Genomic DNA, 461,373 nt, shown 5'->3' with positions numbered 1-461,373 from the left:
CGAGGACGCCGCCGCCGACGACGAATACCTCGCCTACCTGCGCTACACCGGCCTGGCCGAGGCCCAGCTGCACCGGGTCCGGATGGAGGCCGCGCCGCTGCCCCTGCTGGAGCTCAGCGAGTACTCGGGCGTGATCGTCGGCGGCAGCCCCTTCACTTCCAGCGACCCGGCCGAGCATAAGAGCGGCACCCAGCACCGGGTGGAGCGCGAACTGTTCGCCCTGCTGGACCGGATCGTGGCCGAGGACTTCCCGTTTCTGGGCGCCTGCTACGGCGTCGGCACCCTCGGCCTGCACCAGGGCGCCGTGATCGACCGGACCTACGGCGAGGGGCTCGGCGGCGTCACCGTCAGCATGACCTCCGCCGGGCAGCAGGACCCGCTCCTGCGCGGACTGCCGGAGCAGTTCACGGCGTTCGTGGGCCACAAGGAAGCGTGCACCGTGCTGCCCGGCGGGGCGGTGCTGCTGGCGAGTTCCGAGGCCTGCCCGGTGCAGATGTTCCGGATCCGGTCCAACCTCTACGCCACCCAGTTCCACCCCGAGCTCGACGTCCAGGGCCTCACCACCCGGATCGACATCTACCGGCAGGCGGGCTACTTCCCGCCCGACTCCGCCGAGGAGCTGATGGCGCAGGCCAGGCAGCACAATGTCACCGAGCCGATGGCCATCCTGCGCAACTTTGTGGAGCGCTACGCGCGGTAAGGACCCGTCCGCCAGCCGACCGCCGCGCCGGTCCGCCCCGCCGCCGGCGGCACCTCCCCGCCGCGCCGGTCCGCCCCGCTCCCCGCCCGCCGCCGTCGCGCTCCTGCCCGGTTCTTGCCCGGCAACCGCCCCGCGACACGGAAAAGCCCGGCGTGTCCGCAGAACACACCGGGCTTTTCGACTAAGAACCGGGCTGGAGCGTCAGGCTACGTTGTTCTCGTAGTCCAGGTCGCGGGTTTCCTTGCTCACAAACAGGGCGATCAGCGTCAGCACGGCCATGGCGGTAAGGTACACACCCACCAGCACCGGGCTGCCCTTCGCCATTTCCCAGAGCCAGACGGCGATGAACGGTGCCACGGCCGCGCCAAGGATGGATGAGACGTTGTAGCTGATGGCCGAACCGGTGTACCGGACGTTGGTCGGGAACAGTTCAGGCAGCAGCGCGCCCATCGGACCGAACGTCAGGCCCATCAGCGAGAAGCCGATGATCAGCAGGCCCATGGTCCCCGCGAAGCCGGCGCTGAAGAGCGGAACAAACAGCAGGCCGAAAACGAAGATGCCGGCGGTGACCGCGATCAGCATCTTGCGGCGGCCGTACTTCTCGGCCAACGGGCCGGAGACCAGGGTGAAGATGCCGAAGAACACGACGCCGGCAATCAGCATCCAGAGGAAGTCGTTGCGGGTGTAGCCCAGGCCCGGGACAAACGCGGCGGCTGCCGCTTCAGTCATCGGCTTGCCGGCCTTCTCGGCGGCGGCCTTGGCGGCGGCCAGGCTGGACGCCCGGGTGCCGTAGGTCAGCGTGAACGTGGTCATCAGGTAGAAGAGCACGTACGTGGCGAGCATGATGAAGGTGCCCAGGATCAGCTGGCGCCAGCTGCTCTTGAAGACGCGGCCCAGCGGCAGCTTGGCGACCTCGTTGGACTCGATGACCTTGGTGAAGGCCGGCGTTTCGATCAGCTTGAGGCGGACGTACAGGCCGATGATGACCATCACGGCGCTGAGCAGGAACGGCACGCGCCAGCCCCAGGCCTCGAAGGCCGACGGGGACAGGGTGTAGCTGAAGACCAGGAAGATGACGTTGGCGATGATGAAGCCGATCGGCGCGCCCAGCTGCGGGAACGTGCCGTAGATGGCGCGCTTGTTCGCCGGGGCGTTCTCGGTGGCCAGCAGGGCCGCGCCGCTCCATTCGCCACCGAGGGCGAGGCCCTGGGCGAAGCGCATCACGACGAGCAGTGCCGGGGCCCAGAAGGTCCAGCCGGGAACGGTCGCCGTCGGGAGGCAGCCGATCAGGAAGGTGGCGATGCCCATGGTGAGCAGCGAGGCGACGAGGGTCCCCTTGCGGCCGAACTTGTCACCGAAGTGGCCGAAGACGATCGAGCCGAGCGGGCGGGCAATGAATGCGACACCGAAGACGGCGAAGGAGCTCAGCAGCTGGGTGGTTTCGTTCTGGCCCGGGAAGAAGAGCTTCGGGAAGACCAGCACGGCGGCCGTGGCATAGACGTAGAAGTCGTAGAACTCAACGGTGGTGCCGATCAGGCTGGCGACGATCACGCGGCCGCGCGAGTTCACCTGCTTGGCAGACCCCTGCTCCGCTGAAGTGGCAGTGGATGACATGTAGTGACGCTTTCATGAAGACCGGACCGCACTACGGAAAGACGACCGGCAAAAGGAATGGATATACCTTCGATAATAGTTCCCCGCGTCCACCCAATGGACAAATGTTCCACTATTTGGACACCGCGTGTCGTCCGGATACGGCTCAATACAAAATTGCCTGAATACATGCAGCGATGTACTTTGAGGAGATGGAAACCCTCACGCACGCCCCGGTGCTGGCCCGGTTCGGCTACGCGGTCTCCGACCCTACCCGGGCGCGGATTCTGCTGGCTTTGGCGGAGGCGCCCGCGTACCCCTCGGAGCTCGCCGATTCCCTGGGGGTCTCGCGGCAGAGCATGTCCAACCATCTGACCTGCCTGCGGGGCTGCGGCCTGGTGGTGGCCGTCCCGGACGGCCGGCGGACCCGGTACGAGCTCGCCGATGCCCGGTTGGGCCACGCGATCAGGGACCTGCTCGGCGTCGTGTTGGCCGTTGACCCCGCCTGCTGCACCCCGGACGGGACGTGCCTGGCATGACCACAACAATCCAAGCAGCCCCTAGCGCCGCCCGCCGTGCCACCCTCAGCCGGCGCATCCGGCTTTTCGCGGCAGCGACGATCACCTACAACATCGCCGAGGCCGTCGTCGCGCTCTGGGCAGGCAACGTCGCGGATTCCTCCGCCCTCATCGGCTTTGGACTTGATTCGGTGATCGAGGTCGCCTCCGCGGTCGCCTTGTCCTGGCAGTTCTCCGCGAAAGACCCGGAACGGCGTGAGCACCTGACCCTGCGGATCATCGCGATCTCCTTCTTCGCCTTGGCACTGTTCGTCTCCGTGGACTCCGTCAGGTCGCTGACCGGAGGCGGCGAGGCACAGCACTCCATCCCGGGCATCGTCACTGCTGCCCTGAGCCTGGCCGTCATGCCCGTCCTGTCCTGGCTGCAACGCCGGACCGGCCGCGAGCTCGGCTCCAGGACCGCGGTGGCAGATTCCAAGCAGACGCTGCTGTGCACATACCTTTCCGCGGTCTTGCTACTGGGCCTCGTCCTGAACAGCACGCTGGGATGGTGGTGGGCAGACGCTGGCGCGGCACTGGTCATCGCCGGGATCGCCGTCCGCGAAGGCATCAACGCGTGGCGCGGGGACGCCTGCTGCGCCCTCCCCCACCCCGCGGCCGACGACGGCGACGCGCGCGTTGCCAGCGCCACCGACGCCGTCGCGCCCCCGACCGGCGCTGCTGCTGGCTGCTGCAAGGGTTGTGGATCCGGTCCCGAACCGAAAGTTGTCACCCTCTCCATGCCGCCACGGCATGGCTGAGCCGTAGACCCCGCCCGCAACGAAAAGAACAGCGCCGCCATCCATGACACAAGCCCTGAATAAAACGCCGTCCCCCAGCGGCCCGACAAGGACGGCCCGGACGGCCCGCCTGCTGATTTGGATCCTGCTCGGACTCATCGTCGCCGGCGGCCTGATCTGGTACGCGGTCTTCACCGTCACCAAACCCGCAACCGCACCCCTGCCTGCGGCCGCAGACGCACAACTCGTCCGGGAGGACAGCCACCGGGTGACCTCCCCGGCCACGGAGAAGGCGCAACTGGTCGAGTTCCTGGACTTCGAGTGCGAATCCTGCCACGCGGCCGAGCCGCTCGTGCAGGAGCTGAAGCAGGAGTACGGGGACCGGATCACGTTCGTCCACCGCTACTTCCCCCTCCCCGGGCACCGGAACTCCGGAAACGCCGCCCTCGCCGTCGAAGCCGCGGCCGCGCAGGGCCAGTACGAGCAGATGGCTGCAAAGCTGTTCGAAACCCAGCCCCAGTGGGGCAGCAAGCATGATTCCCAAAGCGCCGCGTTCAGGACCTTCGCGCGGGAGCTCGGCCTGGACCTGGCGGCCTACGACGCCGCCGTAGCGGATGAAAAGACGAGAGCCCGGATCCGCCAGGACGTCGCGGACGGCACGGCCCTGGGAGTGACCGGGACACCCACGTTCTTCCTCAACGGCAAAAAGCTCATCCTCAACAGCGAAGAAGAATTCCGCCAGAAACTCACCGACGCCGCAAAGTAGGCCGGAGTCCGGACCGGAACCGGCTCCTTCCGCAGCGGGCCGCCCAGCGGGGAGCCCGCTTGCCGGATCTACCCGACACCCGGCGGCCATGCGGGCGCGCCGACCAAGTCATCGAAGCGCTGAAGAGCTCACGCCCCTCACGCCGTCACAAAAGCGCCGATAGGCAAACGTCACAGCACGTTAACAAAGCACGAGCCTCCCGGAAACGCGGCGTCCCTAGTTTTGAGGGACACCCCGAAGGAGGTCCCCGTGACTGCAGAACGTATTGCCGACGCCGCTACCGGCGTCTCCCCGAACCACGACGCCGAGCGCACCGCCGTCGGCGGCCCCGTCGGCACCTCAGTGGCCGGCCCCGCGCTGGAGTACCGCCCGGGCCGCTGGATCGCGAACTGGGACGCCGAGAACAAGAGCCAGTGGGAGTCGCTGGGCCGCGGCATCGCTCGCCGGAACCTGAACTGGTCCATCTTCGCCGAGTTCCTGGGCTTTGTGGTCTGGCAGCTCTGGTCGATCGTGGTGGTCCAGCTTCCCGCGGCCGGGTTCCGGTTCTCCACCAACGAAATCTTCTGGCTGATCTCGATGCCCAGCCTGGTGGGTGCGACGCTCCGCATCCCCTACACCTTCATGGTTCCGCGCTTTGGCGGTCGGAACTGGACGATCGTCTCGGCCATGCTGCTGCTGATCCCGTCGACCGGACTGGCCCTGTGCGTCGGAAACCCCGGCACCCCGTTCGGCGTCATGCTGCTCGTGGCGGCCCTGGCCGGTTTCGGCGGCGGCAACTTCGCCAGTTCGATGGCCAACATCACGTTCTTCTACCCGGCCCGGGAAAAGGGCTGGGCTCTGGGGCTGAACGCCGCCGGCGGGAACCTGGGCGCCGCCGTCGCCCAGCTCGCCGTGCCGGTCGCCATCACCGTGCTGGCCGCCGGGACCGTGAACCTGCCGGTGGCCGGGCTGATGTGGATCCCGCTGATCCTGCTCGCCGCGTTCGGCGCCTGGAAGTACATGGACAACCTGACCAGCGCCAAGGGCGACGTCGCCGGCTCGCTCGCCGCGGTCAAGGAACCACACCTGTGGGTCATGGCGCTGCTCTACATCGGCACCTTCGGCTCCTTCATCGGCTTCGCCGGCGTGTTTCCCAAACTTATCAAGGACTACTTCCCGGCGTTTTCCTCGATCGGCGTCGGTACCGTGGCCCTGTCGCTGGCGTTCCTCGGCCCGCTGGTCGGTTCGCTGGCCCGGCCCTACGGCGGACGGATGGCGGACCGGCTGGGCGGTGCGCGGATGACCGTGACCGCGTTCGCCGCGATGGCCGTCATCACCCTGACCATGGTCTGGACCCTGCCGCTGGGCAACTTCTGGCTCTTCCTGGCCCTGTTCCTGGCCCTGTTCACGGCCAGCGGCTTCGGCAACGGGGCCACCTACCGGATGATCCCGGTGATCTTCGCCCTGCACAGCCGGGCAGCCCTCTCCGGGGCCAGCACGGTGAACACCCAGCGACTGGCGTCCTCCGCGCTGGGCCTGATCTCCGCGATCGGCGCCTACGGCGGGTTCGTGATCCCGCAGGTCCTCAACGCCTCCAACACCGCCAGCGGCTCCTACGCTCCGGCCTTCTACGGCTTCGTCGCCGCCTACCTCGTGATGCTGGCCGTCTGCTGGGCCTGCTACCTGCGCCCCGCCGCACGCCACGGCAAAGGACACGTCTAAATGGCCGACGGCGCCGCCACCCACTGCCCGTACTGCGCACTGCAGTGCGCCATGACGCTGACCGCTCCGGCGGTGCCGGCGGCGGCTGCACTTCCGTCGCGGCCCTCGGAGGCTCCGCTGGAGGTGGCCGGCCGGGACTTCCCGACCAACCGCGGCGGGCTGTGCCGCAAGGGCTGGACCTCGGCGTCGCTGCTGGAGCACCCGGGCCGCGTCACCGAGCCCCTGCTTAAGGGCCCCGACGGCGTGCACCGCCCGGTCAGCTGGGATACGGCGCTGGAGCTCGCCGCCGCGGCGGTCAGGGACACCCGCGCCGCGTACGGGCCGGACGCCGTCGGGGTGTTCGGCGGCGGCGGGCTCACCAACGAGAAGGCCTACCAGCTGGGCAAATTCGCCCGGCTGGCCCTGGGCACCTCGCGGATCGACTACAACGGCCGGTTCTGCATGTCCTCGGCCGCCGCGGCCGGGATGCGCGCCTTCGGCCTGGACCGGGGACTGCCGTTCCCGCTGGCGGACCTCGATACCGCCAGCACCATCCTGCTGCTTGGCTCCAACGTCGCCGAGACCATGCCGCCTTTCGTCCAGCACCTGCAGGGCACCCGCGACGCCGGCGGCCTGATCGTCGTGGACCCGCGGCGCTCCGCCACCGCGGCTTTCACGGCCGACGGCGGCGGCCTGCACCTGCAGCCGCTGCCGGGCACGGACCTCGCCCTGCTGCTGGGCCTGGCCCACGTGGTGGTCCACGAAGGCCTCGCGGACAGCGGCTACATCGCGGACCGGACCGCCGGCTACAACGCCCTGGCCCGCAGCGTCGCCCCCTACTGGCCCGAGCGCGTGCAGTCCCTCACCGGGGTCCCGGCCGGGCTGATCCGCGACACCGCCCGCCGGCTGGCCGAGGGCTCCCGGCAGGGCGGCAGCTACATCCTCACCGGCCGGGGTGTGGAACAACATGTGGACGGCACGGACACCGCCACCGCTGCAATCAACCTCGCCCTGCTGCTGGGCCTCCCGGGCTCGGCGCGCAGCGGCTACGGCACCCTCACCGGCCAGGGCAACGGCCAGGGCGGCCGGGAGCACGGCCAGAAGGCGGACCAGCTTCCCGGCTACCGCAAGATCACCGACCCCGCCGCGCGCGCCCACGTCGCCGCCGTCTGGGGCGTGCCGGAATCGCTGATCCCCGGGCCGGGCATCCCCGCCGTGGAACTGCTCAAGTCCCTGGGGCAGCCCGACGGCGTCCGCTGCCTCTTCGTGCACGGCGCCAACGTGGCGGTCTCCGCACCGGATGCGAACGCCGTGATCGCCGGGCTGCGCAGCCTGGACTTCCTGGTGGTCTGCGACTTCTTTGTCTCCGAGACCGCGGCCGAGGCGGACCTGGTCCTGCCGGTCACCCAATGGGCTGAGGAGGAAGGCACGCTGACCAATCTGGAGGGTCGGGTGCTGCGCCGCCGCCGGGCCATCGATCCCCCGCCCGGGGTGCGCAGCGAACTCTGGATCATGACCCGGCTGGCCGCGCTGCTTGACGCGCCGTCAACGTTCAGCGAAGACCCGGAGACCGTGTTCGAGGAGCTCCGCCTCGCCTCCGCGGGCGGCTTGGCCGACTACTCCGGAATCGATTACGCCCTGCTGGACCGCGGCGAGGAAGCCTACTGGCCCTACCCGGCCGGAAGCACCGGGACGCCGCGATTGTTCCTGAACTCCTTCGCCCATCCGGACGGCCGGGCGGTGTTCACTCCGGTGGCGCCCCGCCGTCGTTTGCCCCGTGCCCCGGAGGCGGCTGCTCCCCCGGCCGGCACTCCAATGACCCTGATCACTGGGCGCCTGCTGGAGCACTACCAGTCCGGCGCCCAGACCCGGCGGGTGGACGCCCTGGCCGCGGCCCGGCCGGAGGCGCGGCTGCAGATCCACCCCGCCGCGGCCGCCGCGCAGGGCATCAGTGAGGGCGACGTCGTCTCGGTTGCCAACGCCCGCGGCGAGGTGCTGTGCCGGGCGGAGCTGAGTGCGGACATCCGGCCAGAGACGGTGTTCCTGCCGTTCCATTTCCCGGATGTGGAGAGCGCCAACCGGCTCACAGAGGCGGCCACGGACCCGGTCTCCGGAATGCCGGAGTTCAAGACGACGAACGTGTGGGTGCGGCCGGCAGTGGCCGGTCCGCACGTCAAGGTTCTACAGCTGGAAGGTGCCTCATGACGGAGCGGATCGTAGTGGTGGGTTTCGGCCCGGTGGCGGCGCGGCTGGTGGATGAGCTGTTGCCTGCCGTGCGCAGCGGGGTCGTGGCGCTGACGGTGCTCGGCGAGGAGGCGGAAGCCGCCTACAACCGCGTGCTCGTGGCGGACCTGGGCGTCGGTCGGACGACGGCGGGCGCGCTGGCGCTGGCGGACGCGGCGGTGCTGGTTGCCGAGGGCGTGGACGTCCGGCTGGGCGTCCGGGTCCGCCGGGTGGACCGTGCCCGGCAGCGGGTCCTGCTCAGCGATGGCAGCTCCCCCGGCTACGACCGGCTGGTTTTCGCCGCCGGTTCGCGTCCGGTGATCCCCAACCTCACCAGGCTGAACCCGGACCCGGCCGCCCCGGTGCTGCCCGCCGGCGTGACGGCGCTGCGGGACCTGGCGGACGCTGCGGCGCTGCAGGCGGCGGTGGCGGGCGGCAAGCGTGTGGTGGTCCTGGGCGGCGGTGTGCTGGGCCTGGAGACGGCGCTGGCCGCGGCCGAGGAGGGCGCCACCGTGACCGTGGTGCACAACGGCCCGCATCCGTTGGGCCGCAACATTGACCGCGGCGGCGGCGCCGTGCTGGCCGCTGCACTGCGGAACTGCGGCGTGAAGGTTGCCGGCAACGCGCGCTCGGTCGCCGTGGAGACCGGGGCCCACGGCGGCTTCTCGGCGCTGCTGCTGGCGGACGGTTCCGCGATCGACGGCGACCTGCTGGTGCTCTCCTGCGGCGTCCGGCCCCGGACCGAACTCGCGGAGGGGTGCGGCCTGTCGACGGCGGCCGGCATCCTGGTGGACCACCGGCTGCGGGCGCACCACGAACCGCACATCTTCGCGATCGGCGACTGCGCCGAGGTCCGCTGCCCCGACCCGGAGTGCGTGGTCTGCCGGAGCGCCCGCGGCCCGTCCGGGCTGGTGGGACCGGGCTGGCGGCAGGCGGAATGGCTCGCCGGCTACCTGACGCTGCTGGCCTCCGGCGCTGTCGAGGCGGAGGCGTTGCCGCCGCTACCTGCGGAACAGCCCGGTGTGCTGGTGCTGAAAGCACGCGGCCTGACCGTGGCCGTGGCCGGGGATGTGTCCGCCGATCCGTGGGACGAGGAGGCTTTGACCGCCGGGGCCGTGGGCGGCCGGGCCCGGCTGCAGGTGGCCCAGTGGGCCGATCCCGAGCACGGCCGCTACGTCAAGATGACCACCCGGGCCGGCGTACTCGAGGGCCTGGTGGCAGTGGGCATGCCCCGCACCGCGGCCGAGCTGGTGCAGCTGTTCGAGCGCGGCGCGGAGCTGCCGGCGGACCGGTCGTTGCTGCTGCGCCTGGACGGACCGGACCAGACGGCGGCGGCCGCGGCCGCGGCTGATCCGGAGCGCACTGTGTGCCGGTGCGCCGGGGTGAGCGGAACGTCCATTGCCGCCGCGGTGTCCTCAGGCTGCGGGACGGTGGCCGAGGTCTCGGCCTCCACCCGCGCCGGCACCGGCTGCGGCGGCTGCCATGAGGACATCAAGGGGCTCATCGAAAGGCACTTCCAGGGCGCAGAGGCGTAGGGCGGACCTGCCTTAGAACGGATTCAGCAGCCGGTCCACGAACTGCCGGGTGCGCTCCTCCCGCGGGGCGCGCAGCACCGTGTCCGGATGGCCGCGTTCCACGACCACCCCGCCGTCCATGAAGATGACTTCGTCGGCAACCTCGCGGGCGAACGCCAGCTCATGGGTCACCACGACCATGGTCCAGCCCTCGTCCGCCAACTCCTTGATGACGATCAGGACATCGCCGACAAGCTCCGGGTCGAGCGCCGACGTCGGCTCGTCAAAAAGCAGCAGCTGCGGGCGCAGGGCCAGCGCGCGCACGATGCCGACGCGCTGCTGCTGGCCGCCGGAGAGCTCGAAGGGATAGCTGTCTTCCTTGTCCGCAAGCCCGACCCGGGCGAGCAGTTCCCGGGCCTCCCTGACGGCCTCCGCCTTGGGCCGCTTCTGCACCTGGACCGGGCCCTCGATGACGTTCTCGAGGGTGGTCTTGTGCGGAAACAGGTTGTAGTGCTGGAACACCATCGCGCTACGGTCCCTCATGGCCGCCAGCTGCTTCTTCGACACCTGGGCAGAAAAGTCGACCGTGAGGTCGCCGGCGAACTCCACGATGCCGGCGTCGGGAACTTCGAGTCCGTTAAGGCACCGCAGGACCGTCGTTTTGCCGGAGCCGGACGGCCCGATCAGGGTGACCACTTCACCCCGGCGGACGTTCAGGTCGATTGATTTCAGCACTTCATGCTGGCCAAACGCCTTGCGGAGTCCGCGGACCGACAACAGTGGCGCGGCGTCCGGCGCAGTGTCAGGGAGGCCGGCGCCCGGGAGATCGGATTCAGTGGGCGACATAGCGGTCCAATCTCTTCTCAAGGACGGACTGGCCGCCAGCGAGAACCAGGCAGATGATCCAGTAAATGACGGCCGCTTCCAGATACAGCAGCATAAATTCCTGGCTGAACGCCGCCACCTGCTGGGCCTGGCGGAACAGTTCGGTGACGAGGATCAGCGAGGCCAGGGACGTGTCCTTGACCAGGCTGATAAAGGTGTTGGACAGCGGCGGGACCGAGACCCGCGCGGCCTGCGGCAGGATGATCCGGACCAGCGACTGGCGGCGGGACATCCCGATGGTGTGGCCAGCCTCCCATTGGCCCTTCGGAACGGACAGGATGGCCGCCCGGATGACCTCGGCGGCGTAGCCGCCTACGTTCAGGGAGAAGGCGATGATCGCGCTGGGCCAGGGACTGATGGTGACGCCGATGGAGGGCAGCCCGTAGAAGATGACAAACAGCTGAACCAGGAGCGGCGTGCCCCGGATAACAGAGATGTAGATCCGAGCGATCGCCGAGAGGACGGGATTGCGGCTGAGTCGCATCAGGGCGACCAGCAGGGCCAGCAGCAGTCCCAAGGCGAACGAGGCCAGCGCCACGGGAATGGTGCCGGTAATCGCGCCGCTCAGGATGGGTCCCAGCGACCCCCAGACGAGATCCCAGTTGATCGTCATGATCGGGAGCCGCGTTCTTCGACGGTTTCCATCCGGCTACTTGGTGACGTCGGCGTTGAAGTATTTCTGCGAAATCTTCTTGAGGGTACCGTCGGCCTGCAGCTCGGTGAGGGCCTTGTCGACTGCGGCCGTCAGGCTGGTTGAGCCCTTGCGGAACGCGAAGGCGCTGAGCGACTTGTCCGTGGTCTCGGCGGCGATCTTGATGCTGTCATCCTGGGCCGTCTTCTGCTGGTCCAGGTAGGTGAGCTTGTCGTTGATGGTGGCATCGACGCGTCCCTGCTTGAGCAGCGTAATCGCCTGCGCCCAGCCCTCAACGGCCTGCACGTTGGCCCCGCTCTGCTGTGCCAGCTTGTACCAATTGCTCGTCAGCGACTGCGCCGTGGTCTTGCCCTTGAGGCCGTCGAAGGAAGTGATGTCTGCATTGTCGGACTTAGTGACAATGACGCCGGTGCTGACGGTGTACGGGGTGGAGAAGTCGTACTTCGCCTTGCGTTCGTCCGTGATCGAGACCTGGTTGGCGACGACGTCGAACCGCTTGGCTTCGAGGCCGGCAAAGATCGCGTCGAACTGCGTCTCCTGGAAGGCCGGCTTGACGCCGAGCTTGCCGGCGACGGCGTTGATGATCTCGACGTCGTAACCCGTCAGCTCGCCGTTGCCGTTGGCGTGGAAGGAGAAGGGCTTGTAGGTGCCCTCCGTGCCGACCCGGAGCACACCCGCACTCTTGACGTCGCTCAATGAGGTGTCCGGGCCGCCTGCCGGTGCCGAGCTGGCAGGAGTTGTGGACGCCGACCCGCATCCGGTCAGGGCTAGTCCTGCAGCTGCGATGAGGCCGATAACGGAAAGTCGTGTGCGCTTCATGGTGGGTCCTTCGTCGAGGAGCCGGCAAGGGCTCGCCAGCTTGGCCGCGTGGCGGCATTCTTACTTGCGACGATAGCAAGATCGCTCGTCGATGGAAGACCCCAAATGACGGCGTATGACGGCCTGATGTGAGACAGGTTTGACGGACGTCCGATTCGGTGGTGAGGTACCGGTCCCCACAGGAACAAACGCCCGGGCCACATGCAGGGGAGTGTCGAGAGTCGCGTCCGGTGAGCGGTCGCTAGGGGTTGGACCGCGCTCAATTTGGGCAGACCGGAGTTGTGCACAATCAGAAGGCAGTAATCTACGCCTGCCCCACGCACACCGGGGCTTTGTCCCCTTGGCCACGGGCCCCCGCCGGGCTTCAATCGGCACAGGAACCACCCCCGAGGAGGCACCAGTGTCCGTCCCCATCATTCTGGCCGTAGGCGCCGTCGTCGTGGTCGGAGTCGTGCTGGGAGTTGTCATTAGGCGGCAGAAAGACCCGCAGCGGCGGTCCGCCGCCCTGGTGAAAACCGGTGCCGCTCTCATGGCGGTCTTCACCGCGTTCGGCGGCGCGTTCATCGGCGGCTACGCCATGGAGGAACCGGGCGGGTCGGCCGGCCTGACGACGCTCCTGGCCTGGGCGGCGCCGATGCTGGTCCTTGCGGCCCTCGCCTGGTTCTGGCCGGCAGCGGCAGTTCCCCTGCTGGTGGCACTGACGGCGGCCTTCGTCGCGCTGTGTGTGTGTGGTTTGCCGTCGATTCGACGATGGCGCGCAGCTTCCAGGAAGTGAACGGACCGGTGCTGGCTATCGGCGTCGTCGCCCTGGCGTTCCCGGCCGCCATCCTCGGGCTGAAACGGACCGCCCTGGCGGGGTGGTTGCTGCTGGCCCTGGGTGTGCTGCCGCTGCTGATCACGGTGCTCGGCCGGTCGGGCCCAGTCTCCTCGCTCGCCGCGGCAAGCGTGATCCCGCTGATCACCGGAATCGTCTACCTGCTGGCCGCCCGGATGGCCCGGGGCAGTTCGACGTCGGGAAGCGTTCGGACGGCTGCCGTCTAAGCCCCGGCTGGCGGCAGCCCGGCCAGGAAGTCCTCCGCGAAGCGCCGGACGCCGTCCCACTCGGTGTAGACGTAGTCGCGGGAAAGATCCGTGTCCGGGGAGCCCTTGCTGCTGGTGATCCTCTTCATCATGTGCCGTTTGAGGAAGCCGTACTGGGTATAGGGCAGCGCGCCAGCGAACAGGCCGACGTGCGCCGGACGCCAGCCGGTCTCCTCCTCGAACTTCTCCACATAGCCTTCCGCGCTCTCCTCGTCCCCGTGCGCGGCGAGGCTGACCGAGAACAGCGCTGAGGGCAGCCGTTCCAGCGCCGCCCTGTTCGCGCGGACGAAATCCGTGACAAACCCCTCGTGCTTGCCCATGTGGACCGAGGCCCCGACGATGACGCCGTCGCACTCATCCGGGAGGGCATCGCCGGAGGTCTGGAGATCGGCAGCCCGGGCCTCGTGCCCGTGTTCACGGATCACGTAGGCGATGTACTCGGCGATCCGGGCCGTCTGGCCCTCGACGGTCCCGAAGGGAAGGTAAATGTTGGCCATGGTCCACTGTGCGAGCACCCGTCGGCGCCGGGCTAGGGCCGAGTGTCACCGGAGGGTCTTGACGGCGGCTGCGGCACAGCATGTGATGGACGGGATCGGCCAGCGCGCTATCGACCTGGCGTACGGCCGCCCAAGGCAGCCCCACGCAGCCCCACGATGAAAGGACACGTCATGTCCCTGCTCGACTCCGCCCTCTGGGAGGGCAAGATCTACCTCAACGGCTGGCGCACCGGCGGCGGCGGGACAGCTGACGCCGTCGAACCAGCCACCGGCGAGACCCTGGGCAGCTACGGCGTCGCCTCCGTGGACGACGTCCGCGAGGCCGCCACGGCCGCGGCCAAGGCACAAAAGGAGTGGGCTGCCCGCAACCCGGAGGACCGGGCCGCCGTGCTGCGCCGCGCCGGCCAGCTCTGGGAGGAGCACGCCGCCGAAATCCAGGACTGGATCGTCCGCGAATCCGGCGGCATCCCGCCCAAGGCCGGGCTGGAAACGCACATCGCCGCCAACGAATGCTACGACGCCTCCGCGCTGCCCTCACTCCCGGCCGGCGACGTGCTCACCTCCAACGAAAACCGCTGGTCCTTCGCCCGGCGCCGGCCGGTGGGAGTGGTCTCGGTGATCGCGCCGTTCAACTTCCCGCTGATCCTTTCGATCCGCGCCGTCGCCCCGGCCCTGGCCCTCGGCAACGCTGTGCTGCTCAAACCGGACCCCCGCACCGCGGTCTGCGGCGGCGTGACCGTAATGCGGATCTTCGAGGAGGCCGGCCTCCCGTCGGGGCTGCTCTCCCTGCTCCCCGGCGGCGCGGAGATCGGCGCCGCCGTCGTCGAGGCCCCCGAGGTCCGGGTGATCGCCTTTACCGGATCGACGGCGGCCGGCCGCAAGATCGGCGAAACCGCCGGCCGGCTGCTCAAACGCGCGCACCTCGAACTGGGCGGCAACAACGCGCTGATCGTGCTGCCCGGAGCCGACCTGGCCAAGGCGGCCTCCGCGGCGGCATTCGGATCATTCATGCACCAGGGCCAGATCTGCATGGCGGCCGGCCGGCACATTGTGCACGAGGACATCTACGACGACTACGTCGCCGCCCTCGCCGAAAAGGCCGGGCACCTGCCGGTGGGAGATCCGAAGAGCGGCACCGTGGCACTCGGCCCGGTGATCGACGAACGCCAGCTGCACCGGGTGGACGGGATTGTCCAGGACGCGGTGCAGGCCGGCGCCCGGCTGGCTGCCGGCGGCACCCACGACGGCCGGTTCTACCAGCCCACCGTGCTGGTGGACCTGGCCGAGGACAGCCCCGCGTGGAAGGACGAAATCTTCGGCCCCGTGGCCCCGGTCATGAAGTTCTCCACCCTGGACGAGGCCGTGGCGCTGGCCAACGACAATGAATACGGGCTGTCCATCGGCATCCTGGGCGACGTCGGCATGGCCATGACCATCGCGGACCGGCTGGACTCCGGCAAGGTCCACATCAACGAGCAGACGGTGTCCGACGAGGCGAACTCCCCCTTCGGCGGGACGAAGAACTCCGGCAACGGCTCACGGATCGGCGGCCACCACGCCAACATGGAATCCTTCACCGAAATCCAGTGGCTCACCATGCGCCCGGACATCGCACCGTACCCGTTCTAAGGCCCGTGCCCGTTTTTCGCGGGAGGAGGCGGGGGACGACGGCGGCTGCCGCTGTCCCCCTGCCTTCTCTGCTTCCCTGCGTCAGTGCCCTAGGTGGTTCAGCGTTCCGCGGCGAGGTGCGTGGCCGGGTCAAAGGGCTCGAACACCGACGAGCCGATCATGAAAATGCCGCGCTGGGGAATCCAGAAGTCCCCCAGCCTGTCCTGGACCGGCAGCGCCGAAGCCTGCCCCAGGCTATGCCCCCGCAAGTGCGCTGTGCTGTCACGGACAAACCACATCCGGCGCGGGCGCGCACCGAACGTCTGCCCGTTGGGCACCCTGCCCGTCAGCCCGATGTGCCCGGCGCCCAGCACCGGGCCTGCCACGGCGCCCATGGCGCGCAGGAAGGTCCGGTTGCGCCACAGCGGCTCCGGGACAGACCCGGCCACGGCCGACATCAGCCGGGTGACCGGCGTCGCAGCCAGTGTCACGTCCCAGGCCAGGTCCACCCCGTCACCTACCTCCACGCGGAAGGAGTAGTCGTCATGCCACCGGAGGGAAATCCCGACGGTGGACGCGGCCCCGAGCGCGCTGCCGAAGTAGCGGGGACAGGACGACGCGGGGGCTGTGGTGCTGTGCATCGTCCAGACGCCGGCAGGGTCACGGATCCAGACCGAGGTGTAGCCCGGGCCGACGGAGGACGCAGCAAAACGCCGCAGGGCCAGGATGTAGCCGGAGCTGAACGGAACGCCCATCACGCCGTAGCCGGCAAAGCGTTCCTCCGGTCCGGAAGGCAGCGCGGGATGCTGTTCCACGGACTCAACCAGGGTGCGGGGACTCTGCATGGCTACTGCCTCCGTTAGTTGCTACATGTGGACGTGCAACCGCCGCGCCGCCTCGGAGATGGAACCGCTCAGCGACGGGTAGACGGTGAAGGTGCTGGCGACGTCGTCGACGTGCAGTTTCTGCGTCACCGCCAGGGAGATCGCGAAGATCAGCTCGGAGGCGTTCGGCCCCACCACGACGCCGCCGATCACGGTGCCGGAGCCCTTGCGGGCGAAGATCTTGATGAACCCGTCCTTGTGGTTGCGCATCTTGGCGCGCGCGTTGCTGCGCAGCGAAAGCTTGACGACGTCGCCCTGGTACTTTCCGGAGTCGATCTCCGCCTCCGAGACGCCGACGTTGGCGATCTCCGGGGAGGTGAAGATGTTCGACGCCACCTGGTGCAGCTTGAGCGGGGTGACGCTGTCGCCGAGGAAGTGCGCGATCGCGATGCGTCCCTGCATGGCCGCGACCGAGGCGAGGGCCAGCACGCCGGTGCAGTCGCCGGCGGCGTAGATGTTCGGCGCGGTGGTGCGCGATACGCCGTCGACCTTGATGTGGCCGCTCTCGGTCAGCGCGACGCCGGCCTCCTCCAGGCCGATCCCGGCGGTGTTCGGGATGGATCCCACAGCCACCAGGCAGTGGCTGCCGGTCACCTTGGAGCCGTCGCCGAGGGTGACCACGACGCCGTCGTCCGTGCGCTCCACGGTCTCGGCGCGCGCCCGGGACAGCACTTTCACGCCGCGGCGCTCGAAGACGCCCTCCAGCACTTCCGCCGCGTCCGTGTCCGAGCCGGGCAGCACCCGGTCGCGGGACGAAATCAGGGTGACCTTGGAGCCCAGGCCGTTGTACGCGGAGGCGAATTCGGCGCCGGTGACGCCGGAACCCACCACAATCAGTTCCTCGGGCAGCTCGTCCAGGTTGTAGATCTGTGCCCAGTTAAGGATGCGTTCGCCGTCCGGGCGGGCCGTGGGCAGTTCGCGCGGGTGGGCGCCGACGGCGAGCAGGATCGCGTCGGCTTCAATGGTCTCGGTGCCCGCGGCGGTGAGGACCTCGATCGTGTGGTTGTCCAGCATCTTGCCGGAGCCGAGCAGGATGCGGACGCCCTGGCCCTCCAGGCCCTTCTGGATGTCGGAGGACTGCTGCCGGGCCAGGCTTAGCAGGCGGTCGTTGATGTGCTTGAGGTCCGCGCGCATCGTCGGGCTGCAGTCGCCGCCGTCGAGGTCGAACTTCACACCCAGTTCACCGGCCTCGCCCACGCGGGTCATCAGGTCCGCCGTCGCGATCAGCGTCTTGGACGGTACGACGTCGGTCAGCACCGCGGATCCGCCGAGCCCGGCACGCTCAATGATGGTGACCTGCGCCCCCAGTGAGGCGGCGACCATGGCGGCTTCATAACCGCCGGGCCCTCCGCCCAGAATCGCGATACGGGGTGCACTGAAATCGGGATGCGTAGTCACAATCATCCATTGTCCATCATCCGGACCGGCGCCACCAATAAAGATGCTGGGCTGGGCGGGAGCGGCACGGTAGCTTGTACCAGTGAGTAATACAGAATTCCTGAACACGGACCCCTTCGACGCCGCCCGCGCCGCCGCCGACTACATCGCCGAAGAGACCGGCGTCGACAGCCACGACGTCGCGCTGGTGCTCGGCTCGGGCTGGGGCGACGCCGCCGAACTGATCGGCGAGACCACCGCCACGCTCTCCGCGGACGAGGTCCCCGGCTTCTCCTCCCCTTCCGTGGTGGGCCACGTCGGCACCATCCGCTCGGTGTTGACCCGCGAGGGCAAGCGAGCCCTGGTGCTGGGCGCCCGCACACACTACTACGAGGGCAAGGGCGTCCGCGCGGTGGTGCACGGCGTGCGCACCGCGGCCGCCGCCGGCTGCAAGACATTGGTGCTGACCAACGGCTGCGGCGGCTTGAACGAGGACTGGGCGCCGGGCACCCCCGTGCTGATCAGCGACCACATCAACCTCACCGCCACCTCCCCGCTGGAAGGCGCCACCTTCGTGGACCTCACCGACCTGTACTCCTCGCGGATCCGCGGCCTGGCCCGCGAAGTCGATCCCAGCCTGGACGAAGGCGTCTACGCCCAGTTCACCGGCCCGCACTACGAGACCCCGGCCGAGGTGCAGTACGCCAAGCGGATCGGCGCGTCCCTGGTGGGCATGTCCACCGCACTGGAGGCCATCGCCGGCCGCCACGCAGGCATGGAGGTCTTCGGCATCTCGCTGGTGACCAACCTGGCCGCCGGCATCAGCCCGGTGCCGCTGAGCCACGCCGAGGTCCTTGAGGCCGGCCAAGCTGCCGGCCCGCGCATCTCCAAGCTGCTCGCGGAGATCATCGCCAAGCTCTGAGCCGGGCGCCCCTGGGCCAGGGGACGGTCAGCTGCCCGGGGCGGGGGTCAGCTGCCGGACCGCGTTGGCCCGGTCATCGGGGAACCGGCGTTCCATCGAGTCGGCGATTCCGGCAATGGTCTGCCGCGCCAGTGCCTGCCGCCACGCCAGCTCCGCCTGCCGCATGGTCTGCGAAATCAGGCAGGTCCGGACGAAGTTCTCCTGCCGGTCCGCGTCCGGCATGTCGCCAAGGATGGCCTCGCAGCGGAAGGCCGGCTCCGTTCCTTCCAAGGCCAGCACCACGTCCAGCACGGAGATGTTCTCCGGCCGGCGCGCCAGGTGGAAGCCGCCGCGCGGACCCGAGACCGAGGTCAAGATACCGGCCCGGACGAGGGCCTGGAGCTGTTTGTTCAGGTACGCCGCGGGCAGCTTGTAGAAAGCCGCCAGCCTGGCACTGTTCACGGCCTCCCCCGGCGGCGTCCACGACATGTTGACGCAAGAGTGCAAAGCCCACTCCACCCCACGGCCCATTTTCATATTCCAGACGTTACGTGTCCGGAAAATCGGGTGTCAATGAGCACCCGCCCCGGCGCCCCGGTCCTGCGCGGATCTTTCGCTGACCCTGCGCCGAGCTGGCAGTTCGCGGCAGTTCCGGCCGGAAACACTGCCGCGAAGTGTCACCTCGGCGTGCTCCTCCGGCGGGCGCCAAGACGGTGCCGGGTTGGCCGTCCCGCGGGCACGGGACGGGACCGGACGGGACTTCCGCCGGCCCGGGCGTGATGGAACTGTAAGCCCGGCCCGCGCTTGTCGGGACGCACCGCGCCGCCGTTTGACGCTAGTTTGGTACCCATGACGTCTTCCGATGCCGCATTGGCCCAACTGTTGAGCGACGCCCGTACGTGGGCGGCCCAGGACCCGGATCCCGCGACCGCCGCCGCCCTGACCGAGCTGGTCCGCCTCTCCGACGAGGGAGTCGCGGCAGCCCGGCAGGAACTCGCCGACAGCTTCAGCGGCACGCTCCAGTTCGGCACCGCGGGACTGCGGGCGGCCCTCGGGGCCGGACCGAACCGGATGAACCGCGTGGTGGTGCGCCGCGCCGCCGCCGGCCTCGCCGCCTTCCTCGGCACCGCCGTAGCGCAGTCCGCCCCGGGAACCCGGCCGCGCGCCGTCGTCGGCTACGACGCCCGCCACAACTCGGCCATCTTCGCCGAGGAGACCGCGGCGATCTTCACCGCCGCCGGCATCGAGACGTTCCTGATGCCCGCCGCGCTGCCCACGCCGCTGCTCGCCTACGCGGTCCGCGCCCTGGACTGCGACGGCGGCGTGATGGTCACGGCCAGCCACAACCCGCCGCAGGACAACGGCTACAAGGTCTACCTGGGCCGGCACGCGGTCGAGGAGAGCGGCCGCGGCGCCCAGATCGTGGCGCCGTACGACGCGCTGATCGCCGCGGAGATCGACGCCGTCGGCGCGCTGGACTCGATCGCCCTGGCCGCCGGGGGCTGGACGGTGCTGGATCCCTCCATCGCCGCCGACTATGAGGCCGCCGTCGCCGCCCTGGCTGCGCCGGAGCGCTTCCCGGCCCGGGACCTGAAGATCGTCCTGACCCCCATGCACGGGGTGGGCGGCGAGACCGCCGTCTCCGTACTCAAAGCCGCCGGCTTCGCCGACGTCACGCTGGTGGCCGAACAGGCGGAACCGGACCCCGACTTCCCCACCGTGAACTTCCCCAACCCCGAGGAGCCCGGCGCACTGGACCTTGCGCTGGAAACCGCGGCCCGGGTGGACGCCGACATTGTGATCGCCAACGACCCCGACGCCGACCGCGCCGCGGTGGCTGCGAAAGACCCGGACACCGGCGCCTGGCGGATGCTGCGCGGCGACGAGGTGGGATCCCTGCTGGGGGCGCACGTCGTGGCCCGGCTGACTGCCGCCGAAGCTGCCGATGGCAGTTCCACGGCCGGGGTCTTCGCCAACTCGATCGTTTCCTCCCGGCTGCTGGCCCGCATCGCCGCCGCCGCGGGCTACGCCCATGAGGAAACCCTCACCGGCTTCAAATGGATCGCCCGGGTGCCGGGCCTCCTCTACGGCTACGAGGAGGCGCTGGGCTACTGCGTCGCGCCGTCGCTGGTGCGGGACAAGGACGGGATCTCCGCCGCCGTGCTGATCGCCGAGCTCGCTGCCGCCGCCAAGGCCGAGGGCAAGACCATCTTTGACACCCTGGACGAGCTCTACCTGGTGCACGGCCTGCACGCCAGCGACCAGCTCAGCATCCGGGTCGCTGACCTGGGGCTGCTGGATGCCATGATGAACCGGCTGCGGGTCAGCCCGCCGGACTCGTTCGGCGGCTCCGCCGTCGAAACCGCCGCGGACCTGGCCGAAGGCAGCGACCAGCTTCCGCCCACGGACGGGATGCTCTACCTGACGAAGGACAGCAGCCGCGTCATCATCCGCCCCAGCGGCACCGAACCGAAGCTCAAGTGCTACCTCGAGGTGATCCGCAGCGTCGGATCCGCCGCCGAACTGCCGCAGGCGCGGCTCGAGGCCCGCGCGGCCCTCGACGGTGTCCTGGCCGACGTACGCGAGGCGCTGGGGCTCTAGAGCTCCACCTCGACGAAGCCGTCCGTGACCCGGACGGCGTAGGTGCCCAGGCGCAACTCCGGGCTGCCGAGGCACTCCCCTGTGCCGAGGTCATAGACCTCCTTATGCAGCGGCGAGGCCAGCGTGGGACGGGCACCGCGGGAGCCGGTGATGCCGCGGGCCATAACGTGGGCCCCGGTGGCCGGATCGGCGTGCTCGACGGCGAAAACCTCCCCGGCGGCGGTCCGGATCAGGGCCACCTGGCGTCCGGCGATCAGCGCGGCTTCGCCCCAGCCCGGCTCCAGGTCCTCGACGGCGCACACCCGGTGCCAGCCGGTCCCGCCTTCTCCCGCGATGCGCTCCACAAAGCTGCGGGCTGCGCTTTCCAGTACGGCAGTCATCTTGGCCCCTCTCAAAGTTCGTACGGCCACTGCTGCGGCCGTCCCCCCACGCTAGGACCGCGGTGTTTCAACGGCATGCGGCCAATGTGTCCGGCCGGTAAAAGAGACCTCACGCGGCCCGAAATGCGCCCGTGATGCAGAAGTTAAGATCACGAAACAAAAGGGAAACTGAAGCGAAACTGCCCATCCCTAGGCTGAACGGACCAGCTGATCGATGCTGCTGAGAGCACGGGTCGATCGAAACAGCTGGATCGAACCGTTGCAGAGCACCGCCTGCGGCCCAACGAAAGGCCACCCGTGACCGGACAGACCGCCAGCCCCGAAAACGCATCTCCTGAGACGGCATCCGGGCAGACCCCGCGCCGCGTCGTCGTCGCCGGCGGCGGACCCGCCGCGCACCGCTTCGCCGATGCCATGCATGCCCGCGGCCTGGACGGCTGGCAGGTCACCGTCCTGACCGAGGAAGCCCACCTGCCCTACGACCGGGTCGCGCTGAGCAAGGCGCTCACCGACGCGGACGTGGACCTCACCCTCGGCAGCGCGTCACTGTGGGACCACGACGCGCTCATGCTCAGGACCGGCGAGCGCGTCACCGGCATCGACACCGCCGCGAAAACGGTGGAAACCGCTGCCGGCAGCGTCTACCCGTACGACGAGCTGGTGGTCGCCACCGGCTCGGACGCGGCCCGCCTGCCGATCCCCGGCGCCGAACTCACCCACGTCTACCGCACCCTCGAAGACGTCTGGTCCATCAACCGGGCCATCGCCGAGCTCACCGCCAAGCTGGGCCGCAAGGTCAACGCCGTCACGATCGGCGGCGGCCTGCTGGGCCTGGAATCCGCGGCCGGCACCGAACAGCTCGGCGCCACCCCGATCGTCATCAACGGCTCCCCCTGGCTGATGAACACCCAGCTGGATGAGGGCGCCGGCCAGGCCCTCGGCCGGCTGATTGAGGCCAAGGGTTTCACCGTCCACGGCGGGGTGTTCCCCTCCGAGGTCCTCTCCGACGACGACGGGCAGGTCACCGGCGTGCTGATGGCCGACGGCCGGATAGTCGACGCCGACATCGTGATCGTCGCGATCGGCGTGCGCCCCCGCGACGAGCTGTTCCGCACCGAAGCGGGCGGTGTGCAGCAGTTCGAGCTCGGCCCGCGCGGCGGCGTCGTCATTTCCGACGGTTGCCAAACGCAGGTCCCGGGTGTCTGGGCGATCGGCGAGGTCGCCAACTTCGGGGGCATGTGCCTGGGCCTGGTGGCCCCGGCCAACACCATGGCGGAGATCGTCGCGGACCGGCTGCACGGCGGGGCCGCGACCTTCCCGGGTTTCGACACCGCCACCAAGCTCAAGCTCTCCGGCGTCGACGTGGCCAGCTTCGGCGACGCTTTCGCCAAGACCGAGCACGCGCTCGAAATTGTCTACGCCGATCCGGCCCGCGGCGTTTACCAGAAGATCGTCACCACCGACGACGCCAAGACCCTGCTGGGCGGCATCTTCGTCGGCGACGCCACCCCGTACACCTCGCTGCGCCCCATGCTGGGCCGCGAACTGGCCGCCGAGCCCGGCGCCTACCTCACCGCGGCCGGCAGCGGCGACGCCCCGGACACCGAACTGCCGGACGACGCGATCCTGTGCTCCTGCAACAACGTGGCCGCCGGCGCCATCCGCGACGCGGTCAACGGCTGCGGCGCCTGCGAGGGCGACGCCCCGGTTCAGGAACTCAGCGGGCTCAAGGCCTGCACCCGCGCCGGCACCCAGTGCGGCTCCTGCGTCCCGATGCTGAAGAAGCTGCTGGAAGGCGAACTGGCCAAGTCCGGCGTCGCCGTCTCCAAGGCCCTCTGCGAGCACTTCGAACTCTCCCGGCAGGAACTCTTCGACGCCATCAGGGTCCTGGAACTGGCCTCCTTCGAGGACATCCTGGCCCGCTACGGCACCGGCACCGGCTGCGACATCTGCAAGCCCACCATCGCCAACATCCTCGCCAGCCAGCACAGCGCCTACGTGCTCGACGCCGGCCGCGGCACCTTGCAGGACACCAACGACCGCGCCCTCGCCAATATGCAAAAGGACGGCAGCTACTCCGTGGTTCCGCGGATCGCGGGCGGTGAGATCACCCCGAAGAAGCTCGGCGTGATCGCCGCCGTCGCCGAAAAGTACGGGCTGTACACCAAGATCACCGGGGGCCAGCGGATCGACATGTTCGGCGCCCGGCTGGAACAGCTCCCGGACATCTGGAAGGAACTGGTGGACGCCGGCTTCGAGTCCGGCCAGGCCTACGGCAAATCGCTGCGGACCGTGAAGTCCTGCGTCGGGTCGACCTGGTGCCGCTTCGGCGTGCAGGACGCCGTCGCCCTCGCGATCACGCTGGAACTGCGCTACCGCGGACTGCGCAGCCCGCACAAACTGAAGATGGGCGTCTCCGGCTGCGCCCGCGAATGCGCGGAGGCCCGCGGCAAGGACGTCGGCGTGATCGCCACGGACAAGGGCTGGAACCTCTACGTCGGCGGCAACGGCGGCTTCCAGCCGGCCCACGCCCAGCTCCTCGCCCAGGACCTGGACGAGGAGACCCTGCTGAGGTACATCGACCGCTACCTGATGTACTACATCCGCACCGCGGACCGGCTGCAGCGCACCGCGCGCTGGCAGGAGGACCTCGAGGGCGGCCTGAAGCACGTCGAGGAGGTGGTGGTGCACGACTCGCTCGGTATCGCCGCGGACCTTGAGGCGGCCATGGCCAAGCACGTGGACACCTACCAGGACGAGTGGGCTGAGACGCTCAAGGATCCCGAACGGCTGCGCCGCTTCCGCTCCTTCGTCAACGCCCCGGACCAAAAGGACGACTCGATCTCCTTCGTCCCGGAGCGCGGCCAGATGCGCCCCGCCACCGCCGAGGAGAAGGCTCAGGCCGGCCGGCAGCCGGTGCTGGTCGCCGCCAGCATCCCGGTCCGCCCCAGCGACGCCGCCACCGGTACCCCCGCCGCCACTTCTGCTCCTACCGAAAGCCAGGCCTAACATGCAGCTCAGCATCGATCTCACCGGCCGCGAAGTCCTCGTCACCGGCTCGGACACCGCCGCGCGGCAGGCCGTCCGCCGCTACCGGGCCGCCGGCGCCGTGGTGTCCCGGCTCAGCAGCCCCGACGGCGGAACGCACGACGGCCCGCTGCCGGAGCGGCCCTTCCTGGTCGCCGCCGTCGACGACGGCCAGCCGGGCTGGGCGGGCCTGCTGCAGCGCTGCCGCGCGACCGGCATCCCGGTCGCCGCCGAGCCGGCCGCCGGCCCCGCCGGGCACGTCACCCTGGTCGGCGGCGGCCCGGGAACCGCCGAGCTGTTGACCCTTGCGGCGGCCACGGCCCTGCGGGACGCCGACGTCGTCTTTTACGACCGGCTGGCCCCGTACCAGGAGCTGCCCGGGCTGACGACGGCGGAGCTGGTGGACGTGGGCAAGCGCCCCGGCCACCACCCGGTCAGCCAGGCCGGCATTGAAGACCTCATGGTCGAGGCCGCGCTGGCCGGAAGGAACGTGGTCCGGCTCAAAGGCGGCGACCCCTACGTCTTCGGCCGCGGCGGCGAGGAAGTGGCCGCCTGCGTGAAGGCCGGCGTGCCCGTACGGGTGATCTCCGGGGTCACGAGCGCCATCTCAGTGCCCGCCGCGGCCGGCATCCCGGTCACGCACCGCGAGGTCAGCCACCTGTTCACCGTGGTCTCCGGCCACGCCCCGCTGACCGAGAAGGAACACACCCACCTGGCCGGTCTCGGCGGCACCATCGTCGTGCTGATGGGCATCGGGACCCTGCACCACCTGGCCGCCGGACTGCGCCGCGCCGGGATGCGGGCGGACATGCCGATGGCCGTCGTCGAACGCGGCTACCGCCCGGGCCAGCGCACCACCATCGCCGAGCTGGGCAGCATCACCACGGCGGCCGCGGGCTGCAGCAACCCCGCCGTGCTGGTGATCGGCGAGGTGGTCCGGGTGGCCGAGGCCAACCGGGGCTGCGCGGAAGCCGAAGCCGAGCTGGACCGCCTCGCCGCGTCCCTGATGGGAGCGTGAGCGCCGTGAGCGCGCTGGAAGCCCTCGCCGGCACCGCCGGGGACCGCACCGGGCACCCCGCGGGAGTGCCGGCCGGGATGCTCGCCGGGGGCGAGGGTCCGGGGAAGGCGGAGCTGCCGCTGGAGGGCTTCCGGATCGGAGTCACCTCGCACCGGCGTTCCCAGGACCTGATCGAGGCCCTGGAGCGGCGCGGCGCCGAGGTGCTGCACGCCCCGGCGCTGAAAATCGCCCCGGTCCAGGAAGACCTGCGGCTGATCGAGGACACCCGCGCCATCATCGACGCCCGGCCCGAGCTCTGCATCGCCACCACCGCCTACGGGATGCGGCGCTGGTGCGAGGCGGCGGACACCTTCGGCATCGGCGAGCAGCTGCTGGAAACCCTCGGCGCCACCCGGATGTTCGTCCGCGGCCCCAAGGCCCGCGGCGCGGTCCGCGCGGCCGGGCTGGCCGACGTCGGAATCAGCAGCGACGAAACCACCGCCACCTTGGTGAACATGCTGCTGGCCGAGGGCGTGCGCGGAAAGACCGTCGCGGTGCAGCTGCACGGCTACACCGATGTCCGCCAGCTGGAGCGGCTGCGGATGTCCGGCGCCAACGTCATGACCGTCACCCCATACCGCTGGGTCAAGCCCGACGGCGCCGACCGGCTGCCCAAGCTGATCGAGGCGGCGTGCAGCGGCAACCTGGATGTGCTGACCTTCACGAGTGCGCCCGCCGTGGACGCGCTGTGGAGCACCGCGCATGAGATGGGCCTCTACAAACAGCTGGTGGAGAGCCTGAAGACCACGGTGGCCACCGCCGTCGTCGGCCCCATCACCGCCCAGCCGCTGATCGACGCCGGGGTGCAGCCGCTCATTCCGGAACGGTTCCGGATGGGCGCCCTGATCCGGCTGGTCGTGGAGCACCTGGCCCTAAACCATGTGCGGCGGCTGGACACCGCCTCGGGCGCGGTGGAGCTGCGCGGCCGGTCCTTGCGGATTGACGGCGAAGCGGTGGAGCTGGCCCCGGCCCCGCTGTTGCTGCTGCGGGCGCTGCTGGGCGCCGGCGGGGCCGTGCTCTCCCGCGAGGCGCTCTCCGAGCTGCTGGAACTGCGCGGATCCGTGCACGCCCTGGACATGACGGTCAGCCGGCTGCGGTCCGCGCTGCCGGACGGCAGCCTGGTGGAAACGGTGGTCAAGCGCGGCTACCGGATCCGGGTGTGACCCACGGCATTACCGGCTGGTAACGGTTGGCGAACGAACCGCGAAAATACTGCAACAGGGCGGTAACCTCCGCGAAAAGTCGGCCCCCTACGCTGGGGAACATCAAGAACACGGGCCACATCCGGCCCACCAGCGAAAGGGCCAGCACATGTCCGTCACGGAAGCGTCCGCCATCCCCACCGAGTCCGCCACGTCCCAGACCCGGCCGCGGATTGTCATCGCCGGCGCCGGCCCGGCGGCGCAGGCGCTGGTCCGCCAGCTCACCCGCACCCCGTTCGCCGGCGGCATCACGGTGCTCAGCAACCGCGATGACGCCCCGGACGAGCTGCTGGACCTGGCCGCCCTGCCCCAGGTGTCAGTCCGCTTCGGGCAGCCGGCCAGCTTCATCGACGCCGCGGAGCAGCGGGTCACGACGGCTGACGGGATGGAGTTCAGCTACGACCAGCTGGTGATCGCCACCGGTTCGGCGCCGGCCCTGGCGCCGATCGAGGGCGAGGGCCGCTGCCTGAGCTACTCCACGATCGATGACGCCACCCGCCTGGGCGACGCCGTCAAGGACGTCACCCGGGTCCTGGGCCGCCGGCCGCTGGGCATCCTGGTGGGCACCGGCACCGCCGCGGGCCAGGCCGAGGCCGTGCTCCGCGCCCGCGGCGTCCGGCCGGTCCGCACCACGCTGCGCCCGTCCGCCGTCGTCCCCACCCTCGCCGGCTCCGCGCTGCCCGCCGCCGGAATCGTCTTCGACGACGGTTCGAGCATCAGCGGGGACCTGGTGGTCCTCGCCGAAGAGCGCATTTCCCGCGACAGCCTCGCCCGCACCGCCGGCCTGGCCACCGCGGCGCAGGGCGGGATCGTGGTGGGCAAGGACTACCGCACCTCGGTGCCGGGGATCTGGGCGATCGGCGACGCGGCGGCGTACGACGGCGTCCGGCTGGGGCTGCTGGTGGCCGCCGGTTCCGCCGCGGGAGTCTGCGCCACCGGGCTGCTCCAGGCCTCCCTGTCCGGGCCCCTCGCGCAGGCGGCATAGCGCCTGCTCCGGCCGGTCCCGTTATGGCAAGATGGTGCACTGAGAAGCCACGACACACGCCGTGTCAGCAGGCCGGGCCGGGCACGATCCGGGGCCGGCAGGAAAGGGACCACCATGAGCAACGAAGCCACCACGGCTGCCGGCGCGGCCGGCACCGACCACGAGGGCGCCGCGGGCAACATTGCCTCGTACATCGACCACACCCTGCTCAAGCCGGAAGCCAGTGAGGCCGAGGTCCTGAAGGTCTGCGCCGAGGCGGCCGAGTACCACTTCAAGTCCGTCTGCGTGAACCCCATCTGGGTCAAGACCGTCAAGACCGCGCTCAAGGGCTCCGGGGTGCTGACCTGCTCCGTGATCGGCTTCCCGCTGGGCGCGACGCCGAGCGACGTCAAGGCCTTCGAGGCCCGCGGTGCGGTGCTCGACGGCGCCGACGAGATCGACATGGTGATCAACATTGCCGCGGCCCGCGCCAATGACAAGGGCGCGCTGGTTGATGACATCCGCGCCGTCGCCGAGGCTGTCCACTCCGGCGGCGCCATCCTGAAGGTCATCATCGAGACCGCACTGCTGGACGACGCCCAGAAGGTGCTCGCCTGCGAGGCCTCCGTCGAGGCCGGGGCCGACTTCGTGAAGACCTCCACCGGCTTCAACGGCGGCGGCGCCACGGCGGAGGACGTCGCCCTGATGCGGCGCACGGTGGGTGCGGGACTCGGCGTCAAGGCCTCGGGCGGCGTGCGCTCCCTGGCCGACGCTCAGGCTATGATTGCTGCAGGTGCAACACGTATTGGCGCCAGCTCCGGCATCGCGATCGTCAAGGGTGAACAGGGTTCATCCGCGTACTGACCGTACCGAACACCGCCGCAGCCGCCACAGTTTTTAAGCCCCGCGGGGCCGAGGAGGAACGAATGTCCAGCAGCAACAACACCACCAAGACTCCGCAGGGCGAGAACAGCCTCGCATCCAGCATCGTGCTGTTTGTCATCATGATGGCCCTGTTCTTCGGCGCCCTGTACTCGCTGTCCTTCCTCAGCCTGGGCAACCCGTGGCCGATGGCCGCCTGCCTGATCCTGTTCGCCCTCGCGTTCTGGATCCCGCAGACCATCACCGGCCGCTCGGACTCCGCGGGCGAGAGCTAGACCCCTTCGCGTTGATTTCCTGTTGCCCCGGCTGTCCGGGGCAACAGTTGTTTAAGCTGCGGTTCCGGAAAAGTGCGGCGGTTCCGGACCAAGGCACCCCGGGCCCGGGGTGCGTCCGTCCGGAACCGTAGCGGAAAGCCCAGGGCGGCCCGGCGTCGGCCCTAGGCTCCGACGGCGGCCAGCAGGCGGTTGACCAGCGCGGTCCCCTGCGCGAGCACCGCCGGGAAGTGGCCCTTGGCGACGGCGAGGGCGGCGGAGAACATGCCGACCATGGCGTAGCCGCTGACCGGGATCAGCACGAACCACTCACGCCGCGAGCCGGCCCGGCCCAGCAGCGGGATGGAGAATGCCCCGTTGGCTTTCCAGACATTCTTGACCAGTGGCAGCCTGCGCAGGAACTTCGGCGGTTTCACCACGATCGGCCAGAGCAGCGGCACTCCCCCGGTGGTGATCATGTCGCCCACAATGTGCACCAGGACGCCGGTCAGCATGGACACCGGCAGCCAGGTCCACTGGTCCGGCGCGAACCAGGTCACCAGCCCGGCCATGGTGAGGGCGAACACCCAGTTGCTGATCCAGCCGTACTTGGGAAACAGCTTGAGCGCCTTCGCGGCGATGTTGATCATGAACATGCACAGCAGGCCGGCACCCACGGACAGCAGGCCCCAGTCGGTCTCCAGCTGGAGCTGCCCGGCCAGCGCCGCGAGCAGCACAAAGAACGCCGCGCCGAGCACCGAGTGGGTCCCCTGCCGGTGGCCGCCGGACGCGTTCTCGATGCCCACGGCGATGAGGTTGGACAGCGGTGGCAGGGCATGCGCCACCGTGCTGGAGCGGTGGTCCCAGTCGCAGACCAGGGCCGTGCCCGCCGTCGCCATCCCGCCGATCACGATGCCCGTGGCGTCCAGCGGATACCAGCCCAGCGCGTACGGCCCGGTCGAGGCAATAGCCACCCACGCCGCGGCCCCGGACGCGGCGTGGTGTCCTCCCATCACGGCCTAGCCGACCGAGAGCGGGACGTCGGAGAAGATCGCCTCGATCACACCGTTGGCCCAGGCCAGGATCTCGGCGTCCTGCAGGTCGCGGCCGCCGATCCGGGCCGTCTTCGGCTTGGGGATCAGCACCGCGTCCAGGGCCGGCTTCGCCTGCGAACCGGGGTACATCCGGGCCAGCCGCATCAGCTTGGACTCGGGCAGCTGGGCGGGCGAGAACTTGATGAAGTTGCCCTGCAGGGCGACGTCGGTCAGGCCGGCCTCGCGCGCGCCGACCCGGAAGCGGGCCACCGCGACCAGGTTCTGCGCCGGCAGCGGCAGCTCGCCGTAGCGGTCCACAAGTTCGGCCTCGACCTCGTCGATCGCCTCGTTGCTGAGCGCTGCGGCCAGCTTCCGGTACGCTTCCAGGCGCAGCCGTTCGCCGGGCACGTAGTCGTGCGGGAGGTGCGCGTTCACCGGCAGCTCGATCTTCATCTCCGCGGCCTTCTCCTCGGCCTCGCCGCGGTAGTCCGCCACGGCCTCGCCCACCAGCCGGATGTAGAGATCGAAGCCGACGCCCTGGATGTGGCCGGACTGTTCGCCGCCTAGCAGGTTGCCGGCGCCACGGATTTCGAGGTCCTTCATGGCCAGCTGCATGCCGGCGCCGAGTTCGTTGTGCGTCGCAACCGCCTTGAGCCGTTCCAGCGCCACCTCGCCCAGCGGCTTTTCCGAGGGGTAGAGGAAGTAGGCGTACGCCCGTTCCCGGCCGCGGCCCACGCGCCCGCGCAGCTGGTGCAGCTGGGAGAGCCCGTACTTGTCCGCGCCGTCCACGATCAGGGTGTTGGCATTGGAAATGTCCAGCCCGGTCTCGATGATGGTGGTGCAGACCAGCACGTCGAAGCGCTTCTCCCAGAAGTCCACGATGATCTGTTCCAGCCGGCTTTCGGACATCTTGCCGTGCGCCACCTCGACGCGGGCCTCCGGGACCAGTTCGCGGATCTTCGCGGCGGTGCGCTCGATCGTGGAGACCCGGTTGTGCACGAAGAAGACCTGCCCCTCGCGCATCAATTCGCGGCGGATCGCGGCCGAGGTCTGCTTGTCCGTGTACGGGCCCACGTAGGTCAGCACCGGGTGCCGCTCCTCCGGCGGGGTGGCCAGGGTGGAGGTCTCCCGGATGCCGGTCAGGGACATCTCCAGGGTGCGCGGGATGGGGGTGGCGCTCATGGCCAGGACGTCCACGTTGGTGCGCATCTTCTTCAGCGCTTCCTTGTGTTCGACGCCGAAGCGCTGCTCCTCGTCCACGATTACAAGGCCGAGATCCTTGAACGCGAAGTCCTTGGACAGCAGCCGGTGCGTGCCGATGACGACATCCACCGAGCCGTTCTTCACACCTTCGGCGGTCTCCTTGGCCTCCTTGGCGCCCTGGAAGCGGGACAGCGGCTTGACCCGCAACGGGAAGCCGGAGAAGCGTTCGGTGAATGTCTCGTAGTGCTGCTGCGCCAGCAGCGTGGTGGGCACCAGCACGGCCACCTGCTTGCCGTCCTGGACCGCCTTGAACGCTGCCCGGACCGCGATCTCGGTCTTGCCGTAGCCAACGTCGCCGGAGACCAGGCGGTCCATCGGGATCTCCCGTTCCATGTCCGCTTTGACCTCGTTGATGGTGGTCAGCTGGTCCGGGGTCTCCACGTAGGGGAAGGCTTCCTCAAGCTCGCGCTGCCACGGGGTGTCCGGGCCGAAGGCGTGCCCGCGGGAGGCCATCCGGGCCGAGTACAGCCGGATCAGTTCGCCCGCGATTTCCTTGACGGCCTTGCGGGCCTTGGACTTGGTGCTGGCCCAGTCCGAGCCGCCCATCTTGCTCAGCACCGGGGTGTCGCCGCCGACGTAGCGGGTGACCTGGTCCAGCTGGTCGGTGGGGACAAAGAGCCGGTCACCCGGGGCGCCGCGCTTGGAGGGCGCGTATTCGAGCACCAGGTATTCGCGCACGCCGTCTCCGCCGCCCGCGACCTTGCGCTGGATCAGCTCCACGAACCGGCCGATGCCGTGCTGCTCATGCACCACGAAGTCGCCGGCCAGCAGCTGCAGCGGGTCCACCGCGTTGCGCCGCTTGGACGGCATCCGGCGCATGTCCTTGGTGGAGCCGGCGGAGGTGCGGCCCAGCAGGTCGGCCTCGGTCAGCAGTGCCACTTTCAGCCCGTCCAGCACAAAGCCGCGGCCGACGGCGGCGGTGGTCACCTCGATCAGGCCCGGCTGCGGGTCCGCGTCCAGGGTTTCAACCCGGGCGCACGGGATGTCATTGTCGTGGAAAAGTTCAGCGAGGCGCTGCGCCGGGCCAGGGCCCTCGGTGGCGACGACAATCCGCCACTGCTCCCGCACGTGCGAGCCGATGAAGTCCATCATCTCCGCCACGTCCCCCTGGTAGCCGCGCGGTTCGCGGGCGTGCAGGTTCAGCACATCGATCTCGGGCAGCAGCTCCTCGTCGCTGGCGAGCGAGCTGATGGACCACCAGGACACGCCGTGCGCCAGCGCCGTGCTGCGGGTCTCGCCGAGCGAGCGGAAGCTCGCCGAGTGCAGGGCCGCCGAGGCCGCGGAGCTCAGATCCAGCGGGGCGGTCCCGCCGTCGGACGCCGTGGACCACGCCGCCTCAAGGAATTCCTCATTAGTGGCGGCGAGGTCGTGGGCGCGGGTGCGGACCTTTTCCGGTTCGATCACCACCGAGATGGAGCCCTCCGGGAACTGGTCCAGGAACGGCACCATGGAGTCCACCAGCACCGGGGCCAGGGATTCCATGCCTTCGACGGCGATGCCGCCGGCGATTTTCTCCAGCATGTCCGCCGCGGCCGGCAACTGGGACTTCAACGTCGCGGCCCGGGACATCACCGAGGGCGTGATCAGGATTTCGCGGCACGGCGGGGCGTGCAGTTCGGTAGGGTGGTGCACGCCCGGCGCGGTCAGCGAGCGCTGGTCGGCGACGGCGAACCAGCGCATTTGCTCGACCTCGTCGCCGAAGAACTCCACCCGGATCGGGTGGTCCTCGGTGGGCGGGAAGACGTCCAGCATGCCGCCGCGGACAGCGAATTCGCCGCGCCGGGTGACCATGTCCACCCGGGCGTAGGCGGCGTCGGCGAGGTTCTTCACAACGTCGCCGAACGGGACGTCCTGGCCGACTTTCAAGGTCACCGGGACCAGCTCGCCCAGGCCCGCCACGATCGGCTGGACCACGGCCCGGACCGGGGCAACGACGACGCGCAGGGCGCCGCCGGCCTCCGGGTGCGCGAGCCGGCGCAGCACCGAGAGCCGGCGGCCGACGGTGTCCGAGCGCGGCGAGAGCCGCTCGTGCGGCAGGGTCTCCCAGCTGGGGAACTCCGCGACCGTGTCCGCCGGCAGGAAGGCGCCCAGCGCGGCGGCGAGGTCTTCGGCCTCGCGGCCGGTGGCGGTGACGGCGAGCACCACCGGGGCGGCGCCGCCGTCGGGCGCGGATCCCGACGCGAGCCCGTCAGCCATCTCCGCCAGCAGCGCAGCGCGCAGCCCGGCCGGGGCGCTGATCTGGTAGTCCTCGCTGCGGGCCGTGACCGGCCGGGACGCTTCGGCCTGCACCCGGGCGAAGGTCTTGTCCTCGGCGAGGACACGCCGCAGACCGATGAGAGAGGGGCCGTTGAGGCTCATGGCGAACTCCTGACGTGATCACGGGCATGCAGGCAACACGAATACCCGAAATTCGCAAGAATCCCGGGTCCTTCCAGCCTACCGCGACCCGGCGGCGGGCCGGGACCCGGGGCTAAGCTGGCAGAGGGGCGCAGGCCGCACCGGCTGCAGTCCGGCGGGACCCGCACTCCGAATGGCTAATATCCGCTGGCTGATGTCCCCGACGAGAAGGAGCCACCCATGAACGGCACCCCCAAGGCTGCAAACCCGAAGACCGTGCTGGTGACAGGCGCCACCGGTTACATCGGCGGCAGGCTGGTCCCCCGGCTGCTGGAGGCCGGGCACCGGGTGAAGGTCCTGGTCCGGACGCCGGCGAAGATCGCCGGGGTGCCGTGGCTGGAGGACGTCGAGGTGGTCCAGAGCAGCCTCGACGACGGCGCGAAGCTGCGGGAGGCGCTGGACGGCGTGGACGTGTTCTATTACCTGGTCCACTCGATGGCGGGCGGCGCCGGGTTCGAGGCCAAGGAAAAGGCGATGGCCGAGACCGCTGCGCAGGCCGCCGCGGCGGCCGGCGTAGACCGGATCGTCTACCTCGGCGGCCTGCACCCCTCCGGCGCCGAACTCTCCACCCACATGCGCTCCCGCGAGGCCGTCGGCAAGGTCTTCCTCGACGGGGCCGTGGACGCGGTGGTGTTCCAGGCCGGGGTCGTGATCGGCTCCGGCTCGGCGTCCTTCGAAATGATCCGGCACCTGTCCGAGACGCTGCCGGTGATGCCCGCCCCCAGCTGGGTGCGGAACAAGATCGAGGCCATCGCGGTGCGGGACGTGCTGCACTTCCTCGTCGGCGCGGCGTCGCTGGAGGGCCGGATCAACCGCACCTTTGACATCGGCTCCCGGCAGGTGCTCAGCTACGCCGGGATGATGCAGGAATACGCGGCCGAGGCCGGGCTGCCGCACCGCGTGGTGCTGGCCCTGCCCATCCCCGCGCCGAAGCTCGCGGGGATGTGGGTCGCACTGACCACCCCGATCCCGCTGTCCATGTCGCTGCCGCTGGTGGAGTCGCTGCAGCACGACGCCGTCTCCCGCGAGCGTGACATCGACTCCTACATTCCGCTGCCCGACGGCGGACTGACCCCCTACCGGCGCGCCGTCGCCCTGGCCCTGGGCAAAGAACGGGACGGGCAGGTGGAGACGACATGGGCCAACGCCGGAGCCGACGCCGATCCGCTGCCCAGCGACCCGGACTGGGCCGGGCACCGCGTCTACGTCGACGAGCGCAGCTACTCCAGTGCGGTCAGCCCGAAACACGTCTGGACCATCATCGAGGGCATCGGCGGCCGCAACGGCTGGTACTCGCTACCACTGGCCTGGAGCGTGCGCGGCTGGCTGGACAAGCTCACCGGCGGGGCGGGGCTGGCGCGCGGCCGGCGGCACCCGCACCTGCTGGCCGACGGCGAGGTGGTCGACTGGTGGCGGGTCGAGCGGATCGAGCGGGGCCGGCTGCTCCGGCTGCGCGCGGAGATGCGCGCCCCGGGCCGGGCCTGGCTGGAGCTCTCGGTGGAGCCGGAGGGTACGGGCAGCCGCTACCGGCAGCGGGCCATTTTCTTCCCCAAGGGACTCAGCGGCAAGCTGTACTGGCTCGCCGTGCTGCCGTTCCACAGCCTGATCTTCCCTGCCATGTCGCGGAATATCACCGCCGCGGCGCAGCGGCTGGAGGCCGCCGAATCGGAACCGGCGGGGCCCACCGCGTAGGATGTTGGGAGCCCGAAACGACCAGCCAGACCCCATGGAGGACCCCCAATGGCCCTGAGTGCATCCACCACCCTGCCGCATAGCGTCGAGAGCGTCACGGCAGTCTTCGTCAACGAGGACTTCCTGCGCCACACCAGCGAACTCGTCGGCGGCACCCTTGAATCGTTTGCCGTGGACGGCGACCCGGCCGGCGCCTTCAACACCACGACGGTCCGCACCATCCCCACCACCCGGATGCCCGACCTGGCCCGCAAGTTCGTGGGCGAGAGCCTGAAGGTGACGCAGCTGGAAAGCTGGGGCGCCCCGGAGGCCGACGGTTCGCGGCAGAGCAACATCTCGCTGAAGGTCGCCGGCGCCCCGCTGGACGTCAACGCTGTGCAGCGCCTCGTCGCCGACGGCGGCAGCACCCGGATCGAGCTGGAAGGCACGGTCACCTCGTCCGTGCCGCTGCTGGGCGGCAAGATTGCCGATGCGGCTGAGCCGATGGTTGGCAAGGCCCTCAACATCCAGTCCACCCAGGCCCAGGCCTGGCTTGAGAGCCACTAGCCGATGGAACTTCCCGCGGCCCTTGCCGTCGTCCTGGTTGTGGCCGGCGTCTGGTCGCTGGCCGTGTGGCCGCAGTTCCTGCGCCGGGTCATGAAGGACCCGCGGGCGCGCGACGCCGGCGGCAAGGCCACCCGCTTCCTCACCGTGCACGTCGTGCTGGTCAGCATCTCGATGCTGCTCGGCGCGGCGACGGCGGCGATCGGGATCGCGGGCCTACTCGCCTAGGCCGGGGGAATGTCCTTCCCCGCACCCTCCGACCGGCTCGCAGTTGTGGTCGTTTTGACTCCTCAAAACGACCACAACTGCGAGTCAGTTGGGTTAACCCGGCCGCGGCGGCGGCACCGGAGGCTAGAATCAGGCCATTGCCGGTCCGCTGCCGAAGGGAAGATGCCAGTGCGGCCCCACCGTGTGGCCCTCTGGGCACTCCTGGCTTACCTTGGGCTGCTCGCTGCGGTGGCGCTCTGGCCGCAGCCAGTGGACCGGCCCGTGGCCGGGCTGTTGCGCTCAACGCTCCGCTGGCTGCACCACAGCGGCGTCCCGGGCTGGGTCGACTACGGCTTCCTGGAGTCCGCCGCCAATGTGCTGCTCTTCATCCCGCTGGGCGTCCTGGTGACCTGGCTCGCGGGCCGGGGCTTCTGGTGGCTAGGGACGGCCGCCGGGCTGCTGACCTCCTGCGCCATCGAAGCCGCGCAGTTCCTTTTCCTACCGGCCCGCTACCCCACTGCCGCCGACGTGCTGGCGAACACCCTGGGCGCGCTCCTGGGGACCCTGCTCGCGGCGCTGCTGGGACGACGGCGGTCCTGAGGTTCCCTTTCCCGGCCGGGGCTAGGCCTGGTTGCCCTGCTGCCCAGCGAGCGCCTGGCCGAGGGCGTCTTCGGCGGCAACCCAGGAGAGCATGGCGCACTTCACCCGCGCGGCGTACCGGGACACACCTTCAAAGGCAGCCGCGTCACCCAGGATCTCCGGGTCGGCCGGCACCTTGCCGCGCGAGCGCAGCACCTCGCGGAAGCTGTCAATCACGCGGTGCAGCTCCTCCGGGTCCAGGCCTTCGGCGAGCTCCGTCAGCACGGAGGCCGACGCCATCGAAATCGAACAGCCGTCCCCGTCCCAGCGCAGCTCGCTGACCTTGCCGCCGGACACGGAGACGCGCAGGGTGATTTCGTCGCCGCAGACCGGGTTGAGCTGGTGCGACTGGCCGCTGCTGGCGCCCTCGGGCACGCCGGCGCCCGCGAGGCCGCTGCCATGCCGGGCTTTGGAGTGCTCCAGGATGATTTGCTGGTACAACTGGTCAAGACTCATGCAGTGCCGTCCTCAGGCTTGAAAGTATCCGCGGACACCGGCGACGGCGTCGAGGAACGCGTCGACGTCGTCCGTGGTGTTGTAAAGGTAGGTGCTGGCCCGGGTGCTGGCTGTGATGCCGAGGCGGCGGTGCAGCGGCTGGGCGCAGTGGTGCCCCACGCGCACCGCGATGCCGCGGCTGTCTAGGAACTGCCCGACGTCGTGCGCGTGCACTCCGGCGACGTCGAAGGCGGCCAGGCCGATACGTTCCTGGCCGGCGGCCGGACCCAGCACGCGGATCCCGGGGATGCCGGCAAGGCCTTCCACGAGGCGCTGGCCCAGTTGTGCTTCCCAGGCGTGGATCCGGTCAAGGCCCGTCTCACTCAGGTAGTTCGCGGCAGCGGCAAGGGCCACGGCCTGCGAGATCTTCTGGGTGCCGGCCTCGAAGCGCTGCGGGCTGGGCAGGAACGCGGCGCGCTCCATGGTGACGGTGGTGATCATGGAACCGCCGGTCAGGAAGGGCGGCATGGCGTTGAGCAGTTCCGAGCGTCCGTAGAGGCCGCCGATCCCGGTGGGGCCAAGCATCTTGTGCCCGGAGAAAACGGCGAAGTCCACATCCAGCGCCTTGACATCGAGGGCCAGGTGCGGCGCGGACTGGCAGGCATCAAGCACCACGAGGGCGCCGGCGGCCCGGGCAAGGGCAACCAGCGCGGCCACCGGGTTGATGGTCCCCAGGACGTTGGAGGCGTGGGTGAAGGCCAACACACGGGTGCGGGGGCCGATCAGGCCGGCGGCGGCGGCGAGGTCCAGGGCGCCGGCGTCGTCGACCGGGATGAACTTCAGTGTGGCGCCGGTCCGTTCCGCCAGTTGCTGCCAGGGAATCAGGTTGGCGTGGTGCTCCATCTCGGTGACCACGATTTCGTCGCCGGCGGCGAGCGCGAAGCGGGCGGCCTCGGCCGGGGCGCCGGGCAGGGAGGCGTTCAGGAAGGAGTAGCTGAGCAGGTTCAGGCCCTCGGTGGCGTTGGACGTCCAGATCAGTTCATCCGCCTCCGCCCCGATGAAGGCTGCCACGGTTTCGCGCGCGTCCTCGAAGGCTTCGGTGGCTTCCACCGCGAGGTAGTGCGCGCCGCGGTGCACGGCGGAGTTCCGCTGCTCGTAAAACTCCTGCTCGGCTTCCAGGACGCTGAGCGGGTTCTGCGAGGTGGCCCCGGAGTCCAGGTAGACCAGCGGGTGCCCGTTGACGGACCGGTGCAGGATGGGGAAGTCGTTGCGGATCCGCATGACCTCATCATTGCCCAGCGCCGTGGCTGAGCGGAGGAGATGGGCTGGTGTGGCAACCATGGGCTGATACTCCTGGGTCGGTCGTCGCTGAGGCGTAGCGCGGGGCCGGCCGGAGCCGGCTCCTATTACGTCACACAGATTAGACCTAATTGTCCCACGTTCCGACGGCACCGGGTGGCGGGGTGCCGGCGCATGATCGCGGGACCAGGTTCCGGGACGCCGAAACGCCCCGCCGGCGGGCTGTCTGGCCCGGGCGGGGCGTCGCTTCCAACGACTGCCGCTTATTACCTCTTACTGCCTCTTACTCGGCGCTGGCCCGGTGTTCTCACCGGGCTCCGGCAGTTCCCCATCTTGCAGTGGTGCAGACCGGTAAAGGGAGCCGGCGGCGGCTGGGGGGAGAGCCTCGGTCTCAGAAGGCTCTGACGCCGCCGGCTCCGTCTTTGGGGTACGGCTGCCGGTGAAGGCACCGCACGGTTTCCAATGAAGGAAGTCGGGGTGGGAGGTGTTGCCGCGGCCATGTTTACTCCTGGCTGCTGCGGCTGCCCGCAGTCGGGCTCCTCCCCGGGTCTGTTTTTAGTTCTGGGTTGTGATCCTGGGTTTGATTCTTGGGTTTTGATCTTGGGTCTGGATCTTGCTGATTCGTTCCCGGGACTGACTCAAGTCAATCGTGGGGGCCCGGTCTGCACACGAGTAGGGTTTACCCGACTTCTTCCGCCACCGGGGGGCTGCACTACTTGGGCATACTCGCGCGGCGTCCGAGTACTGCTCGGGATACGCAGGTCCAGGCATTACGGCGGCTGCAGATCCTTCTGGATCTCCACGAGCTCGCCGCGCCGGCTGATGCCGAGCTTTCCAAAAATCCGGTACAGGTGCCCTTCGACGGTCCGCTGCGAAACGGTGAGCTTGGCCGCGATTTCCGCGTTCGTGTCACCGCCCGCCACCAGTTTGACGATCTCGGACTCCCGGGCCGTGAGAGCGGCATGACGCTCGCCGTGGACAATGTTCAAATGGCCGGACATGCCGGCCGCGACCATCCGGTGGTGCACCTTGCGCTGCACCGCTGTGAGCTTCCACTTTTCCGGATCGTTTTCCAGCAGGCGTTCGGCCTGCTGGGCGGCCTCGAGCGCTAAAAGCAAGTGTCCGGCGCTCGCGGCCTGGTCGCTGATCGCCATGAGTCCGCTCGCATCCGCGGCGGTCACGGCGAGCGCGTAGGCACCCAGCAGGCGCCCCTCAGGTACGTCCACGCTGCCGGCACCGGCCGCCAGTCCCGCGGCAGCCGCAGTGTCCCCGCCGCGGAGGGCGATCCGGCGGATGTCGGTTTCAATGGCTCGCAGTCCCTGGCGCTGCGCCTCGTCCGCGAGCCGGGCCAGCTCCCGCCGCGCGTCGCCGGTGTCCCGGCCGGAGGCCTGTTCGGCGGCGGTGCAGTAGGCCTCCGCGAGGAGCCGAAGCGTTTCCGGGGCCCGGTAAGCGGCCCTGCGGAAGGCTTGCGCCTGCTCCATCGCGTCACCTGAATGACCGACGGCGGAGGCCGCGTAGGCCGTGATCGCTCGGGCGAAGGCGGTCAGTTGCCAGGGGTCGGCGATCAGAAGTTCTTCGACGCCGAGCAGCAGCTCGGCCAGGCTTTCCGGGACCCGTCCCTGCCGCAGCCGGGAGTATCCGCGCATCACGTGCAGCAGTCCCCCGCTGTACAGCAGCCGCGAAGGCAGCTTCGAGGAATAGTCGTCCAGCACCGAGGCGAGTTCTTCCCATTCTCCCGCCCGGATCAGGCTCAGGCAGTACCGGGCCAGCACGTCCTCGTAGACGAGCGGAAGCGCCAGCCCGTCCTCACGCACCCCGCGCCAGGCCTCCCGGCTGAGACCGAGACCCGCCAGCACCCTTCCCTGGGCGTTCCAGATCGCGGCAAGGCGGGACACCGCCGGGACTCGGATGTCCGGCTCGCTTTCGGCGGCGGCAACGAGCTCCTGGAGCCCCTCCTCCAGCCCGGCCAGCCTGCCCTCCCAATCATCGAGCAGGAGGCCCGAGGCACGGCCCACGGTGGGTGCCGCCCTGGCCTGCCGGTCGCCGCCGCCGGGGGCTGGTTCGCCGGCACCCGGCCCGCGCGGCACCTCAACGCCTGCGGCCACGGGTCCGAGCCTGGCGGCCAGGAGGGCGGCAAGGTAGGACCCGCGGCCGTACCGTATCGGCTGCGCGGCCGCCAGGTGGGCGGCCGCCTCGTCGCGATGACCCAGGATGTAGTGGGCGTAGGCCAGCTGGATCCTCGCCTCCGCCAGGTAGGGTCCCTCGACCACGGCATCCGCGGCGCGGAGCGCGGTCGCGGTGTCCAGTTGTACGTTGGCCTGGGTGGCTGCCTCCAGCAGCTCCGGGGCTGCCGGCTCCGCACCGGAATCCAGTGACCACCGCAACTGGTTCAGGAAGGCGTCCGGGAGCACCGGACCCACCCAGGGAAGGGCCAGCAGGCTCGACCTGAGGCTCGCGCTGCGCCCCGCCGGGACCCGGCGCCGGATGATCTCGCCAATCAGCGGGCTGGCGGGCCTCACGATGCGGTCCAGGTCCCTGGAGACGGTGATGATCCCGGCCATTTCAAGGGCGTCGACAGCACGGGGGCTGCTGAACCTGAGGATCTGGCCCAGCGACAGCGGGCCGGCCAGCGCAACGACGGCGGCGGCGGTTTTTTCCTCCGGTGACATGGCGCGCACCTGGTGGTCCACCAGGTCTGCGGCCGGAACGTCGCCGAGCTCCGGTGGCACCAGCAGGAACCAGGTTCCGCGGCGCTGTCCGATCGCACCGGTGGTCCGGGCGTGCTCGATCAGGGACATCAGCATAAACGGGTTGCCCGCCGTCAGCTTGGCGAATAATTCGCTCACCCAGGGAGAAACGTCGGACCGCAGCACCTGCTCGCAGAGCTGATGCACCTCGGCCCGGCTCAGGGGGGCGAGGTCGAATTTGGAGATGAGGCCGTCGCCCCACAGCGCAAGGAACTCCTCAGGGACCAGCGGGCCGGGCCGCGAGGCGGCGAGCAGGCGCGCCGCGCCGGTAGCCACTGCCTGGGCGATCAGCTGGATGCTCCCCCGGTCCAAGTTTTGGGCATCGTCGATCACGAACAAGGCCAGGGCAGGCTCGGACCTGAGGCTGGCGGTCACCGCCCCCAGCACGGCCGCGTAGGAATCGAGGTCGTGGTCCGGAAGGCCGGCCAGGTACGGCGTCAGCGCTCCGAACCGGACTGACGCGAGCGCCGGAGTCGCAGCGAGCCGGATCACGGGTCCCGGCGGCCGAAGTTCCGCCAGCACGGCCTTGACGACAACGGTCTTTCCAGACCCCGCACCCCCGATGATCAGTGCGCCCGCCCTGCCTTCGTCACGCAGGCAGTGGACCACATCCTTGACGACGCCTGATCTGCCGATCAGTGCGGCAGCATCAGTCAGGCTTTCCACGGAGGGCTCCTCCCGCCGGCGTCGGCCCCATCCGGCACACCGGGTCTGTCACTTTCCCGGTCAGCCGATGCGGGCGCTGGCCGCGGGTGCCGAGATGACATCCTTGAGCTCCGAGCGGCTTGCGACGTGGAGTTTTGAGTAGACCTGGTACAGGTGGCCTTCGACCGTGCGGACCGAGACGTGCATCTGTTCAGCGATCTTGCGGTTGGAGGTTCCGGCCGCGGCCCGGACAGCCACTTCGCATTCGCGTGCCGTCAGGGTCGAGGTGGTCAGCGAATGCAGGCCGTTTCCCGGGCTTCCGAATCGGTCATCGAGGGACTGTTCGGTGCGCTGCGAGATGCGTAGCGCGATCCGGTTACCGGCTTCATTGGCGCAGAAAACCGCGCGACGGGCGACGTCGCGGGCAAAGACCGCGTTCCCGGCGGCGTCGGCGTCCTTGGCCACGGCCAGCAGCTGCTCGCTGGCGCCGTCCCTTACCCCGTCTGCCAGGCGCAGGCACAGCTGGGCGAACTGCCCGGTGACCTGGGCGGCGAGGCCGGCAAGCTTCTGGCACAGCTGGCGGTCCCCAAGCCGGGCCGCGGCGGACAGGAAGAGCAGTCCCATGGCCGGGGCGCCGGCATCCGCCTCGCTGCCAGCTTCGGCGACGAGGGTCCGGATAGCAGCGGCGCGCTGGCCAAGTTCGGCCAGCGCGCAAAGCTCGAAGTAGCGTGTCACCCGGCCCACCAGCCAGGAGCTGTGGCGCTTTGGCTGCGCCACTTCGGCAAGCAGCAGGCTGGCTTTCTCCTCATCGCCGGCAAGCCCGGCGGCGTAGGCACACGCGGCCGTGGCCAGGCCGGCCAGGCCCTCGGGATCGTAGGCCCGGAGCTGCCACATCCCGGCCTCCAGCAACGGAACAGCGCTGTCCAGGCGCCCGGCATGGAGGTCAATGACGCCCTGCCCGATTTCGAACATCCCGCCGAGCCGGGCCTGCGGCTCGGCGGTGCCGGAGGCGGCTGCAATGAAGGCAGACGCCTCCCGGAACTTCGCGGAAAGCAGCAGGAGGAGCAGGAAGCGGCCCCTGATGTCCCGCACGGTGCGGTCGGCCAGCGGGACGGTCGCGGCCGCTGCGATGATCTGCTTGCCCAGTGCCATCGCGCCGAGGACATTTCCGCTGACTGCCATGGTTTCGCAGAGCAGGCTCGCGGTGAGGATCCCGGTTTCGGTGCCCAGATCCGGCTCAAGATCGGCCCTCACGGCGAGGACGTCGTCATAGCGGCCTTCAAAGGCCGCCAGTTTGATCTCGGCTAGGCGCACCTGCCCGCGGGCCCGTTCGACCGCGGCCGAATCGTCCGCCGGCTGCGCGGAGAGGCGCTCCCGTACCAGCTCCAGCCTGGTCCGTGCGTGGGCTGCGGCGGCCGGGCTGCGGTGGTCCATGTCAACCCGGAGCAACTGCAGGGTGACCCACTCGGCGAGCGGATATTCTTCACCGGCGGCGCCGTCCATGCTTTGCAGGATGCGCCGCGCGGATTCCTTGTTGTTGACGGCGAGGTGGGCCTGCACGGTTTCGACGGTGGCTCCGGCGAGCGCCGCGCAGCCGTCGATTTCGTGGATGAAACGCAGGGCCGAGGTGGGATCCGAGGCATCGTTGGCCAGATGGGCGGCTGCCAGGGCGGTTTCGGCGCTGATCCGTTCCCCGCAGTCCAATGCCCAGGCGATGTCCGTCGCCCGGCCCGGTTCGGACTGCCCGGTATCCGGCAGCACGGCCGTGAGCCGGCGCCGGAGTTCCGCGCTGCGTCCCGGCGGAACCACACTGGCCACGATGGCCGCTGTGACCGAGTTGACGACGCTGACCATCGGCGGGTGGTCGTGGCTGACCTGGATGAGGGCACGCTCCTGCAGGTTGTCCATGTCCTGCGGATTGAAAATCCTCATCAGCGTCTGCAGCGGAACGGCGCCGGCGAGCGCCAGAAGTTCAAAGACGTCGCGCTGGCCGGGGCTGAGCCTGTTCAGCCGAGCCTTGACGACGTCGCGGACTTCCCCGGTCAGGGTGATGGGACGGCCGTCGAGGATCCAGGCGCCGTCCTGCCGGACCACCGTGCCGAGCTTGATCTGTTCCCGCGCCAGCGAGTGCAGGAAGAGAGCGTTCCCGCCGCTGGCGCTCCAGAGCGCCCGGGCGGCCGCATGCGAGAAGTTTCCGCGGTACTCCTGGTTGAGCGTGGCCGCTGTCTCGGCGAAGTCGAACGGCTCCAGGTCCACACGGCGGAGCAGGTCATCCTTCCAGAGCCCCATGATGTCGCCGCCAACATGGTGGAGGTCAACGCAGGCAGCCAGCAGCCTCACGTGGCCTCCCGCACTCAGCTGGGCCACCATCATGCAGGACAGGTCGTCCAGGTCGTTGACGTTGTCCACGAACAGGACGACGGCGCGCCCCTGGGCCCTGCTGTGGAGCAAATGCGTCAGCCCGCGCAGCACCATGAGGGGGTGCTCCAGGTGGGAGGCGTCGAGGTCGTTGAGCAGGACGCTCAGCGCGCCGTACGGGAGTTTTGAGGCAATGGAACTGCCCCGTACCTGCACAACCAGGTAGTCATCGCCGAGCCGCTCCAGGGCCCGTTGGGCGATGAAGGACTTTCCCGCCCCGTGCTCACCCACGAGGATGACACCGCAGCCGGCGCCTGAGGTGAGAGTTTCGACAACGTCCGAAACGGTCTGCTGCCGGGTGAATGGTTCGTCCCGCCGTCCCTGGGATGGCCGGTGTGCTGGTGAAATCGCGTCCGTTTTGCCGCTGCCAGCAGGCACGCCGGCTTCTTGCTGAAACATAGGAGAGACCTTCGCAATCAATGTTTGACCAGTGATAGCTCCACGCTATGGACTAACCTCCGCGAAGGCATCCGTAGGTAGTACTCGATTACGTGCGGGTACTCTTCCAGTCTCTACGTGGCTGTACTCGGAAACCATCGAGCACCCGGGGGTGGCAAACCAAGTAGTCGCCGGGGGTCTGCAAGTGCCGCCGGGGCGGTGCGCTGCGGCCAAACGGGAAACACTCAGTCCGCGGCCACGCTGCGGAGCTCATCGCGCCCCTTGATGTTGAGCTTCGCGTAGCTGCGGTAAAGATGGCCCTCAACGGTCCGGACCGAGACCTGCAGCTCGGCAGCGATCTGCCGGTCGCTGAGGCCGCGCAACGCCAGCGCCACGATGTCACGTTCCCGGCGGGTCAGCAGCCCGAGGCCGTCGTCCTGGCCCGCCGGCTCCTGGCCGGGGAGGCTCTCGGCGCGGTCCCGGCAGCGCTGCCGCTGCGCCGCTGCCACACGCTCCCGCAGCGTGTCGCCGGCCGCACGGTAGGCGCCGGCAGCGGCGTCGTACGCCAGCGCGGCGAAGCCCCAGAGCTGGGCCTCTTCGCAGCCCCTGGCGGCGTCGTTCAGCTCGGCAGGCCGCCGCGCCTCCAGCGCGCCGGCAAAGCCGCAGACGGCCGCAGCCCGGCGGCCCTCCAGCACCGGCCCGAGCTCGCGCAGCCTCACGGCCGCGTCCTGGTCGCCCAGGGCCAGCCTGAAGCAGAGCGCATCGAACTCCAGTCCCGCAGTGTTGCGGCCGGCGTCGGGCCGTCCCAGCCGCTTGAGCTCTTCCGTCGCGCTGCCGTGACCGTCCAGCCGGGCCTTGCCGTACACCACGGCCATCTCGGCGAGCGTGCGCAGGTAGCGGGACACCGCCGGCCGGGCCGATTCGTAGTCCGACAGGAACTCCGCGGCTTTCTCCCGGGCGCCGGCGTCGGCGGCGGCGGCAAAGGCCATCGCCGCCGTCAGGGAAAACAGCTGCTGCGGGTCGGCGACCCGCAGCGCCTCAAGAGCCGCACGCAGCGTCCGTTTGGCCTCGGCTGCCCTGCCCTGGTACAGCAAAATGATGCCGGTGGCCGCGTGGACCCCGCCGCCGAAGGAGATCAGGCTGGGGCCGAAAGCCGCCACGAATCCGCCCAGCGAGGATTCCGCCGCGCCCCAGTCTCCGCCGTGGATCAGCGCGGTGACGGCACGGACCGCCAGGAAGTCGGAGAGGAAGTACAGCTCGTCGTGGTCGGCGCCCGCCGCGCCAAGGGCAGCGGCGGCCGCAGCGTAGGCACTGTCCGGTTTGCCCTGCACCAACAGCTGCTCCGCTTCAAGGGCAAGCCTGAAGGCCTTCTCGAGGTTGTTGGCCGGCCCGCCGTCGCTCCCGCCCGGGGCATCGCCGTCAGTCCCGCCGTCGCCGCCGGCGCCGCCGGCGAGGGCCAGGACCATGCTGCCGATCGTCCGCACCCGGTCCTTGGTGGCGGCCAGGATGCCTGCGGCGTCGCCGGGATTCTCCCCGGCCAGCCGCTCACCGGCGCCCAGCAGCGCGGTGGCCCGGTGCATGATGTCGGCCGGTGAGTGCCCCAGCGCGGACAGGACCGCAGCCCACAGCAGGGACCCGCTCAGCAGGCCGGCGACCGTCCGTCCCTGGGCGAAATCCGCCTCCAGGATGTCCCGCGCGGCTGCATGGTTTGAGGTGTTGTAGTACGTCCGGGCTATCACCGACCGCGCTGCGAGCTGCAGTTCCGGATCTTTGACCTGGGAAGCGGCCTTGCGGGCCAGTTCGTCTTCGAAGAGCCGGCTGGCCAGCACCGCGGCCCGGAGCAGCTGCCGGTCCTCGACCTCGACACCGCATTCCATGGACCAGCTCACATGGCGCAGGAGCCCCTCGGCCGAGGCCGGTTCCCGGTCCATTAACCGCAGCAGGGCTTGCCGGAGCTGGAGGCTGCGGGCAGGGGAAATCAGGTTCCGGAGGGTGTCGCCGTACACCGAATGCCACAACCGCAGTTCCGGGTCGGGTGCATCGGAGACCCGGATGAGTTCCTGTTCGATCAGGCCGGCAACGGTGGCTTCGTCCACCATGGCTTCAATCAGGCGCCTGGGCACCGGTTCGGCCAGCGCAACGAGGTTCAGGGCCTTCCGTTCCTGGGCTGAGCGCCGCAGCAGCTGCCGGCGGACGACGTCGGTCAGCCGTTCCCCGTGGCTGTTCAGTTGCCGGGTGAGCAGCCACACCCCGTTGCGCTGCAGCAGCGTTCCGTCGCTTTTCGCATCGTCGACCAGGCAGTTCAGCAGCAGCGGGTTACCGGCGGACGCTTCCCAGAGGACCTCGTCGACGGCCGGCAGGACCTGGGGTCCCAGCTCGTGCGCCAGGAGCTCGGTCGTTTGTTCCTTGGTGAGCGGGCGCAGGTCGTGTCTTTCGGCAATCCCCTCGAACCAGAGCTGCAGGAGCGGCTCCGGCAGCCCGGGCCTGGCCGCCGCCCCGACAAGCAGTTTGGCCCAGCCCGCGGCGGCGAGCTCCCCAAGGACACCGGCCGTCGCGTCGTCCAGGTCGTGGGCGTCGTCCACGATCAGCAGTAGCGGCTTCTGGGTCGCCCGCCGCTCCGCTTCGAGGTAGCTCCAGAAGATCCGCAGCACCGCCAACTGGGAAGTGGCATCCTCCACCGGCAGGTCCACGATGAAGGGCGCCAGCACGCCGTACGGCACGTGGCTCAGGGCCGGGCTGCCGTGCAGGCGTACCGGCGTCACTTGGCCGTCAAGCTCCGCGGCGACGGCATCCATCAGCGTCGACTTGCCGATTCCGTGGTCGCCAAGCAGCAAAACGGCGACGTGGGTGCCTCCTTGGAGGGCCTCCACCGCAGAACTGACGTCCTCGGTGCGGCCGGTCAGGGCGCGGTGCTCCTCATCGGCGGGGGCCACCGCGCGGACCCTAGATGAGTCCAAGCAGATCACTCCGTGACGATACCCCGAGCTTGGTGAATACCTGGTACAAATGTCCCTCCACCGTTCGAACCGAAATCCCCACTTCAACGGCGATGTCCTTGTTGGTCACTCCGTTCCCTGCGAGGGCGGCGATTTGCCGTTCCCGTTCCGTCAGCAGGGGCCCCTTGCTCCGGGGCACGATTGGCAGCGCCGGTACCGATTCGGACAGGGATTCCAACATGGTGTGGGCCGCGGTCGCGCTCCCGGCCAGCCCGGCGGACTTGGCAAAGTCGAACGCGAGCGCCGCGCACCGGGCCTGGACGGCGTCGAGCTCAAGGGCAGCGGCCAGGCCGGCGGCCTCAAGCATCGTGACGGCGTCCTTCTTTCGGCTTCCCACCGCCACCACCCGGGAAAGCTCCGCGAGGGGGCCCTGCCGGTGCGCGGCGATGTCTTCCATGAACTGGAAGTCCTTGGCGGTGCCGTTGACGGTGGCGCCCAGCATGCAGATGCCGGCCAGCGTGAAGCGGCCGTTCCGGTAGTGCCGTTCCGCGGCCTGGACCAGCCGGTCCTTGGCGTCCGGATCGCCCAGCCACCGGGAGGCCATGTCCATGCAAAACTCGGTCGAGCTGCTGACCACAAAGCGTGCCGGCCCGTCCGCGGACCGCGCGCGGTCCAGGTACACGGTGGCCTGCACTGAGTTCCCCATCTGCGCGTAGGCGAAGGCCGTGGCGGCGTAGGCCTGGCGCAGCGCGTGCAGGCTGGTCCTGACTTCCAGCTGGGCGATCGCGGCCAGCAGCGGGTCCAGGGCCAGGTGCCCCAGGCCCGCGTAGACATAGGCAAGACCGACGGCGAGGTCGGTGGCGGCGCTGCCGGAATGCAGGCCGTGCCCGGCCCGGCCGCTGGCGTCCTTGAGCATGTCGATGCTCTGCCGCCACTGGCCGGAGAGCAGCAGGACGTTGAACGCCCGCCAGGCGAAGTTTTCGCGGATCCGCGGAACGTTGGACCATTCGCCCAGCTTGCCGCCGATGTCGCGCATCAGCTCGCGCGCCTCAACTTCCTTGCCCGTCACGCACAGCGCTTCCATCAGGATGATCGAGGTCCGGAGCCGGTGGACCGGGTTGAGGGCATCGGCGTCGGCGTCCGTGGCGGCGGCCCGGAGCCGGTCCATCATCGGCTCGTAGTCGCCGATGAAGGACAGGTAGTTAAATTCGCACAGGTCCAGGCAGAGTTCGGCGCGAGCCAGGGCCTTCGTGCCGCCCGGGTCCCCCTCCTCGCGGAATTCCTGCAGCCTCAGTCGGGCCTGCCGGATAACCTCGGGGACCTTCCCGCAACGGTCCTCCAGCCACGCCATGCAGTCGGCCCGGGCCGCGACCAGCTCGGCGAAGGCCTCCGGCCCGAGCCGTTTGATCTGTGCCTCGGAGATGTCGTCGAGCGAGGACATCGCCTGGAGCGGAAGCCCCAGCTGCAGGTACGCCGCGGCTTTCTGCAGCTGCCCCTCCGCCCACTCGCTGTCGCCGGAGCTGATGCTGCCGGCGCATTTGAGCGCGAATTTCGGGTCGAACAGGCGGACGGCCGCCTGGGCGGCGGCCAGCGCGTGGGCCGGCGCCAGCTCGGCATGGCAGTCGTGCGTCCACGCCGCGTAGGCAAGCAGGTCCTCGACAGTGAGCTCCGCCAGCTGGTCTTCCTGGTGGCCGGGAACCTTGTCACGCAGTTCGAGCCGGCGCTCCACGCTGAGCCAGTTCCGGACAATGTCCCCCAAATACCGGTCCCCGAGCGTGACGAAGTGCCGGTCGGTGCGGTCGACGACGATCTGCCCCGCATCTTCCATGTCCGCTATCAGCCCGGGGCCGTACATCCTCGCCAGCCGGGACAGGGACATGGAGCGCGCGCAGGAGAGCACCTCGATGACCTCGCGCGCCTGCGGCGACTCCCTGGCGTACCGCGCCCTGACGATGTCCTCCAGGGCGGTCCTGCCGTCCAGGACGACCTCGTCGACCAGCGTCCACACCGAGCCGGACAGCACCAGGTTGCCCCGTTCGATCTGCTCGGAGACCACGGCCTGCAGCAGGGTGGGGCTGCCGCCCACGAGTTCATGCAGCTGCGTCGCCAGGGCAGTCGAGACCCGGTGTCCAAGGGCGGCCTGGAGCACCTGCTGGGTTTCGATCACGGTCATGTTCGCGAGCCGCACCTCAGCAAGCTGGCCCGAGGTGATGAGCCAGTAGAAGTCGGGCGGCAGGTCGGTGGTGCGCTGCGCGGTGGCGACCAGCCTGGCCGTGCCGGTCTGCAGCAGGTTCAGCAGGACCCCGGTGCTTTGTTCGTCAAGGGAACCCGCGTTGTCCAGCAGGATGATGCACTTTCGACCCGCGGCGTCATTGCGGATCAGCGAGGTGATGCCGTGCAGGATTGCGGTAGGTGATCCGAGGGCGCTTTGCGGCAGCCGGGCCAGGGTGAACGCGAGGCAGCCGTAGGGTGTGGCAGAGCCGGAGCCGGTGGTTCGCAGCTGCAGGGTGAAGACGTCGGAGCCGAAGCCCGCGAGGGCACTGCGCCCCACCAGGGATTTTCCTACGCCTCGGTCCCCCGTGATGACCACACCCATGCTGTCAGGCGCGGTGAGGGCGTTCCGGACGCGGTCAGCGTCGGCACCACGTGCCAGTCCCGACCACGCGTGTCTGTTCACCGCCCCCGCGGCCTCTTGGACTTCGGCAGGTGCCAATGCAATGGAAACATTCCCCCAGCCCAGTGAATCCCTCGACATACAGTTTCCTCTTACCGCTCTGCGGCCGGCAATCCCCAGTCCGTCCGCCTAGAAGTAGCGTAACCCTATCCCCCGACAACAGAGTAGACAGATCATAACGGCATGGCCGGACGCTTGGAAAGGAAATCCGGTCCGTGAGACGGGGCAGGCGGCGTCCGGGTCACCGCGGTCGGGGCGTTGGGGCGGGAGTTACTGGGCTTTCGCGGGGTGAAACTTCTGTTGGGCCGTCTGTAGTCCGTCGCGCACCAGCGCCTCGACGGCGTCGGCTGCAGCGTCGATCAGGAAGGGCAGTTCCTTCTTCTCCGGCGTGGCGAAGTCCCGCAGCACGAAGTCAGCGGTGTCCATCCGGCCCGGCGGCCGACCCACGCCCACCCGCACGCGCAGGTAGTCCTTCGTGGCCAGCGCCTTGGAAATGTCACGAAGGCCGTTGTGGCCGCCCTCGCCGCCGCCGATCTTGAGTTTGACAGTATTAAAGGGAATGTCGATCTCGTCATGGACGGCAATGACGTGGTCCGGCTCGATATCGAAGAACTTCGCCAGCGCGGACACCGGGCCGCCCGAGACGTTCATGTAGCTCATCGGCTTGGCGAGCACCACCCGGGGGCCGCCGATGCCCAGCCGGCCTTCAAGGACCTGCGCCCGCGACTTGTGCGACTTGAAGCCGCCGCCGACCCGGTGCGCCAGTTCGTCGAGCACCATCTGGCCGACGTTGTGCCGGTTGTGGGCGTACTCGGAACCCGGATTGCCGAGGCCTACGATCAGCCAGGTGTCAGTCATGGATCCATCCTTCTTAGGGGCACGGGGTGCGGGGCGCGGGAGCGGAAACGACGGCGGCCGGGCCCCGTAGGGACCCGGCCACCTGAGAATACGCCGGAATTACTCGGCAGCAGCCTCGGAGGACTCTTCGGCTTCCGCGGCTTCGGCGGCCGGGGCCTCGGCGCCGGTCTCTTCTTCCTCGACGGCGATTTCGACGGCCTCGGAGATGTTGACGACCAGGGCTTCGGGGTCGGTCAGCAGCACGGTGCCCTTCGGCAGTACCAGGTCGGACGCGTGGATGTGCTCGCCGGCAGCGCGGCCTTCGACGCTGACCTCGACGGCGGTCGGCACGTGGGTGGCCTCGGCCTCAAGCGAGACGGTGGTCATCTCGAGGTTCTGGACGTTGCCCGGGGCGACGTCGCCGGAAACGTGGACGTTGACGTCGACGGTGACCTTCTCGCCCTTGCGGACGGTCAGCAGGTCCAGGTGCTCGATGATCTGCTTGATCGGGTTGCGCTGGATGTCCTTGACCAGGGCGAGGTGCTCTTCGCCGTTGATGTCCAGGGACAGCAGGGCGTTGGCGGTGCGGACGGCCAGCGTAGTGGCCTTGGCCGGGAGGGTGACGTGGATCGGCTCGGCGCCGTGGCCGTAGATGACGGCCGGGATCTGGTTGGCCATGCGGGCGCGGCGGGCAAAGCCCTTGCCGAATTCGGTGCGTACTTCTGCTGCGAGCTTCTGCTCAGCCATGGGTGTCTCCTCTGGGACTAGCGGTGTTCAGCAAGGGCGGAGGTCTGTCAGCGACCTTCAACGCCGGGCGGCACGGCCGCCCTTCCGAAGGGAGATTCAGACCCAGTCGATAACGGAGACCAGCAGTCCGGCAGTCAAAGCCGGCGCTCTCCCTCGCCAAGGTATCGGATCGAGTTTAGCAGTGCCGGGCCCCGTCGCGAAAACGGGGCCCGGCAGGGCGGCTGCTACGCGTTGCCGTCGAAGAGGCTCGTGACGGAGCCGTCGTCGAACACTTCACGGATGGCCCGGGCGATCAGCGGTGCGATGGACAGCACGGTGAGCTGCGGGAAATGCTTGCTCGCGGAGATCGGCAGGGTGTTGGTGACCACCACTTCGCGGGCTCCGGACTCGGCAAGGCGCTGCGAGGCCGGATCCGAGAACACGGCGTGGGTCGCCGCGATGATGACGTCCTTGGCACCGGCGTTCTTGAGCACCTGGACGGCACCGGAGATGGTTCCGCCGGTGTCGATCATGTCGTCGATCAGCACGCAGGTGCGTCCCTCGATCTGGCCCACGACGGTCTTGGAGACCGCCTGGTTGGGCACCGTGAGGTCGCGGCTCTTGTGCACGAAGGCCAGCGGCGCGCCGCCGAGGCGTTCAGCCCACTGCTCGGCCACGCGGACGCGGCCGGTGTCCGGGGAAACGACCGTGATCTTGTCCGAGCCGACGCGGGTGCGGATGTAGTCCGCGAGGAGCGGGATCGCCATCAGGTGGTCCACGGGGCCGTCGAAGAAGCCCTGGATCTGCGAGGTGTGCAGGTCCACGCTCATGATGCGGTCGGCGCCGGCGGTCTTGTAGAGGTCGGCGACCAGCCGGGCCGAGATCGGCTCGCGGCCGCGGCCCTTCTTGTCCTGCCGGGCGTAGGGGTAGAACGGCGAGACCACGGTGATGCGCTTGGCGGAAGCCCGCTTGAGCGAATCGATCATGATCAGCTGTTCCATGAGCCAGTTGTTCAACGGGGCGGGGTGCGCCTGGATGACGAAGGCGTCGGTGCCGCGGACGCTTTCGCCGGCCCGGACGTAGATCTCGCCGTTGGCGAAGTCGTACGCGTCCAGGGGCAGCAGTTCGGTGCCCAGCTCCTTGGCAATCTCGCGCGCCAGCTCCGGGTGTGCGCGCCCGGCGGCAAGCACCAGCTTCTTCTCGCCGTGTGCCGTAATTTCGCTCATTTTTGCTAGCCCTCTTCTGTCGATGCCGGAGTACTGGAGGATGATGGGGTGGCGCCGGCGGCCTCGGCCAGCGCGGCGGAGATGGAGCCCGGGCGGTGCGAGACGACCCAGCCCTCGGAGTTCCGCTGCTTGGCCAGCGACAGCGCCAGGGCGCCCGCGGGCACGTCGCTGCGGATCACGGCGCCCGCGCCGCTGTACGCGCCGTCGCCGACCTGGACCGGGGCCACGAACACGGTGTTGGAACCGGTCCGCACGCCCGAGCCGATGACCGTACGGTGCTTCTTCTCGCCGTCGTAGTTGGCGGTGATGTTGCCGCAGCCGATGTTGGTGTCCTCGCCGATCTCCGCGTCGCCGGCGTAGCCGAGGTGGGAGAGCTTCGAGCCGCGGCCGATCGTGACGTTCTTGGTTTCGTAGAACGCGCCGATTTTGCCGGTCTCGCCCAGGACGGTGCCGGGGCGCAGGTAGGTGAAGGGGCCGACGCTGGAGTTGGCGCCGATGACGGCGCCGGAACCGTGGGTGCGGACCACCTTGGCGCCCTCACCGATCCGGACGTCGGTCAGCGTGGTGTCCGGGCCGACGACGGCGTCGCGCGCCACGGTGGTGGCGCCGTGCAGCTGGGTGTTGGGCAGCAGGCGGACATCCTCGTCGAGGGCCACCGTGGCGTCGATCCAGGTGGTGGCCGGGTCGACGACGGTGACCCCGGCGCGCATCCAGGCCTCGACGATGCGCCGGTTGTGTTCGGCGCCGAGGGCGGAGAGCTGCACGCGGTCATTCGCGCCTTCAACCTGCCAGCGGTCCTCGGTGACGACCGCGGCGACCCGGCCGCCGGCGGCCAGGGCCAGCGAGAGAACGTCGGTGAGGTACTTCTCGCCCTGGGCGTTGTCGGTGGTGACGTGCGCCAGGGAGTCGCGCAGCGCTGCGGCGTCGAAAGCGTAGATGCCGGAGTTGATCTCCCGGATTTCCCGCTCGGCGTCGCTTGCATCCTTGTGTTCGCGGATGCCGGTGACGGTCCCGTCCGCGCCGCGCAGGATGCGGCCGTAGCCGGTGGCGTCGTCGAGGACGGCTGTGAGCACGGTGACGGCGTTGCCGTCCGCCTCGTGCACGGCGACCAGTTCGGACAGGAGTTCGCCGGTGAGGAGGGGCACGTCGCCGTAGGTGACGACGACGGTGCCGCTCAGCCGGCGTTCGGGGTGCAGCGCGTCGAGGGCCTCGAGGGCGGCTTCGACGGCGCGGCCGGTGCCGGGGACGTCGTCCTGGTCGACGATCAGGGCCTGCGGATCGATCTGGGCGATGTGCGAGGCGACCCGGTCGCGCTCGTGGCGGACCACAAGGGCCAGCTCACGCGGCCGGAGGGCGCGGGCAGCGTGAAGGGCGTGGCCAACGAGGGAGCGTCCGCCGATTTCGTGGAGGATCTTGGGGGTACGGGACTTCATCCGGGTACCGGCACCTGCAGCTAGGACAATGACGGCGGCGGGGCCGGTGTTCTCGGGGCTCACGTACGGGCTCTCCTTGCTCAGTGGCCTGACTCAGTGCCACTGCTCGGTCGATCTCAGTTGACCCGTGGGCGACAGCCAGGTGGTCCACCTCGTTGCCGGCGCCGCGTGTCCGTGCCGGACCGCATTCCGGTCGCGGCAACGTCTTCATCCTACTGGACTGCCGCCGGACCGCGCCCGCCGGGACCGGTCATGCCGGCCGCGCGCGGCAGTTCCGCCCATAGGACTCGAACCTATACTCCACGGCTCCAAAGGCCGGGGTGCTGCCATTACACCAGAGCGGACCGTGCCAGCGCGGCAAGCCGGTGGCACAAGAGACAATTCTGCCACGAAGGATGTTGCTCGTGCGACTCAGCGGCCGGGCGGGCGGCGACGGCTGTAGGGCATGATGGTGCTGTGAGCAACAGCGCAGGCGTGTCCGGAGGGGCGGACCACCGCACCGGCAGGCCGGTGCGGGCGCCGGGCTACATCCCCAGGACGCGGATGACCGGGCCGCAGCGCCGCATCCAGCTGATCGGCATCGGACGGGCACTCTTCGCCCTCCGCGGCCTGGACGGGACCACCCTCGAAGAGATCGCTGCTGCAGCCGGTGTCTCGAAGCCGGTGATATACGAGCACTTCGGCTCCAAGGAGGGCCTCTACACCCAGGTGGTGGAGTACGAGTTCCGGATTTTGCTCGACTCCATCAACGATGCGCTCTCCGGGGAAGCCAAGCCGCGCGTCCAGGTCGAACGGGCTGCCCTGGCACTGCTGGGCTACATCGAGGACCGGACGGACGGGTTCCGGATCCTGATGCGCGATGCCCCGCCGTCGCAGCCCGAGGGCGCGTTCTCGACCCTGCTCTCGCAGGTGACAAAACGGGTGGAGCACATCCTGGCCGACGAGTTCGCGCACCGCGGCTTTGGCTCCGCCGACGGCGCCATGTACGCCCAGATGCTCGTCGGCATGGTGGCGATGACCGGCCAGTGGTGGCAGGAAAGCCGGACCCCGGATAAGCGCGAAGTCGCCGCGCACCTGGTCAACCTCGCCTGGAACGGCCTCACCGGCCTGCAAAAGGACCCGGAACTCCACACCGGGGACTGAGTCTTCCGCCGCACGTGCCCTCACCCGTCCGCGGGACATGCCCTCCCTTGGTCGCGGGAAATGGACATACCGGCACTATGTCCATTCCTGAGCCCGGCCGCGGGGCATGTCCAGCCGTCCTGGTCCGCGGCCGCCCGAGGGACATGCCCTCCCCTGGTCGCGGGCAATGGACATATCGGCACTATGTTCATTCCTGAGCCCGGCCGCTGGGCATGTCCAGCCGTCCCGGTCCGCAGCCACCCGAGGGACATGCCCTCCCCTGGTCGCGGGCAATGGACATATTGGCACTATGTCCGTTCCTGAGCCCGGCCGCTGGGCATGTCCCGTAGTCCTGCAGGGCGGAGGGGGCATGTCCGTTCCTGAGCCCGGCCACTGGGCATGTCCCGTAGTCCTGCAGGGCGGGAGGGGACATGCCCAATGCTGGAGCCGCGGACGGGGCATGTCCCGCAGTAACGCGGGCGCAGGTGCACTCGCCGGCTCCGGCACCCAACGCAGGCCCCGGTGGGGGTTTACTCGCCGAGGACTTCGAGGGCCTCGAGCCATTCGAGTTCGAGGGCCTCGCGTTCGGCGGCGAGTTCCTGGAGCCTGGCGTTCAGGGCGGCGAGCTCGTCGAACTTGGAGGCGTCCCCGGCACCGGCCGTCATCTGGGCGTGGATCTTGTCCTCCTGCTGCTGCAGCTTGCCGAGCTGGCGGTCAATCCGGTTCTTGGCCTTGCGGGCGTCCCGCTTCTCGGCCTCGGACGGTCCGGCGGCCGCGGGGGCCGACGCTCCGCCCGCGGCGGTGACCGGGTTGCCGCCGCCGGTGATGGTGGAGCCGGCCAGCGCCGCCTCGCGCAGTTCGAGGTACTGGTCCACGCCGCGGGGCAGCGCCCGGATCTTGCCGTCGCCCAGCAGTGCCATCTGGTGGTCGGTGACGCGTTCGAGCAGGTAGCGGTCGTGGCTGACGACGACGAGGGTGCCCGGCCAGCCGTCCAGCACGTCCTCGACGGCGGCCAGGGTGTCGGTGTCGAGGTCGTTGGTGGGCTCGTCGAGCATTAGCACGTTGGGCTCCCCCACCAGCAGGCGCAGGAGCTGGAGCCGGCGGCGTTCGCCACCGGAGAGGTCCTTGACCGGAGTCCACTGCTTCTCGTTGGTGAAGCCCAGCTGCTCCACGAGCTGACCGGCGGTGAATTCCTTGCCGCCGACGTTGAACGAGCGCTTTTCGCGCTCGATCACCTCGATGACCCGCAGGTCGGAGACGTCGTCGAGTTCCTTGACCTCCTGGGTCAGGACCGCGGTGACCACTGTCTTGCCCCGTTTCACCTTCCCGGAGCTGGGCTGGATCTCGCCGTTGAGCAGCTTTAGCAGCGTGGTCTTGCCGGCGCCGTTGACGCCCACCAGGCCCAGCCGTTCCCCGGGGGCGAGCCGCAGCGTGATGTTGTCGAAGAGTTTCTGCCCGGCGTCGCCGCCGAGGAAGTCGAGGGAGACGTTCTCGAGGTCCAGGACGTCCTTGCCGAGCCGGGCGGTGGCCATCTTGCTCAGCGCCGTTGAGTCGCGCGGCTCGGGGACGTCCGCGATCAGGGCGTTGGCCGCCTCGATCCGGAACTTCGGCTTGGCCGTGCGCGCCGGGGCGCCGCGCCGGAGCCAGGCCAGTTCCTTCTTCACCAGCTGCTGGCGCTTGCTTTCCATCACGGACGCGGAACGGTCGCGTTCGGCGCGGGCCAGCACATAAGCGGCGTACCCGCCGTCGAACGGGTCCATAATGCCGTCGTGGATTTCCCAGGTCTTGGTACAGACTTCATCGAGGAACCAGCGGTCGTGGGTGACGACGAGGAAGGCGCCCTGGTTGGCCCGCCAGCGGGTCTTCAAGTGCCGGGACAGCCACGCGACGCCCTCGACGTCGAGGTGGTTGGTGGGCTCGTCGAGCATGATGACGTCGTGGTCCTCGATCAGCAGCTTGGCCAGCGCCACGCGCCGCTTCTGCCCGCCGGAGAGGGCATGCACGTTGGCGTGCCAGTCGACGTCGGACACCAGCCCGCCCATGATTTCGCGGATCCGCGGGTTGCGGGCCCATTCGTAGTCGGCCTGGTCCCCGACGATCGCGGCGCCGACGGTGAGGTCGCCGTCGAGCACGTCGCTCTGGTCCAGGTAGCCGATGTTGACTTCGCTGCGTTTGGTCACGCGGCCGGAGTCCGGGGTGGCGCGCATCGCCAGCAGCCGCATCAACGTGGACTTTCCGTCGCCGTTGCGGCCCACCATGCCGATCCGGTCGCCTTCTTCAAGGCCGAGGGTGATGCCGTTGAGGACGGTACGGGTTGCGTACGAGACCGTGAGGTTCTCGCCGCCGAGCAGGTGTGCCACGGGGAACTGCTTTCCTAGAGAAAAATATTGTTAAGCGAAGACGGGCGGACCCCGGCCCGGACGCCGGGCGGATCACGACCACAATCCTCTTAAAGGAGCGTATCGGAGATGATGCGTGCGCCGTGCACCGGGCCGTGGACCGCCAAGGCGTCAAGGCCGTGGTGGCGCAGGTCTTCGGCCAGTCCCTCGGCCGCGGCCGGGCTGTGGGCCAGCAGCGCCACGGTGGGGCCGGAGCCGGAGACGATTCCCGCGATCGCGCCGCAGGATTCACCCAGCCCCAGGACGTCGCGCAGTCCGGGTGCCAGCTCGATCGAGGCGCGCTGCAGGTCGTTGACCAGGACCCGGCTGAGCGCGTCGGCGTCGCCGCTGCGGAGGGCGGCGAGGACACGGGGATCGACGGCGGTGGGCGCCTCGATTTCCACCCCTTCGTCCGCGCGGAGCCGGTCGAGGGTTTTGTAGACCTCCGGGGTGGGCAGGCCGAAGTCCGCGGTGACGAGCACCCAGTCCGTCTGCGCCTTGACCAGCGCCGGGGAGAGCTCGTCGCCCAGGCCAAGTCCGACGGCGGTGCCTCCCAGCAGGGAGAACGGCACGTCGGCTCCGAGCTCGGCGGCGAGGTGGGCCAGTTCGTCCCGGGAGAGCCCGCTGTTCCACAGCGCGTCGCAGGCCAGCAGGGTGGCCGCGGCGTCGGCCGAGCCGCCGCCCATGCCCCCGGCGACGGGAACCCGTTTGGTGATTTCGAGGTGGACGCCGGTGGAGTGCTCCGAGACATCGGCCATGATGGCCGCGGCCTTGTAGGCCAGGTTGCGCTCGTCGAGTGGGATGTCCACGCCGTCCAGGTCCAGGGTGCTGGCCGGGCTGATGCTGACCGTGATCCCGCCGGTGTCCGTGCTGGTGGCGGCGACCTCTTCATACAGGGACACCGCCAGGTACACGCTCGCCACCGAGTGGTAGCCGTCCGCGCGCAGCGGTCCGACATCCAGTGAGACGTTTACTTTGCCGGGTGCCTTGACCCGGACAGTCCTCGCGGAAAAGCGCCCTCTCACTGCGTTCATGGCTCCACGCTATGGCATGGCGGGCTGTGGCTCCAAGCAGGCGCCGCGGCAGCCCCGGTCAGGTGCCGGGCTGGGCGTGCGCTTCGGCGATGCGGGCGAAGGCGGCGATATCAAGGACTTCGCCCCGCGCGGTGGGGTCGACCCCGGCGGCCCGGAGGCAGCGTTCGGCTTCGGCAGCGCTGCCGGCCCAGCCGGCCAGCGCGGCCCGGAGGGTCTTGCGCCGCTGCGCGAAGGCCGCGTCGATCACGGCGAAGACCTGTTCCCGGGTGGCCGTGGTGGCCGGCGGTTCCCGGCGGGTGAAGGCGACGAGTCCGGAGTGGATCTTGGGTGCCGGCCAGAAGACGTTCATTCCGATCACCCCGGCCTTGCGCATGCCGCTGTACCAGGCAGCCTTGACGGACGGGACGCCGTAGGTCTTGGAACCCGGGGGCGCCGCGAGCCGGTCGGCGACCTCGTCCTGGACCATGACCAGGCCGTGCCGCAGGCTCGGGAAGTGCTGCAGCAGGTGCAGGACCACCGGCACCGCTACGTTGTAGGGAAGGTTGGCGACCAGCGCCGTCGGCTGTACCGGAAGCTCGGTCACCTTCATCGCGTCGGCGAGGACCAGATGGAAGTCCGCGACGGCGTCGGGCCGCCACCGGGCGACGGTGGCGGGGAGCTTGCCGGCGAGGACCGGGTCGATCTCGACGGCGACGACCGACTTGGCGGCGTCCAGCAGGCCCAGGGTCAGCGAGCCGAGGCCCGGGCCGACCTCCAGGACCGTCTCGTCAGCGCTGATGTCCGCGGCGGCGACGATCCGCCGGATGGTGTTGCCGTCGATGACGAAGTTCTGGCCCAGCGTCTTGGTGGGGCGGACCCCGATTTCCTCGGCCAGCCTGCGGATGTCGGAGGCGCCCAGGAGCTGCGCGGGGGCGCCGGAGGGCAGGTTCGCGGCAGGCCCGGCCGGGGCGGAGGGGGTCGGTTCAGTCACCTAGGTATCCTATCCCGCGGCGGCAACGCACGAAGGCCGGCCCCGGAGGGCGCTTTCTAGGGGTCGTTGCAACACCTGTTGGTTAGGTGGTTAGTAGTAAATCACGCAAACGCTCGGCTGGAGTTTTCCAGCCGAGCGTTTTGCGTGGGCGGCCGTTGAGTTCCTGGGCGACGTGTTCGAGGTCTTCGGGTCCGTAAACGGAGAGATCAGTGCCTTTGGGGAAGTACTGGCGCAGCAGCCCGTTGGTGTTCTCGTTGGAGCCTCGTTGCCATGGGCTTGCGGGGTCGCAGAAGTAGACCTGCATGTCGGTGGCCATGGTGAAGGATTTGTGTCCTGCCATTTCGGCCCCCTGGTCCCAGGTCAGAGAGCCGCGCAGGTGCTCGGGCAAGGTAGCCATGGTCTTGATTAGTCCGTCGCGGACTGTCTCGGCGGTGTGGTCATTCGGGAGGTGAACGAGCATCACGTAGCGGGTGGTGCGTTCGACCAGGGTCGCGATCGCTGACTGGTTGTGAGCGCCGGTGATGAGGTCTCCTTCCCAGTGGCCTGGGATGGCGCGGTCCTCAATTTCCGGCGGGCGCTCGGAAATCATGACCATCGGGTCCACAAACCTCGGGGTTCGCTGCTCACCGCTTTTCTGAGGTTTGCGGCGGGTCCGGCCGGTGCGGAGCGCTGCCTGCACCTCACGTTTGAGCCCTCCTCGCGCCTGGATGTAGAGGGCCTGATAAATCGTCTCTGGGCTCACGCGCATCTCCGGGTTGTCGGGGAACTCTTCGACCAGCGTGCGGCTGATTTGTTCCGGTGACCAGCGTATGAGCAGTTTGCCCTTCACGTAGTCGCGCAGGTCCGAGTCGACGGAGAGTTTGGCTGTTTTCGGCCGTGCCCGCCGGGCAGCGGCTTTCCGGTGAGCCCCGTGGGGCAGGTAGCCCATCACCGCGTCGGTGTTCCGGCGCAGCTCGCGGCTGATCGATGACGGTGCACGGCCCAGAGTTAGTGCGATTGCCCTGATCGAGGACCCTGCGGCCTGCAGATCCCTGATCAGTTCCCGCTCCTGCACATTCAGGAACCGCGGATCGATGGGCTTCTCCAGCGCCGACACCGGCATCGGAGGAACGGGCACCATTCCGGGCGCAGCAGCGGGCGTGGTCATTGTGGTCACACCTTGTTTGTAATCGACTAGGCGCCCATCCGAGTAAATGCGTCGACCGTTGGACTTACGGATCCCGAGGTCCCACTCCGCCGCGGTCTTAGGATGCACGCCTACCGCCGAGGCCGCCTCCCGCCGGTTCACGCCGGTACCGCGCAGCCGGAAGTACTCATCCCGCCCCGGGTGAGGAGAAGCCCCCGGTTTCCCATGACTTTTCAAGCCGGCTTTACGGACCCAGGCGGCGCAGGTGTCGGGACTGAATCCGAGTTCCCTGGCCGCTGCCCGCGTGCTCCTAAGCCGGTCGAACACGATGAAGAACTGATCCTTCTGGTCCTGCGTGTATTTCTTGCTGGCTCGTGGTTTCCCCGTTAACGACGACACGGTCGTTGCAACTCCCAAAAGTTCTGGGTGTTGCAACGACCGCTAGAAGCCAAGGAGTCGGGACCGGCCTTCGTGGGGCGCTCCGCGGCGGTGGTCAGCCGGTGCGGGAACCGTGGGTGTCTTGCCGGCCGCGCGGGCCGGAGCGGGGTGTCAGCTCGAGGCTGCCCAGCCGCAGCCCCAGGGCTGCAGGCCGCGCTGGGCGTAGACCCGGTTGGCGACGGCGATCTGCTGGGCCTTGCTGGCCTGGCTGGCGTTGGGTGCGTAGGCGCCGCCGCCGGAACCGAGCCAGGTCTGGATGTCGAACTGAAGTCCGCCGTAGTAGCCGTTGCCGGAGTTGATGGACCAGTTGCCGCCGGACTCGCACTGGGCGATCTTGTCCCACATGGCTACGTTCATCATCGCCGGGGCAGCGGCGCCGGTGTTGCCGCCGGTGCTGGCGGCTGCCGTGGCGGCCGCCTCCACTTTGGGCTTTTCCTTGGTGCCGATGCTGACCTTCTCGGTGACCGGCTCGCGGGTGACTTTCTGGGCCACGAGCGTCTTCGAGGCGATACGGCCGTCTACGAGGACCAGCTTGAAGCTCTTGCTGATGCTGCCGGCCACGCCGGCCTGGACGACCTTCTGCTCACCCTTGGGCAGGGCGGAGTCCTCGGCGGTCAGCGTCTCGAACGGGACGGCTTCGGTGGTGGCCGCGGTCTTGGTCACGTCGACGCGGGAGACCTTGACCACCATGTTGTTCACGACCGGGGCGTTGCCGGGCTGCGAGGTGCGGTCGCTGGCACCGAGTTTGACGCCGGCGTCGGCGAGGAGGCCGCCGACGGTTGCCGCCGTCGTGGTGGTCTTCTTGGCTTTGCCGTCCGCCACGAGCGTGACGGCCTTAGGCGTCGTGATGCTCACGAACGAACCGGAGACGGCCAGCTGGGCGTCCTTGGGAACCGAAATCTCCGAGGCGGGGGCGACGCCGAGTTCAGTCACCAGCCCCTCAACGGTCGGGGATGTGGTGTTGATGGTCCGCTCGGCGCCGTCCAGGTTGACCTTGACGGCCTTGGCGAGGTTCACCTTGATGACAGATCCGTCCTGCACATGCGACTCAGCCGAGGGCGACACCTTGTCCGCTGCCTGCAGCTCCACCTTGGCGCCGCGGACCACCTGGCCGACGGTGCCGCCGAAAGTCTGGACGGAGCTCACTTTTCCGTCGACGTTGAGGGTGACCGTCTTGTTGTTGCCAACGAAGGCGACCAGGCCCAGCACGAGTGCCACGAGCACCACCAGCTGCGCACCGACCTTGACGAAGCTGAACTTGCCATCCGATGTGAAGAACTTGACCACGATTGCCCATATCTTTCGGACCATCCGGGCACGGGGAAAAGCGCGCACGTCTCCCCGGCGCAAACACCCCCAAGGGCAGTTCCGGACCAGGTCCGGATATTTGCGGAAAACGCGGGCACCGCCACACTTCCAAACGAGAGCGCACACGTGGATTCCTTGCCACGGTGCGCGCCCTGAGGGAGTGAAATTATCCGAAGGCCTTCCCCGACCCCGGCTAATAGTTGACCACTGTAACCGTAGCGTTATAAACCAACCAAGAATTTGTGCATACCCGGTATGTTGCCAGAGTGACGGCGGAGACGGGTTTTAGTCCCAGGATCCGTATGCTTGCACGGTATTTTCGGCCAGTTGGGCGCACAGCGCGGAGAGCTCCCGGCCTGTCAATTCGGCCATGGTCCGGACCGTGTACGGGACCATGTAACTGGCGTTCGGCCTCCCCCGGTGCGGGTGCGGAGTGAGGAACGGGGCGTCGGTTTCGACCAGGATCCGCGCCGGGTCGGCAATGGCCAGTGCCGCGCGCAGGTTCGCCGCGTTTTTGAAGGTTACGGTGCCGGCGAAGGACATGTACCAGCCCGCACTGTTGCAGATCCGGGCAAGCTCCTCGCCGCCGGAGAAGCAATGGAACACTACCCGCTCCGGGGCCCCCTCCTCGCGGAGCACCTGCACCACGTCATCGTGGGCGTCGCGGTCGTGGATCTGCAGCGTCAGGCCGAGCCGTTTGGCGATGTCGATATGGCGGCGGAACGAGTACCGCTGATGGGCCAGCCCTTCGCCCTCGGTGCGGAAGAAATCCAGCCCGGTCTCGCCGATGGCACGGATCCGCGGGTGCGCGGCGAGCGCTTCGATCTCCGCCAGCGCCTCCTCCAGCTCGCCGCGGGCGGCGTAGGCCGGGGCGTCGTTGGGGTGCAGCGCGACGGCGCCCAGCAGCCGGGCATCCTGCTCCACCGCCTGCACGGTGAAACGGGACGACTCCAGGTCGCACCCCACCTGCACGGCTCCCCGGACCCCGACGGCCTCCGCGGCGTCGAGGGCGTCCTTGATGCTGACCGCCGTTCCGGCGTCCGGAAAGTCCAGGTGGGTGTGGTTGTCCATCACCGGCACGGGCAGCGGCTCCGGGGCCGGCGGATACGGTTTCCGGCCGGACGGGCCGGTTTCGGACGAAGCGCCGCCGGTTCCGTCGCTGCCGGTCGCGCGGTAGGGGGCGGGGGTCAGCGGGTTGCACATCCTTCCAGCCTAGCCGCGGCCCGGGCTCAGAATTACCCCGGAACTCTCTGTCTGCTTTGTCAGTTGTGTTAGTACGCTGATACCAAGACAGGCGTGCACCAGAGGCGGGACCGGCTTTCCTGCCGCTCCGCCCGGGCCGCACCAGGGCTGAAAGGCTGCCGATGGACTACCACCGACGCACCTCCGTGGACGAAGCACTGCCCGAGCCGCAGGACTTTCCTGACGGAGCCGGTGAGACACGGGCCGCCGCGGTGGGACCCGGCGCCCGGAAACACGGGGCCGCACTGCCCCCGCCGATGGAGGCCGCGGCGTTCCATGCCGCCAGCGAGCGCATCCTGCGCGCCATCAACACCGTGATTGACGGCAAGGCCGAGGCTGCCAAACTGGCCCTGACCGTGCTGCTCGCGCAGGGGCACCTGCTTCTCGAGGACGTTCCGGGCGTCGGCAAGACGCTGCTGGCCAAGACCCTGGCGCGCACCATCGACTGCTCGGTCAGCCGGATCCAGTTCACCCCGGACCTGCTGCCCTCCGACGTCACGGGCGTGTCCATCTACAATCAGGCCTCCCGGATGTTCGAGTTCCGGCCCGGGGCGGTGTTCGCCAACATCGTGATCGGCGACGAGATCAACCGCGCCTCGGCCAAAACCCAGTCCGCCCTGCTGGAATGCATGGAGGAACACCAGGTCACGGTGGACGGGAACTCGTACCAGCTGGACGAACCCTTCATGGTGGTGGCCACGCAGAATCCGATCGAGATGGAGGGCACCTACCCGCTCCCGGAAGCGCAGCGGGACCGGTTCATGGCCCGGATTTCGATGGGCTACCCGGACCGGGACGCCGAGATGGAGATGCTTGAGACCCACCAGGCCACGTCCCCGCTGACCCGGGTCACGGCCGTGGTCAGCGCGGACGAGGTGGCCTCCATGATCGCCACCGTCCAGCAGGTGTACGTTTCCCGCTCGATCAAGGAATACACCGTGGCCCTGGGCCGTGCCACCAGGGAGAGCACCCTGCTGCGGCTGGGCGCGAGCCCCCGGTCCATGCTGCAGCTGCTCCGCGCGGCGAAGGCCACCGCCGCCCTGGAGGGCCGGGACTTCGTGCTGCCGGACGACGTGGTGAGCGTCGCCGAATCGGTGCTGGCGCACCGGATCATCCTGGACCGCAAGGCCGCCGGCACCGGGGAGACCCCGCAGAGCGTGATCCGATCGATCCTGGCGAAGGTGCCGGTGGGCCAGGACGCGGTGCGGCCCTCGACCCAGTCCACCGGACGCTAGGGGCGGACGCGGCCGTGGCGTTGCTGGACCTGTTCCCGAGGCACATCTTCAGCTCCCGCGGCTGGGGCCTGCTGGGGGCGGGCGTGTTCTCGCTGCTGGCCGCGCAGGTGATGGGGCGCCGCGACCTGCTGGCGCTGGCGCTCCTGTTGCTGGTCCTGCCGCTGTTGTCCCTCGCCGGAACCCGTGTGCTCAAGCCCCGGTTCCGGGTCTACCGCGAATTCAGCCCGTCCCCGGTGGAGACTTCGGCCACCACGACGGTCCGGCTGGCGGTGGCCCGCACCGGGCCCGGATCCGGCCAGGCCCTGATGGAGGAGCAGCTGCCGGACCGGTTCGGACACTCCCCGGTGTTCCGCTTTCCGGCGCGGACCGCCGCCGCGGGGACCAGCCGCTACGAATACCAGCTGCGGAGCGCCAAACGCGGCCAGTTCCTGATCGGGCCAGTCACGGCCGAATTCAGCGACCCCTTCGGGCTTTCCGTCCACCGCCACGCAATCGATGACGGCGATCTGCTCACGGTGACGCCGGCCGCCGTCGAGCTCCCGGTGACCGGGCTGGCCGGCGCACGCGGCAGCGACGGCGTCACCGCGACCCGGATCCGCGCCAACCCCAGCGACGATGACATCATGACCCGCGAGTATCGGCACGGCGATCCGATGCGCCGGGTGCACTGGGCGGCGACGGCCCGCCACGGCGCCCTGATGGTGCGCCAGGAGGAATCGGTCACCACACCGGAGGCCACGATCATCCTGGACCAGCGGTTCCACGCCTTCGCCCAGGGCGCCGGGTACGTTTCCGGCGGCGCCGCGGACGGCCACGAACTGGTCACCAGCGACGCCTTCGAATGGGCCGTCACAGCCGCCATGTCCATCAGCACCCACCTTGGTGAACGCAACTACGCGCTGCGCTGCCTGGACCCCGCCGGCGAGCCCGCCTTCCTGAATTCGCCCTCGGCGCCGGAACCGGACACCGACGAGTTCACCGGGGCCGGCGGCCTGCAGTCCATTGCCGAGAGCCTGGCCGCCATCGCGCTCAGCGGTCCCCGGCACGCCCCGTCCGACGCCGGGCCGCAGCCTTTCGACGACCGGCTGATGGACAAGCTCTCCGCGCACCGGCTTCGCGGACCCATCCTCGCCGTCCTCGGGCGCCTCACTCCGGCAGAGGCCCGGGCGCTGGCGCCGGCGGCAGGCTTCGGCGCGAATGCCTTCGCCTTGCTGGTCACCGACCGTCCGTCCGACGCCGGACCGGTCCTGGAGATCCTCCGCCGCGGGGGCTGGCGCGCGGCGTCCGTCACCGCGGCCACCCCGCTGCCGGCCGCCTGGTCAGCCTTCGACCAGGGCGGCGCCGGGCAACAGGGCGCCGCCGCGCTCCAGGCCGCCGCCGAGGTCCGGCGCGCTGCGGGAGGCCGGCGATGACCCTGGCTCCGCAGCGCAGCGTGGCCCCGGAAGCGCCCGGTACCGGAACGCCGCCTGCCTCCGGCGGGGCGGGCCGGACCGGGGCCGGCGTCGAACCCTGGGCCATGGGGGTCGCGGTCGCGCTGGCCGTCGCCGGCGCCGCGTTGGGCCTCAACGGCGTGCTGCGCGGCTGGGCCTGGTACCCATCGGTGCTGACCACGGTGTTCACCGTCGCGCTGGCCATGGCGGCGCTCCGGGCCCTGCGGCTGCGCGGGTTCCTGGTCGGCGCCGGCGGCTTCGTGGCACTGGCCCTGGTCCTCACCTCGACATTCTTCCGGCAGCACAGCATCGCCGGTTTCATCCCCTCTTCGGACACCATGGCCCAGCTGCAGCGCTACCTCCGGCGGGCCAGCGAGACGGTGTTGGCCGAGAGCTCCCCGGTGGCGCCGAACGCCGGGATCGTGCTGCTGGTCTGCGGGGTGCTTGGCCTGGTGGTCATCCTGGTCGACGCCCTGGCCGTCCCGCTCGCCCTGCCGGCAACCAGCGGCCTCGGCGTCCTGGCGGTCCTGGTGGTGCCGGCCATGGTGAAACCACAGAGCGTGGGCTGGCTGGGGTTCGCCGGTGCCGCGGCAGGCTTCCTGATGATCCTGGCCTGCAGCCACTGGTTCCATCCGGCCTCCCGGACCCGGGTGGACACGGCACGCGACCCCGGCCAGCTCAAACGCGCCACCCTCACCGGAGCTATGGCACTGGCCCTGACCCTGCTGTTCCAGCTGGTCATCCCGGGTTTCGACCAGGGCACCTTCCCGCAGGGATCCCGGCTGAATCCCTGGGGCCCGGCCAGCGGCCTGAACCCGATGATCAGTCTCGGCAACAACCTGCGCAGTCCCACGGGAGACGGGCGGATCACCTATGCCACCAGCGCCGCCCAGGCGCCGTATCTCCGCTCCGTCACGGTGGACAGCTTCGACGGCGACGCGTGGTCCCCGGATGACCGTGACTCCGGCCGGCGGCCGGGCACCGGAAGGATCGACCCGGGCCCGGAATCCAACGTCGAGGAACAGCTCAGGGTGGTCACGGCCGTAAATGCCGGCCAGTTCACCAGCCCCTACCTGCCGGTCCCCTACGCGCCCCAGGCGGTGAACGGCCTGACCGGCCGGTGGAGCTGGGACCCGGATACCCTGAGCATCAAGGGCCTGGACACCAACTCCCGCAACCAGCAGTATGTGGTGACGTCGGTGGCCCCCAAGCTGACCCGGGCCGTGCTGGCGGAGTCCCCGGACCGGGCGCAGGGGGTGCCGGACGTTTTCACCCGGACCCCCGCCAACGTTCCGCAGATCGTGCGGCAAACGGCCGAGAGCGTCACCGCGGGAAGCAGCAGCAATTACGCCAAGGCCATGGCGATCCAGAATTACCTGCGCTCCGCGGAGTTCAGCTACTCGCTCCAGTCCCCCGTGCAGGGCGGCTACGACGGCAACGGGTTGTCCGTGCTGGCGGACTTCCTGACCCAGAAGAGCGGCTACTGCATCCATTTCTCCTCGGCGATGGCCGTGATGGCGCGGCTGGAGGGGATTCCCAGCCGGATCGCCGTCGGCTACGCCCCGGGCCGCGTCACCGGGTCCACCGTGTCGATCGCCGGCCAGGGGGCGCTGCCCGAATACGAGGTCGACGCCCGCGACGCGCATGCCTGGCCCGAACTCTACTTCCAGGGCGTGGGCTGGGTGGCCTTCGAGCCGACACCCTCCCGCGGCGTGGTGCCGGCCTACGCCACGGAGCCGGCGGCGCCCAGCGGGGCCAGCACCAACGAAAACAACGACGGTTTGATCCCGGAGGATGACCCGAAGCCCACGTCGGCGCCCGCGCCGGCCCCGCTGCCGGCGCCAGCCGTCGCGGGCGGGGGCGGCTCCGGCAGCACGCTGCCGGCGCTGCTGTACGGCGCCGCCGGGGTGCTGCTGGTCCTGTTGCTGCTGGCGGCGCCGGCGCTGCTCCGCGGCGGTGTGCGGCGGCGGCGGCTCAACGCGTCAGCGACCGGCGCGGCCGGGTCCGCGGTGCCGGCCTGGGAAGAACTGCGGGATCTCGCCACGGACTTCCGGGTCGCGCCGCAGAGCAGCGAAACACCGCGGCACTTTGCAGCGCGGCTACGCGGTTCAGCGGCGCTGGGCGAAGCGGGCGGGGTGGACGCACCGGCGCACGCTGCTGTGGACTCCCTGACCGGCGACTACGAACGCCAGCAGTACGGCCGCCCGGACACGGGCTCCCCCGCCGGTGTGCCACTGCCCGGCGGCGCCCCCGCGGACAGGATCGCAGCGGTGCGGGACGCGCTGCGGGCGCACGCGTCGTGGAGCACGCGGCTGCGCGCCACCTGGCTGCCGCCCTCGCTGACGGCCCGCTTGCGGCGCCGGGTGTCGACGCCGCGCGCCGCGGCGCGGGGGCCCGGGAGGGGTGCCGGGCACGGCGCCGCGGGGTCCTGGTCCAGGCTCCGCGGCGCCGTCCGCCGGCTGCGCCGGAACTAGCCGGCGTAGGGGTCGGCGATGCCGATGTACTGGGTGTAAAGGTACTCCTCGATGCCTTCGAGGCCGCCCTCGCGTCCCAGGCCGGACTGCTTGACTCCGCCGAACGGTGCGGCCGCGTTGGACACCACGCCGGCATTCAGTCCCAGCATGCCGGTTTCCAGGCGTTCGCCCATCCGGATGCCCCGGTTCAGGTCCTTGGTGAAGACGTAGGCCACCAGGCCGTACTCAGTGTTATTCGCGAGCCGGACGGCTTCGTCCTCGGTGTCGAAGGTGATGATCGGGGCGACGGGGCCGAAGATCTCCTCGGTCAGGATCCGGGTGCCCTCGGTAACGCCCTTGAGGATCGTGGGCTGGTAGAAGTAGCCCGGACCCTCGACGGCGGAGCCGCCCAGCACCGTGACGGCGCCCGCGGAGACCGCGTCGGTGACCAGCTCGTGGACCTTGTCGCGGCTCTTGGCGTCGATCAGAGGGCCCACCTTGGAGTCCGACTCGGTGCCGCGGGCCGTGGTCATGTCCTTCATCTTCGCGGCGAATTTCTCCGCAAACTCGTCGGCCACGGACTCGTGCACAATGAACCGGTTCGCCGCGGTGCAGGCCTCGCCCATGTTCCGCAGCTTCGCCAGCATCGCCCCGGCCACGGCCGCGTCGACGTCGGCGTCCTCGAACACCACGAACGGCGCGTTGCCGCCCAGCTCCATCGAGGTCCGCAGCACGGTCTCGGAAGCGTCCGCGAGCAGCCGCCGGCCAACTTCAGTGGAGCCGGTGAAGGAGAGCTTGCGCAGCCGCGAGTCCTTGATCAGCGGCCCGGTGGTGGCACCGGCGGTGGAGGTGGGGATCAGGTTCAGCACGCCGGCAGGCAGGCCGGCCTCGAGCATCACGGCGGCGAAGAGCTGCGAGGTCAGCGGGGTCAGGTTCGCGGACTTGAGCACCATGGTGCAGCCGGCCGCGACGGCCGGGGCCACCTTGCGGGTGGCCATGGCCAGCGGGAAGTTCCACGGCGTGATCAGCAGGCAGGGCCCCACCGGCTTCTTCGTCACCAGGAGCCGGGACTTGCCGTCCGGGGACACCGAGTAGCGCCCGAACGCGCGGACGGCCTCCTCGGAGAACCAGCGCAGGAACTCGGCGCCGTAGGTGACTTCGCCGCGGGCCTCGGCCAGCGGCTTGCCCATTTCGAGGGTCATCAGCAGCGCGAAGTCCTCGGCCCGTTCCGTGACGAGTTCGAAGGCGCGGCGCAGGATCTCACCGCGCTCCCGCGGCGGGACCTTGGCCCAGGACTCCTGCGCGGCAGCGGCGGCGTCCAGGGCCGCGGCGCCGTCCTCGGGGCCGGCGTCGGCGAGGCTCAGCAGCACCTTGCCGGTGGCGGGATCCTCGACGTCGAAGGTCTTGCCGGACGCGGCCGGGCGCCATTGCCCGTCAATCAGCAGGCCTGTCGGCACGGTGGCCAGCAGTGCGGCCTCACGCTCCGCGGTAACGGTGGGCTGGGCAGTTACAGTCACAATGACTCCCTCGTCGGCAATGGGTTGGAAAAAATCGATGATCGGCGCCCGCGCCGTCGTGCGCCGCGGGGCTGGACTAATGCCACGGTACTGCCGGATTCTCCGGAGTGTCTACGCTTGCGCGCACTAGCCCCCGCAGGTTTTGCTGTGCAGCTGCACAAGGTCGATCCGCGTCCCGCCGGGGCTGCGGGGCCCGGGTCAGCGCGCGGCGAGGACCGCCGAATACAGTTCGCGCTTGCTGACCCTGGCGTCCTCCGCGACGGCGGCGACGGCTTCCTTGAGCCGGATGCCCTGCGCGATCAGCGCATTCACGGCAGCGACCTGGTCCTCCGGCTTGCCGGGCTCCCGTTCCGGCGCGCCGCCCACGACGACGGCGATCTCGCCTCGGACCTCGTTCGCCTCGGTCCATTCGAGGAGTTCACGCAGGGTTCCGCGGATGACCTCTTCGTAGGTCTTGGTCAGTTCCCGGCAGATGGCCGCGCGGCGGTCTGCGCCGAAGCGTTCGTGCAGGGCGCGGAGCATGGGCTCCAGCCGGTGCGGCGCCTCGAAGAACACCATGGTGCGCCGTTCGGCGTCGAGGTCCGCGAGCCGGGAGGCGCGTTCGCCGGCTTTGCGCGGCAGGAATCCCTCGAAGCAGAAGCGGTCGGTCGGCAGGCCGGACAGGGCGAGCGCGGTCAGCACGGCCGAGGGGCCGGGGACGGCGGTGACAGTGAGGCCGGCGGCGACGGCGCCCTCCACCAGCCGGAAGCCCGGGTCCGAGACCGAGGGCATGCCGGCGTCGGTCACCATGACCAGCGTTTTCCCGGACCGCACCTGGTCCAGCAGCTCGCCGGTCTTGGCCGCCTCGTTGTGCTCGTGGTAGCTGATCACCCGGCCGGCCACGGTGATGCCGAGGCTTTGGACCAGCCGGTGCAGCCGCCGGGTGTCCTCGGCGGCGACGATGTCTGCCGTCTCCAGCAGTCCGATCAACCGGGCGGAGGCGTCCCCGACGTTGCCGATCGGGGTGGCGGCCAGCACGATCCGGCCCGGACCGGCGGCCGTCCCCGCTGCCGGAGCCGCGGCGGCGTCGGCTGCGGACGGAGCCGCGTCGGCGGCGGCCGGGGCCGGTGAAGTACTCGGTGACGTGCGTTGTTCTGGATCCACCCCACCAGCCTACTGCCGGGCGCGCGGGACCGACGATCACGGCCGCGAAAGGTAGCATGGGCAACGTGACGCAGACCCCCATGCGGCCTGCCGAGGCCGGTTCAGCCGCATCGGTGCCCGCCGATGCCAGCCCGGACAACCCCCGCCCCGCCCGCAGCCCGGACCCTGCCGGTGCCGGGCGCAACCTTGAGGGGCACCGCTGGATCCGCCGCCCCGGCGAGGCGTTCACCGCCGAGGCGCTCACGGAACGGCTGGTCGGCAATATCCGCAGTTGGCGGGACTATCCGCCGTCGCTGCGCCTCTGGTTCTGGCTGATCCCCGCCCTCACCGCGCTGCTGGGCGGCATCCTGCGCTTTGTCCGGCTGGAGTCCCCGCACAACCTGGTGTTCGACGAAACCTACTACGTCAAGGACGGGTACTCGTTCCTGGTCAGCGGCTACGAGCGTGCCTGGCCGGACAAGGCCAACGATTCCTTCATCGCGGGCAACCCCGGGGTGCTGCTGGACAGCCCGGAGTACGTGGTCCACCCGCCGGTCGGCAAGTGGATGATCGCCGCCGGGATGTGGCTCTTCGGCCCGGAAAACTCCTTCGGCTGGCGCTTCGGGGCGGCCCTGACGGGCACCCTCTCCATCTTCCTGCTCGCCCTGATCGCCCAGAAGCTCTTCCGCTCCCTCACCCTGGGCGCCGTGGCCGGCGTGCTGCTGGCGGTGGACGGGCACCACCTCGTGATGTCCCGCACCTCGCTGCTGGACATCTTCCTGATGTTCTGGATCCTTGCCGCCTTCGGTGCGCTGCTGATGGACCGCGACGACGGCCGGCGACGGCTCGCGGCCCGGCTCGGCAGGCAGGCCGCGGCCTCCGCGGACGGCCGGCCCTCCCGGCTGCAGCTCGCCGCCGGGCCGTGGCTGGGCATCCGCTGGTGGCGGCTGGCCGCCGGCGTGTGCCTCGGCCTGGCCGTCGGGACCAAATGGTCCGCCTTGTTCTTCCTGGCCGGCTTCGGGCTGATGACGGTGCTGTGGGACCTGAGCGCGCGCCGGATCGCCGGTATCCACGGCTGGATTACCGGCGGCATCCTCAAGGACGGCATCGCCGCCTTCCTGATCATCGTCCCGGTCGCGGGCCTGGTCTACCTGGCCACCTGGGCCGGCTGGTTCCGCTCCAGCAACGCGTACTTCCGGCACTGGGCCGAGACCAACCCCTCGGCGGACTGGGGCTGGCTGCCCGATTCACTCCGCTCGCTGGCCCACTACCACCTCGAGGCTTACAAGTTCCATCAGGGCCTGAGCGCCGAGCACCCCTACGAGGCGAGCGCCTGGAGCTGGCTGGTGATGGGGCGCCCCACCTCATTCTTCTATGAATCGTCCAAGCAGGGCACCGCCGGCTGCGAGCTGCCCAACTGCACGTCCGCCATCCTCTCGGTCGGCAACCCGCTGATCTGGTGGAGCGCGGCGGTCTGCCTGGGCGTCCTGCTCTTCTGGTGGGCCGGCCGCCGCGACTGGCGGGCCGGGGCCGTCCTGGCCGGTGTGGCCGCCGGCTACCTGCCCTGGTTCATGTACCCGGAACGCACAATGTTCTTCTTCTACGCGGTATCTTTCGAACCGTTCCTGGTGCTCGCCCTGGTGTACTGCCTGGGGCTGGTCCTGGGCCGGCGCAGCTACCCGCTCTGGCGGCGCCGCTCCGGCCTCTACCTCGTCGCGTTGTTCGTCGTCGCGGCCGTACTGCTCTCGGCCTTCTTCTACCCGGTCTGGACCGCGGAGCTGATTTCGTACCAGGACTGGCGGCTGCGGATGTGGATGCCGTCCTGGATCTAGGGCAGGATAACTAGCGGAGCCCGCGTCCGCCGGGCCGCGGACCGGAACGGGAGACATGGTTGTGAGAGAAGCTAGCACCGCACTGCTCGTCGAGCTGGACCCGGCGAGCAACGTGACGGACCTGCTGCTGGAGCAGCACGGCAAGGATCCGGTGCACGCCCTCTACTCCCGCAAGGGCCCGTCCGGCTGGACCGACATTCCGGCCCGGCAGTTCCTGGATGCGGTCAAGGCCCTGGCCAAGGGCCTGATTGCCGGCGGCCTCACTCCGGGTGAGACGGTCGCCGTCATGTCCGCCACCCGCTACGAATGGACCGTGGTGGACTTCGCCATCTGGTTCGCCGGCGGCGTCACCGTGCCCATCTACGAGACCTCCTCCGCCAGCCAGGTCGAATGGATCCTGCACGACTCCGGCGCCCGCCGCGTCTTCGTCGAAGACCAGGTGAAGGCCACCCTGGTCCAGGGCGTCCTGGACGGCTCCGGCCTGCTCGCGGGCCGGCTGCTCGGCGTCGTCCGGATGGACTACGACGGCGCCGCCCCGAACCTCGCCAGCCTCGCGGCGGCCGGCGCCGGGGTCAGCGATGCCGAACTGGAGCGGCAGCGCTCCGCGGCCGGCCTGGCCGATGTCGCCTCGCTGGTCTACACCTCCGGCACCACCGGTCGGCCCAAAGGCTGCGAAATCACGCACGGCAACTTCGCCCTCGTCGCGAAGAACATCGTCCTGTTCCTGCCGGAAATCCTGCTCCAGGAACACACGCGCACGCTGATGTTCCTCCCGCTGGCCCACGTGCTGGCCCGCGCCGTGCAGGTGATCTGCCTGACCGCCGGCACCACGCTGGGCCACACCTCCAACGCCAAGGAACTGCTGGAGGATCTTGGCACCTTCCAGCCCACGTTCCTGCTAGTGGTGCCCCGGATCTTTGAGAAGGTCTACGCCGGAGCCGAGCACAAGGCGGCGCTGGCCGGCAAGGACCGTCTCTTCGAGGCGGCCGCCGCCGTCGCGATCGACTACTCGAAAGCCCTTGATGCCGCGGCACGCGGCGAGGGCGCCGGCCCCGGCTGGGTGCTGCGCGCCAAGCACGCCGTCTTCGACCGGCTGCTGTACCCGAAACTGCGGCAGGCGTTCGGTGGCAGCCTGGGCTACACAGTCTCCGGGGCGAGCCCGCTCAGTTCGCATGACGCGCACTTCTTCCGCGGCGCCGGCGTGCCCGTGCTGGAAGGGTACGGCCTGACGGAGACCACGGCACCGTGCACGGCCAACACCCCGACCCGCACCAAGGTAGGCACCGTGGGTATCCCGGTGCCGGGCACCACCATCAGGATTGCCGACGACGGAGAGATCCTGGTCAAGGGCATCGGCGTCTTCAAGGGCTACCATGCCAACGCGGCGGCCAACGCCGAGGCCTTCGTGGACGGGTTCTTCCGCACCGGCGACCTGGGCTCCCTCGATGCGGACGGTTTCCTCACCATCACGGGGCGGAAGAAGGACCTGCTGGTCACCGCCGGCGGGAAGAACGTGGCGCCCGGACCGCTGGAGGAGAAGATCCGCGAGCACCAGCTGGTGGCGCAGGCCGTGGTGGTCGGTGACGGGCGGCCGTTTGTGTCGGCCCTGGTCAACCTGGACCCGGAAGGCCTGGAGAACTGGTGCGCCGCGCAGCGTGTGCCCGTCATGGGGACCGCCGAGGCGGCGGCCAACGAGCAGGTCCGCGCGGCCATCCAGGCAGCCGTCGACGCGGCCAATACCCTGGTGTCCAAGGCAGAGTCGATCCGCAGCTTCGTGGTGCTCGACGCCGACTTTACCGTCGAGTCCGGGCACCTGACACCGTCCCTGAAGCTCAAGCGCTCCGCCGTCGTGCGCGATTTCGAGGCACAGATCAACCGGATCTACGGCTAGGGCCTTCGGTTACGGGGCGGCGCACGCAAAAGCGGCCAGCACCGCAGTGCCGGCCGCTTTGCTGTGCCGTGGTTGGTCCGGGTCCTGCTAGCTGCGGTCCTGCTGCTTCTGTTCCGGCTTCTGCTCCAGCTTCTGCTCGAGCGTCGGGTCCTGCGCCCGGTCCTGCGCCGCGCCGGTGCCGGTGTCCGCATCGCTGCCGGCGGGGCTGCCCCCGGCGCCGTTACGGTTGCGCTTGAAGCGGCGGCCCCTGGGCTCGGCCGCGTCCGCGGGGTCTGCGGCGTCCGACGCTTCCGACCCGTCCGCGGCGGCCTCGGCAGCACGCCGCCGGGGCGGCAGTCCCCGGCGTTTGCGGGTGGGCCAAGTGAGGATCAGGGTAAGGAGGGCGGCCAGGAGGACGAGCGCGCCGATCACGATCCCGGCGTCCACCCAGAACTGGCCGGGGAACAGCCGGATCAGCGTGTCCTCCAGGGAGAAGGTCCAGGTGCCGTTGGCGAAGAAGATTCGGTGGAACTCGGTGAAGAACTGCTCCCAGCCCAGCACCGCGAGCACACCAAGGCCGACGATGATCACCAGGGTGACGATCGAACCGGCGAACAGCCCGCGGCGGACTCCCCCGGTGCTGCGGCGGCGCAGGTAGAGAATGGCAACAAGGCTGAGCAGGATCAGCAGGGCGCCGGCGCCGAAGGCGGACAGGATCACGAGCTTGACGTCGGCCATGTGGCTGACTTCGCCTTGCTTGAACAGCGGTTCCCCGGCGCGGTTGACCAGCTCCCCGAGGTACCGCGGACCGGACCAGTTGCTCAGGTAGTCGACCGCGTAGGAACCGTAGGTCATCCGGTCGTCGGTGCTGAAGCCGTAGCCGTCCCCCGGGAAGCCCGGGCGGTTGTACTCGGCCCAGAGGAACAGCGGGCTGGTCACGGCGCGGACCGCCAGGACCAGCAGGATGACCGGGTAGCAGACCGCGAGCAGGACCTGCATCACCCGGGGCGCCACGGGCTTGGCGTTGGCGGCATGTTCCCGCTCGGCGTTGCGCCGTTCCACCTCCTCCTGCGGCGGCCGGACCTGCAGCGCCGAGGTCGGCAGCGACTCGCTGAAGTGTTCCGCTGCCGGCCCGTCGGTTGTGGCTGTAGTGGCTCCGGCGGATGCGCCCGCACTGCTGGCTGCGCCGGCGTCGGCGGCCCTCCGCTCGGCGCGGCGGCCCTGGCGTTCGCCCGCGGCGGGGGTCCGGTCGGAATCCACCGCACCGGGCACCGGGATCCCGGGTCCGGCGGCCGGCGCCGCACCGCCGCGTTCAGCGTCCGGCGTCGGGCTGGTCCGCCCGGCGTCCGGGGTCCCGGAGGCGGCGTCGGCCCGCTTGCCCGCGGCGGCCGGCTTCATCCACTCGAAAGCGGGCTCGCCGGCGTCGTCGGCAGGGTCCAGGTCCGGATCCTGCCGATTCGGAGGGGTGGGACTTTTTTCCGTCACTGCAGCTTCGCTTCCGTAGGTTTCCGCGCCGCCGTGCCTTGGGCCAGGCAGCGCCACATCTCTGACTCCGAGCCTACCGTCAGGGCCTCAACCCCGGCGAGGTGCCACCCCGTGGGCCGCCCGATTCAGGCGGAAATTTCGGTGTACCCGGCGTCCCGGCTGTCCAGGTCCCCGCTGGCGCCGGCACGGTATGCCCGGCCGCCGAACCTCAGGACATAGCCCCAGTAGGCGGCGAGGACCGCGGCACCGATGCTGATCTTGGCCCAGACCGGAAGACCGCTGGGCGTCACGAAGCCTTCGACCACGCCCGAAACCAGCAGCACCAGGACCAGTCCCAGGGCCACCGTGATGAGCGAGCGGCCCTCCGCGGCGAGCGCCTGCGAGCGCCGGCGCGGGCCGGGAGCCACCACGGCCCAGAAGATCCGCAGCCCCGCCGCGCCGGCCACAAAAACGGCCGTCAGTTCCATCAGGCCGTGCGGGAGGATGTAGCTGAAGAACACGTCAAGTTTCCCGGCACCGGCGAAGACGCCGGCGGCGACGCCGACGCCCTGGGCGTTGCCGATCAGGACCATCGGGACCCAGAAGCCCGTGATACCCAGGGCCACGGCCTGCGCGGCGATCCAGGCGTTGTTGGTCCATACCAGGCCGGCGAAGGACGCGGCGGGGTTCTCGGAGTAGTAGTTGACGAAGTCCTGCTCCACGTAGCGGCGGACCGCGGCGTCGGAGCCCAGCGCGCGCAGGGCCTCCGGGGAGTTGCCGATCCAGACGGCGTAGGCGGCGGCGACCAGGCAGAACGCGAGCCCGCAGCAGAGCGTCAGCCAGCGGATCCGGTACAGGGCGGCGGGCAGCGCGATAACGAAGAACCGGGCAAGATCCTCCATGAAGTTGGACCGCGCGCCGGTGAACCGGGTCCGCGCCTGGGCGAGGCTGGCCGAGAGCGCCGCGGACAGTCCGCTCTCGGGCGCCACGGAGCGCAGCAGCGAGAGGTCCGCCGACGCGCCCTGGTAGAGCCGCAGCAGCTCGTCCGCGTCGGCGCCGCTGAGCCTGCGCTGATGCGCCAGCGCGTGCAGCCGCGCCCACTTGTCCCCGTTCACCAGGGAGAACGCCTCGATGTCCACGGCACCACCCTAGCCCCCACCCCGGCGCGAACGGACACTTGAGGCCCCCACCCAGCGCGAACGGACACTTGAGGCCCAGGTTGCGCGGGGAAAAGAGGGCCCCAAGTGTCCGTTCGCGCTCAGGACCGGCGGGGAGGATGGTTAGACTGTGCCTCACTGGCACGGAAGCGGGGGTCCGGTTTGAGTTCCATCATCACAGGCGAGGCCGTCGTCCTTGAGTTGCGCCCGGCGTCGTTCGCTGCCCGGGCGCTGGGCCTGCTGCTGGATGTCCTGGTGCACGGCGCCGCGCTATGGGGCCTTCTCGCGGTGGTCGGGGCCGCCGCCCCCGAGCTGGACGGCGCTGCGCTGGGCGCCCTGGTCACCGTCGCCGTCGTCTTCTGTTTTGTGGTCCTGCCCGTCACGGTGGAGACGCTCAGCCGCGGCCTGTCCCTGGGCAAGCTGGCCGCCGGGCTGCGGATTGTGCGCGACGACGGCGGGGCCATCCGCTTCCGGCACGCCCTGATCCGGGGCCTGATCGGGTTCCTCGAAATTTACGCGACGCTGGGCGGCCTGGCGGCCGCCGTCGCGCTGTTCAACGGAAAATCCAAGCGGCTCGGCGACCTGGTGGCCGGCACCTACGCGCTGCGGCGCCGGGTGCGGGCCGAGGCGCCGGCGCTGCACAGCGTCCCGTTCCAGCTGCAGCCCTGGGTGTCGATGGCGGATATCGGTCGGATCCCGGACGCCGCGGCCCACCGCGGCGCGCTCTTTCTCCGCCAGGCCGGCCGCATGGCGCCCGCTTCGAGGGCGGGGATGGCGCAATCGCTGGCCAGCGAGCTGGCGGCGCACGTCGCTCCCCCGCCGCCGGCCGGAACCGGAGCCGAGGAGTACCTGGCGGCGGTGCTCGGCGAGCGAAGCCGCCGCGAACTGGACCGGCTGCGGCTCACGCGGGAACGCAGCGCCCGGCTCGGTGCACGGCTGGGCCGGCTGCCGCACCAGCGGGAGCGCTGACGGCGGACCCGGGCCCGGGACCCTACTCAGCGCTGGGCCTACTCAGCGCTGGGCGTACTGGGCCCAGGGGATGTTCCAGTCGCCGAAGCCTTCCAGCGGCTCCACCGGCGCCGCGCCAGTGTTCAGCGTCTGCACAATGTCGCCGGTTTTCATGTTGCTGAAGAACCACTGGGCGTCCGCCGGGAGCAGCCCGACACAGCCGTGCGAAACGTTGAACCTGCCCACCGCGCCCCACGCGGACTCCAGCGCCTGGTGCACGTAGACGCCCGACGTCGTCAGCCGGTTGGCGTATTCCACGGTCAGCGGCGGGTAGTAGCCCTTGTCGCCGGGTTTGAGGCCGATGCTGCCGGCGTTGAATTTGGAACGGCGCTCCTGCTCCATGATGACCGCGTAGCCGGAGGGTGAGAGCCAGTCCTCGCCGCCGAGGGTGACCGGCGCGGTTTTGACCAGCCGCCCGTCAAAGTACACCTTCATGGTCTTCGTGATGTCGTCCACGACGGCGATGCGCTGCGGCCCCACCGTAAAAGAGACCGGAACATTGGAGTTGCCGACCATGCCGTTGCCGAAGTCGACGCCGAACAGTTTCAGGTCCACGGTGATCCGGCTGTTGGCCGCCCAGAACTTGTCCGGCCGGATCCGCACCCGGCGGTCCGAGTACCAGCGCCAGGCGACGGCCTGGCCCGAGGAAACCTTGACCTTGACGGCCTTTTCCATGGCCGCCTTGTTGAGCACCGGCTCGCTGAAGACGATCTCGACGGGCTGCCCGGCGCCGATGGTGCTGCCGTTGAACGGATAGACGGCGGCGTCTGCCTCGTTGGCCGTGCCCACCGTCGTGAAGCTTCGCTCCTGTTTCGTCTCCCGGCCGGCCCCGTCAACAATAGTGAAGCTGTAGCGGTACCGGGTGTTGAACGCGAGGGGGTCCCCGGCGGTCCAGGTGGAACCGTCCGCACTGAGGCTCCCGGCAACGGGGTCGCCGCCGGCCTCGGGCTCCAGCCGCACGTCCTTGACCAGCCCGTTGACGGCCTTGACGGAGGGCAGGGCGGCCGGATTGACGTCCGTGGCGCCGTCCAGCGGCGTCACCCCGAGTTCGACGGCTTTCGCCACGGGTGCGGCCAGGCCCGGGACGTTGCGCATCGGCGACGCCGACTCCGAGGGCAGGTCGCTGTCCGCCCAGACCGGGCCGGTGGCGACGCCGATGCCGCCGGCGCCGATGGCAAGGCAGAGCCCGGCCACGGCCAGCATTTTCCCGGTAGCCTTCCCGGTACTCTTCCCGGTAGCCTTCCCGGCGTTCCTACCGGCGCCAGCGCGGGTGCTCATCGTCTCGTCCATCCGGTGTCCCCCAAAATCCTGTCCCCCAACCACAATTCTCCGCGGCTTTAGTTGGCGTACTTCGCCCAGGGGATGTTCCAGTCCCCGTAGCCGTCGTCGTTGGCCGCATAGTCGCCGTCGGTGTTGACCACCTGGACCACGTCGCCGGTCGTCATGTTGTCGAAAACCCACTTGGCGCCGTCGGGGCCCAGCCCGATGCAGCCATGGGAGAGGTTAACCTTGCCGATGTAGGGCATGGCGGACTCGGTCGCCTGGTGGATGAATTCGCCGCTGGTCGTCAGGCGGGTGGCGTAATTGACGTCGAGTTGCCCGTAGTAGGCCGGGTCGCCCGGCTTCAGCCCGATGGTGGAGGCGTCCATGTGCTCAACCCGGTACTGTTCCATCAGGACGAGATAGCCGCGCGCCGACGGGAAACGGGTGTCGCCCAGCGTCGCCGGCCAGCTGCCGACCTGGCGGCCGTTGACCGAGGCGGTGAACGTGTGCGCCTTGGCATCGGCGATGGCGACCTTCTTGTCGCCGATGTGCACCGTGACTTTCTTGTTGAAATTGCCGATCTGGCCCTTGCCGAGGTCGACGCCGAAGAGCTTGATGTCCATCGTGACGGTGCTGTTGGCCGCCCAGAAATTCTGCGGCCGGTAGCGGACCATGGTGTTGCTGTACCAGTGGAAGTCGCCGGCCTGCCCCGAAGTGGAGCTGACCTTAATCGCTTTTTCGACGGCGGCGCGGTTCAGCACCGGTTCGCTGAAGGTGAGTTGGAGCGGCTGCGCGACGCCGACCTTCATGCCGTCCAGCGGGTAGATGGCCGCGTCCGCCTCGTTGGCGGTGCTCACCGTGGTGAAGCTGCGGGTGGCGTCCGTGCTGCGTCCCGCGCCGTCGACCACGGAGTAGCTGTAGGTGTAGCGGGTGTTGAACTGCAGCGGCCCGGTGGCGGCCCAGCTGGAACCGTCGGCGCTGAGCTTTCCGTCCACGGCGTCACCCGAATCGCTGGTGAGGGCGGCGCGCTCGATCCGGCCGTTGCCCACCTTCAGGGTGACCGGCGCGGCCGGGTTGACCTGGACGGCGGCGTCGGCGGGCGCGGCCGCGAGCTTCAGCGGCGGCACGACCGGGAAGGCAAGCCCCTGGGTGGACCGCTCCGGCGAACCGGCTTCGGAAGCAAAGGAAGGATGGGCCAGGGGTCCTGCCGCGGCAAACACTCCGCCGCCGGCCGCCAGCGCGCACGCCGCGGCCAGTACGGCGGCCTTCCGGCCGGTGCTCCAGGTCTTGGGTGCGATCACAGTACTCGGGTCCTTCCAGACGTTACCTTGACAGCATAAGTGAATTTCCGGTGCGGGCCGCCCTGGCCAGCGCCACGATACGGTCACAAAAAGAGGCCCCGGACTCACGGTCCGGGGCCCCTCAGGCAGCTGGGGTCGCGTCTAGTAGCGGTAGTGCTCCGGCTTGTAGGGGCCGGCGACGTCGAGGTCCAGGTAGGCGGCCTGTTCCTTGGTCAGCTCCGTCAGTTCCGCGCCGAGGGCGTCAAGGTGCAGCCGGGCGACCTTCTCGTCGAGGATCTTCGGCAGCACGTAAACCTGCTTCCCGTACTCCCGCTCCCCCTCCGGCTGGCCCGCCTTGGTGAACAGTTCGATCTGCGCGATGGTCTGGTTGGCGAAGGAGTTGCTCATCACGAAGGACGGGTGCCCGGTGGCGTTGCCGAGGTTCAGCAGGCGCCCTTCGGACAGGACGATGATGGAGCGGCTGTCCTTGCCCGTGGCCGGGTCGGCCTCGAAGACCCACTCGTGCACCTGCGGCTTGATCTCGACCTTCTTGATGCCGGGGATCCGGGCCAGTCCGGCCATGTCGATCTCGTTGTCGAAGTGGCCGATGTTGCCCACGATCGCCTTGTCGCGCATCCCGGCCATGTGCTCGGCCATGATGACGTCCTTGTTGCCGGTGGTGGTGATGAAGATGTGGCCTTCTTCCAGGACACTCTCCAGCGTGGCTACCTGGTAGCCGTCCATCGCGGCCTGCAGCGCGCAGATCGGATCGATTTCGGTCACGATCACCCGTGAACCCTGGCCGCGGAACGCCTCCGCGGCGCCCTTACCGACGTCGCCGTAGCCGCAGACGACGGCGACCTTGCCGCCCATCAGCACATCGGTGGCGCGGTTGATGCCGTCCGGCAGCGAGTGGCGGATGCCGTATTTGTTGTCGAACTTGCTCTTGGTGACGGAGTCGTTGACGTTGATCGCCGGGAACAGCAGCTTGCCCTGCTCGGCGAGCTGGTACAGGCGGTGGACACCCGTCGTGGTCTCCTCGGTCACGCCGAGCAGGCGCGAACCGATCCGGGTCCACTTCTGCGGGTCCTGCTGCAGCGAGGCGCGCAGTACCTCGAGGAAGACGCGGCCTTCCTCGGATTCGTCGTCTCCGGCGGCCGGGACGGCGCCGAGGGCTTCGAACTCGGCGCCCTTGTGCACCAGCATGGTGGCGTCGCCGCCGTCATCGAGGATCATGTTCGGGCCCAGGTCCGGGTTGCTGTCCGCCCCCGGCCAGGTCAGGATCTGTTCGGCCGTCCACCAGTATTCCTCGAGCGTCTCGCCCTTCCAAGCGAACACCGGAACGCCCTGCGGGTCCTCGACGGTGCCCTGGCCAACGACGACGGCGGCCGCCGCCTCGTTCTGGGTGGAGAAGATGTTGCAGGAGGCCCAGCGGACCTCGGCGCCGAGCGCGGTGAGGGTTTCGATCAGCACGGCCGTCTGGACCGTCATATGCAGGGAACCGGCGATCCGGGCGCCCTTCAGCGGCTGGCTGGCGCCGAATTCCTCGCGCAGGGCCATCAGCCCGGGCATCTCGTGCTCGGCGAGGCGGATCTGGTGCCGGCCGGCCTCGGCTAGCGAGATGTCCGCAATTTTGTAATCGAAAGTCATGGGGATCCTTTGTGGTAGCCGGATGTACTGAAGGGACTGCAAGTGGTTCGACGCCGGGGCAGCTGCCGATGGGCCGGCCTGCGGATTTTCCCGGGGCTTCCCTCGGGGGCTATTGCGCGGCGTGGCGGGGCCCTCCGTCGGGCCGGCCGCCGTCGTGCTGGTCGGAGGGGGCAGCGGTGGCCGCGGCCAGCAACTCCGGCGGCAGCAGCAGCGGGATGCCGTCCTCGATCGCGTAGCGCGGCTTCTGCCCGTCCGCGCCGGGCGTCGCGGCGACGAGTTCGTCGCCCTCCTGCACCAGGGCCGAGCCCGTCACGGGGCAGCGCAGGACAGACAGCAGTTCGGGACTGATCAGTGGCATGGTGAAGGCTCCCTGGGGGCGACGCCGCTGGCGCCGGTGGCGTACGGAAATTTCAGTTCCCAGCCTACCGCCAGTTCGCGGCTCAGGAGGGTTCGCGCAGGACGCGCAGGTGCCCCCGCCGGGTTCCTTCGGCGGCGGCCGGTGCTTCGAGCGCCGGATGCGCGGCGCGCTGGCCCTGCACGGGCTCCGCCGCAGCGGGCCGGGCCGCGGCTTCGCGGACAGCGTTGGCGAGGGCGAGCAGGTCATCGGGTCCGGGACCGGCCGGGGTGGCCGGCATCGCGAGGCGCAGCACTTCCCACCCCCGCGGGACCGTCAAGGTACCGGCGTGCTGTTCGCAGAGGTCGTAGCAATGGGGTTCGGCGTAGGTGGCCAGCGGGCCGAGCACGGCCGTGGAGTCGGCATACACGTACGTCAAAGTGGCTACCGCCGAATTGCGGCAGGCTGACCTTGAACATTGACGAATTGCACCCACGACATCACAGACTACTCCCCCCGGCCCGCGCGTCCGCGCATTGAAACGCCCCGGCGGCCGGCTGTCTGCCGGCTTGCCTTATATAACGGCCGGCACCAGCGCGCCCGGCCGGGGCGTCGGGCGCGTACCGGACGGCGGGTCGCGGCGGCCGCCATATCGCAGAAATCAGGTGCCGGGTTTAGAGTCAAGGTATGCAGTCATCGCACCATGATCCCGGCTTTACGGTCCGGTTGGCTGACCCCGGCGCCGGCGGCACCGCCCCGGGGAAGAGCTTTCGTCAGCGCCGCAGGAACCGGCACGGCCGCGGCCTGCGCGGCGAGCTGATGCTCCCGACCTTGCCCGGGTACCGGACGCGTTCGGACCGTTTCGATGATTTTGTCCTGGATTCGGCGCAGCGCCTGCACGATATCTGGGGCAAGCCGCTGGACGGCGTCCGCTTCGCGGTCGAGGAGATCCCGCCCGGGCTGGAGCAGCTTGTGGCCGACGGCACCCCGGCGCCGATGGGATCCTACGCTCCGGCGACGGCGGAAGACGGTCCCGTGATCACGCTCTACCGGCGGGTGGTGGAACAGGCCTGCGGCAGCCGCGAAGAACTCCAGGACCTCGTGCACGACGTGGTCGTGGAGCGCACGGCCGAGATGCTCGGCGTGCCGCCGGAGTCACTGGACCCGGTCTACCGCCGCCGTTACTAGCCCGCCAGCCCGCCGCCGCTACCCGCCCGGGCTAGTACCGGAGAGTGACCTGCGGCTACCTGCCCGGGCTAGTACCCGAGGGTGACCGGGACTTGCTCCTGGCCGGCCGCACCGGGGGTGACCGGGATGCTCGCAATGTCGGCCCTGCCGTCCTGCTCCAGCAGCACGGCACCGTAGGCCCCGTCCCCGGACGCCGACACCAGGTACCCCACCAGCGGTGACCCGCCCACGTCAGCGGGGACCCTGACCGAGGCGGTGGTCCCGCCCGCAATGTCAGCGGTGGCTGCGGCGCGGATCTTGCCGTCGGCGGTGATCGGCGTGTAGGTAATCGTGGCACGGCCTTCCGGGGCGCCGAACATCAGGAACCGCTCGCCCGTCCGCGGCACCGCGACCACGTGCTGGCTTCCCAGCCGCGCCGAGGCCGGTGCCCAGGCAAAGTCCGCGGCATCCTCGGCCTTGACCCCGCGGGTGACCCTGGCCGCGGCGGCAAAGGAAACGTCCGAGCTGGCCGCAAGGGTGTAATGGCCGGCCGGCACCCCCGCGAGGGAGACCTCCGTGACCGCACCCGCCTTGGCAGTGACCACTCCGCCCGGCAGCGCCTTTTGGCCGTCGCGTCCGAACAGTTTCACTTCAACGACGGCGTCCGCGGCCCCGGGGACAGCGATCTGCAGGGCGGGTTTGGCGTCGGCGAAGCCGGGTTTCGCACCCAGGGACGCCAGCGCCGCGGGGCCCTGCAGGTCAATGCCGGAGATGACCTGCCCGGTGGCGGGGACTGTTCCCGGCGAAATGAATTCCACTCCGCCCGGGGTCAGCCCGCGGAGCACACTCTGCTGGATGACGGCTGAGACCGGGCCGCCCGTACTGCGCACCCGCACGCCCAGCCGTTCCTGCCCGGGCGCCAGCCCGGCGAGGATGATGGACCGGGTGCTGCCCGGCGCCACCAGCAGTCCGCGGCTCCCGGGAGCCTGGATGGCGCCCTTGGCACCGAACAGATCCAGGCTGACGGTGGCGGGGGTGCCGGAGGCGTTGCTGACTTTCAGGACCGCAGTCCGGCCCAGTGCGGTGTTCGCCCCGACCAGCCACAGATCGTTGGCCGGCCGCTGGCAGGCGGCGGCGGCAGCGCCGCGGAGGTCCCCGTCGGTGGCCGTGTAGCTCATCACCGCGCCGGCCGAGGGCTGCTGGTTTCCCTGCGCGTCCGCGCTGAGCACGCTGACGGCGTCGACGCTGCGCTCCGGTACAACTCCGGCGCGCAGTGCGGTCGCGGCGGGGGCTGACGGCGTCGCCGCGGACCCCGGGGCGGTCGCCGGGGCGGCTTTGGCCAGTTGCACCAGCGGGGTGCCGGTGAGCGCGGCCAGCCGGCTTCCGGGAAGCACCCCGGCGCTGGAGCTCAGCACGACCGCGCTGACCGCGCTCCGGGCGGTGGCAGATTCCGGGCTGAACTGCGGGTCCGTGCCCACGGGCGTACCCTGGAGCAGCCGCGCCGGTCCGGGGCAGACACCCACGTTGCTGCCGGCCGGGACCGCGGCCAGCGGCGCTTCCAGTTGTCGGCTGCCGGGGTTTTGTGGCGAGAGGGCGGACGCCGCCACCAGGCCGCCGCCTGCCGCGATCAGCACCAGTGCGGAAAGCACCCCGCCCACGGTCCCGGAAACGCGCTTCAGCCGGGCCGGGAGCGGAACCCGGCCCGCGACGGTGCGCGGTGAGCCGCCCCGCCCGCCCCGGTCCCGTTTGGCCTCCGTTGCCGGGGCCTCCAGGTCGCGGGGCTGCCCGGCGGGAGCAGGCTGTTCCGGGGGCGTTACGCCCTCGTTGTCGTCATGCATGCTGGTGTTCCTTACGCAGGGAGCCTTCGTCCCTGGAGAGCCCGGTGTTCGGCCGGCGGGCTGGCATGGGGATGGCCAGGAGGACCGTCAGGCCGATCACTACGGCCTGGCCGATACCGGTCCAGAGTGCCCACGGGTTTTCGTAACGGATGCTGAGCCGGCCGCCCTGGGCCGGCAGGGTGAAGGCTTGCGCCCAGTCCGCGGTGGTGGCGGTCAGGCGGCGGCCGTCCAGCCAGGCGCTCCAGCCCGGGTCCGCCCGGTCAGTGAGGACCACCAGCCGGCCTTCCGGTCCGGCCGGTACGGTTGCGTCGGCGGAGACCGGCTCCGCCGGCAGCAGCCCGACAGTAGTTCCGGAGCGGTCGACGATCCGGACGCGGTGCGCGACGTCGGCGTTCTTGGCTTCTTTCTCGTTCAGCGGGCTGATCCGCCACAACCAGCCGACGTCGGTGCGGCCGACGGCGACGAGGCCGGGGACGGCATCCATCCGGCTGGCGGTCAGTTCGGCGGAGCTGTCGCTGGCCTCGAGTACGACAAAGCCGACGCCGAGCTGCTCCAGCTGCCGGCGGGGGTCCACGCCCTGGCCGGCGGCGATAGTGGCGACCACGCTACGCAGGGACGCGGCAACCGCGTCGTCGTCGCGGACTGTTTCCTTGCCCGGGGCGCCCGTCACCGTGCGGGCCGAGGCGACGGCGGAGAGGGCGTCCAGCCGGGTACCGTCGCCGCGCATCAGCGCGGCGGCAAAACTCCCGTCCTCCTTGGCGGAGAGGACCAGCGTCCGGGTCTGTTCCGGTCCCTCCCCCCGGTCGATCGCCGTCGTCGGGAGCAGGCGGGGCATGCCGGCCTGGACCAGCCGGCGGACGCCGAGCGCACCGCCGGGGACGGCGCCGGTGCCCGCGTCGGCGGTACCGGTGATCCCGGCAGCAGCGGGGGCGCCGTCCGGGTCGGTGGCGGCAGCCGCAGGCGGGTCCGGTTGCAGCACATTGTGGGCCGCCCACGCAGCGAGTCCGGCCAGCGGACCGGCGAGCAGGAGCACCATTGCGGTGACGGCGGTGCCGCTGACCAGGAGTTTGCGGCCAAGACCGCCCGCGGCGGATGCGTCGGCGGCGTCGACCAGGGCTTCGGCACCGATCAGCGCCGCGCCCAGCAGCGCGAACGCCGCGGCGGAGACCGCCGGGCCGGTGAACGGCGTGACCAGGACCTCGGCGCTGGCGCCGGTGGCGATGTGTCCGGCCAGCCAGCCGCCCGCCAGCATCAACACGGCCGCGGCCCAGAGGCAGCGGGCCAGCCAGGGCCGCCGCCCCGCGGCACGCCGGCCCGGGAGGAAGAGGGCGGTAACCGCCAGCACCAGGACCGGCAGGCCGATCAGCAGGGCGAGCAGCAGGGCCCACGGCACGGCCCCGGGGCCGAAGGCGGACAGCCCGGCGAGGCCCCCGGTGCCCTCGAAGCGCAGCGGCTGGCCCAGCGCCTGCTGCCAGAGCGGTGCTGCGTCAAAGCCGAGCGGCAGGCCCGGATCGGCGAGCAGGGCCCGGGGCCGGTCCAGGACCGGCAGGGCAAAGGGAAGGAACAGGGCGACGCTGGGAAGCAGCGCCCACCAGATGGTGCGTCCCCGGCGCCACAACAGGACACCGCACAGCGTCACGACGACGGCGGCAGGGAGCAGCAGGGACGGGGCGGCCGCGGTGATGACGGCCAGCGCGAGCCCCGCAGCGGCTGCCGCGGTCCAGGACGGTGTGCCGTTGACCCCGGGCTTGACCGGAGGCTTCTCGGTGAAGCGCCGGTCCCCCGGCACCGGGACCGCGAAGCGCCCGCGGCCCGGGACGGACCCGGTGGCGCGGAGCAGGGCAAGGACAAGCAGCGGCATCATGACGTGCGCCACAAGCGCGCCGAGACGGCCCTGGTTCAGGGCAACCTGGAGGGCGGGCGCACCGGCCCAGAGGAGTGCGGCCGCCAGACGAAGCCTGCGCCGGCGGGTCAGGGCTCCGGCGGCGAACCAGGCGCCCAGCGCGGACAGCGGCATGGCCAGGATGAGCAGCCAGGCCACGGCACCGTTGGCGTTGCCCGCACCAAGCACACCTAGCACCCAGAGCACGTAGCCGAACGGGTCGCCGTGACCCGGCAGCCCGGCCCCGAGCGCAACCCACCAGCTTGAGGCATGGTTCCAGATGTCGCCCAGCCGGCCCGAGACCGGGATGAGCGCCCCGCCGGTGACGGCGTCGGCGCGGAACAGCCCCAGCAGGCCGATCAGCGACGCCGCGGCGGTGACCAGCAAGGCCAGCAGGGCACCGTTGCCTACCCAGCCGCGCTCGGTGGTGCCCAGCGCCGCGAAGTCGTCGGTGGAATCGCCGCTGGGCTGGTCGGCGAGCAGGTCGTGGCCGGCGGCGTCACCGGCGTCGTCCGAGCCGAGCGCCTCCATGAGCGAGCGGCGGTGCGCCCAGACCTCCCGCCGGGGCGTCTGCAGCCCCTTGATGACGGAGCGGCGGATGCGCCGGGTGCGGGCGGCGTTGCGGCGGCCGCGGAACACGGCGGCGGGGCGGGCGAGGGCGCCGAGGGTTGCCAGCAACTGGGCGAACCCGTGGCCGGGGTCCTTGACGGCGATGCTGAGGACCAGCTTGAAGAGGCTGCCCAGCAGGGCCCCGACGGCGTGCACGGGGACTTTCCATGCCGGGGCGTGCTTGAGCCGCAGGTGGACCTGCGCCTTGCGGGCCGCCGCTGCATTGCCTTGGGCGTGCGGGCGGTGCGACACATGGAACATGCGGGCGCTCGGCACCACCACCACCCGGTGGCCGGCGAGCCGGTTGCGCCAGCAGAAGTCGACGTCGTCGCCGCTGCCAGGAAGGGCCGGGTCGAAGCCGCGGAGGTGTTCCCAGACGTCGCGGCGGACCAGCATGCCGGCCGAGTTAACGGCGAAGATGTCGCTGCGGCCGTTGTACTGGCCCTGGTCGAGTTCATCGGCTTCGATCAGGGTCAGCCGCTCGGCCCAGCGGCTGGTGGAGAGTCCCACATCGATCAGCCGGCGTTCGGCGTGCCAGTCCAGCTGCTTGCAGCCCGCCACGGTGACGGAGGGGGCCCGCTCCACGGCGTGCAGCAGCTCGGCGAGGGCTTCGGGGGCGGGTGCGGCGTCGTCGTGCAGCAACCAGATCCATTCGGGGGCCTCGGGCGCGGCCTCCCCGCGCCAGGGCGCGAGTGCCTTGAGCCCGGCTTGGACGGCGCCGCCCATGCCGCTCCTGCCCGGTTCGACGACGGTGACGTTGGCCGGGCCGAGGGCCTGGCCAAGCAGGGCCGCCGAGTGGTCACGGGAGCCGGCATCGATCCCGAGGGCCGCATCCGCCGGACGCGTCTGCGCCGCCAATGCCGCCAGGGTCCTGGGGAGATAGTCACCGCCGTTGTGGGCTACCACAACGGCGGTGACTTGTACTTCTTGAAGAATTAGACTGCCCGCTTCCTAAGCCGGCGGCGTTCCCGCTCGGAGAGGCCGCCCCAGATGCCGAAGCGCTCGTCGTTGGACAAGGCGTACTCCAGGCATTGTGAACGGACGTTGCAGGCACCGCACACCTTCTTGGCGTCGCGGGTGGAGCCGCCCTTTTCAGGGAAGAAGGCCTCCGGGTCGGTCTGCGCGCAGAGCGCGTCGGTCTGCCATCCCAGTTCGCCTTCATCATCGAAGTCCTGCCGGGACGGCAGTCCGATCCACACCGGCTGGGCGGTGGTTCCGGGGTGCAGGGTCTGCAGTTCCATGGGCGGGTCGAGCGGATCGTCGTCCTGCTCAGGGTTTCCGGCCAGAAGTGCTTCGTGGGCTGCGAGGAAGGCCGTGGCCTGGTCCTGCAGTGAGTCCTGGGTGTGTTCGTTGTACCGCTCCGCGGCGTCCGGATCGGCGGGGTCTAGGTACCAATCACTGGGCACCCCGCGTGAACGGTATTTCGCCGTCGCTTGGCCGGCGACGACTTCATCTTCATGGATACGCTCTGCAAGCCCCATTGGCGTTCCCTCTCTGATTTTGCAGCCTTTGCCTGACCCTCGGACACTCGGTTGTGTGCCGCCTGATGCGCATTGGCTTTCGATACCTAATTACACGTGTGTAAGTATCCGGGAGTCAAGCCGCGGCGGAGATAATAATCAATTTCCGCCGCATTGGCCGTGCACGCCACGCCCGGGAGTTTTCCGGCCTCCGCCGCATGCTGGCGCGGAATTGACAGCCTACTGAGTACTTTCCTGCGTTGGCGCTGCGTTCTTCCTGGGATTTTCCTGCGTTTACGGTGATTTTCCCCCGCCGACCGCCAGCGGCCCGCCGCCGGGGCGGGCACCAGGGCGCCGCGGGCGTGACAGAGATCACGTACCCGGCCGCCGTGGCAAGATGAGGGCATGAGTATCCCGGCAATCGACCTGATGTCAGCCCTGCGTTCCGGCCAGTCCACCTCTCCCCGGCTGACCTGGTACGGGCCGGCCGGTGAACGGGTGGAACTGTCCGGCCGGGTGCTGGACAACTGGGTGGCCAAGACCAGCAACCTGCTGCAGGACGAGCTGGACGCGGAGCCCGGCACGCGGCTGCGCCTGGACCTGCCGGCGCACTGGAAGTCGCTGGTGCTGGCGCTGGCGGCCTGGCAGCTCGGCATGGAGGTGGTGCTTGACGCGGCGGAAGCCGAACTGCTCGCCACGGCCGAGCCCGGACCGGCGGCCGCCGAAGGCGCCTTCGACGCCGTCATGGCGGTCGCGCTGCCGGCGCTGGCGATGCGGTGGCTGGGCGAGCTGCCCTCCGGCGTCGTGGATTATGCGGCCGAGGTGCGCTCCCACGGGGATTTCTTTATGCCGCACGTGGAGCCCGAGGCGGACCGCCGGGCAGTCCGGAGCGCCGCCGGCACCGTGCACGCGCACGGCGGTCTGCTGGCAGGTTTTGCGGCACCCTCGGCGGCCCCGGCGGCCGGTGCGTCGTCTGCCGAAGGCGGCGAGCGGGTGCTCGTCCGGGCCGCGGAGGGACTCGAATCGGTCCTGGCCCAGTCCCTGGGCGCGTGGCAGCGGGACGGTTCCGTCGTGCTGGTCCACCCGGACGTCGCAGTGACCGAGCGGCTGCTCAGTGACGAGCGCGTGAGCCGGAGCTGACCTGCGCCGGCAGGATCAGCGGGACAGGATCGGCAGGGTGCGGCTCAGCGGCGTTCGGGTGTGCTGCCTGGGCCGTCCGGATCCTGGGCGGCCTGGCCGGGAACCCCGACGGCCTCCTGGCCGTGCGGGTGGCGTTCGATGATCTCGTGGTCGTGCGAGAACTCCGGCTCGTCGTCGAGTTCCTTGTTGAAGACCAGGAAGCGGTAGGCGAAGAACCGGACGACCGTGGCGACGAGGATGCCGACAATTCCGGCGAAGAAAAGCGTGTTCTTGTCCGTGATGCCCATGCCGTACTTGGCGAGGGCCGTGAACCCGGTGGAAATGCCGATGCCGATGCCGTTGATCAGGACGAACATCGCAAACTCGCGCAGCACGTTTTCCTGGCGGCGGTGGCGGAACGTCCAGAAGCGGTTCGCGATCCAGGAGAAAACCGTGGCGACGGTCGCCCCGACGAAGCGGGCCTTCGCCTCGCTGTCGGACATGGGGCCGTGCATCAGGTAATACGTCAGGCCGTTGTCGATGATGAACGCCACACCGCCGACGGCGCCGAACTTGGCCACTTCGCGCCAGAAGAGCGAGGCAAGCCCGCGCGCTCGATCTGCAAGTGTGTTAATCATGACCCTCCGTGGCCGGTTGAATCTGGGGGAAGCTGGCGGCCAAACGGCCAACGGCCCATTTTAGCGCCGTTTTCCGGGAACGCGCCCCCGGCTGCCGCTGGTTCGCGTTGCCGGGGCGGGCAGACCGCGCCGGAAAATGGCGCTGTTTCGGCGGGCACGGCGGCCAAGGGCCGGTTCCGCGCAGGTTTTCGGTAGGCTGGGAGATGTGACTTTTCCAGTAATCGGTGTCGTTGGCGGCGGCCAGCTTGCCCGCATGATGGCCCCGGCCGCGACCGCCCTCGGCTTTGAACTCCGTGTCCTCGCCGAGGCTGAGGACGTTTCCGCCGTCGCCGCTGTGGCCAAGGCCCCCGTCGGCGACTATACGGATCTTGACCACCTGCTCGAGTTCTCCCGCGGGCTGGACGTGCTCACCTTCGACCACGAGCACGTTCCCACCGGGCACCTGCGCGCCCTGATCGAGGCCGGCGTCAACGTCCACCCGGGCCCCGACGCCTTGGTCAACGCCCAGGACAAGCTGGTGATGCGCGCCGCGGTCGACCGGCTGGAGCTGCCCAATCCGCGCTGGGCCGCGGTGGCCGACGTCGGGGAACTGGTGGCCTTCGGCGACGACGCCGGCTGGCCGGTGGTGCTCAAAACTCCCCGGGGCGGCTACGACGGCAAGGGCGTGCGGATCGTCGCCTCCGCCCAGGACGCCGCAGAGTCGGCGGACTGGTTCGAGGCCATTTCCCCGCTGCTGGCCGAGGCCAAGGTCGAATTCAGCCGCGAACTCTCGGCGATGGTCGCCCGCACCCCCGACGGCGAATGCCGGGCCTGGCCGGTGGTGCACACCATCCAGGTCGACGGCGTCTGCGACGAGGTCATCGCCCCCGCCCTGGACATCCCGCTGGAGGTTGCCGCGGCGGCCGAAGACGCCGCCGTCCGGATCGCCCACGAGCTGGGCGTCACGGGCGTCATGGCCGTGGAGATGTTCGAGACCCCCGGCGTCGGCGCCGGCTTCCTGATCAACGAACTCGCGATGCGCCCGCACAACACCGGCCATTGGACCCAGGACGGCTCGGTGACCAGCCAGTTTGAACAGCACCTGCGCGCCATCCTGAACCTGCCGCTCGGGGCCACCGATCTGCTGGGGCCGGTGGTGGTGATGAAGAACTTCCTGGGCGGCGCGAACCAGAACCTGTTCTCCGCCTACCCCGCAGCCCTCGCCAGCGAACCGGCCGCGAAGGTCCACTGCTACGGCAAGGCCGTGCGGCCGGGCCGGAAGATTGGCCACGTGAACCTGGTCGGCACGTCGGCCGCCGACGTCGACTCTGTCCGGCAACGGGCCGGCGACGTCGCCAACATCATCCGGGACGGACGGGCGCACGCCGGTTCCGCCGCGGGGACCTCCGAGGAGAACGCGTGAACGCCAGCATCGAAGCCCGTGACTCCGCCTCCCGGCCCTCCGGCAACGGGGCCGCCCCGCTGGTGGGGCTCGTAATGGGGTCCGACTCCGACTGGCCCGTGATGGAGGCCGCAGCCGAGGCGCTGGCCGAGTTCGGCGTCCCCTTCGAGGCCGACGTCGTCTCCGCCCACCGCATGCCCACCGAGATGATCCGCTACGGGCAGACCGCCCACGAGCGCGGCCTGCGCGTCATCATTGCCGGCGCCGGTGGCGCTGCGCACCTTCCCGGCATGCTCGCTTCCGTGACCCCGCTGCCGGTGATCGGCGTGCCGGTGCCGCTGAAGACCCTGGACGGGATGGACTCGCTGCTGTCCATCGTGCAGATGCCCGCCGGCGTCCCGGTCGCCACGGTCTCGATCGCCGGAGCCCGCAACGCCGGCCTGCTCGCGGTGCGGATGCTGGCCGCGGGCACGGACGCCCTCGCGGAGCAGTTGCGGGCCGATCTGCTGCAGTTCGCCCACGAGCTCAACGACGCCGCCACCCGCAAGGGCGCAAACCTGCGCAGCAAGGTGGCCGACGTCTTTTCCGAGGAAAACAACGTTCCGCGGGGCGGCCGGTAGGGATTGCGCAGATGAGCCAAGGTTTCGCCGCTGCGCGGGAAAAATCGCAGCCGCCGCGGGGTGTCCTGACGGATCCCGTCCGCTACCCCGCCGGAGCCGCGTCGCCGGTGCTGGCCAAGCGTGCCTTCCTGCTGATCCTGATGACGCTGCTGGTCCCGGGCAGTGCCCAGACTGTCGCGGGCAACCGCCGGCTGGGGCGCTTGGCCCTCCGGGTCACCCTCACGGCCTGGTTTCTGGTGGCAGCGGCGCTCGTTTTGCTGGTGGTTTCCCGGCCGACGCTGATCAACCTCATCGCCAACCCTGCCACCGCGCTGGTGCTGGTCGTCGTGCTCGCGGCGCTGGCCCTCGGCTGGGCGGCGCTGTTCCTCAACACCCTCCGTTTGGTCCGCCCGGTCCTGCTCGAGACCGGGACGCGCGCCGCCGTCGTCGTCGTCCTGCTACTGGCCATGCTGCTCAGCAGCGGCAGCCTGGGCTACGCGGCCTACCTGCTGAACGTCGGCAGGGACGCGATCGGTACCATCTTCGCCAACGGCCCCGCGATGGAGCCGTCCGAGGGCCGCTACAACTTCCTGATGATGGGCGGCGACGCCGGTGCGGACCGCACCGGCCGCCGGCCGGACAGCCTGTCCGTGATCAGCGTCGATGCCAAGACCGGCAAAGCCGCCATCATTTCCATCCCGCGCAACCTGCAGAACGCCCAGTTCAGCGCGGACTCGCCGATGCGCAAGATCTACCCGGACGGCTATGACTGCGGCAATGAGTGCCTCATCAACGCCATCAACACCGAGGTCACCAACAAGTACGAGGACCTCTATCCCGGGGTGCAGGATCCGGGCGCGCAGGCCACGCTGGAGGCGGTGTCCGGCACCCTCGGCATCAAGGTGCAGGCCTACGTCCTGGTGGACATGGACGGCTTCGCCAAGCTCATCGATGCGATGGGCGGCATCCGGATCAAGGCCGGCGGCTGGGTCCCGATCAGCGGCGAGACCATTGACGAGGCCAACGGCATCCACGGTATGCCGCTGGGCTGGATACCGGCGGGCGACAACAAGCTGGACGGCTACCACGCCCTCTGGTACGGCCGCTCCCGCGAATTCGTGGACGACTACGCCCGTATCGCACGCCAGCAGTGTGTCCAGCAGGCGATGCTCAAGCAGATGGATCCGGCAACGCTGCTCTCGAAGTTCGAGGGCATCGTCAAGGCCGGCACCAAGGTGGTCGATTCCAACGTCTCCGCCAGCCAGCTCGGCAGCTTCGTGGACCTCGCGATGAAGTCCAAGGGCCAGCCCGTGAGCCGGCTGACGATCGGCCCGCCGGACTTCGACGCCTCCTTCTCCACGGTGCCGGACTTCGACAAGATCCACCAGGCCGTGGACAAGCTGCTGGGTCCCGCTCCCGCGGCGGGGCCGGCCGACGACTCCATCCGGCAGCCGGCCGGGGTGCCCGGTCCGCTGTCCGCCGCCGGCGGGGTGTCACGGGCCGTGCCCGGCACGCAGCCCGCTCCGTCGCCGTCGTCGTCGGACTTCACCCCCGTGACCACCACGCCCGAGGGCGAGCCGATCACGGAGCAGATGCTCAATGACTTCAAGCGCAACGGTGATGAGCAGTCCATCCGGAACCTGGTTGCGACCAACGGCCAGTGCGCCCCCTTGTAGGACCGGGCGCCCGGTCCCTCTTATCCGCACGCTCCAGTCCCCGGCTCTCCCCGAGCAGATAGGTATTCCGTGTACGAACTTGAGAACGTCCTCCGGCCCTACGCCTGGGGTTCCACCACCGCGATCGCCGGGCTGCTTGGCCGGCCGGCGTCCGGCGGGCCGGAGGCCGAGCTGTGGATCGGCGCCCACCCGGATTCCCCCTCGCTGGCTCTCACCGGAGCGGACGGGTCCGGGGCGGACGGGTCCGGGGCGGACGACGGCGCGGACGACGGCGGACGGCTGGCCCTGGACGGGCTGATTGCCGGTGACCCGGAGCACCATCTGGGGGCCGACAGTGTTGCGGAGTTCGGTCCGCGGCTGCCTTTCCTGCTCAAGGTCCTGGCCGCGGAGCGCCCGCTGTCCCTGCAGGTACACCCGACGCTGGAGCAGGCGCGGGCCGGGTTCGCCCGCGAGGAGGCGGCCGGCGTCGACCGCTCCGCCGCCACGCGGAACTACAAGGACGATAACCACAAGCCGGAAATGATCTTTGCCCTGACGCCGTTCGAGGCGCTGTGCGGCTTCCGCCCGGCCGCGGAGTCGCGGGCCGTATTCGCCCACCTGGCGGCGGCCTTTGACCTTGCCGGACTGGAGCTGCCCGCCCTGCTCCCCCGGCTGGTGGATGACCTGGCCCAGCCGGACGAGCCGGCCGCGCTGCGGTCCGCCTTCGAGCGGCTGATCGCCGGCGGCGCGGACGTTGCGGCGGCGACGGACGCCGTCGTCGCTGCGCTGGTCTCCGGAGCGCCGATGGGGTCCCACGTGGCAGAGCTGACCACGGTGGTGAACCTCAACCAGGAGTACCCCGGGGATCCCGGCGTGCTGATCTCGCTGCTGCTGAACCGGATTTCGCTGGCGCCCGGCGAGGCCGTGTACCTGCCGGCCGGCAACGTGCACGCCTACCTGCGCGGCCTGGGCATCGAGGTGATGGCCTCCTCGGACAACGTGCTCCGCGGCGGCCTGACGCCGAAGTTCGTGGACGTGCCCGAGCTGCTGCAGACCGTGGCCTTCGAAGCCGTTGGCGTGCCCAGGCTCTCCGCCGAGACCACCATGCTGGGCCAGGAACTGTACCGGCCGCCATTCCGGGAGTTCGCGCTGCAGCGGGTGGAACTGCTGCCTGGCGCGGAGCCGGTCCCGCTGGCGCAGTCCGGGGCCGCCGTGATCATCGTGGTCTCCGGCGCGGTCCTGCTGGACTCCCCCAAGGGCGACCTGCAGCTGGAACGCGGCGCCTCCGCGTTCCTGCCGGCCGCCGAGGCGCCGGTCAATGTGCACCCCGTCGCCGGTGCCACCGGGCCCGCCGTGGCCTTTGCCGTTACTACCGGAATGAAGGCCTGAACCGTGGATTACTTCCTGCAGGGCCCGCACTGGGCCGACGTCCAGCGCGCCCTGGGCCGCACCGTGCACGAACTCTCCGGCGACGGCTGGCGTTTCCTGGCCGTCGAGGAAAGCAACCCGGCCGGCAAACTGCTCTACGTGCCGTACGGTCCGCTGGCCGATTCGCTCGCCGCCTTCGACGCCGCCCTCAAGTCCCTGACGGCGCTGGCCCGCAGGTGCGGGGCGGTGTTCGTCCGGCTGGAACCGGTCGACGCCGGGTTTGCCGCCTCCGACGCCGGGACCGTGCTGCGCAGCCGCGGCCTGCAGCCCGCGCCGGCGAACCTGCAGCCCGAGCTGAGCTGGATCGTGGATGTGGACCGCGACTTCAAGGACGTCCTGGCGGACATGAAGCCGGTGAACCGCAACCTGTACCGCAACATCCACAAGAAGGGCGTGACGTTCCGGTCCAGCCAGGATCCGGCGGAGATTTCCGTGCTGCTGAAGTTCCTGCACCTGACCGCGGCGCGCAACGGCTTCAAGCCGCAGAGTGACGAGTACCTCAGCCAGGTGGCGCGGTCGCTGATGCCGTCCGGTGCCGCCACGCTGTTCATCGCGGAGTTGGAGGGCGAGCCGATCGCCGCCGCCCTGGCCTACGACTCCGCGGATACCCGCACCTACGCCCACGCCGCCCTGGACGACACGCACCGGAAGCTCAGCGCCGGCATTCCGCTGCTGGTGACGCTGATGGCCGACGCCAAGGACAAGGGCCTGGCGCACGTGGACCTCTGGGGTGTGGCGCCCGCGGACCAGCCCGACCATAAGTGGGCCGGTTTCACGGCGTTCAAGAAGTCCTTCGGCGGACACGAGGTCGCCTACCCGGGGACCTGGGACCTGCCGGTCAAGAAGCTCCGCTACGGCGCCTACCAGCTCGCCCGCAAGGCCGCCCAGTCCGGAAAGAAGCTCGTCACCGGCCTGCGCGCCAAGCTCCGCAAATAGCGCGAACGGACACTTGAGGCCCCCACCCACCGCGCGAACGGACACTTGAGGCCCCACCCCACCGCCCGAACGGACACTTGAGGCCCCACCCCACCGCGCGAACGGACACTTGAGGCCCCACCCCACCGCGCGAACGGACACTTGAGGCCCCTAAGCCACGTTTTCGGGGCCCCAAGTGTCCGCTCGCGCAGTCGCGCTCATCCAAGCTGTGGATAACCCAATTGACCGGCTCCCGTCGGCGCACACTGAAGCATGGCCCGACTTCCGTTGCCGCCGGAACTGCTTGCCGGCTCCTTCACCAGCCGGGACGCGCAGGCTGCGGGTGTCTCCCGCAAGCGCACCCGCCGGCCCGACGTCTACGTGCCCTCACGCGGGGTCAGGGTTCCCGCAGCGGCCACGGACGGGCCGGCGGCCAGCCTCCGCGCCTTCTCCGCCCTCGACGGCGAGTCGACGATCACGCATCACTCCGGCGGACGGTTCTGGGCCATGGGCCTGCCGGGCTGGCTCGAGGAGGACTGGCGGATCCATGTGGCCCGGGAGCGGGACAGCAGTAAACCGCGACGGCGGAACGTCGTCGGCCACCGGCTGACCTTCCTGCCGGGCGAGGTTGTAGTGGTGAACGGGGTGCGGGTCACTTCACCCGCCCGCACCTGGCTGGACCTCGCCGCTGTCCTGACACCGGACGAACTGGTGGCGGCCGGCGACTCGATCGTCGTCGCGCACGGGCCGGAGTTTCCGGTCCCCCGCATAGCGCTGGCAACGCTGGCGGACCTTGAACGCATGGTCTCGGCCCACCCCGGCATGCGCGGAGTGCGCACCGCCCGGGCGGCACTGCCGGACATCCGGGTGGGCTCGGATTCGCCGCAGGAAACGAAGATGCGGCTGATCCTCAGCCGGACCGGCCTGGGCGAACCCCTGCTGAACCACGTCATCCGCGACACCTGGGGCCGCGCCCGGGTCTGGCCCGACGCCGCCTACCCGGAGCACCGGATCTCCCTGCAGTACGACGGCGCTCACCACGCCGACCCGGGGCAGCTTCAACTCGACATCCGCCGGCTGGCCGCCACCGAGGGTCTCGGCTGGAAAGAGGTGCGCGTCTTCAAAGAAGACCTCGACGGCGAGCGGCCCTTCGTCGTTGAAAAAGTCCGGGCCGCCCTGGGCCGTCACAGCGCGGGCGAGCGTACACTTGGGGCCCCGAACCGGGTGGATTCGGGGCCCCAAGTGTACGTTCGCGCGATGTGAAGACTAGTTCTTGCGGGCGTAGCCCTCCCACTTGCTGGCCTGGTGCTCGCCGTCCACAAACCGGATGGTGCCCGACTTGGAGCGCATCACGATGGACTGGGTGAGTACCTTGTCCTTGGAGTAGCGGACACCCTTGAGCAGGTCGCCGTCGGTGATGCCGGTGGCCGCGAAGTAGCAGTTGTCGCTGGAGACCAGGTCGTTGGTGGAGAGCACCCGGTCCAGGTCGTGCCCGGCGTCGATTGCCTTCTGCTTCTCTTCATCGCTGGTGGGCCAGAGCCGGCCCTGGATGACACCGCCGAGGGACTTGATCGCGCAAGCCGCGACGATGCCTTCCGGCGTTCCGCCGATGCCCATCAGGGCGTCGACGCCGGTACCGGCGCGGGCGGCGGCGATGGCGCCCGCGACGTCGCCGTCCATGATGAACTTGGTCCGGGCGCCGGCCTCGCGGATTTCCTCGACCAGCGGGCGGTGCCGGTCACGGTCCAGGATCATCACGTTGAGCTGGTTGACCTTGACGCCCTTGGCCTTGGCGATGAGGTGCAGGTTCTGCTTGACCGGAAGGCGCAGGTCGACCATGTCGGCAGCTTCCGGGCCGGTGACGAGCTTCTCCATGTAGAACACCGCGGAGGGGTCGAACATGGAACCGCGTTCGGCCACGGCCAGGACAGCAAGGGCATTGTTGATGCCAAGGGCGGTCAGCCGGGTGCCGTCGATCGGGTCGACGGCGACGTCGCACTCGGGGCCGGTGCCGTCGCCGACACGCTCGCCGTTGAACAGCATGGGGGCTTCGTCTTTTTCGCCTTCGCCGATGACCACTACGCCGTTGAAGTGGACGGTTTGCAGGAAGGAGCGCATGGCGTCGACGGCGGCGCCGTCGGCCTTGTTCTTGTCGCCGAACCCGACCCAGTGGCCGCCGGCGATGGCCGCGGCCTCGGTGACGCGGACCAGTTCCAGGGCAAGGTTGCGGTCAGGCTCGTCGATGCCGACGGCGAGCGACGGGGAAAGCGTGGAGTACTTCTGGGTCATGGACGCTGGTGACACGTGAACCTCTTCTTCGAGTGGCGATCATTGAACCCGCGGCAGCCGGTCTCCGGCGGCCGCGGTGATTCGTCTGTTACTGATCATAGTCGCGGCGGCCTCCATCGGTCATGGAATGGCCGAACCGTGAAACGGCATGCTCCGCCCGGCACCCCTGCACCGAATGTGAGATCGGTCCGAAATGGGCGACTATAGAGGGGTGAATGAATTGCAGGACACGCCGCCCGAGGCCCCCGGACCGCCCGCCGGCGGAGCACGACATGACACCAACAGCGCCGCCGTCGAGCAGCCCGTCAAGCCCGTGATCCGCGCCGCGGCGGCAAAGCGGGCCAACGCCTCGGTGATCGGCATGATCATTGCGCTGGTCCTGAGCATCGGCGCCTTCCTGCCGGTGGTCTTGATGAATCCGTCGCCCAAGAGCGACGGCTACCGCCCGGACATCAACGTCAGCGCCATCGCGCAGAACGCCGCGGGTGTGGCGGGATTCACACCGGTCGCCCCGGAAACCGGCGACACATTCCGGTCAAATTACGCCCGCTGGGAGTCCGGCTCCGGCAGCGGCGTGGCCACCTGGGAGGTCGGCTACCTGACGCCCAAGGAATCTTTCATTGGCCTGGTCCAGACCCGGCAGGCCAATCCGACCTGGCTGCTGCAGCAGACCAAAAACGCCCCGGTGACCGGAACCCGGAACGCCGGCGGCCGCGACTGGGAGCTGCGCGACACCGGCAAGGGCGAGAAGTCCATGGTGCTGGACTATCGCGGGACCACCGTCATCCTGACGGGGCCCGCGCAGCTGGAGGAGTTCTCCGTGCTCGCCGCCGCGGTGGTGAAGTCGTTGGAAAGTAACCCGCCGGCAACGGTTTCACCTTCGGCCACTACCGCGCCGTAAAGTAGGTCCGTGGCTACTTATCTGACTCCCGCCCTCGCCTGGCGCCGCCTGCGTGAAGGCAATGAACGTTTCGTCGCCGGCGAGTCCTCGCACCCGAACCAGGACGCCTCGCGGCGGTCCTCCCTCGTGGAGAACCAGCACCCGTTCGCCGTCATCTTCGGCTGCGCCGACTCGCGCCTGGCCGCCGAAATCATCTTCGACCTGGGACTCGGCGACGCGTTTGTTGTCCGGACCGCCGGCCAGGTGATCGACGACGCCGTGCTCGGCTCGCTTGAGTACAGCATCAGCGTGCTTGGTGTGCCTTTGATCGTGGTCCTCGGCCACGACAGCTGCGGCGCGGTCATCGCGACCAAGGCCGCCGTGGAGACCGGCCAGATGCCGGTCGGTTTCATGCGCAGCCTGGTCGAGCGCATCACGCCGTCGGTGCTGACCTCGCTGCGGAACGATCAGCACGAGGTCAACGACATGGTGGTGGAGAACGTCAAGCAGACCTCCCAGCGCCTGGTGGACAGCTCGCGGGTGATTTCCGACGCCGTCGGCAGCGGCCGGGCCGCGGTGATCGGGCTTGCCTACAGCCTTGCCGAGGGCCGCGCCGATCTGGTCTCGGGCATCGGCGAGCTCTAGGGGCGTTTCAGCGCCGGTTCACGGTTTTCGGTGGGACGCTTGGGCCGAATAAGCTAGCCCCATGACTTCCACAGCAGATTTGAACACTGAAGAGTTCCGCATTGAACACGACACGATGGGCGAAGTCCGCGTTCCCGTGAACGCGCTGTACCGCGCCCAGACGCAGCGTGCAGTCGAGAACTTCCCGATCTCCGGCAAGACACTGGAGCGCGCCCACATCGAGGCCCTCGCCCGGGTCAAGAAGGCTGCTGCCCAGGCCAACGCAGAACTGGGAGTGCTCGACGGCGAGCTGGCCCAGGCCATTGCGGATGCCGCCGACGAGGTTGCCGCCGGGAAGTACGACGGCGACTTCCCGATCGACGTTTTCCAGACCGGCTCCGGGACCTCCTCGAACATGAACACCAACGAGGTCATCGCCGAGCTCGCCTCCCGCGCGCTCAAGGCGGCCGGCAGCGAGAAGGTCGTCCACCCGAACGACCACGTCAACGCCTCGCAGTCCTCCAACGATGTTTTCCCGACGTCGGTCCACGTGGCGGCCACGTCCGCCCTGATCAACGACCTGATCCCGGCGCTCGGCTACCTCGCCGACTCGCTGGACCGCAAGGCCGCCGAGTTCAAGGACGTCGTCAAGTCCGGCCGCACCCACCTGATGGATGCCACCCCGGTCACGCTCGGCCAGGAGTTCGGCGGCTACGCCGCGCAGGTCCGCTACGGCATCGAGCGCATCAACGCCTCCCTCCCCCGCGTCGCCGAGGTTCCGCTCGGCGGCACCGCCGTGGGCACCGGCATCAACACCCCGGCCGGCTTCCCGGAGCGCGTCATCGAACTCCTCGCCGCCGACACCGGACTGCCGCTGACCGAGGCCCGCGACCACTTCGAGGCGCAGGCCAACCGCGACGGCCTGATCGAAGCGTCCAGCCAGCTGCGGAACATCGCGATCTCCTTCATGAAGATCAACAACGACCTGCGCTGGATGGGCTCCGGCCCCAACACCGGCCTCGGCGAAATCGCGATCCCGGACCTGCAGCCCGGCTCCTCGATCATGCCCGGCAAGGTCAACCCGGTCATCTGCGAGGCCTCCATCATGGTCTGCGCCCAGGTCATCGGCAACGACACGGCGATCGCCTGGTCCGGCACCAACGGCGCCTTCGAGCTGAACGTCGGCATCCCCGTGATGGCCGCCAACCTGCTCGAATCCGTCCGCCTGCTGGCCAACACCAGCCGCGTGATGGCCGACAAGATGATCGACGGCATCACCGCCAACGTGGAGCGTGCCCGCTTCCTCGCGGAGGCCTCGCCCTCCATCGTCACGCCGCTGAACAAGTTCATTGGCTACGAGAACGCCGCCAAGATCGCCAAGAAGGCCGTTGCCGAGGGCCTCACCATCCGCGAGACCGTCGTCGCCATGGGCTTCCTGGAGCGCGGCGAGCTGACCGAAGAGCAGCTCGACACCGCCCTGGACGTCATGTCCATGACGCGTCCGCCGCACAAGGCCTAGTCAGGCCACGGGCCCGCGGCCCGCACGCCCAGTCCGACGGCGGCCGGCACTTTCCCAGCGGAAGGTGCCGGCCGCCGTCGTGCGTTTAACCGTCCGGCTGCCCTTGCCCCGGGTGCCGGCAGGGGCTCCTACTCCAGGGCAACCTCGCCGCCGGCGGCACGGCGTTCCTCCGCGGTGTAGGCGGAGTAGGCCGCGGCCTCGTCCAGGCTGGCACCCGCCATGCGGGCCTCGCGCAGCCGTCGGGTTTTCGCGGACTGCCCGGAGAAGGCAGCGTCCACGTTGCCGGCAGCGTACGTCAGGGCGTCTTCGGCCCGGATGCCCAGCCCGTGCGCCGTCAGGACCGCGTCCTGGTTCGCTCCGAGGTAGGTGAACTGCCAGCCCCACTGCTGCTGCTGGCGTTCGACCAGCGCTTTGACCATGGCCCCGCTAGCCTCGCGGGAGGAATTTTCGTGGCCGTCGGTGAGCACAGCCACTAGCACGGTGCCCGGGCGTTCGTGCTCGGGCAGCGCAGCCAGCTCCGCCCCGGCCTCCCCGATCAGCCGCACCATGGCGTCGTGCAGGGCCGTGCTCCCGCGGGGCTGGAGCACCAGGGGAGGCACCTCCTGGATATCCACCGCGGTATAGACGCGCTCGTAGACGTCGTCGAACTGAGCCAGCGAGAGCTTGCACCGGCCCGCCACCGCCTGCTGCTCGCGGACGAACGCGGCGAAGCCGCCCACCGTGTCATCGGCGATGGAGCTCATGGAACCGGAACGGTCCAGGAGCACGTACACGTGCGTCAGTGCTGAATTTGTCATGCTTCCCCATTTCCGGCCCGGGCGCATGGCCCGGGCCCACTGTCGCCAGCCGAAGAGCTGGATAGCAGCAGGCTACGGCGGGGCTGCGACAATATCGCCCCGACCGCTCAGCTCCGGAAGTGCGCAGCGCCGTCCGGGTCCCTGGCCTGGTCAATCGACTCCAGATGGCCCGGCATCAGCTCCGGGAACTCCTCGGGCCGAAACCAGCCCACGGCGAGGGATTCGTCGTCGTTGACGCGCGCCTCGCCGGAGACGTAGCGGCACCGGAACACCAGGGTCAGGAAGTGGCAGACATCCCCGTTGGGGTAGATGGTGGGGCCCACTGCGTCGACCGAAACCAGCCTCTCGGCGACGGCAACCACACCCGTTTCCTCCAGCACCTCCCGCAGCAGGCCGGGCGCCGGCTCCTCGCCCGGTTCGAGGATCCCGGTGATGAGCCCCCATTGACCGTTGTCGGCCCGCTGGCCGAGCAGGACCCGGCCGGCGTCGTCAAACACCACGGCGCGGGCGCCGGGGATCCACAGGCTCTCGTGGCCGATCTTTTCGCGCAGTTTCAGGATGAATTCCGGGGTGGCCATCCCGCCAGCCTAGCCCGCCGGCAGCAGCAGCATGGCAGCGGCAGTCCCGGCCAGCATAAACGGGCCGAACGGGATGTCCGATTTCAGCGTTCCGCGCCGCGAAACCAGCAGGGCCACACTCCAGAGTCCGCCGAACAGGAAGGCCGCGAACGTTCCGGCAAAGACGTGCCCCCAGCCGAGGAACCCGAGGTACATGCCCAGCACCCCGGCGAGTTTGACGTCGCCAAAGCCCATCCCCGGCGGATAAACGGCCCGCAGGAGGAAATAGAACAGCCAGAGGACCACCCCGCCGGCCACGACCCGGAGCCCCGGCACGCCGAACAGCCCGGCGCCCGAGCCGGTTACTGCCGCGCCGGTTACTGCCGCGCCGACTAGCAGGACGCCGGCCACCGCGTAGGAGGGAAAAATAATCCGGTTGGGCAGCAAGTGGTGCCTGACGTCGATGACCGTCAGTCGCGCGGCCATCACCGCGAAGTAGGCGCACGCCAGCAGCACCAGCCAGAAGGCCAGCGGGGCGGCTCCCCCGAGTTCGCCGAGTCGATGGATCACCCTCGGATGCTACTGGATACTGCCGCCCGCGCGCCGCTCCCCGCGGGGCGTGTGTGACTGGCGGCCGCGGGAACCCGCCGCTAGGCTTCCGGGATGATCGCCCCCGGCTCCTACTGGCCCCCGTTCGCCCTCTCACTGGCCACGCCGCGCCTGACCCTCCGTCCCATCCGGGACGAGGACATCCCGGCGGCGGTGGAAGCGGCCCTGGCTGGCGTCCACGAACCCGGCCGCAGCCCGTTCAGCCGGCCCTGGGCGGAAATGCCGGCCGAGGAGCTGGGCCCAAACATGGCGCAGTGGTACTGGCGCTGCCGTGGAAATATGTCGCCGCAGGAATGGACCCTGCTGCTCGGCATCTGGCACGACGGCGAGTTCATCGGCTGCCAGGACGTCGAAGCCAAGGACTTCGCCACCCTGCGGACGGTCAGCACCGGCTCCTGGCTCACCCGCCGCGTGCAGGGCCGGGGACTGGGCAAGGAGATGCGCGCCGCCGTCGCCCTCTACGCCTTCGACTGGCTGGGCGCCGAAGTCGCCGAATCCGAGGCGGCCACCTGGAACCAGCAGTCCCTGGGCGTCTCCCGCTCCCTCGGCTACGAGCTCAACGGCGTCACCCGCGCGAACTGGGGCGGCAAACTCCAAGACTCCCAGCGGGTCCGCCTCACCCCCGCCACCTTCAAACGCCCCGACTGGACCCTCAAAGTCCAAGGCCACGAACCCACGGCAAAATACCTGGGCATCGGCTAGCCGAGCGGGAACACGGCGTCCCGCCGTCGCTTAGACACCTCCCGTCGCTGCGCTCCGGTCGCTGAGCGACCTTCGCTCCGCTCTGGTCGGCGATGCGCTCCTCTGCGGGCCCCCGCAGCCCCGCGTGGGTGAAGGACGCACAATGCGTGCGGCGCACCGACGCTTGGGCGACGCACGCACGAGCCGCGCCGCGGGCTCTTCGCGTAGTCGCGCATCGCGATGACAGCGGCCCCGGAGGTCGCCCAGCGACCGCAGCGGGTCGCCGTCGTCGTGTCTAAGCGACGGCGAAGGGCCCGCGGCCCGGCGGACCCAACCACGCCACACGCCGAAGGGGCCGCGGCCAGGCGAACCCGACCACGGCCCCTTCGACAGAGCCTAGATCTCCGCGCCCTCCAGCATGTCCGTCACCAGCGCAGCAATCGGCGAGCGCTCGGAGCGGGTGAGGGTGATGTGGCCGAAGAGCGGGTGGCCCTTGAGGGTTTCGACGACGGCGGCCACGCCGTCGTGCCGTCCCACCCGCAGGTTGTCGCGCTGGGCGACGTCGTGGGTCAGGACGATCTTGGAGTTCTGGCCGATCCGGCTCATCACCGTGAGCAGCACGTTCTTTTCGAGCGACTGCGCCTCGTCCACGATCACGAAGGCATCGTGGAGTGAACGGCCGCGGATGTGCGTGAGCGGCATGACCTCCAGCATGCCGCGGTCCATCACTTCCTCGACCACTTCCTGGCTCACCAGCGCGCCCAGCGTGTCGAAGACGGCCTGGGCCCATGGGTTCATTTTTTCGGACTCGGAGCCGGGCAGGTAGCCGAGTTCCTGACCGCCGACGGCGTAGAGCGGCCGGAAAACGATCACCTTGCGGTGCTCCCGGCGTTCCAGGACGGCTTCGAGGCCGGCGCACAGAGCCAGGGCGGACTTGCCGGTGCCGGCCCGGCCGCCGAGGGACACGATGCCCACGGACGGGTCCATCAGGAGGTCGATCGCGAGCCGTTGCTCGGCCGAGCGTCCGTGCAGGCCGAAGACGTCCCGGTCGCCCTTGACCAGGCGGACCTGCTTGTCGGCTCCGACGCGGCCCAGGGCGGAGCCCCGGTTGGAGAGCAGCACCAGGCCGGTGTTCACCGGAAGTTCGGCCGCGGCGGGGATGAAGACGGGTTCGTGGCCGTAGAGGGTGGCGACTTCGTCCTCGGCGGCGTCGATCTCCGCGATGCCGGTCCAGCCGGAATCTTTGACCAGCTCGTTGCGGTATTCGTCGGCGAGCAGGCCCATGGCGGAGGCCTTGACCCGCATCGGCAGGTCCTTGGACACCACGGTCACGTGGCGGCCCTCGTTGGCGAGGTTCTTGGCGACGGCGAGGATCCGGCTGTCGTTGTCGCCGCCGCGGAATCCGGCCGGCAGCACCTCGGCGGAGATGTGGTTCATCTCAACCATCAGGGTGCCGCCGTCGCGGCCCAGCGGGATGGCGCGGTCCAGGCCGCCGTGCTCCACCCGGAGGTCATCGAGCAGGCGCAGCGCCTTCCGGGCGAAGTAGCCCAGTTCCGGGTCGTGCCGCTTGCTTTCAAGCTCGGTGATGACGACGATCGGCACAATGACTTCGTGCTCGGCGAAGCGCAGCAGCGCCCGCGGATCCGAGAGCAAAACGGAGGTGTCGATGACGTAGCTTCGGGCAGTCTCCCCCGCTGTTCCTTCCCCGGAAACAGCGGGACCGGCCGCAGCGTCGGAATGCGCTGTGCCGGTCTGTGAGGTGGCTCGCTTGGCGCGAGAGGTAGCTTTCCCGCCCTGGTCAGAGATGACGCCGGGCAGTTTTTCAGAAATAGCCACATCGACTCCAGCCCCGGGCCGCCGGCCCGGAATTGTTAGTGGTGAGGCGGCTCGGCCTTGAGGCCGGACGCGGCCTCCCATACACCCGGTGCGAACTTCCGCTCCATGTACTGGCCTCCCCGATCAGCCGGCGGTTTACCCGCTGATGGGATTAACGTACGTCCGCGGCGGGCGCATTGCCGGTCTATTTTTCGGCGATTCCTGTGGCCATCAGGTGAAGCCCGGATTAACCGCGTCAGGAGCCGAAGCGGCGCTGCCGGCCGGCGTAGTCCCGCAGGGCACGGAGGAAGTCCACCTTGCGGAAGGCAGGCCAGAGCGCTTCGCAGAAGTAGAACTCGCTGTAGGCGCTTTGCCACATCAGGAAACCGGAGAGCCGCTGCTCCCCGGAGGTGCGGATCACGAGGTCGGGGTCGGGCTGGCCGCGGGTGTAGAGGAAGCGGGAGATGTCGTCGACACTGAGTTCATCGGCCAGCTTGCCGATGTCGGCGCCGCGGGCGACGGCGTCGTGCAGCAGTTCGCGGACGGCGTCGACGATCTCCCGGCGGCCGCCGTAGCCGACGGCGACGTTGACGTGGATCTTTTCGTGCACGGGCGTGCGGGCGGTGAGTTTGTTGAGCCGCTCGGCGAGGTAGTCCGGCAGCAGTTCCGGGGCGCCCATGGCGTGGACCGAGATGTCGGCGTCCTCGTCGAGGCGGTCCAGGGTGTTGGCGATGATGCCCATCAGCAGGTCCAGCTCTTCACCGGAGCGGTTCATGTTGTCCGTGGAGAGCATGTACAGCGTGACCACCTTGATCCCGAGCTCCTGGCACCAGCCGAGGAACTCGTGGATCTTGTCCGCACCCGCCTGGTGGCCCTGGCTGGTGGGGGCGTTGAACTGCCGCGCCCAGCGCCGGTTGCCGTCGACCATCACGCCGATGTGCTTGGGGACGCGCTCCGGGTCCAGGGACCGCTGGAGGCTGCGCTCGTAGAAGCCATACAGGAACCCGGGCAGTTCCATCCGGAGATTCACCTGGCTTCCTTGGGGTCTGACGGCAGTGCATTCCTAGGCTACCCGCCGGACGGCTCCTCCCGCGCGCACCGCGGGCGCGATTCATGCCCGACCGCGTTGTTACTCACCGGTAACTTACCGCGTCGTAGGTTAGTATGGCGGGATGGAGAGCACCAGTCCCGAGCCCGGACCCGGACGGTCCGCGGACAGCGGCACCGGCCCGGCGCGCCACGAAAACAGCCCGGTGGACGACGCAGCCGCAAGGATCGCGGAGCTCCTGATGATCAAGCCGAAATGGCGGGGCTGGATCCACACCGTCACGGCACCGCTGGCCTTCGTCGCGGGCTTGGCGCTGGTGCTCCTGGCCCCCACCACCGAACTGAAAATCGCCTCAGCGGTCTATGCCTTCACCGGCGTGCTGCTCTTCGGGGTCAGCGCCGTCTACCACCGCGGAAACTGGTCCCCCGGCGTGAAGATCGTGCTGAAGCGGCTGGACCACACCAATATCATGCTGGTCATTGCCGGCAGCTACACACCGCTGGCGTGGGCGCTCCTGGCCCGGCCTACGGCCGTCGTCCTGCTGTGGGTGATCTGGTCCGGCGCGGTGCTGGGCGTGCTCTTCCGCCTGCTCTGGACCCACGCTCCGCGCTGGCTTTACGTGCCGATCTACATCGCCCTGGGCTGCGGCGCCCTGTTCTACCTGCCGGATTTTTTCGCCGCCAGCGTTCCCGCCGCGGTGCTGATCTGCGTCGGCGGCGCCCTCTACATCGCCGGCGCCGTTTTCTATGCGTTGAAAAAACCCAACTTCAGCTACCGGCATTTCGGCTTCCACGAGCTTTTCCACGCCTTTACGGTCTTTGCCTTTGCCGCGCACTACATCGCGATCGCGATCGCCGTCCTCAGCTGACCCACCCTCGGCCCGCCGCCCTCGGCCCGGCGCCCAGCGCCGGCTGACCGCTCAGCCCGGCCGGCCCGCGGCGATGAGCTCCGGGAGCTGGCGCATGTCGTGGAAGACGGTGGTGCCGGGGCCGGCCAGCCGTTCCGCCGGGGTCACGCCGCTCGCGTAGGCGAACACGTGCATCCCCGCGGCCCGCGCGGCCTGCACGCCGTAGGCGCTGTCCTCGACGACGGCGCAGCGGTGCGGCGCTGTCCCGAGCGTGCCGGCCGCGTGCAGGAAGAGGTCCGGGGCGGGTTTGCCGTTGGCGACTTCGGTGGCGCTGAAGATGCGGCCGGCGAAGCGGTGCAGCAGCCCGGTCCGGCCCAGGGTGCGCTGCATCTTGGCGTGGCTGCCGCTGGAGGCGACGCAGTGCGGAAGCCGGATCCGGTCCAGGGCCTCCTCCACGCCGTCGACGGCCGTGAGGTCCCGCTCGAAGGCCTCGTGGTACCACTGCTGGTAGCTCCGGTCCCAGCCTTCAACCAGTTCGATACCGAGCTGCCGTTCCACGGTGGCGATGAAGTTGGACTCGCTGCGGCCGACGAAGCGCCGCACGATCTCCTCGATCTCCAGCTCCCAGCCGAGATCGGCCAGCACCCGCTGGTCCACCCGAACGGAGATCACCTCGGAGTCCACCAGGACACCGTCGCAGTCGAACACGACCAGTTCAAAAGGATCCGGGGCCACCGGCACAGAAGTCATTCAGCCATGCTAGCCAGCCGGTCCCGGAGCGCCTCGACAGAACCCGCCGGAAGCCCGCACACCATGCCGCGGCACAGGTAGGCCAGCGGCGCCCCGTCCGGCGCCGCCGCCCGCCCCCGCAGCAGGGGCACCGGCGCAGCGTCTGCCCCGGCGGCCGGGTCCTGCAGCGCAATCACCAGCCCCGGGCTGGGCGAGTGCAGCAGCGCGCGGTGCAGTGCCGCCCGCTGCGGCGTGTCGGCTCCGGCAACGGCGGCCTCCACCGGGCCGGCGAGCGCGGCCTGCGCCGTGGCCAGCAGCCACCCGGCCACCCGGGGCGCGGTGCCCGCCAGCGGCGGCAGCAGGGACAGGATGTTGCCGGCCATGGCCCGGCGTTCCGCGGATCCGGAGAGGGCTGCGGAGGACAGCAGCACCCCGGCAAAGGCGGCCGCCCCGCTGGGGGTTGCGTTGTCGAACGGGTCCATTCCGGCGCGGCGGCCTTGGGCGTTGAAGACCTGCTCGGACTCGCCGGCAGCGTCGCGCAACACCCCGCCGGCGGCGAACCGCGAGCAGGCCGCCGCCACGACGGCGTCGGCCAGGGCATACCAGCGGGTCCGCCCGGTGACGGCATAGAGCGCGAACAAGCCCTCCGCGCAGAAGGCATAGTCCTCCAGCAGGCCGCCGATTCCGCGGGCGGCGCCGTCGTGGGAGACCCGGACCAGCCTGCCGGGCTCCGTTCCGGTCCCCGGCCTCCAGTGCACCCGCTCGAGGTAACCGGCGATCCGTTCGGCGGCGGCCACCAGCTCGGGCCGGTCCAGCACAGCGCCGGCCTCGGCCAGGGCCGCGACGGCCAGTCCGTTCCAGCCGGCCACCACCTTGTCGTCCCGGGCAGGCTGCGGCCGCGCCGCGCGGGCCTGGCGCAGCACGGGCCGCACCCGCTGCCACAACCCGGTTTCCGGTCCGTCCAGCGCGCGGCCGGGATGCAGCGGCGAACCGGCGTCGGAGACGGTGCCGCTGTCGCGGACGTGCATCAGCCGGGCCACGGCCGGGCCGTCGTCCGGTCCCAGCAGCGCCGTCAGTTCCGCGGGGGTCCACAGATAGCTGGCGCCCTCGGAGTGTTCCCCGTCCACCACGGTGTCCGCATCGAGGGAGGACGCCAGCGCCGCGGCGCCGCCGGCACTGCCCGTGGCCACCGGGGACTCCGCGAGCCCCAGCGAGGACAGCATCCAGTCCGCGGTGCTGCCGGCGACGGCGGCGGCCTCCCCGGCCGGGTAGCCGGCCGTGCCGCCCAGTCGCACCCAGTGGGTGTAGCAGCGCAGCAGCTGGGCGTTGTCGTAGAGCATCTTCTCGAAGTGCGGGACGGACCAGTCGCGGGTCACGGAGTAGCGGGCGAAGCCGCCGTCGAGCTGGTCGAACAGGGCCGAACGCGCCATCGCCGCGAGTGTGCGGCCGGCCAGGTCCGCGGCCGCCGCCGCGGTCCCGGAGCCCGCGGCGGCGTGCCGGATCAGGAACTCCAGGACGGCCGACGGCGGGAATTTGGGGGCGGCGCCGAAGCCCCCGGCGGCATCTTCGCTTCGTGCCAGCGCACGCACAGCCTCGGCGAGCAGCGCCGGGTCAAGGGCAGGCGGGGGCGCGTCGAGCCGGACGGCGGAACCCGCCTGGGCCGTGGCGATGCCGCGGGCCAGGGACTCGGCGTTCTCTTCGAGGGCGCTGCGGCGTTCCAGCCAGGCTTCCCGGACCGCCTCCAGCACCTGGCGGAAGGAGGGACGGCCGGGCATCGGCCGGGGCGGGTAGTACGTGCCGGCGTGGAACGCGCGGCCGTCGGGCAGGAGGAAAACGGACATCGGCCAGCCGCCCTCGCCGCTGATGGCCTGGGTGGCGGTCATGTAGACGGCGTCGACGTCGGGGCGTTCCTCCCGGTCCACTTTCACGGCGACGAAATTGGCGTTCAGGAAGTCGGCGGTGTCCTGGTCTTCAAAGGACTCGCGGGCCATGACGTGGCACCAGTGGCACGCCGCGTAGCCGATCGACAGGAACACCGGGACGTCGCGGGCGGCGGCGAAGGCGAAGGCTGCATCGCCGAAGGGTTGCCAGTGCACCGGGTTGCCGGCGTGCTGGCGGAGGTAGGCAGAGGGTTCCCGGCCCAGGACGTTGGACGCCCCGGGCCGGGCCTCGGAGGGGCCGCGGTCAGCGGTTCCCGGATCCTGTGTCACCGTTGGGCTCCGGCCGGGTGTCCGCTTCGCGGGCCGGCGTGCGGCCGGCAGGGCCGCCGCTTTCCGGCAGTCCGGCGTTTGTGTGCCGGCCCGTGTCGTTCTGCCAGGTTTCCCCGCCCCGGCCGGCCTCCTCGGCAGCCGCGCGCTCTTCCTCCACCTGGGCGCGGTACCGGACCCGGCGGATCCGGCGCACCATGTCCACAATCAGCAGCGCCGTGAGCACCACGATGAACGCGGTCAGCAGGAAGCCCAGCAGGCCCGGGGTGACCTGGTCCTGGTTGAGCCCCGGGCGCAGCGACGGCGTCGGTGTGGGCGCCGGGGATGTCGCCAGGGCGGTGAGCAAGGAATGCACGGTGGAAACCTTCTGTGGGGAGCGTCTTCTGCGGGTCTTCCAGTGCCACTCTTCTACGCGGCATAGAAGTCCCTGCTGGATCTATCTTAGCCCGGCAAAGAAGTCCGTTTCGGGCAGATCCGCGGGGACCCTGGACTGGATCAGCGAGTAGTCTTCCCACGGCCAGGTCTGCCGCTGCATCGCCGGCGACACGGCGAAGAAGAACCCCTCCGGATCGATCTGGGTGCGGTGCGCGCGCAGGGCGTCGTCGCGGGCTTCAAAGAAGTCCCCGCACTCGATCTGGGTAGTGGTGGGGTGCGTGGGCGCCGGCGGGGTGTGCCCCTCGGCGTCGGCCTCCAGCCACGCCGCGAGCCGTTCGGCATACGGCGACTGCAACCCGGCTTCCTCCAGCGCGTAATGCAGGGCGCGGAACCGTTCGGGGCTGAAGGCGCGGTCGTAGTAGAGCTTGCTGGGCTCCCAGGCCTCGCCGGTTCCGGGGTACCGGGCCGGATCCCCGGCGGCTTCGAACGCTTCGACGGCGACCCGGTGCGCCATGATGTGGTCCGGGTGCGGATAGCCGCCGTTCTCGTCGTAACTGAGGATGACGTGGGGCTTGAACGCGCGGACCAGCCGGACCAGCGGCGCGGCAGCCCGCTCCAGCGGCAGGGTGGCGAAGGAACCGACGGGCAGCGGCGGCAGCGGGTCGCCTTCGGGCAGGCCGGAGTCGACGAAACCCAGCCAGCGCTGGCGGATCCCCAGGACCTTGGCCGCATTGTCCATCTCCAGCCGGCGGGCGCCCGCCATGTCCCGCTTGGGGTGCGGCGCGCTCTCCATCGCCGGGTTCTGGATGTCGCCGCGGGACCCGTCGGTGCAGGTGGCCACCATCACGTCGATGCCGGCGGCGGCGTACATGGCCATGGTCGCGGCGCCCTTGCTGGACTCGTCGTCCGGGTGCGCGTGGACGGCGAGCAGCCGAAGCGGGGCTGACGGGCTGGGGGACGCTGTCATCGTGGGACGGCTCCTCTTTCTTCTGCGGGTTCGGTGCTGGACGGGCGGAACAGCGGTGCGGCGACTCCCCCGCCCGATCCACACTAAACTGGACTGGTGACTTCCGAGGAGCAGCCCGCCGCGCCCGCGCCGGCATCTACCAGCCTAGCCAATCGCTACGGCGGCCAAAACCGCGCGCTGGGCGGCCGGACGAAGCGGAACATCCTGATCGCTGCCCTCGCGGCCGGGATCGGCCTGATGGCCTGGATTTCGACGTCGGCGGCCACCGAATCCGTCAGCTTCAAGGACATCGGCTACAGCACCCCCGACGCCACCGTGGCCGAGGTCGATTTCCAGGTCACCAAGAATCCGGAAACGGCGGCCAAATGCGCCGTCAAGGCCCTCGACGCCAAGTTCGCCGTCGTCGGCTGGAAAGTCGTCGACGTCGGCCCCAACGCCGCGGACGCCGGCGCCGACGGCGGCCGCACCACCGTGCACCGGGTGAGCGTCCGCACCGAATCGCAGTCCGTGTCCGCCGTCGTGGACAACTGCTGGATTCCGGACGCCGCCAAGTAGCGGTCCGCCGGCAGGAGCCACGGCCGCACCCGCCCGCCCGCCGGCGTCCGGGAGCAACTGCCGGCGTAACACAGTGTGATCTGCGCCGCAGGGGTTCTTGGGTTTATCCACAGCATTGACTACAATGGATCAATACCTCTACCCCGCTGAGCTGGTTACTGAGATCCAAAAGTGGCCACCGTGGCGGGGTCTTTGCTTGTTTGACCACCAAAAGGAGAAGTCCGTGTCGACCACCAACAGCGCAACTGCAGCTTGGCTTACCCAGGAAGCTTTTGACCGCCTGAAGGCAGAGCTGGACCACCTCTCCGGCGCCGGCCGTGCAGACATCGTTCAGAAGATCGAAGCTGCCCGCCAGGAAGGCGACCTCAAGGAGAACGGCGGCTACCACGCGGCCAAGGAAGAGCAGGGCAAGATCGAAGCCCGCATCCGCCAGCTGACCGTGTTGCTCCGCGATGCGCACGTGGGTGAAGCCGCTGCCGACGACGGAATCGTCGAGCCGGGCATGATCGTCGTGGCGAAGATCGCCGGGGACGAAGAGACGTTCCTGCTGGGCTCCCGCGAAATCGCCGGCGATTCGGACCTGGATGTCTTCAGCGAGAAGTCCCCGCTGGGTTCCGCCATCGTCGGCCACAAGGAAGGCGACAAGCTCAGCTACACCGCCCCGAACGGCAAGGACATCACCGTGGAGATCATCTCCGCGAAGCCGTACGTCGGCTAAGTGCGCAGCGCCCGGCGCCGGCCCTCCCCTGCAGCGGGAGGGCCGGCGTCGGCATTTAACTAGCGTCTGCGGCGCAGCAGCAGGGCCGCGATCACGCCGCCGGCGGCGCCGCCCAGGTGGGCCTGCCAGGAGACGTAGCCCGCCACCGTGGGCAGCACACCGAAGAGGATGCCGCCGTAGGCCAGGAAGAGCACCACGGACAGCAGGATCTGGCCCCAGTGGCGGTTGAAGAAGCCGCGCACCAGCAGGAACGCGAAGAGCCCGAAGACCAGCCCGGACGCCCCCACCGTGATGTTGTGGCCGCCGATCAGCCACACCGTCGCGCCCGAGCCCACCCAGCTCGAGGCCAGCGCCGTGGCGAAGACCCGCACGCCGGACAGGAAGACCAGGAAGCCGAAGATGATCAGCGGCAGGGTGTTGGAGAGCAGGTGGGCGAGGTTGGCGTGCAGCAGCGGAAACGTCACGATGTCCAGCAGCCCGTCGGCGGAGCGCGGCCGCAGCCCGAAAGTGCCGTTGAGCGAGTGCAGCAGCAGGGTGTTGAGGATCTCGATCGCGTAGAGCAGCAGCACGAAGGAGCCCACCACCAGCAGGCCCCGGCGGGCCCGGGCCGCAGGGGTGTCCCGGCGCCGTTCCCCGGGGGACGCTTCGAGCACCGCGGCGCCCCTAGTGCACCACGATCGGCTGGAAACCCTCGGCCCGGAGCGCGCCCAGGACCTGCTCGCAGTGCTCGTGGCCCTTGGTTTCCAGGTTGACGGTGATGGACACGTCGCCCATGCTGATCGAGCCGCCCACCCGGGTGTGGTCCAGGCCGGTCACGTTGGCGTCGTTTTCGGCGATGATCCGGGCGATGGTCGCCAGCGAGCCGGGGCGGTCGTCCAGCATCATCCGCACGGTCATGTAGCGCCCGGCGGCGGAAAGGCCGCGCTGGATGACTTTGAGCATCAGCATCGGGTCGATGTTGCCGCCGGAGAGCACGACGGCGACGGTTCCCGGGTTTTCGATCTTGCCTTCCATCAGCGCGGCGACGCCCACGGCGCCGGCCGGTTCGACCACCATCTTGGCCCGTTCCAGCAGGAAGATCAGCGCCCTGGCCAGCGCGTCCTCGCTGACCGTGACGACGTCGTCGACCAGCTCGCGGATGATGCTGAACGGCAGCTGCCCCGGCCGGCCCACGGCGATGCCGTCGGCCATCGTGGAGACGCGCTTGAGCGGCACGAGCGCGTCGGCCGCGAGCGAGGGCGGGTAGGCGGCGGCGTTTTCGGCCTGCACGCCGATGATCCGGATCTCCCGGCCGAGTTCCTTGGCCCGGGCCTTCACGGCCACGGCGACGCCGGCCAGCAGCCCGCCGCCGCCGACGCCCATCAGGATGGTGTCCACGTTGGGGATCTGCTCGAGGATCTCCAGTCCGACGGTGCCCTGGCCGGCCACGACGTCGACGTCGTCGAACGGGTGGACAAAGACGGCGCCCGTTTCATCCGCGTAGCGTTTGGCCTCGGCCAGCGCCTCGTCCACGTTGTGGCCGTGCAGCACCACCTCGGCGCCGTGGCTGCGCGTCGCGGCGAGCTTGGGCAGGGCGACGCCCAGCGGCATGTAGATGCGGGCCTTGATGCCGAGGGCCTTCGCGGCGACGGCTACGCCCTGGGCGTGGTTGCCGGCCGAGGCCGCGACGACGCCGCGTTTCTTCTCCTCGGCGGAGAGTTTGGCCATCCGCACGTAGGCGCCGCGCACCTTGAAGGAGCCTGCGCGTTGCAGGTTCTCGCATTTGAAATAGACGTCGCCGCCGGCGATGCTGCCCAGCGCCCGGGATGACTCCACCGGGGTCCGCGTAATAATCCCGTCGAGCAGCTTCTGCGCCTCCAGGACATCGTCCAGCGTGACGGGCAGGCTCTCGAGGGTATTCACGAACTAGTCTCCTTTGGGGGTTCCGGCGTCGGCGCCAGGGCGGTGGACCTCCCTGTTGCCCGGGTCCTGGCCGGCGCCGGCAAGTGCAGGGGCTCCCTGCCGGCTCGCGGCTGCCAGCTCTCCATCATGTTCCCACGTTCTGGCCGCAATGTACCGAATGGCCGAGTTTGCTACGGCGAGGATCGGCACGGAGAACAGGGCGCCCGGGATGCCGGCCAGGTAGGAGCCGGCGGCGACGGACAGGATGACGGCAACCGGGTGGAGCGAGACGGCCTTGCCCATCACGAGCGGCTGCAGGATGTGGCCCTCCAGCTGCTGGACCAGCAGCACGATGCCCACCATGATGAGCGCGTTGACCAGGCCGTTGGCCACCAGTGCCAGCAGCACGGCGACGGCGCCGGTGACGAGTGCGCCGACCAAGGGGATGAACGAGCCGATGAACACCAGCACGCCGAGCGGCAGCGCCAGCGGCACACCGATGATCGCGGCGCCGACGCCGATCCCGACGGCATCCACGAACGCGACGAACATCTGGATCCGGGTGTAGCTGACCATCGAGCTCCAGCCGCGCCGGCCGGCGCCGTTCACGGCAGGGCGGGCTTTCCGCGGCATCAGCCGGACCAGGAACCCCCAGATCCGGTCGCCTTCGAGCAGGAAGAAGATCGTGACGAACAAGGCGATCAGGAGCCCGGCGGCGAAGTGCCCGGCGGTGCTGCCGAAGGTCAGCGCGCCGCTGAGGATGCTGCTGCTGTTTTTCTGCAGCGCGTCGGCCCCCTCCTTGACGTAGGTGTCAATCTGGGCGGCGGTCAGGTGCAGCGGGCCCTCGGCCAGCCAGGTCTGGATCTGCTGCAGGCCCTCCAGTGCCTGGCCCCAGAGTTCGCCGAAGCCGGCGGTGAGCTGGCGGCCGACGAGGGCGAGCGCGCCGGCGATGAGTCCGATGAAGCCGAGCAGCGTGATGGCGACGGCGGCGCCGTTGGGCACCCGGCGCCTGCGCAGCCAGCGGGTGACGGGGCTGAGCAGTCCGGCCAGCAGGGCGGCGACCATCACCGGGATGATGAGGAAGCTGATCTTGCTCAGCAGCCAGACGAGCACCCCGGTCACCACCAGGATCAGGCCGATCCGCCACGCCCACGAGGCCGCGATCCGCACGCCGTAGGGAATGTCCTCGTCCACTTCCCGGTCGCTGCGGACCCGGGGAACGGCGTGCGGCACGGGCTCGCGCACACGGGTGGGCAGGCCTGCTTCCGGGGCGGCGGGCACGCCTGCGGGCGTGCCGGCAGGCGGGGAGGAGAGCTCGGGTGCGGCATACCCGGGCAGCTCGGAGTCGGGGCGGGCGGTGGCGTCCTCAGCTGGCGTCATAGCCCAATAATTCCCCAGTGCGGCCCACAAGGGAAACGGCGGAAGGGAAACGCGGCAGGGAATCAAGGCCCGCCAAGCGGCTGGAGGCCGTTCGGGGCAGTACGCCGCCGCACCGCGTCCCGGGCCCGGGCGGGGCTACCTCCCCAGTGACGCGGTGATTCCCCAGCTCATCGTGAAGGACTCCCCCGCCGGCAGCCAGCGCAGCCCGTCGCCGCTGTTGAACGCGTTGGCCGGCCCCGTCATGGGTTCAAGCGCCACCGCCTTGGACCGCCCGGGGTACTGGTCGGTGACGAAGACGTGGACGTAGCGGCAATGCTCGTCCTGCCAGAGGCTCACGCTGCGGCCGTCCGCGGCGCGCAGCGTGCTCCGCGCCACGCCGCCGTCGAACTCCAGGTCCGTGTACGCGCTGTCCAGGTCCAGGGCCCCGGCCAGCCGGCCGGCCCGGAGGTCGAAGTCTCCGGCGGCCGGTTCGGTGCTGCGCGGAATCAGCCGGTCATCGGTCACCAGCCGGGTACGGCCGCTGACGGTGACGGTCAGTTCCTCGCTGGGCACCTCGCCGAGCCGCAGGTAGGGGTGCGCACCGAGGACGAAAGGGGCCGGGTCTGGGGAGTCGTTGACCAGCGTCTGCCGGACGGTGAGCCCCAGGGCCTCGTCCAGCTCGTAGCGCACCCGGTGCCGCAGCAGGAAGGGATAGCCGTGCTGCGGAAATACGGGCGCCTCCAGGGTCACGGAGAATTCCGATTCGTCCACCAGGTCGTAGGACGCGTTGCGCAGCAGCCCGTGGCTGGCGTTGTTCCTGGCCACCTCGGTGATGTCGAGTTGCTGCTTTTTCCCGTTGAGGTGCCAGACGCCGTCCTCCACCCGGTTTGCCCACGGCGCCAGGGTGATACCGGTGGCGCCCGGCGGGATCTCGGCGTCCCCGTAGCTCTCCGTCAGCTGGACGCCGGCACGGCTGTAGAGCCGCAGGCCGGCGGCGAGTTCGGTCACCACGGCCAGGGCGTCGCCGCGGCGCAGCTCGTATTGCCGGCCGCTCGCGTAGCGCCGGGCGGAGGTGTCGGCGGACGGGTCGGAGGGAGCGGAAGCCGGGGAAGCGGTGAGGTCCATGGGCACCACGGTACCGAACCGTGCGCCCGCCCGTACACGGCGGGGCTTTGCCGGAAACTCGTGAAGTCTGATCGAATGATGGAATGTGCGCCAACAGCATCACCAGGGGAACCCTCGCCGACGGCCGGGAGTTCTTCTACTTCGCTGACGCCGGGGGGCACGGCCGTGGCCGTAGCGGCGCAGGCGGCGGCGCCGGTGGCGGTGCCCTGCGGGCTCCCGCCGATCGCCGGACCCTCGACGGACGCGGTCCCGCCGGCGAGCTGCGCTTCGACGCGCTGACCGGTGAGTGGGTCGCCATTGCCGCGCACCGCCAGTCCCGGACACACCTCCCGCCGGCAGAGGAATGCCCGCTGTGCCCCAGCACCCCGGAGCGCCGCTCGGAAATCCCGGCGCCGGACTACGACGTCGTTGTGTTCGAAAACCGCTTCCCCTCCTTGGGCCCCGACCTCGGGCAACTCCCGGAGCAGCCCGCGTGGGGAACCCGTGTGCCGGCGTTCGGGCGCTGCGAGGTGGTCTCGTTCACCCCGGACCATGCTGGTTCCTTCGCCGACCTCGGCGAGGCCCGGGCCCGCACCGTGGTGGAGGCCTGGGCCGTCCGGACCGCGGCGCTCAGCGCACTGCCCGGGATCCGCCAGGTCTTCCCGTTCGAGAACCGCGGCGCTGAAATCGGCGTCACCTTGCACCACCCGCACGGCCAGATTTACGCCTACCCGTACCTTCCGCCGCGGGCCGCGGTGCTGGCCGCCGCCGCGCGGAAGTACTACGACGACGCCGGGCGCCGGGACACGCTCACCGGCTCGCTGCTGCGGGCCGAACGCACGGACGGCAGCCGGATGGTGCTCGAGGGCCGGCATTTCAGCGCCTACGTGCCCTTCGCCGCCCGCTGGCCGCTGGAAGTCCACCTCGTCCCGCACCGGCAGGTGCCCGACCTCGCCGCCCTGCACGGCGACGAGCGGGACGAGCTGGCGCAACTGTACCTGGACCTGCTGCGGCGCTTGGACGCCCTCTACCCCACGCCCACGCCCTACATCGCCGCGTGGCAGCAGGCACCGCTGGATAAAGTGCTGCGTCCCGCCGGCTACCTGCACCTGCAGCTGACCTCTCCGCGGCGCGCGGCGGACAAGCTGAAGTACCTGGCCGGGTCCGAGGCCGCGATGGGGGCCTTCATCAACGACACCACGCCGGAGGAGGTCGCGGCCCGGCTCCGCGGCGCTGGCGCTACAAGCTCCACCGCCGGCACGGAAGGCAGCGCACTATGAGCGTCCCGCTGGGCACCAGTGAACTCCAGTCCCGGTTTGCGGACGTCTTCGGGGCGGACCCCGACGGCGTCTGGCAGGCCCCCGGCCGGGTCAACCTGATCGGCGAACACACGGACTACAACGAGGGCTTTGTGCTGCCGTTCGCCATTGACCGCACCGCCCGGGTGGCCGTCCGGCTCCGGCCCGACTCCACGCTGCGGATGCTGTCCACGTTCGGGAACCAGGGGCTGACGACGGCGGACGCCGCGGCCCTGGACCCCGCCGCGGCCCGGGGGTGGACCAAGTATCCGCTCGGTGTGCTGTGGGCCCTGCAGCAGCGCGGCCTCGCCGTCCCCGGCCTGGACCTGCTGCTGGATTCGGATGTGCCGCGGGGAGCCGGGCTGTCCTCCTCGCATGCCATTGAATGCGCCGTCATCCTGGCCGTGAACGAACTTACCGGCGCCGGCCTCAGCGCCGAGGACATGGTGCTGGCCACCCAGCGCGCGGAAAACGACTTCGTCGGCGCGCCCACCGGGATCATGGACCAGTCAGCCTCGCTCCGGGGCGCCGCAGGCCGGGCCGTGTTCCTCGACTGCCGCGACCAGAGCGTCCGGCTGGTGCCGTTCGACGCCGAGGCCGCCGGCCTGGTGCTCCTGGTGATCGACACCAAGGTCTCGCACTCGCATGCCGGCGGCGCCTACGCGGCCCGGCGCGCGTCCTGCGAACTGGGCGCCGATGTGCTCGGCGTCCGGGCGCTGCGCGACGTCGGGCTCGCGGATCTCGAGGAGGCCGCCGGGCTGCTGGACACGGAAACGTTCCGCCGGGTCCGGCACGTCGTCACTGAGAACGAGCGCGTGCTGCGGACCGTGGAACTCCTCGAGCGCACCGGCCCGCAGGCGATCGGCGCGCTGCTGGACGCCTCCCACGCCTCGATGCGGGACGACTTCGAAATCTCCTGCCCCGAACTGGACCTCGCGGTGGACACGTCCCGCGCCGCGGGCGCCATCGGCGCCCGGATGACCGGCGGCGGGTTTGGCGGCTCCGCGATCGCCCTCATCCCCGCGGACACGGAGCAGCGGGTGCGGGCCGACGTCGGACAGGCCTTCGCGCGCGCCGGCTACGCCGCCCCGGACGTCTTCCGGGTGAGCCCCGCGGCGGGAGCGCTGCGGCTGGCCTGACCGGTTCCTGCCGCGCCGGGGCCTGCGGCACCCGTCCGGGCGTAGGCCGGGCGCCCCGGCCCGTCCGGGCGTAGGCTGGGCGCATGCCGGAAGCCGTCATCGTCGCCACTGCCCGGAGCCCCATCGGCCGCGCCTTCAAAGGATCGTTGAAGGACGAGCGGCCCGATGATCTTGCCGCCGCCATGGTCTCCGCCGCCCTCGCCAAAGTGCCCGCCTTCGACCCGCGGGACACCCGCCGCGGCCTCGACGACCTCTACCTGGGCTGCGCCGAACCCAGCGGCGAGGCGGGGTCCAACATGGCCAGGGTGGTGACCATCCTGGCCGGCCTCGACAACGTCCCGGCCGCCACCATCAACCGCTTCTGCGCTTCCAGCCTGCAGACCATCAGGATGGCGTTCCACGCCGTCAAAGCCGGCGAGGGTGACGCCTTCGTCGCGGCCGGGGTCGAAGCGGTCTCCCGGTACCGCGACTGGGCCGGCGCCGGGGAGACCGACGCCGCCACCCACAACCCGCGCTTTGACGCCGCCCGGAAGCACACCGCCGCCCGGGCAGCGTCCAACACCCCGTGGACCGATCCCCGGCTCGGCGGCCGGATACCGGACATCTACACGTCCATGGGCCAGACCGCGGAGAACGTCGCCACCAGCTACGGCATCAGCCGCGCCGAGCAGGACGCCTGGGCGGTGCAGAGCCAGAACCGGGCCGAGGCGGCGATCACCTCCGGGTTCTTCGGCCGTGAAATCACGCCGTACACGCGCCGGGACGGGGCCGTGATCGCCCGGGACGACTCGCCCCGGGCGGGGGTCACGCTTGACGCGGTGAGCGCCCTGCAGCCGGTCTTCCGCAGCGCGGGAACCGTCACGGCCGGCAACGCCTGCCCGCTCAACGACGGCGCCGCCGCCGTCGTTGTGATGAGCGATTCACGTGCCCGGGAGCTCGGGCTGGAGCCGCTGGCCCGGATCGTCTCCACCGGGGTCAGCGCCCTGTCCCCCGAACTGATGGGCATGGGTCCCGTCGAGGCGACCCGGCGGGCGCTGAAGCTTGCCGGCCTCTCGATCGGCGACCTTGACCTGGTCGAACTTAACGAGGCCTTCGCGGTCCAGGTGATCGCCAGCGCCCGGGAGCTGGGGATCGATCCGGACCGGCTCAACGTCCACGGCGGAGCAATCGCGCTGGGTCACCCGTTCGGCATGACCGGCGCCCGGATGGCCACCACGCTGCTCAACGGGCTGCGCGAGCGGGACGGCACCCTTGGCCTGGCCACCTTGTGCGTGGGCGGCGGCCAGGGCATGGCCGTCATCTTCGAGCGGCTCGGCTGAAGGCCGACGACGAAAAGCGGGCCCCGCCTTCTGAACTGCTCCCCGAAAGTTGAACTGAGAATTCAGTTCTGACTTTCGGGGAGCAGTTTTATGCATGGAAGAAGTTCGTTGTCCGAGGGGCAGCGCGAGGCCGCGGTAGCGTTGTTTGAGGCAGGCTGGGGAGACAGGGCTGTGGCGAACCGGCTCGGGGTTAGCAGAAAGCCGATCGGTCGTTTGCTTGACCGTTGGCGAGTGCGTGGAGGATCGACACTGGTGTATAAACCAACGAAGCGAGTGTTTACGTTCGAGTTCAAGCTCGATGTTGTTCGGCGGGATCTTGCCGGCGAGAACCGGGTGGCTCTCGCGAAGGAATTGGGGTTGTCTTCCCCGGTGCTGATTCGTAGGTGGACGCAGCTTTACCGGGAGCAGGGCGAAGACGGGCTTCGTCCGAGGGCCAAGGGCCGCCCGAAGGGAAGTCCGGGCACTGCCGGCAAGCCCGAATCAGAGCTCCAGCGCCTGCGCCGTGAGAACGAGCGCCTGCGCGCCGAGGTTGCCTTCCTGGGAAAAGTGCAGGCCTTGAGAAACGAGGAACGGCGGTAATCGTCCGCGCCGTTATCGCTCTCAAGGCTGACCACCGCCTCGAGCTGCTCCTGGACGTTGCCGGGTTGGCCCGGTCGACGTTCTTCTATCACCAGGCACGTCTGCAAGAACCTGATCCTCAGGAGCTCCTCAAGGCCGAGGTCACTGACATCTTCGAGAAGAACCATGGCCGATATGGGCACCGCCGCATCCACAGTGAGCTGCTCAAGCAAGGGTGGACGGTTGCGAAGAAGACCGTGTTGAAGGTGATGCGCGTCCTCGGGCTGGTCTGCAAGGTCCGGCGGAAGAAGCGCTACAACTCCTACAAAGGTGAACAGGGCAGGGTTGCCCCTAATCTCCTGAACCGCGAGTTTGACGCCACAGCCCCGAACCAGAAGTGGGTGACTGATGTGACCGAATTCAGCGTCGGTGACCAGAAGCTCTACCTTTCCCCGGTCATGGACCTCTTTGATCGGCAGATCATCTCCTACACCATTGGCACATCCCCCAACCTGGCGCTCACCAACACTTCTCTGCAGCAAGCCCTGACCTGTCTTCACCCTGGCCAGCAACCGCTGGTGCATTCGGATCAGGGATTCCAATACCAGCACATCTCCTGGCGTGGGCTCCTTGAGGGCGCTGGCGCCGTGCAGTCAATGTCCCGCAAGGCCAACTGCTACGACAACGCGGTAATGGAGAATTTCTTCGGCCATCTCAAGGAAGAACTCTTCCACCGGGTCCGGTTCCTCAGCACTGATGCACTGGCAACGGCCCTGCACGAGTACCTCCGCTGGTACAACAACGACCGAATCTCGACAAAGCTAAAGGGCCTGAGCCCGGTGCAATACCGAGCCCAGGCCCTCGCGGCTTAGGATCTTACTTGGCCAGTCCAACTTTCGGGGACCAGTTCACTTCCGGCGGGGCCCGCTTCGTTCGCTACGCGGTGGTTCTGCTGCGGCTAGTCGTCGCCGCGGAGGATGGCCAGCAGTCGGATGATCTCGACGTAGAGCCAGACGAGGGTGACCGTGAGGCCGAACGCCGCGGTCCAGGAGAAGCGCTGCGGGGCGCCGCTGCGGACGCCGGCTTCGATGCTGGTGAAGTCCATGATCAGCGAGAAGGCGGCCAGGCCGATCGCGAGCAGGCCGATGAAGACACCCAGCGGGATCCCGAAGATCTCGAAGCTGGTGCGCAGGCCGAACGGGGAGTCCACCGCACCGGTCCACATCATGACCATGTTGATGAGCGCGAAAACGGCGTAGCCGATCATGGCGATCATAAAGAAGCGCATCGCCTTGGGCGTGGCGCGGACCTTGCCGCTCTTGAACAGGACCAGCGTGACGGCGAAGACGGAGAGCGTGCCGATCACGGCCTGGAGTCCAACGCCGGGGAACATCCCGTCGAGGATCCGGGTCAGGCCGCCGAGGAACAGGCCTTCAAGGGCGGCGTAGGCAAGGATCAGCGCCGGTGAAGGCTGCTTCTTGAAGGTGTTGACGAGGGCCAGGACGAAGCCGCCCAGCGCACCGACGATCATCAGCATCGAGGCCAGGCCCTGCGCCACCACGAGGGTGACGGCCGCGCCCGCGATGACGGCCGCGAGGCAGGCCGTGGTCTTCATGATGACGTCATCAAAGGTCATGCGGCCGCTGTCGGCCGGCCCCGCGGCAGGGCGGTTGTACATGTCCTGCAACTGGTCGTTGCTCATCGCCTGCTGTGCCGGGTTCCAGCCGGCCTGGGCCTGGCCGAATTGGGGCTGGCCATACTGGGGCTGGCCATAGCCGTTCTGGCCGTACGGCGCCTGGCCGTAGCCCTGCCCGTAGGGGGCCGGCGGGGCAGGCGGTGCCTGGGTGGCTCCACGGAAGTTCTTTCCGTTGAAGATCGGGTTTCCGCCAAGTGCCATTGCTGGTGTCCTCCAAATTAAGGGGGTAAGTGATGATCGGTGGTGAAGATCGGTATGACTCACGCTACCAATTCCCACGCCCGGCGGGCAGGGATAGTTCCCGGCCGGCTCCGGCCGCAACCCAACCGTGATGTGGCGGGGCGCAACCGGGGCGCCGTCGGCCCCACTGTTTAGGAATCCTCGGGAACAACAAAAGTTTTCTTTAGCCATGCTAAATCGAGTCCTAGGTCCGGCTTCACGGTTGTTACGCGATCGCGACGTTATCCCTGCTCGCGGCGGCAATAGTTGGCCCGCCCGGGCTGTAACATTGGGCCAACAGGGTGACGAACGTCACAAGGACGACTGCCGCAAGGCAGGCCGCTCCATCGCATCGCAGTAACCGCTCCATCCCGTCCCCCTGACTGTTCGCAGCGGTTGCAATGGCGCAACCCAGACCACCCCCATGTGGAGGTTTTCAATTTGAGAAGCACACCGAAAGGCCTGTCGCAGAGACGGCGCGGCAGACTGCTGAAAGCTGTGGGGGCCATGTTCGCCGCCGTGGCCGCCCTTCTGCTCATCGTCGCCCCAGCATCCCAGGCCGCGACGCCGTCGCCGACACCATCCCCGTCGAGCACCACGTTCCAGAACAGCATCAGCGGTTTCCTGCGCGGCGATGACCGCGCCCCGCTCGCGGATGTCACCATCACCGCCAAGAGCGGCGATTTCACCGGAACCACCAAATCGGGTGCCAATGGCTCCTGGACCATCGGCGTCCCCACCCAGGGGACCTACGAGGTCGAGCTGGACGAAAAGACTCTCCCCGAGGGCATCAAGCTCGCCGACGGCCAGGAAAACCCCCGCAAGGTCACCTTCAGCCAGACGTCCAACCTCTCGGTGATCTTCGCCTTCGGCAAAGGCATCGTCGTCCAGGAGCAGGACTTCGGCCAGAACCTGCTTAACCGGCTGGTCGCGGGCCTGAGCTTCGGTTTGCTCCTGGCCCTCGCGTCGGTGGGCTTGTCCCTGATCTTCGGCACCACGGGCCTGACCAACTTCGCACATGGCGAGATGGTTACGCTCGGCGCCGTCCTGGTCTTCGGCTTCAACGCCATGAACCTGCCGTTCTGGCTCTCCATCATCCTTGCGCTCCTCGGCGGCGGCCTGTTCGGCTACGTCCAGGACGCCGGACTCTGGAAGCCGCTGCGGCGCCGCGGCACCGGACTGGTCCCGATGATGATCGTCAGCATCGGCCTCGCCCTCGCCGTCCGCTACGTGATCCAGTTCTACTTCGGCGGCGCCACCCAGCAGCTGCCTTTCGCCCAGAGCGCGGAAATTCAGATCGGGCCGGTATCCATCTCGCCCAACAACCTCTGGTCCCTGCTCATCAGCGTCGTCGTCATCGCCGTGCTCGGCGTCGTCCTGCTCAAGACCCGGCTCGGCAAGGCCACCCGCGCGGTGGCCGACAACCCGGCACTGGCCGCAGCCTCCGGCATCGACGTCGACTCGGTCATCCGGATCGTCTGGGTCACCGGCGGCATGCTCGCCTCGCTCGGCGGCATTCTCTGGGCGTACTACCGTCCCGGCGTCACCTTCGATATGGGTTCGCAGATCCTGCTGCTCATCTTCGCCGGCGTGACCCTCGGCGGCCTCGGCACGGTCTGGGGCGCCCTGTTCGGTTCCATCATCGTCGGCATCTTCGTGGAGCTGACCACCGTCTTCGGCCTCGCTGCCGACCTCAAGTACGTGGGAGCACTGTTCATCATGATCGTTGTCCTCTTGTTCCGGCCTCAGGGCATCCTGGGCCGCCGCGAGCGCGTGGGTTAGGAGACAGACATGGACTTCGGATTTATTCTTTCCAGCGCTGCCGGTGAATTGTTCAGCCCGACGACGGCGGCGTACGCGCTCGCCGCGCTCGGCCTGGCGGTCCACTTCGGTTACTCGGGCCTGCTGAACTTCGGCCAGGCCGGCTTCATGGCGGTGGGGGCCTACGGCTTCGCCATCTCCACCCTGACCTTCCACGTGCCGTTCTTCGTCGGCTTGCTGATCGCCGTCGTCTGCTCGGCAATCTTCGCCCTGCTGCTCGGCATCCCCACACTCCGGCTGCGGGCCGACTACCTGGCCATCGTCACGATTGCGGCCGCGGAAATCGTCCGCTACATCGTCACCACCAACCAGCTGACCTCGGTGACCGGTTCGGCCAACGGCCTGGCCGCCTTCGAGGGCGACTTCTACGCGATGAACCCGTTCCCCGACGGATCCTACTTCGGCATGAACAACCGCGACTTCTTCATCCGCGTGGTCGGCTGGGGGCTCGTGATCATCTGCTGCCTGCTGGTCTGGCTGCTGATGCGCAGCCCGTGGGGCCGTGTCCTCAAGGGCATCCGCGAGGACGAGAACGCTGTCCGTTCGCTCGGCAAGAACGTCTACTCCTACAAGATGCAGGCCCTCGTGATCGGCGGCGTGCTCGGAGCACTCGCGGGCATGGTGTTCACCCTTCCCCGCGGCGCGGTGCAGCCGGCGAACTACGGCACCGAGCTGACGTTCTTCCTCTACACCTGCCTGCTGCTCGGCGGGCTCGGCACTGTGCTGGGCCCGGTCGTCGGGGCGATGATCTTCTGGGTCGTCCTGTCCCTCACCCAGGGCGTGCTGTACGGCCTGATCGAATCGGGCGCCGTCACGTGGCTGAACACGGTCCAGGCCGGCCAGCTGCGCTACATCCTGGTCGGCATCGCACTGATGCTGCTGATGATCTTCAGGCCCCAGGGCGTCTTTGGCAACAAGAAGGAGCTGGCGTTCGCATGAGCATGCACAGCGAAAAACCACAGGCGGGCGCCGGGACCTCCGGCGCCGCCGAGACCATCGACTACATGACGGACTCGCGTCCGATTGCCGCGGGCGAGACCGCCCCCGGCTGCAAGAAGCGCGACCCGATCCTGGTGGCGGAAAACGTCACCCGCAGCTTCGGCGGCATCAACGCCGTCGACGTCGAATACCTGGAGATCCCGCGGCACAAGATCACGGCCCTGATCGGTCCCAACGGCGCCGGTAAGACCACGCTGTTCAACCTGCTCACGGGCTTCGATACGCCGAACACGGGCAAGTGGCAGTTCGAGGGCAACGGCCTGGCCGGCGTCTCCTCCTACAAGGTGGCGCGGATGGGCATGGTCCGCACGTTCCAGCTGACCAAGGTCATGGGAAAGCTCACCGTTATGGAGAACATGCGCCTGGGCGCCTCGCAGCAGTCCGGCGAGAAGCTGTCCAAGGCCCTGTTCAAGGGAATCTGGGGCGGCCAGGAAAAGAAGATCACCGAAGAAGCCAACGTGCTGCTGGCGAAGTTCAAGCTCGATGCCAAGAAGGACGACTACGCGGCGTCCCTCTCCGGCGGGCAGCGCAAGCTCCTCGAAATGGCACGCTCGCTCATGGTGAAGCCCAAGCTTGTGATGCTTGACGAGCCGATGGCGGGCGTCAACCCGGCGCTGACCCAGTCCCTGCTGGACCACATCAAGAACCTCAAGGCCGAGGGCATGACCGTGTTGTTCGTCGAGCACGACATGCACATGGTCCGCCACATCGCCGACTGGGTTGTGGTGATGGCCGAGGGCAAGATCGTGGCCGAGGGGCCGCCAGCCGAGGTCATGAAGAACCCGGCCGTGATCGACGCCTACCTGGGCGCCCACCACGATGTGGACCTGGGCGACTCGGAAGGCATCAAGGAACTCGCGGCCGAGCTCGAGGCCGACGAGGAATCAATCGTCGGCACCGAGAACGCGGGGGTCATCTCCTCCGACGTTCTCATGACGGAGACACCCCGGCCCGATACCGCCAGCGGCGCACCACACGGCCGGCGGAGCGCCGAGGAGCCCCACAGCGGCGAGCCGAACCGGACAGAGAAGGACACGCAATGAGCGCCACCAGCGCGGCCCCCGCCGCTAAGAACGGATACGACGGCGACTCGGTCGTCAAGGTCACCAACTTGGTGGCCGGCTACATCCCGGGCGTCAACATCCTCAACGGCTGCAGCATTGAAGCCCGCAAGGGCGAGCTGATCGGCATCATCGGGCCCAACGGCGCCGGCAAGTCGACCCTGTTGAAGGCCATGTTCGGCCTCGTCAAGGTCCACTCCGGCTCCGTGGTGGTCCGCGGCCAGGACATCACCGGGCTGAAAGCCAACAAACTGGTGAGCCGGGGCGTCGGCTTCGTTCCGCAGACCAACAACGTGTTCGCGGCCCTGACCATCGAAGAAAACCTCCAGATGGGGATGTTCCAGCGGCCGAAGGACTTCGCCGAACGGTTCGACTTCGTCGCGGAGTTGTTCCCGGAACTGGCCAAGCGCCGGGCCCAGCGCGCCGGGTCGCTCTCCGGCGGCGAACGCCAGATGGTTGCCATGGGACGGGCCCTGATGATGGACCCGGCCGTGCTGCTGCTCGACGAGCCCTCGGCAGGCCTCTCCCCCGTCAAACAGGACGAGACGTTCCTGCGGGTGCACGAGATCAACCGGGCGGGTGTCTCCGTGATCATGGTGGAGCAGAACGCACGGCGCTGCCTGCAGATCTGTGACCGCGGCTACGTCCTGGACCAGGGCAAGGACGCGTACACGGGTACCGGACGGGAACTCATGAAGGATCCCAAGGTCATCCAGCTGTACCTGGGCACCCTGGCGGACACGGTCGACTAGCCCGGCCATCACTGTCCCGAGGGGCCGTCACCAGCCGGTGGCGGCCCTTTTGCGCGCCCGGCGGGTGAGCGGTGCTCCCGTGTACCATCCGGGCGCCTCCGCAGCCACTTGCTCGGCGCCTGCGCTCGTTCCTCACGCAACAACGGCGCTTTCGCAAGCGCCTGCCTCCGTCGCCCTTAGCGTTACTCTCACCGAACGCTATCCGCGGCGGGCCATGTTTCCGCGGCGGTTCCGGACTGGCGCACCCCGGATCCGCGGCGCCCCTGTCCGAATCCGTAGCGAGAATCCGGTGCCGCCGCCCCCAGCACCTGCAGCCGCGCCCCGACGTCGCCCGGTCCTCCCGGTCCCCACACTCAGCTCCCGTCGTCCCCGCTAGACCCCGACGGCGTCACGCTGCGCAGGATTTTGGGCGGCTTTCCGCGGGCCGGGTTGGATTCCCGGCGTCGGACGGTCACCCGGCGGTCCGACGGCTGCTGAGCGTCACGGTGGGCCTCCGGTGGCACCTCCCCCGCACGCAAGAAACCCCCGTCCGGAAGGGACGGGGGTTTCTTGGTTGTCTGGGGAAGCGGCTTTACAGCTTGCCGAATTCTTCCTTGACGGGCTTGTAGCTGTTGTCATCCTGGAACTCGTAGATGCCGATGTAGGCTTCCGTGGGGTCGCCGGCGTCGGAGAACGTTACGGGGCCGGACTGGCCGTCGTAGTCGATGTCCTTGCCGTTGCGGAGCAGGGTGACGCAGGAGGCGTAGTTGTTGCACTTCTCGCCGCCTTCGGAGACTGCCTTGAGCTGCTTGGCGATATCAACGCCCTTGGTGCTCTTGGCAGCTTCGGAGGCCAGCGCGATCAGGTTCACGGCGTCGTAGGACTCGCCTGCGTAGCTGTAATCCTTGAGCGCCGGGTCGATCGCGAGGAGCTTCTTCTTGAAGTCATCCTTGGCGAAGGTGCCCGGGATGGTGCCCTGGGCGCCCTTCAGGGTGCCAGCCTTGAAGTCCTTGCTGTAGTCGGACATGTTGCCGTCCACCATGAAGATCTGGGTGGGCTTGATGCCCTTGCCCGTCATGAGCGGAACGATGCTCTTGGCCTGGTCGAAGGTGATCAGGGCGATGGCATCCGGCTTGGCCGCGAGGACCTTGTCCACCTGGCTGCTGAACTGGGAGTCGCCTTCGTTGAAGAGCTCCTCCGCCACAACCTTGCCGCCGGCAGCCTCCACTGCGGACTTGACGTTCTTTGCAAGACCCGTGCCGTAAGCGTCGTTCAGTACGATCATGCCAACGGTCTGGGCGCCACAGGTGGCCATGTAGTTGCCGAGGACCTTGCCCTGCAGCACGTCAGAGGGGGCGGTGCGCCAGTAGAGGCCCTTGTCGTCCCACGTGGTGAAGTCCGGTGAAGTGTTGGCCGGTGAGAACTGGATGACGCCGGCGCCGGTGATCTGGTTGATCACGGTCTTGGAGACGCCTGAGGAGGCGGCACCGATGATGGCGCTGACGCCCTGGCCCAGCAGTGCAGTGGTGGACTGCGTGGCGATGTCCGTCTTGGTGTCACCGGAGTCGCGGTGGATGACCTGGACGGGCTTGCCGAGGACGCCGCCGGCGTCGTTGACTTCCTTGATGCCAAGGTTGACGCCCGCGATTTCGGGCGGGCCGAGGAAGGCCAGGGAGCCGGTGGTCGGCAGCAGGGAGCCGATCTTGAGCGGGGTGTCCGTGGTGGTCGAGGACGCGGGCACGGAACCTTCCGCGCTGGCCGAGCTGGTGGCGCCACCGGTTGCGCTCGGGGCCGGGCAAGCGATGCCGGCGGCCTGGGCGGATGCCGAGCCGGTGGTTGCCGACGGCGTGGACGACCCGCCACAAGCCGTAGCCAGAAGGGCGACGCCGAGGCTAAGCGCTGTGAGCTTAGCGATGCGCGGCGCCACCTGGGGGAGTGAAGTCATAGAGAAATCTCCTCGATCTAAAGGTGCGAACGGCCTTTGATGCGAAAGATCAGGTGTTCCTGATTTAGCTTCAAGCTAATGCAATTTCCGTCCGGACAGAAGTGACTACGGTCACATCCTTATAACACTCGTTGCATAGGGGAAATCAGGCGGCGGGAAAAGCGCCATACCGGCCCGCAAGCCGCCGAAAACCGGGGGTCCGCCGTCGCGTTCTCTGTCGGACGCACGGCCGGCCGGGGGCGCTAAAGGCAGCAGGACAGCAATTGTGGCGCACGATGCGGCAATTGTGAAGTGCCCCAGGTGGGACTCGAACCCACAACACGCGGATTTTAAGTCCGCTGCCTCTGCCAATTGGGCTACTGGGGCGCCCGGTCAATGGTATCCCGCCGGAGGGGTATACCGACGGCGGGCTGCTAGGACGCGGCCTGAGGTCCGTCGAAGGGCGCCGCGTAGCGGAACACCCCGCTGACGCCGCCGGGCCAGAGCGCGAGCGGCAGCAGCTGGAAATGCTCACCCCAGGCAGGGTCCGGTGCCTGCACGTTCAGCGAGGTGGAGGGCACAAAGCCAAAGCGGGCGTAGTAGTCGGGGCTGCCGAGCAGCGCGATGCCCCGCTCCCCCGCGGCGTTGGCCCGGTCGATGGTTTCCTTCATCAGCGCCGAGCCAATGCCGTGCCGCTGCAGCCGCGGCAGCACCCCGATCGGGCCCAGCCCCAGCAGCTCCAGCTCATCCGCCCAGCCGCGGGTGCTGATGACGTGGCCGACGATCTCGCCGTCCAGCTCAGCGACGATGCTGAATTCCGGCAGGTACTCCCCGCACTCGAAGAGCCGACGCAGCAGGTCCACTTCCTCCGGTTCCCCTTCAACCGGCAGGCCCGTGACCGGCGAGATGGAGAAGGCCGCCGCGGTGAGTGCCAGGAGCGCCGGCCGGTCCTCAGGCAGCTCAGAGCGCAGGACCAGTTGTGGCGCCGGCTGCTGCCCTCCGCCGTTCGCCGAGCGGCTGTTCAGGGACAATTCGTGGAGAACTTCGAGGGCCCGCTCGGCTTCGGCCACCGGAACGAGCAGATGGTCGTGGTGGAAACCGGCCAGCACATTGCAGCTGATCTTCGCCTCGGTCAGGGCGGCGCTGACGGCCGCGGTAAGCCCCAGGGCCTCCAGGGATGAATGCACTTGCAGGGTGATCCACGCCGCCACGAAGTCGTACTTCAGGCCAAGGGCGTCGGCGTCGGCCCGCGGCAGCACCACGGTCAGCCCCTCAGCTTCCCGGACGGCGGCGGCAATGTGGCCGGCCAGCGGTTTGCCGTGCGGCCACAGGGCGTAGACGTACTCGCCCTCGCGGATCACCGGCCGCATGGTCGCGAGCAGGGTATGCAGGTCCTTTTCAGCGGGAGTCATGGGCCCAGTCTAGGCAGGTGGGCCCGCCCCTCGGCCAATCCGCCCGGCAATCCAGGCGGCGCTGGCCAGCAGTGGCCTGCGGCACCAACGACGACGGCGGCCGCTCCCCTTCGAAGGGAACGGCCGCCGTCGTCGGGCTGCTGCGGGCTACTTGGCGTCGGCCGAGACAGCTTCCTTGGCACGCGTCTCGGCGGGCTTGTCCGCCGCCGGTGCCGCGGGTGCGGCGGCCGGCTTGGGAGCCGGTGTCGCTGCGGCCACGAAGGCCCCGCGCGGGTTGTCCAGGTCCATCAGCTGGGTGGTGTCGCGGCCCAGGAAGAGGGCCCAGAACCAGCCGGAGATCACGCGGATCTTGCGCTCGAACGTCGGCATGGCCAGGCCGTGGTAGCCGCGGTGGGCGAGCCAGGCCAGCGGGCCCTTGAGGCCGATGCGGCCGATGAGGTTGATGTTGGCAACGCCCTTCCATTCGCCGAAGCCGGCGACGGCGCCCAGGTTCTTGTGCTTGTAGTCCTTGAGCTCCTTGTCCCAGCGGGAGGCCCACAGGTTCTTGGCAAGGCGCTTGGCCTGGCGCAGCGCGTGCTGGGCGTTGGGGACGCAGGTGCCGTCCGGCAGGCCGCTGCCGGTGAGGTCCGGCACGGCCGCGATGTCGCCGGCGGCCCAGGCGTTGTCGATGATGCCCTCGTCGCCGGAGACGCGCAGGTCCGGAAGGACCCGGACGCGGCCGCGGGGCTCGAGCGGGAAGTCGGTGGAGCGGACCATCGGGTTGGCCTGCACGCCGGCAGTCCAGACCAGGGTGTCGGATTCGAATTCCTGCGCGGGGGTCTTGTCCGGCAGGTTGATCAGCTTCAGGGAACCCTCGGCGTTGTCCAGCGAGGTGTTCAGCAGTACCTCGATGCCGCGGCTGCGCAGGTGCTCGACGACCCACTCGGCCTGGTTCGCCGTAACCTCGGGCATGATCCGGCCCATGGCCTCGACCAGGACGAAGCGGACTTCCTCCTGCTTGACGCGCGGGTTGTTCTTGACCGCGGCGCGGGCCAGGTCTTCCATTTCGGTGATGCACTCGATGCCGGCGAAGCCGCCGCCGACGACGACGAACGTCAGGGCGCGGGCGCGCTCGACCGGATCGGTCATCAGCGAGCCGGTTTCGATGCGCTCGAGGACACCGTTGCGCAGGGCTACGGCCTCCTCGATGGTCTTGAGGCCGATGCCCTTGTCCGCGAGGCCCTTGATCGGGAACGTGCGGGTGATGGCGCCGGCGGCCAGCACGACGTCAAAGTACGGGACCTCGAAGTTTTCGCCGCCGTCGGCCGGTGCCACCACGGCCGTGCGGTTGGCGTGGTCGATCGAGGTGACGCGGCCCTGGATCAGTTCGGTCTGCTTAAGGTGCTTGCGGTGCGAGACGACGGCGTGCCGGGCCTCGATGTTTCCGCCGGCCACTTCCGGCAGGAAGGGCTGGTAGGTCATGTAGGGCAGCGGATCAACGAGGGTGACGATGCCACCGGCATTCGCGATCTTTTTCTGCAGTTTGAGGGCTACGTACAGGCCGACGTACCCGCCGCCGACGACGAGTACCCTGGGACGGTCCTGGAGCTGAGGGGTGGATGCCATGGGTCAAGAATACCGTAGTTTGTGAAAAACTTCACTAACTCCCCGCGGCCCGGGTTTCCGCGGAATCCGGCGTGCTTGGGGAAGGCCTGCCGGGCGCTGCGTCCGGACCCGTTTCAGGCCCTGCGCCGGGCGCAACCTGAGGCGCTGCACCGGGCGCAACCTCAGGCCCTGCTCCGGGGTCTGCTTCGGAGCCGGAGCCGGGCCCGCGGAGCGCGCGCCGAAGCTGGATGGCGGCCGCCGCGATGATGCAGACGAAGAGCCCGCCGAAGCCGAGCACCACCATGGCCGGGACGGCGCTGTCCGCCGGCGACGGGGCTGCCGCAACCGGCACGGTGGGTTCGGGCAGGGTCGGCGCCGCACTTGGCGGGGCGGGGGCGGCAGGGGCCGCGGAGCTCACCGGGTTGCCGCGCCGGTGGACCCGGATCCAGTCGGAGATCGTACCCAGCGGGTTGGCCTTGGTTTCCGGGACGTCGGCCTTGAGTGCTGCCTCGGCGTTGAGCACGCCAAATCCGTACAGCGGGTCCTTGCCCGGCAGCCCGGCGTCCTTTGCGGTGCTGACAATCCGGTTGATGACCTGGCTGGCGGACATCTCCGGCCACCTTGAGCGGATCAGCGCAGCGACGCCGGCGACGATGGGGGTCGCGCCCGAGGTGCCGGCCCACTCGGCGTAGCCGCCGCCGGGCATGCCGCCCACCAGGTTCTCGGCCGGTGCGGCGACGCCGATGCTGATGCCCTGCGAGGAGGAATCGATGCTGGCAACACCCTTGCGGTTCAAGCCGGCCACGGTCAGCACGCCGGGAATGGTGGCCGGGGCGCCGACCTGGATGTTGCCGCCCACCCGGTTGCCGGCGGCGCAGACAATCACGACGTCTTTCTGTTCGGCGTACAGGAAGGCGGCATCCCAGCTTTGCGGCCACTCCGGCGAGGTGCTGCCGAGGGAGATGTTGATGACCTGGGCGCCGTTGTCGACCGCCCAGCGGACCGCCTCGGGGATCTGGTCCTGGTCGCTCTTTCCCCCGGGGTTGGCCGATCCCAGCCAGGTGGAGACGGAGAGGATCTGGGCCTCGGGGGCCACGCCCACGATCCCGTCCGGGCCGACGCCGGTGGAGGCCGACGGGCTGGGGCTGGCCGTGGACTTTTTGGGCTGGTGGCCGCGGCCGGCAAGCATGGTCGCGACGAGGGTGCCGTGTTCGGGCTTGGCGCCGATGCTCTTGAGGCCGTCGGCGCCCCCGGCGCCGGACACGTCCGTTCCCCCGGACAACACGCCCTTGAGGTCCGGGTGTTTGCCGTCCACGCCGCTGTCAATCACGGCGACCTTGACGTTGGCGCCCTTGGACACTTCCCAGGCTTTCTTGATTCCGGACCCTGCCAGCCAGTATTCCTTGTCCCGCGTGGAGTCCGCGTGGGCCGGCGGGGCCGCCGTCAGGGTGCCGGCGACGCTGCCGCCGGCAAGTGCCAGGGCCATCAACGCCGAGGCGGTCCGGCGGTGCCGGGCTGTTGCTCTGGTCATTCGGGTCCAATCGGCGGTATGTCTGCGGGCGCCGCGGAGTCGGGCGCGGCAGTCGGCGGGGGCTGCCCGGCGCCGGGGCCACCCCTGCTGGGCGGTGCCGGTACGGGCGCGGGGCTAGCTGATGCTCAGGGCAATCCCGTCAAGAATATCGTGTTCGCTGGTGATGGCCGTGGTGATGCGGCCGTCTGTGACGTCCGCCATGCGTTCGAGTACGCGGCGCCAGACGAGGCCGCCGGCCCCGATCACGTCCACCCGGCCGGGATGCATGTAGGGCAGGGCGGCCCGGTCCTCCCGGGTCATGTTCAGCAGCGAGGTGCAGGCATCCCGGGCGGTATCCAGGTCCAGTTCCGTGCCGTGGATGGCCGCGGCCGAGTACTCGGCCAGCTTCAGGGCATGCGCTGTGATGGTGGTAACGGATCCCGCGACGCCGATCACGGCGGTGGCGCGGTCGAGCGGTACGGTCAGCGCGGCATGGCTGATCGCCGCGTCGACGTCGGACTCAGCGGCGGCGATCTGTTCCGCCGTGGGCGGGTCTGCCTGCAGGTGCCGTTCGGTCATCCGGACGCACCCGACGTCGACGGACTTGGCGACGATGACGCCGTCGGCGTCGCCCAGCACGAACTCGGTGCTGCCGCCGCCCAGGTCCACCACCAGCACCGGGTCCTTGCCGCGCGAGGGCAGCACGCTGCTGGCACCGGCGAAGGAGAGCGCGGCCTCCTCGTCACCGCTGATCACCTCGGGTTCGACGCCGAGCAGTTCCCGGACGCCGTCGATGAAGACCTGCCGGTTGCGGGCGTCCCGGGTGGCGGAGGTGGCCACAAAGCGGACCTTCCCGGCGCCGTGGCGGCGGATCAGCTCCGCGTAGTCGGCGGTGGCCTCGAGGGTGCGGTCCAGCGCCTCCTGGGCGAATTCGCCGGTGGCGTCGACGCCCTGCCCGAGCCTGACCACGCGCATCTCACGGACGACGTCGGTCAGCTTCGGTGAGGTGCCGCCGGCGGCGCCGACATCGGCGATGAGCAGGCGGATGGAGTTGGTGCCGCAGTCGATCGCGGCCACGCGCGTCACTGGGCCGCTCCGGTGCCATCGTGGGCGGCGTCAGCCGCGCGGGACTTCCGGACCGGGGCCGGCCGCCCGACGATTTCCGGCAAGCCCTGCGGGCCGTGGCGGCTCAGGTCCCGCGAGGGGGCCTCGCCGCCGGTGTCCCACGCGCCGTCGCAGTAGCAGCGGCCGCGGGTCCACCACGCGCTGATGGCCGCGATCGCCTCGTCACCGAGCGGGTTGACTCCTGGGCCGGCCGCCAGCGCATGCCCCACCAGGACATGCAGGCATTTAACGCGGGTGGGCATGCCGCCGGCGGAGATACCGTCGATCTCGGGGACGGCACCGATGCCGGACCGGGCGCCGATTTCGTCACGGGAGCGCAGGTACGCTTCGTGCGCGGCCCGGTAATCCGCGGCCAGGGCACCGTCGGCTCCGAGCCGTTCGTTCATCTCGTTCATCAGCCCGGCCGCCTCGAGCCTGGACACGGCCGAGGTGATCACCGGGTGGGTCAGGTAGAAGGTGGTAGGGAACGGGGTGCCGTTGCTGAGCCGCGGCGAGGTCGCCGCAACCATCGGGTTGCCGCAGACGCAACGGGCGGGGATTTCGACGACGTCGCGCACCGGACGCCCGAGCTGGCGGCTGAGCACGTCGAGGTCGCGGGCTGACGGCTGGCGGGACTCGGCCGGCACCGGGGCCGGGTCCACGGCGGTCGCGTCGTTGGGGTTCCCTGCTGCCGGGGAATGGTCCACTCGGTTCTGGTCCACTGGCGCGGCACCTTCCTGCCCTGTTGGAATCACCGGGTGGCGGTAATCCGGCGGCGGGCGCCGCTCCTAGTCTGTTGCCGAACGCCGGATGGACTCCCAGAGGGAATCCACCCACGGCAGATTGGCCGGGTCTGTGGCTGCTCCTGCTGCGGCGCCGGCACCGGAGGTCGCGGCAGGCAGATCGCTGCCGTACACCCAGTAGCCGGTTTCGCCGGGCATAACCATGTTAATGCGGTCACGGGCCTGTTGCTTCACGTAGTTCGGGTCCTGCCAGCGCGAGACCTGGCGTTTGAGGTCCGTCTGCTTCGCCTGCTTGGCCGAGATGTCCGCTTCCAGCGCCGCTATTTCGGCGCGTTTTTCGAGGAAGATCCGGACCGTGGGGGCGAGCATGATGGTGATGGCAATCATCACAACGCCGAGGGCCAGCAGCCGGCCGGAGAAGGCCTTGGCCGGAACGGGGTCCAGACCGTCGGACTCCGCGGACTGGCCGGGTTTAGCGACCGCCCCCTTAGAGGGCCCCTTGGCCGGTCCGGCGCTGCCGGCGGACGGCTTCGCCGCGGGCCTGGCGGGGGTGCCGCTGCCGGCGCTTGTCCTGGCCGCCGGGGCCGCCCCCTGGGCCGGGCCGCGCGTCCCGGCGTCCGCCGCTTCGGCAGCAGGCCGCCCGGCGTCGTGGCTGACCGGCCGTCCGGCGTCGTGGTTGGCGGCCGGGCCGGTGCCGTGCCGCGGACCGCCGAAGTCCGCCCGGATGACGTCGCCGCCGGCTTCCCCCCGGCCGGTGGCCGCCGACTTTGGGGCCGCAGCGGCGGCCCGGGGAACCTTGGGACGGCGGGTTGCCATGTCACTCCTTACAACTGGCCAAAAAGAACCGGCCAAAACGAACCGGCCAAAACAGAACCGGTGGCCATGGTCTTTCCACCATAGCCACCGGTTCCTGGTTTTTGCGGGTACTAGCCCTTGAAACGCGGGAACGCGCTGCGTCCGGCGTAGCGTGCGGCGTCGTCGAGTTCCTCTTCGATGCGCAGCAGCTGGTTGTACTTCGCGACGCGCTCCGAGCGTGCCGGGGCGCCGGTCTTGATCTGGCCGGCGTTGGTGGCCACCGCGATGTCAGCAATCGTGGTGTCCTCGGTTTCGCCGGAGCGGTGCGAGGTGATGGTCGTGTAACCCGCGCGCTGGGCGAGGGACACGGCGTCGAGCGTTTCCGTCAGTGAACCGATCTGGTTGACCTTGACCAGCAGCGAGTTGGCGGTCTTGGAGTCAATGCCGGTCTGCAGGCGCTCCGGGTTCGTGACGAACAGGTCATCGCCGACGATCTGGACCTTGTCCCCGATCGAGTCGGTGAGGGTCTTCCAGCCGTCCCAGTCGTTCTCGTCCAGCGGGTCCTCGATAGAGACCAGCGGGTAGTCGGCGACCAGCTCGGCGTAGTAGGCGCTCATCTCGGCGGAGCTGAGGGTCTTGCCCTCGAACTGGTAGGCGCCGTCCTTGAAGAACTCGGAGGAGGCGACGTCCAGGGCCAGGGCGATGTCCTTGCCCGGGGTGTAGCCGGCGTTCTTGATGGCTTCCTGGATCAGGTCCAGGGCGGCCCGGTTGGACGGCAGGTTCGGGGCGAAGCCGCCCTCGTCGCCGAGGCCGGTGGCCAGGCCCTTGGACTGCAGCACCGCCTTGAGCGCGTGGTAGACCTCGACGCCCCAGCGCAGGCCCTCAGAGAAAGTTTCGGCGCCGAGCGGGACAACCATGAATTCCTGGATGTCCACGTCGGAGTCGGCGTGCGAGCCGCCGTTGAGAATGTTCATCAGCGGCACCGGCAGGACGTGCGCGTTGGGGCCGCCCAGGTACTTGTAGAGCGGCAGGTCGGCCGAGGCGGCCGCGGCGTTGGCGACGGCCAGGGAGACACCGAGGATCGCGTTGGCGCCCAGCTTGCCCTTGTTGGCGGTGCCGTCCAGGTCGATCATGGCCTGGTCGATGCTGCGCTGGTCGGTGGCGTCGAAGCCGATCAGGGCGGGGGCGATCTGGTCGATGACCGCGTCAACGGCCTTCTGGACGCCCTTGCCGAGGTAGCGGCCCTTGTCTCCGTCGCGGAGTTCAACGGCCTCGTGTTCGCCGGTGGAGGCGCCGGAGGGAACTGCTGCGCGGCCGATCTGGCCGTCGGAGAGCAGGACTTCAACTTCTACGGTCGGGTTGCCACGGGAATCGAGGATCTCGCGGGCGTGGATGGCATCGATAAGCGCCATGAATATGCTCCTTTGGGTGAAGCGATCTGCTGGGAATCTGACTGCTGGAAATCTAGCGGTGGATCAAGCTGGAAACCGACGTCCTCGTCGCCCCTAGCCTAGTCGAGAGTGGGCTAAGTTACGGAAAGCTATCCAGTCCCCGGACGCGGCGCTGCGGCGCCGGCGCCGCCGGGCCGGGTGTCCTGGAAGCGGCGGTTGGCGCCGCGCAGCGCGCGTTCGGCGTCGAGTCCGTTGCCCCGGGCCGCGGCGACAATGCCGAACAGCAGCTCACCGAGCTCCTCCTCGGTCGCCGGGGCCGGGGTTGCCGGGGCACCGCCGACGGCGGCCGGGGCGGGGGTGCCGACGGCGGTCGCGGGGGGCCCGGTGCCGACGCCGACGGGGGCCGGGGCCGCCTCCGGTCCTGCCGGAAGTCCGGCGCGTTCAGCCCGGTCCAGCAGCTTCTGCGCCCGGGCCAGGGCCGGCAGCGCGGCCGGGACCCCGTCGAAGGCGTGGCCCCGTTCGGGCTTCTCGGCCTGCTTGACGGCGTCCCATTTCAGCACGATCTCCTGCACCGTGGCCGGGAAGGAGTCCTGCAGGGTGCCGTCGGGGCGGAAAACGTGCGGGTTGCGCCGGATCATCTTGTCCCGCAGGCCGCGCGCAACGTCGTCAAAGGTGAAGGCTCCGCGCTCCTCGGCGAGCCGGGCGTGCAGCACCACCTGCAGCAGGACGTCACCGAGTTCAGCCTGCAGTTCGGCGTCGCCGCCGTCGGCCTCGATGGTCTCGGCCACCTCATGGGCCTCCTCGAGGAGGTATTCCACGAGGGATTCGTGGGTGAGTGCACCCATCCAGGGGCAGTGGGCGCGCAGCTCGGCGATGGTCTGCAACAAATCCCCGAGCTGCCCGCCCACTGCGTTGGCGTCCTTAGCCAAGGTCGGCGTAGGCCTCATTGATGTATTCGACCAGGGCTTCCTTCTCCTCCAGCGGCAGGAACGCGGCTTCGGCGGCGTTCAACGTCAGCTCGAGCAGGTCGTCCAGGTCGTAATCGAAGGTCTCCACGAGCAGTTCGAACTCGTCGGTGAGGGTCACACCGCTCATCAGCCGGTTGTCCGTGTTGATCGTGACGTTGAAGCCCAGCTGGTAGAGCATGTCCACCGGGTGGCTGTCGATGCCCTCGCCGAAGCCGGCGATGGCGCCGGTCTGCAGGTTGGAGGAGGGGCAGATTTCCAGCGCGATGCCGCGGTCCCGGACCCAGCTGGCGAGCTCGCCCAGGGTCACGAGGCCGATGTTGTCGTCGACTTCGTCGCTGTCCGAGTCAGCGGCGGCGGTGTCGGCGGCACCGGCCGCGTCCGCATCCTCGAATTCGACGGTGACGTCTTCGGCGATCCGCACGCCGTGGCCCAGGCGCAGGGCCCGGCCGTCAACGAGTGCGGACTGGATGCTCTCCAGCCCGGCGGCCTCGCCGGCGTGGATGGTGGCCGGGAAGTTGTGCTGGGCCAGGTAGGTGAAGGCGTCCTTGAAGCGGGACGGCAGGAAGCCGTCCTCGGCGCCGGCGATGTCGAAGCCGACGGCGCCCTTGTAGCGGTGGCGGACGGCGAGTTCGGCGATTTCCTGGCCGCGGTCGGCGTGGCGCATGGCGGTGATCAGCTGGCCGACCTGGATCTCGCGGCCGGTCTCGGCTACGGCGTCGACGCCGGCATCGAGGCCGGCCTGGACGGCCTCAACGGCGTCGTCCAGGGACAGGCCCTGCTGCAGGTGCTGTTCCGGGGCCCAGCGCACCTCGCCGTAGACGACGCCGTCGTCCGCGAGGTCCTCGACAAATTCCTTGGCTACGCGGAACAGGCCTTCCTTGGTCTGCATGACGGCGATGGTGTGGTCGAACGTTTCGAGGTAGCGGACCAGCGAACCGGAGTCTGCGGATTCGCGGAACCACTCCCCCAGCGCCACCGGGTCTGTGGAGGGCAGCGTGTGGCCGACAGCTTCGGCAAGTTCAATGATGGTGGCCGGACGCAGTCCGCCGTCCAGGTGGTCGTGAAGGGAAACCTTGGGAAGGCCCTTCAGGTCGAATTCGAGGTCAGGGGCAGCGTCAAGAATAGTCTCAGTCACGTTCCAACCATAGGGTCGGACGGCGCCCCGCGCTACTTGCCGGCGGGGCCGGCCTCCGCGGACCGGGCGGTCAGCACGGACTCGGGCCCGGAAACCGCGGCGGGCTCCGCCGCGGACTCCTTCGCCGGCTCGGAGTCCCCCGGCTCGTCGTGCCGGCCGAGGCGCTTGTGCCACCAGCGCAGCAGGTGGTCGACGGCGATGCCGAGGACGATCGCGAAGACGACGGCGATCCCGGCGCTCAGGAGCGGGTTGTGGTGCAGCCAGGGGAAGGAACTGGCGAGGAGGCCGATCCCGATCGAGTAGAGGACCCAGGTGACGCAGGCGAACGCGTCCAGCAGGAAAAACCTGCGGTGCGGGAAGCCCGTGGTGCCCGCGACGTAGTTGACGGCCACCCGGCCCCAAGGGATGTAGCGGGCCGTGAAGATCAGGACGGCGCCGCGCTTTTCCAGTTCATAGCGGGCCCAGGCGAAGACCCGCTGGACCTTGGGTTTGCGCATCCAGCGGAACCGTTCGATGCCGATCTTGCTGCCCAGCAGGTAGGCCATGTTGTCGCCGGCGATGGCGCCGATCAGCGCGGTCAGACCGAGGATCCAGAGGTTGGGCTGGCCGCTGTGCCGGGAGTACGCGGCGAGGGCCACAATCAACGTCTCGCTGGGGACCACCATGGCGAAGCCGTCGACGAAGAAAAACACCAGCAGGAGCGGATAGATCCACCACTGGCCCGCTGCATGGAGCACGGCCTCATTAATGAACTCCACGCGGGCTGTGCTCCTAGAAAACTGATGGGGACGTACCCGGGACGGACAGGACTTGCGGCGAAGCGCACACGGCACAGACGTGACGTGAATCGCACCTAAGTGTCCCACGGGCGGGGCATCTTGCGCTACGCGCACGGCACCATGAATCTGGTGGCGGCGCGGGCGGTTCAGGCGCGGGCGGTCCGCGGGTCTTAGCCGTCCGCCGGCGGCGCGGCCCGGTCCTGGCCCCGGTCCTGGTTCTGCGCAAGCGGCTCCCCCGGGCCCCTGCCGCGCAACCGGCCAAGGACGACGTCGACGGCTATGCCGAGGATGACCGCGCAGATGATCGCGATGGTGGCACCCAGCAGGTGGTTCTCTTCGAACCATTGCCCGAAGAACAGGCCGATGCCCACCGAATAGCCGGCCCACAGCACCGCGGACAGTACCGTCAGGCCAACAAACCGGGAGTGCGGGTAGCCGGTGGCGCCGGCGGTCAGGTTGACGGCCACCCGCCCGATCGGGACGAACCGGGCGACCATGATCAGTGACGCGGGCCGTTTGCGGAGCTCATTGCCGGCCCAGAGGAACGCCCGCTGCGCCCGGTACCCGCGCATCCACGCCCAGCGCCCGGTTCCGGTGGCACGGCCGATCAGGTAGGCGATGTTGTCCCCGGAGAAAGCGCCGGCGGCTGCCACGGCAATCAGCAGGAGCGGGTTGGGCACATCGGCCGAGGCGGCGACGGCGGCCAGGCCCACCACCACCGATTCGCTGGGAACGGGCGGGAAGAAGCCGTCGATCAGGCAGCAGGCAAACACGAGGACCAGGACCCAGGGTTGGCCCGCGGCTGCCAGGATGAAGTCGTTGATTGCCTGCACGGTTTCCTAACGCACGGCGGTGCCCGGTTTCTCCCGGAAATACTGTGGTGCCAGTGTACTGCCCGGCCCCCACGCCCGGCTGCAGTCCGTTGCCCTGCCACTTGTGGCTGCTAAGCAGGCAGTGACAGGGCAACGCGGCAACTCGGCGGCGCCACCGGGGAGGAATCGCTAGGCGATGCGGTCGATGATGAGCTGCTGCGCCGGGCGCGATCCCTCGGGGGCGATCACGGCGGCGTGTTCCAATGCTTCCTTGGCCCGCTCGAACTTCTCCGGGGTGTCCGTCAGCAGGGTCATCAGTGGCTCGCCGGCACGGACCGTGGCGCCCGGCTTGGCGTGCATCCGCACCCCGGCCCCGGCCTGGACCTGGTCCTCCTTGCGGGCACGTCCGGCGCCGAGGCGCCAAGCCGCGACGCCTACAGCCATGGCGTCGAGCTCGACCAGCACGCCGTCGGCCGGCGCGTAGATGGTCTCGGATTCCTTGGCCACCGGGAGTTTGGCGCGCGGGTCGCCGCCCTGGGCCTGGATCATCCGGTTCCAGACGTCCATGGCACGGCCGTCGTTGAGCGCGGCGCGCGGGTCGGCGTCGTGCACGCCGGCGCAGGCAAGCATCTCCTCGGCCAGCCGGACGGTGAGTTCGACGACGTCTTCCGGGCCGCCGCCGGCGAGGACCTCGACGGATTCCTCCACCTCGATCGCGTTGCCGGCGGTGAGGCCCAGCGGCGTGTTCATGTTGGTCAGCAGCGCCACCGTGTTGACCCCGGCGTCCTTGCCCAGGGCCACCATGGTCTCGGCCAGCTCCCGGGCGCGGGCCTCGTCCTTCATGAAGGCGCCGCTGCCCACCTTGACGTCCAGGACCAGCGATCCGGTGCCTTCGGCGATTTTCTTGCTCATGATCGAGGAGGCGATCAGCGGGATGGCTTCCACCGTTCCGGTCACGTCGCGCAGGGCGTAGAGCTTCTTGTCCGCCGGGGCCAGGCCCGCACCGGCAGCGCAGATGACGGCGCCCACGTCCTGCAGCTGCGCCAGCATTTCCTCATTGCTCAGCGCCGCGCGCCAGCCCGGGATGGACTCAAGCTTGTCCAGGGTGCCGCCGGTGTGGCCGAGGCCCCGGCCGGAAAGCTGCGGGACGGCTACGCCGAACACGGCCACCAGCGGGGCCAGCGGCAGCGTGATCTTGTCCCCCACACCGCCGGTGGAGTGCTTGTCCGAGGTGGCCTTCACGCCGCCGTCGGGCCGGCGCAGGCTGGAGAAGTCCATCCGCTCGCCGGAGGCGATCATCGCCGCGGTCCAGCGCGAAATCTCGGCCCGGTCCATCCCGTTGAGCAGGATGGCCATGTTGAGCGCGGCCATCTGCTCATCGGCGATGGCGCCGCGGGTGTAGGCGTCGATCGTCCAGTCGATCTGGGCGGCGCTGAGCACACCTTTGTCCCGCTTGATGCGGATGATGTCGACGGCGTCGAACGCTTCGGTGTTGTGGGTGGTCTGGGTCACCGGGTTTCCTCCAGGTGTTGGGGGCCAAATGCGTCGGGCAGCACCTGGTCCATCGTTTTGATGCCCTGTGTGGTCATGAGTTCCATGTCCGGGGCCCGGAATTCGTAAAGCAACTGCCGGCAGCGTCCGCACGGCATCAGCACGTTGCCGTCCGCGTCGACGCAGTAGAAGGCGCGCAGCAGGCCGCCGCCGGTCATGTGCAGGTTGCCGACCAGCGCGCACTCGGCACACAGCGTGAGGCCGTAGCTGGCGTTTTCGACGTTGCAGCCGCTGACGATCCGGCCGTCCGCGGTGAGGGCCGCAGCCCCCACCGCGAACTTCGAATACGGCGCGTAGGCGTTTTTCATAGCGGTGACGGCGGCGGCTTCCAGCGCTGCCCAGTCGACGCCGGAGGCCGGGGTTGGTGCCTGGGCACTGTGATCGGTGATGTTGTCCGCCACGGTCAGCCCTTCACGTACGGGATGCCGCTGGCCGCCGGCGGCCTGGAGCGTCCGACGAGGCCGGCGACGGCGAGCACCGTCACCAGGTAGGGCAGCATCGCCATGAACTGGCTCGGCACCGGGGTGCCGATGATGGTGACGATGCTCTGCAGGTTGTCCGCGAAGCCGAACAGCAGCGCCGCGAAGAAGGCCCCGATCGGGTTCCAGCGGCCGAAGATCAGTGCGGCCAGGGCGATGAAGCCGCGTCCGCCGGAGATCTCCTTGGTGAAGCTGTCAATCGCGACCAGGGTGAAGAAGGACCCGCCGATGCCGGCGACGGCGCCGCCGAGGGTGACGTTCCAGAACCGGGTCGCGTTGACCTTGATGCCCATGGTGTCGGCGGCCTGCGGGTGCTCGCCAACGGCGCGAACGCGCAGGCCCCACTTGGTCTTGAACAGACCCACCCAGACCACAATCACGGCGATGTACATCAGGTAGCCGATCAGGGACTGCTTGAACAGGATCGGCCCGATCAGCGGGATGTCGCCCAGCACCGGGATGGTGATCGGGTCCAGGTGCGCCGGGGAGTTGAACTTGTCCTTGTCCGCCTGCATGACGGTGCTGAACAGGAAGCCGGTGACGCCGGAAACCAGGACGTTGAGCACCACACCGACGATGATCTGGTTGACCACGTATTTGATGCTGAACAGGGCCAGGATCATGGACACCAGCGCTCCGGCCACCGCCGCGGCGATGAGGCCCAGGAAGGGGTTGTGCGTCAGCGTGGCGATGATCGCGGCCGTGAAGGCGCCACCCAGGAGCTGGCCTTCGATCGCGATGTTCACGACGCCGACGCGTTCGCAGAGCACGCCGGAGAGGGAACCGAACACCAGCGGCACGGCCAGCGTCACGGACCCGGCGATCAGCCCGGCCAGGGAGATGCTGGTGGTCCGGGCCCCGCCGACCACCCAGATCAGGAACGCGGCGACGAACAGCACAATAAAGGCGACCGTGACCCAGCCCGGAACCTTGTGGTCGCGGGTCTTGAGGAATACGGCGTAGCCGGCCAGCGCGAGCATGATCACGGAGAGGACGATGCCGCCCAGGAACGCCGGAATCTCCAGGGCCGGCAGCTGGAAGAAGTCACTGCCGGTGGAAATGCCGAATTTGGCGGTCTGGTGCGGGCCCATGAGGCCGAAGAAGACGAACGCGACCACGGCGAGCACCAGCAGCGTGACCGGGAGTTTCCAGGTCACCGGTTTGGCGGTCACGGCCGTCTTGTGGTGCTTCGGCGACGGGGATCCCCCTTCGAGGGGTGCAGGCTGCGGCTTTCCCGGCTGGGGCGACGTTGCTGTTGTGCTCATGCTGCTACTCCGGTGGTTGCTGCCGTTTCGGATTTGGCGGCCTTGGCGGCCTTCTTCTTGCGCGGGTTCAGGCCAAACACCGCGCGGACCAGCGGCGGGGCGGCGATGAAGAGCACGATCAGGGACTGGACCACCAGCACGATGTCGATCGGGGTGCCGGTCTGGATCTGCATCTGGACGGCGCCGGCGCGGAAGGCGCCGAACAGCAGGCCGGCCGCGAAGGTGCCCCACGGCGTCGAACGTCCCAGCAGCGCAACAGTGATGGCGTCAAAGCCGTAGGTGGCCGCGACGCCGTCGGTGAGGACCTTTTCGGTGCCGGCCACCTGGGCGACGCCGGACATGCCGGCCAGGGCGCCCGCGATCGCCATCACCAGGATGGTGGCGCGCGGCACGTTGATGCCGGCGGTCAGCGCGGCTTTCGGGTTGGCGCCGACGGCGCGGAATTCGAAACCGATCGTGGAGCGGTTCAGCACCCACCAGACGAAGACGGTCGCGGCGATGGCCAGGATGAAGCCCAGGTGCAGCCGGTACTGGGTGCCCAGGATCTGCGGATAAACGGCGCTGGGATCCAGGATCGGGGAAATCGGGTTGGTTTCGCCCGGCCGCTGGAACGCGGGGGTGTTGAGCAGGTACCGCAGGAAGTACAGCGCGATGTAGTTGAACATGATCGTCAGGATCACCTCGTGCGCGCCGGTGCGGGCCTTGAGGAAGCCGACCAGGCCGGCCCAGAGGGCGCCGCCGAGGATGCCGGCCACGAGGACCAGCAGCAGGTGCAGGCCCATCGGCAGGTGGAGCGCGAAGCCGACCCAGGACGCGAGGATGCCGGCCATGATGATCTGGCCCTGCGCGCCGATGTTGAAGAGGCCGGCGCGGAACGCCAGCGCGACGCCGAGGCCTGCGGTGATCAGCGGGGTGGCGATCGTGAGGGTTTCCATCAGCGGGGCGAACTGCCCCGCTGCCCCGCTGCCGCGCGGGTTGAACACGGAGCCCTGGAAGAGCGCCACGTAGGAGCGCGTGGCGGCGGACCAGACGGCGGAGAAGAAGTCGCTGGGCCGGGCGAACAGGTAGCCGGCGGTGGCGCTGACGTTCTTGTCCGTGCTGGCGATCAGCAGGCCGCCGAGGATCAGCGCGAGCAGCACGGCGAGCACGGAGACCATGCCGCTGCCGGTGAAGATCTTCCGCAGGAGGGAGTCGGGGCCGCCGGGGACGGTGCCGCTTTGGCCCGAGACCGGGACGGCGGAGGGACGCATCGCGCCGCCGGCGGTGTCCAGCGAGGTCGCGGTGGCGGCATCCGTGACGTCGGAGGTTGCCGGGGCCGGGGTTTCCGGGGTTTCGGGCGCCGGGGACGCCGCTTCGGCGTCGGGGGTTTCCGGGGTTTTCAACGGGTCCGGCTCAGCCGCGTGGCGGGGGTGGTTGGTATCAGTCATGGTGCTCTCCTACGGCGCCGGAGCGGGACTCCTGCGCGGGCTGGGCGGCGGGCGCCGGGGCGGCGGCCGCGGCCGCCGGGGTCTTGGTGGTGTCGGCGTGGGCCTCGTCGGGCGACAGGCCGGCCATCATGAGGCCCAGGACGTCGCGTCCGGTGCCGGCGGGCACAATGCCCACCAGCCGGCCCTTGTAAAGCACGGCGATCCGGTCCGCCAACTCGATGACTTCGTCGAGTTCGGTGGAGATGATCATGACGGGTGTGCCGTGGTCGCGCTCGGCCACGATCCGTTTGTGCAGGAACTCGATGGAGCCGACGTCGACGCCGCGGGTCGGCTGGGAGGCGATGAAGAGGCGCAGCGGACGCGACAGCTCGCGCGCCATGACCACCTTCTGCTGGTTGCCGCCGGACAGGGTGCCCGCGGCGAGCGAGCCGGACGGGGTGCGCACGTCAAACTCGTCGATCCTGGTCTTCGCGTTTTCCAGCACCTTGGCCGGGCTCATGCTGATGCCCTTGGCGAACGGTTCCTGGTCGTAGCGGTCCAGGATCAGGTTCTCGGCGATCGAGAACGTCCCGATCAACCCGTCCACCGAGCGGTCTTCGGGCACGAAGCCGACTCCGGCCTTGAGCACGTCCTTGACGCTGCGGCCCAGGAGTTCCTCGCCGTCGAGCAGGATGGAGCCGTGGACCCGGTCCTGCAGGCCGAGGATGGCCTCGGTCAGCTCGGTCTGGCCGTTGCCCTGGACACCGGCGACGGCGAGGATCTCGCCGCGGGCGATGTCGAAGCTGATGCCGTCCACAACGTGCTGGCCGCTGGGCGCGATCACGGTGAGGTCCTTGACCTGGAACGTCGTTTCCTGCGGCGTGGCCGGGGCCTTGTCCAGGGTCAGGTTGACGGCGCGGCCCACCATCATCGAGGCGAGTTCCGTCGTCGAGGCCGCGGGGCTGGCCGTGCCGACGACCTTGCCGCGCCGGATCACGGTGATGGTGTCCGAGACGGCCTTGACCTCGCGGAGCTTGTGCGAGATGAACACGATCGAGGTGCCGTGGCTCTTGAGCTGGCGCATGATGTCCAGCAGCTCGTCGGTGTCCTGCGGGGTGAGCACGGCGGTGGGCTCGTCCAGGATGAGCACCTTGGCGTCGCGGACCAGGGCCTTGATGATTTCCACGCGCTGCTGGACGCCGACCGGCAGGTCCTCGATAAGGGCGTCGGGGTCGACGTCGAAGCCGTACCGGTCGGAGATCTCCTGGATCTTCCGGCGGGTGTCGTCGAGATTGAGGAAGCCGCCCGCTTTGGTGGTTTCCGCCCCCAGGGCCACGTTCTCGGCGACCGTGAACACCGGGACCAGCATGAAGTGCTGGTGCACCATGCCGATGCCCGCGGCCATCGCGTCCCCGGGTCCGCGGAAGCTGACGGGTTTGTCGTCGATGAGGATTTCGCCTTCGGTGGGTTCGTAGAGCCCGTAGAGGACGTTCATCAGCGTCGACTTGCCGGCGCCGTTCTCGCCGAGCAGACAGTGGATCTGCCCGGGTTCAACCACCACGTCAATGTGGTCGTTGGCTACCAGGGAGCCGAAGCGTTTGGTGATCCCCTTGAGTTCAAGTTTCAAAACTCTGACCAATCTCGAAGTATGTCCGGGTCACGGCCCGGATGCCGGTGATGGGGCTGCAGAACCAGCCTAGTGCCTGCGGGTGCGGCCCGGGCGGGGCCGCCGCAACGAAAAGCGCCACAGCCCGTGCGGTCTGGGACCGTCCGGGCCGTGGCGCTTAGCGGCGGAAGTTAGGCCTTCGGGCTGGCTGCGGACTCAACCTTCAGCTTGCCGTCGGCGATGTCCTTCTTGATCTGGTCCAGCTCGGACTTCAGTTCGGCCGGGACCTGGGAATCCAGGTCGTGGAACGGAGCCAGCTGGACGCCGTCGTTCGCGAGGGTGCCGACGTACGGCGCGTTGGTGAACTTGCCGTCCTTGTCTTCCTTCACAACGGTCTCAACGGCCTCGCCCATCTGCTTCATGACGGAGGAGAGCATGATGTCCTTGTAATCCGGGGCGGTCAGGAAGCCGTCGGAGTCAACCCAGATGAGCTTGACGTCCTTGCCGGCGGCCTTCGCTTCCTTCAGCGCGGCGCCTGCACCCTTGCCGACCGGACCGGCGACGGGCATAACGATGTCCGCGCCCTGGTCCAGGAAGTTCTGGGTGAACTGCTTGCCCTTGTCCTGCTTCTCGAAGTCACCGGTGAAGGAGCCGTCCTGCTTGGCCTTGTCCCAGCCAAGAACCTTGACGTTCTTGCCCTTCTTCTCGTTGTAGTACTTCACGCCGTCGGCGTAGCCGTCCATGAAGATGGTGACGGTGGGGATCTTGATGCCGCCGAAGGTCGCGACCGTGCCGGTCTTGGTGGTGCCGGCTGCGAGGTAACCGGCCAGGAAGGCGGCCTGGGCCGTGTCGTAGATGATCGGCTTGACGTTGGCGATCGGCTTGTCGTAGCCGAAGTCGATGATCGCGAAGTGCTTGTCCGGGTTCGCGGTGGCCTGCGCCTTGGTGGCGTCGCCGAGCAGGAAGCCGACCGTGACGGTCAGGTCGCAGCCGGCGGTGACCATGGCGCGCAGGTTCGGCTCGAAGTCGTTGTTGGTCTTCGATTCGACCTGGTTGACCTTGATGCCCAGGTCCTTTTCGGCCTTCTTCAGGCCCTCGTAGGAGGACTGGTTGAACGACTGATCGTCGAATCCACCGGAGTCGGACACGATGCAGCCCGTGTAGTTGGTGGCGCTGGCGCTGGCGCTGCTGCTGGCGGTCGGGGCAGCCCCGCAACCGGTGAGCAGCAGGGCGGCCGCACCTGCGGTGGCGACGCCGGCCATTGAACCGCGCTTGAAGTTTGCGCGCAGTGAGTTCTTCAAAGTTCCTCCAGGAAGAAAAAGAGATAGGCGCTACGACGGAAGTTCAATGAGTGTCTGCTTCCGGTTTTCCCCCGAAACACTGTTGTCACTGACGGATTCGCAGCACTGCGCCGAGGCGCACTGATGGAAGCTACTTTAGTGTCATGGAACACGTCTAGTAACACACTTCACAGCCGTTTCCCGGATTGTTGAGAACTTGTTACCAACCGGTACCCCCTCCCCTGCGCGAACGTACACTTGAGGCCCCGAAATCCGAAGAAATCGGGGCCCCAAGTGTACGTTCACGCCCTGCTGATCAGGGCGGGAGGGTCAGATGCGGACCAGCATCTTTCCGGTGTTGGCCCCGTCCAGCAGGTCCATAAAGGCCTGCGGCGCATTTTCCAGGCCGTCCACGATGGTTTCGTCGTAGCGGACGGTGCCGTCAGCCAGCCACCCGGACAGCTTCTCGACGAACTCCCCCATGTACTGCCAGTAACCGCCGACCAGGAATCCCTTGAGGGTCAACTGCTTGCCGATCGCCAGCATGAGGTTCCGCGGCGCCGGCGTCGGCTCGGTGGAGTTGTATTGCGCGATGGCACCGCACATTGCCACCCGGCCGCCGACGTTGAGCACCGACAGCGCAGCCTCGAGGTGCTCGCCGCCGACGTTGTCGAAGTAGACGTCGATGCCCTTCTCTCCGGCTGCCTCCTTCAGGAGGTCGCGGACCGGACCATCGTGGTAGTTGAACGCGGCGTCGAAGCCCAGTTCCAGCAGCCGGGCCACCTTCTCCGGAGTGCCGGCACTGCCGATCACGCGGGAGGCGCCCATGGCTTTGGCGATCTGTCCCACCAAGGAGCCGACGGCGCCGGCTGCTCCGGAAACGAAGACGGCCTCGCCGGGCTTGAATTCGGCGACCTTGAGCAGACCCGCGTAGGCGGTCAGTCCGGTCATGCCCAGTGCGCCGAGGAACGCCGACGCCGGGGCCAGATCGGTGCGGGCCGGCGACGTCGCGCCGGCGTCCAGCACCGCGTATTCGCGCCAGCCCATGCTGTGCACGACGGTTTCCCCCACGGCGCGGTCGGCCGAGCGGGAGGCGATCACCTCACCGACGGCGCCACCCTCCATGGCCGCGTCCAGCGCGAACGGGGCCGAGTAGGACTTCACGTCGTTCATCCGGCCGCGCATGTACGGGTCCACCGAGATGAACAGGTTGCGGACGAGGACCTGGCCGTCCTGCAGCTCCGGCAGGGCCGATTCGGCGAGGCGGAAGTTGTCCGGCACGGGCCTGCCGTGCGGGCGGGACGCCAGCTGGATCTCGCGGGTGACGGTGGGGAGGGTGGTGGTTTCGGTGCTCATGCGGCGACCTCCAGGATCTTGATGTCTACGGTGATGTTGCCACGGGTGGCATTGGAGTACGGGCAAATCTGGTGGGCCTTGGCCACAAGCGACTCGGCGGTCTGCCGGTCCACGGCGGGCAAGGCAATTTCGAGTTCGGCGGCGAGGCCGTAGCCGGATCCTTCCGCCAGCGCACCAAAGTGGATCTTGGCGGCGACGGCGGAATCCGTCAGGTCGGCCTTTTGCTGGCGTCCCACCAGCCGCAGCGCCGAGTGGAAGCACGCCGCGTAGCCGGCGGCGAACAGCTGCTCCGGGTTGGTCCCTTCGCCGCTGCCGCCCAATTCCACCGGGCTGGCCAGGGTGACGCTGAGTTTGCCGTCGGACGTCTGCGCGTTGCCGTCGCGCCCTTCGCCGGAGGCCAGCGCCTCGGCCGTATAGAGAGTCTTCATTTCGGTTCCGATCTGTTGGGAAGTCAGGGAGGTTTTTAGGGAGCGGGCGGCGCTCAGCGGCCGGCCTGGAGTGCGTCGGTGAGCCGGCCCAGGGTTTCGCGGAGCCGGTCGAGTTCCGCGGTGGAGAGGCCGGCGGCTTCGGCGAGCCGCTGCGGGATGCCGGTGGCGCGGGCGCTCAGGGCGGCGCCGTCCTCGGTGAGAAATACCTCCACGCGCCGCTCATCCGCGGCAGACCGCCGTCGTTCCACTAGTCCCAGGGTCTCAAGCCGCTTCAGCAGCGGCGAGAGCGTCCCGGAGTCCAGGCCGAGCTCCTCGCCTAGTTCGCGGACGCTGCGGGGCTGGTTTTCCCAGAGCACCATCATCACGAGGTATTGCGGGTACGTCAGTCCAAGTTCGTCCAGCATGGGCCGGTATGCGGCGGTGGCGGCCCGGGAGGCCGAATACATGGCGAAGCACACCTGCCGGTCAAGGCGGGGCGCATCAAGCGCGGGTGCATCGAGGGGAATGTTTTTAGCCACCATCAAACCGTAACGCACAATTCAATTGTGCACAACTCAATCCCGTCTGGCTGAAGGCCGAACGTACACTTGAGGCCCCAAAATCGCTGATTTCAGGGCCTCAAGTGTACGTTCGCGCGGGGTCAGCGGGCCCCAAGTGTACGTTCGCGCGGGGGGCGCTGGGGGCTGGGGGTGAGCGGGTGGGGTTAGAGGTCGCGGAGGGTGCGGAGGGCCGCGGCCGTGAGCACCTGGATGCCGAGACCCAGGGCCCGTTCATCCAGGATGTAGTCGCCGCGGTGCAGGTCGTACTCCTCGCCGCCGGGGGTCTTGGTGCCGAGCCGCATCATGGCGCCGGGCAGGTCCGCCAGGAACCAGGCGAAGTCCTCGCCGCCCATGGACTGCGGTGTCAGCACCACGGAGCTTTCGCCGATTTCGGCGCGGGCCGCGGCCTCGATCAGTGCTGTCTCGTGTTCGGAGTTCACCACCGGCGGCACACCGCGGGTGTGTTCCAGGTGCACGTCGACGCCGTAGGGCGCGGCGATCTGCTGGACCACCTCGTCGAGGATCTCCCCCGCGCTGTGCCAGGCGTCGCGGTCCAGGCAGCGCATGGTGCCGGCCATGTAGCCGCTCGCGGGAATGGCGTTCGGCGCCGAGCCGGCCGAGATGTGCCCCCACACCACGGACACACCGCTGCGCACGTCCACGCGGCGGGACAGCACGGCCGGGACGTTGATGGCGATCTGCGCGAGGGCGAAGACGAGCTCCTCGGTCAGGTGCGGGCGCGAGGTGTGGCCGCCGCGGCCGGTCAGTTCAATCTTGATGGTGTCCGACGCCGAGGTGATTGCGCCGATCCGGGTGCCGATCTTGCCGACCTCGATCCGGGGGTCGCAGTGCAGCGCCAGGATCCGCGGCACCCCCTCCAGCACGCCCTGTTCAATGCAGGCATGGGCGCCGCCGGGCATGGTCTCCTCGGCCGGCTGGAAGATGATCCGCACCGTGCCGCCCAGCGGCGAGGACTCGTGCATCCGCTGCAGGATCAGGGCGATGCCCAGCATGGTGGTGGTGTGGACATCGTGGCCGCAGGCGTGCGTGACACCGTGGTTTTTGGAGGCGAACGGCAGCCCGGTTTCCTCAATGATGGGCAAGGCATCGATGTCGCCGCGCAGCGCTGTGGCGATCGGCCCCTCGCCGACGTCGACAGTGAGCCCGGTTCCCTCGAGCCGGCGCGGCGCCAGGCCGGCGGCTTCGAGGCGCTGGGCCAGCTTGTCCGTGGTGCGGAACTCCTTAAAGGACAGTTCCGGGTGCGCGTGCAGGTCGCGGCGGAAGGCGATCAGCTCCGGCAGGAGTGGCTCCAGCCACGGCCCTACAAGGGTGGTTGGCTCGGCTTCAGTAGTGTAATTGCGCACACAATTACTCTAGCGAGCGTCGGAAAAATAGCGGCATCGCAGTCGGAGGATTACGCCGGCCAGGCCAGGGCAGCGCCGAGGGCAGCGGCCTAGAGCACGTCCGTGTCGCCGCTGGCCTTGAGCGCGTCCACCGCGGCCTTGACCCGCTGGGAGTGCGCCTTCGTGGTCACCAGCAGCGCATCCGGGGTGTCCACGATCACCACGTCCTTGATGCCGATCAGGGCGATCACCCGTTTGGTGTCGGTGACCACCACGCCGCTGGCGTTTTCGGTGAACACGCGGGCGCCCTCGCCGATCACGGTGACGTCGTCGACTTCCTTGGCGCTGTTGAGCCGGCCCACGGAGGCGAAGTCTCCGACGTCGTCCCAGCGGAAAGTGCCGGGCACGACGGCGACGTCCCCGGCCGCCGCGGCGGGCTCGGCCACCGCGTAGTCGATGGCGATCTTGGGCAGGGTCGGCCACACGCGGGCGGTGACCTCGTCGCGCAGCGGGGTGTCCCAGGCCTTGGCGATCTCCTGCAGGCCGGCGAAGAGCTCCGGCTGGTTGGCTTCGAGGTGCTTGAGCATCAGCGAGACCGGGGCGACGAACATGCCGGCATTCCAGACGTACTCGCCGCTGTCCACATACTGCTGGGCGACTTCCTCGCTGGGCTTTTCAACGAATTCGACGACGGTGTGGGCGCTGGGGGCCCCGGGCACGCTCAGCTTGTCGCCGGCCCGGATGTAGCCGAAGCCGGTGGACGGGTGCGTGGGCTTGATGCCGATGGTGACGATCTTCCCGGCGGCCGCGGTGTAGATGGCTTCGCGGACGGCGTCCTGGAACAGCGAGTCGGGGCTGATGACCTGGTCCGCGGCGAAGGAACCCATGATGGTTTCCGGATCGCGCTCGTGCAGGATGGCGGCGGCGAGGCCGATGGCCGCGCCCGAATCCTTCGGCTCGCTCTCCAGCACGAGGTCCGATTCGTCCACCTCGGGCAGCTGGCGGCACACGGCCTCGCGGTGCGCAGTTCCGGTGACGACCAGCACGTTGCTGCCGGCGAGGGGTTCCAGCCGGTCGTACGTGGCGCGCAGCAGGGTGCTGCCGGACCCGGTGAGGTCGTGCAGGAACTTCGGGGCCGCGGCCCGGGAGAGCGGCCAGAGCCGGGTCCCCACACCGCCTGCCGGAATCACCGCGATGAAGCGCCTCAGCGGGGAGTCCGCCGCAGCGCCCTCGGGTGAAACGTGGCTGTCCATATTGTCTGTAGTCATCACGGGCTACTTTAGCCGAACCCCGCCCGTTGGCCCCGGGGCACGCACGCGGCGCGGGAAGAACCGCAGCGCACGCTGCGCCCACCGCACCTGCCTACGGAACCCTCCGCGGGCTCGGCAAATGTGGCGTTCGTCTCAAAACCCGTCAAAAACCGCGCCCGGCGCCGTCACCATCGATCCGCTGAATTGAATAAGCTGACAGCGAAGCCTAGATTTAGGCTTGAGCTTACGAGTGCTCTCGCAGCAGGCGTTCCCCCCGCGTGGATCCCATGCCAGCGCCGCTGTGTTGCAGGGAGGTTTATTCAGTGCCGACAAAACCAGCTGGCACCTTGTACCGCGGCCGTGAAGGCATGTGGTCCTGGGTTGGACACCGCGTTACCGGTGTAGTGATCTTTTTCTTCTTGTTGGTCCACGTGCTGGACACCTCATTGGTGCGTGTGTCCCCCGAGGCCTACACCGCCGTGATCGGTGCCTACAAGAACCCCCTTATGGCCCTGGGTGAAACGGGCCTCGTCGCAGCGATCGTGTTCCACGCCTTCAACGGCCTGCGGATCATCGCCGTCGACTTCTGGAAGAAGGGCGCGAAGTACCAGCGCCAGATGCTGTGGACGGTCCTGGCCCTCTGGGTCGTCGTCATGGTCGGCTTCTCCATCCGCCACCTGTCCCTCGCCCTCGGAGGTCACTAAGCCATGAGTGCAACGCAGATCCAGAGCCCCCGCAGCGGCAAGATCGCTCCGCAGTACCGCCGCAGCGGCTCCTCCAAGGGCAACTTCGAAATGCTGGCATGGCTCTTCATGCGGCTTTCCGGCGTCGTCCTTGTGGTCCTCATCTTCGGCCACCTGACCGTCAACCTGCTGGTGGGCGAAGGCATCCACGCGATCGACTTCGGCTTCGTCGCCGGCAAGTGGGCCGACCCGTTCTGGCAGGTCTGGGACCTGGCCATGCTGTGGCTCGCCATGCTGCACGGCACCAACGGCGTGCGCACCATCATCAACGACTACGCCGAAAAGGACGCGACGCGCCTCTGGCTGAAGATCGTGCTCTACGCGGCCGCCGCGGCCATCATCATCCTCGGCACCCTGGTGATCTTCACCTTCAACCCGTGCCCCGTGGTCGACGGCGTGCAGCTGCCCGGCGGGTTCTGCCCCGCCCCGTAGCGGCCCGGCCCCCGGGCGTTGATCCCTGCCTGCCCGCGCGGGCCTAGGATCGCAAGACTTCACTGCGCAGGCTCCGCCGGCGGTGTTTACAGCGAATTTTGAGAGAAAGAGCATCTGGTATGCAGGTCCATAAGTACGACGTCGTCATTGTCGGTGCCGGTGGCGCTGGCATGCGCGCCGCGATCGAATCCGGTCAGCGCGCGCGAACAGCAGTACTGACCAAGCTTTACCCCACGCGCTCCCACACCGGCGCGGCGCAGGGCGGCATGTGTGCAGCCCTGGCCAACGTCGAGGAAGACAACTGGGAGTGGCACACCTTCGACACCATCAAGGGCGGCGACTACCTGGTGGACCAGGACGCCGCCGAGGTCATGGCGAAGGAAGCAATCGACGCCGTCCTGGACCTTGAGAAGATGGGCCTGCCGTTCAACCGGACGCCCGAGGGCCGGATCGACCAGCGCCGCTTCGGCGGCCACACCCGCGACCACGGCAAGGCCCCGGTCCGCCGTGCCTGCTACGCCGCTGACCGCACCGGCCACATGATCCTGCAGACCCTGTACCAAAACTGCGTCAAGCACAACGTCGAGTTCTACAACGAGTACTACGTCCTGGACCTGCTGACCGTCGAGGAAGACGCGGTCCGCGAGGACGGCACGCCGTACAAGCAGAAGCGCGTCGCCGGCGTCGTCTCCTACGACCTCGCCTCCGGCGAACTGCACGTCTTCCAGGCCAAGTCCGTGGTGTTCGCCTCGGGCGGCGCCGGCAAGGTCTTCAAGACCACCTCCAACGCCCACACCCTGACCGGTGACGGCATGGGCATCGCGTTCCGCCGCGGCATCCCGCTGGAGGACATGGAGTTCTTCCAGTTCCACCCGACCGGCCTGGCCGGCCTGGGCATCCTGCTCTCCGAGGCCGCCCGCGGCGAGGGCGCGATCCTGCGCAACTCCGAGGGTGAGCGCTTCATGGAGCGCTACGCCCCCACCATCAAGGACCTCGCCCCGCGCGACATCGTGGCCCGGTCCATGGCCAACGAAGTCCGGGAAGGCCGCGGCTGCGGCCCGAACAAGGACTACGTGCTGCTGGACCTGACCCACCTGGAGCCGGCGCACATCGACGCCAAACTGCCGGACATCACCGAGTTCGCCCGCACCTACCTGGGTGTGGAGCCGTACACGGAGCCGGTTCCGGTCTTCCCGACGGCGCACTACGCCATGGGCGGCATCCCCACCAACATCAGCGCCGAGGTCCTGCAGGACAACGACACCGTTGTCCCGGGCCTCTACGCCGCCGGTGAGGTGGCCTGCGTTTCGGTGCACGGTTCCAACCGCCTGGGCACCAACTCGCTGCTGGATATCAACGTCTTCGGCAAGCGTGCCGGCATCGCCGCCGCGGAATACGCCAAGACCGCCGACTTCGTGGAACTGCCCGCAGATCCCGAGGCGTACACGCTGAACCTGCTGGAGCACGTCCGCACCGCTGACGGCACCGAGAAGGTGGCCCAGATCCGCAAGGAACTGCAGGACACCATGGATGCCAACATGCAGGTGTTCCGCACCGCCGAGACGCTGAACCAGGTCCTGAAGGACATCGCGTCCTTCGAGGAGCGGTACCAGCGGATCAGCGTCCAGGACAAGGGCAAGCGCTTCAACCTGGACCTGCTCGAGGCCGTGGAGCTGGGCTTCCTGCTGGAGCTCGCCAAGGTCATGACCGTGGCGGCCCTGCACCGCGAGGAATCCCGCGGCGGACACTTCCGCGAGGACTTCCCCGAACGCGACGACGAAAATTTCATGAAGCACTCCATGGCGTACAAGGATGACCACGCCCCGGCGGACGGATCCGCCGAGGCGATTGCCGGCATCCGGCTTGCCACCAAACCGGTGGTCTTTACGCGCTACGAGCCGATGGTGAGGAAGTACTAAGATGACCGCTGAACTCGCTGAGCCAGCCTCCAAGATCGAACTGCCCGCCGGCGTCGGCGGCGGCGGGGACATCCCGTCCTTCGACGTCCACCTGCGCGTGCGCCGCTACAACCCGGAGGTCTCCGACGAGTCCACCTGGGACGACTTCCACGTCACCATGTACGGCACCGACCGTGTCCTGGACGCCCTGCACAAGGTCAAGTGGGAAATCGACGGCAGCGTCTCCTTCCGCCGCTCCTGCGCCCACGGCGTCTGCGGCTCCGATGCCATGCGCATCAACGGCCGCAACCGCCTCGCCTGCAAGACCCTGTTGAAAGACCTGGACACCTCCAAGCCCATCACGGTCGAACCGATCAAGGGCCTGCCGGTGGAAAAGGACCTAATCGTGGACATGGAACCGTTCTTCCAGTCCTTCCGCGAAGTCATGCCCTTCCTGATCAACCGCGGCCACGAGCCCACCAAGGAACGCCTGCAGTCCGCCGAGGACCGCGAGCGGTTCGACGACACCACCAAGTGCATCCTGTGCGCCGCGTGCACCTCGTCCTGCCCGGTGTTCTGGACCGATGGCCAGTACTTCGGCCCGGCCGCGATCGTCAACGCGCACCGCTTCATCTTCGACTCCCGTGATGACGCCGGCGATATGCGCCTGGAGATCCTCAACGACAAGGAAGGCGTGTGGCGCTGCCGCACCACCTTCAACTGCACCGAGGCCTGCCCCCGCGGCATCCAGGTCACGCAGGCCATCGCCGAGGTCAAGCAGGCCATCCTGTCCCGCAAGGTCTAGCACCTGCACCACCGCACCAGCTTTAACGACGACGGCGCCTCCCACCTTCCGGTGGGGGCGCCGCCGTCGTAAGGCCCCCTAAACGAAAGGCCCCTGTGTCCCGCTCCGAAAAAGTCAGCTTCGAAGGTTCCACCGGAGAGCTGCTCTCAGGCGTCCTTGACCTCCCCGAGGGGCCGGTGAAGGGCTGGGGTGTGTTCTCGCACGGCTTCACGCTGGGCAAGGACAGCCCGTCCGCATCCCGGATGTGCAAGGCCCTAGCGGACAACGGGGTGGGCATGCTCCGCTTCGACAACCTCGGGCTGGGCGAGTCCGCGGGGCTCTGGTCCGAGGGGTCCTTCAGCCACAAGGTGGCGGACACCGTCAAGGCCGCCGAGTTCATGCGCGACTCCGGCCGGCCCATCTCGCTGCTGGTGGGGCACTCCTTCGGCGGCGCCGCGGTGCTGGCGGCCGCCGGGAGCATCCCGGAGCTCGACGCCGTCGCCACGGTCGGCGCCCCGTTCTCGCCCAAGCACGTCGCGCACGTCTTTGACGCCGCGCTGGACCGCATCCTGAGCGAGGGCAGCGCCGAGGTAGACCTTGGCGGCAAGCGCGTGGAGATCCGCCGGCATTTCGTCGAAGACCTGGAAAACGCGGACCTGACCGACTGCATCCGGCGGCTGCACAAGCCCCTGATGGTGCTGCACTCCCCCACCGACAACACGGTGGGGATCGACAATGCCAGCAGCATTTTCCAGACCGCGCGGCACCCGCGCAGCTTCGTCTCGCTCGAGGGCTCCGACCACCTGCTCACCGGCAAGGGCCAGGCGGCCCGCGCGGCGAAGATTATTTCGGCGTGGGCCGACCAGTACCTCGACGCCGGAAACTAGCCGCCGGGAGGCGGCGTTCCCGCGGCTCCACCGGGGTCTTCCCCGGCTGCACCTGGCGGGCTCCCCAACCGGTCGTCCTGGCGGCCGTGGCGGTGCTGAGGTCCTCCTCCCGCACCGCGGACCACGCGGCGGAGACGAGGTAGACCTGGCTGACCAGGTTGAACCAGATGAGCAGGCCGATGATGATCGCAAAGGGCGCCAGGATGGGGTTCCGGCCGGCGCTGGCCAGGAGTTCGGCGCTGAAGATCTGCAGTACGCTGGTGCCCACCGCGGCCAGGCCGGTGCCTTCCAGGAGGGCGCGGCGCCGCAGTTTCAGGCCGCCGGCGAGCCGGAACATGATCAGCGCGGTCACCCAGCCCAGCACCAGCGGCACCGCGATCTTGATGGACGTGGTCAGCGGACCGGCCACCAGCGGGTCCAGGTGGAGCTGCTCGGCCACCCACCCGGCGGCGGTGCCGAAGACCAGCGAGGCGCTGGCACTGATGACCAGGGCGACGCCGAGCAGCAGGAGGGTGCCGACGTCGTGCAGTTTCAGCAGGACCGGGTTGATCTTCAGCGGACCCAGCCGCAGGACGCCGCGCAGGCCGTCGCGCAGGCCTCCGATCCAGCCCAGCGAGGTCACCACGGTGACGACGGCGGCGATCACGGCGGTCCAGCCGAGGCCGTTGGGGTTCAGCAGGTCCTGCGGGTCCACCAGCCCGTCCCGGCCGTCGACCTTCAGCAGGCCCGGGGCTGCCCTGACGACGCTCTTGATGATCTGGTCCAGCAACACGGGCTGGGCGCTGAGGAAGAGCCCCGCCACGGAGAAGCCGGTGGCCAGCAGGCCGGTGATGGAGAAGAACATCCGGAATCCGATGCCTGCACTCAGCAGCGGGCCATGCTGCAGGTTGTAGTGCTGGAAGGCGCGCATCGGACGGAGGACGTTGAGTCGGGCGATCAGCCACTGGACCATCGCGAGCGGCGCGGCCGGGCCCCCGCCGGAGGAGCGCCGGGCCTTGCCCCACTCGACCCGTTTCCGGATGACTTCCAGTTTCAGCCCGGCAAGGTCGGTGGGAAGCGGAGGGTCAGCGGGTGCCTGCTGCGCCGGCCTCGCCTCGGTGGTCGTCAGGTTCGGTGCCAAAGTCAAGCTCTTCCCGTAGCTGCCAGATGCCGTTGTCATCGTGCTCGTAAAGTCCCATGCTAACCACCGGGAAGCTGGCCCTGTAATCCTTCAGCGCCGTTTCGGCCTCGTCGAGGCTTTCCGGAGCCACGTCGTGCGCCACGGTGACGTGCGGGTGGTAGGCGAACGGGAGTTCGCGGTCCAGCGGCCCGGCCTGGAGCTGCCGGTGCAGGTTGACGCACTCGCCGAAGCCGTCCTCGACGTTCAGGAAGACCACCGGCGAGACCGGCCGGAATGAACCGGTGCCGGCGATCGTCACGGTGAACGGTTCCTGTTTGCGAGCCACCTCACGGACGTGGTGGCACGTGGCCTCCCAGTCCTGCGTCACGGTCGTGGTGACCAGCGTGATGTGCGCCGGGATGGTCGCGGCCATCGGGTCACCGAAAGAGGCGCGCCAGCGCTGCAGTTCCTCGGCGATGTCCGGCGGGAAGCCCAGGATGACGCCGATGCTGATGCCTTCGTCCGGGGTTTCACCGCTGGCAGGTGCCGCACTCCGGTGGGGTGCGGCACCTGAACCCCGGCGGGCGCCGTGGTGGCTGCCGCGCCCGGTGTCGCTGGCGGTGACTTTGCTGGCGGAGGACATTGCGCTAGTGGACTCCCCGTGCTCCGGCGTAGGGCAGGAAGCCAACCCTGGCGTACACGTCCCGGAGGGTCACCGAGGCGATCTCCCGGGCCTTGTCCGCACCCAGTGCGAGCAGCCGGTCCAGCTCCGCGGGATCGTCCAGCAGCTCGTTCGCCCGGTCGCGGATCGGACGCAGGTGCTCCGTGACCACCTCCGCGAGGTCCACCTTGAGGTGGCCGTACATTTTGCCCTCATACGCGGCCACCAGCTGCTCCACGGTCCGGCCGCTGATGGCCGAGTAAATCGTCAGCAAGTTCGAGACGCCGGGCTTGTTCTCCCGGTCGAAACGGATTTCGGTTTCCGCGTCCGTCACGGCGGATTTGATCCGCTTGGCGATCACCTTGGGGTCGTCCAGCAGGTTGATCAGGCCGGCCGGCGACTCCGCGGACTTCGACATCTTCGCCGTCGGGTTCTGCAGGTCGTAAATCTTCGCCGACTCCTTCTGGATGAAGGGCTGGGGCACTGTGAAGGTCTCACCGAAACGGGAGTTGAAACGCTGCGCGAGGTCCCGGCTCAGCTCCACGTGCTGGCGCTGGTCCTCCCCGACCGGAACGCCGTGCGGCTGGTACAGCAGAATGTCCGCGGCCTGCAGGATCGGGTAGGTGAAAAGTCCGACGCTCGCCTGGTCCGAGCCCTGCTTCAGGGCTTTGTCCTTGAACTGCGTCATCCGGGACGCCTCACCGAAGCCGGTGATGCAGTTCAGCACCCAGGCCAGCTGGGCATGTTCCGGGACCTGCGACTGGACGAACAGCGTGCACTTGTCCACGTCGACGCCGCCGGCAATGTACTGCGCGGCGGTGACGCGCGTGCGGTGGGCCAGTTCGGCAGGATCCTGCGGCACCGTGATGGCGTGCAGGTCCGGGATGAAGAAGACAGCGTCGTATTCGTCCTGCATCCTGACCCAGTTCACCAGGGCGCCCAGGTAGTTGCCGAGGTGCAGCGAGTCGGCGGAGGGCTGCATGCCGGAGAGGATGCGGTGCCTGGCGCCGGGAACCGCCGCCGCCTGGCCGTTGGGTGAGACGGCAGCGTCAAGAGCGACGCCGGCGTCGGCGCCGGTCATGGTCGACGCGTTTGAAGGAGAGGTCATGGGAAAAACCTTAAGACTAGAGCCGGTAGTCCACTACCAGCGGGGCATGGTCGGAGAAGCGTGTGTCCCAGGACGGCGCCCGGTCAACAACTGCTGACACCGCCGCGGCGGCGAGAGCGGGCGTGGCCATGTGGTAATCAATGCGCCAGCCGGTGTCGTTGTCGAAGGCCTGTCCCCTCTGCGACCACCAAGTGTAGGGGCCGTCGACGGTACCCGCCAGGCCCCTGTGAACATCCTTCCAGCCGATTTCCTCGCCGAAGAAGCGGTCGAAGTAGGCACGCTCCTCGGGCAGGAAGCCGGCACGTTTGACGTTGCCCTTCCAGTTCCTGATGTCCAGCTCGGTGTGGCCGACGTTCAGGTCGCCCACCACCAGGGCGTGGTCGCTGTGCTTGGCCAGTTCCGGCAGCCGGGTGGACATTACGTCCAGGAAGCGGAACTTGTCGTCCTGCTTGGGGGTGCCGGCCTCGCCGGAGTGCACATACGCGCTCGCCACGGTCAGCTGCGAGGCCTCGCCTGCGGCGTCGCGGACGATGTAGTCGGCTTCGACCCAGCGGCCGGCCGTGGCGAAGTAGTCGTCCCCAATGCCGTTGCGGGTGGCGGTCGGTTCGGTGCGCGAGGCGATGGCGACGCCGGCGCGGCCCTTGGCTTCGGCCTCGGCGTGCAGGATGTGCCAGCCGTCGCCGAGCAGTTCTCGGACGATCGCGTCAGGCGCGCGCACCTCCTGGAGGCAGAGGATATCCACGTCCCGCGGCGCCAGCCATTCCGCCATGCCCTTTTTGTAGGCGGCGCGGAGGCCGTTGACGTTGACCGATGCGATGCGAAGGTGGTCCTTCTTCAATGCCGAGCTCACCCGTTCCACTCTAGTCGATGATGGTTCCGCGGACCGGCTCGTCGGTGCCGTCCGCGGACTTGATCATGTCCCGTGCGTTGGTGGCCGTGATCTCGATGGTTTCGAGTGCGCGGCGAATGGTGTCCTGGTCCGCGGCGCCGCCCTTGGCGCGTTCCTGCTCCACCACCCGGACCTGCACCTGGACGATCTTGAAGGAGTGGTCCAGCTTCATGTCACGGATCTCGTCGGCTTCGCGGCGGTCACCGACAAGGCGCGTGCCGCCGTGGTCGGCGCTTCCCGACGACGGCGCCCGGCCCACCGCTGAGTTGAACGCGTTCTGGGCCTCGTTCAGCTTGGCACCGGCCTTCTTGGCGGCGCGCTGGATGCTGAACACCACAAAGGCTGCCAGCGCGAGCCAGAAGGCGGCGATGACCGCGACAACCCAGCCCACGACGTCGTTCTGGTTCGCCGCGAAGATGACGGCCACCAGGAACGCGATGATGAAGACCGTCATTCCGAGGCCGCTGAGGCGGAACATCGAGAATTTTCCGGCGGCGGCGTTGAACGCGGAGGGCTTGGCAGAAGGGTTGTCCAGAGATCGCATGCGCCTATTATCGCAAACCGGCCGGGCCCGGGGCGGCGCTTCCACCCCGGGCGAACGCCGCGCCTACTTCAGGAACAGCTTGCGGAGCCGCCCGGTGGTCAGCGCCACACCGAGCACGATCATGGCGAGGTAATAGCCGATGTGCACCGCGGTGGCGGGGGTGAAGACGCCGACGCTGATTTGGCGCAGCAGCTCCACGCCATGCCACAGCGGCATCGCCTGGATCAGCCACTGGATCCACTGCGGGTACACGCTCAAGGGGTAGAAGGTCGCGCTGAAGAGGAACATCGGCAGCATCACGAAGTTGATCCAATCCATTTGCTGGAAGGTCTTCATGAAGCTGGTGATGCCCATGCCGAAGCTCGCGAAGCCGAACGCGATCAACACCGACGCCGGGATCATCAGGATGGCCCACGGCGTGGTGATCAGGCCCATCACGCCCATCACGGCAGTGAAGCCGGTGGCGTACATCAGCCCGCGCAGCAGGGCGAGGAAGATTTCGCCCATCGCGACGTCGATCGGCCCCAGCGAGGTGTAGAGCATGCCCTGGTAGAGCTTCGCGAAGTTCATCTTGAAGAAGACGTTCCAGGTGGAGTCGTAGACCGCGCCGTTCATGGCCGAGACTGCCAGCAGGGCCGGGGCGATGTACGCGGCGTAGGAGATCTGCTGCCCGCCGGGGCCCTGCACCTCGCCGACGATGGCGCCCAGGCCCACCCCCATTGAGATCAGGTAGAGCACCGGTTCGAAGAATCCGGAGAGCATGACCATCCAGTTGCTGCTCTTGGTGGCCATCAACCCGCGGGCGACGACGGCGCGCACGTTGCGCGAGTAGAGGGGTCCGAAGCGGCGGTTGCGGGCGGCGTCGGCGACGCTCCGGCCGGCGTCCTGGTGTCCCGAATCGTAGTGTCCGGCGAGCACGCTCATGATGCCATCCTTTTGGCGAACTGGCGCCGGGTCAGGACCCAGCCGAGGACGGCGAGGCCGAGCAGGAAGACGACGTGGACCAGGGTGAGCAGCGGTGCCTCCTCGTAGCCGTAGCTGAACACGCGGCCCAGTTCGGTGCCGTGCCAGATCGGGGAGATCCAGCCGATCCAGCGGACCGCCAGGGGCAGGGTGTCCAGCGGGAAGAACGTGCCGGAGAACAGGAACAGCGGCATCACGATGAAGCGCATCACCATGGCGAACTGGCCTTTGTCGTTTTTGATGGTGGCCGCGTAGGCCATCAGCGGCAGGCCGAAGGACAGGCCTGCCAGCGTGGCGACCAGGATCGAGACCCAGCCCCAGCCGCCCGGGGACGCGCCGAACAGTGCGACGACGCCGAAGTAGATGGCGGACTGCAGCAGGAACCGCACCGTCACGGCGATGATCTGGCCGGCAGCGATCTGTTCCGGGGTCAGCGGCGAGGCGTGCGGGCCGTAGTAGACCCGGCGCCACTTGAAGCCGTCCATCACCGGGAAGGTGAACTCGTTGGCGGCGGTCATCACGGCGGCGGAGATCAGCAGCGCGGGAGCGATGAAGGCCAGGTAGCTGACCCCGCCGAAGGCCGCGGTGGAGTTGGTGTCCACCAGCGTGGCGAGGCCCACACCCATGGCGAAGAGGTAGGCGACAGGCTGGCCGACGCCGTACATCACGATGGTCCAGCCGTAGCCTTTCATCACCCGCAGGACCTGCTCGGCGTAGTAGAAGGCGCCCCAGCGGCGGGCGCGGGCCGCCGAGACGGCCGGCGGGTGCGCGCGCAGGGCGGGCGCCGCCGTCGTACCGTCCGTGTTGCTTGAGCCGGTCAACTCTGCTTCCTTAGTCAACAAGGCTCCGTCCGGTCAGGCGCAGGAAGACGTCTTCCAGCGAGGAGCGGCGCACCAGCGAGGTGACCGGGTGCAGGCCCCGGGCGGAGACCTGCTCCAGGGCGGCCTCGCCGTCGTGGGCGTAGATGAGGACGCGGTCCGGCAGGGTTTCGATCCGTTCGCCGATGCCCTCAAGCTCGGCGCCGACCGTGGCGTTGCGTTCGGAGCCGAAACGTAGTTCGAGGACTTCGCGGGTGGAATACTCGCGGATCAGGCTGGCGGGGGAACCTTCGGCCATGATTTTGCCTTTGTCCACCACGATCAGGCGGTCGCAGAGCTGCTCGGCCTCGTCCATGTAGTGGGTGGTGAGGATCAGGGTGACGCCTTGTTCCTTGAGCCGGAACAGCCGGTCCCAGAGGATGTGGCGGGCCTGCGGGTCGAGCCCGGTGGTGGGTTCGTCCAGCAGCAGGATCCGCGGTTCGTTGATCAGCGAGCGGGCGATCGTGAGGCGCCGCTTCATGCCGCCGGAGAGGGCGTCCACCTTGGACTTGGCCTTGTCCGTCAGCTGCGCGAACTCCAGCAGCTCGTCCGCCTTGGGCTTGAGGTAGCTCATCGGCAGGCCGAAGTAGCGGCCGTAGACCAGCAGGTTGTCGCGGACCTTCAGTTCCTCGTCCAGGTTGTCCTGCTGCGGGACGACGCCCAGGTGGGCGCGGACCTCGGGCCCGTGCTGCTCCGGGTCCAGCCCCATGATGCTCAGGCTGCCGGAGGTCCGCTGCGAGACGCCGCCGATCATCTTCATGGTGGTGGACTTGCCGGCGCCGTTGGGGCCGAGCAGTCCGAAGGCTTCGCCGGCGGGCACACGGAAGGAAATACCGTCCACGGCGGTGACGTCCCCGTAGCTTTTGGTGAGGTTTTCTGCGGTGATGACGTACTGGGGAGAACCGGTCTCCTCGGGGTTGCTCACGGGAGACTCTTTCGACACAAGTTCAGACACCCGGAACACGGTAGTCGATCCCGGCAAACTATGAAAGAGTCTTTTCGTAAAAAGTCCGGACATTTTCCGTGCCGCCGCCCTCCTGCCAATGGCAGGGCAGCAAAAGGGCGCCCGCTCCGGTCAGGAAGGGGGCGCCCTTTTGGCGTGGGTGACCGGCGTGGGTGACCGGCGTGGGTGACCTAGGCGGGAGCGTGCTCCGCGTCGAGGTGCCGTTCGGCGGTTTCCACCACGTTGGCCAGCAGCATGGCGCGGGTCATCGGGCCCACTCCCCCGGGATTGGGGGAGAGCCAGGCGGCGACGTCGGCAGCCGCGGGGTCCACGTCTCCGGTGACCACGGCCTTGCCGGAGCCGTCGTCGACGCGGCTGACGCCGACGTCGAGCACAATGGCGCCCGGCTTGAGGTCCGCCGCCTTGATCATGTGCGGCTGGCCGGCCGCGGCGATCACGACGTCGGCCTGCCGGAGTTCGGCGGGCAGGTCCACGGTGCCGGTGTGGGCCAGGATGACGGTGGCGTTGACGTCCTTGCGGGTGAGCAGCAGGCCCACCGGGCGGCCGATCGTAACGCCGCGGCCCACCACCAGGACGCGCTTGCCGTTCAGGTCGATGCCGTGCCGGGTCAGGAGCTCCACGCAGCCCTTGGGCGTGCAGGGCAGCGGGGACTTCATGGGTCCGCTGACGTTCGCCACGAGCCGGCCCAGGTTCATCGGGTGTAGGCCGTCGGCATCCTTGTCCGGATCCATGGCCTCCAGGATGGTGTCCTGGTCGATGTGCGCCGGCAGCGGCAGCTGGACGATGTAGCCGGTGCATTCCGGGTTCTCGTTGAGTTCCCGGACCACGGCCAGCAGCTCGTCCTGGGTGGTCTCTTCCGGCAGGTCGCGGCGGATCGAGGTGATGCCCACCTCGGCGCAGTCCTTGTGCTTGCCGCCCACGTACCAGGTGCTGCCCGGGTCGGACCCGACCAGGATGGTGCCGAGGCCGGGGACGATCCCGCGGGCCTTGAGCGCGGCGACGCGTTCGGTGAGTTCGGCCTTGATCGCGGCTGCGGTGGCCTTGCCGTCCAGGATCCGGGCAGTGTGCTCCTGGACTTGTGCGGAGTTGGCGGGCGCGGAGTTGGTCGCGGTCATCGGATCACCACTGCTCGTGCTGCGGGTACAGCGGGAAGTCCTCGGCGAGCTTGTCCACGCGGGCCTGGAGGGCCTCGACGTCGGCGCCGGAACCCGCCTTCAGCGCGGTCGCGATGATCTCGGCGACCTCGGTGAACTCCGCGGCACCGAAGCCCCGGGTGGCCAGGGCGGGGGTGCCGATGCGCAGCCCCGAGGTGACCATCGGCGGGCGCGGGTCGAAGGGTACGGCGTTGCGGTTGACCGTGATGCCGACCGAGTGCAGGAGGTCCTCGGCCTGCTGGCCGTCCAGCTGGGAGTTGCGCAGGTCCACCAGCACCAGGTGCACGTCGGTGCCGCCGGTGAGGACGGAGACGCCGGCGTCGGAGACATCGGACTGGTTCAGGCGGTCGGCGATGATCCGGGCGCCTTCGAGTACCCGCTCCTGGCGTTCCTTGAATTCCTCGGTGCCGGCGATCTTGAAGGCCACGGCTTTGGCGGCGATGACGTGCATCAGTGGTCCGCCCTGCTGGCCGGGGAAGACGTTGGAGTTGATTTTCTTGGCCCACTCCTGCTTGGCCAGGATCACGCCGGAGCGGGGTCCGGCGAGGGTCTTGTGCACGGTGGAGGTGACGACGTCGGAGTGCGGGACCGGGCTGGGGTGCAGCCCGGCGGCGACGAGGCCGGCGAAGTGCGCCATGTCGGTCCAGAGCAGCGCCCCGACCTCGTCGGCGATCGAGCGGAAGGCGGCGAAGTCCAGGTGCCGCGGGTAGGCGGACCAGCCGGCGATGATCACCTGGGGCTTCTCGGCGAGCGCCTGTTCGCGCAGCTTGTCCATGTCGATCCGGAAGTTGTCTTCCTCGACCTGGTAGGCGGCCACCTCGTAGAGCTTGCCGGAGAAGTTCAGCTTCATGCCGTGGGTCAGGTGCCCGCCGTGGGCCAGCGAGAGGCCCAGGATCTTGTCCCCGGGGGTGATCATGGCGGACAGCGCGGCGGCGTTGGCCTGCGCGCCGGAGTGCGGCTGGACATTGGCGAATTCGGCGCCGAACAGGTCCTTGACCCGGTCGATCGCGAGCTGCTCGGCGATGTCGACGTACTCGCAGCCGCCGTAGTAGCGGCGGCCCGGGTAGCCCTCGGCGTACTTGTTGGTCAGGACGGATCCCTGGGCCTCCATCACGGCGCGCGGCGCGAAGTTCTCGGAGGCGATCATTTCCAAGGTGCCGCGCTGGCGGCCGAGCTCCTGGGTCAGGACAGCGGCGATTTCGGGGTCGAGTTCAGCGAGCGGCTGGTTGCTCACGGCTGCTGAGGTAAGGCGTACGGAAGTAGTCACGAAGAACTCCTGGCTTGGCAACGGTCACTGCTTAAAGGTCAGGTTACCGGCTGGCCCGCCGCGGCGCCCCTAAATTACGGGGCCCGGAACGGGACCCGTAAGGCGGGGCGGGCACCCGTGGGGGTGCCGTCGGCGGGGCGGCAGCGTGGCTGCCGGCCGGAAAACATGACCCTCGGCCCAGGCGTACGATCCGTGGTCTGCGTGCGTGCCGCTCCCTGGTGGTTAGCCACCCAACGCCAGTTGCGACAGATCAAGACTATCCCAGCCGCGGGTAGGCTGTCTTCGTGACTGAAGACCAGCTGACTGCCTCCTATATCCTCACCCTTTCCTGCCCGGACCGGCCCGGGATCGTGCACGCCGTGGCCGGCGCCCTCCTGGTGGCCGGCTGCAATATTACGGACTCCCAGCAGTACGGCAGCCAGGGCACCGGCACCTTCTTCATGCGGGTGGAGGCGACGACGGCGGCCCCGGCGGCTGAACTGCACGCCGCTCTGGAACCCGTGGCCCAGGCGTTCGGCATGCAGTGGAGCCTCAACCCGGCCGGCCGGAAGCTCCGCACCCTGCTGATGGCGAGCACCTCCGCGCACTGCCTCAACGACCTGCTGTTCCTGCAGCGTTCCGGCACCCTGCCGATCGAGATCCCGGCCATCGTCTCCAACCACCGGGACCTCGCCGGCCTGGCCGAGTTCTACGGCATCCCGTTCCACCACATCCCCGTCACCCGGGACACCAAGGTGGAGGCCGAGGACGCGCTGCGCAAGCTTATGGCCGAGCACGACATCGAGCTCACCGTCCTGGCCCGGTACATGCAGATCCTCTCCGACGAGCTCTGCACAGAGCTCACCGGCAAGGCCATCAACATCCACCATTCGTTCCTGCCCTCCTTCAAGGGCGCCAAGCCGTACCACCAGGCCCACGCCCGGGGCGTGAAGCTTATCGGCGCCACCGCGCACTACGTCACCGCGGCCCTGGACGAAGGCCCGATCATCGAGCAGGAAGTCATCCGGGTGGACCACCGGCGCACCGCCGAGCAGTTCGTCCAAATGGGCCGCGACGTCGAGGGCCGCACGCTCGCGCAGGCGGTGCAGTGGCACGCGGAGCACCGCGTGCTGCTGGACGGCAACCGGACCGTGGTCTTCAGCTAAGTTTCCCGGCCGGGGGCTTCTCTCGGCCGGGCCTTGTCTTCGACGCGGCGCCGCCCTTAACTGGAGCCATGGCAACCACGCGGCAGGACGAACTCTCCGGGTTCGTCGCCCTGCTCAAGGCCGAGGGCCGCCGCGGCGTGCTGGGCCTGGACTGCGGACCGGGCGCGGACGGGCTCCTCTTTGTCCGCGCCGGCATCCACTTCACCGGTGTGGATCCCTCGGAGGAGAACATCCACGCCGCCCGGGCCCGGGGACTCTCGGCCTCCGTCGCGGCCGGGCAGGCGCTGCCCTTTGCCGACGCCGCGTTCCCCGCCGTCTGGGCGGTGGACGCACTGGCGGGACGGCCGCCGGCGGAGTGGGACGACGTCGTCCGCGAGCTGCGGCGCGTGGCCGAACCCGGCGCGCCGATCGCCGTCGTCCTCCCCGACCCCGGGCATCCGGACCTCGGGCGCGGCTTCACGGTCCTCCGCTCCCCCGGCTAGGCTTCCTCACCGCCGCCGCCTCCTCCACCACACGCTCCCTCACGTCTGGTGGGCTTTTTCCCAACGCTCCCGCACATCAGGCCCGCTTTCCCCCAACCCTCCCTCACATCAGGGTGGCTTTCCCCCAAACCCTCCCTCACATGAGGGCGGCTTTCCCCCAACCCTCCCTCACATCAGGGCGGCTTTCCCCCAAACCCTCCCTCACATCAGGGCGGCTTTCCCCCAACCCTCCCTCACATCAGGGCGGCTTTCCCCCAACCCTCCCTCACATCAGGGCGGCTTTCCCCCAACCCTCCCTCCCATCAGGGCGGCTTTCCCCCAACCCTCCCGCACGTGTGGCGGGAGCGTTCCGTCAATAGCCGCCGAACCTGCGGGAGCGTCCCGTCAATAGCCGCCAAACCTGCGGGAGCGTCCCTTCAATAGCCGCCGAACCTGCGGGAGCGTCCCGTCAATAGCCGCCAAACCTGCGGGAGCGTCCCGTCAATAGCCGCCAAACCTGCGGGAGCGTCCCGTCAATAGCCGCCAAACCTGCGGGAAGGTCTGTCAGGGGCGCTGGACGCTGCGCATGTAACCGCCCAGGAATCCCCCCACCACCAACAGGATGGCGCCCGCCCGGGCCAGGCCAATGCCCAGCCGGTGGCGGTCCTTACGCCGGGCGCGCCAGGATGCCAAGAAGATCAGCGTCGCGGTGAAATTTGCGACGGCGTGGACGACGCCGACGCGCCGCGTGGCAGGATCGGCCCGCGCCCACTCGGCCCAGCCGCTGAGCCCGGTCGGCGCCGCCGCGAGGACGCCGAGGCCCACCAGCCTGCGCGCGGCGCGGCGGCTGCCCTCGTCCGGAAACAGGTCCAGGAACATCGCCATGAACCAGGCCCCGAAGGGCACGTCGGTGAGGATTGTGTGCGGCGGGATGCCGGTGGCGTCGCCGTGGAAGAAGCGCCGGAGCCGCGGGTCGGCAATCAGCCGGGCGGCCAGCGGCTCTGCGGTCCGGACGGCCGGATCGAGCACCTCGGCATCCTCCAACCGTTTCATCAACTGCAGGAACATGACTGCCTCCTGGGGGTGTGCGTCGGGATGGCCCCGATCCTACTCAGCGCCGCCCGGCCCGCAAGGGGCCAGTGTCCTAGGCTGGAGGCATGAGCCCCGTATACGCTTTCGCCGGCAACACCCCGGCCGTCCACGAATCCGCCTTCGTTGCCCCGAGCGCCTCGGTGATCGGCAAGGCCACCCTGGCCGAGAACTCCAGCGCCTTCTACGGCGTCTGCGTCCGCGCCGACACCGCCACGATCACCGTGGGCGCCGGGACCAACCTGCAGGACAACGTCGTGCTGCACGCGGACCCTGATTTCCCCTGCGCCATCGGCGCCCGGGTCAGCGTGGGCCACGGCGCGGTGGTGCACGGCTGCACGGTCGAGGACGACTGCCTGATCGGTATGAGTGCCACCATCCTCAACGGCGCGGTGATCGGCGCCGGCTCGCTCGTGGCCGCCGGCGCCGTGGTCCTGGAGGGCACCGTGGTACCGCCCCGCTCGCTTGTCGCCGGGGTGCCGGCGAAGGTCCGCCGCGAACTGAGCGACGAGGAGTTCGACAGCGTCAAGCACAACGCCGCGCATTACCAGGACCTCGCGCGCGCGCACCGCGAGCTGCACGCCTGACCAGCCCCACCGCTGCACCCGTCCCTCCCCACCCGCCGCACCCAGAGGCCGAACGTACACTTGGGGCCCCAAACCGGTCGGTTTCGTGGGCCCCAAGTGTACGTTCGCGCCGGGGTGCGGGGCCCGCGGGGGCCGCAAGTGTACGTTCGCGCTTCCCGGGCGGGTGGACCGGAGGAGACACGGCTCCGGGCCGTTGCGTTAACTTCTTGACTACAAGGCCCCGATGGGGCACTCTTCATTGCATGCCCTCACCAACGCGCTCAACGAGGAGCCGCACCAAAAACCCCGGGTCGCAATCCGCCCTTCGGCATCTGAACCAGCAGCGGATCATCGAATGCCTGCTGGCCGGGCCCTCCACCCAGGCGGAGCTGGCCCGGCAGACCGGCCTCTCGACGGCCACGGTCTCGAACATCGTCAAGATCATGCAGGACGCCGGGCTGGCGTCCACCGAGCCGATCACCAGCTCCGGCCGCCGCGCCCTGAACGTCCGGCTCAACAGCAACGGCGCCGTCGCCGTCGGCATCGACTTCGGCCGCCGCCACCTGCGGGTGGTCCTGGCCTCGCTGAGCTACCACGTCGTCGCCGAGGAATCGGTCCTGCTGCCACTGGGCCACCACGCCGAGGAAGGCATCACGGCCGCCGTCGGGGTGCTGGACCGGCTGCTGGCCAGCAGCGGCGTGGAACGCAGCGCCCTGGTGGGCGCCGGCGTCGGGATACCGGGCCCCATAGACCGCCGTACCGGCACCGTGGCGCAGGGCGCCATCCTGCCCGAATGGGTGGGCATTAACATCCTCGAACGGCTCGAGGACGCGCTGGATCTCCCGGTTTTCGTCGACAACGACGCCAACCTCGGCGCCCTGTCCGAGGTGACCTGGGGCCCGCACACCGGCATCAGCAACCTGCTCTTTTTGAAGATCGGCTCGGGCATCGGCGCCGGCCTGATCCTGAACGGAATGCCGTACTACGGCAACGTCGGCATCACCGGCGAAATCGGCCACGCCACCATCCACGAGCACGGCCTGGTCTGCCGCTGCGGCAACCGCGGCTGCCTGGAAACGATCGCCTCGACCACCACCATGATCGAGCTCCTGGGCCGCGGCGAGGACAAGCCGCTGACACCCGAGGACATTGTGCGCAAGGCCCTCGCCCGGGACTCTGCAACGCTCCGCGTTGTGGACGACGCCGGGCTCGCCGTCGGCCGCGCGCTGGGAAACGTCGCCAACCTGATCAACCCCGAGGTGATCGTGGTGGGAGGTCCGCTGGCAGGGCTCGGCGAGGTGCTGCTGGACCCGATCCGGCGCGGCCTGGTGCGCCACGCGGTGCCCGTGATCGGCGAAACCACCACCCTGACGATGTCCTCGCTCGGCGACCGGGCCGAGGCCTTGGGCGCCACGGCCCTGGTCTTCCAACACGCAGGAATCCGGCGAAACTAAAGCAGCCGTTACCAGGCCGTTGCGTTAAAGACTTGACGACAACGGCGTGATCCAGTTTACTTTTCCATCAGACGGCCCTGCGGTTTGCAGGGGCGGACAACGAAGTCATGCATTGGAGGCGTAAGGGCAGATGACGTCCCTCAACACGCACAGCGATCCGATAATTCTCGAGATGCGCTCCATCACCAAAGAGTTCCCCGGCGTTAAAGCATTGGCCGAGGTGAACCTGCGGGTGAAGGCCGGCGAGATCCACGCCATCTGCGGTGAAAACGGCGCAGGAAAATCCACCCTCATGAAGGTCCTCTCGGGCGTTTACCCCTACGGCAGCTACACCGGCGACATCGTCTACCAAAGCGAAGTCCAGCAGTTCAAGGACATCCGGGCCAGCGAGCACGCCGGCATCGTGATCATCCACCAGGAGCTGGCGCTCATCCCCGAGCTGTCCATCATGGAAAACATCTTCCTGGGCAACGAGCCCACCCGGCGCGGCGTGATCGACTGGGCCGAGGCACGGATCCGCTCCACCGAACTGCTCGCCCGGGTCGGCCTCCGCGAGGACCCGGACACCCCGGTCAAGGAAATCGGCGTCGGCAAGCAGCAGCTGGTCGAGATCGCCAAGGCGCTGAACAAGAAGGTCAAGCTCCTCATCCTCGACGAGCCCACCGCGGCGCTGAACGAATCCGACTCCCAGCACCTACTGGATCTGATCCTGGGCCTGAAGGGCCGCGGCATCACCTCGATCATCATTTCGCACAAGCTCAACGAGATCGAGCAGATCGCCGATTCCATCACGATCATCCGCGACGGCAAGTCGATCGAGACCCTCGACGTCAAGGCCGACGGCGTCGACGAGGACCGCATCATCAAGGGCATGGTGGGCCGGACCCTGGAATCCCGCTTCCCGGAGCACGAGCCCAAGATCGGCGAGACGTTCTTCGAGGTCAAGAACTGGAACGTGGGGCACCCGCAGATCCAAGACCGCCTGGTCTGCAAAAACTCCAACTTCTTCGTCCGCCGCGGCGAGATCGTCGGCTTCGCCGGCCTGATGGGCGCCGGGCGCACCGAGCTCGCCCGGTCCCTCTTCGGCCGTTCCTACGGCCGCTTCATCTCCGGCCAGGTCTACAAGGACGGCAAAGAACTGCACCTGAAGACCGTCAAGCAGGCCATCGACGCCGGCCTCGGCTACGTCACCGAGGACCGCAAGTCCCTGGGCCTGAACCTGCTGGACGACATCAAGGCCACCACGGTCTCGGCGGCGCTGAAGAAAATCAGCAAGCACAACGTGGTCGACGCCGACAAGGAATTCACCGTCGCCGAGCAGTACCGCAAGTCGCTGCGCACCAAGACGCCGTCCGTGGAGGAAGGCGTCGCCAAGTTGTCCGGCGGCAACCAGCAGAAGGTGGTGCTGGCCAAGTGGATGTTCACCGACCCGGACCTGCTGATCCTGGACGAGCCGACCCGCGGCATCGACGTCGGCGCCAAGTACGAGATTTACGGGATCATCCAGCAACTGGCCAACCAGGGCAAGGGCGTGATCGTGATCTCCTCGGAGCTCCCCGAACTGCTGGGGCTCTCCGACCGCATCTACACCATCTTCGAAGGCGCCATCACCGGCGTGGTGAACAAAGACGAAGCCAGCCAGGAAAGCCTCATGAAACTCATGACTTCCGCCCGCAAGACCGCCTGACACTCTGGACCATCCAGAACATTCCGGACAACAAGGACTGACAAAATGAACGCGCTCAAGAAGCTCTTTGGCGGCAATACCCGCCAATTCGGCATGATCTTCGCCCTGGTTGCACTGATCGTCTTCTTCCAGATCGCCACCGGGGGCAACACCCTCACCCCGGGCAACGTGATCAACCTCTTCAACGGCAACTCCTACATCCTGATCCTCGCAATCGGCATGGTGCTGGTGATCATCGCCGGCCACATCGACCTCTCGGTCGGCTCGGTCGCGGCGTTCGTCGGCGTCAGCGTCGCCCTGATGATCCAGGACTGGGGCATCCCGTGGTACCTCGGCATCCTGTTCGGCCTGCTGCTCGGCGTCCTGATCGGCGCCTGGCAGGGCTTCTGGACCGCCTACGTCGGCATTCCGGCCTTCATCGTCACGCTGGCCGGCATGCTGCTCTTCCGCGGCTTCAACCAGTTCGTCGGCAAGTCCAACACCATCCCGGTCCCCGCCGACTTCCAGTACATCGGTTCCGGCTACCTGCCTGAATTCGGGCCCGTCACCGGCTACAACAACCTGACCCTGCTGCTGGGGCTGGCCGGCGCCGCCTTCGTGATCGTCGGCGAGATCCGCTCCCGCCGGAAGGCCAAGGCCCTGGGCGCCGAGGTGCCCGAAGCCTGGGTGACCGTCACCAAGCTCGTCCTGATCTGCGGCGCCATCCTCTATGCGACGTACCTGTTCGCGACCGGCCGCCCGGGCACCTCGTTCCCGATCCCGGGCCTGATCCTGGCCGTCCTGGTCCTGGTCTACGGCTTCATTTCCTCCAAGACCATCGTCGGCCGCCACGTCTACGCCGTCGGCGGCAACCGCCACGCCGCCGAGCTGTCCGGGGTGCAGTCCAAGAAGGTCAACTTCCTGGTGATGATGAACATGTCCATCCTGGCCGGCCTGGCCGGCATGATCTTCGTCGGCCGCTCCACCGCATCCGGCCCGTTCGACGGCGTGGGCTGGGAACTTGACGCCATCGCCGCCGTCTTCATCGGCGGCGCCGCGGTAACCGGCGGCGTCGGCACCGTGATCGGCTCGATCGTCGGTGGCCTCGTGATGGCCGTGCTGAACAACGGCCTGCAGCTGCTCGGCGTCGGCGCCGACCTGACCCAGATCATCAAGGGCCTCGTGCTCCTGATCGCCGTTGCCTTCGACGTCTACAACAAGTCCCAGGGCAAGCGGTCGATCATCGGCATGATGATGAAGAACTTCGGCCGCGGCAACGAGATCAAGCCCGACGAGACCACTTCCACCAAAGAGGTCATTGCCAAGGAAGCCTGATCGGTTTCCCGGCCCCCGAACCCCTGATTCTCCGAACACCATCTAAAGAAAGTGAACCAAGCAATGCAAATGATTGGTAAAGCAGGAAAGGCAGCAGCAATCGCTGCTATTGCGGCACTGGCGCTGACAGCCTGCGGCCGTTCCGACAGCGGAACTTCCGGTGGCGCGAGCGGCGGTGGCGAGGCGTTCCCCAAGGACTCCTCGATCGGCGTCGCACTCCCCCAGAAGACCAGCGAAAACTGGGTGCTGGCAGAGAAGCTGTTCAACGACGGCCTCAAGGGTGCCGGGTTCAAGGCTGACGTGCAGTTCGCCAACGGCGGCGTCTCGGAACAGCAGAACCAGATCAGCGCCATGGTCACCAAGGGTGCCAAGGTCATCATTGTGGGTGCCATCGACGGCGCCCAGCTGGGCACCCAGCTCAAGCAGGCCAAGGACGCCGGCGCGACGATCATCGCGTACGACCGTCTGCTCCTGAACACCCCCAACGTGGACTACTACGTGGCATACGACAACTTCAAGGTTGGCGAGCTGCAGGGCCAGGCACTGCTGGACGGCATGAAGGCCAAGAAGCCCTCGGGCCCGTACAACATCGAACTCTTCGCCGGTTCCCCCGATGACGCCAACGCGAAGGTCTTCTTCGACGGCGCCATGAAGGTGCTCCAGCCGAAGATCGACGACGGCACCCTCGTGGTGAAGTCCGGCCAGAAGTCCTTCAACCAGGCCGTTACCCAAGGCTGGAAGGCTGAGAACGCCCAGCGTCGTGCCGACACCCTGCTGAACAGCAACTACGGCAGCGCCACGCTGGACGGCGTGCTGTCCCCGAACGACACGCTGGCCCGCGCCGTCCTGACCTCGGTCAAGGCCGCCGGCAAGCCGTTGCCGATCATCACCGGGCAGGACTCCGAGGTTGAGTCCGTGAAGTCGATCATGGCCGGTGAGCAGTACTCCACCATCAACAAGGACACCCGCAAGCTCGTCGAGCACGCGATCACCATGGTCAAGGACATCCAGGCCGGCAAGAAGCCTGAGATCAACGATGACAAGTCCTACAACAACAAGGTCAAGACCGTCCCGGCCTACCTGCTGGAGCCGGTCATCGTGACCAAGGAAAACGTCAAGACGGCCTACGTCGACGATCCGGTACTCGGACCGATCACCAAGTAGCCTGACGCTCCAACACCTGGGCCCCGGACCTCCCTGCAAGGGAGGGCCGGGGCCCTTTTGTGTCCCACCCCGCATCCCTCCCGCAGCTCACGCCACCAAAACCGCAGCCCTCCCGCAGACGGGTGAGAGGATGGCACCATGACTGCCCCCATCGCCAAGCCCTGGCTCTCCAGCCAACCCGACCAGGATCCGCGGACCGCCACCGGAGCCAGGCTGCGGTGGGGCGTGATCGCCACCGGCGGGATCGCCGCCGCCGTGACCCGGGACCTGGAGCTGCTCTCCGACGCCGAGCTCTACGCGGTGAGCTCGCGCAGCCAGGCCGCGGCCGAGGCGTTCGCGGCCGACTACGGCTTCGCCAGGGCCTACGGCGACCAGGACGGCGCGGCCGGCTACGAACGGCTGCTCGCCAACGACGCGGTCGACGTCGTCTATGTCGCCACTCCGCACGCCCACCATCACGAAATCGCCCTGGCGGCGCTGCAGGCGGGCAAGCATGTCCTGTGCGAGAAAGCCCTTACGGTCAATGCGCGGGAGGCCGCCGAACTTGTGGCGCTGGCACGGGACCAGGGCCTGTTCCTGATGGAAGCCATGTGGAGCCGGTTCCTGCCCAGCCTGCAGCGCGCTTTCGAGATTGCCGCTTCGGGCGAAATCGGCGAGGTCAAGTGGGTGGGGGCCGACCTGGGTTTCCCGGCCCCGTACTCCCCCACCTCCCGGCTCTGGGCACCCAGGGACGGCGGCGGCGCCCTGCTGGACATCAGCATCTACCCGCTGCTGTGGGCGCTGGGCACGCTGGGGTTCCCGCAGACGGTCAGTGCCACCGGCTGGATCAACGACGACGGCGTGGACGCCCAGAACGCGCTGACCCTGGGCTACCACCACGGCGCCCAGGCTCAGCTGACGTCCTCGCTTCTGGCCCACGGTCCGCGCGCCGCCACCGTTGCCGGCAGCCAAGGCTTCCTGCAGAGCCTGGGGTCCGTCAACAACCCCAAGGAACTGGTGGTGCGGGTCGGCTTCGAGGAGCCGCGCACCGAGCAGTTCAGTGTGGTGGGGCGCGGCTACAGCTACGAACTCCGCGAAGTGACCCGCTGCATCCAGCAGGGGCTCACCGAGAGCCCGGTCATGCCGCTGGAAGATTCCCTGAACACCATGCGGTTGTTCGACGGCGTCCGCGCGCAACTCGGGGTGAGCTACCCGAACGACGTGCGCTGACCGCTAAAACCCGGGCCCCTCGACTCCAATTCGCGCCGCGCTATGGACTCGCCCCGGCCCCCGGACTTACGCTGTAGACCAATCGTCGATAGCTTTCGGGGAGGTGTGTTGCGCATGGAATTTGCCGCAAGCCCTCCCCGTCCACACCCTCTCCCGGTTCGCCGCTATCTGCAGCGGGGGCTCCTGGCGGTGGGGGCCGGGCTGACCTGGCTGGCACTGTCTGCGGCCCCGGCCAACGCCGGGGAGCTCACGGTTTCCAGCGCGGTTCCGGTGCCTGGCTCGGCGGTCGTGACCATGATCCAGTTGCCGAAATCCGATGATCCGCTGGCGCCCAGCCCGGTGGCCCAGCCGCCGGACGGCACGTCCCAGCCAGCGGTGAGCCCTGCCCCTGATCCTGTTCCGGCGCCCGTTGCTGATCCTGTTCCTGCCCCTGTTGCTCCTGTTCCTGCGCCTGTTGCTCCTGTCGCTGCCGGGCCTGTTTCTTCCCCGGTGGCGCCCCTTACTCCAGTGACCCCGGACCCGTTGCCGCTGATGCCGGTCGCGCAGGTGGATCCGGTCCCGCAGGTTGTTGAGCCCCTGGTCCCCGTGTCCCCTGCTTCGGAGCCGGTGGCCGAGCCACCTGCCGCGCAGCTGGAGCCGGTCCCGCAGGTTGTTGAGCCGCCGGCCACCGTTCCTCCCGCACCGGAGCCGGCGTCAGAGCCTGCCCCCGGCCCCGGGCCCGTCCCGATCGGCGAGCCTCCGCCGCCAGCCGTTGATCCCGCCGTTCCGGTGACGAGTCCCGATACGGACCTAGACGCCTTGCCCGGCACCGAACCCGGCACCCAGCCTGCTCCCGGGCCAACGCTTCCGGCGGGTGACCCCGCCCCCGGTACGGTGCCGCCGACGCCGTCGCCCGCGGTGGTGCCACCCGTCCCCAGCCCCGTGGCCAGCCCTGGGACCAGTTCCATTGCCGCCCCTAACGCTCCGGCGACTGCTCCGGCACCGCGCGTCCAGCCAGGGAGCAGCGTCGTGGCTGCCTCCCCGGCTCCTCCTGCGAAGGCGCTCAGTGCTGACGCCGGAGGACAGCCGCAGCGCTTTGCCGGCATGGACGTTCAGCCCGCAGCGCTCCCCGGCGCCCTTGCCTTCCTTGCCCTCCCGGAACAGGGGGGCCCGCTGAGTCCGCCCGTTGACCTGGCCACCGGCGGAAACCGCCCTCCGGCCCACCCCCGTTCCTCGGGCGACGGCGCTCCTGCGGCGCCGACCGGCAACGACGACGGGCCCCGCCCGTACGGCGGCGGTCCCGGCCTGCCGGCACCGAACGCCCTTCCTGCGGCACCCGGGTCAGCTTCCGGCAGCGGGTCCGCGTCCGCCGGGCCCTCCGGCGCTGCCGCGCTGACACCCAGCGCGTTCTTCCTCATTCCGCCAGTGGGCACCGATCCCATCAGCGGCCCGTTACAGCACGTCCATCCGGCTGATTCCGCCGATCCCGGGTCATCTCCTGACTAGTCGGGCCGTTCTCTGCCATTTTCCTGCGCAGAGCACGGTCCTTCGGGTTGCCATGTGCACCCGCCACCAGTCATTCAGGAGCTTTCCCCATGGACACCACCGTCCGCGTCCGGCCGACCGCCACCCCCGCCAGGGGCACCGTCTCAGTGCCCTTGGCGGTAGGCCCGGCTGCCGCGTTCCTGCCGCAGCACCCCACCCCCGCGATAGCCCCGGCCGCGGGACGCCCGCCCTAACCGCGGGCGCTCCCGTCCAGGTCCATGACCGCCGGAGCGAAGTCGTTGGGTCCGCTGGGGGATTCAACGGCTCCGCGGGCTCCGGCGGGTACCGATTCCTTCCCGTGAAAGGTGGAACCGCCACCACAGATGACCGTGATGAGAGTTGGGTGCTCCGTTGCACCCGGTGCCGGACCTTGATACCCGCGCCCGTATTATTCTTTAGGGACGCCACCGAGGCGCCAGCAAAATGACGGGGAATATCGTGGACGCTTCACCCAGTAAGGTCACGACCGAGATCCTCGGCGGCCGCTACCGTCTGGGCGATGTGATCGGCCGGGGCGGTATGGCGTCCGTTTACTCGGCCCGGGACGAGAATCTGGGCCGAGAGGTCGCGCTCAAGCTGTTCGCGCCGCAGTCCGCGGATGCCGACGAACTCAAACGCCAGCAGGCCGAGATCGAGCTGCTGGCCACGCTCAACCATCCGAGCCTGGTCACACTCTTTGATGCGGGCACGGATACCCGGATCCCGGACGAGCCCAGGCCGTTCCTGACCATGGAGTTGGTGGACGGCCAGGACCTGCGAAGCCGGATACGGCACAGCCCGGTCCCGTTCGACGAGCTGGCCGTCATCGGCGCGGGCCTCGCCGACGCCCTAGCGTACGTCCACTCGCTCGGCATCATCCATCGCGACATCAAGCCGGCCAACGTCCTGCTGGTGCAGGTCCGTCCCGGCGAACCGCTGCGGCCAAAACTGACCGACTTCGGCATCGCCCGGATTGTGGACGGGACCAGGCTCACCGCCACTGGCACGATGGTGGGAACCGCGGCGTATCTCAGTCCCGAGCAGGCGCGCGGCGCGGACATGGGTCCGGCGAGCGACATCTACTCGTTGGGCCTGGTGCTGCTCGAATGCATTAAGGGTTCCGTGGAGTACCCGGGAAGCGCCGTCGAGTCGGCAGTGGCCCGGCTGCACCGGGCCCCTGTGGTGCCGGACGGCGTTCCGGCCGAATGGGCGCAGCTGATCCGGGCCATGACGGCGTTGGACCCCTTGGACCGGCCCGCTGCGGCCGACCTGGAAGTTGCCCTGCGCCAGGCCCTGGTGTCGCCTGACTCACTGCCGGGCCTTCTGGCCGAGGAGCGGACCCGGGTGTTGCCTGCCCCGCCCGCCAGGCCGCCGCTCTCGGCTGCCGCCGCGGGGCTGACCGCACCGGTGAATCCCCCGGACGCCCTCTCCCACCCCGCGCAGGACACGGCTCAGGACACGGCTCAGGACACCGCTCAGGAGCCGGCGCAAACCGCGGCTTCAGGAGCCGGCACGCCGGGCCGGCGCGCCGTGACGCCGCGCGCCGCCAGCCGACGGGAGCGCCGCACAGGCGTCCTGTCCCGTACGGCCGCCGGATTCCGGCGGTCCCGCCGCCGCACCAAGGCCGCCGTGATCCTGGTCCTCGTGGCCCTCCTGGCGGCGGTCGGCGCCGCCTTCTTGCTGGCCGCGCCGAAGCCGCCCGCCGTCGTGCCCTACCCAGCCGTCACCGGCAACCTGGGTGAGCACCTGAAGCAACTGCAGAAGAGCGTGGAACCATGAGCAACATTAACCGGCGTCGCACTTTTGCCGTAGCCGGCCCCCTGGTGGCGGCGGCCCTGATCGCTGGCTCGCTGTCCGGATGCGCCGGTCCAGCTCCCGATTTGGAGAGTGCCGCGGCCCAACAGCTCCAATCCCAGGTGCTGGCCGTCACCGAAGCGGCCGCCACCGAGGACACCGCGAGCGCGCTGAAACTGCTGGATGAACTGGCGGCCAAGCTCGACACGGCCGCCGCGGACGGGCAGGTGTCCTTCAAACGCCACCAAAGCATCACGGCCGCTATCGATGCCGTCCGCGCCGACCTCACCGCCAAGCAAGCGGCGGCTGCCAAGGCCGCGCGGGATGCCGCGGCGGCGAAGCAGGCCGCCGCCGACAAGGCCGCTGCGGCAGCCAAGGCCGCGGCCGAGGCCAAGGCCAAGGCGGCCGCCGCAGCCGAGGCCGCCGCGGCTGCGGTGGCGCCCGCACCCGTTCCCGCCCCGGCACCCGTGAACAACGCGCCGGGCGGAAAAGCTAAGGGCAAGGACAAAGGCAAGGGCGGAGGCTAAGCGCCCGCGGCCGGGAACCGGTCCCAGGCCCGGTGCGCCGCCAGCAGCTCAGTGAGCTGTGGCACCACATCCGCGGGCGCCTCCCCCAGTGCCAGTCCGGTGGCATCCTGCGGGATGCTCGCCGCGTCCAGGACGCCGCCGGCTTCTCCCCAGCCGCCGATTGCCTTGGAGTGCCGGAACAGTTCGGCGAGGAGCAGCACCAGCCTTGGGTCGACGGCGGCGCCCGGCTCGCCCGCCTTGGCGTCCCGGCCCGCCGCCGCGTCCTTTGCCGGCGCACCCGAGCCCGCCAGCAGTACGGCGTCGAACTCGGTGGAGCGCGCGGTGAGGTAACTGCGCTGGACCGGGATCCCGCCGTCGGGCCCGCCCAGGAACCCGCCCGCCGGCGCGATCACCAGCGGCACGATCCCGGCGGCATTCAACGCCTCCCGGGCCGCCTGGACGGAGTCGAGGTCACTGTCCGCGTCCGCGACGATCCCGACCACCCGGCCTGCCACCGGCCAGCTGCCGCCCAGCTGCGAAACCGCCGGGCTCGGGGCCGTGTCCGGGACCTCTTCGCTGGCTGCGGGGGCGTCCATTCCCAGCCCCGCGGCCACCGCCGCGCACAGGCCGGCGTCGATGTTCGCGAGCGCCAGCAGCTGCCGCTCACGGATCGCCTGCTCGCGGCATTTGCCCAGTTCAAAGGTGTACGCCTGGATCACGTGGTCCTGCTCCACGGGCGCCAGGCTGCGGAAGAAGAGGCGGGCCTGGCTGTAGTGGTCGTCGAAAGAGGCCGGTGACTTCCGTTCCTTGACCGCTGCCGCGAGTTCCTCCGGCACATCGATGAAGGCACCGACGTCGGCACCGGCCAGGAAGGGACAGCCGCCGTCCAGGGAGTTCGGATGGTAGGGCGCGGCCCCGCCGTGGACCGCCGTCTGGTGCATCCCGTCACGCAGCATGTCGTTGACCGGTGCGTGCGGTCGGTTGATCGGCAGCTGGCTGAAGTTGGGGCCGCCCAGCCGGCTGATCTGCGTGTCGATGTAGGAGAAGAGGCGCACCTGCAGCAGCGGGTCGTTCGTGACGTCGATCCCGGGCACGAGGTGGCCGGGGTGGAAGGCGACCTGCTCCGTCTCGGCGAAGTAATTCACCGGGTTGGCGTTGAGCGTCATCAGGCCGACCGGCTGCACCGGGGCGAGTTCCTCGGGGACGAACTTGGTGGGGTCCAGCAGGTCGATGCCCTCGAAGAACTCCTCCTCGGTGTCCGGGAAGACCTGCACGCCCAGTTCCCACTCCGGGAAGGCGCCCGCCTCAATGGCATCGGCAAGGTCCCGCCGGTGGAAATCCGGGTCCATGCCGTTGATCAGCTGCGCTTCCTCCCAGACGAGCGAATGCACGCCCTGCTTGGGCTTCCAGTGGAACTTCACCAGGCTGGTCTTGCCCTCGGCGTTGACCAAACGGAAGGTGTGGACGCCGAAGCCCTCCATGGTGCGGAAGGATCGCGGCAGGGCACGGTCGGACATGTTCCACATGGTGTGGGCCTGCGCCTCGGTGTGCAGCGAGACGAAATCCCAGAAAGTGTCGTGCGCGCTCTGGGCCTGCGGGATTTCCCGGTCCGGATGGGGTTTGCCGGCGTGGATGATGTCCGGGAACTTGATGCCGTCCTGGATGAAGAACACCGGGATGTTGTTCCCGACGAGGTCGAACGTGCCTTCGTCGGTATAGAACTTCGTGGCGAAGCCGCGGGTGTCCCGGACCGTGTCCGCGGAGCCCCGCGAGCCGAGCACCGTGGAGAAGCGGACGAAGACCGGGGTCTCGACGTCCTTGGCCAGGAAGCCGGCGCGGCTGATCTTCGCGGCCGTGCCGTAGGAGCGGAAGATGCCGTGGGCGCCGGCGCCGCGGGCGTGGACCACCCGCTCCGGAATGCGTTCGTGATCGAAGTGGGTGATCTTTTCGCGCAGGTGGTGGTCCTGGAGCAGCACGGGGCCGCGGCGGCCGGCCTTCAGCGAGTGGTCCGTGTCGCCGAGCCGGAGCCCCTGCGCGGTGGTCAGGTAGGGACCGGACTGTGCCCGCGAATGGACCGGGGCGCCGGTGGGGGTGCCCGTCGGGGACACGGCTTCGGGTCCTTGCTGGTCCGGTTTGGGCGGCAAGGGTTCGCGGGGCGTGGTGGGTTCCTTCACGGCCGGCGGCTCAGCCGAGGCGGCGCCCGGAATGTTGATGTTGTTCTCGTCGCGCATGGGATTGCTCCTCGGGGTTGGCTGTCTTGGCCCGGCTGTCCGGGGCAAACGGCACCCCCGGGGGCAGAAGCTAAGCTTGCTTAGCACCCTAGGTGAGATACTGGCGGCTGACAACCGTTGTCCGGCGACTTTCCCTCTCCGGGAGATCCGGCTAGCTTGGTCAGTCAGGCCGGAAACGGCCTGACTTTTTCGAAAGCAGTCTCCGACCACTCGTACCACCTTGTACCGTCCGTTGACACGAGGCGCAGGCAGCAGACCTGCCAGCCGAAGGAGTGAAAGCAAGCATGGCAACAGTCCACGAATCCATCGCGGTGAACGTCCCCCTGAGCCAGGCCTACAACCAGTGGACCCAGTTCGAGGATTTTCCGCAGTTCATGAGCGGCGTCGACGCCGTCCGGCAGCTCGATGACACCACCGTCCATTTCGAGACCAGCATCGGCGGGGTCAAACGCGACTACGACGCCCGGATCACCAGCCAGGACCCGGACCGGCAGGTGTCCTGGGAAAGCCTGGACAGTCCCCGCAACGCCGGCACCGTGCGCTTCGCCGAGCTCGGGCCGGCGGAGACCAGGGTCGACGTCGAACTCAGCTGGGAGCCCGACTCCGCCACCGAGAAAATCGGCGCAGCGGTTGGACTGGACTCCCGGCAGGTGGGGGCGGACCTGCAGCGATTCAAGAAGTTCATCGAGGGCCGCGATTTCGAGACCGGAGCATGGCGCGAGCGGGTGAACAACGGGGAAGCGGACGTCCAGCCCGGCGGCCTGACCCCGGTCACCGACCCGGACTACGACGTGCTGGGCACCGGCGCGCCGCTGGACGCGGACCCGGATCTGGCCACCGAACCGGCCAGTGAGGCAGGCGGCGACCGCAGGATCTCCGACCGCTAGGCAGTCGCCGGCCACCAGTAACCTGGCCGGCCGCGGCGGACGACGGCGGCGGCGCGCACCGTCGCCGTCGTCGTCCGCCGGCAGCACTTAAACGCGAACGGCGCACCGGAAACTCCCGGTGCGCCGTTCGCTTGGTGCGGGCTAGCCCAGCAGGGACAGCACTTCGCTGAACTTGGCCGAGGGCCGCATCACGGCGGAGACCTTGGCGTCGTCCGGACGGTAGTAGCCGCCGATGTCCACCGGGGAACCCTGGACGGACAGCAGTTCGCCGACGATGGTCTCCTCGTTGGAGGCCAGGGCGTCGGAGACTGCGGCGAAGGCCGCAGCCAGCTCGGCGTCCTCGCTCTGGCGGGCCAGCTCGTCGGCCCAGAACTTGGCCAGGTAGAAGTGGCTGCCGCGGTTGTCCAGCTCGCCGGCCTTGCGCTTCGGGGACTTGTTCTCCAGCAGGAACGTGCCGGTGGCCCGGTCCAGGGTGTCCGCGAGGACCTGCGCGCGGGCGTTGCCGGTGGAGGTTGCGAGGTGCTCGAAGCTCACAGCGAGTGCCAGGAATTCACCCAGGCTGTCCCAGCGCAGGTGGTTTTCCTTGAGCAGCTGCTGGACGTGCTTCGGGGCGGAGCCGCCGGCACCGGTCTCGAACAGGCCGCCGCCGTTGATCAGCGGAACGATCGAGAGCATCTTGGCGCTGGTGCCGAGCTCGAGAATCGGGAACAGGTCCGTGAGGTAGTCGCGGAGCACGTTGCCGGTGACCGAGATAGTGTCCTCGCCCTTGCGCAGGCGGGCCAGGGTGAAGGCCGTGGCCTCGTCCGGCGCCATGATTTCCAGCTGCAGGCCCTCGGTGTCGTGGTCCTTGAGGTATTCCTCGACCTTGGCGATCATCCGGGCGTCGTGCGCGCGGCCCTTGTCCAGCCAGAACACGGCCGGGGTGGCGGAGGCGCGGGCGCGGGTGACGGCGAGCTTGACCCAGTCGCGGATCGGCACGTCCTTCGTCTGGCAGGCGCGCCAGATGTCACCCGGGGCCCCCTGGTGTTCGATCAGTACGGTGCCGGCGTCGTCGACCACCTGGACGGTGCCGGCGGACTGGATCTCGAAGGTCTTGTCGTGGCTGCCGTATTCCTCGGCGGCCTGGGCCATCAGGCCGACGTTCGGGACGGTGCCCATGGTGGTCGGGTCGAAGGCGCCGTTTGCACGGCAGTCGTCGATAACGACCTGGTAGATCCCGGCGTAGCTGCTGTCCGGCAGGACGGCGAGGGTGTCGGCTTCCTGGCCGTCGCGGCCCCACATGTGGCCGGAGCTGCGGATCATGGCCGGCATCGAGGCATCGACAATGACGTCGGAGGGCACGTGCAGGTTGGTGATGCCCTTGTCCGAGTCGACCATGGCCAGCTCGGGGCCCTCGTTGAGGCCCTTCTGGATGGCCGCTTCGACGTCGCCGCGGATCTCTTCGGGGAGGTCCTCGAGGCCGTTCAGGATGGAGGCGAGGCCGTTGTTCGGGCTCAGCCCGGCCGCGGCGATCTGCTCGCCGTAGGTGGCGAAGAGATCGGAGAAGTACGCCTTGACGACGTGGCCGAAGATGATCGGGTCGGAGACCTTCATCATGGTGGCCTTCAGGTGGGCGGAGAAGAGCACGCCCTCTTCCTTGGCCCGGGCGACCTGGGCGGCGAGGAAGGTGTCCAGGGCCGCGGCGCGCATCACGGTGCCGTCGATGACCTCGCCGGCCAGCACGGGGAAGGCCCGCTTGAGGACCTTGACCGTGCCGTCTTCCTTGACCAGCTGGATCTTGAGGTTGGTGTCCGCCTCGATCACTACGGACTTCTCGTTGGAGCGGAAGTCATCGGCATCCATGTGGGCGACGTTGGTCTTGGACTCCGCGGTCCAGGCGCCCATGGTGTGCGGGTTCTTGCGGGCGTAGTTCTTGACCGAGAGCGGGGCGCGGCGGTCGGAGTTGCCTTCGCGCAGCACCGGGTTCACGGCGGAGCCCTTGATCTTGTCGTAGCGGGAGCGGATGTCCGTCTCCTCGTCCGAGGCGGGGTTGTCCGGGTAGTCCGGCAGGGCGTAGCCCTGTCCCTGGAGCTCGGCGATGGCGGCTTTCAGCTGCGGCACGGAGGCGCTGATGTTGGGCAGCTTGATGATGTTGGCTTCGGGCTTTTTGGCGAGCTCGCCCAGTTCGGCCAGGGCGTCGCTGACGCGCTGCTCTTCGGTGAGGTAGTCGCCGAAGACGGCGATGATGCGGCCGGCTAGCGAAATGTCGCGGGTCTCCACTTCCACACCGGCCGTCGACGCGAACGCCTCGACAATCGGCAAGAACGAATAGGTGGCCAGCATCGGCGCTTCGTCGGTGTGGGTATAGATAATCTTGGCCATTGCTCGGGCGTCTCCCTGAAAGTCTGCGGATATCCGGAAATCTTGTGTTATCTCAACGGCTCTAACTTACCCGAGGTGGTCGGATTGGCGCCTATCCGGGACAGGCGGAGTCGGCCCCGTGACGCCGGGGCCCGCCCTCAGGGTGCGGAAATCTTGCGTGACAAATGTTGACAAATCGCTTTACTCACTCGTCACGTTGGCGTAGCTTCTATCCCATCACAGCGGTCCGCCCCGGCTGGCCGCCCCGCATTCCTCCCGGTTAGGACACCCATGAGAACACCCAAGACTCTGGCCACCAGCCTCCTCAGCCTCTCCGCCGCGGCCCTCCTGGCCGTCAGCGCGGCCGGTGCGGCCACCGCGTCGCCCGCTGCGGCGCAGGACAAGAGGGCCCCGCAGGTGACCAGCCAGTCCGTCGACGGCTCAAAGGCCGCCGACTACTGGACGCCCGACCGCATGAAGTCCGCAATCCCGGGCGACGTGCTGGCGGACAGGGCCCTGGCCCGCGGCAACAAGTCCCCCGCGGCCACCGTGGAGAAGGGCTCGAGCACCCAGATCTCCGGCAAGGCCGCCAGGGGCAAGACCACCCTGCACGCTTCCGAATCACCGGTGTCCAACATCGGCAAGGTGTTCTTCACGATGGGCGGCAGCAACTACGTCTGCTCCGGCAACTCGGTGAGCTCCAGCAATAAGAGCACCGTCTCCACCGCCGGTCACTGCGTCAACGAAGGCCCGGGGGCGTTCGCCACCAACTTCGTCTTCGTACCGGCCTACCTCAACGGCGCTGCGCCCTACGGCAAGTGGGCCGCCAATGCCCTCTACACCCCCACCCAGTGGAGCTCGGCCGGCGACATGCAGTACGACACCGGATTCGCCGTCGTGGACCCGCTGAACGGGCAGACCCTGTCCGACGTCGTCGGTGCTTCCGGCGTCCAGTTCAACGCCGCCCGCGGCCTCACCTACAAGTCTTACGGCTACCCGGCCGCGTCCCCGTTCGACGGGCAGTCGCTGATCAGCTGCACCGGGCCGGCCTCGGACGATCCGAACAACCCGCAGTTCAACTCCCAGGGCATCCCCTGCGACATGACCGGCGGCTCCTCGGGCGGTCCCTGGTTCATCGGCACCAGCTCCTCCGGTTACCAGAACTCCATCAACAGCTACGGCTACGGCACCCGCTCCACCGTGATGTACGGGCCGTACTGGGGCTCGGTGATCCAGCAGGCGTACAGCACCGCCGCAGCCTCCTAAGAACCCCATCCCCCGACGAAACCCCACCCAAGAAAGGAACAGGGCAACGCGGGGTCATTTGCCACCCATCCCCCTCGACAGGGCGGCAAGTGACCCCGCGTCGCTGTGTGCGGGGCCGGGTACGGTGCCGCCGCGTTGCCTCCCCGGGACATGCCCTCCGTACGTGGCAGCCAGCGGACATAATCCCCATATGCCCACCCCTGGCCGCGAAGACTGAGCATGTCCCTCTGGACCGGGGGCCTGTGCCCACCCCTGGCCGCGAAGAATGAGGAAGTCGCACAAGCCCCTCGGGCGCATCCCCCGCACCCAGGATGGACATGCCCTCCGCAGGTGGCAGCCAGTGGACATAATCCCCATATGCCCACCCCTGGCCGCGAAGGCTGAGCATGTCCCTCTGGACCGGGGGCCTGTGCCCACCCCTTGCCTCGAAGAATGAGCAAGTCGCACAAGCCCCTCGGCCGCATCCCCCGCACCCAGGATGGACATGCCCTCCGCAGGTGCCAGCCAGCGGACATAATCCCCATATGCCCACCCCTGGCCGCGAAGAATGGGCATGTCCCGCGGAAACCCTGCACCGGACCTACCCCGCAGCCCGAAACGGCCCCACGGCATCACAAAAAATGGACATGCCCTCCCGGAAAAGGAGGGCATGTCCACTCTTGGCGGCAACCGCTGCGCAGATCCCCTAGTGGAAGAAGTGGCGCGCGCCGGTGAAGTACATCGTGATCCCGGCGGCGTTGGCTGCGGCGATGACTTCCTCGTCCCGGACGGAACCGCCGGGCTGGACGACGGCGCGGACGCCGGCGTTGATCAGGATCTGCAGGCCGTCGGCGAACGGGAAGAACGCGTCCGACGCGGCCACTGCACCGCGGGCACGTTCCGGAGCGCCGGTGGCGTCGGCGTTCGAAGCCCCGCCAGCACCCTCGACGTCGGACTCCACGGACACACCGAGGGTGTTGGCCCGCTCGACGGCGAGGCGGCAGGAGTCGAGCCGGTTGACCTGGCCCATGCCGATACCGACGGCGGCACCGTCGGCGGCGAGCAGGATCGCGTTGGACTTGGCCGCCCGGCAGGCGGTCCAGGCGAAGGCCAGGTCGGCCAGGGTGGCGGCGTCGGCGGCTTCGCCCGCGGCGAGGGTCCAGTTGGCCGGCTTGTCGCCCTCGGCGTCGACCTTGTCCGTGGCCTGGACCAGCATGCCGCCGGAGACCTGGCGGAACTCGGTCGGGTAGCGGCCGTAGCCCTCGGGCAGGGTGAGGAGGCGGATGTTCTTCTTCTTGGCGAGGATCTCCACGGCCTCGTCCTCGAACCCGGGCGCGATGACAACCTCGGTGAAGATCCCGGCCACGGTGCGGGCCATGCCGGCGGTGACGGTGCGGTTGGCCGCGATCACGCCGCCGAACGCGGAGACCGGATCGCAGGCGTGGGCCTTGGCGTGGGCGTCGGCAATCGGGTCCGCCGCGGTCGCGGAGCCCACGGCCACGCCGCAGGGGTTGGCGTGCTTGATGATGGCGACGGCGGGCTCGGCGAAGTCGAACGCGGCGCGCAGGGCGGCGTCGGCGTCGACGAAGTTGTTGTAGCTCATCGCCTTGCCGTGCAGCTGGTCGGCCTGGGCGATGCCGGCCGGGGCGGCCTTGTCCACGTACAGTGCGGCCTGCTGGTGCGGGTTTTCGCCGTAGCGCAGCACCTCGGAGCGTTCCAGGGCCAGGCCGGCGTAGGCGGGCCAGTCGATCACGCCGTCGCCGTCCTCGTCGAGGAACTGGCTGGCGGTCCAGGTCGCCACGGCCGTGTCGTAGGACGCGGTGTGCGCGAACGCCTTGGCGGCGAGCCGGCGCCGGGTCTTCAGGTCAAACCCGCCGGAGGAGGCCGCCTCCACCACGGAACCGTAGGACGCCGGGTCCACCACGATCGCGACGGCGGCGTGGTTCTTCGCGGCTGAGCGCACCATCGCGGGTCCCCCGATGTCGATCTGTTCGACGACGTCGTCCTGCGCGGCGCCGGACTTCACGGTCTCCACGAAGGGGTAGAGGTTCACGACGACGAGGTCGAACGGCTCGATCGCCATGTCCTCGAGGGTCTTCATGTGCGCCGGGACGCGGCGGTCGGCGAGGATGCCGCCGTGCACGCGCGGGTGCAGGGTCTTGACCCGGCCGTCCAGCATTTCCGGGGAGCCGGTGACTTCCTCGACTTCCTGCACGGGGATGCCCGCGGCGGCGATCTTTTTGGCAGTGGAGCCGGTGGAAACGATCTTGACGCCGGCTTCATGCAGGCCCTTGGCGAGCTCCTCCAGACCGGTCTTGTCGTAGACCGAGATGAGGGCCCGGCGGATGGGAACACGGTCGATGGATACACGCTCAAGCTGCGTAAAGCTCACAAAAGTCTCCGTCTTATATCGCGGCGTGGCCGCGGTTGGTGGGGATGCGGCCAGTTTATCGCGTCACGGCTGCGGGGACGCCCGCGCGCCGGAGTGTGAAGCTTCCCCGCCGGCGCGTCCCGGGACGTAGAGTTTTCCCAGGAGGCCGAGATGAATACGTACACCACTGTGCCCAGCGGCGAACAGGTGGTCCAGGAACTGCCGTGGCGGTGGAAGGTCCAGGGCCGGATCTTCCTGATCGGCGGCCTGGGCTTTATGTTCGACGCCTGGGACGTCACGCTCAACGGCATCCTCATTCCGCTGCTGTCCAAGCACTGGTCCCTGAGCCCGGGCGACGCGGCCTGGATCGGCACGTCGAACCTGATCGGCATGGCCCTGGGCGCCTTCGTCTGGGGCACCATCGCGGACACCATCGGCCGCAAGAAGGCCTTCACCGCCACGCTGCTGATCTTCTCGATCTTCACGGTGCTGGGCGCCTTCTCCCCCGACTTCCTCTGGTTCGTCGCGTTCCGGTTCATGGCGGGCTTCGGCCTGGGCGGCTGCATCCCGGTGGATTACGCGCTGGTGGGCGAGTTCACGCCGCGCAGGCAGCGCGGCCGGGTCCTCACCGCGATGGACGGCTGGTGGCCGATTGGCGCGGCGCTGTGCGGCTTCGTTTCTGCCGGGCTCATCGCCGCTTTCGCCGACTGGCGGCTGACCATGCTGATCATGGTGCTGCCCGCGCTGCTGGTGTTCTGGATCCGGCGCAGCGTCCCGGAGTCGCCGCTGTTCCTGATCCGCAAGGGCCGCCGCGAGGAAGCCGCCAAGGTGATCGACGCCCTGGTCGCGGCCACCGGCGCCGAAGCCCGGGTCTACAGCCTGCCCGAACCCCAGGACGCGCCCCGGCTCTCCGCCGGCAGCGCCTGGACCCAGCTCCGCGCGCTCTGGCAGTTCAACTGGAAGATCACGACGGCGGCTTGGGCTTTGTTCTTCAGCATCCTGCTGGTCTATTACCTGTCGCTGACCTGGATGCCGCGGATCCTGATCGGCGCCGGCTTCGAGGAGTACAAGGCATTCCTCACGACGGCGTCGATGGCCGCCGTCGGGCTGCTGGGCGTGGTGGTCGCCGCGCTGCTGGTGGAGCGGACGGGCCGCAAGTGGATCCTGGCCATCACCGGCCCGCTGTCGGCGCTGACCCTGGTGATCGTCGCCGTCGTGGTGGACATCCCGACGGCGGCCGTGTTTTGGCTGCTGGTGTTCGGCTTTGTGGTGCAGGTGGCCATCCCGGTGCTGTACGCCTACGTGTCCGAGCTGTACCCGACCGAACTTCGCGGCTCGGGTTTCGGCTGGGCCTCGACGTTCTCCCGGCTCGGTGCCGGCTTCGGGCCGCTGGTCTTCGCTGCGTTCCTGTGGCCGGAGCTGGGGCTGGCGACGTCCTTCGCGCTGGCTGGCGGCCTGGTGTTGATCTCGGTGCTCTGGATGGCGTTCTTCGCCCCGGAGACCAAGCAGCGCCGGCTGGAATAGCTCCGCAGCCAGTTCGACTACCGGCCCGGAAACGCCGAAATGCCCTATCACTTGTAGTGGCCCTGAGGGTCTCAGCAGCACAACAAGTGATAGGGCATCCGGGGTGCGGTTACTGGATGCAGGTGACGTAGACCGTCATGGCCGTCGTGGTCTTCTGCGTGACGGTCCACGCCGTCGGTGTTCCCGCGGTGTTGATGACCGGCTGGCTGATGACGGCGCCGTTGTTTCCGGTGGTCGAACCCAGCGAGTAACCTCCGGAGACAGCCGTCTTGCCTGTCGGGCACGCGGCCGTCAGGGTCAGGGCGGTCGTGCCGCTGATGGATTCGACACTCACGCTTGTGGAGGCCGCCGCTCCGGTTGCCCCGGTGGCTCCGGTTCCGCCCGTGGCACCGGCGGGTCCAACCGGGCCGGCAGGGCCGGCAGCCCCGGTGTCGCCCTTCTCGCCCTGTGGGCCGGCTGCGCCGGTAGCACCCGTGGCGCCGGTTTCACCGGTGGCGCCGGTGTCACCCTTCTCGCCCTGGGCACCGGTGGCTCCCGTTGCACCGGTGTCACCCTTTTCGCCCTGGGCACCGGTGGCTCCGGTCTCGCCGGTGTCACCCTTTTCCCCCTGGGCTCCCTGGGCACCGGTCGCGCCGGTGGCACCCGTAGCGCCGGTCTCGCCGGTATCGCCCTTCTCCCCCTGGACGCCCTGGGCTCCGGTCTCGCCGGTGGCGCCTGTCGCCCCGTCGGCACCCGCGGCGCCGGCGTCACCGGTGTCGCCCTTGAGGCCCTGGATGCCCTGCAGCCCCTGGATACCCTGGATGCCCTGGATCCCCTGCATGTTCCAAGAGATCGCGGTTTCCTTCTTCAGATCGCACGATCCCCCGGGCGCCAGGACCCGGAGCTGACCGCCGTTATTGATGTTGTAGCAGCCGCTGATTTCGCTGCCGCCCGACGTCGTCGATACGGCATAGGCGGCAGTAACGGCGCCCGTTCCGATGACGAGCGCCGCGGTGGCAAACAAAACCTTTGGACTTGTTTTGGCAAAGCTGAACTGAGACACGATGGACCCCCGGGACGCATGAGACGAATGAGACTGCGTCAGACTATGGCCCGGATCGGCACCGCAACCGGCCCGCAAGTACTCGATTTCCGCCCGCCGGTACCCGACTTTTTCGCCGAGTACTCGCTTTTGCGGGCCCTGCTACTTGGAGGGTGTCGCGGCGGCGAGGGACTTCAGCGTTGACACCAGCAGCCGGCGCTCCACTGTCTTGATCCGTTCGTGCAGGGTTTCCTCGGTGTCGTCCTCGGCCACGCTCACGGCCTCCTGGGCGATGATCGGTCCGGTGTCCACGCCGGCGTCGGCCCAGTGCACCGTGCACCCGGTGACCTTCACGCCGTAGGCCAGGGCATCGCGGACGCCGTGGGCGCCGGGGAAGGCCGGCAACAGGGCCGGATGGGTGTTCAGGTACTTGCCGCCGAATGCGTCGATGAAGTCCGCGCTGACAATGCGCATGAACCCGGAGGACACGACGACGTCGGGCCGGTACGCGGCGACGGCGTCGGTGAGGGCGGCGTTCCAGGCGGCGCGGTCCGGGTAGGCCTTGAAGTCCACCACAAAGGTCGGGATCCCGGCGGCCGCGGAGCGCTCCACCCCGTAGGTTCCGGGCCGGTCCGCGCCGACGGCGGCCAGCTCCACGTCCAGCTCGCCGGACTTGACGGCGTCGATGACTGCCTGGAGGTTGGAGCCGGTGCCGGAGACGAGGACAACTATGCGCATTGACTTAGCTTATGGGGCCGCTCGCGTACGCTGGAAAATATGAATTCCCCCCACGAGCCCGGCGGACCCCAGCGGAGCCAGAACCCACAGAGCGAGGCGGCCAAAGAGTCGCTGCTGCGCACCCACAACCTGTTCCGCATGTTCATCGTGGTGGTGCTCGGGGCGTTCTTTGTGTACCAGCTGGACATCAACTACCTCTGGCTCACCGCCATCCTCACCGCGGCCGCCCTGGTGCTCGGCGTGGTCCTGATCGTGCGCGCACGGAGGCTTAAGGAGTCGCGCCTGGTGCTGTTCGGGACGCTCTCCGGCCTGGTGGTCTCCGTGGTGATGGTGCTGATCATTCTGGCCTCGGCGGTGTTCTTCACCCAGGTCCGGGACTACCAGCAGTGCGCCCGCCACGCGCTCACCGAGCAGGCGGCCTCGGCCTGCCGGACGGAGCTGGAGAAGTCGCTGCCCGCCCAGCTGCGCTAAGCGGCACAGACGGCCGGCCCCGCTGGCCGGCCCAGCCAAGGGCCTCAGTCGGCTCAGTCCGCTTCGGCGGCGGGTTCCAGTTCCGCTTCGTGCAGCTTCTGCCGGCGCTCCAGCCAGGGGCCGGCGGCGTAGCCGATGACGACGCCGACGCCGGTTTCCACGGCCACGAACAGCGCCATGGTCAGCGGATCCGGGCCGATGTCCGTGAGGCGTCCAATGCCGGCGGAGCCGCGCGCCAGCCAAGCCAGTGCCGCCGCCAGCAGCCCTGCCACGGCGCCGATCATGGCGCCCAGGACCAGGGTGGAGACCGTGGCGGTGAACCAGCGCGCTTTGACCTTGATGGAGAGCCATTCATCGAAGTGGTTCTCCCCCTCGCGCAGGAACCACCAGCCGGCCAGAAGCCCCGCCAGGGCGGGGACCACCAGGGCCACGAACCCGTAGTCGAGCGCGCCGGAGGGCAGCGCCGCGAACACCGGGATGGACGGCAGCGGCCCGACGGCGGTGGCCAGCGGCCCGGCCTGCGATCCGGCGCCGAGCGCGAAACCCGAGCCGGAGGTCCAGGCCAGCGCGAACACTACCAGGTTCGGCAGGTAGCCCAACTGCGCGATGGTGAGCGCCGCGCCGCCCACCGGGCCGGCGTCGAGCGCTTCATAAACGGCAATAACGAGGTTCCAGTGGATGATGAGGTCCACGGCGAGCAGGGCGGCCGCCATCGCCAGGGCGGCCATGGCCGCCACGAAGCCGGCCTTGGCGGCGGAGCCGAGGTAGGAGCCGGCCCAGCGCGAGTGCTGGCTGGTGCGCGAGAGCCAGGCGACGGCGTCGACGCCGATCAGCCGGCTCCAGGAGCCTGCCTCCCGGCGGGCGCCGATCGCCATGCCCAGTGCGAATGGGATCAGCGGGATGAGGGAGGCTGACCAGAGGCTGACGCCGACCTCGGAGGTGCGGCAGACGAAGCCGGTGGCGAATCCGAAGGCGCCGTACATCAGCCAGGAGCCGAGCAGCGCCTGCCAGAGCTGGTCCGTGTAGGACGCCCGGGCCAGCCGCCGTCCGGCGCGCCAGGCGAGCAGGAACGGGATGAGCGTCAGCCCCAGCGGAATCAGCGACAGGGTGCCGGATTCCACCCGGCCCGCGGTGCCGGCGCCGGCCGTTTCCAGCAGCAGCGGGACACCGTGGATCAGCAGCCAGGCCTGGCCGGACAGCCGGGCGAGGAATTCAAAGCCGCCGTCGCGGAATCCGGCCGTGGCCCACACCGCAAGGATCGGGGCAATCACGGCGAGCGCGGAGATCACGGCGGCCTGCGCGGACTCCAGCGCCCCTTGCAGCCATAACGGCATCGGTAGGCCACGGTTCCCGGTCTGATCAGCGCGCAGTTTCATCGTGTTCCATGGTGCCACGCGAGCGCCCCTGCACCGGGTTCCGACAGGCTCTATCCCCCGGGTTTCCGGCCGCCAGGAACGATGCAGCAGGTCCCGCGGCGGCGCTTTTTCCGCTACCCCGCCGTAAAATTTTAAGTGTCCGCAATCAGTGGTTGGAGGCAGAAAATGACTACCGCATCCCCACATGCGCACGGCGTGCATTTCGGACGGACAGATGTCCAAAACGTCGGCATGGGTGTGGGTATTGTCCTTATCGTCGTGGGCGTCCTGGGGTTCATCCCGGGCATCACCACGCAGTACAGCGAACTGAGGTTCCTCGGGCCTGATTCCCGGGCCCTGTTCCTCGGCCTGTTCCAGGTGTCCATGCTGCTGAACGTCGTTCAGCTGGCCATCGGCGCCACCGGCTGGACCATGTCCCGCAACGGCATGGGAGCCCGGAACTTCCTGATGGGCTTCGGCCTGCTGTACATCGTCTTTAGCGTTTACGGGCTGATCGTCGGCGTGGGGTCGGCGGCCAATTTCCTGTCATTCAACACCATGGACAACTGGACCCACATGGTGCTGGGTGTGGCAATGATTGGCGCCGGCTGGCTGCTGTCACGGCACCTGGCCGACGACGCACAAACCCGGTAAGCAATCACCGGGACAAGGGAGCCGCGAATGAGGACCGATTCTCAGTAATCCAACAAATTCGTACTACCTGCTGGTGCGGGCGCCCGGAGCTTTCCGCGGGTCCGCACCAGCTTCCTTGTGCCCGCCCCGGTTGCCGTGCACTTGCGCACGACGCCGGCTCCCGCGCCGGCCGCGGCGGCGGCCAGCGAAAGCGAATCCGCCAAATGCTGGACTTATTCGGCGGAGACGTCACAGACTGGCCTGACCCACCCACGTGAAAGGGTTTCCATGCCGGACTTGTCAGCCTTTATCCCGTTCCTCGCGGTCCTCGCCGGGGCCCTCGTCGTCGTCGCCGTCATCTGGGTGGCGGTCAAGCTGATGTGGAAGGTGGCCGAACCGAACGAGGCCCTGATCATCTCCGGCCTGACCCGCGGAACCCTCGAGACGCGGGACGGCATGGACTTCAAGATCGTCACCGGCAAGGGGGCGCTGGTGTTCCCCGGGCTGCAGACCGTGCGGACACTGGCCCTGACCCTGAACGAGACGGAACTCAAGGTCTCCTGCGTGACCTCCCAGGGCATCCAGGTGATTGTCGAGGGCGTGGTCATCTACAAGATCGGGGACGCGCCGCCCTTCATCGCGAACGCCGCGCGCCGGTTCCTGGGCCAGCAGCCCAAGATGCAGAGCCAGGTCTACAACGTCTTCGAAGGACACCTGCGCTCCATCATCGGCAGCATGACCGTGGAGGAGATCATCCGCGAGCGCGACAAGCTCGGCTCGCAGGTCCGCAGCGCCAGCGGGGTGGAAATGGAAAAGCTGGGCCTGGTGGTGGACTCGCTCCAGATCAAGGACCTCCAGGATCCCACCGGCTACATTGAGAACATCGCCAAGCCGCACATCGCCCAGGTGAAGATGGAGGCCCGGATCGCCGAGGCCACCCGGAACCGTGAGGCGGCCGAGCGGGAGGCGGAGGCCGCCGCGCAAATCGCCGACGCCCAGAGCCTGTCCGCAATCAAACAGTCGGAGGCACAGGCCAACGCCGAACGGGCCCGCGCCAACGCCGCCCAGGCCGGGCCGCTCGCGGAAGCCACCGCACGGCAGCAGGTGGTGGTGCAGGAAACCGAGGTAGCCAAGCTCGAGGCCGACCGCGAGGAACAAAAGCTCCAGACCACCATCCGCAAGCCCGCGGACGCCAAGGCTTATGCGAAGCGCACCGAGGCCGAGGGGCAGAAATCCGCGGACATCAGCGCGGCCGAGGCACTGGCCCGCCGCACCGAACTCGAGGCACAGGTCAACGCCCGGCGCACCGAACTCCAGGCGCAGGCCAACGCGACGGCGGCCGCGGCCGCCGCGGGCGCCACCCGTGTCACCGGTGAAGCGGAGGCTGCCGCCACGAAAGCCCGCGGTGACGCCACGGCGTCGTCGATCAAGGCTAAAGCGCTGGCCGAAGCCGACGGCATCAAGGCCCGAGGCGAGGCCCTCGGCACCAACCAGGACGCGGTCATCTCCCAGCAGCTGGCCGAAAACATGCCCGCCATCATCGCGGCGGCCGCCGAGCCGTTTGCCCACGTCGGGCAGCTCACCGTCCTCAACGGCGGTGAGGGCATCAACCGGATGATCGGCGGCATCCTGGCACAGGTCGGCGATTACCTTCCTGCGCTGCGGACGGCGTTGAAGGACGGGCAGGCAGCCAAGCAGCCGCCGAAAGCCCCGGATGCCTAGGAACGTCGACCGGAGCCTGACCGGCAGGATCGGCCGGGTCACCGGGAGGGTGGCGCCGGGCACCATCGGGGAGGTCATGCTGCCGTTCCGCGGCGGGACCAGCGCGTTCCACGCCCACCCCTTCGACAAGGAGAGCGTCTTCGCCGTCGGGGACGAGGTCCTGGTGATCTACTACGAGCCGCCGCAGACGGTCTACGTGGACGAACTCCCGGACGTGCTGCGGCACGAACCGCGCCGCTGACGCCGGCCGGCGCTGAGGCTGGGCGGCCGGGCCGCGCGGGCGACGGCGCCGGGCACCGGGCCCTGGCATTGCGACCCGCACCAATTTGCCGGATGTGGCCCCTCCGAGGCCTGCCCTAACGGCCATCCTTGGCAAACGGGCGCCACTACGTTGGAGGGCCTCGGAACGCCGTGTGGGCGGGCATCATTCCGGCCGAACATGCTCACTTGTCGCAGTAGCGAGCGCGCATATTGGGACTATGTCCAGCCGCGAGCTCGGCCGAAGGGCATGTCCAGTGTGAGGGCGGCTCGGCTGCAGCTGCCGGGCACCAGGCCGGACCCCGTACCTGCCTGTTAACCCACTCTTCCCCCGCACGCCACACCCGTGACCCCGCGCCGTCAGCCGCCGCGGCCACGGTGGAGGCGTGAGGATCGCACTAGTCGCCGAATCATTCCTGCCCCAGATGAACGGGGTCACGCACTCCATCCTGAGGATCCTGGAGCACCTGCAGGCCCGCGGCGACGAGGTGCTGGTGATCGCACCGTCCACGCAGGACACCGATGTCCCGGGCGAGGTCCACGGCGCGCAGGTCCACCGGCTCCCTTCGGTGCCCCTGGCCGGCTACACGAATGTACGGGTGGCGTTGGGCGGTGTGGCCCGGGTCAAGCGAATCCTTGCCGACTACGCCCCCGACGTCGTCCACCTCGCCTCGCCGTTCGTGCTCGGCTGGCGGGCAGCGCAGGCCGCGCACCAGCTGGGCATCCCCACTGTGGCCATTTACCAGACCGAGGTCCCCGGCTACGCGGGCCGCTACGGTGTCCCGTTCCTGGAGAACTGGGCCTGGAACCGGGTGGAGCAGATCCACCTGCTCGCCACGCGCACGCTGGTCCCCTCCACGTTCGCGCGGCACCAGTTCCTGGGCCGCGGCATTCCGCGGGTCCACATGTGGCGGCGCGGCGTAGACACCCGGCGGTTCAGCCCGGAAAAGCGCGACGACGCGTGGCGGGCTTCCGTGGCCCCCGGCGGCGAGCGCATCATCGGCTACGTCGGCCGGCTCGCTGTCGAAAAGCAGGTGGAGGACCTGGCGGTGCTCGCCGATCTGCCCGGCACCCGGCTGGTGATCGTCGGCGGCGGGCCGCAGCGCGAAGCGCTTGAGGCTGCGCTCCCGGACGCGGTGTTCACCGGGTTCCTCGGCGGCGAGCAACTGGCCCGGGCCGTCGCGTCCTTTGACCTGTTCGTCCATCCCGGCGAGTTCGAGACCTTCTGCCAGACCATCCAGGAGGCCATGGCGTCCGGGGTCCCGGTGGTCGCCACCGGCCGCGGCGGCCCGCTGGACCTGGTGGAGAACTCCCGCACCGGTTGGCTCTACGAACCGGGCGACCTTGCCGCGCTGCGGTCCCGGGTGCAGGACCTGACCGGCGACGACGCCAAGCGCCGCGCGTTCGCCGCCGCGGCGCACGCCTCGGTCCAGGGCCGGACCTGGCAGGCGCTGGGCGAAGAGCTCGTGCGGCACTACGAAGCGGTCCTGGCCGGTACAACCAGCGGTTCAAGCAGCCCCGGTACAAACACCCCTGGCGCCAACCCCCGTGCCGCCAGCCCCGGCGCCACCAGCAGAGGAGCGACCCTGTGAAAATCTCCGTGATCGGCTGCGGCTACCTCGGCGCCGTACATGCCGCCACCCTTGCCTCGATGGGGCACACGGTCGTGGGGATCGACGTCGACGCCGCCAAGGTGGCCCCGCTGGACCGCGGCGCCGCCCCATTCTACGAGCCGGGCCTGGACGAACTCCTGCGCGACGGCCGCGCCACCGGCCGGCTCGCCTTTTCCACCAACTTCGCCGACGCCGCCGGCGCGGAACTGCACTTCCTCTGCGTCGGGACGCCGCAGTCCAAGACGTCCGACGGCGCCGACCTCAGCTACCTGGTTTCCGCCGTCGACGCGCTGCCCCCGTTCCTGGCGCCGCGCGCCGCCGTCGTGGGCAAGTCCACCGTGCCGGTGGGAACGGTGGACATGCTCCGCGGCGTCCTGGCCGACCGCCCGGACGTGCTCCTGGGCTGGAACCCGGAGTTCCTGCGCCAGGGCACTGCGGTCAAGGATTCCCTGGTGCCGGACCGGCTGGTCTACGGCGTTCCCGGCGGCGCAGGCCCCGCCCGGCCATCGGAGCGTGCCGGGCACCCGAAGAACGCCGGGGCGGCCGTCACCGCTGCCCTGGACGCGGTGTACGGTCCCCTGCTCTGCGCCGGGATTCCCCGGATCATCTGCAACTTCGCGACGGCGGAACTGATCAAGTCGGCGTCGAACGCGTACCTCGCCACCAAGCTGAGCTTCATCAACGCGATGGCCGAACTCTGCGAGGCCTCCGGCGCGGACGTCACCGAGCTGGGCGAGGCGATGGGCCTGGACCCGCGGATCGGCGGCCGCTACCTGCACGCCGGGCTCGGCTTCGGCGGCGGCTGCCTGCCCAAGGACATCCGCTCGCTCCGGGTGCAGGCCGCCGCGCTGGGCGTCGATTCGGTGGACGCCTGGATGGCCACGGTGGACGGGATCAACCGGGACCAGCGCAGCCGCACGGTGGCGGCGGCCCGGGAACTCTGCGGCGGCCGGCTGGACGGCCGCCGCGTCACCGTGCTGGGCGCGGCCTTCAAACCTGACACCGACGACATCCGCGACTCCCCCGCCCTGGACGTGGCCCGGCAACTGGCCGACGCCGGCGCGCACGTCACCGTCACGGACCCGGCCGCGATCAACAACGCCTGGCTGCGCTACCCGCAGCTGCGCTTCGAGGCCTCCGTCGACCGAGCGCTCGACGGCGCCGAGCTGGTGCTCCTGCTGACCGAATGGGAGGCCTACCGCACGCTCTCGCCGGCCGCCGCTGGGAGGCTGGTCCGGCGCCGGACGGTCCTGGATGCACGGAACGCGCTCGACGCCGCCGCCTGGACGGCGGCCGGCTGGACTGTCCGGGGGTTGGGGCGCGGACTGGGGCGCGCCGGCTCCGGGACCCGCGCGGCCGCTGCCGCCGGCTGAGCGGCCGGGCCCGCCCGGCGGGAGCGCCGCAACCCGCCCGGCCCCGCGCCGTGGCGTCCGGGCCGCGCGGCGCCCCCTATGATTTCTGAGGGGAGGATTCACCATGCACCATCGTTGGTCTCAGATTTGTCCGGTTACGGCCGCGTGAGCACTTCCGCGCGCACCGACGAGGACGCCCGGCTCCGCGAAGCGATGTCCCTGCTCTCCGCCACGCTGGAGTCCACGGCGGACGGCATCCTGGTGGTCAGCGCCGGGGGCCGGATCTCCTCCGTCAACAACCAGTTCCTCACCATGTGGGGCATCGACCGCGAGCTCGTGGACACTGGCGACGACGAATCCGTGATGCGCTCCGTGCTGGGCCAGCTGACGGACCCCGAGCAGTTCCTGGCCAAGGTGACCGCCCTCTACGCCGCCCCGGAGGCAGAGAGCAACGACGTGCTGCAGTTCCGCGACGGACGCACTTTCGAGCGGTATTCGCGCCCGCAAAAGATCGGCGACCAGGTGGTGGGCCGCGTCTGGAGCTTCCGCGACGTCACCGCGGCACGGCGCGCCCAGGACCAGATCAGCCAGGCGATGGCCGACCTCGCGCAGCAGGCCAGCCAGCTGAAGGCCCTTGCGTTCCAGGATCCCCTGACCGGGCTCTCCAACCGTCAGCTCTTCAACGACTCCCTGGCGCACGCCCTCGCCGGACCGTGTGGGACCGCCGTCGACGTCCTGCTGCTGGACCTGGACGATTTCAAGGAGGTCAACGACGTCCACGGCCACCACGCCGGGGACCAGATGCTGATCGAGGTGGGCCGCCGGCTGCGCGCCTGCGTCCGGCCCAGCGACGTTGTAGCACGGCTGGGCGGCGACGAGTTCGTGGTCCTGCTGGTCGGATCGCTCGACGCCGACGCGGCCGCCGCACGGATCGTCGAATCCCTCAAGCTCCCGGTCTTGATTGACGGCACCATGCTGCGGCCCAGCCTGAGCCTGGGTCTGGCGTCCATCAGCGAGGACGCCGTGGACGCCTCCGAACTGCTCCGCCGCGCCGACATTGCCATGTACGCGGCCAAGACGGCCGGCAAGAACCGCTACCTGCGTTTCCGCCCGGAAATGATGACCGCCCTGCTCGAGCGCACCGACCTCGAAGCCGGGCTGCGCACCGCCGTCGACAGCGGGCAGATCGCGGTGCACTACCAGCCGATCGTCTCCACGAAGCTGGGCACCGTGGTCAAGGTCGAGGCGCTGGCCCGCTGGGAGCGCGACGGCGTCCTGGTCCCGCCGCAGCAGTTCATCCCCGCCGCGGAACGCAGCGGCCTGATCGTGGAGATCGGCACCGAGGTCCTGCTGCGCGGCTGCACCGAGCTGGAACCCTGGCTCTCCGCGGACCCCACCCGCTCGCTCGCCGTCAACGTCTCCGGCGTGCAGCTGCAGCAGGGCAACTTCCCGGAACTGCTGGTCGCCACCGCCGGCTCCTGCGGAGTGGACCCGCACCAGCTGGTCGTCGAGGTCACCGAGAGTGTCTTCTTCGACGACGACTGCCAGGTCCAGCGCCAGCTCGTGCAGCTCCGCAGCGCCGGGGTCCGGGTGGCCCTGGACGACTTCGGCACCGGCTACTCCTCACTGGGCCGGCTGCAGGACCTGCCGGTGGACACGCTCAAGATCGACCAGTCCTTCGTCGCGCTGATCCGCGAGGGTACCGAACGGCTCCCCATCCTGGACTGCATGATCGACATGGCCCACGGCCTGGGCCTGACCGTCACCGCCGAGGGCGTCGAGACCCGCGAACAGGCCGCGTACCTGATCGGCCGAGGCTGCGATTCCCTGCAGGGGTTCCTGTTTTCGATGCCCCAACCGGCTGACCGGCTGCCCGCCGCGCTGTCGGCGTCGGCCTCCACCATCACCGGCCTGCGCCGCGACACCACCGCCCAAACACAGCCGGTGCTGTGATTTGGGTCTCATGGCCCTATGATGCTTGAAGTTTAATGACCACCGCCCTGCCGGTGGCTTCGAGTACCGAACGCCCGGGGGCTGGCATCGACGTGGAACAAGGATTGGCGGAAACCCTGCTGACGCAGGGCCCTGACGCGTTGCTGCAGCTCACCACCGAGGGGGTCATCTCTTACCTCAATCCCGCGGCGGAGCGCCTGTTCGGCTACTCCCGGGAGGAGCTGATCGGCGTCGCGCACCACCGGCTGCTGGTGGAGGACGACCGCGGCGGTTTCCTGCGGGTGCTGAGCCGGCTCGGCCGTGCCGGCACGTTGGGGACGAAACCCTTCACCGGCCTCGGGCTGCACCGCGACGGCCGCGAACTCCCGCTGGAAATCACCTGCTCGCTGGTCACGACGCCGGCCGGAACGTCGATGGCGGTGGCGGTCCGCGACACCACGCACCGCCAGGACGACGACGCCGGCCGCCGGAGTGCCGTTTCGCTGCTCGACGCCACCTTGGAAACGACGGCAGACGCCATCGTGGTGGTGTCCAACAGCGGCCAGATCACCGGCGTCAACGAACAATACCTGCAGTTGTGGGGCATGCCGCGTGAGATCCTGGCCGAGGACGACGCCTATGCACTGGTCAGATTCATCGCCAAGCAACTGGTCGCCCCGGACTGCTTCAAGGCCAAGGTCGCCGAGCTCTACGCCAACCACGAGCTGCACAGCCACGACCTCCTCGAGTTCCGGGACGGCCGCACGGTGGAACTGAACTCACGGCCGCAGAAGGTCGCCGACGAAGTCGTGGGCCGGATCTGGAACTTCCGCGACGTCACGTCCCGGACCGTGGCGCAGGACCAGGCCCGCCGCGCCCTCGACGAACTGGCCCAGCAGGCGGACCAGCTCAAGGCCCTCGCGTTCCAGGATCCGCTGACCGGGCTGGCCAACCGCATGCTCTTCAACGAGCGCGCCACGGCTGCGCTGGAGTCTCCCGGCCCGGTGGCGGTGCTGCTGCTGGACCTGGATGACTTCAAGGAAGTCAACGACATCCTGGGCCACCACGCCGGGGACCAGATGCTGGTGGAGATTTCCCGCCGGCTGCAGAACTGTGTGGGCCCGCACGGCACCGTGGCCCGCCTGGGCGGAGACGAGTTTGTGGTGCTGCTGGTCGGCTGCAACGACTCGGACGCGGTGGCCCAGCGGATCGTGGCCGCGCTGAACGCCCCGGTTTCGATCGAGGGCACCCTGATGCGGCCGGGGCTGAGCCTGGGCGTGGCAACGCGCGGAACGGAGGGCATGTCCTCCTCCGAGCTGCTGCGGCAGGCGGACGTGGCGATGTACGCCGCTAAGGAGGCCGGCAAGAACTGCTACGTGCACTTCCAGCCGGAGATGCTGACCACCCTGCTGGAGCGCACCCAGCTCACCGCGGGGCTGCGCCGCGCCGTCGAACTGGGCCAGATCAAGGTGTTCTACCAGCCCGTGATCTCTACGAACCGGCGCGAGGTGGTGCAGTTCGAGGCCCTGGCGCGCTGGGAACGCGACGGGGTGCTGATGGCACCGGACACCTTCATCCAGACGGCGGAGCGCAGCGGCCTGATCCGCGACATCGGCGCCGAGGTGCTCCGGCAGAGCTGCACCGAGCTGCAGTCCTGGCTGGCCGAGGATCCGGGACGGACCCTGGCGGTCAACGTTTCCGGCGTGCAGCTGCAGCACAAGGACTTCGCCGAACGGGTGCTGGACATCGCCGCCTGGAGCCGGGTGGACCCGCACCAGTTGGTCCTGGAGGTCACCGAGAGCGTGTTCTTCGACGCCGCCTCCCACGTGATCCAGCAGCTGATCAGCCTGCGCGCCGCGGGCATCCGGGTGGCGCTGGACGACTTCGGCACCGGCTATTCCTCGCTGGGCCGGCTGCAGGAGCTCCCCGTGGACGCGGTGAAGATCGACAAGTCCTTTGTGTCCATGCTGCATACCGGCGAGGAACGGCTGCCTATTCTGACCTCGATGATCCATATGGCCCACAGCCTGGGCCTGCGCGTGACCGCCGAGGGCATCGAGACCCCCACCCACGCCCGGTATCTGATGGATCACGAGTGCGACGCCCTGCAGGGCTACCTGTTCTCCCGGCCGGTTCCGGCGGCGCGCCGGGCAGCGGCCGTGGCGCAATCCGCGGAGGCGTTGGAGGCGTTGCCGGAACCCGCCGCGATCCTCTGACATCACCGGGTGTCCGGGCACCCGGACGACACATTCGCGCGCTTTCGGGAATACGGTCCGGGCGGCACGGGACTGTGCTACCGAGCACATATGATTTCAGCAGGCGCGGCCCGCAGCGAACCCAGACCGGTTCCCGGCGGAGTCCGCCGCCATTCACAGATCCATCGCTTTTGGGGGCAGCACACATCATGGACGCAGCGTTCGCACAGACAGTGCTGGAGCACAGCCCCGACGCCCTTTTGCTGCTTGCCCCGGACGGGTCCATCACCTTCGCGAACACTGCCGCGGAGCAGCTCTTCGGCTACTCCCGTGCGCAGTTGCTGGGCGCCGACTACAGCCTGCTGCTGGCCGAGTCCTCCCGTGAGGGCTTCCACCAGGTCCTGGCCGGACTGGAAGGCGGCACCGGGCGGACGCCCTTCACCGGGGCGGGCCGCCGGGGCGACGCCTCCGAGTTCCCGGCCCAAATCACCTGCGCCGCGCTTCCGTCTGCGCCCGGCACGGCCGGGACCGTCGCCGTGTCCGTGCGCCCGGGAGTCCCGGCCCGCTCCGGCGCCGTTCAGTCCTTTGCCCCGCTCGACGGCGGCACGCCGGCGGGTGCCGCCGCAGCGGCAGCCGCTCCCCGCCGTCGAACGTTCAGCTCACTGGAGGCCGAACTGGTGCCCGGCACCACCGGTGTGCTCCCCCGGCTCACGCCCGCCGAACACGACGATCAGCTCAAGGCGGCCGTACTGCGGGACACGCTGACCGGGCTGCCCAACGGGACGCTGTTCAACGAACGCCTCGCCGCGGCGCTGCGCCGGCCGGACCCGGTGGACGTGCTGCTGCTGAACGTGGACGACTTCAAGAGCTACAACGACATGCTGGGCCGGTCCGCCGCGGACGAGCTTCTGGTGGAAGTCGCCAGCCGGCTGCGCAACTGCGTCCGGCCGCACGACACGGTGGCACGGCTGGGCGGCGACGAATTTGTGGTGCTGCTGACCGAGTGCCTCAACGCCGGCGCCGTGGCGAAGCGGATCTCCGAGTCCCTGTACGTCCCGGCGCGGATCGGCGGCTCGCTGGTGCGGCCCGGGGTGAGCATGGGCCTGGCGTCCAAGACGCCGCAGACGGTCGACGGCGCGGAGCTGCTGCGGCAGGCAGACTCGGCCATGGCGGCGGCCAAGGCGGCGGGGAAGAACACCTGGCTGCAGTTCCGGCCGGAGATGCTGAACACGGCCGCGCACAAGGCCCAGGGCGAGACCGGGCTCCGCCAGGCGGTGGAGCTGGGCCAGATCTCGGTCCACTACCAGCCGGTGGTGTCCCCCGGGCTCGGCGCCGTGGTGCAGTTCGAGGCGTTTGCGCGCTGGGAGCGGCACGGCAAGCTGGTGCCGCCCAACCAGTTCCTGCCCGTGGCCGAGCAGAGCGGGCTGATCCGCGAGATCGGCGACGAGGTCATGCGCCGCGCCTGCGCCGAGATCCGGCCCTGGCTGGCCGGCGACGCCGCGTACAGCGTGGCCGTGAACGTCTCCGGCCTGCAGTTCCAACAGCGCGACTTCGCCACCGACGTGCTGGGCATTGTCGCCTCCACCGGGGTGAACCCGCGCCAGCTGATGCTCGAGCTGACCGAGAGTGTGTTCTTCGACGCCGACTCTGATGTGCTCCGCCAGCTTGCGCAGCTGCGCGAGGCCGGCGTCCGGATCGCAATGGACGACTTCGGCACCGGTTACTCGACGCTGGGCCGGCTGAAGGAACTGCCGCTGGACAAGGTCAAGATCGACCGGTCCTTTGTGGCGATGATCAAGACCGGCAAGGAGCACCTGCCGTTCTTCCGCACCATGATCAATACCGCGCAGAACCTGGGCTTGAAGGTCACGGCCGAGGGTATCGAGACGCCGGCGCAGGCCAAGTACCTGATGGACCTGGGCTGCGACTCGCTCCAGGGTTACCTGTTCGCCAAGCCCGCCCCGGCCAGCGACCTCGCCGGCACCATGGAGAGCGCCCTGACGGCCATCGACAAGGTCGAAGCCGCGGGCTAGCCTCCGGCAGACGCTCCCGCAGCTCCGGTCGACTCGGACGTGACGCTTCCTCAGAACCGGTCGGCCCGGGCGTGACGCTCCCGCAGCTCCGGACGGCTCGGGCGAGACGCTCCCTCAGCACCGGTCGACTCGGACGTGACGCTCCCGCAGCTCCGGGGCTGACGTTCCCGCCCAGTTGTACCCTTCCGCAGCGCTCCGGCAGCCCGGTGTACCCCGGATTGGCGCGGAGTGCACACTGTGACCGCGTCTAGAACTGGGCTGGAACGCTGCCGCCGGCCGACAGCTCGGGCGGTTGGAATGCCGGCGCGCCCCTGACTTGCCCGTCGCCGACATCTACCACGGCTCCGCGGCCGACGTTCCGCCCAGTTGTACCCCGCCGCAGCCACCCTGCGGACAGCCGGGGCCGCGGTTTGGCGCGGAGTGCCCTCTGTGCCCGCGCCAAGAACCGGGCAGGAACGTCAGCATCGGGCCCGCAAACCGCCTGGCCGGGGCCGGGCGCGCTCGGGTTAGCGCTTTTCGCAGGCGATGCCGTCGTTGTCACGATCGAGGTCGTACTCGCCGCGGTGCCGGGGCCAGCCGCCGTCGTTGTAGCTGTACAGCGTGTTGTCCACGCGGAAGGTGGTGACCCGCTGACCGCTGGTTTTGTCCCGCGCACCCTTGCGGCCGACGCCGTGCGGGTACACCTTGTTGAGCTCGGTGCAGTTCTTGTACGACTTCGGCGACGGCGCGGCAGACGCCGGTACGGCAGTGCCGCTCAGGACGACGGCGCTGGCCGCCAGCGAGGCAATCATCAGTTTCTTCAGGCGCACCTTCGAGCACTCCCCCAATATAAAGCCCTCGGCCGCGTGTCCGCGAGGGGCAGGGAAAGACTATCCCACGCTTCCGTTGATTGGGGTGAGGCTCAGCTCCGGGGGTCGAGCCTGTCGGAGTCCTGGGCCACCATGGCGGCGCTGCGCTCCCACAGTTCCCGGGCCAGTTCCGCATCGTAGGCCTGCTTGTTGGCCTTAGCCAGCCCCCGCTTGGCATAGTAAGCGCCCGGGACCCAGTCCCGCCCCGGGACGGCCGTGGCAAGCCACACGAGGGTGTCTGCGCCCTGCTCCGGGGACAGCATGAACCGGTTGAGGAAGCTGCGGTACATAAAGCGGAACGGGCTGGTGGTATCCGCGGCGAAGTTGGTGGCCACGACGCCGGGGTGGAATGCCGCCGTGGAGATGCCGGCCGCGTGGTAGCGGTTGTGCAGTTCGGCCGTGAAGAGGATGTTCTCCAGCTTGGCGTTGCCGTAGGCCAGGTTAGCGGAGTACTTGTTCGCGAGCTCCAGGTCGTTGATGTCCAGCCGCCCATAGAGGGAGTTGGCGGCGCTAGAGGTGTTGATAACGGTGGCCTTGCTGGCGGTGAGGGTATCCAGCAGTTCGGTGGTCAGCAGGAACGGAGCCAGGTGGTTGATCTGGAAGGTCTTCTCGTGCCCGTCCACGGTGAGCTGCCGGGGGCCCATGATGCCGCCGGCGTTGTTCGCCAGGACGTCGATCCGCGGGTACTTCTCCTTCAGCTGCGCGGCGAGCCGGCGCACCTGTGCCAGATCGGCGAAGTCGCTGACGAAGTAGTCCGCCCCGGCCTCCTTCGCGACGCGCTCGGTCTTCTCCGCGGAACGCCCGACGACGACGACGTGCTCGCCCTGTGCGGCGAGGGTCCGGGCCGCGGACGCGCCGATCCCGTCGCTGGCGCCGGTGATGACAATGGTCCGTGCAGTCATGGGGTCTCCCGAGTTGGTTGGTAGAAGCTACTCAAGGGTAATCAACGCCGAAGCACCGTCCGGTGTTCCTCCCCCACCCGACGCTCCCGCAGATGATGGCACGTTCCACCCAACGTTCCCGCAGACGTGGCGAGTATTTCACCGACGCCCCCCGCAGTCGCGGCTAGTATTCCACCGACGCTCCCGCACTTTTGGCCGGCTTAGGCGCGATGCTCCCGCAATTGATGAGTGCCGGAGGAGCCGCCGGCATTGACGCATGAGTCGGCCGACGGCGGCGATGCGTCATTGAACGTGCAAGGGGATTTTGGGTTATAGGACAAAACGTGTGTATGGATTGGGCCTGCTTCCCAGTGACGGCACGGAAAATCCGAGATAGCTAAGCTTTGAAAGCTTAGGGTGGCTGGGGTGCTTGCATATCTCTGGAATGTCTGGTCCGTGGTCGGTCGCTGGTTCGGAACGGAAAAACGGCGGCCGGGAAGCAGCGATATCGGTGCCTGGTTTGCGGGGCGAGCCGCTCGGGTGACCGCCCGGATGTGAGCCGGCGTGCGGAGCTGGACGCGTTTCTGGGCTGGCTGTTGGGCACCGGCAACCAAGCAGGAGCTGCCTCGTTCGGCACAGCCCGGTCATTCCGGCGCCGCACGGCGTGGTGCTGGAATATCGCCCCGGAGATTCCGGCCACGGGCGAGGTCCATGATCAGGTCCAGATCGACGGGATCTACGTCGGGTCGTGGTGTTGCCTGATCGCGATCGCCGGAGAGCACGTGATCGGCTGGCAGTGGTGCGACACCGAGAAGAAGGCCGCCTGGGCCGCCCTCCTTCAGCGGTTCCCCGCACCGCGGGTGGTGATTACCGACGGTGGATCCGGGATCGCCGCCGCCCTGTCTGATTGCTGGTCCGACACGGCCGTGCAGCGCTGCCTGGTCCACGTCCAGCGCAACGTGCGCACCTACCTGACCAGCCGTCCCCGGACCGACGCGGGCAGGACGCTGCTGCGGTTGGGAAGGGCCCTGACGAGGGTCAGCACACCGGCCCAGGCCGCGGCATGGCTGGGACACCTCAACGACTGGTATCAGGACTATGGGCATCTCGTCCGGGCCCGGACCTACCGCAACGCTACCCCCGTCGTGCCGGGATGGGTCAGAACCAACCAGACCTGGTGGTTCACCCACGACCGTCTCCGAAAGGCCTACCGCCTCCTGGAACGACTCAGCCAGGCAGGGACACTGTTCACCTACCTCCGTCACGAGTTCGCCGGACTCGAGATCGCCTCCACCACCAACCGGATTGAAGGAGGCACGAACGCCCAGCTCAGACTGCTCCTCCGAGCCCACCGGGGCATGAGCGAAGAACATCAAAAGCGGGCCATCGAGTGGTACCTCTACCTGCACAGCGAAAGCCCGGTCCCGCCCGCCGGACTCATCCGCCCAGAGCATCACACACCCAAACGCCCGCCGGCCCAAACCGACGTCGAGCAACCAGCGGGACCCGAGAAATACGGCAACGCCGCCACCGCAGAAGAAGGCCTCTGGGCCCGCGCAGGCTGGGCAGGACGCCCCTGACACGCCCGGCATTTACACACGTTTTGTCCTATAACCCGGGATTTTCGTTTTAGCAGCCTGTTGTGCGGGAGCGTTGTGTGCTTGCGGGCAGGATCTGCGGGAGGGTTGTTGACCTGCCGGCGCGTTCTGCGGGAGGGTTCGGCGGTTTGGGGGTTAAAGAGCTCAGGCCCCGACACGTGGTGTCGGGGCCTGGCTGTAATGGTTGTCCGGCGGTGACCTACTCTCCCACACCCTCCCGGGTGCAGTACCATCGGCGCTGTGGGTCTTAGCTTCCGGGTTCGGAATGGGACCGGGCGTTTCCCCCACGCTATGACCGCCGTAACCCTTGCTCCGCACCCCTGGTTCCGCTTGTGCGGGGTTCCGTGGGTGGGAAATCTGTGGTTACAACTTCCTGCCCCTGGGGGCAGTGTGGTGTTGTTATTCAGTTTTGGTTCCTCAACAACGGGTTTGTTGTTTGGGAACCACATAGTGGACGCAAGCAGTCTTGTTTCTTTGTACTCCTCCCTGGTGTGAACGTCTTTTGAATCCGTTCACGAAGAAGAGTGTGTGGTGTAAGTTATCGGCCTATTAGTACCGGTCAGCTTCACGAGTCGTTAGTCCTCGCTTCCACATCCGGCCTATCAACCCAGTGGTCTGGCTGGGGGCCTCTCACACACAAGGTGTATGGAAATCTCATCTCGAAGCGAGCTTCCCGCTTAGATGCTTTCAGCGGTTATCCCATCCGAACGTAGCTAATCAGCGGTGCACTTGGCAGTACAACTGACACACCAGAGGTTCGTCCGTCCCGGTCCTCTCGTACTAAGGACAGCCCTTCTCAAATTTCCTGCGCGCGCAGCGGATAGGGACCGAACTGTCTCACGACGTTCTAAACCCAGCTCGCGTACCGCTTTAATGGGCGAACAGCCCAACCCTTGGGACCTACTCCAGCCCCAGGATGCGACGAGCCGACATCGAGGTGCCAAACCATGCCGTCGATATGGACTCTTGGGCAAGATCAGCCTGTTATCCCCGAGGTACCTTTTATCCGTTGAGCGACGGCCATTCCACAATGTACCGCCGGATCACTAGTCCCGACTTTCGTCCCTGCTCGAGATGTCTCTCTCACAGTCAAGCTCCCTTGTGCACTTACACTCGACACCTGATTGCCAACCAGGCTGAGGGAACCTTTGGGCGCCTCCGTTACTTTTTAGGAGGCAACCGCCCCAGTTAAACTACCCATCAGGCACTGTCCCTGACCCGGATTACGGGCCGAAGTTAGATGTCCAAAGTGACCAGAGTGGTATTTCAACGATGACTCCACCCGAACTGGCGTCCGGGCTTCAACGTCTCCCACCTATCCTACACAAGCCACTCCGAACACCAATACCAAACTATAGTAAAGGTCTCGGGGTCTTTCCGTCCTGCTGCGCGTAACGAGCATCTTTACTCGTACTGCAATTTCGCCGAGTTTATGGTTGAGACAGCGGGGAAGTCGTTACTCCATTCGTGCAGGTCGGAACTTACCCGACAAGGAATTTCGCTACCTTAGGATGGTTATAGTTACCACCGCCGTTTACTGGGGCTTAAATTCTCAGCTTCGCCTTGCGGCTAACCGGTCCTCTTAACCTTCCAGCACCGGGCAGGAGTCAGTCCGTATACATCGTCTTGCGACTTCGCACGGACCTGTGTTTTTAGTAAACAGTCGCTTCCCCCTGGTCTCTGCGGCCCCTGCACGCTCCGGACAGCTAGTGTCCATCACGATAGGGGCCCCCCTTCTCCCGAAGTTACGGGGGCATTTTGCCGAGTTCCTTAACCATAATTCTCTCGATCGCCTTAGTATTCTCTACCTGATCACCTGTGTCGGTTTGGGGTACGGGCGGCTAAAACCTCGCGTCGATGCTTTTCTAGGCAGCATAGGATCACCGAATCCCCCCATACGGGGGTCCCGTCGGGTCTCAGGCATCATGAACGGCGGATTTGCCTACCGTTCGCCCTACATCCTTAGACCGGGACAACCATCGCCCGGCTCGGCTACCTTCCTGCGTCACACCTGTTAATACGCTTGCCTCCCAGGTTTCGGTCCCGCGCTCCACCAAAACCCTTCACCCACAAGGGGTGTCGGGCAGGTCTCGGGCGGTTAGTATCCCCTGTTCAGCATGGGCGGTTTTTCGCCGGTACGGGAATATCAACCCGTTGTCCATCGACTACGCCTGTCGGCCTCGCCTTAGGTCCCGACTTACCCAGGGCAGATTAGCTTGACCCTGGAACCCTTGATCATTCGGCGGACGGGTTTCTCACCCGTCTTTCGCTACTCATGCCTGCATTCTCACTCGTGTAGGCTCCACCGCTGGTTTACACCGCGACTTCACTGCCCACACGACGCTCCCCTACCCATCCAGACGCCTGAACCACAAGGGCTTAGCTAATATCTGAATGCCACAACTTCGGCGGTGTACTTGAGCCCCGCTACATTGTCGGCGCGGAATCACTTGACCAGTGAGCTATTACGCACTCTTTTAAGGATGGCTGCTTCTAAGCCAACCTCCTGGTTGTCTTCGCAACTCCACATCCTTTCCCACTTAGCACACGCTTAGGGGCCTTAGTTGGTGGTCTGGGCTGTTTCCCTCTCGACTATGAAGCTTATCCCCCACAGTCTCACTGCTGCGCTCTCACTTACCGGCATTCGGAGTTTGGCTGACGTCAGTAACCTTGTAGGGCCCATTAGCCATCCAGTAGCTCTACCTCCGGTAAGAAACACGCAACGCTGCACCTAAATGCATTTCGGGGAGAACCAGCTATCACGAAGTTTGATTGGCCTTTCACCCCTACCCACAGCTCATCCCCTCCATTTTCAACTGAAGTGGGTTCGGTCCTCCACGACGTCTTACCGTCGCTTCAACCTGGCCATGGGTAGATCACTTCGCTTCGGGTCTAGATCACGCCACTGCAACGCCCTGTTCAGACTCGCTTTCGCTACGGCTTCCCCACACGGGTTAACCTCGCGACGTAACACTAACTCGCAGGCTCATTCTTCAAAAGGCACGCCGTCACAGCTACAAGGCTGCTCCGACGGATTGTAAGCACACGGTTTCAGGTACTGTTTCACTCCCCTCCCGGGGTACTTTTCACCTTTCCCTCACGGTACTGGTCCGCTATCGGTCATTAGGGAGTATTTAGGCTTATCAGGTGGTCCTGACAGATTCGCACGGGATTTCTCGGGCCCCGTGCTACTTGGGATACTTCCCAGGCGGCACACTACATTTCGGTTACGGGGCTCACACCCTCTCTGGCCGGCCTTTCAAGACCGTTCACCTATGCACATGCTCTCACCCCACTGTCCCGGCAGAGACAGAACGGAAAGTCCCACAACCCCGACCATGCAACGCCCGCCGGCTATCACACATGGAACGGTTTAGCCTGATCCGCGTTCGCTCGCCACTACTAACGGAATCACTATTGTTTTCTCTTCCTGCGGGTACTGAGATGTTTCACTTCCCCGCGTTCCCTCCACGCACCCTATGTGTTCAGATGCGGGTCACCAGATCACTCGCGCGTCTGGCGGGGTTTCCCCATTCGGACACCCTGGGATCACAGTCCGGTTATCGACTCCCCCAGGCTTATCGCAGATTCCTACGTCCTTCTTCGGCTCCTAATGCCAAGGCATCCACCGTGTGCTCTTAAAAACTTGACCACAAAAGATCAAGGAGTAATTTCGAGAGAACCACAGAAACCAACCACACCCAACAACACCACCCAAGGGTGACACCATCACGCGCAGCCAGATCCAGGTTCATATTCTTGGAAATTGCTTCTTATAAAAGATGCTCGCGTCCACTATGTAGTTCTCAAACAACAACCCCATACCACACACCCCACACACCCCAACCCCCGAAAGGACCGATCAGTGCATGTTCGCTGCAGCCGGGAAACCAGAAACACAAGTCCCACACCCCGCACCCCCAACCCCCAAAAGGAGAAGAACGCGCAGGCCATGGTCCTGTTGTCTCAGGACCCAACAGTGTGCCAAACACTAAACCGCACCAACCCCGCCCCCGCCGTTCCAGGACACCCTGCTCCACAAGAGAGCAGCACATCCGTACTGGGCAAGGACAAAACCATGCGGCCGCTATTTGCTGATATTCCACCCGTGAGCACCCGCCGCAGAACAATCGTCTGCGCAACGGGCGTACTCCTGACAACACCACCACACAGGCATAACGCCCGGCAGGGTTGTTGTAGGTGCTCCTTAGAAAGGAGGTGATCCAGCCGCACCTTCCGGTACGGCTACCTTGTTACGACTTAGTCCCAATCGCCAGTCCCACCTTCGACAGCTCCCTCCCACAAGGGGTTAGGCCACCGGCTTCGGGTGTTACCAACTTTCGTGACTTGACGGGCGGTGTGTACAAGGCCCGGGAACGTATTCACCGCAGCGTTGCTGATCTGCGATTACTAGCGACTCCGACTTCATGGGGTCGAGTTGCAGACCCCAATCCGAACTGAGACCGGCTTTTTGGGATTAGCTCCACCTCACAGTATCGCAACCCTTTGTACCGGCCATTGTAGCATGCGTGAAGCCCAAGACATAAGGGGCATGATGATTTGACGTCGTCCCCACCTTCCTCCGAGTTGACCCCGGCAGTCTCCCATGAGTCCCCGCCATTACGCGCTGGCAACATGGAACGAGGGTTGCGCTCGTTGCGGGACTTAACCCAACATCTCACGACACGAGCTGACGACAACCATGCACCACCTGTGAACCGGCCCCAAAGGGGAAGGACTGTTTCCAGCCCGGTCCGGTCCATGTCAAGCCTTGGTAAGGTTCTTCGCGTTGCATCGAATTAATCCGCATGCTCCGCCGCTTGTGCGGGCCCCCGTCAATTCCTTTGAGTTTTAGCCTTGCGGCCGTACTCCCCAGGCGGGGCACTTAATGCGTTAGCTACGGCGCGGAAAACGTGGAATGTCCCCCACACCTAGTGCCCAACGTTTACGGCATGGACTACCAGGGTATCTAATCCTGTTCGCTCCCCATGCTTTCGCTCCTCAGCGTCAGTTAATGCCCAGAGACCTGCCTTCGCCATCGGTGTTCCTCCTGATATCTGCGCATTTCACCGCTACACCAGGAATTCCAGTCTCCCCTACATCACTCTAGTCTGCCCGTACCCACCGCAGATCCGGAGTTGAGCCCCGGACTTTCACGGCAGACGCGACAAACCGCCTACGAGCTCTTTACGCCCAATAATTCCGGATAACGCTTGCGCCCTACGTATTACCGCGGCTGCTGGCACGTAGTTAGCCGGCGCTTCTTCTGCAGGTACCGTCACTTTCGCTTCTTCCCTACTGAAAGAGGTTTACAACCCGAAGGCCGTCATCCCTCACGCGGCGTCGCTGCATCAGGCTTGCGCCCATTGTGCAATATTCCCCACTGCTGCCTCCCGTAGGAGTCTGGGCCGTGTCTCAGTCCCAGTGTGGCCGGTCACCCTCTCAGGCCGGCTACCCGTCGTCGCCTTGGTGAGCCATTACCTCACCAACAAGCTGATAGGCCGCGAGTCCATCCAAAACCACAATAAAGCTTTCCACCCCCCACCATGCGATGAGGAGTCATATCCGGTATTAGACCCAGTTTCCCAGGCTTATCCCAGAGTTAAGGGCAGGTTACTCACGTGTTACTCACCCGTTCGCCACTAATCCCCGGTGCAAGCACCGGATCATCGTTCGACTTGCATGTGTTAAGCACGCCGCCAGCGTTCATCCTGAGCCAGGATCAAACTCTCCGTTGAAGAAAAACAGACACAACCAACACCCCCGGGAAAACGGGACATGAAAGCTGCACAAAATTTGAAACCAGCTGTAAAAACCAGACCACACCACGGGGTGGCGGATCCAGTCAATTCAACCAATTCAATACAATAAATTGGTATCAACAAACTTGGCACACTATTGAGTTCTCAAACAACAGACACACCCGGCACCACCCAAACCCAACGGTCCAGGATCGCTCCGGAGCAACTTTTCAAACTTACCCGAGTCCGTGACACTTTGCAAACCAGCGTTTCCGCGATTTCCAATCCCACGAACAGGGCCCCCACCCGTCATCAGCGCGCAAATATCCGCGCCATTTTCCAGGCTGTTTATCAGGGGGTCGGTCTCTATCTTTCCGCTTCAGCGGCGGCGACTCGAACTACTTTACACACGAACCGGACCCGGAACAAATCGACCGCCGAGGGTGCCACTTCGCGTCATAATCCCCGGAAACACGCGGAATTCTGCCACGGCAGCGGCGTAAGGAGGCCCGGCCGGCTGGCACCGGGCCTCTGTGGAGTGGGTCACAGTGCGCACAGTCGACAGACGTGCCGGCCGGGACGAAGCGTGCGCCCCGGCCGGATCGAAGACGCGGGCCGGCGGATCCGGCCGCGCGTCTGTCCACCCCTCTGCCTACCTGCGCGTCTGCGTGCCTCAGGCTTCCGGACCCTCCGGGGCCGGTGGGACCACCTGTGCTGGCCCCGCCGCGGCGGAGGGTGAAAGCAACCGGATCAGTCCGTCGATTTCCCAGGCGGCCACGGCAGGGTGGCGGAAGTGCTGGTGGGGTTCGATGGCGTAGCGCGTCCGCCGCCCGTCCCGCCTCCGGTGCAGATAGCCGGCGTCCTCAAGGTCCTTGAGGATCTGCAGGGTCGAGCGTGTGGTGATGCCAACCCTGGCGGCGACGTCGGCGACGCGGGCTTCCGGGTCCGCCGCCACGGCCAGCAGGACGTGCCCGTGGTTCGTGAGGAAGGTCCAGGCCGGGCGCGCGGGGCTGGGCTGCGGCGGGGGCAGCGGGGGTTGTGTACCGTCGTTCACCTGCGCTCACTCTCTGCGGGCGCCTGCGGTTCGACATCGGACTCCCCTGCCCCGGACCGCCCTGCGCCGGGCGACCCGGCGTTGCGCGGGTCACCGTCACGGGCCCCGACGTCGGAGGTCCCGGCGTCGCGCTCCCCGACGCCGGGCTCCCCCGTATCCCGGCCACGCGCCGTCGTCGCCGTCGTCGCCGTTGCCGTCGCACCCGAACGGCCCCGCCGCCACAGTGGTTCCAGCTCCGCCATTTCCGCGGCCGTGGCCGTTCCGAACGGGGCGTGCGCCGGGCCGGCGGGAGCCTTGCGCTCCTGGCCGCGGGTGGCCCACAGGCTCGCGCCGATGGACACGCCGAGGATCGTCGCAATGACGCCCAAGGACAACGGGGTAGGGATGTAGTAGATGTCGATCTTGAGCAGCATCTTGACGCCGACCCAGACCAGGACGAGCGCCAGCCCGATCTTGAGGTAGATGAACCGGTGGATCAGGTCGGCGAGCAGGAAGTACATGGCGCGGAGGCCGAGGATCGCAAAGGCGTTGGCAGTGAAGACCAGAAAGACCTCGTCGGTGACGGCGAAGATCGCGGGGATCGAATCGACGGCGAAGATGATGTCCGTGACCTCGACCAGGGCAAGCACGGCCAGCAACGGGGTAGCCAGCAGCAGGCCGTTCTTGCGGACCAGGAATTTCTGCCCGTGGAACTTGTCGGTCATGGGCACGTACCGGCGGAAGAGCTTCAGCGCCCGGGATTTCTCCGGTTCGGGGTGGTCGTTGCGCTGGCGGATCATCCGGTAACCGGTGAAGAGCAGGAACGCCGCGAAGAGGTAGAGCACCCACCCGGCGCTGGCGATGATGGCGGACCCCGCGGCGATGAAGACGCCGCGGAAGACCAGGGCGCCCAGGACGCCGAGGAACAGCACCCGGTGCTGGTACTCGCGGGGTACCGCGAAATAGGTGAAGATGATCGCCCAGATGAAGACGTTGTCCACGGCCAGGGATTTTTCGATCAGGTAGCCGGCGAAGTACTGCTGGCCGAACTCGGCCCCGTACAGCTGCCACACCAGTACGCCGAAGCCGACGCCGAACGCGACCCAGACGGCGGACCAAAGAGCCGCTTCACGGACGCCGATTACATGCGCTTTGCGGTGGGCGAACAGGTCCACCGCCAGCATCAGGACGATCACGCCAAGGACGGCCAACCAGGCCCAAAAAGGAACATTCATCGAAGAGCACCCGCTTCCAGTCAGTGAACACCAACTGGAGGTCTCTCCCGGCCCCGAGGGCCTGCCCGCCGGGCCGCTCAGGGGCGGCCGTACTGACGACGGAACATTTGGGGGATACTCCCCTCCACTCAATAAGTGAAGCACACTTCACCTATCCCGACAATGGGGCACCGGCCGCGCCTCCTCGTTGCATCCACGCCCCCGACCTGACTAGGGTAATTACTAAGCATGCTTAGCGTGTTGTGGGATCCACCCGCCGTCGATGCCCGGACCTTTCATCCAAGGCCTGGCGGAACGCACCTAACCGGAGGAGAACTATGACTGACCAGTACACGTTCAGGAACCCCGTTACGGCCTACGAGCAGATCGAGCCGCCCGAGCAGAGCCAGCCGGAACCCGGCCTGGACGCCAAGCTGACGCCCAAAGCGGACCTGGGCGAGGACAGCTACCGCGGCACCGGCCGGCTGGAGGGCCGCAAGGCACTCGTCACCGGCGCAGACTCCGGCATCGGCGCCGCGACGGCGATCGCTTTCGCCCGCGAGGGCGCCGACGTCGTGATGTCTTACCTGCCGGAGGAGGAAGAGGACGCCAGCCGGATCGCCGAGCTGATCGAGAAGGCCGGCCGCAAGGCGGTCAAGGTCCCGGGCGACCTGAAGGACTCCTCGGTGTGCCGCGACCTGGTGGAGACCGCCGTGCGGGAACTCGGCGGCCTGGACATCCTGGTCAACAACGCCGGCAAGCAGGTGGCGCAGAAGGAACTCGGCGACATCACCGACGTCGAGTTCGACCACACCTACAAAACCAACGTCTACGCCATGTTCTGGCTCACCAAGGAAGCCCTGCCGCACCTGCCGGCCGGCTCCAGCATCATCAACACCACCTCCATCCAGGCGTACAGCCCCTCGGAAACCCTCGTGGATTACGCGTCCACCAAGGCTGCGATCAACAACTTCACCAAGGGCCTGGCCCAGCAGCTGGCGCCCAAGGGCATCCGGGTCAACGCGGTGGCGCCCGGCCCCATCTGGACCCCGCTGCAAGCCAGCGGCGGCCAGCCCACCGAGGACCTGCCGGAGTTTGGCAAGGAAACCCCGCTGGGCCGTGCCGGTCAGCCGGCCGAACTGGCCCCGGCGTACGTGTTCCTCGCCTCGGCCGAGTCCAGCTACGTCATCGGCGAGACCCTCAACGTCAACGGCGGCATGCCGACGCCGTAAGCGCCTTACCGCGAACGCCAGTGGGCCCCTCCCGGACTTTCCGGGAGGGGCCCACTGGCGTTCTGGGAGCTATCCCCGGCGGAGAGCCCGACGGCGGAGCAACCGCCGGGCTGCCCCGCCCCCGCCGCTCCCCCGCTACCGCTGCGGCTGCAGGTCCTTGCTCCACAGCACTGCGCCGTTCGCGTTGCGCAGGCTGACGGTGAAGACGTCGTCGGCGCCCAGGTCCACGTGGCCGAAGTACTGGCTCTCGCCGCTGCGCGGGGATTCGTTGGCGTAGGCGCCGGCCTTGAAGAACGCCACCTCCGGGCCGAACGTCCCGTCCAGGGCGTTCGGTCCGAAGCTGCCGGCGTTGATGGGCCCGGCGACGAATTCCCAGAACGGGTCGAAGTCGGTGAAGGCCGCGCGCTCGGGCGAGTAGTGGTGCGCGGCGCAGTAGTGCACGTCGGCCGTGAGCCAGACCACGTTCTTAACCCGGTTGCGCTTGAACGCGGAGAGCACCCCGGCGAGCTCGAGCTCCTTGCCCAAGGGGGCGCCGGCGTCGCGGTTGGAGAGCGACTCCTGGTTGACCGGGCCGTCGGGCACCACCAGCCCCAGCGGGAGGTCTGCGGCGATGACCTTCCAGGTGGCCTTGGACTTGCTGACCTCGCGGATCAGCCAGTCGGCCTGCTCCTGGCCCAGGATGTGCGTCAGCTGCGCTTCCTTGCCGTCCGTGTTGGCGTCCTTGTAGGTGCGCATGTCCAGGCAGAAGATGTCCAGCTGCGGGCCGCGGCTGATCTTGCGGTAGATACGGGCCGGTTCGAAGCCGGTGCCGCCGGCGCTGACGCCGGCGATGGGCTGATACTCCTGCCAGGCCTGCCGGCCGCGGGCGGCGAGCACGTCCACGCGGCGTTCGGTGTAGCGGCTGTCGGTGAGGATCTGGCCCGGGTACCAGTTGTTGTGCGTCTCGTGGTCGTCCCACTGCGCGATCACCGGGACTTCGGCGTAGAGGGCGCGGATGTTCTTGTCCATCATGTTGTAGCGGTGCCGGCCGCGGTACTCGTTGAGCGTCTCCGCCACCTTGGACACCTCCTCGGTGACGAGGTTGCGCCAGATCTGGCCGTCCGGCTCGGTCACCTGCGCGCTGATCGGCCCGTCGGCGTAGATCGTGTCGCCGGAGTGGATGAAGAAGTCCGGCGAAGTGGCGTGCATGGCCGCGTAGCCGCGCATGCCGCCGATCTCCTCGTTGATGCCCCAGCCCTGGCCGGCCGTGTCGCCACTCCAGACGAAGCTCTGGCCCCGGGCGGCGCGGCCGCTGCGCAGCAGCCCGGTCTCCGGCGCGGTGCTGAACGAGCCCTCCGCGGTCTCGCCGGCGTTCCCGTCGGCGTCCTCGAAGTGCACGCTCACCGCGAAGCGGGTCCCGGCGGGCAGGTGTTCGGCGTTGATCCTGGCGGTGAAGTCGGTCGCCTCGGACGCGGCGCTCCCGCGCAGCACGCGCCGGAAGGCGCGGCCGCCGCGGAGCGGGGACCCGTCGTCGTCGACGGCCAGCAGGTTCGCCACCAGCCGGCCCGGGCCCGACGCGCGGGACCACAGCACGCCGGAGCCGGTGGTCACATCGCCGGTGGCGATGCCGGAGGGCAGGGTCAGGTGGTTGCGGACCAGCGCGACGCCGGCGGGCCGGGCGGCGCTGGCCGCTCCGGCCGTTGCGGGGACGACGACGGCGGCACCGGCAGCGGCCAGGGCACCTTTGAGGACATTGCGGCGGGTGAAATCAGTCATGGTGCCATCCTTGACCGCCCGCGTAAACCGGTGGTGGCGGGGGTGTGAACAGCACCGGGCCAGCGGATGCCCGGGGGCCGCCGGTGGGCTAGCGGAACCAGAGCGCGGGCGGGAAGGCCCGGTTCGCCGACGCGTAGGGTTCGCTGGGCAGGTTGCCGGCTTGCCACGGCTTGTCGGACCGGACCTCCGGGGTGTGGCCGTGGCCGTCCCGCAGGATCGCGACGAACGTGCCGGGGATCGCGACCAGCGCGGAACCGGCGAGCAGGACTGCAAGGACTTCCATGGTGATGCACCTCGGTGGTGGGTGGTGAGTGATGACTTCAGTGTCGTCAGGGACCGTGTGAGCAGGCGTGTGAGGGCGTTCCGGCGGTAAAATTCGGTATGGCCGACACCTGGATTCGGCTCCTCGGCCCGCCCCGGATCGAACCTCCTGACACCGAACCCCCTGACACAGCACCCACGGACACCAAGCCCGCGGACGCGGCTCCCCCGCAGCCCCGCGGCCGCAAGGCCTGGGCGGTGCTGGCCTACCTCGCCCTGAACCCGGCCGGCGCCGGCCGCGCCCGGACCGCAGCCCTGCTCTTTCCCGACGCCGCGGATCCCTTGGGCGCGCTGCGCTGGAACCTCTCCGAGTTGCGCCGGGTGCTCGGCGGGGCGGCAATCGCGGGCGATCCCCTGCGGCTGGACCTTGGGCCGGGCTGGCGCTGCGACGTGCTGGAGCTTGGCTCTGCCGCGGCCCGGGACGTGGACCCGCGCCGGTTCGAGGGCCAGCTGCTGGAGGGCCTCAACTTTTCCGACAGCCCGGTGTTTGAGTCCTGGCTCGCGGACCAGCGGTACCGGCTGGAGAACGCGGTGCAGTCGCTGCTCTACGACGCCGCGCTGGCCTCGCTGGCGGCCGGCGCCCCGGTGGACGCGGCCGGACTCGCGTCCCGGGCGCTGCAGCGGGATCCGTTCAATGCCGACTGCACGGCCGTGCTGGTCAAGGCGCTGGTGGCGCTCGGTGAACAGCGCCGCGCCCGCGAGCAGGTCACCAAGTTCGGGGAGCTGTACCGCGCCGAGCTGGGATTGCCGCTGCCCGCGGGGGTCAGTCGGGCGCTCTCGGAACCGGGGACCGCCGCGGATTCCAGCACCCCGGCGAATGCGGCCACCGTGCGGTCCTACCTGGACGCCGGTGCCGCCTCACTCTCGGCCGGCGCAGTGGACCGCGGGCTCGCGCAGCTGCGCCTCGCCGTCGAGCTCGCCCAGCGGGCCGGTGAACGGCACCTGCTGGCCGAGTCGCTGGTGACGCTGGCGGGGGCGGTGATCCACCAGGCGGGCGGCCGCGGCGCCGAGGTCGCCGACTTCCTGCACCGCGCACTCTCCGCGGAAGCGCCCGACGGCGGCTCCCGCACCGCCGCTGCCGCCTACCGTGAGCTGGGCTACCTGGCCGTGCAGCGCGGCGTGCCGGACCGGGCCGCCGGCTGGCTGGAACGCGCGATGCGGGCAGCGAGGGGGTTCCCGGACGAGCAGTCGAGGATCCTGGCGATCCAAGGAATGCTCGCCTCGGACACCGCCCGGTATGCAGATGCGGTGGCCGCGCTGACCGAGTCGGTGCGGCTTGCCGAGGAAGCGGGAAACCTCCGGCAGCAGGCATTCGGTGAGGCATTGCTGGGCCGCGTGCATCTGATCCGCGGCGAGCTTGGCCTGGCCGGAGCGTGTTTGGACCGCGCCTTGGCTGGGGTGGCTGCGGAGCACTGGACGGCGTTTGAACCGTTCGTGGCTGGGCTTCGCGGCGAGACGTATTTGGCCGCAGGAAAACTTGAGGAGGCGGCGGCGCTGATCGACCGGTCCTGGGTGATGGCCGAGCTGGCCGGCGATCACTGCTACATGGCCCTCGCCGCAGGGGCCGAGGCACGGCTGTTCCTGGCGCACGGCGACCTTGCCGCCGCCGAACACTGGGTGGGCCGGGGCCTGGCGCCGAAACCGTGGTACCTCTGGTACTCGGCCCGGCTGCTGGACGTCGCGGCGGAGGTGGCGCTGGCCGCCGGGTCCCCGCGTGCGTCCGAGTTCGCGGACCGGCTGGGCGCGCTGGCCGGCCGGGCCGGGATGCGCGAGTTCGCGGTGCGGGCCCAGTCGCACCGGGCGGCACTAGGCGACGCGGACGCGGCGGAGTCCGCGCAGTGGCTGGCGAAGGAGATCGACAACCCGGTACTGGCCGGCTGGGTGGCGCGGCGTCAGGCCGGGTGAGGCGTCCGGCGTCGCGCGGTTGTCCGGCCCCCGGGCGGCGCCGGCGTGACGGCACATCCGGGTTAAACAAAAGCAGGGCCCGTCCGAAGACGGGCCCTGCTAGAAACCTAACGGTTCCGGGTATCTAAGGAAATTAGATAGCCTGGATGTTGGTGGCCTGAGGACCCTTGGGGCCCTGCTCGGTTTCGAAGGAGACCTTCTGGTTCTCTTCGAGGGAGCGGAAGCCGGAGGAGTTGATCGCGGAGTAGTGCGCGAAAACGTCCTGCGAGGAGTCATCGGGGGAAATGAAGCCGAAGCCCTTTTCAGCGTTAAACCATTTGACGGTACCAGTAGCCATTATTTTTGTCCTTCGTGAAGGTGGAGGAACTGTCCCGACTTTCGGGTCCTCCTGTTTGGGGTGCTCAAAACCGCTGCTTCAGAAGAACACGGACTTTCGACCGTGCGTACTGCCTGAACTACGAACTGCATAAACACAACAACAGGATCAACACTACAGGAGTTTTCCGGGCCGGGTGACCACACGTCACATTCGGGCTCCGACAGCACTCCCCCCGGCGGTCCGTTAGGAGACCGATTGCCGGGAGCGGGCGGATGTAACGTTCGACGACGTCGGCGCTGCTTGCGGGCGCATGGAGCCGCCCGGCCGGGCGCTGGCTGCGTTGCCGGGCGCCGACGACGTCGTCCCCGCCGCGGTCTCGACGCCGGGTTCCGCCGGGCTTTCGGCGCGGTCACTGCGACCAAGGCGGCGCTCCACGGCACGCCCGGCGGCAACCGAAAGCCGCTGGGCGGGCTGCTCCACGAAGCGGTAGAACAGTTCGGCCGCTGCGAATGAGGCAACCGCGGAGACGGCGAGCGCCAGCGGAAGCGACACGGACCGCAGCAGGGTGACACCGGCAAGGATGATCGGCAGGTGCACCAAGTAAAGACTGAAGGAAATCCGGCCTAGCCACTGGGCCACAGCGGTGTCGCCGATCTTCTTCGCCGGGCGACACAGCAGGAACACCAGGACAAGCAGCGTCGCGCCAACGGTCACGAGCGCCTCGACGCCGGTGACCGGTTTGGCCGGGCTGATCCATTCCGCATTGGCCAGCAACAGACCGGCGGCGGTCACCGGGAGCCAGACGACGCGGGGCCATGACCGGGCCAGCTCACGGATACGATCACGCTCGGCGCCGAGAATCGCGCCGATGGCAAAGATCGGCAGATAGATAAGCCAGTCAATGTGCTGCACCGCGCCCACCGCGGCCAGCGCCAGGGTAATGCCGAGCTTAAGGTGCCAGAAGCGCCGCCAGCGCAGGGCAACGAAGACGTACACCGGCAGCAGCAGGGAGAACAGGACTTCCCACCTGAGGGTCCACAGCGGGGTGTTGATGGTGCTCGCGCCCAGGAGGAGCAGGCTGTCCTTGGCCACCCGCGCCAGGCTCGGATCCACCACGTACATGTCCGCCCACGAGCTTTGCAGCGGCGACACCGTGCGGGGAACCATCACAATCAAGGCGACCGCCACGGCCAGCGCCGCCCAGGCCGGCAGGTAGAGGCGGAGCAGCCGCTTGGCGTAGTACGTAGCCCAGCGGGTCGCCGCTCCCGCCCGGGTGAACGGCAGGATCAGCACAAAGCCGGAGAGCACAAAAAAGACGTGGACCGCGGGGGTTCCGTTCCAGAGCAGATGCAGCGGGGAGAACACCGCCCACATCTCGCCCGTGTTCAGTGGCGCGGAGCGGTCGTCGAAGACCACTTCCCCGATTCCGGGCACGACGGAGAGCAGATGGCACGCGACCACCACCAAGGCGGCGATCCCGCGGAGGCCGTCCAATTGGGTGACTCGTGTTTGACCAGACTGATTCGCCATCAGCCCCATGTTACCAGTTCGTTACATTCGGACGGCGGCTGGACGGCGGCTGGACGGCGGCTGGACGGCGGGGAGCGTGCCTGCGCTTCCCGACCAGATGGGGCCATGTAAGGGCCAGGTGCCGGGGGTAGCCTACAGAGACAACCAGCGACATCCGAGATGAAATGGACGGTCACCCATGCACGCCGTGCTCGAATACTCTTACGCGGACGACTACCTCCAAACCCGGGAGAAATACCGCCCGGGTCACCTCAAGGCGGCGTGGGAAGCCGTGGAACGGGGAGACCTTTGGCTCGGCGGAGCCGTGGGCGACGGGCCCTTCACCGGGTTGCTGGTCTTCACCGGCGGGAACGCCCTCGAGGCGGCCAGGGCTTTCGCCGCCGTCGATCCCTATGTCACCGGCGGCGTCGTAACGTCGTGGACGGCCCGCCCCTGGACAACGGTGGTGGGACACGAGGCGAGCACACCCGTGCGCCCGTAGCTCGGCGGCACCGGCTTCCCGCCGTCGTCCGTTCCGACCTCGCGGGAACGGCAGCCGCATCCGCACGCGTCTACTCCGGGGCGGACGCGGGGCGGACGGGGAACGACGGCGGGCGGCCGACGGCGGTTACTCGCCTAGGAGCGCACGGCCTCTTTTGCGTCTACGGACTCGGCGATCCGCTTGATCGCGGCGAGGGTCCTGGGGATGCCGTCCAGGGCCTGCTGGGTCCGATCGGTGATTTGGGCGGCCGCCCCATCCCCGAATTTCTCGCCGAACATGGCTATCCCCTCGGGCAGGAATTCCCACGATTCGCTCAGGACGGTTCCGGAGTCGGTCGGAGTGATGGTGAAGCCCCACCGGACGAACTTGCCGCCCACCACCCAGGCGAATTCGCGGCCGCGCTCGGCAGCCACCACCTGCGACCGGGTCTCCCACGTCCGCTGCGGGAGCTCGTTGCGGCCGGTGAACCAGGCACCGACGCGGCCGGCGCTGTCCTGGTCGTCCCACCAGCATGACGTACACACCGGGCTCCACTCGCCCGTGCGGGTGATGTCCGAGACGAGGTCGTAGAGCGTCTCGGCTGATGCGTTGACCGTCACCGATTCCTGATACTGGCGGATGCTGCTCTGAGTCATGGAGTCCATCCTTACAGACGCTTCCCTCTTCCGGGCGGCGGACGGTTCCCGAGCGTCCCCACGGCGGCCTGTACCGCGCGCGGCGGCGGGCCTATCCTGCAGGAAAGTCAGTTCGTGGCCCGCAGCGTCCCGGAGGTACCGATGGAAATGCCCAAAGCGTCCGACGCCGACAAGGAGCACTTCCGCTCGGTGATTCCGGACCACCCCGGGGTGGTCATCAAGCCGATGTTCGGGAACCTCGGGGCGTTCGTGAACGGCAACATGTTCGCCGGCCTGTTTGGCCCTACCATCGGCGTGAAGCTCTCCGCGGCGGACAAAGAGACGCTCGAAAGTACCGAGCGGACGGTACCGTTCGGTCCGGCCGAGCGTCCCATGGGCGGCTATACCGGCTTGCCGGAGATCTGGAACGGCGAGGGCGACGGCGATGCGGCGCGCGCCAAGGCGTGGGTGGAAAAGGCTTACGAGCACGTGGCCGCGCTGCCGCCGAAAGAACCCAAGGCCCGCGGCAAGAAGGGCTGAGGCCGCCGCGGGCCTCAACACCGCGGCAGCCCAGCCGGGGCACCCCAACCGGGCCCGACAAAAACATGCGGCGAGCAATCCACAGCCCAATGCCCTCCGAATTGCTGGCATAAGCACCGGAGCGGCCGCACCACCGGCCGCTCCATCACTTGAAGCCCGCACCCAAGGAGCCAGCATGACAACCACGACCCGCACCCGCACCGCAGCCCGCACCGCCGTCCAGAAGGCCAGTCTCGCCGTCGGCGCCGTCTTCCTGCTGGTCGGCATCCTGGGCTTCGTCCCGGGAATCACCACCAACTACGAGTCACTGCAGTTCGCCGGACACCACTCCGAGGCAATGCTGCTGGGCCTCTTCCAGGTCTCGGTCCTGCACAACATCGTCCACCTGCTCTTCGGCGCCGCCGGCCTGTTGCTGGCCCGCACCACCACCGGCGCCCGCTCCTTCCTGCTCTACGGCGGCGTCATTTACCTGGTCCTGTTCGTGTACGGCCTGGTGGTCCCCGAAGATTCAGCCGGCGACTTCGTGCCGCTGAACAGCCTGGACAACATCCTGCACCTGGTGCTCGGCGCCGGCATGATCGCGCTGGCAATGATCCTCACCAAGGGCCGCGCCAAGGCACGCGCCTAAGCCAAAGCCCGCACGGAGAACCGCACCTCCCAACAACCGCGCCCACCGGAATCCGGTGGGCGCGGTTGTTTGTCTGTGGGAAAGCGGCAATCCCCCAAGCGGTGACGTCATGTTGCAAGCGGTGACGTCATGTTGCGGGCGGCCGGACTATGGGTGCACCAGCACCTTCACCGCTGTGTCCTTGTGGTTGATGAGGGTATCGAAGCCCTGCTCCACAAGATCATCCAGCGCGATCCTGCCGGTAATGAACGGCTTAAGGTCCACCTTGCCCTCCTGCACCATTTTGATCACCGCGGGGTGGTCCCGGACGTACGCGATGGTGCCGCGCAGGTCGATCTCCTTGAGTACCAGCTTTTGCATGTCCACGGTGGCCGGCGCGCCCCAGATGGAGACGTTGACCACCACTCCCCCGGGCCGGACGGCGTCGAGCATGGTGTCCAGCACCGCGTTCACGCCGGCGCATTCGAAGGCGACGTCGGCGCCGGTCCCGCCGGTGAGTTCCAGCACCCGGGCCGGGACGTTCTCCTGGCTGGGGTCCAGCACGTGGTCCGCCACCCCGCTGGAGACGGCCTTTTCCTTCCGCGCCTGGGTCAGTTCACTGATGATCGTGGTGACGCCCATGCCCTTGAGGACGGCCGCAGTCAGCAGCCCGATCGGGCCCGACCCGCCCACCAGGGCCACGTCGCCGGCCTTGGCGCCGCTGCGCGCCACCGCGTGATGGGCCACGGAGAGCGGCTCGATCAGGGCCGCCTCATCCAGGGGGATGTCGCCGATGGGGTGCACCCACCGCTGGTCCACCACGATCTTTTCGCTGAGCCCGCCACCGCCGCCGGAGAGCCCGATGAAGCCCATCTGCCGGCACAGGTGGTAGCTGCCCGCCTGGCACATATCGCAGTCGCCGTCCACAAAATACGGTTCGACGACGACGTTGTCCCCCACCGCGAGCCCGTCCACGCCTTCGCCGACCTCGGACACCGTCCCGGAGAACTCGTGCCCCAGGGTCACCGGCGACTCCTCGTGCGAGAGCGGGTGCGGATGCCCCGGCGCGGGGCAGAAAATGGGACCCTCAAGGTATTCGTGCAGGTCCGTGCCGCAGATCCCGCACCAGGCGACGTCAATCTTCACCGCACCGGCCCGGAGCACCGGCTCCGGGATGTCCTCGATCCGGATGTCCTTGCGGCGATGGAAACGTGCTGCCTTCATGATGGTCCTTCCGTTCGGAGGTGGCGCTCTTTCAAAGCCCGGCGCCTTTGGGCCGCCGGGCCGCGCCCGCTCATCCTCCCACCGCGCGCCGGCGTGCGACAGGGCCATCAGGCCGGGGACCCGACCCAAGCCCGCAGGTCTTGTCATGCAGTTAACTGCGCATTCATATCGCCCACGCACGCCGTCAACCCGCCGTGAATAGCGTGGCGGGCATGGACAACATCTCGCGCAGATCACTTCTTTCCGCCGGCCTCGGGGCCGGACTCGTCGCCGCCTGGCCCGGTGCCGCCGTCGCCGTCTCCACCGCGGACGACGCCGGCCTCCGCACCGATCCCTTCCACCTCGGCATCGCCTCCGGCGAGCCGTGGCCGGACGGCTTCGTGATCTGGACCCGGCTGGCCATGGACCCGGCGGCCGGGGACGGCCTGGGCGGGATGCCGTCCCGCAACGTCGCGGTGGCGTGGGAAGTGGCCGAGGACGCCGGCATGCGCACGGTGGTGGCCCGCGGCGTCGAACAGGCCCGGATCGAAACCGCCCACTCCGTGCACGTTGAGCTGCGCGGCCTGCGGCCGGGACGCGAATACTTCTACCGGTTCCGCACCGGCCGGCACCTCAGCCCCGTGGGCCGGACGCTCACCAGCCCGGCGCTGCACGAGACGCCGGCGGCGCTGGCCATGGCGTTCGCCAGCTGCGCGCAGTACGAGCACGGCTACTTCACCGCCTACGCGCGGCTGGCGCAGGACCACCCGGACCTGGTGCTGCACCTGGGCGACTACCTCTACGAGTACAAGAAGGACAGCTACGTGATCGGCGGCGGCAACCCGCGCGACCACGAGGGTCCGGAGACCGTCAACCTGGCCGGCTACCGGCAGCGGCACGCGCAGTACAAGGCCGACGCCGACCTGCAGGCCGCACACGCGGTGGCGCCGTGGCTGGTGGTGTGGGACGACCACGAGGTGGACAACAACTGGGCTGACGATGTCCCGGAGAACCGCGATGCCGGGCAGCTGAACGACACCACAGAGCACTTCCGCCAGCGCCGCGCCGCCGCGTTCCAGGCGTACTACGAGAACATGCCGCTGCGGGCCTCGTCGGTGCCGGCGGGCGCCGACATGAAGATCTACCGGAAGCTGCAGTGGGGCCAGCTGGCCAACTTCCACATGATGGATACCCGGCAGTACCGGGACGACCAGCTCGCCGGGGACGGCTGGAAGAAGAACGTCACCGAGCGCCTCGCGGAGGACCGCACCATCACCGGCGCGGAGCAGGAGAAGTGGCTGCTGGACGGTTTCCGAAACTCCACGCAGCGCTGGGACATCCTGGGCCAGCAGGTGTTCTTCGCCGAGCGGGACCGGAGCCAGGCCCCCGAGATCGACGACGTCTCCATGGACGGCTGGGACGGCTACGCCGCGTCGCGCCGCCGCATCACGCAGGGCTGGGTGGATGCGAACGTGCGCAACGCCGTCGTCCTCACCGGCGACGTGCACCGCAACTGGGCCAACAACGTCAAGGTCGACTACAAGGACCCGGCCTCCCCCGTGGTCGGCTCGGAACTGGTCTGCACCTCCATCACCTCCACGGGCAATGGCACCGGCTCCACCACGGACGCCACGATGGCTTGGAACCCCCACCTGAAGTTCTACAACGACAACCGCGGCTACGTGAACACCCGCATCACCAAGGACGCCATGACCGCCGACTTCAGGACGCTGGACTACGTCACGACGCCGGGGGCTCCCGTGAGCACGAAGGCATCGTTCGAGATCCGGGACGGTGTGCCGGGGCTGGCGGCTCGGGGGTAGGGCCAGCACCGCGAAGTTGCGGCGGCGCCCGCAGCGCCGGGCGCCGTCGCCGGGCGCCGCCGTCGCGGTTGCTAGGCGCCGCCGTCGTCCTACAGGTAGTCTCCGGCCCGTTCGCGGGCGATTTCCAGCAGCGTGGAATGGAAGGCGACCTCTGCCGGGGCGTAGACCTTGTCCTGGCGTTGGGCCAGGAGTACCCGCCGCAGGGGCGCGGCGGAGCCGAGGCTGATGACCCGGACGTCCGGGTGCTGCAGGGCCACGGCGGTCTTCGGCACCATGGCCACGCCCATGCCAACGCTCACCATCGCCTGCGCTTCCTGGTAGTCGTTGGCCAGGAAGCCGATGGTCGGTTCGAACCCGGCCTCATGGGCGGAGCGCTGCAGCACTTCGACGACGGGGTGCGCTTCGGCCCGCACGATCCACGATTCCTTGCGGAGCTCCTCCATCCGGATCTCGTCGCGGTCGGCCAGCGGATGGCTGCGGGACACCAGCAGGACCGTGCTTTCCTGGAAAACCTCTGTGATCCGGATGGAATCGTCGTGAAAGCGGTTCCAGGGGTAGTCCCACAGCAGGCAGAGCCCGGTTACGCCGGACTGCAGGTCGCTCACCAGGTCATCGAAGCGCGCGCTGCGGAGGGACAGGCCAATCGCCGGGTACCTCTTCTTGAAGGCCCGGATGACCACCGGCAGGAACGAGCCGGCGAGCGTCGGAAACGTGCCAACAGTCAGCGAGCCCCGCTTGAGGCCGGCGATCTGGTCCAGGTCGGACTGGGCGGCCCGCATTTGCCCGATGACCTTGCGCGCGTGCCCGGCAAGCACCTGGCCCGCCTCGGTGGGCACCACTCCGCGGGAGCGGCGGTTCAGTAGCGGCTGCCCGACTTCCTGCTCGAGCTTCCGCAGCTGCTGCGAAACGGCGGAGGGCGTGTACATCATCAGCTCGGCTGCGGCGGTGATCGATCCCTGCTCCACCACCTCCACTAGCAAGGCAAGGCGCCGGATGTCGAACAATTCCTGGTCAGGATCGTTAAGCAACGCTTTACCCTTCTGTTGATTCCGTTAATTCTATACACTCACCACCCGCCCCGCGGGTAAAAGCCAGCGACTTCCGACGGCGGGGCCGCCTGAGGCGGGCACCTAAGGACCGCTGCGATAGTGAATTAAGCATCGCTACACTCCCTTGCAGATATCCAACCTTGTCTTCATTTGTGATCTGGATCAATCTCGAATCAAGCCCTTGAACACCTCGGGGCAGAACCGAAGCAAGGAACAGACCATGAAGATCGAAGCGGAGTGGATGCGCGGAGGCACCAGCAAATGCTGGGTCTTCGAAACCGGCCAGCTGGATGAAACCGGGACCAGCCCGGACGTCCTGCTGCCCCGGTTGTTCGGCAGCCCCGACCACCGGCAGATCGACGGCGTCGGTGGCGCCACCTCCACCACCAGCAAGGCGATGATCCTGCACCGCCCCGCCGACGCCGGCGTCGACGTCGAATTCACCTTCGCCCAGGTGGGCATCGAAGAGGCCGCCGTGGACTGGGGCAGCAACTGCGGCAACTGCTCCGCAGTGGTTGGCCTCTACGCCATCGAAAAGGGCTGGGTGGTCCCCACCGGAGACGTCACCCGGATCGTCACCCGGAACACCAACACCGGCCAGGTCATCATCCAGCGGGTGGCGACGCCGGCCGGCGCCCTGCCGATCGTCCCCCAGGCCCAGATGCCCGGTGTTCCGTTCCCCGGCTACCGGGTGGGGCTCGGCTTCCTGGACCCGGCCGGCAAGACCACCGGCAAACTGCTCCCCACGGGATCCGCCACCGACACCATCACCGCCGGAGGAACCCGCTGGACTGTCTCCATGGTCGACGCCGGAGCGCCGGTCGTCATGCTGCGCGCCGAGGACCTGGGCCTTGACCCGGAGCGCCACGGCAGCTGGCCCGCCGGGCTGGAACTCCAGCTGGACACCCTGGAACACATCCGGCGCCAGGCAGCGGTGCGGATGGGTCTCGCACCGACTCCCGGCGACGCCGCCCGCGCCGTCCCCAAGGTCGCCGTCGTGGCCGCCCCCGCCCCGTCCGACGCCGACAGCGACGTCGCCGTCGTCATGCTTTCGATGGGCAAGCCGCACCCGGCCCTGGCCATCACCGGAAGCATCGCCCTGACCCTGGCGGCCCGAACCCCGGGCACGTTGCTTGCCGACATCACCGGCGGCACCGTACGCCCCACCCTGCGGCTGCGCACCCCGGCCGGGGTGATCGAAACCTGGAGCGAGGAACGGGACGGGCAGCTGCTCGTCGGCGTCGACCGCACAGCCCGCACCATCGCCACTACCACCATCCACCTTCCCGAGGCCCTCGGCACCGCCGTCGGCGCCTCCCTTGCCAGCGCTACTCAATGAGGAGAGAGCATCATGACTAACATCGCAGAAAAGACTGCAGACCAGACCACGGAAGAGACGGCCGTACAGACGGCTGAACAGACCGGCCCCGGCGACACCCGGGTCGAGCCCTCCCGGCGTCCCGACCGCCGTCGCCGTATCCTGCTGGTGACGGTAGCCGCGATCGCTGTCCTGGGTCTGCTGGCCCTCCTGTTCGGAGGTGTCCTCTTCAACCCCGCGGCCGCCTCTGAATCGGAGCCGACCATGACCGCCACCCAGATCATCCCGCTCGTCATCCTCGTGGTGATGTTCGTCGTCGCCACGAAATGGCCACTGAACATCGGCGTCATGGGGCTGGTGGCATCCTTCGGCGTCGGCTATTTCATGCTGGGCATGAGCGACAAGGAAATCCTGGAGGACTTCCCGGCCAGCATCGTCCTGACGATCATCGGCGTGACCTACTTCTTCAGCATGGCCCAGCGGAACGGATCGATCGACATCATCGTCCAGACCTGCGTGCGGCTGGTCCGGGGCAAAACCATGCTGCTTCCCTGGGTGTTCTTCCTCCTGGCCGCCGCGCTGACCGCGCTGGGCACCTTCTCCCCCGCGGCGGTGGCGCTGCTGGCCCCGGCGGCGCTGGGCCTGGCGTACGAGTCGCGCATCCACCCGGTCCTGATGGGCGCCTTCGTGATCAACGGAGCCCACGCCGGCGGCTTCTCCCCGCTGTCCGTCGCCGGCGTCCTGGTGCACGACATCGCACTGAAGAACGGCTTCCCCATCTCGCAGGGCGGGCTCTTCACGGCCAGCTTTGCCCTCAACTTCATCCTGTCCGCCCTGACCATCGTGCTGTTCGCCCTGCTGGGCAAGCTGCGCGACAAGCACGCCAACGCGTACGCCGGCCTCGAGACGCCGCGCACCGGCCGCCCCGGGGGCCAGCGGATCTTCACCCTGGTTCTGATCGCGGCGATCCTGGTGTGCACGCTGGGCTTCCACCTGCCGATCGGCTTCGTAGCGCTGTCCGCCGGCCTGCTGCTGGCGTTTGTCAACATCAAGGAGCACAAGACGTTCATTGGCGGCGTGTCCTGGTCCACCGTGCTGCTGGTGGCCGGCATGATCACCTACGTCTCGCTGCTCCAGCACGTGGGCGTCATCGACACCCTCGCCGAGATGGCCCTCGCCCTGGGAGCGCCGCTGCTGATCGCACTGGTCCTCTGCTACGTCATCGGCGTCGGCTCCGCGTTCGCGTCCTCGACGGCGCTGCTGACCGCGTTCATTCCGATGGCCGGGCCGCTGCTGGCCACCAGCTCGCTGAGCGCCTCCGGCACCGTCGCGGCCCTCGCCATCGCGGCCACCGTCGTGGACGTCTCCCCCTTCTCCACCGACGGCGCCCTGGTGGTGGCCAACGCCCGCGACAACGACCGCCAGCGCGTCTACCGCCAGCTGATGATGTACGCCGGCGGCGTGGTTCTCGTGGCTCCTGCGCTGGCGTGGGCGCTGCTGGTACCGACGGGGGTTATGTAGGGGCTTTTACACACCAGAGGCAGGCCGGCTTTCACAGGCGGCCTGCCTTTTGGTTCATCGCGATGATGTGGAGGCTATGACGGGGCACGTCTCCATAGCCGTGTCTTTGTAGTTGATCAGGGTGTCAAAACCCTGCTCCACCAGGTCCTCAAGCGCTATCGTGCCGGTGCTGAACGGTTTTGGTCCACCTTGGCCGCCTGCACCCCCTATTGGCGGCCTCTGCGATCCGGCCTGGGAAGAGTGGGCCTGCCAACTTCGGCTTCGAGAAGCCGTCGGTCACCACGCTGGGGATCAACACCGTGCAGAAACGCGCCGACTACCTGCGATTCTCGAGATCGAAAAACTTCGCAGACCAATGCCCCGGTCTCCCGTAAGCGCTAGCCCATAGCCGAGTGACGAAGTTCTGTTCCCGCTAAGACGCCATATGTGTCGGTGCTTTGGGCGATGGAACACACTGCAGGTCCGAGATTCGCCCCCCCCCCTGCGTGTCGCGTTCAACGGACGAATGCCGTCAATTCTGGCGATATAAGCTGGTCGGATTCAGTTGAGAGGAAAACTAGTGCCCCGGGCAGCAAACGTTTCAGACTTCCACGAGCGCGTTCTCAAACCGATTTCGGCGATGCCCCCCCGCGGCACAACGGCTCTAGACTACAAGTCATACATGGCACTACCGGTAGCCGATCGCTCGGGCGACGAGGCATCGTTCGTCGATTCTCAATTCACGCCGCGGCTCTTGGAATGGCTCGGCTGGTCCAGTTCCGACTGGCACTACAACGCACCCGAAACTGGTGGCCACAAAAACACACAACGACCCGATTTTCGTATAGTTGCCGCTGGTGTCACAGCGTTCATTGTAGAAAACAAAAATACCACTGAGGAATGGGGCCTCCAGCGGCTGCCCCAAATACGAAAGTATGTAGCTGGAACAAATGCCTTCGCGCTTTGGACGAACGGTGACCTGATTCGCTTAGTGAAAATCGGTTCCGGGAGTGGCGTCGCAACGCTGGCGCAGCTATCAGCGCGCGAGATCGCAGAGGGGCGAGCGTTTCCCACCGATGAATTCGCGTTGGCCACGATCTTGGATTTACTTTCCAAGGACAGGTTCACAGAGTTCGCAGGCTTAGCCCAGAAAGCGAGCTCAAATCCTACTCGCGTACACCTCACCGAGACGCGCGCCTTGGAAGAATTCATCGCAGGCGCGCAGGATCGCCTGACAGCGATAGGCCACAACGCAGCTTCACAGGTTTATGCAGCTCTAAGCGCGGAAGCCGCTTCAACGGCCAGCGATTCTGCCGCTCGGATTCGCCTGGAGCAAATTAACAACGCCCTAGCGGGGAGAGGATGGCCCGCTGTCCGCCAAGCTGAAATTGCGGCATTACTAAAAGACGTTCAAGTACGATTCGGACAGTTATCCGACTCTGCCGTGGCGATCGAGCGAATTCCGAAAGCCATTGCTGATAAAGTAACTGCCTGGCAACAGGAAGTATTGCAGCTCGACAGCCAAAAAAAACTGCGCGATATTGAAAATGAGAAAAACCTCAAGATCCTCAATTCCCTGAGCATCTGGCGACGCTTACAGCCTGACTCGGGCAACGCCAGTGTGGAGCGATTTAGCGAACAAGTCTCATATGTTCTGTTTGTTCGACTTCTTCTAGTTCGAGTCTTGGAGGATAAACAGATACTTCAGGAGCGCATTGTCGCTAACGGCGGCTTTGCGGCTTGGCGCCAGCTGATTGCCCGAAATAGCAATCAACCAGTGGCCGAATCAACAGATATAGCCGGCGACCAGCTACTGTCTCTCGTTTATCGTACCGTTTCTCGATATTATGGACACTTTTTCGACCAGCCCATATTTGATTGGTTTGAGGTCGACGATTACTCGCTTGTGGCGCTGCTCAGCCATCTCAATGACTATGAGTTTAGCGACATATCGGATGACGTTATTGGGTTTACCTATGAACGCTATATTGATCGAGTTAACAAGAAGCAAAAGGGCCAATTTCTGACACGCAGTGGCATTGTAAACTATATTCTTGATGACGTGAGCTACCACGGCCCCCTGATCATCGGCAAGAAACTCATCGATCCCGCGTGCGGATCGGGATCATTCCTAATCCATGCTACGCGCCGTCTTCGACGTGAGCTTCTGGTTTCCCTTTCAAATCAGTACCGTTTACCCGAAAAGATTTTCACGGACGGTGAGAGTCCGTCACGAATTGAATTTGCCCGAACACTTATCGGATTGGTAGAGCAGGATATCGTAGGGATGGATCTAGACCCATTCGCCTGCTACCTCGCCGAACTTAACCTCTTCGTCCAAGTCTTAGATGAACTGGGTGTTCTTTGGAGCCACGGTGAGCTAAGCCCAATTTCACGCTTCTCAGTGTTCAACACTGACAGTCTGGCACTGCCGGAAGATGTGCTGGCAAAATCAATTGATTCTGACACTCTAGATCTAAATTTCAAGTCCACTCCTATTGATGATGGCTGGGAAGCCAAGTCTCTCACGGGAAGGTTCAGCCCCCGATTCGACTTCGTCGTTGCGAATCCCCCGTTCGTTTCTTCGAAAAAGCAGCCATCGTTGAGTACAGTACTTTCACGACCGTTCTATGCCGAAGACGCAATATCGCAGGACGGGAACCTATACCTATGTTTCCTGAGGCTCGCGGAGTACCTCTTGGCAGAGAACGGGCGCGCATCGATCATCTGTCCCGTCACTCTCGTAGGTGATGACAGCGGCGAAAAGGTGAGAAAGCTTCTCACCTCTGGCCGCATCCGGCTGACCAGCCTCACTCGTTTCACGAGCGCCACGGTGTTATTTGCAGATGTTGATCAATGGATGATGATAGTTGGGTTCGAGGTTGCCGCGGCCGACCCGACAGCGACAGTCAGACTTCGACACGGCATGGATGAGGTGGAGGCCGCTGCCGAGGAGGTCGTTAGACCAATTTCGGACGTGGTTGGTTCAGAGCCTAAATTTTCTCGGACACTGTCATCGGAGTGGAGACATCCCTGGCTCGTAGTCGCGGAGGATTCCGCTTATAACGCTTGGAAGCAGATTCTCAATGCCAGCGAAGACTATATCGAGACACTTTTCGGTGAATCGATCACATGGTCCCAGGGTGACGTCAATACAACAAAGGCAAAACCTTATCGAAGCTCGACCCCCTCGGTGGCAACCTTGCCCGCATACACGGGAGGCTCAGCACGCCCCTTTGCGCCATTACTCGCGGGCGACGGTTACGTGAAGGTTCCGTCAACGAGGCCAGCCACGGGGGTTGGGTCTACGATCTTTGACCTAGGGAATCTCCCCACCGTCGAATGCGGGTTCCTGATCGGCGCCCAGATGAACATGCACGTGGGGCGGCGGCTGAAAGGGACCTGGTTCGGCCGCGGTCCGAACAGTTCATTCGTGGCTTATCACAGCCTATGGCGGGTCAAGACATCCGCTACCGAGCTATTGCGCGCTAAGGCTCTTTTCGGACTCGTTACGAGTGCGCTCGTAAACTACTCGTATGCTCTATGGTCTACAAACTTCAATGTCCAGAAAAGTACTCTTTTCCGCCTTCCGTGCCCTAGCGCCTCGACTTTTCCCGTACAAGCATTGGCTTCAGCTGTGGATGTAGCACTGGACACGGCTAAAAATCTTTACACATTTGCTCAACTGAACTCTGCTCGAATCGACAACGACATGAGTGCTGTTTTTAATATCGATCGTTTACTAGAGCAGAATCCCACGGTTCCTACGTGCACGCTTCGACATGCCGTTCTCAGCGCCACGATGCGCGTTACGCCTGGAACATCCATGCGGGTGGGTCGAATATTGTCGGAGGGCCGTCTCCAATCACACGTAGCTGGATATACGGCGCTCGTAGAGGAGTTTCTGGGAAGTCATACACAATCCCAGTGGGAGTCCGTGCTAGACAGCGTCATCGTTCCCCGTTCAGACGCGGTCACGAGATGGAACTCATTGTTCAATGGTCTGAAGCAACAGGCTCAGACTCGTTCTCAGACGGCCCTCGACGCACGATTGGCAATCGACGACATCGTGTTCGATTGGTACTCAATTCCCCAGAACAGTCCAATTCTTGAGGTGATCAAACTCGGCGTGCCGTGGGAATATCGGCGCGCGCGAGCCCGGAATAGATCTATTGTTCGCGAAGCAACGGCGGCTGAAACGGAGAATTTGTCCCCGACCCAATTGGATGACCTTCAGGTGCTTGACATTTTTGGCACGAACCCTTCCGACTCTTCACCGGTCGGTGTGGGCTAAGGGGCGCCGCTTCGGACCGGGCTAGGAGTTGGGGGTCGAGGTCCAGAAGCGTTGCCCCGTTGCCGCCGGCGCCCACAGCCGTTGCCCCGCCCCCCCCCTGATCGGCTGGAGCACGGTCGGCCTCGGCTACGGTTAAAGGACTGAGGGCGTTGTGCAGCCGGCTCCGACCCGATGGGCTACCGGCCCCAGGGCGCCTCGCGCATGGGACGCTCATGCTGTCGCGTTTCCGGCCGACTCAATGGGCGTTTCAGCGCGGAGCCAGAGGAGCACCAATTACTGTGCCACCGCAGGCGCGGTGGCTTCCGCCGGCATCGGCCGGTGCAACTTCCACGTGATCGCCATCGCCTCCTCCCCCGCGCGCTGCACATGCTCCACTTGGCTAAGGCACGAGCACGGAACAGTCAGCCCGGTCTCGTCTTCGGAGGAATTGCGGGTCAAGATCAGAATCTTGGAGCTGTGCACTGCCCGATCCAGGTACCGTTTGCCCCACGGGCTACCCGGAGAGTTCGGGTTCTCCGATTCCCCCTTGAACAGCTCCGGGCTGATGGCGTAGTCCTCGTACTTGTTGGTGGCCGAGTGCTCGTTGCCGTCCTTGTTCAGCGTGACAAAGATGGCGTGCGTGGACGTTTCGTGGCACTAGGTGACGCCCTCGCGGTGCCGCACGTTTTGCCGAGCTCCAGCGAATAGTACTCAATGCCGCTGAGACTTCCGTGCGATAGCAGCGGGATGTGCTGCAGTCCGGCGCCAGGCCCTTCGCGGCATGCTTTGACGCGACCACAACGAGCTGGCGGACCTCAACGCAGACAAACTGGTGGGCGCGCAGATAATCAAGGCCGGCATCGCATGATTAGACCCGCCGCCGTCGTCCCCGAGCTTGCAGAACAGCATGCGGGCGAACCTCTGTTCCCGCGTGCCGAGGGGCATGGGCGGTCCCCGCGCTGCTTCCCCTATGCGGGCCCCTTCAACACGTACATCAATGCGGTGACCCAGCTTTGCCCCGGGAACCACATGGGTCGGACAGTACAGCCCGGTGGGCAACGACTAGCATGGGAGCCCCTGGCCGGGCCCGGTCAACTCGCTTACTGCTTGCTACCGCTTCTCGGCTCCGGCGGATGTTTACAGCCAGATCGCACCAGCTCAGGGACTTCCACTTCAGCGTCGCAGGTGACCTGTAATCAAATGCGGCTCGAGGCCCGCCCCGGAGCCTAAGGACGACCTCCACATGTCGAGAGTGAGGCTGTGTCGCGGACTACCAGGTCGAAGACTTCGTCATCTTAGGCACCGAAGGGCGCCCAGGCGTCCAGTTCTGTGGCCGAGGAACGAGACCTTGTCATGGAACATGTTGGACGAGAAACTGCCATTAGCCGCGGCTGCAGTGTTCTTCAGGCTGTTCTGCGATGCCAAGGTCATCGCCATCGCCGAGGGCAGAGACGCAATTGAGTTTTTGTCTACCGCGCAGCTAGCCTTGTCCAAGCCAGGGGGTCCCCGTCCGATCATTACGTCGCAGCTATTAGCGTTGTAGCGGATGATAGCCGCCTCGAGCCACTTCTTCGTCGATGCCACTGCACTGGCCACCTAGGCAGCTGTCTTTATCGAGGTTGGAGGCGCCTAAGCCGAGGAGGCGATCGTCGATCGCGACGAGCCTGGCTACTATGTGTTGCCCGCGAACCTTTCCAGCACCAGGACCGCTGTAGCGCCAGCTCCGACTCGCGCAATATTTCCCATTTTCAATTTGTTGCCGTTCAATGCCCCGAATCTTAACTGCTCGCCTTGCGCCCCCCAACCCCAACCCCGCCCGCTGGCCTGTGGAATATGGACGTTAGGCAAGGCTGGCCACAGCTATGTGTTCTAGTCAGGTCGGGACCGACCGATCCGGACCGGCGGGACCTCACTGTCGAGCGGGCGGCTCTCGGCTTTAGGCGCACCAATTAATGAGCTTTCCGCCTTCGACGCGGTTCGTGTGCCCAGCACCTGAGTCTGCCAATTAGCCCAAAATCGCGTCATGGCTGCAACGACAAGAGCGCCGTGGTTACGTGCCCATGGGAGTGGTTTTCGGCCTTGACGCAACAAGGGCCGCAGTCGAAGTCGTCCACGCCGCGTAGGATGCGTTGGCAAGTGATCTCACACGGGCCAGTATTTCTGAGGGTTCCTGGGAAAGGTCGAGGGGGAACTCCACCACCGAAATTCCGGTATTCACAATTCGCCGTACTCTGGCCCGCCCAGGTCCTGCATAAACAAGCCATGCCCGAGGGACCCTCAACGCCGTACAGTAGGACAGCATCTGGTAATGATCAGCGTTGGGGTAGGTGCCCGATGAACTAGCGGCCTTGTATTTGGCATCGAATACAATAGCGGGCGTACCGCTCACCGAGTGCACAATATCAACGTACATCCGCACCCGGTCGTCCTTCTTGGAACCGGCCCTCTGCTCATCAAGAAACGCCTCGAACTGCCCCTCCGTCTCGCCGGGATGGTCAACAAATGCCTCTCTGACGGCTGTCGTCACGAAATCTTCGAACACCGTCGCCATGTCAACGACGAAAGAAGCGACGGAGTGACGTCCCAACCCGGCTTCCGCCGACATGTTCAGCAGGATGATTTCCGCCAGCCGAAGTGCCGGTAAGTAGTGCGCGTTCACCCGGGACTCCGTCCACGACGGCAGCGGCGCCCCAGCGCGCAGCTCCGACACTCCGTCCAGCTTGGAATCCAGGTGAGCAAGTCGCCACCGAATGTCGTCCGAAAGCCTCGGGACCTGCATCATCAGGCGAACGCCAGCCCGCAGAATACGGTTCTCGGCGATGTCTACGGTGAAGTCGTCGAACGCGACTTCCAGCGGCAGGAGCATGCCGGGGCGGCGGGTCATTTGGTCCCCCACCCGGATCCGCCCCCGGACGGTGCGCAGAGCATCCTCAACATGGACATACCCGCTGAGCGCGCCGCCTTCCAGCGCTCTCAGGCCCTGGCGGGCCAGGGATTCCCCCAGGGCGGCGAAGAGATCTGTGTCTTCGACACCGGCAACGTCGTCGGGCCGAAACCCCGGGTTAGTGGCATAGCCGAGCAGGAAAAGTAGCCGGCTGAGACCAACTTTTTCTTTGGGCTTGACCTCGACCAGCAGGTTTCCGACCTGGACCGCCCCAACCGTTCCCGTCGGCAGCACGGTCCACCTGCCACCATATGTTGGGGACACGGCAACGAGTCCGGTGTCCCGGAGTGTTGCGGCGACTTCCCGGTCTAGCTCGACGGGCTCCGACGATGTCTGCAGCTCATCCAGGACGATGTTTTGCAACATCAGCGGGGCGTGTCTTCGGATTCCCCGATGAGTTGCTCGAGTTCGTCCTCCCCCACGGGAGCCGAATCGCCAGCGCCAAGCAACAAATCAACGGGCCCAACATCAGTGCCGGCTTTCCGCCTCATCGCCGCCAGTCCAAACCTCTCCCGGACCTGGTCCCGTTTCAGGCGGCCAAAGTATTGTTCCTCCAGCAGCGGCAGCAGCTCGTACTTCCAGATTTCCTCGAGCCCCTCATCAGTTTCGGCATGGGGCTTCATGAAGTACGACGGCCCAATCATCAGATCGCGGTTCGTCTCCTCAATCTCATTGTTTAAGGCGTTGAGGAGATCGGCCCGTAGCGAGGGTTTGCCGTTCGCTTTAAGGAAGCGTTCGAGCAGCCCAGAGATTATGCCGTCCTGCGGGTGAAGCTCGACGAATGCGAAGCGGCGCCTGATGGCGGCGTCCACCATCGCGATGGACCTATCGGAGGTGTTCATCGTGCCGATGATGAACAGGTTGGGCGGCAGGGCGAAGACCTTGTCTGGGTTGTACTGGAGGTTGATGCCCTCGTTGCGGTACTCCAGCAGGTAGTACAGCTCGCCGAAGATCTTGGCGAGGTTGCCGCGGTTCATCTCATCGATGATTAGAAAATACGGCTTGTCGCGGTTGCCCTCAGATGACGCTTCGTCGGCGATACGCCGCAGTGGCCCCGCTTCGAGGCTGAATGCCACGTTACCGTCCTGGCTTTTCGCCGGCCGGTAGCCCTCAAAAAAGTCTTCGTATGCGTAGGAAGGGTGGAACTGGACCGTCTTGACGTGGTCGGTGTGCTCCTCCCCCACCAGGAACTTGGCGATCGCCGTTCCCAGAAAGGTCTTGCCGGTTCCGGGAGGGCCGTAGAAGACGATCTGCTGCCGGGTCTGGAGGAGTCGGATCACTTCCTGCAAGTGCTCCTGGTGCACGTGCAGCTTTCGTGCCAGTTCTGGCGTGGCTTTCTTCAGGTGGGGTACGACGGCGATTTGCGGCACGGGTGCCACAACTTCCGTCTCGTTATCGGGGTCAGCTTCCGCACCGAACCAGGCCGTGATGATGGAAAGCGCTTCGGTAAGGTCGACGGCTGACCCTTGCTCGGCCAGCAGCCGCGGCAGGGGCGCGGGCATGTCTTCATTGCTGATCGGCGTCTTCTGCCACGCGACAGCGCGTCGCAAGCGGGATGTCGCGTCCTCGACGTAGTGAGCCTCCCCGGTTACGACCCCTATATAGAGACCGTCTTCGAAGGCGGTGAGGACGAAGTCGTCCACTTTCATGATGCTGAGGAAGCGATGGTATTCCATGGCACGGAGTTTGCGCTCCGAATATTCGATGTGTTGGTAGCCCTTATTGACGGCCGCCTGTAATTGGCTCAGGTTCGATCCTGGCGTGGGTGACCCAAGGTGTTGTGCGGGGGTGGACACGAAACCGCCCTCAAGCCACGGATGCAGCATGGTCGTCCCTGCCTGGCTCTGCCTGACCAGCCACGCCCGCTGTCCGGAGTCTTCCGCGCCCGCCCGCCACTGGCTTAGATAGGGTTCGCTATACCATTCCACAAATTCATTCGAGCTTCCCTGTTGGACGAGCCGAATGGCATGGAGGTCTCTGGCAATCACGGCCTCGTTGTTGTCGTTTCGACCTGTTGCACCGCCAATTACGCCTGCAAATGCGTGCCAAATCTCTGTCCGGTGGTCCCGCTTTACAACAGGGGGCAAGTATCCCGGCCACGCGATATAGTCCACGCTGTAACGGATCATGGGGCGGTCATCGGGGACTGACTGGGTGATGTCACGAAACGCCCAAGGGTCCGTGAGCGCGGCTTCAATCAAGCTCATTGGTTGTGTCGCTACATGCTCAACGAGCCGAGACAGCCATTTGATGTGCTCTGCCACTTGGATGTTGAATCCGACACCGCCGTGGAAGGCGCCTTCGACGTCCAGGCCCTCTTGAAGCGTCGGAGGTAGCGACATTTCGTCGCGTTCGATCCAGGAAAGAATTTTCTCGATCCTGGCGATCTTTGTTTGGGCGCCTACGTTCGAGAGTGGCAGCACCTGAAGGTACGCCAGTTCCGCTGCCAAGAGGACCACGCCACGGCTGGCGCCTTGCAGTTGACGTTCGAACTTAGCCATGAAGGTTCCGGGGCCGACGTCGAGCTCACTTCTTCTTGCCAGCTCTCGAGCGTTTTCGGCTGTCCACGTTGGCGTTGAGCGGTCGATGGCGGAAGGGCCGCTGCGAAATCCGCTCTCGAGGATCAGTCGCCCTGCGGCTTCGAGCTGGGGAGCTATCGTGGCAGCGGGAGTGCTGAGATCGATCTCGGCAGCCGCGGCCTTATCTCCGCGCCATTTACGGAAGTTCACCACATCCTGGGAGGTCCATTCGTCCGCCGGATCGGCGTTCATGACCGTCCACATGATTCCCTGGGCTTCCAAGCGGTCATAGTTACCGAGGCTCGCAAGAGCCAGCTCCGACCGGAGCTGATCGAGGACGTCCAAGAACGCCTCATAGCGTCCTTGCGGAGTCCGTACGGCGTCTTTGTAGTCAAAACCGATGATGTTCCAGAACAGTCGGACCGCTTCGGGACGGTACGGCGGAAACTCGATTGGATCCACAGCCATAAGCAGGACAGAACCCACGCCGGTGGCAATGCCATCTGAGAGTTCCCGGGAGTTGAGCTCCTTCAGGCCTGTAACCAAGTCCGTTAGCCCCTGGGTTCCCGGATTTCCAGACCAAAAGTTCGTCAGGAGGCGTTGAAGATGCTGCACCGAGGCCTCATCCAGCTTGTCCATCGCCCCGATGGTTCTGTAGTTGACGAGATTCGTCGTCCGCAGGGCCCTAATGAAGTGAGCGTGCCACTCGGGATCTCCCGCCAGCAATTCGGCTCGGATTTCTGAGAGCTTTGCCGCCAGCTCTTTCTTGTAGTCATTTTCTTCCGCATCGACGTCGACAGTTTCAATAAATTTGCCGGCAAACTCGATGAACGGCGTCCAGTTCAGGTTCTGAGTCATGCGGAGAGCTCCTTGATGGGGTGGCGTGGGCCCTGGCCGGGTGGCGGGTTGAGCGTTGATTGGAAGGGGATGCCAGTGTCAATACCTTGCTGCAGGGCGCTGTAAGCCTCGAGGATCAGGCGTTTGGTGAGGTACTCACCAAACTCTGCTTCGTCCTTACGTTTCACAATGGGGAAGCTGTCCATGATATGGACCACCTCCGTCTCATCCAGTTCATAGAGGTGGAAAAAGAGGGCGTCCACCTCAGCACGAAGACGCTTCCGTCGATCGCGGTCCCACAAGAACGGCTCACCCAAGTCGCCCTCAGAACTGGCCATCCCACGCATGTCGTTGGCTGTAAAATGTAGCTCCAACAAGCGGGGGTGCAGCCACTCCTTAGGACTGCCGCCAACACCTTGGAACAGAGCCGTGAAGTGGGACGGTGTCAAGACCGCGAGCTGCTGGAAGTAACCGAACGTGAAGTTCGTACCGCCGATCTTCTGACGGGCTACGTAGTCGGAAGCGAAGGACGTGAGATTCGCGGCCAACAGAAGCGACTTTGATCCGAGGACTAGTGGCATCGAATGGCCTACAGCGACTCGCGGCAAGGGCGAGGCAATCGTTGTCCTTTCATTCGTTACGTTCGTAATGTTTCTCCAGCCGATAAACCATGGGTTGTCGCCGCGTCCTACGAGCGCCTTGTCCACGGTGGCCTCAGCGACCCAATACCGTCCGACTACCTCGAATGAGGGGTCCTTCTTCTCTATGTCGGTCGTGTCGCGAGACTCAAGCCCATCGAAAGTAGCCCAGCGGTGGTCAAATTGATGGATCATCTTAGCCTCATAGAGCGGCAGCATCTTCTCCAGCTTTCCGCTGACAGATCGTTCGAAGACGTTCCCCTTCAGTGTCCAGCCGTTGCCCGCCAGCTGCTCACGGGTGTGAAATAGATGCGAATCCGAGGTCATGTTGAAGAGGCCCTGCATGAATGAGACGCCCCACGGATTGCCGTTTACGGGGTCGGTCTCGTTGATGAGGACGGGGACGCGTCGGTAAATACCGAGAGTGATCTCAGCGTCGCGGCGAGTACGGAAGACTGGCAGGGTACCCGTGTTCGGGTTGAGGAGCTTGATCTCTTTCGGCGTGAGCTCGAATTTCGACCCGGAAATCTCGGCCGGATCGCGAAGGAAGAAAGCGAACGAGGCAACCTCCGCCTTTGTCAGTCGGCCCGCGATGGTCAAAAGGCAGAACTTATATCGGGAATCGACTCCGACAAACAAGGGTGCCCGATTCTCGAAGTCATAGAGCCCCGCAATGGTGGCTGTCTCCACCATGTCCTTGAAGAAGTATTGGGTCGTGTGGTCGGTCGCAATTCCGGTGGGTACGATGACTCCGGTTCGGCCCAGCGGATGAGTCATTGACCGAAAAAGCTCGGCAAAGAGTGGATCCGTCTTAACCCTTCCGCGTCCGCAGAATGGGTACCGCCCCGAGTTCGCGGCGAAGTGGCGGAGTCCATCGATTTCACGCTTACGCGATCGGAACTTGGCGTCAAGGATTGGATCGGATTCGGGCAGCTCCGCGATGAGTTTCTTTCGTTTCGCTCCCGTGGCAGTCGCGATCCCCAAATTTTCAGATGCAAAGAACTCTTGTTCCTTGAGCTCGATGTTCTCCCACGGGGGGTTACCCAGAATGCAGGAGAAGCCTCCGGGCCAGCCCTCGGGACCGACGTCTTCGCGCGCGTCCGGATCACCAAAGACCTCCGGAAATTCCAGGTGCCAGTGGAAGAAACGGTACTCGTTGGCGAGCTCGCGGATCTTGTAGACCGTCGGGCCATACCCCGCGGCGGTCCCGGAGTCGCCCAGCTGCCGGACGATAGATGAGGTGGGAGGCTCGGCCTCCCCCGGTTTCAGGGGCCAGACGAAGGCTGCGCACCAGGCATCCGCCTGGAGCCTCTTCTGCTCCATGGCCGCGGAGTGGTCGAAGGCGTCGTAGGCCTTTGCTCGGGACCGGGCTTCCTCGGCGCTCGAAACGGGTTTGACCAACTCGCGGCGCTGGCTGATCAGCTGCGCCACAGCCGACTGCGTGCCGCCGAAGCTGAAGGCGTCCTGCCCCAGCGAGCCAAATAGCTTGTCCGCCTTCCGCGTATTCTCGGCCCTGTTTCGCCTCTTTGCCTCCGCCACGGTCCTCTTGTCATCGCCCTCCAAGAGCGAGAAGGCCCCCTCGGGTACGCCGCCGGCGAGCAGCGCAGGCGTTGTTCCCAACAGGCTGTTGCCGATCTTGATCCGTGCGTCCAGGAAGCCCAGCGGTTTCCCGGGCTGCATGGCTTCCAGCCACAGGGACACTTTGGCAAGTTCGGCGGCGAGGTCATTCATGTCCACGCCGTAGATGCAGCGTTCCACCACGTCATGCAGCGCGCTCTGCACCTCGCCGGGTGTGGGCTCGTTATCGCCGGCGCGCACCTCGGCCAGGCGACGGGCAACCCGGCGGGCGGCGGCTACCAGAAAGCCGCCGGAGCCGGAGGCAGGGTCGCACACGGTCAGCGCAAGAAGCCGGGCCTCGGCGTCGTCCGGTCCTGTCGCACCATTCACGGCCCGGTCCAGAAGCGGGTCCAAGGCGGTGTCCAAGAGCGCGGACACCAGACTCGGCGGGGTGTAGTAGGAGCCGGTGGTCTTGCGCTCGTTCCCGGCCAGATGCGCGAGTTCAAAGGACCGCGTCCCGGTGTCGACGCGGGGCATCAATTCCAGCAAAGATTCGTAAACGGAGCCCAATTCCTCGGCCCCGAGATGTCGGTAGTCCACTGGCTGCAGACGGCCGGCCTTTCCAGCCACCCAGCCTAGGCCGCGGATGGCCTTGAGGAAGTCCTGGTTTGCCAACTCTGCACCTAGCAATAGGTCCTCGTACGGTTGCCCGGCCAGACGTGCGGCGCGGGGATCGGGATCAAAGAGACCGCCGAGTGCCGGCAGACCGACTACACCGAGGCCGTCGCCGCCCAGGGCGCCCAACACGAGTTTCTGGGTACGCCACAGGTCCGGATGCGGGCCTCCGTCGCGCGTTCGGGACATCTTCCGGAGCCGCTGCGTTGAAAAGTAGGTCTCGTAGCGGTGGCGGGCCTCGGTGGTCGCCGCCGGATCGAGGAGAGCGCCGCGATCCTCCACTACGAACAGGAACAGCAGGCGGTAGGCAGTGCGAAGGAGTGCCTTGTGGAAGTCGCGATGGCTTAGATCCCCGGAATGCAGGGCATCCACGAGCCAGCGGTTGTCCGGGTGACGCAGAAAGCCCGAGCCCAGGAACCCGAGAGCTTTCTCGACGCCGGCACCCAACTTGTCGAGGGCACGAGCTCCGGCCTCGACGGATTCACCGCGCCAGAGTTCCAGCCAGCAGTCAGACGGGGGCGCTTCGGACCCACCGCGCTTGTCCAGCCGGGACTGGTGGCAGAGTTGCCAGAACAGCTGGAACTCGGAATAGAGATCCGACTCGAAGATGGTCTCGAGATCGAACTCGATGTATGCGGAGCCTGCCAGCGCGGTGGAGTCCCGCAGGAGTCGGAGCCTGAGACCGTTGCTGAGAATGGCCCAGAGGTAAGCGTCCTCACGGTTCAGGAATTCCTGCATCATCGCCTGGGGCGCGCGCCGGGCCGCTCCTTCAATCTTCGGGGTGCGCTTGTCCAGGTCCACGCCAGGGCCAAGCAGGTGTATGGGCACGGACTCCCAACGGTGCGAGATGGGGTACGCCTCGCCGCCGATCGTCAGGCCGCCGGGGGTCGCCGGAACCTGCCCATAGCCGAGTTCACGGAGTAGAACGAGAAGCCACTTCTGCCGGGCATCCCCGGTGCCGGCGCCTTGCCCGTCCGGGCGTTTGGCAGCGTCCGATTCGCGCCAGGCGCGCCAGGCCCCCTGAAGGTACATCCATGTCCGTGAGGCCGCGTCACGGACCGTTTCCGTGCCAGCAAGGTGGAAACTGGCCGGAGCCAAGCTCCTAGCATCATTGACTTCCCCGGCCTGGATGCGCCCCAGCAACGAGGGGGGAACGACTCCTCCGATGACGGTGATGGATTGGAATGCCGTGCTCATTTGGTGCCTCCGGCCGGGCTGTAGACGTAGACGCCTAGGATGTCTGCGGGAAGATTCGGTTCGACCGTGAGACCTCGGATGCCGAGATGGCCGGCACGGTCGCCACGGGCGGCGATCCTGACTTCGCGGTGGGCATCACGGATCTGGTCGGCCACCTCGCGGGCTTTCTGGTCCAGCTGATCCTTCAGCTGGTCCAGAGATCCGAGGATGGCGGCCATCATGTTGCTGACATCGCCGGCATTTGCGTCCGGTCTGGCCTGTAGCAGCGATTCGACGGCATCTTCCGGGAGCCAGACGGGGTTCTGCGGCATGCCTGTGAAGGCCAGGACGCGAGCCTCCTCTGCCATGTCTGTCTTGTCGCCAAGCCGCGCGGGAAGCACCAGCTTGGTCCGGAAGCGCATCAGGAGGGCCACGGTAAGTTTGTCCACCGCGTTGGTTTTGATAAACCCGCAGCGGCGGGCCGGCCGTTCCTTGCCCGTGAGTTGCGCGTCCAGGGCGGAGTTCAGGACGTAGTTTGCCGCGGCAGAGACGACGGGGTCCGTCCGTACCAGCACGGAGGTGTGGTGCGGGGCCGGGAAGTCGTTGGCGAAGCGGATCTTGGAATCCGAGCCTAGGGCGTTGCGGATGCCCGGCACAGCCGCTGTTAGCTCGGCCACGAGCCCATCGGGAGTGGTATCGACGTGCGCGCCCGTTTCTTCGAGAGCTGCTTTCACAAAGGCCGGGACGTCGTCGGGGTCGCCCAGGCTGCGCCGGGCTGCGTCCACCACTTTCTGAACTTCTTCCGGGCGTATGGCGTTCTGCGCGAAGCGGGAGCGGCTGAGCTTCTCCTGTTCCGCGCTGCTTCGCCAGTCAGCGTCCAGTTCCTCGGCTTCCGGGGTGAGGCTGAACAGCTCCAGCTGATCGCCGTTCTTTCCGCGCATCATGATGCCTTCGAGGAGCGCGGAAAGGATCTGATCACTGCGGGGCGGGACGGGTACGCTGATGCCCAAGTCCCGGCGAATGCTCTCATGCTTGCGCAGCAGGACATCCAGCACGATGCCGTCGATACCGTTGTCATCACCGTAGATGGTGAGGGCGCGGACGGTATCGGACAACTGTCCGAAACGGTCTACCCGCCCCTCGCGCTGTTCGTGGCGGGTGGGGTTCCAGGCGAGGTCATAGTGGATTACGGCTTGGAAGCCGTCCTGCAGGTTCACACCCTCGGACAGGCAATCTGTGGCCACCAGCACCTTCGGAGTGTCGCCCGCGCGTTCCGCCTGCGCGGCGATGCGAGCGGCGCGTTCCTCCGATGGCAGTTCGCCGGTGACTACCTCTACGTCAAACTTCCTCTTCCCCACTTCCCGCAAGTACTCCGAGACGTAGTGTGCGGTGGGGATGAAACGGCAAAAAACGATGGGCTGAAAGCCCTCAACAATGAGCGCACGGATACGCTTGACCAAGAGCTGAAGCTTGGCGTCCTGTCCGGGGTTGGCCTGGAGCTCCCCCGCTGTCTTGAGGAACGAATTGAGCTGACGTTTTTCCCAGGATGTTTCGTCCAGGGCGTCGGGCCGGGAGCCGGGGACGACGTCGATGCCTTCGCCACCGTCGTCCTCCACCTGGTCCATCACTACAGCCATGCCGCGCTTCTCGGCGACGGCGTCCGATTCAGAATCTTCAGCCACTGCGCGGGTGTTCAGGGTTGCGGCCGCGGACGCAGGCGAGGATGCCATAGCGCGCAGCAAGGACAGAGCCGACCACCAGCGGATCCTCTGGTCACGCTTGGTGCCGGAGGTGTCCTGCACCTGGCCGCGGACGTAGTTCAGCACGGCGTCGAAGAATGCCCGGTGCTCCGGCGAGAGCTTGTAGGCGACCTCGATTGTCTCCCGGTCGCCGGGGAACTTGGTGTCCGACTTCAGGTAGCTGCGGATGTCCACGCGGCGGCGCTGGACCATATGGTCTGCAAGTTTGCGGCGGCCCGCCTCAGTAGAGAGGTCCACATTCTTGAGACTGTTATCCAGCAGGCCGATCAGGTTGCGGAAGGCACCGTCGTTGCCGCTGTGCGGCGTTGCCGTCACCAGCACGAGGTGACGGTCCGGGTTGTCGGCCAGTCCTCGCACCAGCTCGTACCGCTGAGTGCGGCCGACGCCACCCTTGCCGGAGTCATCGGCGGTGACACCGTGGGCCTCGTCCACAATCACCATATCTGGTGCCGTCCGCATGAAGTCGTGGCGCTTGGACTCGGACTTGATGAAGTCAGTGGAAACGATCGTGTGTTTGAAATACTCAAAGATGGACTTGTCGTAGCCGGCTTCCCTCTGCAGCCGTTTCACTGTCCCTGGCAAGACCAGCTCGGCCTCAATACCAAACTTCTCAGAAAGTTCCTGCTTCCACTGCTGGGCCAGGCTCGGCGGACATAGGACAGCGAGTCCGCTGGCGTCGCCCTGAGCCAGGAGCTCGGAGGCGATCAGTCCAGCCTCGATGGTCTTGCCAATTCCCACATCGTCGGCTACTAGGAGGCGCACGACATCTTGGCGGAGCGCCAGTAGCAGTGGGACGAGCTGATACGGGCGCGGGCTCACATTCAACCCTGCCAGGGAACGGAACGGGCCACCGCTGGAGCGGAACCCGATACGGAGCGCGTCGCGGAGCAGCCGGGCGCTGCGGTCATCGCCCAGGTCGGTAGCCAGCGGCAGACCGAAGGACGCGGGGGTCACTTCCTCGATGGAGGGGATGACTCCGGCGATGTCGTCCGTTGTGCCGCCCAGGGGCTGGAGGACAAGGAAGTCGGGGCTGCTCTCGGGCAGAACCACCCATTCCCGGCCGCGGGCCGCTACCAGCGAGCCAACCGCAAACCTGCGCTCCTCCGTCGTACTAGTCACTCCACCACTCCAAATACGTTCGTGTGTCCACTAACAAATGCTTCAATGTCTTCGTCCTGACGGCACCTGATGACGTTCCAGTTGCCGTACGTCAGTGTCAGGTCATCGACGGGAGGCCTGGACACGTCCTCCACAATCACAGCAATGCCCACCGACAACTTAGCGGTGTAAACGAAATCCACCACATGCCCCTCAATGCTGGGGCCGATTTCATCGGGCAGATTTCGCCCGTTCTGCAGCAGATAGTCCAAGAGGCTTTGGGCCCGCGGGCTAACCACAGTTCCGGGAGGCATAGCGTGCTTGGGTTTCGGCGTCGCTGCTGCGGCCACCGTGACAGCGCCGGCCAACTGCATCAGGCGGTCTATGACGAGCCTCCGGTCGATGATTTCGTGGTCACGCTGATTGCCGTAGGACAACAGGCACCGGTAGCAACCACGGACGCAGCTGTTTTCCATGTCGTTGCCCGTAGCGGCATCGACGTGCAGAATTTCCAGCGCCTTGGCGGCGACCCTGGCCATGGCGTCCGGCTCGCTTTGCAGCCGGCGCAATACTCCGGCGCCGCCCTCCGCGGCCTCGATGAACAGCAGACGTCCCCGATCCTCACTATCAGCCAAAAGCTCGCTGGAGAGTTCGGAGTCCTCCAGCTGGAACACGGCCTCGATGCCGCGTTCCATGGCGAACTGCATGGTGGTTGCTTCTGCGGGCGTCACGTTCTCCGCCCAGCGGACGACGGCGATGTTGCGGCGATCCTCAACGTAAGGCGTCACCATCTGCTTCTTCTTGGACTGCTCTACGGTCATGTCGTCCGCGTCGGTGGCCTCACTCGCGTCTCCGGTATCCGCGGTGGCCTTCTTTTCCGACAGCCATTCGCCCGTGATCAGGTCGAGCCAGAAGCCATGCCGATCCTGGTTGGCCCGGTTCCGTCGACCCAGGTTGGTCACCCGGACGGTGGCTCCGTCGCCGTAGTGCACTGCACCGATGGCTACCTCCCCGTTCAGCATCTGCGCATCGGAGCGGCCCGGCTTCTTACCGTGCGGCGCAAATCGGTAGTTCGTGACCAGCTCGAAGCCTTGACGGTTGCGTTCCTCCTCGTCCGCGCTGATACGTTCTCGGCGGCGCGTGATGACGGACTGCAACTGCATCAGGTTTGACCAACTGCCGGCCAGCGGTTCATTGCACGATTCGCAGATGTCGAGTCCAGCCTCGCGCTGATGCAAGTAACCACACGCAACGCAGACACGGGCCTCCCCGAGGACAACGTCTCCCACGCCCCCGCCGTCAGAGTCCCGCGGCAGGCTGACACGCTTCACCTGGTACCGGGCGCCTTCATGGTAGATGAGGGAGTCCGGTCCGAACTCGCTGATCGCCAGGAAACGCGAGCGTTGCAGCCAGGTGCTGTTGTTGTCCTTGCCTCTTCGGGCGCCAGGGATGAAAGCAGCCAAAGGTAACCGGGGGAAGGAGTATCCCGGGAGGAAGCCCTCTGAAGCCAAGTAACGCAGGGTGTAGAAATCCGATTGGCCCTTGGAATCGCTGTCATTGAGGAGGATCTCCAGGCGCTGCTGCGCCTCACGGTGCCGGTTTGCCGCCATTTCCCGTTGCTTAGAATCCGTGGAATGGTCCTGGCTGGCTCGGTGCGCGGCGTCCTGCTCGGTGATGGCGCTCCGGTAGAGCTGTCGCCACCTCTCGCAGGCCTGATCGAAGTTTGCGAGAGCGTTGTCAATGACGGCATCGGACCATGTTTCAGCCCACCATGATGTGTCCTTCAGCTCCCCCTCGATGCTCCGCAGAAGGGCCTCTGCCGATGCCTTAGCGCGTGTCGCGGCCTGTTCATCGGCAAGGACAGATCTGATCTCGGACTGAAGGGGGTAGCTCTTGTCTTCGAGCTTGAGGAGCCCGTTCATGGACTTACCCAGACCCGAGCTGGTTGCGGCGAGGGCCTCAGCGAGCCAGATGGCGTGGACGTGTGACCTGATCAGGTCTTCGTTGGCGAAGTCCAACCGCGGCGGCTGGACCTGACCGGAAACCATGAGGTTCGAGCGTTCAAAGTAATAGGAGTCGTGAGGGCTGCCGGTGGCGCAGTAGGTCAGCACCAAGGCCGGCTGGCCCGAACGCCCCGCACGGCCGCTGCGCTGGGCGTAGTTTGCCGGCGTCGGCGGAACGTTGCGCATCGCCACCGCATTGAGGTCGGCGATGTCGACGCCCAGCTCCATAGTTGGAGAACAGAACAGCAGAGGTAGTTCTGCTTCGCGGAACGCCTGTTCTCTGGCTTCCCGGTCTTCTGCACGTACCTGGGCGGTGTGCTCCGCCGCTTTGAGCCCGGCCAGCTCCTGTCCTTGCTCCAAGTACAGGTCCTTGAAGAACTGGATGACACGGGGCTTCTGGTCGGCATGGTATGTGCGGCGGAGCAGATCGGGGGCGCCGTACTCGCCGTCGCCCTTCCTCAAAACCATGCTGGACAGTTTGAGCCGGTAGCCGGACACCTTGCCTTCGATGACCTCGGCAATGAATCCGGTCTCGAGCAGAATTTGGAAGAGCGACGCGATGACTTCGTCCACTTCGGCGCGTTTGAGCTTATTGCCGGGTGAGGCCGTCTTGGCTAGCCATCGGCCAAATGTTCCGTAGGAGGTCACGGGGAGAGTCGTCCGGTAAGCCATCTTCTTGGGCTCCGTGGTCACGAGTCCGACGCTGGCAGCAGATTCCTGATCTGGCAGAGCCCAAATACCCGTCAGAAATTCTCGGCTGCGGTTCTTGACGCGATCCAGCCAGTCCGCCGTTAGTTCCTCGGCGTCGATCGCTAGAACGCGGCGGAACTCATCCAGCAGGACGTGGATAATCTCCTCGCGCTTGCCGGGGTCCGCGTCCCGGAGCACGTAGTGAGCCTTTTCCCAGCGACGCTCCTGTTCCGCCAAATTTTTAGCGAGCGGATAGTCGACCACCAGGAGACCGGTCTGTTCGAGGTTGGGTAGAGTGATCCGCCACCCGCGCTGCAAATCCCGCAGCGCGCGGTAGGTCACCACCTCGTTCAGGGCCCGCTTGGTCGGTTTAGGGTCCAGCGGGTCTTCAGTGCGCGCATAGTCGGACCAGGCCAGGCTGAGCGTCTTGATGATCGCATCGCCCAATTCCATGGCTTCAACTCCTGCATCGCCGGCTGAGGCGACGGCGCGGAAGAGCGCAGAGCGAAGCTGGGCCACTTGGACAAAGTCGTTTAAATGGCCGGCTTGGAGTGACGCGTCCTGTCTGTTGTCCACGAACGTCAAAAGTTTCTTGGCGCGCGGGCTCAGATCGCGGCCGGCCTCGGACTTCAGCAGCTGCACGAGCTTCGTTGCGATCACCGTCATCGCGCTGCTCCGGCCCTCTTGGTCGAGAGTCACAACCTTGGAGAATTCACCGCTCCGGGCGGATTCATAGGTGACCTGGCAGTTCAGGCAGAAACCAAGGCTTCCGGGGACCCACGCGGCGAGCTGGCCGTCGCCCCGGGTGTATTCGTTATCTCGGGCCGCTTCGCCGTCGGGCTGGACTCGGTAGCGCGACGGAATCCTCTTGCGTTTGGACTCGATAATCGGATTCCCGGAGACGGCGTTGTTGAGCCAGGAGGCGGGGATACGGCCCGCTTCAACAGGCTGCTCCGGCCATTCCTGCTCAGTGGAGACGAACAGATAACCGTCCTGGCCCTTGTCCGGGCCGCCGGTATCCTGCATCTTCAGTTCGTGACGGGCGATGAAACGGACGTCGTCCCCGGCCTCCGTCAACCGCGCCATCAGGTATTCCTGACCGCACTCGCGACAAAACGCGAGGGGATAGAGCCGCTTCTCCGCATCTCCGACGGTCAGCTGGAAGTCGGTCTCGATGAGCCTCATGTCCTCGGACTCCGCTGTGGCATAGAGGGAACCGGCCTTGGAAATGAACTGGTGAAGGCGGAAGGCGAACAGCGGGCGGTTGGTCTCAGCGTGCTTTGCCTTTGAACCCGCAAGGAGAGTGGCCCGGATGGCGGTGGCGCAGCTGCTTGCTGATTCGCCGGTCTGCTTGGCCAGTTCCTCTGCCGCCTGGGTAACGGTCTGTGGTTGCCTACGGATGATCTTGCCGGATTCCGGCTCCGTTGTGAGACCGAACGTGTCCTCAATCCAGGATGCCAGTGGGTCGGACGTCATCAGGGTGTACCCGCCGTCCAACGTTGGGCTGCTGTACTCGGCGTCACCGCGTTCTCTCACAGCGGTCTTCAGGTCCTGGTTCGATCGGTGCTGGTTGGTCGTCGCCTGAACCAAGGTCTCGGTCACCACGTGGTCCGGCGAGACAACGGTTCCAAAAATTCGGGAGGCGACCTCGGCGACGTCCCGCTGCTGCTGGGCGACTGTTCCACCGCTCGACATCGTGGCGGACGTGCCAATGCACTGCAGGGTGCTCTGGGCGTTGCACGCGTCCCGCAAGCGACGTACGAGCATGGCAACATCGGCACCCTGTCGGCCACGGTAGGTATGCAGTTCATCCAGAACCAGGAACTGAAGACCGGAGGCCGCTCGTATGAGGGACTGCCGTTCCTCCGGCCGGGTCAGGACGTACTCGAGCATGACGTAGTTCGTCAGCAGCATGTCCGGGGGGTTCTTCAGGATGTTTTCACGGGTTTCCCCGCGTTCCTGGCCGGTATAGCGCGCGAAAGTGACCGGCGGCTTGCCGTCAAATCCATTGTCGAGGAACTTGGACAGCTCCTCCATCTGGCTGTTGGCCAACGCGTTCATCGGGTAAACGATGATGGCCTTGACCCCCTTGCCCGTCCCTTCGCGTAGCACGCGGTCCACAATCGGGACTATGTACGACAATGATTTTCCGGAGCCCGTACCGGTTGTAAGGACGTACGATTCCTTGTTGGCGGCGATTTCAATGGCATCGCGCTGATGCTTGTGAAGGGTGATCGGCGACAAGCCTCTATCGCCGAGGTCCTTCTTGGGCCTGAAAATGGCATCGCAGTCTGGGTGCAGGAGCCCTCGGCGGACGAGCTCATCTATGCGGCCGCCTGAGCTGAACGAGGGGTTCAAGGAGAGCCACGGGTCGGGCCACTGCCGCCCCTTGTCTCCGAGTTCGACGACGGCATCTTTGATTCGGGGGTCTTGGATGTCAACGAAACCCTCGGTGAACGACCGGTAGCCGGCGATCAGCTTTTCACGAATTCCGAACGCATCCACGCGTATCCCCCTGTACAAAACCTTCGATGACTACTTGGAAGCTTATCGTCGAGGGTGCGGAAGCCGCGCTGCGACCCTCGCACCTGAGCGAAGGACACGATCGTCGTTGCCCATGTGTCCGCGAGCCTCGCACTAGTGTTTGGAGCATGACAAAATTGAAGGTTGGCGGGGCGAGTGTTGAGCTCGACGAGGCGAAGGCTTGGGCACGAACGTACTTGGTCGAGAGGCCTCTGACGTCCGCCTACCCGGCCTACGACGGCTACCCGGGCTCTTCAAGCAATTCGGTTGGGCCGCAGGACCTATTGGCCGTTGCTCTGCTCAACGTTTCAAACAACCCGCTTCCCGTCTACTACGGGCTCGAGGCGCTCATGGATCCGATGAACCAGCGGCTGGACGACCCGGCCCTAACAGGTGACTTGGCAACTGCTGACGATGACACCTTGGAAGCCATCGTCCGTCTCTTCGGGGTGTTGGAAGCCTCACCGACTAAGTACGTGAGGCTGACCACGCTGTCCAAGGTCCTGCACCGAAAGAGGCCGGAGTTGCTTCCATTGTTCGATGACAACATTCGCTACTGCTACAGCGAGTGTGAGGGTGCGCCGGTCAAGTACAAGGACGGCAGATCCAACGCAGGTTACCGGAGGGCTTGGCTGGAGGCTCTTCAGCAGGACCTCGCCACGCAGCTATCGTCGTGGGAAGAAATCGCGGCGATCGCGCCAGGGCCGAAGATCACACCCGTGCGGGCGCTAGACATCATCGGCTGGGAGCTGGGGAACCGGCGGAGCTAGTGAGCACTTGAAACTCAAGACGCCGCGCCTCGGCAATCTGGGAGTCAATGCTGAGTCAGTCATCAGCGGTCTCCGACGGGACCGTTCCAGACTCATCTGGACCGCCCCTTGCCGGATCAATATTCGAACGGAGCTATCTAGCCATGACGTTGCCCCAATGGCACGAGTTCATCCTTCCTATCCTGGACGTATTGGCGGATGGCAACGCCCGGACCATCAAGCAGATCCGTGATGGTGTCTTGAGCCGTGTACCGATGACCGAAGAGGAACTTGCCGAACTCATTCCCTCGGGCCAGGAGCGTTGGTACAACCGGATGAACTGGGCACTATCCCACTCCTTCAACGCCGGCATCCTGCTTCGACCTGCACGGGCGACCTACCAGACGACTGATGAGGGCAAGCGATTGGTCGAACGGGCACAGCCCGTTACGCCAAAGACCCTTGAAAGCTACCCGAAGTACAAGCAGTTCCTGGGACGTACCAGCCAGAAACCGGAAGCCAGCGGGCCGACCCTCTCGCCCGCGGCCACGGAAGAAGCGATCTCCAACGAGACGCCCACAGATATTCTCGACCGTGCCAGTCAGCAACTAAGTCGAAGTCTCGCCAACGATATCTATCAGCAATTGCTGGTTCTGGAACCCGCAACTTTTGAGCGTCTCATCAGACAGTTCATCGTCCAATTGGGGTACGGCGTGAACAAGATGGACGGCCTGGCAGCAAAGTTGCATTCTGCCGACAAAGGAATCGATGGCATAGTCTGGCAAGATGCGCTTGGCCTCGACAGAGTATATCTGCAGGCGAAGAGGTACGCGGAAGATAACAAAGTTCGGGGTCCGGAAGTTAGAGGCTTCAGCGGTGCACTCGATCAGCACCGCGCTACCAAGGGCATTTTTATTACTACTTCTTCGTTCACCCCGGATGCCCTTCAGGTGCCTCGCGAAGTTGTAAACAAGACGCTGCTCCTCATCGACGGACTACGCCTGTCCGAGCTGATGGTTCAGTACGACGTCGGAGTCCAAGTCGAGCGCAATATTGCCGTCAAAAAGGTTGACCAAGACTTCTTTGAGAATATCTAGGTCCTAAAAGTCACGAGGCGGTCGCCCGGATCTGGACGCAGCGTGGGCTCAACTCAGATTGACGTTCTCAACCTCGGCCGGAACCTCACAATGAGAAGCGATCACCATGGGGGCCGCCTTAGTCGCAAGCTCACTACGCAAAGGGCCCCTCCTGTGTTCTTGTCCGTGCCGGTACGGCGCCACATCCGCTGACGGTCCTACTGCGCCACCGCAGCGGCCGTGGCAAACACATCCGCCGGCATAGGCCGGTGCAGCTTCCAAGTGATCGCAATCGGCTTCTCCCCCGAGTGCTGCACGTAGTCCACCTGGCCAAGGCACGTGTACGGAACGGTCAGCCCGGTCTCGTCCTCTGACGTGTCGCGCGTGAAGATCAGGACCTTCGAGCCATGAGCAGACCGGTCCAGGTACCGCCTGCCCGTGGGGCTTCCGGGGGACGTAGCGTTCTGCGATTCCCAGTGGAACAACTCCGGGCTGACGGCGTAGTCCTTGTACATGGTGGTGGCCGAGTGCTTCTTGTCGTCCTTGTTGAGCGTGACAAAGAAGGCGTCCGTGGACGTCGCAGGGCACCAGGCCACACCTTCGCGGTGCTGCACGTTTTTGCCGAGTTCCAGCGACCCGTATTGCAGCGCCGCCAGGATCTCCTCGCGCCGGTAGGTCGCGTGCGAGAGCAGCGGAATGTGCTGCAGCCCCGCTCCGAGGCCCTTGGCGGCATGCCGGGACGCGGCCACGCCGAGCGTCACGATCTGGCGGATCTCGCTGCAGACAAACTGGTAGCTCCGCAGGTAGTCCAAGCCGGCGTCGTACGAGTCGAAACCGCCCCCATCGTCCCAGAGCGTGTAGAAGAGCATGCGGGCGAACGTCTGCTCACGCATGCCGAGCTCCGCGTAGCGGGGCGGGTCGGCGTCGACGAGCATGGAGTAGGCCTCGGCGCGTTCCGGATCATCCACGTGGATAAGCGCCGCCATCCGGCCGAGGAGCTTCTTCTCGTCGGCGTCGGAGAGCTGCCGAATCTTTCCGCTGAGCACCGTCTCCAACGGCGAGAACCCCTCGATCAGCCCGGCCTGGCGAAGGTAGCCGGTCCACGAATCCCTGGTGGAACGGTAGATCGACTTCACGTCGTTCCCGGACCGCTCGAGATAAGCCTCCAGCTCGATCTCCGCGTACGAAGCGATGTCCCGCACCAGCTGCGCCCGGTTGAACCGCAGCTGCGCCTTGATGTTGTCCAGCACCACCTTCTGCGCCACCCTGTCCAGCACGATCTGCGAGCCGGACGGCAGGTAGGGGAACTCGTCCTCGACAGCCTTTTCCAGTTCCTTGCGCCCGTAGCCGGTGAGCGCCCGGTAGCGCAGGTCGAAGCGGAATTCACGGTGCTGCTGGCCGATGAAGTCCATGACGGTCAGCACCGCCTTGCCCTCGGCGCGGCGCAGCCCACGTCCGAGTTGCTGGAGGAAGATCGTGGCGCTCTGCGTGGGCCGGAGCATCAGAATGGTGTCAACTTGCGGCAGGTCCAGGCCTTCGTTGAAGAGGTCGACGGCGAAGATGCAGTTGATCTCGCGTGCGGCGAGACGCTTCAGCGCTGCCGCACGGTCGGCGTCGTCGGTGCTGCCGTCGACGGCGACGGAGGCGATGCCGGCGCGGTTGAAGACCTCGGCCATGTAGTGGGCGTGCTGGACCGAGACGCAGAAGCCGATGGCCCGCATCTGCTCGGTGCTGGTGACCTTGTCGCGGACTTCGCGGATCACCTTGGCGGCGCGGGCGTCGTTGCCGGTGTAGAGGTTGTTCAGCTGCGCGGTGTCGTAGTTGCCGCGCTTCCACTCCAGCTGGCTGAGGTCGACGTCGTCCGATACGCCGAAGTAGTGGAACGGCACCAGCAGATCCGCGTCCAGGGCGTCCCAGAGGCGCAGTTCGCTCGCGGTGCGGCCATCGAAGAACTGCTTAGCGACGTCGACGCCGTCGCCGCGTTCCGGCGTTGCGGTCAGTCCGAGGAGCTGCTGCGGCTGCAGGTGTTCCAGCAGCCGGCGGTAGGTGGGCGCCATGGCGTGGTGGAATTCGTCGATGACCACGACGTCGAAGAAGTCGGGTTCCAGCTTGTCGATACCAAGGGCGGACAGCGACTGGACGGAGGCGAAGATGTGCTTCCAGTCCCGGGGTTTGTGTTCGCCGACGTAGAGTTCGCCGAAGGCGCCGTCCTGCATGACGTCGCGGTAGGTACGCATGGCCTGCTTGAGGATTTCCTGGCGGTGGGCGACAAAGAGTAGCTTGAGATCTTTGCCCGCGGCTTCGCGGAGCCGCCTGTAGTCTAGCGCCGCGATGACCGTCTTGCCGGTGCCGGTCGCGGCGACCAGGAGGTTGTGGTCGAATCCCTTGAACCGCTCGGCTTCGAGGTCCTCAAGCATCTCCTCCTGGTGCAGGAATGGCTGAAGCTCCAGGCCGGTCGCTGCGCCAGGGATGGCTGTACGCCGGCCGCCGTTGCGTTCCAGGGCGGCGTCCAGCTTCTCGCCGTCGCGGTCGGGGTCGTAGCTTTGGAAGGCGCGCTGCTCCCAATAGCTGTCGAAAGTGACTTCGAACTTTTGCAGCAGGGTGGGCGTGCCGACGGAGCTGAGCCGGACGTTCCATTCCAAGCCGTCCAACAGCGCGGCCTGGCTGAGGTTGGAGCTGCCGACGTAAGCGGTGTCGAAACCGGAGTTACGGCGGAACAGCCAGGCCTTGGCGTGCAGGCGGGTGGCCTGGGTTTCGTAATTGATCTTCACTTCGGCGCCGTAGCGGTGGACGAGTTCGTCGATGGCGCGGCGCTCGGTGGCGCCCATGTACGTCGTGGTGATGACCCTGAGCCTGGCCCCGCGCTCCTTGAGTTGCGCCAGGGCGGGTTCGAGAAGCCTGAGACCGGTCCAGCGGACGAAGGCGCAGAGCAGGTCCACGGTGTTGGCAGACTCGATCTCGGTCCTGAGTTCCGCGGCGAGGTTGGGGTCGTCCTTGCTATTGGTGAGCAGGGCGGAGTCGCTCAGTTTGGTGGTTGGGCGGCGCAGGTTGCGGCGTTTGAGTGTGTCCGGGCGGTGGAGGGACTGGAGCTGGGTGGGACCGGGGGCGATGCGGTCTCCGGTATTCAGTTCCTGGAGGAGCCTGTTCGCGAGAGCTACTCGGTCGGTTGGCTTGGCTGCGGAGAGGGCCCGCCGGACGGCGTCTGCTACGTGGCGGGAGAGGATGTCCGGGGAGTCTTCGTCTTCGATTTCTGTAAAGACTGGCTGAAGTCCTTGCGCCTTGCTCAGGTAGTCACCGAGGACATCCGTATTGAGCAGCTCGTACAAACCCTCGGGCAGCTGCTCCGCTGCCACTCCCCCAATGTAATAAGTCACAGCGCCAGGGTAATTCGTCCTACGTACAATGACGAACTGCAACAGTCCAAGGTCGCGACGTAGTATCCAAGTACTCTATGGAAGCTGCAGTGGTCAGCCTCGAAGTGCCCGTATACACCGACGGGCTTCTAACCTTGGTTATTTCACTGCCTCTATTCGCTCGACATTGAATGCCGGGACAGTGGTGTTCCCGCGGATCTGAGTCTCGTAACTGATAGAACCCAGCGACGTGGCCGTAATGCGAACCACGTCATCTGCTACGAATCCGTCAAGTGCGGGACAGTCTGCACTTCCATCCCCTCCGCGAAAAATTGCGTTCTCATCATAATCCCAGGAGCTTGCCATCTTCCTGTGGGCGATGTCGGCCCGGAAAATGCATTTTCCAGTGGCGGCGTCGAACTGTGTGATTCGGGCGTAGATGATAATGGTTTTGCCGGAATACTTGTCCGGGCTCTTGACCAGGAGCGCCAGGTCGCGCTCACTGAGTTGCTTTGCTGCGTCAACCTGCGCCTTCGCCACCGGCGAAGCGTTCTTACCATCAAGTCGTGATTGGGGCGACGACGAACCCAGACTCGCGATCACTGCGCATCCGGCGAAGAGGGTAACCAGAACGGCCAGCACGACTAGCCACACTGCTCGCCTCTTCTTCTTCGGCCGCGTTTTCCCACGGACATTCATCGGACTACCACCCGGACCCTGGCCGCCGGCAAATGGGGCAGGCTCATCAACCCAGAGTTGCCACCCTTCGGGTGGAGGTCCCCAGGCTGGATCAGGAACCCAACCAGGCCGCGGAGCCCACCCCGCTGGAGGTGAGGGCCAGTTCGGCGGGGGATTGAAGCGCTTGTTCATAGTGTTGCGTTCCTCGGTCGGTTCGATTTCGAATGTATCCTGCCCGCGTGAAGTCGCGGTTCGTGCTTCGGAGGGCCACGGCTACGACGTCACCGCCTAGTACGGCGGGGACCGCTGTTCGGCACCATGGAAGAGTTCGATTCCCTCCCCGAGCAGGCGCACGCGCTGGGCCTGCTCGCTCGACGTCGTCCCCAACCCCACCGAACCGCGGCAATACGATATACCCCCTGCCGGCCTCAGGGACGTCGAGTGCGGGCTTCGGTCCAGTGCGGCATAGCCGTTGCTTGCCATCAGCGGATCACGTCGTTGTCTCGTCGAGCTAACGGTTTTACTAAGCAAGAGAGTCGTTTTCATCCTCCGCTGCAGGAGCGACGACCAGACGGCTCGCATCCCGCCATATCTTCTCGTAGGCCTCTGAGATGAACTGTGAACCTAGTTGCTCCAAGCTGGTAATTACTCCCTGGCGATGCGCGATTGAATTCAAGCTGCTTCCCAGGACGTGCACCTTACCATCCAGCGGGATTACATATCTGTCATGCAAAGTCCCCTGCTCTGCATACCGGATCTCAAAATCAGACCTGGCTCGCATCACGATCCCAAACTGTCCACGAAGTTTCTTGATGTTCCGATCTCCCGTCAGCACCCTCCTCACCGAATCCATCTGGCCGAGGTCGATGGCAGATTCGGCGTTGAGGTAAGGATCAACAACCATGCATTGTCCAACTTGAGCAATCTTGTTCATAACCTGGGCGTAGGCGAACTGGCTACTTGGGTCTATGAGGACCTCGATAGCCGACTCTTCTTCAACTTCTGGGCTACTCGCTTCCGCAAGTACAGCACGTCCAAGCTGCGTCAGAGTGACCACATCATCGTTAACATTTACCCAGTGGAGCCGGGCAAAGAAACGATCGAAACGCTCGTCCCCCACCCAAGGCTCATCGTCCTCTCTGCTTATCTGAGCCGTCACGAGGACACCCCGGCCGGCCTGAACGCCATACATGTCGTTGAATTCGATTCGCTCAGGCTGGTCACCGTAGGCATTCAAAGCCTCAACAGAAAGCCGGCCTCCCCGCTTTTCAACTGCCGCAATATAAGAAAGCACCAGTCGAGAAATATCATCAATTATCTTCACCGTCTCAGGCTACCTGGCGGTGCACTCTTTTCGATCGGCAATGTGGACCGACAAGTTCCTCCCAGGGTTCCCCAGTTCGCTGAACCTCGGGGTCGCCACGCTGGAGCCGGGCACCCACTTGGCCCCGACGGCAAGATGACAAGCGCCGCCGCTACGCCGTCCATGACATCGAGGCGGGGCTCGACAGGTCGGAGTCGCCGGACCACCCCCAGAGGCAAGCGGCTGTCCGTGTGTCGGTGGAAAAACGTGCACAATCCTGCTTTTTTGATCCCGACGGCGGGCCACTTGCCCGCAGCCGCCGGGGGCCGGCGCCGTCCATCCAGCGCCCACCGCCCGATTTGCCGCATTAGGACAAGGTTCTCGGTGGTGCCCCAATGCTCGGTCCTCTTGCCGTCCACAACACGGATGATGTCCGTGCAGTCGAACTCGATGCTCTTGCCGGCTGCCGGGATGCGTACGATCTCACCGCGGGCGCCGGTCTACCTCACCGCCCCATCCGACACCGGCGGTCGCAGGCAGCTGACACCACGGACACCACGCTGCTCATTGCACGGCGCGTTCCATCACATGGCCTTGGCGCCTCGTCGGGCACTCAAACCGTTTCAGCGGAAATTATGGGCAACCTTCCGCTAAGTGCGCGGGTCAATAGTTCCGTTCAGGCGCTAGAAGCTGACACCAACGCCACCGCCCCGGAACTTTGCCTGATGCTCCAGGAACGGCGCCACCCACCACGAATCAACCTGGTGAAGGTGCACACGAACGGCCGGGACTTCATAGCTGACCATGCCAGACGGATAGACCTGCGCAGGGCACAGCGAGAGGACGTCCAACGTTTGGAGACTGTCGCCGGGCGACAACGTTTCCATCAGTTCCTTCGCCTGCTTCGCAGCGATAACTTCCTTCTCTTGACGAGGCGTCTTCCAACCTCCGACGTCTTTCACCATTTCTGAGGCGAATGCTTTGACATTAGCGCTAGCAAAATTGGACGTCGATGTTGGAATTCCTATGTACACGGTGGATCCGCAAACAACAACCACGCGCTGAAGGACAGCACCATTCTCCGCCGCCTGCACAACCGCTTGAAGGTGGGGGTCAACTTGTCCGAGTGTGTTCATGTCCGGACTCTACCAACTAGGTCATCTGTAAGACGCTAACCCGCACTATCAGCGACACGGATAAAGGGTCGATGTAGCAGTCACTATTGCTTACTGACTGTTTTGAGCTCCCACGCTGCGATGGCGTTCTGCTCCAGAATTGCGGCTCCAGGGGCCGTTTTGCATGCGCCCGCGAATGCAATGTGACCCTCACTGACCTGCCACCGTTATCTTGCACACCAAGCGGTTTACGTAGACTGTTTTCCTGTACCAATTTCGTGAGCGAGCAGACCGCCGCACAGCCTTCGATCCAACCCGCCGCCAGCCGATTTCGCGTTCACCACGGCCGTCCCGGCAAAAACAAAACGGAAGGGCGCGCCCGGCCAGAGCCGGACGCGCCCTCCGCGTGCATCGATCCCACCGAGTGGGTCCGCAGCACCTGATTCAGTCGATCAGCACCGGCTCCTTGGCACGGTCCGAGGACTCCTCAACGAGCGCAGCCTTCCGGTTCCGCTGGTTCAGCCAGCAACCCACTGCCAGCAGCGCCACCAGGGTGAACGTGCTCAGGAGCTGGGGGCGGGAGTCCTCGCCGATGAAGCCCACCGTGAAGATCGCCGCGAGGATCACCAGGCCAAACACCGTGAGCGCCGGGAAGCCGGGCATCCGCAGGGGCAGCTCCGTGCCCTCGCGGTCGGCGCGGAGGCGCAGCGCAAGCTGGGCGAGAAGGGCGGACGTCCACACCAGCAGGCACGTCGAGCCCACGATGTTGAGCAGGATGGGAAGGACCATTTCGGGGAAGGCCAGCTCCAGCACCACCGTGACCACGCCGAAGGCGACGCTGGCCAGGACCGCCGCCACCGGGACCCGCGCCTTGGACACCGAGGCGAGCACCCGCGGCGCTTCACCGCGCTCGGCGAGGGAGTACGCCATCCGGGACGCACCGTAGAGGTTGGCGTTGAGGGCCGACAGCAGCGCGGCGACGGCCACCAGGGTGATGGCGGTGGCTGCGCCGGGCATGCCGGCCGCCTCCAGCACGGCGGCGAACGGGCTCTTCAGCCCGTCCGACCCCACCGGAACGACGGCCGCGATGATGAAGATCGCGCCGATGTAGAACACCAGGATCCGCCACAGCACCGTGCGCACTGCCTGCTTCACGCTGCGGGCAGGCTCGGCCGTCTCGGCGGCAGCCACGGAGACAATCTCGGTGCCGCCGAACGCGAACGCCACCACGAACAGCGCCGTCGCAATTCCGGCGAAGCCGCTGGGCGCGAAGCCCTCGCCCATGAAGTTGGACAGGCCCGGGGACTGCACGCCGGGGAGCCATCCGAAGAGCAGCGCAGCGCCCACCAGGAGGAACCCGACGATGGCGGCCACCTTGAGCAGGGCGAACCAGAACTCGAACTCGCCGAAGTTCTTCACGCTGGTGAGGTTCACGGCGGTGAGCACCACAATGAACACGAGGGCCATCAGCCACACCGGCAGGGTCGGGAAGATGGTGGCCAGCAGGCCGGCCGCACCGAGCGCCTCGGCCGCGATGACCACCACCAACTGGATCCACCACAGCCAGCCGACGGTGGCGCCGGCCACCGGCCCGTAGGCCTTGGCGGTGTAGACCGAGAAGGCGCCGCTGTCCGGGTTGGCGGCGGCCATTTCGCCGAGCGCCCACATCACCAGGATGATCAGCGTGCCGGCGACGAGGTAGGAGATCAGCACGGCCGGGCCGGCGGCCTGAATGCCGGCGCCGGAGCCGATGAAGAGGCCGGCGCCAATGGCGCTGCCCAGGCCCATCATCGTGAGCTGGCGGGGTTTGAGTGCGGCGCCCAGTGCGCGGCCAGACGTCTTCGTCTGTTGTTCCATGGGGATTCCTCTGGTTGTAGGCGGAACGGAGTTAAGGGGTGGGTAAGTCAGGTGTCAGCCTGCGTGGGCTTCCAAAAGCCGGAGCACGCGGTCGTTGGCGGCGCGATCGGCGACGGTGATCCGCACGCCGTCGCCCTGGTACCCGCGCACCAGGATGTCGGCGCGGTCGAACGCCTCCACCAGCGACTCCCGGAGGGTTTCATCGGCACGGATCCACAGGAAGTTGCCCTGGCTGGGCTGCAGTTTCCAGCCCTGCGCCTCCAGCTCCGCAGCCATCCGAGCGCGCTCCTGCTTGACGGCCGCCACCCGGGCTTCCATCTCGTCCCCGGCGTCCAGCGACGCGATCGCAGCCTTCTGGGCCAGCGCGCTCACCGAGAAGGGAAGGGCGGTGCGGCGCAGTCCTTCGGCGATGGCCGGCGCCGCCACGGCGTAGCCCACGCGCAGGCCGGCGAGCCCGTAGGCCTTCGAGAAGGTGCGCAGGATGCAGACGTTGGGGTACCGGCGGTAGAGCGCCAGGGAATCGGGGCCGCTGCCGGCCTCGGCGTACTCCACGTAGGCCTCGTCGACCACCACGAGGATGTCGGAGCGGACGGACCGCAGGAACGCCTCGATGCTCTCGTGGCTGATCGGCACGCCGGTGGGGTTGTTGGGGGTGCAGAGCAGGATCACCTTGGTGCGGTCGGTGACGGCCGCGGCCATGGCCTCCAGGTCGTGGCCCTCGGCGTCGTCCAGCGGGATGCGGACCGGCCGGGCGCCGGCCAGCTCAACCAGGATGGGGTACGCCTCGAAGGAGCGCCAGGCGAAGATGACTTCATCGCCGGCGTCGCACAGTCCGGTGATGATCTGCTGGAGGACCCCCACGCTGCCGGGCCCCACCGCGATTTCCCCGGCGGTGACGCCCAGGTGCCGTGCGAGCCGTTCGCGGAGTTCGACGGCGGCGCTGTCCGGGTAGCGGTTCATGGTGCCGGCCGCTTCGGTCACCGCAGCGGCGGCCGCGGGGAGGGGCTCGTAGTGGCTTTCGTTGCTGGCGAGGGCCGCGATGTCCAGGCCGGCGCTCCGCCGTCCCGGGACGTAGGACGGAAGTCCGGCCACCGCGCCCCGAAGGGCGGGAAGGGCGGTGGCCGGTGCGGTCAGGAGCTGATCAGGGGTCATGAGGACCGATCATGATTGTGATCCGCCACACAATGCAAGATACCCTCATGCCATTGGGACTTCTGCTCAACTTCTACTGACTGCGGTGAAAATATGACCAACCCAACCCCTCGCACCCTGGATTCGCTCGACGGCCGGATCATCCTGGCCATGGACAAGGATCCCGAGGCCAGCGCCCTGGCACTCTCGCGGACGCTCAATGTCGCCCGGAACACCGTCCATGCCAGGCTGGCGCGGCTGGAGCGCAGTGGCGCCCTCCGGTCCTTCAGCCGCAGGCTGGACCCCGCCGCGCTGGGCTATGAGCTCATGGCCTTCCTCTCCCTGTCCATCAGCCAGACGCGCACCGGGGCGGTGGAGGACGGGCTCGCCGCGATCCCGGAGGTCATCGAGGTGCATGCCACCACCGGGGATGCGGACCTCATGGCCAAGGTGGTGGCCCGCGGCACCGCCGACCTCTACCGCATCACCAACCAGATCCTGGAAATCGACGGCATCCAGCGGACCAGCACCGCCATTTCGGTGCTGGAACTGCTGCCCCCGCGCTACGACGGCCTCCTGGCCCGGCTCTCGGAGCAGGAGTCGCGTCCCGCCGACTAAGTCGCAATGACCCGCACCACAGGTGAGCAGATTTTCACTCCGGACACCTCATGACTGCCAAAAGTCCCAGCCAAAAGCAGCGCTCTTGCCCATTCGTGACCCAGCCCACACACTTCCTGCATGACTTCACTCACCGTTTCCGGCCGCGTGGCTCAGGTTCTCAGCAGCTATCTCACCGACCTGTTTGGGGTCATGGGCAACGGAAACGTCTACTTCCTGGACGCCGCCGAGCAGCTGGGCCTGCGCTTCTCCGCCGTCCGCCATGAAGGCGCCGCCATCGCCGCAGCCGACGCCTACTACCGGACGTCGGGCCGTCTCGCCTCAGGCACCACCACTTACGGCCCCGGCTACACCAACGCGCTCACCGCGCTGGCCGAAGCGGTCCAGGCGCAAATCCCCGTTGTGCTGGTCACCGGGGACGCACCGAGCACCGGCGCCCGCCCGCAGGATGTGGACCAGGCAGCAATCGCCGCGGGCCTCGGCGCGGCCACCTTCACCGTCACCCGCGACGCCGCGGGCGCCATCACGCAGCAGGCAGTGGAGTACGCACTCACCAGGCGCACCGCCGTCGTGATCGCCATCCCCTACGACCTCGCGGCACTCGAGGCGGCGGATGAAGAGCTTCCGGCGCCGTTGGCACCGGCCGTGCGTGACGACGTCGACGGCGGCGGCCCCAGCGACCTTGCGCAGGTAGCCCGCCTGCTCGCCGGGGCGCAGCGGCCGCTGATCCTCGCCGGCCGCGGCGCCCATCTCGCCGGCGCCGGCCCGGAGCTCCGGAAGCTTGCCGACCGCCTCGGCGCGCTGACCGCCGGAACCGCGCTGGCGCTGAACCTCCTCGAAGGCGACGGCTATCTCGGCGTCGCGGGCGGCTTCGGCACCGACACCGCGGCCGGGCTCATGGGCGAGGCCGACGTCGTCCTCGTGGCGGGCGCGAGCCTGAGCCCCTTCACCATGCGGTTCGGGCACCTGATCGGCTCCGACAGCACGGTCATCCAGATCGACGCCGCCCTGCAGCCGACCCACCCCCGGGTGGACACGTTCGTCAGCGCGGACGTGAAGGCTGCTGCGGAACGCCTCCTGGCGCTGCTGGATGACCCGGCCGCACCGGCCGCCGGCCCCGCGGAAGCCTGGCGCGCAGAAGCCTGGCGCGCGGAAGCCCGCAAGCGCCTGGCCGAGGGACCGACCCACCACCCCGGCGCACCGGAGACCCCGGACGGCCGGCTGGACCCGCGCTCCCTCGCTAAGGCACTGGACGCTGTGCTGCCCGAGCGCCGCACGGTGGTCCAGGACGGAGGGCACTTTGTCGGCTGGGCGCCCATGTACTGGCGTATCCCCAGGCCGCAGGACCTGGTCATGGTCGGGACCGCCTACCAGACCATCGGACTGGGCCTCGCCAGCGCCGTCGGGGCAGCCCGCGCGGTGGAGGACGACCGCACCCTGGTGCTGGCCTCCGGCGACGGCGGTTTCCTGATGGGCCTCTCCGACCTCGAATCGCTGATCGGCACCGCCCGCAGCGCCGTCGTCGTGATCTACAACGACGCCGCCTACGGAGCCGAAATTCACCAGTACGGCTCCCAGGGCCTGACCGAAAAGCCCATGCTGATCCCCGAGGTGGACTTCAGCGGCGTCGCCCGGGCGCTGGGTGCCGAATCGGCGATCATCCGCTCGCTGGAGGACCTTTCCGCGCTCACCGACTGGATCGACGCCGGCGCCAGGGGAACCTTCGTGGCCGACTGCCGGATCACGTCCAGCGTCCGCGCCCCCTGGCTGAGCGAGTGGATGGAAGCCTCGCGGGCCGCGAAGGCAGCGGTGGCCGGCTGACGATGAGCCGTTCCAGTAGGCCCTCACGGCCGGCCCGCGTTCGCTCGGGCTCCGACACCGACACCGACTGGTACCTGCACCTCTTCTCCGCCGGTCAGCCAAACTGGAACTGGCGCAACCCAGCCGTCGGCGACTACTTCGACGGCGTGCTGCGTTTCTGGTTCGACAAGGGCGTGGACGGCCTCCGGATCGACATCGCCCATGCTCTGTTCAAAGCAGGGGGCCTGCCGGATTCGCCGTCGGAGGGCGGCGCGGTGGACGGGCTGCGGTCCACGGTGCTCTCGGGCCCCGGTCATGGACGGACGGTGAGGGCTGTCAGTGTGTCAACGATGAGTGCCCGGTGCACGGCGGCAGACCAGCCGTGGGCTCTCCTGATATGCACGACGGTGTCTGCGCATAGCAGAACGTCAGTAATCACGGTGAGGCGTTCAGGGTGCAGACCCGTCGCGAGGAGGCCGTCGGCGGCCGCATGCTCCCAGAACGACCGGCACAGCTGGGTGGTGGCGCGGCGTCCGGCCTGGGCACCCTCGGCAAGCTCCGGCTCAAGACCTTCGGACTGTGCAGCAACCTCGAACAGCTGCCCTGCCCTCTCCGCAATACCGACCGAAACGTCGGCGAGAGCCTCGATCCGTTCGGCCAGGGTGCCGGCGGTGATCGCGTTCTGGGCCCGGGGGCGGTGGGCGACATCAACGGCCAATGCGTCTCCCACGAGGGCCTGGTCGACGACGCGGCTGAACAGCGCTGCCTTTGTCCCGAAGCGGACGTAGACGGTCCGGGCAGCGACGCCGGCGCGCTCCGCGATCTGGGCGAGTGTAGTGGCCACGTAGCCCTGATCAAGGAAAAGCTCGCGCGCAGCCCCAATGAGCTGGGCCTCGGTTCGGGCCACTCGCTTGGCTCTCAGGTCCGGAGCGGCACGGGATTCTTGCTTGACGTCATCGCTCATAAGATGCAGTATAACTGCATAGATACAGTTGCACTGCAATTAGGGAGGTTTTCGATGATTCCGAAACTGGCCGGGGTGCATCACCTCAAGCTGCCCGTCTCCGACTTGGATCGGTCCATCCAGTGGTACGGCACCCGGCTCGGCTATCAAGTCGCCATCGAGTTCCACGACCACGGCCGCCGCACCGGCGTCGCGATGACGCATCCCGACGGCGGACCCGACCTCGCACTGAACGACAATCCGGACCGGGCGAAGGCGTCGGCCGGCTTCGACTACTTCTCCATCGGAGTAGCCGACCGGGACCGGCTCGAGGAGTTAGCGGCCCACCTGAGCGCCCTGGGCGAGGACCATGCCGGGGTGCACTTCGCGACAATCGGATGGATCCTTCCGATGCTGCACGACCCCGACGGTCACGAGGTTCGCTTCTACACAGTCGAATCCCACACTGAGATCGACCCGGCTGCACCGCTCGTCATCAACGACGCCGTCGCGACCGCACGGGCCAAGGAGGAGCGGTGGCTTGCCGATAGGGCCACATCCACAGGCGTCACGGGCGAGGTGTCCTGAACGGCGCGGCGCAGACCGCCGCTCTAGGGCTGGGCCCTCCGGCCATCCTTGGCTGAGCCGGTCCCGCTGTGATCGGCACCTTACCGTAGGTTATGAGGGCGCTAATCTCTTCGCGCCGGACCGTAGTCGTTGGCCCATCGGCCGGCGCCAGAAAGTGAGCGAAAAATCCTTGAGTCCTGAATCCCTGCCGCTGCAGCACTCCCCCTCGCCGTCTGACGCCCAGGCGCCGCCCACAGACTGGTGGGAGTCCGCGGTCATCTATCAGGTGTACCCGCGCTCCTTCGCGGACGGCGACGGCGACGGCGTGGGCGACCTCGCCGGCCTCACCGCACGGCTGCCGTACATCGCCGATCTGGGTGCGGACGGGATCTGGATGACGCCGTTCCAGCCCTCCCCGCAGGTGGACCAGGGCTACGACGTCGCCGACTACTGCGGCGTGGACCCGCTGTTCGGAACGCTGGAACAGTTCGAGGTGCTGCTGGAGAAGGCGCACTCGCTGGGCCTGAAGGTCCTGCTCGACGTCGTTCCCAACCACTGTTCCTCCGAGCACCCGCTGTTCCAGGCGGCCCTGGCCGCCGGACCGGGATCGCCGGAGCGGGAGATGTTCCACTTCCGCTCCGGACCGGCGGGAGACACTCCCCCGAACAACTGGCAGAGCGTCTTCGGCGGCCGGGCCTGGAGCCGCGCCAACCCGTGGTCCGAGACGGATCTCGACTGGTACCTGCACCTCTTCTCCGCCGGGCAGCCGGACTGGAACTGGCGGAACCCTGCCGTGGGCGACTCCTTCGACGGGGTGCTGCGGTTCTGGTTCGACAAGGGCGTGGACGGGCTCCGCATCGACGTCGCGCACGCGCTGTTCAAGGCGGAGGGGCTCCCCGATTCACCCTCGGAGGGCGGCGTGGTGGACGGGCTGCGGTCCAACCCCCAGGTCTCGGACCAGGAGGAAGTCCACGAGGTGTACCGCCGCTGGCGTGCCCTGGCCGAGCAGTATGAGCCGCACCGCCTGCTGGTGGGAGAAGTGAACCTGGAGCCGGCCCGCGCCGCCCGCTACACCCGAGCCGACGAGATGCAGCAGGCCTTTGCGTTCGCGTTCGTGAAGCTCGGCTGGGACGCGCACGCCTGGGCCACCGTCGGCAACGAGCTCGAAGCCGCCCGCCTGGTGCACGGTGCGACACCCACGTGGGCGCTGGAAAACCACGACATCGTCCGCGCCGTGACCCGGTTCGGCGGCGGTTCTGTCGGTGCCGCCCGGGCCCGCGCGGCGCTGGTGGCCCTGCTGGGGCTGCCTGGGCCGGCGTACCTGTATCAGGGCCAGGAGCTCGGGCTGCCCGAGGTCGACGTGCCGGTGGAGGCCCGGGTGGACCCGATGTGGGCGCGCGGCGGCGTCTGCCGCGATGGCGCCCGCGTGCCGCTTCCCTGGACTGAGGACGCCGGGCGAAACCACGGCTTCTCGCTGGGGGACTCTGGCGTTAGTTCCGAACCCTGGCTGCCGCAGCCCGCCGGGTGGGGAGCCCACGCCGTCGACCGCCAAGAGCAGGATCCGGCGTCAGCGCTGAACCTCACCAAAGCCGCGCTGGAACTGCGCCGGAAGCTCTGGCGGGAAGGGGTCTTCACCGCGAACGACGGCGGCACCTGGCGCGTCGAGGCCGGAAACCTGCTGATCTGCGAGCGCAACGAGCACTTCCTCGCCGCCGTCGCGATGGGCGATGAACCGGTGCGGCTCCCGGCCGGCACGGTCCTGCTCAGCGCAGCCCCGCTGGAACGGGATGGCTGGCTGCAGCCGAACAACGCCGTGTGGGTATTGAACGGCTGAGCACGTTGCAGGGTTGCGGAGGCCTGCCATACGAAAGGGCCGGCGCGCGTTTCTAAAGGCGAGATGGCTGTGGGCCAAACGCTAAAGAGCTGGGCGGTTGCGCCGGGTCGCGTTGCCGGCGTCAGCTGGACTCATGGTTTGGGTCAGCTCTGGCGGCTCGGCCTCTCGCTATTTCACGACAACCTCCAGATCGATTACTTCGGCGTCAATGATCTCGGCGTCAACGATCTCGGCGTCGTCGGTTCGGTGTCCTGGCTTGGTCAGCTCCAGGCTAGCGAGGTGCTTCTGCAGCCGTTTGGACATGGGAAGGAATGTGCCCAAGGTGAGGCCTCCGGAGAGAACTGCTCCGACTATTGGGATAGCCTTTGCGACTCCGCTGGCGAAAAGCTTCTTGGTCATGCTGACACCGAGATAGCCGGCCACCTTTTTCACGATCGGATAGATGACACCCTGAGTAAGTGCCTTCTGCGGCAGTTTCTTGGCAACGGTGGCGGCGACCATGCCCGCGACTCTTGCCACTCCACTCTGGGCGATCTGCACGCCGAACATCACGCCCACGAACAGGATCAGCATGCTCTCGGTGGCTTCATCGATTTCGTCGTCATCATCGGCGAATAGGTCAGGCCAACTGTAGATATACGCCAGCTTCTGGGCGATCCGAAGCATGTGACCCAAGTACTGCGCGAGGTCGGCTGGGACAGTGCCGATCATTGCCAGACCGCCGGGGATACCTGCGACGGTTGATATGCCTGTGACCTTGCTCGTCTCATAAGCGATCGAGGTGTTTGCGATCTCAGCGATGACCTTGAGTGGAATGCCCGCTGCCGCGGGAGTTTCGGCGATTGCCCTCTTGATCTGTTCCTCGGTGCAGTGGCGCTTGAGTGCCGTTCGGAGATAGGCGGCCCTACTGATCCTCACGCCTGGCAGCTTCGCCGCCGCGTCCAGCACCTGGGTGAAATTCGATCCAGGGTTATCAATCTCTTGGGTTTCGGTCATGAGGTAGATCGTATCTGTGGGCTCCGACCTACACCGGTATTTGCGAGTCCGAAAATGTTACTCTCCCGTTCCTTCCACTTCCAAGGTTCTTTTGAACTCATGGGCAAGTCATAAATCAGGTATGAATGGGGACATGAAGAGATCATGGGCCGATTTGGAGCGTCGAAGCATCGACCGCGCAATTGAGCTGTGGCATGAGCTCGGAAGCGAGGAGTTCATTGCCCGGACCCGATTTAAGGAGTCTCACCGGTACGTAGTGATCGACCGAGGGCAGTCGATTGCAAGCAAGCCACTGGTCGCCATGGCCTTCCAACTGCAATTCGGCTGCGGCAAGGACGGGCCTCCGCGGCTGTCCGGGGGAGAACAGACACGGTCCATCTTGAATCGACTGGGATACGAGCTGGTGGACATTCACGGAGAGAGTCTCGAAGGCACAGCCGAACCCCTCAGGATCGAAGTCAGTCCGAGCACGAATTTCTGGTGGGCGAACCAGTCGGTGAACTTCGACCCCGTCTTTAACGACGGTACCCTGTGGGCTCCCCTGAAGGATCGCCGTGGCCAACAGGTTGACCACTGGCGCACTCTTGACGGTGTGTCCCCAGGGGATCTCGTTTTCCACTATGCCAGCCCCGAGATCCGGGGCGTCAGCCGCGTGGCAACTATGCCGCGACCGGCCTATCCGCCTCGCGGCTATGACGATGTGCCTGCCGGCACGAAGGGCACATTGGTTCTCACGGAACCGGTGCATGAGATCCGTGTTTCACGGGATCGGGCTCTGAACGCGCTCGACGTCGGCCAGGGTCCGATCACCGCAAGCGGGTCCCTTAGGAACGGCTATTTCTTTCCCCTCGACCCTGGCCGCGCACTGGAGGTGTTGCGGCTAGCAGGCATTGAGCCCGTCACCGGAACAGCCGAGGAGCGAGGGGAACACGCTGAACCGTTCGAAGGCTATGTCGGCGGTCCTAGTGACAGTTTGGCAGTAGTGGCAATCCGGGCAGAGCAGCGGTTTCTGCGGGACCAGCAGCTGCGGCGCTGGGGTAGCTCGTGCGCACTTTGTGGACGCTCGCTCCCCGAAGAACTAGTTGTCGCGGCGCATATCAAGCCCCGCTGGGCATGCTCGGAGAACGAGCGCATGGACACACGAAACGTGTCCATGCTCGCTTGCCTGTTCGGCTGCGATGCGCTCTTTGAGCTCGGCTATGTTGTCATCGGTGATCAGGGAATCATCGAACACGGCAGCCGCGGTTCCGAGCAAGCTGCGGACCGGATACGGGACATCGTCGGCAGGAGATGCGCGGCCTTTGGCGAAAAGTCCCGGCAGTACTTCGCTTGGCACCGACAGCACAATTCGGCCAAACGCGGCAAATAGCGGTTGAGGGAACGCTGCCTATTTTCTCCGCTAAGTGCCCACGTCCAACCTAACCAGATCGTGCCGCTGAATACCCTTGGAAATGGGCCTGCAGACGAGCCCGTCTTTCTATAGGCGGGTGCCCCACGGCGGAACCGCCGGACCTTCACGGGCCCCGTATATAGACTGCTCGGGTACGTGTCCCTCGACTTATTAGGAGAAGTTCATGAGCTACAGCGGAAGTCCGTCCGAGAAGCCGGTCGCAGCCGGCGACCTGGACCGCAGCCATATCGGTCAGACTGTGAGCTTTGAACCCAACGACTTCACAGTTGTCTTCGGAACACTCTCCGGCGTCGCCCGGACCGACGCCATGGTCTACCTGTCTCTTCAGGGTGTGGGCGGCGGCACCCACCTGAAGGACGAGTACGACTTGCCTGTCGGCCACAACGTCTACGTTCAGATGGATCCCCTGAGCAGTGCCAGCAAAACCCTCTCGGAGGCCGAACGGGTCATCAAGGAGAAGTTCGACGAGATCAAGAAGAACCTCCGGGACCGGGAACAGAAACCCGGCTCCGAGTAACCTGCATCCAGACACAGGGGAACCCCGCAGTGCCCGGCACTGCGGGGTTCCCCTGTCTGTCACTGTGCCCGGGGCGCCGCCCATAAGATGAGGCATGGACTTTGCGGATACGCTCTGGACGGTTTTTGGGGCCGGGCTGGTTCTGCTGATGCTCGTCGACGTCTTTCGTACGCTCCTTTATCCCCACGGCTCCGGTCCCGTGGGCCGGGCGATCATGCGCGGGTTCTGGCTGGTATCCCGAAAACTGCGGGGCCGGGGCTCCTTCATCGCAGCGCCGTTGGCCATGGCGGCTGTCATTGGCGCCTGGGCGGGCCTGGCGGCCATCGGCTGGGCCCTGCTGTACTTGCCGCACCTGACGGACGGTTTTGTTTACGGAGCCGGGGTTCCCCTGCGGGCCGACTTCGCCGAAGCTCTCTACATCTCCCTGGTCACTCTTTCCACCGTGGGGTTTGGCGATATCGTGGCTACGCATTCGCTGCTCAGGCTGGTTGTGGCCCTTCAGGCCGTCACAGGTTTCGGTTTGCTGACAGCAACAGTCACCTGGATCCTGCAGATGTACCCGGCCCTAAACCGCCGCCGAGCCCTTGCCCACGAGCTGAACTTGTTCAGGGAGGCTGCAGGTCCTGCAGGTGTACTGTCCGTGGAACCCACGCATGCCGCCGGGTTGTTGGAGTCAATGGCCGGAAACGTAGCTCTTGTGAGCATCGATCTGCTTGCGTTCCATGAAACCTACTATTTCCGTGAAGTCGAGCAGCGCGGCTCCTTGCCGGCCACAGTCGCCTACGCCCAGGAACTGGCATCCCAGGCCCAACGCAGCGACAACCCTGAACTCCAGTTCGCCGGACGGATGCTCCACGCCGCGCTCGATGGACTCGCGGACGTTCTTCGCGGCAAGTTCGGCCATTCCGGAACCACTTCGTCTGACGTGTTCGACAGCTACGAGCTGCACCACCGACACCTGCGGGGCAGGAAACCCGACAGTAACTAGCGTGCGGGCACTGATTTCCAGGTGCCGCGTTCAAGGGTCCCCGAAGTTAGGTGGCCCCTATGGACCGATTTAGTCCTGCGGAAACAGGGGTGCACGGCATCGTGTTGAAGGGTCCTGGCCCGCACCTTGCCGCCCCTCAACCCCGGCGGTAGCCTGAAAAGCAGATGACGGGCCACGCCGCCCACCACCGGTTCCGGGAGGGCCGGGCCGGGCAGCGCCCACAGGCTCAGACCCGCCACCGGGAACGGGGAGGCGCGATGTCGACACTCGCACACGGCCGGGAAGCCTACGCCGCACGGCGCTGGCCGGACGCCGTCGGGCAGTACACCGCCGCCGACCACGACGAGGAACTTCCCGCCGGCGATCTGGAACAGCTGGCCATTTCCGTCATCCTCACCGGCCGGGGCGCCGAGGGAGTGGACATCCTGTCCAGGGCGCACCTGAAATACCTCGCCGACGGCGACTACGCCGCCGCCGCCCGTTGCGCCGTCTGGACCGGGATGAATCTCATCCTGCTGGGCGAACCGGCCCGCAGCGCCGGGTGGCTGGCCCGGGCCCGCCGGATCGTCGAGGACCTGCCCGAGCCCTGCCCGTTCGAGGGCCTGCTGTTTGTCCCTGCCGGGCTGGGCGCCCTCTACCAGGGCGACGGCGCCACCGCCGCGGACGCCTTCACCCGGGCCGCGGACCTCGGACGGGCACGCGGCGACGCCGACTCGGCGGCCCTCGGCACGCTGGGCCTCGGGCAGGCAAAGATCATGCTGGGGGAACTCGACGACGGCCTCGCCCTGCTCGACGAGGCCATGGTGGCCGTCACCGTCGGCGAAATCTCCCCGATCCCCGCCGGGATCATCTACTGCGCGGTGATCGAGACCTGCCGTCTGGCCTTCGACCTGCAGCGCGCGCACGAGTGGACACGGGCGCTGGACCGGTGGTGCGAGGCGCAACAGAACCTGGTGGTCTTCAGCGGCCAATGCCAGATGCACCGGGCCGAGCTGTACCGGCTGCACGGCGCCTGGACCGAGGCGATCGACGCGGCCAGAACGGCGCAGGACCTCGCCGTCCGCGGCGACCGGATGGCCACCTACGGCGGCTTTTACGAACAGGGCGAAATCCACCGGCTCCGGGGCGAGTTCGACGCCGCCGAGGCCGCCTACCTGCACGCGCAGGAGACCGGCTTCCCGGCGCAGCCCGGGCTGGCACTCCTGCGCCTGGCCCAAGGCAGGGCGGACCAGGCCCAGTCCCTGCTCCGGCAGGCCATGGCCGGCATCGACGCCGCCTACCGGCGCCCGATGCTCGCCGCCCAGGTGGAAATCGAACTGGCAGCAGGCGACGCACCGGCAGCACGGGCCGCCGCCGAGGAGCTGGACTCGCTGTGCGCCTCGATCGACATGCCCCTGCTGCACGCCCTCGACGAGCAATCCCAAGCCGCTGTCCTGTTCCACGACGGCGACCCCGGGGCTGCCCTGGTCCCGCTGCGCCGCGCATGGACCCGCTGGCTCAGCCTCGACGCACCGTTCGAAGCGGCCCGCTGCCGCGCCCTCCTGGCCAGAGTGTGCGCCGCGCTCGGAGATGAGGAATCCGCCCGGCTGGAGCGTGAGGCGGCCCGGGCAGTCTTTGCCGATCTGGGCGCCGCGCCGGCGCTGGCGGAGCTAGAACTGGCGGGTCTTGGGCAATCGGCGCTTGGGCATTCGGTGCCCGCAGCCGCGTATGCCCGCACAGCCCCGGCGCCAACCACCGGGTACGACGCCCGTCACGCCGCCGACGCCGGGCCGCTCACCGCCCGCGAAAACGAGGTGGTCCGGCTCGTGTCCGCCGGGCTGAGCAACCGGAACATCGCTGCCGAGCTGTTCATCAGCGAAAAAACGGTGGCCCGGCACCTGAGCAATATCTTCACCAAGTTGGGCCTGACCTCCCGGGCCGCCGTCACGGCCTACGCCTACCAGCACGGCCTCGCCCTGACCTCCCGCCCTGCATAAAACTACCCATTCCCAATTTCTCCCCGGCCCACGGGAAATGGGTGATTCGCCCGATTCGCCGCGACGCAACGAAAAATAGCGTTAAGGCATGAACGTTTCAGTGCTCGCAGGAATGGTTTCCACCGGCCTCTTCGCGGTGAGCTACCTGCCCATGCTGCTCAAGGCCCTCCACACGAGGGATCTTGACTCTTACAGCCTCGGCTACCTCGCGCTGAGCAACGTCGCCAATGCAGTGCACTCCGTTTACGTCTTCAGCCTCCCGCTGGGGCCGATCTGGCTGCTGCATGCCTTCTACGTCGTCGCCTCCGCGCTGCTGCTCATCTGGTACCTGCGCTTCCGGTCCGGACCCGCAGGCCGCCCGGCGCCGCAGCAGGCACAGCGTTCACGACCACCCCACTGAGCATGCAACACCAAGGAGGCACCCACCATGAGCACCACCCCAGTAGCTGACACCGGCGGCGTCGTCGGCACCGGCAAAGTCAGCATTGGCGCCGTCGACACCGTCATCATCGGCGCCGGACAGTCCGGCCTGGCGCTGGGCTACTACCTGGCGCAGCAGCGCCGCGACTTTGTCATTCTCGACGCCGGCACACGGGTCGGCGAAGCGTGGCGGAACCGTTGGGACTCGCTACTGCTATTCACCCCCGCCAAGTACAACGGCCTGCCCGGCCGGCCCTTCCCAGGCGATCCGCTGGCCTTCCCCACCAAGGACGAGCAGGCGGACTATCTGGAGGACTACGCCTCCCGGTTCCACCTGCCCATTCGGCCCAACACGGCCGTCACCCGGCTGAGCCACGACGGGCAGCGGTTCCATGTCACGGCCGGGACGCAGCGCTGGACGGCGTCGAACGTCGTCCTCGCCACCGGCGCCTGCCAGCTGCCCAGGACGCCGGGCTTTGCGGCGGAACTGCCGTCCGACGTCGTGCAACTCCACTCCCGCGACTACAAGAACCCGGCCCAGCTCAAGCCCGGCCCCGTCCTGGTGGTGGGGGTGGGCAACTCCGGGGCGGAAATCGCCCTAGAGACCAGCCGCACCCATGGAACCTGGCTGGCCGGCAAGCCGAGCGGCGAGATCCCGTTCCGGCACGGCCGGACCGCGGCCCGCTTCGTCTTCCCGGTGGTCCGCTTCGCCGGGCTGCACGTACTGAACACCGGCACGCCGGTCGGACGCAAGATGCTGCCCAAGATCGCCGCCATGGCCAGGCCGCTGATCCGCACCAAGCTCGCGGACCTGCGTGCCGCCGGCGTCCACCTGGTGCCGCGGGTCACCGGAGTTGAGGACGGCCAAGTAATGCTCGACGGCGGCCGGCGCCTCCCGGTGGCAAATGTCATCTGGTGCACCGGATTCACCGAGGCCTACCCCTGGCTGGACATCCCGGCGCTGCCCGCGGACTGGCGGGAGCAGCAGCACCGCGGGATCGTGGACGCCCTGCCGGGCCTGTACCTGCTGGGGAAGGAGCTTCTCTTCGCCGAAGCGTCGGAAACCCTCCCCGGCGTGGCCCGGGACGCCAAATACCTGGCGAAGCAGCTCGCCGCCACCCGGGCCCCGCAGCACGCAGCGGAACTGCCGACCGGGCTGGCGGCTTAGCGCAGGGAGCCAGTTCCGTTCGGGTTCCTTGGCGGTGGCAGGGTTGCTTTGCCCCGTTGATCGGTGTCAGACTCCTACAACGAACGCTGGGCGATGTTGAGGATGTTGCCCTCGCTGTCCAGGAACCAGGCTCCCTTCCCCCAAGACGCCGTGGCAATGCCGTTCTCCGTCTTCAGGCCGGGGAAGTCGTACTCTTCAAAGACGACGCCGCGGCCCCGCAGTTCCTCCATCTCGCGTTCCAGATTGTCCGTTTCCCAGCCCAGTTGGGTGTTCTTGGCCGTCCCCGCATTGTCCGTCTGGTACACGAGGAAGCGGGTTCCCTGTCCGCAGCTGTACATCACGCTGCCCTCCTCCATGGATTCGGAGGGTTCGATGCCCAGCTTGTCCCGGTAGAACTCCTTCGCCCTGTTGATGTCCTTCGCGGGGAGGACAGCCATGATGTTTGAATCCTTGAACATGATGATTCCCTTCAGTGCGTTGATGACCGCAGTGATGGCGTTGCTCCCCCCGGTTTCGGTCCCCGGAATCATGGTCCGGAGCCCGTGACCGCCCCTCGCGCCTAGCCGGGGCAGCCACCTGGGACTCTCCGATGCCGCGCCACCCATCGCCGGCGCAAGGGGGTCCCCGAAGCTTATGTGGCCATTATGGACCGATCCGGTCCCGCAGAAAATGGGTTGTCGGTATCCCAAAGCGTTCGAGGACGGCCGGCTGCAACCACGGAACCCCGCCTGGGTGCTGCGCAGCTGACGCAGCCGTGGCAGAGTGCTGGCATGGCAGCTTTCACCCAGTCCGACGACCTCCAGGGAGCAACGTTCACCGACGTGAACCTGCGGGGCGCCCGGTTCGTCCGGTCCGACCTCTCCGGCGCGGTGATGCGCGCGGTCGACGCAGCCGGGGCGGATATCGATGCACCGTGGCTGCTCGAAGCCGGGAACACCCTGCGCATCAACGGCGTCGACGTCGTCCCCTACATCGAGGCGGAACTCAACCGCCGCTTCCCCGGCCGCGCCGAACGACGCGCCGGCGACCCGGAGGGGCTCCGTGCCGCCTGGGCCGTGCTGGAGCGGATCTGGCAGGCGACGCTGGATCGGGTCGCGGCGATGCCGCCCGGCACGGTTGATGTGTCGGTGGACGGTGAGTGGTCCTTCGCCCAGACATTGCGCCACCTGGTCATGGCCACGGACACGTGGCTGGGCCGGGGAATCCTCGAGTTGCAGCAGCCGTACCATCCCATCGGCCAACCCAACGCCGAGTACGAGACCGACGGGTACGATCTGGCCGTCTTCTCGAACGTCGCACCGCCGTATGCCGAGGTGCTCGAGGTCCGCTCAGAAAAGGCAGCCATGGTGCGGGACTACCTCGCCACCGTCACCGCGGCGGACCTGTCCGCGGGCCGCCGGAATCCGTGGGCCCCCGACCACCCGGTGACTGTCCGCTCCTGCCTGCACACCATCCTCAACGAGGAATGGGAACACCACCGCTACGCCGTCCGTGACCTCGACACGATCGAAGCGGGGCTCGGCAGGTAAGACCCGCCGCCCACCTCCACAGACAAGGGGGCTGTCCGCGTTCCGGTGGAAACGTGGGCAGCCCGGCTATCTGATCCCGACGGCGGTCGGTCCGGCCGCCGTCGTGGGTTGGTGTCGTCGTGCGTGGTGCCGCTCAGCCAACGGCCACCGCGCCGATTTGCTGCATCAGCGCCAGGTTGTCCGTGGTGCCCCAATGCTCGGCCACCTTGCCGTCCTCAACCCGGATGATGTCCGTGCAGTCGAACTCGACGCTCTTGCCCGTGGCCGGGATGCCGGCCATCTCGCCGCGGTGGGTCCCGGTCAGGATCACGTGGCATGCTTCCATGTTGCCGGCGGTCATTGAGGGCTCAATCGCTTTGACCTTGATGTCCGGGAAGGCCGACCGCATGGTGTTCACGAAAAATTTCACGCCGTCCTTGCCGGACGGCTGCCCGGGAAGGCCTTCCTCGTGATCGACGTAACTGTCCGTCGCCAGCTCATCAATTAGGGCAAGATTTCCGCTCTCCATGACGTCCCTGTAAAACCGCTCTATCAGTCCAATACCCTCCGACATTTCCTGCTCCTTGTAGGCGAGAGACCGAATTGGCTCCCCCAGGCATGTGGCCCGGCGCGGCCCGCCAAACCCGCCGCAGCCGTGGTTCCGTTCCGGGAGCGGCCGGGCGCGCGGCACCGGGAAAACCTGTGCCGAAGTAGTGGAGAAGGGGCGAATCGCCTCGTTAAGGCTGAAGCTAAACCCGGGCTTCTCGGGTGTCAAGATGCCGCCGGTTGAGGCCGCGGGTAATGTCACACCGGCCCCCTAGTCTGCCGTTAGAAGCTTGCAACGTCCGGCAGGGGATGACATGGCTGACCTGATAAACGACGACGGCGTCGCGGACTACCTGCGCCGGCTGAGCCGCTACGGCCTGCTCACCGCCGAGCAGGAAATGGACCTGGCGCGGGAGATCGAAGCTGGCCTTTTCGCGGAACAGCTCCTAGCGGACCTAACACCGCGGCCCGGTCAGGACGAGGAAGAGCTTCGGACGATTGTCCTGCTGGGCCGGCGTGCCTTCGACGCGCTGTTCCATGCCAACCTCCGCCTCGTGGTGTCGATCGCCACGCCCTACACCCGCCGCGGCCTCGACTTCGAGGACTTGATCCAGGAAGGAAACCTGGGACTGCACAAGGCCGTCCGCACCTTCGACTTCACCTTGGGTTTCCGGTTCTCCACCCACGCCACCTGGAGCATCCGGGCGGCCATCACCCGAGCGCTGGCGTGCGAGGCAAGGCTCATCCGGTTGCCGATTAACGTCGTGGAGCAGCTGCAGCAAGTACGGTCGGCACAACGGTCGGCCGCCATGACGGGCGCGGTCTGCCGCGCCGAAGATCTCAGCCGGCTGACCGGCAACGCGATCGGCAAAATTGAATGCCTGCTGACCGTGGATCAGCCCGTCGAATCGTTGGACGCCGAGGTCCCCGATGGCCGGGGCGGAACCGAAGTCCTGGCCGAACAGTTGCTGGACTCCACGGAGCCCGATGCGGCCGAGCCGCTCTTCCATCAACAAATGAAGGCACGAGTGCAGGCCGCACTCGGCACACTCGAGCCACGGGAGGCCCGGGTCATTGCGCTGCGCTTCGGCCTGACAGGCGGCGGAGGCCAACGCCTGGACGCGGTCGCGAAAGCCTGCGGCCTGACCCGCGAACGCACCCGCCAAATCGAGGTCGAAGCGATGGCGAAGCTCAGGGACCCAATCCGGTCCGACCTCCTGCGGGACTATCACGGTGTTGGCTAGGGCCTTCGATCGCTTCCGCCAGCGCCTGCGGGGTGCCAGAGTTGAATGATGAATGAGGAAGCCAGTCATGAGGAAACCGGCAACAAGGAAACCGGGACTGCGGAACCCGGCAGCCTGGTCCTGAACCTTGAGTTCACGCTCGACGCCGGCCCGGCGGAAGTCTTCAGGACGCTGACCGACCCGGCGGAACTGAAGACGTGGTGGGGCCCGCACGGCTTCACCATCCCTGAGGCGGAACTGAACCTAACGGTAGGCGGCGGGTACCGGTTCCGCATGACGCCACCGGACGGCGAACCGTTCCACCTCTCCGGCGAATACCTGGAGATCGACCCTCCCTGGCGCTTGGTCTACACCTTCAGGTGGGAGGAACCGGCGCCCGACGACCGGGAAACCGTCGCAGACCTCTCGCTTCTGAGCGCCGGCGACGGCACGCGCCTCGTCCTTTCGCAGGGACCGTTCCTGACGGAGGAACGGCTTGCCCTGCACCGCAACGGATGGACCGAGTCCTTCGAGAAGTTGCAGGCTGTCCTGGCCAGCCGCAGCTGAGGCGCCTGTGGCCCGCGGAACGGGGTCCAGACCAGCTCAGGGCACAATAGAACCATGCCCCTGACAACTTTTGCGCTGATCCGCCATGGCCAGACCGACTGGAACGCGCAGCGCCGGCTACAGGGATCCACCGATATTCCGCTGAACGACGTTGGCCGCAGCCAGGCGCGGGACGCCGCCGCCGCCCTGTCCGGCGACGCGTGGGACGCGATCGTCTCCTCGCCGCTGAGCCGGGCTGCTGAGACCGCTGACCTGATCGCGGCCGGGCTGGGGCTGAGCGTGGCCCGGCACGTTCCGGAGCTCACCGAGCGCTCCTTCGGCCCGGCCGAGGGTCTGCAGGACGGTCCGGAGCTGGATGCCCTGCGCATCCCCGGCGGTTTCCGCGGCGCCGAAAGCGAGGACGACGCCGCGGACCGCGGACTGGGCGCGCTCGAGGCGCTGGCGGAGGAGTTCCGCGGCGGCCGCGTCCTGGTGGTGGCGCACGGCTCGCTGCTCCGGGTGAGCCTGAGCCGCATCGCCGGACGACCGCTGCAGCGGGTCGACAACGCCGCGCTCAACCTGGCCCACCACCACGCCGTCGACGGCTGGCGGCTGGAATACTTCAACGGGGAGCGCCTGAACGCTGACGCTCTCGCCTGACCCGCCCATCATCAGGAACCACGCCTAAGATGGGCCCATGACTGCCTTGTCACTGAGTGCCGCGCTGTCCGTCCACCCGGCGACCGGGTTGCTCCCGCCGTGGCTGGATCCGAATGCATTCCTCCGCGACCCCGCGGTGACGCCCTGGCTCATCGTGGTGGTCTGCGCCTTCCTCTTCATCGAGACCGGACTGCTGGTGGGATTCTTCCTGCCCGGAGATTCACTGCTGTTCACCGCTGGCCTGCTGGTGGCCACGGGCACCGTCCCGGTCAACATAGTTCTGCTCGGAGCGGCGGCCTCCGTCGCGGCGTTCGCAGGCGATCAGACCGGCTACCTGATCGGGCGGAAGGCCGGCCCGGCGGTCTTCAAAAAACCAGACTCCAAGCTGTTGCGCAGCGAATACGTGGACAGGGCCCACGACTTCTTCCAAAAATACGGCCGCCGCTCCGTGGTCCTGGCCCGGTTCGTCCCCATCGTGCGGACCTTCCTGCCCGTGTCGGCGGGCGTCGGAAAAATGGGGCACCGGACCTTCATCGCCTTCAACGCCATGGGCGCCCTGCTCTGGGGCTTCGGGGTGACGCTCCTCGGGTTCGGGCTGGGCCAATACGACTGGATCGGCTCGAACATCGACCTCATCTTCATCGTCATTGTGGTGGTCTCCGTCATCCCGATCGGCGTCGAAGTGCTCAAGAAGCGCCACGCGAAGTCCTCCGACTCCGCCCAGTGATCCAGGACCCTGTTTCGGGACTTCAGCCGGCAGCCCAACCCGCCCCTGAACCTCCAGGGCCGCAGGCGTAACAAAGCGGTCCCCGGAAACAAAAGACCGCGTTTGCGGCGTACGGAAGTCGAAACCAATTCCTTCGTGTAACCGGCAGGTTAAACCCGGTTTCGGCTCCGTAAAAGACTCCTAACCCCCGCAAATTCAAGGGTTTTCGCCCCTTCCCGGCCTCTAGCTTTGTCATTGGTTCGACCAATGAACCAATCAGCCAAGAGCCCCAGGAGCATCCCTTGAACGTTTCGACCGCAGAAAAGCCGGCCACCGCCGGCGCCGTGCCGCCGCCCGGCACCGAGGGCACCGCGAGCCCCGCAACCGCCCCCGCCACGAACGCCGCCCCGGCCACCCGACGTCGTCTCCTCCCGGTCAGCGGTAAGCGCCCCGGACCCGTCGCCGTCACCCTGCTGTTCTCCCTCGGCTGGGTGTTTATGTACGCGGACCGCAACATCCTCTCCCCCGTCATGAGCGTCATCCAGGACCAGTGGGGCCTGAACAAGGGCCAGCTGGGCCTGATGTCCACCGTCTTCTTCATCACCTACGCCCTGATGCAGATCCCCACCGGCTACCTCGCGGACCGGATCGGCCGGGTCAAGGTGGTGGTGGCCGGCTACGTGGTCTTCGGCATCGGCACCATCCTGAGCGGCTTCGCCCCCGGCTTTATGGTCTTCCTGCTGATGCGCGCCTTCACCGGCCTCGGCGAAGGCACCTTCTACAGCCCGGTCTACGGCATCTCCTCCAGCTACATCTCGGACAAGTGGCGCGGCGTCTCGGCCGCCCTGATCAACAGCGGCATGGCCGTCGGCATCTCGCTGGGCTTCATCGGCTCCGGCTACTTCACCTTCACCCTGGGCCTGCCGTGGCACGCCTCCTTCCTCATCTTCGGTGCCGCCACCCTGGTGGTCGCCTTCCTGATCAACTACTACCTCGCCCCGATTGACGCCGAACACAAGGCCCAGGCAGCAGCGGCCGCGGCCACCCGCGCCGAGACCGACGCCCCCGCCGCCAAGGCCGACAACAAAGCCCTCTTCACCCGCAACCACATCCTCACCTACGTGCTGATCTTCTGCTCCCTCTACGGCTTCTTCTCGATGCTGACCTGGCTGCCCACCTACCTGCAGCAGGCCCGCGGCGTCGCCCCCTCCCAGACCGGCATCATCGCCTCCCTGGTGCCCTGGGCCTCCATCCCCGGCGCCATCCTCCTGAGCATGTGGGCCCGCCGGCTCAAGAACACCCGCCCGCTGATCGTCGCGCTCGCCGTCCTGGGCGGCCTGTGCCAGATCCTCGTGCCGCTGACCGGCGACTACTCCCTGATGATCGCGGGCCTGGTGGTCTACGGCCTGGTGGGCAAGCTGGCCCTGGACCCCATCCTGATCGCCTTCCTGGCCGAGAACACCCCGCGCTCCATGTACTCCGCGGCGTACGGCTACTTCAACTTCGCCGGCATGCTCTCCTCGATCTTCGCCCCCTACATCACCGGCGCCCTCGCCGACGCCACCGGAGCCCTGGAAGCCGGCTTCTACCTCTCCGCGGTACTGCTCCTGATCGGCGCCGTTGCGTTCTGCTTCACCCAGCCCGCCAGCGTCCCGGCCGAACCCGCCGCGTCTGCTGAGCCCGCGCTCCAGCCCGCCAACTAACACCAACGAAAGGCCCTTGCCGTGGATCAGCGCACCGACCCCCGTCCCACCCTTCGACGGGCCGCCTCGATGAGCGCGGAAGTTGCCGCCTACCTCGAACGCGAGATCGCCTCCCGCGGCCTCAAGCCCGGGGACCAACTCCCGCCCGAGCGCGAACTGGCCGCGCAGCTGTCCGTCTCGCGGGCTACCGTGCGCACCGCGCTCCAGGACCTGGAGTCCAAGCATCTGGTGGAACGCACCCGCGGCCGGGGCACCACCGTGGCGCAACCCCCGGCGCCGGTGAGCGAGCTGTATGCCCGGCTCGCCGGCGTCGGGCAGGCCCAGCAGGATGTGGCGGAACTGCGCGGCTCGCTCGAACCCCTGGTGGCCGAACTCGCGGCGGTGCGATCCAGCGCCGCGGACCTCATCCAGCTCCAAGACATCCTGGCCGCCTCCAGCGAACACCTCTCACCCGAGGAGGCACTGCGCCTGGACATCCAGTTCCACACCCTGCTGGCCCAGGCCGGCCGCAACCAGCTGATGGCCAGCGTCCTGACCCTGACGAGCTCCTGGACCTCCGAGGTCCGGCTGCCCTCCCACTCCACCCAGGAGGGACGCCGCTGCTCGATCGAGGGCCACCGGCTCATCCTCGACGCTGTCCTGGCCCGGGACGCCACCGGGGCCGGCATCGCCATGCGCGACCACCTCGCCGACGTCGCCGCGCTGATCCGCGGCCACCAGCACTGACACCCCCTACCCACCGGAGACCACCCGTGACCACCTCACTTTTCCAGCCCGCCTTGGCAACCCGCGCCGCCGGCGCCGGCAGCGCCAGCACCGCCGGCATCCTGCAGTCCTGGGACGGCATCCCGGACGGCACCACCTACCTGCCCTCCACCAAGGAGAACGTCCTCTGGGGCGCGCTCCCCTGCGCCGGCGACCGCCCGGTCCTCAGCATCGACCCCGGCACCGACGTCACCATCGACACCCTCAGCCACGAAGGGATCCTCGAAGACCAGGGCCGCGACCCACTCGCCTTCTTCGGCTCCCACGGCGTCCGCGAGCACCAGGTCCTCGAGGACGCCATCGATCTCGCCGCCTCGGACGTCCAGCGCCTCCCCGCGGGCCTTGGCCCGCACGTGGTCACCGGGCCGATCGCGGTGAAGGGCGCCCGCCCCGGCGACCTGCTGAAAATCACCGTGCTGGAAACTACCCCACGGGTGCCCTACGGCGTGATCTCCAGCCGGCACGGCCGCGGCGCGCTCAACGGCGAATTCCCGCTCGGCGCCGGCAGCTACAGCGCGTTCGCCACCGTCCGGGACACCGAGGACGGCACACCGTCAGGCTGGCTGCCGCTGCGGCCGGGCGCCGAACCGACCGTGCATTTCCCGCTCAAACCGTTCCTGGGCATCATGGGGATCGCAGTGGACGGCGGGCAGCGGCCGCACTCCGTCCCGCCCGGCGCCCACGGCGGCAACATCGACATCAACCTGCTCACCGCCGGCAACTCCCTCTACCTGCCGGTCCAGGTTCCCGACGCCCTGGCCTACGTGGGCGATCCCCATTTCGCCCAAGGCGACGGCGAGGTCTCGCTGACCGCCATGGAGGCCTCGCTCCGGGTCAGGCTCCGGTTCGACGTCGTGCCGCAGGACGAGGCGGTGCGGAACTTCGGCGAGCTCACCGGCCCGCTGGCCCAGACCCCGGAGTTTCTGGTCCCCACCGGCATGGACGAGGACCTGGACACGGCCGTGCAGAACTGCGTCCGCGCCGCCATCGCGCTGCTCCAGGCCCGCTACGGCATGGACCCCAGCCTCGCCTACGCCTACCTCAGCGCCGCCACGGACTTCAACATCTCCCAGGTGGTCGACCTGGTCAAAGGCGTCCACGCCCGCATCCGGGTCGAGGACTTCCTCCGGTGACCGCGGCGTCGCTGCCGGCCGCGCCGGACCTGTCGGTGTGGCGGGAGCTGGGCGATCCGCTGCTCCCCGCCACCGGCTCCGGCTCCCTGGACGGGTGGCGAGTGGCGGTCAAGGACCTGTTCGCGTTGGAAGGCTTCGCGGTGGGCGCAGGCAATCCGGACTGGTTGGCCGGCGCCACGCCGGAGACGACGACGGCGGCCGCGCCGGCTGCGCTGCTGGCCGCCGGCGCCGCGGTGGCCGGGATCGCCCGGACCGACGAGTTCGCCTACAGCCTGGCCGGAACCAACGCGCACTACGGCACCCCGCCGAACCCGAAGGCGTCGGGCCGGATCAGCGGCGGCTCCTCCTCCGGCTCGGCGAGCGCCGTGTCACTGGACCAGGCCGACGTCGGACTCGGCACGGACACCGGCGGCTCCATCCGGGTCCCCGCCGCCTATCAGAGCCTCTACGGCATCCGCACCAGCCACGGCGCTGTGTCCACGGACGGGCTGCTGCCGCTGGCGCCGTCCTTCGACACGGTCGGCTGGATGACCCGCGACGCCGGGACGCTGGCCGCCGTCGGCGAGGTGCTGCTGCCGCGGCACTCTCCTTCCGGATCGTCCGGGGCGCTGGCCGGGGCGGAGCCCGGGCAGTTTACCGGGGCGCAGTTCGCTCCGGCACTGCTGGCCCTGGCGGAGCCCGACGTGGGGCTCGCCGTCCGGGAGTTCCTCGACGGCTGGGCCGGGACCGCCGGTGTGCCGGGCCTGGTCGCCGGGGATTTCCCTGTCCATGAGCTGCCGCGCTGGCTCGCGGCGTTCCAGACCGTGCAGGGTTTCGAGGCGTGGGAACAGCACGGCGGCTGGATCAGCCGGCACTGGGAATCGCTGGGGACCGACGTGGCCGCCCGGTTCAGGACGGCCTCGCTGATCCTGCCGGACCAGGCCGAGGCTGCCCGGGACGTGCTCCGGGCCGCCCGGCAGCAGCTCCGCGCCCGGGTGGGCGGCGGGCTCCTGGTGCTGCCCTCGGCGTCGTCCGTGGCGCCGTTGGTCAAGGACGCCGAGGCGGGAGGCGCGGGGATCGAAGCCGTGCGCCGCTCCACCATGCAGCTGACCTGTATCGCGGGCATTGCCGGGCTCCCGGCGGTCAACATCCCGCTGACCACCTCCGCCGGGCTGCCCTGCGGCGTGAGTATTGTGGGTCCGGTACACCGCGACGCCGACCTCCTCCGCCTGGCCTGCCAGCTCGGCACGCCGCCCACGACGGCCCGGCCCCAGCAACGAAAGATGATCCATGCTTAAACGATTGAAGTCCGCCGAACAGGCCCGGCTGCACCTGATCCTGATGCTTGTGCTGACGTTCTCCACCGGCGTCATCGACGCTGTGGGCTACCTCGGCCTGGACCGGGTCTTTACCGGCAACATGACCGGCAACGTGGTGATCCTGGGCATGGCACTGATCGGCGCGGACAACCTGCCGGTGGTGGGCCCCTTGATCGCGCTGGCCTGCTTTATGCTCGGCGCCGTGGTGGCCGGCCGCGTCCTCCGCCCCGAAGCCGCGGGCTGGAGCCGCCGGACCACGGGACTGCTCACCGCCGTCGGGCTCACCATGGCCGCGGTCGCCGTCGTCCTGTTCTTCCACGCCCCGCACGCCGGCGACCCGGTGACGCTGGCGATCACCGGCGCGCTCGCGGTCGCGATGGGCATCCAGGCGGCGACCGCCCGGCACCTGGCCGTCAAGGACGTCACCACCGTGGTGGTCACCTCGACGCTGACCGGACTGGCCGCGGACTCCCGGCTGGGCGGCGGATCCGGCACCCACACCGGCCGCCGGCTCGGCGCCGTCGTGCTGATCCTGTGCGGCGCCACCGTGGGCGCGGCCCTGCTGCACGTGCACCCGGGACTCGGGGTGCTCCTGACTGCGCTGCTCAGCCTCGGCGTCGCGGTGGCCGGCGGGATCGCGCGGACCCGCACTCTGGTGAAAGAGCCGGTCCGTGAAGAAAACACTGGCCGATTGCAAATGTCGCAGGAGTCGTCGGGGTCGGTTTGAGCTGACCACTCCGCTGGGACCGCTGAGAACCCCCAGCGAGGCACAAAGGGGGCCACCGCTAACCATGTCGTTCTCGATGATGCCAGCTCCGTCGCATTTGTCCGCAGGGTACCTGTATCGCTCAAAAGCCGCACCGCAGGGTGAACCTCCGGCCATGGACCAATTGCTGCCCACATCTGCACAATCATGCGTAGCCCCCCCTACAAGAATGGGCGAGGCTTTTAAACCCTTGGTTTAGATCATTCCTTGCTAAAGATCAGCTTGCTTCTTAATTCACAGGTTTATAGATATTGAGATGCCCGATTCAGGACGGATCTGCGCATCCAAGCGTCCACTGGCTAAACAGTTACAAATTGCCCAAGAAACGACCCAGAGGTCATTTCCCAGCGTATTGGGTTCAATTTCGCGGTTTGCATGTAACATCCGTTTTGCGGGTATCTAAACCCGCGACGCTAGTGGGGGAAGCGAACATGCTTGTGACTGTTGGCTGGGGAGCAATGCTGCCTCTGCGGCCTGCGTTTCAGACCGGGCTCCCTCTATGCGCGTCCATCACAGCACCCACTCCGCACGCTTCACATCGCACGTCGGTCAGGTGTCCTATGAAAGGACTCTCATGAGCCAAAACCCAAATCTCGCCCCTTATCCGCAGTTCCCTGGATACGGGGAGCCGTTGCAGAGCCAGAAGTCGTTCCTCGTAACCTGGCTGCTGTCCCTCTTGCTCGGTATTCTCGGCGTCGACCGGTTCTATCTCGGCAAGGTCGGAACCGGCATCCTTAAGCTGGTGACTTTCGGCGGCCTGGGAATCTGGGCCCTGATCGACCTCATCCTCGTTCTGGCGAACAAAACCCGGGATAAGCAGGGTCTTCCGCTGGAGGGCTACGACAAGCACAAGAAGATTGCCCTGATCATCACCGGCGCCTTCCTGCTTCTAAGCATCATTGTCAACGGCAGCCGCGCCGGCGCTGCCACCACGTCCGCTACTCCTGCATCCGCCCTGAGCGACTCCGCCGGCGCCACCGCCGCTGCGGTTCCGTCCGAGACCGCGACCGTGGACCCCGCCGTCGCCAAGGCCGAGGCGGAAGCGGCCGAAAAGGCCGCCAAAGCCGAAGCTGACGCCGCAGCTAAGGAAGCCAAAGCGAAAGCCGATGCAGACGCGAAGGCCAAGGCGGCTGCCGACGCGGCGGCCAAGAAAGCCAAGGCTGACGCCGAGGCAAAGGCCAAGGCCGACGCTGCTGCGGCTGCCAAGGCAATTGCCGATGCCGGAACGATGAGCCAGCAGAACGCGCGTGGCGCGGCTGCCGACTACCTGGATTACTCGGCATTTTCACGCACAGGCCTGATTAAGCAGTTGGAATTCGAGAAGTATTCGCCCGCGGATGCGACCTGGGCCGTGGACCACTTGACTGTCAATTGGAACGAGCAGGCCGCCAAGGCGGCCAAGGACTACCTTGACTACTCGTCCTTCTCGCGTCCGGGACTGGTGGACCAACTGATCTTCGAGGGGTACACCCCGGCGCAGGCCGAGTACGGAGTGAGCAAGACGGGCCTCTAGCCGCAGGTAGATGTTCACTTTGCGACTGGCCGTTCGAACCAGAGCCGGAACTCCTACTCCAACGTGGTTCCGTAGCCCGCTGGATGAGATCCGAATCTATATGGCGCTGACCGAAGGTTCCTGCGCGACCTGATTGATCGAGCCCGCGGAGGGCTCATAACTTTGAACAAACGAAAATGGGAAAAATGAAGAAAGAACTGGCCCTGACGGGCTTGCTGTGCCTCGCGCTGTCAGGATGCGCGGGAGCAAATACGCCCCAGGCTGCTCCGACCGTCACAGAGACTGTGACGGTGACCGAAACGGCCACCGCAACAGTAACGGCTATCGTGACAGCAGAAGCCGCGGCACCGATTGCTGCAGCGCCCGTGGCCGCTAAACCTGCTGCTCCCGCTCCGCCCAAGACAGCCGTGATTCCGGCCGCGGTTCAGGGCATGAACGCCCAAGCCCTCGACGACGACCTGACCGCATTGGGATTCGAGAACATCATCTACAACTCCGATACGGGCAAGACGGTCCTCTTGCTGCGCAACTGGACGGTGACCGGAATCGACAACCCGGGCGCTAAGCAGGCCATTAGCAAGGCCGTTGTCGTTCACGTGACCAAATAGCCGTGCGGCGGGTGCAGATGGCCTCATTCGGCCATCTGCACCCTCCGTTCCCTTCACCGAGTGCTGACGGTGGGCATCCGACTGACAGGGACTGTCAGCCGGCGCCCGCACCCCACTCAGACCGACGAACGCTCCCCTACCAGCGGAGCGAAAAAGGCGGCAAGCTCCGCCGTCGCCGTCAGGGGCAGGACCGTGGCCACGTACTGGTCCGGCCGCACCACCACCACCACGCCGCCGCGGTCCAGGCCGCGCTGCTCAAAGATGTCCGCCCGCGGATCCGCGGCGTAGACCTTCTCGAGGTAGTTCAGCTGGAACGGCCCCACCTGCGGCTTGAACACTGCCGGCACGGCACTGATGTCCACGCTCGTGTGCTCCTGCTGGTAGATGACCTTGACGTCGAACCAGGCGTCGCGGTCCAAACCCTCGGGGGTGGCGGCGAGCGGCGAATCCGGCGCGTCCGCCAGCCAGGCGGCCAGGTCCGTGGTGGGCGACGGGGCGCCGGGTACGGCCGGGTCCGCGAAGACGTAGATCCGCCACCGTCCGTCGGCCGTGGCCTGGTGGCCCAGGTGCAGCGGGTTGGTGTCGCAGACCCGCACCACGGGCGCGGACTTGAAGCGCTTGCCGATGGGGAAGCCGGTGGCCAGCTCCTGGTGCGTGGCCTCGCCAATCAGCATCGACGGGGTGTACTGGGTCATAAAGCCGGCCGGGAACTCCGCGGTGCTGACGTAGAAATCCTCCAGCTGGGACGGGCTGTCGAACTCCTCAGGCTTCTTGGCCATCAGCGTCGACCATTCCTTGTCGAAGTCGATGAGGTTCTTCGCGACTACCTGGCGTTCAGCCGAGTACGTGGCCAGCAGGCTCTCCGGGCTGCGGCCTTCCAGCACGTGCCCCAGCTTCCAGCCCAGGTTAAAGCCGTCCTGCATGGAGACGTTCATGCCCTGGCCGGCCTTGGCGCTGTGGGTGTGGCAGGCGTCGCCGGTGATGAACACGCGCGGCGTGCGGGTGCCAAGGTCCTCCGGGAGGACGTCGTCGAACCGGTCGGTGAGACGGTGGCCCACCTCGTAGACGCTGTGCCAGGCGACGTTGCGCACGTCGAGCGTGTAGGGATGGATGATGGCGTTCGCCTTGGCGATGATCTGCTCGATGCTGGTGCTGCGCACCGCGCCGGCGTCGCCCTCCGGGACCACCCCGAGGTCCACGTACATGCGGAAGAGGTGGCCGCCCTCGCGCGGGATCAGCAGGATGCTGCCGCCGGCGCCCGAGGTAATGGCGCACTTGGTGCGGATGTCCGGGAAGTCGGTGTTGGCGAGCACGTCCATCACGCCCCAGGCATGGTTGGCCTTATCGCCCGCCATGGTGCAGCCGATCGCGTCCCGCACCTTGCTCCGGGCACCGTCCGCGCCCACGACGTATTTGGCCCGGACGGTGCGTTCCCGGCCGGCGTCGGGTCCGGAGGTGTGCGCGAGCGTCACGGTGACGGGGTATTCCCCCTCGCCGACCTCCAGCCCGTGGAATTCGTAGCCGTAGTCCGGTTTCATCCGGGTGGGCGCGTTGGCCATAACCTCGGCGAAGTAGTCCAGGACGCGGGCCTGGTTGACGATCAGGTGCGGGAACTCGCTGATCCCGGCCGGGTCATCCAGGGTGCGCGCGGCGCGGACAATGCGGGACGGATCCGCGGGGTCCGGCTTCCAGAACGCCATCTCGGTGATCCGGTACGCCTCGGCGATGACCCGCTCGGCGAAGCCGAAGGCCTGGAACGTCTCGACGCTCCGGGCCTGGATGCCGTCCGCCTGGCCGATGGCGAGCCGGCCGGGCCGGCGCTCCACGATCCGCGTCGTGATGTCGGGGAACTGCGAGAGCTGGGCGGCGGCGACCATGCCCGCGGGCCCGGTGCCCACAATCAGCACGTCGACGACGTCGGGAAGCTCTGCCGGGCGGTCGACGCCGACGCCGGCGGCCGGCTGGACCCGCGGGTCCCCGGATACATAGCCGTGGTGGTGGAAGTGCACGGGATTTCCTTACGTCGTTGTAGGGCTGGCTGGCGCCATCAAGATGATATTGTTCGATAATAGAACTAGCTGTTCTAATATCGAACCGCTGAGTTGACTATAGGCGCCCCGAGGGCACGCAGGCAAATACTTTGTGGCTCCGCTCACACATAGCCCCCGCGGTGCGCGGGCGTCAAGGGCGCCGTGGCCGCCGTCGGCGGTGCCCGCCCTAGCCGGACTAGGCCGGCCGCCGCTCCCGCCAGAGCAGCGACACGATGAAGACCACCGCGCCCAGGCCTAGCATGACGAACACCATCAGCCCCCAGTTCGCCTGGGTGACGCCGGTGCCGTAGAAGATGCCGATCAGCACGGTGGCGGTGATGGCGCCGAGGTAGCGGCAGGTCTGGTAGATCCCGGCCGCCACGCCGCGCTCCTCCAGCCGGGTGGAGAGGTACATGCCCTGGCTCGACGCGATGCTGACCACGCAGTACGGCACCCCCAGCAGCGCCGTCATCGCCAGCACCAGCGGCGCGGCGAGGGACGCGGTCAGCAGCCACATGGTGCCGGACGCGACGATCAGCAGCACGACGCCGGCAATCAGCACCCGCCGCACGCCGAACCTGTCAATGGCACGGACCGCGAAGGGCGTCCCGACCACCGAGATCGCGGCGAGCGGCAGCATCAGCAGGCCCACAATCCCCGGGTCGTAGCCGCCGGCGGTCTGCAGCAGCTGCGGGAGGCCGAAGAACGCGAAGTAGTAGACGCCGTTGAACAGCGCGAAGCCCAGGTAGACCAGCAACAGCGGCCGGTTGCGGCCCAGCAGCCGCAGGTCCAGGAAGGGCGGGCTGAAGCGCAGTTCCCGCACGGTGAACAGCACCGCGAGCAGCAGTCCGCCGCCCAGCAGCCACCACCGGTAGTCGGGCAGCACATTGAGCAGCGCCATCATCACCAGCACCAGCGCCCCGATGAACGCGCCGATGCCGGGCAGGTCCGAGTCGCGGAGGAGTTCCGACACCCGGCCGCGTTCCCGCTCGCGGTCCGCCGGGGCAAACCGGCGGACCACCAGGATCGCCGCCAGGGCCAGGGGCACGTTGATCAGGAACAGCGCCTGCCAGCCCACCAGGCTCACCAGCAGTCCGCCCACCACCGGCCCGACGGCGGCGGCCGAGGTGTTCGCCATCTGGATCCGGCCCAGCGGCCGGGTGGATTTCACGTTGGCCTGCCGCGCCAGCGCCGCGACCATCACGACGGCGCTGGGATACGCCGTCGCAGTCCCCAGCGCCATAAACGCCCGCGCGACGCAGAGCAGCGCGAAGTTCGGCGCGAACGGGGCCAGCGCGCAGGTCACCGCCACCAGTGCCATGCCCAGCAGGAACAGCCGGCGCGGGCCGAACCGGTCCGCGAGCCGTCCCATCAGCGGCTGGCCGGCCGCCGAGGTGAGGTAGAAGGAGGTGACCACCCAGGTGACCGTGGCGACGTCGAGCGCGAAATCCGCGCGCAGCACCACCAGCGCGACGGCGATCATCGAGGAGTTCAGCGGGTTCAGCGCCGTGCCGAGGCTGAGTCCTGCGATGGCGATGCCGGTGCGGGGAGAGTTGCTCACGGCAACAGTCTGTCCTACGGGGCGGGTCGAATCGAACTCTCCGGCGTTACCGGACCGGCGGACGCGTCACACAGTGCGGGCTATTGCGGGCAGCCCTACTGGCCCGGCGCCCGGTAGGTGGGTGTCTTCTTGACCGCTTCGTCGATGTCCTCCACTGACATGAGCGGCTTCAGGCGAACGTTGACGTTGCCGGTGGCGTTGATCATCAGTGAGAGGGCGGCGGCGTCGGCGTCGCTTGGGGCTTCCAGGACGCCCAGGACGTCGGTGTCCCCGAAGGCGTAATAGAAGCATTCGAGCGTTCCGCCGACGGATTTGAGGGCGTCCACCAGGGCGTCGCGGCGCTTGCTGCCGCCCTCCCGCATCAGTCCTTTGATTCCTTCGCCCAGATAATTGGCTTCAAACAGATACTTGGTCATGGCGATTCCTGTCCCGTGACGTCCAGGACGCGGGCATCCGGAGGTGTGCCTGGCACCCCAGCGAGGGAGGGTCCTGGAGCCGGTCCCCGGAGTGGGGCCGTCGAGGCACAGCGTAGGCTCACTGCGGCACACTGACAACGGCTGCGGGAAAATCCGGCAGCTGTTCAGCGCCGCCGGACCGTCTCCCGGTGACGCGTCAGAGGACCTTGGAAAGGAACGCCTTCGTCCGGTCGTGCTGCGGGTCGCTGAGGAGCTGCCGGGGAGGTCCGGCTTCCACCACCACACCCTCATCCATAAAGACCAGGGTGTCCGCGACTTCCCGGGCGAAGCCCATCTCATGGGTCACCACGATCATGGTCATACCGCTCTTGGCCAGCCCCTTCATGACGTCCAGGACCTCGCCCACCAACTCCGGGTCCAGGGCGCTGGTCGGTTCGTCGAAGAGCATCAGTTTCGGGTCCATGGCCAGGGCCCGGGCGATGGCCACACGCTGCTGCTGGCCGCCGGACAGGTGGGCCGGATAGGCATCGCCCTTGTCCTCCAGCCCCACCCGCTCCAGCAGTTCCATGGCCCTGGCGGTGGCCGCTGCCTTGGACTGCTTTTTCACCCGCATGGGAGCAAGGGTGATGTTCTCCAACGCGGTGAGATGCGGGAACAGGTTGAACCTCTGGAAGACCATCCCAATGTCCTGCCGTTGGTGCGCCGCTTCACTGAGCTTGAGCTCGTAGAGCTTTCCGCCCCGTTGACGGTAGCCAACCAGCTGGCCCTCTACCGAGAGCCTGCCGCCGTCGACGCGTTCCAGGTGGTTGATGCAGCGCAGGAAGGTCGATTTGCCTGAGCCGCTGGGGCCGACGATGCAGAGCACTTCGCCGCGGTCCACTTCCAGGCTGATCCCGCGCAGCACCTTGTTGGTGCCGAAGTTCTTAGAAACCTTTTCTGCAAGGACCATGGGCGCGCCGGTCATCCTTTTCCTCCAAAGTCGGTGCCGGTCGGGGCGGCGGGGGCGCCGGGTGCGCCGGGTGCGCCGGGTGCGCCGGGCGCCGTCGTCGCTGCCGGCCCGGGCTCCGCCTGTCCCTTACTAGTCTTCATCCGTCCGGTTCCGCGTGAGAACCGCTTTTCGATGAAGTGCTGCCCGACCATCAGCACCGAGGTGAAGAGCAGGTACCAGAGCGACGCAACGATCAGCAGCGGCACCGGCGTGAACGTCACCGCGGAGATGCCGCGGGAAACGCCGTACAGGTCGATGCTCAAAGGGATCGCGGCAACCAGGGAGGTGGTCTTGAGCATGGAGATGACTTCGTTGCCAGTGGGCGGGATGATGATTTTCATGGCCTGCGGAACCACGACGTACCGCATCGTCTGACCCCAGGACATCGCCAAGGCCGTCGAGGCCTCGGCCTGGCCCTCGTCCACGGACAGCAGGCCGGCCCGCACGATCTCGGACATGTAGGAGGCCTCGTTCAGGCCCAGCCCGATGACGGCGGTGATGAACAGGTTGGTGAAGACCTCGTTCGGGACGGTGACCCAGGGCGTCATGAACGGAATCCCCAGGGTGAACACCGGATAGATCAGCGACACGATGCCCCAGAACACCAGCTGGACGTAGACGGGAGTCCCACGGAAGATCCAGATGTAAAGCCACGCGATGCTTTTCAGGACCGGGTTCGGGGAGAGTCGCATGATGGCCAGCAGGAGCCCGATGACGATCGCGCTGATCATCGCGTAGATGGTCAGCCACAGCGTCACCCACGCAGCCTGGCTGATCCGCCGGTCGAAGATGTACTTGCCCACATCCGCCCAGCCGTAGTCCGGGCGCTGCGCGGCGTCGAGGACGAAGACCGCAAGGCCCAGCACCAGGAGCACGGCGATCACGTTCCGCCAAGGATGCCGCAGCGGAATGGCGACAATCGCCTCCGCCGGGGCGTCGTCCGGCTCCCCGCCCACGCCGCCGCGCTGGGCCGCGCCGGCCGGCTGCGCCCCGCCGCCGCGCTGGGCCGCGCCGGCGGGCTGGGCCGCACCGGCGGGCGGCGGCTTGGCCGGGTCCGGGTCAATCATCCGGTCGGGTTCCCGCTCGCTCATGGGGCGTCACCCTTTGGCGGCCACGTTGAGTTCCGCCGTCTTGATGCCGCCGGCTTCCACTCCCCATTTGGCCAGGATCTTGGTATAGGAACCGTCGTCGATCAGCGACTGGAGCGCCTTCTGCAGGACCGGAGTAAAGGCGCTGCCCTTCGCCACCGGGATCCCGTAGGGTGCGACCTCGAACGCGTCGCCGGCGGTCTGCAGCTTGTCCTTGGTCTTGGAGATCGCGTACAGCGTGACGGGTGAATCGGCGCTCATCGCGTCCACCTGCCCCACCACCAAGGCGTTCGTGGCCTGGTCCTGGGCGTCGTAGCGGAAGATGGTGATGGCTGGCTTCCCGGCATCCGTGCAGGCCTTCGACTTGGCCGGCACCTCGTGGGTGTCCTCGTAGGTGGTGGCCTGGACGGCCACCTTGAGCCCGCAGGCGTTCTTCGGATCCACGGTCTTGCCCTTCGGCGCGGCCCACTGAATGCCGGCGGAATAGTAGTTCACGAAATCCACCTGCTTTTCGCGTTCCACGGTGTCGGTAAAGGAGGACATGCCCATGTCGTCCTTCCCCGCCCGGACGGCCGGCAGGATGTTATCGAAGGTGCCAATATCGAAATTGACCTTCAACCCCATCACTTTGCCCAGCGCATTGGTGAGATCCACGGACCAGCCTGCGGGGGCCCCGTTATCGTCCTTAAACTCGTTGGGCGGGTAATTGTTGGCCATGCCGACATTGAGCACGCCGGCGTTCTTGATTTTCTCCGGCAGGGCCGCAGCAATGGCGTCGTTCTTTTTGACGTCAACGGCGTCGGAGCTCGCATTCGCTCCGCCGGTGGCCGCGGGTTCGCTGTTGTTGACACAGCCTGAGAGGGAGAGCGCGGTAGCGATCGTGAGAACGGGAAAAAGGTATCGAGTACGCATGGTTTCCTTAGCTGTTCAGGGATTCGTTGGCCTCCCGCGGCGCTGCGGGAGAACTCTGGGAGCCTGCTGGATCAGAGTGAATCACTTTGTGTCGCCTGACGCCGTCGATTCAAGGATTTCCCCGGAATGACGAATGTCCCGGAGAATTTCTCCACCCCGGGCTTTCAACTCGGGAATGCTGGAAACGCCTACTAACGTCATGGTACGCCGGAGTTCGTCGGCGAGGATCTCAATGATGCGTCCTACGCCGGGCGATCCCGCGGCGACCAGACCGTAAAGGTAGGCCCGGCCGATGGAGCAGGCGTCGGCGCCCAGCGCGAGTGCCTTGAGGATGTCACTGCCCCGGCGGATGCCGGAGTCCACGAAGATCTCGATCGAGTCGCCCACCCGCTGCCGGGATTCCTGCAGGACGTCCATGGGGCTGAGCATGTGGTCGAGCTGGCGTCCGCCGTGGTTGCTCAGTTGTACGGCGTCCAGGCCAATGCGGGAGGCCTTGGCGACGTCGGCCGGGTTGACGCAGCCTTTGAGGACGATCTTGCCGCTCCATGCCTGCCGCAAGGCCTCCAGCTCCTTCCATCCGCTGGTCGCATCCGAGTGGCCGAGGATGGCCTGCCACATGGCGGGCGTGATCATGGAGGTTGCCGCGGCACTGCGGGGGTCCAGGTTGGGGAAACTGATGCCATCCGACTTCAGGAAGTTGATCCACCAGGCGGGACGCCGGGCGATGTCGGCGACGGTGGACAGCGTCAACGCAGGCGGCGCGGTGAAGCCGTTGTGCAGATCCCGCTCCCGGGACCCCAGCGCCCGGGTATCGACGCCGACAATCAGCGTGGTGAAGCCCGCGGCTTCGCAGCGGGCCAGTTTGTCTTTCAGCGCCTGGGCGTCGGAGGTGAGGCCGAAGTTGAACCAGCGGTCAAGGTTCGGCTGGCGCGCCGCGATCTCTTCCATCGCCACGGTGCTCAGGCCCGCCAGCCCGTAGGGGATGCCCGCCCGGTCTGCGGCCGCGGCGACGGCCGCTTCACCCTCGGGATGGAACAGCCGCGTGGCGCCGGTGGGGGTCAGGGTGAGCGGCAGGGCGCTTTCTTTCCCCAGCAGGGTGGTGGCCGTAGCGGGTCCGGACACCGGCCCCCAGCTGGGCATCAGCGCCCAGGCATCGAAGACGGCGCGGTTGCGGCGCAGCGTCACTTCGTCCTCGGAACCGCCGTCGAGGTAGTCAAAAATTCCGGCGGGTAGCACTTTCCGGGCCGCCTTCCGGTACTCCTCGACGTTGAAGGCGTTGGCCAGCACCCGGCGCCGGCGCGACAAGATGGGGGCCTTGACCTGGATGAGCTGCCTGGCTTCGCTGACTTTCACGGAGGGCCTTCCCGTTGCGGGCGTGCGTTACGGTTCAGACGCTTGGTCAGCCCTTGGTCTTCGCCACTGTCATCAGGATCGCCGAGTCCTCTTCGGCCACAAGGCTGTGCAGCCCGTCCGGCACGATCAGCAGGTCGCCGGCCTTGCCCTGCCAGGACTCTTCGCCGGCCTGCAGCCGGACGCAGCCGCGGATCACATAGACCGTCGCCTCCCCCGGGTTCTGGTGCTCGCTCAACTGCGTCCCGGCCTTGAACGCCATCACGGTCTGCCGGAGCACCTTCTCGTGCCCGCCGTAAGCGGTGTCGGCGGCCCGTCCGCTGGGCGCCGCGAGCGCCGCCGCAACCTGCTGCCGGGCCAGGGCATCTATCGATATTTTCTGCATGGGCACACGGTACCGGGTATCCGTGCCGGGGCCGAGGGTCTTTTGCCCCGCACCGGACGTCCAAGACCTGGAGGCGCTAGGCTAAAGAAGCGGCTGAAGCAGACGGCCCACCGTTCGTCCCAGCGGAGCACCAACCATGACAAAGGCCACCGCAGGCCACCCTGCCAACGACCGTACCGAAGCTCCCACCGAGCCCACTATGATCGAGCCTGCCGGCGCGGGCACTGCCGACGGAACCGAGGAGGGCCTCCGCCGGTTCGCCGCCGAGTCCTTCGGCCTTCCGAACCTCCGCGACGGACAGCTCACCGGCATGAGCGCCCTGGCCTCCGGCCGCGATGTCCTCGCCGTGATGCCCACCGGCTACGGAAAGTCGGCAATCTACCAGGTGCCCGCACTGCTGCTGCACCGGACGCTTGGTCTGCCCACCGTCGTCGTGTCCCCGCTGATCTCGCTGCAGGAGGACCAGCTGGACGGGCTGTTGGAGGCCGTTGGGCCGCACGGCGCCGCGGCCATCAACTCTTCCCACGGCGCGGCCGAGCAGGAACGCGCCTGGCAGGCGGCAGAAAGCGGCGACATCGCCTTCCTGTTCCTCGCCCCGGAGCAACTGGCCAAGGACAGCACGGTGGCACGGCTGGCCGCCCTGGACGTCGCCCTCTTCGTGGTGGACGAGGCACACTGCGTCACCTCCTGGGGGCACGACTTCCGGCCCGATTACCTCCGCCTCGGCGAGGTCCGTGAGCGGCTGGGCAACCCGACGACGGCGGCGCTCACCGCCACCGCCGCTCCCCCGGTCCGGGAGGAAATCCTCGAGCGCCTCCGGATGACAGACCCGCTGGTCCTGGTCCGCGGCTTCGACCGCCCCAACATCAGCCTTGACGTGGTCCGCCACCACGAGGACAAGGAGAAGCGCCGCGCGGTCATCCGCCAGGCCACGGAGCTGGTCAGCGAACTGCACGGCCCGGGCCTGGTCTACGCGGCCAAGCGCAAGGACACCGAAAAGTACGCGGATAAGCTGGCCCGCAACGGCCTCCGCGCTGCGGCCTATCACGCCGGTATGGCGGCAGCGGACCGCGCCGGAGTCCACGAACGGTTCCTGGACGGCGGACTGGACGTCGTCGTCGCCACGACCGCGTTCGGGATGGGGATCGACAAGCCCGATGTCCGTTTTGTCCTCCACGCAGACATCCCCGAGTCGCTGGACAGCTACTATCAGCAATTCGGCCGCGCGGGACGTGACGGGGAGCCCGCCGTCGCAGTTCTCCACTACCGTTCCGAGGATCTGGGCCTGCGGCGGTTCTTCACCACGCACGCCCCGGACGAAGCATCACTGCGCGTTGTGCTGGCCGTCCTCGCGGCCGCGGACGGGCCGCTCCAGCGAAACACCCTGGCCGCGCAGGCGGGATTGCCGGCGCGCAGGGTCACCGGTCTACTGAACCAGCTGCAGGACACGGGCGCCGTCACCGCGGAACCGGACGGCGTCCGGCTGGGCGACGTCTCGGACCCGAACGGCGTGGTGGCGTGCGCCATCGAGCTGGCCGAGGCACGCGGGCGGGTGGACCAGTCCCGCGTTGAGATGATCCGCGGCTACGCCGAGACCCGGCGCTGCCGCCGCCAGTTCCTGCTCGGCTACTTTGGCGAGAACCTGCCGCAGCCGTGCGGCAATTGCGACAACTGCGCCTCCGGAGCCGCCGCGGAGGAAGCGGCGGCAACCGGGGACGGCGGTGTGGCCGCCCCGGGCCTCTCCGGCGACGACATTTTCGCGGTGAACGCCACGGTGGTCCACTCGGAATGGGGGCCGGGCATCATCATGCAGAACGACGACGACGTCCTGACCGTCCTGTTCGAAAACGAGGGTTACAAGACACTGTCCCGGAAAGTCGTCGAAGAGCGCGGCCTGCTCACCCTGGCCGGGGACTAGGCCCGGGCCGGCCCCGGCTAGTACTCAACCTGGAAGTCTCGGAACTCCCCGGTGGCGTTGGACAGCGACTCCTCCACGTGGTCCACCCGCCCGGGCGCCTCCGGCGAGCGCAACCAGCTCCGGAACTGCAGCACCACCGCCTGCGGCCCCTCCACGACGACGCCGACCGTGCCGTCGTCGTTGTTCCTCACGGTGCCGCGCAGGGCGAGTTCTTCGGCCTTGCGCACGGTCCAGTACCGGAAGCCGACGGCCTGCACCATGCCCTGCACCCGGGCCGTCAGCCGCACAGCGGCACCCGCATCCACTGCCCCGGAGCCCCCTGCAAAATCAGCCATGCCTCCAATGTAGTCCCGGTCCGGCGCCGCCCACATCCGGGACTTTTGCCCCTTTCAGCCTCGTCCCGGGCCAAGGAGGGTGGAAGAAGACCTCCGGCACGGTGCACTCAGCGGACACCCCGCAACGCCCGCCGGAACGCCTGAAAGGAATAGACAATGGCAGGACAATTCGAGATCTTCACCGACGCAGAATCGAACGTCCGGTTCCGGCTGCTGGGGGCTGACGGCACAGTGCTCGCTGTCTCAAAAGCCTTCGGGGACAAGCGTTCCGCGGCGGACGGCATCATGGCAGTCCGCGAGTGCGCCGGCACCGGACTGATCAGGGAGACGCATTCGACTCCCTGGGGTGGGACCACGTGGACCAAGGCGAGCACGGCTGCACGCTCCCGCAGCCACCAGCGCCGGCACTCCCCTGCCGTCTAGCCACCCCGGAACCCGACGCTCCCTCACGTCCGGCACCCCCGGACCCGACGCTCCCTCACATCCGGCACCCCCGGACCCGACGCTCCCTCACATCCGGCACCCCCGGACCCGACGCTCCCTCACATCCGGCACCCCCGGACCCAACGCTCCCTCACATCCGGCACCCCCGGACCCAACGCTCCCTCACATCCGGCACCCCCGGACCCGACGCTCCCTCACATCCGGCGGACAACGCTGAGGGAACGCCCCGGAAGACACCACCAGAGCTGAGGGAACGTCCGGGGCAAGACCACCAGATCTGAGGGAACGTCCGGAAAGACACCACCAGATCTGAGGGAACGTCCGGGGCAAGACCACCAGAGCTGAGGGAGCGTCCGGGGCAAGACCACCAGAGCTGAGGGAACGTCCCGAAAGAGACCACCAGAGCTGAGGGAGCGTCCGTTTAGCCCGCCGGCCGCAGCGACGTGATCATCGTCCGGATCGATTGGTACTCCGGCGTGGACGCGTAGCGCTTGGCTTTCTCCAGGTATGGCAATGCCGCCGGGCCCGGGGTGAGGTTGTTCGCCGGGTTGTAGGTACCGCCGAACAATGCCCCGCTGGGCGGCCACAGGAAAAGATGGAACATGGGGCAGGCTAACGGCCCGGTCTCTTCGGGCATCATCGTGACGCCGTACGCGGCCACGGTGTTCTGCGCCGGCCCCGGTCCGGTGCCGTCACCGCGGGATTCGTATACGTAGCGGGGCATTCCCCGGTCCGCGCTGCCCGGTTCCACCAAGGCCTGGAGCGGTTGTGAATCGTAAACCTGGTACGGGTACTGCACGGTGCACTCCGCCCCGGTGACAATGTTGGTGCGCAGCTGGGCCATCGGCTTGCCGTCCGCGTTGGTGACATCCACGAAGGCTCCGCCGAGGTCACCGCCGGGGTCCCGGGCGGTCCAGTCCGGCGGGTAGTCGAAGGACAGCCCGTCCGACGTCGTGAACGTCTGCCAGCCCGACGGCGTTACGCCAGACGGGGTTACTTCAGACGGCCTTACCTCGGACGGCGTTACCTCCGACGGTGTGCCGGTCCCGGCGCTTGTGCTGCCCGGCGGGTCGCTTGCGGACGGGGTGCCCTGTGCCTGCGGGCTCTCCTGCTGCGCGCCCGGGGCGGCGCAGCCGCCAAGCAGCAGGACCAGGCCCAGGGCGGTACCCGCCGTCTGCCGAGCATGTCCCACCGGCAGGTTACTTCCCTGCCGGCCGGAGGGACATCATGGCCTGCTTGATGTACTTGTACTCGGTGGTGTCCTTATACACCTCGGGAGTGTCCACGTGCATCGGCTTGCCGGGGGTGGTGTCGAACGGGTCGTAGATGCCGCCAAAGGACGCCGAGCGCGGCGGCCAGGGGAAGACGTGCGAGATGGGGCAGGCCTCCGTTCCGGTCGGTTCGGGCGCCGCGGTGATGCCGTAGGCGAAGGTGTTGGGCTTTGACGGATCCGCCGCGGTGGCGTTTACCCGGGCCTCGTAGGTAAACCTCGGGGTGGTCCCGGATTGCGCCAGGGCCGGAATCGGTGCGGAGTCATAGACCATGAACTGGGACTTCGTGGTGCACGCCGGGCCCGGCCCCACCTGCGTCCGCAGCCGCGCCATCGTCTTGCCGTAGTCGCTCACCAGCGCCGCCGCGCCGTCGACCTCCTTGACGGACCACGTCGCCGGGTAGTCGAAGGTCAGCGTCCCGTCCGGCGTCGTGTACGACTTCCAGCCCGCCGGCACCGTCGTCGTGGACGTGGGGGCGGTGGTGCTGGAGGGTGACGGTGACACGGATGTGGGCGAGGCGCTCGTCGGCGAGGGACTCGCAGTGGCGGACGCCGTCGTCGTGCCCGCCGCGGTGGTGGCCGGGGCCGCCGCTGGCGACCCACAGCCGGACAAGAAAAGCGCCGCGCAGAACGCGGCGGAACCGGCTGTGGCCAACGATGCCTTATGGCTCATGTCACCCTCCCCCTGAGATGCAAGTGGTGGCACTATTCTGGGGCTTTGCGCCGCGGATCCTAGGGGCTTAGGTCCCGAATCGGCGCCCGGTGGGGCGCGGCGGCGGACCGGGACCGGCGCCGGAGCGTTGGGGTGACCAGACCCACGTTGACATTCCACCGATTTCAGTTGATCAGCGAAGCTTGCTAGACCTTGAAGGATGCAAGACTTTCTGACCTCCGCCATGCCCTTCCTCGCCGTGGCCCTGGCCGTGGCCGCCGGTCTGGTCGCCTCCTGGCTGGTGCGCCGGGTGGTCCTCCGGCTCAACCGCAAGCAGGAGGCCCTCCGCGAGACGTCCCGGGTGGCGCGGCTGCCGCTGCGCTTCGCGCTGTGCCTGATCGCAGTCCGGATTGCGCTGGCGCTGACCACCGACGACGCCGAGTGGCGCCGCAACGTGGACCACGCCCTGGTGATCGCGCTGATCGGCTCGGTGGCCTGGCTGGCGATCGCGGTGCTGTTGATCATCGAGACCATGGTCCTGACCCGGTACCGGGTGGACGTGGCGGACAACCGGCGTGCCCGGCGCCTCCGTACCCAGGTGATCCTGGCCCGGCGGATCGGCGTCGCGCTGGTCGCGATCGTTGCGCTGGGCAGCATCATGCTGACGTTCCCCGCCATCCAGGCCCTCGGCGCGGGGCTGCTGGCCTCTGCCGGAGTGATCTCGATTGTGGCCGGCCTGGCGGCGCAGACCTCCCTGGTGAACGTCTTCGCCGGCATCCAACTGGCCTTCACTGACGCGATCCGGGTGGACGACGTGGTGGTGGTGCAGAAGGAATGGGGCCGGATCGAGGAGATCACCCTGACCTACGTGGTGGTCCACATCTGGGACGACCGCCGGCTGATCCTGCCGTCCACGTACTTCACCACTACCCCGTTCGAGAACTGGACCCGGCGCCAGTCCGAGGTGATGGGCACGGTGGAGTTCGACCTTGACTGGCGCGCACCGGTGGAGGCCATGCGGGCCGAGCTGAAGAAGGTCCTCGCCTCCACCGAACTCTGGGACGAGCGGGTGGGCATCCTGCAGATCACCGACGCGACGGCAGGCTTTGTCCGGGTGCGCATCCTGGTCAGCGCCGGGGACAGCGCCTCGCTCTTCGACCTGCGCTGCCTGATCCGCGAGGAGCTGGTGCTCTTCTTGCAGCAGGAATACCCGACGGCGTTGCCGCACGTCCGGCTCGAATCCATGCCGTCCGCCGCGGACCCCGCCCGGCCCGCTGCCCGGCCCGCGGCCCGGCGTCCGGGCAAGCTCTCCGCGGCGGACGAGACCGCCGCCCGGTTGCCGTCTGACCCGCACGATTCGCAGCTCTTCACCGGCTCGATCGAGGCCGTGCAGCGTTCCCGTGCGTTCTCCGGCCCCGGCGAGGATGTGTTCGAGGACCGGGACAAGTCGATCGCGGCGCAGAACTAACCGCGTTCTTCCCTGCCGCCTTCCCTCTCCGGTGTGACGGGTCGATAATCGGAGCCATGACCATTCCACCAGCGCCCGAGCCCTCCCCGTTCCCGCCCGAGCCCGGGCCGACGTCGCCGGAGCCGCAACCCGGCGATCCGTTCCCGCCGGATCCGGGACCCACGCCGCCGCCGGGGCCGGGTCCCGCACCCACGCCAAGCCCGCAGCCGGGACCGGCGCCGACGCCGGGGCCGCTGCCGATCCCTGATCCGGGCCCGGTTCCGCCGCCGCCCGTTCCGCCGACGCCGGACCCCACCAGGTTCTGAGCCGCGGTTCTTCTTAAAGCAACGCGGGGTCACTCAGCGCCCATCCCGGGTGTCAGGATGGGCTGTGAGTGACCCCGCCTTGCTTGTTACTGGTCCTGTATCGTCGCCGGGCGCCTAGTCGATGACGATGTCGCGGGTCCGGTGGTCGTAGTGGATGACGAGCAGGCCGCCGCGGTGGTGCACCTCGTGGTTGGCGCCGTCGAAGTGGCCGAACGCGCCGTAGTTCTCATCCCAGGAGCGGTTGATCGCGATCTTGAAGCTGTAGGAACCTGCCGGCAGTTCCGCGGCGATCTTCCAGAGCTGGTCCACCGCGTCCAGCTGCATTTGGGCCTCGTCGTACTGCGGGGCCCAGTTGGCGGGTGCGCCGAGCAGGACGTTGAAGTCGCCGGCGACGGCCACTGCTTCGGGCTGCTGGACAGGCTGTTCGATGGTCTCGGCGGTGGCGGCCGGGCCGGCGGGCGCCTCTTCAGCAGCAGCGGCCTTGTCCGCTGACTTGCGCTTCCGGACCGCTTTGGCGACCGGAGCTACGGCCTCTTCGACCAGCTTGGCAGCCTTGTCGGCCACCTTCTCCGCGACCTTAACGGCCTTCGGGGCCACCTTGGGCGCCGGCTTCCCCGCTGCTGCCCCGGCGGGGGCCGCGGGAAGGGGGGTGTCGGCCGGAACCGGGGTGCCGGCGTCGAGCGCTGCAGTGAAGGCGGCGGGGTCGGCGAAGGCAACCGTGGCGCGCTGGCCGTCCTCGGTGATGGTCCAGCCGGAACGGCCCTTGACCAGCCACCCGGCCTTGACCAGCTTGGCCGTCGCGCTGGTGAGCGCCTTGTGGCCGCGGGGAATGCCGCCGCTGAGCAGCTCACGCTCATGGTCGTTGAGGGGTACCCGTGCGATCGCCTCGCCCAGCACGACGCCGGCGTTCAGCTTCTCGCCCGACCAGACCCCCTCGGCCAGGACGTCCAGCACAGCCTTAAGCCGAAGGTTCGTGTTTTCCGCAGCGTTCGCGCCCATGGGTCTCCTTTAGAAGCAATTGATCCACCTGCATTTTGCCAAGGTTCGGCGGCTATAGCGACTGGACGGGGGTTAACTCCGTGTGTCGTGACCCACTGTGACGGCCCGGGCGACCGTCGCCGAGCCCAGTTACGCGGCTAGAGCCGGGGAATCAGCACCGGGGTGTTCTTCTTGTAAGCCTCGTAGTCGGCCTGGCCGCCCCATTTGGTGTCGGCCTTCTTCTCAAGATGCGGCACGCCACTGACCTTGGTGATCAACAGGGCCACAAACACCGGCGAGATGAGGGCAACCCACTGCCACCCCTGCAGAACGGGCAAGGCAATGATCGCGACGCCGATCCACAGCAGGATTTCGCCAAAGTAGTTCGGGTGCCGGGACTTAGCCCACAACCCTGTCGAGATGAACTTGCCCTTGTTGCCGGGGTCCGCACTGAACCGGGACTTCTGGGAGTCTGCCAAAACCTCGCAGCCGAAGCCCGCCACCCACACCACGAGGCCGGCTATAGCGAAGCCATCCAGCGCAACCTGGCGCGCCGACGTCATTGCCACCCACGCGGCGGCAGCGGTGAACGCCACCCAAATGCCCTGCATGGTCCACACGCTGAGGAAACGGACGAAGGAAGGCTTGATGTCATCAAAGCGGTCATCCTTGCCGGCCCGGCTGATCCGCCGGAACAGGAACGTACCCAGCCGGATTGCCCAGACCAGCACCAAGCCCGCGAGCAACAAGCCCCGCGCGCCGATGCCCGGGGTAAGGAGAACGAGCAGCAGCGTGACGGCGATGTAGGTCAGCGACCCGGTCAGGTCGTAGAACTTCTCCGTCTGCGCCAGGAACGACGGGATGAACGCCAGCCACTGGATCAGGAAGGCGGCCCCGACGGCGAGCGCGAAGACGGGAATCCCGCCGGCCATGGCGCCGCCCTGGCTGCCGGCAACCGCCAGAACGGCCCCAACCAGCACGACGACGGGAATGGTGGCAAGGGCTTTGCGGTCAGAGTCTTTCATCAGGGTGTTCCTTTCACAGGCGTCGCCGGAAGCTGGCGCGCAAAGCCGGGTTCGTTCCCCGCCACCACCAGTATTGTTCACTGCCCGGGAAACGCAGCCATGACTGGCCGCCGCCTATACTTCGGGGAACGCCCGCACATCGCTGACACGAGGAGCCACCATGACCGGTCCCACCAAAAAGTGGCTGCTCGCCTACGCAGTGGCCGCCGTCATCTTCGCCGGAATCGACGCCCTCTGGATCCTCACCGTGGCGAACAACCAATACCGCAGCCAGATCGGTCACCTGCTCCCCGCCAGCTTCAACGTCCTGGGCGCCGTGCTGTTCTATGTCATCTACGTCGTGGGCATCGTGCACTACGGCGTCCGGCCCAACGATCCCGGCGCCACGCTGCGGAGCCGGGTGGCCGGAGCGGCCCTGTTCGGTTTCTTCACCTACGCCACCTGGGCGCTGACCGCGTTCGCCATCCTCAAGGACTTCCCGGCCGTGGTGGCGGTGACCGACATCCTGTGGGGAACCGCGGTGTGTGCGGCCGTCACCGCCCTCACCGCCGTGATCCTGCGGCTGCACAAAACCGTTGCCCGCGGCAAGCAAGCTGGCTAGAGTGGATTGACCGCCGCCTCCCCGGTCCCGCCCGACTGTAGGCCGATCCGCGGCATCCCATCCCCTCTGGTTCAGGAGATCCCCATGGAATCACGTACCCTCGGCTCGCTCACCGTCTCGGCCCTTGGACTGGGCTGCATGGGCATGAGCGAGTTTTACGGCCAGGGCGACGAGCAGGAGTCCGTCGCCACCATCCATGCTTTCCTCGACGCCGGCGGAACCCTGCTGGACACCGCGGACATGTACGGCCCGTTCACCAACGAAAAGTTGGTGGGAGGTGCGATCGCCGGCCGCCGCGACGACGTCGTACTGGCCACCAAGTTCGGCAACGAGCGCCGCGAGGACGGGTCATGGGTGGGCATCAACGGCAAGCCCGAGTACGTCCGGGCCGCGTGCGACGCGAGCCTGCAGCGCCTCGGCGTCGACCACATCGACCTGTACTACCAGCACCGGGTGGACAAGACGGTGCCGATCGAGGAGACCGTCGGCGCCATGGCCGAGCTGGTCCAGGCCGGCAAGGTCAGGCACCTGGGCCTCTCCGAAGCCAGCGCCGACACCGTCCGCCGCGCGCACGCCGTGCACCCGATCACCGCCCTGCAGACCGAATACTCGCTGTGGGAGCGCGAGCCGGAGACCAAGATCTTCCCGGTGCTCGCCGAACTCGGCATCGGTTTTGTCCCCTACAGCCCGCTGGGCCGCGGCTTCCTCACCGGGCAGCTGCGCAGCGAGGACGACTTTGCCGCGGACGACTTCCGCCGCCACTCGCCGCGCTTCCAGGGCGAGAACTTCACCCGCAACCTGGCACTCGTGGACCGGGTGACCGAACTCGCCACCGAGAAGGGCTGCACCCCGGCGCAGCTGGCCCTCGCCTGGCTGCTGGCCCAGGGCGAACACATCGTGCCGATCCCCGGGACCAAGAAGCGCGAACGGCTGCGCGAGAACCTGGGCGCCGTCGACGTCGAGCTCTCCGCGGGCGACCTCGCCCGGCTCGACGAGCTGGCTCCGGCCGGCGTCGCGGCCGGCGCGCGCTACCCGCACATGGACAGCATCGACGTCTAAGGGGGTTAGCGGCCCGAGGCGGCCAGTTCGGCCAGCAGCTCCGTCTTGCGTTCCTCGCTCGCGAAGGAGGACCGGATGGAGTTGGCCGCGAGCCGCACGCAGTCGAACTCGGAGAGCCCGATCACGGATTTGAGCTGGGCGAAGTTGTCATCCACGTATCCGCCGAAGTAGGCCGGGTCGTCCGAGTTGACGCTGACGTTGAGCCCGGCCGCGAGCATGCCCGGCAGCGGGTGCTCGGCCAGCGTGTCGACCGCGCGGAGCCGGACGTTGGAGAGCGGGCAGACGGTCAGCGGCATCAGCTCGTGGACCAGGCGCTCCACCAGCTCCGGGTCCTCCATGCAGCGGATGCCATGGTCGATCCGCTCCACGCCCAGCAGGTCCAGGGCCTCGATGATGTACGACGGCGGGCCCTCCTCGCCGGCATGCGCGATCCGCCGCAGCCCGGCCTCCTTGGCCCGGGCGAAGAGCCGCTCAAACTTCGACGGCGGGTTGCCCACCTCGGCCGAATCCAGCCCGATTCCGGCGATCGGCGCGTCCATGGCGAGCAGCTGTTCCAGCACCTCCAGCGCCGATTCCTCGGACAAGTCGCGCAGAAACGCGGCGATCAGCAGGGTGGAAATGCCGAACTCCTGCTGCGAGGTGGCCAGCACGGAGGCCACACCGTTCACGGAGGTCGCCAGGGAAACCCCGCGGGACAGGTGCGCCTGCGGATCCAGCATGATCTCGGCGTGCCGGACCCCCGCCGTGGCGGCCCGCGCCAGGTACGCGCGGGTCATGTCGGCGAAGTCCTGCTCGGTCTGAAGCACGGCCATGTTCGCGTAGTACAGGTCCAGGAACGACTGCAGGTCCGTGAACTCGTACCGGGCACGCAGCTCGTCCAGGTCCGCGTAGGGCAGCGTGATCCCGTTGCGCTCCGCGAGCGCGAAGATCAGTTCCGGCTCCAGGGTGCCCTCGATGTGCAGGTGCAGCTCCGCGACCGGCAGTGCCGCGTGGACCCCCTCGGGCACCTCGGCGAACTCCGGGACCCCCTCAGCCTGCGGCTCGGCCTCCTGCTCTGCCTGCGGCGCAGCCCCTTGCTCTGCCCTCGGCGCCCGGGCGCCGCCGTCGTAAGTTTCCATTCGGTAAGGATATGCCCGCCGCGAGCAAGGACGGATAGAGTCGAACAGATGCACAATACTCAGCAGGCTTCCGATCCCGCCGGCCTGGCGCCGGACCATCCCACGGACGGCTTCGTCCGGGTCCGCGGCGCCCGGGAAAACAATTTGCGCAACGTGGACGTGGACGTGCCCCGTGACGCGATCGTCGCCTTCACCGGCGTCTCCGGCTCCGGGAAGTCCTCCCTGGCCTTCGGCACCATCTACGCCGAGGCCCAGCGCCGCTACTTCGAATCCGTGGCGCCCTATGCCCGGCGGCTGATCCAGCAGGGCCACAACCCGAAGGTGGAGCTGATCACCGGCCTGCCGCCCGCCGTCGCGCTCCAGCAGCGCCGCGGCACCCCCAGTTCCCGGTCCACCGTGGGCACTGTCACCACCCTGTCCAACTCGCTACGGATGCTCTTCTCCCGCGCCGGCAGCTACCCCGACGGCGCCGCGTCGCTGGATTCGGACGCGTTCTCCCCCAACACCGCGGCCGGCGCCTGCCCGGAGTGCCACGGCCTCGGCATCGCGCACACGGTCAGCGAATCCTCGCTGGTCCCGGACACCTCACTGAGCATCCGCGACGGCGCGATCGCCGCTTGGCCCGGCGCCTGGCAGGGCAAAAACCTGCGCGACATCCTCACCCATCTGGGGTACGACGTCGACACCCCCTGGCGGAAGCTGCCCAAGAAAGACCGCGACTGGATCCTCTTCACCGAGGAGCAGCCCGTGGTGGAAGTGACGCCGCAGCGCGACCGGGTGGCCAAGCCGTACAAGGGCCGCTTCTGGAGCGCAAAGAGCTACGTGCTGCACACCCTGGCCGATTCCAAGAGCACCTCCATGCGCGAAAAGGTACTGCGTTTCATGGAAACCGGCCCGTGCCCGCGCTGCGGCGGCAGCGGGCTGCGGCCCGAGGCGCTCGCCGTGACGTTCGCGGGCAAGACCATCGCCGAGCTCAACGCCGTGCCGATGACCGAACTCGCGTCGATCATCCGCCCCACCACCGAGCTCACCTCCGCGGGAACCGCCTCGCGGAAGCAGTCCTCCGGCGAGTCCAACGAGGTGGCCGTCGCCATCACCCGCGACCTGCTGCAGCGCGTCACCGTGCTCCTGGACCTCGGCCTGGGCTACCTCGCCCTGGGCCGTTCCACCCCCACCCTCTCCCCCGGCGAGATGCAGCGCCTGCGGATCGCCACCCAGCTGCGTTCCGGCCTGTTCGGCGTCATCTACGTCCTCGACGAGCCCTCCGCCGGCCTGCACCCGGCCGACGCCGAACCCCTGCTCGCGGTCCTGGACCAGCTCAAGTCCTCCGGCAACTCGGTGTTCGTGGTGGAGCACAACATGGACGTGGTGCGCCGCGCCGACTGGCTGGTGGACGTGGGTCCGCGCGCCGGCGAGGGCGGCGGTGAGGTGCTCTACAGCGGCCCGGTGGCCGGCCTCGCCGAGGTGGAAGCCTCCGTCACGCGGCCGTACCTGTTTCCGGAGAGCACCGGGACCACGGGCGACGACGGCGGGGACGGCGACGGGGGCCGTTCCGGGGCCGGCGCACGCTCCGGATCCGGCGCCCGCCGGGAGGCGGCCGGCTGGCTGGAACTGCGCGACATCAGCCGCCACAACCTGCAAAACCTCGACGCGAACTTCCCCCTCGGCGTGCTGACCGCGGTCACCGGCGTCTCCGGCTCCGGCAAGTCGACGCTGGTCAGCCAGGTCCTCGCCGAGGTGGCCAACTCCTGGCTGCACCCGGACTCCGAGGCCGCGGCCGCCCCGGAGGAAGCCGACGACGCCGGGGAGCCCACCGCTCCGCTGAGCGTGGGGCCGGTGTCCGGGCTGGAGCAGATCGACCGGCTGGTGAAGGTGGACCAGAAGCCGATCGGCCGTACCCCGCGTTCCAACCTGGCCACCTACACCGGGCTGTTCGACGCCGTCCGCAAGGAATTCGCCGCTACGGACGAGGCCAAGGCCCGGGGCTTCGGGGCCGGACGCTTTTCCTTCAACGTGGCCGGCGGACGCTGCGAAACCTGCCAGGGTGAGGGCTTTGTGGCTGTGGAGCTGCTGTTCCTGCCCGGCAGCTACGGCCCGTGCCCGGAATGCCACGGCTCCCGCTACAACCCCGAGACCCTGGAGGTCAGCTACCGCGGCAAGAACGTGGCGGAGGTGCTGGGCATGACGGTCAACGCGGCCGCCGAGTTCCTCACCGACGTCCCCGCCGCCGCACGGGCCCTGCAGACCCTGCGCGAGGTGGGCCTGGGCTACCTCCGGCTGGGCCAGCCCGCCACCGAGCTCTCCGGCGGCGAAGCCCAGCGCATCAAACTCGCCACCGAACTGCAGCGTGCCCAGCGCGGCCACTCGCTCTACCTGCTGGACGAACCCACCACCGGGCTGCACCCGGCCGACGTCGAGCTCCTGATGGCCCAGCTGCACCGGCTGGTGGACGCCGGCAACACGGTGGTGGTGGTGGAGCATGAGATGGACGTGGTGGCCGCCGCGGACTGGGTGATCGATCTGGGCCCTGCCGGGGGCGACGCCGGCGGCAAGATTATCGCCGCCGGCGAACCCGCCGACGTCGCGCGCTCCAAGAAGAGCCGCACCGCCCCCTACCTGGCGGCCGTGCTGGGCGGCTGAGTTGTGGCTTTCTTAACCGCGGGTTGCTCCGGGCCCCCAGATTGTCCTACCGTGGATGGACGCCCCGAAGCGGGCAAATGCATGCCCGGTGCTGCCTCCACCAAGAACTGCCCGATCGGCAGACACCGCAGATGACCTCTATATGTCAGGGGCGGGCAGTGACGCGATAACGTCCGGGGACGGACCGAGCGCCGGTGGCCCTCAGGAGCAGCTGAATCCATGAAGACTTCAACCCTCACTACTGTCGCGCGCCGCGGAGCAGCCTTGGCCGCCGTTTCGGTCGCCGGCGTCGCCCTTTCCGCCACGGCGGCGACCGCAGCCACCCCCACCGCCACGACCACCTCCACGTGGGACGCACTGGCCCAGTGCGAGAGCGGCGGCAACTGGAGCACCAACACCGGCAACGGTTTTTCCGGCGGCCTGCAGTTCACCCAGAGCACGTGGGCTGCCCACGGCGGCACCGGCTCGGCGGCCAACGCCAGCCGCGAACAGCAGATCGCCGTGGCCCAGAAGGTCCAGGCTAGCCAGGGCTGGGGTGCATGGCCGGCCTGCTCTGCCAAGCTGGGCTTGAGCGGCGGCGCAGCAGCGGCTCCGGCTTCCGTACCGGCCGCGCAGGCGCCGGTCCAGCAGGCGCCGGTCCAGACGGTTCCGGTCCAGGCGGCCCCCGTGCAGGCCCAGGCCGCGCAGGTCCAGGCCGCGCCGCGGCACGCCGCCCCGGTGGCGCTGAGCGGCGAGACCTACACGGTCAAGAGCGGCGACAGCCTTAGCAAGATCGCCAAGAAGCTCGATATCCATGGCGGCTGGCAGGCCCTGGCCGACGCCAATGCGGCCACCATCAGTGACCCGGACCTCGTGCTGGCCGGGCAGGTCCTGCAGCTCCCCGCCTAGGGCAGGGCCAGCTGATTAAACGACGACGCCGGGGCGCCCTTGGGGGACGCGCCGGCGTCGTCGTTTAAGTTTCAGACTATTTGATTCAGACGGTGCGCGGCAGTTCGCGGACGATGCGCACCTTCCAAGCGGCGTCGTCGCTGGTATCCAGCAGGGCCACGGTGCCCTGCGCGAGGTGCAGCGCCACGCGCTTGGCCGCGAGCAGTTCGAGATAGAGCTGTTCATTCATCCGGGCGGGGGTGTCGATGACGTACTTCACCGCGTCGCGGACCTTGCGGTAGTTGTCGCTGCGTTCCCGGTGCAGGTGGAGCTCGAGCATCCGACGCTGCCGCAGCCGAGGTTCATGCCTGTTCAGCCAGGACACGGCGGCGTGGACGGCCACCACGAGCGTCAGCGAGACCGCGTAGATTTCCCAGCCGCTGGAAAGCAAGAACAGCGGCAGGTTGGCGATCGCCACCAGGGCGATAAACAGCCGGAACGCCAGCAGACGGCGCATGGTCAGGGCCACCGAGGCGAGGGCGGCGCGGAATCCGTGCTGTTCCTTGCGGGCCTCGGCGGGGTCCAGGGTGAATTCTTCGAGGACCAGGATGCCGTTGGCTTCCGGGCCGAGCATTTGTCCGTACTTGGGCGCAAAGGGCGCCGTTGATTCAAGGGTCATGGCGGGTCTTCCGTGCAGCTGGGGTGCTTGCCGTAAATGATAGGTCTCCGGGCTGGGAACTGTCTGTACCTATCCGTAATGTGAACACGCTCACCCGGGAGGCCCAGCAATTGGCGTTGCGGCCCCGTGGCCCCAAACTGGAGAGATGCAGACATTCCTCCCCTTCCCCGATTTCCAGCAGAGCGCCGCGGCCCTTGATCGCGTCCGGCTCGGCAAGCAGCGCGTCGAAGCGCTGCAAATGCTGCGCGCGCTGGTGATTCCCGAGTACGGCTGGCAGTCCCACCCGGCCGTCCGGATGTGGATGGGCCACGTCCCGGCGCTGACCATGTACGGCCTGGCCATGGTGGACGAATGGACCGCGCGCGGCGGCGAGGACACCACGCGCGAGAAGATCATGGAGTTCGCTCCGCAGGCCGCGCATCCCGACTATGCCGCAAAGATCCCGATGCCGTACTGGCTGGGAAACCCGGAATTCCACCTGAGCCACCGCTCCCGACTGCTCGCCAAGGACCAGCGGTTCTACAGCGAGGTGTTCCCGGGCACGGATCCGGACCTGGAGTACGTCTGGCCCGAACCCAAGCACGAGCTGCTGCCGGAGGATCCTGCCGGCGACCGCATGTGGGTTCTCCGTCTTCCGCTGGCCGACACCGATCCGCAGCAGCTCGACACCATCAGCCTGCCGCCGGTCCGCGGCAAGGCAGCGAACGCTGCCGGGGACGACGAGTACCAGTTCGTCTACGCGGACAACGGGTCGCGCCGGCCGGACAAGAACGCCCGCAAGCGCCCGGCCAAGCCGCTGGTGAAGAAGCCCACCCGCAAGCGCCAGGCCCAGGAAGAGGCCTTCACCACGCTGCCCGGGAAGTCCGTGGTGGCAATCCCGTTCGACGGCGGCCAGTCCTTCGCCGTCGGAGAGGTCCAGGGTCGTCCGATTACCGTGGACGGCGTGTTTGCCCGCAACTTCCAGGTCAACGAAATCCTGCCGCGCCGCGAGTTCGACTACCCGGCCCTGCTGCAGGACCCCCGGGTCTTCTTCCCCATTCCGGCGCGGTAGCCGGGCGCGGTAGCCCCCGGGGCCCGGCGAAGGGCGCGACACGGCGACGGCGACGCTCGGTTAGCGGCTCTCCCGCTCCGCGCCGCACCGTATTTGCTGGCAGACTGGGCCGTATGACTGTACTGCTGGCCGGTTGCGGCGATTTGGGTACCGAAGCCGGGCTGCGGTTTGCCGCGACCGGCCACCACGTGGTGGGCTGGCGGCGCTCGCCGGAAAAACTGCCGGCCGAAATCGAAGGCGCCGCGGCTGACCTGACCTCCGGCGAACTGCCGCCGGTCCCGGCGGACACGACCGCCGTCGTCGTCGCCATAGCGGCGGACTCCCCCACCGAGGAGGCTTACCGGGCGGCCTATGTGCAGGGCGTGGCGCATGTGCTGGACGCCGTCGCGGCGTCCGGGGCGCCGGTCCGGCGGGTGTTGTTTGTTTCCTCCACCGCCGTCTACGGCGACGCCGACGGCGGCTGGGTGGACGAAACGACGACGCCGAATCCCGCCGGTTTCTCCGGCCGCATCATCTGCGAGGCCGAGGAACTCCTCGTCAGCCGGCTCCACGGCACCGGGATTTCGCCCGTGGTGCTGCGGCTCGGCGGCATCTACGGACCGGGCCGGACCCGGCTGATCGACCAGGTGCGCGGCGGGGACGCCACGATTCCGGCGGAGTCCCGCTTCACCAACCGGATCCACCGCGACGACGCCGCAGCAGCCATCGTGCACCTGTGCACCATGGCGGCCGAGCCGGCGCCGCTGTACCTGGGCGTGGACGACGAACCTGCCGAACTGGGCGAAGTATTGCGGTTCCTGGCGGTCGAGCTGGGCCTTCCGGAGCCGCTAGGGGCCGAACCGCCGTCGGGGGCTGCCAGCTCAGGCGGCGGCGAGCCGTCGCGTGGCGGTAACAAGCGCGTGAGCAATGCGCTGCTGCGCGGCACCGGCTTTGAGTTCGAGTATCCAAGCTTCCGCGAGGGCTATCGCGCCATCCTGGCCGGCGTCGGCGAGCGGCACCCCTGATGCGTCCGCTATCTTGCACACCCAACTCCACCGAGGGACTGTATGGATTTTCAGCACATCATTGAGACGGTCGGCCGGTTCATGGATTTCGCCGGCGTGGCCGTGATGGTCATCGGCGCCCTGGTGTCCCTGCCGATGGCGTTGCGGGGCTTCCAGCCGCGGCAGCGGCCGGTCGGCTCCGAACCTCTTTCGGTGTACCGCTCCTACCGGCAACTGCTGGGCCGGTCTATCCTGCTTGGCCTCGAATTGCTGGTGGCCGCCGACATCATCCGGACGGTCGCCGTCACCCCTACCTTCGAGAGCGTGGGCGTGCTGGCCATCATCGTACTGATCCGGACCTTCCTGAGCTTCTCCCTTGAGCTCGAGATCACCGGGCGCTGGCCTTGGCAGAAGCAGACTGCGGGCGAGCAGTCGGCGGGCACGCAGCCGGTTGACGCCCAGTCGGTTGACGCCCAGTCGGCGTCGGCGTGACCTGATGGGTACCGATCCCTGGCCAGCGGCGCCGGAGCTGCCCCGACCGGTCATCATGGACCAGCGCTGGACGGACGCGGTGTTCCTGCACTGGCGCATCCCTCAGACGGCTGCAGCTGCGTTCATGCCTGAGGGCGTGGCCCCGGACGTGTTCGACGGGTCAGCGTGGGTGGGGCTTATCGGCTTCCGTATGCAGGGTGCCGGCCTGGGCAGAGGACCCGGGGTCCCCTACTTTGGGAGCTTCAACGAGATCAATGTGCGGCTCTACTCCCGGGAGCCGGACGGCACCAAGGGTGTTGTTTTCCTGAGCCTTGACGCCTCGCGTCTGGCTGTGGTTCTGGCGGCGCGCGCCGCAGGAATCCCCTACGTGTGGTCCCGTGACCGCTTCCGGGGGGCAAACCCTGCGGACCCCTCGACCGGCTATTCGGTGCGCCGGTTTGGGCGCGGGGCGCGGAGCGATTTCGCGGTGGCTCCACAGTTCGACGCCGATGCCACCGATCCGCTGTCCGTCCACCTCACAGCCCGGTTTGGCCTGCACACCCGCTTCCGCGGTAAGACGCTCTACGTTCCCAATACCCACAGTCCTTGGCCGCTGTTCCGTGCCCGGTTGACTGCCCTGGAAGACCAGCTCATCGCAGCAGCGGGCATCACGGTCTCCGGCCCGCCCGAGTCGGTGTTGTTTTCGCCTGGAGTGCGGACACAGTTTGGCCGGCCGCGGGCGCTGGGGCGCGGGACCTGAGGCTTTTAGTTTTGCTGCGGGCGCTAGCTCGGTGTGCGTTCCGCAGGGGCTAATACTGTCAGAGGTCGGTGATGAACTTAGTTCATGGGAACGAGTGCAGCTCTCGCCATTCCTCCGGCCACCCGGGCCGGTAATGCTGTCCAGCGGTGCCGGTGGTGCGGGGCGTGTTGCTCCTGCGCGGCGGTCTTGCCGGCTGTTTCGTTGCGGCGTTTAGTGTCGTAGGTCGCTGGTTGGATGGGTTCATGGGAACCAGTGCAGCTCTCGCCATTCCTCCGGCCAGTCGGCCCGGTGGTGCTGCGCGGCGGGTGCCGGTGGCGCGGGGCGTGTTGCTCCGGCACGGAGATGGTGCCGGCTGCTTCGGTGCGGCTTCTGGTGCGGGTATTAGTGTCGTAGGTCGGCGGCAGGATTGATTCATGGGAACCAGCGCAGCTCTCACACTTTCTCCAGCCACCCGGGCCGGTGATACTGCGCGGGGGGTTCCGTCGCTGGGGAACATTCTGGGGCAGGTGCGGGAGTTGTGCGCGACGGCGGTGAGGGACGCGGCGCTGTTCGGGTTCGCGGAGGCCGCGGAGTACGCCGCCGGGGTCGAGGAACTCGCCCGGGGGCTGGAGTTCCTGCAGCTCGTCGGCGCGGCCGCAGTGGACCGCACCCGGAAGGAAGCCGCCGCCGCGGACTCCCCGGTCCTGGATGACGGTTACCGCAAGAGCGGGGACTTCCTGCGGGACCGGTTGCAGATCACCGGCACCGAAGCGCACCGCCGCCTGTCCCTGACCGCCGCGGTCCTGCCCCGCACCGGGATCACCGGGCAGATCCTCCCGCCCCTGCACGAGGAACTCGCCGCCGCCGTGGCCGCCGGGACCGTGCCGTCCCGGTCCGCGACCATCATCGCCCAGGCCCTGGACCGGGTCCGGCCCCTATGCGACCCGGACACGACCGCCCGGATGGAACACTCCCTCACGGCCACCGCCATCGAGCACGACCCGGACTTCCTGGCCCGGGTCACCCGGCGCTGGCTGGACGCCATCGACCAGGACGGCGCCGAACCCTCCGAGGAGATCCTGCGCCAGTTACAGGGCGCGTTCATCCGTAAACCCCGCCACGGCCTGCACCACCTGGAAATCTTCGCCACCACCGAACAATTCGAGACCCTCCTCACCGTAATGAACACCGCCACCAACCCCCGCACCACCCCCGCCCCCACAGGCACCGACAGCAGCCCGGCCGCCACAGACAGTGGCCGGGCGGATGGCGGCGTGGAGGCCGGGGCGGACGGCGGCGGGAAGGTGGACGTGGCCGGGGAGGTTACCGGGGCGGAGGGGTTCGTGCCGGGCGGGCTGGACTGGCGGTCCCGGCCGCAGAAATACCTCGACGGCCTGGTCGGCGGCTGCAAAATAGCCCTCGCGTCCGGCGGGCTGCCCGCCACCGGCGGACACCGGCCCCAGATCATGGTCACCATCGACTACCGCGACCTCCTCGAACACCTCCTAAACGCCACCAACACCAACGCTGACCCTGCCACCGACAGCCAGACAGGCCCGTTCGCCAGGGCCGTTGACGCCCGCGCCGGCGGACGCGGCACCGGTCCGTTCGGGTTCACCGGAGCCGGGGGCCGCATCCCCGGGACCGGCGCCGGGCCGTTCGGGTTCACCGGCACCGGGGACGCCAGCGGACGCCGCACAGGCCCGTTCGGGTTCACCGGCACCGGGACCCTGGCCTTCACCGGCCCCGTCACCGCCGCGACCATCCGCAAAATCGCCTGCGACGCCGACATAATCCCCATCCTGCTCGGCAGCCAGGGCCGCATCCTCGACATCGGCCGCACCACCCGGATCTTCCCGCCCCACATCCGCAAAGCCATCACCGCCCGCGACCAAGGCTGCGCCTTCCCCAACTGCACCATGCCCGCCACCTGGTGCGAAGCCCACCACATCACCTACTGGTCCCGCGGCGGCACCACCAGCACCGACAACGGCGTCCTCCTCTGCTCCCACCACCACCACCTCATCCACAAAGAACAATGGACCATTGATTGTGTCAAGTATTTTTGGCCCCAGAGGGGCGATTGAAAGTGGCCCCAGGTTCACGGAACGTTGTTGTGGGTCTCGGGCTCGCGGGACGGTTTTCGCACCGGTTGGCTAAGGGTTCCTGTATCGCCCGGGGGAACGGCAGATGCCGGTCGGGGGTATGGAGTCGGGGCGCCGTCGTTGCTAGCATGTCAGATCTCTTGAGTGGGAGAAATCCATTCTGGAATGGAAAAGGTCCGACCCGGCGTGCGCCGGGCCGGACCCTTTCAGTTAGACGCGCTAACAGTCCAGACCGACTACCCAACCTTGCCGGAGAGTGCGACCAGTACCCCTGCCGTAGCGAAGTATTTGTTGCTTCCCAGATCGCGGATGGTTTTGATTCCCATACCGGCAAGCAGTTCGTCGTGCTTTTCGGTCAGTCCGGCAAGAGCCGAGGGCGGGGCCGAAAGGACCTCGTCCAGAGTCGAGTTCTCGTAGCCCTTGTCCAATGCCTTGCCCAATTCAATCGGAACAGCCATTTTCATGTCCTTTCATCGATGACGGAAAACAAGCCCAGCCAGCCTGCGGCTGCACGAACGCCCGGATTTATCCCTGCGCCGCTGAGAGACACGCTATCGCAGCGTCGGTCTGTGGAACGTGAGCGTGCCGAAGCAATTGCGCCGCGGTTCAGCGCTGACAGCGGATTTTGGCGGGGTTCGGGTACGCCGGCTTGATTAGGGCCTGCGGTCTTGCCGGAGGGAATCCCGGATTTCCGTAAGCAGGGCAATCTGGGGGTCTTCGGCCGCTTCTTCCTTGACGTCCGGGTTGATGCCGAGGCGCCGGTTGCGGCGCTCGACCATGTGGTTCATGGGCACGACGATGACGAAGTAAATGGCTGCCGCCACGAGCACGAAGTTAACAATTGCCGTGAGCAGGACACCGAATTTGATGTCGTTTCCGTTGAGGGTCACGACGGCGAAACTATCGAAGTTCGGAGATCCGACCAGGGCCGCAATGAACGGCATGAGAACGCTTTGGACTAGGGCCGTGACTACGGCACCGAAGGCGGCACCAATCACGACGGCGACGGCAAGGTCTACGACGTTGCCCTTCATGATGAAATTCTTGAATCCGGTCAACATAGCGATCAAACTACCCCACGCGGATGCCGTATCGGTTACTTTTGGGGAAAGTTTCGAGGGGAGTCACCGAGTGCCTGCCGGCGCCCGTGGCATGAGGTCGGATTCACCTCCGTGGGGACCTTGGGTTCCTGCAGCGGGGTTGTTCACCTGTTCCGAACTTCTACGCGCGATGCCATGGGCCAGGCGATAGGAGTCGGTGCCGGTTTCGATGATGGTGCCGTTGAAGGTCAGCCGGTCCACGATGGCGGCGCAGAGGCGCGGGTCGGTGAAGGTTTTGGTCCAGCCGGAGAACGATTCGTTGGAGGCGATGGCGATGGAGTTTTTCTCCTCACGGTCGCTGAGGACCTGGAAGAGGAGTTCGGCGCCTCGACGGTCAAGTTCCATGTAGCCAAGCTCGTCGATGCAGAGCAGGTCCACGCGGCCGTAGCGGGCTATGGTCTTGGCCAGGACCTTCTCGTCTGCGGCTTCGATGAGTTCGTTCACGAGTCGGGTGGCGAGGGTGTATTTGACTCGGTAGCCCTTCTCCGCGGCGGCGGTGCCGAGTCCGATGAGCAGGTGGGATTTGCCGGTTCCGGAGTCCCCAATCAGGCAGAGGGGTTGTCCTTTGCGGATCCATTCTCCGGTGGCCAGGGTGTGGATGGTGGCGGAATTGATGTTCGGGTTCGCGTCGAAGTCAAAGTCCCCGAGCCACTTGTCCCGGGGAAAGTTCGCGGCTTTCACGCGCCGGATCGAGGAGCGCCGGTCCCTGTCGTCGCACTCGGCCAGCAGCAGTTCGGCCAGGAAGCCTTGGTAGGAGAGTTGTTCCTTCCCCGCGACGGCGAGGCCTTCATCGAGGACTGCCCGGATGGTGGGCAGGCGCAGTCGGCGGCAGGCCTGGTCCACGGCGGCAACCGCTGCCTGTTCGGTCAGGCCTCGCCGCCGGCGCAGGGCCGGGGTGATGGTGGTCGCCGGTGCGGTGGGGCTCATGAGATGTTCTCCTTTGACGCGGTTCCTGCGGGGTGTTCCGAACGTTTGGCCAGCAGCTCGTCATAGGCGCGGACCGATGGCAGGGGCCGGCTATCAGGTGGCAGCCCGGCGATGACGGCGACGGGGTCCATGAGGCGGCGCTGGGTGAGACTGACAACTCGTTGCACCTTCTCTTCAGCATGAACACGGGGATGACGGTCCGAACTGGCCCCGCCCCGGCAAGATGTCGTGGCGTGTCTGCGGGCTTCGACCGCGACGACGTCGGCGCTGACCGCGCCCACTACGAGGGCCGCGGTGATGCCTGCGTGGATGTCGCAGGCGTCCATGGACCGGTGGAGGAGCAGGACGTCGATGAGTTCACGGGTCCCGTCGGCGTCGCCGTTGACCCGGCGGGAGGCGGCCCAGAATGCCTCGTGCGCGCTGCTGAACGTCCCGGACTCTCGCGCCCGGGCCAAAGCGGTGGAGCCTGGAAGGGCGCCGGGCTTGGTTTTGAGGACCTCGAGATAGTGGTCCAGCTGGACCGACTGCCCGGACCGGGCGGCGAGCCGCTGATGCCTGGCGACCACGGTGCGGCCATCGAACACCACGACCTCGGACGCCCGCAATGACACCCGGACCCTCCGGCCGATGAACCGGGCCGGGACGGAATACTTCACCATCCGGACGGTGACCATCGAGGACCTGTCGACCCTCGGGTTCAGCGCCAGACCCGGATCAAATTCCTCTGCCGGCAACGGGGCCAGGAACGGCCGTTCGATCTCGAAGTCCTGGCCTATGGTGCGGATCCTGTCATTGATCCTCCTGTCCTCGTCCTGGGCTTCCCATTTGCGGATCCGGTCGTTGAGCTCGTCCAGGGAGTCAGCAACCGGCATCGGTGAAAGCCGGTTGCGGCGGAACCAGCCCACCTCACCTTCAACCCCGCCCTTTTCGTGGGCCCCGGCGATGCCGGGCTGGCAATAGAAGGGGTCGAAGCCGTAGTGGGAACGGAACAACACCCATCTGTCGTTCTCCCGGCGCTGCCGGCCCTGGCCGAACACCACAGCGGTTACAGCACTGGTGAGGTTGTCATAGCGGATATGTTTAGTCGGGACGCCGCCCAGAACTTTGAAGGCCTCCACGTGGCCTTCAAGAAAGGCTTCCTGAGCCTGGGTCGGGTAGATCCGGTGGATGGCCCTGCCCGAATGTGATAACCGGAAGATGAACATGTGGCACTTCGTCTTCACCCCGTTCAGCATGATCCAGACTTCACCGAAGTCCACCTCGGCTTCCGCTCCGGGGGCGTGTTCCTGGGGAACGAACACCTCAACCCGGCGGCCGGCCTCCACATCGATCTGGGCGCGGCGGACCCGCACATAATCCCGCACCGTCGAATACGACAGCTCCGGCGCACCGTGCTCTTCGATGAGCCGGGCCAAAATCCTGCGTGCAGTATGGCGCTGCTTCCGCGGCGCCGTCGTGTCCTCGGTCAGCATCGCATCGATCGCGCCCTTGAAGGGCTCCAGCCTCCAGGACACGCCTTGTCTCTGTTTACGCTCCGGAGGGGCAGCTGAATCCAGTGCCTGCCTTACCGTTCGCCTGTGAACCCCGTACCGAACCGCCAACGCACGAACCGACAGGCCCTCAACCCGGGCGTCCCTTCGAATCCGCGCGAACAACTCCACTCTCGACTCCATCCAGACCAGCCTTCCGCCGCATCCATCCAGTGATGAATCCAACGTTGAAGGTGGGGCCACAAATAACCGCCACAGGTGCCCGGCGAGTCATGAAGTGGGGCCGGAAATAACCGTCCTGCCGGGGCCATATAAACCTGTCACAGCCAGGACCATCCAACTCCGCACCGGAATCCCCTGGTTCATCCCCCCACCCCACCTCGACCCCCACCAAACACCCCAAAGAAACCACTACTTCAGATGCTGAGGAGCGCGCCGAACTCAAGAATGCGTCGGCCCGCAGTGACAGTGGCGTGCAGCAGCAGATGGATCGTTCTCGCGACCATCAGATGCGCGAAGAGAGGCGGCCCGGATCAGGCCGACGACCCGGCCGTCGACGGGCCTCGTCAAAGTCATAGACCACGGTGTGATGTCTTACACGCAGCAGCCCCGCCCAGCTCTAACAGCAACCGTCGAGGGAGATGATCATGGCGCACACGGGCGATCTCGGTTCCGCAAGCGGTCGGTCAGTAAGGCGTTACGGGCGAGTTCGCCGTCGCGTCATCCTCGCATTCTTCGGGCCCAAGCACTCTGGTCCGTGGCGCCGCACCTAGCCACCGTCCCCGTCGGCTCCCTAGTCCGCAACGGCTACCGCCCGGCGGCGTACCCCTGGGCGCCCCGGGGGTTGGCCGCGGCCTGCAGAACACCGGTCGCGGGGTCGCGGACGACGGAGGAAAGCCGGCCGAGCGTCCAGCCGCCGGCCACGGTCACAACGTGTCCCCGACGTTTGAGCCCGTCGATAACGTCCTGTCCCAGACGATCCTCCACCACGGCGCCGCCGGGCTCCCAAGTGCGCGGCCAGAACGAGCCGGGCATCGACGTCGTATGGAAAGTGGGTGCGTCGACGGCCTGCTGCGGCGAGTAGCCGCCCACGATCGTCCGCAGCAAATACGGCAGTTGCCACTGGTCCTGCTGGTCGCCGCCCGGCGAACCCAGCGCGGTCACGGCGCGCCCGTCCCGCAGCACCAGCGTCGGCGTCAGGGTGGTGCGGGGCCGCTGGCCCGGCGTGAGGGTGGACGGCGTGCCCGGCTCCAGCCAGGTCATCTGCAGACGGGTGCCGAGGCAGAAACCAAGTTCCGGAATCGCGGGCGAGGACTGCAACCAGCCGCCGGACGGGGTGGCGGAGACCATGTTCCCCCAACGGTCCACCACGTCGATGTGGCAGGTATCGCCGCGGGTTTCCCCGCTCGGCGCCACGGTCGGCTCGCCGACGCCCAGACCCGCCGGCCCGGACCCCCCACCGCTCCGGGCCAGCGCCGGCGGCGTGTATTCGGTCCGCAGCTGCGGGACGTAGGGCTCGCGGCCCGGAACCGTCCCCGGCCGGAATTCGTGCGATGCCTGCTCAGTGATCAATTCCCGGCGGCCCGCGCAGTACTCCTCGGACAGCAGGTACTCCAGTGGCACGTCCGTGTCGCCGTAGTACGCCTCGCGGTCTGCCAGCGCCAGCTTCTGGGCCTCCAGGATCGTGTGCGCCCCGAGCTCGGTGGACGGATCGAGGTACCGGTCCTCGAACCCAGCGAGGATCGCCAGGGTCTGCAGGAGCGCCGGACCTTGTCCCCACGGCCCGGTCTTGGCAACCGTGTGCCCGCGGAAATCCACCGTGGCGGCGGCCTCATAGCCGGCCTCGAAACCGGCCAGGTCGGACAACGCCAGCACGCCCCGGTGATCGGTGCCGGAGGAGTGCCGGTGCGGGGCCTGCACGGATTCCACCATCGCGCGGGCGACGAATCCCTCGCGCCATTCCCGGCGGGCAGCATCGATGCGTGCCTCCCGGGACCCGTCAGAGTCCAACGCCGCCCCGGCTTCGATGAGCCTTTCCAGGGTCCGGGCGTAGGCGGGGTTCCGGATCAGTTCGCCTTCGGCCGGGATCCGGCCGCCCGGCATCCAGAGCTCGGCCGAGCTGGGCCAGTGCTCCTGGAACAGCTCCGCCACCGCGGCAATCGTGGTGCCCACGCGGCCCAGCACCGGGTGCCCGTCACGGGCGTAGCCGATCGCGAACGCCAGGACCGCGTCCAGCTCCCAGGTGCCGTGGTCGCGCAACAGCAGGAACCAGGCGTCGACGGCGGCAGGCACCGCGGCGGCCAGCGCCCCCGAGCCCGGCACCAGGTCCAGCCCTTCGGCCCGGTAGTGTTCCACCGTGGCCCCTGCCGGCGCCGGCCCCTGGCCCATCAGGACCACCGGCTTGCCGGGCTCTGCCGCCGTCACGAAGACGCCGGTCATGTCCCCGCCGGGGCCGTTGAGGTGCGGCTCGACGACGTGCAGCACGAAGGCGCCGGCCGTGGCGGCGTCGAACGCGTTGCCGCCGCGTTCGAGCACCGCCTGGGCCGCCGCCGTCGCGATCCAGTGCGTGGACGCACTCATCCCAAAGGTGCCCTGCAGGGTGGGGCGGGTGGTGAACTGATCAGGCGCGGTGAAGGTCATGGATCAGCCGAACAGCGCCGCCACGCGGGTCAGGGTCTCATAGACCCCGTAGGCCAGCGGGACGCCGACGAGCGCCCATGCCACCGCGAGTTTGCCGGTGGACGCTTTGACTGCCGTCTCGGCGCCGGGGTTGTGTGCAGTGCTCATCTCAGGCCTCCATGGCGGGTTCGGCCGACCGCTCGCGGTCAGGGCGGGGTTCGTGGAATCGTGCGTCGACCGGCTTGACCAGCAGGTTGGCCACAAAGCCGATCACCAGCAGCGCCACCATGGTCAGCAGAGCCGGCTGGTAGGACGCGGCGTTAAGCTGGCCGGGCTTGCCCTGGGCGTCCAGGAAGGCGTTGACGATCAGCGGTCCGGCGACGCCGGCAGCAGACCAGGCGGTCAGCAGCCGGCCGTGGATGGCGCCGACCTGGAAGGTGCCGAAGAGGTCCCGCAGGTAGGCCGGAGCCGTCGAGAAGCCGCCGCCGTAGAAGGAGATGATGACGAAGGCGAGCGCAACATAGAGGACCGTGGTGGAGGAACCGGCCAGCGCCAGCACCGTGTAGAGCAACGCACCGACGCCGAGGTAGACCATGTAGATGCGCTTGCGTCCGGTGACATCCGAGGTCGCGGACCAGGCAAAGCGGCCGGCCATGTTGCCGATGGAGAGCAGCCCCACGAAGCCGGCGGCGACGCCGGCACTGACCAGGGACACGCCGTCGGACTTCCGGAAGAAGTCCTGGATCATCGGGGCGGCCTGCTCCAGGATGCCGATGCCGGCGGTGACGTTGCAGAACAGGGCGATCCAGACCAGCCAGAACTGCCGGGTCTTGACGGCGTTCTTCGCCGAGACGTTATCCGTGGTGACCAGCTTGGACGCTTTGACCTTGGACGGGTCGAAGCCGGCGGGCTTCCAGCCGTCAGCGGGCACCTTGATGGTGAAGGCGCCGAAGAGCATGTAGGCGAGGTAGACGACGGCGAGGGTCAGGAAGAGCTTGCCGACCGAGTCGCCGCTGGCGATCCAGCCCTTGGCGCCGGAGTTGGGGTCGTACATCTTCAGCAGCGCGGTGGAGACGGGGCTGGCGATCAAGGCGCCGCCGCCGAAGCCCATGATGGCCATGCCGGTGGCGAGTCCCGGGCGGTCCGGAAACCACTTGATGAGGGTGGAAACCGGCGAGATGTAGCCGATGCCCAGCCCGATGCCGCCGACCACGCCGTAGCCGAGGTAAACGAGCCACAGCTGGTGCGTAAAGATGCCGAGCGAGCCGATCACAAAGCCGCTGGCCCAGAACATGGCGGAGGTGAACATCGCCTTGCGGGGGCCGTTCTTGTCCACCCAGGTGCCCATAATGGCGGCGGACAGGCCGAGCATCACGATCGCGATCGAGAAGATCACGCCGATCTCGGTCAGGCTGGCGCCGAAGTGCTTGACCAGCGCCGTCTTGTACACGCTCGTCGCGTATGCCTGACCGATGCACAGGTGGACGGCGAGCGCCGCGGGCGGCACGAGCCACCGGTTGAACCCCGGCGGGGCGATTGTTCGTTCTCGGTCCAGCCAACCCATAACTGCTCCCCTTGCTTGTCGAAAGACGTCGGTGTCTCGGCGCTCCCCAAGCACCTGCCCCAGCGAAATAGAGGCTAAGGCCTTCATGAGGGGCCGTTGCCTCCGGCAATCATGGTGCAGATCACACCCAAGCGGCGAATCTCAGCGCTGAATCAGTCGGATTTCACGATGAACGGTAGCTTATTCGCGATAAGCGGTAGGTAGGCGGCTTGGAACGTGCCTACTTACCCAGTCCGGCCTGGCGGAGCGCTTCCGCCATCGCCGTGTTGGCCGGGGCCTGCTGGGGTGCCGCCTTGGTGGCCGGCTTGGGTGTGCCCTGCCGGCCCCGGTCGTGCGAGGCCGCCGCCGGCCTGCCCGTGGTACCGGGCCGCCCTGCGGAAGCTCCCCGCCCGGATGCCGTCCGCCCACCGGAGGCCGCGGGTCCACCGGACCCTTGCCGCCCACCGGACCCTTGCCGACCACCGGAGGCCGCGGGACGGCCCGCCGCCGGTTCGTCGTCGAGCCTCAGCGTCAGCGAGATGCGCTTGCGCTCCGGGTCCGCCTCCAGCACCTTGACCAGGACCACCTGGCCGGACTTGACCACCTCGCGCGGGTCGGCGACGAACCGGTTGGCCAGTGCGGAGACGTGGACCAGCCCGTCCTGGTGCACCCCGACGTCCACAAACGCGCCGAATGCCGCCACGTTGGTGACCGTTCCCTCCAGCACCATGCCGGGTTTGAGGTCCGCGATCTTCTCGATCCCCTCCCGGAACGTCGCTGCAGCGAACGCGGGACGCGGATCCCGGCCGGGTTTTTCCAGCTCGGCGATGATGTCCCGCACGGTGGGCAGGCCGAAGGAGCCGTCCACGAAGTCCTGCGGATTGAGCGCCGACAGGTTCCCGCCCGCCGAGCCGGCACCGGCACCCGTACCGCCGCTGGCCGCGGCCTTGATCTTTCGCGCAAGCGGATACGCCTCCGGGTGCACACTGGAGGCGTCCAGCGGCTCCGCTCCCCCGCTGATCCGCAGGAAGCCGGCGCATTGTTCAAAAGCCTTCGCACCCAGCCGGGGCACCTTCTTCAGTTCACTGCGCTTGCTGAAGGGACCGTGCTCGTTCCGGTACGCCACAATGTTCTCGCTCAGCAGCGGTCCGACGCCGGCCACCCTGCTCAGCAGGGCAGGTGAGGCGGTGTTGACGTCCACTCCGACGGCGTTGACACAGTCCTCCACGACGGCGTCGAGGCTGCGGTCCAGCTTCGCGGCCGTGACGTCGTGCTGGTACTGCCCGACGCCGATCGACTTCGGCTCGATCTTGACCAGTTCCGCGAGCGGATCCTGCAATCTTCGGGCGATCGACACCGCGCCGCGCAGCGACACATCCATGCCGGGCAGTTCCGACGCCGCGAGCGCCGACGCCGAGTACACGGACGCGCCGGCTTCGGAGACGACGAGTTTCTGCGGCGCGGCGCCGGCGTCCGCGCCAAGCTGCTTGATCAGCTCCGCCGCGAGCTTGTCCGTCTCCCGCGAAGCGGTGCCGTTGCCGATCGCCACGAGTTCAACACCGTGCTTCCGGGCCAGCGCCAGGAGCGTGCGCAGCGCCTCGTCCCACTTCCGGGCCGGGGCGTGCGGGTAGACCGTATCCGTCGCGACCACCTTGCCGGTCCCGTCCACGACGGCGACCTTCACGCCGGTCCGCAGCCCCGGGTCCAGGCCCAGGGTGGCGCGGTTGCCGGCGGGCGCGGCGAGCAGCACGTCGCGGAGGTTCGCGGCAAACACCCGGACGGCCTCGTCCTCGGCCGCGGCGAACATCCGGCTGCGCAGGTCGCCGCTCAGGCGGCTGAGCACCCGGGAGCGCCACGCCTGCTGCGCGGTCTGCAGCAGCCAGGCATCGGCGGGCCGGCCGCGGTCGGCGACCCCGAGGAACCTGGCCACGGCGGCTTCGTACCGGCCGCGGGCGGCGGCCAGGGCGGCGTCGTCGTCCGGTTCCGCTTCGCTGAGATCCAGTTCCAGCACCCCGTCCTTTTCGCCGCGCAGCAGCGCGAGGACACGGTGAGAGGGCATCCCGGAGGGCGCCTGGGAGAACTCGAAGTAGTCCTTGAACTTCTGCCCGTCGGCCTCCTTGCCTTTCTTGACCCGCGACACCATCCGGCCCTGGGTCCAGAGCCGCTCCCGCAGCGTCGCGGCCAGGTCAGCGTCCTGGGCGACGCACTCGACGAGGATGGACCGGGCCCCGGCGAGCGCCGCGGCGGCGTCCCCGATGGCATGCTCGGCGTTGAGGTAGCGGGCGGCTTCGCGTTCCGGGTCCAGCTCCGGCCGTTTCAGCAACGTGTCAGCGAGCGGCTCCAGGCCGGCCTCCCGGGCGATCTGGGCCTTGGTGCGCCGCTTCGACTTGAACGGCAGGTAGATGTCCTCCAGCCGCGACTTGGTGTCGGCGGCGACGACGGCGGCCTGCAGTTCCGGGGTCAGCGCCCCCTGGGCGGCAATCGCCTCCAGCACGGTCCGACGGCGGTCCTCCAGCTCGCGCAGGTAGCGCAGCCGCTCCTCGAGCCCGCGGAGCTGGGTGTCGTCCAGGGTCCCGGTGGCTTCCTTGCGGTACCGGGCGATGAACGGCACCGTGGACCCGGCATCGAGCAGCTCCACGGCCGCCTTCACCTGCCAGGGTTTCACACCGAGCTCGGCGGCAATCTGGGTTTCGATCGGGGTGGTTACGGCGGGGTGCTGCGGGAGTTGGCTCACCCAGCCATTTTGCCTTACCGGGGTCAGGGGCCGGGCCTTCCCGCGGCGTCGGAGGTCTCCTGGACGTCCTGCACGACCTCACTGCGGCGCAGGAACCACGGCTTGAACGGCGGGTCAAAGCGGGCGAACCTCGGCGGCCCCACTGGCGTCAGTCCGGCAAGGATCAGCGCCGACTGCAGCCCGTCGTTGCGCCGCGCAAAGGCGGTTTCCGAGCCGCTGCCGGAGAAACGCAGCGCCGCGGCCAAGGAGCCGGGAACGGCCCGGATCCTGACCTCGGGGTCCGTCGGGACCGGAGCGGTTTCGGCGCTCATGCCCGCGGGGAGGACAAAGGCAACCACGAAGTCGGCCGGCGTATCCTTCCCGGGCAGTGGGCCGCTTTGCAGTACCGGAGCGGTCATCGCCAGCTTCTGCGACGTTCCGTTGCCCGGGCTCCCCTGCCCTCCCGGTCCCGGGCTTCCGGTCCCCTGGATCACCGGGGCCGTCATAGCCAGCTTCTGCGACGCGCTGTTGCTGCCGCTGATGTAGTTGAACAGGTGGCGGAAAGCCGCATTTCCGGCGCGGTCGAAGCTCGCGTTGACCCGGATCTCGGCGACGACGTGCGCCGGATAGCGGCGCAGCTCAAAGTGGGGGTAGCTGCGGACCAGCTCGAAGGGTTGTTGTTCGGTCATGGTCCTGCTGACCTTACGCCGCTCCTGCGACGGCGGCCAGAGCCCATGGCCCTGTTGTCAGCACGTTCAGTGTCAGTGGGCTTTGGTAGCTTGGCAGAAGAGAGATCGCCGGCGCCGGGACCCGGCCACGCGGTAACAAAAGAGTCAATCGGCCAGAGCCAAGCAAAGCGGGGGCGCAGTGTTTTTCCTTGAACCGGAAGTACCGGGCGCGGCGCCGGACCTGGTCTACTCCGCGAGTGACCTCGTGGTGGCGGTGGGCTGCGAATACCAGCTGCTCCGAAAACTCGATGAAAAACTGGGCCGCGCCCCCGCCGCCGACTTCGGCACCGACGAGATGCTCCGGCATGCGGCCGCCTTGGGCGACGTCCACGAACACAAGGTCCTCAAGGGGTTTGTGGGCGAGTTCGGCACCTGGGACCCCGACCGCGGGCGGGGGGTATACGACGTCGTTCCCGCCACTGCCATGGACCGCGCCACCTTGGCGGCCAAGCACCACGAATCCATCGAGGCGTTGCGGGCGGGCGCCGACGTCGTTTTCCAGGCCGCGTTCTTCGACGGACAGTTCCACGGGCGCTCCGACTTCTTGGTGCGGCAGGCCGACGGCGGCTACGCCGTGTTCGACACGAAGCTGGCCCGTCACGCCAAGGTGACCGCCCTGCTGCAACTCGCCGCCTACGGTGACCAGCTGCTCAAGGCCGGCATCCCGGTGGACCCGTCGGTGACGCTTGTTCTCGGGGCCACGGTGCAACTGGCCGACGGCGGCTTCGACTACGTCCGGACCCACCACAAACTCGCCGAGATCCTGCCCGTGTTCCGGGAACGGCGCGAGCGTTTCCTGGCCCTGACCGCGGCGCACAGGGCGCAGGCTGACGCTGTCCGCTGGGGTGCGGAGGGTGTCGCCGCCTGCGGCCGGTGCGATTACTGCCAGGAACAGGTCAAGGCCACCGACGACCTGCTCCTGGTGGCGCGGATGAACTCGGTGCAGCGCAAGAACCTGCACGAACTCGGCATTCACACCGTCACGGAGCTGGCCCAAACGCCGCTCGCCAGACCCACGCCCGCGCTCCTGCGGCTGCAGGAACAGGCCCGGATGCAGAGCGGCGTTGGGCCGGCCGACGGGGAGGTCCGGTACCGCAAGGACGGCGAGGAGCACACTTTGCGCTACGCCGTGCTCCCGCACAACGCCCTGGCGGAACTGCCGCTGCCCAGTCCGGGCGACATTTTCTTCGACTTCGAGGGCGATCCGCTGTGGCAGGACAGCGCCACCGGGGTGTGGGGGCTCGAGTACCTTTTCGGGGTCATCGAGGCGCCGACCGGCCCGGGCGATCCAGGGGTGTTCCGGCCGTTCTGGGCGCACAGCCGGGCGGCGGAGAAGCAGGCGTTCCTGGACTTCCTGGACTACGTGGAGCAGCGCCGGCGCAGGTACCCCGCCATGCACGTCTACCATTACGCACCGTATGAAAAGACGGCGCTCCGCAAGCTCTCGGTGCTGCACGTGGCCGGCGAAGACATTGTGGATGAGTGGCTCCGCGAGGGCCTGCTGGTGGACCTCTACCAGACGGTCCGGAACAGCATCCGGATCTCGGAGAACTCGTACAGCATCAAGAAGCTTGAACCGCTCTACATGGGCACGAACCTCCGCACCGGCGAGGTGAAAGACGCCGGCGCCTCCGTGGTGGCTTACGCCCACTACTGCGACGCGCGCGACGGCGGCCGCGCCGAGGAGGCCGCGGACATCCTCGCCGGCATCTCCGACTACAACGAATACGACTGCCTCTCGACCCTGGAGTTGCGGAACTGGCTGCTGGAGCGGGCCAAGGAACGCGGAATCGAGCCCGGCGGCGTGGGGTCCGGATCCGAGTCCGGGCCCGGGCCCGGTGGCGAGGGGTCCGGGCCGGATGGCGGCGGTGCGGGGCCAGGCCGTGGCGGTGCGGGGGTTGGGACCGGGGGCACCTCGGGCGCCTCCGCCGGCCCTGACGACGTCGGCTCCCCCGACGCGGACGCCGGGCTCAGCCCGACCGAGCAGGCGCTGATGAGTTTCGCCGAACCCGGGAACGGCCTGCCCGAGGAGGACCGCAAGGCCGTGGCGATGCTGGCCGCCGCGGTGAGCTACCACCGGCGGGAGCGCAAATCTTTCTGGTGGGCGCATTTCGACAGGTGCGAGCAGGGCCCGGACACCCACGAGCGGGACCGGAACGTCTTCCTTGTTGATTCCGCCGAGATCCTTGACGATTGGCGGCAGGAAGGCCGGAAGCTTCCGGAGCGGCGGGTCCGGCTGACCGGCACCGTCAGCCCCGGCTCGGACTTGCGCGAGGGCAGCAAGTGGTTCCGGATGTACGGGCTTCCGCTTCCTGAGGGTCTGGACGGCACCGGCAAGGACGGTGCTGGCCGGAGCGGATGGTTCGGCACGGAGGTCCTCGAACTGGGTCACGACGACGGCAAGGACACTGTCGTCATCCGCGACCGCCTGCACCGGAACGTGCCTCCGCACAATGAGCTGCCGATCGCGCTGACCGAGGACCAGCCGCTGGCCACCAAGAGCCTGGAGCAGTCGCTGGAGTCGCTCGCGGACCTGGTGGCGGCCGGGCTGCGGTCCGGTGCCATCCCCCGCCACCCGGCCCTTGACCTGGTCCGGCGCCTCCCGCCCCGGCTTGCCGGCGGTGAGTCGCTGCCGCAGCCAGGCGAGGGCGCGGACCGTTTCATCGACGCCATCACGACGGCGGTCCTGGGACTCGACCGCTCCTATCTGGCGGTGCAGGGTCCCCCGGGCACCGGCAAGACCCATGTGGGGTCCCACGTCATCGCCAGGCTCGTGGCCCGTGGCTGGAAGGTGGGGGTCGTTGGCCAATCCCACGCCGTGGTGGAGAACCTGCTGACGACGGCGGTCACCAAGGCGGGAGTCAGCCCGGACCTGGTGGCGAAAGACGTGAAGCACGACAATCCCTTGCCGTGGCACTCGCGCACTGCCAAGGACGTAGCGGCGCTGCTGGACTCCCGCGGCGGCGCCCTGATCGGCGGCACGGCGTGGACAATGACCGGCGCCACGGTCCCGGCCGGCTCACTGGATCTGTTGGTCATCGACGAGGCCGGCCAGTTCTCCTTGGCCAACACCCTCGCCGTCGCCCAGGCCAGCAGCCGGCTGCTCCTGCTCGGCGACCCGCAGCAGCTCCCGCAGGTCAGCCAGGGCAAGCACCCCGAGCCGGTCGACGAGTCGGCCCTGGGCTGGATCTCCGCCGGGCATGCCACCCTGCCGCCGGAGCTTGGCTACTTCCTGGCCGACTCGTGGCGGATGCGCTCCGAGTTGTGCCTGGCCGTCTCCGAGCTGTCCTACGAGGGCCGGCTGCGGTCCGCGCCCGCGGCGGACCTTCGCCACCTGGACGGAGTTCCGGCCGGGATCGAGACCGTGATGGTGCCACACAGCGGCAACACGACGTCGTCCCCGGAAGAGGCCGCCGAGGTTGTCCGGCAGGTGCGGCGCCACCTGGGCTTGGCGTGGCACACCGCTGAGGGCACACGACCCCTCGCGGCCGCCGACATCCTTGTGGTTGCTGCCTACAACGCCCAGGTGAACCTCGTACGCGAAGCCCTGGACCGGGGCGGGCTATCCGGCGTGCGGGTGGGGACCGTGGACAAATTCCAGGGGCAGGAAGCCGCTGTGGTGATCGTGTCCATGGCGTGTTCGGCGGTGGCCGAGGCGCCGCGGGGCATGGAGTTCCTGCTCTCCCGGAACCGGATCAACGTGGCGGTCTCACGCGGTCAGTGGCGCGCCGTTGTCGTCCGTGCCCCCGAGCTGACCAACTACCTGCCGGCCCATCCGGAAGGCCTGGAACAGCTGGGCGGCTTCATCGGCCTCTGCCAGAGGTCCGTGCCCGCTGCCGCCGTCTAGAGGGACATGCCCATTCTTCGCACACGCCACGGGACATGCCCTCTTTCCGCGTGCACCACTGGACATGCCCCTCGCTCCCGGACCGCTCCGAGGGACATGTCCATCCTTAAACGCGAACAGTGGATAGAAAGGGATTCTGTCCACTGTTCGCGGCGTGCACTGGGCATGTCCCGGCAATGATTAGGCCGGTGCCCCGCTTCTAGTTCTGGTAAGCCGGGTAATCGGTGTAACCCTCGGCGCCTTCGGTGTAGAAGGTGCCCGCGTCGGGCTCGTTGACGGGTAGGCCTTCGCGCCAGCGACGAACCAGATCGGGGTTAGCGATGGCCGGGCGTCCAACGACCACAGCATCAGCGTGGCCGTCCGAGACGAGCGCCTTGGCTTCTTCGGGGGTCGTGATGACGCCGAAGCCGGTGTTCAGCAGGAACGTTCCGTCGAAGCGCGAGCGCAGTTCCTGGACCAGTTCGCTCGTGGGCTCCTTGTGGAGCACGCTGAGGTAGGCCAGCTTCAGCGGAGCAAGGGCGTCCACCAGGTAGCCGTAGGTCTCGCGGACGTCGGCGGAGTCCAGCTCCGTAGCGCCCTGCACGTTGTGCTCGGGCGAAATGCGGATGCCCACGCGGTCCGCACCGATGGCGTCCACCACAGCCTGGGCAACTTCGATGACGAAGCGGGCACGGTTTTCGGGTGAACCGCCGTAGTTGTCTTCGCGCTGGTTCGCAGCCGGCGTCAGGAACTCGTGCAGCAGGTAGCCGTTGGCGGAGTGAAGTTCGACGCCGTCGAAGCCGGCTTCGATCGCGTTGCGGGAGGCCTGGACGAACTCTTCACGGATCGCGGGCAGCTCTTCGGTAGTGAGGGCGCGGGGAACCGGGAATTCCTGCTTGCCCTCGTAGGTGCGAGTCACGCCGTCGATGGCAATAGCGCTCGGGGCGACAACCTCGTGGCCACCGGTGGTGTCCTCATGAGTGACCCGGCCGGCGTGCATCACCTGGGCGAAAATCCTGCCGCCCTCTGCGTGGACGGCGGCGGTGACCGCTGACCAGCCCTTGAGCTGTTCCTCGGTGACCAGGCCGGGCTGGCCCGGGAAGCCCCGTCCGGCCGAGCTGGGATAGGTGCCTTCGCTGACAATCAGGCCGAGCGAGGCGCGCTGCCGGTAATGCTCAACAACCAGCGGTCCGGGAACGCCTTCTTTGCCTGAACGGAGGCGGGTCAGTGGCGCCATCACGAGCCGGTTGGGTAGTTCCAGCTGGCCGAGGGTCATTTGGGAAAACAGCATGCGCAGTTCCTTTCGCGTGGATTGTGTCCACGGGTGCAAGCAATCCAGCGCCTGCAACTATTCCGCTTGAGACTCGAATCACGTTCGAATCATCGCGAGGTCGGTGGTGCGCCGGGGCAGCCCTGGCCTTGGGGATTCTGGAGACAGTCGTCTGCGTAGTTGCGGGTGATGGACCGCCAGACGCTGACGGTCTGCGGCGGGGAGCTGAACTGTCCTTGGCCCGGGATTGGCAGCGGCGGACCGCCGTTGACCGAATATGTCCCTTGGAAGTAGGTGGTCAGCACCACCGGGAAGTCGCCGGTCCGGGTGTAAACGTGGCTGGTGGCCGTCTTTTCACCCCACCGGTCCTGCGGCAGCGGCCCCCCGGCCGAATTCTGCGGGCCCAGTGAGTTCCCGTCACCGTAGTTCCAGGCGTACTGGACTGGTTTTGCGTCGACGTGGACATCCTGGGCCAGGATCTTGATGTCGAATTGCTGCTCTGCGGCCTCGGCAAAGAAGTTCGTTTCTGCGCCCCGCAGGGTGTGCGGACTCGGCTGCGCGGTGGCCCGGCCAGGAGCGATGGGAAGTTTCTGGAATTCGGTTTGGATCATGGCGGCGATGCGCGGCAACAAATCTTTAGGTCGTGCATCAAACAAGCACGTTGGCCCGGAATGATAGCTCCAGACCGGATTGGGTACCCCGGCGGGGGCCTTGAGCCAGGTGACGGGAATGCCGTCCTTGCCGTTGGGTCCGTTCTTGCATTCCAACACGGTCGCCAGGCAGTCAGCATCGAAGTCGCCACCACCGAGATGGCATTGGAGTTCGTATTTGTACTGAAAGGGATCGACAGAAGGACTTCCTGGGTCCACCGGAACAAATTTTCCTGTTCCTGGGTCCATTCTCCAACCTCCGACGTTGACCCCTTGGTTCCCAAAACCGGCGTCTACCCCGTCATCGGCGACTGCGTGGCACGGGAAAATACCTGCAAGTGCTGCGGCAAGCACAAACGCCGACAGGATGTTGAGCCGAACACGTGAGGAGCTCATCGGATCGGGTAGAGACCCGCAACTTGCCACGACCCATTTTGGAAGGCTGTGAGCATGACATTTCCAGTGTCAGAGGGTGGAGTTGGTGTCCGGAACTGAGCGCCGCCCGTTTTGAAGTACGTGATTTTTGACTGCTGAACCTGAACGACGACCTGATAGTAGCCGTCAGATCCTGCTTTGAAATCCGTACTGATTGACGGTGCCTTGATGCGCCCTCCAGCCAGCCATCTGTCCTCCTGATAGTTCTCCTTCAGAGCTTTCAAGATATTTGAGCAGAATTCGCAACTTGGGGACGTGACAGCGGACAGGCCAGATGTATTTCCGGTCTCATAGGCAAAGTTGAGCTGCCCGAACCAATACCTCGCAAAAGCCTCCAGCCCCTCCTTCGTCTTCGCCTTCGCAGCCTCCGGGAGCACCGGCAGCGGGACGTTCTGCGCCCGGCCCTTGGCGTCGGCCGGTTTGTAGCTGGCCGTGGCGGTGGGCGTCGGGGTGGTGCTCGGAGTGGGTGACACGGGTTGGCTCGTCGACGCGGCGCTCGGGGCTGCGCTCGGGGGTGATTGGCCGCCGGTGCAGGCCGTTCCCATGAGTGCGAAGGCGGTGAGCAGGGCGACTGCGGTGGCTGACCTGCGGCTGGAGGTTGGAGTGCGAGATGTCATGTTCAGCTAATCCCCCGATAGAAATCAAGACGCCTGAATCCAAACAATGCCTAAGGGTAACTGACACCGCACTCTCGCCGTAAGGGTTATCCACAGGCAGTCGGCTCACTTTCGAAGCGCACGACCCTAGGGAACCATGCGCCCCAAAAGCCCCAGCCGCCTCCCCCGAAATTCACCGCTATTGCCCAAGTCCAATCCGCAAATGCGGCAGGGCGTTGCCGAAGTCTCCACTTCAGCAACGCCCTGCCCCCCGGCCGGACTCAATGCCCGGCTCCTTTGCCTACTTCTTGTTGTCGGCCCCAAGCCCCGAACCGCTGCAGCTTGCCATCGCGCCCTGGCCGGATCCCGAGTTCTTCGAGATCGGCTTGCCGTCAAACAGGATTTCGCAGCCGACCTTTGCCGCGGCGTTCGAAAAATCCCCCATGACAGACAAGGAGAGCAGATCCGAATTCTTGACGGTCTGCTCCTTCTTCCAGCCAGTGCTGACGTCCTCGTTGGACGTCCCGCCGCTGGTCCAGTAACTGACCGAGGCCTTGCCGTTGGTGGTTACCACATACTGGACCTTGTGCTCCGAGTTGAGCGCCTGGTCGGCGGACGATACAGCAGCGGACAGCACAGCCATCCAGATGGCGGCGATGACAATGCTCAAAATCCCCAGCACGAGGCCCGCGATCGCGGCCCCCTTCTTGGCGAACTTGCGGGTGGCACCGATGAGGCCGAACAGGACGGCCAGCGGGCCCAGGACAAAGGCGACGATGCCCATGACCGGAATGAACGAAAAAACCACAGCCACAATGCCGAGCACCAGCGCGGTAATGCCCCAGCCGTTACCCCGCGAAGCCGGCGCCGGAGCGCCGCCCAGGGACGGAACGGTGGACGTCGGCGCGTCCGCGGGCGCGGTGCCGTGTGAATTGAAAGTACTCATGATTCCCCATATTCATGGCCAGGCAACGCCTGGCGGTGTGAAGTGCCCGGGCCCAAGCGCCCCCATGGCGCGGAGGGGCATCTCCGCCAACGGCCAAATACCCTCACGGGCGGTCATTGACTGCGATGCAATCCGGACAAAAAGAACGTTAGGGAGGGGGTCGGACAATTTAGTGGCGGGAACCCGGCCGACAACCCCGGCAATCACTTCCGATGGCCTCTGGCATTTTTCTACACGGGACAGAACAATGAGCCCATGATGTTCGAACACGCAGACAACAGCCCCATCCTGAACCTGTCCGAGGATGAGACCTGGAAACTCATCGAAGGCACACATCACGGCAGGCTCGTCGTCACCGTGGCCGGTGAGCCGGACATTTTTCCGGTGAATTACGCCGTCAATAACCGCAAGCTCTACCTCCGCACCGCCCCCGGCAACAAACTGGCCGAGCTCACCATCAACGCCAAGGTGCTGTTCGAAACTGACGGCATCCTCTCTGAGGAGGCATGGTCGGTGGTAGTTCGCGGCACAGCACGGGTCCTGGAGCAGTCCGCGGACATCGCCGCGGCCGAAGCGTTGAACCTGAAACCGTGGGTGCCTACCCTGAAGGACTTCTACGTCGAGATCGATCCGACGTCGGTCAGCGGCCGGCACTTCCAGTTCGGCGAGCACCCCGAACGGGAGATCTAGGCCAGGTCCGCGGCCGGGCACCGCCGCCTAGACTTAAACCATGGCGGACAGTCTCGCCCCGGAGCGGCGCAGTTGGAACATGTCCCGCATCAGGGGGAAGAACACCAAGCCCGAACTGCTGGTCCGCCGGATGTTGCACGCCAAGGGGTACCGCTACCGGCTGCACGGCACAGCCCGCGGTGGCAGGCTCCCCGGAAACCCGGACCTGGTGTTCGCCGGCCGCCATAAAGTCATCTTCGTCAACGGCTGCTTCTGGCATTTCCATGACTGCAGGGTCGGCCAGCATGCACCCAAATCCAACGCGGATTTCTGGGAAGCCAAGCGCGCCCGCACCCGGATCCGCGACGCCGAACAGCGCCGCCTGCTTGAAAGCTCGGGCTGGGAAGTACTCACCGTCTGGGAATGCGACCTCAAGGACCTCACTGCCCTGGAGCAGCAGCTCGAGACCTTCCTGGCCAGCAAAGCCTGACCCGCTACGCCTGATGGGCCGCTATCAGCCACTCGGCCATTTGCCGCGCCCGGCCGGCAGCCGCCCGGTCTCCCCCGGCCGCGGCGACGATCGAGCCTTTCATCAGGATGTACCAAGACCGGGCGAAGGACTCCGGGTCAACCAGGTCCGCCTCCTCGGCGAGCTGCTGCACATGGCCCCTGATCTTGTCGAGGTAGTCAATGCTCGCCCGGCCCAGCGGGTGGGTGGGCCCCATCTCCAGCAGGATGTTGACAAAGGAGCAGGCCTCAAAGTCCTCCCGCGCAAACCAATCGGCAAAGACATCGAAGATCGCCAGCAGCTGCTCCACCGGGGTGCCGCCCCGGCGTCGCGCCTCGGAAATAATGGTGGCTACCGTCCATTGCCGGTCCCGGCGCTCCAGAAAAGCGAGCACCAGCTCATCCTTGGAGGCGAAGTGACGGTAGAAACTGGCCTTCGCCACCCCGGACCGGGCGATCAATTCATTGATCCCCACATCCCGCACGCCGCGACGCGAAAATAATTCGTACGCAACGTCCAAAATGCGTTCCCGGATCCCGGTAATCTCAGCAGCACCGACGGTGTTTTCACCGCCGGCCGCAGGAATGCGACCGCCGCCCGCGCGAGGGGGCTGTGGGGGCGTTGCCTGGGAATTGGTTGAAACAGACATCAAAAATATCTTACCGCTACGCGAGACAGACTGGTCTACCTGGGCTAAAATCGACACTCGGGGACTAGGACTCTATTGGTCAGTACGTGGGGATACTACGAACTCCGCAGGAGAGCACCATGCCACACTTGTTGTTGTCTACCGAGACCCGCACGCGGCACGCCGCCCGGAGCCCCGAAACACATGAGGATCTGGAGCCCCTGCGCCGTCAGGTTTCCGCCATCATCGACGCCATTCTTTCCGAGGACAAGCCCGAAGAGGCCGCCGTCCGGGAACAGCTCCGCGGGCACGTCGCCAACAATCCCGGCGAGCCGGAAAAGGCCCTTCTGGCCCACCTGCTGTCCGTCTCGACCTCCCTGCAGGACGACACCGCGTAGGTCTACCGCTAGCGGCTGATCGTCGCCTGCCGCACGACTTCGCCCCAGGACTGCTGGGCCAGGTCCGCCACCGAAGCCAGGATGTCCGACGGCGGCAGGGACAGATCCAGCGGGAACTCCACCACGTCGATGTCCGTATTCAGGATCCGGCGCAGCTTGATCTCGCCGGCGCCCGCATAGACCAGCCACGCCGTGGGCACCCGCAGCGAGGTGCAGTACGCCAGCATCCGGTAGTGGTCCGCGGACAGCGAGGCGCCGACGTCGGACGCCGCCTTGTACTTCGCGTCGTACACCATCACCGGCCGGCCGCCGAGCAGATGCACGGCGCCCGGCTGGACCATGATCCGGTCGGAGTCCCGAACTGCCTCGTTGAGCATCGAGTTGTAGCGCAGCCGCATCTCGCCCGGGTACGCCGCCATGGCTTCGCGCAGCGCGGTCCCGACGAAGTCCTCGAAGACCTTGGACATGTCCACTACAAACGACGCCGAGTGCTGCCTGCCGTCCCCCGCCTCGGCCGAGGCGTTGCGCAGGATGACCTCCGCCAGCCGGAGGGCTGCGTGGTAACGGACGTTCATCCGGCTGGCCCGCCACGGCGGCAGCGGGGCCCCGGACTGCAGGCGCGTCACGGCGTCGAGCTTTCCCTTCAGCCGGCGCAACCGGCTGAGCACGTCAGCCCGGACCCCCGGCACCTGCGACATGCGTTCGAGGGCGGTGCGGAGGATGCGGTTTTCCGGGATGTCCTCGGTGAACTCGTCGTAGGAGACCTCCAGCGGCACCAGCATGCCGGGCCGGCGCGAGATCTGGTCCGACATCCGAATCCTGCCCTTGACGGTGCGGAGCGACTCATCGACGTTCAGGTAGCCCTGCAGCACGCCCCGGCTGAGGGCCTTGTCGGTGAGTTGGGCCAGGGATTCGGCGAGGGCGCTCCAAAGGTCGGTGTCCTCGACGGCGGCCACGGCGTCGTCACGGAAACCCTGATGCTGCGTGTAGCCGAGCAGGAACAGCAGCCGGTGCAGGCCCAGCCGCTCCTTGGGCCGCACCTCCAGCTGCACTGAGGGGGTGCGCACGGAGCCCACCTTGCCGACAGGTTCGATCCGGAACAGGCCCATGCCCAGCGGTGAGGCCTTGGCCAGCCCGCTGCCGTTGATGTAGGCGGCGCTGCCGGCGTCGATCCGTTCCACCACTCCCCCGGACAGCTCGTCCAGGACGATGTGGCGGACGGAGCTGCCTGGGGCAAGGCTAGACGCGCGCAAGGCGCGCCATCAGCTGCTCCAGGCCGAACCGCTCCTCCAGCTGGGCCCGGTTGAGCTGGCCGTGGTAGTGCTCTTCGAGCAGCGGCATCAGCTCGTACTTCCAGATCCGGCGCAGCCCGGTGGGAGTCTGGGCGGCCTTCTTCATGAAGTAGGACGGCCCGATCATCAGGTCCCGGTCCCACTCGTCGATGGCGTTGTTCAGCTCGTCGAGCAGCAGCGCCGGCGTCGTGTCCAGGTCGCGGGCCTGCAGGAAGCGCAGCAGCGAGCCCTTCACCGGCTCGGTCTTGGGGTGCAGCTCGATGAAGGAGAACCGGCGGCGGATGGCCGCGTCCATCATCGCGATGGACCGGTCCGCGGTGTTCATGGTGCCGATGATGTACAGGTTGTCCGGCAGCGAGAACGGCTCGGTGGGGCTGTACTGCAGGTAGATCCGGTCGTCGCGGTATTCCAGCAGGAAGTACAGCTCGCCGAAGACCTTGGCCAGGTTGGCCCGGTTCATCTCGTCGATGATCAGGAAGTACGGTTTGTTCTCGTTGCCCGGTTTGGCGGCTTCCTCGGCCAGCCGGCGCAGCGGTCCGGCGACTAGTTTGAAGGAGACCTGGCCGTCGTCAGTCTTGTCCGGCCGGTAGCCTTCGAAGAAGTCCTCGTAGGCGTAGGAGGGGTGGAACTGGACGAGTTTGACCCGCTCGTCGCTGGTGTCCCCGGCCAGTTCGGCGGCGAGGTGCTTGGCCAGGTAGGTCTTGCCGGTGCCGGGCGGGCCGTAGAGGACGAGCTGGCGGTTCTCCTCCAGCAGTTCGGCGATTTCCTGCAGGGGCTCCAGGTCCATGTGCAGGGATGCGGCGAATTCCGCCGTCAGCGGCCGGAACCCCTCGCAGGGTTCGACGACGGCGGCCGGCTCGGCACCGTCGCCGGCGTCGGCCTCGGCCTCGGCGGGAAGCAGGGTCTCGAGTGCCTGGATCACCCGGGTGACGTCCACGATGATCCCGGAGCTGGCCAGCTGCCGCTGCACGTGCCGGGGCAGTTCTGTCATCGAGTGGACCTCGTCGAACCAGCGGACCTTGCGGCGCAGCCGGCGGTTGTCGTCGTGATGCTCGGGTTCGCCCAGCACCACGCCCACCCGCACGGTCCCGGAGGTCTGGTAGAGGGTGAGGTCGCCGGGTTTCATCACGGTCAGGAAGGCGAAGACCGCGGTTTTGGTGTCCTCGCGCTCCACATAGCTGAGGTGCTTGTAGTCCTCGTCCACGGCGTGCTGGACCACGCCCGCGGTGACGCCGGGATCGAGCAGGCGGAGGTGTTCGACGTCGAGCGTCACCGCTTCCTCGTCCTGCCAGGCGGCGAGGACGTCCGCGTTGTCGTGGTGGCTGCGCAGCAGCCAGGCGCGGCGGCCGGGATCGCCCACCTTCCGCCACTGGCTGACCAGTTGCCGGGAGTACCAGTCGATCCGCTGCCCGGCCTGTTCGTCGAGGTGCAGCCGGATCCGGTGGATGTCAGCGGAGACTTCCTCATCGGAGTCGCCCTTGGCGCCACCCACCAGGGAGGCGAACGCGTCCCGGATCTCCTGGCGTTCGACGTCGGCCACGACGGGTTCGAAGTAGGCCGGCCAGACCAGGAATTCGATGCTGCGCCGGATGGCGGGCTGGTCTTCCGGGGTGCCGGCGGTGAGCTCGTGGAAGGCCAGCGGGTCCTTGATGGCGGCCTGGACGACGCCGGCCGGGCGCTGCGCGACGTGCCGCACGAAGCGGCACAGCCACTTCAGGTGGTCCCAGATGGTCCAGTTGAATTCGGCGGTGCGGTCCCGGATCACGCCGTGGTCCGTCATGCCGGCGTACAGTTCGCTAGGGAGCTCCAGCGGCGGCTCCAGCCAGGACGCTGCCTCCGCCACGCGGGCCCGTTTGACCTTGAGCGACTTGACCTCGTGCGCCAGCGGCAGCGACTGCAGGAACAACAATTCCACGGCCAGTTGTTTCGCCCCGCGGGTGGCGCCCTCCAGGTTTTCGCGGAGGTTGGTCATCATGGGCGCCTTGGGATCCGGGATGCCCCGGTCCAGGCGCTCCAGCAACTCCGAGGCCGCCGCAACGGACCACGTCCTGGTCCGGCCGTCCAGCGGCGACGCCTTGCCGAGCAGCCCCGGGCCAAGCACAAACCACGCCGCGTCTTCGATCTCTTTGGAGATGCCGAGGGCGCGGTGCATGGCGGGCTTTTTGTTGGGGGTCATGCCTTCAATTTACAGGCTTAAGCTGAACACCCGCATCACGCCGCACACCGTACCTACCGGCCAGTAGCTTTCGGCCGCGGTACCGACGGTGTCCGCCGCGCGGCGGCCGGGGCCTTACTTGAGGGCCGGGCGGCGCTTGACGCCGAAGGTGAAGTAGCTTCCGGGACCAACGAAGTTGATCAGGGTGGCGGCCCGCCAGAGCGCCTTGCTGCCGCGGATCTCCTCCGCCGGGCGGCGCGAAATGTCGCGCTGGGCAGCAATCAGGAGGGACAGCTGGACGACGGCCGCCGTGATGGTGCCGAACTTCGCCATCGGCGAGAGCTCTTTCCAGGTCTTCTTCCGCGCCTTCATCTTGCTTCGCTTGGCCATGATCCGTGCTCCTAAGGTTCTCATCGTGCAGGCATCCCGCGGGCCTGTTCAGTCTAGGACCGATCCCGGCAGCGAGGTAGTGGCTAGTGGGTCTGGCGGGCCGCTACGAAGGGTGCGAGCTTGGCCTTCTGCTCCGGGGTCAGACGCAGGACCCGCCCGGTGGCCTCATCCACGAATGCCAAGTGGCTGCTTGCCTTGACGCAGTCCTCGCCCGTGACGGGGTCCTGGACGAGGTAGTGGACGTCGAAGCTGGCGCCCTTGACCGCCCCGATCCAGAGCTGCACCACGGCGGGAACGTTGCGGTATTCGAGGGTCCGGACGTAGCGGATCTTGTGCTCCACGACCAGCGCCAGGGTGCCCTCCGGGATGTCGTTGAAGAGCGAGACCTCAGGTTCGACGCCGGGCAGCCCCGCGCCGCGGGGCGGCCCGAACGCCGCGATCCGGGCCTCCTCCAGGATCCGGACGAGCTGCACGTTGTTGATGTGCCCGTACGCGTCCATGTCGCCCCAGCGCATCGGCACCTGCACCTCGAGGCGCCTCGCTTCACCGGCCCGCTCGGCTCCGTGGGCAGCGGGCTCCCCTGGCACGGCCGCGTGCTCGGCCCCGGGGGCAGCTCCGGCGCTCAACTGTGCACCGCCGTCGGCTCTTCCAGGACGGACGCGTCGGCGTCCTCCCCGGCGAACTGGGACATGTACAGGCGGTAGTAGGCGCCCTCCAGTTCCAGCAACTCCGCGTGCCTGCCCTGTTCGACGATCCGTCCGGCTTCCATCACCAGGATGGTGTCCGCGTCCCGGATGGTGGAGAGGCGGTGGGCAATCACGAAGCTGGTGCGCTCGGTGCGCAGCGCGGCCATGGCCTTTTGGACCAGGACCTCGGTGCGGGTGTCCACCGAGCTGGTGGCTTCGTCCAGGATCAGCAGCGACGGGTTGGCCACAAACGCCCGGGCGATGGTGATGAGCTGCTTCTCGCCGGCGCTGACGTTGTTGCCTTCCTCGTCGATGACGGTGTTGTAGCCCTCCGGCAGCGCCCGCACGAAGCGGTCCACGAAGGTGGCCTTCGCGGCCGCCATGATCTGCTCCTCGGTGGCGTCCAGCTTGCCGTAGCGGATGTTCTCGTAAATCGTGCCGCCGAAGAGCCACGCGTCCTGCAGGACCATGCCCACCTTGGAGCGCAGTTCGGCGCGGCTGAGCCGGGTGACGTCGACGCCGTCGAGCGTGATGACCCCGGCGTTGAGCTCGTAGAAGCGCATCACCAGGTTCACCAGCGTGGTCTTGCCGGCCCCGGTCGGACCGACGATGGCCACCGTGTGGCCGGGCTCGGCGGTGAAGGACAGGTCCTCGATCAGCGGCTTGTCCGGGGTGTAGCTGAAGGTGACGTGCTTGAACTCTACGTGCCCGTCGGTTTTGGCCGGGAGGTGTTCGACGGCGGTCTCGGCGTCCTGTTCGTCGGCGTCGAGGAACTCAAAGACCCGCTCGGCGGAGGCCACGCCGGACTGCAGCATGTTGGCCATGCCGGCCATCTGCCCCAGCGGCTGGGTGAACTCGCGCGAATACTGGATGAACGCGGTGGCGTCGCCCAGGCTCATCCCGCCCGAGGCCACCCGCAGCCCGCCGACGACGGCGATCCCCACGTAGCTGAGGTAGGAGACGAACTGCATGACCGGCATGATCATGCCGGAGACGAACTGGGCGCCGAAGCTGGCCTTGTAGAGCTCCTCGTTGCGTTCGTCGAAGCGGGCCAGCATGTCGGCGTCGCGGCCGAAGACACGGACCAGGTCGTGGCCGGAGAAGGATTCCTCGATCTGGCCGTTGAGCTCGCCGGTGTTCTTCCACTGCGCGGCGAACAGCTTCTGGCTGCGCGCGCCGATGATGCCGGCGGCCACGCCGGAGAGCGGGAGGGCGATGAGCGCAATCAAGGCCAGCTGCCAAGACACGATGAACATCATGATCACAATGCCGATCACCGTCAGTGCGGAGTTCACCAGCTGCGCAAACGCCTGCTGCAGGGCCTGCTGTATGTTGTCCACGTCGTTGGTGACGCGGGAGAGGGTGTCGCCGCGCTGGCGGGTATCGAAGTAGTTCAGCGGGAGCTTGTTCAGTTTCTTTTCGGTGTCGTCGCGCAGCCGGCGGACCACGCGCATCACGAGCACGTTCAGGACGTAGCCCTGCAGCCAGAGGAAGATGTTCGCGACGAAGTACATCACCAGCACCACGCTGATCAGGAACGCGAGCTTCTGGAAGTCGATGCCCACGCCCGGAACGACGTCCATCCTGGCCAGCATGTCCGCGAAGTTGTCCTGGCCCTGGGAGCGCAGTCCGGCGATGAACTGGTCCTTGGTGGCGCCGGCCGGCAACTGCTTGCCGATCACGCCGCCGAAGATCACGTCCATCGCCTGGCCCAGGATGCGGGGCGCGATGACGTTGAGGACGACCGCGACCGTCACCATCGCAAGGACGGTGGCAATGCCGGCCCGCTCGGGTTTCAGCAGGCCCATCAGCCGTTTCGCCGAGGGCCAGAAATGCTGGGCCTTCTTCGCGGGCACGGCGCCGAACATGCCGCCGTCGGCCTCGCCGGGGGTGAATTCCTCCTCGTAGAAGTCCTCCTCGGGCGCCTCGGCGGGGGTTTCGGCGGGCACTTCGTGGCGAGCCTTGCCGGCGGTGTCGGGGCTGCGCTTATTGTTGGTGCTCACGCGATGGCCTCCGCGGTCAGCTGGGATTCGACGATTTCCTGGTAGGTGCTGGAGCTGGCGAGGAGCTCCTCATGGGTTCCGCGGTCCACGATCCGGCCGTTGTCCAGCACCAGGATCTGGTCCGCGTCCGCGATGGTGGAGACGCGCTGGCCGACGATGATGACGGTGGCGTCCGCGGTCTTGGCCTTGAGGGCCTTCCGGAGCCGGGCGTCGGTGGCGACATCCAGGGCGGAGAACGAGTCGTCGAACAGGAAGACCTTGGGTTCGGTGACGAGCGCGCGGGCAATGCAGAGCCGCTGGCGCTGGCCGCCGGAGACGTTGGTGCCGCCCTGGGAAATCCGGGCGCCGAGGCCGTTCTTCTTCTCCCGGACGAAGTCGGCGGCCTGGGCCACCGTAAGGGCGTCCCAGAGTTCCGCGTCGCTGGCCTCGGATTTGCCGAAGCGCAGGTTGTGCTCGATGGTGCCGGAGAACAGGTACGGCCGCTGCGGCACCATCGCGACGCGCCCGGTGATCTCGGCGCGGTCCAGCTGGGTGACCGGGACGCCGTCGAGCAGCACCTCGCCCGAGGCGGCGTCAAAGAGCCGCGGCAGCAGCGCCAGGAGGGTGGTCTTGCCGGCGCCGGTGGACCCGATGATCGCCACGGTCTGGCCGGGTTCGGCGGTGAAGCTGATGTCGCTGAGCACCGGCGCCTCGGCGCCGGGGTAGGCGAAGGAGACGTTGCGGAATTCCACCCGGCCCGCCTTGGCGGCCGGGGCGACGGGGGTGAGCGGTTCGTGGATGGAGGGTTCGACGTCGAGCACCTCGCCAATGCGGTCCGCGCAGACCGAGGCGCGCGGGATCATCATGGCCATGAAGGTGCCCATCATGACGGCCATCAGGATCTGCAGCAGGTACTGCAGGAACGCCGTCAGCGAGCCCACCTGCATCTCCCCGGCGTCCACGCGCTGGCCGCCGAACCAGAGCACGGCGGCGGTGGAGACGTGCAGGATCATGCCGATCGCCGGGAACATCAGCACGAACAAGGCGCCGATCTTCAGGGAGACGTCGGTGAGTTCCTTGTTGGCGGCGCCGAAACGCTGCGCTTCGTGCGGCTCGCGGACGAAGGCGCGGACCACCCGGATGCCGATGATCTGCTCGCGCAGGATGCCGTTGAGCCGGTCGATCTTGGCCTGCATGGAGCGGAAAAGCGGCATCAGGCGGACCACCAGATAACCGACGACGACCACCAGGAGCGGGACGGAGACCCAGACCAGCCAGGACAGGTTGAGGTCTTCGCGGAGCGCCATCACGATGCCGCCGATGCACATGATGGGGGTGGCCACCATAAAGTTCAGCCCCATCAGCATAAGCATCTGGACCTGCTGGACGTCGTTGGTGCCGCGGGTGATCAGCGTCGGGGCGCCGAAGACGTTGACATCGCGGGCGGAGAAGCTGCTGACCTTCCGGAAGACGCCGCGGCGCAGGTCCCGGCCGAACGCCATCGCGGCCTTGGAACCGAAGTAGACGCCGGCGATCGCGGTGACCACCTGGACCAGCGCGACTCCGAGCATCAACCCGCCGGTGCGCCAGATGTAGTCCGTGTCGCCGCGGCTGACTCCCTCATCGATGATTTGGGCGTTCAGGCTGGGCAGGTACAGGGCCGCGATGGTGGAGGCCAGCTGGAAGACGACGACGGCCGCAATATACGGCAGATACGGCTTGGAATAGCGCCGTATGAGGGTGACAAGCATGCCCACGGATCCTTAGGAATGGTTCATGAATCGCAGAAGAGGAAAAAGCAGAAATCCGGCAAGGAGAGAAATAGCAGATGGGGCCGACAGCCTCAGCTGTCCCACTCTACGAAATCCCCTGCCGGGGTGAAACCTCCGGCGTCGACGGTGACCGCTTTGCCGCCGGAAAAAACGGCCCCGCAGCCACCCTTGTCGGGTGGCCGCGGGGCCGCGTCCGTTCTTTAGCTACTCGCCGCGGTGCCGGCCGTGGGTGGCGATGTAGTCGGCGGCGGCGCGCTGCAGCTTGCGTTCCTTGGCGAGCTGGCGCCGCAGCGTGGTGAGCTGCTCGGCCACCCGGGCCTGCTCCGCCGCGATTGCGCGCTGCTCCGCGGCCTGCTCGTGGACGGCCCGCAGGGCCTCCGCCAGCTGCACCTGCTGCTCGGCGAGCAGCCGCTGGGTCTGCAGCAGCAACGGCACAATGTCGGCGTCGTCGGCGCGGGCCTCGGCCACCATCGTCCTGGCCCGGAGCCGGGCCCCTTCCCGCTCGGCCCTGGCCGCGCCGTCGCCGTTCTGGCGGCTGTCCAGGTCCTGCCGGGCCGCGTCCGGGAACCGGGACCCATTGGTGCGCTGCCGGCTCAGGACCTCGATGAACTCACGGTCAAGGTCGACGATGCCGGTGGCAGGGGCGTCGTGCCCCGCCGCGGCGGGACCGGCGTCGTGCCCGGGGGTGGACCCCGCTGCGGAAGCGGAAGCGGCGGCGGCGTGGGCGGCTGCCCCGGCGGCAGCTTCGACGCCTGCGGCGGTTCCCGAACCCGTGACGGCGGCGGAGGCGGAAGCTTCCGGCCGGATGTCCACGGTGCGGCGCAGCGGCTTTTCCTTGATGAACAGGATGGCCACCAGCGCCACCAGCCCGATGATGGCGGAGATCAGAAAGACCTCGGCGATCGCGTCACCGTAGGCGGCCCGCATGATGTCGCGGATGGGTGCCGGCATATCCTTGAGGTCCATGCTGGCCCCCGCGGATCCGCCGGGGACCTTGATTCCGGCGGCAGCGAGGCCTTCGGTGGCCAGGTCCTTGACCCGGTTGCCCAGCACGGCGCCGAGGACCGAGACGCCGATGGCGCCGCCGACGGACCGGAAGAAGGCTACCGAGGCGCTGGCCGTGCCGATGTCCTTGGCCTGGACCGTGTTCTGGACGGCGAGGACGAGGTTTTGCATCAGCAGGCCCAGGCCGATGCCGAGGATGGCGGTGTAGATCCCGGTCAGCCAGAGGTCCGTGGTGTGGTCCATGCTGCCGGCCAGGCCGAGGCCGCCGATCAGCGCGACGGCGCCTGCGATCAGGTAGCGCTTCCATTTGCCGGTCCGGCTGATCAGCTGGCCGGAGAGCACGGAGCCGATCAGGTTGCCCGCGATCATGGGGAGCGTGAGCAGGCCTGCTTCGGTGGGGGTGGCGCCTCGGGCCACCTGGAAGTACTGGCCCAGGAACGTAGAGGAGCCGAACATGCCCACACCGACGGCCACGGAGGCGAGGATGGCCAGGGCGGTGGTGCGCTCGGAGATGATCTTGAGCGGGATGATGGGCTGGGCCACCTTGGATTCCACCAACACCAGCAGGCCAAGGAGCACAATGCCGCCGCCCACCATGGCGACGGTCTGCCAGGACCACCAGTCGTAGTAGTCCGGGTTGCCGGCGAAGGACACCCAGATCAGCAGAAGGCTGACGCCGGAGGTCAGCAGGATGGAGCCGAGCCAGTCGATCTTGGCGGGGCGTTTGACATGCTGGATCTTCAGCGTGACCTGCAGCAGGATCAAGGCGACGACGGCAAGCGGGACGCAGACGAAGAAGGTCCAGCGCCAGCCGAGCGGGCTGTCGACGATGAAGCCGCCCAGCAGCGGTCCGCCGGCCGTGCCCACGGCCATCACGCCGCCCATGTAGCCGGAGTACTTGCCGCGGTCCCGCGGCGGGATCATCGACCCGATGATGGCCTGGGCCAGGGCGGTGAGGCCGCCCATCGCAATGCCCTGGATAACGCGGGCAGTCAGCAGCAGCGGGATGGTCTCGGACAGGCCCGCCATAACGGAACCGGCCACGAAGATCACGATACTGAGCTGGACCAGGACCTTCTTGTTGAAGAGGTCAGCCAGCTTGCCCCAGATCGGGGTGGTGGCCGCGTTGGCCAGCAGCGCCGCGGTGATGACCCAGGCGAAGTCCGTCTGGGTGCCCTTGAGCTCGGACATGATGGTGGGCAGCGCGTTGGCCACGATGGTGCTGCTCAGGATGGCGGTGAAGAACGCCGCCAGCAGGCCGGTCAGCGCTTCCATGATCTGACGGTGGCTCATGGCCGCCTGTGGTTCGGGGTGGGATGGCGGTGCGGGGGTCGCCTGCTCGGTGGGGGCCGGGGACGGCCCGGCGGCGGCAGCATGGCTGGCCATGGAGTTACTCCTCAACAAAGGTGGTCGTGTCGGTGGTTCCGGCCGTCTTTGCCCGGGCTGAAGTCCTGAGGGATTCAGCTAGTTTCTTTAGGGTGCGCGAGGTCGCTTCGACGTCGTCCTCGCTCCAGTCCTGCAGGAAGCCCTGCAGGGTGGCGGCGCGCTGCGCCTCGATGGAGCGCAGCTTCTCGACCCCGGCCGGCGAGAGCGCGATCAGCTGCGCCCGGCCGTCCTCGGGGTCCGGCCGGCGGACCACGTAGCCCTGCTCGAGCAGTTCGGCGAGGTGCCGGCTGAGCACGGGAGCGCTGACGCCGAGCCGCTCCGCGAGTTGGGTGGCACGGGTTTCCCCCTCCCCCACAAAGCGCAGCACGCCCTGGAGCGCGACGCCGGTATCGTCGCCGCGGAGGTTGGCCGCGGCGACGCAGCGGACGGCGCGCTGGAGATCGAAGATTTGGTGGACCAACTTGGCTGCAGTGGTCGATGCAACTGACATGTGTGGAAGCCCCTTACTTACTTGCCCGAAGCAACAATACCCCAAATTGATTGCTTTGGGAAACTAAGAAGCCTGCACAAAAAAAGCGCGAACGTACACTTGAGGCCCCGAATCCGCGCGGATTCGGGGCCTCAAGTGTTCGTTCGCGCTATGTGGGCGCGGGGGTTAGACGTCCAGGTGCGTGGGGGCGAACATCTTGAGCAGGGTTTCGACGACGACGACGTTCGGCCCGTCCGCGGCGAAGCCCGCCTTGAGCGCGGCCCCCACATCCTCCGGGGCCACCCGGACGGCCGGGACGCCGAAGGCCTCGGCCAGTTTCACGAAGTCAGGACGGGCCAGTTCGGTGGCCGTGGCCTTGCCGAACGCGCCCACCATGTACTCGCGCAGGATGCCGTAGCCGCCGTCGTCGACAATCAGCCAGGTGACCGGGACGTTGTGCTGCTTGGCGGTGGCGAGCTCCGAGATCGAGTACATCGCCGAGCCGTCCCCGGAAACGGCGAGCACCCGGGCCGAGCCGCCCGGCTTTCCGGTGGTTTCCAGGCCCACGGCGCCGCCGATCGCCGCCGGGAAGCCGAAGCCCAAGCCGCCGGCGCCCTGGGCGGAGTGGAACTGGCCCTCGCGGGCGTCCCAGCAGCTCCAGGCCCAGTAGGCGGAAATCGTCATGTCCCAGAACGTCTGCATCTGCGCGGGAACGGCCTCGCGGATATCGGCCATGAACTTCAGTTCCTTGGCGAGGTCCTGGGATTCCAGCCGGGCCTTGACCTTGGCCAGGGTGTCCTTCACCAGCGCCTCGGGTGAGCTGCCGTGCCAGTCGGGGCGGGCACCGGCCGATGCCGCCGCCAGAGCCTCGTCGAGGGCGGCGAGTGCCTGGCCGGCGTCGGCCCGGATGCCCAGGCCGGGCCGGTTGGACTCCAGCACGCGGGGTTCGGCGTCGATCTGGATGATCCGGCCGCGCGGCTCGAAGGTGAAGTAGTTGGAGGTTACTTCGCCCAGCGAGGAGCCAATGACGATCAGCACGTCGGCGTCCTCGAGCAGCTCCGTCATGTACTGGTCCTCGATCCAGGACTGGAGCGAGAGTTCATGGTTCCAGGGGAAGGCGCCGTTGCCGCCGGGGGTGCAGATCACCGGCGCGTGCAGCTGCTCCGCCAGCGACAGCAGCGACTTCTCCGCCCGGCCGCGCCGGGTGCCGCCGCCGGCGATGATGGCCGGCCGCTTCGCTTCGGAGAGCCACTTCGCAGCTTCGCGGACCAGCTCCACCCGGGGCGGGTTGTCCGCGGCTTCGGCGAGCGCGTCCTCCACCGGCGGGACCATGATCGGATCCAGCAGGACGTTTTGCGGCACTTCGATCCATACCGGGCCCTGCGGTGAGGAGATGGCTTCGGTCCAGGCGTCCTGGATGGCCGAGGGAATGCCTGAGGCGTGCTGAATCAGTCGCTGGCTCTTGGTGACGTTGGCGGCCGAGGCCTTCTGGTCATCGAGCTGGTGCAGCATGCCCTTGCGCCGCGCCCCGAGGCCTTCCAGCGGAATCTGGCTCGCGATGACCACCATGGGCACGCCGGTGGCGTAGGCCTCCTGCAGTCCGGCCAGCGAGGTCAGCGCGCCGGGGCCGGTGGAGAGGAAGAGGACACCGACTTCGCCGGTGGCGCGTGAGTAGCCGTCGGCGGCGAAGGCGGAGTTGTTCTCCACCCGCGAGGACACGAAGTGCAGGTTTCCCCGGCCCATCGCGTCGAAGAGGCCCAGGGCGTGCTGGCCGGGGATGCCGAAGACCGTCTTGGCGCCGAGCGCCTCGAGGGTTTCGACGACGAGGTCCCCGCCGTTGCGCACCCCGGTCACTGCGCGGCTCCGCTCTGGACCGGCTGGGCCGCTGTCGCGGCGAAGCCTGCGGGACGGCGGGATTCGCGGCCGAGGGCCTGCGCCGCGTAACCGCTGGGGGCGCCGGAGCGGTCGCCGTCGACGGCGCTGTCGGCCATCAGGGTGACGAGTTCGTAGGCGACGTGGCTTGCCGCCACGCCGGTGATGTCGGCGTGGTCGTACGCGGGGGCGACCTCGACGACGTCGGCCCCCACCAGGTTCATCCCGCGGAAGCCGCGGATGATTTCCAGCAGCTCGCGGCTGGTGATGCCGCCGGCCTCCGGGGTTCCGGTGCCGGGAGCATGGGCGGGGTCAAGGACGTCGATGTCCACCGAGATGTAGAGCGGGCGGTTGCCGATCCGGTCCCGGACCTTGGCCACGGTTTCCAGCACGCCCTGGTAGTAGACGTCCGCCGAGGTGACAATGCCGAAGCCGAAGCGGTGGTCGTCGTCGAGGTCCTTCTTGCCGTAGAGCGGGCCGCGGGTGCCGATGTGGCTGATCGCCTCGGTGTCGAGGATGCCTTCCTCGACGGCGCGGCGGAACGGGGTGCCGTGGGTGTATTCGGCGCCGAAGTAGGTGTCCCAGGTGTCCAGGTGCGCGTCGAAGTGCAGCATGGCGACGGGCTGCCCGGCGCGTTCGGCCGCGGCGCGCAGCAGCGGCAGCGCGATGGTGTGGTCCCCGCCGAGGGTCAGCAGTTTGCTGCCGGCGGCGGTGAGGTCCAGCGCGTTCTGCTGGATGGTTTCGATTGCCTCGTTGATGTTGAACGGGTTGACGGCCATATCCCCGGCGTCGGCGACCTGGACGTTCTCGAAGGGGCTGACGTCCCAGGCCGGGTTGTACGGACGCAGCAGCCGGCTGGCCTCGCGCACGTGGTTGGCGCCGAAGCGCGCGCCCGGGCGGTAGGACACGCCGGAGTCGAAGGGCACGCCGACCACCGTGACGTCCGCCTTGGCCACCTGGTCCAGCCGCGGCAGGCGGGCATAGGTGGCGGCGCCGGCGTAGCGCGGGATGCGGGAGGAATCGATGGGGCCAAGGTTGCCATTGGCTTCGATGCGCAGCTCTTCCAAGAGAGGCGTCTCCTTCGAGGGTTGTCCGACGGGTGTGACTGCCATCATACACTCGAAAGTTGCCCGGAGCGCATCAGTTGTTTACCAAACCTCTGCTGCTCCGCGTGCTGCGGGCCTGATCCCGGGGGTCCTGCCGCTCCGGCCAGCGTTCCCGCCCAGTTCTTGGGTTACGCAACGTGCATCGCCCGGGACGGGTCGCGTGTTTCCGGGCTGTCCGTGGCCGCCGGGGTCGGCTGCTCGCGGACAACTGGGCGGGAGCGCTGATTCTGACTTCCCGGGCGCGGTCGGGGCGGGCTCCAGGCGGCGGGGCGGGCTCCGGACGGGGTCCGGGCGCGGTCGGGGCGGGGCCGGGGCGGTCGGGGGTTGTCCAGATAGCCCGGTTGCCCGGTGTCGCCGGACCCGTCGCAACCCCTGTACTGGCCTGATGGACCTCCTTGACTACCTCGGCCGGGTGGGCGGCGTCGCCCGGACCGGCCAGCTCCTGTCCGCGGGCTTTTCGCGCACGGACCTCGCCCGCCTGCCCGACGCCGGAGTGCAGCAACTTCGGCGGGGCGTATTTGTCCTTCCCGGGTGCGCGCCCGAGCTCGTAGCCGCAGTCCGGCACAATGCCCGGGTCAGCTGCGCCAGCGCCGCCGGACACTACGGCCTGTGGCTGCGCGAACCGCCGGACCGCCACCATCTCGCCTGCAACCACGGCCACGGCAGCGGCTTCATCAGGCACCGGACGGTCAGGTTCGAGGGTCACGAGTCCCTCCCCCTGGCGGCAGTCGAGGACGTGGTGCTGCATGCCCTGGTCTGTCTGGCGCCCCCGGCGTCGACGGCGATAGCGACCTCGGCAATACGACTCCACGGTGTGCCCCTGGAGTTGCTAAAGGGCGAGCTCCTGGGCAAGAGATCCGGGCCGGTGCGCACGGCGCTGCAGCTCCTGGACCTGAGGGCCGAATCCATTGTTGAGGTCGACGCCCAGCACCTCTTCAAAACCAACGGAATCGGCTACGACGCCCAGGTCCACCTGCCCGGGATCGGCCGGGTGGACTTCCTGCTCGACGGGTTCCTCATTGTTGAGGTGGACGGCTTCGCGTTCCATTCCAACCGCGACGCGCTCCGCCGGGACCTCGGCCGGAACAACGCGTCGACACTGAACGGTTTTGCCGTGCTCCGGTACATGCCTGAACACATCTGGTTCGAGCCGGAGCGTGTTCTGGCCGAGATCCGGGCCGTCCTGGCCCGGGGTCCGTGGCCCGGCCGCTGACGCCCCGCCTGCCTGCCTACCTGCTGACGTTCCCGCCCACTTCTACGACGGCGGACTCCCGCACTGCCGCGTCGGACCACGGAGTTCCGGGGCTCGCTGCGGCCAGGTACGAGCCGGGGAGCCAACAACCGGGCAGGAACGCGGCCGGCCCAGCCCGCCCAGGCAGAACCTACCGGCTGGCGGCGGGAACCAGCACCCAGAGCACCTCAACCGGCTCGTTGGTGGGGTTGATCCAGGTGTGCGGCTCCCGGCCGGGGAAGGTGACGGTGTCGCCGGTTTCCAGCTCGAATTCCTCGTTGGTGAGGATGAGCCGGATGTTGCCCCTGACCACGTGCAGCACGTCGACGTCGCAGTCGACGGCGTAAAGCTCGGATTCGCCGCGGCCCCGGGGCTCGATCACGGCCTGGATGATCTGGACCCGGCGCTCGGAGCGGGCGGTCAGCAGGCGTTCGACGATCCCCTCGCCGCCGAGCGAGATCCGGGGGCCCTCCCCCTTCTTGGTGAGGTGGGTTTCCGGCGCGGCGAACAGCTCGCCGATCGAAATCGAGAGCACCTGGCACAGCGTGACCAGCGAGCTCACCGAGGGCGAGGTGAGATCCCGTTCCACCCTGCTAAGGAAGCCCTTGGTCAGGCCGGTAGCATCCGCGACCTGTTCGATGGTGAGCCGCTGCGACTGCCGGGCGGCACGGATCCTTGAACCGATGGCAACCGGAACGTTGCTCGGTTCAACGGGTAGAGCCTTCATAAGGGAACCTTTCACGGCCGGCCGCGCGGCCCCATCATTGGAGCCAATCCTAGCCGCAGACCGCCCCCGGAGCGCCCGGAAGGACACGCCGCAGTCATACCTTGACTGTTACCGGAGTCACACCCTAGTGTTTGGCAACAAGTGTTGCCTATTAGGCAATGGGGTGGGTGGTCCAGCCGAATCCCTCCCGTCAACTCCCGTCAAGCAGCAGTGGACTCCGGCCGCAATGATGCGGGCCGGGGATCCTATGCTGCTTCCGAACAGCTCCAAGGAGCCCCCTTATGGACGCAAGTTTCGTCAATATCGCCATCGTGGTGGTGTACCTCGTCGCCATGCTGGCCTTCGGCTGGTGGGGCAAGTCCCGCACGAAGAACAACAGCGACTTCCTGGTGGCAGGCCGCCGGCTCGGACCTTTCCTCTACACCGGCACCATGGCCGCCGTCGTGCTCGGCGGCGCCTCGACAGTCGGCGGCGTCGGCCTGGGATACAAGTTCGGCATCTCCGGCATGTGGCTCGTGGTCGCGATCGGCGCCGGCGTGCTGCTGCTCAGTCTGCTCTTCGCCGGCACCATCCAGAAGCTCAAGATCTACACGGTTTCCCAGATGCTGAGCCTGCGCTACGGCAGCCGGGCCACCCAGACTTCCGGCATTGTGATGCTCGCCTACACGCTGATGCTCTGCGCGACCTCCACCGGCGCCTACGCCACCATCTTCGTGGTCCTCTTCGGCTGGGACCGGGCGCTCGCGATCGCCATCGGCGGCGCCATCGTCCTGGTCTACTCGACCATTGGCGGCATGTGGTCCATCACCTTGGCCGACCAGGTCCAGTTCGTGATCAAGACCATCGGCATCTTCCTGCTGATGCTGCCCTTCACGCTCAACGCCGCGGGCGGCCTCGACGGGATCCGCAGCCGCGTCGATGCCAGCTTCTTCCAGATTGACGGCATCGGCATCCAGACGATCATCACCTACTTCGTCGTCTACACCCTGGGCCTGCTGATCGGCCAGGACATCTGGCAGCGGGTGTTCACCGCCAAGACGCCCACGGTGGCCCGCTGGGGCGGCGCGACGGCGGGCGTCTACTGTATCCTCTACGGTGCCGCCGGGGCGCTGATCGGTCTGGGCGCCCGCGTCGCCCTACCCGACATCGATGTCAAGGCCCTCGGCAAGGACGTGGTCTACGCCGAGGTCGCCACCAACTTGCTGCCGATCGGCATCGGCGGCCTGGTGCTCGCCGCAGCCGTCGCCGCCATGATGTCCACCGCCTCCGGCGCCCTGATCGCCGCAGCCACCGTGGCCCGCGCCGACGTCCTGCCCTTTGTCGCCGGCTGGTTCGGCAAGAACATCAACACTGACGACACGGACAACCCGGAGCATGACGTCAAGGCCAACCGTATGTGGGTGCTGGGCCTGGGCGTCGTGGCGATCGTGATCGCCATCATCACCAAGGACGTCGTCGCGGCGCTCACCATCGCCTACGACATCCTCGTCGGCGGACTGCTAGTCGCCATCCTGGGCGGCCTGCTGTGGAAGCGGGGCACCGGTGTAGCGGCGGCCGCCTCGATGGCCGTTGGGTCTGTCCTGACCCTCGGCACCATGATCGTGCTGGAAATCAACGCCGAGGTCCCGCTGGACGGCATCTACGCCAACGAACCGATCTACTACGGCCTTCTGTCCTCCGCGGTGGTCTACGTTGCCGTGTCGCTGCTGACCAGGCCGACGGATCCCGCGGTGATGAAGAACTGGCAGGACCGGGTGGCCGGCGGCGCCACGGAGGCAGAGGACAGGGTGCCGGCCCTCAGCCACTGACACGCTCCATCGGCTGATTCGCACAGACCCCAGCAGCACGACGGCGGCGCCTCCCCCGCGGGGGAAGTGCCGCCGTCGTGCTGCCGGGCTCCAGCCGGAAGGGCGTCCGCTATTCTTCTTCCTCGGGTTCGCGGAACTCGTCCGCGTCGAGGGGCACGATCGGTTGCTCGTCCCCAAGGAAATCCTCAGCGTCGAGCGGGACGTTCCGGTCCGCTTCTTCCAGCAACTCCTCGTCCACGTTCTCCGTGTCGCCGACCGGGGCGTCCTCGGCAAAATCGTAGGCCGGATCCGATTCGACGGAGTCCCTGGCCGGCTGGTGGGCCGGTGATCCGGTGCTGTCCATGGTGCAACCTCCGTGCGCTCGGGCTGCGGCAGTGCCGTGCTAGCCGTCCGGGTTCAAACCAGCGCCCGAAACGGCCGGGCGGGCCTGCCGGAGAACCCGCCCTGGCCTTTATTCGAACACCGCCCGCAGTGGGGGGTCAAGGGTCGTCGGGCCCGACCGCCGCCCGACCGCCGCCCGACCGCCCCCCCCGGCCGCCGGCTGTCCGCCAACGGGCCATAAGGGTACTTACTTTACGGCTTACCGAAACTTTCCACTGAGGATTGCCAGCCGAAAATCCGCGGAATTACGGGGTACGCTGGATTCGCAATGGGGCCGAACCATGCCCGATCCAGCCCAGGAGTTTCCGTGTCTCAGCACGCCCCATCTGATCCTTTCCAGTCTGACCCCAGCCCCGCCGCAGGCTCCCCCGCAGCGTCTGCCGCCGCAGGCTCCCCCGCGGCCCCCGCAGCGTCTGCCGCCGGTCCCGCGGCCAGCCCCGCCGCCACGCCGGCGGACATCAAGCGCTGGCGGCAGTACCTCGCGGACGAACGCGCTGAGGCCTCCGTCTACCGCGACCTCGCGGAAAACCGCAGCGGCGAGGAACGCGACATCCTGCTCGCCCTGGCCGAAGCGGAAGGGCGCCATGAGGCGCACTGGCTGCAGCTCCTCGGCGACCAGGCCGGGCGGCCGCGCCCCGCCTCGCTCCGCAGCCAGTTCCTGGGCTTCCTCGCCCGGCACTTCGGCTCCGTGTTTGTGCTGGCCCTGGCGCAGCGCGCCGAAAGCCGCTCGCCGTACGCCAACGACCCCAATGCCACGCCGGCCATGGTCGCCGACGAGCAGATCCACGAGGAAGTTGTCCGCGGCCTGGCCACACGCGGCCGCAACCGGCTCGCCGGGAGCTTCCGCGCCGCGGTGTTCGGCGCCAACGACGGACTGGTCAGCAACCTGTCCCTCGTTATGGGCATGGCCGCCTCCGGCGTCGGCAGCTCCGTGGTCCTGCTCAGCGGCGTGGCCGGGCTGCTGGCCGGGGCGCTGTCGATGGGCGCCGGCGAGTTCATCTCCGTGCGGTCCCAGCGAGAACTGCTGGCCGCGACCCGCCCCACCCAGATCACGCTCGCGGCAGCGCCGTCGCTGGACATTGAACACAACGAACTCCTGCTCGTCTACCTTGCCCGCGGCATGTCCCGCGAGGCCGCCGAGCACCGCGTCGCCGAGCGGATGGGGCTGTTGGACTGCGACTGCGATCCCAGCCTGTCCCTGCGGCCCGAGCGCCCGGAAACCGAGGATCAGCATGAGGCCGTCGGGACGGCGTGGAGCGCGGCGGCGTCGAGCTTCTGCTTCTTCGCCTCCGGCGCGATCGTGCCGATCATCCCGTTCCTGCTGGGCATGACCGGCATTGCCGCGCTGGTGGTATCCGCCGCGCTGGTGGGGATCGCCCTGCTGCTGACCGGCGGCGTCGTCGGCCTGCTTTCCGGCACCTCGCCCGCCAGCCGCGCCTTCCGCCAGTTGGCCATCGGCATGGGCGCCGCCGCCGTCACCTACCTGCTGGGCATGGCGTTTGGCGCGGTGGTCGCCTAGTGGACGATCCCGGGCTCCGGGACCGCTCGCCGCGGCACAGTCGGGGCCGCAGCGCCGCCCGGGTGGGCCGGAACCTGGCGGCCGTGGTCCTCATCGCGGGGGCCGCCTTCCTGACCGCCGGGCTGGTCTACGGCGACCCCCGCTTTGTCGGGTTGGTTGAATTCAACGGCGGCTCGGACGCCACAACGGCCGGCCCGCCGGCCAGCCACCCCACGGCCAGCCCGGCGGACCGGCAAGCCGGCGTCCCCGAGGACGCGTCGCAGATGGCTGTTCCGCCGCCGGGGATCGAAGAGCAGGACCAGCCGTTGGGGCGGCCGCTGACGCCGGCGTCGGCCAGCAGCTCCTATAAGTTCCTGGCCACGAACGCCGACGGGACCCCGGTGGGCTACTCCCCTTGCCGGCCCCTGCACTACGTGGTCAATGCTCAGCTGGCTCCCGCGGGCGCCGGCGAACTGGTGGACAACGCGATCCGGACGGTCTCCGAGGCCACCGGGATCAAGTTCATCAACGACGGACCCACTACCGAGGCCCCGTCCCCGTCACGGGCGCCGTACCAAAAGGAACGGTACGGCGAGCGCTGGGCTCCCCTGCTGATCGCCTGGACCACCCCGGAGCAGGCGCCGCAGCTCAAGGGCGCCGTGATCGGCACCGGCGGCAGCACCCACTTCAGCTTCGGCGACGGCCCCAAGAGCTTCGTCACCGGCAGCCTGGAACTGGACGCGCCGCAAATCGGCAACGACCTGGGCCGCGGGGACGGCTCGGCTTACGCGACGGCCGTGATCCTGCACGAACTCGGCCACGTGATGGGCCTGGAACACGTTGATGACCCGACGCAGCTGATGTACCCGGAGATCGGCGCGCCGGACGGGCTGGCAGCCGGCGACCTGAACGGCCTGCACGAACTGGGCCGCGCCGCCTGCCGCAAGGACCTCTAGGCAGCCGCTCAACGGCGGGTCTTAGCCTTCCAGCACCGCCAGGGCTTCTTCGACGCTGTCCACCAGGAAGATCCGGCTTTCCATCCGCCGGCCCGCGGCCAGGCTCTGCAGCAGGGGCCAGGCCGGGAACCTGCGCAGCCAGTGCTCCTCGCCCACCAGCACCATGGGTGTGATGGTCTCCGGGGCGCCGTAGTAGTTCTCGCAGGCATCCTGGAAGATCTCCTGCACGGTGCCGCCGGAGCCGGGCAGGAAGATGATTCCGCCGTTGCACAGCTCCAGCAGGACCGCCTCGCGGATGGCGTTGGCGAAGTATTTGGCGATGTGCGTGGCGAAGAAGTTGGGCGGCTCGTGGCCGTAAAACCAGGTGGGGATGCCCAGCGACGGCGTGCCGTCCGGATGGCGTTCGACGACGGCGGCCGCCGCCCGCGCCCATGCTGACACCGAGGGCCGGAAGCCGGGCACGGCGGCGAGGTCCGCCAGGGCCTGGCGGAAATCTGGCTCGTCCGCCGCGCTGAGGTAGGCGCCCAGGTTGGCCGCTTCCATGGTCCCCGGGCCGCCGCCGGTGGCGACTACCCGGCCGTTGCGCGCCAGCAGGCGGCCCAGTAGCGCCGACTCGGTGAAGCCCGCCGAGCCGCGGCTCGCGGCGTGGCCGCCCATCACGCCCACCATGGTGCGGCCACGGCACAGCTCCGAGCGGGTCAGCTCCTCCAGCGCATCGCCAATCGAGTGGTCGTGCAGGGCCGCCGCCAGCGTCGCGTCCAGCCGGTGCCGCTGGCCGGGCCGGATGCTCCACTGGTACACCCGTGCATCCAGGGTGTCCTCGTAGCGGGTCTCCTCGACGCCAGCGTACAGCTCCTGCGGCGTGTAGAGCCGGCCGCGGTAGGGGTTGAAGGGGACCTTTTCCAGCTTGGGAAAGATCAGGGCGCCGCGGCCGCGCAGCGACTCCTCCACCCCGTCGTCGAAGCTGCAGCCCAGGAAAATCGCACCCTGCGCGTCCAGTGCCTCCAGCGGCTCCCGGCGCCCGCGCAGGTCCAGGGACTGGATGTGCCAGCCGTGCATGGACCGCGCGCCGTCCGCCACCAGCCGGTCGAAACTGGCCAGGCTTTCGACTTCCAGGGTGCGCGGGCTCGGGTGCAGGCTGCGGGCAGCGCTCATCCGGCGCGCCTAGCGAAGGTGGTCCGGGGCGGCGCCGGACCCTGCTGCGGCTTCCGAGGCCATGTAGGCGTCCAGCTTGGCGAGGGTCTGCTCGATGCTGGCCGGGTGGCGGCGGAGGTAGCCGGCCAAGCGGAGCAGGATCCTGGCGCGAACGTCCCGCGCGTCCCATTGTTCGGTGACGAGGGTGCCAGGGGTCCCGTCGGCGTCGTTGACGGGGTTCAGCAGGTAGCGCCAGACGTGGCCGCCGAAATGCCGCCACGCGATCCGCCGGCCCTCCTCGAACTCGCAGACCGTGTTGAGGATCTTGTAATCCATCTTGATGTTCATTTCCATGCCGAACTTCGCGCCCAGGGCGAGCCGTTCGGGACCGCGCGGCTGGGCGCCCTTCACGGTGCCCGAGCCGTCGATCACGCTGTGCAGTGCGGGTGTGGCGAGCACGTCGAAGATGGCTTCCGGGGTGGCCGCGATGAAGCGGCTGCGGGACACGAGGTATCTGTTGGTCATCCGGCAATCCTAGTCCTGCGTGCTGAGGGGGAATCCGTGATGCAAAATGAGTCATGCAGAATCCAGCACGGCCCGTCGGCGGCCGCCCCCGCATCGGCATTCCGGTCCGGCTCAGCAGTTCCTCGGACCCCGATCCGCGGGTGGGCGAGGCCAACGCGCTCTTCGGCTACATCGTTGAGTTGGTGCGCGACGGCGGCGGCGAGCCGGTGTTGCTCACCGCCGCCGCCGAGTCACCCGCGGAGCTCGACGGCGTCGTGCTCCCCGGCGGCGGCGACCTGGACCCCCGGCTCTACGGGGAGGAGGACAGCGGAACCTGCTACGACGTCAACGCGGAGCAGGACGCCCTGGATCTTGCGGTGGCCCGGCAGGCCATCGCCGCGGGCCTGCCGGTGCTGGGCATCTGCCGCGGGCACCAGCTCCTGAACGTGCTCTACGGCGGAACGCTCATCCAGGACATGGATCCGGGCGTGGTGGCGCACCGGGAACCAGCGCCCGCCCACGGCGCCGGCCCCTGGGCCTGGCACGAGGTCGGGATTGCCGCAGGTTCCAAGGTGGCCGGCCTGTACGGGACCATTGGTTCACGCGTGGGGCCGGGCGCGGGGTCCGCAGTGGGTTCCGGCACGGGACCGGTCACGGGACCCGGCGCCGCGGCCGCGGTTACGGTCAAAATTGCCTCCGGCCACCACCAGGCCGTGGCCCGCGTGGCCGACGGGCTCGTGGTGACCGGGGTGGCCGATGACGGGACCGTGGAGGCGCTGGAAGACCCTGAGCGCTGGGTGGCCTCGGTGCAGTGGCATCCGGAGGCTCTGGAGCTTCCAGCCGAGGAGCGGCTGGCCCCGTTCCGGGCCTTCGCGGAGGTCTGCCGGGACCGCGCAGCGGCCCGCTAGAGGCGCTGCAGCTCGGCGTCGCCGGCTGCCCCCTCCGTTGCGGTGCCTGCGGGAGCGGCGGCCGGCTCGGCGGCGGACGCCGGCAGTCCGGCGTCGTCCCCGGCACCGGTGGCGGCCGCCTGCCCGGCGCTCTTTGTGGCGGCGGTGGCGGCAAAGGCCATCACCAGCAGCCCCAGCACGGTGATGCCCGCGCCCGCCCAGATCGGCGAGGTGTAGCCGAGGCCGGCGGTGATGGTCACGCCGCCCATCCAAGCGCCGAGCGCGTTGCCGACGTTGAACGCGCCGATGTTGGCGCCGGAGGCGAGCGTGGGCGCACCGTCGGCGTACTTCATGACGCGCATCTGCAGGCCGGGCACCGTGGCGAAGCCAAAGCCGCCCAGCAGCACCATGGAGGCGATGGTCATCGGCTGGTTGGCAGCGGTGAGGGCGAAGACCACCAGCACCACCACGAGGGCGGCCAGCACCACGAGCAGGGTGCGGTCGACATTCCGGTCCGCCGCCTTGCCGCCGACGGTGTTGCCGATGAAAAGGCCGACGCCGAAGATGATCAGCAGCCACGGCACGGTGGCGGCGGAGAAGCCGGTGACCTCGGTCAGGGTGAACGCGATGTAGGTGAAGGCGCCGAACATGCCGCCGTAGCCGAGGATGGTAACGAAAATGGACAGCCAGACCTGGCCGGAGCGGAAAGCGCGGAGTTCGCCGCGCAGGCCGCCCGCGGCAGCCTCCCCCGCGCCGGTCTTCGGCACCAGGGCCAGGATGCCGGCCAGGGCCAGCACGCCGATGCCGGTGATGGCCCAGAAGGTGGAGCGCCAGCCGGCGGCCTGGCCGAGCATGGTGCCGAACGGCACACCCAGGACGTTCGCCGCGGTCAGCCCGGTGAACATGATGGCGATGGCGCCGGCCTTTTTGGTGGGGGCGACCATGCTGGCGGCCACCACCGCGCCGATCCCGAAGAACGCGCCGTGCGCCAAGGCGGCAATGATCCGGCCGACCATCATCAGGGCGTAGTCGGGGGCGACAGCGGAGACAAGGTTGCCGGCGATGAACAGCACCATCAGCAGGGCCAGCACCGGTTTGCGCTCGAAGCGCGTCACGGCGGCGGTCAGGAGCAGCGCCCCGACGACGACGGCGAGCGCATAGCCGGAGATCAGCCAGCCGGCGGTGGCCTCGCTGACGCGGAAGTCGGCGGCCACCTGCGGCAGCAGACCCATAATGACGAACTCGGTGAGTCCGATTCCGAACCCGCCGAGGGCGAGTGCGATCAGGCCGATAGGCATGGATGAGCTCCTTCAAAACTGTACGGGGGGATTTCCGAAGCGTAAGCTATTAGTTGCAGACGCGTTATTTATTGTTGCACACGCAACTATAGCGCGCAAGCAACTATTTGGGGGCTGCCGCGTTCCGCTGTCCGGAGCGCGGTAGCCCGAGCTGGAAGGAGCACAAGGTATGGGCATCAAGGACGACGCCGTCGAGGTCCGCGCGCAAGGCTGGCGGACGCTGGCGGCCCTGCACGGGTTGATCGACACCGAGCTGGAACGCTCTCTGCAGGCCGAGGCGCAGCTCTCCGTGGTGGAGTACACCGTGCTGGATGCGCTGAGCCGGCAGGACGGCTGGCACATGCGGATGCAGCAGCTTGCCCGGGCCACCGCCCTGAGCCCCAGCGCCACCACCCGGCTGGTCAACCGGCTCGAGGAGCGCGGCCTGCTGACCCGGATCCTGTGCGCGGACGACCGCCGCGGCATCTACACCGAGCTCACGCCCAGCGGCATCGGGCTGCTGGAACAGGCGCGGCCGGTCCACGACCACACCCTGGAACGCGCGCTGGCCCAGGCGCAGGAGATCCCCGAGCTCGCTCCCCTGGTGGACGCACTCCCCCGGCTGCACGCGGGCGTCTAGGCGCAGCCGTCCCCCGAACGCAGCAGAGGCGCCGGGGCAGCGTAACGGCTGTCCTCCGGCGCCTCTGTGGCTTGCCGCGGCCTAGGCGGTGAAGGCAATGCTCCGGGCCGTGCCGTCGTATCCCCCGGCCGGTGCCTTAAGCCCGTAGAGCTGGCCGATGGTGGGGGCCACGTCCGCCGTCCGGGCAGGCTCCGAGGAGACGGATTGCTTGACCACGGCCGGGCTGCCGCCGGAGATGAAGAAGGGGATTGGCTCCGTAGCTGGGTGGCCGTGGTTGCCGGGGATGGGGTTGGAGGCCACGTAGGGGTCGGAGAAGCGCCAGCCCGCGCGGCAGTACGCCACCAGGTCGCCAGCCTCGGCCCCGAGGCGCAGGTCCGCGGGTTTGTTGACCGACAGGACGCCTTCGTGCGCGGCGACCAGCTGCTCGACGGCGGCCAGCCCGGCGGCGCGGTCGGCGTCGGCGCCGGTCCAGTAAAGCAGGTCCGCCCCGCCGTTCTGGGCGATCCTGACGTTGGACTGCAGCTCCGGCCTGGACTGCAGGATCAGGTCGATGGAGATGACGTTGCTCGGCACGGACCAATCCATCGAGTGGTCGGCCAGCACCATCACCACGCTGGAGTCCCACTTTCCGGTGCTCTTGAGGTGGTCGATAAAGCGGCCCACCTGCACGTCGGTGTCCGCGAGGGCAGCTTCACGGGCCGCACGCAGCGTGGTTCCGGTGAGGTCGGAGTGCCCCACGCGGTCGATGTCGCCCAGGTTGGTGAAGACGAAGTCCGGGTCCGGTCCGCCCACCATCGCGAGCAGCGCGTCCATGGTGGCGGCGTCGGGCGCGTGCCCGGTGACCGGCAGCAGCGGCTGGGGTTCCCAGCGGTAGCTGGCGCGGGTGCCGAAGATGCCGTAGAGGTACTTCTTGCTCAGCACCGAGCCGGTGGTGAGCCCGCGTTCCTGCAGCCGCCCCAGGAGGGTGGGAAAGCGCAGGTCGGTGGGCCGGTCGAGGTCCCGGACCACGCCTTCGGTGCGGTCGAAAACCGCATTGGCCGGAACGCCGGAGCGGTCCGGCCGGACCCCGGTCATCATCATGACGTGGTTGGGGATGGTTTCCATGACCGGCAGGGAGCGCGCGGCCGGGAAGTTCGTGCCGGCGTCGCGCAGGGCGGCCAGCCGCGGCGTCAGGGCAGGCGTGATCTCGTCCGGACGGCAGCCGTCCACCACGAGCACGTAGCTCCGGGTGCGGGCCGTGGCCGGGGCGGCCCAGGCGGCGCCCGGGGCCGCGGAGATCAGGACGGCGGCGCCTCCCGCGGCGGCAAGCTGCAGGAACTGCCGGCGGCCCGGCGTCGGCTGGGTAGTGGATGAATGGCTCATGCGAGGCCTCCCTGTGCGGGCGTGACCTTGCCCGTGTTGGTTTGAACATTGAAGGACGTGGTCAATGTCGATCCGGACCCGGCGGCGGTGCGCTCGGCGAGGACGTACCAGTCCATGCGGACGCCGGCGGGTGTCACGTCGAGCACGGAGTAGCCGTGCGAGTCGAAGTCCAGGTACTTCACGTGCGGGTTGGCCGCCTTGATGGCGTTCTCGACGCCGACGGAACCGGTCCGGGGCGGAACGCTGAGGATGTCATCGAGGTTGTCGCTCGTGACCGAGGTGCAGACCAGCTCCGCAGCCACGGAGTCACCGGTGGCCGGGTAGCTGGCCGGGTCCGCGGGAATGTCGCAGGCCCAGCCCGAGTGGATGTCACCGGTGAGGAAGACGGTGTCCTTAACGGCGTTGTCCCGCAGGTGCCGGACCACGCGGTTGCGGTCGGCCTCGTAGCCGTCCCACTGGTCTACGTTGTACGGCACGCCGCCGATGCTCGTGCCGCCCATGAGTTTTTGCACGCCGCCCAGCTCTGCGGTGCTCAGGGTTGAGGGAACCCGCACCGGGGCGATCATCACGGGGTTGCCCACGAGCTTCCACTGCGGACCGGTGGACTGGAGGTTGCCCAGCAGCCAGTCCATCTGGGCTGCGCCCGTGATGGTCCGGGCCGGGCTGCTGATCGAGGGATCCACGCCGGTGACCGCCTGCTGGTCGCGGTAGCTGCGCAGGTCCAGCATGGACAGGCTCGCCAGGGAACCGAAGTCCAGGCGGCGGTAGAGCTGGCCGCCCGGCTCGTAGCGCACCGGCATCCACTCGGCGTAGGCCTGGTGCGCGGCGGCGAAGCGCTCGCTCCAGGCGCCTTCGACGCCGGGGGTGTGGTTCTCGGCGCCGCCCTGCCAGGCGTCGTTGGCTGATTCGTGGTCGTCCCAGGTCACGATGAAGGGCGCGGCCGCGTGCAGGGCCTGAAGATCGGGATCGGTCTTGTACTGGGCGTGGCGGCGGCGGTAGTGCTCCAGCTGCGTCATCTCGACGGCCGGGTCGTGCGGACGGACCACGACGTCGCGGGCCTGGTAGTCGCCGGGCGCGTATTCGTAGAGGTAATCGCCCAGGTGCAGGACGGCGTCGAGGTCGCCCCGCGCGGCCAGGTGGCGGTACGAGGAGAAGTAGCCCGCCTGCCAGTTGGCGCAGGACACCACCCCGAACTTCAGGCGGTCCACCGGTGCGCCGGCGGCCGGCGCCGTGCGGGTGCGTCCCGCCGGGGACACCGCCGAGCCCAGCGTGAAGCGGTACCAGTAGCTGGTGCCGGGAGCGAGCCGGTCGGCTACGACCTTGACCGTGTGGTCCCGGGCCGCGCCGGTGGCGGCAGTACCCCGGGCCACGACCTTCTTGAAGCCGGCGTCAGCCGAGACCTCCCAGCCCACGGAGACGTCCGGGCCGATGCCGCTGCCGGGCACCGACTCGGGGCTGGGGGTGACGCGGGTCCACAGCAGCACACTGCCCGGGAGGGGATCCCCCGAGGCGATCCCGTGGCCGAACGGACCGCTTGGGGTGGCTGAAAATGCCCCCGCGGAGGTGCTGGTGGCCAGGGCTCCGGCCACCGCGGCAACCCCCGCAGAGCGCAGAACTTGACGACGAGTAAAGGTAGTCATGCTCTCCAGTATCTGCACCCGGGCCGGGTCTAATGCCGGTTTTTCAGCCCCATTGGCCGGACGTTCGCCCAGAGTTCACCGTGGCGCAGTCCGGCGGCGGCCGCCGGCCGCGCTAGGCCCCTTGCCGCCGGGGCGGCCCGGGCATACGGTTAAACAACCCAAACATTGATCAACCGTTTCGTTGATTAGAGGATGGCTGAACAGATTGCTGACCATGGCCGACGACGACGAACACCTCGACTCCGCCTTCCTGGCGCTGGCCGATCCTGTCCGCCGCCGCATCATCGCCCGGCTCAGCCGCGGCCCTGCCACGGTCAATGAATTGGCGGAACCCTTCGCGATCACCAAGCAGGCGGTCTCGAAGCACATCCAGGTCCTCGAGCAGGCCCGGCTCGTCACGCGCACGCGAGACGCCCAGCGCCGGCCCGTCCACCTGAACCCCGCACGGCTGGAGGCGCTCACCGCCTGGATCGACCAGTACCGGCTGGTCCACGAGGAGCAGTTCCGCAGCCTCGACGCCGTGCTCCAATCCCAGGCCGCCGCGCGCGGCACCCAGGCAAAGGACTCATCATGAGCAACGCCCTGAAACTCACGGTTCCGGAAGGACTGCCCTTCATCGACTTCGAGCGGGAGTTCGACTTTCCCGTGGCCGACGTCTTCCGGGCCCACAAGGAACCGGATCTCCTCGCCCAGTGGCTCGGCCCGCGGCGGGTCACCATGGACGTGGACCACTACGACTTCCGCACCGGCGGCAGTTACCGCTACACGCACACGGGACCCGACGGAGTCGCGCACCGGTTCAGCGGTGTTTTCCACACCGTCCGGGACAACGACTTCGCGATCCAGACCTTCGAATACGGCGGCTACCCGGACGTGGTGAGTATCGAGTTCCTCACCTTCGAGGACCTGGGCGGCGGACGCACCCGGCTGGCCGGCCATGCCGTGTATCCCAGCATGGAGGCCCGTGACGGCATGGCGCAGTCCGGGATGGAGGGCGGCCTGACTGAAGGCTATGAGCGGCTCGAGGAACTGCTGGCCGGTGCGAGGGCCTGAAGGGCCTCGTCCAGGACGCGGCCGAGGTTGGCGGCGTCGTGGGCAAAGCGTCCCAGGAACAGTCCGTCCGCCGCTGCCAGTTCCAGCAGCAGCCCGGGCCCGGCGCTGCCGCCGTAAATGATGGGACAGGCCGCGCCGAGCCCTTGGCGGATCAGTTCAACCACTGCGTTCACGTACGCCGGCGCGGCGGGCTTGTCCGCCCCGATCGCCCAGACCGGTTCATAGGCCAGGACCAGCCGCGGCGCCAGGGACTCGTCGTCGCCGGTGGCGGACCGGACCTGCGCCAGGCAGAAACCGGCGGCGTCCTCCGGGCTGAGCTTGTCCGGTTCGCCGATGCATAGCAGCGGCGCCAGCCCGGCGTCGACGGCGGCCCGCACCTTGCGGGCCACCACGGCGTCGTCCTCGCCGAACAGGGCGCGGCGCTCCGCGTGGCCGATTTCCACCAGCGAGACGCCGAGTTCGGCCAGCATGGCCGGGCTGACTTCCCCGGTCAGCGCCCCGTCCGCCCAGGCGCAGTTCTGGGCGCCGAGGAGCACGGGCGATCCGGCCAGGACCGCCTTCGCCTGCGCCAGGACCGGGAAGGACGGGATGACGAACACCCGGATGTCCTGGCTCGCGGCCAGGGCGGGCCGGGCGTCGACCACGGCGCGCACCTCCGACAGCCAGCGCAGGCTCGCCTGGTACCCCAGGTACATCTTGGTGCTGACACCGATGTACAGGGGGCCGGCGGGGGCGCTGGTGCCGGAGGTGCGGCTCATGGATCTCCTTCAGGGTGGGGTTGAAGCGGGGACGGGCTTAGTCCAGCAGCTCGTCGGCCTTGTTGCGGAACCGCTTGGTGGCAAACATCATCGCCGCCGCCACGAAGGGCAGCACACCGAGGGCGTAGACACCCATGGACCCGGTGGGCGAATGGGTGGCCTCGTTGACGGCCGTCCGCAGGATCGGGGCGACGAAGCCGCCGAGGTTGCCGAGTGAGTTGATCAGGCCGATGCCCGCCGCGGCGGCGGACCCGGCGAGGAACGCCGTCGGGTAGGACCAGACCACGGGTCCGACGGCGAGGAAGCTGCAGACCGCCAGGGTAATGAAGATCATGCCGAGCACCGGCTGGTGGTTGGTCCCTGCCCAGGCCGAGCCGAAGATGCACAGGCCGGTGGAGATGAACAGGATGGTGCCGAACTTCCGCCGCTTGGCCACCGTGTTGGCCGCCTTGCCGATGAAGTAGCAGGAGAAGATGCCGAAGAACCACGGCACGGCGATCAGCAGGCCGACGGCGAGGCCCACCTTCTGCCCGGTCAGCGAGGAGACCTGCTGGGGCAGGAAGAACGTCACGCCGTAGACCGCGATCTGCAGGCAGAAGTAGATGGCGGTGAAGTACCAGACCCGGCCGTTGCGCATCGCGGCGAGGATGCCGCGGGGGCCGGTCTCGTCCTTGATGTTGTCCTCGAGCGCCATGACTTCCTTGAGCGCGAATTTCTCCTCGCCGCTGAGGAACTTGGCTTTTTCCGGACCGTTGATCAGGAAGAAGAAGGCCGCGATGCCGGCCACCACGGCGAGCAGGCCCTCGACGAAGAACATCACCTGCCAGCCGCGCAGGCCGGGGACCTGGTCGCCGATGTTGATCAACCAGCCGGAGAGCGGGTTGCCGATCATCTGCGAGAACGGCTGCGCCAGGTAGAAGATGGCGAACATCTGCACGCGCACCTTGTTGGGGAACCATTCCGCGAGGTACATGATCACGCCCGGGAAGAGCCCGGCCTCGGTGACGCCGAGCAGGAAGCGCAGGATCACAAACGAAGTCTCGCCCTGCACGAAGGCGAAGCAGGCCGAGACAATGCCCCAGGTGATCGCGATCCGGGCCAGCCAGATCTTGGCGCCGACCTTTTTGAGCAGCAGGTTGCTGGGAATCTCAAAGATCGCGTAGCCGATGAAGAAGATGCCGGCACCCAGGGCGAAGGCCGCGGCGGACACGCCCTTGTCCGCGCCCAGGGCGGCCTCGGCGAAGCCGACATTGGTCCGGTCCAGGAACGAAACGACGTACAGAATGACCAGCATCGGCATCAGCCGGCGGGCCGCCTTGGAGATCGCGGACTTCAGGACCGGACGGGCCAGAAGCTCCTTGGATGTAGCGGTGGTTACGGACACAGCACTCTCCTTCGAGTGATGAGGTGGGGTGGTTCCCCCGCGGGCCGGCGGCCCGCGGTTTCTGCTGGCTCCTGCGTTCCGGAGCCGTCAGTGCATGTACAGGCCGCCGTCGACGTTGAGCGTCTGGCCGGAGATGTAGCCTGCGTCCTCGCCGATCAGGAAGTGGATCGCGGCCGCGATGTCGCGGGTGCTGCCCACGCGGTTGACCACCAGGTCCTTGACGAGTTCATCCTTGCGTTCCTCGCTGAGGGTGCCGCCCATGATGTCGGTGTCGATCGGGCCCGGTGAGATGGCGTTGACGGTGATGTCGTACCCGCCCAGTTCGCGGGCCGTGGCGCGGGTCAGGCCGATGACGCCGGCCTTCGCCACGGAGTACGGGGTCTTGCTGAAGGTGCCGCCGCCGCGCTGGGCGGAGACCGAGGAGATGTTGACGATCCTGCCCAGCCGGTGCTTGACCATCGATTCGGCGGCCCGGCGGGTGGCGTAGTGCACCCCGTTCATGTTGATGTTCAGCACCCGGTCCCACTCGGCGGCGTCGAGTTCGAGGTACGGCACCGGGGAACTCACCCCGGCGATGTTCGCCAGGGCGACGAGCTGCGGCAGCTCTGCCTCGATCTCATCGATCGCGGCGCGGACCGAGGCTTCGTCGCCGATGTTGGCGCCGGCGCCGTGGGCCTTGACGCCGTGCTTTTCGGCCAGTTCCTTGGCCAGGGCCTTGCTGGCGGCGTCGTCGAGGTCGATCACGCCGATGTTCCAGCCGCGCTCGGCGAGGTACTCCGCGGTGGCCCGGCCGATGCCGCGCTCGGAGACGGCGCCGGTCACGATCACCGTGCGGTCTGTTGGGAATGAGGTCATGGGAGTCTCCTAGGGAAAAGGTGGCGTGCAGCGGTGGTCAGCCCAGGGGTGCGGGGCCGAGTTCCTCGATGAGCTTCTGCATGGCGACGTAGGCCTTGTTCCGGTACGCCACCAGGGCGGCGGTCCGGTCGGCGGGGACGTTGAGGAACCCGGAGCCGGTCTTGGTGCCGAGCTGGCCGGCGTCGACCTTTTCCTGCAGGATCTGCGGCGTGGCGAACCGCTCCGGGAAGCCGGTCTGCAGCGACTTGTAGCAGAACGCGTACACGTCCAGCCCGGCCATGTCCGCGATCGCGAAGGGCCCGAAGAACGGCAGCCGGAAACCAAACGTGGTGCGCACCATGGTGTCCACGTCCTCGGCCGTGGCGATGCCTTCCTCGACGACCTGCGCGGCCTCATGGAACAGGGCGTACTGCAGCCGGTTGAGCACGAAGCCGGTGACGTCCTTGACGGTCGCGGTTTCCTTGCCGGTCTCCCCCACAATGGTGCGTGCGGCCTCGATGGTGGCCTCGGAGGTGCCCTCGTGCGGGATGACTTCGACGCCCGGGATGAACGGTGCCGGGTTGGAGAAGTGGACGCCCAGGAAGCGCTCCGGGTTCACTACGACTTCGGCGAGCTTCGCGATGGAGATGGTGGAGGTGTTGGAGCCGATGATGGCGTCCGGGCGGGCGGCGGCGCTGATCCGGCCCAGGGTGCCGTGCTTGATCTCGAGGACCTCCGGCACGGCTTCTTCGACGTATTCGGCGTCGGCGACGGCTTCCTCGATGTCCTTCGCGGCCCAGAGGTTTTCCTTGAGCGTTTCGGTGGCGCCGGCCGGGAACAGCCCGGCGGCGACGAAGTCGTCGGATTCCTTGAGCAGCCGTTCGTAGTTGCTTTGGGCGATCTCGGCGGAGACGTCGGCGAGGGCGACGCGGGCGCCCGCAAGGGCCAGGACCTGCGCGATTCCGCCGCCCATGTAGCCGGATCCGACGACGGCGATGTTACGTGTGGTCATTTGCTTGCCTGTCCTTCCGAAGCTCCTTCATAGGAGTGGATTGCGTCCACCTTGGCCGCGGATGCGGAGGTGTCATCGAAGCGGTGGCCCAGCCATTCGCCGACCAGCTTCTTGGCCAGTTCCAGGCCGATCACACGCTGGCCCATGGTCAGCACCTGGGCGTTGTTGGAAAGCACGGAGCGCTCCACAGAGTAGCTGTCGTGCGCGGTGACGGCGCGGATGCCGGGGACCTTGTTGGCCGAGATGGCCACGCCCAGTCCGGTGCCGCAGATCAGCAGGGCGCGGTCGGCTTCGCCGGCGGCGACCTTGCGGGCCGCGGCGACGGCCAGGTGCGGGTAGGCGGTGGCGTCGTCGGGGCCGACGCCGACGTCCTCCACCGAGGCGACGCGGGGATCCGCTTCAAGCAGCTCACGCAGGGCGTTTTTGTATTCGACGCCGGCTTCGTCGTTGCCGACGACGATCCGCCAGCCGGGCTGCGGGTTGGTTTGCCCGGTGTTGGTGGGCTCGGTGTTGTGGCTTTGTGTCTCGTGTGACAAGGGAATACTCCTCTAGCTGCGTTCGATGGAGGCCGCGTAGTCGGCCACCCGGCCGGCGATCAGGCCGAAGGACACGGCGCCGGGGTCCGGGTGGCCCAGGCTCTTTTCGGCCAGCGGCCGGGCCCGGCCCTTCTTGGGGCTCAGAGCCGCGGTGGCTTCGGCGGCCTGGGCGGCCGCGTCGGCGGCGGTCCGCAGGCTGCGGGCCAGGCCATCGCCGTCGTCGATTCCCCGGTTGAAAACGTCGGCGAACGGAAGCAGCGCGTCCACCATCGTCTTGTCTCCGGCTTCGGCCTTGCCCAGGGTGATGATGGCATCGCGGAGAGCGTCGACGGCGGCGGCCGCGTCCGCCGGGGTGTAGGCGTCCTTGCTGCCCAGGGCGCGGCCGACGGCGGTGACCGCCGCGCCCCAGAGCGCGCCGGAGGTGCCGCCGGCGCGTTCGGCCCACTGCTCGCCGGCCGCGGCGAGTACTTCCTCGAGCCCGGCGCCGGCCGCGTGGGACTGTTCCGCCGCGGCGACCGCGGCGTCCACGCCGCGGCGCATGCCGATTCCGTGGTCGCCGTCGCCGGCGATCGCGTCCAGTTTGCCGAGCGCTTCCTCGTGTTCGACGACGACCGACTGGGCCACCTTCAGCACTCCCACCGCCGTGGCGGCCAGGGAGGTCGACGCCGCCGTGGCGGCCAGCGCGGGCGCTGCTTCGGCGTCGGCCTGCGCGGCGCGGGTTTTGGCCCGGCGGGGCGCCAGGTTGCCCTTCCGGAAGGCGGGAGTATCGGCCGGCGCGGACCAGAACTTCTCGAGTTCCGCGTCGAGCCAGAACAGGGTCAGCGACAGCCCGGACATGTCCAGGCTGGTGACGAGTTCCCCGCATTCGGGTTCGATGATCTCGAGTCCGGCGGCGGCCAGGAGTGCCTCGACCTTGCCGAAGAGCAGGAACAGCTCGTCGTACTTGACGGTGCCGAGGCCGTTGAGGATCGGCACCACCCGGCGGCCGGCGGTCTCCGGCTTGTCCTTGAGCAGGCCGTCCACCAGCAGCGCGGCCAGTTCGCTGGCGGTGGGCAGCGGTTGTTCGGAGATGCCGGGTTCGCCGTGGATGCCGAGGCCCACCGACATCATGCCCTCGGGCACCGTGAACAGCGGCTCCGCGGCGCCCGGCAGGGTGCAGCCGGCGAAGGCGACGCCCAGCGAGCGGGTGTGGTGGTTGGCCTTGACCGCCAGCCGTTCCACCTCGTCGAGGTCCAGCCCGGCGTCGGCGGCAGCCCCGGCCACCTTGAAGACCGTCAGGTCCCCGGCGATGCCGCGGCGTTTGTCGATCTCCGCCAGCGGGGCACTGGCAATATCGTCGGTGACCAACACCGTGCGGGTCGGGATGCCCTCGGCGTTGAGCTTGTCCTGTGCCTGGCCGAAGTGGAGCACGTCCCCGGCGTAGTTGCCGTAGCTGAGCAGCACCCCGCCCCCGGTCTCCGCAGCCTTGGCCACCCGGTAGACCTGGCCCGCGGAGGGCGAGGCGAACATGTTTCCGCAGGCGCTGCCGGCCGCGAGTCCGGCGCCGACCAGGCCGGCGAAGGCGGGGTAGTGGCCCGAGCCGCCGCCGATCACCAGGGCGACCTGGCCCTCCGGCGTCTCGGTGGAACGGACCACACCGCCGTCCACCCGTGCCACGTACTGGCGGTGGACGGCGGCGAAGCCGTCGAGGGCGTCGTCCGCGAAGCTTGCGGGATCGTCAAATATCTTTGTCATGATTCCTCGTTGAACCGGTTGGGGCGGTTGGAGCACACGGCGGGCACCGGGGCGCCGCCGGTTTAGGGTGCGCGGGCTCCTAGTGTGCGGCGACGGCGGCCGGGGCCTGCCGGCCCTGGGCTACCAGGGACGTGCCGAGGGAGTACCCGTCGCGCTTGGGCAGGACGTGGCGGCGCAGGTAGTCCTGGTTGGCGGCGGTGACGCTGAGGCCGTCCCCGCCGTAGTGCTCGGTGCAGATGATGCCCTGGAAACCGACGGAGATGGCGAACTGGAAGGCCTCGCGGTAGCTGATCAGGCCGGATTCCATCGGTGCGGGCAAGGCGACGTACTGGTCCTTGGCCCGGTTTTCGTCGCGGCTGTAGTTCTTGACGTGCCAGTAGTTGGCGTACGGCAGGGTCTTGTGGACCATTTCCCGCCAGTCCTCGATGGGCCGGTGCAGGCGGATCAGGTTGCCGATGTCCGGGTTGAGTCCCACGTTGGGCAGGTCGATGTCCTGGACCAGCTGGACGGAGGAGTCCGCGGTGCCAAGGTAGGTGTCCTCGTACATCTCGAGTGAGACCAGGAGCCCCAGCTCGGCCGCGTGCCGGCCCACCTCGCGGATGCGGGTGACGGCCTTGTTCCAGGTGTCCTTGTCCCCCGCCGGGTCGCGGTGGCCCTTTACCGTCCAGAACCAGAGCTGTTCGCGCTGGGCCGGGGTCAGGGCCTGGTGCAGGCCGATCGAGACAACTTCGCAGCCCAGCTGCGCGGCCGCGTCGAGGGTGCGGTGGGTGTAGGCCAGGTTGTCTTCCCAGTTGGCCTCCTCGATCACGCTGCGGCGGATCGCCGAGATGGCGGGCAGTCCGATTCCGGCATGGCGGGCGGCGGCACTGAGTTCGTCCAGCCGGGCCGGGCTGAGGTCCCCCGGACGAACCCAGCTGTCGGTCAGGTCGGCGTTGGCGAAGCCCGCGTCAGCGACTTCCTCGAACACCCGCTGCCACTCCGTAGCGGGGGCATCCTGGACCGAGGTTCCGTCGGGGCGCGTGCCCGGGAACTGCAGGAGGGCCGCGGTGATGGGCCAGTTTTCGGCGGTGTACGACATTTTCACTCCAGATCTTGAATCACATTTCCTATAGGATTCATCGTAGAGGAGAGCCTTGTCAAGGGTTTCTGAGGAAGTGATCCGCCGGTCGGGGCGAAAAAAGCGCGGCGCGGGATGCCGCCGAACGGCGCGGTGCCTAGCCGCGCAATGGCTAGCGGCGCAGGGCCTAGCCGTGCAGGGCCCAGCCGTGCGGCGCCTAGCTGGGGGGTCCCTAGCTGCGCACTTCGCTGTCGTGCACTTCGCTGTCGTGCTGCGAGCGCTGCTTGACGCCCTCGATGTGCGCGATCATCTGATGGCGCGCTAGCTCGGCGTCGCCGGCCTCAAAGGCGCGGAGGATCTCGGTGTGCTCCGCGATCGCAAAGTCCGCGTCGGTGACGCCGAGGCCGCCGAAGAAGCGGAAGCGCTGCACCTGGCCGCCCAGTGCGTTGTACGCGGAGAGCAGGAACTGGTTGTCCGCGTGCTCCGCGATGAGCCGGTGGAACCGTTCGTCGGCTTCCCAGTAGGCGCGGAACTCGGAAAAGGACGGCCCCCGGGGCGCGGCTTTAAGGTCCTCGATGGCCTGCGCCAGCTGGGCGGTAAGGCCGGCGTCGGCGTGGCGGCAGGCCATCAAGGCGTTGGCCGGTTCGATCACCAGGCGCGCGTCCATCAGGTCCGCCAACTCGTCCTTGGTGAACAACGGCGCCACCCGGTAGCCGCGCAGGGCGGTCCGGCGGACCATGCCGGTGGCTTCCAGCCGGGCGAGCGCCTCCCGCACGGGCGTCGGCGAGACGTCCAGTTCGCGGGCCATGCCGTCAATGCTGACCGGCGTGCCGGCCTCGAGCCGGCCGTCCATCAGCGCGATCAGAAGGGCTTCGTAAACATGGTCGGCGAGGACCTGCCTACTCACGCCGCGGGCGGCCGGATCCTTGATTGCCATACCCAAATCCTATAGCCGGGCGACCCCCGCGGGCGCCGCCGTGACGCTGCCGTGACGCCCCCTCGGGAGCCGCCAGTACCGCCCCGCGGGGAGCCGGCCGCTAGCCTTTGCACTCGAGGCAGTACGCGTGTCCATTCTTTTCGGAGGCGAGCTGGGAACGGTGCCGGACCAGGAAACAGGAGTAGCAGGTGAACTCGTCCTCGGCCTGCGGGATCACCTGCACGATCAGCTCCTCAGCGACGAATTCGCCGCCGGGGGTCATCGCGTCGTCGAAGGCATCGGCCTCGTCGAGCTCGCGGATGACACTTTTGGCGTCCGGAGCGTTCGCGGACTGCAACGCTTCGAGGGAGCGCTCTTGTGATTCTTTGACGTCGGAACGTACTTCGTCGTAATCGGTTGCCACGGAGGCATTCTCTTTTCTGGCGTTTTTGGCTGACGCAACTGCAACCTACACCAGGTCCCAGGTATTCCCTTCGCCGAACCGGCGACGGTCCAACTTAGAAAGCATGCTTATAGTGTCATAACCGAGGCGCGGCCGCGTACCCCCGGGTAGCATTGCCGCGGCCCAGGGGTGTTGGGCCATTGGGCCTCGCGCGTTGGTGGCGAAGTGAACGACGACGTGGAAGGTGGAACAAGATGCCCATGTGGGTACAGGCCCTGTTCTGGGGAACGGTGGCGGGCGCAGCCCTGGTCCTGGGGGCGGCCGTTGCCTGGAAGTGGACCATCGCACCGAAAATCGTCTCCTCCATCATGGCCTTCGGCGCCGGAGTCCTCATCTCGGCACTGTCGTTTGACCTCGTTGACGAAGCGGAACGGGGCGGCGGCCTCTGGCCGACCGTGGCGGGTTTCCTGGCCGGGGCCCTGGTCTATGTCGGGGCGAACGCCCTGCTGGCCCGGCAGGGTGCCAAACACCGGAAACGCTCCGGCGGAAAGCAACCTTCGGAAAAGGACAAGCCGGGCAGCGGCACCGCCATTGCCATCGGAGCCCTGCTCGACGGTGTTCCCGAATCCGTCGTCCTGGGGCTCGGTCTCGTCTCGGGGGGCTCGGTCAGCACGGCCGTGCTCGCGGCGGTCTTCATCTCCAACGTTCCCGAGGGGCTGTCCAGCACCGCGGGAATGAAGAAGTCCGGCCGCAGCGCCGGCTACGTCTTTGGCGTGTGGGGAGGCATTGCCCTCATCTCCGGGCTGGCGTCGCTCATCGGCTACGCCAGCTTGCAGAACGCTCCGGCAGAAATGGTCGCCTTCATCACCGCAATCGCTGCCGGGGCAATTTTGGCCATGCTTGCCGACACCATGATCCCGGAGGCTTTCGAAGAACACCATGTCCTGACGGGCCTCATTGCAGCCGTCGGCTTCCTGGCGGCCTTCACCATCAGCCAGGCCGGGGGCTGAAAGACTCCCCCGGCCCCTTGGGCCCGACGGATCTCAGTGCTGGAGCCCGCGCAGCACCTCGATCACGGACGAGTCGTCCCGCCGGCCCAGGCCCGCGCGCCGGCCGCTGAGGTAGAGCTGTTCGGCCGCGGCCGCGAGCGGCGCCGGGTACGTGCTGTCCCGGGCCGCGTCGACCACAAGGCCCATGTCCTTGACGAAGATGTCCAGCGCGCTGCGGACCTCGGTGTTGTCCGGGTCCACCATCCGGGAGCCCCGGTCATCGAACATAAACGACGCCGCGGCGCCGGAGCGCAGCACCTCCCAGGTCTCCTTCGGGTCCAGGCCCAGGGCCTCGGCAAAGGCCAGGGCCTCCCCCGCAACGGCGATGTGCACTCCGCACAGCAGCTGGTTGACCAGCTTGACCTTCTGCCCGTCACCAACATTCGGCCCCACCACGGGCGCGGAACTTGCCATCGCGTCCAGCAGCGGCCGCACCGCAGCCAGGGCCCGCTCGGAGCCGCTGACCATCATCAGCAGCTCGCCGGTGGCGGCACGCTTGGTGCCGCCGGAAACCGGCGCGTCGACCAGTTCGACGTCGAACGCCGCCAGCCGTTCCGCCAGCGACATCACAGCGGCCGGACCCACGGTGGCCATCAGCAGGACAACGGTGCCCGGGCGCAGCGTCGCGGCGAGTTGGTCCGCCCCGAACAGCACCGCATCGGCCTGCGCCGGCGTCGCGACCATCAGGGCGACGACGTCGGCCCCGGCCACGGCGTCCTTGGCCGAGGCCGCCGGCGTCAGGCCGGGGACAGCGAGCGACTGCGCCCGGCCCTCGGCGACGTCAAAGGCGGCGACGTCGTGCCCGGCTTCGGCGAGGATGACCGCCATCGGTCCGCCCATCGCGCCCAGCCCGATCCATCCGACCTTGCTCATGGGGTGACTTCCTTTCCTGGGGCCGCGGACGTGGTGCCGCCGCGGAAGAGTTCAATGGTGTCGGCGAGCGCGTTTTCGTCGCCGACATTGCCGGCGAAGACGACGTAGGGCATGCCCTGCACGCCGGGTGCGGCCTCATCGGGCCGGAGCACCGAGACCATGCCGGGGAACAGCTGCCCCAGCACGGTGGCGCGCCGGATGCCGAGGCCCCGCACGGCGACGTCGTGCGAGGTGATGCCGCCCTTGGCGATCACCCACGCAGGGTTCGCGGCGAGCGCGGCCTGGACCACCTCGATCAGGGCCGCCGACACGCTGCGGGCAATTTCCAGGCTGGCGGCAGCGTCCGCTCCCTTGAGCAGCGACCGCGAGGTGTAGAGCAGGACGTCGGAGTCAGCCAGGGCACCGACCACCCGGGCCGCGGTGTCCGTGATGTGCGCGCCGCGGCGGGCCGGGGTGACCAGGTCGGCGACGGACAGTTCGATCTCGGTCACGCCGCCGCGCGCCTGCGCCGCCGCGACCTGGCGCGCTGTCTGGCCCACATGGGAGCCGACGACGGCGAGGCCGTGGCCGGCCGGGCGGCCGTCAGGCCAGATGTCCTGCGCCTGCAAGGTGGGCTTGGGGTCGAGCCCGGCGAGCGCACGGACGAAAGAGGGCCCGGTTCGGTGCAGGAACACCTTGCCTTCGCGCTGGACCTGCTGCAGGCCCAGCACAACGATCTCCAGGTCCGCGAACTCGGTGGCGTTGACGACGATGAGCTGCAGGTCGCTGGCCGAGCGCAGGATCTCCGCGACCCGGTCCTCTCCCCCGCTGCGGATGTCCTCAAGGCTGATGCTGAGCACCTGCTCCCGGGCAACGGTGCCGCCGCTCTTCTCCGCGACGAAGTCTTTGAGGTCCGAGGACCGGTAGCCGAAGGTGGCGTCCCTGGCGAACTCGGTTTCTCCGGCGGCCACGGGTTCCCCGCCCACCATGGCCCAGTGCACATCCCCGGCGGTGAAGCGTCCGGCTTCGAAATACGACGGTGCCAGCAGCACGCCGTCGAACCCGCGCCCGGTGACCTCGCGCCGGACGGCGTCGAGGGTGCGGATTTCGGCCATCACGTGGCCGCGGAGCGTCGAGTCGCTGCGGCTGACCAGGTCCAGCGGCGCGCCAAGCCGCTGTTCAAGTTCGAACAGCGCCCGCCCGGCTGCCTGGTTAAGCGCGACGGCGTCGGCCTCGTCCAGGCTGCGGGTGTTGGTCAGGATGAAGCAGGTCGATTCCGGCTCGGCGAGCGCCGTGGCGTACTCGGCGGCCTCAAGCACGGTGACAACCGAGACGCCGTGCACGGACTGCGAGCCGGTGGGGTCGTCGTCGAGCACGGCGGTGCGCCGGCCGGTGGCGGCGCGGTAGTCGCGGATCCGCTGCCGGGCGCCGGTCAGGTGCACCGGTTCAGGAACGGGCGCGGGGGCGGGATCCGGGGCGGCCGGCACGCCGGGGCGGGCAGTGCCATGTCTGGCGGGATGGGTTTCGTGGGTCATGCTGTGGTCCTTCCGGGTGCCGTGCGGCCGGAGCCGCACGGCACGTCCAGAGGCGCCTGGGGTCAGGAGACCTGCAGGCCGCCGTTGATGTCGTAGGTGGCGGCCGTGATGTAGCCGGCGTCCTCGCTCAGGAGGAACGCCATCAGGGCCGCAACTTCGTCGCGGGTGCCGACGCGGCCCATCATGATGCCCTCGGACATGGCGGCCTTGCGCTCCTCGCTCAGCGTGCCGCCCATGATGTCGGTATCGATCGGGCCCGGCGCCACCGCGTTGACGGTGATGCCGAACTCGCCGACTTCGCGGGCCAGCGCCCGGGTGAAGCCCAGGATTCCGGCCTTGGAGGCGCTGTAGGCGACCTTGGAGAAGGTTCCGCCGCCGCGCTGGGCGGAGATCGAGGAGACGCTGACGATCCGGCCGAGCCGCCGCTCGATCATGCCCTTGAGTACCCGCTGCGAGACGATGAAGGTGCCGCGCATGTTGATCGCGAAGACCTTGTCCCACTCGGCGACGGACGTTTCCATAAACGGCGTGGGCGAGCTGATCCCGGCCAGGTTGGCCAGCCCGACGATGGGCGGCAGCGTCTCCTCGACCTCGGTGATGGCCCGGTCCACCGAGGCCTCGTCCGAGACGTCGGCGCCGACGCCGATCGCCTTGACGGCCCGGTTGGAGCCGATCTCGGCCGCGGCGGCTTTGGCGTCCTCGGCGTTGATGTCCAGGATCGCGATGGACCAGCCGTCGCGGGCCAGGCGGTCGGCCGTGGCCCGGCCGATGCCGCGGGCCGACGCCGCTCCGGTCAGGACGACGGTGCGCTCGGCGGGGAAGGTGCTGTTTTCGGTCATGGCTGGTTCCTAGTGGCTGTCTGCGGCGGGGACGGTTGCTCCGGAGGCGGAGACACCTTCCGGGCGGTGGCGGGCGTAGAGGTAGGTGGCGACGGCGGTGATCGCGAGGCAGGCGGCCAGGAAGACGAGGCCGCTCTGGCTGTTACCGGTGGCGTCCTTGAGCAGGCCTACGATGTACGGGGCCACAAAGCCGCCCAGGTTGCCGAGCGAGTTCACCATGGCGAGGCCGGCGGCTGCCGCGGCTCCGGTCAGCGCCGCGGACGGCATGGCCAGGAACGGTGCGATCGCGGAGTAGATGCCCATCGCCGCCAGGGTCAGGAAGACCATGGCGAGCACGGCGTTGACGGGGAGCAGGAAGCCGGCGCCGAGCAGGCCGACGGCGGCAAGCACCATGCTGGCGCTGGCGTGCCAGACGCGGTTGCCGGTGCGGTCCGAGCGCTTGCTCCAGAAGTAGACGAACACGGCGGCGATGGCGTACGGGATGAAGACGATGAAGCCCACCTGGACGGAGTCGAACTTGCCGAGGGCCTTGACGATGGTCGGCATCCAGAGGCCCAGGCCGTAGATGCCGCAGACCAGGCCGAAGTACAGGGCCGAGTACGCGAGGGTGCGGGGATCCTTCAGGCCGGCAAGGAAGTTGTGGTTGCCGGACTTCTGCTTGTCGGCCAGTTCCTTGCTCATGGTGGTGGAGAGCCAGTCGCGCTCCTCCGGCTTGAGCCACTTGGCGTGCTCGGGCCGGTCGGTCATGACGAACGGCGTGATGATGCCCAGCACGATCGCCGGGATGCCTTCAATGATGTACAGCCACTGCCAGCCGTGCAGGCCCGCGACGCCTTCCAGGCCCAGGAGCATGCCGGAGACCGGGGCGCCGAGGGCGTTGGAGATCGGCTGGGCAAGGATGAAGATGCCCAGCACGGTCACGCGCTGCGCGGCCGGGAACCAGAGGGTCAGGTAGAAGAGGATGGCCGGGAAGAAGCCGGCCTCGGCCGCGCCCAGCAGGAAGCGGATGATGTAGAAGGTGGTCTCCCCGTTGACCAGGAACATGGCGGTGGCGAAGATGCCCCAGGTGATGAGGATGCGGGCGATCCACTTGCGGGCGCCGTAGCGGTACATGCCGCCGTTGCTCGGAATTTCCAGCAGGGCGTAGCCCAGGAAGAAAATGCCGGCGCCGAGGCCGTAGGCAGCTTCGGTAAGGCCGATGTCGCCCTGCATGCCCAGTTTGGCGAAGCCGACGTTGTTGCGGTCCAGGTAGGCGATGAAGTACAGCAGGACGATCAGCGGCATCAGCCGCCGGCGGACCTTGCGGAGGGTGGTCTGGCCCAGTTCGCTCAACGCGGGGGCCGCGGTCAGGGAGGTCATCGCGGGCCTCCACCGGTGATCAGGGTGCCCTGGGAAGGGACGTGCGCGCGCATAAAGACTCCTTTGGCTGGCGGCATTCTGTGGCTGACTTAGATGTCAGATGTCTGATATCTAGATGAGATTCTAATCACAGCGCAGGACGGCGTCAACAGGGCCGGGAAAGAGCCGCAGTGGCTTGCCGGGCCGCCGCGGAGGGCAGCCCGCCGCGGGGGTCCGCTGCCCGCGGGGCTCAGCAGGCCGGGGCAGCTCAGCTGGCGGCGGCACCGCGGCTGGAGACCGCGAGGTAGCGTTCGTAATCCTCGAAGGTCTGGGTGATGTGGGCGTCCATCGCGGAGCGCGCGGCCGCCGGCTCGCCGGCCGCGATGGCGGCCAGGACCAGTTTGTGGTGGTGGATGGCATGCCGCTGCACGTCGGGGAAGGCCGAGGTCTCCCGCCGCATGGCGTACAGCAGGGTCGAGAGCTGGCCCAGCAGGGCGGGCACAAAGGGGTTGCCCGAGGCCCGCAGTACGGTGTCGTGGAAGGTGATGTCGGCCAGGGTCAGTGCGTCGACGTCGCCCGCGTGGTGTGCGGCTTCCATCAGCTCGACGCTTTCGGTCATGGCGGCCAGGTCGGCCTGGCTGTGGCGGGCGGCGGCCAGTTCGGCGGCGCCGGTCTCGACCATGCGACGGACCTCGAGCAGGCGCAGCGCCACCTCGTCGGAGGCGACTCCCCTCGACGCGGCCCGCATGATCGCATCAAGGCCGGTCCAGCGCTCGGGCGGATTGACGAAGGTGCCCAGGCCGCGCTTCACGTAGACGACGTTTTGCGCCTTGAGCGCCTTCATCGCTTCCCGGGCGGTCAGGCGGCTGACACCGGATTCCTTGGCGATGTCGGCCTCCGGCGGCAGGGCGTCGTCGGCCTTGATCTGGCCGCTGAGGATGTACTCGAGGACTTTGTCCACAACGACGTCGACCAGCGTCCGTCGCGCTTCTGCCATCGTGTTCCCCTGCCTGCGCGCCCGGAAGCGCACGGTTTGCCTTTCCTCAACACTACTCGACGCCCGGCGGCGGTCTTTGCCGCCGTCGTGCGTTAACAAAAGCAACGCGGGGTCACTCCACGCCCATTCCGGTGAGTGGAATGGGCCGGAGGTGACCCCGCGTTGCTGTGGTGCTGTGGAACTTAGAGCGCTGCGTAGACTTCGCGCAGCAGCTTGGCCGTCTCGGACGGCGTCTTGCCGACCTTGACGCCGGCAGCCTCGAGGGCTTCCTTCTTGGCCTGGGCGGTGCCCGCGGAACCGGAGACGATGGCGCCGGCGTGGCCCATGGTCTTGCCTTCCGGGGCGGTGAAGCCGGCCACGTAGCCGACGACCGGCTTGGTGACGTGGGCCTTGATGTAGTCGGCGGCACGTTCTTCGGCGTCGCCGCCGATTTCGCCGATCATCACGATCGCCTTGGTCTCGGGGTCAGCTTCGAAGGCTTCGAGGGCGTCGATGTGGGTGGTGCCGATGACCGGGTCGCCGCCGATGCCGATGGCGGTGGAGAAGCCCAGGTCGCGCAGTTCGTACATCATCTGGTAGGTCAGGGTGCCCGACTTGGAGACCAGGCCGATGGGGCCCTTGCCCGTGATGTTGGCCGGGGTGATGCCGACGAGGGCCTCGCCCGGGGTGATGATGCCGGGGCAGTTCGGTCCGATGATGCGGGTGACCTGCTTGCCGTCGGCGTCGACCTTGGACTGGGCCAGTGCCCAGAATTCGGCGGAGTCCTGGACCGGCACGCCTTCGGTGATGACGACGACCAGGCCGATGCCGGCCTCGATGGCTTCAACCACGGCGTCCTTGGTGAAGGCCGGCGGCACGAAGACGATGGAGACGTCCGCGCCGGTCTCCGCCATGGCTTCCTTGACGGTGCCGAAGACGGTGATTTCGTTGTCGCCGTGCAGGACCGTGGTGCCGGCCTTGCGGGCGTTGACGCCGCCGACAATGTTGGTGCCGGCCTTGAGCATCAGGGCGGTGTGCTTGGTGCCTTCGCCGCCGGTGATGCCCTGGACGATGACCTTGGAGTCCTTGTTCAGATAAATAGACATAGTCGGGTCCCTTTACTTCGCTGCGTTGGCGAGCTCGGCAGCCTTGTCGGCGCCCTCGTCCATGGTGGCGGCCAGGGTAACCAGCGGGTGGTTGGCCTCGGCCAGGATGCGGCGGCCTTCCTCGACGTTGTTGCCGTCGAGGCGGACGACCAGCGGCTTGTTCGCGGAGTGGCCCAGCTCGGCGAGTGCGCCGACGATGCCCTTGGCGACAGCGTCACAGGCGGTGATGCCGCCGAAGACGTTGACGAAGACGGACTTGACCTGCTCGTCGCCCAGGATGACGTCGAGGCCTGCTGCCATGACCTCGGCGGAAGCTCCACCGCCGATGTCCAGGAAGTTGGCGGGCTTGACGTTGCCGTGGTTTTCGCCGGCGTAGGCGACGACGTCGAGCGTAGACATGACCAGGCCGGCACCGTTACCGATGATGCCGACTTCGCCGTCGAGCTTGACGTAGTTGAGGTCCTGGGCCTTGGCCTTGGCCTCGAGCGGGTCCGCGGCGTCCTTGTCTTCAAGGGCGGAGTGCTTCGGGTGGCGGAAGTCGGCGTTCTCGTCGAGGGAGACCTTGCCGTCCAGGGCGACGATGTCGCCGGCGCCGGTCTTGACCAGCGGGTTGACCTCCACGAGGGTGGCGTCTTCCTTCTTGAAGACGTCCCACAGCTTGAGGATCACGGCGGCGACCTTGCCGCGCAGTTCCTCGGCGAAGCCGGCAGCGGCGACGATCTCGTCGGCCTTGGCCTGGTCGATGCCGACGGCCGGGTCGATCGCGATCTTGGCGAGGGCCTCGGGACGTTCGACGGCGAGCTGCTCGATTTCCATGCCGCCCTCGACCGAGCACATGGCGAGGTAGTTGCGGTTGGCACGGTCCAGCAGGACGGAGAAGTAGTATTCCTCGGCGATGTCGGCACCCTGGGCAATCATCACCTTGTTGACGGTGTGGCCCTTGATGTCCATGCCGAGGATGTTGGTGGAGTGCTCCAGCGCCTCATCGGCGGTCTTGGCGACCTTAACGCCCCCGGCCTTTCCGCGGCCACCGGCCTTAACCTGTGCCTTGACGACAGTTACGCCGCCGATCTTCTCGGCAGCTGCCTTTGCTTCTTCAGGGGTGTGCGCCACGATGCCAGCAAGCACGGGTACACCGTGCGCCTCGAACATATCGCGCGCCTGATATTCAAACAGGTCCACGGTTTAGTGTCCTTCTACGTCGAAGTAGTTTCTGTACAGCCGGACCCCACGTACTCGCGGTTACCGGGCTGCGGAATAAACGCACCCTGCGACAAGCTTGGAAACGAGCCACACGGCGCAATGCTCCTCTTTCGAACTCTAGTCCTTCGTTTGGACCAGCCCGACCCAGAGTACCGCTTATGTGAGTAAGGACACTATTCTATTGAGCGTAGAAAAACCGCTAGATTACGGGGTTTTTGGGGCCTCCGACGGCGCCGCGGTGGGCTTTTTGGCGGCCGGCAAGATCAGCTCGTAACGGTCGCGCGCAACGAAGAATGCGACGCCGGCGGAGACGTTTCCGCAGGCGACCCCGCCGTTGTAGGCGGAGCAGCGCAGGCCGTTGCGCTCGATGTTCTGCCCGTCCCCGATGACGGGCAGCTGCGAGATCGGACCGTTGCGGGTGCCTTTGGGACCGTACTCGGTTTCCTGCTGTGTGACGCCGGAGCGGCATTCGCCGTAGACGGCCTGGTCCGGGGTCAGCAGAGCCGTGCCGCCCAGGTAGCCGAGGCCGGTGCCGGAGCAGTCGTCGCGGATGTCCTTGGCGTCGGGCTCCGGGTAGGCGGCGAGCTCACAGTGCGCCACCGGCACGGTCGCGAACTTGGCATTCCCGCTGCCGGCGAAGCCGTTCTGCTCATAGGGCAGGTTGACGTGGCCGCCCCGCGCGGAGGTCAGCGAGCAGACGATGTTGCGGTCCGCGGTGACGAAGCTCAAGGAGTCCGGCCCGGCATTGAGCGACGCCGGGTCCGTCAGGGGCGCCTGCTTGAGCTGCTCCAGGGCGGGCAGCGGGGCCGGCGGGACGTAGTCCGGGTCCTTCTGCGTAACGGTGCACGCCGTGGACACCGCCAGGACAAAGGCGGCCAGGATCCCCAAAAACGTCCGACGCATGCGCTCCATTATGCCTGTCGGCACGCGCTGGCCGGCGGACCCGCGGGGCGGGTTTGAGGTCCGGTCACGCGTCGATCTTGGTGAGCGGGGCGTACCGCAGCAGTAGCCGCTTTTCGCCGACGCCGAACTTCACCTTCGCGACGGTCTTGTCCCCCGCGCCTTCGACGGCCAGCACGGTGCCGTTGCCGAAGCTGGTGTGGTTGACCTTGTCCCCCACGCTGACGGCGACGATCTCCTTCTGCGGCTGGACCCTGTTCTTGGCGATGGCGGCCGGGACGTCCGCGTTGAAGCCGGCCGAGGAGTCCGCCCCGGTGCCGCGGGCGGTGCCCGCGCCCCAGAAGGATCCGCCGTAGCGGCTGGACCCGATCGAGCCGCCGCTCCCCCAACTGCTGGCTTGGCGGGTGGATCCTTCGCGTTTCCACTCGACCAGCTCGGCCGGGATTTCCTCGATGAACTGGCTGGCAGGGTTGTACTGGCTCTGGCCCCACATGCTGCGGACCTCGGACCGGGTCAGGTACAGGCGTTTCCGGGCGCGGGTCAGGCCCACGTAGGCGAGCCGGCGTTCTTCCGCCAGCTCCTTGGGGTCGGTGGCGGAGCGCTGGTGCGGGAACAGCCCGTGCTCCATGCCGGTGAGGAACACCACCGGGAACTCCAGGCCCTTGGCGGTGTGCAGGGTCATCAGCGTGACCACGCCGAGGCGCTTGGCTTCGGCGACGGCGGCATCGATGTCGGCGCCCGGCGCGTCCGGGATCTGGTCGGCGTCGGCCACCAGGGAGACCTGTTCCAGGAAGGCGCCGAGGGAGCCTTCGGGGTTGTCCCGCTCGTATTCGCGCACGACGGCGACGAGTTCGGCGAGGTTTTCCACCCGGGATTCGTCCTGCGGGTCGGTGCTGGAGCGCAGCGTGGCGAGGTAGCCGGTCTGCTCCAGGACGGCTTCCAGGGCGGCGGCGGCGCCCGACCCGGAGGCAACCTCGGCCAGGTCGTCGAGGAGCTTCACGAAGCCCAGGACGGCGTTCACTGAGCGGGTGGCCATGCCCGGTGCTTCCTCGGCGCGGCGGGCGGCGGCCATAAAGGAGGTCCGGTCGCGCTGCGCGAGCGAGGCGATGGCGCCCTCGGCCCGGTCGCCGATGCCGCGCTTGGGCTCGTTCAGGATGCGGCGCAGGTTGACGTCGTCGTCCGGGTTGACCAGCACGCGCAGGTAGGCGAGCGCGTCCTTGATTTCCTTGCGCTCGTAGAAGCGGGTGCCGCCGACCACTTTGTAGGGCAGCCCGACGCGGACCAGGACGTCTTCGATGGACCGGGACTGGGCGTTGGTGCGGTAGAAGATCGCGACGTCGCCGGGGCGGAGGTTGCCCTCGTCCTGCAGCCGGTCGATTTCCTTGGCGATGAACTGGGCCTCGTCGTGCTCGTTCTCGCCGACGTAGCCGACGATCTTCTCGCCGTCGCCCTCGGCCGTCCAGAGCCGCTTCTCCGGCCGGTTGGGGTTCCGGGAGATCACCGAGTTGGCGGCGCTGAGGATGGTCTGGGTGGAGCGGTAGTTCTGCTCGAGCTTGATGGTCCGGGCATCCGGATAGTCCTTCTCGAACTCCACAATGTTGCGGATGTCCGCGCCGCGGAAGGCGTAGATGGACTGGTCGGAGTCGCCGACGACCGTGAGCTCGGCCGCGCCGGGGCCTTCGCCGACAATCTCGCGCACCAGGGCGTACTGGGCGTGGTTGGTGTCCTGGTACTCGTCCACCAGCACGTGCCGGAAGCGGCGCCGGTAGGAGTCAGCGAGCGCCGGGAAGGCCCGGAACATGTAGACCGTCTCGGCGATCAGGTCATCGAAGTCCATCGCGTTGGCCTGGCGCAGGCGCTGCGTGTAACCCTTGAAAACTTCGGCGACGGCCTGTTCGAAGGGGTCGCTGTAGTTGGCGCTGGAGGCGTAGCTGTCCGCGTCGATCAGCTCGTTCTTGAGCGCGGAGATCTTGTGCTGGATGGCCTTGGGGGCAAACCGCTTGGGGTCCAGGTCCAGGTTCTTGGCCACCAGCGTGATCAGCCGGAGCGAGTCGGCGGAGTCGTAGATGGAGAAGTTGGAGTTCAGGCCGACGTTGGCCGCCTCGCGCCGCAGGATTCGGACGCAGGAGGAGTGGAAGGTGGAGATCCACATGGTCTTGGCCCGGCCGCCGACCAGCAGTTCGATCCGTTCCCGCATCTCCGCGGCGGCCTTGTTGGTGAAGGTGATGGCCAGGATCTCGCCGTGGTGCGCGCGCCGGGTGGCGATCAGGTAGGCGATGCGGTTACTGAGCACCCGGGTCTTGCCGGAGCCGGCGCCTGCGACGATCAGCAATGCGCCGCCGGCGTGCTTGACTGCTTCCTCCTGCTGAGGGTTCAGGCCCTGCAGCAGCTCATCCGCGTTGGGGAGCCTGGGGCGGTCCCAGTCCTCGTGTCCACCGGGGTTCCCGTTGTGGCCGCCGACGTGGTGACTTCCGCCGTTGCTCCCGCCGGGGTGGCTTCCGGAGGACCCGAAGCCGGGGGCAGATCCCAGGTCCGGCAGGCCGCTGCCAACCCCCGGGTTTCCGGACGCTTTGGCGGGCGCGGCCGGGGTGGAGGCAGCTTGGAGGGGTCCGTCGGCATAGGGGTCAAACAACATATCCATGGTGTTAACAAGTCTAGGCGGTGCCACTGACGCCACGATCCGCGGCCCCTCCCACCCGCGGGACATGCCCTCCCCAAGCGCCAGCGGATGAACATACTGGCGTTATGTCCACGCTTAGAGCCCAAGTATGAGCATGTCCCCCGGGCGGCCACGTAAAAAATGGGCATGTTCCGCGGTCGTATAGAGGGCCCGCTAGCCTACGGACCCGGATTCCAGCGCTGCGCGGAGCTGCCGGACCGCCGTCGTACCTCCGGCGACGAACCAGTCCAAGCCGTTGACGCGGACGACGTCGGTGGCGCCGCCGGCCGCGAGCACAATCGCCTGGCCCGGCAGCCAGTCCCACTCCGGGGAGCTGTGCTGGAACCAGCAGTCCAGGCCGCCGTCGGCCACCCGGCCAAGGTCGCACGAGCCGGAGCCAAACATCCGCAGCGCCGCTGCCGAGGTCGCCGCGGCGTGCCAGGGCATGGCGCACATCGGGTCCGCGAGCCAGGTGGGATGGATGTAGGTGGCAGCGCCCAGCTCGGCCAGCGGCGTGTCTGCGCGCCCCCCGCCTGCCGCGCTGGGCCGGAAACTGGTCAGCGGCTCACCGTTCAGCGTGGCCGCGCGCGTGGTGCCGCCGAGCCAGAGCTTGTCCTCCTCCGGCTGGAAGATGGCACCGAGCAGCGGGCCGGAGGAGTCCTTGAGGGCGATCGCGGAGCACCAGTAGCTGGAGCCGTGCAGGAAGTTGTAGGTGCCGTCCACGGGGTCGATCACCCAGGTCCGGCCGCTGCTGCCCTGCTCGGAGGCACCTTCCTCGCCGAGGATGCCGTCGTCGGGCCGGCAGCGCTGCAGCTGTTCGAGCACATAGGCCTCGGCGGCGTGGTCGGCCGCGGTCACAACATCGGAGACCGACGTCTTCCGCTGCCCTTCCAGTCCTGCCTGCCGCATCAGCAGCGCGAGGGTGCCGGCTTCCCGTACCAGGGCCTCGGCGAGCTGGTAGTCATCCAGTTCGGGGCTGAGTTCCGCGGTGCTGTGCCGGCCGAGCCGGTGCCTGCCAAGTTCATTGCTGCCTGATTCGCTCACGCGTTCAGCCTAACCGGCGCCCAGAAGAACTGAACAGGCACGCCGAACCAACGCCGCCCTCGCCGAAGCCCGGCCGGCGCGGCGGCGGCCAGGGGCGATAATGGAGCCATGGCCAAGACACCCGCGCAGCGGATCAAGAAGCACGGCACGAACGCTGCCGTTCCCCAGCACCATCTGCCCGCGGTGATCAACCCCAGTACCAGCCGAACCCCGCAGAAGGCGCAGAGCAACAGCAACCTGATCCTGATCGCCGGTGTCGTGGCAAGCCTGTTCCTGTTCTGGTACGTGCACCTGCTGACCCTGAACCAGCTCACGCAGCTGACCGGCGGGATCCCGATGCCCGATTCGCTGGTCGGCGGCTTCGATCGGGGATTCGTGGAGCAGCTGCGCTCCGCCATGGACGGAGACGCCCGCGGGCAGCTCAATTACGTGCACAAGACGGCCGGCACCCTGTTCCCGTTGATCTTCGGCTTCACCTGGCTGCTGCTGATCGGCACCAATGTGGCCCGGAAACCGCTCCGTTGGGCCCTTTGGGCGGTCCCGCTGCTGTTCGCGGGGGTGCGGCTGTGGGGTAACTCGGCCATCGACGCCATGCTGTCCGCAGACACGCTCGACGGCGGCCAGGTCGCCCTGGCGTCGGGGCTCACAGTGGCCGGCTGGCTCCTGCTCGTGCTGAGCCTGGTGGTCGGCGGGGCCGCGGTCTTCCTGGGCCGCAAGGCCTCGTCCGCCCGGGCTGACGCGGCAGGACCTGCCACTCTCTAGCGTTCACGGGGCCGAGGCTCGGGTTGGCCCCGGGCCTGGTATGCCACGCGTCCGGGCCCACAGTGGGACATGCCCATTCTTGGCGGGATTCAGTGCGCATCTACCCACTATGTCCAGTGCGGGGTGTTTGCGAGGGGCATGCTCCATCTAAACTGCGGCTTTGGAACGTGACACCACGGGACATGCCCATTCTTGGAGGGGTTCAGTGGGCACATAACCACCATGTCCGATGCCCGGAGTGCGCGAGGGGCATGCGCCGCAAGGCCGGTGAATGCTGATCCCGGGTGTACCGGAAGTGCTGAGGACGCGGGATTAGCTGCGGTCGAAGCCCGTGACACGAAGCAGCCAGGACCGGAACGATTCTCGTCCCAACTCCGCCTTGAGGAAGTCGCGAGCTTGCTGCGCACGGTGGGGGGCGCCGGCGTTTTCGAAGTGGACCTCAGCCTCTGAAAGAGCTTGGCGAGCTGAATTCTTATCGCCGGTTGCGAGGTACGCCCTCCCCAAGAGGAACCACGCATCTGCCACCACTTGAAGTGATGCTGTCCCGGTGCCGCAGATGTCCTCGAGCAGGGTAACCGCGGACTTTGCATCCCCGGCTAGAAAACTCCAATGAGCTCGATTGCGCTTTAGAAGGAGCATGTCGTTCTCGCTGCCACCAATGACGTCCGTAGCCAACTCGGCCCGCTCGATGCACCTGAGCGTGTCCGGATCAGCGACGTTTGCTGCGAGGCGCATGGCGGCGGACGCCTTGTTGAACTTGGCCCAGACATTCAAGTCCCGGGCTGGCGAAAATGTTGAGGCGGCAAGCTCGTGATAGCGCAAGCCCTCCTCTATGTCGTCACATAGGAACGCCACGTTCCCGATAACCCAATAGGCCTTTCCCGCTAACTGCTCGTCCACTTCGTCGGAAATGACATTTGCGAGGCCCTTGCTTTCGGACCAGGCGTCTGTCAGCTTGCCGGAGTCCGCAAGCGCGGCGATCAATGCCTGCCTCGCCTTAACGTTGACGTCGACGTCAGACTCATGGTTGGTCAGTTCAACGGCTGCCCTAGCTTCGGCGGCAGCAGACTCAAGCAGCCCGGAACCCTGATGGGCCTTTGCAACGAGAATGTGCACTTGGGCTCGCAATTGCGGAGAGATTGCCTGGGCGTCACTTACGAGCGTCGAGGCCGTGTCAGCACAGGCCTCGAAGTTGGCGTCGGACAAGAAGCATTCAGCACGGAAATACGTCATGGACCACCACGACTCCAGATCGCCGTCGTTCAGCGCAATGTCAGCGGCCACACTCGCACTCTTTGCGGCTTCCGCGAAGTCGTGGCTTGACTGATGCTCTCGCGCCCGAAGCTCGGCCGCGGCATATGCCGGCGAGACTGATTGTTGTCGCATGGATCCATTATCCGTTCTCGAGAGGACGAAGCAGGACAGCACACGCAAGCCAATGCCGATGCAAAACGCAAGACTTCCGCGCGAATAGCATAAGCTTCCGATAATTCGTCGAAATCGTTACCCATCGGCGTGTTAGCTACCCCTATACTGAAGTCGCACCACATGAGTCACATTAGCCTCTCACGTAACAGGAGTCCTACATGAAGAAGACCCTCGCAACACTCCTCGTAGCCGGTGCCCTGGCAGCTGCTGGCCTTTCGGCTTCAGCGGCTGTCTCGGCCAGCGGCGACAACTCGGGACAGGGCTCCGTAGTGGCAGTCAACTACTGGCCCGACACCATCCGCAAGTAAGGCGAGTCAGCAACCGCAAAGGGCGGGAATCGGAGTTAGCTCCGGTTCCCGCCCTTTGTCATACCTAGCAATAACAGCCCAGCCGCCGGCGTTCGCCAACCGCACCCCGCCGGCCGCACCCCGCCCGGGCAGCCCCCGCCGGATCCCTACTGCGAAACCGCCCGGCCCTCGCTGATGAGGGCTTCGACGGCTTCGGCGGGCGCCGGCCGGCCGAAGTAGTAGCCCTGGCCGCTGCCGCAACCCAGCCGGACCAGTTCCTCGGCCTGCTCGGCCGTCTCAATGCCCTCCGCTACGGCCTTGAGCCCGCAGGCATGGATCAAATGCAGCACGGCCTCGACAAAGCCGCCCTGCTCCTCGTCCGTTCCCAGTCCGTCGATCAGGCTCTTGTCGATTTTGACCACGTTGACCGGGAGCCGGCGCAGGTAGCTGATGGAGGAGTATCCCGTGCCGAAGTCGTCGATTTCGAGTTGCACGCCGAGCTGCCGCAGCCCGCTGAGCGAGTACTTGTCCACGTCGCCGCCGGTGACGGCCATGGATTCCGTCAGCTCGATGATGAGGTTCGCGGCATCGACGCCCGTCTCGCGGAGGATGTCCTGAACGTGTTCGATCAGCTCGAGGTTCTGCAACTCGGTGGTGGAGATGTTGACCCGGACGGAGAACTCGCTGTCCAGCGGCAGCCGCTCCTGCCAGTCCCGGAGCTGGCGGACGGCGTTGCGCAGGACCCAGTGCCCCAACTCCACGATCATCCCGGTCTCCTCCGCCAGCGGGATGAACTGGTCCGGCATCAGGAGCCCGCGCTCGGGGTGGTTCCAACGGACCAGCGCCTCGACGCCCTCGATCCGCCCGCTAGCGAGCTCCACCACCGGCTGGAAGTGCAGCGTCAGCTGGTCCTGGCGGATCGCCTCGCGCATTTCGGTGACCATCAGGCTCTGCAGCCTGCGGGCGTACAGCAGCGCCGGTTCAAAGATCTTGATCCCGCTGTGCGGCTGCGCCTTCGCCGCATACATGGCCGTGTCGGCTTCCATCACCAGGTCGTCGGCGGACTGGCCCGGCTCCGCCACACGCACCCCGATGCTGGTGCCGCAGGTAACCCTCAGGTCGCCGATCTCCAGAGGCTCGCTGAGGGCCTTGAGAATCCTGTTGGCCACCCGCCGGGCGCGCACGAGGTTGGATTTGGGCAGCATGACGGCGAATTCGTCGCCGCCGAGCCTCGCCACGGTATCCGTTACCCGCACCGCGTCCTGCAGCCGCCGGGCGATCACCCGCAGCACGTCGTCGCCCGCGCTGTGGCCCAGCGTGTCGTTGATGCCCTTGAAGGAGTCAAGATCGAGAATCAGCAGGGCCGGCGGCATCTCTCCGCGGGACGTTTCGGCGAGCGCGTGGCTGAGCACCGAGTTCAGCGCGGTCCGGTTGGCCAGCTGGGTCAGGGGGTCCGTCAGCGCCATCCGTTCCAGCTCAACTTGGGCCTGGCGCAGCATCGCGGTCCGGCTTTCGACGCGCTCCTCAAGCTCCTGGTAGATGGTCTGCAGATCATCAGCCATCAGGTTGATGCCCGCAATGACGGCGGCGACGTCGTCGCGCGCGCCGGAGTGGGGAATCCGGGTGCTTAGATCGCCGCTGGCGATCCGGACGATTCCCTCCACGAGGCTATGGAGCCGGGGGTCTGGTACATCACTTTTCACTCGTATAAGGCCTTAACCACTTGAGGGCGTCTGTGCGCGAAATGAAGAACTCCGCCGGAATGGTTTCCGTCCTTGAACGCAGCAGGTAATGCGCAATAACGCGGTCCACGGGGCTTTCCCCCACCAGCGCGAACGCCGAGGCGGCAATGGATCCGGCATAGACCTGGCGGGCCTCCACGCTGACGCCGACGACGCCGGAAATGACCAGGAGCACCGGAACCCGCTTACCGTCCGCAAGGGTCCGGACTGCGGCACCGGCCTCTCGCGCCTCCGGCCCCTCGATCTCCCGGTTCGGCGGGAGCGCGACTTCGATGATGCCGCCTTCGAGCAGCCGGACGCCGATGACTGGCTCCGCGGGAGCTTCCGCTGGGGGAACTCCCGGTTCGGCCAGTCCCAGTTCCGCGAGGCTGAGCACTGTAAGGGACGACGACGGCGACCCGTCGCCGGGTGCGTCAAGTAGGGCCGGGGTTTCCTCGGGGACTTGCCCGCCCGGCGCGGCGGGGGCTTCGACCGTCACAGGGCAGCTACCCGACGGACAACAGCCGCGTGGGCGGGGTGGTCGCCGAAGGAAGTCGCTGCCAGGCGCGGCGCAACCAGCTGATCAGACATGTGCCCCCACAGACTACAAGTCGGCAATTCGGCGTGCGCTGGAGCCAAGCTCCTGCACGAGGCACCGGAGCGTTCCGGCGAATGCCCCCATAATAGTGCAAGCCACCGCCCGGATGAGACATAAGACACCCCACGACACAGATTGGCCGAAAGCGCCGAAGAGGTAGCGGACCGCACGCGGTGCCCGCCTGCGCCGCGTCAGCGGGGAGAAGTCCCCTGCACGCGCGCCAGCTTGCGCGTCACCAGCTCCTGCCGGACGCGTTGCGCGACCACCAGCCCCAGCGCCGCCGTACCAATGGTGATGGGGTATCCCATCAGCCGTTCCAGGGTGCCGGGCTCGGGCACCCGCATGCCGGTGGCCCCGCCGGTGATGAGGGCGGCCAGCGAGACGGCGCCGCAGGCCAGGATGAACCAGCCCAGCGGCGTCTGTTGGCGCCACAGCCAGCCCACCAGCACCAGGGCCAGGCCGCCGGCGGCGAAGTACATCAGCGCCCCGGCCAGATGCCAGCCGGAGCCGGCGTCTTCGGGCACCAGCCCCACGATCACGGTCCCGGCGCCGGCGGTCACGCTGAGCGACCGGGCAGCAAAGGCGGCGGTCGACGGCGAACGCCGCCCCGGGACGACGGCGAGCCGCGCGCCGGCCCGGGCAGCGACGCCGATCACGGCGGAGCTGAGCAGCAGCGCCCCGACCATCATGCCGATCCCCTGCACCACAAACGAGGCGTTCATCAGCAGGTGAGCCGGCGAACAGACGTCGCGGCCGGAGAACTCGCCGCAGCCCAGGGCGCCGAGGTCACTGATGTAGCCGGTGCGCCGGCTGTACGGCTCCCGGCCCGCCCACGCCCCGATCACCGCCGCCTCGGCGACGAAATACTGCAGCACGCTCAGTTTCGCGAGCGCTCCGAGATAGAACCTCGTGGCGGCCACATCGGGAAAATAAATAAGGTCCCGGGAAACCGTCCGGGCTGAGGCTGTCATGCCAAGAGCGTAGTACGCGCACTCACCTTGTATGCTTGTATCCGTGTCCGGACGGGCCGGCCGACGGCCACCCGCCTGCACGCCCGCCCTCGTAGCTCAGTGGATAGAGCACGGCTCTCCTAAAGCCGGTGTCGTTGGTTCGATTCCAATCGAGGGCACTTGGACTCCCAGACGCCGGCCGCCGGCGAAGACGATGAACGGCGCTTCGAACTGCGCACCTACCTGCTGGGCAGCTGGACCGTGGCCCGCACCCTGCTGGACCGGGCCACCGGCAGCCGCGGCACCTTCACCGGCGTCGTCCGCTTTACGGATACCGACGACGGCGGCCTCCGCTTCCGTGAAGAAGGCACCGTGTACTGGAACCCGGCAGGCGCCGCGCCCTTTACCGGCCCGGCGAGCCGCGAGTACCTCCTGAAACCCTCGGCAACACCGGAGGCGATGGACATGTTCTTCCCCGACGGCCGCCCCTTTCACCGCATCGGCTTCGGCGGGCAGGACAGCCGGGACACGCACTGGTGCGATCCGGACTCCTACCGGGTCGACTACACCCGGCTCGGGCCGGATGAATTCCGTTACCGCTGGGATGTCACCGGCCCGGCCAAGGACCTGGAGCTCGACTCCATGCTCACCAGAACGGGCGTGAATCCCCGCATTGTGGTCTCCGCCGTCTGCGTCTTTGATGCCGCCGGCCGGCTGCTGACCGTCCGCAAACGCGGCACGGAAAAATTCATGCATCCGGGCGGCAAGCCCGAGGCCGGCGAAACCGCGGCCCAGGCTGCCTCGCGCGAACTTGAAGAGGAAGTCGGTATTGTGGTGGCGGCCGAGGACCTGGAACCCCTCGGCAGCTGGCTGGCCGAGGCCGCCAACGAGGCAGCCACACAGATCGAGGCCACGGTCTTCACCGCGCCCACGTTGATTAACGCAACGGGCAGCTGGACCGCACGCCCGTCCGCCGAGATCGCCGAAATTCGCTGGCTCGACCTGGCCGGCCCGCTGCCGGAGGACCTGGCGCCGCTGCTCACGGAGCACGTGCTGCCCGCCCTCGCCGCGCAGCCCGGCCGGCACACGGCCGGCCCCACCCCAGGCCGGCGCACCCCAGCCGGCCGCACCCCAGCCGGGCGGACCCCAAGCCAGGACTAAAGCTCCGGCACCGCTTCGGCCGCCACCGCGGTGGCCTCGGCGAACTGGGTCCGGTACAGCTCCGCGTAGCGGCCCTCTGCGGCGAGCAGTTCGTTGTGCGTGCCGCGCTCAACGATCACGCCGTCCTCAACCACCAGGATGGCGTCGGCGGCGCGGATGGTGGAGAGCCGGTGCGCGATCACCACGGCGGTGCGGCCCTCCAGCGCCGCGCCCAGCGCTTCCTGCACCGCGGCCTCGTTGGTCGAGTCCAGCGCGGCCGTGGCCTCGTCCAGGATCACCACCCGCGGCTGGGCAATGAGCAGCCGCGCGATGGTGAGCCGCTGCCGTTCGCCGCCCGAGAGCCGGTAGCCGCGCTCCCCCACCACGGTGTCCAGGCCGTCCGGCAGCGAGCGGATCATGTCCTCGAGCCGGGCCTGGCGCAGCACGTCCCACATCAGCTCCTCGCTGGCGCCCGGGCGGGCCAGGCGCAGGTTGGAGGCGATGCTCTCGTGGAACAGGTGCCCGTCCTGGGTCACCATGCCCAGGGTTTCGCGCATCGAATCGAAGGTGAGGTCGCGGACGTCCACGCCGGCGCCGGACCCCGCACCGCCGAAGCGGACGGCGCCCGAATCGACGTCGTAGAGCCGTGAGAGCAGCTGGGCGATGGTCGACTTGCCGGCGCCCGAGGAACCCACCAGGGCCACGGTCTGGCCCGGTTCCACCCGGAAGCTGATGCCGTGCAGCACTTCCTCGCCGCCGCGGGTATCGAGCGTGGAGACGTCCTCGAGCGAGGCCAGCGAGACCTTGTCCGCCGACGGGTAGGAGAAGCGGACGTCGTCGAACTCCACCGAGAGCGGGCCGCGCGGCGATTCCACCGCGTCCGGCTTCTGCCGGATGAGCGGCTTGAGGTCTAGGATCTCGAAGACCCGCTCGAAGCTGACCAGGGCGCTCATGATTTCCACCCGGGCGTTGGAGAGCGCGGTGAGCGGCGCGTAGAGGCGGGTGAGCAGCAGCGCCAGCACAACGACGTCGCCCGCGGCGAGCTGCCCGCCCAGGGCCAGCCAGCCGCCCAGGCCGTAGACCAGCGCCAGGGCCAGGGCAGAGACGAGGGTCAGGGCCGTGACGAAAGTGAACTGCAGCATCGCGGTGCGGACGCCGATGTCCCGCACCCGGCCGGCGCGGAGCGCGAACTCGCGGGATTCCTCGTCCGGCCGGCCAAAGAGCTTCACCAGGGTCGCGCCCGGGGCGGAGAAGCGCTCCGTCATCTGCGTGCCCATCGCGGCGTTGTGATCGGCGGCCTCGCGGCGCAATTCGGCCAACCTGGAGCCCATCCGGCGGGCCGGGATGAGGAAGATCGGCAGCAGGATCATGGCCAGCACGGTCACCAGCCAGGACTTGTTCAGCATCACCACGAGCGTGAGGGCCAGGGCCACCACGTTGCTGACCACACCGGAGAGCGTGCCGGCGAAGGCGGACTGCGCGCCGATCACGTCATTGTTGAGCCGGCTGACCAGCGCCCCAGTGCGGGTCCGGGTGAAGAACGCGATCGGCATCTTCTGCACGTGGTCAAAGACCTTGGTGCGCAGGTCCACGATCACGCCCTCCCCGATGGTCGAGGACAGCCAGCGCGTCACCAGCCCGATCCCGGCCTCGCCCACCGCCACGATCGCGATCAGCACGGCGAGCCAGATCACCGTGCCGGCGTCGGCCTTGGCGATGATCGCATCCACCACCTGGCCGGCCAGCACCGGCGTCGCAACCGCGAGGACGGCCATCACGATGGACAGCAGCACGAAGGCGATCAGCCGGCCGCGGTGCGGCCGGGCGAAGCCGAAGACACGTTTGAGGAGCTCCTTGGAGAACGGCTTGGAACCGGACGAGGCGCGGGTGATGTTGTACAGGGAGCTCCAGGCAACCCGGTCCATGCTCATGAGTTGGTACCTTTCGGGGCGCTCGCGCCCAGCAGTTCGGTGACGACGCCGTTGACGACGTTCCAGCGCACGTCCAGGCGCACGTTTTCCAGCAGGCGGCGGTCGTGCGTGACCAGCAGCAGGGCGCCGTCGTAGCTGTCAAGGGCCTCCTCGAGCTGCTCGATCGCCGGGAGGTCCAGGTGGTTGGTCGGTTCGTCGAGGACCAGCAGGTTCACCCCGCGCGCCTGCAGCAGCGCCAGCGCGGCCCGGGTCCGTTCGCCCGGTGAAAGTGAGTCCACGGGCCGGGAGGTGTGGTCGGCCTTGAGCCCGAACTTGGCCAGCAGGGTCCGGACCTCCGCGGGGGTCTGGTCCGTCAGCACGGCTTCGACGGCGTCGGCAAGTTTGAGGTGGCCGGCCAGCAGCCCGCGGGCCTGGTCGATTTCCCCGACCGCCACCGAGGCGCCCATGGACGCGTCTCCGGCGTCGGGCCGCTGCACGCCCAGCAGCAGCCGCAGCAGGGTGGACTTGCCCGCGCCGTTGGGCCCGGTGATGCCGATCCGCTCGCCGGCGTTGAGCTGCAGGTTCACCGGCCCCAGGGTGAAGTCCCCCTGGTGCACGACGGCGTCCCGCAGCGTCGCGACGACGGCGCTGGAGCGCGGCGCCGCGCCGATGCTGAACTGCAGCTGCCATTCCTTGCGCGGTTCCTCGACTTCCTCCAGCCGGGCGATCCGGGACTCCATCTGCCGGACCTTCTGGCCCTGCTTCTCGGAGGACTCGGTGTTCGCGGCACGGCGGATCTTGTCATTGTCCGGGCTCTTTTTCATCGCGTTGCGAACGCCCTGCGAGCTCCACTCCCGCTGGGTGCGGGCCCGGGAGACCAGATCGGCCTTGGTAGAGGCGAACTCCTCGTAACGTTCCCGGGCGTGCCGGCGGGCCACGGCGCGTTCCTCCAGATAGGCCTCGTAGCCGCCGTCGTAGACCGCGACGGCGTTTTGGGCGAGGTCCAGCTCCACGACGGTGGTGACGCAGCGGGCCAGGAATTCCCGGTCGTGCGAGACCAGCACGACGCCGCCGCGCAGGCCCTGGACGAAGGCCTCCAGCTTGGCCAGGCCATTGAGGTCAAGGTCGTTGGTGGGCTCGTCCAGCAGGACGATGTCGAAACGGCTCAGCAGCAGGGCCGCGAGCGCCACCCGGGCGGCCTGCCCGCCGGAGAGCCCGGTCATTGCGGCGTCGGGTCCCACCTCGAGGCCCAGGTCCGCCAGCACCGGCGGGATCCGCTCCTCCAGGTCGGCGGCGCCGGAGGCCATCCAGCGGTCGAATGCCACCGAGTACGCGTCCTCGGAACCCGGGGCGCCGGTACCCAGCGCCTCCGCGGTGGATTCCATGTCCGCCGTCGCCTGCCCGCAGCCGGTGCGCCGGGCGATGCAGCCGGCCACGGTTTCGCCGTCGATCCGTTCGTGTTCCTGCGGCAGCCAGCCGACGAAGGCGTCGGCCGGGGCAAGGCTGACCGTGCCCTCCTGCGGCTGGTCGACGCCGGCGAGCAGCCGCAGCAGCGTGGACTTGCCCGCGCCGTTGGCGCCCACGACGCCGACGACGTCGCCGGGCGCGACGGTGAGGGAGAGTTTGGAAAAGAGTGTGCGGTGGTCGTGACCACCGGAGAGGTCCTTGGCAACAAGGGTTGCAGTCATTAGTCCATTCTCTCACCGAGGCCCAAAACGGGCGGCCAGGACGGCGCCCGGCCGGGCCGGAAAACCGCCGGAATCGGCGCACATTCCGCCGGGCATAGAAGAACCCGCTGGTCCGGACTTGGGGGGTGTACGGACCAGCGGGTTCGAGCATCTAGCATAGTTGAAGAAGGCGAGCAGGTAAAATCGCTAGTCAGCCCCGCCCTCCGGCTCAACGAAGCAGAAAGCCCCTAGATGCCCTTACCCGCCAAGGCGTTCCAGCACTGGCTCCACAGTGTCGCGCCGGCGATGAGCACCGCGGACATTTGCCGGATCTCCGGCGTCAAGCGCACCACCCTCGCGCAGCAACTGGTGCGCGGCAAGGTCGCAGAAACCACCGTGGTCAGCATCAGCCGGGCGCTCGGCCTGAACCCTGCTGAGTCGCTCGCCACCTTCGACACCTATGCGGACCTGGTCCGGCTGGCACAGCCGCCCACCACGGCTGAACTTGTCAGCCAGATCGCCACCACGGACCTGCTGCAGGCGGTCATCACCCGTTCCGCCGCGGATCACGGACCCGGCGCCGGGACACCGCGCCCACTCAGCCCGGCGCCGCACGCCACCTCGGTCCGGAACTGGGTGGATGCGATCGACGACGGCGAACTCCGCCACCGCGTTTCCGCCGCCACCGGCGTGGCTCCGCAGAACTACTCGGCGCAGCTGACGGCCAACCGGCTCTCGCCGGAGCTCGCCGTAGCAACCTCGCGCGCCGCCGGCGTCGGCTTCTCCGGCGGCCTCGTGGCGACGGGACTCATTACCGAAGCCGAGGCCGGCTGGCCCGCGGACGCCCGGCAGTCGGCACTGGACACACTCTCCGACGGGGAACTCGTTGCCTTGGCCGGGGAGCGGCTGCAGACCCTCGGCAAGGCGCTCCGCCGCCAGGAGCAGGAGCAAGCGCAAACGGAAAAGATCTGGGAGAACCTCGGATGATTGTCACGGCCCTGCAATGGAGCACCTTCGCGGTCTGCACCCTCGTGGCGTTCGCCCGGATTCCCAGCGCGCTACGCGGTGAAAACCGGCCGGTCTTCTACGTGCTGGTGCTGGTGTCGTCGGCAATCCTGCTGAGCATCAACGAACCCTACGAGGCCATCGACGGCCTCCTGGGCGGGTTCAACGTAGCGAACGTGCTGCTCCGGTTCGTTGGTTTTGCCGCGGTCTTCTTCCTGGGCCTCCAGATCGCCAAAGGCTTCGGCGCCGAGGATGCCCGGCGTTTCCTGACCGGTCCGGTGGGAATCACCATGGCGGTGCTGTCCTCCGCTGTGGTCATCGTCCTGTTCCTGATGATGGAGAGGACCGGGTCATCAGCCGGCCTGGTGGAGGTCGCGGCAAAGAGCAGCCGGAACCGCGTCCTGGTTGAGTACTACGGCGCCGCCGGCCGGCTGTATCCGGCCTTCGTCCTGCTGGCGCTGCTTCCCGCGATGATCCGGACTGCCCGCAGCCGGCTGCCGCTGATTATCCGCGGCAGCGCCGTCGCCCTCGCCGTCGGGTCCGTGGCCATGGCCCTGACATTGGGGTTCCCGCTGGTGCCGCCGGCACTGGCGTGCTGGCGGTTTGTCATCAATTACACCGGCATCCTCTTCCTCATCCTCGGCCTCGTCCTGATCTGGGTGGGGCGGCTGGCAGCGAGGCGCGCGCCGAAGCCGGGGGCCGCCGGAGCGTCCCAATGATCCAGGCCCTGCAGTGGTCCGCCCTGGTGATCTGCGGGGCCGCGGCCGTTGCCCGCCTCCCCGACGCGGTCAGGGGCCGCAACCGCTCCATCTTCGGCGCCTTCCTGCTTACCACTTTTGCCATCCTGCTGAGCATCGATGCCCCGTATTTGGCCGTTGATGCGTGGCTCGGCGGCGCGAACTACGCCAACCTCCTCCTGAGGTTCCTGGTCTACGGGGCCGTCATGCTCGCCGGGTACCGCACCGCGAAGGCCTTCGGCGATGCCAAGGGCACCCGGCGGATTACCGGGCCGGCAGGGCTTGCTGTGCTGGCCGGCATCGCCGCGGTCACCACCGTGACTTTCCTGTTGGCCGACACCGCAGGCTCCTCCACCGGACTCACCGGACTGCCCCTGCGCAGCGAGGCGAACGCCCAGCTGATTGGACTGTACGCGACGGCCGGCCGGGTCTACCCCGCCTTCGTGGCGGTCTGCCTGGTGCCGGCCACGCTGCGCGCCGTGGGCGGACGGTTCCCGCGTGCGCTCCGGACCGGGGCCCTTCTGTTGTCGGTCGGTTATGCCGCCATGGTTGCCGGCGCCCTGTACCCGCTCTTGCCGGCAGGGCGGGCGTGGTGCCAGTCAATCATCAGCTACGCGGCCGTGCTCGGCGTAAGCCTCGGCCTGACGGTCATCTGGCTGGCCAGGTTGGCCGCCACCCGCCGGCAGGCAAGGACCAGGGTGCGGAGAGCCTCCGATGCTTGAATGGGGCACCCTGATCGTCTGCGGCCTGGCCCTGTTGCTCCGCGTGCCGGATGCCCTCCGCGGCCGCAACCGGGCCGTGTTCGGAATCCTGTTCCTAGCGACGCTGTGCAGCCTGCTCAGCATCCCGGGACCCTACGCCGCGATCGACCGGACGCTGGGGGGTTGGAACCTGAGCAACCTGATCCTGCGCTTCATCGTGTTCGGGATGGTTTTCCTGGTGGGGGTGCGGCTGAGCAAGGGACTGGGTGCCGGCTACGCCCGGGACGTGATCACCGGCCGCGCGGGATGCTGGGGACTGGCAGCCGCTTGCCTGGCCGTGACGGCGACGTTCCTGCTGATGGACACCCGGATGTCATCGGCGGGGCTGCAGGACCTGGCAGACAACGGCCGGAACGCCGTCCTCGCCCCGCTCTACGCAGCGGCCGGCCGCAGCTACCCCGCGTTCGTTTCGCTCGTCCTGCTGCCCCCGCTGCTCGCTACTGCTGCAGCCGCGCTGCCAAGGCTGGTGCGGGCCGGCGCCGTGCTGACGATGCTGGGGGCGGCCGCGGCGATCGCCAGCGTTCCGGCGTCGTTCGCGCCGGAGTCCTGGGACCCCGTCGGGCTGGCCGTCAACTACGCGGCGGTGCTGGGCTACGTCCTGGGGCTGCTGTTGTTCTGGTTTTCCGGGAGAATCGCCCGGCCTCCGGATAACGCTCCTGCAACGTTACGTTAAGAAGTAGTGGCAGGCGTTCACAAAATCATTAGAGCGTGAGAGAATCATAAATGTGTGAAAGCGACAGTCGGTTCCGTGAATGGGGATTCAGTCTTACGGAGCCAGGCGGGTCGTCCAAGCGCCATTGGGGGGATGAGTGGTAGCGGTCCGCAAGGACCGCTCCCACTCAGCCTGTTTAAGCGCCCGGTGAGCCCTCTGCACCGCTGCCTCCCGTCAGCGCTGGAACCTGAGCGTCACCAACTGGAACGGCCGCAGCGTGAGCCTGGCGGTGCCGCCCGGACCGGCGGTCACGCCCGGCGCGTCTGCCGGCCTTTCCAGCAGATCCACGGTCCGCACTCCGGAGCAGTCAAAATTCGCTGCCACCGTGCCGGACGAGCGTTCCCCAAGGGACTCGTAGAGGCGGACGACCACGTCGCCGGTGCCGTCCTCCGCGAGCTTGATCGCCTCGACCACCAGGCCGGGATTGGACACGGTGACCAGCGGCTCCACGCCGTGCGCTCCCCTGACCACGCGCGGGGCGAGGTTGGTCCGGTAACCCTCCTCAACGGCGTCCGCGATGCTGGCGCCGGGCCGGACGGTGACCGTCAGTTCATGCAGGCCGCGGTCCGCATCCGGGTCCGGGAACTTGGGGGCCCGCAGCAGCGAGACCCGGACGGTGGTGGTGGTGCCGCCGTCGTTCCCGCGGACATTGCGGGTGACGTCGTGCCCGTAGCTTGCGGCGTTGGAGACCGCGACGCCGTAACCCGGTTCGGCCACGTGGATCCACCGGTGCGCGCAGATTTCGAACTTGGCCGCCTCCCAGGACGTGTTCAGGTGGGTGGGCCGGAACACGTGGCCGAACTGGGTCTCCGAGGCGGAGCGGTCGGCCCGGACGTCGAGGGCGAAGCCGAGCTTGAGCAGCTTCTCGCGTTCCTGCCAGTCCACTGCGGTGGAGATGGCCAGCGACGGCGCGCCCGGTTCCAGCCGGATCCGCTGCGTCACGGCGGAGGTTCCGGCCAGCTTCTCCACCACGACGACGGCGGCCCCGCCGTCGCGTTCCAGCGTCACGGAGCGGGCCGCGGCCAGCGGGGTGACATTGCGGCGGTAGAACGCGTCAATGTCCCATGCGTCCCATTCGTTGGGGGTGTCGCGGTGCAGTTCTAGGAGGTTGCCGAACGCGCCCGGGGCGATCGCCTCGCGGCCGCTGGCGTGGTCGCGCAGCGAAACCAGGAGGCCGTCGGCGTTCACCACGGCGCGGATGATCCCGTTGTCCAGCACATAGCCGCCCTCGGCGGCCGCCGAGTCCACGGGGGCGGCCGCGCGGACCGGGCCCGCGGCGCCGAGGGCCGGCACGCCGTGGCGGGGGTGCGGGGCGGCGTTGAGCAGGAACTCCTGTTCACCCTCCCCCAGCACGGCGGCCGCGGCGTCGGCGATGACCGCCTCCAGCCGGCGGGCCACGGCGTCGTAGTTCCGCTCGGCATCCTGGTGCACCCAGGCGATCGAGCTGCCCGGCAGGATGTCGTGGAACTGCTGCAGCAGCACCAGCCGCCAGAGCCGTTTGAGCTCCGCCGCCGGGTAGGCGGCGCCTGCCCGGACCGCCGCGGTGGCGCACCACAGCTCCGCCTCCCGGAGGAGGTGCTCGCTGCGCCGGTTGCCCCGCTTGGTGTTCGCCTGGCTGGTGTAGGTGCCGCGGTGGAGTTCGAGGTACATCTCGCCCACCCAGACCGGCAGGGCCTGGTATTCCTCTTCCGCCCTGGCGAAGAAGTCCGCGGCCGAGGCGAGCCGCACCCGGGGCGATCCTTCCAGGTCCGCGGTGCGCCGGGCCGCAGCCAGCATTTCCCGGGTAGGTCCGCCGCCGCCGTCGCCGTAGCCGAACGGGAGCAGCGACATGGTGCCGCGGCCGTGGTCCCGGTAATTGCGCTCGGCGTGCGCCAGCTCCCGGGCACTGATTTCGGAGCTGTAGGTGTCCACCGGCGGGAAGTGCGTGAAAAGCCGGGTGCCGTCGATCCCTTCCCAGTTGAAGGTGTGGTGCGGCATCCGGTTGACCTGGTTCCAGGAGATCTTCTGGGTCAGGAACCAGCGGCTGCCGGCAGCCTTTACTATCTGCGGCAGCGCGGCGGAGTAACCGAAGGTATCCGGCAGCCAGGCTTCCTGGCACTCGACGCCGAACTCAGCGAGGAAAAAGCTCTTGCCTTCCAGGAACTGGCGCGCCATGGCTTCGCCGCCGGGCATATTGCTGTCCGATTCGACCCACATGCCGCCGACCGGGACGAACTGGCCGGTTTTGACCTTTTCCCGGATCCGCGCAAACAGCTCCGGGTAGTACTCCTTGATCCAGGCCAGCTGCTGCGCGGAGGAGCAGGAGAACACGAACCCGGGATCCTCATCCATCAGTGCCACGACGTTGGAGAACGTCCGCACGCATTTCCGGATGGTCTCCCGGACGGGCCACAGCCAGGCGGAGTCGATGTGCGCGTGGCCGGTGGCGACGAGTTGGTGGGCCGAGGCGTAGGCCGGCCGGGCCAGGACGTCCGCGAGCGCCGCACGGCCCGCGGCCGCCGTCCCGGGCACGTCGTCGGGATCCATGACGTCCAGCATCCGCTCCAGCGCACGGAGGATCTCGTGCCGGCGCGGCAGCTCCATCGGGAGTTCATGCATCAACCCGCTGAGTGTGCCGATGTCCTGGCTCAGTTCCCAGACGGCCTGGTTCAGCTCGGCGATGACGATCGGGCCCAGCCGGTACTGCGGTTCGGTGCCGGCTGTCGCTTTGTCCCCGTACGGGGTGGCTGCGAAGGTCCAGCCCTGTGACAGGTCGGGATTCGCGGCGGCTTCGACATAGAAGTCCACGGCCATGCCGCTGCCCAGCAGCTTCAGCGGGATGTACTGGTTCCGCGGGGAGATCGCCTTGATGACCGTACCGTCTGGCCGCCAGGCGGTGCCCTCGCATTGGAAGCCGGGCAGGTCAGCGCTGAAGCCCAGGTCCACGAGGATTTCCACGGCGGTGTCCGGACTGCTGCCCCAGGCATCGGGGACGTCGCCCTGCACGCGCAGCCACTTGGTGCTCCAGGGTCGGCCCCAGGCGGCTCCCTGCTCCTGCGGGGCAAAGTCCTGCCGGAGCGCCTCCGCCGCCGGGACGGGTTCGCCGGGGGCGTCCCAGCTGCTCAGCGTGAGCGGCGCGCGGCGGGGGTAGACGGCGGGGATGATGCGTTCGCGCAGAAAGCGGTCCAGCCGGACTTCCGTGAGACGGCGGTCGTCGTGCAATGTGATCCTCTTAGCGCTGGTGCGGGTGATGCGACGTCGTGTTCGAGCCTTGTGTCCAGTCGATGGATGAAATCTACTGGGAGCGCCGCGATTTGGCCAACGGGTTACGCCCGGCGCCGCCTCAACCGATGGCTGCCGGCGCGGCCACGCGTTCGTGGCCCGCGTAGACGTTCAGGGTGGTGCCCCGGCTGAACCCGGCGAGCGTCATCCCGCCGGCCTCGGCCAGCTCCACGGCCAGGCTGGAGGGCGCACTGACGGCGGCCAGCACCGGAATCCCGGCCAGCGACGCTTTTTGTACCAGCTCGAACGATGCGCGGCCGGAGACCTGGAGGACGGTTCCGCTCAGCGGCAGCAGGCCTTCCCGCAGCGCCCAGCCCACCACCTTGTCCACCGCGTTGTGCCGGCCCACGTCTTCTCGCAGGCAGAGCAGCTCGGCCGAGCCGTCGTCGGCGATCCGGAACAGCCCTGCCGCGTGGACGCCGCCGGTGACGTCGAAGACTGCCTGGGCTTCCCGCAGCCGGTCCGGCAGCGAGGCCAGGGTTTCCACCGGCACGGTCAGCGGGTCCGCGGCCGGGCTGTAGTGCGAGGACTTGCGCACCGCGTCGATTGAGTCGGTGCCGCAGATCCCGCAGGAGCTGGAGGTGAAAAAGTTGCGGCCCGTGTCCGGCCGGACGACGTCGGGGCGCAGCTGCGCCTCCACGACGTTGAACGTCTGGACGCCGTCCTCGTCCTCGCCGGCGCAGAAGCGCAGCGAGACGAGTTGCTCCGGGGACCAGATGACGCCCTCCGAGACGAGGAACCCGGCGACCAGGTCGAAGTCGTTGCCCGGCGTCCGCATCGTGACGGAAAAGGACAGGTTGCCCAGCCGGATTTCGAGCGGCTCCTCAACCGCCAGCACGTCTTCCCGGTAGCGGACCGGGAATTCCTGCGCCTGCGGCGAGCCGTCCAGGACAAATTTGTGCACCTTGCGGCGCTGTGTCACGCGGCCCATCGGATACTCCTCATCAGCATTGCGTACGGGTTCGGCCGCCGGCGGCGACACACCCCTTGATCCATCATGAACTCTGCCGGCGGGTCAGCCAAGCAGGGCGCTCCAGTCCACCGGGCCGTCGGCGGCCGGTTTCCGGGCGGGCCGTTTCGTGGCCGGCTTCGCGGCGGGTTTCGCTGCGGCCGGCTCCGGGAGTGCCGCGCCCCAGGGCAGGGCAAACGCCGGCACCGGCTCGCCCAGCTGGACACCGTGCGGCGGGACCACCAGGACGCCGTCGGCCGCGGCCAGTCCGCGCATCATGCCGGGGCCGGTGTGCTGCGCCGGTGATGCCATCCCGTATAACATCCGGAACGGCATCAGCCGGGTCCGGCCAGGGTCCGCCTCGATCATGGTCCCGCACGGCACCTCGGTCAGCGGTGGCGGCGTCCCGTGGCCGAGGGCGGCGAGCAGCGGGCCGCCGATGGTGGACATTGCCATCATGGCGGCAAGCGGATTGCCGGGCAGGCCAATGACGAACCGGCCGTCCGGGAGCTCGGCCAGCACGGCGGGATGGCCCGGGCGCATGGCGATGCCGTCAATCAGCAGCCGGCCGCCCAGTTCCGCCACCGTGCGCCGGAGGTGGTCCGTGCCGGAGCGGCCCGTGCCGCCGGTGGTAATGACGACGTCGGCCGGCAATTCGTCGCCGGGCAGTTCCGCGCCGCCGGCAGGATCCTGGCCTGCGCCGGGGTCATCGGTGTCTTCGAGCGCGGCGAGCCATTCGGCGTCGCTGTCCCCGATTTTGACCTGCGCCGCGCAGATCCCGCCGAGCATTTCCACGACGGCGGCCAGCTGCGGCCCGAAGGTGTCCCGCACCTCCCCCGGCTCGGGGACGCCGGCGCTGACGACCTCGGATCCGGTGAGGACCAGCCGCACCAAGGGCTTGCCAAGGACCGGCAAGGCGTCATGGCCGGCGAGGGCGGCCAGGGCCAGATGGGCCGGGTTGAGTACGGTGCCTGCCTTGATCAGCAGTTCGCCGGCGGCGGCCTCCTCCGCGGCCTTGCGGATATGGTCGCCGTTGCGTGGTTCCCCCGGTTTGGCGCGGCCGCCGAGTTTCAGGACCGGCAGCCCGTCCTCATCCGGGGCGATGACGCCGCTTTCGCTGCGGAGCACGGCCTTTGCGCCCGGCGGGATCAGCCCTCCGGTGTTGACCGGGCTGGCCTGATGCGGGGCCAGCCGTTGGCCAGGCTCGGCGAGGATCCAGGGGCCGCTGCCGTTGACGGCCCAGCCGTCCATGGCGGAGGAGGCATAGTGGGGCATGTCATGCAGCGACCTCAGGTCCTCTGCCAGCGTCCGGCCCAGGGCATGCCGGAGCGGAACCGGGGCTGCCGGGATGGGGGCGGCGCAGTCGAAGGCCAGCTTCCGGGCCTCCTGCCAACTGTGGGCGAGGTGGTGGTGCGGGATCTCCGGCGCGCCGGAGGCCGCCCCTTCAGCGGCCTCGGCGGCCGCATCGGCACCGGATTCTTCGGGGCCGGTTTCTCCGGGGCCGGTTACTTTGGGGCCGGAGTCTGTGGCGTCGGTTTGGGCCAGCTGGCCGGCAGCCGCCCCTTCCTGGACGGAACTCTCCTGGTCAGGGTTGCTTTCGCTGAGAGGGGGCGCGGGGGTCATGCCCCGGAGGCCTCGGCGGCGGCGTATTCCTTGGCAAGTTTCCGTGCCACGCCCATGGCCGCCTGCATCGATACGCCGTCGGGCGCCTGCCCGGACCCGGATGCCAGGCCGGCCGCGAAACCGGCGATGAACGTCGTCAGCGGCGCGGCGGGCCGCACGACAGAGTGCGCGGCCACACCGGCCAGTCCCAGCACTTCATTGATGTCGATCTCAACATCTTCGAGTTCAAGGGCCTGGAGCAGCGCGCGGCACCAGTCTTCAAGCGTTTCATCCTGGCTTTTCACCGTTTGCCTCCAAAGTCGAATTAGGCCGGAGCGCCCCGGACGTGCCCGGACCCGGGCTGGCGGCCCCCAGCGCGGAGGCGTCATCCCAGGTGTCCACATCGTCCGTGGAACCGGGCGGAACCGGAATCGTCCGCAGCTCAAGACTAGCAAGGAGGGCGAAGACCGAGCCCCCCTCGAGGGTGTTCCGACGGGCCGCGTCGGCCACAGCATGTTGTAGCGCAGCCGTGCCATAAAGCCCGACAAGGGGCTGTGTGCGGCCGTCCGCGGAGACCGCCACCAGACCGTCCCGCGCACCCGCCGGGTCCCCGGCCGGGTCCTCGGCCGCCGCCTCCAGCAGCGCCGCCACGGCGCCGGCGACGCGGGGCATATCACAGGCGAGCACCAGGGTCAGCGGCGCCGGAGCTTCGGCGGCAGGTCTCCCGGGCAGGCCGTCGGGGCCCGGCGCGCCGAAGCCTTGCGCCGCTGGGGCTTGCTCGGCTTCTTGCTCGGCGGAGCCATAAGTGGAGAGGGCGGAGACACCGGCGGCGATGGCTGCGGCGGGCCCGGAAAACGGCGGGTCCTCGCGGCAGCCAAGTACGCCCGGCGGAAGGTCACCGGCAACGGGGCCGACGACGACGATCCGGCGGGCGTCCCGGGCAGCCCGCAACGCCCACCCAAGCAGGGTGGCGCCGTCGACCATCAGCCCGGCCTTGGGCACGCCACCGAGGCGGGAGGACCGGCCCCCGGCGAGGATAACGGCGTCGAATTCCACCAGACCAGCCTAGCCGCATCGGGCCGCGGCGGCCGTCGCCGTCAGGGCAGGGGCTCAGTGCGCCTTTTCGGGGAGCAGGAACGGGTCCCAGGCCGGGGTCGGCTTCTCCAGTTCCTTGATCTGCCAGATGGTGCCCTTGGGCGGCCCGGGAACGAAACCGAGCTTCCAGCCCATCTCCGCCGGGGTGTGGTCTCCCTTGGCGTTGTTGCAGCGCAGGCACGCGGCCACAAGGTTCTCCCACGAGTCCGCGCCGCCGCGCGATTTGGGCTGTACATGGTCAATGGTGTGGGCAGCCTTGCCGCAGTAGGCGCAGCGGTGGCTGTCGCGGCGGAGCACTCCCCTGCGGCTGACAGCCGTCAGGGTGTTGTAGCGCGGCCGGATGTAGCGGTTCAGCAGGATCACCGACGGGCGGCCGAGGATGTCCTGCGGGCCCACCACCGGGTCGTCCCCTTCGGCCACCACGCTGGCCTTTCCGGTCAATACAAGGACCAGCGCCCGACGGAAGGTGACTACCGCCAGCGGTTCATATCCAGCATTCAGAACGAGAGTGCGCATCCGCATACCTCTTCACGGCCGCACCCGCCAGGGGCACTAGGGCCGGCTGCCCTGTGCATGGTCGGGCTATGGATCGACACCACAAGAGTAAACACCCAAGGCCCGGATTGCCGAATTTTTCTGTGCCGCGTCTCCCCGCGCCGCAACGCGGCGGCCTGCGGCTTAACGGAAAGGACCCCTGCCGCAGGGGCAGGGGTCCTGTCACGACGCTTCGGGCTGACGCCCGGGGCTGGGTCCTAGCCGCCGACGCGGATGAAGACCGGGCCGGAGCCGACGTTGACGCTGTACAGCGCGGTGGTTCCACCGTTCCAGCCGCCGTGGACGGCCATGCCGTTGCCGACGTAAACGGCGATGTGGGCCATGCCCATGCCACCGTTCTGGTAGTAGGCGAGGTCGCCCGGCTGTGCCTCGGCAGCACTCACGGTGCGGCCCAGGGACAGGTAACCTGCCGGCCAGCCATGGTAGTTGACGCCGACGGCGGCCAGCGCGTTGGTAGCCAGCATGGTGCAGTCCTGCGAGACGCCGATCTGGGCGTACGCAGCGGCGGCGATCGAAGCGCCCATGCCGCTGACGGCGGCCGGAGCCTTGGTGGCCGCGGAGGCGGTGGTCGCGGTGCCGGTGGTGGCGGTGGAGCCCGCTGCCGGCGCGGTTGCGTCGGTGCTGGCTTCCTGGACCTGTACGACGGGCTTGGGAGCCTCGACGACGGGGCCCGGCGCGGTCTTGACCGCGGGCTTCTCGTAGGAGATCGCGATGGTGGAGGCCGCGGAAATCGTGGCCGGAGCGTTGGACTGTACTTCCATGGCGGAAGCGGACGTCGATTCGCGCTGAACGTTGGTCTCGGCAGCGTTGGCTGCGATACCGCTGGTCAGAACCAGGCCGGAGGCTGCAGCGATAACCGCGGCCTGGCGACCCATACCACCGGCGTTGTCGCCGACGGCCTTAGCAATGACAGCCAGCGAGTTGGTCTTGGTGACCTCCGCGCGGTGGCGTGCAATGTTTGCACGAGTAGTCATTTAGTTCTCTCTTTCGTGATCCTAAGTGTCCGCGCTGCATGCAGGCGGGACTGAGGACGCTCCGGCATCTTGGGGGTACGCCGGATCGCCCCGAAACGGGTTTCTTAGCGAAGGGTGTACTGCGAAGACGCGCCAAAAGCGGGAACTGCGTTGCGTGATCCAGCCCGGGCGCCGGCAAGGGCAGCGCAGAGCGTGGAATTTAGCGGGCTCAACTGAGCCTCGCCAGCGCGAAAACGCGCAGCATTGTGGCGTGAAGACACGAAAGTAGCCTCTCCCAATGCCTACGAGGTGAGCTGTCGGATTCGGATGGGAGTCACCCGGCCGCGCCGCTTCCTGGGAAGCTTTGCGACTTAACCCCAAGGTCTTCTTGCGAAGACCAAAATTGGTTCCCCCGCCCCTGCCAGACGATGTCATGCGAACGGACCTTGAGCGGTGGCAGAGTTAGGCAATCCACTCAAGAGCGCCAACTTCGGAGAAGTTGGCGTGCTTCATACGGTACAACAGTTGGGACTCAATGTCACATTCAGATCACGGCGTGTCACAGAAATGCGAGTCGTCCCTCGGGTCGGCTTAGAGCCAGCCCAGCGGATCAACGACTTCCCCGTTGACCATCACCTCGAAGTGGAGGTGGCAGCCGGTGGAGGCGCCGGTGGTTCCGCTCATCGCCACCACATCGCCGCGCGAGACCTGCTGGCCCACGTGGACGTTGGAGGACGACAAGTGGTTGTACGTGGTCTCCAGGCCGTTGCCATGGTCGATCACGACCCGGTTGCCGCCCCCGTAGGGGTGCCAGCCGGAAAAAGTCACGGTGCCGCTCGCGGCGGCGTGAACGGCGGTGCCGCACTGCGCGGCATAGTCCTGCCCGCGGTGGAATTCGCCCACGGCGCCCGTGATGGGGCTGACCCGGTAGCCGAACGGCGACGCGGTGACCATGGCGTCCAGCGGGGCGCCGAGGCTGCCGGCCGACGCCGCCCGGGTGATGGTGCCGACGGACTGGGCGCTCAGCAGCTGCTTGAGCTTGCTGTCCGGGTCGCCCTTGGTGGTGACCGCCGTGCGGTTGAAGTTGATTTCGGCGGCCGCTGCCTTGACCTCGGGCTGCGCCGCGGCGGAAACCGAGCCGGTCCTGGCGGCCTCGGTGGCCATCACGGGGCCGGTGGCCGGAACGGCGACGGTGAGGACCAGCCCGGTGGCCGCGAGGGCGATGCCGGCCTTCTGACCCACACCGCTGACGGCGGCGAAGTCGGTTACCTGGCGGAACGCGCTGCGCCGCCCGCGGCGCTCGTCGCGGTGCGCATCGCGCGGGCGCTCGGTGAGAACGACGGCGGCCGGGCGCGGCTCCGGAGCGGGACCGGTCGCACGACGGCGGCCCCTGACGGTCTGGGTGGTCAAGAAGGGTTCCTCTCTGGATAGCCTGCGAAGTTAGCTGTCGGATTCGGGTCAGAGAGATCAAAGACCCGGTCCGCCGGTGCAAGCATCCAGACACAAGGGCACCCTCAGCGGATCCCTCATAGTGTTTGCTTGCCGCTAGCGGACTTCACCCCAAGGCTGCTGAATCAGCAGCCGGTTGTGGTTCCCCCGCCTCTGCCAGAAGGTGACTCGCTGTGCTGATCCGCTGGCAGAGCTCGGCTTCGGATCAGATAACGCTTTAGTATCGGTGCTAGTCATCAACTATAGGGGATTAAGGCAAGCAGTAATAATTCCGTTATCTCGCATGTGCATAACTTCGCGGCGGCTCCGCGGACGCAGCGGTGACCGGAGTTACCCGAGCGTAACGAAGACGTGGGCGGCGACCTCGGGCGGCAGTTCGAGCGCACCTTCAATGTCCGGCACCCGCACCGAGATGTACTCCCCCACACGCTCCAGGGACACCCTGGCTCCGGGACGGATTCCGCCCTCGTCCAACTGGACCAGCAGCTCCGGCTCCACCTGGATCGGCTCGGCGAGCCGGTTCACGGTGATCCTGGAATCCGCGCCGTAGCCGGCCATCGCCTCGAGCAGGTTGACCACCCCGCCGCGTTCCGCCATCGGGAGCCCGCCGAGTTCGGCGAGGCCGGGGATCGGGTTCCCGTAGGGAGACACAGTCGGATGGTCCAGCATTTCGAAGATGCGGCGTTCGACCCGTTCGCTCATCACGTGCTCCCACCGGCACGCTTCCTCGTGGACGTACGCCCAGTCGAGTCCGATCACGTCGGCGAGCAGCCGCTCGGCCAGGCGGTGCTTGCGCATGACCTCGATGGCACGTTTCCGGCCCGTGTCGGTCAGTTCGAGGTGCCGGTCCCCGGAAACAACCACGAGTCCGTCCCGTTCCATCCGTCCGACGGTCTGGGAAACGGTGGGGCCGGAATGGCGGAGCCGTTCGGCGATGCGGGCGCGGAGGGCGACGATGTTCTCTTCTTCAAGTTCCAGGATGGTCCGAAGATACATCTCGGTGGTATCGATCAGATCCGTCATTCAGCTCAGCTCCTCGAGCGCCGTCCTTGCGTCATTCCCACCGTACAGCGTGCAGGATGCGCCCCGGCGAGATCCGCCGTACGTCACCGCACAGCCTAGCCTATTTTGAATTACTCCGGATAATCTGTCCGCAGCTCCGCGGACCCGCTCCCGGAGCCGGAACCGGATGCGCGTCCGGCGCGGCGGCGTCCGCCTCAATGACCGGACTATGACGGACGGTTTTCCCGCCCGGCCGTGGCCGTCGGGCAGAATATAGAGCGGGCCCAGCCGAATCCGGTGCGGGACCCGTCCGAGCCACGCCACGCACCCAGCCGACAATTGGAGCCACTGTGAGCGACACCAGCATCACGATCCCCGCGAACCTCCTTCCCAAGGACGGGCGGTTTGGCGCCGGGCCGTCGAAGGTCCGGCCGGAGCAGATGGAGGCCCTGTCCGCGGCGTCGGCAAAGCTGCTCGGCACCTCGCACCGCCAGGCGCCGGTGAAGAACCTGGTGGGGTCGGTCCGGACCGGCCTGAGTGACTTCTTCCGCGCCCCCGACGGCTACGAGGTCATCCTTGGCGTCGGCGGTTCCACGGCGTTCTGGGACATTGCCAGCTTCGGCCTGGTGGAGAACAAGGCCCAGCACCTTTCCTTCGGCGAATTCGGCTCAAAGTTCGCCGCGGCGACCAACAAGGCACCGTTCCTCGCCGAATCCTCGATCATCAAGTCCGAGCCCGGCACCCGCCCCGAGGCGCAGGCCGAGGCCGGCGTCGACGCCTACGCCTGGCCGCAGAATGAGACCTCCACCGGAGTCGCCGCGCCGGTGAAGCGCGTGCCCGGTGCCGACGCAGGTTCCCTCGTCCTGGTGGACGCCACCTCCGCGGCTGGCGGCCTGGACGTGGACGTCGCCGAGTCCGACGTCTACTACTTTGCGCCGCAGAAAAACTTCGCCTCCGACGGCGGCCTGTGGCTGGGGCTGTTCTCCCCGGCGGCGCTGGAGCGCGCCGCCCGGATTAAAGCCGGCGGCCGCTGGATTCCGGACTTCCTGGACCTGCAGACGGCGATCGACAATTCGCGGCTGAACCAGACCTACAACACTCCGGCGCTGGCCACCCTGGTGACCTTGGACGCGCAGGTGCAGTGGCTCAACGCCAACGGCGGCCTCGACTTCGCCGCCGCGCGGACCGCAGACTCGGCAGGCCGCATCTACCGCTGGGCCGAGGCTTCCTCTTACGCGACCCCCTTCGTGGCCAGGGCCGAGGACCGGTCCAATGTAATTGCCACGATCGACTTCGACGACTCGATCGATGCCGCAGCCATCGCCAAGGTCCTGCGCGCCAACGGCGTGGTGGACACCGAGCCGTACCGCAAGCTGGGCCGGAACCAGCTGCGCATCGCCACCTTCGTGGCGATCGAACCCGACGACGTCTCCGCGCTGCTCGAGTGCATCGACTTCGTCGTCGGCGAGCTCAAGAAGTAGCGCCGGCGCCGTCCCGGCCGGGGCGGGTCAGCGGCCGACGGCGTCGTCCGGGTTTTCCTCCCGGGCGGCGCCGTCCGGGTTTTCCGGCCGGTTTTCCTTCGGGTTATCCGCCCGTAAAGAATTGCCGGGGACGACGCGGAAGTAGCGCAAGCCCCGCGCCCGGCGGTTGAAAGCGATCCGCAACTGCTGCGCCCGGACGATCCAGACCATGCCGATCAGGGCAGCGATCACCCCGGCGGCCGCAGCAACACCCATCGACCAGCGCGCGCCGGCCACGTTCGCCACCCAGCCGACCAGCGGCGCGCCGATGGGGGTGCCGCCCATGAAGATCGCCATGTACAGGGCCATCACCCGGCCGCGCATCACCGGGTCCGTAGTGGTCTGGACGTAGCCGTTGGCACTCGTCATCATGGTGATCGCGAAGAGCCCTACCGGCACCAGCGCGACGCCGAACCAGAAGTAGTTCGGTGCCAGCGCGGCGAGGCCCGAGGTCAGGCCGAAGGCACCGGCCGCGCCGAAGATCACGCGCATCCGCGGCCGGCCCCGCCCGGCGGAGAGCAGCGCGCCGGCGACGGAACCGATCGCCATGATCGAGTTCATCAGGCCGAAGGCGCCGGCATCCAGGCCGAACTCGGTGCCGACCATGGCGGCGATGAAGAGAACGAAGTTCAATCCCAGGGTGCCCACGATGAACACGGCCACCAGCACCACAACGATGTCGGGGCGGTACCGCACGTAGCGCAGGCCCTCGCGGATCCTGCCCTTTCCGGCCGGGGCCCGCGGCAGCTGCCGGAGCGAGGCGGCGGGGATTTTGGCCAGGCTCAGCAGCAGCGCCAGGAAGGTGACGGTGTTGACCAGGAAGACCCAGCCGGGACCGATGGCGACGGTGAGCATCCCGGCGACGGCGGGGCCGATCATCCGGGCCACGTTGAAGGAGGCGCTGTTGAGGGCGACGGCGTTGGGCAGGTAGTCGTCGCGGACCAGTTCGGAGACGAAGGTCTGGCGCACGGGCGCATCGAGGGCGGACACGACGCCCAGCAGCAGGGCGAAGATGTAGACGTGCCAGAGCTGCGCGGCGCCGGACAGCACCAGCAGGCCCAGTGCCGCGCTGAGCAGCGCCATCGCGGACTGCGTCAGGACCAGCAACTGTTTGCGGTTGAAGCGGTCGGCCACCAGCCCGGCCACGGGGGCGAGGAATAGCTGCGGGCCCAGCTGCAGGGCCATCGTGACACCCATGGCGCCGGCGTCCTGCGCGGTCAGGTGGTCAAAGACCAGCCAGTCCTGGGCGGTGCGCTGCATCCAGGTCCCGATATTGGAGACGAGGGCCCCGATGAACCAGATCCGGTAGTTCAGGATGTGCAGCGATTTGAAGGTGGACCTCATGTCCCGACCCTCCGCCGCATTCCCCCGAACAGTTCCAAACCGCTAGTTGGCCTCGGCGGCGGACTCGGCCTGCCCGGACTCGCTGGCGGCGTCAACCACAGCGGGCTCTTCCGGGGCGTCGCTGCCGGCGTCGTCGGCGGACTCTTCCGGGGCGTCGTCGTCGGCGTCGGCGGCGTCGGCGGACTCTTCCGGGGCGTCGTCGTCGGCGGCGTGCCCTTCCGGCGCGGCAACAGCCGCAGGGGCGTCGGCGGCCTCATCCTGCTGCGCGTCCTCCGGACGCACCCGCTCGGCCCACGGCACCCACTCCGGGGCCAGGATGGACTCGTCGGAGGGCAGCAGGCCCAGCTCATCCACCGTCACGGTCTTGGAGCGCGAATTGCGCGTCAGCACCGCGTACCACTGCCAGCCGCCGTAACCGGGCAGCTTGGACTCAAAAAGGTGCGTGACCAGGCGGTCGCCCTCGCTCTTGGCGGCCAGGTGCCGGCCGATCTGTTCCGCCGGGGCGATGCCCTCCACCGCGGCACGGGCGACGTCGACCGAGGCTGCCAGGAAGGCGTCCGGCTTGCCGACGCGCCAGACGGGCACGCCATAGCGCGGCTTGGATCCTGCTTTGGCGCCGGCGGCCTTGGCGGCCGCACCGGCCGCCGCGGCGGCGTTCTGTTCAGGTTCCGGAGTCATCGCAGAGCCTTACGCGTCCAGCTCGTCGGCGACCTTACGAAGCGCGACGGCGATGGCCTTGGCCTTGTTGCCCTCCGGGTACTTCCCCGCGGACAGTGTTCCGGAGAGGTTGTCCAGCACGCTGACGAGGTCCTGCACCAGCGGTGCGAGGTCCTTCGCGCTGGGACGCTTGGCCTTCGCGATCGACGGGGTCTTGTCCAGCACCCGCAGGCCCAGGGCCTGGGCTCCCTTGCGGCCGTCGGCCACACCGAACTCCACCCGGGTTCCGGCCTTGAGTTCCGTTACGCCCTCGGGCAGCGCCGACTTGGGCAGGAAGACCTCCTGGCCGTCTTCGCCTGCGAGGAATCCGAAGCCTTTTTCCTTGTCATACCACTTGACCTTGCCGGTGGGCACGTAATCAACCTTCTTCGTTCTGGGGGACGCGGCCGGCGGTCACCGCATCCGCATGGTTATGCGGGTTCAGGGTATGACTGCCCGGACCGTGTTGGTCTGTTCCTCCAAGGTTATCCTGCCTTGGCCACTTTGACGGCTTGAGGCGCGGGCGAAGCCGGGCTGTTAGCGTTGCCTCCATGACTGCACAGCGCTTCCGGCGGCCCCTCATGATTCTTGCGGCCGCCGTGGCCGCGCTCTCGCTGGCTGCCGTCGGAGCCGTCATGGTTCTGGCCTTCAACAACGTGGTGGCCCCGGCGTGGATTACATCCACCGCGCTTTACGGGCTGCCGCTGGCGTTCCTGCTGATGCTCGCCCTGGTGGTCGACGCCGTCGCAGCCCGGCGCCGGGCGCCCGGGCACGGCGAAAGGTAACGTTGGACTGATGTCCCTTATCCGCGCGCTCAGCAAGGAACTGCAGGCACGCAGCGACGACTCGTTGCGGGCCCTGTTCGCCGCGCGGCCGGACCTGATGTCCCCCGCGGTGCCGGACTTCTCCGCCCTGGCCGCACGGGCCAGCGGCCGGGTCAGCGTGCAACGGGCGCTGGAACGGCTGAACCGCCCCGAAATGCAGGTCCTCGAGACCCTGCACCTGTGCACCAACACGGACACCGGGCACAGCGCGTCCGCCGCCACGCTCAAGCGGCTGATCAACGGCTCCACGGCCACCGCGCTGGAACGGCTGCTGCACTCGCTGCAGGAGCTGGCCCTGGTGCACCGGGCCGAGCCGCCGCACGGCGTGACCCCGGCCGCGGGCCGGCAGCGCTACTACCTTCCGGTCGGCAGCCTCAAGGACGTCATAGGCATCTACCCTGCCGGGCTGGGCAGAAGCTACACCGAGCTCGTCCGGCTGCAGCCCGCCTTCGCGCAGCGCGTGGTGCAACTGGTCGGCGAACTGCACCACAGCGGCGCCGACATCGCTCCCGCCACCACCCCGATGGAGGCGGCGCTGTCGCTGCAGCACTGGACCGCGTCGCCGGACGCCCTGCAGGCGCTCCTTGCCACCGCGCCGGAACGCACGACGGCGCTGCTCGCCCGCTTCGGCAACTGGGCGATGGGTGCCGTGCCCCAGGCGCAGCGCCGCGCGTCGGTGCTGAACGAGGGCTCCGACGTCGGGCCGGTCGACTGGCTGCTGGCCCGCGGGCTGCTGGTGCCGCTGGACGCCGCCCATGTGGAACTGCCGCACAGCGTCGGCGTGGCGCTCCGCGGCGGCTTTGTGATCGAGCACTTCGCCCTTAGCCCGCCGGCGCCACGGCTGGGGCTGACCACCGCGGCGCTGCGCCGCAACGCCGCTCTCGGCGCCATCGCCGAAACGCTGCGGCTGGCCGGTGAACTGCTCTACGCGGTGCGTGAGCAGCCCCTTGTCACGCTGCGCAGCGGCGGTGTGGGCGTGCGGGAGATGAAGCGCCTCGCCGACGCGCTGCGGATCGGGCTGCACGAGGCGGGCGTGCTGGCCGAGCTGTGCGCCCTCGCCGGGCTGCTGCGCCTGGACGTGGACAGTTCCGCCTGGGTGCAGGCGCCGCAGCTGGAATGGCTGACGCTGCCCCGCCAGGAGCAGTGGCTCTGGCTGGTCAACGCCTGGCTTGCCAGCGAGCGGGTCCCGTCCCTGGTCGGCCAGCCGGTCAGCGGCGTCGCCACCGCGCAGGCCCACCGCGGCCCGGCCGGCAGCACCATCAACGCCCTCTCCGCGGAGGCGCAGCGGCCGGACGCCCCGGTGGTCCGGAAGCGGATCCTGGAAATCCTCAACGAACTCACCGTGGAGGCCGCCGCGGCGGACGGCGAAGCTCCGGTACTGGACGCCGCCGCCGTGCTGGAACGGGCCGACTGGTCGCAGCCGCGAATGGCGCGCCGGTTCAGTTCGCTGATCCAGGGGGTCCTCGCCGAGGCCGAAATGCTGGGCCTGGTCGGCTCCGGCGCCCTGAGCCAGATCGGCGCGGCGATCGCCGTCGAACAGCCCGACCAAGCGCTGGCCATCCTCGGCGAGCACCTGCCCGCGGCACTGAACCACGTGTTGCTCCAGGCGGACCTGACCGCCGTCGCCCCCGGCTACCTGGACCCGGAACTGAGCGAGAAGCTCCTGACCATGGCCGACGCCGAGGGCCAGGGCCCGGCCACCATCTACCGCTTCTCGGTGGCCTCGGTCCGGCGCGCCCTCGACGCCGGGCAGGACGCCGGCGCGCTGCTGGACTTCCTCCGCGAGCACTCGGCCACCGCCGTCCCGCAGCCGCTCCAGTACCTCATTGAAGACACCGCCGCCCGCCACGCCCGGCTCCGGGTGGGTCCCGCCGCGAGCTTCATCCACAGCGAGGACGAAACCGCGCTGCTGGAGCTGCTCAGCACCCCGGCAGCCTCCGGCCTGGGCCTGGTCCGGATCGCGCCGACCGTGCTGGTCTCGCATGCAGCGCCCCGGGAAGCGGCCCAGCTGCTGCGCAGCCTGGGCCTGTCCCCCGCGGTGGAGGAGGCCGACTCCGCCACGGTCCGGCTGCGCCGCAGTACCGCGGCACCGGGCAGCGCCCGACCGGTCTACACCGCCCCGCGCACCGCCCCCGCGGACGCCGACGTCGACGCCCAGCTCGCGGTGCTGCGCGACAGTGGGTCTGCTCCCGGCGCCGCTGCGCCGGGAGCCCGCGGCGCCGCCGGGGCGTCCGGCGCGTCCGGCGGCGAGGCCGCGACGCAGCTGGGCCTGGAGACGCTGCAGAAGGCCATCCGGCTCAAGCAGCGGGTGGTGATGAACGTCGTCGACAGCCTGGGGAATGCCACCCGCGAAACCGTTGTTCCGGTAGCAGTGAGTGGCGGGCGTGTGCGCGTGTTCGATCCGGCCAAGGAAACCGAACGGGTCCTCTCCATCCACCGGATCATTGATGTTGAAGCCACAGAGGAACTGCTCCAGTGAATGACGGACCGCTGATCGTCCAGAGTGACAAGACCATCCTGCTGGAAGTGGACCACGACCAGGCCACCGAGGCGCGCCACGCGATCGCGGCGTTCGCCGAGCTGGAACGCGCCCCGGAACATGTCCACAGCTACCGCCTCACGCCGCTGGGACTGTGGAACGCGCGGGCGGCCGGGCTCGACGCCGAGAAGGTGCTCGACACGCTGCTCAAGTACTCCCGATTCCCGGTGCCGCATTCGCTGCTGATCGACATTGAAGAGACCATGTCCCGGTACGGCCGGCTGCGCCTCGAGAAGGACCCGCAGCACGGCCTGGTGATGCGCACCTCCGACTACCCGGTCCTCGAGGAAGTCAGCCGCGCCAAGAAGATCGCTCCCCTGCTGGGGCCGCGGATCGACGCCGAGACCGTGGTGGTGCACTCCTCCCAGCGCGGCCAGCTCAAGCAGCTGCTGCTCAAAATCGGCTGGCCTGCGGAGGACCTCGCCGGCTACGTGGACGGCACGCCGCACCCCATCATGCTCAACGAAACCGGCTGGAAACTCCGGCCCTACCAGCAGCTGGCGACGGAGAACTTCTGGGCCGGCGGCAGCGGCGTCGTCGTGCTCCCCTGCGGTGCCGGCAAAACGCTGGTCGGTGCGGCCGCCATGGCCACCAGTTCCACCACCACGCTGATCCTGGTCACCAACACGGTGTCCGCCCGGCAGTGGAAGGACGAGCTGCTCAAGCGGACTTCACTGACCGAGGAGGAGATCGGCGAGTACTCCGGCTCCATCAAGGAAGTCCGGCCCGTTACGATCGCCACCTACCAGGTGCTCACCACCAAGCGGGGTGGGCTGTATCCGCACCTGGAGCTGGTGGACGGCAACGACTGGGGCCTGATCATCTACGACGAGGTGCACCTGCTGCCGGCGCCGATCTTCCGGATGACCGCGGACCTGCAGGCCCGCCGCCGGCTGGGCCTGACCGCCACCCTGGTCCGGGAGGACGGCCGCGAGGGCGAGGTCTTCAGCCTGATCGGGCCCAAGCGCTACGACGCCCCGTGGAAGGACATTGAGGCGCAGGGCTACATCGCGCCCGCGGACTGCGTGGAGGTCCGGGTGGATCTGCCCCGCGACGAACGGGTGGCCTATGCCATGGCCGAGGATGCGGACAAGTACCGGCTCTGCGCCACCTCGGAGACCAAGACCGGGATCGTTGAGCGGCTTGTGGCCGAGCACGCCGGCGAGCAGCTGCTCGTGATCGGGCAGTACATCGACCAGCTGGACGAGATCGGCGAGCGCCTGCAGGCGCCGGTGATCAAGGGCGACACCTCGGTGAAGGAGCGCCAACGGCTCTTCGACGCGTTCCGTGCCGGCGAGGTGCAGACCCTGGTGGTGTCCAAGGTCGCCAATTTCTCCATCGACCTGCCGGAGGCCTCGGTGGCGATCCAGGTATCGGGTTCCTTCGGCTCCCGCCAGGAGGAAGCGCAGCGGCTGGGACGGCTGCTCCGGCCCAAGCAGGACGGCCGCGCCGCACGCTTTTACTCCCTGGTGGCCCGGGACACCCTGGACCAGGACTTCGCGGCGAAGCGCCAGCGGTTCCTGGCCGAACAGGGTTACGCGTACCGGATCATGGACGCGAAGGACGTCGGCGCCGGCCACTAGCGGACGCCCACTCAACACACATCCGGCGTTCAGAAAACTCACAGAGTCTGGGAGCATCATGGGAACCATGAAAAAGAACGGTCCCGAAGCCAAGCTGCTCGTCGTCGATGACGAACCCAACATCCGCGAGCTGCTCTCCACCTCGCTGCGCTTCGCCGGGTTCGAAGTTGTCTCCGCCGGCACCGGCCGCGATGCCCTCGCCGCCGCGGAGCTCCACTCCCCGGACCTCGCCGTCCTGGACGTCATGCTGCCGGACATGGACGGGTTCACCGTCACCCGCCGGCTGCGCGCCGCAGGCAAGCACTTCCCCGTGCTCTTCCTGACCGCCAAGGACGACACCGAGGACAAGGTCACCGGCCTCACTGTCGGCGGCGACGACTACGTCACCAAACCGTTCAGCCTGGACGAGGTGGTGGCGCGCATCCGCGCCGTGTTGCGCCGCACCCAGCCGCTCCAGGACGACGACGCCGTGATCCGCGTCGACGATTTGGAGCTCGACGACGACGCCCACGAGGTGCGCCGCGGCGGCACCGTGATCGAGCTGTCCCCCACCGAGTTCAAGCTGCTGCGCTACCTCATGCTCAACCCCAACCGGGTGCTCTCCAAGGCCCAGATCCTCGACCACGTCTGGGAGTACGACTTCAACGGGGACGCCTCGATCGTGGAGTCCTACATCTCCTACCTCCGGCGCAAGGTGGACATCGACCCCGCGGCACCGGCCCTGATCCAGACCAAACGGGGCGTCGGCTACGTGCTGCGGACGGCTGAGAAGCGCTGACCTTGCTGCACCGTTGGAGGACGGCGTCGCTGCGGTCCCAGCTGGTCGCCATCATGATGGCCCTGATGCTCGTGGCCCTCACCGCTACCGGCGCCGGCACCCTCGCCCTGCTGCACAGCTACCTGCAGGGCCAGGTCGATGACAAGCTCAAGACCGCCGTCGAGACGGCCCGCCAGCAGCAGTCCTTCAGCCAGCTGCAGGACCAGAATCCGAATGTCCCCACCGACTATTCGCTGATGCTCTTCAGCCCGGGCCAGCCGTCCTACGTTTTCGGCGGCAGCAAGGGCTCGCGTCCGGCCATCACCAGCATCACACCGCAGGAAGCCCGTGACCGCGGCGAGGTGCCGTTCCAGGTCCGCGGCACCGAGGGCCGCAACTGGCGGGTGGTGGCCGTTACCGTGCTGGACGGCAACCAGCACGCCGCCGTCGTCGTGATCGGGCTGCCGCTCTACCCGGTGGATTCGGTGATGGAGCACGCCGTCCTCGTCGTCGTCGGCGTCGGGCTGCTGACCCTGGTGCTGGCCTTTTTCATCGCCACCTGGACCGTCACCCGGTCCTTCCGCCCGCTGGGGCGGGTGGAGAAGACCGCGGCGGCGATTGCCGCCGGGGACCTGTCCCGCCGGGTGGAGGTTGAGAATCCCGACACCGAGGTCGGCCGGTTGAGCCGGTCACTCAACGCCATGCTCGCGCACATTGAGTCGGCTTTTGCCGCCCGGATGGCGTCGGAGGCCAGGATGCGCCGCTTCGCCGCCGACGCGTCCCACGAGCTGCGCACCCCGCTGGTCACCATCCGCGGTTTCTCGGAGCTCTACCGGCACGGCGCCCTGGCCACACCGGAGGACGTGGCCACCGCGATGGGACGGATCGAGAGCGAGGCCAAGCGGATGGGCGCCATGGTGGAGGACCTGCTGCTGCTGGCCCGGATCGACGAACAGCGCCCGCTGCAGCAGAAGCCCGTGGACCTGCTGCTGCTGGCCCACGACGCCGTGGTGGACACCCAGGCCAGTGACCGCAGCCGGGTGATCTCGCTCCGCGGCCTCGACAGCGGCGCCGGAGCTCCCGCCCCGGTGATGGGCGACGAGGCGAAGCTGCGCCAGGTGGTCGGCAACCTCGTCGGCAACGCCCTGCGCTATACCCCCGAGGGCACCCCGATCGAACTCGCCGTGGGGGTGCGGCCCGACGCCGACGGCACGCGCCGCTCGGTGATCGAGGTCCGCGACCACGGCCCCGGCGTCCCGGAGGACGAGGCAGCCCGGATTTTCGAACGCTTCTACCGGGCGGACACCTCCCGGACCCGTGAAACCGGCGGCAGCGGCCTGGGCCTGGCGATCGTGGCCGCCATCGTCGGGTCACACTCGGGCACCGTCCGCGTGGAGCCGACCGAGGGCGGCGGCGCCACCCTGGTGGTCAGCCTCCCGTTCCTGGCGGACGCGGAGCCTCCGGAGGCGGAGCTGGCCGGGTCCGTGGCCGAGGCCGACGCCGACGCCTCTGCTGGGACCGGCGTGCATTCCGGCCCCGGCGCCGAGGTGGAGTCCGCAGCCGGCTCTGACGTGGGGACCGGAGCCGAACCAGGCGGACCGGCGCGCGGCTAGCGTTTTCCACATAGGGGTTCTGCGTGCTGGGACCGGTGACGGCAGCTGCCTAGGCTCACAGTGTCCGGAAAGTCCGGGGACCCCCAGCCGTCGAAAGGCCACCGAAGTGAGCATTATCTCCGTCGATACCGAACTGCTCCAGCTCAAGTCCGCCAACGTCCAGGCCACGGTCGAGAGAATCAGCGCCGACGTGCAGGCGATGCGGCACGGGCTGGACGAGTTGCAGGCGAGCTGGCGCGGCTCGGCCGCCACGAACTTCCAGGCCCTGCTCGCCGAATGGGTGCTGACCCAGGGCAAGGTCGAGGCGTCCCTGGCCTCGATCAACGCCGCACTCAACTCGGCAGCGGCCAGCTACGCCCAGGCCGAGCTGAACAACACCCAGCGGTTCAGCTAGCCGGCGGCTTCCCGTGTGGCCGGCCGCGGCGTTGTGCTGGTTTTAGGCCTCCGGGGTGCCCTGGTGGAAGCGCAGGCGCCACTGGGCACCGTCCAGGACCCACAGGGAACTCCGCAGCACCGTCCCGGCGCGGGTGTGGCTGCGGTAGGTCAGGAGCACCGCCGTGTCGCCGAGCCGGTCCGCCGCCAGAAGCTCGAGTTCGGCCGTGCTGTCGGGATTTTCCTCCAGTTCCATCATCAGCTCGTCGCGGGTCCAGTGCCGCCCTGAGCTGCCGATCTCGGTGAAGTCGGGGTGCAGCAGCACGCCCAGGCGTCCCAGGTCCGCACGGGTCTCGGGGAGCAGCAGTTCGCGCTCCAGCGACTCGACGATGGACTCCGGGCTTTGTTCCGGGCCGGCCGAGGCTGCCCGGGATTCCTCTTCCAGTTCGCTGAAGAGGTCGGGTTCGGCGAACAGGCCGGATTCACCGAACAGGGTCGGTTCAGCGAACACCTCCCGGGTTCCGGCCCGGGCTGCCAGCGGCTGCCGGGACTCCGTCCGGGGCGCGGGGCTGGCCTGCCCGGCCGTCTGCTGCGCGGCGGGGGCGGCAGCGTCGCCAGCGCGGGCGGGAGCGTTGCCCGCGGGGGCGGGAGCAGCTGCGGGAGTGTCGCCGGCGCGGACGAAGCCGGGACCCTGCCGGGCCGCGACGCCCTGCTGGTAGGCGGTGGCGGCGGCGCGGGCGCGATCATCGGCCGCCTCGTTGAGGTCGTGGCCGGCGTGCCCGCGGACCCATTCGAAGGTGTATTTGCGTCCGGTGAGCGCCTGGTCGATTTCCTTGAGCAGCTCCACGTTGAGCACGGGCTTGCCGTCGGACTTCCGCCAGCCCTTACGCTTCCAGCCCGGCATCCACTTGGTCACCGAGTTGATCACGTACTGGCTGTCGCACAGGATGTGCAGGTCCTCGTCGGGGAGGTGCGCGGTGGCGCGGAAGAGGTCCAGGACCGCCATCAGCTCGCCCTGGTTGTTGGTGCCGTGCGGCCACCCGCCGGCACGCCAGCAGTCATCGTTCACGTACCAGGCCCATCCGGCCGGGCCGGGATTTCCTAAAGCCGAACCATCGGCCGCTGCTGTAATCGTCACTGCACCATCCTGCCAGACCTACGCCACCCAACGCTCCCGCACTACCGGCACCAAATCCCCCAACCCTCCCGCACCACCGGCACCAAATCCCCCAACCCTCCCGCACCACCGGCACCAAATCCCCCAACGCTCCCGCACCACCGGCACCAAATCCCCCAACGCTCCCGCACCACCGGCGCCAAATCCCCCAACGCTCCCGCACCACCGGCGCCAAATCCCCCAACGCTCCCGCACCACCGGCGCCAAATCCCCCAACGCTCCCGCACCACCGGCGCCAAATCCCCCAACGCTCCCGCACCACCGGCGCCAAATCCCCCAACGCTCCCGCACCACCGGCGCCAAATCCCCCAACGCTCCCGCACCACCGGCGCCAAATCCCCCAACGCTCCCGCACCACCGGCGCCGGGAGAGGGAGCGTCCGGCCAACCACCGCACCACCTGAGGGAGCGTCCGGCCAACCACCGCACCACTTGAGGGAGCGTCCGGCCAACCACCGCACCACTTGAGGGAGCGTCCGGCCAACCACCGCACCACTTGAGGGAGCGTCCGGCCAACCACCGCACCACCTGAGGCAGCGTCCCGCCAACGACCGCACCACCTGAGGGAGCGTCCCGCCAACGACCGCACCACCTGAGGGAGCGTCCCGGGCGGAGGGGTTAACGCCGACGGCGGCCCCACCAAAGGTGGGACCGCCGTCGTCGAACGTACTGCGCTGACGGGAAACCGTCAGGCCGGGCGTTCAGGGCTGGAAAGCCGGGTGGTTAGAAACCGCCCATGCCGCCCATGCCGCCCATGTCGTCGCCGCCGCCCATGGCCGGAGCGTTCTTCTCCGGCTTGTCGGCCACAACGGCCTCGGTGGTGAGGAACAGGCCGGCGATGGAAGCCGCGTTCTGCAGGGCAGAGCGGGTGACCTTGACCGGGTCGTTGATGCCGGCAGCCAGCAGGTCAACGTACTCGCCGGTGGCAGCGTTCAGGCCGTGGCCTGCGGGCAGGCCGCGGACCTTGTCCACGACAACGCCGGGCTCGAGGCCGGCGTTGAAAGCGATCTGCTTCAGCGGGGCGTCGATGGCTACGCGGACGATGTTCGCACCGGTTGCCTCGTCACCTTCGAGCTGCAGGTTGGCGAACGCCTTGGCGCCGGCCTGGATCAGGGCAACGCCACCGCCGGCGACGATGCCCTCTTCGACAGCAGCCTTGGCGTTGCGGACGGCGTCCTCAATGCGGTGCTTGCGTTCCTTGAGCTCAACCTCGGTTGCGGCACCGGCCTTGATGACTGCAACGCCGCCGGCCAGCTTGGCCAGGCGTTCCTGCAGCTTCTCGCGGTCGTAGTCGGAATCGGAGTTCTCGATCTCGGCACGGATCTGGGAGACACGGCCGGCGATCTGGTCGGCGTCGCCGGCACCTTCGACGATGGTGGTCTCGTCCTTGGTGACAACAACCTTGCGGGCCTTGCCGAGCAGTTCGAGGCCGGCGGTCTCGAGCTTGAGGCCGACTTCCTCGGAGATGACCTGGCCGCCGGTGAGGATGGCGATGTCGGCCAGCTGCGCCTTGCGGCGGTCGCCGAAGCCCGGCGCCTTGACGGCGACGGACTTGAAGGTGCCGCGGATCTTGTTGACGATCAGGGTGGCCAGGGCCTCGCCCTCGATGTCCTCGGCAATGATCAGCAGCGGCTTGTTGGACTGCATGACCTTTTCGAGGACAGCAACCAGTTCCTTGACGTTGGAGATCTTGGAGTTGACGATCAGGATGTACGGGTCCTCAAGGACCGTTTCCTGGCGCTCGGCGTCGGTGACGAAGTAAGCCGAGATGTAGCCCTTGTCGAAGCGCATGCCCTCGGTGAGCTCCAGCTCGAGGCCGAAGGTGTTCGACTCCTCGACGGTGATGACGCCTTCCTTGCCGACCTTGTCCAGGGCTTCGGCAATCAGGGCGCCAATTTCGTTGTCGCCGGCGGAGATGGACGCGGTGGCGGCGATCTCTTCCTTGGTCTCGATTTCCTTGGCGGAAGCCAGGAGCTCGCGGGTGACGGCGTCAACAGCCTTTTCGATGCCGCGCTTCAGGGAGAGCGGGTCGGCACCGGCCGCGACGTTGCGCAGGCCTTCCTTGACGAGGGCCTGGGCCAGCACGGTGGCCGTGGTGGTACCGTCGCCGGCGACGTCGTCGGTCTTCTTGGCAACTTCCTTGACCAGCTCGGCGCCGATCTTCTCGTACGGGTCGTCCAGTTCGATCTCCTTGGCGATGGAAACACCATCGTTGGTGATCGTGGGGGCGCCCCACTTCTTTTCGAGGACGACGTTGCGTCCACGCGGGCCGAGGGTGACCTTGACGGCGTCGGCGAGGATGTTCAGGCCCCGCTCAAGACCGCGGCGTGCCTCTTCATCAAATGCAATGATCTTGGCCATAACGGCAGTAGTCCTTTCGGGACAGTCGTTAAGAATGAACCTGGGCTTTGGTGCCCGCGACGGACGATTCCTGCCCGGCAGCCTCTGTACGCCGCCGGGCCGGGGATCTCACCCCAGCCAGGTATTTCTCTCGCTCCCGGACCGCCTGCTCCCACGGCCGCAGCCGGCCTAAACCGGGCGTCGTGTTAGCAGTCAATACGCGGGAGTGCTAACTCAATAATTAGCACTCCCCCGGGGAGAGTGCAAGCAGTGGCGGCGGACGGTGGCCCCACTGCCCGGGCCGCTTCGCTACCAGCGATCAAGAGCCGGTGCTGCGGGCGGTTTCGCTGCCGGTCATCTTGGCGGTGTTGTCCGCGCCGTAGCTATAGACCATGTAGGCGGCCGCGGTGACGTCGCCGTTGCTGTCGAAGTTGATGGGGCCGGAGGCACCGTCGTAGTCGGCGCGTTTGCCGGCCCGGAGGGCGGCCACACAGTCCCGGTAAGACTTGCACGCCGCAGCTTCCCCGGAAGGGGCGCCGGCGCCGCTGTTCTCCCCCGTGCCGCCGGATACGGTGAGCAGCTTCGAGGCGATGGAGGTGCCGGCGTCGTCCTCTGCCGCGGCGGCAGCGACGGCGGCGAGGTTGACGGCGTCATAGGTCTCGGCGGCGAAGGCCATGTCCTTGAGGTCCGGATCGACGGCCACGAGTTCGGCCTGGAAGTGCGCGGAGGGGAAAGTCCCGGGCAAGACCCCGCGGGCGCCGTCCAGGGCCTTGGAGCCGAGGCCGGCCCCGTACTGGTTGACCGCACCGTCGCTGAGGATGAGCTTGTTCCCGGCCAGGCCCGCGTTGTTGAGTTCGGCAATGGCGCCCTGGGCGCCGTCGCGGGCCACCAGCACGACGGCGTCCGGGGCCGCTGCCTTGGCGGCTGCTGCCGCCTGTTGCGCCTGGCCGGCTTTGAACTCGGCGTCGACGGCGGTGCCCAGGCCCGCGGCCTTCGCGGCCGCCGCGACGGCGACGGAGACGTCCTTGCCGTAGTCGCCTTCCTCGTGCACGACGGCGATGGTCTTGGCGCCGCCGTCCTTGGCGAGCTTGACGAGGATCGACGCCTGCGCCACGTCGGCGGCGGCGGTGCGGAAGTAGTAGCCGCCGCTCTTGTAGGTGCTCAGCCCGGGTGCGGTGTTCGCCGGGGAGATGATCGCGACCTTGGCCCGCGCAAGCACGTCGATGGCGCCAGCGGCCCGGCTGGAGTCGGTGGGTCCGATGACGACGTCGGCCTTGGCCGCCACCAGGTCCTTGGCCTGTGCGGCGGTATCCGTGCCAACCGCTGACGGCAGCAGTTCCACTGGTTTGCCTTTGTGGCCTCCCGCGGCGTTGATTTCCTTGACGGCCAACTTTGCCGCGGCCAGCTGCGGCGCGTTGAGGAAGTCCTGCGTTCCGGTGTTGTCCAGGATCAGGCCGATCCGCAGCGTGCCGTCGCCGCTTGCCTCGGCCGGGTCCAGCCGGGCGTTGCCCGTCGGACCGGCGCAGGCTGCCAACGCAAGGGTGGCGGCCATGCCGGTAGCTGCGGCGCGGCGGAATCGCCGGGCGTTCCGCCGGCGCTCGATGTTCCCGGGGTCAGCTTCCGCAGCGAAGGAAGCCACTAGGCGGGCCGGACGCTTTCGGCCTGCGGGCCCTTTTCGCCCTCGCCGACTTCCAGCTCCACCCGCTGGCCCTCGGCCAGGGCGCGGTAGCCTTCACCGGCAATCGCAGACCAGTGCACAAAGACGTCCGCCCCGGAGCTGTCGACGGTGATGAAGCCGTAGCCCTTCTCGGCGTTAAACCACTTGACGGTCCCCAGTGCCATGTTCTCCACACTTTCAGCTAGCTTGCTAACGGCCCACCCCGATGTGCGCCGCGGTATGCGAAACGAAGTCCGCAGTCACTGTACCCACAGGCCTCCGCCCGGGTGCCGGCACGGGCACGCATCCGCCCGGAATAGTTATTCAGGCGTAACCGAAGCCGGCGGGCCGACGGGCCTTACTGGAACCCGGGGCCCAGGACCACGACCAGCGGCATCTGGAATTCGGCCGAATCCACCAGGGTGCCGATTCCGAGGAGCGAGCCCAACTCCTCGGCGTTGGCCTTCTGGGCCGGGCCGTTGTAGAAGACCACGGAGGTCTGCTGGGGTGCGCCGCCCCAGTTGCCGAGCGGGCCGGCGGCCCAGCCGGCGGCGGTGACCGTGGCGCCGACCCGGCCGGCCAGGCCCGCCGTCCCGGTTGCGTTGTAGACGGCCACCGGTTGTGTCTTGTCCACGGTGCCGCCCGTCGTGGCCGAGGGGGTGGCAGAGGGGGTCGCCGAGGGGGTCGGTTTGGAGGCTGCCGGCGCAAGGCTGCCGGTCGGCGTGCTGCTGGCGGACGGCGTGCTGCCCGCCGCGGCGGTGGTGGGTGCCTGTGAGGCCTCCGAGTTGCTGACGGCCTGGTCCGCAGTTACGGCGGAACTGGCACCGAAGCCCAGTTTGGGCAGCAGGAGGAACGCGACGAGGCCGATCGCCAAGGCTGCGGCCCCGACGGCCAGGATGGCACCCAAGCGGCGGGCGGCGGGGGCGGAGACTGCCCGGTGGACACCCTGGCGCGTGGAGGTCTCCGGGACCCGATCAAATTCATCCCGAGCGTATTTGGTCATGGTAAAACGACGTCCTTGCTGATTTCTGGCTGGTGGTCCGGCGCCGGAATCCACGCGGATTACCGCGTCTCCGGCCGGACTTTACGCGCGTTTACGCGTCCGAGCCCAAACGGCGTGCCGTCCGGGCACGTTGGCGTGACGTACGTAGTCTACGCAATCTCTTGACCAGCATGGGATCGTGGGCCAGCGCCGCCTCGGTATCGATCAGGGCGTTAAGGATCTGGTAATAGTGCGTCGCGGAGAGGTCAAAAAGCTCCCGGATGGCCTGTTCCTTGGCGCCGGCGTACTTCCACCACTGCCGTTCCAGGGCGAGCATCTGCTGCTCCCGGCTGCTCAGCGGCGAGTCGTCGGTGGCCGGAGCCTCGCCGGCGTCTTCCGCGGGCAGGTACTCGGGTGCTGCTTCTGCCACTGCACACTCCCTGGCTCGGTCGGTTGGGTCTCCCCACATGTTACGGCCGAATAACAGGCTTGTCATTTGGCTGGCCCCGAGCCGCGGCGGGTGTCCTGCGAGAATGGGACCGTGTTTGATTCGTTTGATTCCGAGGCGCTCTTCCAGTTCGAACCCGCGGCCGGCGGCGCGGAGGACTTCGCGGCGCTGGCGCAACTGCCGCTGGAGTCACTGGTCGCTCCCGACTGGGCCGCGGCGATGGCCCCCGTCGAGGGGCAGCTGCGGGCGGCCCTGGAATTCGTCGCCGCCGAGGCCGCCGCCGGCCACGAGGTGCTGCCGGCCCCCTCGAACCTGCTGCGGGCCTTCCGGCAGCCGCTGGCCGGCGTCCGGGTGCTGATCGTGGGCCAGGACCCGTATCCCACGCCGGGCCACGCCGTCGGGCTGTCTTTTGCGGTGGACGGCGGCACCCGGCCTATCCCGCGCAGCCTCGCCAACATCTACAAGGAGCTCGACGCCGACCTGGGGTTGCCGCCGCGGGTGCACGGCGATCTCAGCCGGTGGTCGGAGCAGGGGGTGCTGCTGCTCAACCGGGTCCTCAGCGTGCGCGCCGGAGCCGCCGGGTCGCACCGCAACAAGGGCTGGGAAGCGGTCACGGCGGCCGCCATCAGCGCCGTTGCGCAGCGGCGGGGCGACGACGGCGGCACGGCGCCGCTCGTGGTGATCCTCTGGGGCAAGGACGCCGAGGGCGTCCGGCCGCTGCTGGGCTCTGCCGCTGTGATCGCCAGCGCCCACCCCAGCCCGTTGTCGGCCGCCCGCGGCTTCTTCGGCTCGCGGCCATTCAGCCGGGCCAACGAGCTGCTCGCCGCCCAGGGTGACGGGACCGTCGACTGGGAACTGCCGCCGCTGCCCTGAACCGGCTCTTGGCTAGGCTTAGCTGCATGACTTCCCTCCCCGCGGCCACCACCGCCAACCGGAACTCCCGGCCGCAGACCAACCTCACGGTCCTGCGCCGCGAGCAACTGTCACCGCACATGGTCCGGATCGTCGCCGGCGGCCCCGGCTTCGCCGCTTATGTCAACAACGACTACGTGGACCGGTACATCAAGATCGCCTTCCCGCAGCCCGGGGTCGATTACCCGCAGCCGTTGGATTTGTGGGCCATCCGGGAGTCGCACCCGCGGGAGCAGTGGCCGCACACCCGGACCTACACCGTGCGCTGGGTCGATCCGGCCGCGGGCGAGCTGGCCATCGACTTCGTCATCCACGGCGATGAAGGTTTGGCCGGGCCGTGGGCCGCCACCGCCCAGCCCGGGGACGCCCTCGTGTTCACCGGGCCAGGCGGCGGCTACAACCCCGACCCCGCGGCCGACTGGCACCTGTTCGCCGGCGACGAGTCCGCCCTGCCGGCGATCAGCGCCGCGATCGAATCCCTCCCCCGCGACGCCCGCGGCCTGGCCTTCCTGGAAGTGGACGGCGACGCCGACGTCGTGGCGATCGACTCCCCCGCCGCGGTTGAGCTGCATTGGCTGCTGCGCCGCGGCACTCCGGCGGGCGACGGCGGGCTGCTGGTGGAGGCGGTGCGCGACGCGCAGTGGCCCGAGGGACGGGTCCACGTCTTTGCGCACGGGGAGCGCGGCTCCATGAAGTCCCTGCGCGAGGTCTTCTTTGCCCAGCGCGGCCTGGAACGCGGCCAGGTATCGCTCTCCGGCTACTGGGCCAGGGGCCGGGTGGAGGACGAGTTCCAGGCCGAGAAGAAACTGCCCGTCGGCAAGATCTAGCCGGCCCTTCCCGGCGACGCCGGCTAGCGGCGCGTGCCGGTCTAGCGGCGCCGGGCCCGGCGTCGTTCGTTGCTGGCCAGGCTCCGGGTCAGCGGCCGGGCAAGCGTGTCGCCCAGCACAATCCCGGCCGCGACGCCCAGCACAATCGCCCCGGCGTTGAGCATCCCGCCGGCGCCCATCAGGATCTCGGATTCCTCGATCGTCAATACATACATGGAACGGAATATAGTCAGCCCGGGCAACAGGATGAGGGCGGCGGGCACCGCCACGACCAGCTGCGGGGCGCCCATCCGGAGCGCCACCACCCGCGCCAGCAGGCCGATGACCACGGCGGCGAGGGCCGGGGCGAACCGGGGGCCGATGCCGGCCGCCGTCCCGCCGATCAGCACCAGATGGCCGACGACGCCGACGGCCGCCGTCGGGAGCAGCAGCTTCAACGAGGTCTGCTCGGTGACGCCGATCGCGACGACGGCGATCGCCACCAGCGGTACCAGCACCCACAAGGGATACTTCGGCGGGAATGTTTCGGTGACGTCGATCGCTTCCATCCCGGTCATCGCGCCGACGACGAAGCCGACCGCGATCCCGGAGACGAGCGCCCCGAACGTCAGCATGGTGGACAGGAAACGCCCCGCGGCGGTGACCGGGAAGCCGTTGATCGCGTCCTGCACCGAGGAGACGAGCCGTCCGGTGGGCAGGAGCAGCAGGATGCCGCCCACCACCACAATGGCGGGGGCGATGCTGATCCCCAGCGGGCTGCCGAAGCGCCACAGCAGCAGCGCGACCAGGGTGACCACAAAGGAGCACGCGGCCGTGATGAAGAAGTCCGGCGTCCGCCAGCGGCCCAGCTGCCGCGCCAGGAGGCTGATCAGCAGGTTGGACAGGAATGCGATTCCTGATGCTGCCAGTCCCCCGCCCAGCACGCCGACGAACACTGCGGAGAAAACGCCGAAGGCCACGGTGACCATCCAGCGCGGGAAGGGCTTCGGGCTGTGCGTGATCTCCTCGAGCCGGCGCACGGCTTCCTCGCGCCCCACCCCGCCGGCCACGATGTCCGTGACAAGCTGATGGACCTGGGCCAGGCCGGCGTAGTTGTTGGTCCAGGACCGCACCACGCGCAGCAGCGTGATGGGCGTCTGGTCCTTCGGGGCGTAGTTGATGGCCACCGACTGGTTGGTGATGTCCACTTCAATGTTCTTCAGCCCCAGCGCAGCCGTGATGGCAATGATGCTGGTCTCCACCTCAAGCGCGCCGGCACCGTACCGGAACATCGATTCGGCGAGCTTGAGGGCAAAGTCGATGGTCTTGCGGGCAGAGGCATCCACGCCGCCGACCTGGATCATCGGGTTGGCGTAGGGGCTGCCGGCCAGCCGGTCGACGATGCTCAGCGGCGCGGTGGGCGGGTTCTCGCCCTGGACCAGCCTGCGGAGCATGCGCTTGGCGGCGGCGTTCTGGCGCACCTGCAGGGGCGACATCGGCTCGGTCCGGGGCAGGCCGTCCGTCTGCGGCCCGCGGCGGCCGTCGGGTGGTTTGGTCATTCCGGCCTCCTCACTTCACCTTGCGGGCGGTCTAGTAGAACTGCTGGCCCGTGCGCCGCGTGTACAACTGGCGGGCGACGCGCTCCCCGGCGGCCATCCAGGCCTTGTACTTCAGCGGGCTCAGGACCTGGTCGTAGCAGCCGACGAAATCCGTGACGGTCTTGCTGAAGCTCGTCTTGAACAGGCCGAGGCCGTGGAAGGGATTGGAGGTGTCCTTGAGCTGGTCGCTGGGCGGGGTGCCGCAGAAGTCGTATTCGGTGCAGCCGAGTTCCTTGAGCTGGTTGATGGCCGTCCACTGGACCAGGTGCGAGTCCCCGTACTGGCTGCGCTTTTGCAGCGAGCCGCCGTCCTTGTAGGTGCCCTTGCGCCCGTAGTTGATCACAAAGGCGCCGACGGAGGGCACACCGTTTTCATAGACGAAGAGCAGCCGGCCCTGGCCGCGGTCCAGGAAGTTGGTCCAGAACTGGCGGTAGTACTCGTATTCGCGGACCCGGACCTGGGACTTGGCCTCCACGGTGGTGGTCATCAGCGCGTACATGGCCCGGAAGTTTTCTTCGGTCGGCTCCACGTTGTGGACCTCGACCCCCTCGCGGATGGCCCGCCGGACAGCGTTGCGGCCGCGGGAGTGCAGGTTGCGCAGCAGCTGGTTTTCCTGCGGCGAGATATCCAGAAGCGCGGTGGAGTCGTTGGGCTGCAGGTTGTGGGTCTTGACCAGGCCCGCGCCTTCGATGACGCGCCGGGCGCCCTCGGACAGGACAATGTCGGGCTCGATCTTGATGGCAAAGACCCCCAGCCGGGCGCTCTTGACGAAGTCCGCGTTGGCAGCCGCGATGCCGGGGATGTCCTCCACCGAGGCGACGTCCGGTCCCTTGATGAGGTACCAGAGTTTGCCGAGGACGGGAAACGACTTTTCCAGGACGAGGTTGTAGCTCGCGTAATCAGCCGTCTCGTAGACCAGGTGCAGGGGCTTCCAGCCAAAGTGCTGTTTGACCTCGGCGAAGGCCTCGGATTGAAGCAGATTCCCGCCGTTAGGGTTCGCTGTGACGTGGGCGTCCCAGTTGGCGACCTCTTCGGCGGAGGCAAAGCGGGCAGTGAATTCTCGCAAGGGTGCGGTATCCAATCTTTGCGGAACGAGCTTCGGCGGCATGGCGAACATGCAGCCTCAAGTCTATCCGGCGGCCAGGGCCCCCAGGGTCCCGCGGCCCTGGGCCGGCCGCCGGCGCCGGGACTAGGCTGGAGGTATGCAAGCGCAGCCGGAACCGCCCGTCGCCCGCCCGCAATCCGGCCCGGGCGGTGCCGGGAAGCGCCGGCCCGGCACCCAGGCGCTGGGCCTGCTGGTGTTGCTCGGCGCCTCGGCAGTGGTGGCGGCGCTCGGCGGACTGGCCAGCGCCAGCAACGTCGACGGCTGGTACGCCGCCGCGGACAAGGCTCCCTGGTCCCCGCCGAACTGGCTCTTCGGTCCGGTCTGGACCCTCCTCTACACCGCGATGGCCGTGGCGGCGTGGCTGGTCTGGCGCCGCCAGGCGGATGGCAGCAGGGCCGCGCTCACCGTGTACGCCGTCCAGCTGGTGTTGAACCTGTTGTGGACTCCGGTGTTCTTCGGCCTGTACCCGGCCTTCGGAACACCGGCACTTTGGATCGGCTTCGCCATCATCGCCGCGCTGGCCGTTGCCGTGGCGGTCACGGTGCTGCGCTTCGGCCCGATCAGCCGCCCGGCGGGGCTGCTGATGCTCCCCTACCTGTCCTGGGTTGTGTTCGCCTCGTCGCTGAACCTATGGGCGGCACTGCACAACTGAGCCGGCGAATCAGCACTCCACCACGTTGACGGCGAGGCCGCCCATCGCGGTTTCCTTGTATTTGGAGCTCATGTCCCTGCCCGTTTCGCGCATGGTCACGATCACCTCGTCCAGGGAGACCCGGTGTGAGCCGTCGCCCCAGAGGGCCATCTTGGCGGCGTTGATGGCCTTGGCCGCGGCAATGGCGTTGCGCTCGATGCAGGGGATCTGCACGAGCCCGCCGATCGGGTCGCAGGTCAGGCCGAGGTTGTGCTCCATCGCGATCTCCGCGGCGTTCTCCACCTGCTGGGGCGTGCCGCCCATGACCTCGGCCAGCCCGGCGGCCGCCATCGACGACGCCGAGCCCACCTCGCCCTGGCAGCCGACCTCGGCGCCGGAAATGGAGGCTTGTTCCTTGTACAGCACCCCGATGGCGCCGGCGGTCAGCAGGAACTTGACCACTACGTCGTCGCGGTCCTGCTGTGTCGCTTTGTCCATGCCGGGGGCGAAGTGCAGCGCGTAGTAGAGCACCGCGGGGATGATCCCGGCGGCGCCGTTGGTGGGCGCGGTGACAACCCGGCCACCGGAGGCGTTCTCCTCGTTCACCGCCAGCGCGATCAGGTTCACCCACTCCTGCCAGTATTTAGGGTCCCGGTAGTCCGGGTCCTGGCCGTGGTTTTCCTTCATCAGCCGTTCGTGCCAGTCGGGGGCCCGTCGGCGGACCTTGAGGCCGCCGGGAAGCAGCCCTTCGCGCTTGAGGGAGGTTTCCACACATTGGGCCATGACGGAGTAGATGTGCAGCAGCCCCTCGCGGATTTCCTCGTCGCTGCGGGAGGCGCGCTCGTTGACCAGCATGATGTCGCCGATCGAGAGTCCCTTGGACTGGCAGCGGCCCAGCAGTTCCGCGGCGGTGCGGAACGGCAGCGGGAGTTCCTTCTTGGACTCGTCGAGCTCCTTCAGCGCCGCGTCTTCCTCGCCTTCGCGGACGATGAAGCCGCCGCCGACGGAGAAGAACGTGGCGCTGTGCACGACGGCGCCGTCGGCGTCCGAGACCGTGAACGTCATGCCGTTGGTGTGCCGGGGCAGGATCGTGAGCGGCCGCAGCACCATGTCCTTCACCCCGTAGGGCAGGGGCACGCTACCGGCCAGCTGCAGGGTACCCGTCTGGGCAATCGCGGCCAGGCGGCCCTCGACTTCCTCCGGCAGGATCTTCTCCGGGTGGTAGCCCTCGAGGCCGAGCAGGATGGCCGTCATGGTGCCGTGGCCGTGGCCGGTGGCGGCGAGCGAGCCATACAGGTCAACCCGCAGCGACGCGACCTGCTCCAGGTCCCCGGAGGCTTTGAGCTCCTCGGCAAACACGGCAGCAGCCCGCATCGGCCCCACGGTGTGCGAACTCGAAGGCCCGATCCCAATCGAGAACAGATCAAAGACGCCTACAGCCATTACTAAATCCTAACTAAAACACTGCACGGGGTGGGTCGAAGTCTCGGGTCGGGATGGGTGGCGGTTGGGCGGGGCTCCTCCGCGTGCTCGGTCGGCGCCGCCCGCTGAGCGGACGTCGCACTCCCTTAGACGCACGCTTCCGGACCCCACCCGACCGCCGTACGCAAGTCGCCAAAGCGGTGACATGGGCAGCCCTTGGAACCATCCGACTCCATCACCGGCGAGCCGGGCCCCGAGGGGGCGGCTCGTCATAGTTTTCGAAAGCGTGCGTCTAAGCGAGGTACGAGCGAGCACGCGTGAAAACTATGGCGAGCCGGCCCCGGAGCCAGCCACACCCGTGGGTGGACACGAGAGCGCAGTTAGCCCAGGTTGGCGACTGACGGGTAGAGCGGGTGGGCGGCGGCGAGGGCCTCGACCCGGGCGCTCAGTCCGGACAGGTCCGCGCCGGCGTCGGCGGTCAGCGCCTCGGCGATGATATCCGCCACTTCGGTGAAGGCGGCTTCGCCGAAGCCTCGGGTGGCAAGCGCCGGGGTGCCGATCCGCAGCCCCGAGGTGACCATCGGCGGGCGCGGATCGAACGGGACGGCGTTGCGGTTGACGGTGATGTCGATTTCCGCGAGGCGGTCCTCGGCTTCCTGCCCGTTCAGCTCGCAGTTGCGCAGGTCCACCAGGACCAGGTGCACGTCGGTGCCGCCGGAGATCACGTTGATTCCCTTGGCGGTGACGTCCGGCTGGACCAGGCGCTCGGCGAGGATCCGGGCGCCGGCCAGCACGCGTTCCTGGCGTTCCTTGAACTCGGGCGAGGCGGCAATCTTGAACGCCACGGCTTTGCCGGCGATGACGTGCTCCAGCGGCCCGCCCTGCTGGCCCGGGAACACGGCCGAGTTGATCTTCTTGGCGATGTCGGCGTCGTTCGAGAGGATGATGCCGCCGCGCGGACCGGCGAGGGTCTTGTGCGTCGTGGAGGTGGTCACGTGCGCGTGCGGCACCGGCGAGGGGTGCAGCCCGGCGGCCACGAGCCCGGCGAAGTGGGCCATGTCCACCATCAGGTAGGCCCCCACCGAGTCGGCGATCCGGCGGAATTCCGCGAAATCAAGCTGGCGGGCGTACGCGGACCAGCCGGCCACGATGAGCTGCGGCTTGTGTTCCTGGGCGAGGCGCTCCACCTCGGCCATGTCGATCCGGTGGTCGTCTTCCCGGACCTGGTACGGGATGACGTTGTACAGCCGGCCGGAGAAGTTGATCTTCATGCCGTGGGTCAGGTGGCCGCCGTGCGCCAGGTTCAGGCCCATGATGGTGTCGCCCGGACGGATCAGGGCGTGCATGACCGAAGCGTTGGCCTGGGCGCCGGAGTGCGGCTGGACATTGGCGTACTCGGCGCCGAACAAGGCCTTGACCCGGTCGATCGCGAGCTGTTCGACGACGTCGACGTGCTCACAGCCGCCGTAGTAGCGCTTGCCCGGGTAGCCCTCGGCGTACTTGTTGGTCAGCACCGAGCCCTGCGCCTGCATGACGGCCTTCGCCGTGTGGTTCTCCGAGGCGATCATTTCCAGGCCGTCGCGCTGGCGGCCCAGCTCGGCGTCGATCTTCGCGGCGATCTCCGGGTCCAGCGCGGAGAGCTCAGCGTCCAGGCTCGGGGAAACGACCTGCTCGAACACCGTTTCGGTGCCGGTCGCTGCGCCGCTCACAGTTCGCCGCCGTTCTTGGACGCGTAGTCCTGCGCGGATAGCAGCGGGCCGTCGGATTCCGCGGCCACCTTGAAGAGCCAGCCGGCGCCGTACGGATCGCTGTTGATCAGCGCGGGATCGTCGACGACGGCGGGGTTGATCTCGGTTACCTCGCCCGTCACCGGGGCGTACAGGTCAGAGACGGACTTGGTCGACTCGACCTCGCCGCAGGTCTCCCCCGCGGTCACCGCAGCGCCGACCTCGGGCAGGTCCACGTAGACGATGTCGCCGAGGGCATCCGTGGCCACGGCCGAGATGCCGATCGACACAACGTTCCCGGCCTCGCGGGCAACCCACTCGTGCTCGTCGGAGTACTGCAGTTCAGGGGCAACTTTTGCCATGTGTTTTTCCTTTACGTTTGAAAAGTCGTGGGCTAAATCAATTGTGGCTGGGTTACGCGGCGGAGTTCGCCATCCTCCGCGTGCTCGCTCGTACACCCCATCGTCTCCCTAACCTCGCAAGCTCGGTCAGGGAACCCTGACGATGGGGCACTCGCTTAGACGCACGCTTCCGGATGGCGCTCCCCCGCCGCTACCATTCAGTCCAGTTTCGGGGCCAACAGTTCTCCGGAAAGAAACAGTGGCCGTCGAGATCTACGAGGGCCGGGCCGCGGTAGGCGGTGCGCGCTCCAGCACCTTTGGCTTTCGAAGGCGTCTCCCAAGGTGATTGGAACCGGAGGTGAGCTGACCTTGAGGGGCCGGCTGGCCGCGGTTTTCGAAAGCGTGCGTCAAAGCGACGAAGGAGCAGCACGCGTGAAAACCGGGGCCCGCCGGTCCCGGAGTCGGGACCAGACGGCCGGTCCCGGAACCGGGGACGGCTCCCGGACCGGATCCGGGCTACTTTTGGCGCTTGTAGAAAGGCAGTGCGACAACTTCGAAGGGTTCCGTTTTGCCGCGCAGGTCGATGTCCAGGGCCGTGCCGGGTTCGGTGAACTCGACGTCGACGTAGGCCATGGCGACCGGGTAGCCCAGGGTGGGGCTGGGCTGGCCGGAGGTGACTTCGCCGACGGTGTTGCCATCCTTCAGGACGGGGTAGTGGCCGCGGCCCGCGCGGCGGCCAAGGCCCTTGAGCCCGACGAGCTTGCGGCCGGTGGTGGCGCCGGCGCCGGCTTCCTTTTTGGCGGCCAAGGCCGCCTTGCCGACGAAGTCACCTTCCTTGGACAGCGCGACGACGGGGCCCAGCCCGGCGGCGAAGGGATCGCCCTCGAGGGAGAGCTCGTTGCCGTAGAGCGGCATGCCGGCCTCGAGCCGGAGCGAGTCCCGGGAGGCGAGGCCGGCGGGCGTCAGCTCGCCCTCCTCGGCGATGGCGATGAGCGCCTGCCAAAGGGCGGCGGCGTCGTCGTTGGACACGAAGATCTCAAAGCCGTCCTCACCGGTGTAGCCGGTGCGGGCCAGCAGCAGGTCCCGGCTGGCGCCGCCGACCATAAACGGGACGTCGACGGCGGCATAGTACTTCAGCCCGGTGACGAGCTCGTGCTGCGCGGCGGGGACCAGACGGAGCAGGATCGCCTCGGCCTTGGGGCCCTGGACCGCGACCAGCGAGGTCTCGGCGGAGGCGTCCTGGACCGTGACGTCGAATTTAGCAGCCCGCTCGGCCAGGGCCGCGGCCACAACCTTGGCGTTGCCGGCGTTGGGGACCACGAGGAACTTCTCGTCGCCGCGGCGGTAGGCGATGAGGTCGTCGATGATGCAGCCGTCCTCGTTGCAGATCAGCGAGTACTTGGCTTTGCCGACCGCCATGGCGGAGATCCTGCCCACCAGGGCGTAGTCCAGGAAGGCGGCGGCGTCGGGGCCGGTGACCCAGACTTCGCCCATGTGGGAGAGGTCGAACAGGCCCGCGGACTTGCGGACGGCGTGGTGTTCGGCGAGTTCGGAGCTGTACTTGAGCGGCATCTGCCAGCCGCCGAAGTCCGTGAAGGAGGCGCCGAGCTTCTTGTGCTCTTCGTACAGTGCCGTGTAGTTCTCAGTCATCGTTGGCTGTCCCTAGTCGTTGGAGGCGGAGGTGGCGGAGTGGTCTGCGGTGTCTTCTTCGAAGGCTTCGAGAGGAGGGCAGGAGCAGATCAGGTTGCGGTCGCCGGCGGCGCCGTCGATCCGGCCCACCGGCGGGAAGTACTTGTCCTGCTTGAGGGTGTGGACCGGGAAGACGGCCTGTTCGCGCGGGTAGCTGCGCTCCCAGGTGGTGCTGATCACGGCCGCTGCGGTGTGCGGGGCGTTGCGCAGCGGGCTGTGCTCCACGCTGAAGTCGCCGTGCGCCACCTGGTCGATCTCGGCGCGGATGGCGATCATGGCGGTGATGAACCGGTCGATTTCGCCGAGGTCCTCGGATTCGGTGGGTTCGACCATCAGGGTGCCGGCCACCGGGAACGCCAAGGTGGGGGCGTGGAAGCCGTAGTCGATCAGGCGCTTGGCCACGTCCTCGGCCGTGACACCGGTCTTGGCCGTGAGTTCGCGCAGGTCCAGGATGCACTCGTGCGCCACCAGGCCGCCTTCGCCGGTGTAGAGCACCGGGAAGTAGTCGTTGAGCCGGGCCGCGATGTAGTTCGCGGCCAGAAGGGCGGACTTGGTGGCCTCGGTCAGGCCCTGCCCGCCCATCAGCTTCACGTAGGCCCAGGAGATCGGCAGCACGCCGGCCGAGCCATAGCGGGAAGCGGAGATCGGGGTGCCCTCGGCGCCGTTGGCCGGGTCAGCCGCGTTGCCGGGCATGAACGGCGCCAGGTGCGCCTTGGCAGCGACCGGGCCGACGCCGGGTCCGCCGCCGCCGTGCGGGATGCAGAAGGTCTTGTGCAGGTTCAGGTGCGAGACGTCGCCGCCGAACTGGCCCGGCTGGGCCAGGCCGACGAGGGCGTTGAGGTTGGCGCCGTCGATGTAGACCTGGCCACCGGCGGCGTGGACAGCGTCGCAGACCTCGCGGACGTCGGCGTCGTACACCCCGTGCGTGGAGGGGTAGGTGATCATGATGCAGGACAGGGCATCGCGGTGCTGCTCGATCTTGGCGGTGAGGTCGGCGTGGTCGATCGTGCCGTCGGAGGCGGTGGCCACGACGACGACCTTCATGCCGGCCAGCACGGCCGAAGCCGCGTTGGTGCCGTGCGCGGAGGCCGGGATCAGGCAGACGTTGCGCTGGTCGTCGCCGCGGGAGAGGTGGTAGCCGCGGATGGCGAGCAGGCCGGCCAGCTCGCCCTGGGAGCCGGCGTTGGGCTGGATGGAGACCTGGTCGTAGCCGGTGATCTCGGTCAGCTGGGCTTCGAGGTCCTCGATCAGTTCGCGCCAGCCGGCGGTCTGGGATTCGGGGGCGAAGGGGTGGATGGAGGCGAACTCCGGCCAGGAGATGGCTTCCATCTCGGCCGTGGCGTTCAGCTTCATGGTGCACGAGCCCAGCGGAATCATGGTGCGGTCCAGGGCGAGGTCGCGGTCCGAGAGGCGGCGGATGTAGCGCAGCAGTTGGGTTTCGGAGCGGTGCGTGTTGAAGACCGGGTGCTGGAGGTAGTCGGAGGTGCGTTCGACGGCGGCATCCAGTCCGAAGTCGGCGTCACTGTCGGATTCTGCGTCAGTGACGCTGGCGCCGAAGGCGGCAACGACGTCGGAGACGATCGCCGTCGTCGTGGCCTCATCGGCGGAGATGCCGACGGTGTCGGCGTCGATGGCGCGCAGGTTAATGCCCTTGGCGTCCGCGGCGGCGATGATGTCCGCGGCTTTGCCGGGCACGGACACGGTCACGGTGTCGAAGAAGGAGCTGTGCAGCACGTCGAAGCCGGCGGCCTTGAGCGAGGCGGCGATGGTCCGGGCGTGGCCGTGGGTGGTCTCGGCAATCGCCTTCAGCCCGTCCGGGCCGTGGTAGACGGCGTAGAAGGAGGCGACGATGGCCAGCAGCGCCTGCGCGGTGCAGATGTTGGAGGTGGCCTTCTCGCGGCGGATGTGCTGTTCGCGGGTCTGCAGGGCCAAGCGGTAGGCGGGGACGCCGGCGTTGTCCTTGGAAACGCCGACCAGGCGGCCGGGCATGGAGCGTTCGAGGCCCTTCTGGACGGCCATGTACGCGGCGTGCGGCCCACCGAAGAACAGCGGCACACCGAAGCGCTGCGCGGAGCCGACGGCGATGTCCGCGCCCTGCTCGCCCGGGGAGGTGATCAGGGTCAGGGACAGCAGGTCCGCGGCGACCGTGACCAGCGCGCCGCGCTCTTTGGCGTCGGCGATGACGGCGGAGTGGTCGAAGACGCGGCCGGAGGCACCGGGCTGCTGCAGCACCACGCCGTTGATGACGCCCTCGGGCAGGCCCTTGGACAGGTCGGCGACCTCCACCTCGAAGCCGAGGGCCTCGGCGCGGCCCTTGACGATCGCGATGGTCTGCGGGAGGCAGTCGGCGTCGAGGACGGTCTTGCCGTCGTGCGCCGTCTTGTTCTTGTTGGCCCGGCGCATCATCAGCACGGCCTCGGCGACGGCGGTGGCTTCGTCCAGCAGCGAGGCGTTGGCGATCGGCAGGCCGACCAGGTCCTGGACCATGGTCTGGAAGTTCAGCAGGGCCTCGAGCCGGCCCTGCGAGATTTCCGGCTGGTACGGGGTGTACGCGGTGTACCAGGCGGGGGCCTCGAGGATGTTGCGGCGGATCACGGCCGGGGTGACGGTGTCGAAGTAGCCCTGGCCGATCATCTGCACGGCGGTCTTGTTCTTCGACGCCAGCCTGCGCAGCGCGGCAAGGACCTCAACCTCGCTGAGGGCTGCCCCGAGCGCGAGGCCGGAGTCCTGCCGGATGTCCTTCGGGACGGCGGTATCCACGAGGGCGTCGACGGTGTCATAGCCGACAGCCTTCAACATGGCGTCGACGTCGGCCTGGCGGCGGGCGCCGATGTGCCGGTCAACGAAGGACGTGGAGGCTGAGGTAACAGTCACAAGGAACTCCATAACTAAGGCGGCGCAGGGTACGCCACATTGATTCGGGTTCCTCCCCGCTCTGTATTGGACCTGAGAGTTTCCGCGCAGCCGCTTTTGCGAGGCTCCGCTTGCACCGTCGGTGAGCACGGCATGTCGGAGGACATGCCTGCTGCTTTCCAGAGTTGCCTTGCCGCGGCGGTACATGGGCCTGAGAGATTCCTGGGGAGGGTTTGCTCCTACGGCGCCTGCTTGTACCTACTTGCAGGACTCTCCCGCCGCAGATCAAAGGCTTATTCAATTGCTCGTGACCGTAGTCACAGACTCCATTGTCCTATGGCGGACGCGCGTCCGCAAACTCCACCCCGTGCCGGCACGAACGTTAACGGACGCTCCCGCACATCCGGCGTCAATTTCCCCGACGCTCCCGCACATCCGGCAGGAATCTTACTGCCGCTCCCGCACATCCGGCGTCAATTTCCCCAACGCTCCCGCACATCCGGCGTCAATTTCCCCAACGCTCCCGCACATCCGGCACGAATTTCGCCAACGCTCCCGCACCTGACCTGCGGGGGTTCCGAAATTTGCAGCCTGATCCGCGGGAGCGTCACGTGCGGACCCGCCCATCTGCGGGAGCGTCAAGTCCAGACCCGCCGGACCTGCGGGAGCGTCAAGTCCAGACCCGCCGGACCTGCGGGAGCGTCAAGTCCAAACCCGGCGGATCTGCGGGAGGGTTCCCACTTTTGCAGCGTGACCTGCGGGAGGGTTGCGTCCAGACCCGCCATACCTGCGGGAGCGTCACGCACAAACCCGCCATACCTGCGGGAGCGTCCTCTGGTGGGGCAGCCTTTAGCCGCGCAGCCGCTCGACGGCGGCCAGCAGGCTCTCCACGTCACCGGTCACGTCCGGAACTGCCCCTCCGGGCCCGCGGGCCAGCATGGCGTTGAAGTACAGCCCGTCCCCCATATAAAGCACGGGCTTGGCCATGGCCGGGCCCACATCGGCCGCAAGCAGCGCCAGCCAGCTCTCCTGGACACCGGCCATTCGCCGCAGCGTCTCGGCGTGCGCCACTTCGGCCAGCCGGGTGGCGGCCACGAACACCCGGTCCAGCGGGGTATCGGCCCACACCGAGGACTTGATGAAATACGCCGCGGCCCCTTCCGGCGCCGCGGCCATGGCCTCGAGGTCTTCCGCGAGGAGCCGGTCCAGGCGCTCCAGCAGCACCGAGATCATCGCATCCTTGGTGGGGAAGTGGTAAAGCAGGCCGCCTTTGGAGACGCCTGCCGTCCGGGCCACCGCGTCCAGCGTCGCGGCACGCTCACCCTCCGTGATGAGCAGTGACTCGAACGCATCTAGGACGGCTTCGCGGGCGACGGGTTTTCTGGCCATGACTCCCATCATGCCCGTCCGGACCGCCATTTCTTAACTATACCGTCCAGACGGTATAGTTAACCTCCATGAGCACCACTTCCATGTCCGCAGCCGTCCGTCCCGCCCCGGCCGCACGCGCACCCTGGCGCGACTGGGTGGCACTGTCCCTGCTGATGTTCCCGGTGCTGCTCGTGGCCGTGGACAACACGGCCCTGACGTTTGCCCTGCCCGCCATTGCCCGCAGCCTGGATGCCACCGGGGTGGAGCTGCTGTGGATTGTCGATGCCTATCCGCTGGTCCTGGCCGGGCTCCTGGTGGCGATGGGCAGCCTGGGCGACCGGATCGGCCGCCGCCGGCTGCTGTTCGTTGGCAGTGCCGGCTTCGCGGCCGTCTCCGCGGCAACGGCCTTTGCGCCCGGCGCGGAATGGCTGATCGCGGGCCGGGCCGGCCTGGGGTTCTTCGGCGCCATGCTGATGCCGTCCACGCTGTCCCTGATCCGCAATATCTTCCCGGAGCCCAACCGGCGCCGGCTCGCGGTGGCGATCTGGGCCGCGGGCTTCTCCGGCGGCGCCGCACTCGGCCCGATCGTCGGCGGCTGGCTCGTCGAACACCTCTGGTGGGGCGCGGTCCTGCTGGTCGCAGTGCCGATCATCGCGCCGCTGCTGGTCCTGGGCCCCGCGCTCATCCCGGAATCCCGGGACCCCAACCCGGGCCGGGTGGACGTGCCCAGCATCGTCCTGTCCCTGCTGGCCATGGTGCCGGCGGTCTACGGCATCAAGATCCTCGCCACCGACGGCGTGGCACCGGAACCGCTTGCCGCCCTCGGCACCGGGCTGCTGATGGGCTTCGCGTTCGTCCGCCGCCAGCGCCGGCTGGCCGCCTCGGACACGGCCACTCCCCTGCTGGACCTCAGCCTCTTCGGCAACCCGGTGTTCAGCACCGCCATTACCGCCAACGTCCTGGCCCTGTTTTCCTACAACGGCTTCATCCTGTTCCTCGCCCAGCACCTGCAGCTGCTCGAGGGCCAGTCCCCGTCGGAGTCCGGCGTCGCGATGGTCCCGGCACTGGTCGCCACCGTCGTCGCCGGGCTGCTTGTGGTCCCGCTGGTGCGCCGGATCCGGCCCGGCTTTGTGGTGGCCGGCGGGCTGCTGCTGAGCGCAGCCGGTTACGGCTTGGTGGCCCTGGGCGACCGCAGTGCCGGGCCAGGAGTGCTGCTGGCCGCCCTGCTGGTGCTCTGCCTGGGCGTCGGCGCGGCCGAGACCATCTCCAACGACCTGATCCTGGGCGCGGCACCGGCGGCGAAGTCGGGCGCGGCGGCCGCCATTTCGGAAACCGGCTACGAGGTCGGCTCGCTGCTGGGCACCGCCATCCTCGGCTCCATCCTGACCGCCTCCTACCAGCGCAACCTCCGGCTGCCCGACGGCGTTGCCGGGGCGGCGCCGTCGGAAGCCGCCGCCCAGGCCGGCGAGACCCTGGCCGGAGCCGCCGAGCTGGCCCATGCCCTGCCGGGACCGCTGGCAGAGGCCGTGATGGCCGCCGCCCGCGCGGCGTTCGACTCCGGCGTCCACATCACCGCCGCGATCGCGCTGGTGCTGATGGCAGGCGCCGCGGTGCTGGCCGGCGTCGTCCTGCGCAAGGTGCCGACGGCGAACTAGCCGCCGGCGTCAGCCCGCCTCGACGGCGGCCTTCAGCGCGTCCAGCAGGCCGGCGGTGCCTTCCTCGCGGCCAGCCACCTGCTCGGCGTCGCTCGCGGCCGTCCCGGTGAAGAACGCGCCCTGCTCCGTCAGGGTCAGGACGGTGCCGTCGCCGTCGGGCTCCAGCTCGATAGTGCTGAGCGACACGGACATGCGCCGTCCGTCGAGAAGCATTTCGTAGCTGTAGACGATCCGTTCGTTCTCGACGATGTCGTGGTAGATCGCATGCATGGTCGAGACCCAGCTCCCTACCGGGCCGCCGACGTCGGTCTCGCGGCCGCCCTCCCGGAAGTCGAGGCTGGATTCGCCCTGGTACCACTCCGGCGGGCCGCCGAACCATTTTTTCTTGCTGGCGTGGTCGGCAAACGCTGCGAAGACGCAGGCCGGCGGCGCGTTCAGGCGGCGTTCCAAACTGAAGCTTGCGTGCGTAACGGGGACACTCACAACGGACTCCTCATGGCTCGTGGCGGAATGGCTGAGTACGGAGGCTGGGATCCAGGAATTGCTCCAGCCGGTCAAGGCGGCGCTCCTCCGGCGTCCGGCGCAGGCCCAGCCAGTCTTCGGCGCGCCGGACCGCGGCAGGGACAATGCTGCAGCTGCGCACCCTGCCGATCTTCTCGCTGCGGATCAGGCCGCTGGCTTCCAGGACCTGAAGGTGCTGGACAATCCCGGGCAGGCTGATCTGAAACGGTGCCGCCAGCTCGGAGACGGTCGCCGGCCCCTCGCATAGGCGGACCACGATGGCCCGGCGGGTAGGATCCGCGAGGGCGCGGAAGACGCCGTCGAGCGCCCGTTCGCTGCCCTCCCGCTTCCCGTCCGCCCGCTTCCCGTCCGGACCGCCTTCATTGTTAAGCACATACTTAAGTATTGCGCTGTGGCAGCGGCTGTCAAGGGGTTAAAAACAAGCGCCCGACGCCGGGAGGGAACCCGGCGCCGGACGCTTGGAAGGCGCGTGGAAGGAGGCGCCTACTTCTTGCTGTCCGGGGTGGTGACGCTGGCGGTGGCGCGCATGGTTTCGGCGTTCACCATCCAGGCGTACTGCTCCAGCTTGGCGATAAAGGCGTGCAGCAGGTCGGCGGTGGTGGGGTCTTCCTCGTCCACCTCGTCGTGCACCTTGCGCATAGTGCCGACGGCGGCCTCGAGCGCGGCGACGATCTTGTCGATCGCATCCTTGGTGTTGATCAGACCGGTCGGGAATTCGGCGAGCGCGGTGGTCTTGGAAACGGTGGAGCTGCGGCCGTCCGGCAGGGCATGGAGGGCGCGCATCCGCTCGGCCAGATCGTCGGCAAAGCCGCGGGCAGCCTCGATGATCTCATCCAGCTGCAGGTGAAGGTCGCGGAAGTTCGTGCCCACGATGTTCCAGTGGGCCTGCTTGCCCTGGACGTGGAGCTCGATCAGGTCCACAAGAACGGCCTGCAGGTTGCTCGTCAGGGTGGGTGTTGCTTTCATGCATCCTCCTTGGTAGGAACGGCTGGTCCGGCGTTATGCCTCAGACGCTACCCCAGGGAGCAGACGGCACGCGATGGTCGCGGCGGAATTTCACGATCAGCTTACTAAGTGAGCTTACTAACCGTGCGGGCGGCCTCAGACGGCCTGGTTCAGCATCGGCCCCTGCGGGAAGATGGCCCGGGTGATGCCGCCGGCCGTGGCTTCGGAGAGCTGGGCCAGGTAGTCGTTCCGGCGGCGCGGCGTGATCCGGGACTGCGGCTCGAAGCCCTGGTCCGGGTCGTCCGCGTAGTGGGCGGTCAGGCCGTCGCGCATGAGGCGGATCGCCTCGGCGCGCTGCTGCGACACCGCCGCGTGCGTGGAGCCCAGCTCGGCTGCCAGGTCCTTGACGGTCCGGTCGCCGAAGTAGATCTCCTCGACCACGTAGCGCATCCGTTCCGGCAGCGACTTCAC

The 461,373-nt window shown here is 67.9% G+C and carries 382 protein-coding genes, 3 tRNA genes, 3 rRNA genes, 4 pseudogenes and 5 riboswitches (2 of these 397 only partly in view); of the genes and pseudogenes, 163 read left to right on the top strand and 229 right to left on the bottom strand.

The window, feature by feature from the left end:
* Positions 1 to 700 carry the 3' portion of a glutamine amidotransferase gene (locus tag AC1MED_RS05960; protein ID WP_479785975.1) on the top strand. It extends 32 nt beyond the left edge of the window, so only the last 700 of its 732 coding nucleotides appear in the window; its start codon lies off the left edge, out of view; it ends in the stop codon at positions 698 to 700.
* 201 nt (positions 701 to 901) lie between these two features.
* Here the strand turns inward: AC1MED_RS05960 and AC1MED_RS05955 are convergent, their stop codons facing one another.
* Positions 902 to 2,314 (bottom strand): MFS transporter, encoded by a 1,413-nt coding sequence (locus AC1MED_RS05955; RefSeq protein WP_346960554.1) that lies wholly within the window; start codon positions 2,312 to 2,314, stop codon positions 902 to 904.
* A gap of 191 nt (positions 2,315 to 2,505) precedes the next feature.
* On the opposite strand from AC1MED_RS05955, the gene AC1MED_RS05950 reads away from it, so the two are divergent.
* From AC1MED_RS05950 to AC1MED_RS05925, 6 genes are all read left to right on the top strand, one after another.
* Positions 2,506 to 2,832: an ArsR/SmtB family transcription factor gene (locus AC1MED_RS05950; RefSeq protein WP_479786574.1), complete on the top strand. Its 327-nt coding sequence runs from the start codon at positions 2,506 to 2,508 to the stop codon at positions 2,830 to 2,832.
* Entirely contained in the window at positions 2,829 to 3,611 is a 783-nt protein-coding gene (locus tag AC1MED_RS05945) for a cation diffusion facilitator family transporter (RefSeq protein WP_479785973.1), read from the top strand. Before AC1MED_RS05950 ends, AC1MED_RS05945 begins: the two co-directional genes overlap by 4 nt.
* Positions 3,612 to 3,654: 43 nt before the next feature.
* Complete coding sequence (locus AC1MED_RS05940) at positions 3,655 to 4,356, top strand: DsbA family protein (RefSeq protein WP_479785972.1); 702 nt, start codon at positions 3,655 to 3,657, stop codon at positions 4,354 to 4,356.
* A 342-nt stretch (positions 4,357 to 4,698) separates the two neighbouring features.
* Positions 4,699 to 6,057, top strand: coding sequence for an MFS transporter (locus AC1MED_RS05935; protein ID WP_479786573.1), 1,359 nt, complete (start codon positions 4,699 to 4,701; stop codon positions 6,055 to 6,057).
* On the top strand, positions 6,058 to 8,241 hold the full coding sequence (locus AC1MED_RS05930; RefSeq protein ID WP_479785970.1) for a molybdopterin oxidoreductase family protein: 2,184 nt from the start codon (positions 6,058 to 6,060) through the stop codon (positions 8,239 to 8,241). It abuts the gene before it with no gap.
* Positions 8,238 to 9,794 carry an FAD-dependent oxidoreductase gene (locus AC1MED_RS05925; RefSeq protein ID WP_479785968.1) on the top strand — a complete coding sequence of 519 codons (1,557 nt, stop codon included), beginning with the start codon at positions 8,238 to 8,240 and terminating at the stop codon, positions 9,792 to 9,794. Before AC1MED_RS05930 ends, AC1MED_RS05925 begins: the two co-directional genes overlap by 4 nt.
* Positions 9,795 to 9,806: 12 nt before the next feature.
* Here the strand turns inward: AC1MED_RS05925 and AC1MED_RS05920 are convergent, their stop codons facing one another.
* From AC1MED_RS05920 to AC1MED_RS05910, 3 genes are read right to left on the bottom strand one after another with little or no spacing between them, the layout of a single operon-like run.
* Positions 9,807 to 10,619, bottom strand: a complete 813-nt coding sequence (locus AC1MED_RS05920) for an amino acid ABC transporter ATP-binding protein (protein WP_479785967.1) — start codon at positions 10,617 to 10,619, stop codon at positions 9,807 to 9,809.
* Positions 10,606 to 11,271 carry an amino acid ABC transporter permease gene (locus AC1MED_RS05915; RefSeq protein WP_479785965.1) on the bottom strand — a complete coding sequence of 222 codons (666 nt, stop codon included), beginning with the start codon at positions 11,269 to 11,271 and terminating at the stop codon, positions 10,606 to 10,608. The genes AC1MED_RS05920 and AC1MED_RS05915 overlap by 14 nt, the downstream gene beginning before the upstream one ends.
* A gap of 36 nt (positions 11,272 to 11,307) precedes the next feature.
* Positions 11,308 to 12,129 carry an amino acid ABC transporter substrate-binding protein gene (locus AC1MED_RS05910; RefSeq protein WP_479785964.1) on the bottom strand — a complete coding sequence of 274 codons (822 nt, stop codon included), beginning with the start codon at positions 12,127 to 12,129 and terminating at the stop codon, positions 11,308 to 11,310.
* A gap of 400 nt (positions 12,130 to 12,529) precedes the next feature.
* Here AC1MED_RS05910 and AC1MED_RS05905 point away from each other — a divergent pair, with 400 nt between their 5' ends.
* Positions 12,530 to 12,904, top strand: coding sequence for a hypothetical protein (locus AC1MED_RS05905; protein ID WP_479785963.1), 375 nt, complete (start codon positions 12,530 to 12,532; stop codon positions 12,902 to 12,904).
* The gene (locus tag AC1MED_RS05900; protein WP_479785962.1) at positions 12,880 to 13,170 is read left to right on the top strand and encodes a hypothetical protein; all 291 of its coding nucleotides are present in this window, start codon (positions 12,880 to 12,882) and stop codon (positions 13,168 to 13,170) included. Before AC1MED_RS05905 ends, AC1MED_RS05900 begins: the two co-directional genes overlap by 25 nt.
* Here the strand turns inward: AC1MED_RS05900 and AC1MED_RS05895 are convergent.
* Entirely contained in the window at positions 13,167 to 13,706 is a 540-nt protein-coding gene (locus tag AC1MED_RS05895; protein ID WP_479785960.1) for a flavodoxin domain-containing protein, read from the bottom strand. The two genes, AC1MED_RS05900 and AC1MED_RS05895, sit on opposite strands and share 4 nt — an antisense overlap.
* Positions 13,707 to 13,877: 171 nt before the next feature.
* Between AC1MED_RS05895 and AC1MED_RS05890 the strand changes: the two genes are divergently transcribed.
* Complete coding sequence (locus tag AC1MED_RS05890; RefSeq protein WP_479785958.1) at positions 13,878 to 15,335, top strand: benzaldehyde dehydrogenase; 1,458 nt, start codon at positions 13,878 to 13,880, stop codon at positions 15,333 to 15,335.
* Between the two features lie 98 nt (positions 15,336 to 15,433).
* Here the strand turns inward: AC1MED_RS05890 and AC1MED_RS05885 are convergent, their stop codons facing one another.
* Both AC1MED_RS05885 and AC1MED_RS05880 read right to left on the bottom strand, forming a co-directional pair.
* On the bottom strand, positions 15,434 to 16,159 hold the full coding sequence (locus tag AC1MED_RS05885) for a hypothetical protein (RefSeq protein ID WP_479785957.1): 726 nt from the start codon (positions 16,157 to 16,159) through the stop codon (positions 15,434 to 15,436).
* A gap of 21 nt (positions 16,160 to 16,180) precedes the next feature.
* The gene (locus AC1MED_RS05880; RefSeq protein WP_479785956.1) at positions 16,181 to 17,596 is read right to left on the bottom strand and encodes an NAD(P)H-quinone dehydrogenase; all 1,416 of its coding nucleotides are present in this window, start codon (positions 17,594 to 17,596) and stop codon (positions 16,181 to 16,183) included.
* A gap of 82 nt (positions 17,597 to 17,678) precedes the next feature.
* On the opposite strand from AC1MED_RS05880, the gene AC1MED_RS05875 reads away from it, so the two are divergent.
* Positions 17,679 to 18,497 (top strand): purine-nucleoside phosphorylase, encoded by an 819-nt coding sequence (locus AC1MED_RS05875; protein ID WP_175322747.1) that lies wholly within the window; start codon positions 17,679 to 17,681, stop codon positions 18,495 to 18,497.
* 27 nt (positions 18,498 to 18,524) lie between these two features.
* Here the strand turns inward: AC1MED_RS05875 and AC1MED_RS05870 are convergent, their stop codons facing one another.
* Positions 18,525 to 18,965 (bottom strand): RrF2 family transcriptional regulator, encoded by a 441-nt coding sequence (locus tag AC1MED_RS05870; RefSeq protein ID WP_479785955.1) that lies wholly within the window; start codon positions 18,963 to 18,965, stop codon positions 18,525 to 18,527.
* A gap of 360 nt (positions 18,966 to 19,325) precedes the next feature.
* Between AC1MED_RS05870 and AC1MED_RS05865 the strand changes: the two genes are divergently transcribed.
* The gene (locus AC1MED_RS05865) at positions 19,326 to 21,077 is read left to right on the top strand and encodes a phospho-sugar mutase (protein WP_479785954.1); all 1,752 of its coding nucleotides are present in this window, start codon (positions 19,326 to 19,328) and stop codon (positions 21,075 to 21,077) included.
* Here AC1MED_RS05865 and nirD read toward each other — a convergent pair.
* Positions 21,074 to 21,457: a nitrite reductase small subunit NirD gene (gene nirD / locus AC1MED_RS05860; protein WP_479785953.1), complete on the bottom strand. Its 384-nt coding sequence runs from the start codon at positions 21,455 to 21,457 to the stop codon at positions 21,074 to 21,076. The genes AC1MED_RS05865 and nirD overlap by 4 nt on opposite strands.
* Before the next feature lie 297 nt (positions 21,458 to 21,754).
* Between nirD and nirB the strand changes: the two genes are divergently transcribed.
* The 6 genes from nirB (at position 21,755) to AC1MED_RS05830 (ending at position 28,864) form a co-directional block, all read left to right on the top strand.
* Entirely contained in the window at positions 21,755 to 24,466 is a 2,712-nt protein-coding gene (gene nirB, locus AC1MED_RS05855; RefSeq protein ID WP_479785952.1) for a nitrite reductase large subunit NirB, read from the top strand.
* Between the two features lies 1 nt (position 24,467).
* Entirely contained in the window at positions 24,468 to 25,502 is a 1,035-nt protein-coding gene (gene cobA, locus AC1MED_RS05850) for a uroporphyrinogen-III C-methyltransferase (protein ID WP_479785950.1), read from the top strand.
* 77 nt (positions 25,503 to 25,579) lie between these two features.
* Complete coding sequence (locus AC1MED_RS05845) at positions 25,580 to 26,704, top strand: uroporphyrinogen-III synthase (protein WP_479786572.1); 1,125 nt, start codon at positions 25,580 to 25,582, stop codon at positions 26,702 to 26,704.
* Positions 26,705 to 26,852: 148 nt separating this feature from the next.
* A complete protein-coding gene (locus tag AC1MED_RS05840) occupies positions 26,853 to 27,728 on the top strand; it encodes an FAD-dependent oxidoreductase (RefSeq protein ID WP_479785949.1) in 876 nt (291 codons plus the stop codon).
* A gap of 114 nt (positions 27,729 to 27,842) precedes the next feature.
* The gene (deoC, locus tag AC1MED_RS05835) at positions 27,843 to 28,571 is read left to right on the top strand and encodes a deoxyribose-phosphate aldolase (RefSeq protein ID WP_479785947.1); all 729 of its coding nucleotides are present in this window, start codon (positions 27,843 to 27,845) and stop codon (positions 28,569 to 28,571) included.
* 62 nt (positions 28,572 to 28,633) lie between these two features.
* Complete coding sequence (locus tag AC1MED_RS05830; protein WP_346960576.1) at positions 28,634 to 28,864, top strand: hypothetical protein; 231 nt, start codon at positions 28,634 to 28,636, stop codon at positions 28,862 to 28,864.
* A 161-nt stretch (positions 28,865 to 29,025) separates the two neighbouring features.
* Here AC1MED_RS05830 and AC1MED_RS05825 read toward each other — a convergent pair whose 3' ends face one another.
* Both AC1MED_RS05825 and mfd read right to left on the bottom strand, forming a co-directional pair.
* A complete protein-coding gene (locus tag AC1MED_RS05825) occupies positions 29,026 to 29,853 on the bottom strand; it encodes a metal-dependent hydrolase (protein WP_479785946.1) in 828 nt (275 codons plus the stop codon).
* A gap of 6 nt (positions 29,854 to 29,859) precedes the next feature.
* Positions 29,860 to 33,495 (bottom strand): transcription-repair coupling factor, encoded by a 3,636-nt coding sequence (gene mfd / locus AC1MED_RS05820; protein WP_479785945.1) that lies wholly within the window; start codon positions 33,493 to 33,495, stop codon positions 29,860 to 29,862.
* Positions 33,496 to 33,714: 219 nt separating this feature from the next.
* On the opposite strand from mfd, the gene AC1MED_RS05815 reads away from it, so the two are divergent.
* From AC1MED_RS05815 to AC1MED_RS05800, 4 genes are all read left to right on the top strand, one after another.
* A complete protein-coding gene (locus AC1MED_RS05815) occupies positions 33,715 to 35,226 on the top strand; it encodes an SDR family oxidoreductase (RefSeq protein WP_479785944.1) in 1,512 nt (503 codons plus the stop codon).
* 48 nt (positions 35,227 to 35,274) lie between these two features.
* A complete protein-coding gene (locus AC1MED_RS05810; RefSeq protein WP_346960580.1) occupies positions 35,275 to 35,772 on the top strand; it encodes a DUF2505 domain-containing protein in 498 nt (165 codons plus the stop codon).
* Positions 35,773 to 35,775: 3 nt separating this feature from the next.
* Positions 35,776 to 35,997 (top strand): SCO4848 family membrane protein, encoded by a 222-nt coding sequence (locus tag AC1MED_RS05805; protein ID WP_479785943.1) that lies wholly within the window; start codon positions 35,776 to 35,778, stop codon positions 35,995 to 35,997.
* Between the two features lie 168 nt (positions 35,998 to 36,165).
* On the top strand, positions 36,166 to 36,576 hold the full coding sequence (locus AC1MED_RS05800) for a VanZ family protein (RefSeq protein WP_346960582.1): 411 nt from the start codon (positions 36,166 to 36,168) through the stop codon (positions 36,574 to 36,576).
* Positions 36,577 to 36,597: 21 nt separating this feature from the next.
* Here the strand turns inward: AC1MED_RS05800 and sufU are convergent, their stop codons facing one another.
* The 11 genes from sufU to AC1MED_RS05745 all read right to left on the bottom strand — a co-directional run bounded on the left by sufU (position 36,598) and on the right by AC1MED_RS05745 (position 54,713).
* Complete coding sequence (sufU, locus tag AC1MED_RS05795; RefSeq protein WP_346960583.1) at positions 36,598 to 37,071, bottom strand: Fe-S cluster assembly sulfur transfer protein SufU; 474 nt, start codon at positions 37,069 to 37,071, stop codon at positions 36,598 to 36,600.
* A gap of 12 nt (positions 37,072 to 37,083) precedes the next feature.
* Complete coding sequence (locus AC1MED_RS05790) at positions 37,084 to 38,391, bottom strand: SufS family cysteine desulfurase (RefSeq protein WP_479785941.1); 1,308 nt, start codon at positions 38,389 to 38,391, stop codon at positions 37,084 to 37,086.
* Positions 38,392 to 39,119: 728 nt separating this feature from the next.
* Complete coding sequence (locus AC1MED_RS05785; protein WP_479785940.1) at positions 39,120 to 41,762, bottom strand: helix-turn-helix transcriptional regulator; 2,643 nt, start codon at positions 41,760 to 41,762, stop codon at positions 39,120 to 39,122.
* Between the two features lie 60 nt (positions 41,763 to 41,822).
* Positions 41,823 to 44,537 carry a helix-turn-helix transcriptional regulator gene (locus AC1MED_RS05780; protein ID WP_479785938.1) on the bottom strand — a complete coding sequence of 905 codons (2,715 nt, stop codon included), beginning with the start codon at positions 44,535 to 44,537 and terminating at the stop codon, positions 41,823 to 41,825.
* A 245-nt stretch (positions 44,538 to 44,782) separates the two neighbouring features.
* Positions 44,783 to 47,470 (bottom strand): helix-turn-helix transcriptional regulator, encoded by a 2,688-nt coding sequence (locus AC1MED_RS05775; protein ID WP_479785936.1) that lies wholly within the window; start codon positions 47,468 to 47,470, stop codon positions 44,783 to 44,785.
* Between the two features lie 10 nt (positions 47,471 to 47,480).
* The gene (locus tag AC1MED_RS05770) at positions 47,481 to 50,024 is read right to left on the bottom strand and encodes a helix-turn-helix transcriptional regulator (RefSeq protein ID WP_479785934.1); all 2,544 of its coding nucleotides are present in this window, start codon (positions 50,022 to 50,024) and stop codon (positions 47,481 to 47,483) included.
* A 393-nt stretch (positions 50,025 to 50,417) separates the two neighbouring features.
* Positions 50,418 to 51,005, bottom strand: coding sequence for an aminoacyl-tRNA hydrolase (gene pth, locus AC1MED_RS05765; RefSeq protein ID WP_479785932.1), 588 nt, complete (start codon positions 51,003 to 51,005; stop codon positions 50,418 to 50,420).
* A gap of 99 nt (positions 51,006 to 51,104) precedes the next feature.
* Positions 51,105 to 51,731, bottom strand: a complete 627-nt coding sequence (locus AC1MED_RS05760) for a 50S ribosomal protein L25/general stress protein Ctc (protein ID WP_346960590.1) — start codon at positions 51,729 to 51,731, stop codon at positions 51,105 to 51,107.
* Positions 51,732 to 51,955: 224 nt separating this feature from the next.
* Complete coding sequence (locus AC1MED_RS05755; RefSeq protein ID WP_346960591.1) at positions 51,956 to 52,936, bottom strand: ribose-phosphate diphosphokinase; 981 nt, start codon at positions 52,934 to 52,936, stop codon at positions 51,956 to 51,958.
* 5 nt (positions 52,937 to 52,941) lie between these two features.
* A complete protein-coding gene (gene glmU, locus AC1MED_RS05750; RefSeq protein ID WP_479785930.1) occupies positions 52,942 to 54,432 on the bottom strand; it encodes a bifunctional UDP-N-acetylglucosamine diphosphorylase/glucosamine-1-phosphate N-acetyltransferase GlmU in 1,491 nt (496 codons plus the stop codon).
* Positions 54,433 to 54,641: 209 nt separating this feature from the next.
* Positions 54,642 to 54,713, bottom strand: a tRNA-Gln gene (locus tag AC1MED_RS05745).
* 199 nt (positions 54,714 to 54,912) lie between these two features.
* Between AC1MED_RS05745 and AC1MED_RS05740 the strand changes: the two genes are divergently transcribed.
* Entirely contained in the window at positions 54,913 to 55,512 is a 600-nt protein-coding gene (locus tag AC1MED_RS05740; RefSeq protein ID WP_479786571.1) for a TetR/AcrR family transcriptional regulator, read from the top strand.
* Between the two features lie 509 nt (positions 55,513 to 56,021).
* On the opposite strand, the gene AC1MED_RS05735 is transcribed toward AC1MED_RS05740, so the two are convergent.
* From AC1MED_RS05735 to AC1MED_RS05710, 6 genes are all read right to left on the bottom strand, one after another.
* A complete protein-coding gene (locus tag AC1MED_RS05735) occupies positions 56,022 to 57,851 on the bottom strand; it encodes an ABC-F family ATP-binding cassette domain-containing protein (protein WP_346959526.1) in 1,830 nt (609 codons plus the stop codon).
* An 89-nt stretch (positions 57,852 to 57,940) separates the two neighbouring features.
* Complete coding sequence (locus AC1MED_RS05730) at positions 57,941 to 58,903, bottom strand: 4-(cytidine 5'-diphospho)-2-C-methyl-D-erythritol kinase (RefSeq protein ID WP_346959525.1); 963 nt, start codon at positions 58,901 to 58,903, stop codon at positions 57,941 to 57,943.
* Between the two features lie 58 nt (positions 58,904 to 58,961).
* Positions 58,962 to 59,873: a 16S rRNA (adenine(1518)-N(6)/adenine(1519)-N(6))-dimethyltransferase RsmA gene (gene rsmA / locus AC1MED_RS05725; protein WP_479785927.1), complete on the bottom strand. Its 912-nt coding sequence runs from the start codon at positions 59,871 to 59,873 to the stop codon at positions 58,962 to 58,964.
* Positions 59,874 to 59,955: 82 nt separating this feature from the next.
* Positions 59,956 to 61,161 carry an IS30 family transposase gene (locus AC1MED_RS05720; protein ID WP_479786569.1) on the bottom strand — a complete coding sequence of 402 codons (1,206 nt, stop codon included), beginning with the start codon at positions 61,159 to 61,161 and terminating at the stop codon, positions 59,956 to 59,958.
* 387 nt (positions 61,162 to 61,548) lie between these two features.
* Positions 61,549 to 62,748, bottom strand: a complete 1,200-nt coding sequence (locus tag AC1MED_RS05715; protein ID WP_346959523.1) for a ubiquitin-like domain-containing protein — start codon at positions 62,746 to 62,748, stop codon at positions 61,549 to 61,551.
* 282 nt (positions 62,749 to 63,030) lie between these two features.
* Positions 63,031 to 63,948 carry a TatD family hydrolase gene (locus AC1MED_RS05710; RefSeq protein WP_479785925.1) on the bottom strand — a complete coding sequence of 306 codons (918 nt, stop codon included), beginning with the start codon at positions 63,946 to 63,948 and terminating at the stop codon, positions 63,031 to 63,033.
* Between the two features lie 161 nt (positions 63,949 to 64,109).
* Here AC1MED_RS05710 and AC1MED_RS05705 point away from each other — a divergent pair, with 161 nt between their 5' ends.
* The 3 genes from AC1MED_RS05705 to AC1MED_RS05695 are packed head-to-tail and all read left to right on the top strand — an operon-like array spanning position 64,110 to position 69,126.
* A complete protein-coding gene (locus AC1MED_RS05705; protein ID WP_479785923.1) occupies positions 64,110 to 65,222 on the top strand; it encodes an AAA family ATPase in 1,113 nt (370 codons plus the stop codon).
* 14 nt (positions 65,223 to 65,236) lie between these two features.
* On the top strand, positions 65,237 to 66,634 hold the full coding sequence (locus AC1MED_RS05700; protein ID WP_479785921.1) for a DUF58 domain-containing protein: 1,398 nt from the start codon (positions 65,237 to 65,239) through the stop codon (positions 66,632 to 66,634).
* On the top strand, positions 66,631 to 69,126 hold the full coding sequence (locus AC1MED_RS05695; protein WP_479785919.1) for a transglutaminase TgpA family protein: 2,496 nt from the start codon (positions 66,631 to 66,633) through the stop codon (positions 69,124 to 69,126). Before AC1MED_RS05700 ends, AC1MED_RS05695 begins: the two co-directional genes overlap by 4 nt.
* Here the strand turns inward: AC1MED_RS05695 and AC1MED_RS05690 are convergent.
* A complete protein-coding gene (locus AC1MED_RS05690) occupies positions 69,123 to 70,622 on the bottom strand; it encodes an NAD-dependent succinate-semialdehyde dehydrogenase (protein WP_479785917.1) in 1,500 nt (499 codons plus the stop codon). The genes AC1MED_RS05695 and AC1MED_RS05690 overlap by 4 nt on opposite strands.
* 198 nt (positions 70,623 to 70,820) lie before the next feature.
* Entirely contained in the window at positions 70,821 to 71,765 is a 945-nt protein-coding gene (gene rsmI, locus AC1MED_RS05685) for a 16S rRNA (cytidine(1402)-2'-O)-methyltransferase (protein ID WP_479785915.1), read from the bottom strand.
* A 56-nt stretch (positions 71,766 to 71,821) separates the two neighbouring features.
* Here rsmI and AC1MED_RS05680 point away from each other — a divergent pair, with 56 nt between their 5' ends.
* Together AC1MED_RS05680 and AC1MED_RS05675 are read left to right on the top strand one after the other, a co-directional pair.
* Complete coding sequence (locus AC1MED_RS05680) at positions 71,822 to 73,576, top strand: dolichyl-phosphate-mannose--protein mannosyltransferase (protein ID WP_479785913.1); 1,755 nt, start codon at positions 71,822 to 71,824, stop codon at positions 73,574 to 73,576.
* A 61-nt stretch (positions 73,577 to 73,637) separates the two neighbouring features.
* Positions 73,638 to 75,467 (top strand): AMP-dependent synthetase/ligase, encoded by a 1,830-nt coding sequence (locus AC1MED_RS05675; RefSeq protein WP_479785911.1) that lies wholly within the window; start codon positions 73,638 to 73,640, stop codon positions 75,465 to 75,467.
* Between the two features lie 87 nt (positions 75,468 to 75,554).
* Here AC1MED_RS05675 and AC1MED_RS05670 read toward each other — a convergent pair whose 3' ends face one another.
* Together AC1MED_RS05670 and AC1MED_RS05665 are read right to left on the bottom strand one after the other, a co-directional pair.
* The gene (locus tag AC1MED_RS05670) at positions 75,555 to 76,931 is read right to left on the bottom strand and encodes a TIGR01906 family membrane protein (protein WP_479785909.1); all 1,377 of its coding nucleotides are present in this window, start codon (positions 76,929 to 76,931) and stop codon (positions 75,555 to 75,557) included.
* A 125-nt stretch (positions 76,932 to 77,056) separates the two neighbouring features.
* Complete coding sequence (locus AC1MED_RS05665; RefSeq protein WP_346959514.1) at positions 77,057 to 78,049, bottom strand: stage II sporulation protein M; 993 nt, start codon at positions 78,047 to 78,049, stop codon at positions 77,057 to 77,059.
* A 180-nt stretch (positions 78,050 to 78,229) separates the two neighbouring features.
* Between AC1MED_RS05665 and AC1MED_RS05660 the strand changes: the two genes are divergently transcribed.
* On the top strand, positions 78,230 to 79,036 hold the full coding sequence (locus AC1MED_RS05660) for an RDD family protein (protein WP_479785907.1): 807 nt from the start codon (positions 78,230 to 78,232) through the stop codon (positions 79,034 to 79,036).
* Positions 79,037 to 79,078: 42 nt separating this feature from the next.
* On the opposite strand, the gene AC1MED_RS05655 is transcribed toward AC1MED_RS05660, so the two are convergent.
* The 5 genes from AC1MED_RS05655 to AC1MED_RS05635 all read right to left on the bottom strand — a co-directional run bounded on the left by AC1MED_RS05655 (position 79,079) and on the right by AC1MED_RS05635 (position 84,098).
* Entirely contained in the window at positions 79,079 to 80,278 is a 1,200-nt protein-coding gene (locus AC1MED_RS05655) for a L,D-transpeptidase (RefSeq protein ID WP_479785905.1), read from the bottom strand.
* A 134-nt stretch (positions 80,279 to 80,412) separates the two neighbouring features.
* The gene (locus AC1MED_RS05650) at positions 80,413 to 81,636 is read right to left on the bottom strand and encodes a L,D-transpeptidase (RefSeq protein ID WP_479786568.1); all 1,224 of its coding nucleotides are present in this window, start codon (positions 81,634 to 81,636) and stop codon (positions 80,413 to 80,415) included.
* 144 nt (positions 81,637 to 81,780) lie between these two features.
* The gene (gene ahcY, locus AC1MED_RS05645; protein ID WP_479785903.1) at positions 81,781 to 83,268 is read right to left on the bottom strand and encodes an adenosylhomocysteinase; all 1,488 of its coding nucleotides are present in this window, start codon (positions 83,266 to 83,268) and stop codon (positions 81,781 to 81,783) included.
* A 109-nt stretch (positions 83,269 to 83,377) separates the two neighbouring features.
* Positions 83,378 to 83,626, bottom strand: a complete 249-nt coding sequence (locus tag AC1MED_RS05640) for a hypothetical protein (RefSeq protein ID WP_346959510.1) — start codon at positions 83,624 to 83,626, stop codon at positions 83,378 to 83,380.
* 82 nt (positions 83,627 to 83,708) lie between these two features.
* A complete protein-coding gene (locus tag AC1MED_RS05635; protein WP_479785901.1) occupies positions 83,709 to 84,098 on the bottom strand; it encodes a DUF3499 domain-containing protein in 390 nt (129 codons plus the stop codon).
* A gap of 191 nt (positions 84,099 to 84,289) precedes the next feature.
* Between AC1MED_RS05635 and AC1MED_RS05630 the strand changes: the two genes are divergently transcribed.
* Positions 84,290 to 84,790: a metallopeptidase family protein gene (locus AC1MED_RS05630; RefSeq protein ID WP_346959508.1), complete on the top strand. Its 501-nt coding sequence runs from the start codon at positions 84,290 to 84,292 to the stop codon at positions 84,788 to 84,790.
* Positions 84,791 to 84,858: 68 nt separating this feature from the next.
* Here the strand turns inward: AC1MED_RS05630 and AC1MED_RS05625 are convergent, their stop codons facing one another.
* The 3 genes from AC1MED_RS05625 to AC1MED_RS05615 are packed head-to-tail and all read right to left on the bottom strand — an operon-like array spanning position 84,859 to position 90,579.
* Complete coding sequence (locus AC1MED_RS05625; RefSeq protein ID WP_479785899.1) at positions 84,859 to 86,607, bottom strand: DUF5719 family protein; 1,749 nt, start codon at positions 86,605 to 86,607, stop codon at positions 84,859 to 84,861.
* On the bottom strand, positions 86,600 to 90,004 hold the full coding sequence (locus AC1MED_RS05620; protein WP_479785897.1) for a glycosyltransferase family 2 protein: 3,405 nt from the start codon (positions 90,002 to 90,004) through the stop codon (positions 86,600 to 86,602). The genes AC1MED_RS05625 and AC1MED_RS05620 overlap by 8 nt, the downstream gene beginning before the upstream one ends.
* Before the next feature lie 29 nt (positions 90,005 to 90,033).
* Positions 90,034 to 90,579, bottom strand: coding sequence for a WhiB family transcriptional regulator (locus AC1MED_RS05615; protein WP_479785895.1), 546 nt, complete (start codon positions 90,577 to 90,579; stop codon positions 90,034 to 90,036).
* Positions 90,580 to 90,963: 384 nt separating this feature from the next.
* On the opposite strand from AC1MED_RS05615, the gene AC1MED_RS05610 reads away from it, so the two are divergent.
* On the top strand, positions 90,964 to 91,698 hold the full coding sequence (locus tag AC1MED_RS05610) for a TIGR03089 family protein (protein ID WP_346959504.1): 735 nt from the start codon (positions 90,964 to 90,966) through the stop codon (positions 91,696 to 91,698).
* A 44-nt stretch (positions 91,699 to 91,742) separates the two neighbouring features.
* Here AC1MED_RS05610 and AC1MED_RS05605 read toward each other — a convergent pair whose 3' ends face one another.
* Complete coding sequence (locus AC1MED_RS05605; protein ID WP_346959503.1) at positions 91,743 to 92,315, bottom strand: GtrA family protein; 573 nt, start codon at positions 92,313 to 92,315, stop codon at positions 91,743 to 91,745.
* 253 nt (positions 92,316 to 92,568) lie between these two features.
* On the opposite strand from AC1MED_RS05605, the gene AC1MED_RS05600 reads away from it, so the two are divergent.
* The 6 genes from AC1MED_RS05600 to AC1MED_RS05575 all read left to right on the top strand — a co-directional run bounded on the left by AC1MED_RS05600 (position 92,569) and on the right by AC1MED_RS05575 (position 99,556).
* Positions 92,569 to 93,717 (top strand): 5-(carboxyamino)imidazole ribonucleotide synthase, encoded by a 1,149-nt coding sequence (locus tag AC1MED_RS05600; protein WP_479786567.1) that lies wholly within the window; start codon positions 92,569 to 92,571, stop codon positions 93,715 to 93,717.
* A gap of 74 nt (positions 93,718 to 93,791) precedes the next feature.
* Positions 93,792 to 94,316, top strand: a complete 525-nt coding sequence (gene purE / locus AC1MED_RS05595; protein WP_479786566.1) for a 5-(carboxyamino)imidazole ribonucleotide mutase — start codon at positions 93,792 to 93,794, stop codon at positions 94,314 to 94,316.
* A gap of 11 nt (positions 94,317 to 94,327) precedes the next feature.
* On the top strand, positions 94,328 to 95,971 hold the full coding sequence (locus tag AC1MED_RS05590; protein WP_479785893.1) for an LCP family protein: 1,644 nt from the start codon (positions 94,328 to 94,330) through the stop codon (positions 95,969 to 95,971).
* Between the two features lie 69 nt (positions 95,972 to 96,040).
* On the top strand, positions 96,041 to 97,339 hold the full coding sequence (manA, locus tag AC1MED_RS05585) for a mannose-6-phosphate isomerase, class I (protein ID WP_479785892.1): 1,299 nt from the start codon (positions 96,041 to 96,043) through the stop codon (positions 97,337 to 97,339).
* Between the two features lie 3 nt (positions 97,340 to 97,342).
* The gene (locus AC1MED_RS05580) at positions 97,343 to 98,314 is read left to right on the top strand and encodes a lipid II:glycine glycyltransferase FemX (RefSeq protein WP_479785891.1); all 972 of its coding nucleotides are present in this window, start codon (positions 97,343 to 97,345) and stop codon (positions 98,312 to 98,314) included.
* A 252-nt stretch (positions 98,315 to 98,566) separates the two neighbouring features.
* Positions 98,567 to 99,556, top strand: a complete 990-nt coding sequence (locus AC1MED_RS05575; RefSeq protein ID WP_479785889.1) for a hypothetical protein — start codon at positions 98,567 to 98,569, stop codon at positions 99,554 to 99,556.
* A 3-nt stretch (positions 99,557 to 99,559) separates the two neighbouring features.
* Here AC1MED_RS05575 and glpX read toward each other — a convergent pair whose 3' ends face one another.
* Positions 99,560 to 100,582, bottom strand: coding sequence for a class II fructose-bisphosphatase (gene glpX / locus AC1MED_RS05570; RefSeq protein WP_346959535.1), 1,023 nt, complete (start codon positions 100,580 to 100,582; stop codon positions 99,560 to 99,562).
* 211 nt (positions 100,583 to 100,793) lie between these two features.
* Here glpX and AC1MED_RS05565 point away from each other — a divergent pair, with 211 nt between their 5' ends.
* From AC1MED_RS05565 to AC1MED_RS05555, 3 genes are all read left to right on the top strand, one after another.
* Positions 100,794 to 101,483, top strand: coding sequence for a DUF4245 domain-containing protein (locus AC1MED_RS05565; protein ID WP_346959497.1), 690 nt, complete (start codon positions 100,794 to 100,796; stop codon positions 101,481 to 101,483).
* A 9-nt stretch (positions 101,484 to 101,492) separates the two neighbouring features.
* Entirely contained in the window at positions 101,493 to 102,107 is a 615-nt protein-coding gene (locus tag AC1MED_RS05560; protein ID WP_346959496.1) for a carbonic anhydrase, read from the top strand.
* Between the two features lie 61 nt (positions 102,108 to 102,168).
* The gene (locus tag AC1MED_RS05555; protein ID WP_479785886.1) at positions 102,169 to 103,605 is read left to right on the top strand and encodes a class II fumarate hydratase; all 1,437 of its coding nucleotides are present in this window, start codon (positions 102,169 to 102,171) and stop codon (positions 103,603 to 103,605) included.
* Between the two features lie 128 nt (positions 103,606 to 103,733).
* Here AC1MED_RS05555 and AC1MED_RS05550 read toward each other — a convergent pair whose 3' ends face one another.
* The 3 genes from AC1MED_RS05550 to AC1MED_RS05540 form a co-directional block, all read right to left on the bottom strand.
* On the bottom strand, positions 103,734 to 104,402 hold the full coding sequence (locus AC1MED_RS05550; protein WP_479785884.1) for a VWA domain-containing protein: 669 nt from the start codon (positions 104,400 to 104,402) through the stop codon (positions 103,734 to 103,736).
* Between the two features lie 107 nt (positions 104,403 to 104,509).
* A complete protein-coding gene (locus AC1MED_RS05545) occupies positions 104,510 to 104,980 on the bottom strand; it encodes an NUDIX hydrolase (RefSeq protein WP_346959493.1) in 471 nt (156 codons plus the stop codon).
* Positions 104,981 to 104,989: 9 nt separating this feature from the next.
* The gene (locus AC1MED_RS05540; RefSeq protein WP_479785878.1) at positions 104,990 to 105,529 is read right to left on the bottom strand and encodes a prepilin peptidase; all 540 of its coding nucleotides are present in this window, start codon (positions 105,527 to 105,529) and stop codon (positions 104,990 to 104,992) included.
* Between the two features lie 93 nt (positions 105,530 to 105,622).
* Between AC1MED_RS05540 and AC1MED_RS05535 the strand changes: the two genes are divergently transcribed.
* Positions 105,623 to 106,270, top strand: a complete 648-nt coding sequence (locus AC1MED_RS05535) for a GNAT family N-acetyltransferase (protein WP_479785876.1) — start codon at positions 105,623 to 105,625, stop codon at positions 106,268 to 106,270.
* Positions 106,271 to 106,645: 375 nt separating this feature from the next.
* Here the strand turns inward: AC1MED_RS05535 and AC1MED_RS05530 are convergent, their stop codons facing one another.
* Both AC1MED_RS05530 and AC1MED_RS05525 read right to left on the bottom strand, forming a co-directional pair.
* Positions 106,646 to 108,085, bottom strand: coding sequence for a PhoH family protein (locus AC1MED_RS05530; protein ID WP_479785875.1), 1,440 nt, complete (start codon positions 108,083 to 108,085; stop codon positions 106,646 to 106,648).
* A 235-nt stretch (positions 108,086 to 108,320) separates the two neighbouring features.
* Positions 108,321 to 109,082: an isoprenyl transferase gene (locus AC1MED_RS05525; protein WP_346959534.1), complete on the bottom strand. Its 762-nt coding sequence runs from the start codon at positions 109,080 to 109,082 to the stop codon at positions 108,321 to 108,323.
* 154 nt (positions 109,083 to 109,236) lie between these two features.
* Here AC1MED_RS05525 and trhA point away from each other — a divergent pair, with 154 nt between their 5' ends.
* The gene (trhA, locus tag AC1MED_RS05520; protein ID WP_479785874.1) at positions 109,237 to 109,980 is read left to right on the top strand and encodes a PAQR family membrane homeostasis protein TrhA; all 744 of its coding nucleotides are present in this window, start codon (positions 109,237 to 109,239) and stop codon (positions 109,978 to 109,980) included.
* Positions 109,981 to 110,031: 51 nt separating this feature from the next.
* Here the strand turns inward: trhA and AC1MED_RS05515 are convergent, their stop codons facing one another.
* The 4 genes from AC1MED_RS05515 to mca form a co-directional block, all read right to left on the bottom strand.
* Positions 110,032 to 110,709, bottom strand: coding sequence for an HAD family hydrolase (locus AC1MED_RS05515; RefSeq protein WP_479785872.1), 678 nt, complete (start codon positions 110,707 to 110,709; stop codon positions 110,032 to 110,034).
* On the bottom strand, positions 110,706 to 112,898 hold the full coding sequence (locus tag AC1MED_RS05510; protein WP_479785871.1) for a thioredoxin domain-containing protein: 2,193 nt from the start codon (positions 112,896 to 112,898) through the stop codon (positions 110,706 to 110,708). Before AC1MED_RS05510 ends, AC1MED_RS05515 begins: the two co-directional genes overlap by 4 nt.
* A complete protein-coding gene (locus tag AC1MED_RS05505; protein WP_479785869.1) occupies positions 112,873 to 113,250 on the bottom strand; it encodes a hypothetical protein in 378 nt (125 codons plus the stop codon). Before AC1MED_RS05505 ends, AC1MED_RS05510 begins: the two co-directional genes overlap by 26 nt.
* Positions 113,251 to 113,331: 81 nt before the next feature.
* Positions 113,332 to 114,237, bottom strand: a complete 906-nt coding sequence (mca, locus tag AC1MED_RS05500; protein WP_479785868.1) for a mycothiol conjugate amidase Mca — start codon at positions 114,235 to 114,237, stop codon at positions 113,332 to 113,334.
* 96 nt (positions 114,238 to 114,333) lie between these two features.
* Here mca and AC1MED_RS05495 point away from each other — a divergent pair, with 96 nt between their 5' ends.
* Positions 114,334 to 114,792, top strand: a complete 459-nt coding sequence (locus AC1MED_RS05495) for a DUF4307 domain-containing protein (protein WP_479785866.1) — start codon at positions 114,334 to 114,336, stop codon at positions 114,790 to 114,792.
* Positions 114,793 to 115,015: 223 nt separating this feature from the next.
* Positions 115,016 to 115,510, top strand: a complete 495-nt coding sequence (gene greA, locus AC1MED_RS05490) for a transcription elongation factor GreA (RefSeq protein WP_346959484.1) — start codon at positions 115,016 to 115,018, stop codon at positions 115,508 to 115,510.
* 59 nt (positions 115,511 to 115,569) lie between these two features.
* Here greA and AC1MED_RS05485 read toward each other — a convergent pair whose 3' ends face one another.
* The 4 genes from AC1MED_RS05485 to AC1MED_RS05470 all read right to left on the bottom strand — a co-directional run bounded on the left by AC1MED_RS05485 (position 115,570) and on the right by AC1MED_RS05470 (position 119,875).
* Positions 115,570 to 116,163: a rhomboid family intramembrane serine protease gene (locus tag AC1MED_RS05485; RefSeq protein WP_346959483.1), complete on the bottom strand. Its 594-nt coding sequence runs from the start codon at positions 116,161 to 116,163 to the stop codon at positions 115,570 to 115,572.
* Positions 116,164 to 116,173: 10 nt separating this feature from the next.
* The gene (gene ilvA, locus AC1MED_RS05480; RefSeq protein WP_479779191.1) at positions 116,174 to 117,412 is read right to left on the bottom strand and encodes a threonine ammonia-lyase; all 1,239 of its coding nucleotides are present in this window, start codon (positions 117,410 to 117,412) and stop codon (positions 116,174 to 116,176) included.
* Positions 117,413 to 117,415: 3 nt separating this feature from the next.
* A complete protein-coding gene (locus tag AC1MED_RS05475) occupies positions 117,416 to 118,771 on the bottom strand; it encodes an AI-2E family transporter (protein WP_479785865.1) in 1,356 nt (451 codons plus the stop codon).
* Between the two features lie 135 nt (positions 118,772 to 118,906).
* Positions 118,907 to 119,875 (bottom strand): aldose 1-epimerase family protein, encoded by a 969-nt coding sequence (locus AC1MED_RS05470; protein WP_479785864.1) that lies wholly within the window; start codon positions 119,873 to 119,875, stop codon positions 118,907 to 118,909.
* 83 nt (positions 119,876 to 119,958) lie between these two features.
* Here AC1MED_RS05470 and galT point away from each other — a divergent pair, with 83 nt between their 5' ends.
* The 5 genes from galT to AC1MED_RS05445 all read left to right on the top strand — a co-directional run bounded on the left by galT (position 119,959) and on the right by AC1MED_RS05445 (position 125,040).
* Positions 119,959 to 121,134 carry a galactose-1-phosphate uridylyltransferase gene (gene galT / locus AC1MED_RS05465; protein ID WP_479785862.1) on the top strand — a complete coding sequence of 392 codons (1,176 nt, stop codon included), beginning with the start codon at positions 119,959 to 119,961 and terminating at the stop codon, positions 121,132 to 121,134.
* Complete coding sequence (galK, locus tag AC1MED_RS05460; RefSeq protein ID WP_346959478.1) at positions 121,131 to 122,291, top strand: galactokinase; 1,161 nt, start codon at positions 121,131 to 121,133, stop codon at positions 122,289 to 122,291. Before galT ends, galK begins: the two co-directional genes overlap by 4 nt.
* Positions 122,292 to 122,374: 83 nt before the next feature.
* The gene (locus AC1MED_RS05455) at positions 122,375 to 123,610 is read left to right on the top strand and encodes an acetyl-CoA C-acetyltransferase (RefSeq protein WP_479785861.1); all 1,236 of its coding nucleotides are present in this window, start codon (positions 122,375 to 122,377) and stop codon (positions 123,608 to 123,610) included.
* Positions 123,611 to 123,862: 252 nt separating this feature from the next.
* Entirely contained in the window at positions 123,863 to 124,189 is a 327-nt protein-coding gene (locus AC1MED_RS05450) for a helix-turn-helix domain-containing protein (protein ID WP_479783105.1), read from the top strand.
* Positions 124,189 to 125,040, top strand: a complete 852-nt coding sequence (locus tag AC1MED_RS05445; RefSeq protein ID WP_479786536.1) for an IS3 family transposase — start codon at positions 124,189 to 124,191, stop codon at positions 125,038 to 125,040. The genes AC1MED_RS05450 and AC1MED_RS05445 overlap by 1 nt, the downstream gene beginning before the upstream one ends.
* 86 nt (positions 125,041 to 125,126) lie before the next feature.
* Here the strand turns inward: AC1MED_RS05445 and AC1MED_RS05440 are convergent, their stop codons facing one another.
* A complete protein-coding gene (locus AC1MED_RS05440) occupies positions 125,127 to 126,065 on the bottom strand; it encodes a Bax inhibitor-1/YccA family protein (RefSeq protein WP_479785860.1) in 939 nt (312 codons plus the stop codon).
* A gap of 525 nt (positions 126,066 to 126,590) precedes the next feature.
* Here AC1MED_RS05440 and AC1MED_RS05435 point away from each other — a divergent pair.
* From AC1MED_RS05435 to AC1MED_RS05420, 4 genes are read left to right on the top strand one after another with little or no spacing between them, the layout of a single operon-like run.
* Positions 126,591 to 127,865, top strand: coding sequence for a branched-chain amino acid ABC transporter permease (locus AC1MED_RS05435; protein WP_479786564.1), 1,275 nt, complete (start codon positions 126,591 to 126,593; stop codon positions 127,863 to 127,865).
* 9 nt (positions 127,866 to 127,874) lie between these two features.
* On the top strand, positions 127,875 to 128,843 hold the full coding sequence (locus AC1MED_RS05430; protein ID WP_479785859.1) for a branched-chain amino acid ABC transporter permease: 969 nt from the start codon (positions 127,875 to 127,877) through the stop codon (positions 128,841 to 128,843).
* Positions 128,840 to 129,946 carry an ABC transporter ATP-binding protein gene (locus tag AC1MED_RS05425; RefSeq protein WP_346959473.1) on the top strand — a complete coding sequence of 369 codons (1,107 nt, stop codon included), beginning with the start codon at positions 128,840 to 128,842 and terminating at the stop codon, positions 129,944 to 129,946. Before AC1MED_RS05430 ends, AC1MED_RS05425 begins: the two co-directional genes overlap by 4 nt.
* Positions 129,943 to 130,716, top strand: coding sequence for an ABC transporter ATP-binding protein (locus AC1MED_RS05420; protein WP_479785858.1), 774 nt, complete (start codon positions 129,943 to 129,945; stop codon positions 130,714 to 130,716). The genes AC1MED_RS05425 and AC1MED_RS05420 overlap by 4 nt, the downstream gene beginning before the upstream one ends.
* Before the next feature lie 571 nt (positions 130,717 to 131,287).
* On the opposite strand, the gene AC1MED_RS05415 is transcribed toward AC1MED_RS05420, so the two are convergent.
* The 24 genes from AC1MED_RS05415 to AC1MED_RS05300 all read right to left on the bottom strand — a co-directional run bounded on the left by AC1MED_RS05415 (position 131,288) and on the right by AC1MED_RS05300 (position 157,373).
* Positions 131,288 to 132,640, bottom strand: a complete 1,353-nt coding sequence (locus AC1MED_RS05415) for an ABC transporter substrate-binding protein (RefSeq protein ID WP_346959471.1) — start codon at positions 132,638 to 132,640, stop codon at positions 131,288 to 131,290.
* A gap of 292 nt (positions 132,641 to 132,932) precedes the next feature.
* Positions 132,933 to 133,006: transfer RNA gene (locus tag AC1MED_RS05410), tRNA-Leu, on the bottom strand.
* A gap of 47 nt (positions 133,007 to 133,053) precedes the next feature.
* Positions 133,054 to 134,031 carry an N-acetyltransferase gene (locus AC1MED_RS05405; protein ID WP_479785857.1) on the bottom strand — a complete coding sequence of 326 codons (978 nt, stop codon included), beginning with the start codon at positions 134,029 to 134,031 and terminating at the stop codon, positions 133,054 to 133,056.
* Positions 134,032 to 134,178: 147 nt separating this feature from the next.
* Positions 134,179 to 135,636 carry an NAD(P)/FAD-dependent oxidoreductase gene (locus AC1MED_RS05400; protein WP_479785856.1) on the bottom strand — a complete coding sequence of 486 codons (1,458 nt, stop codon included), beginning with the start codon at positions 135,634 to 135,636 and terminating at the stop codon, positions 134,179 to 134,181.
* 34 nt (positions 135,637 to 135,670) lie between these two features.
* Positions 135,671 to 137,146 carry a S8 family serine peptidase gene (locus AC1MED_RS05395; protein ID WP_479785854.1) on the bottom strand — a complete coding sequence of 492 codons (1,476 nt, stop codon included), beginning with the start codon at positions 137,144 to 137,146 and terminating at the stop codon, positions 135,671 to 135,673.
* A 114-nt stretch (positions 137,147 to 137,260) separates the two neighbouring features.
* Positions 137,261 to 138,211, bottom strand: a complete 951-nt coding sequence (locus tag AC1MED_RS05390; RefSeq protein WP_479785853.1) for a Ppx/GppA phosphatase family protein — start codon at positions 138,209 to 138,211, stop codon at positions 137,261 to 137,263.
* Positions 138,208 to 138,891, bottom strand: coding sequence for a DUF501 domain-containing protein (locus AC1MED_RS05385; protein WP_479786562.1), 684 nt, complete (start codon positions 138,889 to 138,891; stop codon positions 138,208 to 138,210). The genes AC1MED_RS05390 and AC1MED_RS05385 overlap by 4 nt, the downstream gene beginning before the upstream one ends.
* Positions 138,892 to 139,017: 126 nt before the next feature.
* Complete coding sequence (locus tag AC1MED_RS05380; RefSeq protein WP_479785852.1) at positions 139,018 to 139,788, bottom strand: FtsB family cell division protein; 771 nt, start codon at positions 139,786 to 139,788, stop codon at positions 139,018 to 139,020.
* A gap of 110 nt (positions 139,789 to 139,898) precedes the next feature.
* On the bottom strand, positions 139,899 to 141,179 hold the full coding sequence (eno, locus tag AC1MED_RS05375; RefSeq protein ID WP_479785851.1) for a phosphopyruvate hydratase: 1,281 nt from the start codon (positions 141,177 to 141,179) through the stop codon (positions 139,899 to 139,901).
* Between the two features lie 128 nt (positions 141,180 to 141,307).
* A complete protein-coding gene (locus AC1MED_RS05370; protein WP_479786561.1) occupies positions 141,308 to 142,003 on the bottom strand; it encodes a MazG nucleotide pyrophosphohydrolase domain-containing protein in 696 nt (231 codons plus the stop codon).
* A gap of 76 nt (positions 142,004 to 142,079) precedes the next feature.
* Positions 142,080 to 143,261, bottom strand: coding sequence for an adenosine deaminase (locus tag AC1MED_RS05365; protein ID WP_479785850.1), 1,182 nt, complete (start codon positions 143,259 to 143,261; stop codon positions 142,080 to 142,082).
* A 32-nt stretch (positions 143,262 to 143,293) separates the two neighbouring features.
* Positions 143,294 to 144,019: a DedA family protein gene (locus AC1MED_RS05360; protein WP_479785849.1), complete on the bottom strand. Its 726-nt coding sequence runs from the start codon at positions 144,017 to 144,019 to the stop codon at positions 143,294 to 143,296.
* Between the two features lie 191 nt (positions 144,020 to 144,210).
* Positions 144,211 to 144,873, bottom strand: a complete 663-nt coding sequence (locus AC1MED_RS05355) for a DedA family protein (protein WP_479785848.1) — start codon at positions 144,871 to 144,873, stop codon at positions 144,211 to 144,213.
* Between the two features lie 168 nt (positions 144,874 to 145,041).
* Positions 145,042 to 146,364 carry a thymidine phosphorylase gene (locus AC1MED_RS05350; RefSeq protein WP_346959461.1) on the bottom strand — a complete coding sequence of 441 codons (1,323 nt, stop codon included), beginning with the start codon at positions 146,362 to 146,364 and terminating at the stop codon, positions 145,042 to 145,044.
* Positions 146,361 to 146,711 carry a cytidine deaminase gene (locus AC1MED_RS05345; RefSeq protein WP_479786560.1) on the bottom strand — a complete coding sequence of 117 codons (351 nt, stop codon included), beginning with the start codon at positions 146,709 to 146,711 and terminating at the stop codon, positions 146,361 to 146,363. The genes AC1MED_RS05350 and AC1MED_RS05345 overlap by 4 nt, the downstream gene beginning before the upstream one ends.
* 95 nt (positions 146,712 to 146,806) lie before the next feature.
* Complete coding sequence (locus AC1MED_RS05340; protein ID WP_479785847.1) at positions 146,807 to 148,147, bottom strand: ABC transporter permease; 1,341 nt, start codon at positions 148,145 to 148,147, stop codon at positions 146,807 to 146,809.
* Positions 148,144 to 149,574 carry an ABC transporter permease gene (locus tag AC1MED_RS05335; protein WP_479785845.1) on the bottom strand — a complete coding sequence of 477 codons (1,431 nt, stop codon included), beginning with the start codon at positions 149,572 to 149,574 and terminating at the stop codon, positions 148,144 to 148,146. Before AC1MED_RS05335 ends, AC1MED_RS05340 begins: the two co-directional genes overlap by 4 nt.
* Entirely contained in the window at positions 149,567 to 151,180 is a 1,614-nt protein-coding gene (locus AC1MED_RS05330) for an ABC transporter ATP-binding protein (RefSeq protein WP_346959457.1), read from the bottom strand. The genes AC1MED_RS05335 and AC1MED_RS05330 overlap by 8 nt, the downstream gene beginning before the upstream one ends.
* A 170-nt stretch (positions 151,181 to 151,350) precedes the next feature.
* Complete coding sequence (locus tag AC1MED_RS05325) at positions 151,351 to 152,460, bottom strand: BMP family lipoprotein (RefSeq protein WP_479785844.1); 1,110 nt, start codon at positions 152,458 to 152,460, stop codon at positions 151,351 to 151,353.
* Positions 152,461 to 152,769: 309 nt separating this feature from the next.
* Positions 152,770 to 153,795, bottom strand: coding sequence for an NADP-dependent oxidoreductase (locus AC1MED_RS05320; protein ID WP_479785843.1), 1,026 nt, complete (start codon positions 153,793 to 153,795; stop codon positions 152,770 to 152,772).
* The gene (locus tag AC1MED_RS05315; protein ID WP_346959455.1) at positions 153,792 to 154,223 is read right to left on the bottom strand and encodes an organic hydroperoxide resistance protein; all 432 of its coding nucleotides are present in this window, start codon (positions 154,221 to 154,223) and stop codon (positions 153,792 to 153,794) included. Before AC1MED_RS05315 ends, AC1MED_RS05320 begins: the two co-directional genes overlap by 4 nt.
* Before the next feature lie 53 nt (positions 154,224 to 154,276).
* The gene (locus tag AC1MED_RS05310; RefSeq protein WP_479786558.1) at positions 154,277 to 154,744 is read right to left on the bottom strand and encodes a MarR family winged helix-turn-helix transcriptional regulator; all 468 of its coding nucleotides are present in this window, start codon (positions 154,742 to 154,744) and stop codon (positions 154,277 to 154,279) included.
* Positions 154,745 to 154,926: 182 nt separating this feature from the next.
* Positions 154,927 to 156,126 carry an amidohydrolase gene (locus AC1MED_RS05305; protein ID WP_479785841.1) on the bottom strand — a complete coding sequence of 400 codons (1,200 nt, stop codon included), beginning with the start codon at positions 156,124 to 156,126 and terminating at the stop codon, positions 154,927 to 154,929.
* A gap of 89 nt (positions 156,127 to 156,215) precedes the next feature.
* Positions 156,216 to 157,373, bottom strand: a complete 1,158-nt coding sequence (locus AC1MED_RS05300; protein ID WP_479785840.1) for a mannose-1-phosphate guanylyltransferase — start codon at positions 157,371 to 157,373, stop codon at positions 156,216 to 156,218.
* A 350-nt stretch (positions 157,374 to 157,723) separates the two neighbouring features.
* Between AC1MED_RS05300 and sdhC the strand changes: the two genes are divergently transcribed.
* The 5 genes from sdhC (at position 157,724) to AC1MED_RS05275 (ending at position 162,099) form a co-directional block, all read left to right on the top strand.
* Positions 157,724 to 158,059 carry a succinate dehydrogenase, cytochrome b556 subunit gene (sdhC, locus tag AC1MED_RS05295; RefSeq protein ID WP_056740111.1) on the top strand — a complete coding sequence of 112 codons (336 nt, stop codon included), beginning with the start codon at positions 157,724 to 157,726 and terminating at the stop codon, positions 158,057 to 158,059.
* 3 nt (positions 158,060 to 158,062) lie between these two features.
* Positions 158,063 to 158,530, top strand: coding sequence for a succinate dehydrogenase hydrophobic membrane anchor subunit (locus AC1MED_RS05290; RefSeq protein WP_346959452.1), 468 nt, complete (start codon positions 158,063 to 158,065; stop codon positions 158,528 to 158,530).
* A gap of 119 nt (positions 158,531 to 158,649) precedes the next feature.
* Complete coding sequence (gene sdhA / locus AC1MED_RS05285; RefSeq protein ID WP_346959451.1) at positions 158,650 to 160,449, top strand: succinate dehydrogenase flavoprotein subunit; 1,800 nt, start codon at positions 158,650 to 158,652, stop codon at positions 160,447 to 160,449.
* Between the two features lies 1 nt (position 160,450).
* The gene (locus AC1MED_RS05280; protein ID WP_479785839.1) at positions 160,451 to 161,233 is read left to right on the top strand and encodes a succinate dehydrogenase iron-sulfur subunit; all 783 of its coding nucleotides are present in this window, start codon (positions 160,451 to 160,453) and stop codon (positions 161,231 to 161,233) included.
* Between the two features lie 95 nt (positions 161,234 to 161,328).
* Positions 161,329 to 162,099, top strand: coding sequence for an alpha/beta hydrolase family protein (locus tag AC1MED_RS05275; protein ID WP_479785837.1), 771 nt, complete (start codon positions 161,329 to 161,331; stop codon positions 162,097 to 162,099).
* Here the strand turns inward: AC1MED_RS05275 and AC1MED_RS05270 are convergent.
* From AC1MED_RS05270 to glyA (AC1MED_RS05225), 10 genes are all read right to left on the bottom strand, one after another.
* A complete protein-coding gene (locus AC1MED_RS05270) occupies positions 162,056 to 163,219 on the bottom strand; it encodes a YihY/virulence factor BrkB family protein (protein ID WP_479785835.1) in 1,164 nt (387 codons plus the stop codon). The two genes, AC1MED_RS05275 and AC1MED_RS05270, sit on opposite strands and share 44 nt — an antisense overlap.
* Positions 163,164 to 163,841, bottom strand: a complete 678-nt coding sequence (locus AC1MED_RS05265; protein WP_346959449.1) for a 2'-5' RNA ligase family protein — start codon at positions 163,839 to 163,841, stop codon at positions 163,164 to 163,166. The genes AC1MED_RS05270 and AC1MED_RS05265 overlap by 56 nt, the downstream gene beginning before the upstream one ends.
* A 4-nt stretch (positions 163,842 to 163,845) precedes the next feature.
* Positions 163,846 to 164,967, bottom strand: coding sequence for a tryptophan--tRNA ligase (trpS, locus tag AC1MED_RS05260; protein WP_479785834.1), 1,122 nt, complete (start codon positions 164,965 to 164,967; stop codon positions 163,846 to 163,848).
* A gap of 16 nt (positions 164,968 to 164,983) precedes the next feature.
* Complete coding sequence (locus AC1MED_RS05255) at positions 164,984 to 165,817, bottom strand: exodeoxyribonuclease III (protein WP_479785832.1); 834 nt, start codon at positions 165,815 to 165,817, stop codon at positions 164,984 to 164,986.
* A 10-nt stretch (positions 165,818 to 165,827) separates the two neighbouring features.
* The gene (locus tag AC1MED_RS05250; protein WP_479785831.1) at positions 165,828 to 166,400 is read right to left on the bottom strand and encodes a hypothetical protein; all 573 of its coding nucleotides are present in this window, start codon (positions 166,398 to 166,400) and stop codon (positions 165,828 to 165,830) included.
* 63 nt (positions 166,401 to 166,463) lie between these two features.
* Positions 166,464 to 167,324, bottom strand: a complete 861-nt coding sequence (locus AC1MED_RS05245; protein ID WP_479785829.1) for an ABC transporter permease — start codon at positions 167,322 to 167,324, stop codon at positions 166,464 to 166,466.
* Positions 167,321 to 168,184 (bottom strand): ABC transporter permease, encoded by an 864-nt coding sequence (locus AC1MED_RS05240; protein ID WP_479785827.1) that lies wholly within the window; start codon positions 168,182 to 168,184, stop codon positions 167,321 to 167,323. Before AC1MED_RS05240 ends, AC1MED_RS05245 begins: the two co-directional genes overlap by 4 nt.
* A 10-nt stretch (positions 168,185 to 168,194) precedes the next feature.
* Positions 168,195 to 169,145 carry an ABC transporter ATP-binding protein gene (locus tag AC1MED_RS05235; protein WP_479779152.1) on the bottom strand — a complete coding sequence of 317 codons (951 nt, stop codon included), beginning with the start codon at positions 169,143 to 169,145 and terminating at the stop codon, positions 168,195 to 168,197.
* Positions 169,146 to 169,354: 209 nt separating this feature from the next.
* The gene (locus AC1MED_RS05230; RefSeq protein ID WP_479785825.1) at positions 169,355 to 170,299 is read right to left on the bottom strand and encodes a bifunctional methylenetetrahydrofolate dehydrogenase/methenyltetrahydrofolate cyclohydrolase; all 945 of its coding nucleotides are present in this window, start codon (positions 170,297 to 170,299) and stop codon (positions 169,355 to 169,357) included.
* 4 nt (positions 170,300 to 170,303) lie between these two features.
* A complete protein-coding gene (gene glyA / locus AC1MED_RS05225) occupies positions 170,304 to 171,605 on the bottom strand; it encodes a serine hydroxymethyltransferase (protein ID WP_346959441.1) in 1,302 nt (433 codons plus the stop codon).
* 168 nt (positions 171,606 to 171,773) lie between these two features.
* A riboswitch (ZMP/ZTP riboswitch) is annotated at positions 171,774 to 171,859 on the bottom strand.
* 30 nt (positions 171,860 to 171,889) lie between these two features.
* Here glyA (AC1MED_RS05225) and purU point away from each other — a divergent pair.
* Both purU and AC1MED_RS05215 read left to right on the top strand, forming a co-directional pair.
* Complete coding sequence (purU, locus tag AC1MED_RS05220; RefSeq protein WP_346959440.1) at positions 171,890 to 172,750, top strand: formyltetrahydrofolate deformylase; 861 nt, start codon at positions 171,890 to 171,892, stop codon at positions 172,748 to 172,750.
* Positions 172,751 to 172,818: 68 nt separating this feature from the next.
* Complete coding sequence (locus tag AC1MED_RS05215; protein ID WP_479785823.1) at positions 172,819 to 173,232, top strand: class I SAM-dependent methyltransferase; 414 nt, start codon at positions 172,819 to 172,821, stop codon at positions 173,230 to 173,232.
* Positions 173,233 to 173,775: 543 nt separating this feature from the next.
* Here the strand turns inward: AC1MED_RS05215 and AC1MED_RS05210 are convergent.
* Positions 173,776 to 174,279: a DUF2231 domain-containing protein gene (locus AC1MED_RS05210; RefSeq protein WP_346960677.1), complete on the bottom strand. Its 504-nt coding sequence runs from the start codon at positions 174,277 to 174,279 to the stop codon at positions 173,776 to 173,778.
* Between the two features lie 89 nt (positions 174,280 to 174,368).
* Here AC1MED_RS05210 and AC1MED_RS05205 point away from each other — a divergent pair, with 89 nt between their 5' ends.
* The 10 genes from AC1MED_RS05205 (at position 174,369) to AC1MED_RS05160 (ending at position 185,518) form a co-directional block, all read left to right on the top strand.
* Positions 174,369 to 174,887, top strand: coding sequence for a gamma carbonic anhydrase family protein (locus AC1MED_RS05205; protein WP_479785821.1), 519 nt, complete (start codon positions 174,369 to 174,371; stop codon positions 174,885 to 174,887).
* 242 nt (positions 174,888 to 175,129) lie between these two features.
* Positions 175,130 to 176,320: an ROK family transcriptional regulator gene (locus tag AC1MED_RS05200; protein ID WP_346960679.1), complete on the top strand. Its 1,191-nt coding sequence runs from the start codon at positions 175,130 to 175,132 to the stop codon at positions 176,318 to 176,320.
* 130 nt (positions 176,321 to 176,450) lie between these two features.
* Positions 176,451 to 178,007 carry a multiple monosaccharide ABC transporter ATP-binding protein gene (gene mmsA / locus AC1MED_RS05195; protein WP_479785820.1) on the top strand — a complete coding sequence of 519 codons (1,557 nt, stop codon included), beginning with the start codon at positions 176,451 to 176,453 and terminating at the stop codon, positions 178,005 to 178,007.
* A gap of 45 nt (positions 178,008 to 178,052) precedes the next feature.
* Entirely contained in the window at positions 178,053 to 179,321 is a 1,269-nt protein-coding gene (gene mmsB, locus AC1MED_RS05190; RefSeq protein ID WP_479785818.1) for a multiple monosaccharide ABC transporter permease, read from the top strand.
* Positions 179,322 to 179,384: 63 nt separating this feature from the next.
* Positions 179,385 to 180,485, top strand: a complete 1,101-nt coding sequence (locus AC1MED_RS05185) for a substrate-binding domain-containing protein (RefSeq protein ID WP_479785816.1) — start codon at positions 179,385 to 179,387, stop codon at positions 180,483 to 180,485.
* A 138-nt stretch (positions 180,486 to 180,623) separates the two neighbouring features.
* Entirely contained in the window at positions 180,624 to 181,694 is a 1,071-nt protein-coding gene (locus AC1MED_RS05180; RefSeq protein ID WP_479785814.1) for a Gfo/Idh/MocA family protein, read from the top strand.
* A gap of 1,083 nt (positions 181,695 to 182,777) precedes the next feature.
* Complete coding sequence (locus tag AC1MED_RS05175; protein WP_479785812.1) at positions 182,778 to 183,179, top strand: hypothetical protein; 402 nt, start codon at positions 182,778 to 182,780, stop codon at positions 183,177 to 183,179.
* A gap of 89 nt (positions 183,180 to 183,268) precedes the next feature.
* On the top strand, positions 183,269 to 183,412 hold the full coding sequence (locus AC1MED_RS05170; protein WP_479785810.1) for a hypothetical protein: 144 nt from the start codon (positions 183,269 to 183,271) through the stop codon (positions 183,410 to 183,412).
* 229 nt (positions 183,413 to 183,641) lie between these two features.
* Positions 183,642 to 184,976, top strand: coding sequence for a serine/threonine-protein kinase (locus AC1MED_RS05165; protein WP_479785809.1), 1,335 nt, complete (start codon positions 183,642 to 183,644; stop codon positions 184,974 to 184,976).
* A complete protein-coding gene (locus AC1MED_RS05160; RefSeq protein WP_479785807.1) occupies positions 184,973 to 185,518 on the top strand; it encodes a mucin-associated surface protein in 546 nt (181 codons plus the stop codon). The genes AC1MED_RS05165 and AC1MED_RS05160 overlap by 4 nt, the downstream gene beginning before the upstream one ends.
* Here the strand turns inward: AC1MED_RS05160 and AC1MED_RS05155 are convergent.
* Positions 185,515 to 187,728, bottom strand: coding sequence for a catalase (locus AC1MED_RS05155; protein WP_479785805.1), 2,214 nt, complete (start codon positions 187,726 to 187,728; stop codon positions 185,515 to 185,517). The genes AC1MED_RS05160 and AC1MED_RS05155 overlap by 4 nt on opposite strands.
* A 284-nt stretch (positions 187,729 to 188,012) precedes the next feature.
* Between AC1MED_RS05155 and AC1MED_RS05150 the strand changes: the two genes are divergently transcribed.
* Entirely contained in the window at positions 188,013 to 188,615 is a 603-nt protein-coding gene (locus tag AC1MED_RS05150; protein WP_479785804.1) for an SRPBCC family protein, read from the top strand.
* A gap of 141 nt (positions 188,616 to 188,756) precedes the next feature.
* Here AC1MED_RS05150 and AC1MED_RS05145 read toward each other — a convergent pair whose 3' ends face one another.
* The gene (locus AC1MED_RS05145; protein WP_479785802.1) at positions 188,757 to 190,976 is read right to left on the bottom strand and encodes an NADP-dependent isocitrate dehydrogenase; all 2,220 of its coding nucleotides are present in this window, start codon (positions 190,974 to 190,976) and stop codon (positions 188,757 to 188,759) included.
* A gap of 270 nt (positions 190,977 to 191,246) precedes the next feature.
* Between AC1MED_RS05145 and AC1MED_RS05140 the strand changes: the two genes are divergently transcribed.
* On the top strand, positions 191,247 to 192,221 hold the full coding sequence (locus AC1MED_RS05140) for a trypsin-like serine peptidase (RefSeq protein ID WP_479785800.1): 975 nt from the start codon (positions 191,247 to 191,249) through the stop codon (positions 192,219 to 192,221).
* 685 nt (positions 192,222 to 192,906) lie between these two features.
* On the opposite strand, the gene purH is transcribed toward AC1MED_RS05140, so the two are convergent.
* A complete protein-coding gene (gene purH, locus AC1MED_RS05135) occupies positions 192,907 to 194,592 on the bottom strand; it encodes a bifunctional phosphoribosylaminoimidazolecarboxamide formyltransferase/IMP cyclohydrolase (protein WP_479785798.1) in 1,686 nt (561 codons plus the stop codon).
* 150 nt (positions 194,593 to 194,742) lie between these two features.
* Between purH and AC1MED_RS05130 the strand changes: the two genes are divergently transcribed.
* Positions 194,743 to 196,095 carry an MFS transporter gene (locus AC1MED_RS05130; protein ID WP_346960690.1) on the top strand — a complete coding sequence of 451 codons (1,353 nt, stop codon included), beginning with the start codon at positions 194,743 to 194,745 and terminating at the stop codon, positions 196,093 to 196,095.
* Between the two features lie 109 nt (positions 196,096 to 196,204).
* Here AC1MED_RS05130 and AC1MED_RS05125 read toward each other — a convergent pair whose 3' ends face one another.
* Positions 196,205 to 197,098, bottom strand: coding sequence for a hypothetical protein (locus AC1MED_RS05125; RefSeq protein WP_479785796.1), 894 nt, complete (start codon positions 197,096 to 197,098; stop codon positions 196,205 to 196,207).
* Positions 197,099 to 197,278: 180 nt separating this feature from the next.
* On the bottom strand, positions 197,279 to 197,854 hold the full coding sequence (gene purN / locus AC1MED_RS05120; RefSeq protein ID WP_346960692.1) for a phosphoribosylglycinamide formyltransferase: 576 nt from the start codon (positions 197,852 to 197,854) through the stop codon (positions 197,279 to 197,281).
* 39 nt (positions 197,855 to 197,893) lie between these two features.
* Here purN and AC1MED_RS05115 point away from each other — a divergent pair, with 39 nt between their 5' ends.
* On the top strand, positions 197,894 to 198,325 hold the full coding sequence (locus tag AC1MED_RS05115; RefSeq protein WP_346960693.1) for a hypothetical protein: 432 nt from the start codon (positions 197,894 to 197,896) through the stop codon (positions 198,323 to 198,325).
* Between the two features lie 53 nt (positions 198,326 to 198,378).
* Here the strand turns inward: AC1MED_RS05115 and AC1MED_RS05110 are convergent, their stop codons facing one another.
* Positions 198,379 to 199,701 (bottom strand): cell division protein PerM, encoded by a 1,323-nt coding sequence (locus AC1MED_RS05110; RefSeq protein ID WP_479786556.1) that lies wholly within the window; start codon positions 199,699 to 199,701, stop codon positions 198,379 to 198,381.
* Between the two features lie 165 nt (positions 199,702 to 199,866).
* Here AC1MED_RS05110 and AC1MED_RS05105 point away from each other — a divergent pair, with 165 nt between their 5' ends.
* The 8 genes from AC1MED_RS05105 to AC1MED_RS05070 all read left to right on the top strand — a co-directional run bounded on the left by AC1MED_RS05105 (position 199,867) and on the right by AC1MED_RS05070 (position 211,418).
* Positions 199,867 to 200,334, top strand: a complete 468-nt coding sequence (locus AC1MED_RS05105; protein WP_346960695.1) for a DUF4383 domain-containing protein — start codon at positions 199,867 to 199,869, stop codon at positions 200,332 to 200,334.
* Between the two features lie 267 nt (positions 200,335 to 200,601).
* Positions 200,602 to 202,035 (top strand): flotillin family protein, encoded by a 1,434-nt coding sequence (locus AC1MED_RS05100; RefSeq protein ID WP_346960696.1) that lies wholly within the window; start codon positions 200,602 to 200,604, stop codon positions 202,033 to 202,035.
* Complete coding sequence (locus AC1MED_RS05095; protein WP_479785793.1) at positions 202,028 to 202,276, top strand: hypothetical protein; 249 nt, start codon at positions 202,028 to 202,030, stop codon at positions 202,274 to 202,276. The genes AC1MED_RS05100 and AC1MED_RS05095 overlap by 8 nt, the downstream gene beginning before the upstream one ends.
* A gap of 403 nt (positions 202,277 to 202,679) precedes the next feature.
* Entirely contained in the window at positions 202,680 to 203,885 is a 1,206-nt protein-coding gene (locus AC1MED_RS05090; RefSeq protein ID WP_479785792.1) for a glycosyltransferase family 4 protein, read from the top strand.
* A complete protein-coding gene (locus AC1MED_RS05085) occupies positions 203,882 to 205,279 on the top strand; it encodes a UDP-glucose dehydrogenase family protein (RefSeq protein WP_479785790.1) in 1,398 nt (465 codons plus the stop codon). Before AC1MED_RS05090 ends, AC1MED_RS05085 begins: the two co-directional genes overlap by 4 nt.
* 192 nt (positions 205,280 to 205,471) lie before the next feature.
* Positions 205,472 to 207,211 (top strand): putative bifunctional diguanylate cyclase/phosphodiesterase, encoded by a 1,740-nt coding sequence (locus AC1MED_RS05080; protein WP_479786554.1) that lies wholly within the window; start codon positions 205,472 to 205,474, stop codon positions 207,209 to 207,211.
* A 35-nt stretch (positions 207,212 to 207,246) separates the two neighbouring features.
* Complete coding sequence (locus tag AC1MED_RS05075; protein WP_479785789.1) at positions 207,247 to 209,406, top strand: putative bifunctional diguanylate cyclase/phosphodiesterase; 2,160 nt, start codon at positions 207,247 to 207,249, stop codon at positions 209,404 to 209,406.
* A gap of 188 nt (positions 209,407 to 209,594) precedes the next feature.
* Positions 209,595 to 211,418, top strand: a complete 1,824-nt coding sequence (locus AC1MED_RS05070) for a putative bifunctional diguanylate cyclase/phosphodiesterase (RefSeq protein ID WP_479785788.1) — start codon at positions 209,595 to 209,597, stop codon at positions 211,416 to 211,418.
* Positions 211,419 to 211,924: 506 nt separating this feature from the next.
* On the opposite strand, the gene AC1MED_RS05065 is transcribed toward AC1MED_RS05070, so the two are convergent.
* Together AC1MED_RS05065 and AC1MED_RS05060 are read right to left on the bottom strand one after the other, a co-directional pair.
* Positions 211,925 to 212,227 (bottom strand): excalibur calcium-binding domain-containing protein, encoded by a 303-nt coding sequence (locus AC1MED_RS05065; protein ID WP_479785786.1) that lies wholly within the window; start codon positions 212,225 to 212,227, stop codon positions 211,925 to 211,927.
* Between the two features lie 92 nt (positions 212,228 to 212,319).
* Complete coding sequence (locus AC1MED_RS05060; RefSeq protein WP_479785785.1) at positions 212,320 to 213,168, bottom strand: SDR family NAD(P)-dependent oxidoreductase; 849 nt, start codon at positions 213,166 to 213,168, stop codon at positions 212,320 to 212,322.
* Between the two features lie 413 nt (positions 213,169 to 213,581).
* Between AC1MED_RS05060 and AC1MED_RS05055 the strand changes: the two genes are divergently transcribed.
* Positions 213,582 to 214,727, top strand: coding sequence for an IS1249 family transposase (locus AC1MED_RS05055; protein ID WP_479786552.1), 1,146 nt, complete (start codon positions 213,582 to 213,584; stop codon positions 214,725 to 214,727).
* 204 nt (positions 214,728 to 214,931) lie between these two features.
* Here AC1MED_RS05055 and rrf read toward each other — a convergent pair.
* From rrf to AC1MED_RS05030, 5 genes are all read right to left on the bottom strand, one after another.
* A 5S ribosomal RNA gene (rrf, locus tag AC1MED_RS05050) occupies positions 214,932 to 215,048 on the bottom strand.
* A gap of 225 nt (positions 215,049 to 215,273) precedes the next feature.
* A 23S ribosomal RNA gene (locus AC1MED_RS05045) occupies positions 215,274 to 218,397 on the bottom strand.
* 559 nt (positions 218,398 to 218,956) lie between these two features.
* Positions 218,957 to 220,483 (bottom strand): 16S ribosomal RNA (locus tag AC1MED_RS05040).
* The 16S, 23S and 5S rRNA genes sit together here, the layout of an rRNA operon.
* Before the next feature lie 676 nt (positions 220,484 to 221,159).
* Positions 221,160 to 221,540, bottom strand: coding sequence for a winged helix-turn-helix domain-containing protein (locus AC1MED_RS05035; protein WP_479785784.1), 381 nt, complete (start codon positions 221,538 to 221,540; stop codon positions 221,160 to 221,162).
* Positions 221,537 to 222,754: a TerC family protein gene (locus AC1MED_RS05030; RefSeq protein ID WP_479785783.1), complete on the bottom strand. Its 1,218-nt coding sequence runs from the start codon at positions 222,752 to 222,754 to the stop codon at positions 221,537 to 221,539. The genes AC1MED_RS05035 and AC1MED_RS05030 overlap by 4 nt, the downstream gene beginning before the upstream one ends.
* Positions 222,755 to 223,071: 317 nt before the next feature.
* On the opposite strand from AC1MED_RS05030, the gene AC1MED_RS05025 reads away from it, so the two are divergent.
* The gene (locus tag AC1MED_RS05025) at positions 223,072 to 223,965 is read left to right on the top strand and encodes a glucose 1-dehydrogenase (RefSeq protein WP_479785782.1); all 894 of its coding nucleotides are present in this window, start codon (positions 223,072 to 223,074) and stop codon (positions 223,963 to 223,965) included.
* A gap of 135 nt (positions 223,966 to 224,100) precedes the next feature.
* Here the strand turns inward: AC1MED_RS05025 and AC1MED_RS05020 are convergent, their stop codons facing one another.
* Together AC1MED_RS05020 and AC1MED_RS05015 are read right to left on the bottom strand one after the other, a co-directional pair.
* Positions 224,101 to 225,720: an alkaline phosphatase D family protein gene (locus tag AC1MED_RS05020; protein WP_479785780.1), complete on the bottom strand. Its 1,620-nt coding sequence runs from the start codon at positions 225,718 to 225,720 to the stop codon at positions 224,101 to 224,103.
* Between the two features lie 88 nt (positions 225,721 to 225,808).
* Positions 225,809 to 226,003 carry a hypothetical protein gene (locus AC1MED_RS05015; RefSeq protein ID WP_479785779.1) on the bottom strand — a complete coding sequence of 65 codons (195 nt, stop codon included), beginning with the start codon at positions 226,001 to 226,003 and terminating at the stop codon, positions 225,809 to 225,811.
* Positions 226,004 to 226,101: 98 nt separating this feature from the next.
* Between AC1MED_RS05015 and AC1MED_RS05010 the strand changes: the two genes are divergently transcribed.
* Entirely contained in the window at positions 226,102 to 227,946 is a 1,845-nt protein-coding gene (locus AC1MED_RS05010) for an AfsR/SARP family transcriptional regulator (protein WP_479785777.1), read from the top strand.
* A gap of 133 nt (positions 227,947 to 228,079) precedes the next feature.
* On the opposite strand, the gene AC1MED_RS05005 is transcribed toward AC1MED_RS05010, so the two are convergent.
* Positions 228,080 to 228,283 carry a cold-shock protein gene (locus AC1MED_RS05005; RefSeq protein WP_011690916.1) on the bottom strand — a complete coding sequence of 68 codons (204 nt, stop codon included), beginning with the start codon at positions 228,281 to 228,283 and terminating at the stop codon, positions 228,080 to 228,082.
* 225 nt (positions 228,284 to 228,508) lie between these two features.
* The gene (locus tag AC1MED_RS05000; RefSeq protein WP_479785775.1) at positions 228,509 to 229,795 is read right to left on the bottom strand and encodes an acyltransferase family protein; all 1,287 of its coding nucleotides are present in this window, start codon (positions 229,793 to 229,795) and stop codon (positions 228,509 to 228,511) included.
* 178 nt (positions 229,796 to 229,973) lie between these two features.
* Between AC1MED_RS05000 and AC1MED_RS04995 the strand changes: the two genes are divergently transcribed.
* Positions 229,974 to 230,276: a YciI-like protein gene (locus tag AC1MED_RS04995; RefSeq protein ID WP_479785774.1), complete on the top strand. Its 303-nt coding sequence runs from the start codon at positions 229,974 to 229,976 to the stop codon at positions 230,274 to 230,276.
* Positions 230,277 to 230,410: 134 nt separating this feature from the next.
* On the opposite strand, the gene AC1MED_RS04990 is transcribed toward AC1MED_RS04995, so the two are convergent.
* A complete protein-coding gene (locus AC1MED_RS04990) occupies positions 230,411 to 230,911 on the bottom strand; it encodes an SRPBCC family protein (RefSeq protein ID WP_479785773.1) in 501 nt (166 codons plus the stop codon).
* A 141-nt stretch (positions 230,912 to 231,052) separates the two neighbouring features.
* On the opposite strand from AC1MED_RS04990, the gene AC1MED_RS04985 reads away from it, so the two are divergent.
* Entirely contained in the window at positions 231,053 to 231,430 is a 378-nt protein-coding gene (locus AC1MED_RS04985; protein WP_346960389.1) for a TfoX/Sxy family protein, read from the top strand.
* A 175-nt stretch (positions 231,431 to 231,605) separates the two neighbouring features.
* Complete coding sequence (locus AC1MED_RS04980) at positions 231,606 to 232,058, top strand: DUF4383 domain-containing protein (RefSeq protein ID WP_479785772.1); 453 nt, start codon at positions 231,606 to 231,608, stop codon at positions 232,056 to 232,058.
* 147 nt (positions 232,059 to 232,205) lie between these two features.
* On the opposite strand, the gene AC1MED_RS04975 is transcribed toward AC1MED_RS04980, so the two are convergent.
* The gene (locus AC1MED_RS04975) at positions 232,206 to 233,261 is read right to left on the bottom strand and encodes a 2,3-butanediol dehydrogenase (protein WP_479785771.1); all 1,056 of its coding nucleotides are present in this window, start codon (positions 233,259 to 233,261) and stop codon (positions 232,206 to 232,208) included.
* Positions 233,262 to 233,473: 212 nt separating this feature from the next.
* Here AC1MED_RS04975 and AC1MED_RS04970 point away from each other — a divergent pair, with 212 nt between their 5' ends.
* A complete protein-coding gene (locus tag AC1MED_RS04970) occupies positions 233,474 to 235,063 on the top strand; it encodes an alkaline phosphatase D family protein (protein ID WP_479785770.1) in 1,590 nt (529 codons plus the stop codon).
* 89 nt (positions 235,064 to 235,152) lie between these two features.
* On the opposite strand, the gene AC1MED_RS04965 is transcribed toward AC1MED_RS04970, so the two are convergent.
* A complete protein-coding gene (locus tag AC1MED_RS04965; protein WP_476863234.1) occupies positions 235,153 to 236,091 on the bottom strand; it encodes a LysR substrate-binding domain-containing protein in 939 nt (312 codons plus the stop codon).
* Positions 236,092 to 236,332: 241 nt separating this feature from the next.
* On the opposite strand from AC1MED_RS04965, the gene AC1MED_RS04960 reads away from it, so the two are divergent.
* The 3 genes from AC1MED_RS04960 (at position 236,333) to AC1MED_RS04950 (ending at position 243,224) form a co-directional block, all read left to right on the top strand.
* Positions 236,333 to 237,451, top strand: coding sequence for a PrpF domain-containing protein (locus AC1MED_RS04960; RefSeq protein ID WP_479785769.1), 1,119 nt, complete (start codon positions 236,333 to 236,335; stop codon positions 237,449 to 237,451).
* Between the two features lie 243 nt (positions 237,452 to 237,694).
* Complete coding sequence (locus tag AC1MED_RS04955; RefSeq protein WP_479786551.1) at positions 237,695 to 238,951, top strand: SLC13 family permease; 1,257 nt, start codon at positions 237,695 to 237,697, stop codon at positions 238,949 to 238,951.
* A gap of 559 nt (positions 238,952 to 239,510) precedes the next feature.
* Positions 239,511 to 243,224 carry an N-6 DNA methylase gene (locus AC1MED_RS04950; protein WP_479785768.1) on the top strand — a complete coding sequence of 1,238 codons (3,714 nt, stop codon included), beginning with the start codon at positions 239,511 to 239,513 and terminating at the stop codon, positions 243,222 to 243,224.
* A gap of 273 nt (positions 243,225 to 243,497) precedes the next feature.
* Here AC1MED_RS04950 and AC1MED_RS04945 read toward each other — a convergent pair whose 3' ends face one another.
* The 6 genes from AC1MED_RS04945 to AC1MED_RS04920 form a co-directional block, all read right to left on the bottom strand.
* On the bottom strand, positions 243,498 to 243,824 hold the full coding sequence (locus AC1MED_RS04945) for a hypothetical protein (protein ID WP_479786549.1): 327 nt from the start codon (positions 243,822 to 243,824) through the stop codon (positions 243,498 to 243,500).
* Positions 243,825 to 245,253: 1,429 nt separating this feature from the next.
* Entirely contained in the window at positions 245,254 to 246,513 is a 1,260-nt protein-coding gene (locus AC1MED_RS04940; protein ID WP_479785766.1) for an McrC family protein, read from the bottom strand.
* Positions 246,513 to 249,524, bottom strand: a complete 3,012-nt coding sequence (locus tag AC1MED_RS04935; RefSeq protein WP_479785765.1) for an McrB family protein — start codon at positions 249,522 to 249,524, stop codon at positions 246,513 to 246,515. The genes AC1MED_RS04940 and AC1MED_RS04935 overlap by 1 nt, the downstream gene beginning before the upstream one ends.
* Positions 249,521 to 253,570, bottom strand: a complete 4,050-nt coding sequence (locus AC1MED_RS04930) for an Eco57I restriction-modification methylase domain-containing protein (protein WP_479785764.1) — start codon at positions 253,568 to 253,570, stop codon at positions 249,521 to 249,523. Before AC1MED_RS04930 ends, AC1MED_RS04935 begins: the two co-directional genes overlap by 4 nt.
* Entirely contained in the window at positions 253,567 to 256,428 is a 2,862-nt protein-coding gene (locus tag AC1MED_RS04925) for a helicase-related protein (protein ID WP_479785763.1), read from the bottom strand. Before AC1MED_RS04925 ends, AC1MED_RS04930 begins: the two co-directional genes overlap by 4 nt.
* Positions 256,425 to 261,605 (bottom strand): DEAD/DEAH box helicase, encoded by a 5,181-nt coding sequence (locus tag AC1MED_RS04920; RefSeq protein WP_479785761.1) that lies wholly within the window; start codon positions 261,603 to 261,605, stop codon positions 256,425 to 256,427. The genes AC1MED_RS04925 and AC1MED_RS04920 overlap by 4 nt, the downstream gene beginning before the upstream one ends.
* 146 nt (positions 261,606 to 261,751) lie before the next feature.
* On the opposite strand from AC1MED_RS04920, the gene AC1MED_RS04915 reads away from it, so the two are divergent.
* Positions 261,752 to 262,393 carry a DUF6308 family protein gene (locus AC1MED_RS04915; protein WP_479785760.1) on the top strand — a complete coding sequence of 214 codons (642 nt, stop codon included), beginning with the start codon at positions 261,752 to 261,754 and terminating at the stop codon, positions 262,391 to 262,393.
* Positions 262,394 to 262,536: 143 nt separating this feature from the next.
* Complete coding sequence (locus AC1MED_RS04910) at positions 262,537 to 263,469, top strand: restriction endonuclease (protein WP_479785759.1); 933 nt, start codon at positions 262,537 to 262,539, stop codon at positions 263,467 to 263,469.
* Between the two features lie 197 nt (positions 263,470 to 263,666).
* On the opposite strand, the gene AC1MED_RS04905 is transcribed toward AC1MED_RS04910, so the two are convergent.
* The 7 genes from AC1MED_RS04905 to hisC form a co-directional block, all read right to left on the bottom strand.
* Complete coding sequence (locus tag AC1MED_RS04905; RefSeq protein WP_479785758.1) at positions 263,667 to 266,822, bottom strand: DEAD/DEAH box helicase; 3,156 nt, start codon at positions 266,820 to 266,822, stop codon at positions 263,667 to 263,669.
* Positions 266,823 to 266,960: 138 nt separating this feature from the next.
* Positions 266,961 to 267,455 (bottom strand): hypothetical protein, encoded by a 495-nt coding sequence (locus AC1MED_RS04900; RefSeq protein ID WP_479785757.1) that lies wholly within the window; start codon positions 267,453 to 267,455, stop codon positions 266,961 to 266,963.
* A 547-nt stretch (positions 267,456 to 268,002) separates the two neighbouring features.
* A complete protein-coding gene (locus AC1MED_RS04895) occupies positions 268,003 to 268,803 on the bottom strand; it encodes a hypothetical protein (protein ID WP_479785756.1) in 801 nt (266 codons plus the stop codon).
* Entirely contained in the window at positions 268,800 to 269,213 is a 414-nt protein-coding gene (locus tag AC1MED_RS04890; protein ID WP_479786547.1) for a hypothetical protein, read from the bottom strand. Before AC1MED_RS04890 ends, AC1MED_RS04895 begins: the two co-directional genes overlap by 4 nt.
* 252 nt (positions 269,214 to 269,465) lie before the next feature.
* The gene (locus AC1MED_RS04885) at positions 269,466 to 269,918 is read right to left on the bottom strand and encodes a hypothetical protein (protein WP_479785755.1); all 453 of its coding nucleotides are present in this window, start codon (positions 269,916 to 269,918) and stop codon (positions 269,466 to 269,468) included.
* 423 nt (positions 269,919 to 270,341) lie between these two features.
* Positions 270,342 to 271,754, bottom strand: a complete 1,413-nt coding sequence (locus AC1MED_RS04880) for an amino acid permease (protein ID WP_479785754.1) — start codon at positions 271,752 to 271,754, stop codon at positions 270,342 to 270,344.
* Positions 271,755 to 271,808: 54 nt separating this feature from the next.
* Entirely contained in the window at positions 271,809 to 272,906 is a 1,098-nt protein-coding gene (gene hisC, locus AC1MED_RS04875; RefSeq protein ID WP_479785752.1) for a histidinol-phosphate transaminase, read from the bottom strand.
* A gap of 93 nt (positions 272,907 to 272,999) precedes the next feature.
* Between hisC and AC1MED_RS04870 the strand changes: the two genes are divergently transcribed.
* From AC1MED_RS04870 to AC1MED_RS04860, 3 genes and pseudogenes are all read left to right on the top strand, one after another.
* On the top strand, positions 273,000 to 273,503 hold the full coding sequence (locus AC1MED_RS04870; protein WP_479785750.1) for an Lrp/AsnC family transcriptional regulator: 504 nt from the start codon (positions 273,000 to 273,002) through the stop codon (positions 273,501 to 273,503).
* 120 nt (positions 273,504 to 273,623) lie between these two features.
* On the top strand, positions 273,624 to 275,324 hold the full coding sequence (locus AC1MED_RS04865; protein WP_479785748.1) for a thiamine pyrophosphate-binding protein: 1,701 nt from the start codon (positions 273,624 to 273,626) through the stop codon (positions 275,322 to 275,324).
* A 2-nt stretch (positions 275,325 to 275,326) separates the two neighbouring features.
* Positions 275,327 to 275,512 (top strand): annotated as a pseudogene (locus tag AC1MED_RS04860) (alpha-amylase family glycosyl hydrolase); the annotation flags it as partial.
* A 104-nt stretch (positions 275,513 to 275,616) separates the two neighbouring features.
* Here AC1MED_RS04860 and AC1MED_RS04855 read toward each other — a convergent pair.
* Positions 275,617 to 276,267, bottom strand: a complete 651-nt coding sequence (locus AC1MED_RS04855; protein ID WP_479785746.1) for a TetR/AcrR family transcriptional regulator — start codon at positions 276,265 to 276,267, stop codon at positions 275,617 to 275,619.
* 54 nt (positions 276,268 to 276,321) lie between these two features.
* Between AC1MED_RS04855 and AC1MED_RS04850 the strand changes: the two genes are divergently transcribed.
* Entirely contained in the window at positions 276,322 to 276,834 is a 513-nt protein-coding gene (locus AC1MED_RS04850) for a VOC family protein (RefSeq protein WP_476916582.1), read from the top strand.
* A gap of 169 nt (positions 276,835 to 277,003) precedes the next feature.
* Positions 277,004 to 278,647, top strand: coding sequence for an alpha-amylase family glycosyl hydrolase (locus tag AC1MED_RS04845; protein ID WP_476916581.1), 1,644 nt, complete (start codon positions 277,004 to 277,006; stop codon positions 278,645 to 278,647).
* 168 nt (positions 278,648 to 278,815) lie between these two features.
* Here AC1MED_RS04845 and AC1MED_RS04840 read toward each other — a convergent pair whose 3' ends face one another.
* On the bottom strand, positions 278,816 to 279,643 hold the full coding sequence (locus AC1MED_RS04840; RefSeq protein ID WP_476863274.1) for a hypothetical protein: 828 nt from the start codon (positions 279,641 to 279,643) through the stop codon (positions 278,816 to 278,818).
* A 133-nt stretch (positions 279,644 to 279,776) separates the two neighbouring features.
* On the opposite strand from AC1MED_RS04840, the gene AC1MED_RS04835 reads away from it, so the two are divergent.
* The 6 genes from AC1MED_RS04835 to AC1MED_RS04810 all read left to right on the top strand — a co-directional run bounded on the left by AC1MED_RS04835 (position 279,777) and on the right by AC1MED_RS04810 (position 286,123).
* The gene (locus AC1MED_RS04835; RefSeq protein WP_476916580.1) at positions 279,777 to 281,012 is read left to right on the top strand and encodes a ScoMcrA-related endonuclease; all 1,236 of its coding nucleotides are present in this window, start codon (positions 279,777 to 279,779) and stop codon (positions 281,010 to 281,012) included.
* A gap of 205 nt (positions 281,013 to 281,217) precedes the next feature.
* Positions 281,218 to 281,571: a hypothetical protein gene (locus AC1MED_RS04830; protein ID WP_056433413.1), complete on the top strand. Its 354-nt coding sequence runs from the start codon at positions 281,218 to 281,220 to the stop codon at positions 281,569 to 281,571.
* Positions 281,572 to 281,665: 94 nt separating this feature from the next.
* Positions 281,666 to 282,559: a potassium channel family protein gene (locus AC1MED_RS04825; protein WP_479785744.1), complete on the top strand. Its 894-nt coding sequence runs from the start codon at positions 281,666 to 281,668 to the stop codon at positions 282,557 to 282,559.
* A 257-nt stretch (positions 282,560 to 282,816) separates the two neighbouring features.
* Entirely contained in the window at positions 282,817 to 284,535 is a 1,719-nt protein-coding gene (locus tag AC1MED_RS04820) for a helix-turn-helix transcriptional regulator (RefSeq protein WP_479785743.1), read from the top strand.
* 88 nt (positions 284,536 to 284,623) lie between these two features.
* Entirely contained in the window at positions 284,624 to 284,935 is a 312-nt protein-coding gene (locus AC1MED_RS04815; RefSeq protein WP_479785741.1) for a hypothetical protein, read from the top strand.
* Positions 284,936 to 284,962: 27 nt separating this feature from the next.
* Positions 284,963 to 286,123: a flavin-containing monooxygenase gene (locus tag AC1MED_RS04810; RefSeq protein WP_479785739.1), complete on the top strand. Its 1,161-nt coding sequence runs from the start codon at positions 284,963 to 284,965 to the stop codon at positions 286,121 to 286,123.
* Positions 286,124 to 286,197: 74 nt separating this feature from the next.
* Here AC1MED_RS04810 and AC1MED_RS04805 read toward each other — a convergent pair whose 3' ends face one another.
* Positions 286,198 to 286,581, bottom strand: a complete 384-nt coding sequence (locus AC1MED_RS04805) for a VOC family protein (RefSeq protein WP_479785737.1) — start codon at positions 286,579 to 286,581, stop codon at positions 286,198 to 286,200.
* A gap of 312 nt (positions 286,582 to 286,893) precedes the next feature.
* Here AC1MED_RS04805 and AC1MED_RS04800 point away from each other — a divergent pair, with 312 nt between their 5' ends.
* A complete protein-coding gene (locus AC1MED_RS04800) occupies positions 286,894 to 287,652 on the top strand; it encodes a DinB family protein (protein WP_479785736.1) in 759 nt (252 codons plus the stop codon).
* 133 nt (positions 287,653 to 287,785) lie between these two features.
* Here AC1MED_RS04800 and AC1MED_RS04795 read toward each other — a convergent pair whose 3' ends face one another.
* Complete coding sequence (locus AC1MED_RS04795; protein ID WP_479785734.1) at positions 287,786 to 288,205, bottom strand: ester cyclase; 420 nt, start codon at positions 288,203 to 288,205, stop codon at positions 287,786 to 287,788.
* Positions 288,206 to 288,491: 286 nt separating this feature from the next.
* On the opposite strand from AC1MED_RS04795, the gene AC1MED_RS04790 reads away from it, so the two are divergent.
* The 11 genes from AC1MED_RS04790 to AC1MED_RS04740 all read left to right on the top strand — a co-directional run bounded on the left by AC1MED_RS04790 (position 288,492) and on the right by AC1MED_RS04740 (position 299,098).
* The gene (locus tag AC1MED_RS04790; protein ID WP_479785733.1) at positions 288,492 to 289,421 is read left to right on the top strand and encodes a sigma-70 family RNA polymerase sigma factor; all 930 of its coding nucleotides are present in this window, start codon (positions 288,492 to 288,494) and stop codon (positions 289,419 to 289,421) included.
* Between the two features lie 48 nt (positions 289,422 to 289,469).
* Complete coding sequence (locus AC1MED_RS04785) at positions 289,470 to 289,967, top strand: SRPBCC family protein (protein WP_479785731.1); 498 nt, start codon at positions 289,470 to 289,472, stop codon at positions 289,965 to 289,967.
* A 54-nt stretch (positions 289,968 to 290,021) separates the two neighbouring features.
* On the top strand, positions 290,022 to 290,606 hold the full coding sequence (locus AC1MED_RS04780; protein WP_479785729.1) for a histidine phosphatase family protein: 585 nt from the start codon (positions 290,022 to 290,024) through the stop codon (positions 290,604 to 290,606).
* Positions 290,607 to 290,643: 37 nt separating this feature from the next.
* Positions 290,644 to 291,333: a DedA family protein gene (locus AC1MED_RS04775; protein ID WP_479785728.1), complete on the top strand. Its 690-nt coding sequence runs from the start codon at positions 290,644 to 290,646 to the stop codon at positions 291,331 to 291,333.
* Positions 291,334 to 291,614: 281 nt separating this feature from the next.
* On the top strand, positions 291,615 to 293,015 hold the full coding sequence (locus AC1MED_RS04770; RefSeq protein WP_479785726.1) for an MFS transporter: 1,401 nt from the start codon (positions 291,615 to 291,617) through the stop codon (positions 293,013 to 293,015).
* 21 nt (positions 293,016 to 293,036) lie between these two features.
* Positions 293,037 to 293,741, top strand: coding sequence for a FadR/GntR family transcriptional regulator (locus AC1MED_RS04765; RefSeq protein ID WP_479785724.1), 705 nt, complete (start codon positions 293,037 to 293,039; stop codon positions 293,739 to 293,741).
* 26 nt (positions 293,742 to 293,767) lie between these two features.
* A complete protein-coding gene (locus AC1MED_RS04760; protein ID WP_479785723.1) occupies positions 293,768 to 294,913 on the top strand; it encodes an acetamidase/formamidase family protein in 1,146 nt (381 codons plus the stop codon).
* The gene (locus tag AC1MED_RS04755; protein ID WP_479785722.1) at positions 294,910 to 296,190 is read left to right on the top strand and encodes an amidase family protein; all 1,281 of its coding nucleotides are present in this window, start codon (positions 294,910 to 294,912) and stop codon (positions 296,188 to 296,190) included. Before AC1MED_RS04760 ends, AC1MED_RS04755 begins: the two co-directional genes overlap by 4 nt.
* Positions 296,183 to 296,938 carry a YoaK family protein gene (locus tag AC1MED_RS04750; protein WP_479785721.1) on the top strand — a complete coding sequence of 252 codons (756 nt, stop codon included), beginning with the start codon at positions 296,183 to 296,185 and terminating at the stop codon, positions 296,936 to 296,938. Before AC1MED_RS04755 ends, AC1MED_RS04750 begins: the two co-directional genes overlap by 8 nt.
* 613 nt (positions 296,939 to 297,551) lie before the next feature.
* Complete coding sequence (locus AC1MED_RS04745; RefSeq protein ID WP_479785720.1) at positions 297,552 to 298,490, top strand: Ltp family lipoprotein; 939 nt, start codon at positions 297,552 to 297,554, stop codon at positions 298,488 to 298,490.
* Between the two features lie 185 nt (positions 298,491 to 298,675).
* Positions 298,676 to 299,098 carry a hypothetical protein gene (locus tag AC1MED_RS04740; protein WP_479785718.1) on the top strand — a complete coding sequence of 141 codons (423 nt, stop codon included), beginning with the start codon at positions 298,676 to 298,678 and terminating at the stop codon, positions 299,096 to 299,098.
* A gap of 116 nt (positions 299,099 to 299,214) precedes the next feature.
* Here AC1MED_RS04740 and AC1MED_RS04735 read toward each other — a convergent pair whose 3' ends face one another.
* The 8 genes from AC1MED_RS04735 to AC1MED_RS04700 all read right to left on the bottom strand — a co-directional run bounded on the left by AC1MED_RS04735 (position 299,215) and on the right by AC1MED_RS04700 (position 307,828).
* Positions 299,215 to 301,107, bottom strand: a complete 1,893-nt coding sequence (locus AC1MED_RS04735) for an FAD-binding monooxygenase (protein ID WP_479785717.1) — start codon at positions 301,105 to 301,107, stop codon at positions 299,215 to 299,217.
* A 217-nt stretch (positions 301,108 to 301,324) separates the two neighbouring features.
* A complete protein-coding gene (locus AC1MED_RS04730) occupies positions 301,325 to 302,689 on the bottom strand; it encodes an MFS transporter (RefSeq protein ID WP_479785716.1) in 1,365 nt (454 codons plus the stop codon).
* Between the two features lie 95 nt (positions 302,690 to 302,784).
* Positions 302,785 to 303,105, bottom strand: a complete 321-nt coding sequence (locus AC1MED_RS04725; protein WP_346960380.1) for a GYD domain-containing protein — start codon at positions 303,103 to 303,105, stop codon at positions 302,785 to 302,787.
* 196 nt (positions 303,106 to 303,301) lie between these two features.
* Positions 303,302 to 304,054 carry an amino acid ABC transporter ATP-binding protein gene (locus AC1MED_RS04720; RefSeq protein ID WP_479785714.1) on the bottom strand — a complete coding sequence of 251 codons (753 nt, stop codon included), beginning with the start codon at positions 304,052 to 304,054 and terminating at the stop codon, positions 303,302 to 303,304.
* 11 nt (positions 304,055 to 304,065) lie between these two features.
* A complete protein-coding gene (locus AC1MED_RS04715; RefSeq protein WP_479785713.1) occupies positions 304,066 to 305,184 on the bottom strand; it encodes an amino acid ABC transporter permease in 1,119 nt (372 codons plus the stop codon).
* Positions 305,185 to 305,190: 6 nt separating this feature from the next.
* Positions 305,191 to 306,093 carry an ABC transporter substrate-binding protein gene (locus AC1MED_RS04710; protein ID WP_346960383.1) on the bottom strand — a complete coding sequence of 301 codons (903 nt, stop codon included), beginning with the start codon at positions 306,091 to 306,093 and terminating at the stop codon, positions 305,191 to 305,193.
* A gap of 81 nt (positions 306,094 to 306,174) precedes the next feature.
* Complete coding sequence (locus AC1MED_RS04705) at positions 306,175 to 307,446, bottom strand: alpha-hydroxy acid oxidase (RefSeq protein ID WP_479785711.1); 1,272 nt, start codon at positions 307,444 to 307,446, stop codon at positions 306,175 to 306,177.
* A 46-nt stretch (positions 307,447 to 307,492) separates the two neighbouring features.
* Positions 307,493 to 307,828 carry a cupin domain-containing protein gene (locus AC1MED_RS04700; protein ID WP_479785710.1) on the bottom strand — a complete coding sequence of 112 codons (336 nt, stop codon included), beginning with the start codon at positions 307,826 to 307,828 and terminating at the stop codon, positions 307,493 to 307,495.
* A 199-nt stretch (positions 307,829 to 308,027) separates the two neighbouring features.
* On the opposite strand from AC1MED_RS04700, the gene AC1MED_RS04695 reads away from it, so the two are divergent.
* Entirely contained in the window at positions 308,028 to 309,746 is a 1,719-nt protein-coding gene (locus AC1MED_RS04695) for a RecQ family ATP-dependent DNA helicase (RefSeq protein WP_479786544.1), read from the top strand.
* A 17-nt stretch (positions 309,747 to 309,763) separates the two neighbouring features.
* Here the strand turns inward: AC1MED_RS04695 and AC1MED_RS04690 are convergent, their stop codons facing one another.
* Entirely contained in the window at positions 309,764 to 310,081 is a 318-nt protein-coding gene (locus tag AC1MED_RS04690) for an acylphosphatase (RefSeq protein WP_479779017.1), read from the bottom strand.
* Positions 310,082 to 310,237: 156 nt separating this feature from the next.
* Here AC1MED_RS04690 and AC1MED_RS04685 point away from each other — a divergent pair, with 156 nt between their 5' ends.
* Positions 310,238 to 310,504 carry a YegP family protein gene (locus AC1MED_RS04685; protein ID WP_479785709.1) on the top strand — a complete coding sequence of 89 codons (267 nt, stop codon included), beginning with the start codon at positions 310,238 to 310,240 and terminating at the stop codon, positions 310,502 to 310,504.
* A 442-nt stretch (positions 310,505 to 310,946) separates the two neighbouring features.
* Here the strand turns inward: AC1MED_RS04685 and AC1MED_RS04680 are convergent, their stop codons facing one another.
* Both AC1MED_RS04680 and AC1MED_RS04675 read right to left on the bottom strand, forming a co-directional pair.
* Positions 310,947 to 311,717 carry a hypothetical protein gene (locus tag AC1MED_RS04680; RefSeq protein ID WP_479785707.1) on the bottom strand — a complete coding sequence of 257 codons (771 nt, stop codon included), beginning with the start codon at positions 311,715 to 311,717 and terminating at the stop codon, positions 310,947 to 310,949.
* Positions 311,718 to 311,724: 7 nt separating this feature from the next.
* Positions 311,725 to 312,252: a hypothetical protein gene (locus AC1MED_RS04675; RefSeq protein WP_479785705.1), complete on the bottom strand. Its 528-nt coding sequence runs from the start codon at positions 312,250 to 312,252 to the stop codon at positions 311,725 to 311,727.
* Here AC1MED_RS04675 and AC1MED_RS04670 point away from each other — a divergent pair.
* Positions 312,227 to 312,484, top strand: a complete 258-nt coding sequence (locus AC1MED_RS04670; protein WP_479785703.1) for a hypothetical protein — start codon at positions 312,227 to 312,229, stop codon at positions 312,482 to 312,484. The genes AC1MED_RS04675 and AC1MED_RS04670 overlap by 26 nt on opposite strands.
* A gap of 183 nt (positions 312,485 to 312,667) precedes the next feature.
* Positions 312,668 to 313,915: a mechanosensitive ion channel family protein gene (locus tag AC1MED_RS04665; protein ID WP_479785701.1), complete on the top strand. Its 1,248-nt coding sequence runs from the start codon at positions 312,668 to 312,670 to the stop codon at positions 313,913 to 313,915.
* Between the two features lie 419 nt (positions 313,916 to 314,334).
* Here AC1MED_RS04665 and AC1MED_RS04660 read toward each other — a convergent pair whose 3' ends face one another.
* Complete coding sequence (locus AC1MED_RS04660) at positions 314,335 to 315,219, bottom strand: pullulanase X25 domain-containing protein (protein WP_479785699.1); 885 nt, start codon at positions 315,217 to 315,219, stop codon at positions 314,335 to 314,337.
* A 137-nt stretch (positions 315,220 to 315,356) separates the two neighbouring features.
* Entirely contained in the window at positions 315,357 to 316,223 is an 867-nt protein-coding gene (locus AC1MED_RS04655) for a DUF1295 domain-containing protein (RefSeq protein ID WP_479785697.1), read from the bottom strand.
* Between the two features lie 160 nt (positions 316,224 to 316,383).
* Here AC1MED_RS04655 and AC1MED_RS04650 point away from each other — a divergent pair, with 160 nt between their 5' ends.
* Together AC1MED_RS04650 and AC1MED_RS04645 are read left to right on the top strand one after the other, a co-directional pair.
* A complete protein-coding gene (locus AC1MED_RS04650; RefSeq protein WP_479785695.1) occupies positions 316,384 to 316,824 on the top strand; it encodes a DUF2177 family protein in 441 nt (146 codons plus the stop codon).
* Between the two features lie 84 nt (positions 316,825 to 316,908).
* Positions 316,909 to 317,883: an aldo/keto reductase gene (locus tag AC1MED_RS04645; protein WP_346959893.1), complete on the top strand. Its 975-nt coding sequence runs from the start codon at positions 316,909 to 316,911 to the stop codon at positions 317,881 to 317,883.
* Positions 317,884 to 317,888: 5 nt separating this feature from the next.
* On the opposite strand, the gene AC1MED_RS04640 is transcribed toward AC1MED_RS04645, so the two are convergent.
* Positions 317,889 to 319,001: an adenosine deaminase gene (locus AC1MED_RS04640; RefSeq protein WP_479785693.1), complete on the bottom strand. Its 1,113-nt coding sequence runs from the start codon at positions 318,999 to 319,001 to the stop codon at positions 317,889 to 317,891.
* A gap of 48 nt (positions 319,002 to 319,049) precedes the next feature.
* Here AC1MED_RS04640 and uvrA point away from each other — a divergent pair, with 48 nt between their 5' ends.
* Both uvrA and AC1MED_RS04630 read left to right on the top strand, forming a co-directional pair.
* On the top strand, positions 319,050 to 321,641 hold the full coding sequence (uvrA, locus tag AC1MED_RS04635; RefSeq protein ID WP_479785692.1) for an excinuclease ABC subunit UvrA: 2,592 nt from the start codon (positions 319,050 to 319,052) through the stop codon (positions 321,639 to 321,641).
* Between the two features lie 219 nt (positions 321,642 to 321,860).
* Entirely contained in the window at positions 321,861 to 322,529 is a 669-nt protein-coding gene (locus tag AC1MED_RS04630) for a transglycosylase family protein (RefSeq protein WP_479785690.1), read from the top strand.
* Positions 322,530 to 322,614: 85 nt separating this feature from the next.
* On the opposite strand, the gene AC1MED_RS04625 is transcribed toward AC1MED_RS04630, so the two are convergent.
* On the bottom strand, positions 322,615 to 323,187 hold the full coding sequence (locus AC1MED_RS04625; RefSeq protein ID WP_346959897.1) for a hypothetical protein: 573 nt from the start codon (positions 323,185 to 323,187) through the stop codon (positions 322,615 to 322,617).
* 145 nt (positions 323,188 to 323,332) lie between these two features.
* Here AC1MED_RS04625 and AC1MED_RS04620 point away from each other — a divergent pair, with 145 nt between their 5' ends.
* From AC1MED_RS04620 to AC1MED_RS04600, 5 genes are all read left to right on the top strand, one after another.
* Complete coding sequence (locus AC1MED_RS04620; RefSeq protein WP_346959898.1) at positions 323,333 to 324,238, top strand: MSMEG_6728 family protein; 906 nt, start codon at positions 323,333 to 323,335, stop codon at positions 324,236 to 324,238.
* Positions 324,239 to 324,351: 113 nt separating this feature from the next.
* Positions 324,352 to 325,242: an SDR family oxidoreductase gene (locus tag AC1MED_RS04615; RefSeq protein ID WP_479785688.1), complete on the top strand. Its 891-nt coding sequence runs from the start codon at positions 324,352 to 324,354 to the stop codon at positions 325,240 to 325,242.
* A 42-nt stretch (positions 325,243 to 325,284) separates the two neighbouring features.
* Positions 325,285 to 325,713: a DUF1622 domain-containing protein gene (locus tag AC1MED_RS04610; RefSeq protein ID WP_479785687.1), complete on the top strand. Its 429-nt coding sequence runs from the start codon at positions 325,285 to 325,287 to the stop codon at positions 325,711 to 325,713.
* Positions 325,714 to 325,717: 4 nt separating this feature from the next.
* The gene (locus tag AC1MED_RS04605; RefSeq protein ID WP_479785686.1) at positions 325,718 to 326,452 is read left to right on the top strand and encodes a YqjF family protein; all 735 of its coding nucleotides are present in this window, start codon (positions 325,718 to 325,720) and stop codon (positions 326,450 to 326,452) included.
* Between the two features lie 413 nt (positions 326,453 to 326,865).
* Positions 326,866 to 328,518, top strand: coding sequence for an HNH endonuclease signature motif containing protein (locus AC1MED_RS04600; protein ID WP_479785684.1), 1,653 nt, complete (start codon positions 326,866 to 326,868; stop codon positions 328,516 to 328,518).
* A 254-nt stretch (positions 328,519 to 328,772) separates the two neighbouring features.
* Here AC1MED_RS04600 and AC1MED_RS04595 read toward each other — a convergent pair whose 3' ends face one another.
* The 9 genes and pseudogenes from AC1MED_RS04595 to AC1MED_RS04555 form a co-directional block, all read right to left on the bottom strand.
* Positions 328,773 to 328,994, bottom strand: a complete 222-nt coding sequence (locus AC1MED_RS04595; protein WP_479783404.1) for a hypothetical protein — start codon at positions 328,992 to 328,994, stop codon at positions 328,773 to 328,775.
* A 195-nt stretch (positions 328,995 to 329,189) separates the two neighbouring features.
* Complete coding sequence (gene mscL, locus AC1MED_RS04590) at positions 329,190 to 329,597, bottom strand: large conductance mechanosensitive channel protein MscL (RefSeq protein WP_066435231.1); 408 nt, start codon at positions 329,595 to 329,597, stop codon at positions 329,190 to 329,192.
* A gap of 174 nt (positions 329,598 to 329,771) precedes the next feature.
* Positions 329,772 to 330,563, bottom strand: a pseudogene (gene istB / locus AC1MED_RS04585) (IS21-like element helper ATPase IstB); the annotation flags it as partial.
* Positions 330,560 to 332,236, bottom strand: coding sequence for an IS21 family transposase (istA, locus tag AC1MED_RS04580; RefSeq protein ID WP_479785682.1), 1,677 nt, complete (start codon positions 332,234 to 332,236; stop codon positions 330,560 to 330,562). The pseudogene istB and the gene istA, both read right to left, overlap by 4 nt.
* Positions 332,237 to 332,860: 624 nt before the next feature.
* On the bottom strand, positions 332,861 to 334,693 hold the full coding sequence (locus tag AC1MED_RS04575; protein ID WP_479785680.1) for a gamma-glutamyltransferase family protein: 1,833 nt from the start codon (positions 334,691 to 334,693) through the stop codon (positions 332,861 to 332,863).
* Positions 334,694 to 334,696: 3 nt separating this feature from the next.
* Positions 334,697 to 334,840, bottom strand: coding sequence for an MFS transporter small subunit (locus tag AC1MED_RS04570; protein ID WP_479785678.1), 144 nt, complete (start codon positions 334,838 to 334,840; stop codon positions 334,697 to 334,699).
* Between the two features lies 1 nt (position 334,841).
* Positions 334,842 to 336,236 (bottom strand): OFA family MFS transporter, encoded by a 1,395-nt coding sequence (locus AC1MED_RS04565; RefSeq protein WP_479785676.1) that lies wholly within the window; start codon positions 336,234 to 336,236, stop codon positions 334,842 to 334,844.
* Positions 336,237 to 336,456: 220 nt separating this feature from the next.
* Positions 336,457 to 338,949: a Tex family protein gene (locus AC1MED_RS04560; RefSeq protein ID WP_479785674.1), complete on the bottom strand. Its 2,493-nt coding sequence runs from the start codon at positions 338,947 to 338,949 to the stop codon at positions 336,457 to 336,459.
* Positions 338,950 to 338,972: 23 nt separating this feature from the next.
* Positions 338,973 to 339,617, bottom strand: a complete 645-nt coding sequence (locus tag AC1MED_RS04555) for an SOUL family heme-binding protein (protein ID WP_479785672.1) — start codon at positions 339,615 to 339,617, stop codon at positions 338,973 to 338,975.
* A gap of 178 nt (positions 339,618 to 339,795) precedes the next feature.
* On the opposite strand from AC1MED_RS04555, the gene AC1MED_RS04550 reads away from it, so the two are divergent.
* Positions 339,796 to 343,503, top strand: coding sequence for a TM0106 family RecB-like putative nuclease (locus AC1MED_RS04550; RefSeq protein ID WP_479785670.1), 3,708 nt, complete (start codon positions 339,796 to 339,798; stop codon positions 343,501 to 343,503).
* A gap of 199 nt (positions 343,504 to 343,702) precedes the next feature.
* Here AC1MED_RS04550 and AC1MED_RS04545 read toward each other — a convergent pair whose 3' ends face one another.
* The 4 genes from AC1MED_RS04545 to AC1MED_RS04530 all read right to left on the bottom strand — a co-directional run bounded on the left by AC1MED_RS04545 (position 343,703) and on the right by AC1MED_RS04530 (position 347,379).
* The gene (locus AC1MED_RS04545; protein ID WP_479785668.1) at positions 343,703 to 344,773 is read right to left on the bottom strand and encodes an alkene reductase; all 1,071 of its coding nucleotides are present in this window, start codon (positions 344,771 to 344,773) and stop codon (positions 343,703 to 343,705) included.
* Positions 344,774 to 344,862: 89 nt separating this feature from the next.
* Positions 344,863 to 345,798 carry a hypothetical protein gene (locus AC1MED_RS04540; protein ID WP_479785667.1) on the bottom strand — a complete coding sequence of 312 codons (936 nt, stop codon included), beginning with the start codon at positions 345,796 to 345,798 and terminating at the stop codon, positions 344,863 to 344,865.
* A complete protein-coding gene (locus tag AC1MED_RS04535) occupies positions 345,795 to 346,310 on the bottom strand; it encodes a DUF6318 family protein (RefSeq protein ID WP_479785665.1) in 516 nt (171 codons plus the stop codon). The genes AC1MED_RS04540 and AC1MED_RS04535 overlap by 4 nt, the downstream gene beginning before the upstream one ends.
* 424 nt (positions 346,311 to 346,734) lie before the next feature.
* Entirely contained in the window at positions 346,735 to 347,379 is a 645-nt protein-coding gene (locus tag AC1MED_RS04530) for a TrbL/VirB6 family protein (protein WP_479785664.1), read from the bottom strand.
* Between the two features lie 255 nt (positions 347,380 to 347,634).
* On the opposite strand from AC1MED_RS04530, the gene AC1MED_RS04525 reads away from it, so the two are divergent.
* Positions 347,635 to 348,069 carry a pyridoxamine 5'-phosphate oxidase family protein gene (locus AC1MED_RS04525; RefSeq protein WP_479785662.1) on the top strand — a complete coding sequence of 145 codons (435 nt, stop codon included), beginning with the start codon at positions 347,635 to 347,637 and terminating at the stop codon, positions 348,067 to 348,069.
* Between the two features lie 40 nt (positions 348,070 to 348,109).
* Positions 348,110 to 348,538 (top strand): very short patch repair endonuclease, encoded by a 429-nt coding sequence (locus AC1MED_RS04520; RefSeq protein ID WP_479785661.1) that lies wholly within the window; start codon positions 348,110 to 348,112, stop codon positions 348,536 to 348,538.
* Positions 348,539 to 348,542: 4 nt separating this feature from the next.
* On the opposite strand, the gene AC1MED_RS04515 is transcribed toward AC1MED_RS04520, so the two are convergent.
* A complete protein-coding gene (locus tag AC1MED_RS04515) occupies positions 348,543 to 349,205 on the bottom strand; it encodes a TetR/AcrR family transcriptional regulator (RefSeq protein WP_479785659.1) in 663 nt (220 codons plus the stop codon).
* 119 nt (positions 349,206 to 349,324) lie between these two features.
* Here AC1MED_RS04515 and AC1MED_RS04510 point away from each other — a divergent pair, with 119 nt between their 5' ends.
* The gene (locus AC1MED_RS04510) at positions 349,325 to 349,582 is read left to right on the top strand and encodes a hypothetical protein (protein WP_346959917.1); all 258 of its coding nucleotides are present in this window, start codon (positions 349,325 to 349,327) and stop codon (positions 349,580 to 349,582) included.
* A gap of 8 nt (positions 349,583 to 349,590) precedes the next feature.
* On the opposite strand, the gene AC1MED_RS04505 is transcribed toward AC1MED_RS04510, so the two are convergent.
* From AC1MED_RS04505 to speB, 10 genes are all read right to left on the bottom strand, one after another.
* The gene (locus AC1MED_RS04505; RefSeq protein ID WP_479786543.1) at positions 349,591 to 350,787 is read right to left on the bottom strand and encodes a 5-methylcytosine restriction system specificity protein McrC; all 1,197 of its coding nucleotides are present in this window, start codon (positions 350,785 to 350,787) and stop codon (positions 349,591 to 349,593) included.
* Between the two features lie 34 nt (positions 350,788 to 350,821).
* Entirely contained in the window at positions 350,822 to 353,050 is a 2,229-nt protein-coding gene (locus tag AC1MED_RS04500) for an McrB family protein (RefSeq protein ID WP_479785658.1), read from the bottom strand.
* Positions 353,051 to 353,164: 114 nt separating this feature from the next.
* Positions 353,165 to 353,419: a hypothetical protein gene (locus AC1MED_RS04495; protein ID WP_346959920.1), complete on the bottom strand. Its 255-nt coding sequence runs from the start codon at positions 353,417 to 353,419 to the stop codon at positions 353,165 to 353,167.
* A gap of 83 nt (positions 353,420 to 353,502) precedes the next feature.
* Positions 353,503 to 353,934 carry an acyl-CoA thioesterase gene (locus AC1MED_RS04490; RefSeq protein WP_479786542.1) on the bottom strand — a complete coding sequence of 144 codons (432 nt, stop codon included), beginning with the start codon at positions 353,932 to 353,934 and terminating at the stop codon, positions 353,503 to 353,505.
* A gap of 107 nt (positions 353,935 to 354,041) precedes the next feature.
* Positions 354,042 to 355,973, bottom strand: a complete 1,932-nt coding sequence (locus AC1MED_RS04485) for an ABC transporter ATP-binding protein (RefSeq protein ID WP_479786541.1) — start codon at positions 355,971 to 355,973, stop codon at positions 354,042 to 354,044.
* A 131-nt stretch (positions 355,974 to 356,104) separates the two neighbouring features.
* Positions 356,105 to 357,838, bottom strand: a complete 1,734-nt coding sequence (locus AC1MED_RS04480) for an ABC transporter ATP-binding protein (protein WP_479785656.1) — start codon at positions 357,836 to 357,838, stop codon at positions 356,105 to 356,107.
* 225 nt (positions 357,839 to 358,063) lie between these two features.
* Positions 358,064 to 360,157 (bottom strand): MDR family MFS transporter, encoded by a 2,094-nt coding sequence (locus AC1MED_RS04475; protein WP_479786540.1) that lies wholly within the window; start codon positions 360,155 to 360,157, stop codon positions 358,064 to 358,066.
* Positions 360,158 to 360,254: 97 nt separating this feature from the next.
* The gene (locus AC1MED_RS04470; RefSeq protein ID WP_346959922.1) at positions 360,255 to 360,740 is read right to left on the bottom strand and encodes a MarR family winged helix-turn-helix transcriptional regulator; all 486 of its coding nucleotides are present in this window, start codon (positions 360,738 to 360,740) and stop codon (positions 360,255 to 360,257) included.
* 165 nt (positions 360,741 to 360,905) lie between these two features.
* Complete coding sequence (locus AC1MED_RS04465) at positions 360,906 to 362,573, bottom strand: thiamine pyrophosphate-binding protein (RefSeq protein ID WP_479785654.1); 1,668 nt, start codon at positions 362,571 to 362,573, stop codon at positions 360,906 to 360,908.
* Positions 362,570 to 363,658, bottom strand: coding sequence for an agmatinase (gene speB / locus AC1MED_RS04460; RefSeq protein WP_479785652.1), 1,089 nt, complete (start codon positions 363,656 to 363,658; stop codon positions 362,570 to 362,572). Before speB ends, AC1MED_RS04465 begins: the two co-directional genes overlap by 4 nt.
* Positions 363,659 to 364,082: 424 nt before the next feature.
* On the opposite strand from speB, the gene AC1MED_RS04455 reads away from it, so the two are divergent.
* Positions 364,083 to 364,910, top strand: a complete 828-nt coding sequence (locus AC1MED_RS04455) for a DUF559 domain-containing protein (RefSeq protein ID WP_479785650.1) — start codon at positions 364,083 to 364,085, stop codon at positions 364,908 to 364,910.
* Between the two features lie 169 nt (positions 364,911 to 365,079).
* Here the strand turns inward: AC1MED_RS04455 and AC1MED_RS04450 are convergent, their stop codons facing one another.
* Positions 365,080 to 365,655, bottom strand: coding sequence for a helix-turn-helix domain-containing protein (locus AC1MED_RS04450; protein WP_346959926.1), 576 nt, complete (start codon positions 365,653 to 365,655; stop codon positions 365,080 to 365,082).
* 281 nt (positions 365,656 to 365,936) lie between these two features.
* On the opposite strand from AC1MED_RS04450, the gene AC1MED_RS04445 reads away from it, so the two are divergent.
* Positions 365,937 to 367,463, top strand: a complete 1,527-nt coding sequence (locus tag AC1MED_RS04445; protein WP_479785649.1) for a sodium:solute symporter family protein — start codon at positions 365,937 to 365,939, stop codon at positions 367,461 to 367,463.
* Between the two features lie 109 nt (positions 367,464 to 367,572).
* Here AC1MED_RS04445 and AC1MED_RS04440 read toward each other — a convergent pair whose 3' ends face one another.
* A complete protein-coding gene (locus AC1MED_RS04440) occupies positions 367,573 to 367,806 on the bottom strand; it encodes a hypothetical protein (RefSeq protein WP_479785647.1) in 234 nt (77 codons plus the stop codon).
* Between the two features lie 345 nt (positions 367,807 to 368,151).
* On the opposite strand from AC1MED_RS04440, the gene AC1MED_RS04435 reads away from it, so the two are divergent.
* The gene (locus AC1MED_RS04435) at positions 368,152 to 369,363 is read left to right on the top strand and encodes a VIT1/CCC1 transporter family protein (protein ID WP_479785646.1); all 1,212 of its coding nucleotides are present in this window, start codon (positions 368,152 to 368,154) and stop codon (positions 369,361 to 369,363) included.
* Complete coding sequence (locus AC1MED_RS04430; RefSeq protein ID WP_479785645.1) at positions 369,363 to 370,298, top strand: matrixin family metalloprotease; 936 nt, start codon at positions 369,363 to 369,365, stop codon at positions 370,296 to 370,298. Before AC1MED_RS04435 ends, AC1MED_RS04430 begins: the two co-directional genes overlap by 1 nt.
* A gap of 21 nt (positions 370,299 to 370,319) precedes the next feature.
* Here AC1MED_RS04430 and AC1MED_RS04425 read toward each other — a convergent pair whose 3' ends face one another.
* Positions 370,320 to 371,453, bottom strand: coding sequence for an LOG family protein (locus AC1MED_RS04425; protein ID WP_479785644.1), 1,134 nt, complete (start codon positions 371,451 to 371,453; stop codon positions 370,320 to 370,322).
* 9 nt (positions 371,454 to 371,462) lie between these two features.
* Complete coding sequence (locus tag AC1MED_RS04420; RefSeq protein ID WP_479785643.1) at positions 371,463 to 371,957, bottom strand: SRPBCC family protein; 495 nt, start codon at positions 371,955 to 371,957, stop codon at positions 371,463 to 371,465.
* A gap of 53 nt (positions 371,958 to 372,010) precedes the next feature.
* On the opposite strand from AC1MED_RS04420, the gene AC1MED_RS04415 reads away from it, so the two are divergent.
* Complete coding sequence (locus AC1MED_RS04415) at positions 372,011 to 372,844, top strand: gamma-glutamyl-gamma-aminobutyrate hydrolase family protein (protein WP_479785641.1); 834 nt, start codon at positions 372,011 to 372,013, stop codon at positions 372,842 to 372,844.
* On the opposite strand, the gene AC1MED_RS04410 is transcribed toward AC1MED_RS04415, so the two are convergent.
* Entirely contained in the window at positions 372,841 to 374,121 is a 1,281-nt protein-coding gene (locus AC1MED_RS04410; RefSeq protein WP_479785640.1) for an MFS transporter, read from the bottom strand. The genes AC1MED_RS04415 and AC1MED_RS04410 overlap by 4 nt on opposite strands.
* 169 nt (positions 374,122 to 374,290) lie before the next feature.
* Between AC1MED_RS04410 and AC1MED_RS04405 the strand changes: the two genes are divergently transcribed.
* On the top strand, positions 374,291 to 374,740 hold the full coding sequence (locus AC1MED_RS04405) for a MarR family winged helix-turn-helix transcriptional regulator (protein WP_479785639.1): 450 nt from the start codon (positions 374,291 to 374,293) through the stop codon (positions 374,738 to 374,740).
* Positions 374,741 to 374,821: 81 nt separating this feature from the next.
* Here AC1MED_RS04405 and AC1MED_RS04400 read toward each other — a convergent pair whose 3' ends face one another.
* Together AC1MED_RS04400 and AC1MED_RS04395 are read right to left on the bottom strand one after the other, a co-directional pair.
* Positions 374,822 to 376,102 (bottom strand): alkaline phosphatase family protein, encoded by a 1,281-nt coding sequence (locus AC1MED_RS04400; RefSeq protein ID WP_479785638.1) that lies wholly within the window; start codon positions 376,100 to 376,102, stop codon positions 374,822 to 374,824.
* On the bottom strand, positions 376,099 to 377,742 hold the full coding sequence (locus AC1MED_RS04395; protein WP_479785637.1) for an alkaline phosphatase D family protein: 1,644 nt from the start codon (positions 377,740 to 377,742) through the stop codon (positions 376,099 to 376,101). The genes AC1MED_RS04400 and AC1MED_RS04395 overlap by 4 nt, the downstream gene beginning before the upstream one ends.
* A gap of 214 nt (positions 377,743 to 377,956) precedes the next feature.
* On the opposite strand from AC1MED_RS04395, the gene AC1MED_RS04390 reads away from it, so the two are divergent.
* Positions 377,957 to 378,316 (top strand): ArsR/SmtB family transcription factor, encoded by a 360-nt coding sequence (locus AC1MED_RS04390; RefSeq protein ID WP_346959938.1) that lies wholly within the window; start codon positions 377,957 to 377,959, stop codon positions 378,314 to 378,316.
* Complete coding sequence (locus tag AC1MED_RS04385; RefSeq protein WP_346959939.1) at positions 378,313 to 378,795, top strand: SRPBCC family protein; 483 nt, start codon at positions 378,313 to 378,315, stop codon at positions 378,793 to 378,795. Before AC1MED_RS04390 ends, AC1MED_RS04385 begins: the two co-directional genes overlap by 4 nt.
* Here the strand turns inward: AC1MED_RS04385 and AC1MED_RS04380 are convergent.
* From AC1MED_RS04380 to AC1MED_RS04340, 9 genes are all read right to left on the bottom strand, one after another.
* Positions 378,753 to 379,553, bottom strand: a complete 801-nt coding sequence (locus tag AC1MED_RS04380) for a triose-phosphate isomerase family protein (RefSeq protein WP_479785636.1) — start codon at positions 379,551 to 379,553, stop codon at positions 378,753 to 378,755. The genes AC1MED_RS04385 and AC1MED_RS04380 overlap by 43 nt on opposite strands.
* A gap of 37 nt (positions 379,554 to 379,590) precedes the next feature.
* Positions 379,591 to 380,937, bottom strand: coding sequence for an MFS transporter (locus AC1MED_RS04375; protein WP_346959941.1), 1,347 nt, complete (start codon positions 380,935 to 380,937; stop codon positions 379,591 to 379,593).
* Positions 380,938 to 381,024: 87 nt separating this feature from the next.
* Positions 381,025 to 381,792, bottom strand: a complete 768-nt coding sequence (locus AC1MED_RS04370) for an SDR family NAD(P)-dependent oxidoreductase (RefSeq protein WP_346959942.1) — start codon at positions 381,790 to 381,792, stop codon at positions 381,025 to 381,027.
* A 37-nt stretch (positions 381,793 to 381,829) separates the two neighbouring features.
* On the bottom strand, positions 381,830 to 382,783 hold the full coding sequence (locus AC1MED_RS04365) for a 3-hydroxyacyl-CoA dehydrogenase family protein (protein ID WP_479785635.1): 954 nt from the start codon (positions 382,781 to 382,783) through the stop codon (positions 381,830 to 381,832).
* Positions 382,780 to 383,244: a ribose-5-phosphate isomerase gene (locus tag AC1MED_RS04360; protein WP_346959960.1), complete on the bottom strand. Its 465-nt coding sequence runs from the start codon at positions 383,242 to 383,244 to the stop codon at positions 382,780 to 382,782. The genes AC1MED_RS04365 and AC1MED_RS04360 overlap by 4 nt, the downstream gene beginning before the upstream one ends.
* An 87-nt stretch (positions 383,245 to 383,331) precedes the next feature.
* Positions 383,332 to 385,053 (bottom strand): dihydroxyacetone kinase family protein, encoded by a 1,722-nt coding sequence (locus AC1MED_RS04355; RefSeq protein WP_479785633.1) that lies wholly within the window; start codon positions 385,051 to 385,053, stop codon positions 383,332 to 383,334.
* Between the two features lie 79 nt (positions 385,054 to 385,132).
* Positions 385,133 to 386,131 carry a sugar phosphate isomerase/epimerase family protein gene (locus tag AC1MED_RS04350; protein WP_479785632.1) on the bottom strand — a complete coding sequence of 333 codons (999 nt, stop codon included), beginning with the start codon at positions 386,129 to 386,131 and terminating at the stop codon, positions 385,133 to 385,135.
* Positions 386,132 to 386,342: 211 nt separating this feature from the next.
* Positions 386,343 to 387,047, bottom strand: a complete 705-nt coding sequence (locus AC1MED_RS04345; RefSeq protein ID WP_346959946.1) for a GntR family transcriptional regulator — start codon at positions 387,045 to 387,047, stop codon at positions 386,343 to 386,345.
* A gap of 100 nt (positions 387,048 to 387,147) precedes the next feature.
* A complete protein-coding gene (locus tag AC1MED_RS04340) occupies positions 387,148 to 387,450 on the bottom strand; it encodes a DUF4193 domain-containing protein (RefSeq protein WP_346959947.1) in 303 nt (100 codons plus the stop codon).
* Between the two features lie 233 nt (positions 387,451 to 387,683).
* Here AC1MED_RS04340 and AC1MED_RS04335 point away from each other — a divergent pair, with 233 nt between their 5' ends.
* On the top strand, positions 387,684 to 388,439 hold the full coding sequence (locus AC1MED_RS04335; RefSeq protein WP_479785630.1) for a ZIP family metal transporter: 756 nt from the start codon (positions 387,684 to 387,686) through the stop codon (positions 388,437 to 388,439).
* Between the two features lie 33 nt (positions 388,440 to 388,472).
* On the opposite strand, the gene AC1MED_RS04330 is transcribed toward AC1MED_RS04335, so the two are convergent.
* The 10 genes from AC1MED_RS04330 to AC1MED_RS04285 all read right to left on the bottom strand — a co-directional run bounded on the left by AC1MED_RS04330 (position 388,473) and on the right by AC1MED_RS04285 (position 400,930).
* Entirely contained in the window at positions 388,473 to 389,351 is an 879-nt protein-coding gene (locus tag AC1MED_RS04330; protein WP_479785628.1) for an NAD(P)-dependent oxidoreductase, read from the bottom strand.
* Entirely contained in the window at positions 389,348 to 390,865 is a 1,518-nt protein-coding gene (locus AC1MED_RS04325; protein WP_479785627.1) for a four-carbon acid sugar kinase family protein, read from the bottom strand. The genes AC1MED_RS04330 and AC1MED_RS04325 overlap by 4 nt, the downstream gene beginning before the upstream one ends.
* A 62-nt stretch (positions 390,866 to 390,927) precedes the next feature.
* The gene (locus tag AC1MED_RS04320) at positions 390,928 to 391,704 is read right to left on the bottom strand and encodes an SDR family NAD(P)-dependent oxidoreductase (RefSeq protein ID WP_479785625.1); all 777 of its coding nucleotides are present in this window, start codon (positions 391,702 to 391,704) and stop codon (positions 390,928 to 390,930) included.
* Between the two features lie 9 nt (positions 391,705 to 391,713).
* On the bottom strand, positions 391,714 to 393,063 hold the full coding sequence (locus AC1MED_RS04315) for an MFS transporter (protein WP_479785623.1): 1,350 nt from the start codon (positions 393,061 to 393,063) through the stop codon (positions 391,714 to 391,716).
* A gap of 247 nt (positions 393,064 to 393,310) precedes the next feature.
* Positions 393,311 to 394,039, bottom strand: a complete 729-nt coding sequence (locus AC1MED_RS04310) for a FadR/GntR family transcriptional regulator (RefSeq protein WP_346959953.1) — start codon at positions 394,037 to 394,039, stop codon at positions 393,311 to 393,313.
* 182 nt (positions 394,040 to 394,221) lie between these two features.
* Entirely contained in the window at positions 394,222 to 395,124 is a 903-nt protein-coding gene (sucD, locus tag AC1MED_RS04305; RefSeq protein ID WP_175322052.1) for a succinate--CoA ligase subunit alpha, read from the bottom strand.
* Between the two features lie 12 nt (positions 395,125 to 395,136).
* Complete coding sequence (gene sucC, locus AC1MED_RS04300; RefSeq protein WP_346959954.1) at positions 395,137 to 396,306, bottom strand: ADP-forming succinate--CoA ligase subunit beta; 1,170 nt, start codon at positions 396,304 to 396,306, stop codon at positions 395,137 to 395,139.
* Positions 396,307 to 396,531: 225 nt separating this feature from the next.
* Positions 396,532 to 397,239 carry a hypothetical protein gene (locus tag AC1MED_RS04295; protein ID WP_479785620.1) on the bottom strand — a complete coding sequence of 236 codons (708 nt, stop codon included), beginning with the start codon at positions 397,237 to 397,239 and terminating at the stop codon, positions 396,532 to 396,534.
* Positions 397,240 to 397,294: 55 nt separating this feature from the next.
* Entirely contained in the window at positions 397,295 to 399,868 is a 2,574-nt protein-coding gene (pcrA, locus tag AC1MED_RS04290; RefSeq protein ID WP_479785618.1) for a DNA helicase PcrA, read from the bottom strand.
* A 192-nt stretch (positions 399,869 to 400,060) separates the two neighbouring features.
* The gene (locus tag AC1MED_RS04285; protein ID WP_479785617.1) at positions 400,061 to 400,930 is read right to left on the bottom strand and encodes an inositol monophosphatase family protein; all 870 of its coding nucleotides are present in this window, start codon (positions 400,928 to 400,930) and stop codon (positions 400,061 to 400,063) included.
* Between the two features lie 108 nt (positions 400,931 to 401,038).
* Here AC1MED_RS04285 and AC1MED_RS04280 point away from each other — a divergent pair, with 108 nt between their 5' ends.
* A complete protein-coding gene (locus AC1MED_RS04280; RefSeq protein WP_479785615.1) occupies positions 401,039 to 401,692 on the top strand; it encodes a hypothetical protein in 654 nt (217 codons plus the stop codon).
* Positions 401,693 to 402,004: 312 nt separating this feature from the next.
* On the opposite strand, the gene AC1MED_RS04275 is transcribed toward AC1MED_RS04280, so the two are convergent.
* Positions 402,005 to 403,078: a hypothetical protein gene (locus AC1MED_RS04275; protein ID WP_479785614.1), complete on the bottom strand. Its 1,074-nt coding sequence runs from the start codon at positions 403,076 to 403,078 to the stop codon at positions 402,005 to 402,007.
* Positions 403,079 to 403,278: 200 nt separating this feature from the next.
* Here AC1MED_RS04275 and AC1MED_RS04270 point away from each other — a divergent pair, with 200 nt between their 5' ends.
* The gene (locus tag AC1MED_RS04270) at positions 403,279 to 403,428 is read left to right on the top strand and encodes a hypothetical protein (protein WP_479785613.1); all 150 of its coding nucleotides are present in this window, start codon (positions 403,279 to 403,281) and stop codon (positions 403,426 to 403,428) included.
* A gap of 146 nt (positions 403,429 to 403,574) precedes the next feature.
* Here the strand turns inward: AC1MED_RS04270 and AC1MED_RS04265 are convergent, their stop codons facing one another.
* The 3 genes from AC1MED_RS04265 to AC1MED_RS04255 all read right to left on the bottom strand — a co-directional run bounded on the left by AC1MED_RS04265 (position 403,575) and on the right by AC1MED_RS04255 (position 406,697).
* On the bottom strand, positions 403,575 to 405,071 hold the full coding sequence (locus AC1MED_RS04265; RefSeq protein ID WP_479785611.1) for a putative bifunctional diguanylate cyclase/phosphodiesterase: 1,497 nt from the start codon (positions 405,069 to 405,071) through the stop codon (positions 403,575 to 403,577).
* Between the two features lie 28 nt (positions 405,072 to 405,099).
* Positions 405,100 to 405,627 (bottom strand): DUF7793 family protein, encoded by a 528-nt coding sequence (locus AC1MED_RS04260; protein WP_479785610.1) that lies wholly within the window; start codon positions 405,625 to 405,627, stop codon positions 405,100 to 405,102.
* A gap of 290 nt (positions 405,628 to 405,917) precedes the next feature.
* Positions 405,918 to 406,697 carry a DUF998 domain-containing protein gene (locus AC1MED_RS04255; protein WP_346960600.1) on the bottom strand — a complete coding sequence of 260 codons (780 nt, stop codon included), beginning with the start codon at positions 406,695 to 406,697 and terminating at the stop codon, positions 405,918 to 405,920.
* 85 nt (positions 406,698 to 406,782) lie between these two features.
* Here AC1MED_RS04255 and AC1MED_RS04250 point away from each other — a divergent pair.
* The 3 genes and pseudogenes from AC1MED_RS04250 to AC1MED_RS04240 all read left to right on the top strand — a co-directional run.
* A tRNA-Arg gene (locus AC1MED_RS04250) sits at positions 406,783 to 406,855 on the top strand.
* A gap of 82 nt (positions 406,856 to 406,937) precedes the next feature.
* Positions 406,938 to 407,270, top strand: a pseudogene (locus AC1MED_RS04245) (DUF6314 family protein); the annotation flags it as partial.
* A gap of 48 nt (positions 407,271 to 407,318) precedes the next feature.
* Positions 407,319 to 407,753, top strand: a pseudogene (locus AC1MED_RS04240) (NUDIX hydrolase); the annotation flags it as partial.
* Between the two features lie 80 nt (positions 407,754 to 407,833).
* Here AC1MED_RS04240 and AC1MED_RS04235 read toward each other — a convergent pair.
* Positions 407,834 to 409,747, bottom strand: a complete 1,914-nt coding sequence (locus AC1MED_RS04235; RefSeq protein ID WP_479785608.1) for an ABC transporter ATP-binding protein — start codon at positions 409,745 to 409,747, stop codon at positions 407,834 to 407,836.
* Positions 409,744 to 411,414, bottom strand: a complete 1,671-nt coding sequence (locus AC1MED_RS04230) for an ABC-F family ATP-binding cassette domain-containing protein (RefSeq protein WP_479785606.1) — start codon at positions 411,412 to 411,414, stop codon at positions 409,744 to 409,746. The genes AC1MED_RS04235 and AC1MED_RS04230 overlap by 4 nt, the downstream gene beginning before the upstream one ends.
* 231 nt (positions 411,415 to 411,645) lie before the next feature.
* Here AC1MED_RS04230 and AC1MED_RS04225 point away from each other — a divergent pair, with 231 nt between their 5' ends.
* From AC1MED_RS04225 to AC1MED_RS04210, 4 genes are read left to right on the top strand one after another with little or no spacing between them, the layout of a single operon-like run.
* Positions 411,646 to 412,380 carry a hypothetical protein gene (locus tag AC1MED_RS04225; protein WP_479785605.1) on the top strand — a complete coding sequence of 245 codons (735 nt, stop codon included), beginning with the start codon at positions 411,646 to 411,648 and terminating at the stop codon, positions 412,378 to 412,380.
* The gene (locus AC1MED_RS04220) at positions 412,377 to 413,117 is read left to right on the top strand and encodes a hypothetical protein (protein WP_479785603.1); all 741 of its coding nucleotides are present in this window, start codon (positions 412,377 to 412,379) and stop codon (positions 413,115 to 413,117) included. Before AC1MED_RS04225 ends, AC1MED_RS04220 begins: the two co-directional genes overlap by 4 nt.
* Complete coding sequence (locus AC1MED_RS04215; RefSeq protein WP_479785601.1) at positions 413,114 to 413,857, top strand: hypothetical protein; 744 nt, start codon at positions 413,114 to 413,116, stop codon at positions 413,855 to 413,857. The genes AC1MED_RS04220 and AC1MED_RS04215 overlap by 4 nt, the downstream gene beginning before the upstream one ends.
* A complete protein-coding gene (locus AC1MED_RS04210) occupies positions 413,850 to 414,569 on the top strand; it encodes a hypothetical protein (RefSeq protein ID WP_479785599.1) in 720 nt (239 codons plus the stop codon). Before AC1MED_RS04215 ends, AC1MED_RS04210 begins: the two co-directional genes overlap by 8 nt.
* Positions 414,570 to 414,782: 213 nt before the next feature.
* Here AC1MED_RS04210 and AC1MED_RS04205 read toward each other — a convergent pair whose 3' ends face one another.
* The 9 genes from AC1MED_RS04205 to AC1MED_RS04165 form a co-directional block, all read right to left on the bottom strand.
* Entirely contained in the window at positions 414,783 to 417,809 is a 3,027-nt protein-coding gene (locus tag AC1MED_RS04205) for an alpha-mannosidase (protein WP_479785597.1), read from the bottom strand.
* 121 nt (positions 417,810 to 417,930) lie between these two features.
* Positions 417,931 to 418,800: a formate dehydrogenase accessory sulfurtransferase FdhD gene (fdhD, locus tag AC1MED_RS04200; protein ID WP_479785595.1), complete on the bottom strand. Its 870-nt coding sequence runs from the start codon at positions 418,798 to 418,800 to the stop codon at positions 417,931 to 417,933.
* Positions 418,801 to 418,884: 84 nt separating this feature from the next.
* Positions 418,885 to 420,441 (bottom strand): molybdopterin-binding protein, encoded by a 1,557-nt coding sequence (locus AC1MED_RS04195; RefSeq protein WP_479785593.1) that lies wholly within the window; start codon positions 420,439 to 420,441, stop codon positions 418,885 to 418,887.
* Positions 420,438 to 420,725, bottom strand: a complete 288-nt coding sequence (locus AC1MED_RS04190; protein WP_479785591.1) for a DUF6457 domain-containing protein — start codon at positions 420,723 to 420,725, stop codon at positions 420,438 to 420,440. Before AC1MED_RS04190 ends, AC1MED_RS04195 begins: the two co-directional genes overlap by 4 nt.
* The gene (gene mobA, locus AC1MED_RS04185) at positions 420,709 to 421,476 is read right to left on the bottom strand and encodes a molybdenum cofactor guanylyltransferase (RefSeq protein WP_479785589.1); all 768 of its coding nucleotides are present in this window, start codon (positions 421,474 to 421,476) and stop codon (positions 420,709 to 420,711) included. The genes AC1MED_RS04190 and mobA overlap by 17 nt, the downstream gene beginning before the upstream one ends.
* Positions 421,477 to 421,530: 54 nt before the next feature.
* Positions 421,531 to 422,031 carry an HNH endonuclease gene (locus tag AC1MED_RS04180; RefSeq protein WP_479778858.1) on the bottom strand — a complete coding sequence of 167 codons (501 nt, stop codon included), beginning with the start codon at positions 422,029 to 422,031 and terminating at the stop codon, positions 421,531 to 421,533.
* Positions 422,032 to 422,267: 236 nt separating this feature from the next.
* A complete protein-coding gene (locus AC1MED_RS04175; protein WP_479785587.1) occupies positions 422,268 to 423,044 on the bottom strand; it encodes an NlpC/P60 family protein in 777 nt (258 codons plus the stop codon).
* A gap of 264 nt (positions 423,045 to 423,308) precedes the next feature.
* A riboswitch (cyclic di-AMP (ydaO/yuaA leader) is annotated at positions 423,309 to 423,467 on the bottom strand.
* A 147-nt stretch (positions 423,468 to 423,614) separates the two neighbouring features.
* Entirely contained in the window at positions 423,615 to 424,433 is an 819-nt protein-coding gene (locus AC1MED_RS04170; protein ID WP_479785585.1) for a M23 family metallopeptidase, read from the bottom strand.
* 4 nt (positions 424,434 to 424,437) lie between these two features.
* Positions 424,438 to 424,651: riboswitch (cyclic di-AMP (ydaO/yuaA leader) on the bottom strand.
* 151 nt (positions 424,652 to 424,802) lie between these two features.
* Complete coding sequence (locus AC1MED_RS04165) at positions 424,803 to 425,495, bottom strand: iron-dependent transcriptional repressor DtxR (RefSeq protein WP_479785583.1); 693 nt, start codon at positions 425,493 to 425,495, stop codon at positions 424,803 to 424,805.
* Positions 425,496 to 425,824: 329 nt separating this feature from the next.
* On the opposite strand from AC1MED_RS04165, the gene serC reads away from it, so the two are divergent.
* On the top strand, positions 425,825 to 426,955 hold the full coding sequence (gene serC, locus AC1MED_RS04160) for a phosphoserine transaminase (protein WP_479778853.1): 1,131 nt from the start codon (positions 425,825 to 425,827) through the stop codon (positions 426,953 to 426,955).
* Between the two features lie 27 nt (positions 426,956 to 426,982).
* Here serC and AC1MED_RS04155 read toward each other — a convergent pair whose 3' ends face one another.
* Genes AC1MED_RS04155 through AC1MED_RS04145 form a run of 3 tightly spaced genes read right to left on the bottom strand, consistent with a single transcriptional unit; the run spans position 426,983 to position 429,409 of the window.
* A complete protein-coding gene (locus AC1MED_RS04155; protein ID WP_479785582.1) occupies positions 426,983 to 428,338 on the bottom strand; it encodes an MFS transporter in 1,356 nt (451 codons plus the stop codon).
* 42 nt (positions 428,339 to 428,380) lie between these two features.
* On the bottom strand, positions 428,381 to 429,016 hold the full coding sequence (locus AC1MED_RS04150; protein WP_479785580.1) for a DUF3027 domain-containing protein: 636 nt from the start codon (positions 429,014 to 429,016) through the stop codon (positions 428,381 to 428,383).
* Between the two features lie 9 nt (positions 429,017 to 429,025).
* Complete coding sequence (locus AC1MED_RS04145) at positions 429,026 to 429,409, bottom strand: cold shock domain-containing protein (RefSeq protein ID WP_175322024.1); 384 nt, start codon at positions 429,407 to 429,409, stop codon at positions 429,026 to 429,028.
* Between the two features lie 176 nt (positions 429,410 to 429,585).
* Here AC1MED_RS04145 and AC1MED_RS04140 point away from each other — a divergent pair, with 176 nt between their 5' ends.
* The 6 genes from AC1MED_RS04140 (at position 429,586) to AC1MED_RS04115 (ending at position 436,744) form a co-directional block, all read left to right on the top strand.
* Positions 429,586 to 429,819, top strand: a complete 234-nt coding sequence (locus AC1MED_RS04140) for a hypothetical protein (RefSeq protein ID WP_479785578.1) — start codon at positions 429,586 to 429,588, stop codon at positions 429,817 to 429,819.
* A 10-nt stretch (positions 429,820 to 429,829) separates the two neighbouring features.
* A complete protein-coding gene (locus tag AC1MED_RS04135) occupies positions 429,830 to 432,337 on the top strand; it encodes a helicase-associated domain-containing protein (RefSeq protein ID WP_479785576.1) in 2,508 nt (835 codons plus the stop codon).
* Complete coding sequence (locus AC1MED_RS04130) at positions 432,334 to 433,980, top strand: DNA repair helicase XPB (protein ID WP_479785574.1); 1,647 nt, start codon at positions 432,334 to 432,336, stop codon at positions 433,978 to 433,980. Before AC1MED_RS04135 ends, AC1MED_RS04130 begins: the two co-directional genes overlap by 4 nt.
* A 67-nt stretch (positions 433,981 to 434,047) precedes the next feature.
* Entirely contained in the window at positions 434,048 to 434,758 is a 711-nt protein-coding gene (locus AC1MED_RS04125; RefSeq protein WP_175322020.1) for a response regulator transcription factor, read from the top strand.
* A 2-nt stretch (positions 434,759 to 434,760) separates the two neighbouring features.
* Positions 434,761 to 436,350 (top strand): sensor histidine kinase, encoded by a 1,590-nt coding sequence (locus tag AC1MED_RS04120; RefSeq protein WP_479785572.1) that lies wholly within the window; start codon positions 434,761 to 434,763, stop codon positions 436,348 to 436,350.
* Positions 436,351 to 436,456: 106 nt separating this feature from the next.
* Entirely contained in the window at positions 436,457 to 436,744 is a 288-nt protein-coding gene (locus AC1MED_RS04115; protein ID WP_479785570.1) for a WXG100 family type VII secretion target, read from the top strand.
* A gap of 42 nt (positions 436,745 to 436,786) precedes the next feature.
* Here AC1MED_RS04115 and AC1MED_RS04110 read toward each other — a convergent pair whose 3' ends face one another.
* From AC1MED_RS04110 to AC1MED_RS04085, 6 genes are all read right to left on the bottom strand, one after another.
* Complete coding sequence (locus AC1MED_RS04110; RefSeq protein WP_479785568.1) at positions 436,787 to 437,860, bottom strand: RNase H family protein; 1,074 nt, start codon at positions 437,858 to 437,860, stop codon at positions 436,787 to 436,789.
* 761 nt (positions 437,861 to 438,621) lie between these two features.
* Complete coding sequence (gene groL / locus AC1MED_RS04105) at positions 438,622 to 440,259, bottom strand: chaperonin GroEL (RefSeq protein WP_346960625.1); 1,638 nt, start codon at positions 440,257 to 440,259, stop codon at positions 438,622 to 438,624.
* 298 nt (positions 440,260 to 440,557) lie between these two features.
* Positions 440,558 to 441,790, bottom strand: coding sequence for an ABC transporter substrate-binding protein (locus AC1MED_RS04100; protein WP_479785566.1), 1,233 nt, complete (start codon positions 441,788 to 441,790; stop codon positions 440,558 to 440,560).
* Positions 441,791 to 441,876: 86 nt separating this feature from the next.
* Complete coding sequence (locus AC1MED_RS04095; RefSeq protein ID WP_175322015.1) at positions 441,877 to 442,080, bottom strand: cold-shock protein; 204 nt, start codon at positions 442,078 to 442,080, stop codon at positions 441,877 to 441,879.
* Positions 442,081 to 442,253: 173 nt separating this feature from the next.
* Positions 442,254 to 442,898, bottom strand: a complete 645-nt coding sequence (locus AC1MED_RS04090; protein WP_479785564.1) for a LytR C-terminal domain-containing protein — start codon at positions 442,896 to 442,898, stop codon at positions 442,254 to 442,256.
* Positions 442,899 to 442,989: 91 nt separating this feature from the next.
* Positions 442,990 to 443,307, bottom strand: coding sequence for a DUF3263 domain-containing protein (locus tag AC1MED_RS04085; protein WP_479785562.1), 318 nt, complete (start codon positions 443,305 to 443,307; stop codon positions 442,990 to 442,992).
* A gap of 111 nt (positions 443,308 to 443,418) precedes the next feature.
* On the opposite strand from AC1MED_RS04085, the gene AC1MED_RS04080 reads away from it, so the two are divergent.
* Together AC1MED_RS04080 and AC1MED_RS04075 are read left to right on the top strand one after the other, a co-directional pair.
* The gene (locus tag AC1MED_RS04080; protein WP_479785560.1) at positions 443,419 to 444,198 is read left to right on the top strand and encodes a uracil-DNA glycosylase; all 780 of its coding nucleotides are present in this window, start codon (positions 443,419 to 443,421) and stop codon (positions 444,196 to 444,198) included.
* A gap of 26 nt (positions 444,199 to 444,224) precedes the next feature.
* Entirely contained in the window at positions 444,225 to 445,064 is an 840-nt protein-coding gene (locus AC1MED_RS04075; RefSeq protein WP_479785558.1) for a siderophore-interacting protein, read from the top strand.
* Positions 445,065 to 445,105: 41 nt separating this feature from the next.
* On the opposite strand, the gene AC1MED_RS04070 is transcribed toward AC1MED_RS04075, so the two are convergent.
* Together AC1MED_RS04070 and AC1MED_RS04065 are read right to left on the bottom strand one after the other, a co-directional pair.
* Positions 445,106 to 446,602: a threonine/serine exporter family protein gene (locus AC1MED_RS04070; RefSeq protein ID WP_479785556.1), complete on the bottom strand. Its 1,497-nt coding sequence runs from the start codon at positions 446,600 to 446,602 to the stop codon at positions 445,106 to 445,108.
* Positions 446,603 to 446,633: 31 nt separating this feature from the next.
* The gene (locus AC1MED_RS04065; protein ID WP_479785554.1) at positions 446,634 to 447,707 is read right to left on the bottom strand and encodes a lipid II:glycine glycyltransferase FemX; all 1,074 of its coding nucleotides are present in this window, start codon (positions 447,705 to 447,707) and stop codon (positions 446,634 to 446,636) included.
* Between the two features lie 136 nt (positions 447,708 to 447,843).
* Here AC1MED_RS04065 and AC1MED_RS04060 point away from each other — a divergent pair, with 136 nt between their 5' ends.
* Positions 447,844 to 448,398 carry a TspO/MBR family protein gene (locus AC1MED_RS04060; protein ID WP_479785552.1) on the top strand — a complete coding sequence of 185 codons (555 nt, stop codon included), beginning with the start codon at positions 447,844 to 447,846 and terminating at the stop codon, positions 448,396 to 448,398.
* 9 nt (positions 448,399 to 448,407) lie between these two features.
* On the opposite strand, the gene AC1MED_RS04055 is transcribed toward AC1MED_RS04060, so the two are convergent.
* The 6 genes from AC1MED_RS04055 to AC1MED_RS04030 all read right to left on the bottom strand — a co-directional run bounded on the left by AC1MED_RS04055 (position 448,408) and on the right by AC1MED_RS04030 (position 457,798).
* Positions 448,408 to 449,820 carry an L-serine ammonia-lyase gene (locus AC1MED_RS04055; protein WP_479785550.1) on the bottom strand — a complete coding sequence of 471 codons (1,413 nt, stop codon included), beginning with the start codon at positions 449,818 to 449,820 and terminating at the stop codon, positions 448,408 to 448,410.
* Positions 449,821 to 450,179: 359 nt separating this feature from the next.
* Positions 450,180 to 451,508, bottom strand: a complete 1,329-nt coding sequence (gene glyA, locus AC1MED_RS04050; protein WP_479785548.1) for a serine hydroxymethyltransferase — start codon at positions 451,506 to 451,508, stop codon at positions 450,180 to 450,182.
* The gene (gene gcvH / locus AC1MED_RS04045) at positions 451,505 to 451,888 is read right to left on the bottom strand and encodes a glycine cleavage system protein GcvH (RefSeq protein WP_346960096.1); all 384 of its coding nucleotides are present in this window, start codon (positions 451,886 to 451,888) and stop codon (positions 451,505 to 451,507) included. The genes glyA (AC1MED_RS04050) and gcvH overlap by 4 nt, the downstream gene beginning before the upstream one ends.
* 495 nt (positions 451,889 to 452,383) lie before the next feature.
* Positions 452,384 to 453,517: a glycine cleavage system aminomethyltransferase GcvT gene (gene gcvT, locus AC1MED_RS04040; protein ID WP_479785546.1), complete on the bottom strand. Its 1,134-nt coding sequence runs from the start codon at positions 453,515 to 453,517 to the stop codon at positions 452,384 to 452,386.
* Positions 453,518 to 453,529: 12 nt separating this feature from the next.
* Positions 453,530 to 456,442, bottom strand: coding sequence for an aminomethyl-transferring glycine dehydrogenase (gene gcvP, locus AC1MED_RS04035; protein WP_479785544.1), 2,913 nt, complete (start codon positions 456,440 to 456,442; stop codon positions 453,530 to 453,532).
* A 39-nt stretch (positions 456,443 to 456,481) separates the two neighbouring features.
* Positions 456,482 to 456,597: riboswitch (glycine riboswitch) on the bottom strand.
* A gap of 1 nt (position 456,598) precedes the next feature.
* Positions 456,599 to 456,697, bottom strand: a riboswitch (glycine riboswitch).
* A 561-nt stretch (positions 456,698 to 457,258) separates the two neighbouring features.
* Positions 457,259 to 457,798 (bottom strand): TetR/AcrR family transcriptional regulator, encoded by a 540-nt coding sequence (locus AC1MED_RS04030; protein ID WP_479785542.1) that lies wholly within the window; start codon positions 457,796 to 457,798, stop codon positions 457,259 to 457,261.
* Positions 457,799 to 457,866: 68 nt separating this feature from the next.
* Here AC1MED_RS04030 and AC1MED_RS04025 point away from each other — a divergent pair, with 68 nt between their 5' ends.
* Positions 457,867 to 459,435, top strand: coding sequence for an MFS transporter (locus AC1MED_RS04025; protein ID WP_479785540.1), 1,569 nt, complete (start codon positions 457,867 to 457,869; stop codon positions 459,433 to 459,435).
* A 9-nt stretch (positions 459,436 to 459,444) separates the two neighbouring features.
* Here the strand turns inward: AC1MED_RS04025 and AC1MED_RS04020 are convergent, their stop codons facing one another.
* The 4 genes from AC1MED_RS04020 to AC1MED_RS04005 all read right to left on the bottom strand — a co-directional run.
* On the bottom strand, positions 459,445 to 459,918 hold the full coding sequence (locus tag AC1MED_RS04020; RefSeq protein ID WP_479785538.1) for an SRPBCC family protein: 474 nt from the start codon (positions 459,916 to 459,918) through the stop codon (positions 459,445 to 459,447).
* 10 nt (positions 459,919 to 459,928) lie between these two features.
* Positions 459,929 to 460,330, bottom strand: coding sequence for an ArsR/SmtB family transcription factor (locus tag AC1MED_RS04015; protein WP_479785537.1), 402 nt, complete (start codon positions 460,328 to 460,330; stop codon positions 459,929 to 459,931).
* A gap of 110 nt (positions 460,331 to 460,440) precedes the next feature.
* Complete coding sequence (locus AC1MED_RS04010) at positions 460,441 to 460,923, bottom strand: Dps family protein (protein WP_479785536.1); 483 nt, start codon at positions 460,921 to 460,923, stop codon at positions 460,441 to 460,443.
* A gap of 135 nt (positions 460,924 to 461,058) precedes the next feature.
* Positions 461,059 to 461,373, bottom strand: the end of a protein-coding gene (locus AC1MED_RS04005; RefSeq protein WP_346960088.1) for a sigma-70 family RNA polymerase sigma factor. Its footprint extends 504 nt past the window's final position; the window shows 315 of its 819 coding nt (coding positions 505–819); its start codon lies beyond the right edge, outside the window; its stop codon occupies positions 461,059 to 461,061.

The sequence above is a fragment of the Arthrobacter sp. BI5 genome (assembly GCF_056680065.1).
Note: the sequence above shows the minus strand (reverse complement) of the source record. Positions and strands in the feature narration are given on the sequence as shown.

Excerpts from the sequence above, each read along its gene's own strand:
- AC1MED_RS05955 (WP_346960554.1), bottom strand. The coding sequence starts at position 2,314 with ATGTCATCCACTGCCACTTCAGCGGAGCAGGGGTCTGCCAAGCAGGTG.
- AC1MED_RS05950 (WP_479786574.1), top strand. The coding sequence starts at position 2,506 with ATGGAAACCCTCACGCACGCCCCGGTGCTGGCCCGGTTCGGCTACGCG.
- AC1MED_RS05945 (WP_479785973.1), top strand. The coding sequence starts at position 2,829 with ATGACCACAACAATCCAAGCAGCCCCTAGCGCCGCCCGCCGTGCCACC.
- AC1MED_RS05940 (WP_479785972.1), top strand. The coding sequence starts at position 3,655 with ATGACACAAGCCCTGAATAAAACGCCGTCCCCCAGCGGCCCGACAAGG.
- AC1MED_RS05930 (WP_479785970.1), top strand. The coding sequence starts at position 6,058 with ATGGCCGACGGCGCCGCCACCCACTGCCCGTACTGCGCACTGCAGTGC.
- AC1MED_RS05925 (WP_479785968.1), top strand. The coding sequence starts at position 8,238 with ATGACGGAGCGGATCGTAGTGGTGGGTTTCGGCCCGGTGGCGGCGCGG.
- AC1MED_RS05920 (WP_479785967.1), bottom strand. The coding sequence starts at position 10,619 with ATGTCGCCCACTGAATCCGATCTCCCGGGCGCCGGCCTCCCTGACACT.
- AC1MED_RS05915 (WP_479785965.1), bottom strand. The coding sequence starts at position 11,271 with ATGACGATCAACTGGGATCTCGTCTGGGGGTCGCTGGGACCCATCCTG.
- AC1MED_RS05910 (WP_479785964.1), bottom strand. The coding sequence starts at position 12,129 with ATGAAGCGCACACGACTTTCCGTTATCGGCCTCATCGCAGCTGCAGGA.
- AC1MED_RS05900 (WP_479785962.1), top strand. The coding sequence starts at position 12,880 with ATGGCGCGCAGCTTCCAGGAAGTGAACGGACCGGTGCTGGCTATCGGC.
- AC1MED_RS05895 (WP_479785960.1), bottom strand. The coding sequence starts at position 13,706 with ATGGCCAACATTTACCTTCCCTTCGGGACCGTCGAGGGCCAGACGGCC.
- AC1MED_RS05890 (WP_479785958.1), top strand. The coding sequence starts at position 13,878 with ATGTCCCTGCTCGACTCCGCCCTCTGGGAGGGCAAGATCTACCTCAAC.
- AC1MED_RS05885 (WP_479785957.1), bottom strand. The coding sequence starts at position 16,159 with ATGCAGAGTCCCCGCACCCTGGTTGAGTCCGTGGAACAGCATCCCGCG.
- AC1MED_RS05870 (WP_479785955.1), bottom strand. The coding sequence starts at position 18,965 with ATGTCGTGGACGCCGCCGGGGGAGGCCGTGAACAGTGCCAGGCTGGCG.
- AC1MED_RS05865 (WP_479785954.1), top strand. The coding sequence starts at position 19,326 with ATGACGTCTTCCGATGCCGCATTGGCCCAACTGTTGAGCGACGCCCGT.
- nirD (WP_479785953.1), bottom strand. The coding sequence starts at position 21,457 with ATGACTGCCGTACTGGAAAGCGCAGCCCGCAGCTTTGTGGAGCGCATC.
- cobA (WP_479785950.1), top strand. The coding sequence starts at position 24,468 with ATGCAGCTCAGCATCGATCTCACCGGCCGCGAAGTCCTCGTCACCGGC.
- AC1MED_RS05845 (WP_479786572.1), top strand. The coding sequence starts at position 25,580 with ATGCTCGCCGGGGGCGAGGGTCCGGGGAAGGCGGAGCTGCCGCTGGAG.
- AC1MED_RS05840 (WP_479785949.1), top strand. The coding sequence starts at position 26,853 with ATGTCCGTCACGGAAGCGTCCGCCATCCCCACCGAGTCCGCCACGTCC.
- deoC (WP_479785947.1), top strand. The coding sequence starts at position 27,843 with ATGAGCAACGAAGCCACCACGGCTGCCGGCGCGGCCGGCACCGACCAC.
- AC1MED_RS05830 (WP_346960576.1), top strand. The coding sequence starts at position 28,634 with ATGTCCAGCAGCAACAACACCACCAAGACTCCGCAGGGCGAGAACAGC.
- AC1MED_RS05825 (WP_479785946.1), bottom strand. The coding sequence starts at position 29,853 with ATGGGAGGACACCACGCCGCGTCCGGGGCCGCGGCGTGGGTGGCTATT.
- mfd (WP_479785945.1), bottom strand. The coding sequence starts at position 33,495 with ATGAGCCTCAACGGCCCCTCTCTCATCGGTCTGCGGCGTGTCCTCGCC.
- AC1MED_RS05815 (WP_479785944.1), top strand. The coding sequence starts at position 33,715 with ATGAACGGCACCCCCAAGGCTGCAAACCCGAAGACCGTGCTGGTGACA.
- AC1MED_RS05810 (WP_346960580.1), top strand. The coding sequence starts at position 35,275 with ATGGCCCTGAGTGCATCCACCACCCTGCCGCATAGCGTCGAGAGCGTC.
- AC1MED_RS05805 (WP_479785943.1), top strand. The coding sequence starts at position 35,776 with ATGGAACTTCCCGCGGCCCTTGCCGTCGTCCTGGTTGTGGCCGGCGTC.
- sufU (WP_346960583.1), bottom strand. The coding sequence starts at position 37,071 with ATGAGTCTTGACCAGTTGTACCAGCAAATCATCCTGGAGCACTCCAAA.
- AC1MED_RS05790 (WP_479785941.1), bottom strand. The coding sequence starts at position 38,391 with ATGGTTGCCACACCAGCCCATCTCCTCCGCTCAGCCACGGCGCTGGGC.
- pth (WP_479785932.1), bottom strand. The coding sequence starts at position 51,005 with ATGACTGACACCTGGCTGATCGTAGGCCTCGGCAATCCGGGTTCCGAG.
- AC1MED_RS05760 (WP_346960590.1), bottom strand. The coding sequence starts at position 51,731 with ATGGCTGAGCAGAAGCTCGCAGCAGAAGTACGCACCGAATTCGGCAAG.
- AC1MED_RS05755 (WP_346960591.1), bottom strand. The coding sequence starts at position 52,936 with ATGAGCGAAATTACGGCACACGGCGAGAAGAAGCTGGTGCTTGCCGCC.
- AC1MED_RS05740 (WP_479786571.1), top strand. The coding sequence starts at position 54,913 with ATGACCGGGCCGCAGCGCCGCATCCAGCTGATCGGCATCGGACGGGCA.
- AC1MED_RS05730 (WP_346959525.1), bottom strand. The coding sequence starts at position 58,903 with ATGAACGCAGTGAGAGGGCGCTTTTCCGCGAGGACTGTCCGGGTCAAG.
- AC1MED_RS05715 (WP_346959523.1), bottom strand. The coding sequence starts at position 62,748 with ATGGTCCGAAAGATATGGGCAATCGTGGTCAAGTTCTTCACATCGGAT.
- AC1MED_RS05710 (WP_479785925.1), bottom strand. The coding sequence starts at position 63,948 with ATGTGCAACCCGCTGACCCCCGCCCCCTACCGCGCGACCGGCAGCGAC.
- AC1MED_RS05705 (WP_479785923.1), top strand. The coding sequence starts at position 64,110 with ATGGACTACCACCGACGCACCTCCGTGGACGAAGCACTGCCCGAGCCG.
- AC1MED_RS05695 (WP_479785919.1), top strand. The coding sequence starts at position 66,631 with ATGACCCTGGCTCCGCAGCGCAGCGTGGCCCCGGAAGCGCCCGGTACC.
- AC1MED_RS05680 (WP_479785913.1), top strand. The coding sequence starts at position 71,822 with ATGGGCAACGTGACGCAGACCCCCATGCGGCCTGCCGAGGCCGGTTCA.
- AC1MED_RS05655 (WP_479785905.1), bottom strand. The coding sequence starts at position 80,278 with ATGCTGGCCGTGGCCGGGCTCTGCCTTGCCATCGGCGCCGGCGGCATC.
- ahcY (WP_479785903.1), bottom strand. The coding sequence starts at position 83,268 with ATGACTTTCGATTACAAAATTGCGGACATCTCGCTAGCCGAGGCCGGC.
- AC1MED_RS05640 (WP_346959510.1), bottom strand. The coding sequence starts at position 83,626 with ATGCCACTGATCAGTCCCGAACTGCTGTCTGTCCTGCGCTGCCCCGTG.
- AC1MED_RS05630 (WP_346959508.1), top strand. The coding sequence starts at position 84,290 with ATGCAGTCATCGCACCATGATCCCGGCTTTACGGTCCGGTTGGCTGAC.
- AC1MED_RS05625 (WP_479785899.1), bottom strand. The coding sequence starts at position 86,607 with ATGCATGACGACAACGAGGGCGTAACGCCCCCGGAACAGCCTGCTCCC.
- AC1MED_RS05615 (WP_479785895.1), bottom strand. The coding sequence starts at position 90,579 with ATGGGGCTTGCAGAGCGTATCCATGAAGATGAAGTCGTCGCCGGCCAA.
- AC1MED_RS05610 (WP_346959504.1), top strand. The coding sequence starts at position 90,964 with ATGAGTATCCCGGCAATCGACCTGATGTCAGCCCTGCGTTCCGGCCAG.
- AC1MED_RS05605 (WP_346959503.1), bottom strand. The coding sequence starts at position 92,315 with ATGATTAACACACTTGCAGATCGAGCGCGCGGGCTTGCCTCGCTCTTC.
- AC1MED_RS05600 (WP_479786567.1), top strand. The coding sequence starts at position 92,569 with ATGATGGCCCCGGCCGCGACCGCCCTCGGCTTTGAACTCCGTGTCCTC.
- purE (WP_479786566.1), top strand. The coding sequence starts at position 93,792 with ATGGGGTCCGACTCCGACTGGCCCGTGATGGAGGCCGCAGCCGAGGCG.
- AC1MED_RS05590 (WP_479785893.1), top strand. The coding sequence starts at position 94,328 with ATGAGCCAAGGTTTCGCCGCTGCGCGGGAAAAATCGCAGCCGCCGCGG.
- AC1MED_RS05575 (WP_479785889.1), top strand. The coding sequence starts at position 98,567 with ATGGCCCGACTTCCGTTGCCGCCGGAACTGCTTGCCGGCTCCTTCACC.
- glpX (WP_346959535.1), bottom strand. The coding sequence starts at position 100,582 with ATGACCCAGAAGTACTCCACGCTTTCCCCGTCGCTCGCCGTCGGCATC.
- AC1MED_RS05555 (WP_479785886.1), top strand. The coding sequence starts at position 102,169 with ATGACTTCCACAGCAGATTTGAACACTGAAGAGTTCCGCATTGAACAC.
- AC1MED_RS05550 (WP_479785884.1), bottom strand. The coding sequence starts at position 104,402 with ATGACAAATTCAGCACTGACGCACGTGTACGTGCTCCTGGACCGTTCC.
- AC1MED_RS05545 (WP_346959493.1), bottom strand. The coding sequence starts at position 104,980 with ATGGCCACCCCGGAATTCATCCTGAAACTGCGCGAAAAGATCGGCCAC.
- AC1MED_RS05535 (WP_479785876.1), top strand. The coding sequence starts at position 105,623 with ATGATCGCCCCCGGCTCCTACTGGCCCCCGTTCGCCCTCTCACTGGCC.
- AC1MED_RS05525 (WP_346959534.1), bottom strand. The coding sequence starts at position 109,082 with ATGGAACTGCCCGGGTTCCTGTATGGCTTCTACGAGCGCAGCCTCCAG.
- trhA (WP_479785874.1), top strand. The coding sequence starts at position 109,237 with ATGGAGAGCACCAGTCCCGAGCCCGGACCCGGACGGTCCGCGGACAGC.
- AC1MED_RS05515 (WP_479785872.1), bottom strand. The coding sequence starts at position 110,709 with ATGACTTCTGTGCCGGTGGCCCCGGATCCTTTTGAACTGGTCGTGTTC.
- mca (WP_479785868.1), bottom strand. The coding sequence starts at position 114,237 with ATGACAGCGTCCCCCAGCCCGTCAGCCCCGCTTCGGCTGCTCGCCGTC.
- AC1MED_RS05475 (WP_479785865.1), bottom strand. The coding sequence starts at position 118,771 with ATGACGCCAGCTGAGGACGCCACCGCCCGCCCCGACTCCGAGCTGCCC.
- AC1MED_RS05470 (WP_479785864.1), bottom strand. The coding sequence starts at position 119,875 with ATGGACCTCACCGCTTCCCCGGCTTCCGCTCCCTCCGACCCGTCCGCC.
- galT (WP_479785862.1), top strand. The coding sequence starts at position 119,959 with ATGTGCGCCAACAGCATCACCAGGGGAACCCTCGCCGACGGCCGGGAG.
- galK (WP_346959478.1), top strand. The coding sequence starts at position 121,131 with ATGAGCGTCCCGCTGGGCACCAGTGAACTCCAGTCCCGGTTTGCGGAC.
- AC1MED_RS05455 (WP_479785861.1), top strand. The coding sequence starts at position 122,375 with ATGCCGGAAGCCGTCATCGTCGCCACTGCCCGGAGCCCCATCGGCCGC.
- AC1MED_RS05440 (WP_479785860.1), bottom strand. The coding sequence starts at position 126,065 with ATGGCACTTGGCGGAAACCCGATCTTCAACGGAAAGAACTTCCGTGGA.
- AC1MED_RS05435 (WP_479786564.1), top strand. The coding sequence starts at position 126,591 with ATGTTCGCCGCCGTGGCCGCCCTTCTGCTCATCGTCGCCCCAGCATCC.
- AC1MED_RS05430 (WP_479785859.1), top strand. The coding sequence starts at position 127,875 with ATGGACTTCGGATTTATTCTTTCCAGCGCTGCCGGTGAATTGTTCAGC.
- AC1MED_RS05425 (WP_346959473.1), top strand. The coding sequence starts at position 128,840 with ATGAGCATGCACAGCGAAAAACCACAGGCGGGCGCCGGGACCTCCGGC.
- AC1MED_RS05420 (WP_479785858.1), top strand. The coding sequence starts at position 129,943 with ATGAGCGCCACCAGCGCGGCCCCCGCCGCTAAGAACGGATACGACGGC.
- AC1MED_RS05415 (WP_346959471.1), bottom strand. The coding sequence starts at position 132,640 with ATGACTTCACTCCCCCAGGTGGCGCCGCGCATCGCTAAGCTCACAGCG.
- AC1MED_RS05405 (WP_479785857.1), bottom strand. The coding sequence starts at position 134,031 with ATGACTCCCGCTGAAAAGGACCTGCATACCCTGCTCGCGACCATGCGG.
- AC1MED_RS05400 (WP_479785856.1), bottom strand. The coding sequence starts at position 135,636 with ATGGCATCCACCCCTCAGCTCCAGGACCGTCCCAGGGTACTCGTCGTC.
- AC1MED_RS05395 (WP_479785854.1), bottom strand. The coding sequence starts at position 137,146 with ATGACCAGAGCAACAGCCCGGCACCGCCGGACCGCCTCGGCGTTGATG.
- AC1MED_RS05380 (WP_479785852.1), bottom strand. The coding sequence starts at position 139,788 with ATGGCAACCCGCCGTCCCAAGGTTCCCCGGGCCGCCGCTGCGGCCCCA.
- eno (WP_479785851.1), bottom strand. The coding sequence starts at position 141,179 with ATGGCGCTTATCGATGCCATCCACGCCCGCGAGATCCTCGATTCCCGT.
- AC1MED_RS05370 (WP_479786561.1), bottom strand. The coding sequence starts at position 142,003 with ATGGGTGCACTCACCCACGAATCCCTCGTGGAATACCTCCTCGAGGAG.
- AC1MED_RS05345 (WP_479786560.1), bottom strand. The coding sequence starts at position 146,711 with ATGAAAAACGCCTACGCGCCGTATTCGAAGTTCGCGGTGGGGGCTGCG.
- AC1MED_RS05340 (WP_479785847.1), bottom strand. The coding sequence starts at position 148,147 with ATGAGCACAACAGCAACGTCGCCCCAGCCGGGAAAGCCGCAGCCTGCA.
- AC1MED_RS05335 (WP_479785845.1), bottom strand. The coding sequence starts at position 149,574 with ATGACTGATACCAACCACCCCCGCCACGCGGCTGAGCCGGACCCGTTG.
- AC1MED_RS05320 (WP_479785843.1), bottom strand. The coding sequence starts at position 153,795 with ATGAGCACCGAAACCACCACCCTCCCCACCGTCACCCGCGAGATCCAG.
- AC1MED_RS05315 (WP_346959455.1), bottom strand. The coding sequence starts at position 154,223 with ATGAAGACTCTCTATACGGCCGAGGCGCTGGCCTCCGGCGAAGGGCGC.
- AC1MED_RS05310 (WP_479786558.1), bottom strand. The coding sequence starts at position 154,744 with ATGGTGGCTAAAAACATTCCCCTCGATGCACCCGCGCTTGATGCGCCC.
- AC1MED_RS05300 (WP_479785840.1), bottom strand. The coding sequence starts at position 157,373 with ATGACTACAGACAATATGGACAGCCACGTTTCACCCGAGGGCGCTGCG.
- sdhC (WP_056740111.1), top strand. The coding sequence starts at position 157,724 with ATGTGGTCCTGGGTTGGACACCGCGTTACCGGTGTAGTGATCTTTTTC.
- AC1MED_RS05290 (WP_346959452.1), top strand. The coding sequence starts at position 158,063 with ATGAGTGCAACGCAGATCCAGAGCCCCCGCAGCGGCAAGATCGCTCCG.
- sdhA (WP_346959451.1), top strand. The coding sequence starts at position 158,650 with ATGCAGGTCCATAAGTACGACGTCGTCATTGTCGGTGCCGGTGGCGCT.
- AC1MED_RS05280 (WP_479785839.1), top strand. The coding sequence starts at position 160,451 with ATGACCGCTGAACTCGCTGAGCCAGCCTCCAAGATCGAACTGCCCGCC.
- AC1MED_RS05265 (WP_346959449.1), bottom strand. The coding sequence starts at position 163,841 with ATGTCCTCCGCCAGCAAAGTCACCGCCAGCGACACCGGGCGCGGCAGC.
- trpS (WP_479785834.1), bottom strand. The coding sequence starts at position 164,967 with ATGACCTCTCCTTCAAACGCGTCGACCATGACCGGCGCCGACGCCGGC.
- AC1MED_RS05250 (WP_479785831.1), bottom strand. The coding sequence starts at position 166,400 with ATGCGATCTCTGGACAACCCTTCTGCCAAGCCCTCCGCGTTCAACGCC.
- AC1MED_RS05245 (WP_479785829.1), bottom strand. The coding sequence starts at position 167,324 with ATGAGCGTGCTCGCCGGACACTACGATTCGGGACACCAGGACGCCGGC.
- AC1MED_RS05230 (WP_479785825.1), bottom strand. The coding sequence starts at position 170,299 with ATGACCGCGACCAACTCCGCGCCCGCCAACTCCGCACAAGTCCAGGAG.
- AC1MED_RS05215 (WP_479785823.1), top strand. The coding sequence starts at position 172,819 with ATGGCAACCACGCGGCAGGACGAACTCTCCGGGTTCGTCGCCCTGCTC.
- AC1MED_RS05210 (WP_346960677.1), bottom strand. The coding sequence starts at position 174,279 with ATGTTCCTGCAGTTGATGAAACGGTTGGAGGATGCCGAGGTGCTCGAT.
- AC1MED_RS05205 (WP_479785821.1), top strand. The coding sequence starts at position 174,369 with ATGAGCCCCGTATACGCTTTCGCCGGCAACACCCCGGCCGTCCACGAA.
- AC1MED_RS05200 (WP_346960679.1), top strand. The coding sequence starts at position 175,130 with ATGCCCTCACCAACGCGCTCAACGAGGAGCCGCACCAAAAACCCCGGG.
- mmsA (WP_479785820.1), top strand. The coding sequence starts at position 176,451 with ATGACGTCCCTCAACACGCACAGCGATCCGATAATTCTCGAGATGCGC.
- mmsB (WP_479785818.1), top strand. The coding sequence starts at position 178,053 with ATGAACGCGCTCAAGAAGCTCTTTGGCGGCAATACCCGCCAATTCGGC.
- AC1MED_RS05185 (WP_479785816.1), top strand. The coding sequence starts at position 179,385 with ATGCAAATGATTGGTAAAGCAGGAAAGGCAGCAGCAATCGCTGCTATT.
- AC1MED_RS05180 (WP_479785814.1), top strand. The coding sequence starts at position 180,624 with ATGACTGCCCCCATCGCCAAGCCCTGGCTCTCCAGCCAACCCGACCAG.
- AC1MED_RS05175 (WP_479785812.1), top strand. The coding sequence starts at position 182,778 with ATGGACGTTCAGCCCGCAGCGCTCCCCGGCGCCCTTGCCTTCCTTGCC.
- AC1MED_RS05170 (WP_479785810.1), top strand. The coding sequence starts at position 183,269 with ATGGACACCACCGTCCGCGTCCGGCCGACCGCCACCCCCGCCAGGGGC.
- AC1MED_RS05165 (WP_479785809.1), top strand. The coding sequence starts at position 183,642 with ATGACGGGGAATATCGTGGACGCTTCACCCAGTAAGGTCACGACCGAG.
- AC1MED_RS05160 (WP_479785807.1), top strand. The coding sequence starts at position 184,973 with ATGAGCAACATTAACCGGCGTCGCACTTTTGCCGTAGCCGGCCCCCTG.
- AC1MED_RS05155 (WP_479785805.1), bottom strand. The coding sequence starts at position 187,728 with ATGCGCGACGAGAACAACATCAACATTCCGGGCGCCGCCTCGGCTGAG.
- AC1MED_RS05150 (WP_479785804.1), top strand. The coding sequence starts at position 188,013 with ATGGCAACAGTCCACGAATCCATCGCGGTGAACGTCCCCCTGAGCCAG.
- AC1MED_RS05145 (WP_479785802.1), bottom strand. The coding sequence starts at position 190,976 with ATGGCCAAGATTATCTATACCCACACCGACGAAGCGCCGATGCTGGCC.
- AC1MED_RS05140 (WP_479785800.1), top strand. The coding sequence starts at position 191,247 with ATGAGAACACCCAAGACTCTGGCCACCAGCCTCCTCAGCCTCTCCGCC.
- AC1MED_RS05130 (WP_346960690.1), top strand. The coding sequence starts at position 194,743 with ATGAATACGTACACCACTGTGCCCAGCGGCGAACAGGTGGTCCAGGAA.
- purN (WP_346960692.1), bottom strand. The coding sequence starts at position 197,854 with ATGCGCATAGTTGTCCTCGTCTCCGGCACCGGCTCCAACCTCCAGGCA.
- AC1MED_RS05115 (WP_346960693.1), top strand. The coding sequence starts at position 197,894 with ATGAATTCCCCCCACGAGCCCGGCGGACCCCAGCGGAGCCAGAACCCA.
- AC1MED_RS05110 (WP_479786556.1), bottom strand. The coding sequence starts at position 199,701 with ATGAAACTGCGCGCTGATCAGACCGGGAACCGTGGCCTACCGATGCCG.
- AC1MED_RS05105 (WP_346960695.1), top strand. The coding sequence starts at position 199,867 with ATGACTACCGCATCCCCACATGCGCACGGCGTGCATTTCGGACGGACA.
- AC1MED_RS05100 (WP_346960696.1), top strand. The coding sequence starts at position 200,602 with ATGCCGGACTTGTCAGCCTTTATCCCGTTCCTCGCGGTCCTCGCCGGG.
- AC1MED_RS05095 (WP_479785793.1), top strand. The coding sequence starts at position 202,028 with ATGCCTAGGAACGTCGACCGGAGCCTGACCGGCAGGATCGGCCGGGTC.
- AC1MED_RS05080 (WP_479786554.1), top strand. The coding sequence starts at position 205,472 with ATGTCCCTGCTCTCCGCCACGCTGGAGTCCACGGCGGACGGCATCCTG.
- AC1MED_RS05075 (WP_479785789.1), top strand. The coding sequence starts at position 207,247 with ATGACCACCGCCCTGCCGGTGGCTTCGAGTACCGAACGCCCGGGGGCT.
- AC1MED_RS05070 (WP_479785788.1), top strand. The coding sequence starts at position 209,595 with ATGGACGCAGCGTTCGCACAGACAGTGCTGGAGCACAGCCCCGACGCC.
- AC1MED_RS05060 (WP_479785785.1), bottom strand. The coding sequence starts at position 213,168 with ATGACTGCACGGACCATTGTCATCACCGGCGCCAGCGACGGGATCGGC.
- AC1MED_RS05030 (WP_479785783.1), bottom strand. The coding sequence starts at position 222,754 with ATGAATGTTCCTTTTTGGGCCTGGTTGGCCGTCCTTGGCGTGATCGTC.
- AC1MED_RS05025 (WP_479785782.1), top strand. The coding sequence starts at position 223,072 with ATGACTGACCAGTACACGTTCAGGAACCCCGTTACGGCCTACGAGCAG.
- AC1MED_RS05020 (WP_479785780.1), bottom strand. The coding sequence starts at position 225,720 with ATGACTGATTTCACCCGCCGCAATGTCCTCAAAGGTGCCCTGGCCGCT.
- AC1MED_RS05015 (WP_479785779.1), bottom strand. The coding sequence starts at position 226,003 with ATGGAAGTCCTTGCAGTCCTGCTCGCCGGTTCCGCGCTGGTCGCGATC.
- AC1MED_RS05010 (WP_479785777.1), top strand. The coding sequence starts at position 226,102 with ATGGCCGACACCTGGATTCGGCTCCTCGGCCCGCCCCGGATCGAACCT.
- AC1MED_RS05005 (WP_011690916.1), bottom strand. The coding sequence starts at position 228,283 with ATGGCTACTGGTACCGTCAAATGGTTTAACGCTGAAAAGGGCTTCGGC.
- AC1MED_RS05000 (WP_479785775.1), bottom strand. The coding sequence starts at position 229,795 with ATGGCGAATCAGTCTGGTCAAACACGAGTCACCCAATTGGACGGCCTC.
- AC1MED_RS04995 (WP_479785774.1), top strand. The coding sequence starts at position 229,974 with ATGCACGCCGTGCTCGAATACTCTTACGCGGACGACTACCTCCAAACC.
- AC1MED_RS04990 (WP_479785773.1), bottom strand. The coding sequence starts at position 230,911 with ATGACTCAGAGCAGCATCCGCCAGTATCAGGAATCGGTGACGGTCAAC.
- AC1MED_RS04985 (WP_346960389.1), top strand. The coding sequence starts at position 231,053 with ATGGAAATGCCCAAAGCGTCCGACGCCGACAAGGAGCACTTCCGCTCG.
- AC1MED_RS04980 (WP_479785772.1), top strand. The coding sequence starts at position 231,606 with ATGACAACCACGACCCGCACCCGCACCGCAGCCCGCACCGCCGTCCAG.
- AC1MED_RS04975 (WP_479785771.1), bottom strand. The coding sequence starts at position 233,261 with ATGAAGGCAGCACGTTTCCATCGCCGCAAGGACATCCGGATCGAGGAC.
- AC1MED_RS04970 (WP_479785770.1), top strand. The coding sequence starts at position 233,474 with ATGGACAACATCTCGCGCAGATCACTTCTTTCCGCCGGCCTCGGGGCC.
- AC1MED_RS04960 (WP_479785769.1), top strand. The coding sequence starts at position 236,333 with ATGAAGATCGAAGCGGAGTGGATGCGCGGAGGCACCAGCAAATGCTGG.
- AC1MED_RS04955 (WP_479786551.1), top strand. The coding sequence starts at position 237,695 with ATGACCGCCACCCAGATCATCCCGCTCGTCATCCTCGTGGTGATGTTC.
- AC1MED_RS04940 (WP_479785766.1), bottom strand. The coding sequence starts at position 246,513 with ATGTTGCAAAACATCGTCCTGGATGAGCTGCAGACATCGTCGGAGCCC.
- AC1MED_RS04935 (WP_479785765.1), bottom strand. The coding sequence starts at position 249,524 with ATGACTCAGAACCTGAACTGGACGCCGTTCATCGAGTTTGCCGGCAAA.
- AC1MED_RS04930 (WP_479785764.1), bottom strand. The coding sequence starts at position 253,570 with ATGAGCACGGCATTCCAATCCATCACCGTCATCGGAGGAGTCGTTCCC.
- AC1MED_RS04915 (WP_479785760.1), top strand. The coding sequence starts at position 261,752 with ATGACAAAATTGAAGGTTGGCGGGGCGAGTGTTGAGCTCGACGAGGCG.
- AC1MED_RS04910 (WP_479785759.1), top strand. The coding sequence starts at position 262,537 with ATGACGTTGCCCCAATGGCACGAGTTCATCCTTCCTATCCTGGACGTA.
- AC1MED_RS04885 (WP_479785755.1), bottom strand. The coding sequence starts at position 269,918 with ATGAACACACTCGGACAAGTTGACCCCCACCTTCAAGCGGTTGTGCAG.
- AC1MED_RS04880 (WP_479785754.1), bottom strand. The coding sequence starts at position 271,754 with ATGGAACAACAGACGAAGACGTCTGGCCGCGCACTGGGCGCCGCACTC.
- hisC (WP_479785752.1), bottom strand. The coding sequence starts at position 272,906 with ATGACCCCTGATCAGCTCCTGACCGCACCGGCCACCGCCCTTCCCGCC.
- AC1MED_RS04870 (WP_479785750.1), top strand. The coding sequence starts at position 273,000 with ATGACCAACCCAACCCCTCGCACCCTGGATTCGCTCGACGGCCGGATC.
- AC1MED_RS04865 (WP_479785748.1), top strand. The coding sequence starts at position 273,624 with ATGACTTCACTCACCGTTTCCGGCCGCGTGGCTCAGGTTCTCAGCAGC.
- AC1MED_RS04855 (WP_479785746.1), bottom strand. The coding sequence starts at position 276,267 with ATGAGCGATGACGTCAAGCAAGAATCCCGTGCCGCTCCGGACCTGAGA.
- AC1MED_RS04850 (WP_476916582.1), top strand. The coding sequence starts at position 276,322 with ATGATTCCGAAACTGGCCGGGGTGCATCACCTCAAGCTGCCCGTCTCC.
- AC1MED_RS04840 (WP_476863274.1), bottom strand. The coding sequence starts at position 279,643 with ATGACCGAAACCCAAGAGATTGATAACCCTGGATCGAATTTCACCCAG.
- AC1MED_RS04835 (WP_476916580.1), top strand. The coding sequence starts at position 279,777 with ATGAAGAGATCATGGGCCGATTTGGAGCGTCGAAGCATCGACCGCGCA.
- AC1MED_RS04830 (WP_056433413.1), top strand. The coding sequence starts at position 281,218 with ATGAGCTACAGCGGAAGTCCGTCCGAGAAGCCGGTCGCAGCCGGCGAC.
- AC1MED_RS04825 (WP_479785744.1), top strand. The coding sequence starts at position 281,666 with ATGGACTTTGCGGATACGCTCTGGACGGTTTTTGGGGCCGGGCTGGTT.
- AC1MED_RS04820 (WP_479785743.1), top strand. The coding sequence starts at position 282,817 with ATGTCGACACTCGCACACGGCCGGGAAGCCTACGCCGCACGGCGCTGG.
- AC1MED_RS04815 (WP_479785741.1), top strand. The coding sequence starts at position 284,624 with ATGAACGTTTCAGTGCTCGCAGGAATGGTTTCCACCGGCCTCTTCGCG.
- AC1MED_RS04810 (WP_479785739.1), top strand. The coding sequence starts at position 284,963 with ATGAGCACCACCCCAGTAGCTGACACCGGCGGCGTCGTCGGCACCGGC.
- AC1MED_RS04805 (WP_479785737.1), bottom strand. The coding sequence starts at position 286,581 with ATGTTCAAGGATTCAAACATCATGGCTGTCCTCCCCGCGAAGGACATC.
- AC1MED_RS04800 (WP_479785736.1), top strand. The coding sequence starts at position 286,894 with ATGGCAGCTTTCACCCAGTCCGACGACCTCCAGGGAGCAACGTTCACC.
- AC1MED_RS04795 (WP_479785734.1), bottom strand. The coding sequence starts at position 288,205 with ATGTCGGAGGGTATTGGACTGATAGAGCGGTTTTACAGGGACGTCATG.
- AC1MED_RS04790 (WP_479785733.1), top strand. The coding sequence starts at position 288,492 with ATGGCTGACCTGATAAACGACGACGGCGTCGCGGACTACCTGCGCCGG.
- AC1MED_RS04785 (WP_479785731.1), top strand. The coding sequence starts at position 289,470 with ATGAATGAGGAAGCCAGTCATGAGGAAACCGGCAACAAGGAAACCGGG.
- AC1MED_RS04780 (WP_479785729.1), top strand. The coding sequence starts at position 290,022 with ATGCCCCTGACAACTTTTGCGCTGATCCGCCATGGCCAGACCGACTGG.
- AC1MED_RS04775 (WP_479785728.1), top strand. The coding sequence starts at position 290,644 with ATGACTGCCTTGTCACTGAGTGCCGCGCTGTCCGTCCACCCGGCGACC.
- AC1MED_RS04750 (WP_479785721.1), top strand. The coding sequence starts at position 296,183 with ATGCTTAAACGATTGAAGTCCGCCGAACAGGCCCGGCTGCACCTGATC.
- AC1MED_RS04745 (WP_479785720.1), top strand. The coding sequence starts at position 297,552 with ATGAGCCAAAACCCAAATCTCGCCCCTTATCCGCAGTTCCCTGGATAC.
- AC1MED_RS04740 (WP_479785718.1), top strand. The coding sequence starts at position 298,676 with ATGAAGAAAGAACTGGCCCTGACGGGCTTGCTGTGCCTCGCGCTGTCA.
- AC1MED_RS04725 (WP_346960380.1), bottom strand. The coding sequence starts at position 303,105 with ATGACCAAGTATCTGTTTGAAGCCAATTATCTGGGCGAAGGAATCAAA.
- AC1MED_RS04720 (WP_479785714.1), bottom strand. The coding sequence starts at position 304,054 with ATGGTCCTTGCAGAAAAGGTTTCTAAGAACTTCGGCACCAACAAGGTG.
- AC1MED_RS04715 (WP_479785713.1), bottom strand. The coding sequence starts at position 305,184 with ATGAGCGAGCGGGAACCCGACCGGATGATTGACCCGGACCCGGCCAAG.
- AC1MED_RS04710 (WP_346960383.1), bottom strand. The coding sequence starts at position 306,093 with ATGCGTACTCGATACCTTTTTCCCGTTCTCACGATCGCTACCGCGCTC.
- AC1MED_RS04700 (WP_479785710.1), bottom strand. The coding sequence starts at position 307,828 with ATGCAGAAAATATCGATAGATGCCCTGGCCCGGCAGCAGGTTGCGGCG.
- AC1MED_RS04695 (WP_479786544.1), top strand. The coding sequence starts at position 308,028 with ATGATCGAGCCTGCCGGCGCGGGCACTGCCGACGGAACCGAGGAGGGC.
- AC1MED_RS04690 (WP_479779017.1), bottom strand. The coding sequence starts at position 310,081 with ATGGCTGATTTTGCAGGGGGCTCCGGGGCAGTGGATGCGGGTGCCGCT.
- AC1MED_RS04685 (WP_479785709.1), top strand. The coding sequence starts at position 310,238 with ATGGCAGGACAATTCGAGATCTTCACCGACGCAGAATCGAACGTCCGG.
- AC1MED_RS04665 (WP_479785701.1), top strand. The coding sequence starts at position 312,668 with ATGCAAGACTTTCTGACCTCCGCCATGCCCTTCCTCGCCGTGGCCCTG.
- AC1MED_RS04660 (WP_479785699.1), bottom strand. The coding sequence starts at position 315,219 with ATGGGCGCGAACGCTGCGGAAAACACGAACCTTCGGCTTAAGGCTGTG.
- AC1MED_RS04655 (WP_479785697.1), bottom strand. The coding sequence starts at position 316,223 with ATGAAAGACTCTGACCGCAAAGCCCTTGCCACCATTCCCGTCGTCGTG.
- AC1MED_RS04650 (WP_479785695.1), top strand. The coding sequence starts at position 316,384 with ATGACCGGTCCCACCAAAAAGTGGCTGCTCGCCTACGCAGTGGCCGCC.
- AC1MED_RS04645 (WP_346959893.1), top strand. The coding sequence starts at position 316,909 with ATGGAATCACGTACCCTCGGCTCGCTCACCGTCTCGGCCCTTGGACTG.
- AC1MED_RS04640 (WP_479785693.1), bottom strand. The coding sequence starts at position 319,001 with ATGGAAACTTACGACGGCGGCGCCCGGGCGCCGAGGGCAGAGCAAGGG.
- uvrA (WP_479785692.1), top strand. The coding sequence starts at position 319,050 with ATGCACAATACTCAGCAGGCTTCCGATCCCGCCGGCCTGGCGCCGGAC.
- AC1MED_RS04630 (WP_479785690.1), top strand. The coding sequence starts at position 321,861 with ATGAAGACTTCAACCCTCACTACTGTCGCGCGCCGCGGAGCAGCCTTG.
- AC1MED_RS04625 (WP_346959897.1), bottom strand. The coding sequence starts at position 323,187 with ATGACCCTTGAATCAACGGCGCCCTTTGCGCCCAAGTACGGACAAATG.
- AC1MED_RS04620 (WP_346959898.1), top strand. The coding sequence starts at position 323,333 with ATGCAGACATTCCTCCCCTTCCCCGATTTCCAGCAGAGCGCCGCGGCC.
- AC1MED_RS04615 (WP_479785688.1), top strand. The coding sequence starts at position 324,352 with ATGACTGTACTGCTGGCCGGTTGCGGCGATTTGGGTACCGAAGCCGGG.
- AC1MED_RS04610 (WP_479785687.1), top strand. The coding sequence starts at position 325,285 with ATGGATTTTCAGCACATCATTGAGACGGTCGGCCGGTTCATGGATTTC.
- AC1MED_RS04605 (WP_479785686.1), top strand. The coding sequence starts at position 325,718 with ATGGGTACCGATCCCTGGCCAGCGGCGCCGGAGCTGCCCCGACCGGTC.
- AC1MED_RS04600 (WP_479785684.1), top strand. The coding sequence starts at position 326,866 with ATGGGAACCAGCGCAGCTCTCACACTTTCTCCAGCCACCCGGGCCGGT.
- AC1MED_RS04595 (WP_479783404.1), bottom strand. The coding sequence starts at position 328,994 with ATGGCTGTTCCGATTGAATTGGGCAAGGCATTGGACAAGGGCTACGAG.
- mscL (WP_066435231.1), bottom strand. The coding sequence starts at position 329,597 with ATGTTGACCGGATTCAAGAATTTCATCATGAAGGGCAACGTCGTAGAC.
- istA (WP_479785682.1), bottom strand. The coding sequence starts at position 332,236 with ATGGAGTCGAGAGTGGAGTTGTTCGCGCGGATTCGAAGGGACGCCCGG.
- AC1MED_RS04575 (WP_479785680.1), bottom strand. The coding sequence starts at position 334,693 with ATGACCTTCACCGCGCCTGATCAGTTCACCACCCGCCCCACCCTGCAG.
- AC1MED_RS04570 (WP_479785678.1), bottom strand. The coding sequence starts at position 334,840 with ATGAGCACTGCACACAACCCCGGCGCCGAGACGGCAGTCAAAGCGTCC.
- AC1MED_RS04565 (WP_479785676.1), bottom strand. The coding sequence starts at position 336,236 with ATGGGTTGGCTGGACCGAGAACGAACAATCGCCCCGCCGGGGTTCAAC.
- AC1MED_RS04555 (WP_479785672.1), bottom strand. The coding sequence starts at position 339,617 with ATGACCGAACAACAACCCTTCGAGCTGGTCCGCAGCTACCCCCACTTT.
- AC1MED_RS04545 (WP_479785668.1), bottom strand. The coding sequence starts at position 344,773 with ATGCTGTTTTCCCAAATGACCCTCGGCCAGCTGGAACTACCCAACCGG.
- AC1MED_RS04540 (WP_479785667.1), bottom strand. The coding sequence starts at position 345,798 with ATGAGCTCCTCACGTGTTCGGCTCAACATCCTGTCGGCGTTTGTGCTT.
- AC1MED_RS04530 (WP_479785664.1), bottom strand. The coding sequence starts at position 347,379 with ATGAGTACTTTCAATTCACACGGCACCGCGCCCGCGGACGCGCCGACG.
- AC1MED_RS04525 (WP_479785662.1), top strand. The coding sequence starts at position 347,635 with ATGATGTTCGAACACGCAGACAACAGCCCCATCCTGAACCTGTCCGAG.
- AC1MED_RS04520 (WP_479785661.1), top strand. The coding sequence starts at position 348,110 with ATGGCGGACAGTCTCGCCCCGGAGCGGCGCAGTTGGAACATGTCCCGC.
- AC1MED_RS04515 (WP_479785659.1), bottom strand. The coding sequence starts at position 349,205 with ATGTCTGTTTCAACCAATTCCCAGGCAACGCCCCCACAGCCCCCTCGC.
- AC1MED_RS04510 (WP_346959917.1), top strand. The coding sequence starts at position 349,325 with ATGCCACACTTGTTGTTGTCTACCGAGACCCGCACGCGGCACGCCGCC.
- AC1MED_RS04500 (WP_479785658.1), bottom strand. The coding sequence starts at position 353,050 with ATGACCCCCAACAAAAAGCCCGCCATGCACCGCGCCCTCGGCATCTCC.
- AC1MED_RS04495 (WP_346959920.1), bottom strand. The coding sequence starts at position 353,419 with ATGGCCAAGCGAAGCAAGATGAAGGCGCGGAAGAAGACCTGGAAAGAG.
- AC1MED_RS04490 (WP_479786542.1), bottom strand. The coding sequence starts at position 353,934 with ATGCGCTGGGGCGACATGGACGCGTACGGGCACATCAACAACGTGCAG.
- AC1MED_RS04485 (WP_479786541.1), bottom strand. The coding sequence starts at position 355,973 with ATGTTCGGCGCCGTGCCCGCGAAGAAGGCCCAGCATTTCTGGCCCTCG.
- AC1MED_RS04480 (WP_479785656.1), bottom strand. The coding sequence starts at position 357,838 with ATGCTTGTCACCCTCATACGGCGCTATTCCAAGCCGTATCTGCCGTAT.
- AC1MED_RS04475 (WP_479786540.1), bottom strand. The coding sequence starts at position 360,157 with ATGAGCCACCGTCAGATCATGGAAGCGCTGACCGGCCTGCTGGCGGCG.
- AC1MED_RS04470 (WP_346959922.1), bottom strand. The coding sequence starts at position 360,740 with ATGTCAGTTGCATCGACCACTGCAGCCAAGTTGGTCCACCAAATCTTC.
- AC1MED_RS04455 (WP_479785650.1), top strand. The coding sequence starts at position 364,083 with ATGGACCTCCTTGACTACCTCGGCCGGGTGGGCGGCGTCGCCCGGACC.
- AC1MED_RS04450 (WP_346959926.1), bottom strand. The coding sequence starts at position 365,655 with ATGAAGGCTCTACCCGTTGAACCGAGCAACGTTCCGGTTGCCATCGGT.
- AC1MED_RS04445 (WP_479785649.1), top strand. The coding sequence starts at position 365,937 with ATGGACGCAAGTTTCGTCAATATCGCCATCGTGGTGGTGTACCTCGTC.
- AC1MED_RS04440 (WP_479785647.1), bottom strand. The coding sequence starts at position 367,806 with ATGGACAGCACCGGATCACCGGCCCACCAGCCGGCCAGGGACTCCGTC.
- AC1MED_RS04425 (WP_479785644.1), bottom strand. The coding sequence starts at position 371,453 with ATGAGCGCTGCCCGCAGCCTGCACCCGAGCCCGCGCACCCTGGAAGTC.
- AC1MED_RS04420 (WP_479785643.1), bottom strand. The coding sequence starts at position 371,957 with ATGACCAACAGATACCTCGTGTCCCGCAGCCGCTTCATCGCGGCCACC.
- AC1MED_RS04415 (WP_479785641.1), top strand. The coding sequence starts at position 372,011 with ATGCAGAATCCAGCACGGCCCGTCGGCGGCCGCCCCCGCATCGGCATT.
- AC1MED_RS04410 (WP_479785640.1), bottom strand. The coding sequence starts at position 374,121 with ATGCCTATCGGCCTGATCGCACTCGCCCTCGGCGGGTTCGGAATCGGA.
- AC1MED_RS04405 (WP_479785639.1), top strand. The coding sequence starts at position 374,291 with ATGGGCATCAAGGACGACGCCGTCGAGGTCCGCGCGCAAGGCTGGCGG.
- AC1MED_RS04400 (WP_479785638.1), bottom strand. The coding sequence starts at position 376,102 with ATGAGCCATTCATCCACTACCCAGCCGACGCCGGGCCGCCGGCAGTTC.
- AC1MED_RS04395 (WP_479785637.1), bottom strand. The coding sequence starts at position 377,742 with ATGACTACCTTTACTCGTCGTCAAGTTCTGCGCTCTGCGGGGGTTGCC.
- AC1MED_RS04390 (WP_346959938.1), top strand. The coding sequence starts at position 377,957 with ATGGCCGACGACGACGAACACCTCGACTCCGCCTTCCTGGCGCTGGCC.
- AC1MED_RS04385 (WP_346959939.1), top strand. The coding sequence starts at position 378,313 with ATGAGCAACGCCCTGAAACTCACGGTTCCGGAAGGACTGCCCTTCATC.
- AC1MED_RS04380 (WP_479785636.1), bottom strand. The coding sequence starts at position 379,553 with ATGAGCCGCACCTCCGGCACCAGCGCCCCCGCCGGCCCCCTGTACATC.
- AC1MED_RS04370 (WP_346959942.1), bottom strand. The coding sequence starts at position 381,792 with ATGACCTCATTCCCAACAGACCGCACGGTGATCGTGACCGGCGCCGTC.
- AC1MED_RS04365 (WP_479785635.1), bottom strand. The coding sequence starts at position 382,783 with ATGACCACACGTAACATCGCCGTCGTCGGATCCGGCTACATGGGCGGC.
- AC1MED_RS04355 (WP_479785633.1), bottom strand. The coding sequence starts at position 385,053 with ATGACAAAGATATTTGACGATCCCGCAAGCTTCGCGGACGACGCCCTC.
- AC1MED_RS04350 (WP_479785632.1), bottom strand. The coding sequence starts at position 386,131 with ATGTCGTACACCGCCGAAAACTGGCCCATCACCGCGGCCCTCCTGCAG.
- AC1MED_RS04345 (WP_346959946.1), bottom strand. The coding sequence starts at position 387,047 with ATGGCAATCAAGGATCCGGCCGCCCGCGGCGTGAGTAGGCAGGTCCTC.
- AC1MED_RS04335 (WP_479785630.1), top strand. The coding sequence starts at position 387,684 with ATGCCCATGTGGGTACAGGCCCTGTTCTGGGGAACGGTGGCGGGCGCA.
- AC1MED_RS04330 (WP_479785628.1), bottom strand. The coding sequence starts at position 389,351 with ATGAGCAAGGTCGGATGGATCGGGCTGGGCGCGATGGGCGGACCGATG.
- AC1MED_RS04325 (WP_479785627.1), bottom strand. The coding sequence starts at position 390,865 with ATGACCCACGAAACCCATCCCGCCAGACATGGCACTGCCCGCCCCGGC.
- AC1MED_RS04320 (WP_479785625.1), bottom strand. The coding sequence starts at position 391,704 with ATGACCGAAAACAGCACCTTCCCCGCCGAGCGCACCGTCGTCCTGACC.
- AC1MED_RS04315 (WP_479785623.1), bottom strand. The coding sequence starts at position 393,063 with ATGACCTCCCTGACCGCGGCCCCCGCGTTGAGCGAACTGGGCCAGACC.
- AC1MED_RS04310 (WP_346959953.1), bottom strand. The coding sequence starts at position 394,039 with ATGGCAGAAGCGCGACGGACGCTGGTCGACGTCGTTGTGGACAAAGTC.
- sucD (WP_175322052.1), bottom strand. The coding sequence starts at position 395,124 with ATGTCTATTTATCTGAACAAGGACTCCAAGGTCATCGTCCAGGGCATC.
- AC1MED_RS04295 (WP_479785620.1), bottom strand. The coding sequence starts at position 397,239 with ATGGAGCGCATGCGTCGGACGTTTTTGGGGATCCTGGCCGCCTTTGTC.
- pcrA (WP_479785618.1), bottom strand. The coding sequence starts at position 399,868 with ATGGATATGTTGTTTGACCCCTATGCCGACGGACCCCTCCAAGCTGCC.
- AC1MED_RS04280 (WP_479785615.1), top strand. The coding sequence starts at position 401,039 with ATGGCCAAGACACCCGCGCAGCGGATCAAGAAGCACGGCACGAACGCT.
- AC1MED_RS04275 (WP_479785614.1), bottom strand. The coding sequence starts at position 403,078 with ATGCGACAACAATCAGTCTCGCCGGCATATGCCGCGGCCGAGCTTCGG.
- AC1MED_RS04270 (WP_479785613.1), top strand. The coding sequence starts at position 403,279 with ATGAAGAAGACCCTCGCAACACTCCTCGTAGCCGGTGCCCTGGCAGCT.
- AC1MED_RS04255 (WP_346960600.1), bottom strand. The coding sequence starts at position 406,697 with ATGACAGCCTCAGCCCGGACGGTTTCCCGGGACCTTATTTATTTTCCC.
- AC1MED_RS04235 (WP_479785608.1), bottom strand. The coding sequence starts at position 409,747 with ATGAGCATGGACCGGGTTGCCTGGAGCTCCCTGTACAACATCACCCGC.
- AC1MED_RS04230 (WP_479785606.1), bottom strand. The coding sequence starts at position 411,414 with ATGACTGCAACCCTTGTTGCCAAGGACCTCTCCGGTGGTCACGACCAC.
- AC1MED_RS04225 (WP_479785605.1), top strand. The coding sequence starts at position 411,646 with ATGCCCTTACCCGCCAAGGCGTTCCAGCACTGGCTCCACAGTGTCGCG.
- AC1MED_RS04220 (WP_479785603.1), top strand. The coding sequence starts at position 412,377 with ATGATTGTCACGGCCCTGCAATGGAGCACCTTCGCGGTCTGCACCCTC.
- AC1MED_RS04215 (WP_479785601.1), top strand. The coding sequence starts at position 413,114 with ATGATCCAGGCCCTGCAGTGGTCCGCCCTGGTGATCTGCGGGGCCGCG.
- AC1MED_RS04210 (WP_479785599.1), top strand. The coding sequence starts at position 413,850 with ATGCTTGAATGGGGCACCCTGATCGTCTGCGGCCTGGCCCTGTTGCTC.
- fdhD (WP_479785595.1), bottom strand. The coding sequence starts at position 418,800 with ATGGGCCGCGTGACACAGCGCCGCAAGGTGCACAAATTTGTCCTGGAC.
- AC1MED_RS04195 (WP_479785593.1), bottom strand. The coding sequence starts at position 420,441 with ATGACCCCCGCGCCCCCTCTCAGCGAAAGCAACCCTGACCAGGAGAGT.
- AC1MED_RS04180 (WP_479778858.1), bottom strand. The coding sequence starts at position 422,031 with ATGCGCACTCTCGTTCTGAATGCTGGATATGAACCGCTGGCGGTAGTC.
- AC1MED_RS04175 (WP_479785587.1), bottom strand. The coding sequence starts at position 423,044 with ATGACTACTCGTGCAAACATTGCACGCCACCGCGCGGAGGTCACCAAG.
- AC1MED_RS04165 (WP_479785583.1), bottom strand. The coding sequence starts at position 425,495 with ATGACGGATCTGATCGATACCACCGAGATGTATCTTCGGACCATCCTG.
- AC1MED_RS04155 (WP_479785582.1), bottom strand. The coding sequence starts at position 428,338 with ATGAGGTCCACCTTCAAATCGCTGCACATCCTGAACTACCGGATCTGG.
- AC1MED_RS04150 (WP_479785580.1), bottom strand. The coding sequence starts at position 429,016 with ATGACTCCGGAACCTGAACAGAACGCCGCCGCGGCGGCCGGTGCGGCC.
- AC1MED_RS04140 (WP_479785578.1), top strand. The coding sequence starts at position 429,586 with ATGACTGCACAGCGCTTCCGGCGGCCCCTCATGATTCTTGCGGCCGCC.
- AC1MED_RS04135 (WP_479785576.1), top strand. The coding sequence starts at position 429,830 with ATGTCCCTTATCCGCGCGCTCAGCAAGGAACTGCAGGCACGCAGCGAC.
- AC1MED_RS04125 (WP_175322020.1), top strand. The coding sequence starts at position 434,048 with ATGAAAAAGAACGGTCCCGAAGCCAAGCTGCTCGTCGTCGATGACGAA.
- groL (WP_346960625.1), bottom strand. The coding sequence starts at position 440,259 with ATGGCCAAGATCATTGCATTTGATGAAGAGGCACGCCGCGGTCTTGAG.
- AC1MED_RS04100 (WP_479785566.1), bottom strand. The coding sequence starts at position 441,790 with ATGGCCGCCACCCTTGCGTTGGCAGCCTGCGCCGGTCCGACGGGCAAC.
- AC1MED_RS04095 (WP_175322015.1), bottom strand. The coding sequence starts at position 442,080 with ATGGCACTGGGGACCGTCAAGTGGTTTAACGCCGAGAAGGGCTACGGC.
- AC1MED_RS04090 (WP_479785564.1), bottom strand. The coding sequence starts at position 442,898 with ATGACCAAATACGCTCGGGATGAATTTGATCGGGTCCCGGAGACCTCC.
- AC1MED_RS04075 (WP_479785558.1), top strand. The coding sequence starts at position 444,225 with ATGACTTCCCTCCCCGCGGCCACCACCGCCAACCGGAACTCCCGGCCG.
- AC1MED_RS04070 (WP_479785556.1), bottom strand. The coding sequence starts at position 446,602 with ATGACCAAACCACCCGACGGCCGCCGCGGGCCGCAGACGGACGGCCTG.
- AC1MED_RS04060 (WP_479785552.1), top strand. The coding sequence starts at position 447,844 with ATGCAAGCGCAGCCGGAACCGCCCGTCGCCCGCCCGCAATCCGGCCCG.
- AC1MED_RS04055 (WP_479785550.1), bottom strand. The coding sequence starts at position 449,820 with ATGGCTGTAGGCGTCTTTGATCTGTTCTCGATTGGGATCGGGCCTTCG.
- gcvH (WP_346960096.1), bottom strand. The coding sequence starts at position 451,888 with ATGGCAAAAGTTGCCCCTGAACTGCAGTACTCCGACGAGCACGAGTGG.
- gcvT (WP_479785546.1), bottom strand. The coding sequence starts at position 453,517 with ATGACTGAGAACTACACGGCACTGTACGAAGAGCACAAGAAGCTCGGC.
- gcvP (WP_479785544.1), bottom strand. The coding sequence starts at position 456,442 with ATGGAGTTCCTTGTGACTGTTACCTCAGCCTCCACGTCCTTCGTTGAC.
- AC1MED_RS04030 (WP_479785542.1), bottom strand. The coding sequence starts at position 457,798 with ATGGCCAGAAAACCCGTCGCCCGCGAAGCCGTCCTAGATGCGTTCGAG.
- AC1MED_RS04025 (WP_479785540.1), top strand. The coding sequence starts at position 457,867 with ATGAGCACCACTTCCATGTCCGCAGCCGTCCGTCCCGCCCCGGCCGCA.
- AC1MED_RS04010 (WP_479785536.1), bottom strand. The coding sequence starts at position 460,923 with ATGAAAGCAACACCCACCCTGACGAGCAACCTGCAGGCCGTTCTTGTG.